The following is a 461,373-nucleotide window of genomic DNA, read 5'->3' as shown; positions in this document are numbered from 1 at the left end:
AAGAAAGTGACTGCTGCCGCGCATAGCGGCGTGCTGCTAGACCTACACGAAAGCAAGTTCCCAAGAAGCACCCGAGCATCAGACGGTTTACCCCGCCCACCCTCAAGCCGCCCCACGGCGCCAAACCCCGTGCTGCTTTCTTTGGTTACTTTCTTTGCAGCAGCAAAGAAAGTGACTGCTGCCGCGCATAGCGGCGTGCTTATAGACCGACACGAAAGCAAGTTCCCAAGAAGCACCCGAGCATCAGACGGTGTAACCCACCCACGCTCAAGCCGCCCCACGGCGCCAAACCCCGTGCTGCTTTCTTTGGTTACTTTCTTTGCGGCTAGCCAAAGAAAGTGACTGCCGCCGCGCATAGCGGCGTGCCAATAGACCGACGCGAAAGCAAGTTCCCAGACCAGAAAGCACAGGCAAACAAAAACAACGAGCGCCAAGCAAAACCAAACCCCAAGCGCCAGCGACTACCCCGGTCGCTCAGCCAAAGCCCGAATCAAAGCCTCAAGCCGGGAAAAATTCACGGGCTTCGTAAGATGATCCATAAACCCTGCTTCGCGGCATCGCCGAATATCCTCGTCCATGCCGTAGCCCGTAATCGCCACCGACGGCGTCCCCGGCTGCAACGTCTGCCACGCGCGCGCGACGTCCAGCCCGCTGCCGTCCGGCAATCCGATATCGCTCACGAGCAGATCGAAGCGCCCGTCGCGGCCAAGCGCAAGCGCCTCGGCGACCGTCGTCGCAACCGACACCTGATGGCCCAGCACTTCAAGCACCTGCGCCATCGCCGATGAAGTGAACTCGTTGTCCTCGACCAGCAACACTCTCAGCGAACGCACGACGTCGTCCACGGCGGCGCTCGCGCGCGGCGCGGCCTCGCGCTCGGGCTCGGCCGACACGAGCGGCAGCGTCAACGTGAAGCGCGCGCCACGGTCGCGCCCTTCGCTCTGCGCGGTCAGCGTGCCGCCGTGCTTCTGCGCCAGCGTCCCGGCAATCGCGAGGCCAAGACCGAGGCCGCCGAACGCACGCGTGATCGAATCGTCGGCTTGCTCGAACGCCGAGAAAATGCGCGGCAACGCTTCTGCGCTGATGCCGATGCCGGTGTCGGTGACCGCGACGGCCACCGTCGATGCATCCGGATTCCATGTCCGCACTTCGATCCGCCCGCCCGCCGGCGTGAACTTCACGGCGTTCTTCATCAGGTTCCAGACAATCTGCTGAAGCCGCGCGGCGTCGGCGAGCACAAGCGACGCGCTCGCCTCGAAACGCGTCACGAGTTCAAGCCCCTTGCCGCGCAAATCCGATACCGACATATCGAGCGCGCTTGTCATCAGCGTACCGAGCGCGACGTTCGCAAAATTCAGGCTCAGCTTGCCGCGCGCGATGCTCGTGAGATCGAGCAGATCGTCGATCAACCGCGCCTCCAGCTCCACGTTGCGGCGAATCAGGTCGAGCGTGGGATGCGCGTCGGCGGGCAGCGGATGCTTCATTTCCAGCAAGCGCACGGCCGCCAGGATCGGCGTGAGCGGCGTGCGCAATTCGTGCGAGAGCACGGCGAGAAAGTGATCCTTCGCGCGGTTCGCGGTCTCGGCCTGCTCCTTCGCGAGACGCAGCGCGTCGGCGGCGATATGCGCGTCGGTCGCGTCGCGGATGATCTTCGAGTAACCGATCAGCTCGTCGCCTTCGGCGCGTTCGGTGCGAATGGCGGTGGTCACGCCCGATGCGAAAAACGAGCGGCCGTCCTTGCGCCACAGCCAGCGGTCGTCGCTCGCGCTGCCCTCGCGCCGCGCGGTGGCGAGCTCAGTTTCGAACACGCCTGCATCGCGATCTTCCTGACTCAGGAACACGCGCGCCGAATGGCCCACGACGTCCTTCTCCAGATAGCCGAGCATGCGCTCGGACGCAGCGTTCCAGGTGCGGATGCGCCCTTCCTGATCGAGCGTGATGACCGCGTAGTCCTTCAGCGCATCGACCAGCAAACGAAAATGCGTTTCCGTCTCCACCAGCGCGCGTTCCACGGCAATCCGCTGCTGGCGCTCCGCGCTCTCGGTCAGCGCGCGCCGCACCACGGCGGGCAGACGCTGAAGGCGTTGCTTGAGCACATAATCGGTCGCGCCGCGCTTGAGCATCTCGACCGCGTGCTCCTCGCCGAGCAAGCCCGATACGAAAATAAACGGCGTCTGCGGCGCGCGTTCGCGAGCGATCGTCAGCGCTTCGATGCCCGAAAACGTCGGCATCACGAAGTCCGCGAGAATCACGTCGAAGCGATGCGCGTCGAGTTCCGCGACGAACGAGGCTTCGTCATAGACGATAGCCGCGTCGACCGCGTAGTCGGCGCGTTCGAGTTGCGCGAGCGTCAACTCCGCATCGAGCGTGTTGTCTTCGACAAGAAGCAGGTGCAAAGGCTGCATGTTAGGCGGTGTGACGGCAATGAAGGCGGATATCCCGGCGTGCGCGGGACGCGTTTTCGGTATCGGCCTGAACGTGCTCCGACGCCGTCATCATGCGCCAGGCCGGCGAACGCGCAACGAACCCGGCGGCGGCTCGTTCAAAACGGCCCAGAACACGCCGAGATCGGCGATCGCTTCCACGAACGCGTTGAACTCCACGGGCTTCACCACGTAGGCATTCACGCCGAGTGCGTAGCTGCGCACGAGGTCCTGCTCTTCGCGCGAGGACGTGAGCATCACGACCGGCGTCGCCTTCAGCGTCTCGCTCGAACGGATTTTTTCGAGCACTTCCAATCCGTCGATCTTCGGCAGTTTTAAGTCGAGCAGGATCACGGCGGGATGGCCTGCCGGCCGCTCGGCCCACGCGCCTTCGCCGCGCAGATAATCGAGCGCTTCCTGGCCGTCGCGCGCCACGATCACCTCGTTTGCGAGCTGGCTCCGGTCGAGCGCGAGCAGCGTGAGTTCGAGATCGTTCGGGTTGTCTTCGACTAGCAGTATGGGTTTAAGCATGATCCGGTTTCGATGTTGATGCGGCCGCGCCGCCATAGGGCGACACGGCCGAAAGAGACGGCGAGGACAACCCGAGCCGGCGCGCCGGTTCGGGCCTGAACGTTTTCGGCAAGGAAAGATAGAACGTGGCGCCTTCGCCCACGCGCCCTTCGGCCCAGGTCCGGCCATCGTGCCGCTCGACGATGCGCCGCACGTTCGCCAGGCCGATTCCGGTGCCGTCGAATTCCTCGGCGCGATGCAGGCGCTGAAACACGCCGAACAGTTTGCCCACGTATTTCATGTCGAAGCCGACGCCGTTGTCGCGCACGCCGATCACGAATTCCTCGGCCGCCGCATTATTCGATTCCTCGGCGAACACTTCGATTTTCGCCGATTCGCGCGTCGCCGTATATTTCACCGCGTTCGAAATGAGGTTGCGCAGCGCGAGTTGCAGGAAGGCGGCGTCGGCGGTGACGTCCGGCAACTCGCCGATCACCCATTGCACGTCGCGCCCCGCCGTCTCCGGCCCAAACTCCTGAACGATCGAGCGCAAGAGCGCGTTCATATCGACACGACCCGGCCGCAGCGCCGCGCGGCCCATCTGCGAAAACGTCAGCAGATCGTCGACCAGCGTGCCTGCGAAGCGCGCCGAATCGAGCATGTTGTTCAGAAAGCGCATGCTGCGCTCCGACAGATTGCCGGCTTCCTGCTCGCGCAACAGGTCGCCGTATCCGGCGATATGGCGCAACGGCGCGCGCAGATCGTGCGACACCGAGTACGAGAACGCTTCGAGTTCCTTGTTGGCGCGCGCGAGTTCGGTCGCGAGCTGCGCGAGTTCCTCGGCGCGGCGCAGCACGATATTCACCGTCGCCGCGCGGAATTCGCTCGCGACTTCGATCTCGCCCGCGCGCCAGCGCGGCGAATGATTGCGCACGGTTTCGAGCCACGGCGCGAAGTCCGTGCGCGGCGCGTTGCCGCCCTCGGCCGTCCGCAACTTGACCGGCTCGCCGGCCCACTTGATCGTGCGCGCTACTTCAGGCCGGAACCACAGCACGTAGTGGCGGAAAATCTGCGAGACCGGGACGGCAAGCACGCCGCACGCCGTGTCCGTGTGTTGGGCGGCGCGCGGCCAGTGCTCCGGCAGCACATCGGTCGCATACACGCCCGACGTGCTCGCCGCGAGCCATTCGGTCAGCGCGAGCACGGTATCGGCGTCGGGCGTCGCGCCGATCAACGTGACGGCGTCGTCCAGCACGACCGCCGCGCCTGTCGATTGCGCGAACATCAGCATGTCGTCGGGCGACGCTTGCAGCGCATCGACGAAATGATCGCGCTCGGCCATCGCGCCGATCAGCCGCGACATCATGCGCCGCAGGCTCAGCAGATACGCGGTCTCCGCGCGCTCCTCCTTCGCCTCGATCTGCAGCGACAGCAGATTGCCGAGATGTTCGATCGCCACGCGGCGCTCGAACGGCACGAGGCGCGGCGCGTGATCGTGACAGGAAATGAGGCCCCACAGTTTGCCGCGCACGACGATCGACACCGACATGGACGCATGCGTGCCCATGTTGCGCATGTACTCCAGATGCACCGGCGAAAAACTGCGCAGCGTCGCGTAGCTGAGATCGGTCGGCCGCCCCGTCACGGGATTCACCGCCGGGACGATGCGCGCCGGCCGATAGTTCACATCGGCCACGAGCCGCACGCGGTTGCGCAGATACAGCGCGCGCGCCTGGCGCGGAATGTCGGATGCCGGAAAGAACTGATGCAGGAAAGACGCGTAGTCCGGATCGCGCTCTTCGGCGAGCACTTCGCTGCGCCCGTCCTCGTCGAAACGATAGAGCATCACCCGGCCGAAATTCGTGATCGCGCGGACCTCGCGCACCGCGAGACCGGCGAGCGCCTCGACACTCGCCACGTCCTGCAGGCTGCGCGTGAACGTGCGCACGAGCGGGTACATCGACGCGAAGACGTCCGTGTTTTCGTGCCGCGCGAGCTCGATTTCCACGATGAGATTGCCGTCGTGGCGATGCATCGTCACGTCGAATTCGGCGCCGGCCGCGCCCTCCGCCGCGCGTCGCGGCGCTGCGTTCTCCGGCGCGTCGAACAGCGGATTCGCGACGACGCCGAGATAGAGCGGCGCCTGATCGAGCGATTCGGTCGCCGCCGCGCTCGCGAGTCTTTGCATCGTCGCCGCGCCGAGCAGCGTTTCGAGCGGCTGGCCGAGCAGCGTTTCGACCGGCGCGCCGGTGAGCGACGCGAGATTCTCGCTCGCCTGCAAAATCGTGAAATCGTCGGATACGGATAGCAGAAAACCGTGCGGCTGGATGCCGCCGGGAATGTGGATCGGCTCGGCGTCGCAATCGGCGTTCGCCACGCCGGATTCGAGCGTGCGCCGGCGCGCGTCGTGTTCCGGCGTCGCAGGACTGACGCTCATGCCACTTTCTCCGATGCGTCCGCGCGTTTCAGTGCCGCGGTGAGCCACGTATGCATCGTGTCGAAAGTTTCGCACGCCGCCGCAACCGCATCGTCGTATTCGTGCGCGGGCACGCTCGCCGCCGCCGTCTCGCGAAACGCGTTCCACATGCTGCCGGTGCGCGCGCCGTAGCCTTCGAAATATGCGTTGCCAACGCCCGCCGCGAGGCCGAAAAGACGCGCGACGTGCGGCGCGATGAAGCGCCCGCCGAGCGTCGATCCTTCCATCACGTACATCGATCCGAACACGCGGCCGAGGTTGTCGAGCGCGGGCAGCGCATGAAGCGCAATAACAGGTGCGCTTGCCGAGCGGCCGTTGAGCGAAACGAGGTCGGCATCGAGCAGATGCGCCTTGCGCCGTGCGTCGAAGAAGTCCCGCAGATGTTCCGGCATGCGTTCGCCCGCCGCGTTTTCCCACGGCGCGATATAACCTCGAAAGCCTTCGAGCAACGCGATATACGCGTCGCGAGGCCAGTCCGCGCGCATCAGATCCAGCGCGCTTTCGAGGCGCGTGTGGCGCTCGGCGGTTTCATTCTTCAGGCGTGTCAGAAGATCGTATTGCATAGTTCCGTATTGCGTGATTCGTTCGATTCGTTCGATTCGTTTGGCATGCGGTGCAGCGAAACCACTCGCGCGTTTTCTGCCTGGGCGTTGGGTTCGCGAGGACGACAAGTGGAACACATCGATGCTGCGCATCCCGAGAACGCGCAACGCACGAAGCTCGTCAAGCACGCGCCGATCAAACGCAAATGTTATCGCGGTAGCGATTACCGGACGGGTCATGCAAACCGGTAGAAATGCGCCTGATCGATGGGATTTAACCGCGTCTCCGGCGCATTTTGCCGGCCCGCGCACGACGCGCCGCAAAGAGCGCGACGTAGCGCTCGAGGCGACTCATTCTACGCAAGAGGCGCGGCCTGTGCCAACGCACGCGCACGCGCTTGCTTGCCCTGAGATACAGCCCGAGCCGTCGTTTGAAGGTGTGCCGGCGGCGTGTCGCCATGACGCCGCGCTAGGTTTCAGCGTCGGGTTCGCCACCGCCCGATGCCTGCGTGCGCCGCTGATATTCGTCGCCGCCACGCCGGTCGGTATCGACAAGTCCACGTTCCAGATCCCGATGCGCCTGCTCACCCACGACGCGCGCGCCGTCCTCGTGCTGCGACTCCGGATCCTGATCCGCTTCGTGCGGCAGCGGCGCGTCGGAGCCGTCGTCCTTTGCTCGCTGCGCGGGATCGCGGCTTTCAAGTTCGCGCCCATCGGGCGTCGTGTTTGCCTTGTCTATTTTGTCTGCATCGGAGGATGCGGTCATCGTCGTTCTCCTTGATGGATTCGCAGATCAACCCTCGAAACCCAGCCGCTTTTTCATCGCGACGGTCAAGCGCTGGCGCTTTTTCGCGTAGCCCGCCCACGGGTCCGCGCGCAGTTGCGCGAGCCGCGCTTCGACATTGCCGATATGCCATTGATCGCCGCTCGTGGTCTCGTCGAGTTCGTCCCACGCGATCGGCACGGAAGCGCCCATGCCCGGCCGCGCACGCAGCGAAAACGCGGCAACCGTGCTCGATCCGCGGTTATTGCGCAAATAGTCGATAAAGATCTTTCCGCGCCGGTTCTGCATGCCCATCTTCGCGGAAAAGTGCTTCGGCAGCGTGCTCGCCATGTGTTGCGCGATGGCTTGCGAGAAGCCTTTTACCTCGTCCCAGCCGGCCTGTTTCGCAATCGGCACGACGACGTGCAGCCCCTTTCCGCCGCTCGTCTTGCAGAACGTTTCGAGCCCGAGTTCCGCGAGCAGTTCGCGCGTGAGACGCGCCGCTTCCTTCATGCGGTCCCAGCCGACGCCCTCGCCCGGATCGAGATCGAACACCATGCGGTCGGGCTTTTCGAGCGCCGCCGCGACTGCGTTCCAGGTATGCAATTCGATCGTGCCCATCTGCGCGGTGCCGACCAACGCCGCCGCCGATTCGATCGTCAACAGCGGCGGATGGCCCGGATCGATGTCGTGCTGCGTGATGTTCGGAATCGAGAGTTTCTGGCTATGCTTCTGGAAAAACAGTTCGCCGCCGATATCGCCGGGCGCGCGCACGAGCGACACAGGCCGGTCCTTCAGATGCGGCAGCATCGCGACCGCGGCCATGTCGTAATAGCGCACGACATCGATCTTGCGCGCGCCCGTCGACGGATCGATCACGCGATCAGGATGCGTGATCTTCACGCCCTCCACGGGACCGGCGTCGTCGGGCGGCGCGCTTTTCTTAGCCGCCGGCTTGCGCGCGGGCGCCTTCTTGGCGACTGCTTTTTTCTCCACGTCCGCCGCGACTTTCTCAGCGGATTTCGGCACTTCCTTCACGATCTGCCGCGCGGGCTTGTCGTCGCGAAGACTCACAAATGAGGCTTGCCGCACGATGCGCTCCTTGGTCCATTCAGCGAAATTACACTCGGCCACCAGTTCGGGCTTGACCCAGTGCACCGGCGTGCGGCTGCGTTCCTGAGGCTCGCGTGCGAATGGCCGCGTCTTGACTTCGCGCGCGTCGAGTTGCTTCTTGATATCGCGCAGCGTGGTCGCGTTGAAGCCGCTGCCGACCCGCCCCGCGTACTGCAATTTCCCTTCGCCGTCGTAGACGCCGAGCAGCAGCGCGCCGAATTCCGCGCGGCTGCCCGACGGTTCCGAATAGCCGCCGATCACGAATTCCTGCCTGCGCCGGCACTTCAGCTTGATCCACGAATTGCTGCGGCCCGAGACGTAATGACTGTCGCGACGCTTGCCGATAATCCCTTCGAGCGCCATGTCGCACGCGCTCTTGAGCAGGTCGTCGGCGCTGAACGAGAAGTCGTCGGAATAGCGCAGCGCGGGGTTATCGACGGGTTCCAGCACCGCCTTCAGAAGCGCGCGGCGCTGCGCGAGCGGCACGCCTGTGAGGTCGTAACCGTTCAGATAGGGCACGTCGAAAAAGTAGATCACGATGTCTTGTGGACGGCCCACGTCGAACGCGTTTTGCAGTGCCTGAAAATCGGGCAGATCGCGATCGTCGAGCACGACCGCCTCGCCGTCGAGCCACGCGCTCTCGACATCGAGTTGCGCGAGCGCCTTCGCCTGCTTGCTGAACTTCGCGGTCCAGTCGTTGCCGTTGCGCGTGAAAAGCTGAACGGGCGGCTGCGATTTCGCCGCCTTCCGGTCGATCCGAACCAGCACGCGATAACCATCGAACTTGATTTCATACGACCAGTCATCGCCGGGCGGCGCTGCATCGACCAGCGTCGCGAGCTGCGGCTTGAACGTATCGGCAAGCTTCGCGCGCACCGCGCCTTCCACCGATGGCTCGGCGGCGAGCGTGCGCAGCGATTCCGCATTGCGGCTCACGACGATATCGGGCCGCGCGCCCTTCGCTTTCGGATTTGCCTTCGCCGGCGTCTTCACCGTCTTACGATCGTCACGCTTGCGCACCGCGCCGCTTTTCGTGCGCGCGCCGAGCGAATCGGTCAGCACGCTGCCGGGCTTTTTCAGCAGCACGTCGTAGTCGGCTTCGCTGCGCGCATCGTCGTCGCGTTCCTTGATGAGCAGCCACTGCTCCTTGTCGCCGCTGCCGCGCATATGGCTGCGCACGAGCGTAAAACCGCCGTGCAGCTTCTCGCCGTCGAGCGTGAATTTGAGCTTGCCCTTCGCGTAGGATGCAGCCGCGTCTTCGATGCTGCCGCTCTGCGGCGCCCACGTGCCGCGATCCCACACGATCACGCTGCCCGCACCGTAATTGCCCTCGGGAATCGCGCCTTCGAACGAACCGTAGTCGATCGGATGATCCTCGACATGCACCGCCAGCCGCTTCACCGATGGATCGAGGCTCGGTCCTTTCGGCACCGCCCAGGACTTGAGCGTGCCGTCGAGTTCGAGGCGAAAGTCGTAGTGGAGATTACGCGCGTCGTGCTCCTGGATCACGAACGACAGCGCGTGACCGTTCGCGGCCTGCTCGGTCTTCGCGGCTTTCTTGCGCGCGGCCGCCTTCTTCGCCGCGACGCCCGAAGGTTCGGGCGTCTCGTTGAAGCGCCGCATGCGCTGGTAGGTTTCGAGTTTCCCGGCCATCGTCGTGCACTGCTCCTCTCATGAACCGATCACGCAACCGATCCCATCACGCCCGCTTGCGGCGCGTCGTCTTGCGCGCGGCGGGCCGCGCCGGCTCCTCGGATTCGGCGGGTTCGGCGGGTTCCTCCTCCGCTGCTGCGCCGCGTTTCGCCGGCTTGCCTTTTTTCAGGCTGCGCTTGAGCAAGTCGGACAGATCGAGAATCTCCGCCGACGACTTCCGCTCGCCGCCGTCCTCCAGCTGCATGACTTCTTCGGTCTTGCCCGCCTTCACCTTTTTGTCCACGAGCGCCATGATGTCGTCGCGGAACGTGTCGTGATACTGGCTCGGGTCCCAGTCGGCGCTCATGTCGTCGATCAGCCGCTTCGCCATATCGAGTTCCTTCGCCGAGACGCCCGCTTTCTTCGTGTCTTCGTCGGGCAGCTTGAAGTCGTCGAACTGACGCACTTCGTCCGCCCAGCGCAGCGTGTTGAGCGCAAGCGCCGGCCCGACGGGAATCAGCGCGGCCAGATGCTGCTTGTTATGCAGCACGACATTCGCGATCCCGACCTTGCCCGACGCCTTCAGCGCATCGCGCAGCAACGCGTACACTTTTTCGCCCTTGCGATCGGGCGCGAGGTAGTACGGCGTATCGAGGGAGAGAAACGAGATATCGGGGGCATCGACGAAGGCGAGAATATCCACCGTCTGCGTCGATTCGGGATTGGCCGAGCGGATTTCCGCGTCGGTCATCACGACGTACTTGCCCTTTTCATATTCGAACCCGCGCACGATGTTGTCGCGCGTCACGTCCTTGCCGGTGTTCTTGTTGAATTGCTTGTAGCCGATCGGGTCCATCGAGCGCTTGTCGAGCAGATTGAAGCCGACCTTCTCCGACTGCGTGGCCGGATAAAGCTGCACGGGAACATGGACCAGCCCGAAGCTGATCGCGCCCTTCCAGATCATGTGTGGCATCGCGCTTCCTCGGTTGTGACGAACCGGACCGGCCCGAACGGGCGAAGATTCCGGCGCTCCGGCGCGCGCGCAAAGGCGCACGCACTGAAACGCATCGAGGAAAGCAGCAGAAAATGTGCCATCCCGGGACGCGGGAGCCGCGCGCCGGAATGGCAGGGAATTACTTGCGATCGGCGCTCACCGTCAGTTGCGTGCCGTCGCCGAGCGTCACGTTTTTCGCGCCGCCGCCGGTCGGCATCGAGAAGCGCACGACCTGGCTGAACGCGTTATCGACCGGGCACTGGAGCTTCTTGCCCGCCACCGTGACCGGGCTGGACCCGCGTGGCGCGTGGCCCTGGAAACTGATCTGCACGTTCGCCGCGCCGTCGTCGGCGACGACCGACGCGAAGCGGATCTGCACCTGGCGGATCGGCACGCCGTTCGCGTTGCGCGGAATGCCGGTGGCGTTCGGGCACGCGTCGGGAACGGGCTGCGACTGGCCGGACGCGGCGGTTTGCCAGGTGAAATCGTCAGTCTGGCCGGAACGGATGGTGCGCGTTTCCTGTTGATTGCCGAAATTTTTCGACGCCATCTTGACCGTGTACTTGATCGGCCCGTCGGTCGCGGTTTGCGACAGGACCTTGATGCCGGGCGTGGCGAAAACCGCCGGCGCGGTGCTAACGGCAAGCGCGGCCAGAGCGGCGCGAGCGAGACAGCCAACCATTCGACGATTCATGCCGGCTACTCCGTTTAGAACGTCGCGCGGCCTGATCGCGCGGGCCGAACGCGTGAGGTCACGCACCCGGCGAAGTCAGTCTAGCTCGCTCTCGCGCCACGCGGTCCATATGGAAAACCCGAAGCGCGGCGAGCACGGCGCGACGCTTCGGATGCCGATCAAAAGCCGGTCAAAACCAGCTTGCCGATCGCGCGGCCTTCTTCCAGCAGACGATGCGCCTCACGCAGATTCGCCGCATTGATCGTGCCGAGGTCGCGGCCGAGCGTCGTCGTGAGCGTGCCTGCGTCGATCAGTCGCGCCACTTCCGTCAGCAACCGATGCTGCTCGATCATGTCCGGCGTGCCGAACATTGCGCGCGTGAACATGAATTCCCAGTGGAACGCCCCGCTTTTCGCCTTCAGCAATTCGACCGGCAGCGGTTTCGCGTTCTCCACGATCGTGCAGACGCCGCCTTGCGGCTTGATGATCTCGGCGGCGGCCGGAAAATGCGTGTCGGTGTCGTTGAAGATGAGCACGAAATCGACCTGTTCGAAGCCCGCCGCCTTCACCTGCTTCGGGATGTCCTCGAAGTGATTGACGATATGGTCCGCACCCAGTTCGGTCGCCCATTTCGCCGATTCCGGGCGCGAGGCCGTCGCGATCACCTTGAGTTTCGCGATTTTCTTCGCAAGCTGGATGCCGATCGACCCGACCCCGCCCGCGCCGCCCACGATCAGCACCGATTTGCCCGCGTCTGCGCCGGTCGCCGAGACGCCGAGGCGGTCGAAAAGCGCTTCCCACGCGGTGATCGCGGTCAACGGCAACGCGGCGGCGTGCGTGAAATCGAGCGATTCCGGCTTCGCGCCGACAATGCGCTCGTCCACCAGATGCAATTCGCTGTTCGCGCCCGGCCGCGTGATGCTGCCCGCGTAGAACACGGCGTCGCCGGCCTTGAAGAGCGTCACTTCCGGCCCGACCGCTTCCACCACGCCCGCCGCGTCCCAGCCGAGCACGCGCGGCGCGTCCTCGGTCTTGTCCTTCGGCGCGCGCACTTTGGTATCGACGGGATTCACGGAAATCGCCTTCACCCGGACCAGCAGATCGCGGCCGGTCGGCACGGGCGTATCGAGTTCGATATCGACGAGGGATTCCGGGTTGGAAATCGGCAGATAACGGGTGAGTCCAACAGCTTTCATAACGGCTCCTATTAAAAATTTACAACGCGTGAGGCGGATTATTGCGCGAACGCGGACGGTCCGTGTTTTGCCTGGACCGTACAATACGCGTTTTCGCGCCCACGCTTTTTACCCACGAAACGCAATGAACCTCGTCATTCAAAGCCCGAATCCGGTTTCCGAAGCGCATCTCGCGCCGCTCGCCGCCCTCGCCCGCTCGACCCAGACGCTCCGCATCGACGATTCGCTTTTGCGTCTGGTCGGCGCCGATCCGCTGCAACGTCCGGATGTGGACGCGTATTGCGGCTCGCACGGGCTCGACTACGCATTCGTCGCGCCCGACGCGCATCTCGCCGACTTCGGCCTGGTGGCGATGGATATGGATTCGACGCTGATCACAATCGAGTGTATCGACGAAATTGCCGACTTTTGCGGGCTGAAGGCCGAGGTCGCGGCGATTACGGAAGCGTCGATGCGCGGCGAGCTCAAGGATTTCAACGAGAGCCTGACGCGCCGCGTCGCCTTGCTGAAGGGACTCGATGCCAGCGCGCTCGAACGCGTTTACGAGGAACGGCTGCAACTGTCGCCGGGCGCGGAGCGCATGCTGAACGGCGCGCGCGCCGCCGGACTCAAGACGCTGCTCGTGTCGGGCGGATTCACGTTCTTCACCGAAAAGCTGAAAGCGCGCCTGAATCTGGATTTCACGCACGCGAACACGCTCGAAATAATCGATGGAAAGCTGACCGGCAAGGTGCTCGGCGAAATCGTCAATGCCGACGTGAAAGCGCGCACCTTGCGCGAAACATGCGCGCGGATCGGAATCGAACCGCGACGCGCCATTGCAATGGGCGACGGCTCCAACGATCTGAAGATGATGGCGGAAGCCGGTCTGTCGGTCGCGTTTCGCGCGAAACCGGTGGTGCGCGAGGCGGCCAGCGTCGCGTTCAACTTTGTCGGACTGGACGGCTTGTTGCGGCTGTTCTGAACCGCCTGTCTTCGCCTTAAATAAAAACGCGCCGTTTCTTCCGAAACGGCGCGTTTTTTTAAGCCAATGCGCGATCCAGACTTTGCGCGATATCGGCGCGCAGATCGGCTTCGTCTTCCAGGCCGATGTAAAAGCGCACGAGCACGCCTTCGTGCGGCCATTCGGCGGCCGTTCGCATCGAGCGAACGTTGTACGGCATGGCCAAACTGTGCGCGCCGCCCCAGCTCCAGCCGATCGCGAAGCAATCGAGCGCCTCGACGAACGCGTCGATCTGCGCCGCGCTGTAGCGCGCGTCGAACACCACGGAAAACAAACCGCCCGCGCCGCCCGCGAAATCGCGTTCGTAGAATTCGTGGCCGGGACAATCGGTGAGCGCCGGATGCAGCACGGCGGCAATTTCCGGACGCGTCTTGAGCCAGTTGGCGAGCGCGAACGCCGAGCGGTCGTGTGCCTCGAAACGCAGTTTCATCGAAGGCAAGCTGCGCAGCACGAGCGAGCAGTCGTCCGCCGAGACGCCGATCCCGAGCCGCATCCGCGCGCGTTTCAGCGCCTTGTGTATGTCGTGATCGGCGGTGATCGTCGCGCCCATCAGGACGTCGCTGCCGCCCGACTGGTACTTGGTCAGCGCCTGCACCGAAATATCGACGCCGTGCGCGAACGGCTTGAACGCGAGGCCGGCGGAATACGTGTTGTCGATGGCGGTCAGGATCTTGCGGGCGCGCGCAACCGCCGTGATGGCCGGCACGTCCTGCACTTCCATCGTCACCGAGCCCGGCGCTTCGAGCCAGATCAGCCGCGTGTTCGGCCGGATCAGCGCCGCGATGCCCGCGCCGATCATCGGGTCGTAATAGCTCACTTCCAGGCCGAAATCGGCGGCCAGCCAATCGCCGTGCTCGCGATTCGGCGAATACGCGTTGTCGGGAATCAGCACGTGGTCGCCGCTTTTCACGAACGCGAAGTACACGTTCGAAATCGCCGACAACCCCGACGGCTGGAGCAACGCGTGCTCGCCGCCTTCGATGGCCGCGATCCGCTGCGCCAGCGCGATGGACGTCGGCGTGCCGTGCAGGCCGTAGCGCCACTGGGAATCGTCGCTCCAGACGAGCGCGCGCATCGCGGCGAGGTTAGGAAACACCACCGTCGACGCCCGGCTCACCGGCACCGTGAACGCCTCGAAACCGGGCGTCAGGCGATCTTCCGCCTGGACGATGCGGGTCTGCGCGCCGCGCGGGTCGGACTTCTGGCTGGAATCGGTCATGACGTGTCGGTTTCTATGGTCAAAGAAAAAACGCCACCGGATTGGACCGATGGCGGATGAAATCAGCGCGGTGACGAAACGGGCGGCATTACTCGCCGATGATCACGTTGCTCGTGCCGCCAACCGCGTTGCGGGGCTTAGGCGGCGGCGCGGGTTCCAGCGAAGGCGCGGCGGGAACGACAGCCTTCGCGCCGTTCGACGCGCCCGCCGGCCTGAGTTCGAACGGCTGCGGATCGGAATCGTCGACATTCATGCGTTCGCCCGACACGCTGCCATCGGCGGCGAATTTGCCGACCCAGTTGCCCGTGATATGCGTGCCGTCGTTCGATTCCTCGATTTCGAGCGTGTCGCCGTCGCGGTCGCCCGCCACCAGCACGACCGAGCGACTGCCCGCGAGCCGGTATTCACCGTGGACGCCCGACGGTTCGTCGGTTTTCGCGCCGAGCCGCAATTCGATCTGCGCGCTGCCGAGCGTGCCGACGTAGCGCGGGAAACCTGCGTACTCCGGATTCGGCGTAAGCGGCTTCGCGGGCGGCAGCGCGAGCGTCTGAATGGCTTCGCGAGTGCCGACCGCCGGAACTTCGCCCGTGCCTTTCGCACCGAACGTGCCGTCGCCATTGCTGCTATCCGGCGGCATCGGCGAGTTGCAGCCTGCCACGAAGATCAACGCGAGCAGCGCGGCGAGTGTTCCGGTACGTGATGCGCGCGCGCCGTGCGCCGGGGTCGTGTGCTTCATGCTTCGCGTGTTCCTTTATTGCTTGCTGAATTAGCCGCTCGCAGCAGCGTTCAAATCCGCTCGAAGATCGCGGCGATGCCCTGCCCGCCGCCGATACACATCGTGACCAGCGCATAACGGCCGCCGACGCGTTGAAGTTCGTACAACGCCTTCACGGCGATGAGCGCGCCGGTTGCGCCGATCGGATGGCCGAGCGAGATGCCCGAACCGTTCGGATTCACCTTCGACGGATCCAGTTTCAATTCGTTCGTCACCGCGCAGGCTTGCGCGGCGAACGCCTCGTTGGCCTCGATCACGTCAAGATCGTCGACTGTTAGACCCGCGCGTTCGAGCGCCCGGCGCGTGGCCGGAACCGGGCCGATGCCCATGTATTTTGGATCGACACCGGCATGCGCGTAAGCGACGAGCCGCGCGAGCGGCTTCAGCCCGCGCTGTTCGGCGACGCTGCGCTCCATCAGCACGACGGCCGCCGCCGCGTCGTTCAGCCCCGACGCGTTGCCGGCCGTGACCGTGCCGTTTTCCTTCGCGAAAACCGGCTTCAGCTTCGAGAAATCGCCTTCCGATGCGTTCAGGCGGACGTGCTCGTCCTGATCGAAGATGGCGTCGCCTTTTTTCGATGCCAGCGTAACCGGCAGAATCTGGCTCTTGAAATAGCCCGCTTCGATCGCCCGGGCCGCGCGCCGGTGCGATTCCAGCGCGAGCGCATCCTGCGCTTCACGCGTCACGCCGTAGCGCGCCGCGACGTTTTCGGCCGTGACGCCCATGTGGATCGCGTCGAACGGGTCGTGCAGCGCGCCGAGCATCATGTCGGTCATGCGCGCATCGCCCATGCGCTGGCCGAAGCGCGCCGCCGGGAGGATGTACGGCGCGCGGCTCATGCTTTCCGCGCCGCCGCCGATCGCGATGTCGGCGTCGCCGAGCAGAATGGCCTGCGCCGCCGACACGATCGCCTGGAGGCCGGAGCCGCAAAGCCGGTTGACCGTCATCGCGGGCGCGGCCTGCGTGACGCCGGCATTGAGCGCGGCGACGCGTGCGAGATACATGTCTTTCGGCTCCGTCTGGATCACGTTGCCGAACACGACGTGCCCGACGTCCTCGCCGTCAACTTTTGCCCGCGCGAGCGCCTCGCGCACGACGCGCGTGCCCAGATCGGTCGGGCTGAAGTCTTTCAGCGACCCGCCGAAATCGCCGATCGCGGTCCGCACGCCGCTCACCACCACCACGTCACGCTGCATCGTGTCTCCTCCAATGCTGTTGTTTAGCTATTCAACGCGGCCTCGACCTCGGCGCTGCGCGGGATCGGCGCGACCGCGCCGAATCCTTGCGTGGACAACGCCGCCGCCGTGTTCGCGTAGCGCGCGGCCGCGAACGGGTCGTCGCCCGCCACGATGCGCGCGATAAACGCGCCGCCGAAGCAGTCGCCCGCGCCGGTTGCGTCGATGGCCTGCACGACGCGGCCCGGCACGACGCGGCGCGTCTCCGGCGTCGCGACATACGCGCCGTCGCGGCCGAGCTTCAACGCGACCACGCGAGGTCCGAGCGCGAGCAGGAAATCGACGATCTCGTCTTTATCGGTGAGACCGGTCAGCGCGGTCACGTCGTCCCAGCTCGGCAGGCAGATATCGGTGCAGCGCAAGGCTTCGAGCATTACCGCGCGCGCCCGCGCGAGCGGCCAGAGCTTGAGGCGCAGATTGGTGTCGAAGCTCACTTGCACGCCGTTTTCGCGGGCGTGGGCGATGGCCGCGAACGCCGCGTCGCACGCATTCGTGCCGATCGCGAGGCTGACGCCGGACAAATGCACCACTTTCGCGGCTGCAATTCCGTCGAGCGGCAGGTCCGACGGCGCGTAACGGCTCGCCGCCGATCCCGCGCGCAGATAGTCGAAACGATGGCCGTCCGCGCCGTGCGACACGAAATACACGCCGGTCGGCGCGTCGTTCGAGACGCGCACGGTCGAGGTATCGACGTTTTCAGCGCGCCAGAGATCGAGCAGCAGTTGCCCGAACTGATCGCCGCCGACCGCCGATACAAAGCCCGTCGATGCGCCCTGCCGCGACGCCGCGATCAAAAAATTCGAGACATCGCCGCCGAATCCCTGCAGGTAATTCGGCGCGTTTTTCTCCGACTGATTGAACTCGATCATCGCCTCGCCGAGCGCGAGGATCTCAGGAGAGGCAGTCAAAGAAGCCGTCATGTCAGACCTCGCCCCACAGATCGTGGCCGTCGGCGCCGGTGATCCTGACCGAAACGAAGTCGCCCGCCTTGTAGCGCTTCGACGCCTTCGTAGCCGGTTCGATATACACCACGCCGTCGATTTCCGGCGCATCCGCCGCCGTGCGGCCGACGCCGCCTTCGGCGTTCACTTCATCGACGAGCACTTTCAGCGTCTTGCCGACCTTTTTCTTCATGCGCGCCGCCGACAATTCCTCGGCCAACTCCATGAAACGCGCGCGGCGCTCCTCGCGGACCTCGTCCGGCAACGCGCCGTCGAGTTCATTGGCGGTCGCGCCTTCCACCGGCGAATACGCGAAACAGCCCACGCGATCGAGATCGGCCACGCGAATAAAGTCGAGCAGCGTCTGGAACTGTTCTTCCGTCTCGCCCGGGAAACCGGCGATAAACGTGCTTCGAATGGTCAGATCCGGGCACATCTTGCGCCACGCCTGCACGCGTTCGAGCACCTTTTCGGCATTGGCGGGGCGCTTCATGCGCTTGAGCACCTCGGGATGCGCGTGCTGGAACGGCACGTCGAGATACGGCAAAACGTGGCCCTTCAACGCGCCTTCCGCCATCATCGGAATGACTTCGTCCACGCTCGGATACGGGTAGACGTAATGCAGGCGCACCCACGCGCCGTATTGCGCGGCGAGTTCGCCCAACGCGCCGACGAGGTCCGTCATGCGCGTCTTGATCGGCTTGCCGTTCCAGAAACCGGTGCGGTATTTCACATCGACGCCATACGCCGACGTGTCCTGCGAAATCACGAGCAGTTCCTTCACGCCGGATTTGAACAGGTTTTCCGCTTCGAGCATGACATCCGCGACCGGGCGCGAGACGAGATCGCCGCGCATCGACGGGATGATGCAGAACGTGCAGCGGTGATTGCAGCCTTCGGAAATCTTGAGATACGCGTAGTGGCGCGGCGTCAGCTTGATGCCGGCGGCCGGCACGAGATCGGTGAACGGATCGTGCGGCTTCGGCAGGTGCAGGTGCACCGCGTTCATCACTTCGTTGGTCGCGTGCGGGCCGGTCACGGCGAGCACTTTCGGATGCACTTCCTCGATCAGCCCCGTGCCGCTCGCGCTCTTTTTCGCGCCGAGACAGCCGGTCACGATCACCTTGCCGTTTTCGGACAGCGCCTCGCCGATGGCGTCGAGGCTTTCCTGCACGGCTTCGTCGATAAAACCGCAGGTATTCACGACGACGAGATCCGCGCCGTCATAAGTGCCCGAGATTTCGTAGCCCTCGGCGCGCAGTTGCGTGATGATCTGCTCGGAATCGACGAGCGCTTTCGGGCAGCCGAGCGAGACGAAGCCGACTTTCGGCGCGGCGGAGGGAGACAGTTGCGACATAGAGTGGGTCTGGCGTTTTCTAGTACCTGACCGGGCAAGAAACCAAGCGGCGAACGCCGCAAAACAAGGCCGGAAAAGATACGGATGAGGGACGATTGCGGCGAGCGGCAGCAGAGAAGCTGCCAGCCGGGGCGGGAATCCGCGTTTTGCGGTTCCGGCGCTTAACGCCGCGCTGCAAACGTCTATTGTACCGTGCGGGCGCGGATGCGCGCCGCCGCCCGACGCAAACGCGCGGGCGGATATTGATGAAAGAAACAGGTTCGCGGCTTACTTCTTCTCAGGCGTCGTCACCGGCGCGCCCGGTGTCGGGAACGGGAACGTGTTGAACATGTTCTTCGCCTGCGACTGCATCTGTTCCTGCATCTGCACGAACATGTTCTTCGACTGCTCGATGTAGCTCGTCATCATGCCCTGCATCATCGGCGCTTGCATGTTCATGAACTGCGACCAGACTTCCGGATTCAGGCCGTTGGCGTTGTTGTCGTAGAGACCCTTCGACTGATCGGTCAGCTTATGCTGGATGTCGATGAACGCCTGGATATTCTTCTCCAGATACGTGCCCATCATGCCCTGCATCGCGTTGCCGTAGAAACGGATGATCTGCGACAGCATCGCCGACGAGAACATCGGCAGGCCGCCGCTCTCCTCTTCCAGAATGATCTGCAAAAGGATGCTGCGGGTCAGGTCTTCAGCGGACTTCGCGTCCATGACCTTGAACTCTTCCTGGTCGAGCACGAGTTGCTTCACGTCTGACAGCGTGATGTAGGTGCTCGTTTCTGTGTCGTACAACCGCCGGTTCGGATATTTTTTGATGAGTCGTTCGGCGGATTTCTTTGTAGTGGTGGTCATGTAACGCCTTTAAACGCAAAGCCTTCCTGCGGTGGCGGCGAACGGTTCCCGGCTCGGCCGGTGCATTGCCGCCGGAAATTTCCGGCAAGGCGGCGGGCGGGCGCGATCCCACGCCACGCCGCCCGCGCCCCGTCAGCCAGGACTCAGCCCATGTGCAGGCCACCGTTGAGCGAAAAGTCCGCGCCCGTGGAAAAGCCGGATTCCTCCGATGCCAGCCACGCGACGATCGAGCCGATTTCATCCGGCCGGCCGAGACGGCGCACCGGAATCGTCGCGACGATTTTCTCCAGCACATCCGGGCGGATCGACTTCACCATGTCCGTGCCGATATAGCCCGGCGAGATCGTGTTGACCGTCACGCCCTTGGTCGCCACTTCCTGCGCAAGCGCCATCGTGAAGCCGTGGATGCCCGCTTTCGCCGTCGAATAGTTGGTCTGGCCGAACTGACCCTTCTGGCCGTTCACCGACGAAATATTGATCACCCGGCCGAAGCCGCGCTCAACCATCCCGTCGATCACCTGCTTCGTCACGTTGAAAAGGCTTGTCAGGTTCGTGTCGATCACGGCCGTCCAGTCGTCGTGCGTCATCTTGCGGAACACGACGTCGCGCGTGATGCCCGCGTTGTTCACGAGAATATCGATCTCGCCGACTTCGGCCTTGACCTTGTCGAAGGCGTTCTTGGTCGACTCCCAGTCGCCCACGTTGCCTTCGGAGGCGACGATCTCATAGCCGAGCGCCTTTTGCTCTTCGAGCCATTTCACGCGGCGCGGCGAGTTCGGCCCGCAACCGGCCACTACCGTGTAGCCCTCTTTGTGCAGACGCTGGCAGATGCTCGTGCCAATGCCGCCCATTCCGCCCGTCACATACGCGATCCGCTTCGTCATTCCTCACTCCATTTTCGTTATCCGGGCCGCGCGTTTCGGCGCCCGGTTCGACCAGCGCTGTCTCCGGCGCGAAATTACGGACGCTCGACCGCCAGCGCCACGCCCATGCCGCCGCCGATGCAGAGCGACGCCAAGCCTCTCTTTGCATCGCGCTTCTGCATTTCGTGCAGCAGCGTGACGAGGATGCGGCAACCGGACGCGCCGATCGGGTGACCGATCGCGATCGCGCCGCCGTTCACGTTGATCTTCGACGTATCCCAGCCCATTTGCTGGTGTACGGCGAGCGCCTGCGCCGCGAACGCTTCGTTGATCTCCATCAGGTCGAGATCCGACGCCGACCAGCCCGCGCGTTCCAGACAGCGGCGCGACGCCGGCACCGGACCCATGCCCATGACCTTCGGGTCCACGCCCGCGTTCGCGTAAGCCTTGATGCGCGCGATCGGCGTGAGGCCGAGCGCGTCGGCTTTCTTCGCCGACATGACGATCACCGCCGCCGCGCCGTCGTTCAGGCCCGACGCGTTCGCCGCCGTGACCGTGCCTTCCTTCGAGAACGCGGGTTTCAGGCCCGCTAGCGCTTCGGCGGTTACGCCGTGGCGCACGAATTCGTCGGTGGCGAAACGCAGCGGCTCGCCCTTTCGCTGCGGAATCTCGATCGGCACGATTTCGTCGTCGAAACGGCCCGATTTCTGCGCGGCTTCGGCCTTGTTCTGCGACAACGCGGCGAACGCATCCTGCGCCTCGCGCGTGATGCCATATTCCTTCGCGACGTTTTCAGCGGTGGTGCCCATGTGATACGAATTGAACGCATCCCACAGACCATCGACGATCATCGAGTCGATCAGCTTCGCGTCGCCCATGCGAAAACCGTCGCGCGAGCCCGGCAGCACGTGCGGCGCCGCGCTCATGTTTTCCTGCCCGCCCGCGATCACGATGTCGGCGTCGCCCGCGATGATCGCGTTCGCCGCGAGCATCACGGCCTTCAGGCCCGAGCCGCAGACCTTGTTGATCGTCATGCCCGGCACCGACGTGGGCAAGCCCGCCTTGATGAGCGACTGGCGCGCCGGGTTCTGGCCCGAACCCGCGGTGAGCACCTGGCCGAGAATCACTTCGCTGATCTGCTCGGGCTTCAGGTTCGCGCGTTCCAGCAAGGCGCGGATCACGGCGGCCCCCAGGTCCGGCGCCGCGATTTTCGCGAGCGATCCGCCGAATTTGCCGACCGCTGTGCGCGCGGCCGATACGATCACTACGTCAGTCATTTCAGTTTCCTTTGAGCATCGAATGGTTGAAGCCACCGCCTGGGTCCGCCGCCCGCCCCGCATCCTGTTCCGGCAGCGCGACACGAACCCAGCGGGTCATTGATCGCGTTCCAGTACGTAGCGGCCCGGCGCAGGTTCGATCACCGGATACTTCTTCGAGCCCGCCGCCGCATGCGCCTTCATTTTCTTGCCGCCATAGCCGTCGAGCCATCCGGTCCAGGTCGGCCACCAGCTTCCCGGATGTTCCGTCGCCGCGCCGAACCAGTCGTCCGAGTTTTCGGGCAATTTACCGGCCGAATCGAGGACCCAGAAACTGCGCTTGTTCTTGGACGGCGGATTGATCACGCCAGCGATATGACCCGACGCGCCGAGCACGAATTTCTGCGGCCCGGAAAGCAGCGGCGCGGACGCATAAGCGGTCGTCCACGGCACGATGTGATCCTCGCGCGAACCGTAGATGAACGTCGGCACGTCGATACTCGACAGATCCACCGGCTCGCCGCACGTCTTGAGTTTGCCCGGAATCTTGAGCTTGTCTTCGAGATATGTATTGCGCAGATACCACGCGTACATCGGACCCGGCAGATTGGTCGAATCGCTATTCCAGAACAGCAGGTCGAACGCTTGCGGCGTGCGTCCCTTCAGGTAGTTATCGACGACGTAATTCCACACCAGATCGTTCGGGCGCAGGTAAGAGAACGTGTTCGCGAACTCGATACCGCGCATGAGACCGGGCTTCGAACCCGCCAAACCGCCGATGGTCTGTTCGCGCATCTTCACGTGCTGCTCGTCGACGAACACATCGAGCACGCCGGTGTCGGAGAAATCGAGCATCGCGGTGAGCAGCGTCATCGACGCAGCAGGATGTTCGCCGCGCGCCGCCAGCACGGCGAGCGCGGTCGCGAGCATCGTGCCACCGACACAGAAGCCGAGCGTGTTGATCTGCTCGCGCCCGCTGATTTCCCGCACGACGCCGATCGGCGCGAGCACGCCGTCTTCGATGTAATCGTCCCAGGTCTTGTGCGCGATCGACTGACCCGCGTTGCGCCACGAGATGATGTAGACCTGATGCCCGGCGTCGAGCGCATGGCCGACGAGCGAGCTTTCCGGCTGGAGATCCAGAATGTAGAACTTGTTGATGCACGGCGGCACGATCAGAAGCGGCCGCTCATACACTTGCGCCGTCTTCGGCTTGTATTGAATCAGTTGCAGCAGTTCGTTCTCGAACACGACCGACCCTTCGGTCGCAGCAAGATTCTTCCCCACGACAAAACTCGATTCATCGGTCTGCGAAATCTTGCCGCGCTGGAGATCGCCGAGCAGATTCATCATGCCCTGGCGCAGACTGTCGCCGTTACTTTCGATCAGCGCTTTCTGCGCCTCGGGATTGAACGCGAGGAAGTTACTCGGCGACGCGGCGGCGGTCCATTGCTGCACCGTGAAGCGGATACGCTCGCGCGTTTTCGGATCGGCTTCGATCGAATCGGCGAGTTCGGTCAGATAGCGCGCGTTGAGCAAATACCACGCGGCCGTGAACGCGTAAGCGGGCGTAGATTGCCATGCAGTCGTGCTGAATCGCCGATCCTTTAACGCAGCGGCGTCGATACTCTGCGCGCCTGCTTGCTTCAGCAACTCCATCACGTCGCGCGAATAATCGGACTGCAACTGCTGCAGACGCGCGGACGGAATCGCGGCGCTTGGAATCTGCGGCATCGAAGGCATTTGGCCTAACCCGGACATGCCCGCGAGTTTCGTGAAGTCGGGCATCGAAGGCATCGCGAATGGCGAGCCTGAAGGTGCGCCCGGAAAGCCAGGGAAATTGCCGAATGGACTCGGCGGCACCGAGCCATTGCCAGCTCCGTTCGCGGCCGCGGGCATGAACTTCGCCCATTGCGCGGGATCGGCGACCGAGCGCCACGTGTTCAGCCATTGCTCGAACACTTGCTGCATCCCCGCCGGATCGGCCGTGCGTTCAGCGGATGGATTGCTGTCGGCGGATTTCGGGCGGGAAGATGATGAAGAAGTTTTAGAGGCAGCCATACCCGCTTTTTGACCTGTGCGTCCCGAAAGACTGGTTTGCTGATGCAGGCGTTGTGTAGGGCTCGCCGTGACGCTCGCGCGAAGCCTGTTGCGCTTGAGCGCGAGGGAAGGTGCCTTGCTACGCCGTGCCCGTTTGCGGACCATTCGAGGAACATTCTTGCTCCCGAGCACCAAGCATGTCAATGCTTTGACCTGATTTTGCCGCAGTGCGATATTTTTTTAATTATCGTTTTCCCCCATGTGAGGGGGTTTGCCTCAACGCCAGTCGGCGCGGGCTAGCGAGGCGGCAACCGGCGGCCTGTGGAAAGCACCGATTTGTCTGTTTAAGGGCGCTAACCGCATCGGAAATGAGCGGATAAATGGAGCAGCGCAAAAACGCGGGATTTTATGCGCGCCGACTGGCTGATGTGCGCGATGGCGTGGTGAGCGTTGAGGCGGTGGCGCGCGCGACGATCCGCCACGGGAGCGTTCCAGCTTAATCGGCCAGCCAGATCATCGCGGCCATACGGCCCGTTACGCGCTCGCGCCGATACGAATAAAACCGCTCGCGTTCGGTCACCGTGCAATGCGTGCCGCCATGCACGCGCGCATGATCGACACCCACGCGCGCGAGCCGCAGCCGCGCGAGCGCGTAGATATCGGCGAGATATTTGCCCGCGTTCGGCGTCGGCGCGAACTGCGCGGCGGTGGCATCGCAGTCGGCAGGATCGGACGCCGCGACGAACGCGTCCAGCACGTCCTCGCCGACTTCGAACGCTTGCGGGCCGATCGCCGGGCCAAGATACGCATGCACCGCGCCGATCCCGCTGCCGAGCGCGGCCACCCGCGCCGCTGTCTGTTCGACGATCCCCGCCGCCAGCCCGCGCCATCCCGCGTGCGCAGCGCCGACTGCGCGACCGGCTTCATCGCAGAAGAGCACCGGCAGGCAATCCGCGACCATCACGACACATACGGCGTTCGCGCGCGCGGTGACGCTGGCGTCGGCGCGCACGGGCGTGGCGCTTGCATCCGGCGACCCCGCACAGAGGTCGATCACCGCGCCCGCATCTTCGATTTGCGCGCCGTGGATCTGTTCGAGCCACGCGGCGGGCGCCTGCGTCAGTTCGAGCACGCGTCGACGATTTTCATAGACCGCTTCAGGCGAATCGCCCGTGTGCAGGCCGAGGTTCAGACCGCCCGCGTCCGTTCCGCCAGCATAGGGCGGCACGCTCACGCCGCCATTGCGCGTCGTGACGAACGCCCGCACGCGGTTTGAAACCGGCCACGCCGGCCACAGACAATCGTCGCGCCCGAGCATCGCGCGCATTTAAGCGTCGTCCTCGAGGTCTTCTTCATCGTCGTCGAAGTCGGCGTCGCCCTCTTCCGACATTTCGTAGACTTCGCTGAAATCGTCTTCGTCGTCGTGCTGGTCGTCGTCGAGTTCGGCGTTTTCCTGGCCGAAGCCCAACGCCGCCGCGAGGACTTCGATGTCCTCCGGAACGTCCGCGCGCCAGCTTATTTCATTGCCCGTCACCGGATGGATCAGCCCGAGCCGCCACGCGTGCAACGCCTGACGCTCGAAACCGTTCGGCAACGGCGCGACCGACCGCTTGCCCCGCGCGTGTCCGTAGATCGGGTCGCCGAGCAACGGATGGCGCGTATGTGCGCAATGCACGCGAATCTGGTGCGTGCGCCCGGTTTCGAGATCGCAATGCAGCGCAGAAACCGGCTGACCGTGCCACATCGAACGGTCGATGGTGCGGTAATGCGTCCGCGCGGGCTTGCCCGACGCGCTGTTCACGACGGCCATGCGCGTGCGGTCGCGCGGATCGCGTCCGATCGGCGCGTCGATCGTGCCTTCGTCCGGCATCGTGCCCCACACGAGCGCGACGTAACGACGCTTCACCGTGCGCGCCTGCAACTGGCGCGTGAGGATGGTCTGCGCTTCCAGTGTGCGCGCGACCACCATCAATCCGGACGTTTCCTTGTCCAGCCGATGCACGATACCCGCGCGCGGCAGCCCCGCCGCCGCTTCGCCGTATCGATACAGGAGCCCGTTCAAGAGCGTGCCGCTCCAGTTGCCGGCAGCCGGATGCACGACCATGCCGGCCGGCTTGTTGATAACCACGAGCGCATCGTCTTCATAAATGATGTCGAGCGGCACCGGCTCCGGCGTGAACGCGAGTTGTTCGGGCAACAGATCCGGGATCAGCGTGATTTCGGCGCCGAGCGGCACCGGCTGGCGGATCTTCGCGGGCTTGCCGTCGATCTGCACGCGCTGCGCCTCGATCCACGCCTGCAGGCGGCTGCGCGAAAACTCCGGATACATCTTCGCGAGCACCTTGTCCAGGCGCTCACCGGCGAGTTCGTCGGGCACCTCCGCGACGCGCGGCGTCTCTGCGTCGGCACGGCGCGCGGCCAGCATGGTCGGGACGTCCGCGGCCGCGGGCGGCAGCGCGGGCGATTCGTCCGGACGAGCGTCGTCGGCCACACTGCTTGGGCTATAATCTTTGCTGCGATCTTTGGTACGAGTAGTACTTGAGCGGGTCATTTAGACTGAAAGCTAGGAAATGCAAGCACTGATGCGAGCCCTGAAAACTATCCACCAATCGATGCTTGTTATGCGAAACACGCTGCAAAATAAGTTGAAAATCCGATCGATCAAGTATCTGGCGCTGGTCGCTAGTGTTGCCATTGTCGCGGGTTGCCACGGCTTGCCCGAAAAGACCGACGAGACGGCAACATGGAATAACAACAAATTATACTCGGAGGCTCAGGACGCATTGTCCGGAGGCGACTTCGGCAAGTGCGCGAAGTACTTCGAGGCGCTCGAAGGCCGCGATCCGTTCGGCCATTTCGCGCAGCAGGCGCAGATCAACGTCGCGTACTGCAACTGGAAAGACAGCGAAACGGCCAACGCCGATCAGGCGATCGACCGCTTCATCAAGCTGCATCCGGATCATCCCGATATTTCGTACGCGTATTACCTGAAGGGCATGATCCACTTCAACGACGACCTCGGACTGTTCGGCCGCTTCTCCGGTCAGGACATGAGCGAGCGCGATCCGAAGTCGCTGCGCGAATCGTATGACGCGTTCAAGATCGTCGTGGATCGTTATCCGAACAGCAAGTACGCGCCGGACGCCGCACAGCGCATGCGCTACATCGTGAACGCGCTCGCGTCGCACGAAGTTCATGCGGCAGATTATTACTATCGTCGCGGCGCGTATGTGGCGGCCATCAACCGCGCGCAGCTCGCAATCAAGGAATACAAGAACGCGCCGGCAACCGAAGATGCGCTGCACATCATGATGCTGTCGTACGGCAAGCTCGACCAGCCGCAACTCGCCGACGACACCAAGCGTGTGCTCGCCGCGACCTTCCCCGACAGCCCGTATGTCACCGGCAAGCGCCGCGCGGGCACGGAAAAGGCGTGGTATCAGATTTGGTGAGCGGGTTAGCTTTCCGCTGCAAGCGAAGAACGCAAAGCAATAAGAAACCCGGCCTCGGCCGGGTTTTTTATTGCGCGTTCGCAAAATTTGACGGTTTGCGTTTTACGCGTCGGCTTGATCCGTGATGCTTGCCGGATCGGTGAAAAACTCGCGCACCACCTCGATTTCGCGCGTGCGCTTGAACGGCGGCAAGCTTTGCCAGATCCGCCGGCCATACGGTTTATCGACGAGACGCGTGTCGCAGATCATCAGCACGCCGCGATCCGTTTCCGCGCGGATCAAGCGTCCCGCGCCCTGCTTCAGCGTGATGACCGCCTGCGGCAACTGATGCACGGCGAACGGACTCAAACCCTTTTTCGTCAATGCTTCGAGCCGCGCGGACAGAACCGGATCGTCGGGCGGCGCGAACGGCAGCTTGTCGATCACGACGAGCGAAAGCGCATCGCCGCGCACGTCCACGCCTTCCCAGAAACTCTGACTGCCGACCAGAATCGCGTTGCCATGCGCGCGAAAACGGTCGAGCAACTCCGTGCGGCTCGCGTCGCCCTGCACTAGCAGCGGCGTGTCCCAGCCGCGCCGCTCGATCACATCGCGCAGATGGTTCGAAATACGATCGACCGCGCGCAGCGTCGTGCAGAGGAAGAACACGCCGCCGCGCGCAGCTTCGATCGCGGGCAGCGCTGCCTCGAACACGGCGTCGGTGAAATTCGGCGACGACGGCTGCGGCAAGTTGCGCGGCACGTACAGCAAACCTTGCGCGGGATAATCGAACGGACTCGGGAGCGTCATCGACCGGCGTGCGTTCAGTCCCATTTGCGCGGCGTAATGCGTGAAGTCGCCGCGCACGGAAAGCGTCGCCGACGTGAAAATCCACGCGCGCGGCACGCCCGCGCGCTGCTTCGCGAAGATCGGCGCGACGGAGAGCGGCGTTTCGTGCAACTGGACCGTGTGCGAAAACACTTCGATCCAGCGCACTTTCTCGTTCGGATCCGCTTTCGCCGCCTTCGCGGCTTCGGCGCTATCCTCGGCGACGGCGCGTTCGGTTTCGGTCGGCGGCGCGGTCCAGCCCGCGAGCAAGCCTTGCAGTTCACGCGCGCGACGCAAACACGCGCCGATGGACTCGGCGCGCTCGGCGTGCGCCGAAAGCGCCGCCGTCAGCGCATCGAGATGCGTTTCGAGCGTGTCGAGCGCCTCGAATAACGGATGGTCGGCGGCGAGCTGGCCGAGCGACATGCGCACGGAATCTTCGCGAAACGCGAGCCGCACATCGCGCGCCGCGCGTTCCAGCGCCGCGCCGAGCTTGGTCCAGTCGGTCGCGTCGCGTGCGTTGCCCAAGCCTTCCGCGACGCTATCGCGGGCGAGTTCGAGAAATTGCGTGGTGGACACCGTTTCGCCAAAAAAGAGCGTCGCGGTTTCGGGCAGTTGATGCGCTTCGTCGAAGACGATAGTGTTCGCCGTCGGCAGCAACTCGGCCATGCCGGTGTCGCGCAGCATGACATCGGCGAAAAACAGATGGTGATTCACCACCACGATATCCGCCTGCTGCGCCTCCTTGCGCGCCTGCATCACGAAACATTCCTTGTACTGCGGGCATTCCTGGCCGAGACAATTGTCGCGCGTCGACGTGACCATGCCCCACACCGGCGAATTCTCCGGCACGCTCGCGAGTTCGGCTTTGTCGCCGGTGCGCGTGATCTTCGCGAAACGGATGATTTCCTGCAGATGCGACGTGTCCTGACGTGTCGGCAGCCGCCCGCTATCGGCGGTGCGCTGCAGATAGTAATGACACAGATAATTCGCGCGGCCCTTCAGCATCGCGACCGACACCGGCACCGCGAGCGCGTCGCGCACGGTCGGAATGTCGCGCTGGAAAAGCTGGTCCTGCAAGTGCTTCGTGCCGGTCGAGACGATCACCTTGCCGCCCCACAGCATCGCCGGCACGAGATACGCGTAGGTCTTGCCCGTGCCCGTCCCGGCTTCCACGATCAACGTGTTCTCGCCGCCGTCGATCCCCGTCGAAGCGGTCGCGATGCCGACTTCGTCCGTGGCGGGTTCGTCGGGTGTGCGCGGCTGGTCGGACGGACCGAGCTTGCGCGCCGGGCGGCGCTGCGTGTCGAACATGGCGGGTTCGGGCATCGCGCGGCCGGACGCTTCGAGCGCGGCGGCGACGGCGCGCGCCATGTCGATCTGCGATGCACGCGAGCGGTATCCGTCGATCGCGCGCGCAAGCAGGCCATCGGACGAGAAGATCGCGTCGAGTTCCGCGCGGCGTTTCGGCGCGAGCGCGAGCGCGCCGTCAGGCGTGGCGACGGCGGTGGCTTTCGCTGTGGCGTCCACGTCGGTCGATGCGGTGGGATCGTTGGCGGGTGAATTCAAGGCGGGCGTTTCCTGCTAAAGCCAGCGCGCGGCGGGCGAATCGCCAGTGCCTCAGTGCGCGTCCGGTTCCAACTGCAATTGCAGCAGGAGAATGGTGTCTTTCACCTTGAGCTTGCGCTTTTTCAGGCGCCTCATTTCAAGGTCGTTGATGCCGGGAATCGCAGCCATCTTGGCGATCAGACTGTCCAGCCCATGATGTTCGCTCTGCAACTGGGCGATGCGCTCGCGGATCATGTCTGCATCCTCGGACGTGGTTCGCGCCGTCATGGGCTGATGATGATGCTGATAGTGCTGATGCATGTTCGCCTCCTCTCGTCACCGGCGCGACGCCTGACCTGACGTCCACACCCGAGGTTGCTGTACGGCCCGGCCCGTCTATGTGTCTATTTGTTCTGTTGCTTCAGTTGCTGCTGCTTCAATTTCTCGGCCTGATCGGCGTCGGCCTGCGCCTGCTGCGCGCGCTGCTGCTGCTTCGCCGCGGCTTCCTTCTGACGCGCCTCGACTTCAGCCTTGTGCTGCTCCGCCGTGCGCTGCTTCTCGTCGAAACGTTGCGCCTTCAGATCGCGCGCCTGCGCATCCTGAACGCCACGTGCACGCGCGTCGTCGAGTTGCTTTTGATAATCGGCCTGCTTGCGATCATAAGCTGCCTGGTTCGCGGCGCGCTGCGGCGCCTCAGCATTGCGCTGCGCCGTGGCAAGCTCGTTCTGGCGCTGCTTTTCCGCGAACGACGTTGCGTTCGCCTGTTCGGTCGCCGCGCGCTGCGGCGCATCCGACGCGTATTGCGCACGCTTGATCGCCGCCTGCTGATCGCGCTGCTGCGCGCGTTGAGCGCGCTGCTCGTCGTCGAGCGCCAGTTGCTCGCGGCGAATGTCCTGACGGACGGTGCGCGCTTCTTCGCGCGCGCGGCCCAGACAATGATTCACGAAGAACGTGCTGTAGCAGTCGTGTTGCGCGGCGCCGTAGCGGTAATCGTTCTCCTCGCTGCGATGGTTCAGCACTTTTTGGCGAGTGGCGAAATCGTTGGCCGCGGGGGTGTCGGCGTCGGCGTCGGTGGGATCGCCAGCCGAAGTCGTGTCCAGCGGCCTTACCTTGACCGACGTGGTCGGCTCGATCGGCTTCGGCGTCAGGACCGGCGCGGACGAGTTGCCCATCGCCTGAGCGTGCGTCGCCGGAGAAACCGCCGCGATGCCCGCCGCCACGAAAGCCATCAGCACCGATGCAATCGTCCGCCGCAAGACGCGCTGCGTTGCAGACATTGAAGCAAACATTGAAGCCGACTTTGAAGCCCGCCCAGGCGCGGCCGTCGAAACGCGCGCTGAAACGTCCGAACAAGGCGCCACGGACGATGCCGCCGGCAGGACGGAAGATGAGCTGAAGGTCGGCAACGGGGTGGGAAGCTGAGTGTGCAATGTAGTGGGCTGGCGGCTCGAACGATCCCGAAATTCTATCACCGCGCGCTTGGGCGCTCGGGCATTTATGGCAAAATGCCCTGCTTCAGCAACCCGGCCCACGCGCTCGCGCCCTTTAAGCTGAAGCGCGCGACGCCACGCCCTTGATGAGCCAGCAGGCAGACGCGAAAACCCATGACGCAAACCGTAGCACTCAAGATCGTACAGCGCATCGCCACCGAACTGGCCGTGCAGCCGCGCCAGGTCGCCGCCGCCGTGCAACTTCTCGACGAAGGCTCGACCGTGCCGTTCATCGCCCGCTACCGCAAGGAAGTGACCGGCGATCTCGACGACACGCAACTGCGCAATCTCGAAGAACGCCTGCTCTATCTGCGCGAACTGGAAGAACGCCGCGCCACCATCATTCAAAGTATCGACGAACAGGGCAAGCTGAGCGACGAACTGCGCACGGCGATCGAAGGCGCGGACAGCAAGCAGGTGCTCGAAGATCTGTATCTGCCCTATAAGCCGAAGCGCCGCACGCGCGCGCAGATCGCACGCGAGGCGGGTCTTCAGCCGCTCGCCGACGCGCTGCTCGCCAATCCCACGCTCGATCCGCAAATCGAAGCCGCGAAATTCGTGGACGCCGAAAAAGGTGTCGCGGATAACAAGGCCGCGCTCGACGGCGCGCGCGATATCCTGAGCGAGCAGTTCGGCGAAACCGCCGAAATCCTCGGCAAACTGCGCGATTACCTGTTTAAACAAGGCAGCGTGATCTCGACGGTGATCGACGGCAAGCAGAGCGAGGAAGGCGAGAAATTCCGCGATTACTACGAGTACTCGGAAACCATCCGAACCGTGCCGTCGCATCGCGCGCTGGCATTGTTCCGTGGCCGGAACGCGGGCGTGCTGATGGTCAAGCTCGGACTCGGCGAAGAACTCGACGCGCAAGTGCCGCATCCGGGCGAAGCGATGATCGCGCATCATTTCGGCATCGCGAATCAAGGCCGTCCGGCCGATAAATGGCTCTCCGACGTCTGCCGCTGGTGCTGGCGCGTGAAGGTGCAGCCGAATATCGAGAACGATCTGCTCACGCAACTGCGCGACGAGGCCGAAGCGGAAGCCATCCGCGTGTTCGCGCGCAATCTGAAAGACCTGCTGCTCGCCGCGCCGGCTGGCCCGAAAGCCGTGATCGGGCTCGATCCGGGGCTGCGCACCGGCGTGAAAGTGGCCGTCGTCGATCGTACCGGCAAGGTGCTCGCGACCGACGCGATTTTCCCGCACGAGCCGCGCCGCGACTGGGAAGGCTCGCTCGCGAAGCTCGCACGGCTCGCCGCGCAGACGCAGGCCGAACTGATCAGTATCGGCAACGGCACGGCGTCGCGCGAGACCGACAAGCTCGCAAGCGAACTGATCGCGCGTCATCCCGAACTCAAGCTGCAGAAAATCGTCGTGTCCGAGGCGGGTGCGTCGGTGTACTCGGCCTCCGAAATCGCGGCGAAGGAATTTCCGGACCTCGACGTGACGCTGCGCGGCGCGGTATCGATCGCGCGGCGCTTGCAGGACCCGCTCGCCGAACTCGTGAAAATCGATCCGAAGGCGATCGGCGTCGGCCAGTATCAGCACGACGTGAATCAGCGCGAACTCGCGCGTTCGCTCGACGCTGTGGTGGAAGATTGCGTGAATGCCGTCGGCGTCGACGCGAATACGGCCTCGGTCGCGCTGCTCGCCCGCGTGTCGGGCTTAAACGCGACGCTCGCGCGCAATATCGTCGAATTCCGCGATGCCAACGGTCCGTTCGCGTCCCGCGAGCAACTGAAAAAGGTGCCGCGCTTAGGCGACAAGACGTTCGAGCAGGCGGCGGGCTTTCTGCGGATCAACAATGGCGACAATCCGCTGGATCGTTCGTCGGTTCACCCGGAAGCGTATCCGGTCGTCGAGCGCATTCTGGCGAAGATCAAGAAGCACGTCGCCGACGTGCTGGGCAAGCGCGAGACCTTATCGGGCCTGTCGCCGGCGGAATTCGTCGATGACCGTTTCGGTCTGCCTACCGTGCGCGACATTCTTGCCGAACTCGAGAAACCGGGCCGCGATCCGCGGCCGGAATTCAAGACCGCGACGTTCCGCGACGGCGTCGAAAAGATCTCCGATCTGACGCCCGGCATGGTGCTCGAAGGTGTCGTCACGAACGTGGCCGCGTTCGGCGCGTTCGTCGATATCGGCGTGCATCAGGACGGTCTCGTGCATGTGTCCGCGATGTCCACCAAGTTCATCAAGGACCCGCACGAAGTCGTGAAGGCGGGACAGGTCGTGAAGGTCAAGGTGCTGGAAACGGACGTGAAGCGTCAACGGATCGCGCTCACCATGCGTCTCGACGATGATTTCGCGCCCGCGGGCGACGCGTCGGCAGGCGGCCAGACTGAGCGCCGCGGCGGCGGCGGCGGCGGCGGTGGCGGTGGTGGCGGTGGTGGAAGTGGCCGCGACGTTCGCGGCCAGCGTTCACGCGAGCCGGAAGCGGCCGGCGCGATGGCCGCGGCCTTCGCGAAGCTGAAGAAGTAATAAAAAACCCCACGCGAACAAAACGCGTGGGGTTTTTTCATGCGCCTCGCCGTTCGGCAAGCGCGGCTCAAATCTCGATCTTCGTTCCCAGTTCGACCACCCGGTTCGCCGGAATGCTGAAGAAATCGGTCGGCTTCGCGGCGTTCTGGTGCATCCACGCAAACACGCGTTCGCGCCACACCGACATGCCCGGCAATTGTGTCGGCACGACCGTTTCGCGCGCCATGAAAAACGATGTGTCCATCAACTCGAACGTCATGTCGTGCGACCGGCCGACCTGCTGCAGCGTCGCCTTCACATCCGGCGTTTCGTTGAAGCCGTAGGCCGCCTTGACGAGGAACAATCCGCCGCCGACATCCTTCACCTCGACGCGCGATTCGTCGTCGATATACGGCACGTCGCGCGTGACGAAGTTGAGGAAAATCGTGCGTTCGTGCAGCACTTTGTTGTGCTTCAAATTGTGCAAGAGACTGACCGGCACGAGCGAATCGCTGCCCGTGAGGTAGATCGCCGTGCCGGACACGCGATGCGGCGGATGCGCGAGCAACCCTTGCAGGAACGGCATCAGCGGAATACCGTCGGCGGCGGTCCGGTCCTTCACGATCATGCGGCCCTTGTACCACGTCATCAGCAGGAAAAAGAGCGCGCCGCCGATCCCGAGCGGCAGCCACCCGCCCTGCTCGATCTTCAGCAAGCTCGCCCCGAAGAAGCCGATATCCACCGTAAAGAACACGCCGATGATGCAGCCCACCAGCGCCTTGTTCCAGCCCCACAGCTTGGTCATCACGACCGACGCGAGAATAGTGGTGACGAGCATGGTCGCGGTGACGGCGAGCCCATACGCCGCCGCGAGATTTTCCGAGCTCTTGAACCCGAGCACGATGCACAAGATGATGAAGAGCAGCATCCAGTTCACGAGCGGAATATAGATCTGGCCGATCGCCAGTTCCGACGTATGCAGGATCTTCATGCGCGGCACGTAGCCGAGCTGGATGGCCTGGCTCGTCAGCGAATAAGCGCCGGAAATCACGGCCTGCGACGCGATCACCGTGGCGACCGTCGAGAGAATCACGAGCGGCAGCAGCGCCCACTCGGGCGCCATCAGGAAGAACGGACTTTCGATGGCGGACGGCGTATGCATCAAGAGCGCGCCCTGGCCGAAATAGTTGAGCAGGAGCGACGGCATCACGAGGCCGTACCAGCCGCAGCGGATCGGCTTCACGCCGAAATGGCCCATGTCGGCGTAGAGCGCTTCCGCGCCCGTCAGCACCAGCACGACCGAGCCGAGCACGATATACGCCTGCAACACGTGATCGGCCATGAATGAGAACGCGTAGTACGGGTTCAACGCGATGATCACGCGTGGCTCCAGCACGATGTGATACGCGCCCAGCACGGCAAGCGTCGCGAACCACACGAGCATGATCGGCCCGAATAGGCGGCCCACCACGGCGGTCCCGCGCCGCTGAATCCAGAACAGCATGACGAGGATCACCATGGTGATCGGCAGGACGAACGGCGCGAGCTTGGGCGTCGCGATTTCAAGACCTTCGACGGCCGAGAGCACGGACATCGCCGGCGTGATGACGGCGTCGCCGTAGAACATGCACGCACCGAAGATGCCGAGCATCATCAGGATGCCGGTCGCGCGGCCCGCGTCCTTGAACGTGCGCAGCGCAAGCGTCATCAGCGCGAGAACGCCGCCTTCGCCGTTGTTATCGGCGCGCATCACGAACAGCACATATTTGACGGCGACCACGATCACGATCGCCCAGAACAGCAGGGAAATGACGCCGAGAATGGACGATTCCGACAGGCCGATGCCGTGCGACGGACTGAACGCCTCTTTGAGCGCATACAACGGACTCGTTCCGATGTCGCCGAACACTACGCCGATCGCGGCCAGCGCAAGCGCGGGAAGAGGCTGCTTGCGCTCTTGCGCGTGAGTCATGTTAGTCATAAACGCGGAGTGATCCGTTTAGGGCGGAAAAAACGAACGCCATTCTAACGTCACGCATAGCCACCGGTTCGCATGTTGCGATGGCGCCACGAGAGCCGCGAAAAGGCAGTTTAGCATTGCGGCCCGCGACCGGAGGTGCATGGGTGAAGCTTTCGCTTCATACGGCCAGCACGGACGCCGACGCAAACCGGCCGCCCATGACAAACGCCGCTCGCTCACGCCTTGCGGCGCGGGCGAACGGCGTTCGTTCGGATGCTAGGTGGAGCGTGTTGAAGCGGTTCGACTACGCGCGGCCGTTCTGCATGCCGCGCTTGATCCACGCGCCTAGGTTGTGCGGACGCACGGTGTCCCACTCTTCGAACGGCTGGTGAATCCACGGATTCGTCTCCAGGAACTGGACGTGATAGTCGGGCTTCACTTTCGAGCACGCCTTGTACCAGAGCACCGCCGAGCGCACCGCCGAGATCGCCGGATACCGTTCCTTCAGATGCTCCTGCACGCGCGCGAGCGTCACGCCCGAATCCACCAGATCGTCCACGAGCAGGACGTTGCCCGACAGATCGCCGCGCGTCATCGTGATGTACTGCGCGATATCCAGCGCGCCCTGCTCGGTGCCCGCCGCCTCGCGATACGAACTCGTCGCGAGAATCGCGAGCGGCAGGTCGTAAATACGCGAAAGCTGGTCGCCGACGCGCAAACCGCCGCGCGCCAGGCACAGAATCTTGTCGAATTTCCAGCCCGAATCGTGCACCGCGAGCGCGAGCAGTTCGATCAGCCGGTGATATTCATCCCAGCCGACCCAGAGGTTTTTTTCGTCGTTGCGCGGGTCCGTCATCGCGATCATGGTGAGGCTCTTTCAAATACGTACTGCGGTTGGATACGAAATGTGGCCGCTACGGTGCGGCCACATTTTTTGATGCGGTCAAGTATCAGGTCCAACGCATCAGGCGCTGCGGACCATCACAACTCAAACCTTGAACGGATGACGCAGCAGGATGGTTTCGTCGCGATCCGGGCCAGTCGACACCATGTCGATCGGCACGCCCGCCACTTCCTGCACGCGCGTCAGATAGGCGCGCGCGTTTTCCGGCAGGCTGTCCCATTGCGTGATGCCGATGGTGCTTTCCTTCCAGCCGCCGAACGTTTCGTACACCGGCTCGCAACGCGTCACTTCCGACGCACCGCGCGGCAGGATATCGACCGACTTGCCATCGAGCTTATAACCGACGCACAGCTTCACTTCTTCGAGGCCGTCGAGCACATCGAGCTTCGTCATGCACAGGCCCGAAATACCGTTGATCTGGATGGAGCGGCGCAGCGCGGCCGCGTCGAGCCAGCCGGTGCGGCGCGGACGGCCGGTCACCGAGCCGAACTCCTTGCCGACCGTTGCCAGCGTCAGGCCGACCTGCTCCTGACGCGCGGCGTTATCGGCGTCGTACAGTTCGCTCGGGAACGGGCCCGCGCCGACGCGCGTGCAGTATGCCTTCGTAATGCCAAGAATGTAGTTCAGCTTTTGCGGACCCACGCCCGCGCCCGCCGTCGCCGCGCCCGCGACGCAGTTGCTCGACGTGACATACGGATATGTTCCGTGGTCGATGTCGAGCAGCGTGCCTTGCGCACCTTCGAACAACAGATTGCGGCCCGCGTGGTTTTCGTCGTACAAACGGCGCGAAACGTCGGTCACCATCGGCGCGAGACGGTCGGCGTAGCCGAGCATCGTGTCGAGCGTTTCCTGATAATCGACCGCGGCCGCGCCCAGATACTGGGTCAGCACGAAGTTGTGGAAATCGAGGGTTTCACGCAGACGTTCGGCGAACAACGGCGCGTCGAACAGATCCTGCACGCGCAAGCCGCGGCGACCGACCTTGTCTTCATACGCCGGGCCGATACCGCGCCCTGTCGTACCGATCTTGCCCGCGCCGCGACGCGCCTCGCGCGCCTGGTCGATGGCGACGTGGTACGGCAGAATCAGCGTGGCCGCTTCGGAAATGAACAGGCGTTTCTGGACGTCGATACCCGCCGCTTCCAGTTCGCCGATTTCCTTGAACAGCGCTTCCGGCGACAGCACGACGCCATTGCCGATATAGCACGCCGTGCCCGCACGCATGATGCCCGAGGGGATCAGGCGCAAGATGGTTTTCTTGCCGCCGATGATGAGCGTGTGGCCGGCGTTGTGACCGCCCTGGAAGCGAACGACGCCCTGGGCGTGGTCCGTCAGCCAGTCGACGATCTTGCCCTTGCCTTCATCACCCCACTGGGTGCCCACCACGACGACGTTGCGTCCCGGGTTCACATTCACTGCGCTGGCAGACATGTCAATTTGTTAGCTGGTTAAAAACGTATTTTACCTATGTTCGCCGAAGGTTCCGAGTTTTTCCGGGTATTTGCGAACGCGAGTCGATCGGATCAGTCGTAAAAAACCGTTGCCGATCAATGATATTGAACAAAAATTGTTGCCGTAAGCGGCTATCGCGGCTCGACGATCCACACGCCGTCGCGCTCGCTGAGTACGCGATCGAAGGCGAATTCGTCGAGATCGTGGTCGTGACCGGGCAGCGCCTGAATCACGACTTCGCCCGCGTCGCGCAACTTGGCGACAGCGGCGAGCAGCGGTTCGTCGTGGCGCCACGGCGCGAGAATCGCACTGCCGCGTGCATCGACCGGCGAAATACGCGCGACTTCGCGCAGATCCAGCGAAAAGCCGGTCGCCGGACGCGCGCGGCCGTAGGCGAGACCCACGTCGTCGTAACGGCCGCCGCGCGCGACCGCGTTCGGCACGCCGTCCACATAGGCCGAGAACATCACGCCGCTGTGGTACGCGTAGCCGCGCAAATCGGCGAGATCGATCATCAGTTCCGCGCCGCTCGCGTGCGCGGCGAGGAACGCGAGTTCGTCGAGCGCACGCGCGATGGCCGGCAAATTCGGCAGACGGCTGCGCGCTTCGTCGACGACCGATGCGTCGCCATACAACGACGGCAGCGCGCGCAACGCCTGACGCGGTACATCGCCGAGATGGGCGGTGAGTTCGGTCAGACGCGGCACGTCCTTGCTCGCGAGCGCGTCGTACAGCGCTTCGCCGAGCGACGCCGCCGCCGGTTCCAGATCGAGCAGCGCCTTGAGCACGCCCGCGTGGCACAAGTCGAGCCGAACCTTCGTGAGACCGGCGAGGCGCAACGAATCGAGCATCAGTTGCTGAATTTCGAGATCGGCTTCGAGCCCGGCATGACCGTAAATTTCCGCGCCAATCTGGATTTGCTCGCGCGTCGCGTGCAGGCCGCGCGGGCGCGTGTGCAGCACGTTGCCCGCGTAGCAGAGACGCGTCACGCCCTGCCGGTTCAGCAAATGCGCGTCGATCCGCGAAACCTGCGGCGTAATGTCCGCGCGCAGGCCGAGCGTGCGGCCGGACAGTTGATCGACGAGCTTGAACGTGCGCAGATTCAGATCGCTCCCGCCGCTCGTCAGCAGCGATTCGAGATATTCCAGCATCGGCGGCATCACGAGCTCGTAGCCATACGAGCGGAACCGGTCGAGCAGGCGCCGGCGCAGTTCTTCGATCTTGCGCGCTTCCGACGGCAAAACGTCGGCGATATTCTCGGGAAGTAACCAGGTGGACATCAATGCGTTCCTACGGGCGTTGCGCGCAATGCGTGCCAAAAAAGCGAAATGCGCGGCGATAAGGGAAAAGATAGGCGAAAAAGCGGCGCGCGGCGAACGGGTTGGGCGGCGCGCTCGGGCGGCGCGGCTTTCAGCTTGCAGTCAGGTTTCGATCAGGTTGCGATCCAGAGCAGCACGAGCCCGAGCACCATCGCGATCAGCCCGCCGATGCGGATCTGGGCCGTCGGCCGCTCGGCGATCCGCCGGAACGTGTCGCGCCACGCCGTCGGGAACATGAACGGAAACATCCCTTCGATGATGAGCATCAGCGCAAGCGCGAGCAGTAACGATGCAGCCATGTCCATACGAATGAAGGCGCCGCGGTATCGCCGCGGCGCTCGGGGCTCGGTAGGTCAGCGCTTTTGCGCGGGCGCGGCGTCCGCGCCGCCGTTCGGGCTGCGCATGAAGCGGAAGAAGTCGCTCGACGGGTCGACCACGATCACGTCGCCCGGCTTGAACGTCTTTTTATACGCTTCGAGGCTCTGATAGAACTGGTAGAACTGCGGATCGCGGCCATATGCGTCGGCCGCAATGGCGGCGGCCTTGCCGTCGCCTTCGCCGCGGATCGTCTGCGCCTGGCTGTAGGCGTCGGCGAGAACCGCTTCCTGCTGGCGCTCGGCCTCGGCCTTGATCTGATCGGCGTCGGCCGTGCCTTTCGCGCGCTCGTCGGCGGCGGCCTGCTGGCGCGCGGCGATCATGCGCTTGTAGACCGCGTCCGCCACGGCGGGCGGAAAGTCGATACGCGTCAACTGCAAATCGACCAGTTCCACGCCGAATGCCGCCGCCGGCTGCGCGATTGCCTTCAGCGCCTCGCCCGCGATCACCTGCTGCTGCGCGAGCGCGTCGTTGAGCGTGCGCTTCGTGAACGAAGTGGTGAGCGCCGTGCGCGCCAGCGCGGCGAGCCGCTCCTGCGCGGTCTGCGTGTTCTTCTCGTTGCTCACGAACAGCTTGAGCGGATCGGTCACGCGATACTTGATGACCGTATTCACCAGCACTTCGTTCTTGTCGGACGTGTTGAAACGGTCCGAGCCCGGTTCGTCGATGGTGAGCGTGCGCGTGTCGATCAGCGTGAGCGTCTGGAACGGCGGCGGCAGCTTGAAGTGCAGGCCCGGGCCGTCGAGCACCGGATTGCCTTCGCCGTGCGCGGATACGACCGCCGCGTGACGCTCGTCGACGACGAAGATCATCGACGAACCAATGAACAGCACAATAACGACAGCTACGACGAGCGCGATGATTCGATTCATGGTCGCGTTCCTCATTGCAGGTCGTCTTGACGGTTCCGCGAGCGGAACGCGTCGCGCGAACGCGAAGGATCGCTTGCGCCGTCGGCCTGGCTGGCGGCGTTCGCGGCGCTGGCCGGAGCGGCCGGCGTCGGCTGCGCCTGAGTCGGCGTCTGCGGCTGCACGGTCGCGCCGGAAGCCGGCGCGACGGCGGCCTGCGCGCCGCTGGCCGCGGTTCCGCTCGCCGCCGCAGCTTCGGCGGCACGCTGGCGGTTGGCATCGACGAGCTTGTCGAGCGGCAGATAAAGCACGTTATTCGCCGACTTGCTGTCGACGTACACCTTCGTGGTGCGCGAGTAGATCTGCTGCATCGTGTCCAGATACATGCGTTGACGAATCACGGCCGGAGCCTTCGAATATTCAGCGTAGACCTGCTGGAAGCGCTCGGCATCGCCTTGCGCCTGCGTGACGACGCGACTGCTGTACGCGTTCGCCTCGTCCAGCATGCGCGCGGCGTCGGCCTTGGCGCGCGGCACCAGTTGATCCGCGTAGGTCTTCGCGCCGTCGCGCGCGCGCTCGTTGTCCTGACGGACCTTCGCGGCTTCCTCGAACGCCGACTGCACTTGCGCGGGCACCTGAACGCTCTGCAGCGTCACGCCGGTGACCTGCAGACCCGTCTTGTAGGTATCGAGCGAAGCCTGAATGGTTTCGACCAGGCTCGCGCGCAACGCCTCGTGATCCTTGTAAAGCAAGTCGTCCGTGCTGTGCGAGCCAGCGATTTCGCGGATCGCCGCTTGTCCGGCCTGCGTCACGCTCTGCTCGGGATCGAGGTTGCGGAACAGGAAATCGGTCGGCGTCTTGATCTGATATTGGACGGCAAAGCGCACATCGACGATATCCGCATCCTGCGTGAGCAGCGACGCATCGCGAACGTTCGCCTGCGTGAGCGCGTTGTTGCGGCCCACTTCGACCGAGCGCACCTGCGACGTATTGACGATGTCGTGGCTCTCGAACGGATACGGCAGACGCCAGTGAATGCCCTCGCCCGCCGAAGCCTTGTAGCGACCGAATTGCGACACCACGCCGACATGGCCGTCCTGCACGACGAACACGCCGCTGCCAAGATAAATCGCAATCAACACGCCGACGACGATGCCGAAGCCGATCTTCGCGCCCCGGCCGTTGTCCGGCCGCGGCGAGCCGCCGTTGCCGGGCTTGCGTCCGAACAGGCCGGCGAGCTTGCGGTTGAAGTCGCGCCACATCTCGTCGAGATCGGGCGGTCCCTCGCCATCCTTCGCGCCAGGCCGCTTCGCGTCCTGGGGACGCTTCGGCTCGTTCTTGCTGGCGTCGCCATTGCCTCCATTGCCATCGCCCCGCCCCCAGCGCGGGTCGTTGATCGAGAAGACGGCATGCGAGTGATGCCGGTTACTCCGTTCGTTGTAGTCGTTCACTCGGTGATTCACCATTAGACAGCCGGGTCAATGCAAAAACGGAATCGTTCAGTGCCCGTGTTCGGGGACCTTGCGGTCGTCACTTTTTTCGGCCGGCCGCTGGTCTTGCGGTGGCGAGGTTCCGTCGTCGGACGTGGGTGCTGCAGGGTCGGTCGGTGATGCGTCCGCTGTGGCGCCGTCTTGCTCGCCGTGCTCGTCGTTTTCATCGAGCAATTCGTCGGCGGCGCCTACGTGGTCTTCGTGGTCTTCGTCGAGGTCGGAACCCGTGGCTTCGGAGTGGAAGGTCCCGTCCGGAAGCTCGGTGTACTCGTTCGAAACGATCACTTCCGACGCGGCAATTTCAGCGATTGCGGCACGCAGCACGTCGATTCCCTGACCCGTGCGCGCGCTTAAAAAGACGCGCGAAATATTACCATACTCATCCCTTTCAACCGCGTCGCCACGGGCCGCCAGCTCAGGCACCATGTCGATCTTGTTGAAGACGAGCACTTGCGGAATCCCGTCCGCGCCGATCTCACGCAATACTTCGTTCACCTGCTCGATCTGGTCGAGCCGCACCGCGCTCGACGCATCCACGACATGCAGCAGGAGATCGGCGTGAATGGTTTCCTCGAGCGTCGCGCGAAAAGCCGCGACCAGTTGGTGAGGCAACTCGCGGATAAACCCGACCGTATCCGACACGACCACATGCCCCGCTTCCTCGCCGAGATAGACGCGGCGCGAAGTGGTATCGAGCGTGGCGAACAACTGGTCGGCCGCGTAGGCCTGTGCTTTCGTGAGCGCGTTAAAGAGCGTGGACTTGCCCGCGTTCGTGTAGCCGACCAGCGACACCGACATCGTGCGGTTGCGTTCGCGCTGGCGCCGCTGCGTGCCGTGTTGCCGGCGCAATTTCGTCAACCGCGCCTTGAGCGCCTTGATGCGTTCGCCGATCAACCGCCGGTCGGTTTCGAGCTGCGTTTCGCCCGGCCCGCGCAAACCGATCCCGCCTTTTTGCCGCTCCAGGTGAGTCCACGCGCGAATAAGGCGCGTCGAAAGATATTGGAGCTGCGCGAGTTCGACCTGCAGCTTGCCTTCGTGGCTGCGGGCGCGTTGCGCGAAAATATCGAGGATCAGGCTCGTCCGGTCGATGACACGGCACTCCAGCGCGCCTTCGAGATTGCGCTGCTGCGCAGGCGCGAGCGCGTGATTGAAAATGACGAGTTCGACGTGGTTCGCTTCGCACGCAAGGCGCAATTCCTCGACCTTGCCGCTGCCGATGAACATCTTGGCATCGGGAGCCGAGCGGCGTCCGGTGAGCGTGACAGCAGGATGGGCGCCGGCACTCTGTGCGAGCAGACTGAGTTCTTCGAGACTTGCGTCGAAATCGATCTTGCCGAAGTCGACGCCAACAAGCGCTGCGTTGATCAAATTGAGGTTTTTTCGTTTTGAAGCGGCCGGCGAATACTTTTTATTGATATCGATTCGCCAGCCGCAGCGAGGTTTAGGACGATTCAGCGTCCGGGTGGAAATTCACCGGACGGGCGGGCACGACCGTGGAAATGGCGTGCTTGTAGACCATCTGGGTAACCGTGTTACGGAGCAACACGACGTACTGATCGAAGGATTCGATATTGCCTTGAAGCTTGATGCCGTTGACCAAATAGATCGACACCGGCACATGCTCTTTGCGCAGTGCGTTCAAAAACGGGTCTTGTAACAATTGCCCTTTGTTGCTCATAGCAAACTCCGTATTATTTTGCAGGTTGAACTAGATTGCCGACGAAGAAAAAGAGATCCGCCGACAATCGCTACACTATAGCCGATTTTCGTTTTCCCACCAGCGCGCCACCCCGGCGAAACGCTTGGTTGGCGCGGCTTCAGCCCTTGTCCGCGTAAGGGTTCGTGGTCGAACGAAACTCTATGCGCAATGGAGTCCCGGCCAGCCCGAAAGTTTCACGAAAACGCCCTTCGAGATAACGTTTATAGGTATCGGTAATCGCGTCGAGCGCATTCCCATGCACGACGATAATCGGCGGATTCTGACCGCCCTGGTGTGCGTAGCGCAGTTTCGGACGCACCGGACCGCGGCGGCGCGGCTGCTGGAATTCCACTGCGTCGATCAGCGCGCGCGTCAGCTTCGGCGTGGGCAGCTTGGCCATCGCGGCGGCGTAGGCGTCGTCGACCGATTTCATCAACTGGCCGATACCCGTCTTTTCCAGCGCCGAGACGTAATGGAATTTAGCAAAGTCCAAAAACTTGAGCTTGCGTGTGAGATCGGCCTTGGTGCGCTCGCGCACATGCGAGTCGAGCCCGTCCCACTTGTTCACGCCCACCACGAGCGCCCGGCCCTGCTCCACCACGAAACCCGCGATGTGCGCGTCCTGCTCCGAAATGTCCTGCTGCGCGTCGAGCAACAAAATCACGACGTTCGCGTCGGAAATGGACTGCAGCGTCTTCACCACCGAAAACTTCTCGATCGCCTCGAACACCTTGCCGCGACGACGCAGCCCGGCCGTGTCGATCAGCGTGTATTTCTTGCCGCCGCGCTCGAAATCGACGTAGATCGAATCGCGCGTCGTGCCCGGCATGTCGAACGCGATCACGCGCTCTTCGCCGATCAGCGTATTCACGAGCGTCGACTTGCCGACGTTCGGCCGTCCGACGATCGCGATTTTCACGCCGTGCTTCGCTTTTTCGTCGTCGTCCTCTTCCGGCTGGCCGGCGTAGGCGATTTCGAGCGCATCGCCGATCATCTCCGACACGCCGTCGCCGTGCGCCGCCGAAATCGCACGCGGGTCGCCCAGGCCGAGCTCGTAGAAATCGGCGGCAACCGCGCTGTACTTCATCCCTTCGGCCTTGTTGACGACCAGAAAGAGCGGCCGGCCAGTTTTGCGCAGGTAATCGGCGATCGCTTTGTCCTGCGGCGCGAGCCCGTTGCGTCCATCGACGATGAACACGACGACGTCGGCCTCTTCCACCGCCTGGCGCGTCTGGCGCGCCATTTCGTGCAGGATGCCGTCCTTCGCGACCGGCTCGAAACCGCCGGTGTCCACGACCAGATACGGACGATCGCCGACCCGGCCTTCGCCGTAGTGGCGGTCGCGGGTCAGGCCGGGCAAGTCGGCGACGAGCGCGTCACGTGAACGCGTCAGGCGGTTAAATAGCGTCGATTTCCCCACATTGGGGCGCCCCACGAGGGCAATTACGGGTTTCATCAGATTTTGTTCACGGTTGAACGCAAGACGGACGATTCGGGCAGCCGGACAAGTCCGGACTCCGGAAAACGCCGCGCAACGGGCTGCGTTTGTCGAAAATTAGCATGGATTCGGGGCGCAGCACGTTCGGCTGTATCGTGAGCGTCACGAATGATTCACCGAATGCGCGGCGCATGAAGCGCTTCTCACGCCGATCAGGCGCGCATCACCGCCCGGGAGCGGCTCGCTTCGCGACGCGGATTTTTCCGCCTCGCTGGATTTTTTATGGGGCAACACGGTGAACCGCCCGGACCAGATCGATCCGGCGATGCCGCTTGCCGCCCGCCAGTGCGCACCTTTGTCGCGAGGCGTTCTTGGTCACTTGGCGTTCGATACTTAGCCGCGCTTCGGTGCGCGGCCTGGAGTACGTACAGTTCGGGCAATTCAGACCGATCGCGCCGATAAATCGCGATCAACCGTGCGCTGTTCTTCGTTTCGCTGATTCGCTGCAACGCTTGCCCGATGACGCTTCGCGAGCACGCCGGGAAAGCGCACGAGCCGGCAATGCCGGCTCGCACGATTTCGCGTTTGCGGCTTACTTCGGACGGAATCCGTACAGATCACCGTCGTGCGTCTGGACGACGAGCGTCTCGCCCGCTAGCACCGGCGGCGCCGAAATCGGGCTGCCATCGGTTTTCGCGCGGCCGACGAACTCGCCGTTATCCACCGACAGGAAATGCACGTAGCCCTCGAAGTCGCCCACCACCACGGCACGGCCGAGAATAAACGGCACGCTGACATCGCGATTCTTCAGCTTGTCGTTCTTCCAGAGCACGCTGCCGTCGAGCGGACTGAACGCGTTGACCACCGACCAATCGTCGCCGGCCGCCACGGCATGTTCGTCCTGCGCCAGGCCGCTATTGCTCGAAAACGGCTTTTCCCAGACTGCACGGCCCGAATTCGCGTCGAAGCAACCGATACGGCCCTGGAACGTCACCGCACAGGTTTCGGAATTCACGAGGCCGGGCGCGCCCGTCACGTCGTTGATCCGCTCCACTTCCGTCACGCCCTTCGGGAACGACACCGGCGATTGCCAGTACGCATCGCCCGTCTGGATGTTCACGGCCGCGAATGTGCCGCCCGGGAAGCCCGCCAGCACGGCCTGATCGCCGGCGAAGGTCATGCCGGCCGCGACGCGCAGGTTGAGCGGGACCGAGCGGTTCTGGAATGTCCACTTTTGTTCGCCGGTCTGCGCGTTGAACGCGATAACCTTGCCGTCGATGGTACGCACGACCACGAGACCGTTGCCGACGAGCGGCGGCGACACGATTTCGCCGGCCGCGTTCGCGGTCCAGAGCACCTTGCCGTCCGGTCCAAGGAGATACACCATGCCCTTCAGGCCGGCGACCGCGGTCAGGTTGCCATCGCTGCCGACGCCCGCCGACAGGTCGTCCTTCATCTTCGCGCGCCACACATCCTGGCCGGTCTTCGCGTCGATTTTGGCGACCGTGCCGCTCGCGCCCGCCGCATAGACGAAATCGCCGACGGCCACCGGCGCGAACAAATAGCGCCCGGCTTTGCCGACGCTTGCCTTCCAGGCCTGATCGACATTGAGAACGGGCTTGATCTCAACGAGCGGCGTCGGCACGCGGCGTTCATCTTTCGTGGATGAGCACGCGGCCAGCAGGACAGTCATCGCACAGGCAAGCGGCACGGCGTAGCGTTTCAGAAAGGTCATCGGTGGACGCAACATGGTTTAAAAAATTCGGTTGATCGGCGTGCGCCGTGCCCGAGCGCCTTCGAAGGCACTCCCGGCGCGGCGGCACGGTGGCGGGCTGGAATTCAGCCGCCGAGCGCGTCCAGCTTGAACTGGACCAATTGACGAGCGGACGTATCGCTCTTCGGCAGCGCGTCGAGCGCGACCTTGTAGGCGGTGCGCGCATCGTCGCGCTTGCCTTGTGCCGCGAGCAAGTCGCCGCGGCGATCCGACACGACGCCCTTGAACGCATCCAGCGGCGCGTCGGCCAGCACCTTGAGACCTTGGTCGTAGGCTTTATCGTCGAGCAGCAACAGCGCGAGACGCAGCTTCGCGACCTGCTTGTACTCGTCGTCCTTTGCGTGGTCGATGGCCCATTGCAGTTGCGCCTTCGATCCCGCCGCGTCGTTCGCCGCGTACAGCGCGCGCGCCGCGACGAGCGCGGTCATCTGCGCGTAGGCCGTGCCGCCGAACTTGTCTTCCATGTCGGCTGCGACGCGGCCGATTTTCGCCTTGTCGTTCGAGGCGGCGGCCTGCTGAACCTGATCGTAGAGCACGGCAGCTTCACCGGCCTGCCGGCGCTGCCAGTAATTCCAGCCGTTCCAGCCGGCGGCGGCGACCAGCGCGACGAGGACGATCCACGTCGATGCGTTGCCCCACTTGGCCCACCAGGCTTTCAAATTTTCGAGTGATTCTTGTTCGTCGTGATAGCTCATCGTCCTGCTATTCCTTCAATGCCTTATGTGTTGCGCGTTCGACTTAACGGGGCGCCCCGGCGCCCGGCACGCGCTGCCTAATTTTTAATCAGCGCCGTCGTCGGCGGATGCAACCATCGCATTGATTAGAAATTCGGTCAAGTCTTCCACCGGTACGGTGGACTGCTCGCTCTTTTGACCATCTTTCGCGGTATTACGAAGCGGCTTCACGCCGACCGTGCCCTGCGCCAGTTCTTCTTCGCCCAGCACGACGGCAAAAGCGGCGCCGCTCGCGTCGGCCTTTTTCATCTGCGACTTGAAACTCGCCGACGCCCCGTCCGCACTGCAGTGGAGGATGACGTCGAGGCCCGTGTCACGCAAACGCTCGGCGATGATGAACGCCTGCTCGCCCGCCGCCGCGCCTTGATGGACGACATACACGTCCGTGCCTTCCAGCTCCGGCACGAGCTTCTCTTCCTTCAGCAATTCAAGAATACGCTCGATGCCCATCGCCCAGCCGCACGCGGCGGTCGGCTTGCCGCCGAGCTGCTCGATCAGCGGATCGTAGCGGCCGCCACCGGCCACCGTGCCCTGCGCGCCGAGCTTGTCGGTCACCCATTCGAACACGGTCAGGTTGTAATAATCGAGACCGCGGACGAGCCGCGGATTGATCTTGAACGGGATATTGTTCGCCAACAGAAGACGTTGAACGCCTTCGAAGTGCGCGCGCGATTCATCGCCCAGAAAATCGACGAGTTTCGGCGCGTTCTGCGCGATCTCCTGCATGTCCGGATTCTTCGTGTCGAGTACGCGCAGCGGATTGGTATAGAGGCGGCGCTTCGCTTCTTCGTCCAGCGCGTCGACGTGCTGTTCCAGATACTTGATGAGCTCCTCGCGATGCGCCGCGCGCTCTTCCGGCTGGCCGAGCGAATTCAGTTCGAGCCGGATGCCCGTCAGCCCGAGGTCGTCCCACAGGCGCTGACACATCATGATGATTTCGGCGTCCGAATCCGGCCCGGAGAAACCGAGCGCTTCCACGCCGACCTGATGGAACTGGCGATACCGCCCGCGCTGCGGACGCTCGTGACGGAACATCGGGCCGATGTACCACAGCCGCTTCGGGCCGTCGTAGAGCATGCTGTGCTCGATCGCGGCGCGCACGACAGCCGCCGTGTTTTCCGGGCGCATCGTCAGATGCTCGCCGTTCAGCGCGTCGGTGAAGCTATACATTTCTTTCTCGACGATATCGGTCACTTCGCCGATTCCGCGCGTGAAAAGCTGCGTATGTTCGAGAATCGGCGTGCGGATATTCTGATATCCGTAAGCGCGCAGCATCGACTTGACCGTCGATTCGAGAAATTCCATCAACGCCGCATCCTCCGGGAGGATGTCGTTCATGCCCTTCACGCCGCTCAGCTTGCCGAGCTTTTTCTTCTGTTCTGTCATCTGTCTTTAGAGTGAAACCGCGGCCGTCTCTTCGCGCTTGCCATAAGTGCGCGCAACGTAGTCGCTGACGATTTGCTGGAATTCTTCCGCGATGCGCTCACCGCGCAGCGTCTTGACCTTCACACCGTCGATAAACACCGGCGCGGCGGGATTTTCGCCCGAACCCGGCAAGCTGATGCCGATATTCGCCTGTTTCGATTCGCCCGGACCGTTCACGATGCAGCCCATGACCGCCACGTGCATCTTCTCGACGCCCGGGAACTGGTCGCGCCAAACCGGCATTTCATTGCGCAGATACGTCTGAATTTGCGACGCGAGTTCCTGGAACAACGTGCTCGTGGTCCGTCCGCAACCCGGACACGCGATCACCATCGGCGTGAACGAGCGCAGGCCCATCGTTTGCAGAATTTCCTGCCCGACGATCACCTCGCCCGTGCGCGCGCCGCCCGGCTCAGGCGTGAGCGAAATGCGGATCGTATCGCCGATGCCTTCCTGCAGCAGCACGGAAAGCGCCGCCGTCGAAGCGACGATCCCCTTCGAGCCCATGCCCGCCTCGGTCAGCCCGAGATGCAGCGCGAAGCTACAACGCTTGGAAAGCTCGCGATACACCGCGATCAGGTCCTGCACGCCGCTCACCTTGCACGACAGGATGATCCGGTTGCGCGGCAGGCCGAGTTCGACCGCGCGCTCCGCCGAGCCGATCGCCGATTGAATCAGCGCCTCGTACATCACGCTTTGCGCTTCCCAGGGCGTCGAACGCGCGGCGTTTTCGTCCATCATCCGCGCGAGCAGGTCCTGGTCGAGGCTGCCCCAGTTCACGCCGATCCGCACCGGCTTGTCGTAACGCGCCGCCGCTTCGATCATCTGCGCGTATTGCGTGTCGCGCTTCGCGCCTTGCCCGACATTGCCCGGGTTGATCCGGTACTTCGAGAGCGCCTCGGCGCACGCCGGATGATCGCGCAACAACAAATGACCGTTGTAATGAAAATCGCCGACGAGCGGCACCGACACGCCCATCCGGTCGAGCTGGTCGCGAACGTGCGGCACAGCGGCGGCGGCTTCCGGTGTATTCACCGTGATCCGCACCAATTCGGAGCCGGCTTGCGCCAGTTCCTTGACTTGAATCGCGGTGCCGATGGCGTCGGCTGTGTCGGTATTCGTCATCGACTGGACGCGCACGGGCGCATCGCCGCCGATGGTGACGAGCTGGCCGCCCCAGCGTACGTCGACAGCGTGCGACGCGCGCCGCGGCCGATGACCGCCGAACACCGGCTCGGTCGAACAAATCTGGCTTTTAATCAGGGATTGAGTTTCGGATTGCATCGAAAAACCCTCTTGCACCGCCGACTTCGCCGCGGTCAGTGCGTGTGTGGAATGCTGAAACCGGCGCCGCGAGCCTTAAGCCGCGAAGCCTCCAATCGATGAAGCGCCGTTAGGGTAACGAAAATCGCGCGACGTTGCCGCGCGCGTCGGCGTATTTCGCGGGATCGACGTTCTTGCCGTCGAAGGTCATGGACTGGAGCCCCGCCTTATTGCCGACCGTGACCTTGAACGGCGCGTCGCCCTGCACGCGCTGGCTGCTTCCGCCATGCACGAGCCCCGAGAACACTTCCTTTCCGTCGTTCTGGCGCACGCTGAACCAGCTGTCCTGCGTGACCGAGAGTTGCAGCGCATTCGATCCGCTGCCCGCCACCGCTGCCGCCGAAGCCGGCGCGGCGCTGGAAGGCACGGCCGGCGTGGACGCCGGCGAATTTTGGACGGCCGCAATCGTCGACGACGACGCAGGCTGCGCGTTCGTCCCGAGCGGACGCGGCATCGGCTGGCCGCCAATGGTAACGGCAGCGCCCGGCTCGCTGGCTGAACCCGCTGACGGAGTTGCGCCCGGCGTACCGGCCGAAGCGGCTTCGCCCGTATTCGCCGCGGCGATTTCATCGGGCGTCGCAACCGACGATGCCGCAACGGTCGCTTCGCTCGCGGTAGACGTCGGCGAGACATGGGCGCTTGCCTTCAGGCGAGCAAGCCACGCCGACGAATCGCCGCCCGTGTGCCACATCGCCAGCGCGAGCAATGCGACCACGACGGCCGCAACGCCCCACAACCACGACCGGCGACGCGGCGCGCTGCCAAGCGGCACCGAAACGCGGCCACGCGGAAGGCCTGCGCCGGACGACGCGGGCAAGGAGAGATTTTGTTCGAGCGGTCCGTTGGCGCGACGCAGCGCCTGCGTGAACGGCTCAGGATCGGCGCCGAGCATTTTTGCGTAACTGCGGACAATGCCCGCTGCGAACGTGCGATCCGGCAGATGGCTGATGTCGCCGAGTTCGAGCTCGCGCAGCTTCTGGGGCGAGACTTTCAGACGCGCGGACACATCGTCGATGGACCAATGCTTCGCTTCGCGCAATTGCGTCAGCGCTGCGCCGACAGCCACGATGGAATCCAGATTTCCGCCTTGATTTGCGCCCACGCGCGCTCCCGGCTGCTTGCCAAAATTCCCCTCGGCATGCTCAGCCTGAATTCCGGAGTGGTGACCGGTTTTATCTCCGAACGGCGCCGGGTGCTGCGGCTCACTCATCCCAAATTCCTCGCATCGATTCTTTACTTGCGCTGCCGGCGTGGCGCGCACTCACTGGGTGCACGCCGCGCGTCATAGGTTGCAACCCGAGGTTGCAGACCGCTTTATAGCAAAATCCGCGGCCTCGTGTGCCGCTTCCGATCGCCCGCTGCTTTTTGTCTGGTGTTTTTCTTGTGCTGGTACTGAAACGCGCCAGAAATGTCTGAGATTTCACGAAAGCCGAAGCGCTTTCTGCAAATCGGCTCGTGCGGCCGTCAGATCGATCGAACCTCGATTACCTTCGACGCCTTCCCCATCCGCTCGGCGAGACGTGTGCGATCCTGCACTGCACCGGCAAGTTGCCCGCATGCGGCATCGATATCGTCGCCGCGCGTCTTGCGTACGGTCGTGACGACGTTAGCGTCCATCAGAACCTGCGCGAAACGCTTGATCTGGTCATTGCGCGAACGCGTGAGACCGGATTCCGGGAACGGATTAAACGGGATGAGGTTGAACTTGCACGGCACATCGCGCGTGACCGCGAGCAGTTCGCGGGCGTGCGCTTCCGTGTCGTTCACGCCATCGAGCATGCAATATTCGAACGTAATGAAATCACGCGGCGCCACTTTGAGATAGCGCTGGCACGCGGCCATCAATTCGCGCAGCGGATATTTCTTGTTCAGCGGCACGAGCATGTCGCGCAGCGGATCGTTCGGCGCGTGAAGCGACACCGCCAGCGCGACCGGCAAATCGGCGGCGAGTCGATCCATCATCGGCACGACGCCCGACGTGGAAAGCGTCACGCGGCGACGCGACAAACCGTAGGCGTTGTCGTCGAGCATCAGGCGCATGGCCGGCACGACGGCGTCGTAGTTCAAGAGCGGTTCGCCCATACCCATCATCACGACATTCGTGATGACACGATCGCCCTTGCCCGGCCCGCCGACTTCACGGCCCATCGACTTGCGCATTGCGAATTCCGCCATGCGCAACTGACCGATGATTTCGCCCGTGCTGAGATTGCGTGAAAAGCCCTGCTTGCCCGTCGAGCAAAAGCGGCAATTCACGGCACAACCCGCCTGCGAGGAAACACACAGCGTGCCGCGGTTTTCCTCGGGGATAAATACCGTTTCGACCGCGTTACTGTTGCCGACGTCGATTAGCCACTTGCGTGTGCCGTCGGTGGAAACGTGATCGCGGACGATTTCGGGCATCGCCATGTTGGCGCGGCCCTTTAATTTTTCGCGGAGGGATTTCGCCAGGTCCGTCATGCCGTCGAAGTCGTCGGCGCCGTACTGGTGAATCCATCGCTGCAACTGTTTGGCGCGAAACGGCTTCTCCCCCAGGCTGTCGCAATAAGCGATGAGCCCGGCGGCGTCAAGATCGAGAAGGTTGACGGTGGTACTGCTCGTCATGTCGAATTCTGCCATTTCTGTCTTGAGCGAAGCCTGGACATTCGTCCGGGAGCCTTCGCGCCAAATTCCATCTTATTTCAGCGGATTCGGAGAGCAAGTGCGCGATCCGAATCCAGCCAAATTGATTAAAGCGACTGCTTATCGCGCCCGATTAACGCGAATAAACGTTCACTTCCGGGAAGAAGAATGCGATTTCCTGGCTTGCCGTTTCCGGGGCATCCGAACCGTGCACGGCGTTCGCGTCGATGCTGTCGGCGAAATCAGCGCGAATCGTGCCTTTATCGGCCTTCTTCGGGTCCGTCGCGCCCATCAGGTCGCGGTTTTTCGTGATCGCGTCTTCGCCTTCCAGCGCCTGGATCATTACCGGGCCCGAAATCATGAACTCGACCAGATCCTTGAAGAACGGACGTGCAGCATGAACAGCGTAGAACTTTTCAGCGTCAGCGCGCGACAGATGAACCATGCGAGCCGCGATAACCTTCAGGCCCGCATTCTCGAAACGGCTGTAGATTTGACCGATAACGTTCTTTGCCACTGCGTCCGGCTTGATAATCGACAGGGTGCGTTCGATCGCCATGAAAAACTCCAAAAAATTAACGGGTTACGAATTTAAATGAATCTGCAATTATAGCACGAAGAGAGGTATCATTGCGATTGAAACCTTACGGTTTAGTAAGAATCAAAGCAACGAAGTAGCGCGCGTGTCGTATGCAACAAACGGTAAGAAAAGTATTGTCGCATCCCATGTGGCCCTATTGAATTTGAGGCAAGCTGCATTCATATTGGCGTCATGGGCGGCGCGCGTCGGCGGAAAGCCGGAGTTCACGCGGCGCTTCGATTCGGCCTTATTTGTTGGCGCTTGCAACCATCAGCATTACATCGTCAAGGCAAGGAGAAACCATGAACGAATCCCCGTACAGTTTTGGCCGCAGCGGCACCGTCACCTCGGCCGAGACCCGAAACCGCGTGCTACGCAACACCTATTGGCTGCTTGCCCTTTCTATGGTGCCGACGGTGCTCGGCGCATGGATCGGCGTGGCGACCGGTTTCTCGCTCTTCGCGGCGACCAGCCCCACCATGAGCTTCATCGCGTTCCTCGCCATCGCGTTCGGCTTCATGTTCGCGATCGAGAAGACGAAGAACAGCAGCATTGGCGTGCTCGTCCTGCTCGGTTTCACGTTTTTCATGGGCTTGATGCTGTCGCGGCTACTCAGCTTCATCCTCGGTTTTTCGAACGGACCGCAGCTCATCATGCTTGCGTTCGGTGGCACTGGCGTGATCTTCGCGGCCATGGCGACCATCGCAACGGTCAGCAAGCGCGACTTTTCGGGCCTCGGCAAGTGGCTGTTCATGGGCGTGCTGGTGTTGTTGCTTGCCTCGTTCGCGAACATCTTCCTGCACCTGCCGGCGCTGATGCTGACGGTCTCGGTGCTCGCCATCGTGATTTTTTCGGCGTATATGCTGTTTGACGTCCAGCGTGTCGTAAATGGCGGCGAAACCAATTACATCAGCGCCACGCTCGCGATCTATCTTGATCTGTACAACGTGTTCACGAACCTGCTGGCGCTGCTCGGCATCTTCGGCGGCAATCGCAACTGAGCATCAAATAGGCACCCACTGAGCACCGATAGACGGGCTTCCGCTCGCTAAATAAGAAAGAACTAGCAACGCCTCTCGCAAAACAAAAAACCGGCCCTCGGGCCGGTTTTTTCATGTCTGCGCGAGATCGCGGCGCCGCTTGATCACGCCTCGTCTCGCTCGAACAACGCGATCGACTCGACATGCGACGTATGCGGAAACATGTTCACGACGCCCGCGCCCTTCATCCGATAGCCGGCCTCGTGGACAAGCAAACCCGCGTCGCGCGCGAGTGTCGACGGGCTGCATGAGACGTACACGATGCGCTTCGGCAGCGGTCCGTCCCCGCTTTGCGCGATTTCGGCCAGCGCCCGGATAATCGCGAGCGCGCCGTCGCGCGGCGGATCGATCAGGAATTTGTCGAATGCGCCGAGCGCGCGAATATCGTCCGCGGTGACCTCGAACAGATTCCGGCACGCAAACGACGTGTGTTCCGCGACGCCATTCGCGCGCGCATTTTCCAGTGCCCGCGCCGTCAAGACCTCGCTTCCCTCAATCCCCACCACTTCCCGCGAAATTCGCGCGAGCGGCAACGTAAAATTGCCGATGCCGCAAAACAAATCGAGCACGCGATCGGTGCGGGACGGCGCGAGCAGACTTAGCGCGCGGCTGACCAAGACGCGGTTGATCTGATGATTGACCTGCGTGAAATCGGTCGGCTTGAACGGCATGCGGATATCGAACTCCGGCAGCGTGTAAGCCAGTTCGCGATCGAGCGGATAAAACGGATAAACCGTGTCCGGGCCCTTTGGCTGAAGCCAGAACTGCACGCCGTGTTCGTCGGCGAAAGCGCGCAGCAGCGCTTCGTCGGCGTCGGTCAGGGATTCGAGAATGCGCAAAACCAGCGCCGTCACGTCCGATCCCACGGCGAGCTCGATTTGCGGCATGCGTTCGCGGATCGACAAACCGCCCACCAACTCGCGCAACGGCACGAGCAGCGCGGAAACATGCGGCGGAAGCACCTCGCAGCTCGTCATATCGACGACAAAACTGCTCTTTTTCTCGTGAAAACCGACCAGCACGCCGCCCTTTTTCGCTACATAGCGCACAGTAAACCGCGCGCGGTAGCGATATCCCCACGACGGTCCGTGGATCGGGCGAAACATGGTTTCAGCGCGCAACTTGCTTAAGTGTTGCAGATTGTCTTCGAGAACGCGCTGTTTCGCGGCGATCTGCGCGCGCACTTCGAGGTGCTGCATCGAACAGCCGCCGCACACGTCGAAATAACGGCATTTTGGTGTCGTCCGGATCACGGCCGGGCGCAGCACTTTGACGACTACCGCCTGCTCGAAGCTCGGTTTCTTGCGGTAGCTCGAATACGTAACCCGCTCGCCCGGCAACGCGCCTTCGACAAAAATCACCTTGCCCGGCTCGCCGTTGTCGGTCGCGGTCCGGCCGACGCCGCGCGCCTCCATATCGAGTGCATCGATTTCGATTTCGGGCGCGACAAACGATGGGTCGATTACAACGGTCTTAACCGGCGCGCCGCGGCGGCGATGCGAGAATTTTCGAGCGGATTCAGACACCTGCGAACTTCCTGACTGACGTGGCAAAGGCGAGATTGTAGACGAACCCGGCTCGGTTACTGATCGAACGCGGCCAGATATTCCGCCCAGTGTGGCGACGGTTCCAGCGCCAGCGCATTTTTGACGAGATTCACCTCGTCGGCATATTCATCGGCGGAAAAACCACCGCGCATCAACTGGAAACGGCAATAAACAAGATACGTATTCACCACGTCCGTCTCGCAATAGGCGCGAATTTCGTCGATACGCCCGTCGCAGAACGCGTCCCAAACCTTGCTTCCGTCCATACCGAGCTTGCCCGGAAAGCCGCACAACTTGGCGAGCGCGTCGAGCGGCGCGTTCGCCCGCGCCTGATACATCGCGAGGACGTCCATCAAATCGGTGTGGCGCGAGTGATAGCGGCTCAGGTAATTGTTGAACTTGAATTCGCGGTCGTCGGTGCCCTGGTCCCAATAACGCGACGCCGCGATGCCGTGAACCAGCGCGCGGTAATTCAGCACGGGCAGATCGAAACCGCCGCCGTTCCACGAGACGAGTTGCGGCGTGTATTTCTCGATCACGCGAAAAAACGACTGGATGAGCGACGCCTCGGAATCCGTCGACGTGCCGAGCGACCGCACGCGAAAGCCGTTGTTATCGCGGAATACACAGGAGATGGCCGCGATACGCTGCAGATGATGCGGTAGAAAGTCGTTACCCACGCGTTCACGTCGAGCGGCAAATGCGGATTCCGCCACTTCGGCATCGGTGAGATCGGCGGGAAGGTCTTCGAGACGGCGAATACCGTCGACATCGGGAATCGTCTCGATGTCGAAAACGAGAATAGGTGTCATTGAGTCTGAAAGTACGGTGGCGCCCTGAAGGATTGCACCTCGAAAGACGCCACCTTAAAGCACGGCGTCTTTCCGAACGCCGTTCGATGCGAAAAAGCGCTTGAGACGCACGAGCGCCTCTTGCTGAATCTGGCGCACGCGTTCGCGCGTGAGGCCCATTTCGTCGGCGAGTTCCTCGAGCGTTGCGGGCTCGATGTGATTCAGCCCGAAGCGCCGCTCGATCACGTGCCGATGCTTGTCCGACAAGCGCGACAGCCAAAGTTTCGTCAACGTTTCCAGTTCGCGATGCTGCACTTCGGCATCGGGCGACTGGCTTTGGTCGTCGGAAAGAAGGTCGAGCAGGCTGCTGCCCGGGTCGAGATCGAGCGGCGCGTCGAGCGAGGCCGTGTGCTCGTTGAGCGCGAGAATATCGGTCACTTCCTCCGGCGTCTTGCCGGTGAGATACGCGATATCGTCGATACTCGCGTCGCGCCGGTCGGGCGCGATCGCCGTGTTCGAATTCGCGGAGTTCTTTTCCAGATGCCGTTTCGCGCGCAGAACCTGATTCAGCTCGCGGATCACGTGCACCGGCAGGCGCACCGTACGCGCCTGATTCATGATGGCACGCTCGATACTTTGGCGGATCCACCAGGTGGCATAGGTCGAAAAACGAAAACCGCGCGTGGGATCGAATTTTTCGATGGCGTGCATCAAGCCGAGATTGCCTTCCTCGATCAAATCGAGCAACGGCACGCCGCGATTCAGATAACCCTTCGCGATGCTCACGACCAGCCGCAGATTGCGCTCGATCATCACCTGACGCGCTTCGAATTCGCCCGCCTTTGCAAGACGCGAATAGCGCTGCTCCTCCTCGACGGTGAGAAGCGGCTTGACGCTGATCCGGTTCAGGTAATGCTGGATGGTGTCGGCCGTGAGTTCGGCCTGGAGAATCGACTTGAAGTCGTCGGCGTCGGGCGCGGAATCGTTTGCGCTCCCCCCCGCGTCCTTGCCGGGCGCGTCCGAGTCGTCCTCGGCGGTGTCGAGTTCGTTCTCGGCCGCGTCGCCCTCCTCTTCATCATGGCCCGAAGCACCGTCTTCCGCCGAAACCTGCATGGGTCGGCTGATGGTCTCAGTCTCGGCTTGCGGCGCGCGGCGCTTCGTTTTCGGCATGATGGTTTCGCTTATTGCGGCGGCAAATACTTCAGTGGGTCGACAGGTTTGCCCTGCCGGCGAACTTCGAAATGCAACATCACGCGGTCGGAATCGCTATTACCCATCTCGGCGATTTTCTGCCCTTTTGTTACCGCGTCCCCTTCTTTTACCATCAAAGCGCGGTTGTGTGCATATGCCGTGAGAAAAGTCGCGTCGTGCTTGATGATTACGAGATTGCCATAGCCACGGAGCCCATTTCCGGAGTAGACGACCCGTCCATCCGCCGATGCATTCACCGCGTCGCCCGCCGCGCCGCCGATGTTGACGCCCTTGTTTTTGGCGTCGTCGAAGGTGCCGAGGATCGGACCGCGCGCCGGCCAGATGAACGCCGGCTGTCCGGTCGCTGCAGCAGCGCCGTTATCGACGCCCGGCGCGAGCGCTGCGCCGGCGACCGCGCCCGGCACGGCCGGTGCGGTTCCCATTCCCGACGATGATCCATAGACCGGCGCTGCCGCGAGTGTCCCCGTCGTCACGCCCGCTTGCGGTGCATTGCCGAGCGGTTGGCTCTGCACGCCGCCGCCCGCGACCGGCGACGTCGACACGCCCGGCGTCATCGCGGCGAGATTCGCGCCCGGCGGCGCGACCCGGACCAGTTGATCGACTTCGATCTGGTTCGGGTTGGTCATGTTGTTCCACGCGGCGATGTCGCGATAATTCTGACCGTTTTCCAGCGCGATCCGGTATAGGGTGTCGCCCGGTTTCACACGGTAATAGCCCGGCGGCGTCGGCCCGAGCGGGGCGCCGGCCTGAGCGTCCTGTGTGCTGATGGCCGCGCCGGTGCGGTCGACGACGGGCGCCTGATCCATACGCGTCGAACAGGCTGCCAGCACGGACAGCGCGAGGACGCACACGCCGCGCTCAACCGCCGTCAGACGGGCGTTAGCGCTCTTTTCTCGCATAGCATGCAACATACTCATCGGTGTCAAATCACTCCGGATTTTAAGGGTACAAAGAAAACACGATCGAGCTGCGATTCCCGCCACTGAGTGGCCGAGACGCGCTCGACAAGCGTGAGCACCTGCGATTGCGCCGTCTGCGAACCGACCGGCGCGACCAGCCGGCCGCCGATTGCCAGTTGCTCCAGCAACGCCTGCGGCACGTCCAGCCCCGCGCAGGCGATCACGATCGCGTCGAACGGCGCGGCGGCGGGCAACCCAAGCCGGCCGTCGCCGTAATGCAGGCGGATATTCGGCACCCGCAACGGCCGCAAATTCAGTTTTGCGCGCTCGGACAACGGCCGCACGCGCTCGATGGAATAAACATCGGTGGCGATCTGCGACAGCACGGCCGCCTGATAACCGCAGCCGGTGCCGATTTCCAGCACCTTCTGCAGCGTGCGGCCCGCTGCCACGAGTTCGATCATGCGCGCGACGACCGACGGTTTCGAAATGGTCTGGTGATGCCCGATCGGCAGCGCGGCGTCTTCATAAGCCTGCGCGGCAAGACCGGGATCGACGAACATGTGGCGCGGCACGACCGACATCGCGTTCAGCACGCGCGGATCGGTAATGCCGTTGCCGCGCAGCCTTTCGACCATGCGCTCGCGCACCCGTTCCGAAGTCAGCGCATGCACCGTATTGAGCGCGACGTTCGGCGCGCCCTTTCTGACAGTGACGGACGCGATGGCTTCGCGCGGATCGGCCGGACGCGGCGGTGCGCCACGCACCGCACCCGGCCGATGCAATGCGGCAGCGGACGGCGCGGGCTTCGGCTTCGGCGCCAGCGCGGGTTTCAGCGCCGCGGGTTTCAGCGCCGCGGGTTTCAGCGCCGCGGGCTTCGTGGCAAGGGTTTTCGTCGGCGCGGCTTTGGACGATGAAATTTTGGACGGCGCGGTTTTGGACACAGCCGAACCCGCGCCGCTCACCGACCGGAGCGCGCCCGAGGCGGAGGTCTTCGCGAGCGGTTTGCGCGGCTCGCGCACGAGATCGGCGAGTGCGAGCGGAAAGCGCTTCGCGCGCTCGTCCGTCATGGACGGCGGCTCCCGGCGTTCGCCCATTCGCGCGTCCCGGCTAGCAGCGCCGTATGCGTCAGGTCGAGTTGCAGCGGCGTGATGGAAACGTGACCGTTCGCCACCGCGTGGAAATCGGTGCCTTCGCTGGCATCGCGCGCATCGCCCGACGGGCCGATCCAGTAGATCGGATTGCCGCGCGGATCGGTTTGACGGATCACCGGCTGCGAAGGATGGCGTTTGCCGAGCCGCGTGACGCGCCACTCGCCCATCTGGTCGTAAGGCAAACTCGGAATGTTGACGTTCAGCAACGGATGACCGGGCATCGGATGCGCCAGATAATGCGCGACGATCTCCGCGGCGACCCGCGCGGCATCGTCCAGATGCAGCCAGTCGCGCCCGACGAGCGAAAACGCGATGGCCGGCACGCCAAACATGAAGCCTTCGGTGGCGGCGGCGACCGTGCCGGAATACAGCGTGTCCTCGCCCATGTTCTGGCCGTTGTTGATGCCCGAGACGACGAGGTCCGGCCGTTCGTCCAGCAGGCCCGTCAGCGCGATATGCACCGAATCCGTGGGCGTGCCGTTGAGGTAGTAAAAGCCGTTCGCCGCCTGATGAATGTTGAGCGGCCGCGACAGCGTCAGCGAATTCGATGCGCCGCTGCAATTCTGCTCCGGCGCCATCACGGTGACTTCGCCGAGCGGGGTGATCGCCTCGTGAAGCGCATGGATGCCGCGCGCCAGATAACCGTCGTCGTTGCTGAGTAGGATTCGCATCCGGCGATTGTAACCGAGGAAAGATTGCACGCGAACGACGGCTCGGCGCGTTTCGGCGAGTCGCGTTTTTCCGCGCGCGCGCCCTGCTCTACACTGGCGAGAAAACCCCTCACGGAGCACCTATGCGCGCCATTCGATGCCACCAGTACGGACCGCCCGACACGCTCACGCTCGACACTTTGCCCGACCTGCATCCCGACGCCGACGAGGTCGTGATCGACGTGAAGGCCGCGAGCGTGAATTTCCCGGACGTGCTCATCATTCAGAACAAGTACCAGTTCAAGCCGCCGCTGCCGTTCACGCCGGGCGCGGAGTTCGCGGGCATCGTGCGGGAGGTCGGCGCGAACGTCGCGCGGCTGAAACCCGGCATGCGGGTCGCGGCCTACACGGCGCAGGGCGGCTTCGCGGAACAGGCGCGCGCGACGGAATCGGCGTGTGTGCAACTGCCCGACGACATCGATTTCGCGAGCGCGGCCGCGTTCACGCTCGCCTACGGCACGTCGCACCACGCGATCGTCGACCGGGGCGCGCTGCAAGCCGGCGAGACGCTCCTCGTGCTCGGCGCGGCGGGCGGCGTTGGGCTCGCGGCGGTGCAGATCGGCCACGTGCTCGGCGCGCGCGTGATCGCGGCGGCATCGAGCGCGGAGAAGCTCGCGCTATGCGTCGAAAATGGTGCGGACGCGACAATTGATTACACACGGGAAGACTTGCGCGAGCGGATTCGGGCGCTGACGGACGGGCGCGGCCCGGACGTGATCTTCGATCTGGTCGGCGGCGACTACGCCGAAGCGGCGTTCCGCAGTATCGGCTGGCGCGGGCGCTATCTCGTGGTGGGATTCGCAAACGGCGAGATTCCGAAACTGCCGCTTAATCTGACCTTGCTGAAAGGCGCGAGTGTCGTGGGCGTATTCTGGGGCGAGCACATGAAACGCGAGCCGGGCTTCAGCGCGGCGGCGTTCGAACAGATGCTCGGGTGGATCGGCGAAGGCCGGCTCAAGCCGCACATCAGCCGCCGTTATACGCTCGAGCAAACGCCGCAGGCGCTCGACGATATGGCGAACCGCCGCGTGACGGGCAAGATCGTTATCGAGCCGTGAGCGCCCCTGCTTCTAGATGACCGACGCCGCCCGCAGTTGCGCGATCGCGTCGGCGTCGTAGCCGATCGACGCCAGCACTTCGTCGGTGTGCTCGCCGAGTTTCGGCCCGAGCCAGCGCGTCTCGCCGGGCGTTTCGGACAGCTTCGGCGTGACGTTCGGCAACGTGATTTCGCGGCCGTCCTGCCACGGAAAACGCTGGAGCATCTGACGCGCGATGAATTGCGGATCGGTGAACATGTCGGCCACGCTGAAAATGCGTCCGGCGGGTACGTCGGCGGCATTGAGGACTGCGAGCGCTTCGTCGATTCCGCGCGGCGCGAGCCACGCCGCAATTGCGCCGTCGATTTCCTGCGTTCGCGGCACGCGGCCGTCGTTCGAGGCGAGTCCGGGGTCGTTCGCGAGATCCTCGCGGTCGATCGCCGTCATGAGGCGCTTGAAGATCGGATCGCTATTGCCGCCGATCACGATGCTGCCGTCCAGACACGGATACGTATTCGAGGGCACGATGCCCGGCAGCGACGCGCCGGTGCGCTCGCGCACCATGCCGTACACGCCGTATTCCGGCACCACGCTTTCCATCATGTTGAACACTGCCTCATAGAGCGCGACGTCCACGACCTGCCCCTTGCCGCCGTTCGCTTTCCGGTGATGCAGCGCCATCAGCGCGCCGATCACGCCGTGCAGCGCCGCGATCGAATCGCCGATGGAAATGCCGATGCGCGGCGGCGGCAGATCCGGATAGCCGGTAATGTGGCGCAGCCCGCCCATCGATTCCGCGATCGCGCCGAAGCCCGGCCGGTCGCGATACGGACCGGTCTGACCGTAGCCCGAGAGGCGCACCATCACGAGACCGGGATTGTCGGCGGCGAGCGTTTCATACCCGAGACCGAGCTTTTCGAGCAGCCCGGGCCGAAAATTTTCCACGACGATATCCGCTTCCTTCGCGAGCCGCCGGACGATTTCCTTGCCCTCTTCGGCTTTCAGATTGACCGTCACCGACTTCTTGTTGCGCGCCTGCACCGCCCACCAGAGCGACGTGCCGCCCACTTCCGGATAAAGCTTGCGCCATTTGCGCAGCGGATCGCCGCCGTTCGGATCCTCGATCTTGATCACGTCCGCGCCGAATTCGCCCATGAAGCGGGCGGCGAACGGGCCGGCGATCAGCGTGCCGAGTTCGAGCACCTTCACGCCCGCGAGCGGGCCGGTCACTGCGCTCATGCTGTCTCCTTGTTGCTTTTCTCTGGCGTTTTTAAAGCGGAATGTCGAGCGCGCGAAAGCGCGGCGAACCGTCGGCGAGCGTGCCGTTGAACATCTCGGCGGGGCGCACCCAGAGGCCGCGCTCGTGCGGCCAGAGATGTTCGTAGACGATCATCGCCTCTTCCGTTTCCGAGTGCCGCGCCACGCCGATCACGCGATACAGCCCGCCCTTGTAATGCTGATGCGTGGCGAGCGTTCTGGCTTCTGCTTCGGTCATTGCGGGGTTCCTGAAATCGATGTCTATACCGAGCGGCGGTCGAGCATCGCGCGGGCGATCGTGCCCGCATCGACGTATTCGAGCTCACCGCCGACCGGCACGCCGCGCGCGAGCCGCGTCACTTTCAGGCCCTTCGCCTTGAGCGTCTGCGCGAGATAGTGCGCGGTCGCCTCGCCTTCGTTCGTGAAGTTCGTGGCGAGCACGACTTCCTGCACGATGCCGTCGATCGCGCGGCCGATCAGCCGGTCGAAATGAATTTCCTTCGGACCGATACCGTCGAGCGGGCTCAAGTGGCCCATCAAAACGAAATACAGCCCGCGATACGTCAGCGTCTGCTCCAGCATGATCTGGTCGGCGGGCGTTTCGACCACGCACAGGAGCGCCGGATCCCGTTCCTCATCGCGGCACACCTCGCAGATTTCCGCTTCCGTGAACGTGTTGCACTTCTCGCAGTGCTTCAGGTGCTCGGTCGCGAACTGGAGCGCGCGCCCGAGCTTTTCCGCGCCGGGCCGGTCGTGCTGCATCAGGTGATACGCCATGCGCTGCGCCGACTTCGGGCCGACGCCCGGCAGCGCGCGCAACGCTTCGACGAGCGCCGACAAGGCGGAAGGTTGTTTCATGTCGTCCTGCGAATGGTGAGGCGCGTCCGGATGCTCAGAACGGCAGTTTGAAACCCGGCGGCATCGGCATGCCGCTCGTCATGCCGCTCATCTTTTCCTGCGTGGTGGCTTCGGCCTTGCGCACGGCGTCGTTGAACGCGGCGGCGACGAGATCTTCCAGCATGTCTTTATCGTCGGCGAGCAGGCTCGGGTCGATCTGCACGCGGCGCACGTCGTTCTTGCAGGTCATCGTGACTTTCACGAGACCCGCGCCCGACTGGCCTTCCACCTCGATCAGCGCCAGTTGATCCTGCATCTTCTTCATGTTTTCCTGCATCTGCTGCGCTTGCTTCATCAACCCGGCGAGTTGGTTCTTCATCATGATCGGCTCCTTGATCGGAATGGTGCGAATGTGGACGAACGGATAAGCGTGGATGCAATCGGCGCGCGCGGCATCCAAGCGACGCGGCGAACGCCGATGCTTGGGCTAACTGCTGGCTTGCGACCCCGCCGCGAGCGGCTTGATCGAGCCCTGGACGATGCTCGCGCCGAAGTCGCGGATCAGCGACTGCACGAACGGGTCTTGCGCGATTTCCTGCTCGGCGTCCGCCTGACGGCGCTCACGCGCGGCGGCGTCGAGCGCGGCGGCGGTGCGTCGCGCCGGACCGACCACGACGATCACCTCCAGCGCGCGGCCGAGCTTGTCCGCGAGCGCGGTCTTGAGCTTCGCGACCTGCGACGCTTCGGCGTATTGCGGGACCGGCACGCTGAGCGTGATCGATGCAGCGTCGCAGGCGGTCAGTTCGCTGTTGAACGCGAGTTGATAGGAAATACCTTTGAGCGGCAAATCGACGGCGAGCGCGGGCCAGTCGCCTTCCACGCCGATTGCATCGAGCGGCACGCCGGGCGGCAGCGGCCGGGCGTCGCGGCGAGGCGGCACTTCGGTTTTCGGACGCGCGGCGGGCGCTTCGTTGGGTAAGTTGTCAGGTGCGTCGTTGAAGCGCAGATCGTCCGGCCCGCTTTCGAACGCGGGCACGAAGCCATCGTCGGGCGGCATGAAGTACGCATCTTCCGCCGACGCGGGCATGTAGTCGTCCGGCGGCATGTCGTCCCACGGCGCGACCGGCGCGCTTTGAGCCGAACGGGATTGCTGCGCCGTCGGTGCTGGCGTGGGTACTGGCGTGGGTACTGGCGTTGGTGCGGCCGGACGGCGCGGCACGGGAACCTGCACGATGGGCGCGGCAGGACGCGTCGTGGCGGCGGGTGTCGGTGCAGCCTGGGCGGCCGGCGCCGCACGCGCACCGCGATCCGAGCTCACCCGCATACCCGCACTACGCAACACATCGAGCGCGGCGCTAGCACCACCCGCGCGCGTCCGCTCGACGGGGGGCGTGGGCGGCGTGGGCTTAGGTGGCTCCAGCGCTTTTTGCGGCGCTTGCGGCGCGACGGCTTTCGGTTCGGCTTCGGCTTCGGCTTTCGTTTCGGCGGTAGCTTCGGGTTTCGGTTCGGCTTCGGCTGTCGTTTCGGCCTTGGCGTCGGGTTTCGCTTCGGCCTTGGCTTCGGCTTCCGATTTCGTTGCGGCCGTGGCTTCGGCTGTCGTTGCGGCTTCGGCTTCGATTGCGGTCTGCTGAGCGGCGGCAACGATTGGCGCTGCGGTCGTTTTTGGAACAGGCTCGCTCGCGGCCGCTACCGGCGACACGCCGGAGACAATCGATTCCGCCGGAGCGGTTTCTTCAACCGGTGTATCCGCTGCGGTTCGCCGCTGGGGCGCGAATTCCGCTTGCGCATTCGCGTCCTCGCGAGCCACAGGCGAACCCGCTGCTTCCCGATGCCCCGGCGCGTCCGATTGCCGAGCCGCGACAAGCGGTGTCGGCATCGCAACATCCACGCGATCCACCACCACAGGCGCCACGCGCGGTGCGACCGCAGCCGACGGCAAGACTGCCACGCGCGGCGCGGGCTCGGCACGCGGGGCCGCCGCGACCGAACCTGCCGTTCCCGCCGAACCCGCCGATACCGCCGCCGGCCGACGCGCCGCGATGCCGCCGCCCTTAGCCGTGTCGTGAGCATTGCCGCCGCCCGTGCCGCCACCGCCGCCCGGCCCTGCCGGTTCGAACGCGAGCATGCGCAGCAGCGTCATCGTGAAACCCGCGTATTCGTCCGGTGCAAGCCCGAGTTCGGCGCGCCCGATGGTCGCGATCTGGTAGAACAACTGGACCTGTTCGGCCACGAGCGTCTCGGCGAAGCGGCGGATATCGCCCGCTTCCGGCCATTCGTCGAGCACCGACGACGGCGCGAACTGCGCCCACGCGATCCGGTGCAGCAAGCCCGCCAGATCCTGCAGCGCCGTCGAAAACGACAGGCTGCGAAGCGCCATTTCGTCGGCAATCGCAAGCACGGTCTCACCGCTGCCTTCAGCCAGCGCGTCGAGCAGGCGGATCAGATAGCTCTGGTCGAGCGCGCCGAGCATGCCGCGCACGGCTTCCTCGGTCACCTGATTCGCCGAATAGGCGATGGCCTGATCGGTCAGCGAGAGCGCGTCGCGCATGCTGCCGTCAGCCGCTCGCGACAAAAGCCGCAGCGCTTGCGGCTCGAAGGCGATCTGCTCCTCGCCGAGCACGTGTTCGAGATGCGTCACGATATGCCCGGCCGGCATCTGCTTCAGATTGAACTGAAGGCAGCGCGAGAGCACGGTGACGGGAATCTTTTGCGGATCGGTCGTGGCGAGGATGAACTTGACGTGCGCCGGCGGCTCTTCCAGCGTCTTCAGCATCGCGTTGAAGGCGTGGTTCGTGAGCATGTGCACTTCGTCGATCATATAGACCTTGAAGCGCGCATCGACCGGCGCGTAGACGGCGCGCTCCAGCAGCGCGGCCATTTCATCGACACCGCGATTACTCGCCGCGTCCATTTCCACATAATCGACAAAGCGCCCCTCGTCGATCTCGCGACATGCGCGGCACACGCCGCACGGCGTGGAGGTCACGCCCGTCTCGCAATTGAGCGCCTTGGCGAAAATTCGCGAGAGCGTTGTCTTGCCGACGCCGCGCGTGCCGGTGAACAGATAGGCGTGATGCAGGCGGCCACCGTCGAGTGCGTGCGTCAGCGCCCGGACGACGTGCTCCTGGCCGACGAGCGACGCGAACGATTTCGGCCGCCATTTGCGTGCGAGAACTTGATAGGTCATGCCGAAATTGTATCAGCAACGTCAAGCCGACAAGGCCTTTCAGCGCCCACGCCGCGCGAGGCAAAGCGCATAGGCAGAAAGCGCACGACGACAGCACGAAGCGATAAAACCAATGGCCAAAACGAGCATGCCAAACGGCGGAGAAAAGCTGAAGAAACGTAGAAGGAATTGATAATGCGCGCTGGAAACCGCAAGGGAAACCACAAACGGAAACGCGAGAGAAAAGACGCGGAAAAAACCGCAGAGGAAACACTGAGAAAAAGCGGAAGGTGACGAGCCCGACCCTCGGCACTGGTAGAAAACGGCTGTGGCTGCTTCGTTCCCGACCTGACCAGGTTGACCGCGCCACCATGCGAGGAGGCCCGTCACGTCGAATCATATCACCGAGTGACGCACCGCGACAGCCCCGGCTCGCATTAATCTGCCGCCGGCCTGCTCGCCTGGCCCGTCCCGTATAGAGAAAGCATGCACGGCGCACGCGGCCCTTGCGAATCGTTCGGACGGCCTCATCTGAGCGCTATCGGCGCCCGGCAACGGATAGCAAAGTAAGCTAAGATTGCGTGTGAATCACCTGTAACCCTCGCGCCGCAAGACTTTCGCGGCGTGTTCGCGGTCTGTTTCGGCAATGATCCCCGCGTGCGGTACGCGAGCGCTTTCCAACTCGCGGCGCAACGAAAATTTTTCTGTTTTGATGTATCGTGGCGAGCATTCAAACGCGGGCCTCGAATCGATAGAGGTATCTACATAATGAGCGAATCAATCAAGCACATCAGCGACGCATCCTTTGAACAGGATGTCGTGAAATCGGACAAACCGGTCCTCCTCGACTTCTGGGCGGAATGGTGCGGTCCCTGCAAGATGATTGCCCCGATCCTCGACGAAGTCGCGAAGGATTACGGCGACCGTCTGCAAATCGCGAAAATCAATGTCGACGAGCATCAGTCCACACCGGTCAAGTTCGGCGTGCGCGGCATCCCGACGCTGATTCTGTTCAAGAACGGCGCAGTGGCCGCACAGAAGGTCGGCGCGTTGTCGAAGTCGCAACTGACCGCATTCCTCGACAGCAATCTGTGATTTTTTGAAAGCGCGGACCGTCGCCAAGACCTTCCGCGCTTTTTCTTGTTTGCGCCGACGGTTTCACGTTTGGCCTCGTCTTCGTCCTCGTCTTCGTCTTCAGGCGCGCCGGCGTGTTCATCTTCGAAGGCGAGTCTTGTTGTGAGGCGACAACAAGCGGAAATGACGCTCCCGGATCCCGCACCCGAGGCCTGCTCGGCGTGTGCTATGCTAGAATCACAAGACTTCAAGACGTATAAGTCCTAGAGCGGTTCCGCTCACCTCTTCCCCAAATTCTTTCTGTCGCTCCTCTTCTCCCTGGCGGGAAATCCGTATGCATTTATCCGAGCTCAAGTCTCAGCACGTGTCAGCACTGATCGAGATGGCTAATGGCCTCGAGATCGAAAACGCAAATCGCCTGCGCAAGCAGGAACTGATGTTTGCGATTCTTAAAAAACGCGCCAAGACGGGCGACACGATTTTCGGCGACGGCACGCTTGAAGTGCTGCCCGACGGATTCGGTTTCCTGCGCTCGCCCGAGACGTCGTATCTCGCGAGCACGGACGACATCTATATCAGTCCCTCGCAAATCCGCCGCTTCAACCTGCATACCGGCGACACGATCGAAGGCGAAGTGCGCACGCCGAAAGACGGCGAACGCTATTTCGCGCTGGTCAAGGTGGACAAGGTCAACGGGCAGCCGCCCGAGGCCTCGAAGCACAAGATCATGTTCGAGAATCTGACGCCGCTGCATCCGAACAAGCCGCTGCCGCTCGAGCGCGAAATGCGCGGCGAGGAAAACGTGACGGGCCGGATCATCGACATGATCTCGCCGATCGGCAAAGGCCAGCGCGGCCTGCTCGTCGCGTCGCCTAAATCGGGCAAGACGGTGATGCTTCAGCACATCGCGCACGCCATCAAGTCGAATCATCCGGATGTCGTGCTGTTCGTGTTGCTGATCGACGAACGTCCTGAAGAAGTGACCGAAATGCAGCGTTCGGTGGTCGGCGAAGTGATTGCCTCGACCTTCGACGAACCCGCCGCGCGTCACGTTCAAGTCGCCGAAATGGTGATCGAAAAGGCGAAGCGCCTGGTCGAAATGAAGCACGACGTGGTCATTCTGCTCGACTCCATCACCCGTCTCGCGCGCGCGTACAACACGGTCGTGCCGGCGTCGGGCAAGGTGCTGACGGGCGGTGTCGACGCTAACGCGCTGCAGCGCCCGAAGCGTTTCTTCGGCGCGGCGCGCAATATCGAGGAAGGCGGTTCGCTCACCATCATCGGTACGGCGCTGATCGAAACCGGCAGCCGCATGGACGACGTGATTTATGAAGAGTTCAAGGGCACCGGCAACATGGAAGTGCACCTGGAGCGCCGTCTCGCGGAAAAGCGCGTGTATCCGTCGATCAACCTGAACAAGTCGGGCACGCGTCGCGAAGAACTGCTCATCAAGCCGGACCTGCTGCAAAAGGTCTGGGTGCTGCGCAAGTTCATTCACGACATGGACGAAGTCGAAGCGATGGAATTCCTGCTCGACAAGATTCGCCAGACGAAGAGCAATTCCGAGTTCTTCGACCTGATGCGTCGTGGCGGAGGCTGATTTCAGCTTCGCGTCCCGCTGACAAAGCCGCCCTTCGCCGGGCGGTTTTTTTTCGTCCGTATAAAACGACAAGAATCAGCGCTTCCACCCAACCTGTACGTTCACGTTCAGGTTCAACTATAATCGGCTCCATCTTTTCCGCCCGCGAGGCCCGCCGATGCCGATCGCCAACGAATTGCCAGACGAACGCGCCCCGCTTCTCACCGTCCGCGATGCCGCCGATCGGCTGGGCGTCACGCCGCGCACGCTCAAATATTACGAAGAACGGGGTTTGCTTACGCCGAGCCGAAGCAGCGGGCGTTATCGGCAATATGACGAGAGCGATCTCGAACGCTTTGGCCGGATCTTGCGGCTGCGTTCGCTAGGCTTTTCGGTGCATGGCATCACGGAAATGCTCAAGCGACCGCTCGAAGATACCGACACGGGACGCAAGCGTTATTCGACCGAATCGCTTGCGGACATTCGGGACGGCTTGAGCGCGCAGTTGCAGGCGCTCGACGCGCGGATCGACGCGGTGCGGCGCGAACTCAAGGAAGCGCAGACCGTGCGCGACGAACTTCGGCTCGACCTCGATTACGTCGAAGCGCGGCTCGCGGGCGAATCCGCCGACGATCTGCTCGAACGCCGAAAGCGCGCGCAAGCATCGAATAAAGCCGCGAGTAAAACTTCCAAGCCGCGCACGAAAGGTCCGCGCGCATGAATTCGAGCGTGCCCGGCCGCCTGCGCGCCGATCTGTTTCCCTGGGTGCTCGCGTTCGCGACCGGCCTGGATTACTTCGACAACGCGTCGTTTTCGTTCTTCGCGAGCTATATCGCGGGCGGCATCAACGCGTCGCCGGACGAACTGGTGTGGTCGTCGAGCGCTTACGCGATCGCCGCCGTGCTCGGCATTCTCCAGCAGCAATGGTGGGTCGACCGGCTCGGCCACCGGCGCTATATCGCCGGGAGCCTGCTCTTCTACTCGGCGGCGGCAATCGCGTCGGGATTGTGCGAAAGCTCGCTGCAACTGATGTTCGCGCGGGGCGTGCAGGGCTATTTCATCGGCCCGATGATGGGCGCGTGCCGCATCCTGATCCAGATCAGCTTCGCGCCGCAGCCGCGTGCGAGCGCGCTGCGCTCGTTTCTCGCGCTGATCGTCGCGAGCAGCGCGCTCGCGCCGCTCGCGGGCGGCCTGCTCGTCTCGCATTTCGACTGGCGCGCGATCTTTTTCTGCACGGCGCCCGCGGGCGTCGCGCTCGCCGCCCTCGCGTTGTTCGCGCTGCCGAACTCGGGAAACGTGGCACCGGAGGCGCGCGGCGATACACCTTTCTGGCCGTATCTGCTGTTTGCGTTCGCGCAAGGCGCGCTGCAACTCGTCATGCAACAGGTCCGCTTCCAGCTTTTCACCGCATCGCCGATCCTGATTCTCCTGTCCGCTTCGGGCATCGGCGCGCTCGCGTGGTTTGTGTATCACCAATGGCATCATCCGTCGCCGCTCGTGCGGCTGCACGCGCTGCGAGAACGCACGTTTCAGGTCGGATTGCTGCTTTACATGTTCTATTACTACGAGTCCACGGGCTTCAGCTATTTGATCTCGCGGCTGCTTGAACAAGGGCTCGCTTATCCGGTCGAGAATGCCGGACGTCTGGTCGGCGTGACTTCGCTTATATCCGGCACGGCGCTCTTCGCCTATCTCCGCTATGCCAAGCTGCTGCCGCGCAAGAAGATGATCATCGTGCCGGGATTCGCGCTTGCCGCGCTGGTCGGCTGGCTGCTCACGCGCCTCACGCCCGCCGTCGGTCAGGAAACGCTGATCCTGCCGATGCTGCTGCGCGGCCTCTTGATTTTGTTCATCGTGTTGCCGGTCGCGAATCTGACCTTCCGGATTTTCGCGATCGAAGAATTCACGCACGGTTACCGGCTGAAGAATATCGTGCGGCAACTGACCATTTCGTTCGCGACTGCGTCGGTGATCATCGTCGAGCAGCATCGGCAGGCGGTGCACGAAGCGCGCCTCGCGGAGTGGGCAAATCCGTACAATCCGATGTTCCAGAATACGATGACAGCGCTCGCGCACGGTTTTGCAGCGGCGGGACGGTCGGCCGCCGACGCGCATGCGCTCGCGCTTGTCTCCGTCGACCGGATGGTGACGCAACAGGCGAGCTTCCTCGCTTCGCTGGACGGCTTCTATTTCCTGATGGGCGTCGCGATCTGCGGCGGCGTCTTCGCGTGGTGGCAACAACAAATCGACTAGAACGATGGCTAATCTCTTCACGCGCTGGTTCGGCGCGCAACGCCGCGAGCGCGCGCTGCGCAACTATGCAATCGACGACGCGCTCTGGCGCGACACGCTCGCGCGCCTGCCGTTTTTCGGCCATCTGAGCGCCGCCGATCTCGCTCGTCTGCGCGAAAACGCGAGCCTTTTTATCGCGCAGAAGGAATTTTCGACCGCCCACGACCTGCCGTTGACCGATGCGATGATCGTGTCGATCGCCGCGCAAGCGTGTCTGCCGGTGCTGAATCTGAGCCTCGATCTGTATCGCGGCTGGGTCGGCGTGATCGTGTATCCGGGCGAGTTCGTGATCCGCAAGACGGTCGAGGACGAAGACGGCGTCGTGCACGAAGTCGAGCAGGACGCGAGCGGCGAGGCGTGGGAAGGCGGCCCGGTCGTGCTCTCGTGGGAAGACGCGCAGATGAACACCGCGGGCGACGCGTACAACGTGGTGATCCACGAGTTCGCGCACAAAATAGATATGGTGAACGGCGAGGCCGACGGGCATCCGCCGCTTTATCGACGCTGGCACGCGCCGCTCGACGCAGCGGGCTGGACGGACGTTTTCGATCACGCCTACGACCATTTCTGCGCGCAGGTGGACGCGGTTCCGGCGCGGCGCTGGAGCCGTTTCGAGCGCGACTCGCTGATCGATCCCTATGCCGCCGATCACCCGTCGGAGTTCTTCGCCGTGTGCAGCGAGGCGTTGTTCGTGACGCCGACCGCCTTCGAGAGCGCGTATCCCGAGCTGTACCGGCTGCTCGCGCGCTATTACCGGCAGGATCCGGCGAGGGTCGGCGCGCTGGGCGATACGGATCAGTAAGACCCCAAAAACCTGCCAACCGACTGATTTTCTGGCATAATCTCCGTTTTTCGACCCTAGGCAAGTGGCTCGTTCTTAAAGTTATCTCCTGGAAATCCCCAGGCGAAACCAGCGAGTTGGCTACCGCCAGATCTCAGGAAAGACCATGAAAGAAGGCATTCACCCGAATTATCGCGAAGTTCTGTTCATCGACATGTCGAACGACTTCAAGTTCGTGACGCGCTCGACCATCAACACGCGTGAAACCGCTGAGTTCGAAGGCAAGACCTATCCGCTCGCGAAGATCGAAGTGTCGTCGGAATCGCATCCGTTCTACACCGGCCAGCAAAAGATCATGGACACGGCCGGCCGCGTCGAAAAGTTCAACAAGAAGTTCGCAGCATTCTCGGCGAAGAAGTAAGACGTTCGCCAACAGCACCGGTTCACGCCGATGCTCGCAAAAAAGGGCAGCTTTCGCTGCCCTTTTTTGTCGCCTGCGTTTTTCGTTTTTCTAACGGGCTCCCGGTTTATCGACGCAAACCACACCGCCCGGTGACGGGCCGTGCGCCTCGCGTCTACAATGCCGGATTGTCCGACGACGCCCGCCAGCACGGCGTCTAGGTCATGGCCCCGAGCGCCGTATCTCCCGGCCGCACTATTTGAATACGTCACGCGCGCCGCCCGGCTCTGCTTGTCCGCTCCGTTCCTTAAGTTCCCGCATGCGATCTGTCGTCCGCCTAACCGCCTCCGCCACCAGCGCTCTGCCGCGCTGGCTCCTGCTTGCCATTTGTATCGTGTATGCGTCGTTCGGGCTGTTCGGCCGCGATCCCTGGAAGAACGAGGACGCCGGCGGCTTCGGCGTGATGTGGACGATGGCGAACGGCGACCCGAAGGACTGGCTGCTGCCGAACCTCGTCGGCAAGGCGATCACCGCCGACGGCCCGCTCATGTACTGGCTCGGCGCGGGCGCAATCCGCGTTCTGAGCCCGTGGGTGGACGCGAGCAACGCGTCGCGCGTCGTGACCGGCCTGCTGTTCTGTATCGCTTGCGCGTTCGTCTGGTACGCGGCGTACCTGCTCGGCCGGCGCGCCGAAGCGCAGCCGTTCAAGTACGCGTTCGGCGGCGAGCCGGAACCGCGCGACTACGGCCGCACGCTCGCCGACGGCGCGCTCCTGATCCTGCTCGCGTGCTTCGGTCTCGCCGAACGCGGCCACGAAACCACGCCGCAACTCGCGCAGTTCGCGGGCACGGCGATGCTGATCTACGGTCTCGTGCGCAGCCTGGACAAACCGATTCAAGGCGCCGTCCTCTGGGGCGCGGCGCTCGGACTGGTCGGTTTGTCGAGCAGTCCGGTGCTCGTGTTCGCGCTCTTGCTCTGCACGCTCGCGATGACCATCGTCGTGCGCGAGGTGAAGCCGCGCTATCTGCTGTTGATCGGCTTGCCGATTGCGGTAGTGCTGATCGGCGCGTGGGTGCTGCCGACGCTGCACTACTATCCCGACGACGGCGAATGGTGGCTGCGTCAATGGTGGCGCTACAGTTTTCACACGTTTACCGGCCCGCCCGCGCAGGTATTCGGCTACGCGATGAAGAATCTGCCGCTCTTCACCTGGCCCGCGTGGCCGCTCGCGATCTGGACGTTCGTGAGCTGGGGCGGCCAGCGCCGCTCGCCGCACGTGGCCGTGCCGATGTCGGTGATCGGGCCGCTGCTCGTGCTCGTCGTGCTGCAAAGCCACGAAACCAATCGGCTGTTCATGCTGCTGCTGCCGCCGCTGTCCGTGCTCGCCACGTTCGCCCTGCCGACGCTCAAGCGCGGCGCGATCAACGCGATCGACTGGTTCGCGATGCTGAGCTTCACGATTCTCGGCAGCTTTGTCTGGCTCGTCTGGACGGCGGGCATGATCGGCTGGCCGGCGCCGCTTGCGCGCAATCTCGCGCGGCTCGCGCCCGGCTTTCATCCCGAGTTCAAGATTCTGTCGTTCGTCTGCGCGGTCGCCGTGACGGTGTCGTGGTTCCTGCTCGCGCGCTGGCGGCTCGCGCGCCATCCGAAGGTGCTGTGGCGCAGCGTCGTGCTCTCCAGCGCGGGCACCACGCTGATGTGGGTTTTGCTGATGACGCTGTGGCTGCCGGTCGTCAATTACAGCCGGACTTACCGCGACGTCGCCGAGCAGATCGCCGATCACCTTCCCGCCGACTACACCTGCATTTCGCCGGTGCGTCTCGGCGATGCGCAGATCGCGACGTTCGCGTATTTCGGCGGCATGCATTTCGCCTTCGACGAAGACTGCGACGTGATTCTCCGGCAGGACACGCAGGATTTCGGCGAGCCGTCGTCCATCTCGAATTTCGAGTGGAAGCTTGTCTGGGAAGGCCGGCGCGTCGCCGATCGCGACGAGCGTTTCCGCCTTTACGTGCGGATCGAACGGCCCGTTGCGCCGGTCAAGAAGCCGCGGCCGAAGACGCTACGCCGCAAGGGGCAATAACCGATGCTGGCCGATGTGCGCCGTATCGCCGCTCTCGCGTGGCCGGTCCTGATCGGCCAGCTGGCGATCATCGCGTTTGGCGTGATCGACACCGCGATGGTCGGCCGCTTTTCCGCCACCGATCTCGCCGCGCTTGGCCTCGGATCGTCTGTGTATATCTCGGTGTATATCGGGCTGACCGGCATTCTGACCGCGCTTCAGCCGATCGCCGGCCAGTTGTTCGGCGCGGGACGCGAATCCGAGATCGGCGAGGAAGTGCGTCAGGCGCTGTGGCTCGCCGCCGTGTTGTCGGTGCTCGGCTTCACGTTTCTCTATTTTCCCGAATCCTTGCTGCGTTTCGCCGACGCCCCGCCCGCGCTGCACGACCGCACGGTCGCGTATCTGCGCATCCTGTCGCTCGGATTGCCCGCGAGCCTCGCGTTCCGTGTCTATAGTTCGCTCACGAACGCAGTCGGCAAGCCCCGGCTCGTGATGTTCCTGCAGATCGGCGGGCTGTTGCTCAAGGTGCCGCTCAATACGTGGTTCATCTTCGGCGGCTTCGGCGTGCCCGCGCTCGGCGGACCGGGCTGCGCGCTCGCGAGCACGCTCATCAACTGGGTGCTGGCGGCGGTCGGCATGACGGTGCTCGTGCGCTTCGCGTTCTTCCGCCCGTTCGGCGTGTTCTCCCGGTTCTGCTGGCCGGTCTTGCGACGCCAGGCCGCGCTGCTGAAACTCGGCATTCCGATGGGCCTGTCCTATCTGATCGAGGTGACGTCGTACACGTTCATGGCGCTCTTCATTTCGCGCTTCGGGACGACGACGCTCGCCGGCCACCAGATCGCGGGCAATCTCGGCGCGGTGCTCTACATGACGCCGCTCGCGATCGGCATCGCCTCGTCCACACTGGTGTCGCAGGCGCTCGGCGCACGGCAATACGACGCCGCCGCTTCGCTCTCGCGCCACGGCATCGCGATGTCGTGCGGTATCGCGTGCCTGTACGGCGTGATCGTGCTGAGTCTCAGGCCGCATCTGATCGCGGCGTACACGCCGAATCAGGACGTGATCGCGGCGGCGATGCCGCTCGTGTTCATCATCGTGTTCTATCACTTCTTCGACGCGCTGCAGATCACCACCGCGTTCGTCCTGCGCGCCTACAAAGTGGCGGTCGTGCCGACGGTCATCTACGCGGTCGCGCTGTGGGGCATCGGCCTCGGCGGCGGCTATCTGCTCGGCTTCAATGCGCTCGGCGGCGTCCCGCAATGGCTGCAAGGCGCGCGCGGCTTCTGGATCGCCAATACGGTGAGCCTCGGCGTCGCGGGCATCGGACTGTATGTCTACTGGCGGCGCGTCAGTTCGCGGCATTTGCGCGCGCGATCGGCGACCCGATAAACCTTGCGTGTCGCGCAAGGTTTATCGTTGTTCTGTCACATCGTGCGTCAAATACGCTGAAAAAACCGCGCAGTCCGGTAAAATCGCCGCCAGTTAGCCGACATCCGGCTTTCGTCTCCCTTGCCCTGGAGCGCTCGCGATGGTCCGCGTCAAATCAAAACAACAATGGCTGCTGGCCGCCGCCGCGCTCACGATTGCCACGCTCACCGGTTTCGCCGCGCATCGCGCCGATGCCGCGCGCACGCTGAGCGTCTCGCCACAAGGCAAGGTGGCGCAAGTGCGCCAGGTCGTCGTGAAATTCGACGAATCGATGGCCCCGTTCGGCGACGCCAACGCCGCCGCGCCCGCCCAAGTGCGCTGCGTGGGCGGCGCGGATGATTCGGCGGGTGGGTCGGCGGCAGGCTCGGCGCGGTGGATCGACGATAAAACCTGGGCCTACGATTTCAAAAGCGATCTCGGCCCGGGCCTGCGTTGCTCGATCGATGTGAACGATGGTCTCAAGTCGAAGGCCGGCAATGCGTTCACCGGCAACCGCCACTATGCATTCCAGACCGGCGGTCCGTTCGTTCTGCGCGTGATGCCGGGTTACGGACCGATCGAGGAAAATCAGGTGTTCGTGCTGCGCCTGAACGGCCCGGCGACCGAAAGCTCGGTGCTCGAGCACATCTGGTGCGAAACGCGTGGCATCGGCAACCGCATTCCGGTCAAGTCGATCACCGGCGCCGACCGCGCCGCGCTGCTCAAACACTTCAGTCTGGACAAGGAAAGCGCGCAGACACTGACGCTCGCGTGCCAGTCCACCTTGCCCGCAGCGGCGCAAATGCAGCTTGTTTTCGGCGCGGGCGTCGCGGGTCCGAGCGGCCTCGCGAACGAGGTCGAAAAACGTTTCGACTTCACCGTGCGCGAGCCGTTCACCGCGAACTTTTCGTGCGAACGCGAGAACGCGAAGGCGCCTTGCACGCCGCTGCGCCCGCTCAGTCTGCGTTTCAGCGCACCGCTCGATCGCGCCGATGCCGCGAAAATCCTGCTGCGCGGGCCGAACGGCACGATCGCCCCGCATTTCGCCGACGACAAAGCCGCCGAAACCGACAGCGTCGAATTCGCCGCGCCGCTCCTCGAGAACGCGAATCTCACGATCGAGTTGCCCGCTGGCCTGAAAGACACGAGTGGCCGCGCGCTCGCCAACGCCGATCTCTTTCCGCTCAAGACCGCCACCGCGCCGATGCCGCCGCTCGCGAAGTTTTCGTCGTCGACGTTCGGGATCGTCGAGCGTTTTGCCGAGCCGGGCATGCCCGCGATGCTGCCGGTGACGCTGCGCCACGTCGAAGCGGATCTGAAGGTGAAGGGACTGAATGGCGGCGCGTCGCACGTGACGAAACTCAAGCTCGACGCCGATAGCGACATTCGCCGCTGGATGCGGATCGTCGATCGTTTCGACGGCTTTTCGCTGGCGCGCTCGCAGATCCTGACCGACATGCCGCAAGCGCTCGCGCACGGCGCCGCGCCGGTATATCTGCCGAACGGCGACAAGAAAGATCCGCAGATCGACGTTCGTTCGCTGTCGCTGCTCAACGGCCGCGCGGACGCGGAAACGCTGACCGTGCCCGCCGCCGATCCGAAAGCGCTCCGGCCGTTCGAGGTGGTCGGTATTCCGATTGCGAAGCCCGGGTTCTATGTGATCGAAATGGCTTCGCCCGCGCTTGGCGCATCGCTGCTCGGCAAACCGCAGTCGATGTACGTGCGAACGTCGGTGCTCGTCACCAATCTCGGCGTGCATTTCAAGCAGGGTCGCGAAAACAGCGTGGCGTGGGTCACGGCGCTCGACAGCGGCAAGCCCGTGCCGAATGCGCAAGTGCGCGTGTCGGACTGCAACGGCGACACGCTGGCGACCGCCAAAACCGACGCGCGCGGCATCGCGACCATCGCGCAACCGCTCGCCGCCGTGCGGCGCTGCGACGAACACAGCCTGGCGTGGGACGGCTTCTTCGTCTCCGCGCGCATCGACGACCCGAAAACCGGGCCCGACATGGCGTTCGTGCGCTCGGACTGGAATCGCGGGATCGAGTCGTGGCGCTTCAACGTGCCGACCGACATGGGCCGCAATCCGACCACGCACGCGCACACCGTGTTCGACCGGACGCTCCTACGCGCGGGCGAAACGGTGTCGATGAAACACCTGATCCGCACCGAAACGCTCAATGGTTTCGCGTTTCCGGCTCACTATCCGACGCGCGTGACGATCCGCCATCTCGGCAGCGGCCAGACTTATCACCTGCCGCTCACATGGGCGGCGGATCACAGCGCCGACAGTCGCTTCGTGCTGCCGACGGGCGCGAAACTCGGCGAATACGGCGTTTCGCTCGACGACGGCACCACGACCGACGACACCGACGCCGCCGACGAAAACGAAAACAGCGACCGCCCCGCGACGAGCTACGAAACCGGCAGTTTCCGCGTGGAAGAATTCCGTCTGCCGGTGTTCAAGGGATCGATCGGACTGCGCGGACAGAAAACCGGCGCGCTTGTCGCCGCGAAGGAAGCGCCGCTCGCCGTGCAGATCGAATATGTCGCGGGCGGGCCGGCGTCGAATCTGCCGGTGCGCGTATCGGCGCTGATGAAAAACACCAGCCCGCCGTTCGCCGCGCAGTACGACGCGTTCAGTTTCGCGCCGTATCGGAAGCCGGCCGACGACGGCGCGAGCGCGCCCGCCGAAGACAACGATTCAGCAGATTCCGCGAGTTCGCAAGACGACGCGGCGACCGCGAAACTCATCGCGGACAAGCTCGCCGTCACGCTCGACCGCAACGGCGCAGGCGCGCTCGTGCTCAAGTCGCTGCCCGCTGTCGATGCCCCGAAACGGCTCGCGCTCGAAGCCACGTTCGCCGACCCGAACGGCGAAGTCCAGACCATTCGCGGCGACGCGACGCTCTGGCCCGCCGCCGTCGCCGTTGGCATCAAGGCGGGAAGCTGGGTGTCGATCGGCGATACGGTGCCGGTGCAAGCGCTCGCGGTCGATCTCGACGGCAAACCGCGCGCGGGCGTCGCGGTCGAAATCCGCGCCGTGGCGCGGCTGATGTCGAGTTCGCGAAAGCGCATGGTCGGCGGCTTCTACGCCTACGACAACCACACGGAAACGAAGGATCTCGGCACGCTCTGCAGCGGCAAAAGCGACGACCACGGCCTCGTTTCCTGCGACGCGAAACTCAAGGACGTGGGCAATATCGACCTGATCGCGGTCGCGAAAGACGGCGACAACCGCAGCGCCACCGCGACCACGTCGGTCTGGGTCACGCGCGAGGACGAACTCTGGTTCGGCGGCGAAAACACCGACCGGATCGACGTGTTGCCGGAGAAAAGCCACTACGAACCCGGCGATACCGCGCGCTTCCAGGTGCGCATGCCCTTCCGCTTCGCGACGGCGCTGGTGGCGGTCGAGCGCGAGGGGATCGTCGAGACGCAGGTGGTCGAACTGAACGGCAAGAATCCGACCATCGAACTGAAGGTGAAGGACACGTGGGGGCCGAATGTTTATGTGTCGGTGCTCGCGCTGCGCGGACGGATTCATGAAGTGCCGTGGTATTCGTTCTTCACGTGGGGCTGGAAGGCGCCGCTCGAATGGGCGCACGCGTTCTGGTACGAAGGGCGTCAGTACGAAGCGCCGACGCCGCTCGTCGATTTGTCGAAGCCCGCGTTTCGCTATGGTCTCGCTGAAATCAAGGTCGGCGCGGCGGCGCACACGCTCGGCGTCACCGTGACGCCGGATGCGAAGTCGTACGCGGTGCGCTCGATGGCGCACGTGAAGGTGCGCGTCGCGCTGCCGGGCGGCAAGCCCGCGCCGGCGGGGACGCAAATCGCGGTCGCGGCCGTCGATGAAGCGCTGCTCGAACTCATGCCGAACGATAGCTGGAACCTGCTCGACGCCATGCTGCAGCGGCGCGCGTACGGCGTCGAGACGTCCACTGCGCAGATGGAGATCATCGGACGCCGCCACTTCGGGCGCAAAGCCGTGCCCGCGGGCGGCGGCGGCGGGCATAGCGCGACACGCGAACTGTTCGACACGTTGCTGCTGTGGAACCCGCGCGTGACGCTCGACGCACACGGCGAAGCCAGCATCGACGTGCCGTTGAACGATGCGCTGACGCGCTTTCGGATCGTCGCCATCGCGACGGTCGGCGCGGGGCAATTCGGCACCGGCAGTGCGTCGATCCGCAGCACGCAGGATCTGCAGCTCATCTCGGGTCTGCCGCCGCTCGTGCGCGAAGGCGACCAGTTCCGCGCCCAGTTCACGCTGCGCAACACCACCGCGCGACGGATGCAGGTTCTCGTCACGCCGCGCATTCAAGGCGCGGCGGGTTTCGCGCTGCCGCCGCAAACCGTCGATCTCGCGCCGGATTCGTCGCGGGAAATCGTCTGGGACGTGACCACGCCGGACGTGCTCGGCGCGAACGCTTCCGCCGCGCTGAACTGGGAGGTGAGCGCAGCCGAGCAAGGCGGCGCGAAGGCCGCCGACGCCGTGAAGCTCGCCCAGCGCGTCGTCGCGGCCATTCCGGTCACGGTCCAGCAGGCGACGATCGTGCAAATCGACGGCACGTTTAGCTTAGCCGTAGCGCCGCCGTCGAACGCAACCGCGTCGAGCGATGGCGTGACGCGCGGCGGGGTCCGCGTGTCGCTCCAGCCGAAACTCGCCGACGGTCTGCCCGGCGTGCGCCGCTGGTTCGAGCGGTATCCGTATAACTGCATCGAACAGCAAAGTTCGCGCGCGTTGGGTCTCGGGGATGTCGCGCAATGGCAGGCGGTGATCGCGCGGATGCCGTCGTATCTGGATCGCGATGGCCTCGCCAACTATTTCCCGCCCGCGGACGACGACAAACCGCGCGGCAGCCCGGCGCTCTCGGCCTATCTGCTGGCCGCAACGGACGAAGCCGCGAAGCTCGATCCGCGTTTCGCCCTACCCGGCGATTTGTCGGCCAAGCTCGCGGGCGGGCTGGCGAATTTCGTCGATGGGAAGATTCAGCGCGAATTCTGGGCGCCGCGTCAGGATCTCGATCTGCAGAAGCTGATTGCGATCGAGGCGTTGTCGCGTTACGGGCGGGCGCAGCCGCGCATGCTCGGCTCGATCGCGATCACGCCCGACCAGTGGCCGACGTCCGCCGTGCTCGACTACTACGCGATCCTTTCGCGTGTGAGCGGCATCGCCCAGCGCGACGAAAAACGCGCGCAGGTCGAGCAGATCCTGCGCGCGCGGCTGACGTATCAGGGCACGCGCCTCACCTTCTCGACCGACAGCACCGACGATCTTTACTGGCTCATGGCCGGGCCGGAATCGAACGCGGCGCGCACGGCGCTCCTGTTCGCCGATAACCCGGGCTGGAAGGACGAAATGCCGCGCCTGGTCGGCGGCTTGCTGGCGTTGCAAAAGAACGGCGCGTGGCAGACGACGACCGCGAATCTCTGGGGCACGCTCGCCGTCGGCCACTTCTCGCGCCTGTTCGAAAGCGCACCGGTCAGCGGCCAGACGAAGGTGCAGTTCGGCACTGCCGAGAAAGCCGTGGCGTGGAGCGCTCTCGCTCCCGCTGCGGCCGCGGCTCCGGCACTCGCGCCCGCCGCGTCGAACAACGTGCGCAGCGTCGCGCTGCCGTGGTCCGTATCGACGCTCACGCTCACGCAGGAAGGCAGCGGCAAACCGTGGGCGACGATCGAAAGCCTCGCGGCCGTCGCGCTCAAAGCGCCGTTCGCGGCGGGCTACCGGATCACGAAAACCGTCACGCCCGTCGATCCCGCCGTCAAAGGCACGCTATCGCGCGGCGACGTCGTGCGCGTTCATCTCGATATCGACGCGCAAAGCGACATGACGTGGGTGGTCGTGAACGATCCAGTGCCGGCGGGCGCGACGATTCTCGGCTCGGGGCTCGGCCGCGATTCCGAGGCGGCGACCGAAGGCGAACATAGTCCGGAAGGCACGTGGCCGGCGTTCGTCGAACGCGGTTTCGACGGGTATCGCGCGTATTACGACTATCTGCCGAAGGGCCGCCTGCAAGTCGAATACACCGTGCGGCTCAATAGCGCCGGCACGTTCGGCCTGCCGCCGACGCGCGTGGAAGCGCTCTACGCGCCCGCTTCGTTCGGCGCGTTGCCGAACGCGCCGGTGGTCGTCAAGCCGCTCGCGGCGCAGTAAGCGATGCGCCGCGCCGCCGCCTTGCTTTGCGTCGTCTGCTTGGCCCCGCAGGCGGCGCACGCGTGGCCCGCTTTCGGCACGGTGCGCGCGAACTGGCGCAGTTCGGACTGGGTGCTGCTCGCTCGCGACGGCGAAACGCTGCAGCGCGTGCGTATTGATACAACCGCGCGGCGTGGCGACTGGGTCGCGTTGCAGGACGTGTCGCCCGCGTTGCGCGAGGCGATCGTGGTCTCGGAGGACAAGCGCTTTTACGAACATAGCGGCGTGGACTGGCAAGGCGCGGCGGGCGCGGCGTGGGCGAACCTGTGGAACACGCGCACGCGCGGGGCATCGACGGTGACGATGCAGTTGACCGGGTTGATCGGCGAGAACGCGGACACGGCGCGCAGCGGGCGTCGAAGCATCGGCCAAAAGGCCGAGCAGACGGTCGGCGCGCTGTGGCTCGATCACGCGTGGCGCAAGGACCAGATTCTCGAGGCTTATCTGAATCTCGTGCCGTTTCGCGGCGAGATCGTTGGCTTGTCGGCGCTGTCGCAGACCTTGTTCGGCAAGGCGCCGTCCGGACTCGACGCGCGCGAAGCCGCGCTCACCGCCGCGCTCGTGCGCGCGCCGAACGCGCCGTATGCGCGGGTATCGGCGCGCGCCTGCGGGATTCTGCGCGACATGCGCGCCGCGCCGTCCTGCGACAATCTCGACAGTTACGTGCAACTGACTCTTGCGCGCGGCGCTGCGTCGTCGGCGGCGTCATACGCGAGCGGCGACGACGCACTCGCGCCGCACTTCGCGCGCCGGATCGCCGCCGAGACGCATCCGGCGGCGGGCGAGCGCGTTACGTCCACGCTCGACGCGCGCTTGCAACGCTTCGCCCGCGACACGCTGGCGCGAACGTTGATGGAATTGAACGCGCGCGCGCATCCGCGCAACGTCCACGACGGCGCGGTCATCGTGCTCGACAACCGCACGGGCGAGGTGCTCGCGTGGGTCGGATCGGCGGGCGGATTCTCGAACGCGCCCGAAGTGGATGCGGTGATCGCGCGGCGGCAAGCGGGATCGACGCTGAAACCGTTCCTCTACGCCCAGGCCATAGATGAGAAACGTCTGACGGCCGCCTCGCTTCTCGACGACGCCCCGCTCGATCTCGCCACCGGCGGCGGTCTCTATATCCCGCAAAACTACGATCACGACTTCAAGGGCTGGGTCAGCGTGCGCACGGCGCTCGGGTCGTCGCTGAACGTGCCCGCCGTGCGCACGCTCGTCATGGTCACGCCGCACCGGTTCGCGAAAACGCTCGTCGCGCTCGGTCTTCCGCTCGACGAAACCGGCGATTACTACGGCTTCAGCCTCGCGCTCGGCAGCGCGGACGTGACGCTCGCGTCGCTTGCCAACGCGTACCGGACGCTCGCGAACGGCGGCATCGCCGGGCCGGTGTTCCATCTCGGAGCGCATGACGCGCAGCCCGCGCCACGGCGCGTTTTCAGCCCCGAGGCGAGTTTCATCGTGACGGACATTCTCGCGGACAACAACGCGCGCACGCGCACGTTCGGCTTCGACAGCGTGCTCGCGACGCGCTTTTTCAGCGCCGTGAAGACCGGCACGAGCAAGGACATGCGCGACAACTGGACGGTCGGCTTCACCTCGCGCTACACGGTCGGCGTGTGGGTCGGCAATGCGGACGGCGCGCCGATGTGGGACGTCTCCGGCGTCACCGGCGCCGCGCCCGTGTGGGCCGCGCTCGTCAATTATCTGCAGCGGCGCGGCGCGGGCGACGCGAACGTGGCGCGCAGCGCGCCTGCGGGCGTCGTCCGCGCGGCAATCGCGTATCAGGAGCAGATCGAACCGGCGCGCGACGAGTGGTTCGTGCGCGGCACGCAGATGACCACGATCGCGCTGTCCGCCGGCATGTCGGGCGGCGTGGCGGCGGACCGCGGTGTCGCGAAGATCGCGGCGCCCACAGACGGCACCATCTTCGCGCTCGATCCCGATATCCCCGCCGCGCGCCAGCGGATCTGGTTCGAGCGGGCGAACGGCGGTCCGGCAGGAAGCGCCTGGCGTCTCGACGGCAAGCCGCTTGGCCGTGACGCGCGTCTTTCCTGGCTGCCGTGGCCCGGCCGTCACACGCTCGAACTCGCCGATGCACGCGGCGCGATTATCGATACCGTCCGCTTCGAAGTTCGCGGCGCATTCGCCCGATCGCCGTCGCCGCGCGTACGGCCGAAGCCCGCACAATCCGCCAATCTATCGTCAGAAGCCGCGCGTTAAGCCGAAACCGGCGTAAAACCGACTCGGCTACAAGGGTGGGCGTCATCCGCCAAACATGGCGCGACGTTAAATATTGTGCGACCGCGCGCTGATCGCGGGGTCGTCGGGCAAAATGCGGGCCGCAATCCCCGGTCCGGCATTTTGATCTATGCTTGACGGCGCTACATAGCAAGCACACACAGCACGTTCATGCTCGCTACCGCCCGTTTCGCATTCGCCCGTCCGACTTTTCAACCTTGCTCTCTCTGGAGTGCCTGTCATGCTGAAAAAGCTGCTGATGCTGTGCGTTGCACTTATGTTGTCGGTCGGCGTGGCGTTCGCCGCCGTCGACGTCAATACGGCCGATCAGGCCTCCCTCGAAGCCGTGAAAGGACTCGGGCCGGTCAAGTCGAAGGCGATTATCGATGAACGCACCGCAAACGGTCCGTTCAAGAACGCCGACGATCTCGCGACCCGCGTAAAGGGCCTCGGCACGAAGTCGGTGGCGAACCTGGAGCAGGAAGGACTGACCATCGGCGGTTCGTCCGCACCGCCGACGGGCGCTAAGGCGACGCCGCGCGCGAGCAGCACGAGCGCCCAGCCGAAGTCGACCACCAAGTCGTCCGCGGCGGCCACTGCCGCGACTTCGCCTGCCGCGACGACCGAGACGACGCCCGCCGCCACGCCCGCATCGGGCACCAAAGCGAAGCGTGCATCCAAGAAAGACGCCGCCAGCGCGGCAGCCGCCGCCTCGGGCGCGAGCGACGCGAAACCGGCGAAAAAGAGCAAGAAGAGCAAGGCTGCGAGCGCCGCTGCAGCAAGCCAGTAAGCTTTTAAGCGCGGCAAGCCGCGCAGCAGTATTCTTAATCCGCCAAGCATTTTCCTCACGCGTTCGCATCACGGTGCGAACGCCTATCAACCGCTTCCTTCATCGTGAGACTGCCATGAGCCTACTCGATTCCCTCTCGTCCGCACTCGGCAAATCGTCGCCGGAAGGTGGCGGCGGATCGCCCAATTTGATCGCTGCGGCACTCGAATTCGTCAATAACCAGCCGGGCGGCCTGAACGGTCTGATCCAGCGATTCCACGAGCATGGCGCGGGCGACATCGTGTCGTCGTGGATCGGCACCGGCGAAAACAAGCCGATCAGCCCCGATACGCTGAACAACGTGCTCGGCTCGGAACAGGTCGGCCAGCTCGCGCAAAAAGCCGGCGTCTCGGGCGATCAACTGTCCGGCATGCTGGCCGCCGTGCTGCCGAACCTCGTCGATCGCGCGACGCCCACGGGCGAGGTGCCCGCCGAAGGCAAGCTGGACCTGACGGGCGTGCTCGGCTCGCTCGGCGGCCTCGCCGGCCTGTTCGGCAAGAGCGAAGAGCCGAAGAACGGCTGAGCCGCTTTAGCTCAATAGACAGACGCGGATAAAAAAAGCCCCGCCGGCTTGCGCCGGCGGGGCTTTTTTCGTGGTGCTCAATACTCGGACGGGGGCTTTGACGCCTTTCGCGCGTCGGCGCGCTCCACACGCACCTGCCGCTTCTCCTCCTCGCTCGCGAATCGTCCTGCGGCATCGCCCGGAAGCTCCACCGACACGCTGATGCCCATGCCCTTGAGCACCTGAAACAGCTTGCCCCAATGCACGCTCGCCGCGCCCTTTTCGACCTTGCCGAGAAAACTCTCGCTCACGCCGATCTGCTCCGCTGCCGCATCCTGCCGCCAGCGCCGCGCCTTGCGGGCCGCGCGCACCGCCACGCCAATATCATGGGCATCCACGAGTTCAATTTTCATCGCGTCGATCCTTGAGAAGTCACGTTATCCGTGCGATCTGAGGGATTTTCGATCGTAACCTGAATTCGCTTACCACCGCGCGCGGAAAGGCGAAAAAAAAGCGGCGAATCGCTTCGCCGCTTTGAAACTTACTTTCTGACCGCTCAGTGGACGACGCGATCGAACACCAGCTGGCCATCGCGCATATCCACGGGAATCACGTCCTTCGGTCCGAACTTGCCCGCGAGAATCAGCTTCGCGACCGGATTCTCGATCTCCTGCTGGATCGCGCGCTTCAACGGCCGCGCGCCGAATACCGGGTCGTAGCCGACCTTGCCGATATGTTCGAGCGCCACATCCGACACATCGAGTTGCATGTCGAGCTTGGCGAGCCGGTCGTGCAGGCGCATCAACTGGATCTTCGCGATCGACTGAATGTTCGTGCGGTCGAGCGCGTGGAACACGACGACATCGTCGATACGGTTCAGGAATTCCGGCCGGAAATGCAGCTTGACCTCTTCCCACACCGCGTCCTTCACGGCTTCCTGCGGCTCGCCGACCATCGCCTGGATGACCTGCGAACCCAGATTCGACGTCATCACGATCACCGTGTTCTTGAAGTCCACGGTGCGCCCTTGCCCATCGGTCATGCGGCCGTCGTCGAGCACTTGCAGCAGCACGTTGAACACGTCCGGGTGCGCCTTCTCGATTTCGTCGAGCAGGATCACGCTATACGGCTTACGCCGCACGGCCTCGGTCAGATAGCCGCCTTCCTCATAGCCGACATAGCCCGGCGGCGCGCCGATCAGCCTCGCGACGCTGTGCTTTTCCATGAACTCGCTCATGTCGATACGGATCAGGTGATCTTCCGAATCGAACAGGAACGACGCCAGCGCCTTGCACAGTTCGGTCTTGCCGACGCCCGTCGGCCCGAGGAACAGGAACGAGCCGTAAGGCCGGTTCGGGTCCGAGAGACCGGCGCGCGAACGGCGGATCGCGTCGGCCACCGCGCCGATCGCCTCGTCTTGCCCGACCACGCGCTCATGCAGTTTGCCTTCGATCTGCAACAACTTTTCGCGCTCGCCCTGCATCATCCGCGAGACCGGAATGCCGGTGGAACGCGACACGACTTCCGCGATTTCCTCAGCGCCCACTTGCGTGCGCAGCAGGCGTGGACGGGTCGGATTGTTCTGCTCCGTGGCTTCGGCCTGCGTGACCTGCTTGAGCCGCGCGTCGAGCGCCGGCAGCTTGCCGTACTGCAGTTCCGCGACCTTTTCGAGCTTGCCTTCACGCTGCAAACGCGTGATGTCAGCGCGCACTTTCTCGATCTCTTCCTTCAACTGCGCGCTGCCCTGCACGGCCGCTTTTTCCGCCGTCCAGATTTCTTCGAGGTCCGAATATTCACGGTTCAGCCGCTCGATTTCCTCTTCGATCAGTTGCAGCCGCTTCTGCGACGCTTCGTCCTTTTCCTTCTTGACGGCTTCGCGCTCGATCTTCAACTGGATCAAACGACGGTCGAGCCGGTCCATTTCTTCCGGCTTCGAGTCGATTTCCATCTTGATCTTCGACGCCGCCTCGTCGATCAAATCGATCGCCTTGTCCGGCAGGAAACGGTCCGTGATATAGCGATGCGACAGTTCCGCCGCCGCGACGATCGCCGGATCGGTGATATCCACGCCGTGATGCAGTTCGTACTTTTCCTGCAAGCCGCGCAGGATCGCGATGGTCGCCTCCACCGACGGTTCGTCCACCAGCACCTTCTGGAAGCGCCGCTCGAGCGCCGCGTCCTTCTCGATGTACTTGCGGTATTCGTCGAGCGTGGTCGCCCCGACGCAATGCAATTCACCGCGCGAGAGCGCCGGTTTCAGCATGTTGCCCGCGTCCATCGCGCCTTCGGCCTTGCCCGCGCCGACCATCGTATGGATTTCGTCGATAAAGACGATGGTCTGCCCTTCGTCCTTCGCGACATCGCTCAGCACGGCTTTCAGCCGCTCCTCGAACTCGCCGCGATACTTCGCGCCCGCCAGCAACGCGGCCATGTCGAGCGACAGAACCCGCTTGTTCTTGAGCGTCTCCGGCACTTCGCCGTTGACGATCCGCTGCGCGAGTCCTTCGACAATCGCCGTCTTGCCCACGCCCGGTTCGCCGATCAGCACCGGATTGTTCTTCGTGCGCCGTTGCAGGATCTGGATCGCGCGGCGAATTTCGTCATCACGGCCGATCACCGGGTCGAGCTTGCCCGCCCGCGCCCGCTCGGTCAGGTCCACGGTGTACTTCTTCAGTGCCTCGCGCTGGCTTTCGGCATCCTGACTATTCACCTGCGCGCCGCCGCGCACCGCGTTGATCGCGGATTCCAGCGCTTTGCGCGTCAGGCCGTGCTGCTTCGCGATCCGGCCGGTTTCGCCCTTGTCGTCCGCGACCGCGAGCAGGAACATTTCGCTCGCGATGTAGGTGTCGTTGAGCTTTTGCGCTTCCTTGTCGGCGTTGTTCAGCAGGCCGGCGAGCTCGCGGCTCACCTGCACGTTGCCGTCCGTGCCCTGCACTTGCGGCAGACGCGCCATCGCGTCGTTCAGCGCGGTTTGCAGCGCCTGAACCTGGACGCCCGCGCGCGACATCAGCGAACGCGCCGAACCGTCCTGCTGCGCGACCAGCGCCGCCAGCAGATGAACCGGTTCGATATATTGATTGCCTTGACCGACCGCGAGACTTTGCGCATCGGAGAGTGCTTCCTGGAACTTCGTGGTTAGCTTGTCGATTCTCATTTGTCGAGACCTCCAATTCTTCAATAGGGTCAAAATGAGGTGTTTATCGGCGCTTTCAAGCGGTTAACCGCGCCCGATACGCATTTTTTTGGCTTTTTCGACAAATGCCATTCATAAGCCGGGATAAGACCGGCTTCTTCGCCGTTCTCAGGAACTCGCGACGGTGGCGCGGTTGGTTGCGAGCGCGGTCGGCGGCATGGCGCGTTCAAGGCGCGCGACTCGCACGATCCCGAGCAATCCGGCGAGTTCGCCCGCCGGATGCGCGAGTTCGGCCACCGTGTGACGGTCGAGTTCCGCGAGAAACGCATCGCGCGCGGCCGCGAACACGCCTTTCAGGCGGCAGTGCGACTGGATCACGCAATGCCGGTGCGGCTCGGTTTCATCGGCGAAGCAACCGACGATCGAAAAATCGTTCTCGGTGCGCCGCACCACCTCGCCGACGGTCAGCGCGCCGGAACGCGCGTTGAGGCGCAAGCCGCCGTTTCGTCCGCGAACGGTTTCGACCCAGCCCAGTTCGCCGAGCCGCTGCACCACTTTCATCAAATGATTTTTGGAGATGCCGTAGGCGTTGGCGATTTCCTGGATCGTGGTCAGCCCGTCTGGCCGGACGGCCAGAAAGAGCATGACGCGTAACGAGTAATCGGAGTAGTCGGTGAGTCGCATGGATCAATGCACGCGCGTCAGCGTATCGAAAAAGGGAAGAGCCGCGGCAATGCGGCCAAACGACGCCACGCCGGCGCCGGCCTGACGTTTGTCTTAAGATGGATAACGGCGTCATTGTCCTTCAGATCAAGGGCAGTCGTCATGCTTTCCCTGTAATCCGGACGGCCGTGCGGCAATCTGCGCAACAATCGCCGTCCACTGAATCGAATTCCGATGAACCACCCTTCCGGCACCGTCGCGGCAAACACCGACCATCCGCCGCGCGCCGCGCTTCCCGACGAAGCCAACGTGCGCGCGCTCGTCCACGCGTTTTATCGTCGCGTGGACGACGACCCGCTGCTCGGCCCGATCTTCTCGAGCAAGCTCGCCGGTCGCTGGGACGCGCATCTTGAAACCATGACGGGATTCTGGTCGAGCCTTGTGCTCGGTTCGAAGCAATATCGCGGCAACGTGCAAGAGGCGCACCGCCCGATCGACGATATCGCGCCCGAGCATTTCGCGCGCTGGCTCACGCTGTTCCTCGATACCGTCGAGGCGCGCTTTGAGCCGGCCGCCGCCGTGCAGTTCATGGAACCGGCGCTGCGGATCGCGCAAAGTCTTCAGTTGAGCAAATTCGGCTGGGATTACGCGATCCCCGCCGATCAGCAGGCGCTGCTTCAGGCGCTCAAACGCCTGCGCACCGGCCGCGACGACGAATCACCGCCCGCGCGCGACACGGGCGAGCCGTTTCCGGCGAAATTCGTGGGACGTGGTACGCAGGAAAATTAGACGTTGCGGCCAGCGACGCCCCAGCGCGCGAGCGCGGAGTCGTCGGCTTCGCGGGCGTCAACCCAGCGCTCGCCCACCGCGGTCTTTTCCTTTTTCCAGAACGGCGCCTGCGTTTTCAGATAATCCATCACGAACGCGCACGATTCGAACGCGTCCGCGCGATGCATCGACGTCGTGGCGACCAGCACGATCTGGTCGAGCGGCATCAACTTGCCCACTCGATGCACGATCAGCACGTCGCATCCCGCCCAGCGCGTGCGGGCTTGATCGGCGATCGCGGCGAGCGCCTTTTCGGTCATGCCCGGATAGTGTTCCAGTTCCATCGCCTCGACGGCGCTGCCCTCGTTCAGATCGCGCACCGTCCCGACGAAACACGCGACCGCGCCCACTTTCGGATTACCCGCGCGGAACGCGGCCACTTCCGCGCCGAGGTCGAAATCGGCTTCCTGCACGCGCACGATGGTCATGTCAGCCGCCCGTCACCGGCGGGAAGAACGCGACTTCGCAGCCTTCCGTGATGCGTCGCGACGCATCGGTCATTTCGTGATTGCAGGCCATGCGCAGCGCGCGGCCTTCCGCGAGCGCCTCGGCCCAGACGCCGCCGCGCGCGCGCAGCCAGCCGCGCACGTCGCCCACGTTGGCGATACCGTCGGGCACATCGACGCTTTCCTGCGCCACGCCGAGCGCTTCGCGCACGCTGGCAAAAAATCTCAATTCCACTTTCATGTTGCGTGACTTCCCAAGGCACACGGCCTGAATGAGCGCGCTTCTTTAGCGCATCAGTTCGGAAAACGGAATAAAACGCACGATCTCGCCGCGCTGGATGGCGTGATCCGGCGGATTGTCGATCAACCCATCGCCCCAGACGGTTGAAGTGAGCACAGCCGAACTCTGATTCTCGAACACGTCGAGCCCGCCCGCGTCGTTCAGGCGCGCGCGCAGGAACTCGTTGCGGCGATCGCCCTTTTTCTGCGTGAAGTCGGCGCGCATCGGATAGACACGCGGTTGGACGGCATCGACGCCCGCGATCCGCAGGATAAACGGCCGCACGAACAGCAAGAAGGTGCAGAAACTCGACACCGGATTGCCCGGCAAGCCAATGAAATAAGCCTCGCCGCCTTCATCCGCCGCCTCGCGACGCACCGCGCCGAACGCGAGCGGCTTGCCCGGCTTCATCGCGATTTGCCACATCGATATGTGGCCTTCCGCTTCGACGGCGGGCTTGACGTGATCTTCCTCGCCTACGGACACGCCGCCGCACGTGAGGATCAGGTCGTGCTCGCGGGCGGCGCGGCGCAAGGTTTCGCGCGTGGCGTCGAGCCGGTCCGGGACGATGCCGTAATCGGTCACGTCGCAGCCGAGTTTCGCGAGCAGCGCACGCAGTGTGAAGCGGTTGGAGTTGTAGATCGCGCCGGGACGCAGCGGCTCGCCGGGCATCGTGAGTTCGTCGCCGGTGAAAAACACGGCCACGCGAACCCGGCGCACGACGTCGAGCGTCGCGCAGCCGACCGATGCCGCCAGCCCGAGCGCCTGCGGGTCGAGTCGCGTGCCGGCGGCGAGAATCACCGCGCCGCGCCGGATATCCGCGCCCTGCTGCGTGATCCACTCGTCCGGATTCGGCGGTTGCGCAAACTGGACCGCGCCGTCGTCGGCGACCCGCGCCATTTCCTGCATCACGACCGTGTCCGCGCCCGGCGGCACGGTCGCGCCCGTGAACACGCGCGCCGCCGTGCCCGCTTCGAGCGGCTCGGCGGGCTGTCCGGCGGGCACGCGCTGCGACACCCGCATTGCGACGGGCGCGGCTTCCGACGCCGCGGCCAGATCGGCGGCGCGCATCGCGTAGCCGTCCATGGAACTGGTTCGCATCGGCGGGACGTCGAGCGGCGAGACGACGTCGGCGGCGAGAATCCGGCCGGACGCGTCGAGCGTGGCGATGGTTTCCACGCCCGCCCTTCCCCCAACCCGCCGCGCGTCGGCGAGCAGCGCGGCGAGCGCGTCGGCGGTGGCGAGCATCGGCGGACGCTTGGCTGGCGAGGAATTATCGGCGGATGAAGATGGCATGGGCTCGATTGTTATGTCGCGGACGAGACAACTATTGTAGCCAGAAGGTAGCAGGAGGCGGGCAAGAAGCGGGCAACAAGCGGGCAACGAGCGGGGCAACACGGCACCGCATCGCGTGCTTCGCCATGCCGCCGCGCGGCCCGACCTCGGTGATACACTCGCAGCACACTTTCAGACTCTTCCCCTATGAAATTCTGTTCCGTCTGCGCCCACGAAGTCAGCCTGAGCATCCCGCCCGGCGACAACCGCGAACGCTACGTGTGCGGCAACTGTGGCACGGTCCACTATCAGAATCCGCGCAACGTCGTCGGGACCGTGCCGGTCTGGGACGACAAAGTGCTGCTCTGCCGCCGCGCGATCGAACCGCGCTACGGCTACTGGACCCTGCCCGCCGGTTTCATGGAAATGGACGAGACGACCAGCGAAGGCGCGTCGCGCGAGACGCTGGAAGAAGCCGGCGCGCGGGTCGAGATCCAGAGCCTCTTTTCGCTGCTGAACGTGCCGCACGTGCATCAGGTGCATCTGTTCTATCTCGCGCGGCTGCTCGATCTCGATCTCGACGCGGGCGAGGAAAGTCTCGAAGTGAAACTGTTCGAAGAGCACGAAATTCCGTGGGATGAAATCGCGTTCCCGACCGTCGGCCAGACTCTGCGCTTTTTCTTTGCCGACCGCGCCGCCGGCAATTTCACGCTGCACACGGGCGATATCTTCCGCACGCTGCGCGACGGCTGAGCCGCTCGCGTCCGGTACATCGAACATGGTTCCGTGGCTCGCCTCAGACGACCCGTTTCCGCCCGTCGAGCGCGCGCTCGGGGCGGCGAGCGGCGCGCCCGGCTTGCTCGCCGCGAGCGCGGACTTGCTGCCGGCGCGGTTGATCGACGCTTATCAGCGCGGTATTTTTCCGTGGTATTCCGACGGCCAGCCGGTGCTCTGGTGGAGTCCGGACCCGCGCATGGTGCTGGTGCCAGATGAGTTCAAGGTGTCCGAGTCGCTGCGCAAGACGCTCAAGCGCGTGTTGCGCGATCCGCGCTGGGAAGTGCGCGTCGATCACGATTTCGCCGGCGTCATGCGCGCCTGCGCCACCACGCTGCGCGACGGCCAGCGCGGCACGTGGATCACGTCGGATATCGTCGATGCGTACAGTTCGCTGCATCGCGCGGGCGCGGCGCACAGCGTGGAAACGTGGTTCGACGGCGAGCGCGTCGGCGGCCTGTACGGCGTGTCCTACGGGCGCATGTTCTACGGCGAGTCGATGTTCGCGCACCGCACCGATGCATCGAAAATCGCGCTCGCGACACTCGTCGGACACTTGCGCCACCATAAAATAGAGATGATAGACTGCCAGCAGAACACGTCGCATCTGGCGTCGCTGGGCGGGCGGGAGATCGCGCGGCGCGCGTTCGTCGCCCACGTGCGGCGAACCGTCGGAGAGCCGCCGATTCCCTGGCTTTTCGACAAATCCGCGCTCACCGACACGCTCGCGCGCTCTGACGCCTGAGCCTGGCCACGCCCGATGCGGTTTCGAGAACCGGTGTTCGTCCGCGCGGCGCTGCTGCCGCCCGGCGCCCGATAGAGACAAGACGATTCCCGAGAGCCGCCAACGTGACGCATCCCAACGAGCTGCCGCTTTCACCGCTTTCCGCGCTGCAATTCTATGCAACGGCGCCTTACCCTTGCAGTTATCTGGAAGGGCATGTGGCGCGCTCGCAAGTCGCCACGCCGAGCCACCTGATCAACTCCGACGTCTACACCGAACTCGTGAAAGCGGGCTTCCGGCGTTCGGGCGTCTTCACGTATCGCCCGTATTGCGACGGTTGCCGCGCGTGCGTGCCGGTGCGTTTGCCGGTCGAACGGTTCGGGCCGAACCGGACGCAGCGGCGCGTGGCGAAGCTGCACGGCGAGCTGATCGCGAGTGTTGCGCCGCTCCATTACGACGAAGAGCATTACGCGCTCTACATGCGCTATCAATCGGCGCGGCATGCGGGCGGCGGCATGGACCGCGACAGCCGCGACCAGTACGAACAGTTTCTGCTGCAAAGCCGGATCAATTCGCGGCTGGTCGAATTCCGCGAACCCGCCGATCCCGCGCGCCCCGAACTGCCGGGCGTGCTGCGGATGATCAGCATGATCGATATTCTCGGCGACGGGCTTTCGTCGGTGTACACATTCTTCGATCCGGACGTGACGCACGCGAGCTTCGGCACTTACAACATTCTTTGGCAAATCGAACAGGCGCGCAGCCTCGATCTGCCTTACGTGTATCTCGGCTACTGGATCCGCGCGAGCGAAAAAATGGCCTACAAGGCGAATTTCCGGCCGCTCGAAGGACTAGTGGATGGCCGCTGGTCGCTGCTCGATCCCCTCACGACCGATTCGGCCGGCACGCCGCCGATGCCGGGGAAAACCATCGCGCCGCGCGATTTCTGAGCGCGGTCGTTCCCTGCCCGAAAGGCACCGCTGAACTCGCCGCTCCGGTCGCCCCGGAGTCGTTCCGAGGCGGCGGCGAACTCGCCACTCACTGCCGCTAAGACCACAGCCCAAATACGCTGCCAAACCGCCGCCCAAACCGCCACCAAACCGCCGCCCGAACCCACCGGCGCAAACCCGCTAAAATAGCGCGTCTCAATTTTAGCCGCCCGGCCTCTCCCTTCGTGTTCAGCTCTCTCTACCCGCTTGCCCGCGCCCAACTTTTCCGGATGGACGCGGAAGATGCCCATCACCTGACCTTGCGGATGCTCGGCGCGGCCGGCCGCACCGGTCTCGCGGGCATGCTGGCGAAGCGCGTGCCCGAATCGCCGCGCACCGTCATGGGGCTGACGTTCCGTAATCCGGTCGGCCTCGCCGCCGGATTGGACAAAGACGGCGCGTCGATCGACGGTCTCGCCGCGCTCGGCTTCGGGTTTATCGAAGTCGGGACGGTGACGCCGCGCGCGCAGCCGGGCAATCCGCGCCCGCGCATGTTCCGGCTGCCGGAAGCCGGCGCGCTGATCAACCGGATGGGTTTCAACAACGGCGGCGTCGATCAGTTCGTCGCGAACGTCCAGGCAGCGCGCTTTCGCGGCACGCTCGGGCTGAATATCGGCAAGAACGCCGATACGCCGATCGAGCGCGCCGCCGAGGATTATCTGTATTGCCTCGAACGCGTGTATCCGTTCGCGAGCTACGTGACGATCAACATTTCATCGCCGAACACGAAGAATCTGCGCGCGCTGCAAGGCGGCAACGAACTCGACGCGCTGCTCGGCGCGCTGAAGGACAAGCAGCAGCGCCTGTCGGACATGCACGGCAAGATGGTCCCGCTCGCGCTGAAAATCGCGCCCGATCTCGACGACGAACAGATCAAGGAAATCGCCGGCACGCTGCTGCGCCACCGCATCGACGGCGTGATCGCGACCAATACCACGCTCTCGCGCACCGCCGTAACCGGCATGCCGAATGGCGACGAAGCCGGCGGATTGTCGGGCCGCCCCGTTTTCGAGGCATCGAACGCGGTGATCCGCAAACTGCGCGCGGAATTGGGAATGGAAGTGCCGATCATCGGCGTCGGCGGCATTTTCACGGGCGACGACGCGCGCGCGAAACTCGCGGCGGGCGCTTCGCTCGTGCAGCTTTATACCGGCCTGATCTATCGCGGGCCGTCGCTCGTGACGGAGTGCGTCGAAGCGCTCCAGTAATATAGAAATAAACAAACGATATTTAGTGGACGATTGCTTTTTCACTATCATCGCGCCACTTTCAACCCACACGCTCCACACCAAGAGGCAAAGAACACGATGAAAATGACCCTGTTGAAGAAGCTGCTGGCTGTTGGCCTGATCGGCGCGTCGCTGTCGGCGGCGGCGCACGCGGAAGACCTGCTCGACTCCGTCAAACAGCGCGGCACGCTGCGCATCGGGCTGGAAGGCACCTTCCCGCCGTTCAATTCGAAGACGCCGCAGGGCGATCTGGTCGGCTTCGACGTCGATATCGCCAAGGCAGTCGCGGCCAAGCTTGGCGTGAAGCCGGAGTTCGTCACGACGGAATGGAGCGGGATCATCGCGGGGCTGCAGGCGAACAAGTTCGACGTGATCGTGAATCAGGTCGGCATCACGGACGCCCGCAAGCAGACGCTCGATTTCTCGCCTGCCTACACGTACTCGGCCGCGCAACTGATCCAGCGCAAAGACGACAAGCGCGATTTCAAGTCGCTCGACGATCTCAAAGGCAAGAAGCTCGGCGTCGGTCTCGGCACCAACTACATGGACATGGCGAAGGCCGTGGCCGGTATCGACGTGAAGACGTATCCGGGCGCGCCGGAATATCTGCGCGATCTCGCGGCCGGCCGGCTCGATGCGGCGCTGAACGACCGTCTGATGCTCGCGTATCTGATGAAGAACTCGCAATTGCCGCTGCGCACGGGCGCAAATGTGGGCGCGGGCAACCCGTCGGGCATTCCGTTCAAGAAGGGCAATCCGAAGTTCCAGAAAGCCATCGACGACGCCATGGCGCAACTCGAACAGGACGGCACGTTCAAGAAGATTTCCGAAAAATGGTTCGGTATCGACGTGACGCGCCCGATCAAGTAACACGCTGCTTTTCACCGATGAAAGCGTGAACGGGGCGGCATCGCGCACGATGCCGCCCTTCTCTTTTGCGCGCCCGGTATCATGTGCGCTTTCGCGCCGCGACTAGCCGCCAGCCTTTTCTCACCTCCATGTCCACGACATCCCTGCTCGTCCAATCCGCTCCCGTTCTCGCGCAAGGCGCGCTCTTGACCATCAAGTTCGCGGTCTACTCGATGTTCTTCGGGTTGATCGCAGGCGTCGTGCTGGCGCTGATGGGCATCAGCCGCAGCCGCGCGCTTGTCGGGATCGGCCGGGTTTATGTCAGCGTGATGCGCGGCACGCCGCTGCTCGTGCAGATTTTCGTGATCTATTACGGGCTGCCGAGCCTGAACATCTCACTCGACCCGACTCCCGCGGGCGTGATCGCGCTGTCTGCGAACGTTGCGGCGTATTTGTCGGAGAGCATGCGCGGCGCGATTCTCGGCATTCACAACGGCCAGTGGCTCGCGGCCTATAGCCTCGGCCTCTCGCGCACGCAGACGCTCCGATACGTGATCGGCCCGCAGGCGCTGCGCATCGCGGTGCCGAGCCTGTCGAACAGTCTGATCAGCCTGATCAAGGACACGTCGCTCGTTTCGGTCATCACCGTGACGGAGTTGCTGCGCAGCGCGCAGGAAGTGATCGCGGCGACCTATCAGCCCTTGCCGCTTTATCTTGCGGCGGCGGCGGTGTACTGGGTGCTGTGCAGCGTGCTCGAATTCGTGCAGCGCCGTTTTGAACGGCGGCTCGCGTTGCCGGGTCGGCATTGAACGCTTCGTGCAGATGCTAAAAAGCCGCTTTTTCAGCGGCTTTTTTATAGTTTGCGGTCGAGATTCTACTTTTTCGCGTGCGCATCGAGCGCGATGCCGAAGCGGTCGAGACGCGGCAGGAAATGACGCTCGGGATCGAGCGAATACGCGACGCGGCGCGTGCGGCCCATCAATTCGTCGCGGCGAAAAAAGCCGAAGTAACGCGAATCGGCGCTGTCGTCGCGGTTGTCGCCCAGCAGCAGATATTCGCCCGGCGGCACCGTCACCGGCCCGAACGAGCGGCGCGGGCTCGGCGCGAAGACGGAAAGGCGCACGACATGCGACGCGCGCACCATGCCGCCCTGCAGCTTTTCACTCAGATATTCGCCCGGCGACGCACCGTCGCCCTCCACGCCCGTCACCGAGACGTTGGCGTAATCCGCTTGCCGTCCGTTCAGATACAGCACGTTGTCGCGCATTTCCACGGTGTCGCCCGGCAAGCCGATCAGTCGCTTGACGATCAACTCCTTCGCCGCCTTCGAATCCACGGTGACGATATCGCCGCGCTGCGGATCGCCGAGACGCACGATCGCGATATGCGTGAGCGGCAGGCGTAGGTCGTAGGCCATCTTGTCGACGAGAATGCGGTCGCCGAGGCGGATGGTCGGCAGCATCGAGCCGCTCGGCACGACGTTCCAGTCGGCGATTGCGCTGCGAAATAGCACCATCAGCGCGAGAAACGCGAGCAAGCCCTTGTTGGCGGACAGGATATGCGGCAGATGGCGCATGACGAGATAGATTGCTGAAAGGGCCGAAGGATAGCCTAGTGCGCTTAAATAATGCTTAACGAACTAGTCGGGGGGATTGCTGGCGCCCTGGTTTTGTTTGCCTGCGCTTCTTGTGAACTTGCATTCGTGTGCGTTTATTAGCTCTGCCCCTGTCCGGGGCGGGACTCACTTTCTTTGCTGCTGCAAAGAAAGTAAGCAAAGAAAGCAGCGTGACCGTCTAAGTGTCCACCACGAATCGTAACCCGGAGTGGTACGCAAGCCGATTCGGCCATCGCACCACAAAACAGAGTGGAACCGCTCATCCATCCCGACAGGCACAAAGTGCCGCCGGTAAGGCATAACCGAAGAAACCAAACCGACCAACCAACGGTTTTCAGATATGCCCGTCGTCCGAGCGCAGCAAGGACGGAGCTGACAGGCGCTGTACCAATACCAATGACTGCGAGATAGTCGAATCAGCCTGCGCGCCTATCCGCGAGGTTATGTGTGTTGGACACTTAGATGGATAAGCTGCTTTCTTTGCTTACTTTCTTTGCAGCAGCAAAGAAAGTAAGTCCCGCCCCGGACAGGGGCAGAGCTAATAGACCGACACGAAAGCAAGTTCCCAGAAAGCGCAGGCAAACAAAAGCAAGGGCGCCAGCACCCCACCCCCCCTACTCCGTTTCGAACGGAAACCGCAGCCCGAGATCCCGCCGCGCGGCATCCATGATCGCGATCATACGCATCGACATGACGTGCGGCATTACCGGACTTTCGATCTCGCCCGCGCGCAACAGGTCGCAGAAATGCGCGGTCTCGTAGTTGAGGCCGCCGCCGTGAAACGGCGCGTCGAGTTCGACCGTGCGGCCGTCGAGATACGTAACCGTCGCGCGCGCCGGATTCCACCAGTTCTCGTGGATCGTCACGGTGCCGCCCGTGCCGGCGAGCAGCGCGTCGCCGCGTCCCTGCAGGTCCATGCCGCAGAAAAGCTGCGCTATCCCGCGTTCGTGGCGCACGTTCAGGCTCGCGAACGTGTCGACGCCGGTCGTGCCAAGCCGGCCGATGGTCTGCACGTCGAGCGCCTCGCCCAGCCAGTCGACGGCGAGAAACGCTTCGTAGATGCCGATATCGAGCAGCGCGCCGCCGCCCATGTCCAGCGAGAACGACGGATGCGTCTCGGGCACGTTCGCCATCGAGCAACCGGCGCGCACGAGTCCGATTTCACCGATCGGATCGGCCGCGAGATGCGCGCGAAGCTGCGTGTAGAGCGGATAAAACGGCGGTTTCATCGCCTCCATGAACAGACACTTCGACGCCCGCGCCGCGTCGATCATCCGCTGCAACACGCGCGCATTCACCGCCGCCGGTTTCTCGCAGAGCACGGCGCGGCCCGCCGCGAACGCGCGCAACGCGTATTCCGCGTGGCTGTCCTGCATCGTCGCGATATACAGCGCGTCGATCTCGCCGAGCAACGCGTCGAAACTGTCGACGCCGCGCGTCGAGAATTCGCGCGCGAAAGTTTCGGTCGATTCCGCGCGGCGCGACCAGACGCCCGCGAGCGTCGTGCCCGGGACATGCGCGAGACTCTGCGCGAATCGCCGCGCAATCCGGCCCGCGCCGACAATGCCCCAGCGGATCGTGGTGTCTTGGCTCATCGAAAGGCTTCTCCTTGTGTCGGTCATGTTCGCGCGGCGAGAGTGCGATCGAACGCCAGCGCCGCGCGCAAAGACCGAAAGCTTAGCCGATCAAAGCGGCGTACAGGCGCGCATACAGCGCGAACCCAACGCGAAAAAAGCCACTGAGCCGCGAGGCGCAGTGGCTTCTTGCTGCGAGCTTGAGTCTGCTTGCTTAAGTCTCAAGCGCCCGCTGGCGCATCGACCGCGGGCGGCTTCTCGCCGTTGTCTTCCTCACTGCGTTCGAGCGAAAACGCACGGCCCACTTCTTCCGCCGCCAGATCGATCAGCGCGCGCATCGCACGCTCGGCGCCGGAAGCGTCCTTCGCCTCGATCGCCTCGACCACGCGACGTTGCGCGGCGAGTGTCGCCTCACGCACCGACTCGATTCCATCGACGATAGGACTCACCGTCACCAACGCGCCGCGCACGATCGCCGTCATTTGCTGGAAGAACTGATTGCCGCTCGCCGCGACGATCCGCGTATGCAGCGCTTCGTCCGCACCCTGATAACCCGGCTCGCCAAACGAGACTTGCGCGAGCGCATCGAACGCATCGCGAATGCCCGCGACGGCATCCGGCGTGGCCCGCGCAGCAGCCAATGCAGCGGCGCGCGGTTCGATCAGCATCCGGAATTCGATTACATCGCGGAGAAAAATTTGATCCGGCTTTGCGCGAAAACGCCAGCTTACGACGTCTTCGTCGATCAACCGCCAGTCGCTCATCGGCCTGATACGTGTCCCTGTCTTTGGGCGCACGTCGAGCATGTGCCGTGCAAGCAGCATGCTGAGCGCCTCGCGCATCACGGTGCGGCTCACGTCGAATTCTTTGGACAAGATGTCCTGCGGCGGCAGAATCGCGCCGTATTTCTGTTCGACGATACCCGACACGAGCCCATCCATCACTTTTGCCACTAGTGATCGCTCTTTGTTCTCATCCATCACGCTTCTCCCCTTGCGCCTTGAGCTTCGCCTCATGCAACTCGCGCATCGCCCACTTAAGCTTCCCCAAGCCCTTCGCGGGACACGACGATTGCCCGACTTTGCATTCATCGTGCTCGATACGTTGCTTCTTGAATGCACCGAACGCCAGTTGGGAAACTCCTGACAGGGTATTCCCTCTGACGGTTCGACGCCCGCACATCGATTTTTAATTAGTACGCTGTATTAAGTGCCAACTGCGAATCCGGAGGCTCGGCACGCGCGATCGCATAACGCCGCACTCGTCCGACGAATGCCGGCAAACCGACCCGTTTCTCCTGGGAGCCCACGATCATGTTGTTCCTGAAGGGCGTTATGCAGCGCCGCACCGTTTCGAGATTCGAACCGGTTCGCCCATTTGAACAAGCATCTAATGTCGCATCTGTGCGTATTCGAACGCTCCCGGCGCTGCATCGGATTTTTGTCTGAACCAAATCGCGTCGCTTCGCGCGTCGCTTCGATATCCCGATGGATTTTTAAACGCGCGTTTTATAAAGCGCTCTAAAGCTGCTTTTACAGCACCGGGTCGGTCGTGCGCGCACGCCGCGCGGCATACGCCGCCTGCCTGCCGAGCCGCGTCGCACGCTCGGCGATCGCTTGTTCGTACACCGCGAGATATCCGGCGCACGCGCGATCCGCCGACAACGCCGCGAGATTTTGCCGGGCGCGCGAGCGAAGCGCATCGCGCGCGCCACTATCGATCAACAGCCAGTGCAGCTTCGCCGCGAGCTGCGGCGGATCGTCCGGCGGCACGAGCACGCCCGCCTCGCCGTCGTCGAGCAATTCGGGAATGCCGCCCACCCGCGTCGCGACGATCGCGCAGCCCGCCTCGCGCGCCTCGCTCAAAGCCAGCGGACACGGCGCCTCGTGCGACGGCAGCGCGAACACGTCGGCCTCCATCAGATACGGACGCGGATCCGGCACGAAGCCGACAAAATGCACCGCATGCGCCACACCGAGTTGCGCGGCAAGCGCCACCATTTCTTCCCGATCCGGCCCGTCGCCCACGAGATACAACTGCGGCTTCTGCGCGAAACCCGGCTCGTGTCTCGCGAGCGCCGCGTGCGCATCGCGGACTTGCGCAAACGCGTGCAGCAAGTCCGCGATGCCCTTGCGGCGAAACATTCCCGCAACGCACACCACGTTCGGATGCAGCAGCGGCCACGGCTTGACGGGCGGTTTCAGCAACGGCCGGCACGCGAGACGCGGCGAGCCGATCGCGCCGTTCAGCACCACGCTGATGCGCTCGCGCGGCGCGCCATGCTCGACAAGCGCACGTGCGACCGCGTGGCTCACCGCCACCATGCGCTCGCCGCTTCTCACGAGCGACGCGCCGGTGCGCATCGCGTGGCGCATCGTCGTCACGAGCGCGAAGCGGCGCTGCATGCTGGCGAAGCGCGAAATCAGCGCGCCGGTCATCATGTGTGCGTGGACGACATCCGGATCGAAACGTTCGATCAGCCGTGCGAAGCCCGCGATCATCGCCGGAACGCGCCATGGCTGGCGCGACTGCTGAAGCAGCACATGCGTGATGCCGTGGCGGCGCAGAAGCGGCTCGAAACCGCCGCCCGCCGACGCCACGACGACATCGTGCCCCGCGCGCGCCTGCAGGCACGCGAGATCGACCATCAGGTTCACCGCGCCGTTGCCGACCGGTTGCGCGTGATTTGCGAGGTGGACGATTCTCATGATCGGCGCGTCAACGCGGACCCGTGCGAGGCTGGAACGGCGACGGATACACCGGCTGATGACGACCCAGTTCGGCCCGCAATCCGGCCTTCAGTTCCTCGCGACGCTGCGGCCGGCTTTTGCGCGCAAGACCGATCGATACGACGCCGTGTTCCAGAAACGGGCCGCTCGCCTTGCGAAAACCGAACCCTTCGAAGAACACGCGCTCCGCGACCGGCGCGCACAGCCGCACGCCGCGTCCCGGCCAGCGTTCCGCCGCCACCGTGAGCACGCGTTCGATCAACGCCTCGGCCGTGCCGTCGGTGCGTCGTTGCGGGCTCGTCAGGATGCGATCCACCTGCACGTCCGCTTCGCCGATACATTCGCTGATGCGCGCATACGCCAGCACCGGCATCGGCCGCGTCATGTCTTCGGTCGCGAAAACGTGCACACCGGTTTCGTCGCGGCCATCGGGATCGAGATGAATATGCAACTGCTCGACGACGAATACCGCGCTGCGCGCCCGCAGGATCACGTACAGCTCGCGCGTCGTGAGTTGCTCGAAATCGAGCGCTTTCCAGTGCATTTTTATGGTCTCCCCAAGGCTGCCGTTCCGTCGCTCATAAGGTACGTGGCGCACCCGGCCGTTTCCGTGCGGCATCGCACCGACGCTTGACGTCCCGAATCCGTTAAATGGGGGCAACCGAACGCACGCGGCGAAGTGCCCGCGCCTACTCGCTTTAAAGCCGCAAACCGGCACCACGCGCCACAGAGCGCCATCACTTTCCTTCGAGGGACACACGCATGAATATCGGCACGGGAGCCGGGGGCACGCACGCGCCGCACGCATGCAAAATCAGTCATGCGTTCGATCGCGCGCGACCCGTATTTCACCGGATTCGCGCATGAGCTCGCCGCATCCTCCCGTGACGGGCGACGAGCCCGCCCGGGCGCGTGTTATCAAACTCGATCCGCTCAGCACGCGGATGCGCCGCCATCAGCCGCACGCGCTGCATCGCGGCGAGCACGTGTGGCAGGAAACGAATGCGTCGGTCGATATGTGGATCGAATTGCTGCACGGACGCGGCCACGATCCGCGCGCGGCGCTCGGCCCCACCGTGATGCAGGACTTCGAAGGCGACCAGTTCACGCCCGTCGCGTTTGCGCGCGAAGATCTGGAGGCGCTGTTCGGGCTGCGCGTCCAGCCGCTCGCGCTGCACGATTCGCTTGAAACGCACGTCGGCACGCAGACGCGGCGCGCGAATATCGTGCTGATCGAGGCGGATGCGTTTCATCTGCCGGAGTCGCACCCGGCCGCTTACCGGCGCGAGCATGTGAAAACGACCATCGCCGTCGACCATCTCGCGCACGATTCGCGGCGGCTCGGTTATTTCGATCACGCGGGCTACCACGCGCTCGACGGCGAAGATTACGACGCCGTTCTGCATCGCACCGAGCCGCCGGGTCCGGACGCCGATTTCGCCCCGCACGCCGAATTGGTCAAACGCGTACACGCGCCGTTGCGCGGCACGGCGCTCGCCGACGCCGCCGCCGACGCGCTGTGCGCGCATCTGCTGCGGCGTCCCGAGCACAACCCGGTCACGCAGTGGCGCGCGGCGTTTCCGGCGCATCTCGACACGCTGCTCGATCGCGACGACACCTACTTTCGCCGCTACGCCGCCGACGTCACGCAGCAACTCGGCGCGAACTTCGAACTGATGGCGCAGTACTTGCGCTGGATGCGCAAGCACGGCTTCGATATTCCGCTCGCCATTCCGGCGGCGGCGCATCGGATCGCGAGTGAAGCGATGGTGCTGCAATACCGTCTCGCGCGTTCGTTGTCGCGTAAGCGGCGCGATCTCTGCGACGAATGTTTCGACACGCTCGAAGAAGCCTACGACGAAGTCGTGCCGGTGCTCAGCAGGCTCGTTTGCTGACTCACGACGGACGGTACCGCCCGTCCGTTCATACGATTGACCCTACATTAACCCTACGATTAACCCGGCGCTTTCAAAAACGCTTGAGCGCAAACGTTTGCGTTTCATCGCTGCACGCTGCCGGGCGAAAGACGCACTGCGCTTGTGCGGCGCGTCGGTGCGCACGGCGACGCACGCCAATCGTGCTTATCGCGTGCGTCAACGCGTCTCGTGCGCGCCACGCAACGTTTCCGCGCAAGCGCCCCGAATCGTGGGAAGCATGCTTTAAACCGTCCTGCTCCTTGATAGGCTTGTGTCGCAAGGGCGATGCTCGCTGTCAAGTCGCCATAATCCACAACAACGTTCGATAACGCACGCATCCGATGGAACAGGAATGAATCATTTTTCAATCTCACTACCAAAGGCCACTCGGACGGTCCGGCACCCGCGCGCGCCCCATCCACAGTAAGATGGACAAAAGGTGGAAGGGCCACCAGCAAGGCATTGCGCAGACGAAACCCCGAATGCCCCGTCGCGGCGCATTGCGGCTTTGCGGGCCGCGATGTTCAGGACTGAAACATATTTGCTACGTCGCACAACGTGCGCGACCGCGCTAAAACAGAACATCCATGGTGGTATTGAGATTCGTCCGATTGGCACGTTCCTCGCTAAACAGGACTCGCAGCACGCGACGCACCGCTTAAAAGAAATCGAATACACGGCGCGGCGAAACTGCTACGGGGCTAGTCTGGAATCGTTGAAGGATGGAGCCGGTCGATACTCTTTCCTGCACGTGCCGGGCTGGAAAAAAAGTGAAGCGCAATGCGCGAAGTTACGAGAGAACCAACCATGCTGACCCTTCAGTCCGACCTGCACGGCAACCACCTTTTGGGCGCGCTGCCCGCGCACGAATGGCAAGCATTGACTCCGCATCTCGAACTCGTCCAGTTGCGCACCGAACAGCTTCTCTGCGACTCCGGCCAACGCATTCACCACGTTTATTTCCCGACCACGGCGATCATCTCGCTGCTTCACACGATGGAAGACGGCGGCTCCGTCGAAATTGCGGCGGTCGGCCGCGAAGGCATGACCGGCGTGCCGGTGCTGACCGGCGGCGAAACCATGCCGACGCGTGTGCAGGTTCAGTGTCCCGGCTTCGCTTATCGCATGAGCGCTCAGGCGCTGCGTGAGCAGTTCGGACGCTCGGATTTCCTGCGCCGCCTGATGCTGCTTTATATGCAAGCACTCCTGACACAAGTCGCGCAAACCGCCGCATGTAATCGTCATCATTCTCTGAACAAGCAGCTTTGCCGCTGGCTGCTGATCGAAATCGACCGCACGGCGTCGAACGAACTTCAGGTGACGCAGCAATTGATCGCGGACATGCTGGGCGTGCGTCGCGAGGGGGTCACGGAAGCCGCGGGAAAGCTCCATGACGCGGGCCTGATTCACCACAGCCGCGGCTGTATCAAGGTGGTCGACCGCGCCGGACTCGAAGCCCGCGCCTGCGAATGCTACGGGCTGGTCAAGCGCGAATTCGATCGCCTGCTGCCGCGCATGCGGACTGCCGAGGCCGCGCACTCGTCTTAAGGATTCAGTACCGGCAGCACCGGGAACCGGGCAATTTAGCGGCGAGAGACCTGAGGGAGCAACAAGAACGGCGACCAAGCAGCACAAGCAGTAAAAAAGCCAATTACAAGCCATCAAAACACGAAAGGCCCGGCGGTCACACCGCCGGGCCTTTTGTCTTTACTGTCTTTTATTCGCGTTATCGATCGCCCAGATCGCTGCGCGCGCCGAGCTGGATCTCGTACATCGCCGCGAGCATGGCGAGGTGGGCGCGCTCGACCGCCGCCTCGTCCGTCGACATCCCCGAGCAGGTTTCGCCGCCCATGATGATGCCGAGACAGAGCGCGTAGTTGCCCGCGAACGCCGTGGGCGAAGGATCCATGCGACGCATGCGCTCGTAAGCGGTATCGAGGACGTGACGGAGATCGGGTTGCATCGCAGGCGATTCTCAACAAAGGGTATTGCGACGATAAGCGCTCGGACGTGTAAGCGCCTGTCAGTTTTAACGCGGACAGCATGTTACCGGGCGTTCGCGCGCGCACTCTTAGAAAGGTATCCCTAAACATCGAGCATCGATCGGGCCTTGCATAAAGATATATCTTTGCTAAGATACATCTTAACAACTCTCAAGGAACGATCATCATGTTTGGAAGACACGGAAGAAGAGCATTTTTCGAAGCCGCCGCCGGTGCGCCCGAGCGCGGCCACGGCGGGCGCGGGCCGCGCCGCCGGCTGTTCGAATCGGGACATTTACGCCTGGTGATCCTGGAACTGGTCGGCGCGTCGCCGCGTCACGGCTACGACGTCATCAAGGCGCTCGAAACCCGCTTCGGCGGCCTGTACAGTCCGAGCCCGGGCGTCGTGTACCCGACGCTTTCGCTGCTCGAAGATCAGGGTTTCGTCACGGTCGAAGCAAGCGAAGGCAACAAGAAGCGCTACACGATCACGGAAGAAGGCCGCGCGCATCTCGCCGAGAATCAGGGTTTTATCGACGCGATCAACGCCCGGCTCGCCGGCGCGGATCACGTGCGGGGCCGGCACGGGATGCACGGCGGCCACGGCATGCACGGCGATCCCAGCGAAGACGCCGCGCGCGATCCACGATTTGGCGACCGTGCGCGCTCCTCCGAGCTTCGTGAAGCGTTTCACCGGCTCAAGGGCGCGGTGATCGAGCGGGTACGCACTGGCGATCTCGACGCCGCGCGCATCAAGCAGATTCGCGAGATTCTCGCGCGCGCCACGCAGGAAATCGACGAACTGCGGTGAAACGGCCGCCTCCCATGGCGCGCATCCAATAAAAAACGCGGAAGGCTCGATGCCGTCCGCGTTTTTGTCATGTAGTACCAGCGCGCTTTCAGTGCGCCGTGAAATCGATCCGTTCGACGCCGTCCGGCGTGCCGAGCAAACACAGATTCGCCCCGCGCGCGGCGAACAAACCCACCGTCACGACGCCCGGCCATGCATTGATCTCGGCTTCGAGCGCGCGCGGATCGTCGATCTTCAGGCCCTTCACGTCGATGATCTCGTTGCCGTTGTCGGTGATGAACGGCGCGCCATCCTTCGACACGCGCACGATCGGCACGCCGCCCATCGCGGTCACGCGCCGGCCGATCGCCGTGCGCGCCATCGGTACGACCTCGACCGGCAGCGGGAAGGCGCCCATCACGTCCACGCGCTTGCTTGCATCGACGATACACACGAAGACATCGGACACCGACGCCACGATCTTCTCGCGCGTGAGCGCTCCGCCGCCGCCCTTGATCATCGCGCCGCTCGGGTCGATTTCGTCGGCGCCATCGACGTAGACCGGCAACGACTCGATATCGCTCAGATCGAAAATCTGGAAACCGAGCGCTTCGAGCCGCGCGGTCGTGGCGAGCGAACTCGACACCGCGCCGCGATAACGCGCCTTCGACTTAGCGATTTCGTCGATAAAGCAATTCGCCGTCGAGCCGGTGCCGACGCCGATCACCGCGCCTTCCGGCACGGTCGCGTTCACGAAGTCGGCGGCAGCACGGCCAACCAGTTGCTTCAATTCGTCTTGAGTCATGGAATGAGGACAGCGAGAGAGAAAACGCGATTTTAACGTGCTGAATGTGCCGGCGCGTGCGCGCGCATTCAAATGCGGGCGATCGCGTTCAAAAAGCCGAGCGGATCGTGCGTGCGCGCGACCGACGCGATGAACGCGAACGTCAGGATAGCGAGCACGCCGAACCCGAAGCGCGCCGTTTTGGTCCGCCCGCGCTTGATCGCGAAGGTGCCGAGCACGACATAAAGCACGAGCGCCGCGATTTTCACCGACAGCCAGTTCGCATTCGGCCCGAATCCGATCACGCCGACCAGCGCGATTGCCGACAAGAGCAACAGCGTATCGACGAGATGCGGGAGCACTTTCACCGCGCGGTTTTGCAGCATCGGCGAGTCGCGCAGCATCCAGACCCAGCGCAGCGCGAAGCCGAGAATGCTGAGCGCCGCGCACGACATGTGTACTGCCCGCAGCGGCAGGAAGAGTTCGCTCATGGTTGGTGCGCTCTCATGGGAAGTATTTATCCAGCAGCGCGGCGGCGATGGCGTCGCTTTCGGCGTCCGCATCGCCCGCGTAATCGGCCGGACGGAAATGCATCTGGAACGCCGCGAAGACGCGGCGTGTTTTGTCGTCGAGCACGCCGTCGCTTGCAACGTCGTAACCGTAGCGGCGCAGCTTCTGCTGCAACGCGAGGACATCGGCGGGCGCTTTCGGATCGCGACCCGCCAGATGGCGCGCGACGTCGCCCGCATCCGGCCACGCACCGACGCCCGCCTCGTACAGCGTGCGCCACGGAAAAAGCGGACCCGGATCGATCTTGCGATGCGGCGCGATGTCGCTATGGCCGACCACGCGCGTCGGCGGAATGTTGTAGCGCGTAACGATATCCTTCGCGAGCCGCACGAGCGCCGCGACCTGCGCGGGCGGATACGGCTGCCAGGCACGGCCCGCAGGCGTTTCGACCGGTCCGAGATTCACGTTCTCGATCCCGATCGACGCTGCGTTCAGTTCCGTCGTGCCCTGCCATTCGCTTTGGCCCGCGTGCCACGCGCGCTGCGATTCCGGCACCAGTTGATACACGACCGGCTCGCCGTGTTCGAGCGCGGGCGCATCCGGCACGACGTAGTGCGAGCTCACGCCCTGGGTCGTCAGCACGTCGAGCGACTGCGCCTCGTCGATTTCCGTGTAGTGCATCACGAGAAACCGCACGCGCGAATCGGCATTTTTCGCGTGATAACGCGTGTCGGCGATATACGTGCCGCGATCGATTGAAGTGCTCGCGCACGCGCCAAGCAACGCGCACGCGAGCGCGCAGATAACAACCCGACGCACTTATTTCTTCACCGACCGCTGCCGCACGGCTTCAAAAAGACAAATCCCGCTCGCGACCGACACGTTCAGACTTTCGACACTGCCCGCCATCGGAATCTTCATGATTTCGTCGCAGGTTTCGCCGGTCAGACGGCGCATGCCCTCGCCTTCCGCGCCCACCACGATCGCCACCGGCCCGTCGAGCTTCGTTTCGTAAAGACCTGCCGTGGCGTCGCCCGACGTCCCGATCACCCACACGCCCGCGTCCTTCAGTTCGCGCAGCGCGCGCGCCAGATTGGTCACGGTAATGTACGGCACGGTTTCCGCCGCGCCGCTCGCCACCTTCGCGGCCGTCGCGTTGAGTCCCGCCGAACGGTCGCGCGGCGCGATTACCGCGTGCGCGCCGGCGGCATCCGCGACGCGCAGGCACGCGCCGAGATTATGCGGATCGGTCACGCCGTCGAGCACGAGCAGAAGCGGCGTGCCGGAAACGCCGTCGAGCAGTTCGGCCAGATTCTGCGCAAGCGGCATGTCGTTCGCGCGCGCAACGACGCCCTGATGCCCGACGTTGCCCGCGAGGCCCCAGAGGCGCGATTCGTCGGCGGCGATCAGGCGCACGCCCGCTTCCTTCGCGCTGCGCAGGAAATCCGTCATGCGGCGATCCTTGCGCGTCGGGTCGTACAGCACCTCTTCGATCGTGGATGCGTCCGCGCGCAGGCGCGCCGTTACCGCGTGAAAACCATAAAGAACCTTGAGACGTGACATGACGTGTCGAACCTTAATAAGAAAACTAAAACGCGGCCCGAAGCGTTCTACGCATCGGGCCGCGCCTCTTTTTTACAACAGCGCTGGATTGAGGCTCGCTAGAGCTTCAACGCTTCTTTCGCGCCGGATGACTTTTCGCCGCGGCTTTCGGCGACGCACCGCGCTTGCGCGCAACCACGGCGTCTTTCGCGACGGTCGGCGGCAACGGCGCCGCCGCTTTCTTGCTGCGATCGCGACGGCGGCTATTGACGCTGCTGCCTTCCTCGGCGGCAAACGAGCGCACGCGCGGACCCGCCGCCACGCCATTGCCTGCGTGTTCCGCCGCCGCTGCCGCTGCCGGACGGCCCGAAGGCGGCTTGACCGGCGTATCGCGCACGAGCCGGAAATCGATCTTGCGCGAATCGAGATCGACGCGGCTCACCTGCACGCGCACCCGGTCCGACATCCGGTACCGGATGCCGGTACGCTCGCCGCGCAGTTCGTTCTTGATCTCGTCGTACTGGAAGTAGTCCGAGCCGAGTTCCGTCACGTGCACGAGCCCTTCGATAAACAGCGAATCGAGCTGCACGAAGATCCCGAACGACGTCACGCCGTTCACCATGCCGCCGTATTCCTCGCCGAGCTTGTCGCGCATGAAATAGCACTTAAGCCACGCTTCGACATCGCGCGACGCTTCGTCCGCACGGCGTTCATTCGACGAACAATGCAGGCCGAGTTCTTCCCAGATCGCAACGTTGTTGCGCGAACGGCCGCGCGATTCGTCATCGGATTTCTGCATTTCGCGCGCGGCTTTCGTCAAACCCGTGCTCAGCGAAACGTGATGACCGACGTCCGGCTGATACTTCTTGCCCTGCAGGATCGCGTAGATCGCGCGGTGCGTGAGCAGGTCGGGATAGCGGCGGATCGGGCTCGTGAAGTGCGCGTAGGCCTCGTAAGCCAGCCCGAAGTGACCGATGTTGTCCGGGCTGTAGACGGCTTGCTGCATCGAGCGCAGCACCATCGATTGCAGCATTTGCGCGTCCGGCCGGTCGCGCACCTGCGCCATCAGCGCCGCGTAGTCGCTCGCGTGCGGCTTCTCGCCGCCGGTCAGCGTCAACCCGACGCCACGCAGGAAAGCGCGCAAGTTTTCGAGCTTCTCGGGCGTCGGTCCGGCGTGTACGCGATACAGCCCGGGATGCTTGTTGCGCTTGAGGAAATCGGCCGCGCAGACATTCGCCGCGAGCATGCATTCCTCGATCAACCGGTGCGCGTCGTTGCGATGACGCGGCACGATCTGCTCGATCTTGCCCTGCGCGTTGCAGACGATATACGTTTCGGTCGTATCGAAATCGATCGCGCCGCGCTTTTGCCGCGCCGCGTGCAGCGACTTGTAGACGCCGTACAGATTCTGCAATTGCGGCAGCAACTCCGCACGCTTCGCCGCTTCCGGACCCTTCGTGTTGGTCAGGACCGCCGCGACTTCCGTGTAGGTCAGCCGCGCCGCCGAGTGCATCACGCCGGGATAAAACTGATACGCCTTGATCTCGCCGCGCGACGTGATGACCATGTCGCACACGAGCACGCAGCGGTCCACTTGAGGATTGAGCGAGCACAAACCGTTCGACAGTTTCTCCGGCAGCATCGGAATCACGCGGCGCGGGAAATACACGGACGTGCTGCGGTCGAGCGCATCGACGTCGAGCGGCTCGTTCGGGCGCACGTAATGCGAGACGTCCGCAATCGCGACGAGCAGGCGGAAGCCCGCGCCGCGGCCGACGGTCATCGGTTCGCAATAGACGGCGTCGTCGAAGTCGCGCGCGTCTTCGCCGTCGATGGTGACGAGCGGCACGTCGCGCAAATCCACGCGATGGCGGATATCGATCGGACGCACTTCGTCCGGCAGCTTCGACGCCGCGTTGAGCGCGCCGTCGCTGAACTCGTGCGGCACACCGTATTTGCGCACCGCGATTTCGATTTCCATGCCCGGATCGTCGATATCGCCGATCACTTCCACCACGCGGCCAAGCGGCTGCGAATGGCGGCTCGGGAAATCGGTCAGTTCCGCCGAGACGACCTGCCCGACCTTCGCCTTTTTCGCGTTCTGCGTAATCAGGATGTCGTGGCCGATGCGCTTGTCTTCGGGCACGAGAATCAGCGCGCCGTTCTCGTTGATGAGCCGCCCGATGATGCGTTTGTTCGCGCGATCCGTGACCTCGACGATATGGCCTTCCGGCCGCCCGCGCCGGTCATAGCCGACGATCCGCGCGAGCACGCGGTCGTTGTGCATGACCTTCTGCATTTCGCCGTTCGGGAGGAAGAGATCGTCTTGTCCGTCATCGCGGATCAGGAAGCCGAAACCGTCGCGATGACCCTGCACGCGGCCCGCGACGAAGTTCGACGGATGCGTGAGCTGGTAATAGCCGCGCTTGTCGAGGCGGACTTGCCCGTCGCGCTCCATTGCCGCCAGTCGCTTGAAAAATCCTTCGCGCTCCTGGCGCTTGATCGACAGCGCTTCGGCGATGTCGTTCGCGGCGAGCGGCGTTTCGCTCGTGCGCAACGCGCCGAGAATTTCTTCGCGGCTCGGAATCGGATAGGGATATTTGCTCAAGGGCTTATCGATGATTTCTTCTCGTTGGAATGGACGTCGCGGAACGTCTTGCCTGGATTGACGATGACGGCCCGCACTGACGGCCCTCCGCGCTCACAGATTACCTGGCGGCCGGCCAAATCTGCGGACCATTCTAACACCCTATAACTGCTGCCAATTAGCCAGAACCTCAGGCAGAACATAAGGCCAGACGGGCCTCGCAGGCGGTTTCGGCACGCCGCTCGATCGCACTCGCCTTTCGATCTCAAAATGCTTGACAGCGGATTCAGCCCCGATATAATTACGTTCTTTGCTGCACACGCACCCTTGCCCAGGTGGCGGAATTGGTAGACGCACTAGGTTCAGGTCCTAGCGGTGGCAACACCGTGGAGGTTCGAGTCCTCTCTTGGGCACCAGATGTTTGAAAAAGCCACCTTCGGGTGGCTTTTTTGTTTTGTGAAGTGAACGAGCAATGCACGACCGCTCAATCACTTTCCGATTGACAGCACGTCGGAACCTGCTAAAGTAGCGGGCTCAGCAGTAACCCTTGGCCCAGGTGGCGGAATTGGTAGACGCACTAGGTTCAGGTCCTAGCGGTGGCAACACCGTGGAGGTTCGAGTCCTCTCCTGGGCACCAAGGTATTACAGTTAGGAGCAGCAAAACGATCAACCCCACAGAACTTCGTTCGTGGGGTTTTTTGTTGTCCGCACGTTTTGTGAGTTGCTGTGATGACATTCCGACGCGCGCAAGTCGGCGAGTTGAACCCGGATCGGCTCCCCGCCGAAATGCTTAAGCCGCACTGCATCAAATCCTTTCTGCCCCATTGCCTCTTCAATACATCATCAATTCATTTTCCTTTCAATTATCCAATACGCGGCAACGCCGTAAAGGAATATGAATTGCTAACGCATTGAACGGTCGATAAGCGCATCGGGTTAATACCGGTTAGACAGTTTCATTGCGAGCCGGGATAAAAGCATTGTATTAAACACCGGCGTACACTCGTCGTGCCCGCGCACGGCGGGCGCCCTGCACGGGCGGGCTTGCCACGCAAGCGTGTTGATTAATCACCGACTATTCGAATACGGAGACCACCGCAATGAGCTGGACTCGCGAACAAAGAAACGTGACGATTGCCGCCTATCTCGGCTGGACACTCGATGCCTTCGATTTTTTCCTGATGGTATTCGTGCTGAAGGATATAGCCGCCGAATTCAACACGAAAATACCGGCGGTCGCTTTTGCCATTACGCTAACCCTCGCGATGCGTCCAATCGGCGCGCTGATATTCGGCCGTCTCGCCGATAAATTCGGCCGCCGCCCCACGCTGATGATCAACATTGCGTGCTACTCCCTGCTCGAATTGCTCTCCGGCTTTTCGCCAAACCTCACAACGCTGATCGTGTTGCGCGCCCTCTTCGGCATTGCGATGGGCGGCGAATGGGGCGTCGGCTCGGCGCTCACGATGGAAACCGTGCCGCCCAAGGCGCGCGGCTTCGTCTCCGGATTGCTGCAGGCCGGCTATCCGAGCGGCTACCTGCTCGCGTCCATCGTATTTGGGGTGCTCTATCAGTACATTGGCTGGCGCGGCATGTTTTTCGTCGGCGTCATTCCCGCGCTGCTGGTGCTCTACGTGCGCGCCCACGTGCCCGAATCGCCGGCGTGGAAGGCGATGGAAAAGCGCCCGCGTCCCGGCCTCCTCGCGACGCTCAAGCAGAACTGGGCGCTCTCCGTCTACTCGATCGTGCTGATGACCGCGTTCAATTTCTTTTCGCACGGCACGCAGGACTTGTATCCGACGTTCCTGCGCGAGCAGCATCATTTCGATCCGCACACGGTGTCGTACATCACGATCGTGCTGAACATCGGCGCGATTTGCGGCGGGCTCTTTTTCGGGTCGATGTCGGAGAAGATCGGGCGGCGCTGGGCGATTTTCATCGCGTCGCTGATCGCGTTGCCGGTGCTGCCGCTGTGGGCATTTTCGAGCGGGCCGGTCGCGCTCGCGGCCGGCGCGTTCCTCATGCAGATCTCCGTGCAGGGCGCGTGGGGCGTGATCCCGGTCCACTTGAACGAAATCTCGCCCGACGAAATTCGCGCGACGTTTCCGGGGCTGGTCTATCAGTTGGGCAATCTGCTTGCATCGGTGAACGCGACGATGCAGGCATCGATCGCGGTCAGTCACGGCGACAACTACGGCATGGCAATGGCGATCGTCGCGGGCACGGTGGCGGTTGTTATCGCCGCGCTGATTTTGTTTAGCCGCGAACGACGGGGGATCGATATGACGCAGACGGCGCACGAGGTGGGGACGACGTAGGTACCCATGTGAACGTCTAATCGAGCTACGCATAGGATGCGATATGCGTAGCTCGGCGTCCAGTACGAGCATGGACTTCGAGCGAGCCGAAAGTTTAAGCGCGAGACGCTCCGCGCTCGGACTATGCTGCCCGACGCCATCTGCGCAGAGTGCTTTCGCTCACTTTGCAGCGGCTCGACACTTCCTTGATGGAGTATCCCCGAGCCAACAGGGACAGCGCGCGGCATTTCACATCAAGCCAGTCAGCCGAACTTCGCCTTTGCTGCGCCGGGTACGCGGCAAAGTCGAATCCCCACGCACGCGTTTCGTTCGCGCAGGGGAATTCATCGAATTCGACCGTGCTCGTGAATACCGTGCTTAAGCGATATTTAGATTTCTTCATATACCAGCGCTTCTCCGTGTTGTATTAATCTTCGGGCGCCGTAACGGTCAAATGGCGCTTAAGTTAATCCGGCGAGTCGCGTTGGTTTGACCAACGGTGGCGCAAGTCGCCACCGAGTGTTCCTTTCGTTAAAAGAGTGAGCGACGTTTTGGTTCGGGCGCCTGATAGCGGTCAGGCGTCCTCTTTACTTCGTTATCCCGATCATTTACTTTGTTCGGCCAGCGAAGCGCGTGGCCACTTCTGCCGACACCGCGCATCCGCTGAGGTCTCTGACCCACAGCTGACATATCGGACGACAATATCTCGTCCACGCAAAAAGTATCTCACGCGCTCGCAGCAACAATGCGACGCCCAGGAGAAATCGGAATTTACTCAAATAGAGTCCCGCCTCCACCAAAACCCCTCGCCTCTCCCCGCGATTCCTCTTATCTTAAAAAAAACAGCCGTTTAAATTAGAGATTTGAATCGCTTGTTCGCGACCGGGAAACCGGCAAGGAGGCGTGCATGCCCGCAACACGTTCAATCACTTCCGGCGCGGCAGCAGCGTCGCGTCCGCCCCGCTCGCCTCAAAACACCAAAGCGCGCATTCTCGATGCCGCCGAAACGCTCTTCATCGAGTTCGGTTTCGAGGCGATGTCGCTGCGCCAGATCACGTCGCGCGCCGAGGTCAATCTCGCGGCCGTGAACTATCACTTCGGCTGCAAGGAAGCGCTGATTCACGCGATGCTATCGCGCCGTCTCGACGGGCTCAACCACGATCGTCTCGCGCTGCTCGACCGCTTCGATACCCTGCTCGGCGCGCGCGTCACCTGCGAACACGTGCTCGGCGCGATGTTCATCCCGGCGCTGCGACGTTCGCGCGATCCTGCTCGCGGCGGCCCCGCGTTCCTGCGTCTGCTCGGCCGCGCCTATACCGATTCCTCGCCTTTCATCCGCGATTTTCTGCGCGCGCATTACGTCGCGGTCGCGGAACGTTTCTTCGAGGCGTTTCAGCGCGTGCTGCCGCATCTGCCGCGCGAGGAACTGGGTTGGCGGCTGCATTTTTCGATCGGCGCGCTGTCCGGCGTTCTGGCGGGCGGCGACACGGACAGTTTGATCCACGATTTTTCGCAAGGCCGGCGTCTTGACGATTGCCAACTGATCGGCCGCCTCGCCTCGCTGATGGTCGCCGCGCTCAAGGCTCCGCTTCCCGACGACTCGCACATGGCCGCGTTCGGCGCGGTGCTCTGCGACGCGGATGCCGTCGCCTGACCGGCTGCATCGTCTGGAACGCCGCGTGCTCGCGCACGACACGTCCCATAAAAAGGCGCACTGCCGCCAACACTATCGACAGGGAGGTTTTCGATGATTGCCAGCTTCGTGATCGCGCTTATCGTCGTCTCGGGGGCGCTCATGTTCATGCGCGCCCCCGCCGTGGCGTGGCTCGCGTGGACGGTCGTCTGGGTCGCGGCGTTCTCGCGCGTCGCCGCGCCGCTCGCGACCGTGCTGCTCGCGCTCGTGCTGATCGGCCCGGCGCTCGTGCTGGCCGTCCGGCCGCTGCGCCGCGCGCTGATCACGCGCCGCGTGCTCGGCATTTTCCGCAAGATCCTGCCGGAGATGTCGCCGACCGAGCGCGATGCCATCGAAGCGGGTACGGTCTGGTGGGACGCCGCGCTGTTCTCCGGGCGGCCGCACTGGGAAACGCTCCTCGCCCACGGCCCGGCGACGCTCAGCGCAGAAGAACAGCACTTTCTCGATAACGAATGCACGCATCTCTGCGATCTCGCGAACGACTGGGACACGACGCTCGCGTGGCAAGACCTCTCGCCCGAGACGTGGCGCTATATCAAGCAGGAAGGTTTTCTCGGGATGATCATTCCGAAGCAGTACGGCGGCAAGCAGTTCTCCGCCTACGCGCACTCGCAGGTCATCATGAAACTGGCGACCCGCTGCTCGGCGGCGGCCGTCTCGGTGATGGTGCCGAACTCGCTCGGACCCGCCGAGCTCCTGATGCAATACGGCACCGAGGCGCAGAAAAACCACTATCTGCCACGGCTCGCGCGCGGCGACGAAATCCCCTGTTTCGCGCTGACGAGTCCCTACGCCGGATCGGATGCCGCGGCCATTCCCGACGTCGGCGTCGTCTGTCGCGGCATGCATGAAGGCCGCGAGACGCTCGGCTTCAAGGTGACATGGAACAAGCGCTACATCACGCTCGGGCCGATCGCGACCGTGCTTGGCCTCGCGTTCCGCGCGCTCGATCCCGAGCATCTGCTGGGCGCCGCCGACGAACCTGGCATCACCTGCGCGCTGATCCCGACGAAGCATCCGGGCGTGAATATCGGCCGTCGGCACTGGCCGCTCAACGCCGTCTTCCAGAACGGCCCGAACTGGGGCCGCGACGTGTTCATCCCGCTCGAATGGGTGATCGGCGGGCGCGCGCAGGTGGGCAACGGCTGGCGCATGCTGATGGAATGTCTCGCGGCGGGCCGCGCGATTTCGCTGCCGTCGTCGAATGTGGGCATGGCGAAACTCGCCGTGCGCGGCACCGGCGCGTATGCGGCCGTGCGGCGTCAGTTCCGCACGGCGGTCGGCAGCTTCGAAGGCGTGCAGGAAGCGCTCGGGCGCATGGGCGGCAATCTGTACGTGATGGACGCGGCGCGCCGGCTTTCGGCGCAGGCGGTCGATCTCGGCGAGAAGCCGTCGGTGATTTCGGCGATCGCGAAATATCACATCACCGAGCGCGCACGGATGGTGGTGAACGACGGCATGGACGTGGTCGCGGGTAAGGGCATCTGCATGGGGCCGTCGAATTTCCTCGCGCGCGCCTACCAGCAAGTGCCGATTTCGATCACGGTCGAAGGTGCGAACATTCTCACGCGCTGCCTGATTATCTTCGGCCAGGGCGCGATCCGCTGCCATCCGTATGTGCTGAAGGAAATGGCCGCGACGCGCGAACCGAACGCGGGCCGCGCGCTCACCGATTTCGACGACGCGTTCTTCGGCCACGCGAGTTTCACCGCATCGAACGTGGTGCGCAGCCTCGTGTTCGGTCTCGGGGGCGACGCGCTGATTCCCGCGCCCTCGCGCGCGGACCCGCGCCTCGCCCGCTACTACCGCGCGGCCACGCGCCTTTCGACCGGTTTCGCGCTGCTCGCGGATGTCTCCATGTTCGTGCTCGGCGGCGAACTTAAGCGCCGCGAGCGGCTTTCCGCGCGTCTCGGCGACATTCTCTCTCAGCTCTACCTGATTTCCGCGACGCTCAAGCGTTTCGAGGACGAAGGCCGCCAGGCGGCGGATCTGCCGCTCGTCTGCTGGGGTGTCGAGGATTCGCTGCATCTGGCGCAGGCCGCGTTCGACGGCGTGCTCGCGAACTATCCGAACCGCGTCGTCGCCGCTGTCGTGCGTGCGCTCGTGTATCCGTTCGGCATGCCGCATCGCGTGCCGCGCGACCGGCTCGCGAGCGAAATCGCCGAACTCATGCAGACGCCCGGCCCGGCGCGCGAACGGTTGATCGCGGATTCGTACGCGCCGCAGGCCGATAGCGATCCGCTCGGCTACGGCGAAGTCGCGTTCGCGCTGAGCCCGCGTTTCGTGGAGATCGACCGCAAGACGCGCCGCGCGGTGAAGGCCGGACACATCACGCCGATGCCGCAAAGCCTGCCCGAACTCGAGGCCTGGGGCGAACGCGCGGAAGCGGCGGATTTGATCGACGCTAGCGACCGGCAAGTGCTCGCCGACTTCGCGCGCTACGCGGCTGAGGTCGTGAAAGTGGACGATTTTCCGGCCGATTTCGGTATGCTGGAGGCGCTGCAAAAACGCAAGCTCGCGCTCGAACAGCAGGTGGAGGAAGCCGAAGTCTGATCATGAAAGACCGCTATCTGAATTTCGTGAATTCGCCGTTCGGCGCGAGTCTCGCGCGCTCGATCGGCCTGCCGAAGCCCGAAGTGCTGCGCCGTCATCGCGCCGACCGTGACGACTTCGGCGGCATGGCCGCGATCGGCGCGGGGCCGTCGCCCACCTTGTTCGAGCCGCTCGTCGGGCTGCTTTCGGCGCTCTCCATGACCGGCGTCGCACACGAAAGCGCGCGCGGCTGGCTCGCGCTTGCAAACGCGCAGGGCGCGATGGCCGGCCGCTTCGAGCCGCGCGCGCCGGATGCCGTGTCGAGCGACCGCGTGGAGGCGCTGATCTTCGACGCCACCGGCTTTTCCGACAGCAGCCAGTTCGCCCCGCTGTACGGCTTTTTCCACGACGGTTTGCGCTCGGTCGCCAAAAGCGGACGTATCGTCGTGATTGGCCGGCCGCCTGAAAGCTGTGCGGACCCGCGTGCGTGGACGGCGCAACGCGCGCTCGAAGGATTCGTGCGATCGATTGCCAAGGAAGCGCGCGGCGGCATCACGGCGAACCTGCTCTACGTCGCGCCCGGCGCGCAGCTCGATTCCACGCTGCGCTTCTTTCTCTCGCCGCGCTCGGCGTATGTGTCGGGACAGGTCGTGCGGATCGACGCGGGAACGGCCAGCGCGCCCGCCATTGCGCCCGCCGACTGGGCGCTGCCGCTCGCGGGCAAGCGCGCGCTCGTGACGGGCGCAGCGCGCGGTATCGGCGCGGCCATTGCGCGGACGCTCGCCGATCAGGGCGCGCACGTCACGGGCCTCGACACGCCGCAAGCGGCCGACGCGCTCGACCAGACCATGCTCGGCATCGAAGACGCAGCGCCCTCGGAAGGCTCGCATTCCACGCTCACCGCCGATATCGCCGCCCCCGACGCGCCCAATGCCATCGCGGCGGCGCTCGCCGCGCTCGGCGGCGTCGATATCGTCGTCCACAATGCGGGCATCACGAAGGACAAGACGATTGCGCGAATGACGGAAGCCGCGTGGTCGAGCGTGATCGACATCAATCTGTCGGCGCAGGAGCGCATCGACGACGCCCTGCTCGGCCAATCCGTGCTGCGCGACGGCGGCCGGATCATCGGCGTTTCGTCGATCAGCGGGATCGCGGGCAATCGCGGCCAGACCAACTATGCGACCTCGAAAGCGGGCGTGATCGGCCGCGTGGAAAGCATGGCGGCGCGGCTGCGCGAACGCGGCATCACGATCAACGCGGTCGCACCGGGCTTTATCGAAACGCAGATGACCGCGCGCATTCCGCTATCACTGCGCGAAGCAGGACGGCGCATGAATTCGATGAGCCAGGGCGGCTTGCCGGTCGATGTCGCCGAAACGATCGCCTGGCTCGCGAGCCCCGGCTCGGCGGGCGTCACCGGACACGTGGTGCGCGTATGCGGACAGAGCCTGATCGGCGCGTGAGCGTGAACATGAGCTTGAACGCGCGCAACGCCATGCGGCCGCGAACCATCGCCGTCGATACGCTGCCGCCGCCCGCGCGACTCTACGGCCGCGCGCTGGCCGGGCTTTTCAAACACGGCAACACGGCCGAACTTCCCGCGCTGCGCCTCGTGCGCTCCGCCGTGACGCTCGCGCCCGACGAGATCGCCCGCTATGCGCGCGTGTGCGGCTTCATCCCCGAACATGGCGTGCCGCTCACCTTCCCACACGTGCTCGGCTTTCCGCTACACCTGATGCTGCTCACCGATCCGGCTTTTCCGTGGTCAGCGAGCGGCATCGTGCATCTCGCGAACACGATCAACCTGCGGCACATGCTACGCGCGGGCGATAACGTGCGGGTCGAGGTGGAAAGCGGACCGCTCGTGGCGCACGAAAAAGGTCACGCATTCACGCTGAATACGCGGATCTTTCGCGGCGGCGAAGCGGTCTGGGACAGTGACAGTGTTTATCTGAAGCGCACGCACGGCGCCGCCAACCCGAGTGTGCCGAGGATAGAAAGCGCCGACGCGCCGCTGCTCGAACGCGACGCGCGCTGGCAGCTTCCCGCGCAACTGGGCCGCGATTACGCGAAGGTTTCCGGCGACTTCAATCCGATCCATCTGCACGCGCTCGCCGCGAAGGCCTTCGGTTTTCCGCGCGCCATCGCGCACGGCATGTGGACGCTCGGCCGCGGCGTCGCCGCGCTGCAGCCCGCGAAAGCACTCGCCACGGCGAATGTTCAAGCCGATTTCAAGCTGCCGGTTTACCTGCCCGGCGACGTGACGCTCTGGAGCGCGGCACTGGACACCGCGCCGGACGCCGCCGCCCGTGAATTCGAAGTGCGTGATATCGCGGGAGAAAAGCCGCATTTGCGGGGACGTATCGCGTGGACGCTGCCATGAACCACGCATCACAACGCATTCGACGAGACCACCCATGATCGTGTCCGCTCCGCCCGCCGCGCGCCGTGTCGCCATTGTCGGCAGCAATCGGATTCCGTTCGCGCGCGCGAACACGGCGTATGCGACCGCATCGAATCAGGACATGCTGACGTTCACGCTGCAAGGCTTGATCGACCGTTACGATCTGCACGGGCTGCGGCTCGGCGAGGTCGCGGCGGGCGCGGTCATCCGGCACTCGCGCGATTTCAACCTCACGCGCGAAGCCGTCCTCGGCACGACGCTCGCGAAGGAGACGCCCGCCTACGACGTGAGCCAGGCGTGCGGCACCGGACTGGAAGCCGCGATTCTCGTCGCGAACAAGATCGCGCTCGGGCAGATAGACGCGGGCATCGCGGGCGGCGTGGATAGCGCCTCCGACGCGCCGATCGGCGTGAACGAAAACATGCGCCAAATTTTGTTGGAAGCCAATCGCGGACGCTCGGCGACCCAGCGGCTGGCCGCTTTCTCGAAGCTGCGGCCCGCCATGTTGCTCAAGCCGCTTTTGCCGCGTAACAGCGAACCGCGCACCGGACTTTCGATGGGCGAGCATTGCGAACTGATGGCGAAGCGCTGGAAGATTTCGCGCGAATCGCAGGACGCGCTGGCGCTCGACAGTCATCGCAACCTCGCGGCGGCTTACGAGCGCGGGTTCCTCAACGACCTGATGACGCCCTTTCGCGGCCTCACGCGCGACAACACGCTGCGCCCCGACCTCACGTCCGACCGGCTCGCCGCGCTCAAGCCCGCGTTCGACCGCGACGCGGGCACGGTTACTGCGGGCAATTCGACGCCGCTGACCGACGGCGCATCCGCCGTGCTGCTTGCGTCTGAGGAATGGGCGGCGGCGCGCAAGCTCCCGGTGTTGGCGTATCTGACGTGCTCGGAAACGGCGGCTGTCGATTACGTCGATGGAAAAGAAGGCCTGTTGATGGCGCCCGCCTACGCCGTTCCTCGCATGCTCGCGCGCGCGGGTCTCGCGCTTCAGGACTTCGATTTCTACGAGATCCACGAGGCGTTTGCCGCGCAAGTGCTGTGCACGCTCGCCGCGTGGGCAGACGACGAATACTGCCGCGCGCGACTCGGGCTTGAGCATGCGCTTGGGCCGGTGGATCGCGCGAAACTGAATGTGAACGGCAGTTCGCTTGCGACCGGTCATCCGTTTGCGGCAACCGGCGGACGGATTCTGGGGATGCTTGCCAAGACGATGTCGCAAGCGCCCGCGCATGGGCCGACGTCGCGCGGCTTGATATCGATCTGCGCGGCGGGCGGTCAGGGCGTCGTGGCGATTCTGGAACGCTGAGTGGTCGATAAACGTAGTAGTACCCGAGCGCTGGCCTCGACGCCGCGCCGCTAGAAGACGCGCACCGCCGCGTCACGGAGACAGCACATGAACCACGCAGACAGGCCGATGCGCCCCGCCGTATCGGAACCGCCGCACGCGACCGACGGCCTCTGGTACGCGGCGTATCCGCCCGGCGTCCCGCACGAAATCGACATGTTGCGCTATCGCTCGCTCGTGCATTTCTTCGACGAATGCGTCGAGCGGTATCGCGAACGCGTGGCTTACGTGAGCGTCGGATCGAACCTGACTTATGGCGCGCTCGCCATCAAGGCGCGTGCGTTCGCCGCGTATCTGCAAGGCTTGGGCGTCGCGCCTGGCGACCGCGTCGCGATCATGCTGCCGAACACGTTCCAGTATCCGGTCGCGCTGTTCGGCGCGTTGTGCGCGGGGGCGATCGTCGTCAACGTGAACCCGCTCTACACGGTGCGCGAACTCGCTCACCAGTTAAAGGACAGCGGCGCGCAGACCATCGTGGTGTTCGAGAATTTCGCGAAAACCTTGCAGGATGCGCTGCCCGGCACGCGGATCAAGCATATTGTGGTGACGGCTATCGGCGACCTGCTGGGCGATGGCATCAACGTCAAAGGCCACCTGCTCAACTTCATGCTGCGTCACGTGCAAAAGCGCGTGCCCGCCTATGAACTCCCGAACGCCGTGCCGCTGCTCGACGCGCTCGCACAAGGCCGTCGGCGGCGTCTCGAACCGGTTCGCGTCGGACACGGCGACATTGCGTTCCTGCAATACACGGGCGGCACCACCGGCGTGGCGAAAGGCGCGATGCTCACGCACCGCAATATCATCGCGAATTTCTTGCAGGCGACAGCGTGGGCGCAAGGTCAGCTAACCAGCGAGGCCGAAACCGTGCTCACGCCGTTGCCGCTTTATCACATCTTCTCGCTCACGGTGAACGCGCTGATTTTCATGGGTCTCGGCGCCCGCAATATCCTGATCGCGAATCCGCGCGATGTGAAGCGCGTGATGAAAATCCTGCGCCACGAAACCTTCACCGCGATCACCGCGGTCAACACGCTCTACAACGCGTTCCTCGACGACGAAGCCTTCCGCGCGCGCGATTTCTCGAAGCTCAAACTCGCGATGGCGGGCGGCATGGCGACGCACAAATCGGTCGCCGAACGTTTCGAGAAGGTGACCGGCCAGCCGATTATCGAAGGATACGGACTGACGGAATGCTCGCCTATCGTGTCGAGCACGCCGATGAATCCCGGCCACCTGAGAGCCTTCGACGGATCCATCGGCTTGCCGGTGCCATCCACGCTCGTGCGCCTGCGCCGCGACGACGGCACGTGGGGCGGCGTCGGCGAGCCGGGCGAACTGTGCGTGAAAGGTCCGCAAGTGATGCGTGGCTACTGGAACCGGCCGGACGAAACGGCGAAGGCGCTCGACGAACACGGCTGGCTCGCGACCGGCGATATCGGCGTAATGAACGCGGAAGGTTTCCTGCGGCTGATCGACCGGAAGAAGGACATGATCCTGGTTTCAGGTTTCAACGTGTACCCGAACGAGATCGAGGACGTCCTCACGATGCATCCGAAAGTGCGCGCGGCGGCGGCGATCGGCGTGCCGGACCGCGTTGCGGGCGAACGCGTCAAAGTGTTCGTCGTGCCGCGCGACGCCACGCTCACCGCCGACGAAGTGATCGCCTTCAGCCGCGAGCATCTGACCGGTTACAAAGTGCCATCGATAGTCGAATTTCGCACTTCGCTGCCCGAGACGAACGTGGGCAAGATACTTCGCCGTGAACTGCGCGCCGCGGAACTAGCCAAAGCAAAAGACTAGTCCACGGAGCGTTTCATGCCGAAAGCACGCAAGCGTCGTCTGAAGAATCGTGTTGTTCCGCTGTGCGCCCTGCTGGTGGCGGCGCTGCGCTTCGGCTGCGTACACGCCGCGTCCGAGAATGCGCCTGTCGTAGCGCTTGCTGGCTCGTTAGCAAGTCCCGCGCTTTCCGCAAGCGTTCCGGCCGCGCCCACGACGCCGCCCGCCAAGGTCGGCAAACTGACGCTCGACCAGCAGGTTCGCTGGCTGCGTCGCGCGGCGCAGAGCGGTCTGCTTGCCCAACTCGACGACGCCACCCTCGTCAACCTCTTCAATTCGCTCGATCCGCTCGCCGTGCCGCGCTATCTGAAGGACGGTCCGAACGGCTACCCGTCCTACGAATTGACGATGCGCCGCCGTGAGCGGATCGACGGCAAATGGCCCGACGAATCGGACCACATGCTCGTGCGGGTCACGCGCGAACCGCTGCGGATCTACGCGAAATGGCTGCCCGACGGCGCGCGCGCCGGGCAGGAAGTGCTTTACGACGAAACGCAACGCCGCGATGAAATGTACGGACATCTTGGCGGCGTACTTGACGTCATGTCGATCTGGGCGTCGATTTCCGGTTCGCTCGCGCGCTCGCAATCGAACCACACGGTGCGCGATCTCGGCCCGGAATACATCACGGGCCAGTTTCTCGCCGAGGGCACGAAATTCGCGGAAGCCGGCGTGACGCGCGCGAACCATATCGAAGTCAAGATGATCGACGGTGCGCGCGTGGTCGCCTTTACTTACGAAACGCCCGCCGGCCAGCCCGCGTTCTACGCAAAGAAAGAAGTGCTCGGGCTGGATTTGCGGCGGCCCTATTTCCGCTCGGCGGAATCGTTCGACAACCAGGGCCGCATCTTCGAGAGCATCGTGTTCGAACACATCGCGCCCAAGACCTTCGACGACACCACGTTCGACCCCAAGAACCCTTCTTACAAGTTCTAACGGGCGTACCTGCACTCAGTAAATGCGGAGTAATTTTCGGCGCCCACGCCTTTAAGTTTCGCCTAAGACTTCGCGGCTAAATTGCGCGGACGAGAAGAACCACATCAAGCGACACGCCGCGCGCCGCTCGCGCGTCAAGCCATGTATCACCTGGAGTTCGAGCCCATGAACCTCCGTCAGGCATCATCCGCGCCGGTCCGCGCGATCAAGCGGCTTTTGAGCCATCACGAACTCGCCGCGCTGCTGCTCTTGCTGCACGCGCCCATCGACGTCATGGCGGCCTCGCCCGATATCGCCTCGCTGCGCGAATACGGCTATGTCGAATACGTGTCGCCGTCGGAAGGCGAAACAAAAGTGCGCCTGACCGAAGACGGCAACGCCATCCTGCGCGGACTCGGAATCGCCGGCTAAGCGGCGGCGCTCAGGTTTCTCTGCAATAATCGGCGGCTGAGCTGAGTCGTGTTCAGCTAACTTCCGCTGCCGATCAAAGGAGAACACCGCGATGTCCGCCAGTGAACCCATCGTTCAACGCGTGCTGCTGACCAACGACGACGGTATCGACGCGCCCGGTCTCGCCGCGCTCGAAGCCGTCGCCGCCGAAATCGCCCACGAGGTCTGGGTAGTCGCGCCCGAACACGATCAAAGCGGCACATCGCATTCCATCAGCCTGCATTCGCCGCTGCGTGTCAGCCGCCAGGGCGAGCGGCGCTTCGGCGTGCAAGGCACGCCAGGCGACTGCGTCGTGATGGCCGCGCGGCATCTGATGAAGGACGCGCCGCCCACGCTCGTGTTGTCGGGCATCAATCGCGGCGGCAATCTCGGCGTCGAAACCATGTTCTCCGGCACCGTGGGCGCGGCCATGACGGGCCTCTTGCTCGGGCTGCCGTCCATCGCGCTGAGCCAGACCTTCCGCGATCCGCAGAACGTCCGCTGGGACACTTCGCGCGCACTCGCCGCGCGCGTGATCCGCCAGTTGCTCGCCATTTCTCACGACGCGCCCACCTGTCTGAACGTGAATTTCCCCGATATCGACGCCGCCGACGCCGGGCCGCTCACGCCGACGCGTCAGGGCGCCGGTCTCGTCGAAGGGATCGATGTATTGCCGCAAGTCGATCCGCGCGGGCTCGCCTATCACTGGCTGCGCTTTCAGCGCGGCGCGCGCGAGAATGCGCCGGACAGCGAAACCGCCGTCGTCGCGTCGGGTCGAATCTCGGTTACGCCGCTGCAGTTCGATCGCACCGACGAGCGCACTTTCACCGCGCTCGCCGCCGGATTATCGGGCTCGGCTTGACGAAGTCGGCGCGCCGTCGATCTAGCCACGTTCGATCTAGCCACGTCCGATCGCGCGCCAGCCGTTCCGCTTCGACCGTCTGGAACGCGCGCATCCGTTCGCAAGTTACGTTGCGGCGATGGCTGCGCATCGATGACACACTCGATCCGCGCGCGTCGATTTCACGCGCCGCCACGGCGTTTCGCAGTAGAGGATTTCCTATTAAACGCCGCCGGTGCTTTCCGTTATTCTGATCGGCCGTGAGGCGGGATGCGCCATTGCCGCGTGTTCGCGTTTTTCACGAGACACAATAATGACGAAGCACATCAAGGAGGAAAGATGACCGGATTCCCGAAACGCGCGTTCGCGCGTGCAATCACGGCGGGCGTATTGTTCGCGTCGGCGACCGTCGCGCTGGCGCAGTCGGCCTCGCCGGTAGGCCTCTGGCAAACTATCGACGACAAAACCGGCCAGCCGAAAGCCGTGGTCCAGATTCAGCAGGAAAGCGGCACGCTCGCGGGCAAGATCGTCCAAGGTCTCGGCGACAACGACAAACCCGACCGCCGCTGCACCGCCTGCACCGATTCACGCAAGGACCAGTTGATGCGCGGCATGACCATCATCAGCGGCATGAAACCGGACGGCGACGGCTGGGACGGCGGCCAGATCCTCGACCCCGAAAACGGCAAGCTCTACAAATGCAAGATGCATCTGGAAGACGGCGGCCAAAAGCTGATCGTGCGGGGATATATCGGGGTGTCGCTGCTTGGGCGCTCGCAGACGTGGATACGCCAGCAATAAGTTGCCCGAGAACGCGAGCAGCACAGATATGACAAAGCCGGTTCGGAACACTCGGTTCCGAACCGGCTTTTGCATCTGGACTGCGCGCCAAGCCTCAGGCGGCGTGGCGTTCGTCGAAGATCGTGAAGATCGACGTAGCCGGCAAAGCCGGACGTTGAACGGGGGGGTGAACGAGACCCGGCACGCTTTGTTCCTCGAACGCGACCGGATCGCCAGGAAGGCGCATGCGCGAGGTCATCAACGTGTAAAGGCTTTCGCCGGACGGACCGAACATCTGCTGCATGACGCGCAGCAGAACACCATTGTCGTGCCATGCCTTGAAGCGGCGATGGCAGGTCTGATACGACGGATATTTGCGCGGCAGCGTGGACCACGAAGCGCCGCTATACATGACCCAGAGCACGCCATTCAGCACGGCGCGCGTGTTGGCGAGCGGACGGCCGCGCAATTCGGCGCGCGGGCGCAATTCAGGAAGCAAAGGCGCGACCGCTTGCCATTCTTCGTCGGTCATGTCTCTGTACGGTTGCATGGTTCTCTCCACAAGTTGATGTAGAGAAGATACCGTTCGCGCCCGATGCGCTATATCAGAGATGTCCTAATCTTGAAAATGAATGCTCAGCCTTGCTGCAATTGGCGCAGCGCGGATTTTTGATTCTCGTATTTACGTGAGCGAGGTATCGACGAGACGTCGCGGCGTCTCCAGATATTCCTTCGACTGCATCTCTACGATCCGTGAAACCGTGCGCGCGAATTCGTTCGCCATCGGTCCTTCCACGTACAGCTCCTCCGCTTTCACGGCTGCCGACATCAGCAGCTTGACCTTGTGGTCGTAGAACACGTCGATCAGCCACGTGAAGCGGCGCGCCTCCGACGCCATGCGCGGCGACATCTGCGGCACATCCGACAAAATCACCGCGTGAAAGCGGCTCGCCAGTTCGAGATAGTCGTTCTGCGAGCGCGGACCGCCGCACAGCGTCGCGAAGTCGAACCACACGACGCCGTCGGCCTTTCGCAGCGCCTTCAACTCGCGCTTCTCGATATGCAGCAGCGGGCTTTCGTCGGGCACCGCCGCGAGCTTCGCGAAATCGGCCCGCAACGCCTCGTTGGCGGCCTGATTGAGCGGCGTGTGATACGCCTTGACCTGCGAGAGCGTGCGCTTGCGATAATCCAGGCCGGCGTCCACGTTGATCACGTCGAGCTTCGACTTGATGAGTTCGATGGCGGGCAACAGACGGTCGCGATGCAGCCCGTCCGGATACAGCGTGTCGGGATCGTAGTTGGACGTCATCACGAACTGCACGCCGTTGTTGAACAGGCGATCGAGGAGACGATACAGGATCATCGCGTCGGCGATATCCGAGACGTGGAACTCGTCGAAGCAGATCAGCCGGTAACGTTTCGCGATACGCCGCGCGAGTTCGTCGAGCGGATCGGCCTGGCCTTTCAAATCTTCGAGTTCGCGATGCACCTCGCGCATGAACTCGTGAAAATGCAACCGCGTCTTGCGCTGCACCGGCACGACCGCGAAAAAGCTGTCCATCAGGAAGCTCTTGCCACGCCCGACGCCGCCCCACATGTAGACGCCCTTCGGCAAGTCCGGGCGCAGGATCAGCTTCTTGAACGCGTTCGAGCGTTGCGACTTGTAGTCCACCCACTCGTCGTAGCAGCGCTGCAGACGCCGCACGGCGGCGAGTTGCGCCTCGTCGGACTGATAACCCCGGGTCCGCAGTTCGTGTTCGTAGTATTCGGTGACGTTCATGATGCCGCGAATGTGGCCTGTGGATATGACGAAGGCGGGTGGGCGGGAAATCCCCACCCGCCCGCCTTCGTCGAGGTGCTGCCTGCGCGTTGAACGCGTGCTTACATGTTCAGCGCGCGCTTGTCGACGGCGAGCGCGGCTTCGCGCATCACTTCCGACAACGACGGATGCGGATGGCAAATCCGGCCGATGTCTTCCGACGCCGCCTTGAACTCCATCGCCACGACCGCTTCCGCGATCAGATCCGACGCGTTCGCCGCGATGATGTGGCAGCCGAGCAGTTCGTCGGTCTTCGCGTCCGCGATCATCTTCACGAAGCCTTCCGCACGGCCGATGCCCAGCGCGCGGCCGTTCGCCATCATCGGGAACTGGCCGGTCTTGATCTCGCGGCCTTCGGCCTTCAACTGCTGCTCCGTCTTGCCGACCCACGCGATTTCCGGTTCGGTGTAGATCACCCACGGAATGCAGTTGTAGTCGATATGCGGCTTCTGACCGTCGATAATCTCCGCCACCAGCACGCCTTCGTCTTCCGCCTTGTGCGCGAGCATCGGGCCGCGCACCACGTCGCCGATCGCGTACACGTTCGCCACGCTCGTTGCGCAGTGCTCGTCCACCGGAATGAAGCCGCGCTCGTCGGCCGCCAGGCCGATCGCGTCCAGGCCGAGATTGTCCGTGTTCGGCACGCGGCCGATCGACACGATCAGGCGGTCGGCGTCGAGCGTCTGCGCTTGGCCGTCCTTGTCCGTGTAGGCAATCGATACGCTGCTGTCGGTGGTTTTCACTTCGCCGATCTTCACGCCGAGGTGAATGTCGAGGCCCTGCTTCTTGAACTGCTTCGCGGCTTCTTTCGCGAGCGAATCGTCGGTGGCGGCGAGGAATGCCGGCAGCGCTTCGAGCACGGTGACTTCCGCGCCCAGACGCCGCCACACCGAGCCGAGTTCCAGACCGATCACGCCCGCGCCGATCACGGCGAGCTTCTTCGGCACGGAGTCGAACGACAGCGCGCCTTCGTTGTCGGACACGATTCGGTTGTCGACCGGAATGGCCGGCAGATGGCGCGCCTTCGAACCGGTCGCGATGATCACGTTCTTCGCCGTGACCGTCTCGGTCTCTGCTTCGCCCGACACTTCGATCTGCACGCCAGCGTCCGTCTTGCCGGTGAACTTGCCGTGACCCTTGAGCCACGTGATCTTGTTCTTGCGGAACAGGAACTCGATACCCTTCGTCATCTTTTCGACGATGCCTTCCTTGCGGGCCAGCATCTTCGTGATGTCGAGCTTCACGTCGCCCACGTTGATGCCGTGGTCGCCGAGGTGATGCGAAACATTTTCGAACTCTTCCGACGAAGCGAGCAGCGCCTTCGACGGAATGCAGCCCACGTTCAGGCACGTGCCGCCGAGCTTCAATGCGCCGGCCGGGTTCTTCCACTTCTCGATACACGCAACCGTCTTGCCGAGCTGCGCCGCGCGGATCGCCGCGATGTACCCGCCCGGGCCCGCGCCGATCACGACTACGTCAAATTCTTTGGACATGACTATCCTTCTCTTGATGGATACGCGGCGGCCCCGAGCCTATCGGAGCGCGCCACGAGTCCGTAAATAATTACAGGTCGAGCAACAGGCGAGCCGGATCTTCCAGCGCGTCCTTCATCGCGACGAGCGACAGGACAGCTTCGCGGCCGTCGATGATGCGGTGGTCGTAGGAGAGCGCCAGATAGTTCATCGGGCGGATCACGATCTGGCCGTTTTCGACCACAGCGCGTTCCTTCGTCGCGTGCACGCCGAGAATGGCGGACTGCGGCGGGTTGATGATCGGCGTCGAGAGCATCGAGCCGAACACACCGCCGTTCGAGATCGAGAACGTGCCGCCCGTCATTTCCTCGATCGACAGCTTGCCATCGCGCGCCTTCGCGCCGTACTCGGCAATCTTCTTCTCGATGTCGGCGAGGCTCATCTGATCTGCGTTGCGCAGGATCGGCACCACCAGTCCGCGCGGGGAACCGACCGCGATACCGATGTCGAAGTAGCCGTGATAGACGATATCGTTACCGTCGATCGACGCGTTCACCAGCGGGAATTTCTTCAGCGCGTGAACGGCGGCCTTCACGAAGAACGACATGAAGCCGAGCTTCACGCCATGTTCCTTCTCGAAACGGTCCTTGTACTTGTTGCGCAGGTCCATCACCGGCGCCATGTTGACTTCGTTGAACGTCGTCAGGATGGCGTTGGTCTGCTGCGATTCGAGCAGACGCTCGGCGATACGCGCGCGCAGACGCGACATCGGCACGCGCTGCTCCGGACGGTCCTTGAGCCACTGATCGGCGGAGGTCGGCGCCTTGACGTCCGGCAGCGAGGGCTTCGCGGCCTTCGGTGCGGGCGCGGCTTTGGCCGCCGGGCCGCCCGTTGCGGCGACAGCCGGCGCGCCTTGCGTCGCGGCGAGGGCGTCGCCCTTCGTGATCCGGCCGTCGCGGCCCGAACCCGAAACCTGGTCGTTCGACAGACCCTTTTCAGCCAGGATCTTGCCCGCTGCGGGCGATGCCGCGTTGTTCGAACCGGTCGCGGCCGGCGCGGCTTCCTGGCTCGGCTGGGCTGCCGGCGCTTCGGCTTGCGGCGCCGGTTTCACTTCCGCGTCGCCCGCGGCGGCGACGGCTGCCGGCGCTTCGCCTGCCTTCGCTTCCGTGTCGATCTTCGCGATGATCTCGTCGGCGACGACGATATCGCCGTCATGCTTGATCACTTGCGCGAGCACGCCGGCCGAGGGTGCCGGCACTTCGAGCACGACCTTGTCGGTCTCGATTTCGATGAGAATTTCGTCTTGCGCAACCGCTTCGCCCGGCTTTTTCTTCCACGTCAGCATGGTGGCTTCCGAAACCGACTCGGAGAGCTGGGGAACTTTGACTTCTACGATAGACATTGTGAAATTATCCTAATACGTGTCTTGTGAGTAACGAACCGTGCGGCTCGCCGCGCCCGAACGATTGCGGGCACTGCAAGAAGCCGCAAGGTGGAACCGGGCGGGCCTGAAACCGGCCCGGTCCGCCGCTTGAGGCTTACTTGGTAACGATCTGCGCGCCTTTCAGACGGCCAAACGCGCCTTCGATCAGCGCCTTCTGCTGCTCGTAGTGCTTCGCGTAATAGCCGACGGCGGGCGATGCCGAAGCCGGGCGTCCGCTGTATGCCAGCTTCTGACCGTCCTTCATGCCTTCGCGCAGATGGTGCTCAACGTAGAACCAGGCGCCCTGATTCTGCGGTTCGTCCTGCACCCAGACCACGTCCGTCGCGTGCTCGTACTTCTTGATTTCCGCGTCGAACTGCTTGTGCGCGAACGGGTAAAGCTGTTCGATACGCACGATCGCGACGTCGTTCGCCTTCGCTTCGCGGCGATGCGCGACGATGTCGTAATACACGCGGCCCGAGCATACGATCACGCGCTTGACCTTCTTCGCGTCGATCGAATCGTCCACTTCGCCGATCACCGGCTGGAACGAGCCCTTCGCCAGTTCCGACAGGTCCGACACCGCTTCCTTGTGACGCAGGAGCGACTTCGGCGTGGCGATGATGAGCGGCTTGCGGAACAAGCGGATCATCTGGCGGCGCAACAGATGGAAGATCTGCGCCGGCGTGGTCGGCTGGACCACTTGCATGTTGTGATCCGCGCACAGTTGCAGGAAACGCTCGATACGCGCCGACGAGTGCTCCGGACCCTGTCCTTCGTAGCCGTGCGGCAGCAGCATCGTAAGACCCGACACGCGGCCCCACTTCACTTCGCCCGACGAGATGAACTGGTCGATCACCACTTGCGCGCCGTTCACGAAGTCGCCGAACTGGGCTTCCCACGCGACCAGCGTGTTCGGCTCGGCCGTCGAATAGCCGTACTCGAAACCGAGCACCGCTTCTTCCGACAGCACGGAATCGATCACGTTGAACTTCGCCTGACCGTCCGCGATGTTCTGCAGCGGAATGTACGTGCCGTCGTTCCAGCGCTCCCGGTTCTGATCGTGCAGAACGGCGTGGCGGTGCGTGAACGTGCCACGGCCCGAATCCTGACCCGTCAGACGCACGGCGTAACCGGACGCCACCAGCGACGCGAACGCAAGATGCTCGCCCATGCCCCAGTCGAGCTTCGATTCACCGCGGCCCATCGCGCGGCGATCGTTGATCACGCGCTCGACGAGCGGATGCAGCTTGAAGTTCTCGGGAATCGTGGTGATGCGTTCGGCCAGGCGCTTGAGTTCCGCGAGCGGGACGGCCGTATCGGCGGCGTCGGTCCACTTGCGGTTCAGGAACGGCACCCAGTCCACCGCGTACTTGCTCTTGAAGTTCGACAGGACCGGATCGACCGTGTGATGACCGTCGTCCATGGCCTGGCGATACGCCTTCACGAAACCGTCGCCTTCCGCTGCCGTGATGACGCCCTGCTGCACGAGCTTTTCAGCGTACAGCGCGCGCGTACCCGGATGCTTCGCGATGGTCTTGTACATCAGCGGCTGCGTGACGGCCGGCGTGTCCTGCTCGTTGTGGCCGAGCTTGCGGAAGCAGATGATGTCGACCACGACATCCTTGTGGAACTGCATCCGGAAGTCGATGGCGAGCTGCGTGGCGAGCACGACCGCTTCGGGATCGTCGCCGTTCACGTGCAACACCGGCGCTTCGATCATCTTCGCCACGTCCGAGCAATACAGCGTCGAGCGCGCGTCGCGCGGGTCGGACGTCGTAAAGCCGATCTGGTTGTTGATGACGATGTGCAGCGTGCCGTGCGTGCCGTAACCGCGCGTCTGCGCGAGGTTCAGCGTTTCCATCACCACGCCCTGGCCCGCGAAAGCCGCGTCGCCGTGGATCTGGACCGGCAGCACCTGCATGCCGTTTTCGTCGCCGCGACGATCCATCCGCGCCTTCGACGACCCTTCCACCACCGGGTTGACGATTTCGAGGTGCGACGGGTTGAACGCGAGCGACAGGTGAACCGGGCCGCCGTCTGTCGAGACATCCGACGAGAAACCCTTGTGATACTTCACGTCGCCGGCCGGCAGGTCGTCGACGTGCTTGCCTTCGAACTCGGCGAAAAGATCCGCCGGCATCTTGCCGAGCGTGTTCACGAGGACGTTCAACCGTCCACGGTGAGCCATGCCGATAATGATTTCCTGCACGCCCGCCGCGCCCGCGTGACGGACGACTTCGTCCATCGAGGCGATGAAGCTTTCGCCGCCTTCCAGCGAGAAGCGCTTCTGGCCGACGTACTTGGTGTGCAGGAAGCGCTCAAGCCCTTCTGCGGCCGTCAGGCGCTGAAGGATGTGCTTCTTCTTGTCGTTCGAGAAATTCGGGGTCGAGCGGATGGATTCGAGGCGCTCTTTCCACCAGCGCTTCTGTTCCGGATCGCTGATATACATGAACTCGGCGCCGAGCGTACCGCAGTACGTGTCGCGCAACGCCTTCACGATTTCACGCAGCGACGCCTGTTCAAAACCGAAATACAGGTTTTGCGCATGGAACGTCTGGTCCATGTCGGCTTCGGTGAAGTCGTAGAACGCGGGTTCGAGTTCGGGAATGGCGGGACGTTCGCGACGCTTGAGCGGATCGAGATTGGCCCATTGCGAGCCGAGGAAACGATACGCGCCGATCAGCGACTGGACGAACACCTGCTTGCGCGCGGTCGCGAGCTCGCCGCTGCTTTCGCGCGGGATGAAGCCGTTCGATTTGGCGCGCTGGGCGAACGATTCGACGATCGGGCCGTGAGCCACGTCGTTTTGGTTCGTGCCGTCGGATGCGGGCACGTTCTGCAACGCGTCGAAATAATCACGCCAGGTCTCGGGCACTGACGCCGGATTATCGAGATACGCTTCGTACAATTCTTCGACGTACGGAGCGTTACCGCCGAACAAATAAGAGTTCAGCTGGAATTGCTTCATCATTTTTACGCTCACCTTTCTTCGAGTTTCTCGAAAAATAGCGGGTTACTGAAACCTTCCGCGACACGGCCTGACCGTTTAGCGGATTGCGCGAATCAAGTCTGCTTGGAAGGACCTAAAAATCGGCAATACATCTGACTAGCATAGCACAGATCACATAGTCCATATAGCCGATCGCCGCACCCGAAGGCTTACGCAGCGGCGCTTTGCGGCTATCTCATAATGCTTGCAACGCCTATTTGCGGGCGTTACCGCGAAAAAAAAGCCGCCCGAAGGCGGCTTTCTGCAACGCTAGGCGACCGGAATCAGTCGACCGCGCCTTCACGGCTCGCGCGACGGCGATCGTGCTCTTTCAGGTAGCGCTTGCGCAGACGGATGGACTGCGGCGTCACTTCGACGAGTTCGTCGTCGTCGATGAATTCGACCGCGTATTCCAGCGACATCTGGATCGGCGGCACGAGGCGAACAGCTTCGTCGGTACCCGACGAACGCACGTTGGTCAGTTGCTTGCCCTTGATCGGGTTCACGACGAGGTCGTTGTCGCGGCTGTGAATGCCGATGATCATGCCTTCGTACAGCGCATCGCCCGGCGACACGAACATGCGGCCGCGATCCTGCAGCTTCCACAAGGCGTAGGCGACAGCCGCGCCGTCGTCTTGCGAGATCAGCACGCCGTTGCGGCGCTCGCCGACCGAACCTTCCTTCACCGGCGCGTACGAATCGAACGTGTGGCTCATCAGGCCCGTGCCGCGCGTGAGCGTCAGGAACTCGCCCTGGAAGCCGATCAGGCCGCGCGCCGCGATCTTGTACTCGAGACGCGTGCGGCCACGGCCGTCCGACGCCATGTCGAGCATTTCGCCCTTGCGGCGGCCGAGTTCTTCCATCACGCCGCCCTGGTGCGCATCTTCCATGTCGACGGTCAGGTTTTCGTACGGCTCGTGCTTCACGCCGTCGATTTCCTGCATCACCACGCGCGGACGCGACACCGCGAGTTCGTAGCCTTCACGACGCATGTTTTCCACGAGAATGGTCAGGTGCAGTTCGCCGCGACCCGCCACTTCGAACGTGGTTTCGTCGCCGGTTTCCTTCACGCGGAGCGCCACGTTGTGGTTCAGCTCCTTCATCAGACGGTCGCGGATCTGGCGGCTCGTCACGAACTTGCCTTCACGGCCAGCGAGCGGCGACGAATTCACGAGGAAGTTCATCGTGAGCGTCGGTTCGTCGACGGTGATCATCGGCAGCGCTTCCGGGGTGTCCGGCGCGCAAATCGTCACGCCGATCCCGATTTCCTCGATACCGTTGATCAGCACGATGTCGCCGGCTTCAGCCGAATCCACCTGCACGCGCTCCAGGCCCTTGAACGACAACACCTGGTTGATCTTGCGGTTCAGGATCGCGCCGTCCGGACCCGAGCGCACGGCGACCGCCATGCCCGGCTTGATCGTGCCGCGCGTGATGCGGCCCACGCCGATACGGCCAACATACGACGAGTAATCGAGCGAGGTGATTTGGAGTTGCAGCGGCGCTTCCGGATCGGCCGGACGCACCGGGACGTGTTGCAGCACGGCTTCGAACAGCGGACGCATGTCGCCTTCGCGCACGTCCGGGTTCAAGCCCGCATAGCCGTTCAGGCCGGATGCGTAGACGATCGGGAAGTCGAGTTGCTCGTCGGTTGCGCCCAGCTTGTCGAACAGGTCGAACGTCTGGTTGATCACCCAGTCGATCCGCGCGCCCGGCCGGTCAACCTTGTTGATCACGACGATCGGCTTCAGGCCGAGCGCCAGCGCCTTTTTGGTCACGAAGCGCGTTTGCGGCATCGGGCCTTCGACGGCGTCCACGAGCAGCAGCACCGAGTCCACCATCGACAGCACGCGCTCCACTTCACCGCCGAAGTCGGCGTGGCCCGGGGTGTCGACGATGTTGATGTGTGTGCCTTCGTATTCGACCGCGCAGTTCTTCGAAAGGATCGTGATGCCACGCTCCTTTTCGATGTCGTTCGAGTCCATCACGCGTTCGGTGAGCTGCTGGTTGTCACGGAACGTTGCGGTCTGACGAAGCAACTGGTCGACGAGCGTAGTCTTGCCGTGGTCGACGTGGGCAATGATGGCGATATTGCGAAGGGCGCGAGTCATAGGATATGTACAGTTGAGCGCCGTCAGTGCGAGCCGCGTAGAAGTCGAGTAAGCATTGAATCTGCTCAAACCTCGGTTTTAGCGGCTGGATCCACAATTGGTCCCGGCATTGGTCCCGGCAGTCGGCGCGATGGGAACCTGAAATTATAGCACGTAGATATGTCGCGATCTGGCAATAGGACATAACCCGCAAGTGCAACCCGCCGCAAACCCAAGCCAGCCGGGCAATTCGGCGCATCGCCATAAGACTTTTCTCAAAATAACAACGCAACAGTCGCTACAAACAGACGATTCCGTACGTTCGTGAACTTTTAAGCGTTCTCCTAAACCCCTTGCTGCGGCAAAGACGCGCACCTATAATCCTGCCTAGTCAACTATTGCAATCGCACGAGAATCCATGTCCGACGCCCCTACTCCTTCTTCCGGCATTGCTGATTACCAGCTATCCGAGAGCGTCGGCTATCTATTGAGCCGGGTGCGCTCCACCATGTGGAACGAGATGACGCAGCATACGTCGTCCGAACTCGGCATCACGGGGACGCAGGCGAGCATCGTCTTCATGCTCGCGGCCGGCCGTGGCACGACTTCGGCCGACCTGGCGCGCGAATACGGGATCGATGCAAGCGCGGTCACGCGGCTTATCGACCGGCTGGAAAAGCGCGGCCTGCTCTCGCGCGTGCGCAGCGAGGAAGACCGGCGGGTCGTGCGGCTCGCGCTGACGCCCGAGGGTTATGCGCTCGCCGAGCAGATTCCCGCTATCTTCAAGCGCGTTCTCGACAAAATGCTGAATGGGTTTTCGCCGGAGGAAGTGGGATTTCTAAAGAGTCTGCTGCGCCGCGTGCTGGTCAATTCCGGCGATCAGGCCACCATCCTGTTGTGCGGCGGAGGCCCGGAAAAAGCGCCATCTGCACCCGTGCGATGACAAGCATCTACGTTATTAAACTGAAAGAAATTAGTTGCAGCGTCCATATTTACATCCAATATTAAGAGCCGAGCGATGAAATACCTTTCCATGTCCGCGCCAGCCATTGCGCTCACCCGTACGCGCGGCGCGCTCGCCGTCGCGGCGGCCGTGGCCGCGATCGCGATGGCGGGCTGCGCGAACTACGCCGGAATCAAAAGCGACAAGCAGCTGGCCGAGGCGCAGAGCTTCGAGAGCGCGCAGAGCGTGCCCGCCGAGGCCGGCCAGTGGCCGACGCTCGACTGGGCGACACAATTCGGCGATCCGCAACTGCCGCAACTGATCGCCGAAGCGCTCGATGGCAGCCCGTCGATCGCGCAGGCGCAAGCGCGGATCGCGAAGGCGTCGTCGTATATCGAGACGTCGCGTTCGTCGCTTTATCCGAAGGTGAACGGGTCGTATTCGTGGACCCGCGAGCTTTACTCGGGCAACGCCCTCTTCCCGCCGCCCTACGGCGGCACATGGTTCAGCGAGAACAACGCGCTCGTGAGCGCGTCGTGGGATCTCGATTTGTGGGGCAAAAACCGCTCGCGCCTGAATATGGCGGTGTCGCAGGAAAAGGCGGCCGAGGCCGACATGCAGCAAGCGCGTGTCACGCTCGCGGCGTCGGTTGCGCGCACGTATAACCAGCTCGCGACGCTCTACGCGCTGCGCGACGTCGCCGCGCGCGAGATCGCGAACCGCGCGGATGTCGGACGGATCACGAACGGGCGCGTGATCGCCGGTCTCGATACGAACGTCGAGCGCCGCACGGCCGAAGGTAACGTGGCGACGAGCCAGTCGAGCCTCACCGAACTCGACGGCCAGATCACGGCCGTGCGCTACCAGTTGGGCGCGCTGCTCGGCAAAGGTCCGGATCGCGGGCTGCAGATCGCCAAGCCGACGCTGACAGCGAAGGCGAATATCGCCATTCCCGACAACGTGCCGGCCGATCTCGTCGCGCGCCGCCCGGATATCGTGGCCGCGCGCTGGCAAGTCGAGGCGACGACGCACAATATCAAGGAAGCGAAGGCCGAGTTCTTCCCGGACATCAATCTCGCGGCCGGTTTCGGCTTCGACGCGTTCGGCTGGGGCAAATTCCTGACCGCCGGCAGCCGTCAGATCAACGCGGGGCCGGCCATTCATCTGCCAATTTTCGATGCCGGCGCGCTGCGTGCCCAGTTGAAGAGCCGCTACGCCGACTTCGATCTCGACGTGGCGAACTACAACCAGACGCTGATCAACGCGCTGAACGACGTCGCGACGCAAATCGCCTCGATCCGCTCGCTCGACAAGCAGACGGTGGATGCCGAGCGCGCGCTCGACGCCGCGAGCCACGCCTACGATCTGGCCGTGATCCGCTACAAGGCCGGTTTGTCGCCGCAATTGCAGGTGTTGTCGGCGGATGAAAACCGGCTCGCGAACGAGCAAACCGTCACGAATCTGCGGATGCGCCGCGCCGATCTCCAGATCGGCCTCATCAAGGCGCTCGGCGGCGGTTTCGACGCAACGACCACGAATCTCGCCATCGACGGCAGCGGCCAGAAAGCCGCCGACGCGACCCAGAATCAGAGCCAGAACGCGATCCAGGCGCCGTCGACGACGGTCGCCCAGAAAGCCGCCAACTAAAAACACGCAACAACACAAGACAGAACCCGGAGCCATCCATGAGCGACCCTCAACAAAACGCCGCCGCGAGCGCGCCGAAGACCAATAGCGGCAAACGCCGAACGCTGATGACGCTGATCGTGCTCGTCATCCTGATCGCCGCCGTCGCGTACGGCTTCTATTACTTCACGATCGCGCGCTTCCACGAAAGCACCGACGACGCCTACGTGAACGGCAACGTCGTGCAGATCACGCCGCAAGTGGTCGGCACGGTGATCTCGGTCAACGCCGACGACACGCAGACGGTGAAAGCGGGCGATCCGCTCGTCGTGCTCGATCCCGCCGACTCGAAGGTCGCGCTCGATCAGGCCGAAGCGAATCTCGCGCAGACCGTGCGCCAGGTTCGTACGCTGTTCGTGAACAACAACCAGTACGAAGCGCAAGTTGCGCTGCGCAAATCCGATCTCGCCCGCGCGCAGGACGATCTGCGCCGCCGTATGACGGTGGCGCAGACCGGCGCTGTGTCGCTGGAAGAAATTTCGCACGCGAAGGACGCGGTGCGCGGCGCGCAGGCGTCGCTCGACGCCGCGCAGCAGGAACTCGCGTCGAACCGTTCGTTGACCGCGAACACGACGATCGCCAAGCATCCGAACGTTCTGGCCGCGGCCGCGAAGGTTCGCGACTCGTATATCAACTACGCGCGCAATAACTTGCCCGCGCCGGTGACGGGTTATGTCGCGAAGCGCTCGGTGCAGGTCGGCCAGCGCGTTTCGCCGGGCAATCCGCTGATGGCGATCGTGCCGCTGAACGCCGTCTGGGTCGATGCAAACTTCAAGGAAGTGCAGTTGAAGCACATGCGGATCGGCCAGCCGGTCGAACTGACCGCCGATGTCTACGGCTCGGGCGTCGTGTTCCATGGCAAGGTGATCGGCTTCTCGGCGGGTACGGGCTCGGCCTTTTCGCTCTTGCCGGCGCAAAACGCGACGGGTAACTGGATCAAGGTCGTACAGCGTCTGCCGGTGCGCGTCCAGCTCGATCCGCAGGAACTCGAAAAGCACCCGCTGCGTATCGGCCTCTCGATGAACGCCGACGTCACCATCAAGAACGAAGACGGCGGTCAGCTCGGCCAGGCGCAGAACACGGTTTATCAGACCAACGTGTTCGAGAAGTATGGCGACGAAGCCGACGCGGAAATTCAGCGCGTGATCGAAGCGAATGCGGGCAGCGGCACGGGCAACGGTAGCGGCGCGCCGCAAAAGATGTCGGGCACGACGAAGCCAGCTGCCTCGAAGCTGATGTAAGCGTCGACGTCCAAAGGTTCTTTACATGTCTCAGGTAAACGGCGTTCATCCGCCGCTGGAAGGCGCGAAGCTGGTGATCGGTACGATCGCCGTTTCGCTCGCGGTGTTCATGAATGTGCTCGACACGTCGATCGCCAACGTGTCGATTCCGTCGATTTCCGGCGATCTCGGCGTGGCGTCCGACCAGGGAACGTGGGTCATCACGTCGTTCGCGGTCGCCAATGCAATCTCGGTGCCGCTGACTGGCTGGCTCACGCAGCGCTTCGGCCAGGTCCGCTTGTTCATGAGCTCGATCGTGCTGTTCGTGATCGCGTCGTGGCTTTGCGGCCTCGCGCCGACGCTGCCCTTTCTGCTCGCCGCGCGCGTGTTGCAAGGCGCGGTTGCCGGCCCGATGATCCCGCTCTCGCAAACGCTACTGCTCGCGAGTTATCCGCGCGCGAAGGCGCCGATGGCGCTTTCGATGTGGTCGATGACCACGCTGATCGCGCCGGTCGCGGGGCCGATTCTCGGCGGCTGGATCTCCGACAACATCTCGTGGCCGTGGATTTTCTACGTCAACATTCCCGTCGGCATCGCGGCGGCGACCGCCACGTTCGCGATCTTCCGCGAACGCGATTCGGTCATTCGCCGCGCGCCCATCGACACCGTCGGCCTCGCGCTGCTGGTGATCTGGGTCGGCTCGCTGCAGATCATGCTCGACAAGGGCAAGGATCTCGACTGGTTCAACTCGACCACAATCGTCGTGCTGACGCTGGTCGCGGTGATCGCGCTCGCGTTCTTTATCGTCTGGGAACTGACGGCGGAACATCCGGTGGTCGATCTGTCGCTCTTCAAGCTGCGTAATTTCACCGGCGGCACGGTCGCGCTGTCTATCGGCTACGGGCTTTACTTCGGCAATCTCGTGCTGCTGCCGCTGTGGCTGCAAACGGACATCGGCTATACGGCCACCGACGCCGGTCTCGTGATGGCGCCGGTCGGCGTATTCGCGATCCTGCTCTCGCCCGTCACCGGCAAATTCCTGCCGCGCACGGACCCGCGCAAGATCGCGACCGCCGCGTTCCTCGTGTTCGCGCTGTGCTTCTGGATGCGCTCGCGCTACACGACCGGCGTCGACACGTTCTCGCTGATGATGCCCACGCTGATCCAGGGCATCGGCATGGCGGGATTCTTTATCCCGCTCGTCTCGATCACGCTGTCAGGCCTGCCGGGAAGCCGGATTCCGGCGGCGTCGGGATTGTCGAATTTCGTGCGGATCATGTGCGGCGGTATCGGCACGTCGATTTTTTCGACGGCGTGGGAACACCGGTCCATCGTGCATCACGCGCAACTCGTCGAGCAGGCGAACGCATACAACCCGACGTTCGGCAATTCGATTCATCAGATGGGCGCCGCTGGCTTCGATCAGTCGCAGGCTTACGGCATGTTCAACAGCATGGCGACGCAGCAAGCCGCGCAGTTGGGCGTGAACGATCTGTTCTATTTGTCGGCGGGGATTTTCGTCGCGCTGATCGCGCTGATCTGGATCACGAAGCCCGAGCGTTCGGGCGGCGGCGATTCGGCGGCGGCGGCATCGGCCGCGCATTAATAAAAAAGCCCGGAATTTTCGAATTCCGGGCTTTTTTTCTGGGCGGATGCGCCTGGATTCAGGCGTTCGCCGCGGTCACGACCAAGCGCTCCGGCGCGAGCACGCCTTCACCCGCTTTCGCCACGCCGAGCAGCCGGTTTTCATCCGAATACACGCGAAGACGCCCGTCTTCGACCGACGCGGCCGATATCTCCGACAGCTTCAACCGCTGTCCGTGCAAAAAGCGACGCGTCGCGTCAGCATCGAGATGCACGGCGGGAAACGTCGATAACAACGCATCGACCGGTTGCAGCCAGCCGTCGCGCTCGTCCTGCGGCGCGTCGTTCAACGCATCGAGCGTCACGGCGTTTTCAAGCGTCAATTCGCCGACACCCGTGCGGCGCAACGCCACCAGATGCGCGCCGCAACCGAGCGTCTCGCCGATATCCTCGGCCAGCGTACGCACGTAGGTGCCCTTGCTGCAAGTCACGCGGAATGCGACATCCGGCAACGCGCATGCAATCACCTCCAGCGCGTGAATCGTCACTTGCCGCCCTTCGCGCTCGACCGTCTGACCGGCGCGCGCGTATTCGTAAAGCGGCTTGCCGTCGCGCTTGAGCGCGGAGTACATCGGCGGAACTTGCGTGATTGCACCGCGAAAACGGGCTACGGCGGCGTGGATCGCTGCTTCGTCGCAGGTCACGTCGCGCGTGTCGATGGCTTCGCCTTCGGCGTCGCCCGTCGTCGTGCGCACGCCGAGACGCATCGTCGCCTCGTAGGTTTTATCCGCTTCGAGCAGATCCTGCGAAAACTTGGTCGCTTCGCCAAAGCAGAGCGGCAAGAGGCCCGTCGCGAGCGGATCGAGCGTGCCGGTATGGCCCGCCTTCTTCGCCGTGAACAGCCGCTTCGCGCGGATCAGCGCGTCGTTACTGGACAGCCCGAGCGGCTTGTCGAGCAGCAGTACGCCGTCGAGCGCGCGCCGGGGAATCTTGGGCCGTGCAGGAGCTTTCATCGATCAAACGCCTTCTTCGTCGTCCTTCGCCCGCGTCGCGTTCGCTTCGTCGATCAGCTTCGACATTTCGACCGCGCGTTCGATGGTCTGATCGTAGTGGAAATGCAGCGTCGGCACCGTGTGGATATGCAGGCGCTTGAACAGCAGGTTATGCAGATGGCCCGCGGCGTGATTCAGACCTTCCTGCGTCGCCGTCGGGTCGCCGGTCAGCGTCGTGAAGTAAATTTTCGCGTGCGCGTAATCCGGCGTCAGTTCGACGCTCTGGATCGTCACCATGCCGATACGCGGGTCCTTGACCTCGCGCAGCAACTCGGACAAATCGCGTTGAATCTGATCCGCGATCTGCACGTTGCGATTGGGGGAAGTACGTTTCTTAGCCATGATATTTCCGATATTGAGTGTTGCGCCGGCCCTGAAAAGCAAAAAGCGGAGCGGGCCTGAATAGCCCGCTCCGCCTTTCGTTCAAACGGCGGGCAACCTTACAGCGTACGCGCCACTTCCGTGACTTCGAAGATTTCGAACTGGTCGCCTTCTTCGATATCGTTGAAGTTCTTGAGCGACATACCGCATTCGAAGCCCTGACGCACTTCCTTCGCGTCGTCCTTGAAGCGCTTGAGCGAGTCGATTTCGCCGGTGTGGATGACCACGTTATTGCGAAGCACGCGCACCGAGGAGGTGCGTTTGACCGCGCCGTCGGTCACCATACAACCCGCGATCAAACCGATCTTCGGCACGCGGATCACCTGGCGCACTTCGACCGTACCCGTCACGACTTCACGCTTCTCCGGCGCGAGCATGCCGGACATTGCTGCCTTCACCTCATCCACGGCGTCATAGATGATGTTGTAGTAGCGAATGTCGATGCCGTTGTTCTCGGCCACCTTACGCGCCTGAGCATCCGCACGCGTGTTGAAGCCGATGATGACCGCCTTCGATGCCGTTGCCAGATTGACGTCCGACTCGCTGATCGCGCCGACCGCGCTGTGCACGATCTGCACGCGCACTTCGTTGGTCGAAAGCTTTTGCAGCGACTGCACCAGCGCTTCCTGCGAACCTTGCACGTCGGCCTTGACGATAAGCGGAAGGTTTTGAACTTCGCCTTCTGCCATCTGCTCGAGCATGTTTTCGAGCTTCGCGGCCTGCTGCTTCGCCAGTTTGACGTCGCGGAACTTGCCTTGACGGAACAGGGCGATTTCACGCGCCTTGCGCTCATCCGGCAACACGATGACTTCTTCGCCCGCGCCCGGCACTTCCGACAGACCCTGAATTTCGACCGGAATCGACGGGCCGGCTGACTTGGTCGGCTTGCCGGTTTCGTCGAGCATCGCACGGACACGGCCGTAGGCACTGCCGGCGAGCACGACATCGCCGCGATTGAGCGTACCCGACGTTACCAGGATGGTCGCGACCGGACCCTTGCCCTTGTCGAGCTTCGCTTCGATCACGAGACCCTTCGCCGGTGCATCGACCGGTGCCTTCAGTTCCAGCACTTCGGCCTGGAGCGAGAGGTTTTCGAGCAGGTTTTCGATTCCCTGCCCCGTCTTCGCCGACACTTCGACGAACGGCGAGTCACCGCCGTACTCTTCCGGCACGACGCCTTCCGCCACGAGTTCCTGCTTCACGCGCTCGGAATTCGCACCCGGCTTGTCGATCTTGTTGATCGCGACGACGATCGGCACGCCGCCGGCCTTCGCGTGAGCGATGGCTTCCTTCGTTTGCGGCATCACGCCGTCGTCGGCTGCGACCACCAGAATCACGATGTCCGTCGCCTTTGCACCGCGGGCACGCATGGCCGTAAAGGCCTCGTGACCCGGCGTGTCGAGGAACGTAATCACGCCACGCGGCGTATCGACGTGATACGCGCCGATGTGCTGCGTGATCCCGCCCGCTTCGCCCGCCGCGACCTTCGCGGTCCGGATGTAGTCGAGCAGCGAGGTCTTGCCGTGGTCGACGTGACCCATGACGGTAACGACCGGCGGACGCGGCAGGCGTTCGCCCACTTCTTCCTGCGTTTCGCCTTCGGACAGCAACGCTTCCGGATCGTCCAGCTTGGCTGCCACCGCGCTATGGCCCAGTTCCTCGACGATGATCATCGCCGTTTCCTGGTCCAGCACCTGGTTGATCGTCACCATCTGGCCGAGCTTCATCATCACCTTGATGACTTCCGAAGCCTTCACCGACATCTTGTGCGCCAGATCGGCAACCGAAACGGTTTCCGGCACATGCACTTCACGCACGATCGGTTCGGTCGGCGCCTGGAACGTGGTTTGTTCCTGATGCTTGCCGCGACCCTTCGGACCGCCGCGCCAGCCGCGATCGACACCGCCGCTCGAATCGCCGCGCGTCTTGATCCCGCGGCGCTTCGCTGCGTCGTCCTGCCAGCTGCTCTTGCCGCCGGCTTTCTTCTTGTCCGGCGACGACGGAGCCGCCGGTGCCGCTGCGCCTGCAGCCGGCTTCTTCGCCGCTGCCGGGCGCGCAACGGAGCCTTCCGGACGCGCCGGCTTGTGCAGCGTGCCCTTGGCTTCGGCAGCCTTGGCCGCTTCGACCGGCTTGGCGACAGGCGCCGGCTCGGCCGGCTTTGCCTGCTGCGCCTTGCGCGGCGTATTCATCATTTCGCGGATAGCACGCGCTTCGGCTTCAGCCGCCGCACGACGCTTCGCGATCTGTTCCTGCTCGGCGCGAGCCTTTTCCGTCGCGGCGCGTGCCGCGTCTTCGGCCTTCTTCGCCGCTTCGCGTTGCGCGGCGCGCTCGGCAGCCGCCTTCGCTTCGACCTGCTGGTCGGCGGTGTCGGCCTTCGCGGGTTCTTCAGCCTTCTTCTCTGCTTTGGCTTCGGTACGCTGTTCCTGACGCGCCGTATTGGCCGCGCGCGACACTTCCGCCGCTTCGGCTTGCGCCGCTGCGCGCCTAGCCGCTTCTTCCTCGGCCTTGCGTCGCTCGGCTTCAGCAGCCGCTTCACGCGCCGCGCGCTCCGCCTCTTCGCGTTCGAGGCGCTCCTGGCGTTCCTTCAGCTCCTGCGCTTCCTTTTCCAAGAGCTCGGCCGCGTGACGCGCTTCTTCCTCGCGACGTTGCAATTCGGCTTCGTCGACTTCGTCGTCGACGTGATTGCCTTCGACCACCTGTTCGGCGCCCGATTCATCACGCTTCATGAAGACACGCTTCTTGCGCACCTCGACCTGAATGGTGCGAGCTTTACCCGTAGAGTCGGACTGCTTGATTTCCGACGTATGCCGGCGGGTCAAAGTGATCTTGCGCTTGTCGGCATCGGAGGAACCGTGCGACTTGCGCAAATGCTCGAGCAGACGCGACTTGTCCATCTCGGACAGGTCGTCGTCAGCGCTCGCTTTTTGGACGCCAGCCGCCTGCAACTGCTCGAGCAGGACGCCCGCAGGCATTTTGAGTTCCGCGGCAAATTGGGCTACGTTGTTACTCGCCATTCATTCCTCTTGATGCAAGGTCGCAACCTTGCTGTTAGATCGGGGTCATGCGGCCGAACTGGCCGCGATATATCAGTGCGCCATGGTCATTTCTCACTGGAACCAGTGTTCACGTGCTTTCATGATCAACGCCTTAGCGGCATCCTCGTCAACGCTGGTCATTTCGACCAGCTCATCCACAGCCAGCTCGGCGAGTTCGTCGCGCGTCTGGATCTGGTGTTCTGCGAGCTTCGCGTACAACTCGTCGGTCATACCTTCGAGGCTCTTCAAGTCGAGCGCTACGCCCTCGACCTTCTCTTCATTGGCGATCGCCATCGTGAGCAGCGCGTCGCGCGAACGGTTACGCAGTTCGTGAACGGTGTCTTCATCGAAGGCTTCGATTTCGAGCATTTCATTGAGCGGCACATACGCGATCTCTTCGAGGCTCGTAAAGCCCTCGTCGATCAGGATGTCGGCCACTTCTTCATCGACGTCGAGTCGCGCCATGAACAGGCCACGCAGCGTGCCGCGCTCCTCGTTCTGCTTCAGCGCGGATTCATCCGGCGTCATGATGTTGATCTGCCAGCCGGTGAGTTCGCTGGCAAGGCGGACGTTCTGACCGCTACGGCCGATCGCGACCGCGAGTTCGTTCTCGTCCACGACGACGTCCATCGAATGCTTTTCTTCATCGACGACAATCGACTGTACGGCAGCCGGCGCGAGCGCGCCGATCACGAACTGGGCGGGATCTTCGGACCATAACACGATGTCCACGTTCTCGCCACCGAGCTCGTTTCGCACCGCCTGAACGCGCGAACCGCGAATGCCGACGCACGTACCGATCGGATCAATACGCTTGTCGTAAGCAATCACCCCTATTTTCGCACGCACGCCAGGATCGCGCGCAGCCGCCTTGATTTCGAGCAGGCCCTGCTCGATTTCAGGCACTTCCATTTCGAACAGCTTCATCAGGAACTCGGGCGCAGTGCGCGAGAGTTCGATCTGCGGGCCGCGCGCGGTGCGATCGACCTTCGCGATATAAGCGCGAACACGGTCGCCGACTCGCAGGTTTTCCTTCGGAATCAATTGATCGCGGCGCAAAAGCGCTTCCACGCGACCCGATTCGACGATGAAATTACCCTTATCCAGACGCTTGACCGCGCCCGTCATGATCTTTTCGCCGCGCTCCAGGAAGTCGTTCAGGATCTGCTCGCGCTCAGCGTCGCGAACCTTCTGAAGAATCACCTGCTTCGCAGCCTGCGCACCGATACGGCCGAACTCGATCGACGGGATCGGTTGTTCGATGTAGTCGTCGATTTCCGCGTCGGGCTTGTCTTCCTTCGCTTCGAACAGCAGGATTTCCTGATCCGGCTCCTGCAGTCCGGCCTCGTCCGGCACCACGCGCCAGCGGCGGAAGGTTTCATGCTCGCCGCTTTCACGGTCGATCGCGACGCGGATATCGACGTCTTCCTCGAACAGCTTTTTCGTTGCCGAAGCGAGCGCCGCTTCCAGCGCTGCGTACACCACGTCCTTGTTGACGTTCTTTTCGCGCGCCAGCGCATCCGCCAGCATCAAAACTTCGCGACTCATTGTTTGCGGCTCCTAAAGTCAACTTTGGGGACGAGACGTGCTTTATCGAGGTCTGCGAGCGTGAAATCGAGCATCGCAGCGCCGTCCTTCCCTTCGAATTCCAAACCGATTGCCTCGCCGTTCGGAGCATGCACGATGCCACGGTACGACTTGCGCCCGTCCAGCGGCTTTTTCAATGTGATAACTGCCTCGCTGCCCGCGAAGCGTTCGAAGTCGGCCAGTTTCTTCAGCGGTCGGTCGAGCCCCGGCGATGAAACTTCAAGCCGTTCGTAATCGATATTTTCGACCTCGAACAAATACTGAAGCTGACGTGTGACTTTTTCGCAATCTTCGATTGCGATGCCGGCCGGCTGGTCGATTGAAATGCGCAGCAGACCGGCTGGCCGCTCGATATCGACGAGTTCGTAGCCAAGTCCCGAAACCGTGGTTTCTATGATTTCCGTCAGTTGCACAGTGCCTCCAAGATGTTCGCGCGCGAGCTCCACGCCGAACACCTGCGGGCCGCGCCTCAAGCCGGCGCGCAGTTTTACTGCCCAGGATGCTGAACCGAAGACCCAAAAAAAAATGGGCGCAATGCCCATCTTCTAACTGCTAGCCAAGGTCGCACCCGGGCGGTGATCCATATTGCGTGCCCAGCGACTTCGTAATTTTAGCCATTTTTCGGGATAAACGCAAACGAAACGACCCCGATAACGGCCATTACAGCGACGTTCGCCGTTGTCGAGTAACGCGTCCGGCGCATTCGACCAATATCGCCGGTTGCGTGCCGGACAGTTGCCGATCACGCGTCGGTCGAACGCCGGCAGGACGCTAAAAATGCGCGCCGCCGCCCGCGTCGCGCGCATTTTCAAGTTCGTTCAGCGGCCTCGCGTCCGGTTGCGCGGTGCGGGGCGCGCGCCGCCGCGAGCCGCGCCACCGCTCGCGTTACCCGCGTTTCCGCCCTTGCCCTGCCCACCGCCCGGCGATCCTTGTCGGCCGCCCATGCGCGAGCCGCCCGGATTCGCCGCGCGCTTGCCCGGCGCGCCAGAACCGGCGCCTTGCGGACGCGGGCCGCGCGGACCCGCGCCGCCCGGACGTCCATTGCCCGCACGATTGCCGTTCGGCTCGCCGCCCGCGCGGTTGCCATTCGGCTCACCGCGCTCGCCCCGCTCAGCCCGATCACCCCGGCCGCCGCGGGCGCCATAACCGCCGCCCGCGTTGTTACCGAAGCCGCCAGCGTTGCCACCGAAACCGCCCGGCGCGCCGCGTCGCCCGCCGGCGGGACCGCCGCGCGTCGGCGTTTGCGTCATGCGCAGATGCGAACTCAGCACCGGTTCACGCGTGATGATGCCCATCGACGTTTGCATCGGATCCGGCTGGATTCGCTGCGGCGCGCTGCCGCGACCGCCCTTTTCCTCGGCGGGCGCTTTAAGCCCGACCGATCCCAGCAGATCGCGCACCGCATTGTCTTCAAGTTCTTCCCAGCGGCCGCGCTTCAGGCCCTTTGGCAACGCGATCGGGCCGTGACGCGTACGGATCAGCCGGCTCACCATCAGCCCGGCCGCCTCGAACATGCGGCGCACCTCGCGATTACGCCCTTCGGCCAGCGCGACGTGATACCAGTGATTCGTGCCTTCGCCGCCGCCGTCGCGAATCCGCAGGAAGTTCGCCGGGCCGTCGTCGAGTTCGACGCCTTTCAGCAACTTCTGGCGCATCCCTTCGGCCAGTTCGCCGACCACCCGCACCGCGTATTCGCGCTCCACGCTGTAGCGCGGATGCATGAACCGGTTGGCGAGATCGCCGGAGGTGGTCAGAAGCAACAGGCCTTCGGTGTTGAAGTCGAGGCGGCCGACCGCGAGCCACTTTGCGGTTTTCATCGGCGGAAGGTTGTCGAACACGGACGGACGGCCTTCCGGATCGGCGTGACTGACGATTTCGCCCGTCGGCTTGTGATAAATCAGGATGCGCGGCGGCTTGCTCGACAGCTTGCGCTTGACCGGCTTGCCGTTGATGCGGACCTGGTCGGTCGGCATGATGCGCTGGCCGATATGCGCCGGCTCGCCGTTCACCGAGACCCGGCCCGCGATAATCAGCTCTTCCATGTCGCGGCGCGATCCCATGCCTGCTTCGGCGAGCACCTTATGGAGCTTCGGCGCGTCGTCGTCCGGTTCCAGAACGCGTTTTTGCGGCGCAGCGCCCCGGCCACGGCGCAACATCGGCGCGCGGGCGGCATCGGCGCCATTGTCCGCGTCGAACGAGGGCGAGGTCACGTAGGCGAACACGTCGTCTTCACCCGATGCTGCCGCCGTGTTTCGCGGTTCGGCGGATACGGCTGCTGCGTCGTCGCGTTTCGTGCGCTTTTGCGGCTGGCCGTCGCGCGGACCCTGGCGGCGGGCGCCTTCGCGGTTCTGCTCGCGCGGTGCGCCGTCGCGGCTGCCTGCGCGGGCGCCGTCGCGGCTGCCGTCGCGATTGCCCTCTCGATTACCTTCCCGATTACCCTCGCGCTTCGCGCCCGGATTGCGAGGGCCTCGCGGACTCTTCGCGCCTGCGTCCTTGCGCGGCATGCGCACCTGAGCGGCCACGACGCCATCCGGCGGCGCTTCCGTCACCGCGCCGGTCGCCGGAGGCGCACCTTCGCCACCCTTCGTCTTGGCGACCGCGCGGCGTCGCGCGATCAGGCTGCGCGGCCCGCGACGCAAGCCGCGGCGCGGACGTCCGTCGTCGTCGACGGAATCGTCGCTGCGGGCGCGCTCGGCGTTGTCGGCTGAAGCCTGCGCGTCCGCGGCACGCGCGGGGCGCTCGGATTCGGAACGGCCGGTATCGGGGCGGCCGGCATCGGGGCGGCCCGCATTGGAGCGGCCGGCATCGGCGCGGCCGGCATCGGCGCGATCGGCATCGGGGCGGCCGGCATCGGGCGAATCGCTGTCGTGGGAATGTGTCAAAACAACCTCAAATGTGTCGGGACACGCGTCCGTCGCGGACGCGTCAAAAATTTCGACTGATGTGCTCGGCCGATCATGCCGGCCGGGCCTCAACTGGGCGTAACCGGGCTTCTACCGGGATATCCCCGGCCTTTACTGGGCGTCTGCCCGACTATTTACGAGCCGGGATTGGCCGGCCGCGCCGGAAGTTCCAATGAATCGTGGGCACGGTCGAATGCGAACCGGCCTGGGCTTGCTAATTCGGGCGCGTATCGGGTGCGCCGCGCAGTTTGCGTTTCAAGCGCGCCGCGCGGTTTGCTCGCGGATTTCTTCGTCGGTCAACGGGCCAGCTTCCGGTTCGCTTTGTTCCGGCTTGCCGGCATCGGCTTCGGCTTCGGCTTCGACATCGACATCGACATCGGCTTCGGCTTCCGATATAACAGGCGCATCCGTCGCATCCGGCGATACTGCCGGACCGTTCGCTTCGGCCGGCGCTTCGTTGTCCGCATCCGCTTCGCGCGATGCCCCTTCCGCGTGGACTTCGATCGGCTCGGCGGGTTCCCCGCTCGCGTCAAGTTCCGTAAATCCGGCTTCCGTATTCGCTGTTTCGTCGACGATCCCGATACTCTCGCGCGCAGCCGCAATGGTCGCCGCGGCGTCGCCGTCCGGAAACTCGATCGAATGCTGCGCGAGGAGCGCCGCCTCGAATTGCGCGGACGGGTTGTCGAGTGCGGGCAGTTCGTCGAGCGCGGTCAGCCCGAGGTCGTCGAGAAACTGTTTGGTCGTGGCATACAGCGCCGGTCGGCCCGGCACGTCGCGATGACCAATCACCTCGATCCAGCCACGATCCTCAAGTTTCTTGACCACTTCCGTATTCACGGTCACACCGCGAATTTCCTCGATATCGCCGCGCGTCACCGGCTGCCGATAGGCAATGATCGCGAGCGTTTCGAGCACGGCGCGCGAGTATTTCGGCGGCTTTTCGGGGTGCAAACGTTCGAGATAACCCCGCATCGCGGGCTTGCTTTGAAATCGCCATCCCGACGCCAGCGCGACGAGTTCCACGCCGCGTCCCGACCAGTCCTGCTTCAGACTGTCGAGCAACGTGCGAACCGTGTCAGCCGAGATATCGTCGGCAAAGAGCTTGCGCAGGTCACCGAGTTTCAGGGGCTCTTGCGCGCAGATCAAGGCAGTCTCGAGGACGATCTTCGCCTCTTGGGTATTCATGCAGCTAAGTCGGACCCTGTGTGGTCAATGAACCTGGTCAATGAGCCTGGTCAATGAGCCGGATCAATCGGATTTCAACTGACCGTAACGAACTTCAGCGGATACAGGCAGCCAAAGCGGATGCTGCGGACGTGAAACTGGGACGCGGAAACTCCAGACGCACTCGCCCGATTTTGATCGGCATATTGATTGGGAGCACGCGCCGGGGGGTAAGCGAATCGAGCGATCGGCTCTTGTTGAACGCCTCGCGCAAAATGTGCAATGCGAGGATTCGAGCGGGCCGCCGAACCATCCCAGCCGGTCGGAGTGGCGCATTCCAAGGCGGAAGCGCGTGACTGAGCGCCATGTTACGCAAAAAGAATCGGTGCGTAAAGATGAAAAACGGCTAAAAGACAGACGAAAAACCGGCCGCGGACGAGCCTGCGACGAAGCGGAAGTCCGCATTTTCTCGCAGACGAGACGCGCCTGCAAACGCTCGACTTCGATCACGATTTCGACCGTCAACCGGCTGAACACTACGCGCGGCGATGTCCGCCCAGAAAGGCGCGCAGCCGCTCGACGCCGCGATCGAGGCGCGCCGGGTCGCAAGCGTAGCACCAGCGCACAAAGCCCTCGCCTTCCGCGCCGAACGCGCTCCCGGGGGCCAGCCCGAGTCCCACCTCGCGCACCAGCGACTTGCACAATTCGAGACTGCGATCCGCCCCCGGCAACGCAAAGAACACGTACATCGCGCCCTCTGGCGCGCGCACCTCGACGCCCGGAATCGACTGCAGCGCGTTCACGAGGTGATCGCGGCTCGCGCGCAAATCGGCGACGAGCGATTGGGTGAACGCCTCGCCGTCCCGCACCGCCGCGATGCCCGCCTGCTGCACAAACGACGGCGCGCACGATGTGTTGTATTCGACCAGCTTGCCGAGATCGTCCATAAGAGAGGTCGGCGCGACCAGCCAGCCGAGCCGCCAGCCAGTCATCAGCCACGCCTTCGAGAACGAATTGACGGCGATCACGCGTTCATCGCGGCTCGCCAAGTCGAGAAACGACGGCGCGACGCGGCCGTCGTCGCCATAGTAAAGGCGCTCGTAGACTTCGTCGGCGACGATCCAGATGCCGTGACGGCGGCAATGGTCGAGCACCGCGCGCTGCTCGTCGCGCGTCATGACCCAGCCGGTCGGGTTGTTCGGCGAGTTGATCATCAGCATCCGCGTGTCCGGCGTGAGCGCGGCGAGAAGGCGGTCCAGATCGAGCGTCCAGCCGCGCGCACCAAAACCGAGCGCGACTGTTTCCACATGCGCGCCAAGAATTTTCGGAATTTCGACCAGATTGGGCCAGAGCGGCGTCACCGCGACCACGCGGTCGCCCGCGCCGGTCACGAGCTGCGCGGCGAGCATCAGCGCGTTCACACCGGCGCTCGTCACGGCGATCTGGTCCGGCGCGGTCGCGCCGTGCAGCCCGCTCACGTAGCCGGCCAGCGCCTCGCGCAGCGGTGCGATGCCGAGATTGTGCGTGTAGAACGTGTCGCCGGCGGCGAGCGCCCGGCTCGCGGCATCGCGGATAAAAGGCGGCGTCACGCGGTCCGACTCGCCGAACCAGAACGGCAGCATATCGTCGACGCCGAAACCGGCGTTCGCCACTTCGCGGATCTGCGACGGCCTGAGCGCGCGCACCGCGTCGCGGGCGTTCGGCGCGTGTGCGTCCTGGGTTTTGTTCAACGCGTGCAATTCCGCCGCCACTGCGCCTGCCGATTCACTCATTGCCTGCCCCGATTCCGAAAAAGGTAAAAGTCTAACGCGTCGATGCAGCGCGCGCGGAATTCGGCGCGCTTTCAGATCCAGCGCAGGTCTAGCGCAGATCCTCGGCCCGCCGGGGCAACCCGGCGATGAGCGCCCAGACCGGTTCCGCGGCCGGAGACAACGACCGGTCGCGCCGCCGCACCAGTTCCACCGTGCGCTCGGCGCGCGGCACGAGCGGCCGCGCGACCAGCGACGACCCGGCGGGCAGCGGCAACGCGAGCCACGGCAGCACGCTGATCCCGACGCCCGCTTCCACCAGCCCGAACACGGTCGCCGAATGCCCGAGCTCCTGCACCACATCGGCGCGCACGCCGTGCGCGTGCATCGCGGCGTCGATGATCGGACGGCTGCCCGACGTCTGGTCGAGCATCACGAGACGCTCGCCGTCGAGCGCGCGCCACGGCGCTTCGTCGAGTGTGGCGAGCGGATGATCGCGCCGCGTTACGACGCAGAACGAATCCGTCATGACCGCCTCTCCGTGCAGATCGCTCTCGTCGAGCGGGCCGATCACCACGCCGAAATCCGCCTCGCCCGACTTGACCTGGCGCAGAACGTCGCTCTGAACGTCGTCGCGGAGACTCAGCGCGACCAGCGGAAATTGCGCCCGGCACGCGGCGATCACGCCGGGCATCAGCCGGCACGCGACCGTCGGCGTGGCCGCGACGATCACCCGGCCGCGCCGCTGCTCGCCGAGATCGCGAATTTCCCGCAGCGCGTGGTCGAGATCGGCGAGCAGCCGCGACACACTCCCAACCAGATTCAGGCCGACGTCGGTTAATTGAACCTCGCGCGTCGTGCGGTCGATCAGTTTCAGCCCGATCTCGCTCTCCAGTTCGCGCACGCAGCGACTCACGGCCGATTGCGTCAGGCCGATCTCATCGCCCGCGCGGCTGAAACTTTGCAACCGCGCGACTTCGATGAACACGCGCAACTGGCGCAGCGTCACATTCATTCACGACCCTCATTAATATTGCCGATCAATGCTAACTATAAACAGAAGCCGCTTGTGAAACATTTCGCACGAGCGTTTCGCTGCGGTGCAGCAAGAGGCGAATCGCGCACGCACGGAGGGCCTTCTGCACAGGATTGGTGATTGTCCCGATTTCGCGAACCGCACTTTTAGAGTCTTATACGGGCCATGCTGGCACCGCGCCAGCCTACTGCCATGTGGGTTTCCCGGTGATTTCGACTTACATGGCACGGTTCTCGCATTTCATTGCGCACAGGGTCGGCGCCACTCGGCTACAAACGAATCTTCCGCCGCAGTGCTGCTCCGACCTCCCTGGTATTCGATCTTCGAATTCCGACCAGAGTGCGCGGCGCGGGGCAGCGCACCGGGGTTAGCTTCGCTGAGGTGAAACATGATGCTGTTCGACGATTTGAGAGATAACGAGTGGGCGCTAGTCGAGGCGTTGTTCTGCGCGGAACCCGCACGGAGCGAACGTCGTGGCCGCCCGCGTGTGGAAGCACGCGCCGTGGTCAACGCCGTCTTGTGGGTGTTGTCGACGGGCGAAGGCTGGTCGAAACTGCCGGGCCGCTATCCGTCGCCGCCGACTTGCCGCCGTCGCTTCGACGAATGGCAGGCAGATGGTACGCTCGCCGAAATTGTGAAGCGCCTCGGCAACAACGGCCGCGAAGTATCGCTGCGCGGCCGGATCGGCTCCACCGCCGCGAAACCGCCGGCACCGCCGAGCCGTGACCGTCTGCGTGGCGCGTTCTGGACCAATCCGGAATCGTGGCGCGCGCCGGCCAAGATGGCCTGAGGCGTCTCGTCCCCGAGTAACGCGCGAGATTTGGGGCTTCCCGTCTCGCGCGATTGAACTGTCTGCATGATCCGGCTTCGCCCGCTCCGTCGACCTGTACCAAGCGTCGATTCGCCCGCACACGAGGCCCGACGGTCCGCTTTCCAGGCGAGGCCGCTCTTCCCGTCCCTTGTCGCGTCCGGCCCGCACGAATCTGCGGCGTCCCTGTACGTCGGATACGCACCTGATACATTAACGAAACAACTCTTTACCAATCTTTACAGCACCCTTTCCGATGCGGGCATAAGTTGGTGAGCTTGGAAACCAAGTCCGTGGATGGATTTGAAGGGGGCTCCCATGAAACCAATGTCCCTGCTCGCATGCGGCATTGTCGTTTCATTGTTTGGCGGAACGGATAGCGTACACGCGCAGTCGAGGGAATACAGTCTGCGCGCCAGCGCAAAGCCAGGCGCGCCGCCTCAGGAACTGACGCACGCACCCGAGACCGCCCCGCCCGCGCCGCGGGGCGATTTACGCGGAGATATCGCGAGTAATGTGCGGGCGCGGCCCGAAACGGATTCGGAGCGCAACGGCCGGCCTCGTCGCCGGTGAAAGCAAGGACGGCGACTCGCTCTGAAAACTTTCGATTGATTCGGCAGGGAACCTGTCGACGTTGCCGAAGTCCGACCTTATGCCATGAGCACAGCGTGGCAGCAGTAGATCCGGTATGCCCGTATCCTCGTGATACGGGCTTTTTTTCGGCCGTCGGGAAGTAGATTAACGAGTGCATTGCGGCGATAGACGCGCACGCTCCCTGCGGACCACTTGCGGGTCCGCCAAGTCACCGCCGTCGGCCATATCCGGCGTTAAACCGTGCTCAGACCGTACTACACCCGGGCTTCGAGCGCTGCTTCCTGCATCGCCGACAGTGAATACGCTTCGGCACGGTGCAGGTCCCAGTCGAGGGATCGCTCGTCGCGCGCGAGGCGCGAGAATTCATGTTTTCCACGCTCGGTGACGACGGCAATATCGACGGGGGCATGAAAGCCCGGCGCCGGAGCCACCGTCCGCTGGCGGACAAGTTCTAGCAGACCGAGTGCGCGCAGGTGATCGAATACATTCGGGCGCCTCGCCCAAGGTACTTGACGGTACTGGGCCCGGCGTAGCGCTTCGAGTACGGCTTCGTTGGAATACGTGGTCATATCGTTCTTTCTTCCTGTGCAGCCATGACGACGCCGCTCCAGCGCAGTCTGTCGACTGCCTGCGGCACCGACTAAACGCGGCACGCCCCGAAACCAGTCAAAATGCCGACATCGCAGCGTAAGACCGGAAGACGCAACCGCCGCATGCTCTTAAGTTGCTGCTTATAATCTCGAGCCCCCGTAATGGACACCCAGAACGCGGCGCCGCCCGCATCACCGCGATGCATTCAAACGAATGCGATGTCGCATGCGGATTTGTCTCGAAAACTCTACGTTACCCCAATCAAATTGGTTCTTTTAACTTTATTGCTGCTTTTTTTTGCACTATTCGCGCTTTGGCGACACAGACGAGGTGTAATCGCAATCGTCTGCTGCTTGGTGTTCTGGACACTCGGCGCCGGATGGCTCTCCAAGCCCTTGCTGCATCTGGCTCAACGCGATTTCGAGGCGCCTTCGCAACCCACGTTTGCGACCCGTTCGGTGATCGTTTTGATGGGGGGCGGAACCCGTCGGACTTCGGCCGGAGAACTGGTTCCCAAGTCCGACGCGACCGTGCGGATTCAGGTCGCCGCCGAGCTGTATCGCGCGTGCCGGAAAGCCGGCGGCGCGTGCCGCGTGATCGTATCGGGCGGCGACCCGCAGCATAACGGCCAGGCCGAAGCCGACAACTACGCGCCGTATCTCCTCGCGCGCGGCGTGGCATCGAGCGATCTCACGCGCGAAAACCGCAGCAGGAACACGTACGAGAACGCGCAGAACGTGGCGGGCATTGTGCATCCCGAACGTGACCAGACCGTGATCGTCGTCACGTCCGCGTACCACATGCGCCGCTCGCTCCAGGCCTTCGAGGCGTTCGGCTTCGAGCCGCAGCCGTTCGTGTCGAACATACGCGTCGGGCGCGCGACGTTCTATCCGCGATTCGCGGGCTTCATGGACGCTCAGACCGCATTGCACGAATTGATCGGCGAGGCGCGCTTTCACGTCTACCGGCTGGTGCATCTTTATTGACGCGGGAGCGGAATTTGCTGAGGAAACGACGATGGCCTGTAGCGTGAGGCAGGCGATTTCCGGGTTCATCACTCCAAGGAGGAAACAATGAAGAAAGTGTCCCTGGCAGTTCTCTTGTCCCTCGGCGCCGTGGCGTCCGCGGCCTACGCGCAAAGCGATCAAGGCGTCACGATGAGTACCGACCCCGCCAAGATTTCCGATATCGAGATGCGGGCGCAAAATCTGCAATCGCAGCAGGACAACATGCAAAGCATGCCGATGTCGAGCAAGAGCACCATGCACAAGAAATCCGGGCACCATTCGAAAGGCATGAAGGGAATGGCGATGCCGGCGGAGGGAGCCAGCCAGTAAGTGACGGATGCACTCGCCGCGCGATTGGCGCCAAAAAAAAGCCGGGAATCGTACGATTTCCGGCTTTTTTGTTGGGTATTCGCGCAGTTCGCCGGTCGCGTCGTTCAGCGTCCGTGCGCGCGAGCATCCGGTAGAATGCTGCCCACCAAGCTTGGTTACCAGGCTCGCCCCACCAAATTAACCAAACACGCACCCGTGCGGAGGACAGCATGAGCAATATCCAGCTCGATATCGAATGGACGGAAGCCGCGTCGAAAAAGATTGAAAAACTAATGCCGCGCAACGCCAAGGACAAGGACGCGTATCTTGCGCTGCCGCCGGTGGAATGCTTGCCGATGGAAGGCGACGTGCTGTTTCTCGGACCGGACGGCAAGCAGCAACCGTTTATCGTCGCGGAACGGCAGTATCACCATGATGGCGATGCCGACTGGACCATCATTCTGATCCTCGACGTCCCGCACGAAACGCACTGAACCTCGTCAGATTTTCGAAACGACATTGACCTCGCCGTGCTCGATCAAATCGGGCGCGACGGCACGGAATGTTGCGATATGCGGCATTTCGTTGTGCTCGGCCAGCGCCTCGGCGCTTTTCCAGCGCTCGAAAAAGACGAAGCGGCGCGGCTCCTTCACATCGCGATGAAGATCGTATTGCAGCACGCCCGCTTCCTTGTGCGTCGCGGCGGACAGCGTCTGCAACGCGTCTTTGAGGTTTTCTTCCTGACCCGGCTTGGCGAGAAACGTGGCGACTACGGCAACTTCCGGCATGTGTTGTCCTCTGTAACGTTCATTGATGAACGCCAAGGATAACCGGGCGCGTCTTAGTCTGCCCACGAGCAAGTCTTGAGATGCCTCGTCACGCAGAAAAAAGCCCGCGTTTCAGCGAAACGCGGGCAAAAGCCGTCGCCCTACGAGGATAGGCGACGGGGCCACTCAGGCCCGCGCACTCGCGCGAGCCATCGTCCGTGACGCGACGAGCGGATTCTCGTCCGGCTCGTGGCGACCTCAATTCAAACCACTCGTTCTAGCGTTTCTCCAGCAGAAAGCCGGCGTGCGGATTTGCATGCCATTTATGCACTGTACTCGTTAGATGATTGATTCTTATAAGCTTTTCCGCACACAAGGGCGTAGAAAAAAGCCTCTGAAAATGGCGTGACTAAGCCTTGGCGCGACGTCAGTTTTTTGAGAATAAACCGCGGCATCGCGGATTCGCGGACGTAAAAAAACCCCGCCTCGTTCCGAGGCGGGGTTTTTAAGCTGCCGCAAACGCGTGCGTTAGCTGATCTGTCCGGCAAGCAGGCCCATGATCTGGCGAGCCGGCGCGGAATTGTCCACCTTGCCTTTGTCGTCGATGATCGATACGCGCGTCTGCTGTTCCGTCACCGCGCGCACGTTCACCTGATACTGCTTGGCGATCGGCTCTTTCCGGCCGTGGAACACCTGGCTCCAGAAACCCTGCTCGACCGATGTCGTGTCTTTCGGATCGACATAGCGCACGAAATAGATGCCGCGGCCGCGATCGCGATCGTCCACTGTGAAGTTGCTGCGATCGAGCGCGATACCGACGTGCAGCCACGCGCGGTCATACGGCTCGGAAAGCGTCACTTCCGTGGAAGCAGCCTCGGGCACGTCCTCAGTCGCGACCGTCGACTGACCGGCAATGCTCGCGTTGCGTGCGGCAGTGGCAGCGGCTGCGGAATCGGCCTTCGCCGACGCGGCGGCGCTCGCGGTCACGAACGGCGTTGCGCCTTCACCCGAAGCCTGACGCGACTGAGCGAGCGCAAGCGACGACATCAACCGCTTCAGATATTCGCCTTCGAGCGCGGGATCGTTTGGACGCGCCTGCCACTGGCTCAAGTCGTTATTCGTGCCTGTCAGCGCTTCGCGCATGCCTTTCTGGCTGACGAACACGTAGGTGCCGCCGCCCGGCGCGACTTCGAGGCGCGTACGGTATTTGTTGCGCTCGGCCGTGACATAGGAATTGCCCGTCGCCTTCGACAACGTGTCGCGGATCAAGCCATCCGAAATCTGCGGATGCGTTTCGTTCCAGTCGGTTTCCATCACGCCCTTGTCGCGCGAGTCGACGACCAGCAGGAAGCCCTGTTCCTGCCAGAAGCGGCGGATCTGCGGCCAGACTTCGTCCGGCGACCGTCCGTCGATCACGAGCCAGCGCTCCGTGCCATCACGCTGAATATGCATGCCCGCGACGGGTGGCACCACGGTGGGCGCGGTCGGCGCGACCTTCTGGACCTGCTGCAGATCCGACAGCGTGGCCTGCCCGCCCTGAGGCGGCAGCGAACGCTGGTCCACGGCTTCGTCCATCAGATTGGGCGGAACTGCGAGAGAAACCTGCTTCGAGCGCGAATCGCTTTTGTAGTCGATTGCCGTGGGTGACGACGTACCGCATCCAGCCACGAGCCCACCCGCCATCAAGAGTGCTGCCAACCGCTTGGTCACACGAAAATCTGTCATGTTTGGGAAGTCCTTCCGCTACGCCACGGCGTTTTCCGTGGATCAACCGAGCATTTTACCGGTCCCCGGCGTCGCCGTGCAAAAACAAGGACGACGCATCCACCGGGCGCGCTTTCGGTAGTCCACGGCCGCCCCTTTTTAGACGAGATTTCGTCATTCCGGCCACGCGATCCGGACCTCACAAAACCTCCCGCTCCATCTCGAAATTCGGCCCGGGCGCCGTTTAGAGACAATTTGTGACACATCGTCAGCACACTCCGAAAGAGGAAATCTTCAATCAAGCCATTGTTTAGAAAGAAATATTAAGCATTTCTATGCAGTTGCTTTTCTGCCGATTAGGAACAATCCGAAATAGTCACATTTCCCGCTTCCCATCTTAAAATTAAATCTCAAAATAACGAACACAGACGGGGAAGCAACAATGAATCGACTTAGTCATCCTTATCATTTGGCGCTGAGTGCCGGCGTCGCGGCAACGGTGATCGGCGCGCTTTCGAGTTCGCCTGCGCACGCGCAACTGGGCACGACGCTATCGCCCGCGAGTATCGCGAAAACCGGCGTGGTGGCACATCAATCGACGCGCGGCGCGCTCGCGTGGCAGGAATCGACCGACGCCGACGGCAATACGATCCGCCAGTACGTCGATACGACCGGCCGCGTCTATGCGGTCACGTGGCGTGGCCCGGCGATGCCCGATGTCGAGGCCTTGCTCGGCGCCTATTTCGGCAGTTTCAAGACCGGCGCGGCGCAACCGGGCGCGCTCGCCTACGGACTGCACACGACGCGCGTGGAACAAGACGATCTGGTGGTCGAAAGCGCGGTGCGCTTGCGCGAATTCAATGGCCGCGCGTGGCTCGCGAGCGCGCTGCCCGCCGGCGTTTCTTCGTCCGACATCAAAAACCAATAAGCCGATACCGCCATGCGATACAAAATTCTTCATCTTTTCCGAGTCGGCGTTATTGGCGTTCTGAGCGCTGTTCTTTTGAGCGGCCTTTCCGGCTGCGGCGGCTCGTCGGGGTCCTCGGGCGCATCGGGAACATCGAGTTCGGCCGGTTCCGGCGATGGCCCGGCGAGCAGCGCATCACCCGCCTCCGCCGCATCGACTCCCGAACCGGCCATGCCAGCGAGCGTCGTGCAATCGACGACACCCAATGTCCAGCCGATCAGCATCGGACCAGTCGTCAGCGGTTCACGCAATATCCTGCAAACAAGTGTGACGATCTGCGTACCGGGAACGGACACCTGCCAGACCATCGACAAAATCCAGGTCGACACGGGTTCGCAAGGACTGCGGATCCTGGCTTCAGCCATCTCGCCCGCTATCGCGCTCCCTGTCGTTACCGTCGCGGGAAGTAGCTCAGGAAGCAATCCGGGAAACGGCGCGAGCGGTAGCGGAGCAAGCGCGGTGGCCGCGTCGTGTACGGTGTTCGGCACGGGCTACACGTGGGGCGCGGTGCGCAGCGCCGATATCCGCATGGCCGGCCAGGTCGCCAACGCCACCTCGATTCAGGTGATCGCCGACCCCGGCGTGCCCGCCGCGTCAAGCGATTGCGCCAAATCCGGCCTGCCGATGCTGACGGCGTCGAGCTTGCGCAGCAACGGCATTCTCGGCGTGGGTCCGTTCAACGCCGATTGTGGCAGCGGCTGCGCCAGTTCGGCGCTCTCCCGCTGGTACTACGCGTGTACATCGGGCGCATGTGTTTCGACCTCCTTGCCGCTCGCGCAACAGGTGACTAATCCGGTGAGCCGTTTTGCCACCGACAACAACGGCGTCGTGATCGAGTTGCCCGCCGTCCCCGATGTGGGCGCTTCGTCGGTCAGCGGCACCATGACGTTCGGGATCGGTTCGCAGGCCAACAACCTGCTCGGCAACGCCACCGTGCTGAAAGGCGGAGCATCGACCGGCTATGTGACCACGAATTACGACGGACAGACGTATTCGGCGAGCTTTATCGATAGTGGCTCGAACGGCCTGTTCTTTCCTTCGACGTCGACCTCGCTCCCCCGCTGCGGCGTCTGGTTCTGCCCGCCCGCGCCGCAAACACTCTCCGCGCGGATCAGTTCGGGAACCGCCGCCGCAATCGACGTCACGTTTTCCGTGTCGATGGCGACAAGCCTCTTCGCAAGCGGCAACAGCGCCCTCGCGAATCTGGCCGGCCCCGTCAGCGGCTACTTCGACTGGGGCTTGCCGTTTTTCTTCGGACGCCGCGTGTTCACGGCGCTGGAAGGCCGCGTCACACCGTCTGGCAACGGCCCGTACTACGCGTTTTAGCCGGCCGCACGCGAGGTAGGGAACGTGACGGATTCCTCTGCTTCAACCGCCCAGCACGAAGCCGACGCCCGCGCGCACAATCGTGCTGTTGCTACCCGACGAAGCGACGCCGGCGTTGAAGTTGACGGTTCCCTTGTCGTTCCAGCGCGACACGCCGATACCCAGCGCCGCTTGTCCGCGATACGCGGCGACGCCGGCGTTCAGCGTGGTGCGACCGGGCAGATAAGGCGTGACGACGTTCAGCGCGGACGCCGATGCAATACCCTTGCGCGTGTCGTGATCGAGGTCGCGCAGCTGTTGATCGACGCTGTTGAAACGCTGGTCCGTATAGCTTTTTGCCTGACCGAGCGTGCTCGCGGATGCGCTTCTCAATTGCGCGACGTTTGTCGCGTCGGTGTCCGCCGAGCCCGCCGCCACGTTCACGATCTGCCGCTCGTTACCCGCCGAGCCAACCGATACCGTCGATGCGCGGTTCGCGACCGAATCCGTGCCGAGCGCGACCGCTCGATCCGCCGACGCCGAGGCGCCCGCGCCAAGTGAAAGCGCACCGCCCGCGCTGGCGACAGCCCCCGCGCCAACCGCCGCGGAGCGCGCGCCGCTCGATACCGCCGCCGGGGCAGAGGCGTCGCCATCGGCGCTGAAGAACGCGCTGCCGTTAAGCGCGGCATTCTGCACGCGGCTGAGCGCGTCGGTGAGTTGACCGACGTTCACCGCATCGGTCACCGCCACACCCGTTCCAACGTTGTGCAGCAACGTGCCGCCGCCGCGCGGCAGTCCCAGCGTGACGTTGTTGTAGTCGGTCGAACCGCCGGGACTACGGTCGTACACCAGCGCCGTAGCGGTGTTTCCTTTTGCATCGACGATGCCTGCCGTTTTGAGCTGCGCCACGTTCACGGCGTCGGTGTCGGCGGTGCCGGCCGCGACGTTCGTGATTTGCCGTTCGTGGCCCGCCGAGCCGACCGACACGCTGTTCGCCCGGTCCGCAACCGTATTCGCGCCGAGCGCCACCGTGTTTTCCGCACTCGCGAATGCGTTCGCGCCGGCCGCCGTCGAGTTCACGCCGGTCGCGCGTGCCTGGCCCAGGGACGAATTCGTGACGAAGTACTTCGACGCCCCGTTCTGCACGTTCGCGATCAGTTGCGCCGTGCTGAACAGTTGGTCGCCGTTGACGGCGTCGGTACTGCCCGCCTCCACGCGGCCCGCGGCGACGTTGCGCAACGCGACCGGCGCGCTGGCATTCGCGCCGCCGAGCGTCACACGCTGCCGGTTGATGGTGCCGTCCGGCCGCGTGTCGTAGGTCAGCGCGGCGAGCGCACGGCCCGCACCGTCGACGAGTCCGGTCTGCTTCAACTGCGCCACGTTCACGGCGTCGAGGTCGGCCATGCCGGCCTTCACGTTCGAGACCGTCGTGCCGCCCGCACCGCTGAGCGTGAGGCGTTCACGCGACGTGTCGTCGTAGGAAACCGTCCGCGCACCGGCCGCACTCAAACCGGCCACCGTGCTCGCCACGTCGCCCACTTTGCTGTCCGTGGCATGCAACTGCGCGCCGTTGACCGCGTCGGTGCTGGTTGCGCTCAGCGCGCCCGCTTTCACGTTCGTGATGGTTGTGCCGGCCGTTCCGCCGAGAGAAATGCGCTCCCGTGTGGCTGCGTCGTAGGCGACGAACGGATTGAGCGGATTGCCGCTTGCATCCACGGACGCGCCCAGCGCCCGCAACTGATTCAGATTGATGGCATCGGTGCCGGTGCGGCCCGCGCCCACGTTGACCACTCGCCGCTCGCTGCCTATCGCGCCCACCGATACCACGTTGTCTTGCGAGCCGTCACTGTTCGCGCCGAGCACGACGCTGTTCGCCCCGCGTGCCCTGATCTTGCTGCCTAGCACGAACGAACCGGCGCCGGTCGCGCTATTTTCGTCGCCGATCGCGACCGACCCCGCGCCCAGCACTGCGTTGCCACGTCCGATAGCGGTTCCCCGCGCCCCGCCGATCTGGTTAAAGGAACCGATCGAGACGGCATCGGGCGCGTCGGGTCCCACCGTCGAACCGGAGCCCACGATCACGCCGCGTTCGGACGCAAGTTCGTTCCGCGTGCCGAGCGCGACTGCCATCGCCGCGGACACTACGTTGCCCGATCCGACCGATACGGCGCTGTCACCCTTCACGTCCACCGACGTACCGACCGCCACCGCGTTCTGGCCGTCGGCAACCGTGTAGATACCGGCCGCTATCGAGTTGTTACCAAACGCCTGCGCGCTACCAGGCGTGAGCATCGGCCCGGCGACGATCAACTGGTCGGGAGGAACGCTCGACATCGGCGCTTTGAGGACGTCGTCCCGAGCGGCCACACGCGTACCGGCAGCGCCCCGAGCGGCGGTCAGCATGCCAACTTCCTCCAGTACGATCGGGCGCTGGACGCGTTCGGTCGATTGCAAAACGAACGGCGCACTCGCCGCGTGCGCTACGCCCACGAATGCAAAAGTGAACGGTGCGAGTGTCGCGAGGACCGCCGCGCGCAGTGCTGGCGCACCCGCCCCGCAGGTGCGCTCCCCGACGGCCTGGGTTACGGGGCACAGCTTCAGAGTCTTCGCGTGGCGGATATTCATTCGAGTTGCTCACTTGGTCGATCAGACGCGTTTTCGCGTCCGGAACAGATAGCGCGGGATGGAACGCACACAGTACGAGTACGCCGCTCCGATCCGCGAGTTCGCGCGCACGGTAGAAATCGACGGGCGGCGCCGCAAGATTTCGCGGGTTTGATGCCTCCGCTACGTTCTTCCACACCATCCCGCGACGCCTGTCGCGCGCTTTATCGGATATTGCTGACCAAGCCAAATTGCAACTACACGAAAACTCTTAAAGTCCGTGGACTATGACCTTCGGCCAGGTGTCCGAGTGTTTTTTAGCTTACTTAAGCTAAACACGCAGCGTAGTCGCACGGCCGAACTAAACAAAAAAGCGCCGCCCACCTAAATGGATGACGCCTTTCTGATTCATCGAAACTTACCGGTGCAAAGTAGACTGAAAGAGCCGACCGTTAGTTGCCTTTCCCCGCTTCTTCCACTGCCCGATCGTCTTCGTCGAAAATCTTCTGCGCGAGGTGGAACGCCGAATTCGCCGCCGGCACGCCGCAATAGATCGCGGTCTGCATCAGCACTTCCTTGATTTCATCGCGCGTGACCTTGTTGTTCTTGGCCGCGCGCAGATGCAGCGCGAGTTCCTCGCTGCGGTTGAGCGCCACCATCATCGAAATGGTCAGCAAACTGCGCGTATGGCGCGGCAAGCCGGGACGCGTCCAGATATCGCCCCAAGCGTGGCGCGTGATCATTTCCTGGAACTCGGTCGTGAGATCCGTGCGATTGGCGAGCGACCGGTCGACGTGCGCGTCGCCCAGCACCGCGCGACGCACTTCCAGTCCGGCTTCGTAACGTTCGTCTTCGGTCATGCGCGTTCTCCGAGAAATTCCAGGACGGCGCGCGTGTAAGCGTCCGCCTTTTCGATGTTCGACAAATGCGCCGCGTCCAGTTCCAGGAAGCGCGCGCCCTCGATGTAGCCCGCCAGTTCGCGGCCCTGCGCGGCGGTCGTCGACATGTCCTCGCGACCCGCGATCACGAGCACCGGCATGCCGATGGTTTTGGCTTCGTCGCGCAAGTCGGCGTCGCGGATCGCTTCGCAATTCGACGCGTAGCCTTCGCCCGACGTATGGCGGAACACGTCGCGAATACCGGCCATCAAAAGCGGCTGGCTCGCGATGAAACCCGGCGTGAACCAGCGCGCGATCACGGCGTCGGTCAGCGCGGCCATGCCGCCTGCCTCACGCGCCTTCGCGGCGCGCGGCGTCCACACGGCGTCCGAGCCGATCAGCGCCGCCGTATTCGACAGCGCGACGCGGTTGAACCGCTCGGGATGACGCGCGGCCAGCCCGATGCCGGTCAATCCGCCCATCGACAGTCCGCAATAATTCGCGCGGTCGATGCCGAGCGAATCCATCACGCCGACTACATCGCCGATCAACTGGTCGATCGTGTACGGACCGGTCGGCGCGTCCGAGCGGCCGTGGCCGCGCGTGTCGTAGCGCAGCACACGATAGTGCGCCGCGAACGCTTCGACTTGCGGCGTCCACATCGACATGTCGCTGCCGAGCGAATTCGACAATACGAGCCACGGCGCGTCGCTGCCCGCGCTCGCGTCCACGCGGTAGTGAATGTTGCAACCGTTCACCGATGCAAAAGGCATGCTGTAGTGCTCCAGAAAAGATCACGCGTTGGCGTGATGAAGCTCGAGCGCGGCATCGACGAACGCCTGCGCCTGTCCGACGTAATTCGCCGGATCGAGCAACTGTTTCAATTGTTCTTCGGAAAGATGCTGCATGACGATGGCGTCGGCGGCGAGCACGTCGTAGAGCGTGCGGCCGCTCGACACCGCCTGCTTCGACGCCTGTTCGACGAGTTTGTGCGCATCCAGCCGGCCGATCGTGTCGCCAAGCGCGAGCATCACCGCTTCGCCGAGAATCAGTCCGCGCGTCGCGCCGAGATTCGCCGCGAGCCGCTCTACGTTCACCTCGATATCCGGCACGATCGCCTTGATCTGCGCGAGCGCGCCGCCGGTCAGACGCGCGAGATCGGGGAGCGCTTCCCACTCGGCCTGCCAGCCGCCGAGCGCGCGTTCGTGCTCCTGCACCATGCCCGCGAACACCGTGGCGACGAGTCCCGGCGCGCGCGCGGCGGCGGTCAGCACGGCCGCGCAGCCGACCGGATTGCGCTTGTGCGGCATGGTCGACGATCCGCCCTTGCCCGCCGCGGCGGGTTCCGCGAGTTCGCCCACTTCGGTTTGCATCGAAAGGGAAATGTCGCGCGCGATCTTGCCGAGCGTGCCGGTCAGCATGCCAAAGCACGCAGCGGCTTCCGCGATGCGGTCGCGTTGCGTGTGCCACGGCAACGCGGGCATCGCGAGGCCGAGTTCGTCGCCGAGCGATTGCGCGACCGCCGGCGCCTTGTCGCGCAAGCTCGCGAGCGTGCCCGCCGCGCCGCCGAACTGCAACGCGAGCGCACGCGCGCGCAACGCGTTCAAACGCTCGCGGTGCCGCGTGAGCGCGTCGAGCCATTGCGCGAACTTGAGGCCGAGCGTGATCGGCAGCGCCTGTTGCAGCCAGGTCCGGCCGATCATCGGCGTCGTGCGGTGGCGGCGCGCCTGATCGGCGAGCGCGGCGCACAGTTCGCGCAGATCCGCGTCCAGCAAGTCGAGCGTCGCGCGCAATTGCAGCGCGAGACCGCTGTCGATGATGTCCTGGCTCGTCGCGCCCCAGTGCACGAATTTCGCGGCTTCCGCGTCGCGCGATTTCACCACTGCCGTCAATTGCTTGACGAGTGGAATCGCGAGATTGCCGCCCGACGCGGCGGCGCTCATCAGCGCGTGCGCGTCGATTTCATCGGCATTGCAGGCGGACACGATCGCCGCGACCGCGTTCGAAGGAATTACGCCGTGTACCGCCGACGCGCGCGCAAGCGCCGCTTCGACGTCGAGCATCGCCTGCACGGTGGCGCGCGGCGACCACACCGCGTTCATCGCTTCGGTGCCGCAAATGAGATCGGTGAGCCGCCCGGTCGCGTGGAACATGGCCTCAGACACGTTCGATCGCGATCGCGATGCCCTGCCCCACGCCGATACACATCGTGCACAGCGCGAATCGGCCGCCCGTGCGGTGCAACTGGTACGTTGCCGTGGTGACGAGGCGCGCGCCGCTCATGCCGAGCGGATGGCCGAGCGCGATCGCGCCGCCGTTCGGATTCACGCGCGGGTCGTCGTCGGCGATACCGAGCATGCGCAAGACCGCGAGTCCCTGCGAGGCGAACGCTTCGTTCAGCTCGATCACGTCGAACTGATCGATGGTCATGTTCAGGCGCGCGAGCAGCTTTTGCGTCGCCGGCGCCGGGCCGATGCCCATCACGCGCGGCGCGACGCCCGCCGTGGCAAGACCGAGAATGCGCGCGCGCGGCACAAGGCCGAAACGCTTCGCGCTGTCCGCATCAGCGAGCAGCAAAGCCGCCGCGCCGTCGTTCACGCCCGACGCGTTACCCGCCGTCACGCTGCCGTCCGGACGCACCACGCCTTTCAGCTTCGCGAGCGCTTCGATGCTGGTTTCGCGCGGATGTTCGTCCTGCGAGACGACGATCGGATCGCCCTTCTTCTGCGCAATCGTCACCGCGACGATCTCCTGCGCGAGCGTGCCGTCCTTCTGCGCGCGCGCCGCTTTCTGCTGACTGCGCACGGCGAACGCGTCCTGATCGGCGCGACTCACCTTGTAGTCGTCCGCGACGTTTTCCGCCGTTTCCGGCATCGAATCGACGCCGTGCAGCTTCTTCATCAACGGATTGACGAAACGCCAGCCGATGGTGGTGTCGTACAGATCGGCCTGACGCGAAAACGCCGAGGTCGCCTTGCCCTGCACGAACGGCGCGCGGCTCATGCTTTCCACGCCGCCCGCGATTAGGAAATTCGCCTCGCCCGACTTGATCGCGCGCGCGGCGATGCCGATCGCGTCCATGCCCGAGCCGCATAAGCGGTTGACGGTCGTACCCGGCACGCCTTCCGGCAAACCCGCGAGCAGCGACGACATGCGCGCGACATTGCGGTTGTCTTCGCCCGCCTGATTCGCGCAGCCGAAAATCACTTCGTCGACGGCGTTCCAGTCCACGTCCTTGTTGCGTTCCATCAGCGCGCGCAACGGCACCGCGCCGAGATCGTCCGCGCGGACCGACGAGAGCGCGCCGCCGTAGCGGCCGACGGGCGTGCGGATCGCGTCACAGATAAAAGATTCTTTCATGGTGTCTCCGGGAATCGGTTGGGTAGCAAGTTCAGACGGATCAGGCGGCTTCGGTCAGCGGCTCGTATTTGAGCGGCACTTTCGCGAGTTCCTGCAGTTCCTCGAACGACAGCCCCTCAACCATCTCGCGCACGACAAAACCATCCGCCGTCACGTCGAACACGGCGAGATCGGTGTACACGCGATCCACACAGTCCACACCCGTCACCGGATACGAACACTCGGCCACCAGCTTGCTTTCGCCCTGCTTCGTGAGCAGTTCCATCATCACGTAGACCTGTTTCGCGCCGATCGCCAGATCCATCGCGCCGCCGACCGCCGGAATCGCGTCGGGCGCGCCGGTGTGCCAGTTCGCCAGATCGCCTTTCGCCGACACCTGGAACGCGCCGAGCACGCAGAAATCGAGATGGCCGCCGCGCATCATCGCGAACGAATCGGCGTGGTGGAAGTAAGCGCCGCCGGTCAGCAAGGTGACGTGCTGCTTGCCGGCGTTGATCAGTTCGTCGTCTTCCGCGCCTTTTGCCGGTGCCGGGCCCATGCCGAGCAGACCGTTTTCGCTGTGCAGGAAGATTTCGCGGTCGGCGGCCAGATGGTTCGCCACCAGCGTCGGCACGCCGATACCCAGATTCACGTAAGCGCCTTCGGGAATGTCGTGCGCCACGCGCTTCGCCATTTCGTCACGAGTCAGTTTCTTCATGGCTAGTCTCCTTATGCGGCCGAGGTTGCGGCAGATTCAGCAGCAGATTCCGCGGCAAGTTCCGCGGCGTGCACGGCTTGCGGCACTTCCACGACGCGTTGCACGAAGATGCCCGGCGTCACGATGTTTTCCGGATCGAGCTGGCCCAGTTCGACCACTTGCGACACTTGCACGATGGCGGTTTTCGCCGCGCTCGCCATGATCGGCCCGAAATTGCGCGCAGTTTTACGATAGACCAGATTGCCCCAGCGGTCGCCCTTGAATGCTTTCACGAGCGCGAAATCCGCGTGCAGCGGCGACTCCAGCACATATTGCCGCCCGTCGATCAACCGCGTCTCGCGGCCTTCCGCGAGCTTCGTGCCGTAACCCGTCGGCGTGAAAAAGCCCCCGATTCCCGCGCCCGCCGCGCGAATGCGCTCGGCCAGATTGCCCTGCGGCACGAGTTCCAGTTCGATTTCGCCCGCGCGGTAGAGCGCGTCGAACACCTGCGAATCCGACTGGCGCGGAAACGAGCAGATGATCTTGCGCACGCGCTTCGCTTTCAGCAGCGCGGCGAGCCCCGTTTCGCCGTTGCCGGCGTTGTTGTTGACGATGGTCAGGTCGCGCGCGCCCTGCTCGATCAGCGCATCGATCAGTTCCGACGGCATGCCCGCCGTGCCGAATCCGCCGATCATGACGGTCGCGCCGTCGTTGACGTCTTTTACCGCCGACGCAAGCGAGTCGAAAATCTTGTTGATCACAGCCGTTCTCCTGCGAGGTTTCTCGCGATGAAACCCGGGTTAACCTGATTGCCTATAAATGTTCGGTATGCGAACATGGATTCGATTAGCGAACTTGCGAATGTTAGAGCCGGATTCGTTGTCATGTCAATAAACTGCGGGTTTGCCCTAGGCGACCGGCGTGCGCGTGTTTGAAATGCGTGTTTATCTCTGGAAAGCCGTCCGATGAATCCACCCGAAACCGCTGCTTCTTCCGAAGCCAACGCGTCGACCAAACCCGGCGACGCCTACGTTCAATCCTTCGCGCGCGGCCTCGCCGTGATCCGCTCGTTCGATTCGTCGCGCCCCGCGCAGACGCTGACCGAAGTGGCAGCCGCCGCCGGACTCACGCGCGCGGGCGCACGGCGGATTCTGCTGACCCTGCAGGCGCTCGGTTATGTCGAAGCGGACGGCCGCTATTTCCAGCTTACGCCGAAGATCCTCGACCTCGGGTTTGCGTACCTCACGTCGATGCCGTTCTGGAATCTCGCCGAGCCGGTCATGGAACAGCTCGTCGAAAAGGTGCACGAAAGCTGCTCGGCGGCCGTGCTGAACGGCGCGGAAATCGTCTACGTGCTGCGCGTGCCGACACACAAGATCATCACGATCAACCTGTCCATCGGCAGCCGTTTGCCCGCGTTCTGCACGTCGATGGGCCGCGTGCTGCTCGCCTCGCTCGACGAAGCGCAACTCGACGCCGTGCTCGACACGAGCGAACTCACCGCCCGCACGCCGCGCACGATCACCGACAAAACCGCGCTGAAAGAAGCGATCGCGGTCGTGCGCCGCCAGCGCTGGGCCATCGTCGATCAGGAACTGGAGGAAGGCTTGATCTCGATGTCAGCGCCGATCCGCGACCGGCAAGGGCGCGTGATCGCCGCGATGAACATCAGCGGCAACGCGCAGCGCAAGAACGCCAAGCAAATGGTGAAAGCCTTCCTCGATCCGTTGCTGGAGGCCGCCGAACGCGTGAGCGCACTGGTCGCGCGGCGCGGATGATTCCTGCTCGTTTGTCAGGCGGTAAGCCATGAACGATCTCGACCTGAACCTCATCCCGTTTCTCGTGGCGATCGAAGAGACGCGCAACGTGAGCCGCGCCGCCGAACGGCTCGGCGTGAGCCAGCCTCGCGTGAGCACCGCGCTCGGACGGCTGCGCGAATATTTCAACGATCCATTATTCGTGCGCACTTCGCGCGGCATGGAGCCGACGCCGCGCGCGCTCGCGCTGGTGCCCGCCGCGCGCGAGGCGCTCGGGCGGATCGAGCGAGGCCTCCTCGACACCCAGCATTTCGATCCCGCCACCACCACTGACACGTTTTCCATCGCGTTGTCGGATGTCGGTGAAATCGTGTTTTTGCCGCGGCTTTTGCAGGCGCTCGCCGTGCAGGCACCGCGCGCGAACCTGCGCTCGGTTTCGCTTTCGCACGGCGACGTGGAACGCGGACTCGAATCCGGCGATGTCGACTTGGCCGTCGGCTATTTCCCGGATCTGTCGGGCAACAATTTCTTTCAGCAGCGGCTTTTCACGCACCGGTTCATCTGCCTGATCCGCCGCGATCACCCGTTTGCGCGCGGCCCGCTCACGCTCGAACAATTTCTGGATTGCGGCCACGCCGTCGTCCGAGCCGAAGGCCGCAGTCAGGAAGTGCTGGAAAACTTCCTCGATAAACAGCGCATCCGCCGGCGCGCCGTGCTGGAAACGCCGCACTTCATGAGCTTGCCGTTCATCCTGTCGCGCACCGATCTGATCGCGACCGTGCCGCACGCGATCGGCTTCGCGTATGTCGCCGAACACGCGTCCATCACGCTTGCCGAGCCGCCGCTGCCCCTGCCCCGCTTCGATCTGAAGCAGCACTGGCACCGGAAATTTCATAACGATCCGCGCACGATGTGGCTGCGCGCGGTCGTCGCGTCGCTTTTCAACGACGCGCTCGACGAATGGCCCAAATGAAAAACGCCGGACGCTTGAGGCGTTCGGCGTTTTCGTGCCCTGGCTGCGAAACTACGCGCTGCGTCGAGCGTCGATACTCCACGCGCCCGCGCCCGCCGCCGCGAAAAACAGGAAAATAAAGCAGAAGAGCACGGCCGGCTCGCCTTGATTCAGCGCGGGCAAGAGCACGTTGCCCTGCGGCGCGTGCGCGATGAAATACGCGAACGCCATTTCGCCCGACAACACGAACGCCACCGGCCGCACGAACGCGCCAAGCAGCAGCAACGCGCCGCCGAGCAGCTCGATTACGCCCGCTGCGCCGAGCAGCGAAAAGAGCGGAAGGCCGTCGAAGGCCGCGATATGCGGCACGTGAAACAGCTTCGCCGACGCATGCACGATCAGCAAATACGCGGCAACGACACGCAAGACGGCTTGTGCGCGCGGCGTCCAGACAGTGGAAAGATTCATGATGAGCGACTCCTGATTAAGTGATGCCAGTCTATCCACCAACAAGCGCGCGATAAATCGGCCTACTATAGACGTTTTATTTCCTACCGAGAAATAACGATGGATGCGCTAACCAGCCTTCGCGTTTTTCGCGAGGTGGTCGAGGCCGGCAGTTTCGTTAAAGCGGCGGAGCGGCTCGACATTTCAACCGCGATGACGAGCAAGCACGTCGCCAATCTGGAACGCCAGCTAGGCGTGCGCCTGCTGAACCGGACGACGCGTCATTTGAGCCTGACGGAAGCGGGCAACGTCTATTACGAACAGTGCAGTGAAGCGCTCGATATTCTGCAGGCGGCGGGTGCGGCGGTCGGCACGCAGACCGCGCAGCCGCAGGGCGTGTTGAAGGTCACTACGCCCGGCTGGTTCGCGACGCGCGCGTTCGCCGACATTCTGGTCGCGTATCGCGCGCGATATCCGGACGTGCTGATCGATTTGCGGCTCGAAAATCGCTTCGTCGATCTCGTCGAGGAAGGTTACGACATGGCGATACGCGCCACGTCGGAGCCGTCGCCGTCGCTGATCGTGCGGCCGCTGTGCAAGGTGCCGTTCGTGCTGGTCGGCGCACCCGAATACCTGCGCGCGAGCGGCACGCCGCGGCATCCCGACGAGATCGCCGGACGGCCCGTCGTGTTGCCGACCTACACCAATATCGAGACGATCGAGCTTCGCGGCCCGGCTGGCGACTTCACGGTCAAGAACCACGCCGTGCTGAAGACCAACGACACCTCCATGTCGCTGCAACTCGTGCGCGCGGGCATCGGCCTCGCGTATTTTCCGGAATGGGTTGTCGCGGGCGAACTGAGCACAGGCGCGCTGGTTCGCGTGCTGCCCGAGTATTCGACTTTTGCCCCGTCGGTCTACGCGGTCTACACCAGCCGCAAATACATGACGACCAAAGTGCGGACCTTCATCGATTTCCTGTCCGAAGCGTTCTCCGCGTCGGAAGTTGGACTCCAAAAGATTTAGGACAAATCGTATTTCTAGCGCCTCGCGTGCATGTGATGATCGCGCCCGATTTCGCCATTCCGCAGCGCCTTTTCGCGCGAGAAGCGAAATCGAACGTGTTGATCTCACACCTAGAAGGGCGCGCGATGAATTTTCCGTGGTTTCAGTTGTTCCTCAATTTTGCTTTGCTGGGCGTGGCGCTATTTGCGGCGCGTCTGCTGAACGCCGACCGGCGCGCGCCGCCCGTCAACGGCGCGCTATTTTTTCTGGCGTTCTGCATCCTCGCGATGCTGCTCGATATCGCGCTCACTTTAGTGTTCGCCTCGGCGAGCACTGAACAGCGAATGCGCTATATCGATTTATCGTCGTCATCCGACTGCGGCAAACGCGCGCTTGCCTACGCCATTCCCGCCGCCCTGGCTGCTTTCCTCGCCGCGCGATTCCGCTTGCGCCACCGCCGTTCCGCGCCAACCACGCTGACCATTACAACATCGCAATACACGCGGTCGGAGATGCCGCTTTGAGCGCGTGAACGTGCAATTGGGCGCGGCTGTCAAGAGGCGACGATAGGCAAATGTGAGTGAATCCGCGAACGATCAGCGCATTAATCATTCGATGGGTTCTAAATTTAGAAGCGCTCTGATATACTTTCGCTCTTTCGGGGCGTAGCGCAGCCTGGTAGCGTACCTGCATGGGGTGCAGGTGGTCGGAGGTTCAAATCCTCTCGCCCCGACCAGGAATAGAACCCGCACAGTCAAAAGCTGTGCGGGTTTTTTATTGCCCACAAAAAATCGCAGCGTGAACAGCACAACGGGCGTTTTTCGATACTCGTCCGCATATCAGCGCCTACGGGAAATACCTACCGATTGCCATCCGTCAATGTGGCAATACGTACATACCGCATCCCGTCCTGCCGTAAAACTTACAGAAAAACACAGGGGATCACCAATGGATACCGCAGACGGCGCCGGTGCGACGTTCTGGTCGTGCGTCAGCGCGATCATCGCTATTTTGTTTTTATTTGGAGCCGACTGGGCCGGCGAAAAAGTATCGAGCGCGCGCAAGTCGACGCCTGCCGATTCCACGAAGCCGGACGAGGTTGTTGAGCGTTCGCGAGAAACTCGGCCATAACGTTTGACGCGGCATTGCCTATGTTCGGTTTATATCGTTTGCCCGTGCCTAAAGTTATTCACGAGTGAGCCGAAAACCCAATTATGGACAAAAAATTCGAAAAACCAGTCGATCTGCTCGCGGCCACCATCGAAGCGACCATTGCCACTTTCGAGGTAATTCGAAAGGCACAGGGGAAGCCGTCGTTCGAAGAGGAAGCACAACAGGCCGCGCGATTTCGAGACGAACTCATTTCCGAGGGCGTGCTCGCGCCGTGCGATTTTGGTGATATCGAAGGTGCTTCATTTGCCGCGCGATTGCTCGGTTGATCCACTCGCGATTCAAATGCGCGATACAACGCGCAATCCAGTTTATCCATAAAAAAAGCGCCGCGACTCGATAGTCGCGACGCCTTGGAATCATCTTTAAAGTTCAGCCGCCTAGCAAGCCGATCACCTGCAATAGCTCTTTGCGCAATTTATCGACATCCACCGATTGCGCGTCCGACAGCGCGCCGGCATCGTCCATCTCGCCCGCTTCCAACGCCTCGCCCTGTGCGCGGCCGTGCGAATCGAGCCGGTTACGCGCGCCGTTGATGGTAAAGCCCTGCTCGTAAAGCAATTCGCGGATCCGCCGGATCAGCAATACTTCGTGATGCTGATAATAACGCCGGTTTCCACGCCGCTTGACGGGCCGCAACTGCGTGAACTCCTGCTCCCAATAACGCAGCACATGTGGCTTGACGCCGCATAGCTCGCTAACCTCACCGATTGTGAAGTAGCGCTTGGCCGGAATCGGAGGCAAGACGACTTTTTCCATCGTCGATCAACCATCAAGGTGAATAACGCAGAAGCGCCCGGTTACGGTGGCGCGGGCCGTCAATGCTTTTAATCCTGGCTAATGGGTCGACTGATGAATCAGCTTATCAACGCCAGTTCACGTGCCAAATAGGGCACTTAATTATGCGCTAGCGATTAAAGCTTGTTTCCGCGCCGGTTTCAACCAGCGCTTTCAATTTTTGACTCGCGTGAAACGTCACCACGCGGCGCGCCGCAATCGGAATGGCCTCGCCGGTTTTTGGATTACGTCCCGGACGCTGCGGCTTATCACGCAATTGAAAATTGCCGAATCCCGACAGCTTGACGCTATCGCCGCTTTCAAGTGCGTCGCGAATGACTTCGAAGAACGCTTCGACCATGTCTTTCGCTTCGCGCTTATTCAAACCGACGTGATCGAACAGCATTTCTGCCAATTCGGCTTTCGTCAGCGTCGGCGTCTCGGGAGACGCCGCGCCGTTCGAAGTCGGGATATCTCGGATCATGGCGCTACGTTGCGCCGAAAGAAGGGCTTCGAAATCACTCGAGTTCATTTGGTTCATATCGAAAAGATGGCGTGACGATGAAGACGGAAATGGCCTACTTGCGGGCTATCCGCGCAACCGCGCGCCATGTACTCGAGCCAAGCGATCCACCAGCGTTTTGATGGCCGTTTCGACTGTTTCGTCCTGAAGCGTCCCGCCAGTATCTTGCAACGTTACACGGAAGGCAAGGCTTTTCTCGTGCTCTCCCAAACCACCGGAAGTGCTTGATTTTGGACGAAATTCATCGAACAAAGCCACCTTCACAACATGCTTGCAAGCGGGTTCCGACTGGGCGTTTTTGAGCTCGTCGAGCAGCGTTTGCGCCTCGACTTTCTGGTCGACGACAATCGCGATATCGCGCCGAACCGGCGGAAATTTCGACACTTCCGAGGGCACCGGCAGCGCGCGCTGAATGAGCGCATCCGCTTCGATTTCGAACAAAATAGGCGCGTGCGGCAAATCATATTTCTGCAACCAGCGCGGATGCAATTCGCCGATCCAACCCGCCACGCGCCCGTCAATTTCGATACGCGCGCTGCGGCCCGGATGCAGCGCCGGGTGTTCCGCTTTCACGAAACGCGGAACGACCGGCACGAACAGCGCCTCGATATCGCCCTTCACGTCGAAGAAATCGACCGTGCGCGACGGCGCGCCCCACTGCTCGTCGAGCGCCGGGCCGTAAGCAAGACCGCCGAACATTTTCGGTTGCGCGAAACCTTCGATAGCCAGTTCGCCCGCCTTGATTGCCGGATCGTGCAGGAACACGCGGCCCGCTTCGAACACGCGAATCCGGTCCGCGCGACGATTCAGGTTGTAGCGCAGCACGCTGATCAGACTGCCGAACAGCGTCGTGCGCATGACCGAAAGCTGACTCGCGATGGGATTCAGCAACTTGACCGGCCGGTCGTTGCCCGCGAAATCCGCTTCCCACTCAGCATCGACGAAGCTGAAGTTCACCGTTTCCGCGTAATCGCGCGCGGCGAGCGCGTAGCGAATAGCATGAACCGAGCGACGCGTTTCGTTGGTCGGACGCATCTCGCTCGTCGCGACGGGCGGCCGCGCCGGAATCTTCTCGAAACCGTAAATGCGCGCAACTTCCTCGATTAGATCCTCTTCGATCTCGATATCGAAGCGATAAGCCGGCGGCGTTACAGCAAACGTATCGTCGCCCTGCACAAAGCTCAGGCCCAGACGCGTGAAAATCTGTGCAATTTCATCCGCGCTAATCTTGACGCCGATAATGCGGTTCGCGCGCGAAACGCGCATCGTCACCGGTTCGCGCTTCGGCAAGTTGAGAATCTGATCGTCGACCGGACCCGCTTCACCACCACAAATATCGAGAATCAAACGCGAAATGCGCTCGATATGCTCGACGGTCGTCGAATAATCGACGCCGCGTTCGAAACGGTGCGCGGCATCCGTCGAAAAGTTGTACTTGCGCGCGCGGCCGCGAATGCTGTCCGGCCACCAGAAGGCGGCTTCGAGATAGATGTTCGCGGTATCGAGCGAGACGGCCGTGCTGTCGCCGCCCATGATGCCGGCCAGGCTTTCGACCTGCTGCGCGTCCGCGATCACGCCGACGGTTTCATCGAGTTCGACGGTGTTGCCATTGAGCAGCTTGAGCGTTTCGCCCTTCCGCCCCCAGCGCACTTCGATCCCGCCGTGAATCTTGTCGAGATCGAACACGTGGGTCGGACGACCGAGTTCGAGCATCACGTAATTGGAAATATCGACGAGCGCGGAAATACTGCGCTGACCCGAGCGCTCAAGGCGTTCAACGATCCATTGCGGCGTTTTCGCGCGCGCGTTCACGCCACGAATCACGCGACCCGAGAAGCGCCCGCACAGATCCGGCGCGGTCACCTTGACCGGCAACGTTTCGCTAAGCGTAGGCATGACGGGCGGCATATCGAGCGCGAGCAACGGCGCGCCGGTAATGGCGGCGGTCTCGCGCGCGACGCCGAAAACCGAAAGGCAATCCGCCTTGTTAGGCGTGAGTTTGATCTCGAAAACGGTGTCGTCGAGATTCAGGGTCTTACGAATGTCCTGGCCGATCGGCGTATCGGCGGGAAGAATCAAAAGACCGCTGTGATCTTCCGAGAGCTTCAACTCGCGCGCCGAGCACAACATGCCCTGGCTTTCCACGCCGCGCAGCTTCGAGAGCTTGATCGCGAACGGCGCCGCGCCCGCTTCCGCCGGCGGCAATTCCGCGCCGACCAGCGCGACGGGCACCTTGATGCCCGGCGAAACGTTCGGCGCGCCGCACACGATATTCAGCGTCTCGCCCGTGCCGGCGTCGACCTGACAGACGTTGAGCTTGTCGGCGTTCGGATGCTTCGCGACTTCCAGCACTTGACCGACCACGATCTTGCTTGTCGGCGGCGCGACCGGCGCGAGGCCTTCGACTTCGAGACCGGCCATCGTCAGCGCGTGCGACAACTCGTCGGTCGAAAGTTTCGGATCGACGAAGCTTCTAAGCCAGGATTCTGGGAATTGCATGTGTGTCTACGTTCGAAATGAGGGGTGTCTGCGCCCGGCACGATCAACAATTCGCGCCGGACACGCTCGCAGCATGCCGCTTTACGCGAATTGCCGCAGGAAACGCAGATCGTTTTCGAAGAAAAGGCGCAGATCCTGCACGCCATAGCGCAACATCGTCAGGCGTTCCAGGCCGCTGCCGAACGCAAAGCCGATATAGCGCTCCGGGTCGAGGCCCATATTGCGGATCACGGTCGGATGCACTTGGCCCGAACCCGAGATTTCGAGCCATTTACCCGCGTTTTTACCATGCTCGAACATCATGTCGATTTCGGCGGACGGCTCGGTGAAAGGGAAATATGACGGGCGGAAGCGCACGAGAATATCGTCGCGCTCGAAGAATTTCTTCAGAAAATCGGTATAGACGCCCTTCAGGTCGGCAAAGCTGATGTTCTCGTCGATCCACAGACCTTCGACCTGATTGAACATCGGCGAATGCGTCGCGTCGCTGTCGACGCGATACGTCCGGCCCGGCACGATCACCTTGATCGGCGGCTTGTTCATGCGCGCGTAACGCACCTGCATCGGGCTCGTGTGCGTGCGCAGCAACAGTTGACGGCCGTCGGCATCTTTACCGTCGACATAAAACGTGTCCTGCATCGAGCGCGCCGGATGATTCTCAGGGCTGTTGAGCGCCGTGAAGTTGTACCAGTCCGTCTCGATTTCGGGGCCGTCGGCCACATCGAAACCAATCGACGCAAAAATTTGTTCGACACGTTCCCAAGTGCGCATGACCGGATGCAGGCTGCCCGCGCCAAGGCCGCGGCCCGGCAGCGTGACGTCGATGGATTCGGCCGCGAGACGCTGATTGAGCAGCACGTCGGCGAGTGCCTGGCGACGCGCATTCAGCGCGGTTTCCACCTGTTGCTTGACGACGTTGATCCGCGCGCCTTCGGTTTTGCGCGTGTCGGGATCGAGCTTGCCGAGGCCCTTCAGCATTTCCGTGAGCGCACCCGATTTGCCTAAGAAACGCGCCTTCTCGTTTTCGAGCGTCGCGACATCGGAGGCTTGTTCAAAGGCGCTTTGTGCGTCGGCGACAATCTGGTCCAGATCCATTGATCCCATCATTTCAACGTCGAAGTTCTAAGTGATTTGGATTATTCGATAAGCCGGTCGAAACGGTCCGACCAACGAAAACGGGGCTCGGTGAGAGCCCCGTTTTCAGTCTGACTGCCGACCTGGAAAGGCCAGCAATCAGACGAACCACGCAGTACTAATTTCGCAATTAGGCTGCAACGACGGCTTTCACCTGCGTAACGATCGCAGCAAAAGCAGCCTTGTCGAACACAGCCATATCGGCCAGCACCTTGCGGTCGAGTTCAATATGAGCCTTCTTCAGGCCATTGATGAACACGCTGTACGTCATGTCGTGCTGACGCACCGCCGCGTTGATACGCGTGATCCACAGAGCACGGAACACACGCTTCTTGTTGCGGCGATCGCGATAGGCATATTGCCCAGCGCGCATGACCGCTTGCTTGGCGATGCGATAGACGTTATTGCGACGGCCGCGGTAACCCTTGGCCAGCTTGATGATCTTCTTGTGACGGGCCCGTGCGGTAACCCCACGTTTTACTCGAGGCATAATGCGCTCCTATGAGTTTCGGTTAAGGGTTAAGCGAACGGCAGCATTGCGCGCACGGAGTTCATATCTGCAGCATGAACAGCCGTGGAACCGCGCAAATGGCGTTTGACCTTGGTGGTCTTCTTCGTCAGGATGTGGCGCTTGAAGGCTTGACCGCGCTTGACGGTACCGCCCGGACGCACCACGAAGCGCTTTGCAGCACTCTTCTTGGTCTTCATCTTCGGCATGGAACAACTCCAGTTTATTAGATGGGCATGGGTGTGCGGTTGATCCTACGATCCTGACCCGCCCTTCGAAACCCACGCGCCACTTATGTGCGGCAGCTTTGACGCCGCCGCTTTTCCGTGAGCCGCGCCGATAAACGACGCCACTCCGAAACCTGCATCCGATGCCGCGCTTTAAACCAGCAGCGCGCGATCCATCGTTACTTCTTTTTCTTCGGTGCCAGAACCATGATCATCTGGCGCCCTTCCATCTTCGGCATCTGCTCGACCTGGCCAAATTCTTCCAGATCCGCCTTCAGGCGTTCGAGCACACGCATACCGATTTCCTGGTGGGCCATTTCCCGACCGCGGAAACGCAACGTGATTTTCGTCTTGTCGCCGTCTTCGAGGAAGCGAGTCAGGTTACGCAGTTTCACGTTGTAGTCACCGTCGTCGGTGCCCGGCCGGAACTTGACTTCCTTGACCTGAACGATCTTCTGCTTAAGCTTTGCCTCGTGTTGCTTCTTCGCTTCCGAGTACTTGAACTTGCCGTAATCCATCAAACGGCACACAGGCGGAACGGCCTGCGGTGCAATTTCGACGAGATCGACGTCCTGCTGTTCCGACATGCGGAAAGCATCGGCGAGTTTCACGATTCCGAGCGGCTCGTTGTCCACTCCGACCAAGCGCACCTCAGGTGCAGTAATTTCACCGTTGATGCGATGTGACGACTTATCAGTAGCGATGTTACGTTTCCTCTAAAAATTAAAAAAACGAGCCGGGCTGCGGGTGGATTACCTGAACGCCTGCACGTCCTGCTGCAGACGCTCGAGGAACGCGTCGAGCGACATTACGCCTGCATCGACACCGCCACGCGCACGCACGGCTACCGTTTGTGCCTCACGCTCCTTGTCCCCGACAACCAACAAATACGGGACCTTCTGCAGCGTGTGCTCGCGTATTTTATAGCTAATCTTCTCATTGCGCAAATCGCTCTCAACTCTAACCCCTTGTTTTTGCAACGATTGGGTCAGAGATCGCGCATATTCCATCTGGCTTTCGGCGATATTCAAGACAACAGCCTGTACCGGCGCAAGCCAAGAAGGCATCGCACCAGCATGGTGCTCGATCAAAATGCCAAGGAATCGCTCCATCGAACCGACGATTGCACGGTGGAGCATCACCGGGCGTTTGCGGCTGTTGTCTTCCGACACATATTCGGCCCCGAGCCGCTCCGGCAGCACCATATCGAGCTGCAACGTACCACATTGCCACGACCGGCCAAGCGCGTCCTTGATGTGGTACTCGATCTTGGGACCGTAGAACGCGCCTTCTCCAGGCAGCTCTTCCCATTGAAGGTCGCACGCCGTCAGGGCGTCGCGCAGACCCTGCTCCGCGCGATCCCAGATTTCGTCGGTGCCCGCGCGCTGATCCGGCCGCAATGCGAGCTTGATGTCGATGCGATCGAAGCCGAAATCCTCGTACACGCTCATCGCGAGCGTGTTGAACGCGATCGATTCCGAGATGAACTGTTCTTCGGTACAGAAAATATGAGCATCATCCTGAACGAAGCCGCGCACGCGCATCAAACCGTGCAACGAACCCGACGGCTCGTTACGGTGGCACGAGCCGAATTCGGCGTAACGCAGCGGCAGATCGCGATACGAACGCAAGCCGTGATTGAACACCTGCACGTGGCCCGGGCAGTTCATCGGCTTGATCGCGTAGTCGCGTTTCTCCGATTCGGTCGTGAACATGTTTTCACGATAGTTCTGCCAGTGACCCGATGCTTCCCACAGCGAACGATCCATCACCATCGGCGTCTTGATTTCAAGATAGCCGGCGTCGTTCACGCGACGACGCATGTATTGCTCGACTTGTTGCCACAACGCCCAACCCTTCGGGTGCCAGAACACCATGCCGGGCGCTTCGTCCTGCAGATGGAAAAAGTCGAGTTGCTTGCCGAGCTTGCGGTGGTCGCGCTTTTCCGCTTCCTCGAGCATGTGCAGATAGGCTTCCTGATCTTCCTTCCTCGTCCAGGCCGTGCCGTAAATGCGCTGCAACTGCTCGTTCTTCGAGTCGCCGCGCCAGTACGCGCCCGCGACTTTCATGAGCTTGAAAACTTTCAGCTTGCCCGTCGACGGCACGTGCGGGCCGCGGCACAGGTCGGTGAAACCGCCGTGCGAGTACAGCTTGATGTCGTCGGTCGCCGGGATCGATTCGATGATTTCGGCCTTGTACTTCTCGCCGATGCTCTTGAAGTAATCCACCGCTTCGTTGCGCGAAACCACGCGGCGCGACACCGGCTCGTCCTTCTTCGCCAGTTCCTGCATGCGCTTTTCGATCTTTTCGAGATCTTCGGGCGTAAAGGGACGGCTGTACGCGAAGTCGTAGTAGAAACCATTGTCGATCACCGGACCGATCGTGACCTGCGCTTCCGGATACAGGTCCTTCACCGCGTAGGCGAGCAAGTGCGCCGCCGAGTGACGAATGATGTCGAGGCCGTCCGCGTCCTTTTCGGTGACGATGGAAAGCGAGGCGTCATGGTCGATCAGCGCCGACGTGTCGACGAGCTCGCCGTCCAGCTTGCCGCCGAGCGCGGCCTTGGCGAGGCCCGCGCCAATCGAAGCCGCGACTTCCGCGACCGTCACCGGGTGATCGTATTGACGCACAGACCCGTCGGGCAAACGTATCGAAACCATTTCGTTCTCCAAGACGCCGGACGACGGCGACCAAGTTCAATCAGCAATGCCGCGCGAGACGCGCCGACAAATACGAAGGACAAAAAAAATGCGGCCCCACGATCGAGGGGCCGCATTCACTTTCCTGCAAACCACAAGGGCGAAAGAGGTCCTCGACTAGCGTCGTTCCGAAGCTGTCTCGGTCAACGTTCGCGGTGCCATCTATTTTCGCCTTTTACGCCGAAGCGCTTTTTGCGGTTTCGAAACCCCGGCAAAACCGGAGCTTCTGTTTCGTTGGTAGGCTCGATTGGACTCGAACCAACGACCCCCACCATGTCAAGGTGGTGCTCTAACCAGCTGAGCTACGAGCCTGAAGAAGACGAAATTATATGGACCGTTTTGATTTTTGGCAACTGCTTTTATGCATCCAGTGCATCAAAATTAGTCGATACGTTTAAGTTCTTCGAAAATACGCTGCGGGATCAAGGCGTTACAACCCGCTTTAGAACGGCGTTCACGCGCGTCGCGCGGCACGAATCACGCCCGACACCTCGCCAAGCAGCGTGCACGCACGCTGAATCTGCGCGGCGCTCGACACTTCGACCGTGAACTGCATATACGCGACATTCCGGCGGCTCTGGCTCTTCACGCCGATCACATTCATCTTCTCGCGCGCGAACACTTCGGAAATGTCGCGAAGCAGGCCTTGCCGGTCGGTGGATTCGACGGAAAGATCCACCGGATACACAGAAGATCCGCGCCCGCCCATGACGTCCGATGACCACGTCGTCTGCAACACGCGCTCGGGCGAGCGTTCGGCCATACGTTTAAACGTCTCGCAGTCGCTGCGGTGGATCGACATGCCCTTGCCGCGCGTGACGAAACCCGCGATCGGATCGGGCGGCGCCGGGCGGCAGCATCGCGCGAGTTGCGTGAGCAGTGCGTCCACGCCGACCACCAGCACGCCCGTCGATGCGCCCTGCGCCACGCTTTGCCCGCTGCTGCGCTTTTCGAACTGCTCGGGCGCTTCCGGGACGGGTTCCGGCTCGGGCGTGTCGTGCAGCGCGTGCTCGATATTGCGCAGGCTGAACTCTTCCTTCGCGACGAGCGCGTAGAGATCTTCCGGCGCCTTGAAGCCGAGCTTGGACGCGAGCTGGTCGAGATTGACCGAGGTTTTCCCCTCGCGCTGCAAGGTTTTATCGACGATCGCGCGGCCTGTCGCGATGTTTTCCTCGGCCTCTACCGCGTTGAACCAGGCGCGCACCTTCTGGCGCGCGCGCGGGCTGTGCAGGTAGCCGAGGTTCGGATTGAGCCAGTCGCGCGACGGGCCGCCCTCCTTCACCGCGACGATCTCCACCGTCTGGCCGTTTTGCAGCGGCGTGTTGAGCGGCACCATCGTGCCGTCGACCCGCGCGCCGCGGCAACGATGCCCGAGTTCGCTGTGCAGGTGATAGGCGAAATCCACCGCCGTCGATCCATGCGGCAACGCGATCACGCGCGCCTGCGGCGTGAGCACATAGATGTGGTCATCGTCGAGCGTGGCGTCGCGCAATTGCTGCCAGCCCGGCCGCTCGTTCTCCGAAACATCGTCCTTCCACGCGAGCAACTGGCGCAGCCACGCGATTTTCTCGTCGTATTTCTCGCTCGCCGTCACCTGTCCCGCATAACCGCGCACGCCCGCTTCCTTGTAGCGCCAGTGCGCCGCCACGCCGTATTCGGCGAACTGATGCATCTCCTGCGTGCGGATCTGCACTTCGAACGCGCGGCCATCGTCGCCGATCACGACCGTGTGCAGCGACCGGTAACCATTCGGCTTCGGCCTCGAAATGTAGTCGTCGAATTCGCGTGGAACCGGCTGCCACAGGTTGTGCACGATACCGAGCACGGTGTAGCAATCTTTAATATCGTCGACGATCACGCGAAACGCGCGCACGTCGTTCAGCTCCGCGAAGTCGAGCTCCTTGCCTCGCATCTTTTTCCAGATGCTGTAGATATGCTTCGGCCGGCCGCTCACTTCCGCGCGGATCTGCGCGGTGGCGAGTTCGGTCTGCAGGCGGGCGATCGCCCCGGTCACGTAGCTCTCGCGCTCGACGCGCTTTTCGTCCAGCAGCTTCGCGATGCGCTTGTAGGTCGGCGGGTCTTCGAAGCGGAACGCGAGGTCTTCGAGTTCCCACTTAAGTTGCCAGATGCCGAGCCGGTTCGCGAGCGGCGCGTAGATTTCGAGGGTTTCGCGCGGCACGTCGGCACTCGGTGCGAGCTTGTTCGCCGCGTAAAAACGCAGCGACTGCAGTCGCGACGCGAGCCGGATCAGCACCACGCGGATGTCCTGCGCGAAGGCGAGCAGCATCTTGCGCAGCGCTTCGACTTGAGCGCGGCGCGCGGCCTGCGCGTCGCGCCCGGTCTGCGGCAGCGTGGCCTGCGTGGCGCGCGAACTGACCGAGCCGAGCCGCAGCAACTTCCGCACATCGGCGACGAGATGCTGCACCTCTTCGCCGAAATGCTCGCCGATCAACCGGTCCGGGTCGTCCAGATAAGGCGCGAGCGCGAACAGCGCGGCGGCTGCGACGGCCTGGGGATCGACGTTGAGCGTCTGCACGATGCGCGCCGTTCCCGCCGCGTGATCCGCGAGCAACTCGCCGGTCTGCAGGCGCACGTCGGCGGCGTGCTCATGCACGAACGCGAGCGCGCGCTCGAACGACGGCTCGGGAAGGGATTCGGGGGAAACGGCGTCGGTCATGCCTGAAATCTGGCTCTTCGGCTGCGATCCGCGTTCAAACGGCGCATCGCGAGCGTATTGGCGGGCGCGATAAGGCGTTCAGCTCCGCTGCGCCGCGATCACGACCACTTCGACGAGGCACGCCGGATTGGCGAGCTTCGCCTCGACGGTCGCGCGCGGCGGCGTGTTGCCCTTCGCGACCCAGCCGTCCCACACGGCATTCATGGCGTCGAAGTTCGCGATATCGGAGATGAAGATCTGCACGTTCAGCAGCAGCGACTTGTCGCTCTCGGCTTCTTCCAGCAGACGGTCGATATGGCCGAGCACTTCGCGCATCTGCCCGGCGATGTCCTGCGTCGTGTCTTCGGCAATCTGGCCCGCTAGATACACAGTGCCGTTGTGGATCGCGGTCTCGGAAAGACGCGCGCCGACGTGATGACGAGTAACTGCCATGAGTGTCCCTGAAGGTTCGGTTGATCGAAGCTCGGCGCGGCTTGAACAGCGAAGCCGGCGCCGAACCTGTAATTATGCCCCGCCCGGCGCGGGATCGAGGAAGAAACCCCGTGCAATGGCGATCTCGGCGTCGGAGACGAATGCAGGCGCATGGCCCGCGCCCGCGACCTCGCAACTGCGCAACGCCTGTCCGCGCTCGATCATTTGCGCGACGGTTTTGCGCGACAACAGGTCCGAGCTCTCGCCGCGTACGACGAGCACGGGCGACGCAACCGACGAAAGCGAGTGCCACAGCACGGCTTCCCCGATCGCGCTGCTTTCTGCCGTTGCGCTGGCGAACGGCTCCGCGATGCGCGGATCGTAGCGAAACTCCCAGCGCCCCTCGCGCTCGCGCAGAAGCGGCGCGTTGATCGCGCGCCATTCCGGCGCGGTGAGCGGACCGAAATCGGACGCGAGCGCCGCCGCGTAATCCACGCCTTCCTGCTCGGTCGCGAAACTGATCGGACGGCCGAGATAGTCGCCGATGCGCTTGAGCGCGACCGGTTCGATACGCGGTCCAACATCGTTCAGCAGGAGTTTGTGAATCGGCGAATTCGGCAACCCGGCGAGCGCCATGCCGATCAGGCCGCCCATCGACGTGCCGAACCAGTCGACGGTTTCGACATTGAGCCGCGCGACGAGCGTCACCATGTCGGCGACATATTGCGGGATCACGTAGTGCTTCGGGTCCGCGAGCCAGTCGGATAAACCCCGGCCCGCCACGTCCGGGCAGATCACGCGATATTCATGGCAGAGTGCCGCCGCCAGCCGGTCGAAATCGCGCCCGGATCGCGTGAGCCCGTGCACGCAGACCAGCACGCGCGGATTGGCCGGGTCGCCCCATTCCGTGTACGCCATGCGATGCAGGCCGGCGGGACTCGCACACTGCACATAGCGCTGACGCGGCGCGGGAGCGGCCACGGACGTGGGCACGGACGTGGGCACGGACGAAGCGGCTTCGGCGGTGGTCAAGGACATAGCGTTCCCCTCAATGGCGACGCTCGATTGTAAGCGCTTTGCCCATTTCCCTGACGGCACGCCGTGCACCGTTAGCCGTTCGGCCAGGTGTGCCCAGCACGAAAAAAAACGGGGCTCGGAAGCCCCGTTTCGCTCAAGCATTCGACTGTCACTCAGTCGGACATCACTTCACGCCGCTGACATCGACCGGCGCGCCCGTCTTCTGCTGAATTTCCTCGGCAGTGACGCCGCTTGCCAGTTCCACCAGCTTCAACCCGTTCTCCGTGACGTCGATCACCCCGAGGTCCGTGATGATCCGGTCCACGACGCCCACGCCCGTCAGCGGCAGCGAGCATTCTTCGAGAATCTTGTGCTGGTCGCCTTTCGCGACGTGTTCCATCAGCACGATCACGCGCTTGACGCCCGCGACCAGATCCATCGCGCCGCCCATGCCCTTGATCATCTTGCCCGGGATCATCCAGTTGGCGAGATCGCCCTTCTTGCTGATCTGCATCGCGCCGAGGATGGCGAGGTTGATGTGGCCGCCGCGGATCATCGCGAACGAATCCGCCGACGAAAAGATCGACGAACCCGGCAGCGTCGTCACGGTCTGCTTGCCGGCGTTGATAAGATCGGCGTCCACTTCCTCTTCGGTCGGCGACGGGCCGATGCCGAGCAGTCCGTTTTCCGACTGCAGCCACACTTCGATGCCCGCCGGCACGTGGTTCGCCACCAGCGTCGGCAAGCCGATCCCGAGGTTCACGTAGAAGCCGTCCTGCAACTCCTTCGCCGCGCGCGCGGCCATTTCGTCTCGATTCCATGCCATGATCAGTCTCCTTTCGCGCGGACGATGCGTTGTTCGATGCGTTTCTCAGGGTTCGCATTCAGCACGATGCGCTGCACGAAAATACCGGGCGTATGGATCGCGTCCGGGTCGAGTTCGCCCACTTCCACGATCTCTTCCACTTCCACAACCGTGACCTTGCCGGCCATCGCGCACATCGGGTTGAAGTTGCGCGCCGTGCGGCGGTAGATCAGATTGCCGGATTTGTCCGCTTTCCACGCCTTGACGAGGGCGACGTCGGCGGTCAGGGAATGTTCCAGCACGTAATGGTTCTCACCGAACTGGCGCGTTTCCTTGCCTTCCGCGATGATCGTGCCGAAACCGGTGTTCGTGAAAAATGCCGGAATGCCGGAGCCGCCCGCGCGCAGTTTCTCGGCGAGCGTGCCTTGCGGTGTGAATTCCAGTTCGAGTTCGCCGGCGAGATATTGCCGCTCGAATTCCTTGTTTTCGCCCACATACGACGAAATCATTTTCTTGATCTGGCGCGTCTCCAAGAGCAGTCCGAGACCGAAACCGTCGACACCCGCGTTATTGCTGATGCAGGTAATGTCCTTCACGCCCGAATCGCGCAGCGACGCGATCAGCGCTTCCGGTATGCCGCACAGCCCGAAACCGCCGACGGCGAAAGTCTGGCCGTCCTTGACGATGCCATCGAGCGCCTCTTTCGCGCTGGGAAAGACCTTGTTCATCTGTTGTCCCTTCCTGTTATGGATGCAGCTTATTGATCACCTTATGGATCAGCTTCTATGAAACAGCCTGCCAACGCCGTTCCAGCCGCGTTTCTCGCGTGGCAAAAGAGTACGACGCGCGCGCCATCCGGCACAATACGCAAAAATACATAAGTACTTGCCGCCCACGCCCGCCCGCTTTCACGCGGCGGACGATACGCGGCGCAAACACAGCCACCATGCATTCACTGGATTACCAAACCGCCTTTCATCTTGCGCCAGTCGGACTGGTTTTGTCGCGCGACCGGATTATCGAAGATTGCAATGCGCAGCTTTGCGCGATTTTCGGCTGCGGCCGGGACGCGCTGATCGGGCGCTCGTTCGAGGTGCTGTATCCGTCGCCGGATGAGTTCGAGCGTATCGGCGAACGGATTTCCGCGCTGATGCAAAGTCAGGGCAGCTACGGCGACGACCGCATCATGAAGCGCGCGGGCGGCGAACTGTTCTGGTGTCACGTCACCGGCCGCTCGCTCGATCTGGCGGCGCCACATGCGGCGGGCGTCTGGACCTTCGAGGATTTGAGCGCGACGCGCCGGGTCGAGATTGAACTGACGCCGCGCGAGCGTGAAATCGCCGCGCAGCTCGTCACGGGGAAAACCAGCAAGCAGATCGGCCGCGCGCTCGATATCAGCCCGCGTACCGTCGATATTTATCGCTCGCGGTTGATGAGAAAGTACGACACCGGCAACGCCACCGAATTGCTCCAGCGGCTACTCGGCCACTGATCAGCGAGCGTTCAGCACGACCGGCTGCTCGATCGCCGCGCGCAGCAAATCCGGAATCGGCACGGATTTCGCGGCCGCATAGTCGATCCACACGCACTTCGCCGAACCGCGCGCGTAAAGCGTCGCGGGATCGTCCGCGCGATACAGCTCGAAACGTGTGTCGAAACTGCTCCGGCCGGGTTTGCCCGCCGTCATCCGGCCGATCACGTCGCCCGGATAGTGAAGCTGCTTCAGAAATTCCATCGACGCGTTGACGATCACCGGGCCCTGCCCCTCGCCGTTGCCGCCCGCGATACCGAGCGCCTCGAACCAGGAAATCCGCACCTGCTCCATATAGCGAAAATAGACGGTGTTGTTCACATGGCCGAACGCGTCCATGTCGCCCCAGCGGATCGCCAGAACCATCTCGAAAACAGGGTGATATTCGGCCGGGTTGTTGATTTCGCTACTCATTTGACTGACTGCTTCCTGAGATAAAAATTAAAGGCTGAAGCCGTCGTCGGCGGAAATGACCGCGCCGTTGAGGAACTGCGATTCGTCGGCGGCGAGCAGCAAGAGCAGCCCGTCCAGGTCTTCCGGCGTGCCGACGCGGCGGCGCGGCAACATCGCGACGAGCTTCTGGCCCTGCTCGGTCTTCCAGTGATGGTGATTGATTTCGGTATCGATATAGCCGGGACAGATCGCATTCACATTGATGCCGTGGCGGCCCCATTCCTGCGCCATCGCACGGGTCATCTGCACGACGGCGGCCTTGCTCATCGCATACAGGCCGATTTGCGGAAACACGCGCAAGCCGGCCACCGACGCGATATTGATGATGCGATACGACGGTTTCGACGCGCCATTGCCGCGCATGATCATCCGTTTCGCCACTTCCTGCGCGACGAAAAACGAGCCGCGCGTGTTCGTGTCGAACACGAAATCGAAGTCGGACGGCGTGACGTCCGTCAGTTTCTGCGTCGTCGACACGCCCGAATTGTTGACCAGAATGTCGATCGTCCCCGCTTCCGTCTCCGCGTGCGCAACGGCGGCCTTGATGCTCTGATAATCGGTCACGTCGAGGGCGACGACATGCGCCGCGCCGCCCGACGCCTCGATCTCGGCGCGTAGTTCCTTCAACCGCTCGGTGCGGCGGCTCGCGAGCACGACCTTCGCGCCCGCCTGCGACAACACTTGGGCAAAGCGCTTGCCCAGACCGCTGGACGCGCCGGTAATCAGCGCGCATTTCCCTTCCAGATTGATCGAACGGCCCATTGTGGTTCCTCGTTAAATACGGTTTGCAGAATTCGTCATGCAGGCGCCGAGTGCCGCAACTCGGTGGAAGCGTCAACACGCCAGCATATAAATAGAACGATCGTGCTAATGTACGGTGCGTCGGTTGCACCCTGCCGGACGTTCGCTGACAATACGCGATCCCCGAAAAAAGCATTCTAACGGTACAAGAGGAGCATTGATGACCCCGGAGCGTCTCATCGAGCAGTATGGCCCCCGCGAGTCGATGGAATATGACGTCGTGATCGTTGGCGGCGGCCCTGCCGGTTTATCGGCGGCGATCCGGCTCAAGCAGCTTGCCCAGGAAAAAGGCGTCGAAATCGGCGTGTGCGTGCTCGAAAAAGGCTCCGAAGTCGGCGCGCACATTCTGTCGGGCGCGGTCATGGACCCGCGTGCGCTGAACGAACTGCTGCCCGACTGGAAGACCCAGGGCGCGCCGCTCGACGTCGAAGTGACCGAAGACCGTTTCCTGTTCCTCACCGAAGACAGCGCGAAGCAGGTGCCGAACTGGCTGCTGCCCGACAACTTCAAGAACCACGGCAATTATGTCGTGAGCTTAGCCAACGTGACGCGCTGGCTCGGCACGCAAGCCGAAGCGCTGGGCGTCGAAATTTTCCCGGGCTTCCCGGCCGCCGAACTGCTCTACAACGACGACAACTCCGTGCGCGGCGTCGTGACCGCCAACATGGGCATCGGCAAAGACGGCGAACCGACCGAAAATTTCCAGCTCGGCATGGAGTTGCACGCGAAATACACGTTGTTTTGCGAAGGCGCGCGCGGCCATCTGGGCCGTCAACTCACCGACAAATACAAGCTGCGCAAGAACGCCGATCCGCAGGTCTACGGTCTCGGCATCAAGGAACTGTGGGAAATCGATCCCGCCAAGCACAAGCCGGGTCTCGTCATCCACACGGCGGGCTGGCCGCTGGAAAACGACACCTACGGCGGCTCGTTTCTCTATCACCTGGACAATAACCAGGTCGTGGTCGGCTTCGTGGTCGGGCTGGGCTATTCGAATCCGTACCTCTCGCCGTTCGAGGAATTCCAGCGCTACAAGACGCATCCGTCGATCCGCGCGTTTCTTGAAGGCGGCAAGCGCGTGTCGTATGGCGCGCGCGCGATTGCGGCGGGCGGCTTCATGTCGCTGCCGAAGCTCGTGTTTCCGGGCGGCGCGCTGGTCGGCTGCGACGCGGGTTTCCTGAACGCATCGCGGATCAAGGGCAGCCACGCGGCGATCAAATCCGGGAAGATGGCCGCCGAAGCCGCGTTCGACGCCGTGCAGGCAGGCCGCACGTCCGATGAACTGGAGGCGTATCCGGAAGCGTTCGAGCATTCGTGGCTGCGCGAGGAGCTTTATCGCGCGCGCAATTTCAAGCAGTGGATGGGCAAAGGTCTCTACCTCGGCACGTTCATGGTCGGTCTCGAACAGAAAGTGCTCGGCGGCAACGTGCCTTGGACGCTGCACCATCAGCACGCCGATAACGAAACGCTTAAGCCGGCATCGCAATGCAAGCCGATCGTGTATCCGAAGCCGGACGGCAAGTTGACGTTCGACCGGCTTTCGTCGGTGTTCATTTCGAATACGAATCACGAGGAAAACCAGCCCGCTCACTTGACGCTGAAAGACCCGAGCGTGCCGGTGAACGTGAATCTGCGCACGTATGCCGGGCCGGAAAGCCGTTATTGCCCGGCTGCGGTGTACGAATTCGTGAAGACCGACGACGGCGGCGATCGCCTCCAGATCAACGCGCAGAACTGCGTGCACTGCAAGACTTGCGATATCAAGGACCCGACGCAGAACATCGTGTGGGTCACGCCCGAAGGTGGCGGCGGGCCGAATTATCCGAACATGTGATTCGGTTTTTACCCATAAAAAAGGGCGCCAATCGCGAGATTGGCGCCCTTTTTTGTCTTGCGTGACATTTAACTCAAGGCGCGATCTTCGGCGTATCGACCTTAACGTCGCCGTTCTGCGCGCGATTGCGCAACGCGTGGTCCATCAAGACGAGCGCAAGCAGCGCTTCCGCGATCGGCGTCGCGCGGATGCCGACGCACGGATCGTGACGGCCGAACGTCTCGACCACGGCGGGCGCGCCGGCTTTGTCGATGGAATGACGTGGCGTGCGGATGCTGGAAGTCGGCTTGATCGCGATGGAAACCGTAATGTCCTGACCGCTCGAAATGCCGCCGAGCACGCCGCCCGCGTTGTTGGCGGCGAAGCCTTCCGGCGTCATTTCGTCGCCGTGGACCGAGCCGCGCTGCGCGACGCTCGCGAAGCCCGCGCCGATCTCCACGCCCTTCACGGCGTTGATGCCCATCATCGCGTGCGCGATATCGGCGTCGAGACGGTCGTACAGCGGCTCGCCCAGGCCAACCGGCACGCCGGTCGCCACCACGTCGATGCGCGCGCCGATCGAATCGCCGTCACGGCGCAGCGCGTCCATGAACGCTTCGAGTTCCGGCACGATCTCGGCATTCGGCGAATAGAACGGGTTTTCGCTCACGTGTTCCCAGGAAACGAACGGAATCTCGATCTCGCCAAGCGCGCGCATAAAGCCGCGCGTCTCGATCCCGAGCCGCTCGCGCAGCCACTTCTTCGCGACCGCGCCCGCCGCGACCGTCGGGGCGGTCAGACGCGCCGACGACCGCCCGCCGCCGCGATAATCGCGCACGCCGTATTTTTGCCAATAGGTGTAATCGGCGTGACCGGGACGAAACGTCTCGACGATATTGCCGTAATCCTTGCTGCGCTGATCCGTATTGCGGATCAACAGCGCGATCGGCGTGCCGGTCGTCTTGCCTTCGAACACGCCCGAGAGAATCTCGACCTGATCGGCTTCCTGGCGCTGCGTCACGTGACGCGACGTGCCGGGACGGCGGCGATCGAGTTCGATCTGAATATCGGCTTCGGTCAGCGCCATGCCGGGCGGGCAACCGTCGATCACGCAGCCGATCGCGGGTCCATGCGATTCGCCGAAATTCGTGACCGTGAAAAGCGTGCCTAATGTGTTGCCGGACATGGGCGTCGTCCTGAAAAGTTGAGTCGGGGAGACCGATATTATGCCAGCGCTGTCTCGTTAAAGCCGCGCGCCGGCCGCTGCGCTGCGGTCCATTTACTTGCGCGCGCCGCGCAAGGCCAGCACGACATCCTGCAAATGCTCGGGCGTCGCGTCTTCCGGCGCGATCGGCTCGCCGACCGCGAGCGTCAGCCGGCTCATCACGCCGCGCTGCACCGGACGCGGCCAGCGCGTGTCCTCGTGCCTCGAAAACACGCTGCCCCACAATCCACGCAGCGCCATCGGCACGACCGGCGCACGCTGACGCCGCAGGATTTCGCTGATGCCGTGCCGGAACGGATTGATATCGCCGGTGCGCGTGAGCTTGCCTTCCGGAAAAATGCAAACGAGATCGCCCGCCGCCAGCGCCTGCCCACACGCGTCGAAGGCCCGCTCGAGCAGCGCCGGGTCTTCGTGCGCGGGCGCGATCGGAATTGCCTTCACATGGCGGAACAGCCAGCCGACGAGCGGCGAGCGAAAGATCCGGTGATCCATCACGAAGCGGATCGGACGCGGACTTTCGGCCATGATGACGATGGCATCGACGAAACTCACGTGGTTGCAGACCAGCACGGCCGCGCCGTGCTCGGGAATCCGCTCGGCGCCGACCAGCCGGATCCGGTAGAACGTATGCACGAGCACCCACGCGATAAATCGCAGCAGGAATTCGGGCACGAGCGAATAGATATAGGCCGCGACGACGATATTGAGCAGCGCCGTGGTGAGAAACAGGCCGGGAATGCCGACGCCCGCCGACGTCAAACCAAGCGCCATCAACGCCGACACGATCATGAAGAACGAATTCAGAATGTTGTTCGCGGCGATGATGCGCGCGCGATGCGTCGGCTGGCTGCGGCTCTGGATCAGCGCGTAGAGCGGCACGCTGTAGAAACCGCCGAACATCGCGAGCAGGAAAAGGTCCGCGAGAATGCGCCAGTGCGCGCCGACCGCGAGAAATTCCGCGATACCCAGCAGATGCTCCGCCGGCGCGATGCGATGGCTGGCGAAAAAAAGGTCGATGGCGAACACGCTGATGCCAATCGAGCCGAGCGGCACGAGACCGATCTCGACGCGCCGCTTCGAGAGCTTTTCGCAGAGCAGCGACCCGGTGCCGATACCGATCGAAAATGTCGCGAGCAGCACGGTCACGACATCCGGATTGCCCGACAGTACGTCCTTCGCAAAATTGAAAAACGACGTGAGAAAAGTCGCGCCGACAAACCACAGCCACGAAATGCCGAGCAAGCTTAGAAATACCGTCCGATCCTCGCGCGCGAGCTTGAGATTGCGCCACGTTTCCGAGAACGGATTCCAGTTGATCTTGAGATTCGGCTGAGGCGCGTCCGACTTCGGCACGAAGCTCGATGTGATTCGTCCGATGATCGCGAAGGCAACACAACCGGAAGCCAGCAGCATCGCGCCGTGTTCGGTCAGCCCGGCCGCCGCGCCACCGATGATCGTCCCGATCAGAATGGCGACGAACGTTCCCATCTCGACCAAACCGTTGCCGCCGACCAGTTCGGACGGCTTCAGATGCTGTGGCAAGTACGCGTATTTGACGGGGCCGAAAACGGTCGAGTGGACGCCCATCAGGAACGTGCAAGCGTAGAGCAGCGGCGCGCTGTGCAGCAAAAAACCCGCGCCGCCGATCAGCATCACGACGATCTCGAAGCTCTTTACGAAGCGCGTGAGCATCGCTTTGTCGTACTTATCGGCGATCTGGCCGGAGGTCGCGGAAAACACCACGAATGGCACGATGAAGATGGCCGAAATCAGAAACGCGGCCGTTTTTGGATCGACGCCGGAAAAGCGCGCCGCCTGGAACGTGACGAGCGACGTGAAGCCGACCTTGAACAGGTTGTCGTTCATCGCGCCGAGAAACTGCGTCCAGAAAAACGGCGCGAAACGGCCTTCGCGCAGCAGACGAAACTGGCTTTCGCCGTGCTCGCGAGCGCGATGCGCGGCGCGGCGCGATTTCGGTACGGGACTTTCACTCATGGATTGTTGGAGTTGGTAGCTGAGTTGAGGGTGTCGTGCAGGCGCTTGCAGACCGTTGCCGATCGTGAAGGACGAAAAAAAAGCGCGCCGAAAGGCGCGCTCTTCTTGAAACGGATAAGCCTGATGCACCCGCCGAAAAGACGTTCGGAAACGTTCTCGAACCGTCGAATAGCGCGTGCTTCAGCGCGCTTCTTCCTGCTCGGGCCAGTCGCGGATATACGCCTTGAGCATCTTGTTTTCGAAGCCTTGTTCTTCCACGACCGCGCGCGCCACGTCGTAGAACGAGATCACGCCCATCAGCGCGCGATTTTCCATGACCGGCAGATAACGCACATGATGTTCGAGCATCATCCGGCGCACCTCGTTCACGTCCGTTTCCGGCGTGCAGGTGAGCGGATGGTCGTCCATGACCTTGCGGATGGTGGACGTTCCCACGCTCCCGCCGTTCTCGCGCAACGTCAGGATGATCTCGCGGAACGTGAGCATGCCGGCGAGATCGCCGTATTCCATCACGACCAGCGATCCGATGTCGTGCGACGCCATCGTGTTGATTGCATCGTGCAGCGGCGTATCGGGCGTGACTGTAAACAGTGCGTTGCCCTTCACTTTCAAAATGTCGCTGACCCGCATGATTGTCTCCTAGCGAAAATCCAGACTAGCCGTATCGTTTTTCGATGCTAGCGGAAAGGGCCTCAAAAAGAAAGCGTCGATCCCCCGCAGCGGCGCGCCACGCAAGCTGCGTGGCCGCGTCGAGCGAGGTTGGCGCAATGGCCCTAGGTCCGAACCTAAGTTCCGCCGCGTTATCCCGATGTTACGATAAATCACCGTTTTCCTCTCCGCCCCGGCGCTGCTTAACCCTACGCACGATTCCCACGATGCCCGCCAACCGTTTCGACACACTCGTGCTGCACGCGGGCGCCGCGCCCGACCCGGCAACCGGCGCCCGCGCCACGCCGATCTACCAGACCACCTCGTTCTCCTTTCGCGACACCGACCACGCCGCCGCGCTCTTCAACATGGAGCGCGCGGGCCACGTCTACTCGCGGATCTCGAACCCGACCGTCGCCGTCTTCGAAGAACGCGTGGCGGCGCTCGAAGGCGGCGTCGGCGCGATCGGCACGGCAAGCGGCCAGGCCGCGCTCCATCTCGCGATCGCCACGCTGATGGGCGCGGGATCGCACGTGGTGGCATCGAGCGCGCTCTACGGCGGATCGCACAATTTGCTGCATTACACGCTGCGCCGCTTCGGGATCGAGACGACGTTCGTCGCGCCGCACGATCTCGATGCCTGGCGACGCGCCGCGCGTCCCAATACGCGGCTCTTTTTCGGCGAGACGCTCGGCAATCCGGGGCTGGACGTGCTCGATATCGCGGGCGTCGCGGAGATCGCGCACGCGCATCGGGTGCCGTTGCTCGTCGATTCCACGTTCACGACGCCCTATTTGCTGCGTCCATTCGAGCACGGCGCGGATTTCGTCTACCACTCCGCGACGAAATTCCTGGGCGGCCACGGTACGACTATCGGCGGCGTGCTAGTGGACGGCGGCAGGTTCGATTTCACCGCCACCGACCGTTTTCCCGAATTCACCGAACCCTACGACGGCTTTCACGGCATGGTGTTCGCCGAGGAAAGCACGGTCGCGCCGTTCCTCTTGCGCGCCCGCCGCGAAGGTTTGCGCGATTTCGGCGCGTGCCTGCATCCGCAAGCCGCGTGGCAACTGCTGCAGGGCATCGAAACGCTGCCGCTGCGGATGGATCGGCATGTGGCCAACACACGGAAGATCGTCGAATTTCTGCTCGCGCATCCGGCCGTGGAAGGCGTGGCTTACCCCGAATTGCCGAGCCATCGCGATCACGCACTTGCCGCGCGCCTGCTGCCGCGCGGCGCGGGCGCGGTGTTCAGCTTCGACGTCAAGGGCGATGTGACGGCGGCGCGTCGGTTCATCGAGTCGCTGAGCCTCTTTTCGCATCTCGCGAATGTGGGCGATGCGCGCTCGCTCGTGATCCATCCCGCCTCCACCACGCATTTCCGCATGGATGCCGCCGCCCTCGCCGCAGCGGGCATCGCGCCGGGCCGCATCCGGCTGTCGATCGGACTGGAGGATCCCGACGATCTCATCGACGACCTGAAGCGCGGGCTGAAAGCGTCGCAGAAAACGTCGGACCCGAGCGCGAGCGCCGCCGGGAGCCGCGCATGATGCTCGACGTCGCGGGCGCGCCGGCCTACGCGTACACCGGCGGAAAACCGTTCGACCCGGCGCGCCCGGTCGCCCTGTTCCTTCACGGCGCGCAACACGATCACAGCGTCTGGGCGCTGCAAACGCGTTATTTCGCCCACCACGGCATGAGCGTGCTCGCCGTCGATCTGCCCGGCCACGGACGCAGCGCCGGCCCCGCGCTGCACACGATCGGTGCGCTCGCCGACTGGACGATGGCGTTGCTTGACGCCGTGCGCGCCGACCAGGCGATGTTGATCGGCCATAGCATGGGGTCGTTGATCGCACTCGACGCCGCCGCCCGCTACCCGGCGCGCGTTTCGAAACTTGCGCTCCTTGCAACGGCGTGTCCGATGACCGTCTCCGACGCGTTGCTCGACGCCGCGCACGAACGCGAGCCCACGGCGATCGCGATGGTCAACGAATGGTCGCACTCGACCATCGCGGCAAAACCGTCCAGCCCCGGCCCGGGTTTCTGGCTGCACGGCGCGAACCAGCGGCTGATGGAACGCGTGGCGGCGCGCGGCGAAGCGCTGCTTTTCCACACCGATTTCAGCGCGTGTAACGCCTACGTTGACGGCCTCGCGCGCGCCGCCGAGTTGCGTTGCCCGGTCCGTGTGATCTCCGGTCGCCGCGACGCGATGACGCCGCCGCGCACGTCGCACGCACTCGTCGACGCGATGCGCGACGCTGGCGTCAAGATCGACACCGTATCGCTCGACGCGGGCCACGCGCTGATGTCGGAGCAGCCGGATGCAACGCTCGACGCGCTTTTCAGCTTCGCCATACGCGCCGAGTAGTCCCGACGCGGCGCCCATTGCACCGATCGGTCAATCGCCGCACAATCAATTTTGGGATGACGTTGGAGAGGAGACCGTCATGGCACACGCCGCCGAACGCGACCATTTCGCCAGTTTTGCCGAGTTCTATCCGTACTATTTGAGCGAGCACAGCAACCTCGTCTCGCGGCGGCTCCACTTCGCCGGTTCGCTGGGCGTGATCGGCTGCCTTGCGATGGCGCTCGCCACCGGCGACTGGCTCTGGCTCCCGGCAGCGCTCGTGTGCGGCTACGGCTTCGCGTGGATCGGCCATTTCGTGTTTGAAAAGAACCGGCCCGCGACCTTCCGGCATCCGCTTTACAGCCTGATGGGCGACTGGGTGATGTTCAAGGACATCTGCGTCGGCCGGATTTCCATTTAGGGAATTTGGCGCTCACGCCGTTTGCTGCGGCATGGGCGAGTCCGACGCCCCGCCCCGTTCCGCCTCCTTTTGCGCATGCACACGCGACGCCAGCAACGCGCCGAGCGTGATTTCGAGCTTCTCGTTGGCGAGCGCATTCAGTAGCGCGTCGCCGTCGATCTGCGTCGCGTCCAGCCCTAACTGATAATCCAGTTCCTCGCGGTCGATCACGAACAGGTCGAACAACATGCCTGCCGTCACCTGCTGCGGATTCGCGATCAGAACGTAACGCGGCGCTCGCCCGTTGTCGTCGATACGCGCGATCCAGTCGAGCGCTTCGAGCTTGCGGATCAGCCGCATCGAGGTGTCCATGTCGCATCGCAACATTCGCGCGAGTTCCAGCGCCGTGTAGCCGGTTGTGCCTTCCTCACGCGCGGTGACGAGCCGTGCGAGCAGTTCGAGCGAATCGAGCAGATCGCTGCCCGGAAAATCGCGCCGATGAAACTGGCCGATGCGGATCGCGGGCAACGCGGAGGCGACCATCGCGCCGATCAGCGTAATCATCCAGCACAGATAAACCCACAGCAGAAACACCGGCAGCGCGGCGAACGCGCCGTACACGGCGGTGTACGTCGGAATCCGGCGCACGTAGTAGCCGAATCCGCGCTTACCCAGTTCGAACGCGACGGCGGCGATCAGCCCGCCGATCGCCGCATCGCGCCATTCCACCTTGCAGTTCGGCAGATAGACGTAAAGCATCGTGAACGCCAAAACGGTGAGCGGCAGCGACGCGCTTGCGAGCGCCCATTCCACGACGGGCGGCAGCAAGTTGTGCGAGCCCGCGTAGGCGACGGACTGCGCGAAAAGATAGGACGAAATCGACAGACTCACGCCGAAGAGAATCGGGCCTAACGTGATGATTGCCCAGTACACGAGCACGCGCTGCGCGAACGGCCGGGCGCGGCGAACGCGCCAGATCACGTTGAACGCGGATTCGACGGTCATCATGGTCATCACCGACGTAACGAACAGGATGATCATGCCGACCGTCGTCAGCCCTTTCGCCTTCGACGCGAACTGGTTCAGATACTTGAAGATCTGACTGTTGATCTGAGGCGGCATCAGATGAACCGCCAGAAAGTCCTGCAGCGACGACTGAAACGACCCGAAATCCGGAAACGCCGTGAATAGCGCGAACGCGACCGTCGCGAGCGGAACGAGCGATAGAACGGTCGTAAACGTCAGGCTGCCCGCGACCTGCGCGACGTGATCCTCACCCGTGCGTCTAGCGACAAAACCGGCGAGCCGCTTGACGGTGGTGAGGTCGATGGGAAATTTCTGCAAAAAACTAGCCTCCTGATCGGGGTGCATCGCCGTCGCGAAGTACGTTTTCGGAACCACGTTGAAAGCCGTGAAACGCCACGAAGATGAACCCTATCTCTATAATACCCGTTCACTAAAAAGGCTTATGAACGACATTCTTGTGCTCTATTACAGCCGGCACGGCGCGACCCGCGAACTCGCCCGCGCGATCGCGCAGGGCGTAGACAGCGTGCCCGGCGCGCAGGCCCGCGTCCGCACGGTGCCCCCGGTATCGACCGTGTGCGAGGCCACCCGCCCGGATATCCCCGACGACGGCCCGCCCTACGCCGAAGTCCGCGATCTCGAAGAATGCGCGGGCGTAGCGCTCGGCTCGCCGACGCGCTTCGGCAACATGGCCGCGCCGCTCAAATACTTCCTCGACGGCACTTCGCCGCAATGGCTTTCCGGCGCGCTCGCCGGCAAGCCCGCGAGCGTGTTCACCTCCACCGGCAGCCTTCACGGCGGCCAGGAGACCACCCTCATTTCCATGATGCTTCCGCTCTTGCATCACGGCATGCTGATCGTCGGCATTCCTTATACGGAAACGCAGCTCACCACCACGCAGACCGGCGGAACGCCTTATGGCGCGTCGCATTTCGCGCGGGCGGACGGCGCGGACACGGGTCACGGCATCTCCGCCGACGAAAAAGCGCTGGCCGTCGCGCTCGGCGCACGGCTCGCCCGCTCGGCGCTAAAGCTCGCGGCCGCCGATTAAGCCATGCACGCGCCCGCAACTCCCGCCAACACGCGCCCGTTGCTCGCGACCGGCGCATTCGCGAGCCTCGTCGCGCTTATCGTGCTGTCGCTCGCCTGGGAGCTCTGGCTCGCGCCTTTGCGTCCCGGCGGATCGGCGCTCGCGCTCAAGGCGCTGCCGCTGCTGGCCGCCGTTCCGGGCACATGGCGGCGTAGTCTTTACACGCTGCAATGGGCGTCGATGCTCGTCTTGCTCTATCTGGCCGAAGGCATCGTGCGCGGCATGACCGACCGTGGACTTTCCGCACGTCTCGGGTGGATCGAAGTCGTGCTGGCCCTCGTGTTTTTCGTCTGCGCGATCGCGTATGTCGCGCCGTACAAACGCTCGGCGCGGGCAGCCAGGCGCAGCCGCTCAAGCGACACAGCAAACGGCCACGCCGACAGCCCATGACCCGTTGTAACACGGAATTCCGCGTCGAACCCCGGCCTATGCCATTCGGCCAGGGTTCGCCGCGCCGCCGTCTGGGCGATACTGTGTTCGACGCTTTCCGACCCGAAACTCCATGACTTCCATGCTCCAAGCCGACTCATCCCGACAAGCGTTCGTGGCCGCCTGCGTCGAAGCGCTCGGTGCGAACCACGTGCTGACCGACGCGCGCGACACCGCGCCGTTTCTCACCGACTGGCGCAAGCGCTATCGCGGCGAGGCGTGCGCCGTCCTGCTGCCCGCCGATACCGCGCAGGTCGCGGCCATCGTGCGGCTCGCGCGCGAGTACCGCGTGGCGATCGTGCCGCAAGGCGGCAATACGGGACTCGCGGGCGGCGCGACGCCGGACGCGACGGGCGCACAAGCCGTGCTGAGTCTGCGTCGGCTGAACCGCATCCGGCAAGTCGATCCGCACAACAACACGATCACCGCCGAAGCGGGCGTCGTGCTCGCCGAACTCCAGGCCGCTGCCGAAAGCGCGCAACGCCTGTTCGCGCTGAGTCTGGCGGCCGAAGGCAGTTGCACGATCGGCGGGAATCTCGCGACGAACGCGGGCGGCACAGGTGTCCTCCGTTACGGCAACACGCGCGAATTGTGTCTGGGGCTGGAGGTCGTGACGCCGCAAGGCGAGATCTGGGAAGGCCTGCGCGGATTGCGCAAGGACAACACGGGCTATGATCTGCGCGACTTGTACATCGGCGCGGAAGGCACGCTCGGGATCATTACCGCCGCCGTGATGAAGCTGCATCCCGCGCCCGTGGCGAAGGTCACGGCGCTCGCGGCGCTTGCGTCCCCGCACGCCGCACTCGATTTCCTCGCGACCGCCCAGCGTTTCGCCGGGCCGCTGCTCACTGGCTTCGAACTGATGTCGGAGTTTTCGCTTCGGCTCGTGGGCGCGCACTTCGAACAGATGCGCTACCCGTTCGCCGAATCTCACGCGCAGACCGTACTGCTCGAACTCTCCGATAGCGAAAGCGAGGAGCACGCGCGCGCGCTTTTCGAGCGGCTGATGGAGCACGCGCTCGCGGAAGGTTTGGTCGAGGATGCCGTGGTGGCGAGCAATCTGGCGCAATCGCGCGCGTTCTGGGATTTGCGCGAGCATATTCCGCTCGCCCAGGCCGCCGAAGGTCTCAACATCAAGCACGATATTTCGGTGCCGATTTCGAGTATCGGCCGGTTTATCGACGAAACCGACGCGCTGATTGCGCAAGCCGTGCCGGGCGCGCGCATGGTGACGTTCGGCCATCTCGGCGACGGCAATCTGCATTACAACGTGCAGGCGCCGCAAGGCGTCGAGGCCAAGGCCTTCCTCGCGGAATTCCAGCAGCCGATCAACACGCTCGTCTACGATCAAGTGCACGCGCATCGCGGCAGCATCAGCGCCGAGCACGGCCTCGGCCAGTTGAAAGTAGCCGAGGCGATGCACTACAAATCCCCTGTCGAGGTGAAGTTGATGCAGACGCTCAAAGCCGCGCTCGATCCGGAAAACCTGATGAATCCCGGCAAGGTCGTGCGTTAGTACGCGCGGTTTTAAGCTGTTTTTGGAGAAAAAGCGTGAAGATTCGCGTTCTGTCCGACCTTCATCTGGAAGCCGACGAGCCGCTCGCGATTCCGTATGCCGAAGCGGATCTCGTCGTGCTCGCGGGCGACATCCACAATCACGCGGAAGGCTTGCGCTGGGCGGCGGAGAATTTCGATTCGCGCGTGCCGGTGGTCTACGTGCCGGGCAATCACGAGTATTACGACGCCGAATTCGGCGCGATGGAAGTGGCGATGCAGGACGCCGCGAACAGCGTCGACAACGTGCATTACCTGAACAATGCAACGCTGATCGACCGATACGGCCGCTGGCGCGTGCTCGGCACGACGCTCTGGACCGATTTCGCGCTTTATGGCGCGAGCGAGCCTGAGCGCGAGCGGTCGATCGAAGCGGCGGAGCGCGCGATGCTGGATTACCGGGGCGTGATCCAGATCGCGTGGCCGGAGCCGGACGGCGAGCCGCGCGCGTTCAGCACCAGCGATTCCTTCGCGCTGCACGAACAGGCGCGCGACTGGCTGGAATCTGAGCTCGCAAAGCCTTTCGACGGCCAGACGATCGTGGTCACGCATCACGCACCGTCGAAACTGAGTCTCGCGCCGAGGTTCGCCGACGATCTCGCCTCCGCCGGTTTTGTGAACGACCTGCCCTCACTTGTGCGCGCGCCGGTTTCGTTGTGGATCCATGGTCATACGCATACCGCGTTCGACTACCTGCAGAACGGCACGCGCGTGGTGTGCAATCCGCGCGGCTATCTGGACCGGCGCACGGGCGCGCTGGAGAATCCGGATTTCGCGTGGGATCGGGTCGTCGAAATTTGAACCCCGCCAAAAGTAGCGGAAAGCGGCAACGGTATTACGGAGGAACGTCATGTGCGGCCGAATCAGCCAGTACCGCGCGCCAGCCTACTACGCCGAGAATCTGCGCGTCTTCAATCCGTTCGTCATCGTCGATTCAGCGGACCGGCGGCCCGGCTACAACCTCTCGCCCGGCACGCATCCACTCGCGATCTATCCCGACGAGACGATCCGCGCGGTGCACTGGGGTTACTGCCCGCCCTGGGCCATGGCGAAAAAACTGCCGCAAACCATCAACGCGCGGCTCGAAACGGCATCGACTAGTGCGTATTTCAGCGTGTTATGGAAAAAATCGCGCATTCTCGTGCCCGCTGACGGGTGGTTCGAATGGCGAGTCGAGCCGGCATTGTCCGACGCGACAGTGCCGGATCAAGCGGTGAAACAGCCGTTCTTCATCCGTCGCGTAGATGGCGAGCCAATGTTTCTAGCGGCGCTGACGAGCGTAATGACCGAAGACGACGCGCTCACGCCGGGCGCCGGAATGGTGATCGTGACGGCGGCGGCGGATGAAGGGTTGGTCGATGTACACGACCGGCGGCCGCTGGTGTTCGGCGCAGATGCAGCGCGCCGCTGGCTGGAGCCGGCGACGTCCGCCGAGGCTCTCGACGCACTGTGCCGTCACGACGGCGTCGCCGCAACGCAGTTCGTCTGGTATCCGGTGAGCCAAGACGTGAATCGGCCGGTAAACGACGAACCGCGGCTCATCGAGCCGCTGCCTGACTGAATTACAACTTGAATTACAACTTAAGTCTCATCGAAAAAAGAACCGTTATCCGGTCCTTGATTCGATCAACGGTCGTATTCGTCGCGCGGATCGCGGGCACGCCGAACGCGCTGCGTTTCAATACGGATCGGGACGAGCCGCTGGCGTTGCGAGCGCTCGCGCAGCGTCTTGAGCAAATCGCGCGTGGCGGGCGTGGCAATCAGAAGCATCAGCGATGCAACGGCGAGCAACAGTGGCGTGTTCATGGTTCCGTCCTCGGGTCGTAACTGGCGTAGAAGCAAATAAACGATTTATTCAATCCTGCACCCAAGTCATCAAGATGCGGGCGAAATAAAAGTAAGCAAGTGTTGCGCCGCACACTTTTTGCGCATGCGATCCTTGCGCGCTCCCTGTTTTACGACGCTACGACGAATTCCTTTAGCGATTCCGCATCCGCGGCGAGCGTCGCCGGCAATTCGTCGCGCAAAAATTCCACCCAAGTGCGGATTTTCGCGTCCAGATATTGGCGGGACGGATAAAGCGCGTACACGTTCAGTTCCTGCATCGTGTATTGCGGCAGCACACGTACCATCGTTCCCGCGCGCAGCCCGGGCAGCGCGGACGACGTCGGCAACACGCCGATCCCCATGTTCGCGCGGATCGCCGAACTCATTGCCTCGGCGACGTTCACGGTAAAAGTCGACGCCCCGAGCCCCACCGTTTCCTGGCCGTTCGGGCCGTCGAACACCCATTTATCCGGCGGAAACACCGGCGTCATCAATTGCAGGCACGTGTGACGCACGAGATCGGACAAGACGTGCGGCATGCCGTGCTCTTCGATATACGCCGGCGACGCACACGCAATGCTGAACACACTGCCCAGCCGCTGCGACACCAGCCCGGAATCCGGCAAGTCGGAGGCGAGCAGCACGGACACGTCGTAACCCTCGTCGAGCAGGTCGGGAACCCGCTGCGCCAGGGTCAGATCGACCTGCACGGACGGATGACGCTTTTGATAACGCGAAATCATCGGCACGACGTAATGCTGGCCGAAGCTCGTCATCGAATGCATTTTCAGCTTGCCCGCCGGACGCGCGTGCGCATCGCTTGCTTCGGCTTCAGCCTGATCGACGTAGGCGAGGATCTGTTCGCAACGCTGCAAATATCGCTCGCCCGCTTCGGTCAGCGCGATCCGCCGGGTCGTCCGGTTGAGCAGGCGCGTACGCAGGTGAGCTTCGAGATCGGACACGGCGCGCGACGCGTAAGCGGTCGTCGTGTTCAGGTGCTGGGCTGCCGCGGTAAAACTGCCAGCTTCGACGACGCGCGAAAAAACGCGCATGTTTTGGAGCGTATCCATACGACTTCACTTTTCTGTTCGGGGTTCGTGCCGCAATTGTTACATAAGCGACAATGAACATTATCTCAATCCCCGTAAGAATGCTTTGCATCGTTACGGGTTATTCGACAATCTGCGTAAAAATATAATAGCTCCCATTAGTCTAAATCAAGTTTGGGAGTGAATCGTGCAAGCCCGGGTATCGAAAAGAGCCGCAGCGTCGGCGGTTCTTACACTTTGCTTAACAATCGCCGGATGCGCAAGCACGGGAAACGTCGCTCCCGAAACGAGCATGAAGGAACCGGCGGCGCTCGACGCGGGCGCCGCCATCCGTGCCGCCGACAAAGATGCCGGCTGGCCGTCCGCGCAATGGTGGAGCGCTTACGGCGATCCGCAACTCGACGCGTGGATCGAGCGCGCGAAGTCGGGCAATCCGACGCTCGCCATGGCCGCCGCCCGCGTGCGCGAGGCGCGCGCGATGGCGGGCGTGGCGAATTCGGCGTTGTTGCCGCATATCGACGGTTCGCTCAGCGTCACGCGCCACAACTGGCCGGATAACGGTTACTACGGCCCGGGCGAGTTCGGAAAGAACACGACGTGGGACAACACGGCCGCGCTGTCGCTTTCGTACAACCTCGATCTCTGGGGCCGCGACGAAAACGATGCCGAACGCGCGCTCGACGCCGCGCACGCACGCGCCGCCGACGCCCGCGCCGCGCAGCTCGAACTCGAAGCGAACATCGTGCGGACGTATATCGGCATGTCGCAGAATTACGCGCTGCTCGATATCGCGCAGGACACGCTCAGGCAGCAGGAACATATCGCGGAACGGGCGCGGCGGCGGCTCACGGGCGGGATCGGCACGCAGCTCGAAGTCAGTCAGGCCGAGACGCCACTGCCCGAATATGAGCGGCAGGTGGATATTTATCAGGAAGCGATCGCGCTCGACCGCAACCAGCTCGCGGCGCTCGCCGGGGAAGGTCCCGGCGCGGGCGATACGCTGACGCGTCCGGTGCTCGCGCTTAACGCGCCGCTCGGATTGCCGAGCGCGCTGCCCGCCGAACTGATCGGCCACCGGCCCGATGTCGTCGCCGCGCGCTGGCTGGTGGCGGCGCAGGCGCGCGGGATCGATGTGTCGAAGGCGCAGTTTTATCCGAACGTGAACCTGCTCGCCTCGCTCGGCCAGATGGCCGCGGGCGGCACGTTCCTGACCTTCCTTGCCGGACCGAATCGCGGATACAGCTTCGGCCCCGCCGTCACGCTGCCGATTTTCGAGGGCGGGCGGCTGCGCTCGCAACTCGGCGCGGCATCGGCGCAATACGATCTGGCCGTCGAGCATTACAACGCGACCTTGGTCGGCGCGCTGAAGGATATCGCCGATCAGGTCGTGCGCCTGCGCTCGCTCGATACCCAGCAGGACGCGTCGGCGCGCTCGGTCGCCGCCGCGCAAAAGAGCTACGACCTCGCTGGTCAGGGCTACAAGCGCGGTCTGACCGATTATCTGAACGTGCTGGTCGCGCAGACGCAGTTGCTGCGCGCGCAGGACGGCCAGGCGCGGGTTCGCGCCTCGCGGCTCGCCGCGTACGCGTCGCTTCAGGCGGCGCTCGGCGGCGGTCTCGACGACCCGTCGAACGGCCCGGACGCGTCGACACTCGCGCCCGCGAAACATCTCGGCCCGTTCGCGCGGCTGAGTGAAGCGCCAGACGCACCGGACGCAACCGACGCAACCGACGCAAAAGACGCCCGCGACGCTCACGCCGCCGCGCCCACGAAGTAAGGCGCCGCTCATGTCCACTCCCTCCCCTACGCTCCCGACGCCCCGCGAAAGCTGGCGCGGCGCGCTCGCCGACTGGGCGCGCACCGACGGCCTCGCGTGGATCTACATTTTCAAGGCGATACTCGCGGCGCTCCTCGCGCTGTGGATCGCGATGCGTCTCGACCTGCCGCAGCCGCGCACCGCGATGACCACCGTGTTCGTCGTGATGCAGCCGCAAAGCGGCATGGTGCTTGCCAAAAGTTTCTACCGGCTGTGCGGCACGCTGGTCGGCCTTATCGTGATGCTGGCGTTCATCAGCGTGTTTTCCCAGCAGCCGGTGCTGTTTCTCACCGCGACCGCGCTGTGGGTCGGCGTGTGTACGGCAGGCGCGGCGCGCAACCGTAATTTCCGCTCGTATGGCTTCGTGCTCGCGGGTTACACGGCGGCGCTGATCGGCATTCCGGCCGCGCAGCATCCCGACGGCGCGTTCCTGTCCGCCCTGACGCGGGTGGCCGAGGTGTCGCTCGGGATCGTCTGTTCGGGCGCGGTCAGCGCGCTCGTTTTGCCGCAACACGCCGGCGAGCAGGTCAAGGCGACGGTGCGGCGGCGTTTCAGCGGTTTCGTCGATTACGTGAGCCGTGCGCTCGGCGGCACGATGGATCGCGCGCAGATCGAAGCGACCAACGCGGCGTTCGTGACCGATGTGGTGGCGTTCGAGGCCGCGCGCAGTGTCGCCGTGTTCGAGGACCCGGACACACGGCGGCGCGGCGGCCGGCTCGCGCGGCTGAACACGGAGTTCATGAGCGCATCGACGCGTTTTCACGCGCTGCACCAGTTGATGAACCGTCTGCGCACGGCGGGCGACACGCTCACCGTTGACGCGATGGAGCCGTATTTCCGCGAAGTCGCGCCGTTGCTGGCGAAGTCGGGCGAACCGGTGCGCAACGCCGCCGATGCCGCGCACGCCGCCCGCCAGCTCGCCGGATTCAAGGCGGCGCTGCCGAAGCGGATCCGCGCGACGCGTACCGCGCTCATTTTCGACACCGACTCGTCACACGCTTTCGATCCGCTCGAATTCGACACGGCGTCCGAACTGCTGTACCGCTTTATCGACGATCTGCTCGCCTACGCCGAAACCTACGCGTCGCTCGCCGCGCCGATGCACGAGCGCGAGCAGTGGTTCGCCCGCTACGTGCCGAAGACCAACCTGCTCGCCGCCGCCGTCTCGGGCGCGCGCGCGACGCTCGTGATTCTGGCGTTGAGCGCGTTCTGGATCGCGACCGCGTGGCCGAGCGGCGGCACGATGGTGCTCAACGCGGCTGCCGTGTGCGCGCTCGCGTCGGCCTCGCCGCGTCCGACGCTGATGGCCTTCCAGATGGCGGGCGGCACCGCGCTCGCGGCGGTCGCGGGGATGATCGTCGTGTTCGGGCTGTATCCGCGTATGGACGGTTTTCTGCTGCTCGCCGTCGCGCTGATCCCGTTCCTCATGCTGGGCACATTCCTGAGCACGCGGCGCGGACTGGCGGGCTACGGCATCGGCTATTGCATCTTTTTCTGTTTCCTGGCCGGCCCCGACAACCTGATTCACTACGATCCGACCGGCTTCATCAACGACGCCATCGCGCTCGTGCTCTCGATGCTGGTCGCGTCGATCGCGTTCGCCGTGCTGTTGCCGACCGATGCCCCGTGGCTGCGCCGTCTCTTGCTCGCGGATTTGCGGCGCGAGGCGGCCATTGCCTGCCGCGCCCGTCTCACGCGGCTCTCGGCGCGTTTCGAAAGCCGCACGCGCGACCTGCTTTCGCAGATGGACGCGATCGCGTCGAGCCGGGCCGATCTGCGCCGCGACGCGTTGCAGTGGCTTTTCGCCGTGCTTGAAACGGGCCACGCCGTGATCGACTTGCGGCACGAACTGAGCGCGCTCGGACCCGACGCGCGGTATGCCGACACCACGCCGTGGCGGCGCGCGTGCGCCGCCACGCTCGCCGCCGCCGCGCAACTCTTCGACCGGCCATCCGCGAAGCGTTTCGACGCCGCGCTCGCCGCGACCACTGCCGCCATCGAGCAAGTAAAAACGCTGCTCGACGAAGTCAGCCAGGACGCCGGCCGTCCCGACGAGCGGCATCGTCTGCAACGCATTCTGAGCCAGCTTCATTTCATCCGTACCGCGCTCATCGATCCGCAGTCGCCGCTCGAAGCGGTGAACGGCGCCGCCCGCGCGCCTCAAGAAGGAGTGCCCCATGCCTCGTAATATCGCGATTCTCGAAGCCTACGTGCCGACCATGCTGCTTTTGATGGTCGCGGGTGCGCTCATCGCCTGGCTCGCCGACCGCGTGCTCGCGATGACGGGCCTTTATCGCGTCGTCTGGCATCCGTCGCTCTTTCGCGCCTCGCTGCTCGTGTGCATCTGCGGGCTGCTCGGCCTCGCGGTGTACCGCTAGCGCGCTCAGGAACACGCTCAAGCGCACGCCCACCTCATTCATAAGTTATGCAACGAGTCGCATCATGATCCTTCGAAAAATCACAGGTTTTATTCTCACGGCGATCATTTTCGCCGCCGCCATCCTGATCGGCCGCACGCTGTGGGTCCATTACATGGACGAGCCGTGGACCCGCGACGGCCGCGTGCGCGCGAACATCATCACGGTCGCGCCCGACGTGTCGGGCGCGGTGGTCGCCATGCCCGTCGAGGACAACCAGTTCGTGAAAAAGGGCGATCTCGTCATGGAGATCGATCCGGCGCACTACCAGATCGCCGTGCAGCAGGCGCAGGCCGCCGTGGCCGCGCGCCAGTCGGAACTGCGCATGCGCCGCGCGGACGCCGCCCGGCGCGCCGATCTGGACGCGCAGGTCGTGTCGAAGGAATCGCGCGAAAACGCGATGCAGACCGCGTCCGGCGCCGAAGCCCAGTTGCAGCAGGCGCAAGCCGCGCTCGACGCCGCGCGCCTGAACCTCGACCGCACGAAGGTCTACGCGCCGGTCGACGGTTACGTGACCAACCTGAACACGCATCGCGGCGATTATGCGAGCGCGGGCAAGCCGGAACTGGCTATCGTCGATAGCCATTCGTTCTGGGTGTACGGCTATTTCGAGGAAACCAAGCTGCCGCACGTGCGCGTCGGCGACCGGGCCGAAATGCGCCTGATGAGCGGCGGCGTGCTGAAAGGCCACGTGGAAAGCATTTCGCGCGGTATCTACGATCGCGATAATCCCGAAAGCCGCGAACTCGTCGCCGACGTGAATCCGACCTTTAACTGGGTGCGGCTCGCGCAGCGCGTGCCGGTGCGGATCCGGATCGAGGACGTGCCGGCGGGCGTCACGCTTTCGGCGGGCACGACCTGCACGGTGGTGGTGACGCCCGCAAGTTGAGGCCTTCGTTGGCGCCTTCGTTGGCGCCTTAGCCGGCTTTTTACGCGGCGGCGCTATGTCCGCCGCCGACGCAGCGCGGGTGTTCCAAAAACCGAACACTCTGCGCAGTGTCACCCTGCCCGTTTTCACGCATACGGCCGCTGGAATCCCATAAGCCAGAACCTCCGGCGCAATCCCGGCCAGACGCGCGCGCCGGGCGTACTCCTTGCATTCACTCGTTCCTCCGACCCTTCGAAGGAGCATTGCCATGAGCCAGGATCTGACTTTTCTCGCGGGCGAGGCCACCGTGTTCGCCGCCGGCGGCGGGCCGACGGACGCGATGCCGGAGATCCTGATCGGCCGGACCGACGGGCCGGTCGGCCACGCGTTTGCCGGAATGATGGCGCAGAGCAAGGGCCACACGGCGATGTTCGCGATCCGCGCGTGCAATCAGCTGGTCCGTCCGCCGACGATCATCGTCCCCAAAGTCACGCTGAAGGACATGGCGACCATCGACCTGTTCGGCGGCGTCGTGCAATCGGCGACGGCGGACGCGGTGGTCGATTGTTTGATCGAAGGGATTCTGCCGAAAGACCGCGCGAACGAGCTGTGCATCATCAGTCTCGTCTGGATCGATCCGCGCTGCGCGTCGGAGCTGAATCTCGACAAGAAGGACATGTACCGCACGAATTACGAGGCGACGAAACTCGCGATCCAGCGCGCGATGAATCACGAGCCGAGCGTCGATACGCTGATCGCCAATCGCCACACGATCAAGCACGACATGGACGACTGGAGCTGACCGGCTGCTGCGTTACCATGAGGCCTCTCGTCCACCCACGCTCAAAGCCCCATGAATGCATCGGAACGGATCGACCAGATGATCGCCGAACTCACCGACTGGCGCGGTGACACGTTCGTGCGCGTTCGCCGCGCCATCCTCGAAGCGGACCCGGAGATCGTCGAGGAATGGAAGTACATGGGAAGTCCGGTCTGGTATCGCGACGGGATGATCGCGGTCGCGAATGCCCACAAGGGCAAAGTAAAGCTGACCTTCGCTCACGGCGCGAACCTTGCCGATCCTGACAAGCTGTTCAACGCGGGCCTGGAAGGCAACGCGCGACGCGCGATCGATTTTCTCGAAAACGACAAGGTTGACGAGCGCGCGTTGAAAAACCTGATTCGTGCCGCGATCGAATTCAACCAGAGCAAACTGAAGAAGAAAGCGCCCGCGAAGTCGTAGAACGCGGCGGTCAACTACACATGCAAAAGGCCGCGCTGGGTCGAGTTTCAACCCAGCGCGGCCTTCTTCATTCAAGACTCAGGCGATACGTTTCGCTTACTTCAACACGACCTTCACGTCGAAATACTTCGCCGCGAGCTTGTCGATCGTGCCGTCCGCCTTCAGTTCTTTCAACGCGCGATTGAGCGCGTCCTTCAACGCATGGTCGTTCTTGCGCACACCGAAACCGACGCCCGCGCCCAGCAGTTTTTCATCCGATACCGCCGCGCCCGCGAACGCAAAACCCGCGCCTTGCGGCATCTTCAGGAAACCCTTCGACGCCGCTTCCGCATCCTGAAAAGCCGCGTCGAGGCGCCCCGACGCGAGGTCCGCGTAAATCTGGTCTTGCGACTGATACGACTCGACATCGACGCCCGCCGTCGCCCACTTCGCCTTCGCGTAGGTTTCCTGGATCGAGCCTTGCAACACGCCTACGTGCTTGCCCTTGAGGCCCGCCACGGTCGGCAGTACGTTGCTGCCCTTCTTCGCGATCAACTGGTTCGGGATCGTGTAGATCGGATCGGTGAAGTCGATGGCGGCGAGACGCTTGTCGGTGATCGTCATGTCGGAATTGATCGCGTCGAACTTGCGCGCCTGCAGCGCCGGAATCAGGCCGTCGAAGGAATTCTCGACCCAAGTGCATTTCGTCTTCAGCTTCGCGCAAACCGCGTTGCCGACATCGATATCGAAGCCGACCAGTTCGCCGCTCGGCGACTTCGATTCGAACGGCGCATACGACGCTTCCACGCCGAAACGGATTTCCTTCAGATCGGCAGCCTGTGCGCCGAAAGCAGCGAACGCCGCCGTGGATGCAACCGCGAACGCGGCGATTTTTCGATTAAGCCAATGCGTGGTGTTCAACTCGTACCTCTCCGATTTCAATGCCGTTTTTCAAAGCCGATGGGTCGCGCGCTGGTGGCGTCCTGGCGGCGCGCCGGCGGTGAACATAGCATCTGCAGGCAATAAAACGCGCTCAACCGGCCGGCGTCGCCATGGTGCGTTGCACCAGACGCGGGGCCGAGATTGTAACGCGGTGTCGCAAGGGATCCGGCGCAGCGGCCTTTGGAACGCGACGGGCCGAATCGGCAAGCGCGTGTCGCTCGCGCGCAAGAAGCGAGTGCTCGATACGGTTCAGCCGAGCGAAGCAAGCGTCACGTCGGTCGTATCGATCACCATCAACCCCGCACGCAAACCCGGCTTCACGCCTGGATTCGGAAAGACGATGCGCTCTTCCTCATGCTTCACGCGATAGCGATAATCACCGTCTCGCGCGAGGATCGTACCGGCCGGATACGGCGTGAAATTCGGCACGTCGCGCGCGACGGCGAGCTCGAACTGATCGCTCTGCTTGTCGATCTGCGCGACCACGGTGAACACGCGCAACGGCGCGCCGGACGCGGGCGGCTCCCCGCCGATCAAGCGCCGCAACGCCGCATCCGCCGCGGCGAATCGCGTCAGATCGTTTGCGCCGAACGGCCGAACCTTGCCAAGCTCAAGCGTGCAGGCAAGCGCGCCCGCGCGCTCGGCGGTGAAATGCGTGAACGTATTCGACCTCTCTCGATGCAGCAGCACGGCGGCGAGCCGCGCATCGCGAAGCCACTCGAACATCGGCCGGGAGAGCGGCGCGCCGGTATACGGCAAGAGCGCGAACTGCTCGAACACCGACGCACGGATGGCCGTGTGCATGTCGATATGCCACCTCGGCAGCGCGGCGTCGGCTTCTTCGAAGAACGCGAGCGTCGCGGCTTCGAGTTGCGCCGCGCGCGGCGCTTCGCGGCTTGCCTGCAACGAAGCGTGACGGCCGTTGAACAGACGGTTGAGGTCGTCGTCGAGATAGCGCTCGGCCGCGCGCATCGCCGCGATATTGCCGAGTATCACGAGCACGCGGCTCGCGAGCGGCGCGCGTCCGCTCGCGATATCCGCGATCAGCGCCGACAGCATTTCGATCGGCGCGGTTTCGTCGCCGTGAATGCCCGCCGACGCCACGACGCTCATCGTGGCGCCTTCGCGCGGTTCGAGACTGACGATGCCGTCGCCGCGCCAGGTCCAGTGAACGCCGGACGGGAGCGTGCCCTGATCGAGCGCGGGACGCTTGCCTTCGAGCACATAGCCGAGAAAGTCGGTCAGCATGGCGGCCTCTGTTTTAGCGCTGAAAATCGTAGATCGCGCCCACGCCGAGAATAGCCGTGAGTGCGTCGAGTGCGGCGCGCGATTCGTCGAGCAGCTTCGGATCGGCGAGATCGGCGGGCGTCAGGCGGTCGCGATAATGCGCATCGATCCACGCGTCGAGGCGCGCGAACAACGTGTCGTTCATCCAGGAACCCGCGTTCACGGCGGCGCGTTCGGCATCCGTCAGCACCACGCGCAGACGCAGACACGCGGGACCGCCGCCGTTCTTCATGCTCTCGCGCAAGTCGAACACGAGCACTTCGTCGATCGGCGTCGAACGCGTGCCGAGCGAATCCAGGTATTTCGCGACGCGCGCGTTCTCCCGGCATTCCTGCGGGACGACGAGCACCTGCCGGCCATCGGGCCGCGTGAGCAACTGGCTGTTGAACAAGTACGACGTGACGGCATCCTCGACGCTCACCTCGTCTTCCGGCACTTCGATCCGATCGAACGCCGCGCCTTGCGCCGCGAGCTTTTCGCGCAGTTGCGCGTAGACGGCGGGTTGATCGAGGAACGCGCGCTGATGGCAAAAGAGCGTCGTGCGATTTCCCACCGCGATCACGTCGTTGTGAAAAACGCCTGCGTCGATCACGTCGGGAAGCTGCTGCGCGAACACGGTCGTCGCGTCCGAGAGTCCGTGCAGGCGCGCGACCGCGCGGCTCGCCTCCAGCGTCTGGCGCGCGGGAAAGCGCTTCGGCTCGGCACCGTGCGCATATTCGCTGCGCCCGTACACGAAGAATTCGACGCCCTTCGCGCCGTATTCGCGGCAAAAGCGCGTGTGGTTCGCCGCGCCCTCGTCGCCGAGCGCGGGCGTGCCGGGCAATGCGTGATGAATCCGGAAATGCGCTTGATCGGCGAAGGTCGCGTCAAGCGAGCGGCGCGTTTCACCGTGCTCGATCGCGCGATGCAGCTTGCTCGCGAGATTTGCGGGCGTGAAATGCACGCGGCCGTCCGACGTATCCGCCGACGGGCTGACGGTCGCGGCATTCGCGGTCCACATCGCGGACGCCGAACTTGCGGCGGCCAGCATCTCGGGGGCTTCGCGCGCCGCACGCGCGATCACCTGAGCGTCGTCGCCAGTGAAGCCGAGTTCGCGCAGCAGCTTGAGCGACGGACGTTCCAGCGGCGGCAGCACGCCCTGATGAAAGCCGAGATCGGCGAGCTGCTTCATCTTGCGCAAGCCCTGCTTTGCCGCGGCCTTCGGATTCGCCGCCGACTTCTCGTTGTTGCGCGACGCGACGTTGCCGAACGACAGCCCCGCGTAGTTGTGCGTCGGGCCAACGAGCCCGTCGAAGTTCGCTTCGAATGCTTGCATATCAGTCCTTCGCGCGTTTTTTAGGCTGGAGTCGTCAGAACGTGAAATCAGAACGTGAGGCCGGGCGAGACGCTCGCCGGCATTTGCAACTGGGCGCTTTCGACCGAGGCCATCGCGTACGAGCAGTAATCCGCTGCGTAGTACGCGCTCGGCCGCTGGTTGCCGGAGCGGCCAATCCCGCCGAACGGCGCCGCCGACGAAGCGCCGTTGGTCGGCCGGTTCCAGTTCACGATGCCCGCGCGAATTGCGTGCTGGAAGTGCGTCCACGCGGCTTCGTCGTCGGCGAGCAGTCCCGCCGATAAACCGAACGCCGTGTCGTTCGCGCGCTCGATCGCTTCGTCGAAGGTGCCGTAGCGCGTGACCTGAAGCAGCGGTCCGAAATGCTCCTCGTCGGGCAGATCGCGCGCGTTCGTCACATCGAGAATCGCGGGCGAAACAAGGCCGAGATGCGGCGCGTGCTGCTTCATTTCGAGCACGGCTTTCGCGCCGCGTTCGATCAACTGCGTCTGCGCGCCGACCAGCTTCGCCGCCGCGCGCGCCGAGATCACCGCACCCATGAACGGCTGCGGATCGGCGTCGAACGCGCCGTAGCGGATGCTCGACGTCACCTCCGTCAAGCGCGTGAGGAAGCGCTCGCCGAACGCATCGGCGGGCACGAACAAACGGCGTGCGCAGGTGCAGCGCTGCCCCGCCGAGAGAAACGCCGACTGAATGGTGTGATGCACGGCGGCATCGATATCCGCCACTTCCGCGACCACGAGCGGATTGTTGCCGCCCATTTCGAGTGCGAGCACGATCTCGGGCCGCCCGCCGAACTGACGATGCAGCAGCGTGCCGGTATCCGAACTGCCGGTGAAGAACAGACCGTCGATCTGCCGATGGTTCGCGAGCGCGACGCCCGTGTCCTTTTCGCCTTGCACGAGGTTCAGCACGCCAGCGGGCAGGCCCGCGCGCGTCCATAAATCGACGGTCGCCGCCGCCACGCCGGGCGCGAGTTCGGACGGCTTGAACACGACCGCGTTGCCCGCGATCAGCGCGGGCACGATATGCCCGTTCGGCAAATGCCCCGGGAAGTTATACGGCCCGAACACCGCGACCACGCCGTGCGGGCGATGCCGCAACACCGCGACGCCATCGGCCATCGGCGCGCGCTTTTCGCCGGTGCGCTCGTGATACGCCTGCACGGAAATATCGACTTTCGCGGCCATCGACGCCACTTCGGTGCGCGCTTCCCAGAGCGGCTTGCCCGTCTCGCAGCCGATTGCGTGCGCGAGTTCTTCCTTGTGCTCGGTGAGCAACGCCGCGAAACGCCGCGCGATTTCGACGCGTTCGTCGAAGCCGAGCGCCGCCCACGCGGCGAACGCACGGCGTGCGGCGCGCACGGCGGAATCGACTTCGGCCGCGCTCGCGCTTTTGCCTTGCCACACGGGTCCATCGGTGGCGGGATTGCGCGACGCGAACGCGGGTCCGCTGCCTTCGGCCCACTCGCCGTCGATGAATAATGCATTCGGGATGGTCATTGTTCTTTCCTCAGCCTGCTGTTTTCGGGCGCACCTGCGATGCAAGCACGCGAATCATGTCCCCTTCGCCCACGCGGAGCGCGGCGGCTTCGTCGGCGGTGAGCAGGAACGTGCCGTCTTCCGGCGCACCGAACGTGGCGCCGCAACGGAAGTCGTCCAGCGACGTGTTCGACACCATGCTGCGCGCTTCGCCGCCATCCGCGCGCACGCCGATGCGCACCGTCGCCAGCACGCTTTCGCGCACCGTTCGCAAATCCGCGATATGGCATTCGAGCACCGGACCGGCATCGAAAATATCGACGTGATTTTCATAGCGCAACCCTTCCGCTTCGAGCATCTTGCGCGCGGGCGCGGTATCGCGGTGCGTCACGCCGACCGCCGCTCGCGCGCTCTCGGGAAGCAGGTCGAGATACACCGGATAGCGCGGCATCAGTTCGGCCAGAAACGACTTCTTGCCGTGCGAACTCAGATAATCCGCCGCGTTGAAATCGATCTGGTAGAAATGCGAGCCGACCGCATCCCAGAACGGCGATTCGCCGTTGTCGTCGAAATGGCCGCGCAATTCCGCGCACAGACGCTGCGGAAAACGCTCGCGAAACTGCGCGATAAACATGAAACGCGACCGCGACAGCAAACCGCCGACACCGGCCGTCCGATAACGCGGGCTGAGAAAAAGCGAACACACTTCGGCGTAACCGGTGAGATCGTGCGAGATGTTGAGCAGCGCCATCTTGGTCCAGACGCCGAGATCGCGGCTCGCATGCACGACGGTCGACACGCGATAGTTATAAAACGGCTGCTCCAGCCCGACTTCGGTTTCGATGCCGCACACGCCCGCCACGTCGCCGGTCGCCGTGTCTTCCATCACGAAGAAATAGCCCGCCTCGAACGGCGCGGCTTCGTCCGCGAGCGTGCGGCGCGCGCGTTCGACGCGCGCCACGAGCGCATCGCGATCCGGCTTGAACGTGGTGAGACCCGGACCCGTTTCATGCGCGAGCGCGACGAGCGCATCGACATCTCCGGGCTGCACACAACGCACGACGATCATTGCAGTTCTCCCGAAGCCAGATGCAAAGGCACGCAGCGCACCGCGTCCTGTTCGCGCACGCCGAGCGCCGCGCGCGTGGCGGCGTCGAGCGGCGCGCCGTCCGTGCGGGTCGGCGGTAAATCCGCGAGCGCGCAGCGAAACGCGTGCGCGCCGCCTGCCGCGACGAGATAGCGCGCGCCCGATTGCGACGGCGCGTCGTAGACCTGACGCGTTTCGTTGGTCGCGACCGACGCGCTGCGTTCGACGGCCACCGTCAGCACGGGGCCGGCATCGAAAATATCGACGAAACGATCCGGCTCGAAGCCTTCCTCCAGATGAATGTCGTAGGCGAGCAGCGCGCCGTTATCCGGCTCGCCGAGCACGCGCTGCGCCTCGGCGGGCAGGAGCGGCACGTAGAGCGGATAGCTCGGCATCACCTCCGCGATGAACGTGCGGCTGCGGCCGCCCGACTCCAGTTCCACCTGCTCGAAATCCTGGCCGAAGAACTTGCGGCCGACCGCTTCCCAGAACGGCGAGACGCCCGCGTCGTCGGTCACGCCGAGCAACAGCGAGAACACGTCCGGCGAGAAGCGCTTGCGGTTCGCGGCGATGTACATCATGCGGGCGCGCGACAGCAGATGCGCGGCGGCGTTCGCGGTGGTCTCACCACGCAGAGACTCTTCGATGTAGAACCCCGACAGACGGCTCTTGCCGGTCAGTTCGTGCGACATCGTGAGTGCGTGGATCTTGCGGTTCACCTTCAGTTCGCGCGACGCGTGGATCAGCGCATCGTTGCGGAACGCGTAGAACGGCTCGGAATAACCCGCCGACGCCACGATGCTCGACGTGCCGAGCAACGCGCCCGTTTCCGAATCTTCGAGCACGAACAGATAGAACTCTTCGCCGGGAAAATCGACTTCCGCGCGAAACGAGTCTTCCGACAACGCGACGCGCGTTTGCAGCGCGCGCCGGTCGCGCGGCAGCGAATGCAGTACCGGGTGCGCGGCGCGCGCCATCTTTTCGAGCGCGTCGAGATCCGAGAGTCTTCCGGGGCGAACGAATAGCATCATGGTGTCCGGTAAATGAAGAAGGCGCGTGCTTTAACCCGCCACGGCGGCGAAGGCTGCGTCGAGACGGCGGAAGCCTTCGTCGAGATCGGCGAGCGGCATGACGAGCGACGGCACGAAACGCAGCACGTTCGGCCCCGCGATCAACATGATGACGCCGTGCTTCGCCGCCGCCGCGTTGAAATCCTTCGCGCGGTCCTTGTAGGCATCGGCAAGTTCCGCGCCGATCAGCAGTCCCTTGCCGCGCACTTCCTTGAAAATCGACAGCCGTTCGTTGATGCGTTGCAGATGCGCGCGGATCGCGTCGCCGCGTTCCTGCACGCCCTTGAGCAATTCCGGATTGCTGATCAGTTCCACGACCTTGTCCGCGATGGCCGAGCCGAGCGGATTGCCACCGTAAGTCGTGCCGTGCACGCCCACTTTGAAATGCGCGGCGATTTCGTCGGTCGTCAGCATCGCGCCGATCGGGAAGCCGTTGCCGAGCGCCTTCGCGGTGGTCAGGATATCGGGCGTCACGCCGTACTGCATGTAAGCGTAGAAAGTGCCCGTGCGGCCCACGCCGGTTTGCACTTCGTCGAAAATCAGCAGCGCGCCGTGCTGGTCGCAGGCTTCACGCAGGCCTTGAAGGAACGCGGGATCGGCGGGGATCACGCCGCCTTCGCCCTGAATCGGCTCCACGATCACCGCGCACGTGCGCGGGCCGATGGCTTCGCGCGCCGCGGCTAGATCGTTGTACGGCAGATGGCGGATGCCTTGCGGGACCGGGCCGAAACCTTCCGCGTACTTCGGCTGACCGCCGACGCTCACGGTAAAGAAGGTGCGTCCGTGGAATGACTGGGTAAACGAAATGATTTCGATCTTGTCGGGGCCGTGTTTATCGATGGCATAGCGGCGCGCGATTTTGAGCGCCGCCTCGTTCGCCTCGGCGCCGGAATTCGCGAAGAAAGCACGGTCGGCGAAGGTCAGATCGGTCAGGCGTTTAGCGAGCCGCAGCACGGGTTCGTTCGTGTAGCCATTGCCGATGTGCCAGAGCTTGTCGCCTTGATCGTGCAGCACTTTCAGCAGTTCGGGATGCGCGTGGCCGAGCGCCGTCACCGCGATGCCGCCCGCGAAATCGATGTAGTCGTGGCCTTCGGTGTCCCAGATGCGCGAGCCTTGCGCGCGATCGGGGATGAAGTTCGCTGGCGCGAAGACGGGGACCATGACCTCGTCGAAGGTGTTGCGGGTTACGTTGGGGTTGGTCATTGTCACTCCTTGGGTTTTTCGCTTGCGCTCGGGCGGGGGCGTGTTGTTGCCGTTGGACTTTGGGTGTTGGGGGTTTTGCTTTGGTTACTTTGGCGCTTCTTGGGAACTTACTTTCGTGTACGTCTGTTAGCTCTGCCCTTGTCCGGGGCGGGCCGTTTTGGTCTTGCTGGCGCTTTGTTTCTGTTTGCCCGTGCTCCCAGGAAACTTGCTTTCGTGTACGTCTATTAGCTCTGCCCCTGTCCGGGGCGGGCGGTTTTGGTTTGCTACCGCCTTACTTTTGTTTGCCCGTGCTCCCAGGAAACTTGCTTTCGTGTAGGTCTATTAGCACTGCCCCTGTCCGGGGCGGGACTCACTTTCTTTGCTGCTGCAAAGAAAGTAAGCAAAGAAAGCAGCTAGTCCGGCTAAGTGTCCACCACACATAACAACCCGGATAGGCGCGCAAGCTGATTCGGCTACCGCGCATTCGTTCGGATTGGCACAGCATCTGTCAGTTCCGTCCTCGCTACGCAAGGACGACGGGCATATCTGAAAACCGTCGGTCGGTTTTCTGGGTTATGCCGTTCCAGCAGGCACTTCGTGCCTGCGGGGATGAATGAGCGGCTCCACTCTGTTGGGTGGTGCGATGGCCGAATCAGCTTGCGCACCACTCCCGGGTACCGTTCGTGGTGGACACTTAGACGGTCACGCTGCTTTCTTTGGTTACTTTCTTTGCAGCAGCAAAGAAAGTGACTGCTGCCGCGCACAGCGGCGTGCTAATAGACCTACACGAAAGCAAGTTCACAAGAAGTGCAAGCAAACAAAAGCACGAGCGCCAGCAAGCCAAAATCCGGGCAAATTCCCGAGAAGCACACGCGCACCAAAACCAAACCAACCCCACCTACACCCCAATACTAGCCAATCCAAACAACCCCGTCTTACACGTAAGCGACACATTCCCCCGGGCTTCAGCCCAAAAAAAACTCACCCCGGAGGATCGAGCAACGCGCCGCCCCTCGGCGCGGCAACCGCACTGTGCTGCAAGATCCAACTCCGCCGCTCCTCCCGGGGTGTCACCCCGAACCGATCCCGATACGCATTGGAAAAGTGCGCAGCCGAAGAAAACCCACATGCGAGCGAAATCTGCACGACCGATTTGCTGGTGCGCTGCAACTGCGTCCGCGCCTTGGTCAGCCGCAGATTGAGGTAATACTTCGACGGCATCGCGCCGAGATACTGGCGAAACAACCGCTCCAGTTGCCGCCGCGAAATCCCGACCAATCCCGCGATTTCATCGGTGGCGAGCGGATCCTCGATATTCGCTTCCATCAACTGCAGCGCGTCGTTCAAACGCGGATGCCGCTCACCCGGCGCAGTCACATAAGGAATGCGCTGGCGTTCCTCGGCCGAGCGCAACACGCCGACGCCAAGCGAATCCGCAATCCGGTCCGCCAGATCGCGCCCCTGCTCCCGCGCGATCATCGCGAGCATGAAATCGACCGTCGCCTGGCCGCCCGCGCACGTCGCGCGATCGCGATCGATCTCGAAAATTTGCTGCGTGACGATGGCGCGCTCGAATTCCTCGGTGAACTGCTGATAGGTTTCCCAGTTCACGGCCACGCGATAACCGCTCAACTGGCCCGCCATCGCGATCCACCAGACGCCGTGGTGAATGCCGCTCACGAGCGGCGTGCGCGACGCCACGCGCGCGAGCGCGGCGAGAAAGAGCCGGTAATCGGCGAATTGCTGGAAACGCTCGGCGACGACGATAAGCCAGTCGCACTGAATCGCATCGCCGAAAGCGGCGTCGGCGGGCAACACCGCGCCGCCGCCGAGCGTCACGGCGCGGCCGTCCCACGAACAAATCCGCCACTTGTAGAGCAAATGGCCGTCGATCTCGTTCGCGAGCTTGAGACTATCGACAATCGGCCCGACGCCGCTCATCGAACACGGCGGCAACACCACGATCGCCACCGACAGCGGCCGGCCGGAGGGCGCGCTTGCGCTCATCCGCGCGAGCCTTACTTGAGGCTGCCCGAGAGGAACTGCCGCAGCCGCTCGCTCTTCGGGTTCGTGAGCACGTCGGCGGGCGCGCCCTCTTCCTCCGTGCGCCCCTGATGCAGGAACATCACGTGATTCGAGACGTTGCGCGCAAAGCCCATTTCGTGCGTCACGACGATCATCGTGCGGCCTTCTTCCGCGAGCTTCTGCATCACCTTCAGCACTTCGCCGACCAGTTCCGGATCGAGCGCGGACGTGGGTTCGTCGAAGAGCATGACGTCGGGATGCATCGCAAGTGCGCGGGCGATCGCCACGCGCTGCTGCTGCCCGCCCGACAAATGCGACGGATACTGCTTTTCCATCCGCGGCGCGAGGCCGACCTTTTCCAGATACGTACGCGCGCGGTCCTCGGCTTCCTTCTTCGTGAGGCCGAGCACGTGCATCGGCGCTTCCATCACGTTTTCGATCGCGGTCATGTGCGACCACAAATTGAAATGCTGGAACACCATCGCGAGCTTGGTGCGCACGCGCTGCAACTGCTTGTGATCGGCGACATCCAGATTGCCTGCGCGATCCGCCTTCGTGCGCACGACTTCGCCGTCCACCGTGATCTGCCCGGCGTTCGGCTTTTCCAGAAAATTGATGCAGCGCAGGAACGTGCTCTTGCCCGACCCGCTCGCGCCGATGATGCTGATCACGTCGCCCGCGCACGCCGAAAGCGACACGCCTTTCAGCACTTCGTTGTCGCCGTAACGCTTGTGAATGTCCTGCGCGATGAGCTTCGTCGCGGCTTCTTGAGCGCTCGCCGTCAGCGCGTTCTCCCGGAGTGTCGACATGTGGCTTCCTTTTGACTTCTTTTAGCGCTTTCCTGAGCGCTTCCTCAGCGTTTCCTGAGGGACTTCGTGCGGTGGCCGGATTTTATCGAATGTCAGCGGCGTCCCGCGCCGAGATAGCCGAGCCAGCGCTTTTCGGCGCGCCGGAATGCCGCCACCAGCGCGAACGAAACGGCGAGGTAAATCAGCGCGGCCAATCCAAACGATTCGAACGACTGATACGTCGCCGAATTCGCGTCGCGTGCCACCTTGAGGATATCCGGCACGGTCGCCGTGAACGCGACGGTCGTGGCGTGCAGCATCAATATGACTTCGTTACTGTACAGCGGCAAGGACCGGCGCAGCGCGGACGGCAGGATCACGCGCCAATACATCGTGAAGGTGCTCATGCCGTAAGCGCGCGCCGCTTCCACTTCGCCATGCGGCGTCGCGCGGATCGCCCCGGCGAAGATTTCGGTCGTGTAGGCGCAGGTGTTGAGCGCGAACGCGAGGATCGCGCAATTGAAGCCGCTGCGGAAAAACGCTTCGAGAAGCGAGTGCGAGCGCACGAATTCGAGGCTGTACATGCCTGTGTAGAGCAGCAGCAACTGCACATAGAGCGGCGTGCCGCGAAAGAGATACGTATAAAAGCGCACCGGCACCGAGAGCCAGCGGCGCTTCGACACGCGCGCGCAGGCAAGCGGCACGGCGGCGGTAAAGCCGAGCGCGATCGACGCCACCAGCAGCCAGAGCGTCACGACGAGACCGGACGCGCGCATGCCGTCGGAGTAGAGAAACGGACGCCAGTATTCGGCGAGGATCGGGATCATGGCGGCGTTCCTTCAGAGATCGGCGTGGCGCACGCCGGTGGAATAGCGCCGTTCCAGCAGCATCAGCACGCCGTTCGACGCCGTCGTGATCGCGAGATACGCGAGCGCCGCTACCGCAACGAAGAAGAACATGTTGAACGTGCTCTTGCCCGCGTCCTGCGCGGCCTTGACGATATCGGCGAGACCGATGATCGACACGAGCGCCGTCGCCTTCACGAGCACCTGCCAGTTATTGCCGATGCCCGGTAACGCGAATCGCATCATCTGCGGAAAGAGGATGCGGGCGAACACGCGCGCGCCGCTCATGCCGTAGGCGCTGCCCGCTTCGAGCTGGCCGCGCGGCACGGCGAGGAACGCGCCGCGAAAGGTTTCGGTGAAATACGCACCGTAGATGAAGCCGAGCGTGAGGACGCCCGCCGTGAACGGGTCGATATCGAACTGCGCGAGGCCGAACGCGTCGGTCAGGTTGTTCACCGCGATCTGGATGCTGTAGAACAGCAGCAGCATCAGCACGAGATCGGGCACCGAGCGGATCAGCGTCGTGTAGGCCGTCGCGATGCCGCGCAGAACGCCGTTGCGCGCGAGTTTCGCGGAGGCGCCGGCCAGTCCGAGCACGACCGATACCGCCAGCGAGAGGACCGCGAGCGCGACGGTCTGTTTGGCGCCCGCGAGGAGCAGCGGGCCGTAGCCGTAAAGGAACACAGGCGTCTCCGTCGAGTGGAAAGGTCTCTACGGCGCCGATACTCACTGGCGAAAATTAATCGCTCAAATCCGGCTGCACCGGTCTATTGCGCTGCAACATAGCCGCTTCGAGGCGATCCGCGTACGGCGAGCACGGATCGCAGCGCGCCGCGTGAACCCGCCGCCGGTCGGAATTCGCAGGTTTTGCGTCGCTTTTTCGATAGAACGTTTTCCGAACGCTCACATCCGATTCACGCCTTCGGTTCCGGCGCGGCCGCCCGCACTAACTGCGCGACACGGCCATTCGCCACCGCGATATCCGGACTGGTCTGCAACAGCGGCAGATAACGCTCGGTGAACGCGGCGTCGCGCGTTGCAGGCGAGAACATCGCGATCACCGCGCGCGCCGCCTCCGAACGCTGTTCGGGCGTGGCTTCGGCGTCGTCGATGACATCGTCGATGGCGGCGATCAGCGTCGAAAGCGGCGCGAGCCACCGGTACGCGTTGCCATTGATCACGATCTGCAGGAATTCGCCCGGCGACACCGGCCCGAACTCGGCCTCGTGCTGCGCGCGCATCTCGGTCAGCACGCTGCGATGCAGCGCGAGCAGCGGATGGCGCACGTCGTTCAGAAAAGTCGCGGCTTCGTCGTTCATGGTGGCGTTCGTCCGATTCGTCAGTTAATGAGATGAACCGAGCCTACACCACGCGCGCTTCGTGCGTCTTGCCCGCATAGCCGATGAAGTCGGCGGCGGAAAGCGGCGGCGAAAAGAGCCAGCCCTGGCCGAACTGCGCGCCGCGCAAGAACAGGTAGTTCGCCTGCTCCTCGCGCTCGATGCCCTCGGCCACGACCTGCACGTTGAGCGTCACCGCCATCTCGATGATGTGCGACGCCACGCTGCTCGACGCCGCGTCCTGCCCGATCGTGTCGACAAACGACTTGTCGATCTTGAGCGCGTCCACCTGGAAATTCTGCAGATGCGAGAGGCTCGAATAGCCGGTCCCGAAATCGTCGATATAAACAGGATGCCCCGCCTCGCGAAACGCGCCGATCACGTTCTTCGCGGCCTCCGCGTCGAGAAAACCGCGCTCGGTCGCCTCGATGCGGATTTGCGCGGGCAACAGCCGATGCGCGGCGACGGCCGGCCCGAGCCGGTCGAGAAAGCGCCGCGACGTGAGATCGGGCGCGCTGAGGTTGATCGACACGTAGTAATCGCGATAGCGGACGAGAAAATCGCCGAGTTCGAGCAGCACGGTGTCGAGCACCTGATCGGTGATTGCCTGGATCAGGCCCTGATGTTCCGCAAGCGGAATGAAGTGATCGGGCCGCACGATCCGGTTGTGGTGCTTCCAGCGCACGAGCGCTTCCGCGCCAACGCAGCGCCGCGTGGCGAGATCGACGATAGGCTGATACGCGACGATGAACTGGTGGCGGCGCACGGCATCGCTCAACTGACCGCGCGGCGAAAGCCGGCGCACGACCATGAAGCCCGCCCACGCCGCCAGTCCGAGCCCGCCCGCCATGCCGCCGAGCAGCCAGCCCCACGGAAGCGCGCGCAGCCGCTGCGTGAGACCCTGGTGCGCCGCGCTGACGACGACCGCGAGCGGCATCGAGACGGAACGGCGCACGACGTAAGGTGGATCGATGCTAGTCGAGGCGAGCGGCTGGCGATAGAGCGCGAGCAGCGCGATGGGATCGGCGCTCGGCGTATTGGCGATCACCCGGCTCGCGGCGGTATTGATGATGCCGAGGCCGCTTGCTGCACCCGTGGCGCTCGCGAGGCCGTCGAGATACGAAGTCGGATCGGCCGCCACGTAATAGCCGTCGCGCCCGAGCACCAGCGATTCGCGGCCGCCGGGCAGATCGAGCAGGCTGAACCACGCGATCAGGCCGTCGCTGCCGTGCCAGTCGGGCGGCGGCAGCACGAGGCCATCCAGGGTCCCCGCCGACACTGCGCCGAGCAGCGACGAACAACGCCAGCGGCCGTCCGTGTCGTAAGCGCCGGCATCGCGCACCTGGCGATGAATCAGCGCGATACGCCGCAATTCCCGCAGATACGTCGCCGAACAGGGCGCGCCGCTCACTTTCGAGATTTCACCGAGCGCGCTCGACAGATGCCGCGTCACCGCTTCCGCGTTCTCCAGCGCAGCGCTCGCAACCGAATTCAGCCGCTCGGTCTCCCGATGCCGCAAATCCCGTTGCGCGAGCAAAAAGCCGAGCGCCGCCGGTGCAAATGCCACCAGCATCACGACGACGGCCACGAGCGCCGCCAGCCCCCTGCGTTCGAGTTTTCTCATCGCCCGTCATTCGCCCGGCGCCGCGCGTGGCCGTCGGCCCGCGCAGCGCAGTCACCGCCGCCCCCTTCCCCGCACGCCCCTGGTCGTCGCGCGCAGCCCCGTTTCAATCGACTCAGTGTAGAGGTCCGAGGCCGCGCGACTCAATGCCTCCGCGACGATAAAAGGGGTCGGTTGGTGGGCTGGCGCACGCCCGTGGTCCGCTTTTTTTCGGCGTGCGGGCTTTTACGCCACGGCATGAGAAAATCCCGCCAAGATCCGGTCATTCGACCGGCACATGTTGCAACCGGAAGCACAGGACGCCCGCCTCATGCAGCCCATTCATCAACATTCCACGCAACCCGCGATCCGCGATGCGCATCCTGCCGATTTCGACGCCATCACGCGCATCTACGCTCACTACGTGCTGCACGCGCTCGCGACCTTCGAGGAAGTGCCACCCGCCGTCGACGAAATGCGCGCGCGCCATGCCACGATTACCGCAGCCGGTTTGCCGTATCTGGTCGCGGAACTCGACGGCACGGTGGTCGGTTACTGCTACGCGACCGCGTACCGGCCGCGCTCGGCGTACCGGCATACCATCGAGGATTCCGTGTATATCGCCGATGGCATGAACGGACGCGGAATCGGCCGCGCGCTGCTCTCGACGCTGATTGCGCGCTGCGAAGCCGGTCCGTGGCGGCAACTGGTCGCCGTGATCGGCAATAGCGGCAACGCCGGGTCGATCGCGCTCCATGCGCGGCTCGGCTTCGAGCATGTCGGCGTGCTGCGCGGCGTCGGCTTCAAGCACGGCGGCTGGGTCGATAGCGTGCTGATGCAGCGCTCGCTCGGCCAGACGTCTGACGCAACCGACGCAACCAAGGCCGGCTGATCGCCGCCGTTTTCCGCCTCCCTCCATAAATACGCCGTTGCCCACCTACACGCTCGCCGCGCCCGTCACCGCCGAAATCGACATCCGCAAAAGCCGCTTTATCGCGCTGGCGATTCCCGTCGCGGATCGCGATGCCGCGATGGTCCAGCTCGGCCTGATCCGCGCGCAACATCCGGCGGCGACGCACGTGTGCTGGGCGCTGCTCGCGGGCGGCCAGTCGGGCATGTCCGACGACGGCGAGCCATCCGGCACAGCGGGACGCCCGATTCTCGAAGTGCTGCGCCATCACGAAGTCGACAGCGTGCTTGCGGCGGTCGTGCGCTACTACGGCGGCATCAAGCTCGGCGCGGGCGGCCTCGTGCGCGCCTACACGGACGCCATCGCGAGCGCGATGCAACTGGCCGAGCGGATCGAGCGGATTGCGCTCAGCGACTTGCGGGTGCAGATCGACTACGCCGACGAAGCGCGCGTGCGCCGCTGGATCGAGCAGGCGGGGCATGAACTCGTTGAAAGCGCCTACGACATGACGGTGCGGCTTACCGTGCGCCTGCCGCTCGCCATGCTCGACGACGCCGCCGCCGAACTGCGCGACCTAACGCATGGCCGCGCGCTGATCGGCGAAGAAGCGTGACGCACCGTCTAACGATCACGCCGCTCGTCCGCACGGTGGAGACACGCGCGGACGAGTCGCTCCTCGATGCCGCCGCGCGCGCGGGCGTGCGGCTGCCGAGTTCGTGCCGGAACGGAACGTGTCGCGCGTGCCTGTGCCGGCTAGTCGCGGGCGAGGTGCGGTATCGCGTGGAGTGGCCGGGCGTGACGGCCGAGGAAAGGGCCGATGGGCTGACGCTGCCGTGCGTCGCGATGGCGCTGTCGGATGTGACCATCGATCAACCGGGCGCGCTGCCGGTGGAAGCTACGCCTGCAAGACAGTCTTCTCGCGGGTTTTAGACGCTTCGAAGCACTTTCGCCGTGCCAATACGCGAACCCGGGTAATTCAGGATTTTTCGTCTCTTTTCAACGACCTACGATGTCCGTTCGCCGGAGCACCTGGCACGCTTTCGCGGATCGGCGTTCAGTTCGCCTCTCAAAAAGTGTACAATTGCTCTTTGCCCCAAATTCTGGCAGGGCCAGACAACCGAGAACTCAATGACTAAAGTACTGTTGAAAGAGAACGAGCCTTTCGACGTCGCCATGCGTCGTTTCCGTCGTACCGTCGAACGCACGGGCCTGATTCAAGAATTGAAGTCGCGTATGGCTTATGAAAAGCCGACCACCGAGCGCAAGCGCAAGAAAGCTGCTGCTGTTGCTCGCCTGCGGAAGCAAATCCGTCGCGCACAATTGCCGAAAAAGTTTTATTGATTCAGTTTCGCTGAATCCGATTCGAGTCTTATTCGAATTCATTGTTTCTCACGCGTTAGTCGCTCGCGCATCGGACGGAATAAGTCGCTGAGTTTGTCGCGAGCCGTCGTATTCAACCCAACGCAGCGATTAGCCCGTTATCCGTAGAAGCTTCGTGGCACCGGCATAACTTCTGGAGACACCTGAATGCGTCGAATCGACGATTCAGGCGCCCTGCCACCGGACGTTTAGCGGAATTGGCCAAAGCCAGTTCCGGCGCTTCGGAATACGAATACAAAAGCCTGCACGACTTGATCGTCGCGCAGGCTTTTCGTGTTTGTACGTCGAGATAGTGTCGAGATTCGCGGGATTAAGGCAGTCGCGATGAATGGCGCGATTCGTCGGAAATCCGCGCCACAAAAGAAAACGCCGCCCGAAGCATTTAACTTCGAGCGGCGTTTCTTTGAATCTGGTTGCGGGGATAGGATTTGAACCTATGACCTTCGGGTTATGAGCCCGACGAGCTGCCAGACTGCTCCACCCCGCGTCTGAGAAATAAAGTATAGCGGAAAACGGCAGGCTGGGTCAAATAACTTCGGTATTTTCCCTAATCGTCGAAAATCTTTCGGCGGGCGCGTCGCCGGCGACGCCGCAAAAACCCGGTCAGAAGCGATGCCGGATGCCGGTTGCGATCATGAACTGGTTGCGGCTGCTTGATGGATCGTTGGTATTGATGACGGCCGGCGCGCCCGACGAAGCCCGCTGATAAATCGATTCCACATAAACGTCCGTGCGCTTCGAGAGCAGGTAATCCGCCTGCAACGCGCCCGTGTGCCAATGCGCGCCCGCGCCGTTCGTGTAGGTGTAATTGCCCGCCAGCGTGAGCGTCGGCGTCAGTTGGTAAAGACCGTTGATTTCGTAATTCGAGAGACCGATCGACGGGACCGCGTCGCCGGTATCGGTATTCACCACGCCGGTGTTGACCGAACGCGACCACGCGCCGCCGACGGTGAAATCGCCGATTGCGTAGCTCGCGCCCGCGCCGAATGTGTCCTGCGTCTGGACGCTCGCCGTGAACACCGAGCTGTCCGGTCCCGGCAACGTGAGTCCTTCGTAGGCGCCGTTGGTCGTGTTGCCGCGGCCGTTCGCGTGCAGGTAAGCCGCGCCCGCCTTGAACGATCCGAGTTCGTAGTTCGCGCCCGCGCTATACGCGCGGTTGTTCGCAAATGCGCCCGCCGCGTTGGAAAACGCGTACATGCCGCCGACGCTGAACCCTTCGATGCTCGGACTCGTGTACTTGATCGAATTGCTGGCGAGAAACGAGTTGTTGGCGTTGTCGTTGTCGAACGGATGCGCGAACGCGGTGCCGCCCGCGCTGCCGGTGAGCGTGAACGGCGCGAAATAATCGTGGATCGAGTCGTATTGATGGCCGAGCGTCACCGTCCCGAGCGCTTCGGTGCCAAGACCGACGAAGTACGGGTGATCGTTGAGACCTTCGCCGTTTGCGATCGAAAAGCCACGCTCCAGCCGGAAAATCGCCTTCGCGCCGCCGCCGAGATCTTCCGAACCCTGCAAACCCCAAAAACTCCCGTCGATCAACCCCGTCGACATCCGATATTGCGAATTCCCAGCGACATTGCTCACGTAAGCCAAACCCGCGTCGATCTCGCCGTACAGCGTGACGGAACTCTGCGCGGCGGCCGGCGCGCTTGCGAGCGTCAACGCGCTCGCGCCGATGCCCAAGCCGATGCCGAAGCCGATCCCAATTCCCATGCGAACACGAAGCGGAGCGGTCAAACCAGAGGATTTGAGTGCCTGGGTCATCGGAATCTCCGAAATTGAAGGGTCATCGAAATGATATTGATTTTCATTTGAAAGCATTTCCATGTCGAGCAAATCAATTTGGATTTCGAACTTATTTGCGTAACGCTCCGATGGCGCGGCGCGTTGCGCGTTGCGCGGATGCGTCAGCGGCGTTTTGTCGTACCGATGCAGCGCGACCTATATTCCTTCGACCGGACAATTTTTCAGGATTATCGCGAGAGTGTGCATTCCCCGCCCGGCGCATTTGGCGGAATAATCAGGGGATTCGTTTAGCGCAGTTCTGCAATTATCTCCGTCCGTCAAACAGCGTTACCGGCCATTCCCCATGAAAATAGACTCCGTTTCGCTCGCTCATCCCGCTGCTCATTCCGCTACTCATCCCGCAGCGTCCAGCCGCGTTGCCTGCCCGAGCGTCGTGCCGCTTTCATCGATCCTGCCCGAAGAGCCGCTCCTGATGATGGGCGCCGGTCCCGTGCCGATTCCCGACGCCGTCGCGAAGGCGAACGGCGTGGTCATCAACCATCTCGGCTCGACGATGGCGACCGTCATCGGGCAAGTGAAGGCGATGGCGCGCTACGTCTTCCAGACCGAATCGAAATGGGTGATGGGCGTGGCCGGGCCGGGCTCGGCGGCGATGGAAATGGCCGTCACGAATCTGGCGTGGAAAGGCACGCGCGTGCTGTGCATCTGCAATGGCTTTTTCAGCGAGCGGATGGCGGAAATGGCGCGGCGCGTGGGCGCGGACGTGGAAATGCTGCATATCGAGGACGGCCGGGCCGCAGAAACCGCGCAGGTCGGCGAAGCGTTCGAGCGGTTCCGTCCGGAGATCGTGACCATCGTGCATGGCGAGACGTCGAACACGGTATGGAACCGCAACCTCGACGGCATCACGGCGCTGGCGCGCGCGGCGGGCGCGCTGGTTATCGTCGATGCGGTCTGCACGCTCTCGACGATGCCGCTGCCAATGGACGAATGGGGCATCGACGCCGTGATTACCGGCGGCCAGAAAGGACTTTCGTCGATCCCGGGCGTGTCGCTGCTGGCGTTTTCCGAACCCGCGTGGCAACGCATCCGGACGCGTCCGACGCCGCCGGTTCATTGGTGTCTCGACGCGTCGCTCGCCGAAAACTTCTGGCACAACGCGTCGTATCACTACACTGCGCCCGTGTCCGGCGTGCTCGCGCTGCACGAAGCGCTGCGGCTCGTGTGCGCGGAAACGCTGGAGCGGCGGTTCGCGCGCCATCTCAAATGCTCGCGGGCGTTGCAGGCGGGCATCGAGGCGTTGTCGCTCGAACTGTACGTCGCGCCGGAAAGCCGTCTGAATTCCGTGGTCGGCATTCGCTTGCCGGAGGGCGTCGCCGGCGCGGCGGTCACGGCGCATATCTCGCGGCATCATCATGTGGAGATTGCCGGGTCGTTCGGCGCGCCGATCGTGCGGATCGGCCAGATGGGCGAGCAATGCCGCGAACATCACCTGTTCCGCACGGTGCATGCGCTCGGGCGGACGATGCTCGATCTTGGCGTGGCGGTGGATCTGCCGGGCGGTGTGGCTGCGCTGGAACGGTCGTTTTCGGCGGGTTGATTGGTTCGGGCAGTTCGGGCCGCTTGTATATCCGAACGCGCTCGCCCGGTTCAACACGCGCGAGCGCTCGAAACGTAAAATTTCGAACCACCGTTCCCTGCCGATACTTCACATGACCGACTCCCCTTCCATCCCGTCGATCCGCGCGATCGTCACCGGCCACTCGCGCGGTCTCGGTGAGGCGCTCGCCGAACATTTGCTGTCGCTCGGCGTCCGCGTGCTCGCGCTTTCGCGCACCCGCAACGCGGCGCTCGCCGCGCGTTTCGGCGCGGGTTCCGGCGATCTGCTCGAAGAAGCCGAACTGGATCTCGCGGACCCGGCAAGCCTGGAAGCGTGGCTCGCGGGCGAGACGCTCCGCCGCTTCGCCGCTAACGCCGACACGCTCCTGCTTATCAACAACACGGGCGTGCTGCAACCGGTCGGCCCGATCGCGAGCCAGACGCCGGGCGCGATTGCCCGCGCGGTGAGCCTGAACGTCGCGACGCCGCTGATGCTCGCCGCCGCGCTCGCCGCGACGCCCGCGCGCGAGCGCCGGATTGTCCATATTTCAAGCGGCGCGGCGCGCCAAGCGTATCCCGGCTGGAGCATTTATTGCGCAACCAAAGCCGCGCTCGATCACCACGCGCGCGCCGTCGCGCTCGATGGCGACCGCACGCTTCGCGTGTGCAGCGTCGCGCCGGGCGTGGTCGATACCGGGATGCAGGCCGAAATCCGCGCGACCGATCTGGCGCATTTCCCGCTGCGTGAAAAATTCGACGCGCTCAAGCGCGAAGGCCAACTCGCGACGCCGGCTGAATCGGCGCGAAAAGTGATCGACTACGCGCTGAGCGACGCATTCGGGGAGACGCCCGTCGCCGACGTCCGCGATCTCGCTTAGGCGGCGCGCACGGCCTGCCGCGACAGCGCATCCGCGCGCGCGTTTTTCAAGCGCGGAATCCAGCTCAACTCCACCGTCCCGAGCGTATCGATCAACGCCCGCGCCCGTTCGGCGTGATGCTCAAGCGCAGCGGCGCCCGGGCCATTGCGGCGCAATACATCGTCGATCACCACGCGGCTGTCGCCGTACACCAGCAGTTTCGCGGGCCGCACAGCGAGCGCTGCCTCCAGCACGGCGATCAGCGCGAGATATTCCGCGTTGCTGCTGTCGCCGTGTCCGGCCGGCGCGCTGATTTCCACCGTTTCGCCCTGCGGCCCGGCCAGCAACCCGCCGATCCCGAGCCGCCCCGGATTCGGCAAAGCCGAGCCGTCGAACCACGCCGTCCACGTATCCACGCAACGCCCGGCATTCCAGCTTCCGGGTGTAGCCGCCCGCGCCGCGCGCACGGCGTTCTGCCGCGCCGCGCGGGCTTCGCGGGCCTGTTGAGCGCTCGTCTGAGCCATATGCTGAGCGGCGCGCCGCGCGATAACCAGTTGATCGAGCGGCTTTTCGCCAGCGGATTTTTCGAGAATCCGGACCAGCGCGTCGTGCGGCGAGAGCGCCGCATCGCGCGCAAGCCGGCGGCTCTGCGCGCGTTCCTTCTTATAGGCAATTGAGCAAAGCTCGTCGAAATCGATCATGCGCGACGTGTGGGAATCAATGGACAGCAGCATAAACGAACGTACTGGATTAGCCAAAACGGTCTACTGGCAGTCGATACATGCATCGGCTATGGTTTAAGCACGCTCTGCGCTTTTCTTAAGACCCACACCGATGTTCGACTTCCAGCACGCCCGCGAGCGCATGGTCGAATCCCAGCTCGTCGCGCGTGGCATCCTCGACCGGCGCGTGCTCGACGCGATGCGACGCGTGCCGCGCGAGGCGTTCGTCGCGCCGGATCTGCGTAAATTTGCCTACGACGATACGCCGCTGCCCATCGGCGAAAATCAGACGATCTCGCAGCCTTACATGGTCGCGCGGATGATCGAGGCGGCCGAAGTCACGGCGATTGACCGTGTGCTGGAGGTTGGAACGGGTTCGGGTTACGCGGCGGCGGTGCTGGCGCGGCTCGCGGCGCATGTCGATTCGATCGAGCGGCGCGTCGCGTTGGCCGATGGCGCCCGCGCGATGCTGGCGGCGCTCGGCATTGCGAATGTGGAAGTGCATCACGGCGACGGCACGCTCGGTTTTTCGGCGCGCGCGCCGTTCGATGCGATCATCGCCGCGGCGGGCGGCCCCGCGGTGCCGTCGGCGTGGCTCGCCCAACTCGCGGCGCGCGGGCGGCTCGTGATGCCGGTCGGCGAGCGCCGGCACTATCAGCGGCTCGTGAAGATGGTGCGGCTCATGCCGCCGCAGACCGGTTATCGGACGGAAACGCTCGGCGACGTGCTGTTCGTGCCGCTGATCGGCGAAGACGGCTGGCGCGCCGGTCCGGGCGATCCCTGAATGCGATCAGTCCGTCGGATCGCCCAGCATCGATTGCACGTCAAGCAGGTCCGGCTCGGCCATCAGCGCGCGAAGCACGTCCTCGGCGAAATCCTCGACGGCGGCGTGCCATTCGATCGTTCCCACCGTGAAATCGGTCGGATTCTTCTTGCCTTGCGCCTTCCGGATAGCGCCGACGCTCAAGCTCAGCGCCCGCGCGTGCTGATAGTGCGGGTCGAAGTCGTGGGGAGTGTGTTTGTTTTCCATACTCGCGTTTTCGGCAAGGTATGGACGAACTTGAGACAAATTCAGAAAAGCTTTTTAGGCGAAACGCTCTAAATCGTTGGATCATTGCTGTCCGGCCCGTTCCGCCCTGTTCCGGCCTGTTCGATAACCGCGAGCGTCGCCTCGCGCAGCCGCCGCGCGCGCACGACAGCGGGCGTCGTCTTCGACCAGTTTTGCATCGGCGCTTCGATGCTCAGCGGCAAGCCGTCCGGCAGCGCGCGAAGAATTCCGGACAGATCGAGACCGCCCTCGCCCGGAATCAAGCGTTCGCAGCGCGCCTGAAAGAGCAGCGTCTCGAGATCGGCCGGGCGTTCGGCCGGCGCGTCGCAAAACTGCAGGTAGCCGAAATACTCACGCGGCAACGCGCGCAATTCATCGACCGACGAGCCCGCGCGGTCGAAATGGAGCGGATCGACGATCAAGCCCGTGTTACGCCGCCCCGTGGCCGCGACGGCCGCTACCACGCGCGCGCCCTGCCCGATGTCGCGCACGTCGGTCCAGGGCATCGGTTCGATCGACGGCGACAGACCGAAAGGCGCGGCGAGATCGCAAAGTTGCGCGAGACGCTCGGCAAGACGCGCTTCGTCGGGATCGTTGCCGGCCACGAGCACGAAGCGCGCGCCGAACTCGGCGGCGGTCGCAAGGACCGGCAGATACGCCGCGACATCGGTTTCCGGCTTCAGTCGTAGAATTTCGACGTCGAGCACGCGGATGCCCGTGTCCTTCAGACACGCGAGCGTCTCGCGGCGGAGCGGTGTATCGCCGACGATCTCGTGCCGGACCTCGTGATCGGTCGCGGGCAACAGCCGCAAGCCGACGCAATCGTAGCCCGCCTCGGCCGCACAAACGACCATCTGTGGCGGGCTGAGTTCGAGCACGGTCAACGCCGAGAGCGAAATTTCCCTGGCCGAATGGTGTGGCATGTCGTCTCCTCGCAGCGATACTTCATCGAATATGGAATTTACTTCGTTAGTGGAATAGTATTCCGAAATCCGCGATGAGAGAAGCAGCGCGTCGCGTGGCCGGAATGATCGAAAAGGAGTCAGCGCAGCATGAACGCAAGTCAGGTGTCGTCTTTGTCGGAGTCGTTTCCCCGCTCGCTCGATGAAGGTTTGAGCGGTGCCACGCGCGTGTATTTCATCGTCGGGCATCCGGTGGCACAGGTGAAGTCGCCCGCTGGTGTCACCGCGGAACTGCGCGCCGCCGGGCGCGATGCGATCGTCGTACCCGCGCACATCTTGCCGGCCGATTTGCCCGCGTTTTTCGCGTGCGTGAGTTCGATGCGCAATGTCGACGGCGTGATCGCCACCGTGCCGCACAAGTTCAGCGCGGTCGCTTTTTGCGCGACGCTCACCGACGAAGCCGCGTTTCTCGGCGCGGCCAATACGCTGCGCCGCAACGCCGACGGAAGCTGGCACGGCGCGATGCTCGACGGCCGCGCGATGGTCGCCGCGCTGCTCGGCGTGGGGTGCGAACTGACGGGCAAGCGCGTGTTGCTGGTGGGCGCGGGCGGCGCGGGATCGGCGATCGGCCATGCGCTCATCATGGCGGGCGTGGCGTCGCTCGATATCCGCGACAACGATACCGCGCGCACCGACGCGCTCGTCGCGCGGCTCGGCGGATTGCGGCGCGCGACCGTGCGCCGCGCGCCGGACAACGACGACGACCTCGATACCTTCGATGGCGTGGTGAATGCGTCGCCGGCGGGCATGCAGGCGGGCGACCCTTTGCCGGTCGATGTCACGCGCCTTCGAGCAGGCGCGTTTGTCGGCGACGTAGTAACCAAGCCGCCGCTGACGCCGATGATCGAAGCTGCGCGGGCGCGTGGTTGTCCGACGGTGACAGGCACGCAGATGTTCGAGCAGGTGAGCGGGTTGATCGTGGCGTTTTTTGTTGAGGAAACGACGGTCGGAAAAACAAAAAGCCGTTGAACCTGAAGGGTTCAACGGCTTGTCAATTCTGTGTGGCGGAGAGACGGGGATTCGAACCCCGGATAGGTTTGACCCTATACACGCTTTCCAGGCGTGCGACTTAAACCGCTCATCCATCTCTCCGGCAAGAGGCGGATTATAGCAAACTCCCGCGCGAGCGCCAGCCCCTCGTCAGGGATGACGAATGTAGTCCACCAACGCCCGCATATACGCGTCGGGCCGGGTATCGAATAGGCTCACGACGACTGTCGCGGCGAACCCCGCCGGCACACCGAACACGCCCGAGCTGATCGGCTCGATGCCGAACCACTGCGCGCCCGCCACGCCTGTCATCTGCGTGAAGAACGGGTAGGTCGAAACGATGTAGTAGATGCACACCGCCAGCCCCGTGAGCATGCCCGCCACTGCGCCGGCCTTCGTCGTGCGCTTCCAGAACACGCCGAGCACGAGCACGGGAAAGAGACTCGACGCCGCCAGCGAAAACGCCGCGCCGACCAGAAACAGAATGTTGCCGGTGTTCAGCGACGCCACATACGACGCGAACAACGCGACGCCCAAGAGCAGGATCTTCGAGATCGTCACGCGACGCTGGCTGCTCGCGGTCTTGTCGACCATGCAGTAATAGACGTCGTGCGAGAGCGCGTTCGCTATCGTGAGCAAGAGGCCGTCGGCGGTCGAGAGCGCCGCCGCAAGCGCGCCCGCCGCGATCAATCCGGAGATCACGTAAGGCAGCCCCGCTATCTCGGGCGCGGCGAGCACGACCATGTCCGGCTGCATCTGGATGCCGGCCCAGCGCACGATTCCGTCGCCATTGATATCGGCGATCCGGATCAGATACGGCTCGACCTTGCGCCACTGAATCACCCATTGCGGCAGATCGTCGAAGCGATGACCCACGAGCCCGGTCAGTATCTCGTGCTTGATGAGCACCGCGAGCACCGGCACGGACACGTAAAACAAGGCCACGAAAAAAAGCGTCCAGCCGACCGAGCGCCGCGCCGATGCCACCGACGTCGTCGTGTTGTAGCGCGTCAGGATATGCGGAAGGCTCGCGGTCCCGAGCGACAGGCACAACAGCAGCGAAAGAAAATTGCGCTGATGGACACGGGCGCTGTCCTCGGCCGATGTTTGCGAATTCGTTTTGGCATCGGAAGGCACCGGGAACGCCTCGGCCATTGGCACCGGCGCGGCCACGCGTTCGAGCAACGCGGCGCGCGCGCGCGTCCATTTCGCGCGGGCATCGGCGGGATCTTTCGGGAACGACGCGAGTTCGTGCTCGCGCTCGCCGATCTCGCGCAGCGGTCCGTTATGCCGGCGTAGCTCGCTGATCGTCTGCACGAGCCGCGCGTGCTCGCGGCGGTACGACTGCGGCAAATCGTCGAGCTGGCGCTGCATCTCATCGGCCTGGCGGCGAAACGTGTCGCGCACGCGCGCTTCGTCGGGCGATGCGGCGACCTCGCGCTCTAGCGCTTCGACGCGCTCCATCAGCCGCCCGTAGTTGAATTGCGGCACCCAGCCGAGTCCTTCGCGATGGCCGATCATCGAGACGGGGATCAGCATCGCGCTGATGAGAATGATGTATTGCGCGACCTGCGTCCACGTCACGGCGCGCATGCCGCCGAGAAACGAGCACACGAGTATGCCCGCCAGCCCGCAGAAAATGCCGATCGAAAAGTCGATGCCGATAAAGCGCGCGGCGATCAGTCCGATGCCCTGGATTTGCGCCACGAGATACACGAACGAGCAGAGGATCGCGGCGAGCGCGGCCAGTCCGCGCACGAGATTGCTTCGGTAGCGCGTGCCGAGAAAGTCGGGGATCGTGTAGCGCGCGAGCTTGCGCACGTACGGCGCGAGCAGGAACGCGACGAGGCAGTAGCCGCTCGTCCAGCCCATCATGTACGCGAGGCCGTCGTAGCCGGTCGCGTAGATGGACCCGGCGAGGCCGATAAACGACGCCGCCGAAAGCCAGTCGGCGGCCGTCGCCATGCCGTTGAAGACCGACGGCACGCGCCGCCCGGCGACGTAATATTCGACGAGATCGGACGTCCGCGATAACAGGCCGATCACCGCGTACACGGCAATCGGCACGAACAGGAACACATAGCCGATCCACATGCCCGGACCGGTCACGCGCTCGATGCGCGCCATCACGTAGATGAACAGCAGAAAGCCGAGCGTGTACAGCGCGTAGGCGAGGATCAGCCGGTTGGTCAGTTTCATCTAGCCGGCTCGCCTCGACGCCCGCAAGAGCCGCGCATCGGCGAACTGCATCAGCACGATATACACGACGATCAACACCACATACACGATGATCGCGCCCTGCGCGCCGAAGTAGAACGGCAACGGAAAGCCCGCGAAGCGGAGACCCGCCAGCCGCGCCGCCATCAGCGGCAAGCCGAACGAGACCGCGAAACCGAGCGCCATCAACACGGCGATCAGCGCGACATTGAAGCGCCAGTACGCGCGATGCGCGTGCGCCATCGCGGCCGTGACCGGCGGCGGTTCGGGCGTGGGTGGGAGAGCGGGATCGGTTGGAGGGGGCGCGGCCATGCGCCTGTTTACCAAAACCGCATGACGGCGGCAATCGGGATCGACCGCGCCATAGCAAAACGGCTCCCGTGGGAGCCGTTTTGCTTCGTTCAAGCGGACGCCGGATTAACGCGCTTCGCCCAGTTGATCGAGGATCGCCGGGTTCTCCAGCGTGGAGATGTCCTGCGTGATCTCCTCGCCCTTCGCGAGCGAGCGCAGCAAGCGCCGCATGATCTTGCCCGAACGCGTCTTCGGCAGGTTATCGCCGAAACGGATGTCCTTCGGCTTCGCGATCGGACCGATTTCCTTCGCGACCCACGCGCGCAGTTCGTTGGCGATCTGCTTGCCTTCCTCGCCTTCCGGACGCGAGCGCTTCAGCACGACGAACGCGACCACCGCTTCGCCGGTCGTGTCGTCGGGACGCCCGACCACGGCCGCTTCCGCGACCAGCGGGTTCGCCACCAGCGCCGACTCGATCTCCATCGTGCCGAGCCGGTGACCGGACACGTTCAGCACATCGTCGATCCGGCCCATGATGGTGAAGTAGCCGGTGTCCTTGTCGCGCACCGCGCCGTCGCCCGCGAGGTACAGCGTGCCGCCCAGTTCCTCGGGGAAATAGCTCTTCTTGTAGCGCTCCGGGTCGCCGTACACAGTGCGCAGCGCGGACGGCCACGGCCGCTTGACGACCAGAATCCCGCCCTGCCCGTTCGGCACGTCCTGCCCGGTTTCATCGACGACCGCCGCCATGATCCCCGGCAGCGGCAGCGTGCACGAACCCGGCACGAGCGGCGTCGCGCCCGGCAGCGGCGTGATCATGTGACCGCCGGTTTCGGTCTGCCACCATGTATCGACGATCGGACATTTGCTGCCGCCCACGTTCTCCTGATACCAGATCCACGCTTCCGGGTTGATCGGCTCGCCGACCGTGCCGATGATGCGCAGCGAACTCAGATCGAAGCTCTTCGGATGCACCTTCGCGTCGGCTTCGGCGGACTTGATGAGCGAGCGGATCGCGGTCGGCGCGGTGTAGAAAATCGTGACCTTATGGCGCGCGATCATGTCCCAGAAGCGGCCCGCGTGCGGATAGGTCGGTACTCCCTCGAACATGACCTGAGTCGCGCCGATCGCCGTCGGTCCGTAGGCAATGTAGCTGTGACCCGTGATCCAGCCGATGTCGGCGGTGCACCAGAAGACGTCGTCCGGCCGCGCGTCGAAGGTCCACTTCATGGTCTGCGCGGCCCACAGCAAATAGCCGCCGGTGCTGTGCTGCACGCCCTTCGGCTTGCCCGTCGAACCCGACGTGTAAAGGATAAAGAGCGGATGCTCGGCGCCGACCCATTCCGGCTCGCAGGTGTCCGCTTCGTTCGCGACGAGATCGTGCATCCACAGGTCGCGCGCTTCGTTCCACGCGACCTTGCCGCCGGTGCGCCGGTACACGATCACGCTCTTGACCGCTTCGCAGCCGCCCGCCGCGAGCGCTTCGTCGGCGATGCTCTTGAGCGGCAACGCGCGGCCGCCGCGCATTTGTTCGTCGGAGGTAATGAGCGCGACCGCGCCGACATCCACGAGCCGTTCGTTGAGCGACTTCGACGAGAACCCGCCGAACACCACCGAATGCGTCGCGCCGATCCGCGCGCAGGCCTGCATCGCGACCACGCCTTCGATCGACATCGGCATGTAGATCACCACACGGTCGCCCTTCTTCACGCCGCGCGTCTTGAGCGCGTTGGCGAAGCGGCAGACGCGCGCGAGCAGGTCGCTATAGGTCACGTTGGTAACCGCGCCGTCGTCCGCTTCGAAGATGATCGCCGTGCGCGCGCCCTTGCCCGCTTCCACATGACGGTCGATGCAGTTATACGAGACGTTCAGCTCGCCGTCCTCGAACCACTTGTAGAACGGGGGATTGCTCTCGTCGAGCACCTTGGTGAACGGCTTGTGCCACGTAAGCGTTTCGCGGGCGAGACGCGCCCAGAAGCCTTCGTAGTCGCGCTCGGCTTCGGCGGTGAGCGCCCGATACGCGTCCATGCCGGAAATCGCGGCGCCGGCGGACGCTTCGGCCGACGGAGGGAAAACGCGGTGTTCTTGGCGAACGGATTCAATCGCGGACATCGACAACCCCTTTGATGATCTAGCTGAAAATCTGCCGGCGCGCGTCTGGATGCGTGCTTCAGAATATCGCGCGGCCATATTGTTTAAGGCTCTGACGGCGCGGGATGCGGCGGGTTCCGTCCCGCTTCCCATCGACGCCGTGTCTCCTGCCCTTTGTGCGTCGCAACATCGCGATGCGGATCGTAGGTTCGGGTATTGAGATGCGAGGTTCCAAGATAAGCCCCGCGCCTTACCCGCTTCTTACGTGAACGTCTTCGCGGCGCGCGAAATGGCCCGGGGTATACACGTAGCCGGCGCGCCTCATACAATGCGAGCCCTGAATGCGGGCGTTTATCTCGCTCCATGCTAACTGAACTCGCCGTCCGGATTCCAGCTTGAATCGCTACGCGCTCTATCTCATCGCAGCCATGCTGCTCGTCGGAAGCAATGTCGGCATTGGCAAGTCGATCGTCGCGTTCGTTCCCGTCACGCTGTTCGCGCTGCTGCGCTTCGTCATCGCGATGGCCGTGCTGTGGCCGCTTCTCAAGCCCGCGAAAATCAAGCGCGTGAAGCGCGGCGAATGGGTCAACCTGTTCCTGCAGGCGTTCTTCGGCACCTTCCTTTTCACGCTGCTGATGCTCAACGGCGTGCAGCGCACGAGCGCGGTCGCGGCGGGCGTCATCACGAGCACGATCCCCGCGGTGGTCGCGATCTTCTCCTGGCTCTTCCTCAAGGAACGGCCGAACGGCCGTGCGCTCACGTCGATCGCGCTCGCCATCGCGGGTGTCGTCGTCATTAACGTGGCGCAGAACGCGCACGGCGCGAGCGGCGCGTCGGAAAGTCCGTTCGCGGGCAATCTGATGGTGCTCGGCGCGGTCTGCTGCGAGTCGTTCTACGTGATCCTGTCGCGCCGCCTCACGCAGACGCTGCCCGCCATCGATATCTGCGCGTACACGCACGGCTTCGGCCTCTTGCTAATGCTGCCGCTCGGCGCGTCGGCGCTCGTCAGTTTCGATTACGCGAGCGTCGGCGCTGGAACGTGGGTGCTCGTGCTGTGGTACGGGTTATCGGCGAGCATTTTCTCGTTCTGGCTCTGGATGAAAGGCATTCGCCACGTGGACGGTTCGCTCGCCGGCGTGTTCTCGGCGGTCTTGCCGATCGCGGCGGCGGCGTACGGGATCGTGTTTCTCGGCGAACGGCCGACCGCTGCGCACGGCGTGGCGCTCGTCTGCGTGGTCGCCGGAATCGCGCTCGCGAGCCTGCGCACGCGCGCAGTGCCGCCGATGGCCTCCTGACGCCGCGTTCCGGAAGCATCGCGGCCGTCGAGTTACAATGTCGCGCTTCGCAGAATTCAGACATTTCCGATGCGTTCGAACCCGGAAAGCCATGCGCCCGCGTTATCGCCTGACCGGGCGGCAGCCAAGCGTGAACAATGAATCGCCCGTGCGCACATGAGCTTCGTCAGAAAGCTCGCCAAGAACATTCGTCCCCAGAGCCCAAGCCATGACCGTCATCAAGCAGGAAGACCTGATCCAGAGCATCGCGGATTCGCTTCAGTACATCAGCTATTACCATCCGCTCGACTACATCACCGCGCTCGGCCGCGCGTATGAACTCGAGGAAAGCGCGGCCGCGAAGGATGCCATTGCGCAGATCCTGACCAACAGCCGCATGTGCGCCGAAGGCCACCGGCCGATCTGCCAGGACACGGGCATCGTCACCGTTTTCGTGAAGGTCGGCATGGACGTGCGTTGGGACGGTGCCACGATGGGCGTCACCGACATGATCAACGAAGGCGTGCGCCGCGGTTATCTGAACCCGGACAACGTGCTGCGCGCGTCGATCGTGAGCCCGCCGGAAGGCGCGCGCAAGAACACGAAGGACAACACGCCGGCCGTGATCCACTACGAGATCGTGCCGGGCGACAAGGTCGATATCCAGGTCGCGGCCAAGGGCGGCGGCTCGGAAAACAAGTCGAAGTTCGCGATGCTGAACCCGTCGGATTCGATCGTCGACTGGGTGCTGAAGACCGTCCCGACGATGGGCGCCGGCTGGTGTCCGCCGGGCATGCTCGGCATCGGCATCGGCGGTACGGCGGAAAAGGCGATGGTGATGGCGAAGGAATCGCTGATGGAGCCGATCGACATTCAGGAGATCATCGCGCGCGGTCCGCAAGACTGGATCGAGGAATTGCGCGTGGAACTGCACGAGAAGGTCAACGCGCTCGGTATCGGCGCGCAGGGTCTCGGTGGTCTCGCGACCGTGCTGGACGTGAAGATCATGGCCGCGCCGACGCACGCGGCAAGCAAGCCGATCGCGATCATCCCGAACTGCGCGGCGACCCGTCACGCGCATTTCACGCTCGACGGTTCCGGCGTGGCGAAGCTGGAAGCGCCCTCGCTCGACGCCTGGCCGAAGGTGCAATGGACCGCGAACACGGAAACGAGCCAGCGTGTCGACCTGAACACGCTGACGAAAGAACAGGTGGCCGCGTGGAAGCCGGGCCAGACGCTGTTGCTGTCGGGCAAGATGCTCACGGGCCGCGACGCCGCGCACAAGCGCATCGCCGACATGCTGGCCGCGGGCGAACAACTTCCGGTCGATTTCAAGAACCGGGTGATTTACTATGTCGGCCCGGTCGATCCGGTGCGCGAGGAAGTCGTCGGCCCGGCCGGCCCGACCACCGCAACGCGCATGGACAAGTTCACCGATCTCATGCTGTCGCAGACCGGCCTCATCTCGATGATCGGCAAGGCCGAGCGCGGTCCGGTCGCGATCGAGGCCATCAAAAAGCACAACGCGGCGTATCTGATGGCGGTCGGCGGCGCGGCGTATCTGGTCTCGAAGGCGATTCGCGGCGCGAAGGTCGTGGCGTTCGAAGACCTCGGCATGGAAGCGATTTACGAGTTCGACGTGCAGGACATGCCGGTCACGGTCGCGGTGGATTCGACGGGCAGGTCGGTTCACAAGACCGGGCCCGCTGAATGGCAGGCGAAAATTGGCAAGATTCCGGTCGCGACGGTTTAAACACGCGCTGTGAAACGCGCGGAAGCCGGGCGTTTGCCCGGCTTTTTCATTTTGCGCGACACCGTGTTAATACGCGTTTCCATTCTCATTTAGATCCGTAGCAAAGAAGTTTTATTCAACCTTGGCTTTTCAAACACCAGCGGTTATCTTTGAAAGGCTCAAGCTCCACCGAACAAAAGGACAACCAATCATGCAAGGCGACGCAAAAGTTATCGAGTATCTGAATTCGCAGTTGAAGAACGAACTCACCGCGATCAATCAATACTTCCTGCACGCCCGGATGTACAAACACTGGGGCCTGGAAAAGCTGGGCAAGCACGAATACGACGAATCCATCGGTGAAATGAAACACGCCGACTGGCTGATCCAGCGCGTGTTCATGCTCGACGGCCTGCCGAATTTGCAGGACCTTCACAAGTTGCTGATCGGCGAGGAAACGAAAGAGATTCTCGAATGCGATCTGAAGCTCGAACAGATTTCGCAAAGCACGTGCAAGGAAGCGATCGTGTATTGCGAATCCGTTCGCGATTTCATTTCGCGTGAAATCTTCGTGAAGATTCTCGACGACACGGAAGAGCATATCGACTGGCTGGAAACGCAAATCGACCTGATCGACAAGGTTGGTATCCAGAATTACCAGCAAACCATGATGGGCGAAGGCGAGTAATTCGTTTGACCATCGCTGCATTACCCTTGAACGCGCCGACTGTGCGCACCGTGTCCGGCACGCGTGCGCCAGTCGGCGTTTTCGATTCCGGCCTCGGCGGTTTGTCCGTGCTTCGCGCGGTGCGCGCGGCGCTGCCCGACGAGCGGCTCATCTACTTGGCGGACTCGCGCTACGCGCCGTACGGCGAACGCGACGACGATTTCATCACCGACCGCACGATGGCGATCGGCGAATGGCTTGTCGCCGAGGGCGCGAAAGCGCTGGTGGTCGCGTGCAACACGGCGACCGCACAGTCGATCGCTTACGTACGCGAGCGCCTGCCGATTCCGCTCGTCGGCGTGGAACCGGGCATCAAGCCCGCCGCGCTGCTGTCGCAAACGCGGGTGGTCGGCGTGCTCGCGACGGCGGTCACGCTGCGGAGCGCCCGTTTTCAGTCGCTGCTCGACCGATATGCGGGCGATTGCCGTTTTATCAGCCAGCCCGGACACGGCCTCGTGCAGGCGGTCGAACGTGGCGACGTCGATTCGCCTGCGCTCTGCGCCTTGCTGCAAAGCTATCTCCAGCCGATGCTCGACGCCGGCGCGGATACGCTGGTGCTCGGCTGCACGCACTATCCGTTTCTCGACGAAACCATCCGGTCGATCGCGGGCGAACGCCTCGCGTTGATCGACACGAGCGTCGCAATCGCGCGACAACTCGAACGCCTGCTCGACGCGCACGCATTGCGCGCGCCCGCCACCAGCGAGCCGCCGCAGCCGCGCTTTTGCTCGACCGGCGAAGGCGAAGCGCAGCGCCGCCTTGCGGCCTCGTTGTTGAATATTGACGCGTTAGTCGAACACGTCGATATCCCTTCCCGCCGCACGATCTCGCTCGAATCAGACCCGGCATAACGGTCGGGAGCGGCTTTTTTCACATCGTGATATCGGCGCAAAACCACGCGAGGTAAAGCCACGCGCTCCGCCCCCATCTTATTCCTCGTTTTGTTACAAAAAGACTTGCGCACTCGCTTGCAATGCTACCCATACTGAATGATAATAATTCGCATTAACGTTAGCTATCGCGACTGATCATGATCGTCTGTGTATGCAAATCCGTGTCGGACCGAACCATTCGCGCCTCGATCGCCGGGGGCATCGACTCGTTCGATGAACTCCAGTTCGAACTGGGCGTCGCCACTTGCTGCGGCAAATGCGAGGAATCGGTGCGCGATGTGATGGCGCAAAGCGGCGCGTGCGCCACGCACTGCGGCGTGCAACACCTGCCGCACCACGATCACGCTCAGGCCGTGCCGGTGACGTTCTACGAACGCAAGGCTGCTTAACGCCCTTTCGTGCGCTGTTCGCGGCAGGTTGCGGCAGACCGCGGCCTTCGCGCCGCGCTCCCGTTTCTTCTTCACCGCCCGCAAGCCAGGTCAGATCAGCCAGCCACGCCACCCCCGTTTCGGAGGGCAAGATGGAATTGCTGATCGGCTTTGTGACCACGCTGTTTATTTCTCTGCTGATTTTCCGAAAATGACGCCGTTCAGTTCGAAATACCGCGCTCACGCGTTGCTCGCGTTCGTAGCGCCGGATGCGTCCGTCGCGGCGAGCCACTCATAAGATGCAGGTTCAGACCACTTCACCCGCCGGCGTCCAATCGCCGAGCGAGAACGGCGCGAACGGGATTAATCCGCGCGTGATCGCGGCAACCGCTGCTGTCGTCGCGATCCACGTCGGGTTGCTCGTCGTCGCGATGAACGTGCGCAACGAACCCGTGCAGCGTCCGATCGAAGCGAAGGCGATCACCGCCGAACTGCTGAGCCCGGAACCGCAACCGGTCGCCGCGCCCGCCGCGATCGAATCGACGCCCACGCCGCCCAAACCCATTCCGCCGAAACCGGTGCCGAAGCCGAAGGTCCAGCCGAAGCCGCGGCCGACACCCGCGCCGACGCCGCTGCCGCAATCCGCCGCGCCCTCGCCCATCGCCGCGCCCGCCGCCGATCCCACGCCGCCCGCGCCCGCGGCCCCGGCGCCGGCCGCGCAGGCCGCACCCGCAATCGGCCGTCCGACGATGGAAATCGCGGCGCCCAAGAACGTCGCGCACCTCGAATGCAATATCGCCAGGCCCGACTATCCGGCCATGGCGCGGCGTCGCGGCGAGAGCGGCACGGCGGTCGTGAAATTCGTGGTCGGCCTGACGGGCAGGATCGAGAACATCGAGTTGAAACGGAGCAGCGGTTCGTCGCGTCTCGACGACGCCGCGCTCGACGCAATGCGCGCGAGCGCTTGCAAGCCGTACAAGGAGAATGGCGAAGCGATCCGCGCCGCCTATTCCCAGCCTTTCGAATTCGGTCTGAACGACTGATCCGCTTTTTATAGATACAGGAACAGCAATGGAAAACTACGGACTCGCGCATGTCTGGGCGCAAGGTGATTTCGTGACGCGCGGTATCGCGCTGGCGCTCGCGATCATGTCGGTGCTGTCGTGGACGGTGATTGTCGTGAAGGGCTGGAATGTCGTGCGCCTGAAGCGCCTGACGAAAAACGCCGAACAGGCGTTCTGGCATTCGGACGATTTCGCCGACGGCATCACGAAGCTCGGCAGCCACGCATCGCGCCCGCAGGACAACCCGTACCTCGCGCTTGCACTCGCGGGCCAGGATGCCGCCGATCACCACCACCAGACGCAGCCGCATCTGCACGACCGCATGGATGTGTCGGACTGGATCACGCGCTGCCTGAAGGACACGATGGACGAAGGCGTCGGCCGCATGCAGAGCGGTCTCGCGGTGCTGGCGTCGATCGGCAGCACGGCGCCGTTCGTCGGACTGTTCGGCACGGTGTGGGGCATCTATCACGCGCTGTTGACCATCGGCGCGACCGGCCAGACCTCGATCGATCAGGTAGCGGGTCCGGTCGGCGAATCGCTCATCATGACGGCCTTCGGCCTGTTCGTCGCGATTCCGGCCGTGCTCGGCTACAACGCCCTGACGCGCGCGAACAAGGGCATCGTGACGAAGCTGAACCGCTTCGCGCACGGCCTGCACGCGTTCTTCGTGACGGGCACGAAGCTGTCGTCGAGCAAGCGCGGCGCGCAGACGGCCGACGGCCTGCGTCTCGCGACGCGCGTCAGCTAAGCGGAGAATTTCGATGGCAATGAGCCCTTTCAGCAGCGACGAAGACGACGGCATGATGAGCGAGATCAACATGACGCCGCTCGTCGATGTGATGTTGGTCCTGCTGATTATTTTCCTCGTCACGATTCCCGCGATGCACCACGCGGTGAAGATCGATCTGCCGCACGCGAGCAGCCAGCCGCAGGACGAGAAGCCCGCGCATGTGAGCATCGCCGTGCAAGCCGACGGAACCGTGCTGTGGGACGATCAGCCCGTCGATCAGGACGCGCTGCGCGCCCGCATCGAACAGGCTGCGCAGCGCACGCCGCAGCCCGAACTGCAATTGCGCGCGGACCGCAAAGTGGCGTATGAACGCGTGGCCGAAGTGATGTCGGCGGCGCAGGCCGGCGGGTTGTCGAAGATCGGTTTTGTGACCGAGCCTAAAGCGGGCAAATAAGCGGGCAAACAAGCGGGCAAATAACAGAAAGTGCCCTAAAAACAGGCACTAAAAGTAAAAGGCCTTCATCAAACGATGAAGGCCTTTTTTTGTGCGCGCTCGGCGCATTCGGGCTGGCGATCACTTCGGATTGGAATAACCCGAACCGTCTCCGCATGCGACAGCCGTGGTCGACACGGACAGCGCGATTAGCCCTATCAGGCTCACTATAAGAGTAGCCGTCAATTTCCGCATAGGAAGCTCCTTAGCGAAGAGTCTTCAATATAGGCTTGCGCGCCGTCGCACTCAAGCGCGCACCGATTGAATCTCACCATCGCAAGCACGCGCTTCAATGCTAGAAACGATGCGCGCCGCCGCGATTAGGTCAAACTGTTTCCCGAGCAGGCGCTTGCTCGACAGGACATTCTCCTGGGAAGCGCTTGCCGCCGTCGATCGACTCAACGAGAAAATCGACGAACGCGCGAATCGCGGGCACCATGCCCTGCCGCGACAAAAACACCGCGTACAACTGCGGCGACGGAAAGGTCCAGCCGGGCATCACGGGCGAAAGCTGGCCGGTCCGCAGCGGCGCGCCGTACATCATTTCAGGCAGTGCAGCGATACCCACGCCCGCCAGAACCGCCTCGCGGATCATGCTCAAATCCGCCGTGACGAGCCGCGGTTCGTGCTCGAACTCATGCCGCGTGCCATCGGGCGCAATCAGCCGATACACGTGACGGCCGTCGCTCGACGGTGTATCGAGGGTATCGAATTGCGCCAGTTCGGCAGGCGTGAGCGGCGGCGCGTTCGGCTTGAGCAGCGACGGCGCGCCGACCAGCATCTGCTCCGTGCGCCACAACGGCCGCGCGACCACGGTCGAATTCGCGGGCGGCTCCGAGCGCACGCGCAACGCGACGTCGATGGCGTCCTCGAACAAATCCACCACGCGGTTGGTGACGCGCAACACGACACGCACTTCCGGGAAACGGTGCAGAAATTCGGGCATCACCTGCGACAAAAACGTCTGCGCGATCGTGACAGGCACGCTGACCCGGACCGTGCCGCGCGGCGAATCGCGCAGATTCTGCACGACGTTCACGGCCGCCTGCGCTTCGGCGAGCATCGCCTGGCAATGCTGGTAGAAAAGCTGGCCGGCTTCCGTCAGCGCGAGCTTGCGGGTCGAGCGCTGCAAAAGACGCACGCCGAGCGACGCCTCCAGTTCCGACACCCGCCGCGATAAACGCGATTTCGAAATGCCGAGCACACGCTCGGCCGCCGAGAATCCGCCGTTTTCGACGACATAGGAGAAATACATCAGATCATTCAGATCGTGCGAATCGGCTTTCATCGTGGTTGTGTGTGGCTTTTCGTCGCTATTCGTTGCTTTTGGTTGCTTTTGGTTGTTTCGCTGGCAGGACAATCCATTGCGCGCGGGGGGCTTTTAAGCCGAAATGCGGTCCATATAATAGCTCTACGTCTCAAAATTAGCGCTAATTCCCTTGATGGGAGGAAATATTCATGAGCACCGTCCGCACTATCGAACGCACGATTCCCGCTATCCGCACAGTCGAAGGCGGCGGTTTTGTCGTTCATCGGCCTTTTCCGACCCGCCTTCTGATGGACTTCGACCCGTTTCTGCTGCTCGACGAGATGGGCCCGGTCGATTACGCGCCCGGCGAGGCCAAGGGCGCGCCGGATCATCCGCATCGCGGGTTCGAGACGGTCACCTATGTGCTCGAAGGTCAGTTCGGCCACAAGGACTCGGCCGGACACTCCGGCACGCTGCGCGAAGGCGACGTGCAATGGATGACGGCCGGCGCGGGCGTCGTTCATAGCGAAATGCCGGACCCGGACTTCACGCGCACCGGCGGCCGCGTGCACGGACTGCAACTGTGGGTGAACCTGCCGAAACGCGACAAGATGATCCCGCCGCATTATCAGGAAATCGGCTCGGCGAGCATTCCGGTCGCGGTGAGCGACGACGGCCGCGTGCGCGTGAAGGTGATCGCGGGCGAGGCGCTCGGCGTGAAAGCGGCGATCGAAACGCGTACACCGATCCTGTATCAGCATTTTTCGCTGCAACCGGGCGCGAGTATCGAGCATCGCGTGCCGCGCGATTATCGTGTTTTCGGCTACGCGTTGTCGGGCGCGGGTCGGTATGGCGCGGATGCGCGGCCGGTGCCCGCGCGGCAAATGATCGTCTTCAACGACGACGGGGAGACCGTGCGTATTGCCGCGGGCGATGAACCGCTCGAACTGCTGCTGATTGGCGGCGTGCCGCTGAAGGAACCGGTCGTGCGTTACGGTCCGTTCGTGATGAACACCGAGGACGAGATCCGTCAGGCGGTGATCGACTATCAGGCGGGCCGGATGGGCGCGATCACGCACTGAACGCGGTCATAGGCGTCGAAAATCTCGCCAGAACGGTGGGATTACACGCGTAGCGCGGCACAAACGGCCACATTGAGTCACAATGACCGTTTTCGCCGCGCTGCTTTTTTGGACGCGCGACACCACGATTTTTACCGGAGCACCGCATGGCTGAACCGTCCGTGATCGCGACCATCGGCGCGACCGACTATCAGGTACAACTCGACGACGGCATGCACAAATGGCTCGCCGACGAACCCGAGACGCTTGGCGGACGCGATACCGGCCCGTCGCCGGTTTCGCTCTTGCTGTCGAGTCTCGGCGCCTGCACCTCGGTCACGCTGAAGATGTACGCGAAGCGCAAGGACTGGCCGCTCGACACGGTGCGCGTGACGCTCACGCTCGAAAACACCGCGGACGGCACTGCGATCGACCGGAAAATCGTGGTCGGCGGCGCGCTCAGCGAAGAGCAGCGGGAACGGCTTTTGCAAATCGCCAATGCGTGCCCCGTGCACAAGATCCTGACCGGCACGATCGTCATCCGCTCTGGCCTGGCATCGGCCTGAAGTCAGAACGGGCGTGCAGTCCGAACGTCGAAGGAAACGTCGTCTTGAATTTCGAACACCTCATCCAGATCAACGATCCCCTCAACCCGTTCGTCGAAGCGATGACGCGGGAACAAGTGTGGGAAGGTCTCGTGCTGCGCGCCGAGCAGCCGCAGCTTTTCGTGATCGGCCTCGACCGCTGCGTGATCCTGTCGCGCGAAGGCGACGTGATGGAGCGCGAGCTGCATTACGGGCAAGCCGTCGTGCGCGACCGCGTGACGCTCGACCCCGCCAACAGCGTGCGCTACGACATTTTGCCGACGGCGGATTACGTCGGCGGTTCGCTCACGATGGCGATCGAGCAACCCGACGAACTCCAGCTTTTCGTGCGTTTCACTTACAGCACGACCCTGCCTACCGCAGATGATCCGAGCGTCAGTGTCGACGCGCATCAGACGCAGGAAATCGTCAAATCGGCGTATCGCGAGGCGGATATCGATACCATTCGCCTGATTCGCCAGTTCGTGCACAACCGCCAGGAATCCGGGCCGCTGCACTGATTGCCGATGGACGCCCGCACTATCCGGGCGTCCGCACCCTCTGCTATCGAAAATATCCGCCAATCAGAAGATCGTTGTTGCAAATAGGAATGGTTATCATTTACTATGGCTACATCGAATCAACGAACGGACTTCTCCGACATGACCGAAATCCTGCGCTCCACTACGCTTCGGCTGCGTCGCCCGGTCGAACGCACTGCCGCCGTGACCCGCCCGAAAACGGCCGCGGTCACGACCGTGCGAGCTTCGAACGTGGAAAGTCCGAGTGGCGAGCGCTCCGTGCGCAGCGACACGCTGCTGCAGGGTCACAGCCATATCAGCATCATGCATAACGGCGAGACATATCAACTACGCGCGACGCGTCTCGGCAAGCTGATCCTGACGAAGTAAAGAAGCGCGCGCTGACTTCGAGCGCCGCGCGTTTTCGAGAATTGCTGTACCGGGTATTGTGGGGACCACCTCTCCGAGAGGTGTTTGGCATTAGCCAGCAATGACGACTTGCACGCGAGAATTTAGACCCCTTCGTGCAAACACCAGCCAGTCGTCGATAGCCAGCGAAGCCGCTTTTTTTGGTTCCCGCCAGAGCTGTGACCTGCGCTTAATGCAAGCATCGCCAAATCGACAAAAAGGCTCGTTTCCTTCGCGGAAACGAGCCTTTTTTCAATCGCGGGCGGCAAGAGCCGCCTTCACGCCTCAGACGTTCTCGATCTTCAGCGCCGCGATGCCCGCGCGCGCAATTGTCGCGTCCTGATCGGACTTCACGCCCGACACGCCCACCGCCCCGACGATATCCGCGCCGACCATGATCGGCACGCCGCCTTCGAGCATCGCGGTCAGCGGGGCGCTCAGGAACGCCGTGCGGCCCTGCTTGATCATGTCTTCGTAGACTTTGGTTTCGCGGCGGCCAAGCACGGCCGTGCGCGCCTTGCCGTTCGCCATTTCGGCCGTGCTCGCGCCCGCGCCTTCGAGGCGATGCAGGTGCAGCAGATGGCCACCATCGTCGACGATGGCGACGGTCACGTTCCAGCCGTTTTCAAGCGCGTGTGCTTCGGCGGCGGCAGCGATGGTTTTGACGTCGTCGTCGGTCAGTACAGGTTTGGTTCTCACGAAAAGCCTCTAGATTGCTTGTCTCAGAAACCGCGCTGATGGATGCGTTTCGGAAAACCGGCCGCGATCAGCGCGAAAAACCCCAGAACATCAGGTACCAGGCACTGTCCACGACGGCCAGCGCAGCGACAAACCATAGCATCGCCACCCCGCGCGCCACAATACGCCCGGCCGCATACCGACTAGTCACGCGCCACGCGAGCCATCCGCTCCACGCGTTCGCAATGCCAAGCAGGCCGAGACGCAAATCCGTCACCCACCAGAGCGGAAGGTGCTCGGCGCGCAGCAGCGAGACGGTGGTCGCCGACAACCCCAGAAACACGCCGCAGCCGGCCACCGGAATCAGCGCCTGCGTCAGATGATGCAGCCGACGCATATCGAAACGGCCGAGCATGCGCGTGGATCCCGCCAGCAGCGCCAGGAGCGCCGTGCCGTAGACCAACCCGGTCGCGACGATATAGCCGATCACCATGCTGCCGTCGAGCCACGAAAACACGTCGTTCTGCTCGGGATAATGCGTGAACAAAAACCACGGCGCGTTGGTGTCGAGCGGCCAGAGAATGTTGTGATCGATCAGCCAGCTCGCGAAAATCTGCTTCAGATCGACGAACCACGTGCTCACCGTCCAGTGAAACGCGCCGATCGCAATGCCGAGCAAGCCGTACAGAATCAGCGCGGTATCCCACGGATTCGCCTGCTTGTCGCCGAGCGTCACGACCTCTTCCGACGGCGACCGCCACGTCAGCCCGATGGCGTCGCGATGGCCGCTGCATCGGCCGCACATGTGGCAGTCGGACGCGCCTTTCATGTTGCGCAAGGGCACGAGCGGCGCGCAATTGACCGGAATCACGCGATGTCCGTGCTCGCCTTCCTTGTATGAGCGGCGCCACGCGTCTTCATCGACTTTGTAGTGGAACGGCGCGAGGCGCGCGAGCAGCGAGAACACGCCGTTGACCGGACACAGGTATTTGCACCACACGCGCTTTTCGCGGCCATACAGCACGCCGATAATCATCGCGCCGACCGTCGATCCGCCCAGCACGAGCAACACCGCTTTCGGATATTGATAGACGCTCACCATCTGGCCGTAGATGGTCGTGAGTCCGAACGCGACGAACGGCCAGCCGCCCCAGCGCATCCAGCGCGGGATCGCCCAGCCTCGGCCGAACTTGCTCGCGAACTCGGTCAGCGCGCCTTCCGGACACAGCACGCCGCACCAGACGCGGCCAAGCATCACCATCGACAGCAGCACGAACGGCCACCAGATGCCCCAGAAGACGAATTGCGCGGCGAGCGTGAGGTTGTTCCACAGATGCGCCGTGCCGCCGGGTAACGGCATCACGGCGGGAACGAGGATCAGAAATGCGTACACGGCAACCACGACCCACTGAATGCCGCGGATCGCGTTGCCGTGTTTTTGCATCCACTGCCCGGCCCGGGCTAACCGGCCGGGCCGTTCAAGGACATGGCTCATGCTGGCCGACTCGCGCTCTTTTGTGCCATCCGGGTCTTGGAACGGCGCAGCAGCAAGTAGATCACCGCCCAGAACACCGCATAGGCAATCAGGTTCATGCCCGCCGGATGTGCCCGGTAACCGGTGAGCGTCGCGACGAGCGAGCCGAACGTGCTGGAATCGTCGAGGAGCCACGACGTGTCCCACACCTGATCGATCACGACCGGCAGCTTTTCCATGCCGATCAGTTTGTCGATGCCCGTCTGGAAGAGACCGGCCGCGAGGAACAGCAGCATGATTTCAGTGACGCGGAAAAACGAGCGCCACGAGAACACCTTGCCGCCGAGCTGCAGGAAGTAGAACGTCAGCAGCGCGAGGCCGAAGCCGATCGCGACCGCCAGATACTGCGCGCCGCCGACATGGCCGGACTGACCGAAACCAAGCCCATAAAGGAACACGGCCGTTTCGCTGCCTTCGCGCGCGATGGCGAGCGCGACCAGCACGGCCACGCCCCACCAGTTGCCGGCCTGCGTGCTTTTTGCGAGCGACGCTTCCATGTCGCGCTTGAGCGTGCGGCCGTGGTGCTTCATCCACAGCACCATCTGCACGATCAGCACGCACGCGACCAGCACCATCGCGGCCTGAAAATAGTCCTGGGCGTCGCCCGAAAGCACTTCGGTGAAACCGACCAGCGCCGCGCCTAGCGCGACCGCCGCCAGCAGCCCCGCCGCCACACCCGCCCACAGATAGGGCAAGCCGTGCTGCGCGCTTTCGTCGCCGTTTTTAAGCCAGGCGTACAAAATCCCGACCACGAGCAGCGCCTCGACGCTCTCGCGCCAGACGATAAAAATAATCTGACCCATCACTGACCTCCAGCCATTTGCTACCCATTCCGATTGCCGGACGCATCGCCCGGCCAATCCTTACTTCGCGACGATCACGCCCTGCGCCGACTGGTGAAAATCGTCGAAAAACTTGTACTCGCCCGGCGACAGCGGCGCGATCACCACAAACGAATCCGCGCCCGGCGCGAGCACTTTTTCCTTGCGCAACTGCACGCTTTCGAACTCGGCGGCGCCCGTGCCCTTATTGATCACTTCAATCTTGATGCGCTTGCCCGCCGGCACTTCGATCCGCGCCGGAGTGAGCTTGCCGTCGTTCAGTTCGAGCTTGAACGTCGGGAGATCGTCGGCGAACGCGGCGCCGGCGAACGAGACGGCGGATACCAGCACCGCCAACTGCGTCTTGAATTTCATGCGGCCTTCCTGAATGGGCGCGGTTGAGTGCCCTTGGCTTTCGCCGCCGTCGCCCGCGGAAGAGCGGGCGGCCGGCGGATGCACAACGATTTAGTAGCCGCCCTTCTTGCCGATGCCGGCGAACGGGAAATCGTATTCGACGGTGTAGGGCTTGAACCACGCGCCGACGCCGGTTTCCTTGTCGACGTGACGGCCGAACGCCATGTGACCGGATTGCATCGGCGGCGAGACCTTGAGCTTCAGGTGATATTTGCCCGGGCCGAAGAGCTTCACGTTGTCGCCGTAGTGCGGGCCGTCGCTTGCAACCATCGCCATCAGGTCGCCCTTGACGGTCTGCGTCGTGCCGACCTTGGTCAGTTCATACGTGACCTGCAGATACGGCATCCAGTCGCCTTCCGCAAAGCCGTTCGGATTGTTCTTGACCGCGTGGATGTCGGCCTCGAGGTGGACGTCCGAGTCCGACGCCTTGCGCATCATGCCTTCGGGATCCATCGTGATCGGCTGCAGGTAGACCGCACCCAGTTCCATACCGCCCTCGATATGTTGCTTCCCGATCGGATATTCGGCGGCCACCGCCGACATCGTTGCAGCGAGCGCCACTGCGGCGACTGCGCCGCGCACCAAAGTTGAACCCGACATCCGTCACTCCCTATTGTTTTTGACCGGTCACATCGCGCGCCGCATGTCTTCAACGTGACATGAAACGCTGGCACAGTGCGCCCGGCGCGATCCAAAATTTTGTCAATGAGAATACATACCGGAACGTTAATACGAACCATTCTCAATAGTTGACGAGTTTAGCACCGATCATTCGGCTAAACAATTTGCGCAGACTTACAGCTTTGGTTCGGCGGAGCTTTCTACCAAATAAAAAACGGCGGGTTTCGAAGTCCGCCGTTTTCTTTTCTACGGAAGCCGCCTCGCCTAACGAGAATCCGGGACGTGATCGCCCACGTTCGCACCGAACACGCGCTCACGCAAAAGCGACAGTTGGTCGCGCGTTTGCGCCGCCTTCTCGAATTCGAGATTCTTGGCGTGATCCATCATCTGCTTCTCCAGCCGCTTGATTTCCTTCGCAAGCTGCTTCTCCGACATGTCCTCGAACTTCGCGCGCGTCTGCGCTTCCTTCAGTTCGGCGCGCGCATCGTCCACGTTGTACACGCCGTCGATGATGTCCTTGATGCGCTTTGTCACACCGCGCGGCGTGATGCCCATCTTTTCGTTGTGCGCGAGCTGTTTCGTGCGCCGCCGCTCGGTTTCGCCGATCGCGCGCTTCATCGACTCCGTCATGTTATCGGCGTAGAGAATGGCCTTGCCGTTCACGTTACGCGCCGCCCGGCCGATGGTCTGGATCAGCGAGCGTTCGGCGCGCAGGAAACCTTCCTTGTCGGCGTCGAGAATGGCGACGAGCGACACCTCCGGAATATCCAGCCCTTCCCGCAGCAAGTTGATGCCGACGAGCACGTCGAAGGTGCCGAGCCGCAAGTCACGGATGATTTCCACGCGCTCGACCGTGTCGATATCGCTATGCAGATAGCGCACCTTCACGCCGTGATCGGCGAGGAATTCGGTCAGTTGCTCGGCCATGCGCTTGGTCAGCACGGTGACCAGCACGCGGTCGCCGGCTTTCACGCGCACATTGATCTCCGAGAGCACGTCGTCCACCTGCGAGCGCGCTGGCCGCACCTCGATTTCCGGATCGACCAGACCGGTCGGCCGCACGAGCTGCTCGGCGACCTGGCCGGACGTGCGGTTCTCGTAATCGGCAGGCGTCGCGGAAACGAACACGGCCTGGCGCATCTTCCGCTCGAATTCGTTGAACTTGAGCGGCCGGTTATCGAGCGCGGACGGCATCCGGAAACCGTAATCGACGAGATTCTCCTTGCGCGCCCGGTCGCCGTTGTACATGCCGTTCAACTGGCCGATCAGCACGTGCGATTCGTCGAGCAGCATCAGCGCGTCGGGCGGCAGGTAATCGACGAGCGTCGGCGGCGGCTCGCCCGGCGCCGCGCCCGAAAAGTGCCGCGAATAATTTTCGATGCCTTTGCAGAAACCCAGTTCCTGAAGCATCTCGAGGTCGAAACGCGTGCGCTGTTCGAGCCGCTGCGCCTCGACCAGCTTGCCGTCCTTGTGGAAAAACTCGAGCCGCTCGCGCAGTTCGGACTTGATGGTCTCGATGGCGCGCATGACGGTGTCGCGCGGCGTCACGTAGTGCGACGACGGATAAACGGTAAAACGCGGAATTTTCTGGCGGATCCGGCCGGTCAGCGGATCGAACAACTGCATGCTCTCGATTTCGTCATCGAAAAGTTCGACGCGCACCGCCATTTCCGCGTGTTCCGCCGGAAAAATGTCGATCGTGTCGCCCCGCACGCGGAACGAGCCGCGCGAGAAATCGGCTTCGTTGCGGTTGTACTGCATCGCGATCAGCCGCGCGATGACGTCGCGCTGGCCGAGTTTGTCGCCGGTGCGCAGCGTCAGAATCATCTTGTGATATTCCGACGGATTGCCGATACCGTAAATCGCGGAAACGGTCGCCACGATCACCACGTCGCGCCGCTCCAGCAGGCTTTTCGTGGCGGAGAGGCGCATCTGCTCGATGTGCTCGTTGATCGACGAATCCTTTTCGATAAACAGATCGCGTTGCGGAACGTAGGCTTCCGGCTGGTAGTAATCGTAGTACGAGACGAAATATTCGACGGCGTTGCGCGGAAAAAACTCGCGGAACTCGGCATAAAGCTGCGCGGCGAGCGTCTTGTTCGGCGCGAACACGATGGCCGGCCGGCCCATGCGGGCAATCACGTTTGCCATCGTGAAGGTTTTGCCGGAGCCGGTTACGCCCAGGAGCGTCTGGAACGACAATCCGTCCTCGATCCCTTCGACGAGCGTCTGGATCGCAGTCGGCTGATCGCCCGCGGGCGGGTATGGCTGATAAAGCTCGAACGGAGAACCCTCGAACCTGACGAATTTCGACTCATCCAGCGAATCGGTGGTTTCCACGACGGTTTCGGACATGAGGAGACTGAGCCTTCGCCGAGAGATAAACGACTATTCTAGCCGTTCGCGCCCGGGCAGGTTTGGGGCCGCACGCGGCCCGATTTTGGTGATCTGGCGATAGCGCGGCTCACCGCGCTCTCCTTTTGAAATGCGGGCATCGACGCCGATCGCAAGAGCGCCGGTTTTTTTGACAAAAGTTGCGATTACGCCGAAATCCTCGTGCTGGTGCGGTTTCCGCACCGAAATCGGCCGAAAAAGTCCCGATTTTGCATCGGGCGTCCGCGAAAAAGCGCGCCACGATTCGCTACAATGGCGGTTTGAGCCCATCGCGCTTATTCGCATCGACGCCGCCGGGGTTGTTCACCTCTCGCGGTAGTCGCCGCCTCGTCGCACTTCCAGCCGCACGCCTTTTCACTACTGCCGATAAATCATGTCTCTTTTCTCTGCCGTCGAACTCGCTCCCCGCGACCCGATTCTGGGCCTGAACGAAGCTTTCAACGCCGACACGCGCACGACCAAGGTCAATCTGGGCGTCGGCGTGTACACCAACGAAGAAGGCAAGATCCCGTTGCTGCGCGCGGTCCGCGAGGCGGAAAAAGCGCGCGTCGAAGCCGCTTTGCCGCGTGGCTACCTGCCTATCGAAGGCATTGCCGCCTATGACGCGGCCGTCCAGAAGCTGCTGCTCGGCAACGACTCGGCGCTAATCGCCGACGGACGCGTGGTCACGGCTCAGGCGCTCGGCGGTACGGGTGCGCTCAAGATCGGCGCGGATTTCCTGAAGCGCATGAATCCGTCGGCCAAGGTCGCGATCAGCGATCCGAGCTGGGAGAACCATCGCGCGCTGTTCGAAAGCGCCGGCTTCGAAGTCGTGAACTACCCGTATTACGATGCAGCCTCGCACGGCGTGAACTTCGACGCCATGCTAGCCGCGTTGAACAGCTACCCGGCCGGTACGGTTGTCGTGCTGCACGCGTGCTGCCACAACCCGACCGGCGTGGACCTGTCCACGGCCCAATGGCAACAGATCGTCGAAGTTGTGAAGGCGCGCTCCCTCGTGCCGTTCCTCGATATCGCCTACCAGGGTTTTGGCGACAACATCGATTCCGACGCCGCCGCCGTGCGCCTTTTCGCTGCCGCGGACCTGAACGTGTTCGTGTCTTCGTCGTTCTCGAAGTCGTTCTCGCTGTACGGCGAGCGCGTCGGCGCGCTGTCGATCATTACGGGCGCCAAGGAAGAATCCGCGCGCGTTCTGTCGCAGCTCAAGCGCGTGATCCGCACGAACTACTCGAACCCGCCGACGCACGGCGGCTCCGTCGTCGCCGCCGTCCTGGCTTCGCCGGAACTGCGTGCCACGTGGGAACAGGAGCTCGGCGAAATGCGCGACCGTATTCGCGCGATGCGCAATGGCCTTGTCGAGCGCCTCAAGGCAAGCGGCGTGGATCGCGATTTCAGCTTCGTGAGCCACCAGCGCGGCATGTTCTCGTATTCGGGCCTGACGGCGCCCCAGGTCGATCGCCTTCGCGAAGAATTCGGCATCTACGCGGTCAGCACCGGCCGGATCTGCGTGGCCGCGCTGAATACGCGCAACCTCGACGTCGTGGCTAACGCGGTCGCCCACGTGCTGAAGTAAAGGCATTGGCGTAACGGTATCGGCGAACTCGTTTCGCCCCCCGCTGATGAATGGCGCCCTCACGGGCGCCATTTTTTTTCCCCGCCGGAACGCGCAATTCGTGTTCTGTCGGGCCGCTACGTCAATCGCGAGATTGTGCGTCCCGGTGAATATCGTGGGTGACGAACCCGGATTCGCCAGTCGGCATGTCGAGCCAGCCTCGATGCGCGAGCGTGCCCCGGATATCCTGCAACCCGCTCGCCCAGTGTTCGCGCATGGTCGACAGCCCGAACTGGTAGTCCTTGTAATGCCCTTCGTATTCCTTGTGCCGGTATATGAGGTGAATGACGTTATAGCGCTTCGAGCACGCGAGCTCTTCCGCGAGCCTGCACCATTCGTCGCTGTGACGGAGCGCCTCGGGAACCTGATCGAGTACATGTTTAAGCACGTTCCGGTAACGCTGCGAACGTTGCATCATGTCGGTCACGAACCGCGTCCGGCTCGAATACTGAATGTCTTTCACGCGCCCCATTACATCGACGATGCTATCCGGCACCGGACCGCGCGCACTCCATAAGTCCACCTGAAAGGCGAGGGTATCGCGGCGCGGCGTAGCCTGTGCGATTTCGTAGAGCGGCGTGTTCGACATCAGTCCGCCATCCCAGTAAAACTCGCCGTCGATTTCCACCGCCGCGAAACCCGGCGGCAACGCGCCGGACGCGATGAAATGCTCGGCGCGCAATGTGATGCGCATGTTGTCGAAGTAAGCGAAATTGCCGGTTGCGACGTTCACCGCGCCCACCGACACGCGCGTCTCGCCGGAATTGATACGATCGAAGTCGCAAAGACGCTCCAACGTTCCTTTGAGCTGGGTTGTGTCGTAGAAACTCGCCGTCTGAGGCGAGCCGGCGGACAGCGGCGACGGAGGCGGAAAACGCGGCGTGAAAAATCCTTTCTGTCCTTCGAGGATTGCACCAAATGCCTGCATCGCGGTGAAGGCCTTGCGGATTTCGTCGGTCGAGTTGAAGAACGCGTGCTCGACAAAGGCCGGCAATGGCGGCCCGAACGCCGGCTGGCAAATCGTCTCCCAAAATTCGAGGAGGCGCGGCACGCGATTCTCGGGCGCGTTCCCCGCGATGATCGCCGTATTCAGCGCTCCGATGGAAATGCCCGCTATCCAGTTCGGATGAATACCGGCTTCGTTCAACCCCTGATAAACGCCCGCCTGATAAGCGCCGAGCGCACCGCCGCCTTGCAGCATCAACGCGATGGTTTCATACGGCGGCAACACGATCTGATGCGCGCCCGCGGGCGTCGCGGCTTCCAGTTCTTCCAATGCGGCGTGGTCAGCGGCTTCATCGGCGGCATCGCGCGCCGAAGTGTTTAGGCGTGGGCCTGAACGACCTACCGGCGCGCCGCGGCTACGCCGCAACGGCTTTTTCACTTCGGCACTGCTAGCCTCTCCTGCTTTAACCTCGTCGTGCTCCGCCATCGATACGCCTCCTTATTGCATGAACCAGCCATGACTCACGACAACCGATTGGCCGGTCAGCGCTGCGCTCGGGAACGCGGCGAGAAACAGCACGGTTTGCGCGACGTCCTCCACGGTGGTGAACACGCCGTCCACCGTGCCGCCGAGCATTACGCGCTTGATCACGTCTTCCTCGCTGATGCCGAGTTCCTTCGCCTGCTCGGGAATTTGCTTGTCCACGAGCGGCGTGCGCACAAATCCGGGACACACCACATGCGAGCGCACATTGTGTTTTGCGCCCTCTTTCGCCAGCACGCGCGCCAGACCAAGCAATGCGTGTTTTGCCGTCACGTAAGCCGATTTGAGCGGCGAAGCCTCATGCGAATGGACCGAGCCCATATAGATCACGACGCCGCCGCGGTCATCGCGGTACATATGCTGGAGCGCGGCTTTGGTTGTCAGAAACGCACCGTCGACGTGAATGGCCTGCATCTTCTTCCAGTCCGAATAAGCGTAGTTTTCGATCGGGTTGACGATCTGCACGCCTGCATTCGACACCAGAATATCGACCGAGCCAAGCTCGGCCGCAACCCGGTCGATGCCCGCATTTACGGCCTGCTCGTCGGTCACGTCCATCGCGAGGCCCATCGCCTGCCCACCCGCCGCGCGGATTTCCTCCGCGACCACGTTCGCGCCGTCGAGATTCAGGTCCGCGATCGCCACAGCGGCGCCGGCTTGCGCCAACGTCAGCGCAATCTGCTTGCCGATGCCGCTCGCGGCCCCCGTGACCACCGCGACTTTCCCGTCCAGTTTCGTATTCAGTGCCGACATTCGAGATCTCCTCCGGTTGACGAATCACATCACGCATCGGCACGCCAAACAAGTTAGCCAAACGTAGTAGGCCGATGCCTCGATATATTCTCAAGCCATCCTATGACGTTTGGCTGACTATGCGGCATGCGTCGAGCGGGTTATTGTGACGAACGTTTTCAGACGCTGCAGCGACGGCGGCGCGCCACGCGGCGCGTTTTGTCGATTTAAGCTTGATCGCAACTCTGCTCGCAACCTGATCCGGGGCAGACTGGACAGAGCGGGAACAATCACGAACACGGAAGGAGGCGGCATGAAACAACGCATTTATAGATCGAAAATGCGCGCCGGCGTAACGCCGCCGCTTCCGGTTCCGTCGATCCGCGGCAATGCGCGCGAAACCGTCGGATACAATGGCGGCCCTCCGCGCGTGCATTCGCGCCACCTTATCCCGCCTCGCTGATCCGCTCGCCATGCTTAGCTACCGACACGCATTCCATGCAGGCAACCACGCAGACGTGCTGAAGCACGCCGTCACCGTGCAGTTGCTGCGCCATCTCGCCCAGAAAGACAAATCGTTCTGGTATATCGACACCCACGCGGGCGCGGGTGTCTATTCGCTCACCGAAGGCTACGCGACGAAAACGGGTGAATTCGAATCTGGCATTGCCCGTCTCTGGGACAAGACCGACCTGCCGCCAATCCTTGCAGACTACATGGCGGAAGTGAAAGCCCTTAACTCGGACAATATCGCGCGGTTCTACCCCGGCTCGCCTTATCTAGCGTGGCGGCTATTGCGCGAGCAAGACCGCGTGCGGCTGTTCGAATTGCACACCACGGAAATCGACGTGCTTCGTCACAATTTCCGCGATGCCGGCCGACGCGCAATGATTTACGAAGGCGATGGTTTCGACGGCATCAAAGCGCTGCTTCCGCCGCCGCCGCGTCGGGCACTCGTCCTGATCGATCCGTCCTACGAGGACAAGCGCGATTATCACCGGGCGCTGGTGTGTGTCGAAGAGAGCCTGAAGCGTTTCGCGACCGGCACTTACGCGGTGTGGTATCCCCAGGTGACGCGTCTTGAGTCACAACGGTTTCCCGAGCAATTGAAGCGGCTGCAGCCAAAGAACTGGCTGCATGTTTCGCTGACCGTGAGCAAGCCGCCCGTCGACGGCTTCGGCTTGTTCGGCAGCGGCATGTTCGTGTTCAATCCGCCTTATACGCTCGCGGCCGAATTGAAAAAGGCGATGCCGTATCTCGTGGAAGCGCTCGGACAGGATGAGAAAGCGACGTTCAAGCTGGAGCATCGCGGCGACTAAGCAGATCGTCGCACTACGATATTGGCTACGGGGCCGGATTAGTGATCACGCTCGGTTGCGCTGCGTGCGTCGCCCTAATCGGCATCCTGCGTGGAAATCGAAAGGTTGGCGGGACGGGAATTGGCGCGTTGCGCGGGGTCGGCGGGCCGATTTGGTGATCGGGTTTGTGCACCCGCTTGACCTCCCGCTCGGCTGCCGCCCTGCTTGCCACCTTGCGACGAAATCGCAGGATTATGCGAAGTGCCCGCCCGATAAGATTGCCCGGTTGCGGCTCCAGACCCGGTTGCGCCGTTCCATCGCGTCGAAGAATCAGTACGGGGATAACCCGGCTGCACAGGCGCCTGGGGATATAGCTGCGGATACTGCGGCGGGTGCGGACGAGCACTTTGAGGAGACGAATATCCGTGATGCCCGCCTCCACCGCCGTTCGTCTGGCCGGGTTGGTAAGGCTGCCCCGGCTGAATACCCGCGCCTGATGTCTGTCCGCCCGAATACTCGACGTAAGGCGAGACCACGACCGTCGTCTGGTCTTGCGGCGATAGTTGCGGCAATGTCGCCATCGGAACCATTCCGGGGCCGCCCATCGGACCGGTTTGCAGAATAGTGCCGCCAGCGCCGCTGTGAATGCCGGTCTGTGTGTCGAGGACGAGTGGCTCCCCGCCCGGTTTCGCGAGCGCGAGCGGCGAGCAGCAGAGGCTGAGAGCAAGCGCGACGAACGGCGTCGCGAATGCGGATAAGCCGCTCGGGCCGCTCGATTTTTCGGCAGATTGGGTAGTCATAAGGCGCGCCGTCGTTCAGTTAGACAAAACGCTTTACCTTACCGCGATGGCAAGCCTTAGGCTAGCGGAGTCGAAAATCGACACTCAGGGAGATTTGATGAAATTGCAGAAAATTCGGCTGGCCGCGCTGACGTTTATTTGTGCCGCATCGGTGTCGGCTGCGCTCGCTCAGAATGCAGCGCCGCCGCACGATGCCATGTCTGACATGAAAATGTCCGCGAACCCAGCGACTGCGCAGGCCAATGAGCCGGCGTCCACCAAGGCGTTCCGGGAAGCTGACCAATCCATGATGAGCGGCATGGAAAACATTCCGTACAGCGGCGACGCCGATCGAGATTTCGTCACGCACATGATTCCGCATCACGAAGGCGCGGTCGCAATGGCTCGCGCTCAGCTGAAGTACGGCAAGGATGCGCAGTTGCGTGCGTTGGCTCACGATATCGTCGCGGCGCAGGATCGTGAGATCGCGTTTATGAAGAACTGGCTCGCGAAGCATCCGGAAAAACATTAACGCGCAGAATTTGCGCCCAAACGACAAAGCCCCGCTTTTGCGGGGCCTTCTTTTCCAGCAGCCGTCTTGCAGGCGCTTACAGCGTGTAGCCGTTGGTTTCAAGCGAGCGGATGCGTTGTTCGAGTTGAACGATATCCGACGATTGCGCCAGATAGTCTTCACGACGACGGCGTTCTGCGGTTTCAAACCAAATGCTGAGTTTTTCGAGCACAAATGCAAACATGATGTTTCTCCAAGGATTTCAGTTGAATCCCCGGCGGTTCGAATCAGGGATTTCCCTCAAAAGGGTTAACCCGAATTATAGCGAGAAACCTGTGAGCGCGTTAGTGAAATGCTCGCATCCAGTGCATTCCGAATTGGAATGGTGCATGCACCTTCGGCGCACAAGCCACTGAAAACATTGAATAAAGACGGTCTGTCACGAAATTCTGTACCGAAATGCACTTTTTATGTGCATTCGCGCCTAGCTTTGGGTCACTGCGCAAGTTTTTCCAGAATGGGGCAGTCTGGCCGCTCATCGCCATGACAATGGGTCGCTAGATGCGCCAGCGTGTCGCGCATTTCGGTGAGTTCCGCGATCCGTCGGTCCAGTTCGCCGACATGTTCTAACGCAATCTCCTTCACTTCGGCGCTTGCCCGGGAACGATCCCGCCAGAGCGCGAGCAATTTACGGATATCCTCGACTAAAAAGCCCAGCCGGCGTGCCTGCCGCACGAAACGCAGCGCATGAACTTCTTGCTGCCCGTATACGCGATAGCCGGACACCGTTCGGCCGACTGGCTCAAGCAGCCCGACACTTTCGTAATAGCGGATCATTTTTGCGGTCACGCCAGACGCGCGGGCCGCTTCGCCAATATTCATCTGGAATTCCCTCTCAAATTTCGCTCGACTCTACACCTTCCAACCATGGGAACGTATAGGATGGAATTTATCTTCAATCTCGAGAATATGAAATGACTGAAATTAAAGTGGAAGGTATGAGTTGCCAGCATTGCGTCGCGGCCGTGACGCGCGCCATTCAGGAAATCGATCCCGCCGCTCAAGTCCGCGTCGATCTCGTGCAAGGTCGAGTCGCCGTCGAATCGACGCAATCGGAAGAAGCGCTAAAAGGAGCCATCGACGAAGCCGGCTACACGGTCGCATGACGAGCGACACGCGTTTCAAAGTGGCGGTGATCGGCGCGTCGGGGCTTCTTGGCCGCGCGATCGCACGCGAACTGGACGGTATGACGCGAACGGCCGGTTGGCAAGTCGTCTGCACGGCACACAGTCGCGGCGACGCACGACATGTGCGGCTCGATATCTGCGACGCTGCGGCAATTGACGCCCTTATCGCCCGTGAAGCGCCCGACGCCATTGTCGTTGCAGCGGCCGAACGTCGGCCGGATGTGTGCGAGAACGATCCTGCGCTTGCCCGCGCGCTGAATGTCGATGCGCTGCGTTCCATTGCGCTCGCCGCCCATGCCCAGCGCGCATGGGTTCTGTCAATTTCGACCGACTACGTCTTCGATGGCACTAAGCCGCCCTACTTTCCCGACGATCCTCCCGCGCCGCTGAATGCCTACGGCCGCAGCAAGCTGGAAGGCGAACGTGCTCTTGCCGCCACCGGCGCGTCGTCGTGCGTCTTGCGCCTGCCGTTGCTTTATGGCCCCGTCACCGATTGGAGCGAGTCGGCGGTCACCAGTTTGACTCCCGCGATCGTCGGCTCTGCCGTGGATCGCCATGCCCCGCCCGCGCTTATGGACGCGTGGGCCACCCGCTATCCGACATTCACGCCCGACGTCGCCGTCGTAATCCGGCAAATGCTGGAGCGCCGTGCCCGCGCGGAGACGGTCACCGGCATCACGCAATGGTCGGGCGACGAACCGATGACCAAGTTCGACATCGCGCAACGTATCGCGAGCGTGCTTAACATCGACGCTCGGCTCGACGCGCAGCGGACGCCCACTGATTCGACGCCGCGCCCGCACAATTGCCACCTTGATTCGGGCAAGCTCGAAGCGCTCGGGATCGGGCAGCGCACGCCATTCGACACCGCCTTGCGAGCCGTCTTCGCCCGTTATCCTGCGCCGACGCACTAGCAACAGATCGGAGATGTGCCAAGCGGCGGTCTTGAAATTGAAGGCGAGATACTGTACATCCACACAGATTTTCGAAAAAAATGTCCGCTGTCGCCCGTCGTTCCGATGACATCCACTGATCATTCTGGCTTGTTCCCAGCTAGCGCGCGGTCGGGAGCGATGCATCTAGCCGACGCTCTACCCGATTTCGAAAAAGGGCGGCGGAGCCCGGCGAGCCAGAATAGATTCCGCTCGACCTACGATTCGACCTGCAAAGCCGACACCGCTGGCGTCTGCTAGATTGAATCGCGCGCAGATGCGCATGCTGCCGCGCCTGAAGTGTCAGCGGCTCACGCGGGCCGTTTCTGCGCATGCGTGCACGTGAGGCATGATGGTGATTCGGAGTCGCCCGGTCAGGCAGAGGAACTCGGCGAAGTACGTGGCGTGCGCAGCTTGTCGACGACGCCGCGAATGGCAACCTCGATTTCATAGAGACCGCCAATGTAGTCGAGTGCTTTCTGCGTCGTGTCAGAGGGCGTGCGAACGTGGATGTCGTAGAACTTTCTCCTCGCGTGGGCCGGCATGCTGCCTCGCGTATCGAGCCATCGCGGAACAACTCGTCGAAGCCCGCGTAAGCGTCGGCTTGCAGAATCCCCTTGAAGCTGGCGAGATGAGTTTGAGGGTGGATGCCCTGCCTGTTCGGTGAGTAGGCGAACCAGACTGAAGCCGGTTGCGTCGAACCCGAGCGGCGATCGTCGCGCACGTAGACCCAGAGCCGTCCAGTGCGGGTCGTCTTGTTGCCCGGTGCGAGCACGGGAATAGGCGTGTCGTCCGCATGCAGTTTGGCGGCCGACACCGTATAGCGGCGCAGCGCCTCCGTCAGCGGAGCACACAGTGCCTCGCATTGGCCGACCCAGCGGCCCATACTGGCCCGGTCAAGCGTGACGCCATCGCGCGCCGCGATCGCCGATTGCCGGTATAACGGCTGGTGGTCCGCGTACTTCGAGACGAGAATATCCGCCAGCAGGCTTGGATGAGCGATGCTTCGCTCGATCGGCAGGCCAGGCATAGGCGCCTGGGTGATGGTGCTACAAGATGGGCAAACCAGTTTGCGCCGGATCGTGCGAATGACCTTGAACGCCGCTGCGACCCGCGCGAGTTGTTCGGACGCATCCTCGCCGAGCGCTTGCATCGGCTGACCGCAGTCTGGGCAACCCGATTCGGGCTCGAGCACGTGATCTTCGCTCGGCAGGTGCGCAGGAAGCGCTTGCCTTGAAGCCGCTTCGCCCGTGGTCGTATTTGAGATGGACACGTTTGCACTGCGGGCCTGCGCACGCTGCACATCCGCGACGCCGCGCCCGGCGGCCAGATCCTCGAGTTGAGTCTCGAGCGTCTCGATTTGCCGCTGCAACTGCTCGGACTTGCGACCGAAGTGCAAGCGCCTGAGCTTGTCGATCTGGGCTTTGAGCTGCTCGATCTCGACATCGCGTTCGGCAAGCAGGCTACGGGCCTCGACCAGCAAGGCCTTCAGGGCTTCGACATCGTCAGGAAGATCGGCGCCGTTCGACATGCGCCGTAGTTTACGAGTATGCCGCGCGGTTTACAACATCGATAACGCGGCGGTGCGACGGGGCTGCCTCCAATCGATGCCCTCCAGAAGCATCGACAGTTGGGCTGAACTCAGATGGACCTTGCCACAGTCGGCCTGCGGCCAGATAAAACGGCCTCGCTCGAGCCGCTTCGCGAGCAGCCAGATACCGTCCTCGGATGCCCAAAGAATCTTTAGCAGATCCTAGAGGTCAGCATGGTCGAACTGCATATCTGCATTTCCGGCGGCGTCAGGGATTCGAGAACGCCGGCTATCCTGGTCCGAAGATGAAAACCGCCAAACCGCCTTTCGGTACAGTGGGCGTGCCGATTTTTAGGAGCAGGTTATGCCAGTCGCGATGCTCGCGGCGGGTTTCTCTGCTGACGACGCGCACGAACTGCACAACTCACCGGCCGAAATTCATTTCGAAATCGCGATTAACTCTTCGCGGTAAAGGCGTCGCGGGCGCTCTGGTTTAGACGCGCACTGAAACGCAAAAACCCCACCTTTTTGGGGTGGGGTTTAGGCGATACTGCATAAGGAGCCTGACGATTACCTACTTTCACACGGGAACCCGCACTATCATCGGCGTAGAGTCGTTTCACGGTCCTGTTCGGGATGGGAAGGGGTGGTACCGACTCGCTGTGGTCATCAGGCATGACTTGTTGTTGCGTCGTTTCTTGGGAGAAACGTCCACAACCAATCTGGGAAGAAGTAGTCGAACTGCGCAGGTTAAACGCGTTCGGTGTTACTGGTGTTACTTGGGCTGTGCTTGTATTGGGCACAACACTTAATCTCAACCTGGGTGTGCATGACGTACCCCCTTCGGGGATGGTCCTGAGTAAGCGCTAAAGCACTCACTCATGACGTAAAACACACTGGTTATAGGATCAAGCCTTACGGGCAATTAGTATCAGTTAGCTTAATGCATTACTGCACTTCCACACCTGACCTATCAACGTCCTGGTCTAGAACGACCCTTCAAGGGGCTCGAAGCCCCAGGGATATCTCATCTTAAGGCGAGTTTCCCGCTTAGATGCTTTCAGCGGTTATCTCTTCCGAACATAGCTACCCGGCGATGCCACTGGCGTGACAACCGGTACACCAGAGGTTCGTCCACTCCGGTCCTCTCGTACTAGGAGCAGCCCCCTTCAAATATCCAACGCCCACGGCAGATAGGGACCAAACTGTCTCACGACGTTTTAAACCCAGCTCACGTACCTCTTTAAATGGCGAACAGCCATACCCTTGGGACCGGCTACAGCCCCAGGATGAGATGAGCCGACATCGAGGTGCCAAACACCGCCGTCGATATGAACTCTTGGGCGGTATCAGCCTGTTATCCCCAGAGTACCTTTTATCCGTTGAGCGATGGCCCTTCCATACAGAACCACCGGATCACTATGACCTGCTTTCGCACCTGCTCGACTTGTCGGTCTCGCAGTTAAGCACGCTTATGCCATTGCACTATCAGCACGATTTCCGACCGTACCTAGCGTACCTTCGTACTCCTCCGTTACACTTTGGGAGGAGACCGCCCCAGTCAAACTGCCTACCATGCACTGTCCCCGACCCGGATCACGGGCCAAGGTTAGAACCTCAAACAAACCAGGGTGGTATTTCAAGGACGGCTCCACCGAAACTAGCGTTCCGGTTTCATAGCCTCCCACCTATCCTACACAGATCGGTTCAAAGTCCAATGCAAAGCTACAGTAAAGGTTCATGGGGTCTTTCCGTCTAGCCGCGGGGAGATTGCATCATCACAAACACTTCAACTTCGCTGAGTCTCGGGAGGAGACAGTGTGGCCATCGTTACGCCATTCGTGCAGGTCGGAACTTACCCGACAAGGAATTTCGCTACCTTAGGACCGTTATAGTTACGGCCGCCGTTTACCGGGACTTCAATCAAGAGCTTGCACCCCATCATTTAATCTTCCGGCACCGGGCAGGCGTCACACCCTATACGTCCACTTTCGTGTTTGCAGAGTGCTGTGTTTTTATTAAACAGTCGCAGCCACCAGTTTATTGCAACCCTCTCACCCTCCTGGCGCAGGCCAGTCAAGCTACAAGGGCGTACCTTATCCCGAAGTTACGGTACCAATTTGCCGAGTTCCTTCTCCCGAGTTCTCTCAAGCGCCTTAGAATACTCATCTCGCCCACCTGTGTCGGTTTGCGGTACGGTCTTGTTAGACTGAAGCTTAGAGGCTTTTCTTGGAACCACTTCCGATTGCTTCTTCACCTAAGTGAATGGCCTCACACCCTTGAATTCCGCGCCCGGATTTGCCTAAGCGCCTTCTCCAATGCAAGGACCGGGACTTCCAACACCCGGACAACCTTCCGCGATCCGTCCCCCCATCGCATCTAACAATGGTGCAGGAATATTAACCTGCTTCCCATCAGCTACGCATTTCTGCCTCGCCTTAGGGGCCGACTCACCCTACGCCGATGAACGTTGCGTAGGAAACCTTGGGCTTACGGCGAGGGGGCTTTTCACCCCCTTTATCGCTACTCATGTCAGCATTCGCACTTCCGATACCTCCAGCGCACTTTTCAATGCACCTTCGCAGGCTTACGGAACGCTCTCCTACCATGCATATAAATATGCATCCGCAGCTTCGGTGACTGGCTTGAGCCCCGTTACATCTTCCGCGCAGGACGACTCGATCAGTGAGCTATTACGCTTTCTTTAAAGGATGGCTGCTTCTAAGCCAACCTCCTGACTGTTTTAGCCTTCCCACTTCGTTTCCCACTTAGCCAATCTTTGGGACCTTAGCTGGCGGTCTGGGTTGTTTCCCTCTTGACACCGGACGTTAGCACCCGATGTCTGTCTCCCGTGATTGCACTCTTCGGTATTCGGAGTTTGCTATGGCGTAGTAATCCGCAATGGACCCCACAACCATGACAGTGCTCTACCCCCGAAGGTGATACACGAGGCACTACCTAAATAGTTTTCGGAGAGAACCAGCTATTTCCAAGTTTGTTTAGCCTTTCACCCCTATCCACAGCTCATCCCCTAACTTTTCAACGTTAGTGGGTTCGGTCCTCCAGTACGTGTTACCGCACCTTCAACCTGGCCATGGATAGATCACTTGGTTTCGGGTCTACGCCCAGCAACTGAACGCCCTATTCGGACTCGCTTTCGCTACGCCTGCCTTAATCAGTTAAGCTTGCTACTGAACGTAAGTCGCTGACCCATTATACAAAAGGTACGCCGTCACCCCTTACGAGGCTCCGACTGTTTGTATGCATGCGGTTTCAGGATCTATTTCACTCCCCTCCCGGGGTTCTTTTCGCCTTTCCCTCACGGTACTGGTTCACTATCGGTCGATCACGAGTATTTAGCCTTGGAGGATGGTCCCCCCATCTTCAGACAGGATTTCACGTGTCCCGCCCTACTTGTCGTACACCTAGTTCTTCCTCGCTGTTTTCGTCTACAGGGCTATCACCTGCTATGGCGGCACTTTCCAGAGCCTTCGACTAACAATGAAGATAAAGAGTACAGGCTGATCCCATTTCGCTCGCCACTACTCTGGGAATCTCGGTTGATTTCTTTTCCTGCGGTTACTTAGATGTTTCAGTTCACCGCGTTCGCTTCGCATGACCTATGTATTCAGTCATGGATACTCCATTAGGAGTGGGTTTCCCCATTCGGACATCTACGGATCAAAGCTCGTTTGCCAGCTCCCCGTAGCTTTTCGCAGGCTACCGCGTCCTTCATCGCCTGTGATCGCCAAGGCATCCACCACATGCACTTGTTCGCTTGACCCTATAACGAGTGTGTCTCCGTGTCCCCGTAGGGAACTTCGCCACAACGCCATAGGTTGAGTATTCGTGTTGCGCCGTATTCCAAAGCAATCTTTCGATTACCTTTTCATACTTTGATACAATCACAACCCTGATCCACCTACTCACACACCCATCTCTAAGTATGCTTTCGTGAATCTCTTTACTACTTCTTCCAGATTGTTAAAGAACGTGCAGCCGATATTAAATAATTAATATCCTCTGACTGGCTCAATCGCCAATGCACAAGATTCAAAACCATTCACCCGAATGGCAAACCCTGTGCATTGAAGATTGGTGGAGGATGACGGGATCGAACCGACGACCCCCTGCTTGCAAAGCAGGTGCTCTCCCAGCTGAGCTAATCCCCCTATTACCATGTCGCTTGAGGGTCCGCACAACACGCATTGCGTTTCGCGTGTCATGGTGGGTCTGGTTGGATTCGAACCAACGACCCCCGCCTTATCAAGACGGTGCTCTAACCAACTGAGCTACAGACCCTTAGCCTGTCTTCTTACAGCCGATAAGCGTGAGCGCTCAACGTTGACGTCTTGAGCTCGAGAAAGGAGGTGATCCAGCCGCACCTTCCGATACGGCTACCTTGTTACGACTTCACCCCAGTCATGAATCCTACCGTGGTGACCGTCCTCCTTGCGGTTAGACTAGCCACTTCTGGTAAAACCCACTCCCATGGTGTGACGGGCGGTGTGTACAAGACCCGGGAACGTATTCACCGCGGCATGCTGATCCGCGATTACTAGCGATTCCAGCTTCACGCAGTCGAGTTGCAGACTGCGATCCGGACTACGATCGGTTTTCTGGGATTGGCTCCACCTCGCGGCTTAGCGACCCTCTGTTCCGACCATTGTATGACGTGTGAAGCCCTACCCATAAGGGCCATGAGGACTTGACGTCATCCCCACCTTCCTCCGGTTTGTCACCGGCAGTCTCCTTAGAGTGCTCTTGCGTAGCAACTAAGGACAAGGGTTGCGCTCGTTGCGGGACTTAACCCAACATCTCACGACACGAGCTGACGACAGCCATGCAGCACCTGTGTATCGGTTCTCTTTCGAGCACCCCTAGCTCTCACCAGGGTTCCGACCATGTCAAGGGTAGGTAAGGTTTTTCGCGTTGCATCGAATTAATCCACATCATCCACCGCTTGTGCGGGTCCCCGTCAATTCCTTTGAGTTTTAATCTTGCGACCGTACTCCCCAGGCGGTCAACTTCACGCGTTAGCTACGTTACTAAGGAAATGAATCCCCAACAACTAGTTGACATCGTTTAGGGCGTGGACTACCAGGGTATCTAATCCTGTTTGCTCCCCACGCTTTCGTGCATGAGCGTCAGTATTGGCCCAGGGGGCTGCCTTCGCCATCGGTATTCCTCCACATCTCTACGCATTTCACTGCTACACGTGGAATTCTACCCCCCTCTGCCATACTCTAGCTCGCCAGTCACAAATGCAGTTCCCAGGTTAAGCCCGGGGATTTCACATCTGTCTTAACGAACCGCCTGCGCACGCTTTACGCCCAGTAATTCCGATTAACGCTCGCACCCTACGTATTACCGCGGCTGCTGGCACGTAGTTAGCCGGTGCTTATTCTTCCGGTACCGTCATCCCCCTCAGGTATTATCCAAGAGGTTTTCTTTCCGGACAAAAGTGCTTTACAACCCGAAGGCCTTCTTCACACACGCGGCATTGCTGGATCAGGCTTTCGCCCATTGTCCAAAATTCCCCACTGCTGCCTCCCGTAGGAGTCTGGGCCGTGTCTCAGTCCCAGTGTGGCTGGTCGTCCTCTCAGACCAGCTACAGATCGTCGCCTTGGTAGGCCTTTACCCCACCAACTAGCTAATCTGCCATCGGCCGCCCCTATAGCGCGAGGTCCGAAGATCCCCCGCTTTCTTCCGTAGATCGTATGCGGTATTAATCCGGCTTTCGCCGGGCTATCCCCCACTACAGGACACGTTCCGATGTATTACTCACCCGTTCGCCACTCGCCACCAGGATCACTCCCGTGCTGCCGTTCGACTTGCATGTGTAAGGCATGCCGCCAGCGTTCAATCTGAGCCAGGATCAAACTCTTCAGTTCAATGCCTGTTACTGTTTTTCGGTTCAGTTAAGAACCGGTCGCTCACTCAACGTACTGACAGATCCTGCTTATCTTTCGATACTCAAAACCTACCTTAATACTAGTGTGAGACTTGATACTTTCGCTTCAAACCAGATCCGAAAATCCGGTCCAACGTCGCTATCAAGCGCCCACACTTATCGGCTGTTAGTTTTTAAAGAACATTCGCAAAACTTGGCGCCTATCTTAGTCGCCCGAACCGCTTCGGCTTACCGCTTCAGCACTTCGTTTTTTGCGTCGCTGCATCTGCAGCAGAGAAACGAGATTATGAAGAACGTTTCGCTTATCGTCAACAAGTTTTTTTAACTTCTAAACTCACCGACCGCCTTGAAGACCCCGTCCCGCTTGGCTCTCCAGACTTTACGTACCGCCCCGCCTTCCCGCTTCCTTCGCACTCACAAAAGCGCGAAGGACCGAATTCTAGTCACTCGCAACGCACTATGCAAGCGCAATTTCGAGAGACTTTTTCGGCGGTCCGAAAACGCTATCGACGACGAATCCAGCGTCGTTCGATTCGTCGTCGATAGGCATGAAATTGTCGAACCTTTCCGCGCCATTCGAAGCCGGCAAGCTCGCCGCTCGAGAGCGCTGCGTCCGCCCGCCGGTAAATCCGATCGCATAGCGACTACAATATAAGGTTCTCTGCACCTGATATTACTCGACCACACTATGCGCTCGCGAATCGCCAAACGTCTTCCTCCGGACGCCGACAAACTCGTCGGCCTCTCGCTCGCGCTGTTCGCGTCGGGCAGTCGTATCGAAGATCGCTTCTGGGAAGCGCAACTGGACACGCTGCTCGTCAAGCTCCTGCGCGGCGGCAACCAGACCACGCTCGACGCGGCGCTCGACCACCTCCAGCAAAATCATCCCGATGCCTATGGCGCGCTCGCCGATATGGCCGAAACGCATAGCGAATCGTTTCCGGTCGATGTGGACGGCGTGCCGCACGAGGCGCTGTTGATTGCCGCGCCGGTGCTCGCGTGGACCCGCTACGCGATCCCGTCCGGGCCGCTGAAGGCCGACGTCGCGGACGCCTTGCGCGCCCAGATGCAGGCGCATGTGCTCGCGGCGAATGCGCGCGTGGCGGTCGCGCCCTATCTCTATAGCATCGATCAGTTGCCGCGCCATCACGTCGATACAGCGCGCGTCGCGCAGCAACTCATCCAGACGGCGCTCGGCGGCGCACCCGCTCGCCTCAGTTTGGCGGATTTGCCTGAAACGTCGCCAATTCTCGCCGATCCTCGCTTTTTGCTCGCAGTCGCGCTCGTCCCGGTCGGCGCCGCGCTCTTTCGCTGGCAGGAAACCGAAGGTGGCGCACGCATCGAGCGCAGCCAGTGCCAGGAGCAGTGGGCGGCGCAGGGTGGCGCGACCTTCGGCGCGATCCTCCCCGGCTGCGAATTCGAGTGCCTGCTCCCCGATGCGTACTACTCGGCGTGCCGCGACGCCGACGAGCAAGTCCGCCCGCACACGGTCCGCACGGCGGTGCGCTACCTGTTCGACACCGTCGGCCACGCGCCGCAGGAATTGCGCGCCGTGATTGCCGGGTTCGGGGAGCGGCGTATCGATGAATATCGCGTCGCCTTCACCCGGCGCGGCAGCAACGAAGTGATTTACGGCGTCGTATGGCCGCTCTACGGACGCGAGAACGGCGAACTCGGCCTGGAAGAAGAAGCGATCGAGCTCGAAGGGGCCAACGGTCCGGTCGAGGAAATCGTCGCGCTGCTGAAGAGCACCGGCCTGACTGACGTGCGCCGCCATTCGGGTCGCTTCGAACCGGAATATTGCGACGACTGCGGCGTGCCGCTTTATGCCGATCCGCTCGGCGAGATCGTCCACGCGGAAATGCCGGAAGACGCCGAGCCCGCACAACCGCACTTCCACTGAGATAACTCGCAATTCGACGCAGCGCGTTGAGACGAAATCAGAAAAGCCGCTCCGATTCTTATCGGAGCGGCTTTTTTCTTATGTGCGTCCGACGCGACGCCACGAAATCGCCGTGAAGCCCGCCTTTCATCCTATGCCTTCCGTCTAGGGCGCTAAAACCGCTGGAGTTTGTCACTATCGTCTCGAGGGCATACGGTTCGACAGCGGCGGCTTGGTGCTCCGGCGAGCCGTGCCGGCAAACAAACAAAAAAGAGAGGCGAGTATGAAATTCACGATCATCAATTCCGATGCCGAACGTCGCGAGGGACTCAAGGCACTCCTTCGGCATATCGACCGTCATGCGCATTTCAGCGACGGTCAAGACTGGCGGCAAGGCCGGCAGACCGTCGAGCGGATGTCGCCCGACCTGATCGTGATCGACTGGCAGTCGGCGATGCGTGTAAGCGACCTGCGCGAGTTGCTGCTCCGGTGTCCGGGAATCCCGGCGGCGGTGATCGTCGATGAAACGGCGGCGCCTCAGGTCCGGAGGCTGCTCGTGGCCGGCGCGCTCGGCGTGGTGCCGCGTGCGCTCGATCCGCGCGTGCTCGTCCGGGTGCTCGAAATAGTGCTGCTCGGCGGTCACTACGTCCCGATCGACGCGCTCGCGCCCGGCTTGTCGCCCGAATTCTGCCCGCGCAATCCGCCCGCGCCGGTGACGCGGAGGCCGAACGCCCGACAAGTCGATTCGCTCTCGAAGCGCCAGCAGCAGATCATGCGTTGCGTACATATGGGCAATACGAACAAGGTCATCGCGAAGACGCTCGGGATCAGCGAAGGCACCGTCAAGATCCATCTCACCAGCATCTTCCAGCAACTGGGCGCGAGCAATCGCGCGGCGGCGGTCGCGATCTACAACGGTTGGCAGAACAGCTATCTCCAGGTATTGCGCCGGGAAGCCGATGTCGAGAGCCGGCCCGCGCTTGGCGAACCCGGGCCGCAGCCGCTTCGTCGAGGGGCGGCTGAGGCGTACTCCATCATGGCGGAAAACGACGACGTCGCCCTGCCGCTCGCGGCCGAACCCTCGAACCGCTTCGGAAGTTAGGAAGGCGCCGATGGACGGACGCGTGCGCGCCACAGTCCGTCGACACGTTTTATGCGCAACGAGTAAGATGCAATCCATGGGTTTCTTCTATACGCCGCTTCCGCTTTGGCTCGCTGTCGGTGGCTGGATTGCCGCCGTGGGCGTGCTCGCGCTCGCGTTTTTGCAACGTCCGTGGGGACGGATGCAGGATGGAACGCTCCAGCATGTCTGGTTCGGCATCGTCGTCGCGCTTACCGTGCTGTGGACGTGCAACGCGTGGTTCGACGACGGCCCGGTCATCCATCTGCTCGGCGCAACCCTGATGGTGACGCTCTTCGACTGGCCGCTCGCACTCATCGCGATGGCCGCGAGCACCGGCCTCGCGGCAGTCGTACTCGATGCATCCTGGGAAGGCGTTTCCATCACCTTTCTCTTGTTCGGCGTGCTTCCGGTCGCGGTTTCCGCATTGCTTCAGCGCGCGAGTCTCGCGTGGATGCCACGCAATCTCTTTACGTTTATCCTCGGGCACGGCTTCATCATTTCGGCAGCGGCCGTCGCGGCTGCGTGCGCGGCGGCTGTGTCGCTGCAGGTCGCGCTTGCGGGCGGTCCGTTCGTCGTCCCGGCCGGCGTGGCGGCCGGCGCGCTTTTGCTTGGCGCGGGCGAGGCGCTCTTTACCGGGCTGCTCACCATTTTGATCGCGGTGTACAAGCCGGCCTGGATCACGACGTATAACGTGCGCCGATACCGGCTGGATCGAGGACCGCGAGTCTGATCGGCGGACGTGGCGAGTGCAGTACGGCCGCGCGCTGTCTCGGCCATGCCATCAGGCGGCCAGGCGTCCTCACGGCAATCGCGATAAATTGCGATAAGATGGAACTCCTTATCCTCGCCGGGCATCTTACTTGCCTGTCGTCTCTCTCGCGCCCACATTGATGCAAAGTATTCACGCACCGCGCCGACTGCTTCGGCTCGTCGGCCGGCTGGCGGTTTGTGCCTCGTTCATCGCGTCAGCATGGTCCGTTACCGCTGCAGCCGACACGCTTGACGAACGCAACGAACTCGTCAACCACTTCGTCACCGATCTCAACGCGAACCCATTGATTGCCGACTGCGCGGCGCACGGCAGCTTTGTCGCGAGCACGTCGACGGCGTTCGATCACGTCGAATTTCCGGCAAGTTCGTTCGACGCGTCGCATTCGTCGCTCGTGCCGTGGAACGATTCCTTCGACGAAAAAAAGCAGCGCGTCAAGGTCGACAACGTCGTGACCGTGGAGGGAGTCGGTGTGGGAAAAGAAAGCAGCGATCCGGCCACGCTCAAGTTCCGATGCGGTTATGTCGGCAGCCAGATGCTCGCGTTCGGCTGGAACGATCCGGTGCCGCCGGCCCGCCCGCGCGCCGAGCCGCGCAGTTCGAAAAGCAAGCATTCGTCGAAGGGCAAATCCGGATCGAAATCGAAGTCTTCCGGCAGCAAAAGCGCGAAAAAAAGTTCGACCAAGCAGACGCATTAAATCGGCGAAGAGAAGCAACGGCCTATGCGCGAAGGGCGCGTCCACCTCACGGTGAACGCGCCCTTCTCTTTTTCATCTCACCGTTCTGGGGAAGATCAAAAAGCCTGCACGTGTCGCAAGACGGCTTGCAGCATTGCCGCGCCGAGCGCCGCGCTGCGTTCGCCGTTCCAGCCGACACGTTCGTCGGGCAGATCGGCGTTGTCCTTGAACGGCATTTCGAGCGTCAGCGACAAGCATCCGAACGCGTTGCCAATGTACTTCGAGGCCAGCTTCAACGCATCCGTCTGGTACTTGCCCGCCTCGTAGCCGTGGACATCCTGAAAATCCGGGCTCGCCTGCTTGAAGAATTCGATGAACGCGGCCTGCTCGGTGCGTTGCTCGTCGGTGAAGCCCGGCAGCATTTCCGACCCCGCGACGAACACGTGCGGAATCGCTTCGTCGCCGTGGATATCGAAAAAGAGGTCGCAGCCGATCGCGTGGATCACATCGCGGACGGCAAGCACTTCCGGGCTGCGCGCCGCGTCCGGCGTCATCCATTCGCGATTCAGGTTCGCGCCCGCCGCGTTGGTGCGCAGGTTGCCGAGCACGCTGCCGTCCGGGTTCATGTTCGGCACGATGTGGAACACGGCGTGCTCGAACAGCTTGCGCGCGACCGGGTCGCCCGCCCAATCGCCCCAGCCGGCGAGCCGTTTCACCAGCCCTTCGACGAACCATTCCGCCATCGTCTCGCCCGGATGCTGACGCGCGATGATCCACACGTTCTTCCTCGGCGGCGCGGTTTCGTCGGCCGGCGGCATGCCGAGCGTGAGAAGCGACATCGGACGGCCCTGAACGGTGCGGCCGATTTCGGTCAGCATCGCGTGCGGCATCTGCTGGACCGCGCCGAGAAATTCGGACTCGCGCTCCTCGCTGTACGGCTCGAAATACGCGTAGTAGATACGGTCGAAATCGGGCGTGTGGTCGATGGTCATCACCCGGCCGTCGTAAGTCGTCGGCACGCGGAACCAGTTCACGCGGTCGTAGCTCGCGACCGCCCGATAGTCGCGCCAGCCGTCGGCGAACGCGCACGCCGCCGCGTTTTCGAACGTCATCACGAGGCGCTCGCCGCGCACGCCCGATACGCGGAAATAGAACCACTGCGCGAAATCGGCGTGGCTGTCGGCGTGCACGCGCAGGCGGATGTCGGCGGGATTGTCGGCTGAAAGAACGTCGATCGCGCCCGCGTCGAAGTTGCTGGTAATCGAGATGCTCATGTTGTTTCCTTTAGCGGTTCACCCGGCTTTACTCGGCTTTACTCGGACGTATTCGAACTTTTCGAACTTATTCGGCAATCCGCCGGCGGAACACGTAAGTGGTTTCGTTCGAGGCTTTCTTGTCGAAGCGATAACCTTCGCTGTCGAAAGCCTGCAATTTTTCCGCTGTATCGATACGGTGCTCGACCGCGAAACGCGCCATCAGCCCGCGGGCCCGCTTGGCGTGAAAACTGATGATCTTGTAGCGGCCGCCCTTCCAGTCTTCGAATACCGGCGACACAACCGGCGCATCCAGCAACTTCGGCTTCACCGACTTGAAATACTCCTCCGATGCACAATTGACCAGCACGCGCTCGCCGCGCTGCTTCTTCAACTGGGCGGCGAGCGCGGCGGTGATCCGCTCGCCCCAGAATGCGTACAGATCCTTGCCGCGCGCATTCGCGAACTTCGTGCCCATTTCGAGCCGGTACGGCTGCAGCAGGTCGAGCGGCCGCAGCAGTCCGTACAGTCCCGACAGCACGCGAACGTGATTCTGCGCATAGTCGAGATCGGCGGCGCCTAGCGACTTCGCGTCGAAACCGGCGTATACGTCGCCGTTGAACGCGAGCATGGCCTGCTTCGAATTGTGGGTATCGAACGTGGCCGACCAGTCGGCGTAGCGCTGAAAGTTCAGTTGCGCGAGCGGGTCGGAAATGTGCATCAGGCTGCCTATTGCCTGCGGGGACAGCTTTCTCAATCCGTCGATCAATTCGGCGGAATCGTCGATAAATTCGGGGAGCGTGTGCTTCTTGATGTGCGGCGGCGTCTCGTAGTCGAGCGATTTGGCTGGAGACAGAACGATTATCATAGAGGGTCGCCGGCACCCGCCGACGATCATGGACATAAACCCCGATTGTATCGAATGGAAAACTCTCCTGCCCGTCTGTCGGCGGCGCCAGCGTTGAACGTGGTGCTCGATTCGAACGTGTGGATCGATATTCTCGTCTTCGACGATCCCGCCACGCGCCCGATTCGCGCGGCGCTGGAGGCGCACGCGCTCGCCGCGCTGATCGATACGCGCTGTCTGAACGAACTCACCTACGTGCTGGATTATCCGCAGTTCGTGCGCATGGCCGTCGATAAATCCGCCGCGCTCGAAACGCTCGCGCGCCTGTCGCAATGGGTCGCGCCCGCGCCGCCCGACGATCCACGTCCGCTGCCGAAATGCCGCGATCGCGACGATCAGAAATTTATCGAACTCGCGTATGCGTCGAAGGCCGCGTGGCTCGTCTCGAAGGATCGCGCGGTGTTGAAACTCGCGCGGCGCACGGCGCGCGACTTCGGCTTCCAGATCGCGCAGCCGGGGCCGTTCGTCGCGGCCATCGAGGCGCATTTGAAAGCGCACCTCGACGCGCTCGCTGTTTAGAATAGATCACGCTCAAAGACACGACTACCGAACCGGACATGAACGCACCGATGAACACTGCTTCGACCCGCGCCTCGCACGAACTTCTGCCGTTTTCCGCGCCGGGCTTTCCGTCACGCCTGCCGCAAGTCGGCACGACCATCTTCACCGTGATGAGCGCGCTGGCCGCGCAAAAAGGCGCGGTGAATCTGGGTCAGGGTTTCCCGGATTTCGAATGCGATCCGCGCGTGGTCGACGCCGTGGCGAACGCGATGCGCGATGGTCACAATCAATATCCGCCGATGGCGGGCGCCGCGCCGCTGCGCCAGGCCATCTCCGCAAAGATCGAAGCGCTTTACGGCCGCCATTACGACGCCGACAGCGAGATCACGGTCACGGCCGGCGCGACGCAGGCGCTGCTCACGACCATTCTGTGCTGCGTGCATCCGGGCGACGAAGTGATCGTGATCGAGCCGATGTACGACAGCTATCTGCCATCGATCGAACTCGCGGGCGGCAAGCCCGTTTTCGTTTCGCTGGAAGCGCCCGATTACGCGTTGCCGTTCGACAAGATCGCCGCCGCGATCACGCCGAAAACGCGCCTCTTGATGATCAACACGCCGCACAATCCGACCGGCCGCGTGTGGCGCGATGCGGACATGAAGAAGCTCGAAGAGATCGTGCGCGGCACCGACGTGCTGATTCTCTCCGACGAAGTCTACGAGCACATGGTGTTCGACGGCGCGCCGCACGAAAGCGTGTCGCGTTATCCGGAACTCGCGCGCCGCAGTTTCGTCGTGTCGAGTTTCGGCAAGACGTTTCACGTGACGGGCTGGAAGATCGGCTATGTCGCCGCGCCCGCCGCGCTGACCGCCGAATTCCGCAAGGTTCACCAGTTCAACGTGTTCACCGTCAACACGCCGATGCAGATCGGCCTCGCGCATTATCTAAACGATCCCGCGCCGTATCTGAACCTGCCCGCGTTCTATCAGCAAAAGCGCGACTATTTCCGCGCCGCGCTCGAAAAATCGCGCTTCAAGCTGCTGCCATGCGACGGCACGTATTTTCAGTGCGTCGATTATTCCGCCATCAGCGACCTGCCGGAAGCCGACTTCGCGAAATGGCTGACGAGCGAGATCGGCGTCGCGGCCATTCCGGTTTCCGCGTTCTATCACGAGGCGCACGAATCCGGCGTGGTGCGCTTCTGCTTCGCCAAGAAGGAAGAGACGCTCAAGCTCGCGCTCGAACGCCTCGCCACGCTCTAGGCGCGCACGGGTGATCGAACCGCCATCACCCGCCCGCCTTTTGCGCCTTTTGCGCCTTCTGCGCCTTCTGCGCCTTTTGCGCCTTCTGCGCCTTCTGCGCCTTTTGCGCTTTCTGCGCCTCGATATAAGCCACGCGATCGGCCGTCACTTTTTGCGCGGCCGGCCGCTCGCCGACTTTCTTGACGTGCGCTTTCCAGTCGATTCCGGCGTCCAGCACGAAGTCGCTGCCGTACACCGCGCGCGTCGAGAGACCGACGAGCGGCAGGCTCACGAACGCGCAGACATCGGCGATACTGAATGTTTCGCCGGTCAAATACGGGCCGAACTTCGCGATCCGCGCGAAACCCGCGATATGCCGCCGCAGCAGTTTTTCGACTCGCGACTTCGTGTAATCGGTGACCGTGCCGCCGAAGAATGCCTGCTTGTAAAGATCGCGCGCGACGAGCTCCAGATGCAGATCGACGAACGTCATCAGTTCGCGCTCCTTCGCCGCGCGATACGGATCGGCGGAGAAAATGCGTTTCTCCGGATGCGCCGCCGCCAGATATTCCACGATCACCTGCGATTCAGCGAGCGGCCCCGACTCCGTTTCCGCGTACGGAATCTTGCCGAGCGGCGACAGTGCGAGCGCGGCTTCGTCCTGACTGAAATTCGCGCCGATCTCCTCGAACGGGATGTCGTGTTCGAGCAAGACAAACTTCACTTTGTTGAAATAATTGGACAGCGGAAAACCGTAAAGCTTCAGCATGAAGCGTCTCCTTTTCAATTCTCATTTTTGCGGCCCGCGGAACGCCCGGACCGGATTCATATCTCATAAACAGCACGCTCGTGCTAATCTAACCCATCAGGAGACGACCCGCACCATGAGCTTTTCGGATCTTCAGATCGAAACCATCGGCATTGTCGGCAGCGGCGCGATGGGACGCGGCATCGCGCAGATCGCGGCGCTCGGCGGCCTTACCGTGCGTCTCTACGACGCCAACGCGCAGGCCGTCGAGGCCGCGCGCGCCTATCTCTCCGACACCCTGACGAAACTCGCGGCAAAAGGCAAGCTGAGCGACGCCGACGCACACGCCGCGCTCGCCCGCATTCATCCGGCGGCGAGCGTGGGCGAACTGGCCGGCTGCGAGGTGGTGATCGAGGCGATCGTGGAGAAGCTCGAGGTGAAGCGTGAGCTCTTCCGTGAGTTGGAAAGCGTGGTCGGCGAGCGCTGCATTCTGGCGTCGAATACGTCGTCGCTGTCGATCACCGCGATTGCCGCGGGTTGCGCGCATCCGGCTCGCGTCGCCGGTTTCCACTTCTTCAACCCCGTTCCGTTGATGAAAGTGGTCGAGGTGATCGACGGGCTGCGCGGCGATTCCACGGCCGGCGACGCCCTGATGGAACTCGCGCGCCGCATGGGTCACACGCCGGTGCGCGCGAAGGACATGCCCGGTTTCATCGTGAATCACGCGGGGCGCGGTATGAATACCGAAGGCTTGCGGATCGCGGGCGAAGGTGTTGCGAGCTTCGCGGCGATCGACCGCATCATGCGCGAACAAGCGGGATTCCGGCTCGGACCGTTCGAATTGCTGGATCTGACGGCGCTCGACGTCTCGCATCCGGTGATGGAGTCGATCTATCACCAGTTCTACGAGGAACCGCGCTTCACGCCTTCACCGATCACCGGCACGCGTCTCGCGGCCGGGTTGATCGGACGGAAGACGGGCGAAGGGTTCTACAAATATGTGGATGGCCGTCAGGAACGTCCAGACGAAGCGCCCGCGCCGACCGTGCTGCCGCGCCGCGTATGGATCAGCCGGGCTTCGGCCGCCGCGCGCGCGCAGGTGCTGAAACTGATCGCGAAATTGGAAGCGGCGGTTACGCTCGATACGGGCAACATGCCCTCGCCGGATTCGCTGATCGTCGTGACGCCGCTCGGACACGACGCGACCACGGCGGCCGTCGCCGAGCATCTCGACGCCACGCGCGTGGTCGCGATCGACACGCTGTTCCCGCTCGACATGGCCGCCCGCCGCACGCTGATGACCACGCCCGCGACCCGCCCGGAATGGCGCGACGCGGCGCACGCGCTGTTCGCGGCCGACGGCGTTCCGGTGACGGTGATCCGCGATTCGACCGGATTCGTCGCGCAACGGGTGGTCGCGACTATCGTGAATATCGGTTGCGACATCGCGCAGCAGCAGATCGCGACGCCCGCGGATATCGACTTGGCCGTGACGCTCGGCCTGGGTTATCCGCATGGTCCGCTCGCGCTCGGCGACGTGCTCGGCGCAAGCACGATCCTTGAGATCCTGCGCAATATCCACGCAGTGCTCGGCGATCCGCGCTATCGGCCTTCGCCATGGCTCGCGCGCCGCGCGCAACTCGGCTTGTCGCTGACGCAACCGGAAAACGAAGCATGAGCGCCGAACTCCTGACCGACCGTCCGACCGGACACGACGCCACGCTCGTGCTCAAGTTGTCCAATCCGGGCACGCGCAACGCGCTGCATCCCGACATGTACGCCGCCGGAATCGAGGCGCTGAACACGGCCGAGCGCGACAACTCGACGCGCGTGATCGTGCTCACTGGCGCGGACAATTTTTTCTGCGCGGGCGGTAATCTGAACCGGCTGCTCGACAATCGCGCCAAGGACGAGTCGGTGCAGGCCGCGAGTATCGACATGCTGGGCGAATGGATCAGCGCGCTGCGTTCGTCCACTAAGCCGGTCATCGCGGCGGTCGAAGGCGCGGCGGCGGGCGCGGGCTTTTCGCTCGTGCTCGCGTGCGATCTGGTCGTCGCCGCCGACGACGCCAAGTTCGTCATGTCGTATGCCCGCGTCGGGCTGACGCCGGACGGCGGCGGCTCGTGGTTCCTCGCCCGCGCGTTGCCGCGCGCACTCGCCACCGAAATCCTGCTCGAAGCCAAGCCGGTCGGCGTCGCGCGGCTTCATCAGGTCGGCGTGGTCAACCGCGTTTCGAAAAAAGGCGCAGCGCTCGACGACGCGCTTGCGTGGTCCGACGAACTCGCGGCGATGTCGCCGAAAGCGCTCGCGGGCATCAAGTCGCTAATCGACGCAGCCGGTACGCAGCCGCTCGCGGCGCATCTCGATGCCGAGCGCGACAGTTTCGTCGATGCGCTGCATCACGGCGACGCGCTCGAAGGCATCAGCGCATTCCTCGCCAAACGCGCGCCGGAGTACAAATGACTGAAGCCTACACACTTCCGAAGCGCCGCCGCATCTTCCTGATGCGCCACGGCGACGTCACGTATTTCGACGATACCGGCCGCGCGATCGACCCGGAACGCGTGCCGTTGAACGAGCGCGGCCGCGCGGAAGCGAGCGCGGCGGGCCAGGCTTTCGCCGCCGAGAACGTGCGCTTCGACCGCGTGATCGCGAGCGGTTTGCCGCGCACCGTCGAGACGGCGCAGCGCGTGCTGGCGGCAACGCAGCAGGAAATCGATATCGATATCTGGCCGGAATGGGAAGAACTGCGCGGCGGCAAGCTGCGCAGCCTGGGCGAGACGCCGGCGGACGTCGAACGCGCATTTCTCGGCGTGTTCGACGGCGTCGTGCCGGAAGAAACGCGCTTTCTCGGCGGCGAGAGTATCGGCGAGTTGATGGATCGCGTACTGCCGCCGCTCGCGCGGCTTGTCGACGATCCTTCGTGGGACACCGTGCTGCTCGTGCTGCACGGCGGCGTCAATCGCGCGCTGCTCTCGCACGCGATCACCGGCGGCGGCCGCGTGTTTTTCGGCCATCTGTCGCAGACGACCGGCTGCATCAACGCGCTCGATATCGGCACGCGGCCGAACGACTGGGTGATCGGCGCGATCAATCATTCGCCGCCCTCGCCGCTTCACGCCGGCACGCGCAACACGACGATGGAACTGCTGTACGCGCAATTCACCCAATACCAGACGCCGATGAAATAAGCGACGATCCACGCGCGTCCACACAGCGTCGAGCAAAACGCGGCCCCGCGCGCGCCGAGACACTCACTGGAGGAGACATGCCGAGAGACGAGCTGCAGCAGCAGGATTATTCCGCATTCGAAGGCACGCGCGCCGTCAACGAGCGGCAGCAGTTCGACACCGACGCGTTATCCGCGTGGCTCGGCGCGCACATCGAGGGCTACGCGGGACCGCTCGCCGTCGAGCAGTTCGCGGGCGGCCAGTCCAATCCCACCTTCAAGCTCAACACGCCCGCACGCAGCTACGTGATGCGCGCGAAGCCCGGACCGACGGCGAAATTGCTGCCGTCGGCGCACGCGATCGAGCGCGAATACCGCGTGATGAACGCGCTGCACGGCACCGGCGTGCCGGTCGCGAAGATGCTCGCGCTCTGCGAGGACGAGAGCGTGATCGGACGCGCGTTCTACGTGATGGAGTTTGTCGAAGGGCGCGTGCTGTGGGACCAGTCGCTGCCCGGCATGACGCCGGCCGAGCGCACGGCTATCTACGACGAAATGAATCGCGTGATCGCGGCGCTTCATACGGTGGACGCAAGCGCGCCGGGACTCGTCGATTACGGCAAGCCGGGCAATTACTTCGAGCGCCAGATCGGACGCTGGAGCAAGCAATTTCTCGCGTCGCAGACCGAGCCGATCGATGCGATGAACCGGTTGATCGACTGGCTGCCGCAGCATATTCCGCGCGGCGCGGCGGGCGCGCGCGAACGCGTTTCCGTGGTTCACGGCGACTATCGGCTCGACAACTTGATCTTCCATCCGACCGAGCCGCGCGTGCTCGCCGTGCTCGACTGGGAACTCTCCACGCTCGGCGATCCGCTCGCCGATTTCGCGTATCACTGCATGGCATGGCACGTCGATCCCACGCAGTTTCGCGGTATTGCGGGGCTGGACTGGGCGGCGCTCGGCATCCCCGACGAGGCCGCGTATGTCGCGAAATATTGCGAGCGCACGGGCTTTGCGATCGAAGGCGACTGGAATTTCTATCTCGCCTACAACATGTTCCGCATCGCCGCGATCCTGCAGGGAATCATGAAGCGCGTGAGCGAGGGCACGGCCGCGAGCGCGCAGGCGCTCGACGCGGGACGCCGCGCGCGTCCGATGGCCGAGCTTGCATGGACTTATGCGCAGAAGGTGCGCGCTTAAGCGCTAAAAAGATACTGGACGTCCTGACCGCGAGACCACACATGAATTTCGATTACACCCCGAAAGTGCAGGACCTGCGCGAAAAGCTGCTCGCCTTCTTCGACGAAAACATCTATCCGAACGAGCGCGCGTTCATCGACGAAATCGCGGCGAATCGCGCGAACGGTAATGCGTGGATTCCGACCCGGCTGATCGAAACGCTGAAGGAAAAGGCGCGCGCGGCGGACTTGTGGAATCTCTTTCTGCCGGCGTCCACGCGCGGCGCTGGTTTGACCAATCTCGAATACGCGCCGCTGTGCGAAATCATGGGCCGCGTGCCCTGGGCGCCGGAGGTCTTCAACTGCAACGCGCCCGACACCGGCAACATGGAAACCATCGAGCGTTACGGCAGCGACGAACACAAGGCGCAATGGCTCGAACCGCTGTTGCGCGGCGAAATCCGCTCGGCGTTTCTGATGACGGAGCCGGACGTGGCATCGTCGGATGCGACGAACATTCAGTGCGGCATCGTGCGCGATGGCGACAGTTACGTCGTGAACGGCCACAAGTGGTGGTCCTCAGGCGCGGGCGATCCGCGCTGCAAGGTGTATATCGTGATGGGCAAGACCGATCCCGAGGCCGCGAAACACCAGCAGCAGTCGATGATCCTCATTCCCGCCGACGCCGCCGGCGTCACCGTGCATCGTCCGCTTTCGGTGTTCGGCTACGACGACGCGCCGCACGGCCACATGGACATCACGCTCGATAACGTGCGCGTTCCCGTATCGAGTGTCCTGCTCGGCCCCGGGCGCGGCTTCGAAATCGCGCAGGGACGGCTCGGCCCGGGCCGCATCCACCATTGCATGCGTCTGATCGGCCTCGCCGAGCGCGCGCTCGAACTCATGGCGACGCGTACGCTGCAACGCGTCGCGTTCGGCAAGCCGGTCGCGCAACACGGCGTCACACAGGAACGGATCGCGGAAGCACGGATCATGATCGAACAGGCGCGGCTCCTCACGCTCAAGGCCGCGTACATGATGGACACAGTCGGCAACAAGGGCGCGCGCGGCGAGATCGCGATGATCAAGGTAGTCGCACCGAATATCGCTTGCCAGATCATCGACTGGGCGATTCAGGCACATGGCGCGGGCGGCGTAAGCGACGACTTTCCGCTGGCTTACGCGTATGCCTCGGCACGGACGTTGCGCCTCGCGGACGGCCCGGACGAAGTGCATCGCAACGCCATCGCCAAGCTCGAACTGGCGAAGTATCTGCCGCCGCGCGCTTGATGAACGTAGCGCAAAGGCTGAGTCCTGCGCGCTCGCTAAAAACGTGATCTAATTTTCGCCACCTTCGAGCGCCCGTGCCGCACGGCACGCGCGCTCGATTCTTCCAGCATCCCGCACCGGGACAGGAGCGAAAGAGATGATCGACGTCTATACCTGGGCCACGCCGAACGGCCACAAGATCCACATCATGCTCGAAGAACTCGGCATGGAGTACAAGGCGCATGCGGTGGATATCGGCGCGGGCGACCAGTTCAAGCCCGATTTCCTCGCGATCAGTCCGAACAACAAGATCCCCGCGATCATCGACAACGACGGCCCCGAAGGCACGCCGTTTTCGCTGTTCGAATCCGGCGCGATCCTGATTTATCTCGCGGAAAAATCCGGCCAGTTCCTGCCCGCCGACCCGGTCGGCCGCTATACGACGCTGCAATGGCTGATGTTCCAGATGGGCGGCGTCGGTCCGATGCTCGGGCAGACGCACCATTTCCGCAATTACGCGCCGGAGCGGATCGAGTACGCGGTGAACCGCTATACGAACGAGACCAAGCGTCTTTATGGCGTGATGGACAAGCAGCTCGGCGTCACGCGTTATCTGGCGGGCAACGAATACACGATCGCCGATATCGCGACGTTTCCGTGGACGCGTTCGTGGCAAAACCAGGGTATCGAACTCGACGAATTTCCGAACGTGAAGCGCTGGTTCGACGAGATTGCCGCGCGGCCGGCCGTGCAGCGCGGTGTCGATGTGCTGGCATCGCAGCGCAAGCCAATGACCGACAAGGACAAGGAAACGCTGTTCGGCGCGACGCAGTACGCGAAGCGCTGAAAGGTTTGGTCAGACGTCGACGTCCGGCGAAGCCTCAGAAATAGTGCCGCGTGATGAACTCCGCGACGCACACCGGCTTCTCGCCGCCGCGCGCCACAACCGTCACGAGCCAGACAACCTGCACGCCGCCGCGATCGACGTCGCTCACCTGCGCCACCTCGAACGTCGCGCCCAACGTTGCGCCGACGAGTACCGGCGCCATGAAGCGCACGCGATTCACGCCGTAGTTCACGCTCATCTTGTGCCGCATCGGCACGCATTGTCCGAGCCACATCGGCAGCAGCGCGAGCGTCAGGAAACCATGCGCGACCGGCCCGCCGAACGGCGATTCGACGCGTGCGCGCTCGGGATCGACGTGAATCCACTGGTGGTCGTCCGTGGCGTCGGCGAAACGGTTCACGCGCGCCTGATCGATTTCGAACCACTCGCTCGTGTAGCGCGCGACGCCGGACGCCGCGTGGAACGCCGCCGCGCTGTCGAGCAGCGCCGCCGTCATTGCCGTCATTGTGTATTCGCCGGATGACGCAAGCCGAAGATCGCGGCCGAATCGACGGTGATGACGAGTTCGCCGTGCTGGTTATGCCCTTCCCAGCGCGTCGAGACGATGCCGCGATCCGGCTTGCTCGCCGAGACGCGCTTGTCGAGCACGCGCACGGTCAGACGCACCGTATCGCCGACGCGCACCGGCTTCAGCCAGCGAATGTTGTCGAGTCCGGGCGAACCCATCGACGTGGAATCGGCCAGCACGTCGCGCACGAGAATGCCCATCATCGCGGCGCACGTGTTCCAGCCGCTCGCGACCAGCCCGCGAAACGGCGACGCCTCGGCGGCGGCTTCGTCGAGGTGGAACGGCTGCGGGTCGTAGCGCCCCGCGAATTCAACGATTTCCTCGCGCAAGAACGTGTGCGCGCTCAACTGCACCGCCGATCCGACCTCGAAATCTTCATAACTGAACGTCATGCTCATCTCCTGTTTTTTTCGTCGTCAGGCGTCAGTGTCGGCGAAACCGCGCAGCGATGCAAAACGCGCGAGATGATGATCGACATCGCCGAGCGTGGTTTCGATAATCGACAAGCGCTTGAACCAGTGCGCCGCCGCCACTTCGTTCGTCACGCCCATGCCGCCGTGCAACTGAACCGCCTGCTGGCCGACAAAGCGCGCGGCCTGCCCGACCCGCGCTTTCGCCGCCGACACGGCCTGCCGGCGAGCGTCGGCGTCTTCCGACGCGTAGCGCGCGGCGGCGAGATAAGTGATCGATCGCGCCTGTTCCGCATGGATCAGCATCTCGACCATCCGATGCTGCAACGCCTGAAAACGCGCGATCGGCGAGCCGAACTGCTGGCGCGTCTTGGTGTAATCGACGGTGGCGTGGTTCAGCGCGTCGAGCGCGCCGAGCGCTTCGGCGCAGAGCAAAAGCGTCGCGTAATCGGCGATGTGTTCGAGCGTCGCCGCGTTGCTGTCGCCGAGCCGGACGGCAGGCGTTCCGGCGAAAACGAGCGTCGCGGCGCTCTGCCCGTCGATCGTGCGATACGGCGTGACGTTCGCGTTCACCGCATCCCGCGCCACCAGAAACAACGCGATCTCGCCGCCGACACGCGCCGGGACGATCCAGAAATCGGCCTCGTCGCCGTGCTGGACGATCGACTTTTCGCCATCGAGCGCGAAACGATCGCCCTCCGCGCGCGCCGTGGTTTGCACCGCGAACAGGTCATACCGCGCGTGCGGCTCATGGAAAGCCACCGCGAGCTTGACCTCGCCCGCCGCCGCGCGTTCGAGCAAGTCATGCGACGCGCAAAGCCGCAGCGCCTCGATCCCCACGGCCGTCGCCCAATACGGCTCGACGACCAGCGCGCGCCCGAGTTCCTGCATGACCACGAGCATATCGACGGCCCCGCCGTCGAAACCGCCCTGCGCTTCGGGCACCGGCAACGCGGTCAGCCCGAGTTCGGCGAACGCCTGCCAGTGGCGCGCGTCCGTGCCCGCGCTCGACTGCACGATTTTCTGCCGCGCATCGAAGCTATATTCGCGATCGAGATAGCGGCGCAATGCGTCGCGAAACTGCTGCTGCTCATCCGTGAAATTGAAGTCCATGCGCCGCTCCTCACAGTCCCAGAATCATCTGCGCGATGATGTTCTTTTGAATTTCGTTCGAGCCGCCGTAGATCGAGGTCTTGCGGAAGTTGAAGTAGTACGCGGCGAGCGGCGCGGCGTCGTCGTCGCCTGCGGCGCTGTGTTCGCGCTCGCCTTCGAGGAACGCGCGATCGAAGGCGGCGGCTTGCGGGCCGGCCGCCTCGAACATCAGTTCGGTCAACGCCTGCTGCACTTCCGTGCCCTTGATCTTCAGCATCGACGCTTCCGGACCCGGCCCGCGCCCGTCCGCCTCGCTCGCGACCACGCGCTGCACGGTCACTTCCAGCGCCATCAACTCGATTTCGAGCGACGCGACCTTCGCCGCGAACAGCGGATCGTGCAGCAGCGGGCGGCCGTTTTTCTTTTGATCGAGCGCGAAACGCTTGAGAAACACGAGCTCGCGTTTGGATTGCCCGACCCGCGCGATACCCGTGCGCTCGTGCCCGAGCAGATATTTCGCGTACGTCCAGCCACGGTTTTCCTCGCCGACCAGATTCTCAACCGGCACGCGGACGTCTTCAAAAAACACTTCGTTGACTTCGTGATCTTCATCGAGCGTGATGATCGGGCGCACCGTAATGCCCGGCGTCTTCATATCGATCAGGATGAACGAGATGCCCTCCTGCTTTTTCACGCCGCTGTCGGTGCGCACGAGGCAGAACATCATGTCGGCGTGCTGGCCGAGCGTGGTCCACGTTTTCTGGCCGTTGACGACGTAGTGATCGCCGGCGCGCTCGGCGCGCGTTCTGAGCGACGCGAGATCCGATCCCGAGCCAGGCTCCGAATAGCCCTGGCACCACCAGTCGGAGCCATCGAGAATACGCGGCAAGTAGCGCGCTTTTTGCGCCTCGCTGCCATATTTCATCAGAACGGGCGCGACCATCGACACCCCGAACGGCAAAACCGCCGGCGCGCCGATGCGCGCGCATTCTTCATCCCAGATGTGTCGTTCGGTGGCGTTCCAGCCCGGCCCGCCATACTCGCGAGGCCACGCGACCACCGACCACCCGCGCGTGCCGAGCAGCTTATGCCAGCTCGCGAAATCGTCGCGATTCAGTCTTTTGTGATTGAGAACTTTGTCGCGCAATGCCTGTGGCAAATTGGCTTCGAGCCAGGCGCGAATGTCGACGCGGAAAGCGTCGTCGGCGGGGGAATAATTCAGGTCCATGCGCAGTGTCTCCTGTCCGATACAGAGCAGCACGCCCTGCTCCGGTCACCGGAGAACCGCGCTATTGCAGCGGCTCTTTCAGTGCGTCGGGCACGGGCAGCGGCATCACGTCGATGCCTTCCTCGATCAAGGCGTGCGCGTCCTCGGGCGTCGTGACGCCGCGAATATTGCGCGCCGGCGCTTCGTTGTAATGAATGCGCCGCGCCTCCTCGGCAAAGCGATCGCCCACGTTCTCAGTCTTGTCCAGGACCTCGCGCAAGAACTTCAGCGCACGCGACTGCAGCGCGTTCGCGTCGGATGCGGAAGCTGCGGCTTTCGCCGCCGCGTCGCCCGACGAACGGCCCGCCGAAAGATTCAGGCGCGGCGCGGACGGCATGCGGCTCACCTCCGTCGACGCGCAGACAGGACATGCCACAAGGCTGCGCGACAACTGCGATTCGAACGCCTCGGTCGAAGCGAACCAGCCTTCGAACCGATGTTCGTGTGAGCACTTTAAATCGAGGACCTTCATGCTGATTGGGAGCTTGACCTGAGTTTAGCGCAAAATTTCCATTTATGAACGGTCGTTCGTAAATTCGATTTGCGCGTAGCACGGAAGTTAGTTTTCGATTTTAGCTTGCCGCGCGAACTCGTGCCGCGCGCACGCCACGTAGACGAAAAAAAAGCGGCCGTCGGGCCGCTTGGGACATCTCACAGGATCAGCCGCGCGGATCGCCGAGCGCCCATTCGCCCGAGACGATCTTTTCGAGCCAGAAACTGCCGATGATCGTCTTGACGTCGCTGATCTCGCCGCTCTTCACCCATTCGCTCAGTTGCGCGGGATCGGCGATAAACGTTTCGAGAAACTCGCCCTCGTCGAGATTCTGCTCGCCTTCAGTCAGCCCACGCGCCAGATACAAGTCGATAAATTCGGTCGAATACGAAATGACCGGGTGAATGCGCGTCAGGAAAAACCACTCGCGTGCGGTATAACCCGTCTCTTCGCGCAGTTCGCGCTTCGCGCAGGCGAGTTCGTCTTCGTTCGGATCGAGCTTGCCGGCCGGAAATTCCAGCATCACCTTCCCGATCGGATAACGATACTGACGTTCGAGCAGCACGCGGCCATCGTCGAACACCGGCAGAATCATCACCGCGCCCGGATGTTCGACGAACTCGCGCGTCGCGTGCCGGCCATCCGGCAACTCGACCGTATCGCGTTTGAGCAACAGGAATTTGCCGTCGTGTAGCGTCTCGCTCGACACCAGCTTTTCGACGAGACCTGCATCGTTTTCGGGAATAGCGCGGGAGTCAGCCATCGGAGCGTCCTTCGAACAGGCCGCGACAGCCGGGATGTCCAGCGGTCAGCGGCGTTTGACCAGGTATTGGAAAGTGAAGCCGGGAAACGCGAGCACGATGAACAGGCTCAAGGTGATGGCGTAAAACTGCCAGCCCTGTTCGAAACGGTTGCCCGCCCGCGCTTCGAGCATAAAGCCGAGCGCGCCGACGACAAAATAAAGCACGATCAATTCGCCAATGCGGATCCACGCGCTCTTTTTCGCGGCCTTCAGGGGAATGGTCGCGAAAAGGCGCTGATTGGCGAACGGAAGGTTGGCGCCGACGAGCGCCAACAGCACGATAAACCAGCCTGCTGCCGACATCAGAGCTGCAGCGTGTGCGTAATGGCCGTGAGGCATGCCGTCATCAGCGGACCCGGCACGATGCCGAGCACGAGCACGGCCAAGCCGTTGAACGCCAGAAGCGCGCGGTTCAGGCTGCCGGCGACAATCGGCGATGCGTCTTGCGGTGCGTCGAAATACATCAGCTTGACGATACGCAGGTAATAGAATGCGCCGATGAGCGAGGTCAGCACGGCCAGCACGGCAAGCCACGTCAGACCGGCGTTCATCGTGGCTTCGAGCACGGCGAGCTTCCCGTAGAAGCCGACTGCCGGCGGGACGCCCGCGAGTGAGAACATCATCACCATCATCACGAACGCGAACACCGGGCTGCGTTGATTCAGGCCCTTGAAGTCGTCGAGCGTTTCGGCTTCGAAATCGCGGCGTGCCAGCAACATGACGACGCCGAACGTCCCGAGCGTCGTGATCAGATAAATGATGCTGTAGAACATCGCCGAGCTATACGCGCCCGCCGCGCCGCTGATCTTGCCGTCCACGACGCCGGACAACAGGCCGAGCAGCACGAAGCCCATGTTCGCGATCGCCGAGTAAGCGAGCATCCGCTTGATGTTCTTCTGCACGATCCCGGTGATATTGCCGACGATCAGCGACAGTGCCGCGAGGATCACCAGCATCTCTTGCCAGTCGACCGCGAACGGCAGCAGGCCCATGACCAGGAAACGCAAGCCCCAGGCGAACGCCGCGACCTTCGGACCGCCGCCGGTGAGCAGCGTCATCGCGGTCGGTGCGCCCTGATAAACGTCCGGCACCCACATGTGGAACGGCACCGCGCCCATCTTGAACGCCACGCCGGCCACCACGAAGATCACGCCGAACAGCAGCACCGCATCGTTGATACGGCCCGAACCGGCCGCGCGCAGCACTTCGCCGAGTTCGAGCGAGCCGGTCGCGCCGTACAGCATCGAGATGCCGTAGAGCAGGAAGCCCGAAGCGAGCGCGCCGAGCACGTAGTACTTCATCGCCGATTCATTCGATTGCGGCGCGTCCTTGCGCAGCGCGATCACCGCGTAGAGCGACAGCGACATCAGTTCGAGGCCGAGGTACAGCGTCAGGAAATTGTTGCCCGAAATCATCACGCACTGGCCGAGCAGCGAGAACAGGCCAAGCAGGAAAAAGTCGCCGCGGAACAGATCGCGATCTTCGAGATACTTGCGCGAATAGATGACCGACACCGCGTAACCCAGACACACGACCGCTTTCATCGCGCTCGCGAACGGATCGACGACGTACATGCGCGTGAAGAAGTAATGCGGCACCGGATCGAGCGCGGTGATGGCGAACCACACACCGCACACCAGCGTCGACAGAATCGCGATCAGATAGGTCGTGCGTCGGCTAGCCGTGCCGAAGATCGTATCGTTCAACCAGGCCACGACGACAGCCGCCATCAGGATGGTGTCGGGCAACAAGGCACTCATAGGGGCGTTTTGCATGATCTTTTAATTCCTCCGCACGCGTTACGGGGTAAGCGGCAGCTTGGACTGCGCGACGTGGGAGAGGAGGTTAGCCACGGATTCGTGCATGACATTCGTGAAAGGCTTCGGATACAGGCCCATGTACAGCGTGAACGCGGCGAGCACGGCGAGCATCAGGAATTCGCGGCGGTTCAGGTCTTTCAGCTTCGCGACCTGTTCGTTCGCCACCGCGCCGAAATGCACGCGCTTGTACATCCACAGCGTGTAGGCCGCGCCGAGAATCAGCGTGAACGTCGCGAGAAAACCGATCCAGAAGTTGTACTTCACGGCGGCCAGAATCACCATGAACTCGCCGACGAAACCCGAGGTGCCCGGCAAGCCGCAGTTCGCCATCGAGAACAGCATCGCGAAGGCCGCGAACTTCGGCATGACGTTCACGACGCCGCCGTAGTCCTTGATCTGACGCGAGTGCAGGCGGTCGTAAAGCACGCCGATACACAGGAACATCGCGCCCGAGACGAAGCCGTGCGAGATCATCTGCACGATCGCGCCTTCGATACCAAGCTGGCTGAAGATGAAGAAGCCGAGCGTGACGAAGCCCATGTGCGCGATCGACGAATACGCGACCAGCTTCTTCATGTCTTCCTGCACCAGCGCGACGAGCCCGATGTAGATCACCGCGATCAGCGACAGCGTAATGACGACCGGCGCGAGAAAGTGGCTGGCGTCCGGCGCGATCGGCAGCGAGAAGCGCAGGAAACCGTACGCGCCGAGCTTCAGCATGATCGCGGCCAGCACGACGGAGCCGCCCGTCGGCGCTTCCACGTGCGCGTCGGGGAGCCAGGTGTGGACCGGCCACATCGGCACCTTGACGGCGAACGCGAGGAAGAACGCGATGAACAACATGATCTGCGGCGTGAAGCCGATCTTCGCGGCGTGCCACGCGGCGAGGTCGAACGTGTGCGTTTGCGTGTAGAGATACAGCAACGCGATCAGCATCAGGAGCGAGCCCATCAGCGTGTACAGGAAGAACTTGAACGCCGCGTACACGCGGTTCGGTCCGCCCCACACGCCGATGATGATGTACATCGGAATCAGCGTCGCTTCGAAGAAAACGTAGAACAGCATGCCGTCGGCGGTCGAGAACACGCCGACCATGATGCCCGACAGGATCAGGAACGCGGCGAGGTACTGACCGACGCGCACGGTGATCACTTCCCACGCGGCGATCACGACGATCACGGTGATGAGCGCGGTCAGCACGACGAACCACATCGAGATGCCGTCCACGCCGAGGTGATACGAGATATTGAAGCGTTCGATCCAGTTAGCCTGTTCGACGAACTGCAGCGCGGCCGTCGACGAATCGAAGCCGGTGATGAGCGGAATCGTGACGACCAGACCGAGGATCGCGCCGACCAGCGCGAGCCAGCGCGCCGGTGCGGGGTTTTCGTCGGAACCGACTGCTAATACGAGGATGCCGAAAATGATCGGCAACCAGATCGCGACACTGAGAATCGGAAAAGAGTGCATAGAGTCCCTCGCCTTATTTGCCGCCGAGCGTTACAAACAGGGTCAAGAGCCCCAACATGCCGATAATCATGGCAAACGCGTAGTGATAGATGTAACCGGATTGGAGGAAGCGAATCACACCGGCAAACCAGCCGACGAACTTCGCGCTGCCGTTGACGATGCCGTCGATAACCGCCACATCGCCCTCTTTCCACAAACCGCGGCCGATCGCCACGGCGCCCTTCGCAAAGACCACTTCGTTGAACTTGTCGAGGTAGTACTTGTTGTCGAGCAGCGTCCACACCGGCAGGAAGCGTTGCTTGATCACGCCCGGCAGGTCCGTCCGCTTCAGATACAGGAACCACGAGACCACCACGCCCGCGAGCGCCAGCCAGACCGGCAGACCCGTGACCGAGTGCAGACCCATCGCGGCCCAGCCGTGGAATTCCTCGGCCATTTCGTGCAGCGCCGGATGGTTCTCGCCGATCTCGATAACCTTGTCGAACACGACGCCGTGCGCAAAGAAATCGCCGAACAGCATCGGACCGATCGCGATCGCGCCGATGATCACCGAAGGAATCGCCAGCAGCACGAGCGGCAGCGTGATGACCCACGGCGTTTCATGCGGTTCGTGCGCGTGGCCGTGGCCGTGTGCGTCGTGGCCGTGTGCGTCGTGACCATGTGCGTCATGCGCAGCGGCTTCCGCGCCCATCGGCGAATCCGGGTGCTTCGGATTGCGGAAACGTTCTTCGCCGTGGAACACGAGGAAATACATGCGGAACGAATACAGCGCCGTGACGAACACGCTCGCCACCACCGCGAAGTACGCGAAGCCCGAACCCGGCAGATGCGAGAGCTTCACGGCATCGATGATCGAGTCTTTCGAGTAGAAGCCCGAGAAGAACGGCGTGCCGATCAGCGCGAGCGAACCGAGCAGCGACGTGATCCACGTAATGGGCATGTACTTGCGCAGGCCGCCCATGTTGCGCATGTCCTGGTCGTGGTGCATGCCGATGATGACCGAACCCGCGCCGAGGAACAGCAGCGCCTTGAAGAACGCGTGCGTTGCAAGATGGAACACGGCCACCGGATACGCGGAGACGCCGAGCGCCACCGTCATGTAGCCGAGCTGCGAGAGGGTCGAGTAAGCGACGACGCGCTTGATATCGTTCTGGACGATGCCGAGAAAGCCCATGAACAGCGCCGTGATCGCGCCGATCACCGTGATGAACGACAGCGCCGCATCCGACAATTCGAACAGCGGCGACATGCGCGTCACCATGAAAATACCGGCCGTCACCATGGTTGCCGCGTGGATCAGCGCGGAGATCGGCGTCGGGCCTTCCATCGAATCCGGCAGCCACACATGCAGCGGGAATTGCGCCGACTTACCCATCGCGCCGATGAAAAGACAAATACACGCGACCGTCAGCAAGCCCCAGTCGCTGCCCGGGAACGCGAGGCCGGCGAGTTGCGTGCGCTGCGCGAAGACATCGCCGTAATTCAGCGAACCCGCGAACGCCAGCAGAAGACCGATGCCGAGCAGGAAGCCGAAGTCGCCTACGCGATTCACGAGGAACGCCTTCATGTTCGCGTAGATCGCCGTAGGCCGGGTGTAGTAGAAGCCGATCAGCAAATACGAGACGAGACCCACCGCTTCCCAGCCGAAGAACAGCTGCAGGAAGTTGTTGCTCATGACGAGCATCAGCATCGAGAACGTGAACAGCGAGATGTACGAGAAGAAGCGCTGGTAGCCGTCGTCGTCGGACATGTAGCCGATCGTGTAGATGTGCACCATCAGCGAGACGAAGGTGACGATCACCATCATCATGGCCGTCAGCGAATCGACGAGGAAGCCGACTTCCATCTTCAGCGTGCCGACGCGCAGCCATTCGTAAATGGTCGCATTGAAGCTCGCGCCGTTCAGCACGTCGAAGAACACGAGCGTGGACAGCACGAACGCGATCATCACGCCGAGAATGGTGATCCGGTGCGCGCCCTTGCGCCCGACCGCGTTGCCGAACAGCCCGGCGATCAGCGAACCGACGAGCGGTGCGAGCGGAATCGCGAGCAGCAGGTTTTCATTGAGTGTCGTTGACATAACAGCCTTGCCTGAATTTAACCTTTGAGCTGGTCGAGATCCTCGACGTTGATCGTGTCGAGGCTGCGGAACAGGGTCACCAGAATCGCGAGACCGATTGCCGCTTCAGCAGCCGCCACGGTCAGCACGAAGAACACGAAAATCTGGCCGTGTACATCGCCGAGATAGTGAGAAAACGCGACGAAATTGGTGTTGACCGCGAGCAGCATCAGTTCGATCGCCATCAGGATGATGATCACGTTGCGGCGGTTCAGGAAGATACCGACGATGCTGATCGCGAACAAAATCGCACCAAGCACCAGGTAATGGGCAAGACTCAACATGGTTCTCTTTCTCCTCTCGCTCTAGCCTTTGTTGTCGACCGGACCCGCGCCGATATTGCCGGTCACGGGCGGATTGGTCGTCGCATCGGGAGCTTCTTTTTCGGACTTCATCTTCACGATCCGCACGCGGTCGCTCGCGCGCACCTTGACCTGCTCGCTCACCGTCTGGCGCTTGTTGTCCTTCTTCTCGCGAATCGTGAGCGAGATCGCCGCGATGATCGCCACCAGCAGGATCAGGCCGGCGATTTCGAACGCGAAGATGTAGTCGGTGTAGATGACCTTGCCGATCAGTTGCGTGTTCGACATCGCCGCCGCGCCGCCGACACCCGCGCCCGCCGTGACGTCGTGCACCGGCGTCACGGTCGCGCCGTAGCCGCGCCACAGAATGAGCGCGGTCTCGATGATGATGATCGCGCCCACGATGCTCGCGAGCGGCACGAACTTCCTGAAGTCGCGGTGCAGGACGTCGAGGTTGATGTCCAGCAACATCACCACGAAGAGGAACAGCACCATCACCGCGCCGACGTAGACGAGCACCAGCAGGATCGCGAGGAATTCGGCCTGCAGCAGCATCCAGATCGCGGCGGCGTTGAAGAACGCCAGCACGAGGAACAGCGCGGATGACACCGGGTTGCGCGAAGTGATCACCTTCAGCGCCGACACAGTCAGCAGCAGTGCGAAGATGTAGAACAGTACGGTCGTGAATTCCATGATTACCGGTTCATCGTTAGGCCAACGTCAGGCATTGTGTTTTGACACAGGCACGTTCCGTGGCGAACACCACAACCAAGAAACATGCGGGCCGGAACAGCAGGTCGACTCAATTACAGAAACTTGTTACGGGACGCGACGCTGCCGGCGCCCCGCTCGCCCATCACCGATAAGGTGCGTCCGCTGCCTTCGCCGCGGCGATTTCCGTTTCGTAACGGTCGCCGACTGCAAGCAGCATGTCCTTCGTGAAGTACAGGTCGCCGCGCTTTTCGCCGTGATATTCGAGAATATGCGTTTCGACGATCGAATCGACCGGGCAGCTTTCTTCGCAAAAACCGCAGAAGATGCACTTGGTGAGGTCGATGTCGTAGCGGGTCGTGCGGCGCGTGTTGTCCGCGCGCGTTTCCGATTCGATCGTGATGGCGAGCGCCGGGCACACGGCCTCGCACAGCTTGCACGCGATGCAGCGTTCTTCGCCGTTTTCATAGCGGCGCAACGCGTGAAGGCCGCGAAAACGCGGGGAAATCGGCGTTTTTTCTTCCGGGAACTGCACCGTGATCTTGCGCTGGAACACGTAGCCGCCGGTCAGCGCGAGACCCTTCAACAACTCGGTCAGGAAGAAAGTCTTAAAAAAATTCTGTAGTGCGTTCATGGTTATTTCGTCCGCCCTTTATTTCCAGATGTTCACCGGCGACATGATCCAGAAGCCGACGATCACCACCCACACCACCGACACCGGCAGGAACACTTTCCAGCCGAGACGCATGATCTGGTCGTAGCGATAGCGCGGGAACGTAGCACGTGCCCAGATGAACACCGACAGCAGGAAAAAGATCTTCAGCACGAACCAGAACACGCCCGGGATGAAGGACAGGAAACCGAACGGCGCGCTCCAGCCACCGAGGAACAGCGTGGCCGCGATCGCCGAGATCACGATCATGTTGATGTACTCGGCCAGGAAGAACAGCGCGAACGCCATGCCCGAATAATCGATCATGTGACCCGCGACGATTTCCGACTCGCCTTCCACCACGTCGAACGGGTGACGGTTCGTTTCAGCGATACCCGAGATGAAGTACACGACGAACATCGGCAGGAGCGGCAGCCAGTTCCACGACAGGAAGTTGATGCCCCATCCCGCGAAAATGCCGCGCTCTTGCGAGAGTACGATTTCCGACATGTTCAGGCTGCCCGTCACCATCAGCACGACGACCAGCGCGAAGCCCATCGAAATTTCGTAGGACACCATTTGCGCCGCCGCGCGCATCGCGCCGAGGAACGCGTACTTCGAGTTCGACGCCCAGCCGGCCAGAATCACGCCATAAACGCCGATCGACGAGATTGCCATCACGTACAAGAGGCCGGCGTTGATGTCGCCGAGCACCGCCTTCGCCTGGAACGGAATGACCGCCCACACGGCGAACGCCGGGACCACGGTCATGATCGGCGCGATCAGGTAAATCCACTTGCTCGCCTGCGACGGCTGGATCACTTCTTTCAGCAACAACTTCAGCACGTCGGCGATCGGCTGCAACAGCCCCATCGGGCCGACGCGGTTCGGGCCCAGACGCACGTGCATCCAGCCGATGAGCTTGCGTTCCCAGAGAATCAGGTACGCGACGCACAACAGGATGACGACCGCCACCACCAGGATGCGGACCAGCGCCCACACCGTCGGCCACGCGACGCCGAGGATCTGCGTGCCGCCCGCGTTGATCGTATCGAACAAGCCCATTTACGCCTTCTCCACTACCAGTTCACCGAACAGGCTGCCCAGTGCAGCACCGGCCGAAGTGCCCGCCGACACGCGGACCACGTTTTCCGCCAGATTCGCATCGCGAACCGCCGGCAGGACCACCGAGAGATCGCCTTGAGCGACGCGCACGGCGTCGCCGTTCTTCAGACCGAGCGTGTCGAACAGCAACGTCGGCAATGCGGCGACGTTGGCATCGCGAGCGGCCGCCGTAAGATGCAGCGATTCGGCGCGGCGCGAGAGTGCGTCGGCGTGATAGATCGGCACATCGGCGATACGCTCGAAGCGTCCATCTGCCGCAGTTTGTGACACTTTTGCCGCGCTAAACTTCACGCCCGTTTTATTGGACAGCTGCGCGCTCAGATCGCCTTGACCCAATGCAGCATTGCGCACTTCTTCCGCGGTATCGAACTCGAAGCCCTTCAGGCCGAGCACGCTGCCGAGCACGCGCAAAACTTTCCAGCCCGGACGCGTTTCGCCGAGCGGACGCACCACGCCGTTGAACGTCTGCGCCGTGCCTTCCGCGTTGACGAACGTGCCGGACGTTTCCGTGAAAGGCGCGATCGGCAGCAGGACGTCGGCGTAATCGGCGCCGTGCTTGAACGCCGACATCACCACGACCATTTCCGCCTGCTTCAGCGCCGCGAGCGCGGCAGCGGGATCGGCGGTATCGAATTCAGGTTCGACGTTCAGGAGCACGTAGCCCTTGCGCGGTTGCTCGAAGACTTCGCGCGCGTTCAGACCGCCCTCGCCCGGCAGTGCATCGACGAGATGCGCGCCGACCGTGTTGGCCGCTTCGGTCAGGAAGCCGAGCGTCGCGCCCGTGTTGTCCGCGATCCACTGAGCCGCTGCCTGGATCTGCGCGAAATCCGGATGTTGAACCGCGCTGTTGCCGAGCAGCACGACACGTTTTTCACCTGCCGACAACGAAGCCGCGACGTCTTTCGCCGCCGCCGATACCTCGCGTCCGCCAAAGGCTTCCGGCAATGCGACGCCACGCGCTTCCGAGACCGCCGCAGCAATCGCCGCGAGCTGGTCGAGCCATGCCGACGGTGCCGCGACCAGGCGATGAGCGGCCGGGATCAGCGAGTCGTCGTTGCTGGCGTTCAGGAACGTGAGCTTCGCGCCGCTCTTCGCGGCCTGGCGCAGACGCGCGGCGAACAGCGGATGATCGCGGCGCAGGAACGAGCCGATCACGAACGCGGTGTCGATCAGCGAGAGATCCGCGATCTGCACGCCGAGCCACGGCGCGCCAACTGCGGCAGGCGCCGAGAAGTCGCTCTGGCGCAGACGGAAATCGACGTTCGGCGTGCCGACGCCTTCCGCGAACTGCTTGAGCAGGAACAATTCTTCGACCGTGCTGTGCGGCGTCGCGAGGGCTGCGATCTGATTCGCGCCGTGATCGGCCGTGATGCCCTTGATGCCCTTTGCGACGTATTCGAGCGCGGTCTGCCAGTCGGTTTCGAGCCACTTGCCGTCTTGCTTCAGCATCGGCGTGGTCAGGCGATCGCTGCCATTGAGCGCTTCGTACGAAAAGCGGTCCTTGTCGGAGATCCAGCATTCGTTGATGGCTTCGTTTTCCATCGGCAGAACGCGCATCACGCGGTTGTTCTTCACCTGGACCACGAGGTTCGCGCCGACGGAGTCGTGCGGGCTCACCGATTTACGGCGCGACAGTTCCCACGTCCGCGCGCTATAGCGGAAAGGCTTGCTGGTCAGCGCGCCGACCGGGCACAAGTCGATCATGTTGCCCGACAGTTCCGAATCCACCGTCTTGCCGACGAACGACGTGATTTCCGAATGCTCGCCGCGACCCAGCATGCCGAGTTCCATCACGCCGGCAATTTCCTGGCCGAAACGAACGCAACGCGTGCAGTGGATGCAGCGCGTCATTTCTTCCATCGAGATCAGCGGGCCGACGTTCTTGTGGAACACGACGCGCTTTTCTTCGTTGTAACGCGATTGCGACTTGCCGTAACCGACCGCCAGATCCTGCAACTGACATTCGCCGCCCTGATCGCAGATCGGGCAATCGAGCGGATGGTTGATCAACAGGAATTCCATCACGGACTGCTGCGCCTTCACGGCCTTGTCGGACGTCGTACGCACGATCATGCCCGCCGACACCGGCGTCGCGCACGCCGGCACGGCCTTCGGCATCTTCTCGACTTCGACGAGACACATACGGCAGTTCGCCGCGATCGACAGCTTCTTGTGATAGCAAAAGTGCGGGATGTACGTATCGACCTTGTGCGCAGCCTGGATCACCATGCTGCCCTCGGGCACTTCTACCGTCTTGCCGTCAATTTCTAGTTCAACCATGATGGGGAATGGTCCTTAAGCCTTGGTCTCTGATCACGCGGTAAGCGCTTCGGACGCCGCATGATGCGCGTGTCCGCCGACGAGACAATGCTTGTGCTCGACGTGATATTCGAATTCGTTCCAGAAGTGCTTCAGCATGCCGCGCACCGGCATGGCCGCCGCGTCGCCGAGCGCGCAAATCGTGCGGCCCATGATGTTTTCGGCCACCGAGTTCAGCAGGTCGAGGTCTTCCTTGCGCCCTTGCCCGTGCTCGATCCGATGCACCACGCGATACAGCCAGCCCGTCCCTTCGCGGCACGGCGTGCACTGACCGCACGACTCCTCGTAATAGAAATACGAGAGACGCAAGAGCGAGCGCACCATGCAGCGCGTTTCGTTCATCACGATCACCGCGCCCGAACCCAGCATCGAGCCGGCCTTTGCGATCGCGTCGTAGTCCATGTCGGTCGCGAGCATCATTTCGCCCGGCACGACCGGCGCCGACGATCCACCCGGGATCACCGCCTTGATCGATTCGCCGCGCACACCGCCCGCCAATTCCATCAGCGTCGAAAACGGCGTGCCGAGCGGAATCTCGTAGTTGCCCGGACGATTGACGTCGCCGGAAACCGAGAAGATCTTCGTGCCGCCGTTGTTCGGCTTGCCGATTTCCAGGTAGTTCTGCGGGCCGACAGCCAGCAGGAACGGAACGGCGGCGAACGTTTCGGTGTTGTTGATCGTGGTCGGCTTGCCGTACACGCCGAAGCTCGCCGGGAACGGCGGCTTGAAGCGCGGCTGGCCCTTCTTGCCTTCGAGCGATTCGAGCAGCGCCGTTTCTTCGCCGCAGATGTACGCGCCGTAGCCGTGGTGCCCGTAGAGTTCGAACGAGAAGCCCGAGCCGAGGATGTTCGCGCCGAGATAACCCGCCGCGCGCGCTTCTTCGAGCGCAGCTTCGAACACGCGATAAACCTCGAAGATCTCGCCGTGGATGTAGTTATAGCCGACCGTGATGCCCATCGCGTAGGCGCCGATCGCCATGCCTTCGATCAGCGCATGCGGATTCCAGCGCAGGATGTCGCGGTCCTTGAACGTGCCCGGTTCGCCTTCGTCCGAATTGCAGACGAGATACTTCTGTCCCGGGAACTGACGCGGCATGAAGCTCCACTTCAGACCGGTCGGGAAGCCCGCACCGCCGCGGCCGCGCAGACCCGACGCCTTGACGTCGGCGATCACCTGCTCGGGCGAAATCTTCTCCTCGAGGATACGGCGCAGCTGGGCATAACCGCCGCGCGCCACGTAGTCTTCGAGATGCCAGTTGTCTCCATTGAGACCGGCGAGTATCAACGGCTTGATGTGACGATCGTGAAGAGACGTCATTTCGATAGTTCCTCGATCAACTGGTCGATCTTCTCGCGGCTCATGAAGCTGCACATGCGGTGATTGTTCACCAGCATCACAGGCGCATCGCCGCACGCGCCGAAGCATTCGCCTTCCTTCAGCGTGAACTTGCCGTCCGGCGTCGTCTCGCCGAAGTCGATCTTCAACTTCTGCTTCAGATATTCCGCCGCGCTTTCCGAGCCGCCATCCGGCCCGAGCTGACACGGAAGATTCGTGCAGAGCGTGATCTTGTGTTTGCCGACCGGCGACGTCTCGTACATCGTGTAAAACGTCGCCACTTCCTGCACCGCAACCGCGGGCATCGACAAATACTCCGCCACGAACTGCATGAGTTCGGGCGACAGCCAGCCGTGCTCTTCCTGAGCGACGGCCAACGCCGACATCACCGCGGATTGCTTCTGCGCCGCGGGATATTTCGCGACCGCGCGATCGATTTCTTTCAGGCCTTCAGCTGAGATCATTTTCAGACACGACTCTTTCAATTCCTACCGAACGAAAACCTGCCGCGCCCTTCTGTTGCGGCAGACCTGGCGTCCTGCTGTTCTCTTGTTCGCGCGGTATTGCCGAAGTTGCGGGGGTTGCCGATGTTGCTTTGGCAACCGCTACAACTGGTGCAACCCGCGCGCCTGTGTGCCGACCGGACCGGCGTTTCAGCGATCGATCTCGCCGAACACGATGTCCTGCGTACCGATAATCGTCACTGCGTCGGCGATCATGTGACCACGCGCCATTTCGTCGAGCGAGGCGAGATGCGCGTAGCCCGGCGCCCGAATTTTCAGTCGATACGGCTTGTTCGCGCCGTCCGACACCAGATAGATGCCGAACTCGCCTTTCGGATGCTCGACCGCGGCATACGTCTCGCCTTCCGGTACGTGAAAACCTTCGGTGAAAAGCTTGAAATGGTGAATCAGCTCTTCCATGTTGGTCTTCATGCCGACGCGCGACGGCGGCGCAATCTTGTGATTGTCGATCATCACCGGGCCAGGATTCTTGCGCAGCCACTCAATACACTGTTTCGCGATCCGCGTTGACTGGCGCATTTCTTCGACACGAACCAGATAACGGTCGTAGCAATCGCCGTTCACGCCAACCGGGATATCGAAATCGAGCTGGTCATACACTTCGTACGGCTGCTTCTTGCGCAAATCCCACTCGATACCCGAGCCGCGCAGCATCGCGCCGGTCATGCCGAGCTGCAACGCGCGCTCTGGGCTGACCACACCGATACCCACCAGACGCTGCTTCCAGATCCGGTTATCGGTGAGAAGCGTCTCGTACTCGTCGACGCACTTCGGAAAGCGCGCGAAGAAGTCGTCGATGAAGTCGAGCAGCGAGCCCTGGCGCGTCTCGTTCATCCGCGACAACGCCTTCGCATTACGGATTTTCGACGCCTTGTATTGCGGCATTGCGTCAGGAAGATCGCGATAGACGCCGCCCGGACGATAGTACGCCGCGTGCATCCGTGCGCCGGACACCGCTTCGTACACGTCCATCAGGTCTTCGCGCTCGCGGAACGCGTACAGGAACACCGCCATCGCGCCGACGTCAAGCGCGTGCGAGCCGATCCACATCAGGTGGTTCAGCACACGCGTGATTTCGTCGAACAGCACGCGGATATATTTCGCGCGAATCGGCACGTCGATGCCGAGCAGCTTCTCGATCGCCATCACGTAGCCGTGCTCGTTGACCATCATCGACACATAGTCGAGACGGTCCATGTACGGCACGGACTGGATGAACGTCTTCGTTTCCGCGAGTTTTTCGGTCGCGCGATGCAGGAGGCCGATGTGCGGATCGGCGCGCTGGATCACTTCGCCGTCGAGTTCGAGCACGAGACGCAGCACACCGTGAGCTGCCGGGTGTTGGGGCCCAAAATTGAGCGTGTAGTTCTTGATCTCTGCCATGGCGTTCTCTTAGTGTTTCAGACCGCCATAGCGATCTTCGCGGATCACGCGCGGCGTGATTTCGCGCGGCTCGATCGTCACGGGCTGGTAGACCACGCGCTTTTCTTCCGGGTCGTAACGCATTTCGACGTATCCCGAGACCGGGAAGTCCTTGCGGAACGGATGGCCGATGAAGCCGTAGTCGGTCAGAATGCGGCGCAGATCCGGATGGCCTTCGAACACGAGACCGTAGAGATCGAAGGCTTCGCGCTCGTACCAGTTCGCCGACGACCACACGTCGACCACCGACGGCACGATCGGCACTTCGTCGTCCTGTGCGAACACGCGCACGCGCAGACGCCAGTTGTTCGAGATCGAGAGCAGATGCAGGACGGCGGCAAAACGCGGGCCTTCGTAGGCGCCGTCGCCGTAGGTGGAGTAGTCGATGCCGCACAGGTCGACGAGCTGCTCGAAGCCGAGCGAGCGGTCATCCCGCAATTGCACCGCGGCTTCCGCGTAGTTGCTCGCCTTGACGACGACCGTCAATTGACCCAGCGATTCAGTGACGCTCTGGAGACGGTCGCCAAACGCCGCCTCGAGGTTCGCTTTTAGGGTCTCGAGTTTGCTTGCCATAATTGGGGAGGCTCAGGCCTTAAGAACGCGCGATGGTGTTGGTGCGGCGGATCTTCGCTTGAAGCTGGATCACACCGTAGACGAGCGCTTCAGCCGTCGGCGGACAGCCCGGCACGTAGACATCGACCGGAACAATACGGTCGCAGCCGCGCACGACGGAATAGGAGTAGTGATAGTAGCCGCCGCCGTTCGCGCACGAGCCCATCGAAATGACCCAGCGCGGCTCGGCCATCTGGTCGTACACCTTGCGCAGCGCGGGCGCCATCTTGTTGCAGAGCGTGCCGGCCACGATCATCACGTCGGACTGACGCGGGCTCGGTCGGAACACCACGCCGAAACGGTCGAGGTCATAACGGGCAGCGCCCGCATGCATCATCTCGACCGCGCAACACGCGAGACCGAACGTCATCGGCCACAGGGAACCGGTGCGCGTCCAGTTGATCAGCTTGTCAGCCGTGGTGGTGACAAACCCTTCCTTCAAGACCCCTTCGATACTCATTTGCTTTCCACTCCAGATGAGCAGCCAGCCAAAGCCGCCCATGAAACCGGTGATTTAACCCGTCACTCCCAGTCGAGACCGCCCTTTCTCCAGATGTAGGCGAAGCCGAGCAGAAATTCGAGCAGAAAAATCATCATGGCCATGAAGCCCGGCCAACCGATGTCGCGCAGAGCTACGCCCCACGGAAACAGGAAAGCGGTTTCAAGGTCGAAAATAATGAACAGAATGGCGACGAGATAGTAACGCACATCGAACTTCATCCGCGCGTCTTCGAAGGCTTCGAAGCCGCACTCGTACGGTGCGTTCTTTTCGGTGTCAGGCTTGTTGGGGCCGAGAATCTTGCCGATGCTGACCAGCGCTATACCTAAACCAGTGCCCACGAGGAGAAACAGCAAGACGGGGTAATAGGGTGCGAGGTTCAAGGCAATCCTCAAATCGGTTGGTTCAATCGAATGATACGATCGTTGTTGCTGGCTTGCCCGCCGGGCAAATCCACCCGATGGGTTTCACTCTGGATCATTCGCGGGCCACGAGACCCGGCCGGAAACGACCATTAGAAGTGACAATGCCAGCCGAAGCGATGCATGCGGCTGGCATTGGATAACTTTGGTGCCGACGGCGAGACTCGAACTCGCACAGCTTTCGCCACTACCCCCTCAAGATAGCGTGTCTACCAATTTCACCACGTCGGCACTGTCTTGCAATCCGGGAAAACAACTTGTTATCGCTGCGAATCGCTTCAAGAATTGAATTATAACTGGGTAGTACAGTTTGTTCAACGCACAAAAAGCGATTTTCCCGAAAAATTCAGTTTGTTGCTTTTTCGCGCTTACTTCGGCACATCAGCGCCCGGCGCCGACGAAGCAACAGGCGCCGAGCCCGGTGCCGAGCCCGCGACGCCAGCCGACGCGGGCGCCGATACGGCCGCACCGCCCAACACGCCCGCAGACGCTTTCGGCTTGTAGCTTCCGAGATAGGTCAGCGTCAGTGTCGAGATGAAGAACACCGCCGCGAGGACCGCGGTTGTGCGCGACAAAAAATTAGCGGATCCCGTCGCGCCGAAGAGGCTGCCCGATGCCCCGCTGCCGAACGCCGCGCCCATGTCGGCACCCTTGCCGTGCTGCAACAAAACCAGTCCGATAACGCCCAACGCCGACAACAACTGCACGACGATAATCAAAGTCTTCAAATACAGCATTTCCACTCACCTGGATCTTTAATGTTGCCGCGACACCGATTGCATCGCGATGACTACTTTCCCGCGTCCGGGCGAATCCGCCCTTATTTAAACCGCCACGACTCCTGCAGCCTGGCAAATCGCGAGAAAATCCTTTGCCTTCAGCGACGCGCCACCGATCAGCCCGCCGTCGATATCCTGTTGCCCGAACAATTCCTGCGCGTTCTCCGGCTTGACGCTGCCGCCGTAAAGCACCGAAACGCCCGCCGCGCCCTTCTCCGCCAACTTCGCGCGGAGAAAAGCGTGAACCGCCTGCGCCTGTTCCGCGCTCGCGCTCTTGCCCGTGCCGATAGCCCAGACCGGTTCGTAAGCCACCACAATTCGCTGTGCGTCCGCTTCGTCCAGCACCAGCAATACGGCTTCGAGCTGCGTGCCGACTACCTGCTCGGTCGCGCTCGCCTCGCGCTGCTCCAGCGTTTCGCCGACACACACGATTGGCGTCAAACCCGCTTCCAGCGCCCGCCGGGTTTTGACCGCGACGAGATCCGAGCTTTCGCGATGATACGCACGCCGCTCGGAATGCCCGACGATTGCGTATGTCGCGCCGAAATCGACCGCCATTTCCGCCGCGACCTCACCCGTATAAGCGCCGCTTTCATACGCCGACACGTCCTGCACACCCCACGCGACCGTCGATTCGCCGAGCAGCGCTTGCGACTGCGCCAGATACGGACACGGTACGCAAATTCCCACGCTCACGCCGTTCTGCAAACCCGCCGCGCCCGCCGCCACGCTTTGCAGCAGCGCGGCGTTATCGGCGAGACGACCGTGCATTTTCCAGTTTCCGACAACCCGCTTAGCTCGTTGATCCGCTCGTTGATCCGCTCGTTGAATCGACATCCGTTTCTCGCTCCGTGTCTCGCCGTCATGGCAGCCTGGCCGCCGTGATTAGAAGGAAAGCACCCGTTCATAGGTGCCTGCGAGGGGCCCGCGCTTCGTGAAACCGCGCAAATCGTCTGCAAAACACGCGATTTTACTGTGTCGCGGGGAACCCGGTCAAACCGGCGCGGTCATCAGGCCGCAGCGTTCCAGTCCAACATGATCTTGCCGATGTGCGTGCTGCCTTCCATCAGCGCATGCGCCGCGGCGGCGTCGTGGGCCGGAAAAACCTGGTGAATCACCGGCTTGATCCGTCCAGCCTCGATTTCCGGCCAAACGCGCGCCTTCAACTGCGCGGCGATTTTCGCCTTGAACGCCACCGGACGCGGACGCAGCGTCGATCCGGTGATGACGAGGCGCCGGCGCAACACGTCGTTAAGGTTGATCTCCGCTTTCGCGCCGCCCAGCAGCGCGATTACGCAGATCCGGCCGCCATCGGCGAGCGCTTTGAGTTCGCGCGGCAGATAATCGCCCGCCACCATGTCCAGAATCACGTCCACGCCGCGGTCATGGGTCAGCGACTTCACCACGTCGACGAAATCCTCGGTCTTGTAGTTGATCGCCCGTTCCGCGCCGAGCGCCTCGCACGCGCGGCACTTCTCTTCGTTGCCGGCCGTCACGAACACGCGATGGCCGAGCGCCTTGGCGATCTGGATCGCCGTGACGCCGATACCGCTCGATCCGCCCTGGATCAACAGCGTTTCTTCCGCGCCGTTCTCACCCGAGCCAAGATGCGCGCGCTCGAACACGTTGCTCCACACGGTGAAGAACGTTTCCGGCAGCGAAGCCGCTTCGATGTCGGTCAGGCCCTTCGGCACCGGCAGGCACTGTTCGAGCGGCGCGGCCGCGTATTCCGCGTAGCCGCCGCCCGTGAGCAGCGCGCAGACCCGATCGCCCTTCTTCAAACCAAACGGGTTGTGCTTCGATTCGAAAACGCCTTCGGCGCCGTCGACAATTTCGCCCGCCACTTCCAGCCCCGGCAAATCCGACGCGCCCGGCGGCGGCGCATATCCGCCCTTCCTCTGGAACACGTCCGGCCGGTTTACGCCCGACGCGCTGACCTTGATCAGCACCTCGCCCGCCTTCAGCGCGGGCATCGGCCGCTCGCCCAGTTTCAGAACTTCGGGCGCACCAAATTCAGTGATTTCGATCGCTTTCATCTGCTCCCCCTGGATATGCGCTTATCTGGATGCTTCCGGACGCTTTCGTATGTTCTAACCGGATAGAACTGTGGACCACGAGACGACTTTACGAGAGTAATCCACACTGCCATCGAGTCAGGCAAGACCCGTCAAAAAAACGGCCGGTGCACTGTCGCGCGACCGGCCGTCCATGAAACTAACGCATTATTGCGGTTGCGTCGGTTCTGCTTGCGGCGCGCCGCCTTCGTTCAGCAACGCCTTCGCCGACAGACGCACACGACCCTTCTCGTCCGTCTGGATGACCTTGACCTTCACGATCTGGCCTTCCTTCAGGTAATCGTTGATGTCCTTGATGCGCTCGTTGACGATTTCCGAGATGTGCAACAGACCATCCTTGCCCGGCAGAATGTTCACAATCGCGCCGAAATCCAGCAGCTTGAGCACCGGACCTTCGTAGATCTGACCCACTTCCACTTCGGCCGTGATGTTCTCGATACGCTTCTTGGCTTCAGCCATACCTTCGCTGCTCGTGCTCGCGATGGTCACGACGCCGTCATCGGAGATGTCGATCGTCGTGCCGGTTTCTTCCGTCAGCGCGCGGATCACCGAACCGCCCTTGCCGATCACGTCGCGGATCTTTTCCGGATTGATCTTGATGGTGATCATGCGCGGCGCGTAGTCCGACAGCACGGTGTTCGTGCCCGGCACCGCCGAGGTCATCTTGCCGAGGATGTGCATGCGGCCTTCCTTCGCCTGCGCGAGCGCGACCTGCATGATTTCCTTCGTGATGCCCTGGATCTTGATGTCCATCTGCAGCGCGGTCACGCCTTGTGCCGTACCGGCCACCTTGAAGTCCATGTCGCCGAGGTGATCTTCGTCGCCCAGGATGTCGGTCAGAACCGCGAACTTGTTGCCTTCGAGGATCAGGCCCATCGCGATGCCCGCGACGTGCGCCTTCATCGGCACGCCGGCGTCCATCAGCGCGAGACAGCCGCCGCAAACCGATGCCATCGACGACGAACCGTTCGATTCCGTGATTTCCGAGACGACGCGGATCGAGTAGCCGAATTCGTCGGCGGACGGCAGGCACGCGGCCAGCGCGCGCTTGGCCAGTCGGCCGTGACCGATTTCACGGCGCTTCGGCGAACCGACGCGGCCCGTTTCGCCGGTCGCGAACGGAGGCATGTTGTAGTGGAGCATGAAGCGCTCGCGATACTCGCCTTCGAGCGCGTCGATGTTCTGCTCATCGCCCTTCGTGCCGAGCGTCGCCACGACCATCGCCTGCGTTTCGCCACGCGTGAAGAGCGCCGAACCGTGGGTGCGCGGCAGCACGCCCGTGCGGATTTCGATCGGGCGGACGGTGCGGGTATCGCGGCCGTCGATACGCGGCTCGCCGTTCAAAATCTGCGTACGGACGATCTTCGCTTCGATATCGAACAGCAGATTGCCGATCGTTGCCTTGTCGGCGGCGACCGAACCCGACGATGCTGCGTCCTGTTCGAGTGCGGCCGATGTCGATGCGACCACTTCCTTCAGCTTGGCCGAGCGCGCTTGCTTGTCGCGGATCTGGTACGCGGCGAGCAGGTTGGCTTCAGCCAGTTCCTTCACGCGCGCGATCAGCGGCTCGTTCTTCGCGGCCGGCTTCCAGTCCCATTCCGGCTTGCCGCCGTCACGGACGAGGTCATGGATCGCGTCGATCGCGACTTGCATCTGCTCATGGCCGAACACCACGCCGCCGAGCATGATTTCTTCGCTCAGTTGCTGCGCTTCCGATTCCACCATCAGCACCGCGCGTTCCGTACCGGCGACGATCAAATCGAGCGCCGACTCCTTCATTTGCGGGCGCGTCGGGTTCAACACGTATTCGTTGTTGATGTAGGCCACGCGAGCCGCGCCGACCGGGCCGTTGAACGGCAGGCCGGACACGGCGAGCGCCGCCGACGCGCCGATCAGCGCGGGAATGTCGGCGGGAATTTCCGGGTTCAGCGACAGGACGTGGATCACGACCTGGACTTCGTTATAGAAGCCTTCCGGAAACAGCGGGCGCAGCGGACGGTCGATCAGGCGCGACGTCAGCGTTTCGCCTTCCGACGGACGGCCTTCGCGACGGAAGAAACCGCCCGGAATCTTGCCGGCTGCGTAGGTCTTTTCGAGGTAATCGACGGTCAGCGGGAAAAAATCCTGACCCGGCTTGGCATTCTTCGCGCCGACGACCGTCGCGAGCACCACCGTGTCTTCGATGTCCACGATCACGGCGCCGCTTGCCTGGCGCGCGATTTCACCTGTTTCCAGGCGGACCGTGTGTTGTCCCCACTTAAATTCTTTGACGATTTTGTTAAACATAGTCACTCCTTTTTCGTTACGGCCGCGCGGTCCGCACCGTGCACATGCCGATGCGCCGTTTAAGCCAAGCGATACCGGAACCGCGCCGCAAGAGGTGTGTATGCCATTCCAACGCAACACGACACGCGATGCGCATGACGCGCTGGAATGACACAAAGCTCTAACCGCGAAGTCCGGCCGTGAGTTGAACCGGCCAAGCGCGCTAAGAACGCGACCAGCCCGATTCGGTGCTACCGATGATGCAGTGTCGAACGACGCGCCGCGCCTGAAAAACCGGCGCGTTGCGTGCCGTTGAAAAACAAAATGCCTGTATCAGCGGGCTGACACAGGCACTTCTTAGACCGTTGGCCGCTTGTGTGCCAATTACTTGCGCAGACCCAGCTTCTCGATCAGCGAACGGTAACGATCCGCGTCCTTGCCCTTCAGGTAGTCGAGCAGCTTACGACGACGGCTCACCATGCGCAGCAGGCCGCGGCGGCTGTGGTGATCCTTCGAATGGGCTTTGAAGTGGAGCGTCAGTTCGTTGATACGGGTCGTCAGCAGTGCAACTTGCACTTCCGGGGATCCGGTATCGTTGGCGGCGCGCGCGTAAGCGGCGACGACGTCGGACTTCTTGGTTTGAGCTACAGTCATTTGCTTTTCCTTGAAACTAACAGGCGGTCACGGAAGAAAGGCCGTGCCGTGGGTTGCTTGGATGTTTTGCTGCTTTTTTGCTGCTTTTTTGCTACGTTTTCGCTGCTTTCCATCTTCGTTCCAGGGCGACGACCCTTTTAAAAAAGCCGTCTATCTCAAAACGAAGCGCGAATTATAGCACAGCTCATTTGGCCGCCGGACCGGTTCGGGCCGGGCGAATCATCGCGCAAGTCGTGGGCTGGGCGGTGCTCGCGGCCGGAATGCTCAGGATCGTGCGGAAGCCGTAGCCCGAACCCTCGTTGTCGAAGCGCACACCCGCCGTGCCCGCGCGATCCATCTCCATGACGTAAAGGGGCTGGATCAATTGGTGATCGGGGGCACGCATTTGCGCGCCGTGAAAACCGTTGTCGTAGTTCATCCCTTCCAGCGCGCGGGCCACCGCGGCAGGATCGGCGCTGCCGGCTTGCTGCATGGCCGCCGCCAGCATGTCGATCATGAACGGTATGCGCAGGAACAGGTAATCGTCGGCGGCGGCCGGGAAACGCGCGCGGAACGCGGCGTAGTAAGCATCGGACGCCGCGTTGCCGATATTCGGATGCCACTCTGCCACCGCGAGCACCCGCCCGACGCCGGCATCGCCGAGCGCGGCCGGTGCGCCGAGACTGTTGCCGTAGAACGTGTAGAACTTCGTGTTCAGGCCCTGCTCGCGCGCGGCCTTGACGAGCAGCGTCAGATCGTTGCCCCAGTTTCCCGTCACGACCGCATCCGCCCCGCTCGCCCGGATCTTCGCGATATACGGCGCGAAATCCTTCACGCGGCCGATCGGGTGATATTCGTCGCCCGCGATGACGATATCCGGCCGGCGCGCCGCCAATGCGCGTTGCGCCTCGCGGCTGACGTCGTGCCCGAAGCTGTAGTCCTGGTTCAGCAAGTACACTTTTTTCACCGACCGGTCGCGTTCGATGACGTCGGCGAGCGCGTCCATCCGCATGCCCGCGTGGGCGTCGAAGCGGAAGTGCCAGAAACTGCACGACGCGTTGGTCAGCGCGGGATCGTCGGCGGAATAGTTGAGAAAAACCACGCGATGCGCCGGATCGCGCGCGTTTTGCCGGTCGATCGCCGCGATCAACGCTGCCGCGACCGCCGAACTGTTGCCCTGCGCGACGAACGCGATGTTCTGATCGATTGCCGAGCGAAGTTGCACGAGGCTCGCCTCGCTGCTGCCTTTGCCGTCGAGGACGACGAGTTCCAGAGGATGCGCGCCGTCCGCGAGCTTCACGCCGCCGCGCGCGTTCACGCGCTCGACGCCGAAGCGCAGATTGCGCTCCACGGCCGCGCCCGCATTGGCGAACGGGCCGGACATGCCTTCGATCATCGCGATGCGGATCGGCGCAAGATTCTGTGGGGCCGCCGAAGCGCCCGCCGCGACCGTCATGCAGAAAATTCCCAACCCGCGTCTCACCACTCGCATCGTGTTTCTAGCCCAGACTCCGCCCGACATTGATCGCTCCGCTTGGGCGAATTTCGCCTCGATGAAAGCGCGGATCATAGGCCGCGCGACGCCCGGCGCGCAACCCGTCGCGATCTTTGGCTCGCGCACATGTCAAAATGAACGAATACGAAGAATCCGCGATTTGTCGCGGATACACACGCTCTGGAGGATTCCATGTCGCCTCGATTCACTCGCATCCGCTATGCGCTCGCGGGCGCCGCACTCACGCTGCTCGCCGCGTGCGCCCAGCCGTGGCAGAACTTTCAGGCGGGCGCGGACGCATCCACCGTCACCGCGCGGCTCGGGCCGCCGCGTGAAATCTACGATCTGCCGGACGGCGGCAAGCGCCTGATGTGGCCGACCCAGCCGTTCGGCGAAACCACCACCGCCGCCGACGTCGATGCGTCCGGCAAGCTGGTCACGGTGCGCCAGGTGCTCGATGAGAACGAGTTCTACAAGGCGCAGATCGGCACCTGGACGCGTCAGGACGTGCTGGTGAATTTCGGACGACCAGTGGAAACGTCCTATTACCCGCTGATGAAACGCGAGGTCTGGACGTATCGTTATATGGAGGCAAACGTCTGGTACATGATGTACAGCTTCTATTTCGACGACAACGGCCTGCTGCGGACGACGCAAAAATCGCCGGATCCGCTGCACGATCCCGACCGCCGGAGTTTCTTCTAATCGGCTGATGGCGCGCGCCGCATCATGAAAAAGGCCCTCGCTTTTGGCGAGGGCCTTTTCGTTAACACACGAGCGACACGCGGGCGACACGATCGGCGTCGCCCGGCGAGCAGCTTTACGACAGCTGCGGGTTAAGCTTTTCGACCTTCGAATGCAGTTTGTTGAGCGCGGCAAGATACGCCTTCGCCGATGCCGCGACGATATCCGGATCGGTGCCCACACCATTGACGATACGGCCGGCCTTCGACAGCCGCACGGTCACTTCGCCCTGTGCCTGCGTGCCGGTCGTGATCGCGTTGACCGAATACAGCACGAGTTCCGCGCCGCTTTCCACCTTCGATTCGATCGCGTGCAAGGTTGCGTCCACCGGCCCGTTGCCGCGCGATTCGCCCTGCACTTCGGTGCCATCGACCGCGAACACCACGCGTGCGTGCGGCTGCTCGCCGGTTTCCGAGCGCTGCGCCATCGAGACAAAACGGAAATATTCCTTCGCCTGCATTTCAGCCGATTCTTCGGAGACGATCGCCATGATGTCTTCGTCGAAGATTTCGGACTTGCGGTCGGCGAGTTCCTTGAAGCGCGCGAACGCCGCGTTCACTTCGCCTTCCGATTCCAGCGTAACGCCGAGTTCTTCCAGACGCTGCTTGAACGCGTTGCGGCCCGACAGCTTGCCGAGCACGATCTTGTTCGCGGCCCAGCCCACGTCTTCCGCGCGCATGATTTCGTAGGTGTCGCGCGCTTTCAGGATGCCGTCCTGATGGATGCCCGACGCGTGCGCGAAGGCATTTGCGCCGACCACGGCCTTGTTCGGCTGCACGACGAAACCGGTAATTTGCGAGACGAGCTTCGAGGTCGGCACGATCTGCGTCGTATCGATCCCGACGTCCAGACCGTAGTAGTCGCGGCGCGTCTTGACCGCCATCACGATTTCTTCCAGCGACGTATTGCCCGCGCGCTCGCCGAGCCCGTTCATCGTGCATTCGACCTGACGCGCGCCGCCAATTTGCACGCCAGCCAGCGAATTCGCCACCGCCATGCCGAGGTCGTCGTGGCAATGCACGGAGAAAATCGCCTTGTCGGAATTAGGGATGCGCTCGCGCAGCGTCTTCACGAGGTTGCCGTACAACTCGGGCACGCCGTAGCCGACGGTATCGGTAATGTTGATCGTGCGCGCGCCTTCCGCGATCACGCCTTCCAGCACGCGGCAGAGGAAATCGAGATCCGAACGGCTGCCGTCTTCCGGCGAGAATTCGACGTCGTCGGTGAATTTGCGCGCAAAGCGCACCGACATACGCGCCTGTTCATACACCTGCTCGGGCGTCATGCGCAGTTTCTTCTCCATGTGCAGCGCGGAAGTCGCGATGAACGTGTGAATGCGGAACTGGTTGGCGGGCTTGAGGGCATCGGCGGCGCGCTGGATGTCCTTGTCGTTCGCGCGGGCGAGCGAGCAAACCGTGCTGTCCTTGATCATGCCGGCGATCGTCTGGATTGCGTCGAAATCGCCATTCGAGCTAGCGGCGAAGCCCGCCTCGATCACATCGACCTTCATCCGTTCGAGTTGCTTCGCGATGCGGATTTTCTCTTCCTTCGTCATCGACGCGCCGGGGGATTGCTCGCCATCGCGCAAGGTCGTGTCGAAAATGATCAGTTTTTCTGCCATGTCGGGCTCCAGTCAGGAGATTTTTGAATGTGGGGAAACGAGGACGAACAAAAATGGAATTCGGGTGTTCGCGCCACCGCTGGCGTCGAAACCACGAACGAGCAGGCGGGAGGCGAGACGAATTAGCGCGGTAGGCGCGCTAGTAGCGATAGCGCGCGTAGCGGCGCACCAGCTAGAAGAGACGAGAAGGGGAACGTGAAAAAGTTCATTCTTCGACTATAGCGAGAATTTTCGGGCCATGCAATTGGGCTTTCCGATTGATCCGATTGCTTTTGCCTGTTGTTAAATCTCACGCGCAGATATCGCCGTTTCTGCCGCAGCGCAATAAAAAGGCGGCAAAAAGCCGCCCTTCTTTTGCATCGATACGCCGATCAATGCGCCCGTTCTGAAGATCGCGCGGGATTCGGTCTGCCGCGGATCGCCATGTAGCCCCACCACGCGTAGCCGGAGAAGCCGTACAGAACGAAGAGGCCGAACAGCATCAACGGCGGATCGGACGACACCACCAGGAAAGCGACCACTACCAGCAGCACGCCCGCAAACGGCACGCGATACCGCACGTCGAGCGCCTTGCCGCTGTAGAACGGCGCGTTGGACACCATCGTCACGCCCGCATAAATGGTCAGCGCGAACGCCACCCACGGCAGCCACACGAGCTTGAGCGGCACGCGGTTATCTGTTGCGAGCCACACGAAACCCGCGATCAGCGCCGCCGCCGCCGGGCTCGGCAAGCCCTGGAAATAGCGCTTGTCGACCACGCCGACGTTCGTATTGAAGCGCGCGAGCCGCAAGGCCGCGCCCGAACAATAGACGAACGCCGCGAGCCAGCCCCAACGGCCCAGGTCCTTCAGCACCCATTCGTACATGACGAGCGCGGGCGCGACGCCGAACGACACCATGTCGGACAAGCTATCGAATTGTTCGCCGAACGCGCTCTGCGTGTGCGTCATGCGCGCCACACGGCCGTCCATGCCGTCGAGCACCATCGCGACAAAAATGGCGATGGCCGCGATCTCGAAGCGCACGTTCATCGCCTGGACGACGGCGAAGAAGCCGCAAAACAGCGCGGCCGTGGTGAAGGCGTTCGGCAGCAGGTAGATACCGCGCTTTCTCAGAAACTGCTGCCGCTTGGCACGCCGCGTTTCCACGGCGCCGACGTCCTGCGCGGCCTTGTTGCGTCGGAATGCGCGCGGGGGCGCTCCGTTGGTTCGGGTACGGCGCGGTTTGAATGCCGCCATCAAGTCCTCCGTTGTGCCGCACGAACTGAAATTATTCTGCGAATTCAGCCAGGATCGTCGACGATGCCGACACTTTTTCGCCAATCGAAACACGCGGACGGCTGCCGACCGGCAGATACACGTCGACGCGCGAACCGAAGCGGATGAATCCGTAGCGCTGACCGCGCGTGAGCGGCTCGCCCACATGGACGTAGCACAAAATGCGCCGCGCGATCAGGCCGGCGATCTGAACGGAGGTGACCGTATGTCCCGAACCCGTTTGAATGACGACCGCGTTACGTTCGTTTTCCGTCGACGCCTTCTCGACCGCGGCGTTCAGGTACGCGCCCGGAAAGTACTCGACCTTGCTGATCGCGCCGTCGACGGGCGAGCGTTGCGAGTGGACGTTGAACACATTCATGAACACGCTGATTTTCAGCGCTTCGCGCCCAGCGTAAGGGTCGTGCGCCGTTTCCACCGCGACGATCCGGCCATCGGCGGGCGCGAGCACGGCGTTGGCCTGCGTGGGAATGGGACGCGGCGGATCGCGGAAAAACTGCACGACGAAGATCACGATCAGCCAGAAAAGCCAGGCAAAACCGAAACCGCCGATAGCCTGGATCAGAATGGCGACGACGACGGCAATAGCGATAAACGGCCAGCCTTCGCGCGCGATGATCGGATGGGGATAGTTCATGAATGGGTTCTGTCTTTTTGGAGGGTAGCCCCCCTTCCTCGCGGAAGAGGAGCCCCCTAAGAACCGTACGTGCGAGTTTCCCCGCATACGGCTCAAATCTACAAACAAAGCCCGGGGTTAGTCCCGGGCCGGCTTAGTTACTGCAATTTTACCTGCGTGCACTTGCCGGTGGCAGTCTGGGTGAAGCAAAACCCTGTTCGAAAGAGCATCCGATCCACCATGCATCCGATACTCCAGATGATGGTCATGCCAACCGGTTTCCTTCGTCAGAGCGCAGCCACAGTGCGCACACAACCCGCCCTGTGACATGTACAACGAGACCCATTGTCGCCGGTGTCGCATTGAATGTTCCATGCGTGCCTCGCGCAACTGCTCGCCGTATTGCTCCCACTCTGGGTCAAATGGGTTGAACGCCCCTTTAACCTTTTTGTGTCGCCTGATTTCAGTACCGCTGAGGTGGTACAGCTCAAGTAACCCCTTCCCTGCTTCACGAACCACTGGAACAGCAAACACCCAGTGTCGGCTGCCGTCTGAGTGAAAGTACTTCTTTCTCACCCACTCGGCACTCTTGCTCGGGTGTCGCCTCTTAGACCACCGCCAGAGTCTCCGGAAAATCAAAGACTCCATGCGGCTGTACGCCTCTTTGGCTACTACGGGACTGTGATACCGTGCCCAGCCTCGTAGCATCGGGTTCAGTAGCCGAATCAGACTCGCCTGCTTTACCGTCTTGTTACCGCTGATCGTTTCCGCTACCTTGCGATAAAACGCCTGTGCGTTCTTTTTGCTCGGCTTGATGAGTAGCGTTCCCGAGTACCTTCGGAAATTCCACCCAAGGAAATCAAAGCCTGTGTCAACGTGCGTGATCCGCGTTTTCTCCTCAGAGAGTTGCAATCCTCTTACGGCAAGGAATGCTTCCACCCAAGGCCGAACTTCCTGCTCCAGCACCTCTTGCGAGTCGCCACTAATCACGAAGTCATCCGCGTACCGCACAACATTCACTTTCAGCTTCTTGGCCTTTGCGATTCCGAATTTCGCACCGAGGTGCGCAATCAGTTCACGCTCCAGCCCGTTCAACGTCACGTTCGCCAACGTCGGGGAGATAATCCCTCCCTGCGGCGTACCAGCCTCAGTCGCCTGTAGCTGGCCTTTATAAATCAGGCCGGCCTTCAACCACTTCCGGAGGATCTCCCTGTCCATTGAGACATGGTGTTCCAGCCATTCATGGTTGATATGGTCAAAGCAGCCTTTGATGTCCGCTTCCAGAACCCATCGGGCTGAACCCTTTTGGGACATGGAAACGAAGATCTGCGACATGGCGTCAGCCGTCGAGCGGTTTAACCTGAACCCGTACGAGTTCGGGTCGCTCGTCGATTCCGACACCGGCTCCAGAGCCAGCAGATACAGAGCTTGCATCGCCCTATCCCGCATGGTCGGAATGCCCAGAGGGCGTTCTTTTCCATTGGCCTTGGGGATAAAAACTCTCCGTAATGGCAGAGGTTTATATCCGCGCCGTTTCAACCTGCCGATAGCTTCCCATCGGCTTTCAGGCGAATCCCACAGTTCACGATCGACTCCCGCCGTTCGCGCACCCTGGTTCTGCGTAACACGTCGTACCGCATACAGCTTCGCGGACAACGTGCGGGTCAGCATCCGTTGCAGGGCTTTCACCTTGCGCCAGTCACTTTCCCGCGTCGCCTTCGCAATTCGAATCTGCATCCCTCTCACGTTCCGTTCGACCCGACGCCAATCGACGGCGTACCAGTTGTCCGGCGCGTGGGAAAGCGCAGATCCACCCTCTCGGATAGATACTTTCATGCTGCTCTCCTACTCGAAGAAGTGAATCCCGAGCGAAGAACCGATCGCCCCTTGCGGGAGCGATCTGCTCCCGCAAGGGGGTAAACAACAAACACTGGCGGCTAAGAAGCCGCCAGCAATCACCAATTCCAGCTAAAGGTCAGTCAGCCGTCTTGCGACGGTAGACCAGACGGAAGTCTGCCCGCTTTCGCGTGAGGTAATGTCTCAACCCCTATCCGGACCATTACAGCCCGGCCTTCGCTTTTTCCGTCGTCCTCTACCTGCACAATCAACAGCGTTCCTCACGGTCCGCCTGCCAGCCTTACTGCGCCGGCAACCGTACAGGCTTACCACGTTCCCGGCATGTCACACGACCGACTTAGGTTCTGCCTATTCCCCGGCGGTTCAAAGACGACGTAGCCCGAATTTACAGCGGGCTATCCGACCGCACACCTTTTGGTTGATGCCTATCAGCAGCTTTGGCACCGTCCTACTTACGAGGTTTATCAGCAGTTCACTTGCGTTAACCGTATCAGCCAGCCTAGCCCCTCAACCCCGTTGCTGCTGGGAGTCTCCAGATGATCGCTTCACAACCACCATCCGCCCGAACTTCCGGGGAGTACATTGTTGGAAGAGCTTCACACCTCACCGTTACCAGTGACGCATGTCTTCCTAGGCTACTGCTGGTCGTACAGCAGGTTCACTACCCTCGCCAATGCAGCCAGCGAGTCCGAACAATGACATGCCGAGCTTCGCTCGTGTCGTTTAGTGACTCCGTTGCCTAGGGCGCGGAAATTACAAACATCACCCCGCCCTGTCGGCGGAGATGAAGCCGCTGACTGGGCGGGACCTGACGGTAATCAGGCCAATGCAATACGGTTCACGGCAGACTGCACCGTGTCCCATGTTCACTACCAAGGTGCGCCCCGAAGGACACATCCACTTCTTAAAGTGCGGCTCACAAGGGAGCCGCCTGCGGAGGGCATGGTGAGTCCAGTCGAGACCTTCCTCAATAACCCTCTAGTCGATGCCCCGTAACGTGGGGCTGACGGACACGAGCGTGCGTGTCGCACGTAAAACCGTAGGATAGCAAAAGCCGTCCGGGGTGCAGCACGCCCGGACGGCTCTCGTTTGTTACGCCGCCTTCGCAAGACGGCTAATAAAGCGTCTGATGCTTAGTTCTTCGATTGATCGACGAGCTTGTTCTTCGCGATCCACGGCATCATCGCGCGCAGCTTCGCGCCGACCTGCTCGATCTGGTGCTCGCTCGTCAGGCGACGGCGCGATTGCAGCGTCGGCGCGCCGGCCTTGTTCTCGATGATGAAGCTCTTCGCGTACTCGCCGGTCTGGATGTCGGTGAGAACAGCCTTCATCGCCTTCTTCGTTTCTTCCGTCACGATGCGCGGACCCGTCACGTACTCGCCGTATTCGGCGTTGTTCGAGATGGAGTAGTTCATGTTGGCGATGCCGCCTTCATAGATCAGGTCGACGATCAGCTTCAGTTCGTGCAGGCATTCGAAGTACGCCATTTCCGGCGCGTAGCCGGCTTCCACCAGCGTTTCGAAACCGGCCTTGATGAGGTCGACCGTGCCGCCGCACAGAACGGCTTGCTCGCCGAACAGATCGGTTTCCGTTTCTTCGCGGAAGTTCGTTTCGATGATGCCGGCACGGCCGCCGCCGTTAGCCGCTGCGTACGACAACGCGATATCGCGTGCCGCGCCCGACTTGTCTTGCGCCACTGCGATCAGGTGGGGCACGCCGCCGCCTTGCGAGTACGTGCCGCGAACCGTGTGGCCCGGCGCCTTCGGGGCGATCATGATGACGTCCAGATCCGCGCGCGGGATCACTTGACCGTAGTGCACGTTGAAGCCGTGCGCGAACGCGAGGGCCGCGCCTTCCTTGGCGTTGGCGTGAACTTCGTTCTTGTAGACGTCGGCGATCTGCTCGTCCGGCAACAGCATCATGACGACGTCGGCGTTCTTCACAGCTTCCGCCACTTCCTTGACCGGCAGGCCGGCGTTCTCGGCCTTGCTCCACGATGCGCCGCCCTTACGCAGGCCGACCGTCACCTTGACGCCGCTTTCCGTCAGGTTCAGCGCGTGCGCATGGCCTTGCGAGCCATAACCGATGATGGTGACTTGCTTGCCCTTGATGAGGGAGAGGTCGGCGTCCTTGTCGTAGAAAACTTTCATGGTGGTTCCTTAACTGTGATTCGTTGAAATTGAATGTGTGTCGTGTGTCGTGCAATACATAGCTGCGTAGCTGGCGCTCAAACTTTCAGAATGCGCTCGCCCCGGCCGATGCCGGAACTGCCCGTGCGAACCGTTTCCAGAATCGCCGTGGCATCGAGGCCCTGAATGAACGCATCGAGTTTGTCGCTCGCGCCCGTCAGTTCCATCGTGTAGGTCTTTTCGGTGACGTCGATAATGCGGCCGCGGAAAATATCCGCCATCCGCTTCATCTCTTCACGTTCCTTGCCGACCGCTCGAACCTTGATCAGCATCAGCTCGCGCTCGATGTGGGCGCCCTCTGTCAGGTCGACCACTTTCACCACCTCGATCAGGCGGTTCAGGTGCTTCGTGATCTGTTCGATCACGTCGTCCGAGCCAATGGATACGATGGTCAGGCGCGACAGCGAACTGTCTTCCGTCGGCGCCACCGTCAAGGTTTCAATGTTGTAGCCGCGCGCCGAAAAGAGCCCGACGACCCGCGATAACGCGCCCGGTTCGTTTTCCAGCAGCACGGAAATAATGTGTTTCATGGTGTTTGCGTTCCCGATTTATCCAGTTTCTTGTCGACCCGCGCGCCGCGAACGTCTTTTGTGAAGACGTGCGCGCGCGAGCCTCGAAAAGGCCAGAAGCCAGCCCTATAGATCTTCCGATCCGAGCAGCATTTCCGTGATGCCCTTGCCTGCCTGGACCATCGGAAATACGTTTTCGGTGGGATCTGTCTGGAAGTCGAGAAATACGGTGCGATCCTTCAGGCGCAGAGCTTCCTTGAGCGCCGGTTCGACATCCGCCGTCTTTTCGATACGCATGCCGACGTGACCGTAGGCTTCGGCGAGCTTCACGAAATCAGGCAGCGCGTCCATGTACGAACTGGAATAGCGCTTCTTGTATTCGATCTGCTGCCACTGGCGCACCATGCCCAGATAGCGGTTGTTCAGCGAGATGATCTTGACGGGCGTGTTGTACTGCTTGCACGTCGAGAGTTCCTGGATGCACATCTGGATCGAGCCTTCGCCCGTGATGCAGACCACTTCGTCGTCCGGATGCGCCATCTTCACGCCCATCGCCGCCGGCAAGCCGAAACCCATCGTGCCGAGGCCGCCCGAGTTGATCCAGCGGCGCGGCTTGTTGAACTTGTAGAACTGCGCCGCCCACATCTGATGCTGGCCGACATCCGAGCAGACGAACGCTTCACCGTCGGTCAGTTCATACAGCTTCTCGACCACATATTGCGGCTTGATGATCTCGCTCTTGCGGTCGTACTGCAGGCAATCCTTCGAGCGCCATTGCTCGATATCCTTCCACCAGTCGGCGAGCGCTTTCGTGTCGGGACCGTGATCGGCCGTCTGCAGTTGCTCGATCAGTTCCTTCAGCACTTCCTTCACATCGCCGACGATCGGAATATCCACCTTCACGCGCTTCGAAATGGAAGACGGGTCGATGTCGATATGGATGATCTTGCGCGGCGACGAAGCGAAGTGCGCCGGATCGCCGATCACGCGGTCGTCGAAACGCGCACCAATCGCGATCAGCACGTCGCAGTGCTGCATCGCCATGTTGGCTTCGTAAGTGCCGTGCATGCCGAGCATGCCGAGGAATTTCTTGTCGTTAGCACGATAGCCGCCGAGGCCCATCAGCGTGTTCGTCACCGGATAGCCGAGCAGATCGGCGAACTGGTTCAACTCACGCGATGCGTCCGCCAGGATGATGCCGCCGCCGGTATAGATATACGGGCGTTTCGCCGACAACAGCAGTTGCACGGCTTTGCGGATCTGGCCCGAATGGCCCTTCGTGACGGGATTGTACGAACGCAGCGACACCGTTTTCAGCGGCTCGTACTTGCACGGCGTCTTCGACACGTCTTTCGGAATGTCGATCAGCACGGGGCCAGGGCGGCCCGTGCGCGCAATATAAAACGCCTTCTTGACGGTCGCCGCGAGATCGCGCACGTCCTTCACGAGGAAATTGTGTTTGACGCAGGGACGCGTGATGCCGACCGTGTCGCACTCCTGGAACGCATCCAGGCCGATTGCCGCCGTCGGCACCTGGCCGCTGATCACGACCATCGGGATGGAATCCATGTAGGCCGTGGCGATGCCGGTCACCGCATTGGTAACGCCGGGGCCGGAAGTCACGAGGCAAACGCCCACGTTGCCGGTCGAGCGCGCATAGGCGTCGGCGGCGTGGACCGCGGCCTGCTCGTGGCGCACGAGGATGTGCTGGATCTTGTCCTGCTTGTAAAGCTCGTCGTAGATGTAGAGTACCGAGCCGCCGGGATAGCCCCAGATGAACTCGACGTTTTCATCAGCCAGCGCGCGCATGAGCACGGTGCCGCCGATCGAGTCAGCTTCGTGGGGGGGTGTGGTATCCGACGTGGAGAATTCCGCGCTAGGCATATTCATTGTTCACCTTTCGAATTTTCGGCAAAAAATTGATCGGGTGCTCTCTGCCGGGCTTGTGGCTCGGGTTCAAGCGGCGCGTCTTAATTGACAGGCGGGCTTCTTGGGCTCGCCTCAAATGAGACATTCACTTTATGATGCGAGTCGGAAAAGATAGCCCGCGCGGCGAACGGGGTCAAGCAAAAAGTTGCCGTTTCGCGCGAGAAGGCTGGCTTCAGGCCCGCTTCCAGGCTACTTGCAGACCCACTCGCAAGCCGCGGAAAAGCCGCTTAAAGCCGCTTAAAAGCCGCCCGCCAGTCGTGCATCACGGCGCACGCGGACGCGTTTTTCCCTAGCGCCGGCAAAAGTTTGCTAGCATCCGCAGGTTTTAATCCCTCACAAACCCTTTCGACGCACACCAGTTGCGCCGGGCACCACGGATGGCATCAGACAAGGAACTCGCCGATTTTCTGGCGGGCGTCGAAAGACGCGCGTTCAAGCAGACGGTCTACACCGTGCGCGACGACGACGCGGCGCTCGACATCGTTCAGGATGCGATGATCAAGCTCGCCGAAAAGTACGGCGATCGCCCTCCGGCGGAACTTCCGCTTTTGTTTCAGCGTATCCTCCAGAATGCGACGCACGATTACTTTCGCCGTCAGAAAGTGCGCAATACCTGGGTGAGCCTGTTTTCGTCGTTCGGTAACGCCGACGACGACGAATTCGACCCGCTCGAAACCTTCGAATCCCAGGATGGCGCCGTCGGCGCGGAAAGCAGCGAGAACAAACTCGAGCGCGAACAGGTCCTCAACCTGATCGACGCGGAAATCCAGAAGTTACCAACACGTCAACGGGAAGCGTTTCTCATGCGTTACTGGGAAGATATGGATGTCGCCGAGACCGCCGCCGCTATGGGCTGCTCCGAGGGAAGCGTGAAAACGCACTGCTCGCGGGCCACGCATGCGTTGGCTCGCGCGCTAAAGGCGAAAGGAATCACGCTATGAGCACCCCTCTTGAATCGAAGGAAGCCGAGTTCGCGCTGAAGATTTGCCGCGCACTCGACGAACAAACAACGCAGATCGACCCCGCCGCCGCTGACCGGCTCGCCGTCGCGCGCCGGACTGCGCTCGCCCGGAAAAAGCCGGAAAAGGTCGCGATGGCAGCGCCCGTCATGACGCCGGCGCTGGCCGGTGCTGGCGGCATGAACATCCTGCCCGGCGACGAATCGCGTGGATCCGGCGGGCGTTTCAGTCGCTTCGGGCGCTTTGCGCTCGCGTGGCCGCTGCTCGCGCTGGTCGTCGGACTGGCGGGCATCGCGTATTGGGAAGACCAGCAGCGCACGGCCGAACTCGCCGATATCGACGCCGCCATGCTGAGCGACAACCTGCCGCTCGACGCCTATCTGGATCACGGTTTCAACGCGTACCTGACGCGCAATCACTAAAACAGCAGGAGCTTCCGGGTGAGTTACAAACGCGGCCTCGCGATTGTTTTTGGATGCGCGATCGCTGGAGTCGTCGCGTTTGCCGCGACTTATCCGCGTTTTTATTCGCCGGCGAACTCTCCCGCGTCATCCGTCGCGTCGCCCTCGGGCGCGAGCGCCGGCGAAGGTCTCTCGCCGCTCTCCGCTCTTTCATCGACCAGCCCGCTTTCGTGGAATCGTCTGACTGAAGCGCAGCACGTCGCGCTTGCGCCGTTCGCTGCGCAGTGGGATGGTTTCAGCGAAGAACGCAAACGCAAATGGATAAAGATCGCGTCGCGTTACCAGAAGATGTCGCCTGAAGCGCAAACAAAGCTGCATCAGCGCATGGCCGAATGGGCCAAAATGACGCCGGACGAGCGCAAGGTCGCGCGCGAAAATTATCAGGTTTCGAAATCCGTTCCGCTCGAAAAACGCGAGAGCGCGTGGGAGTCTTATCAGAAGCTCTCCGAGGAACAAAAGAAGAAACTCGCGGCGTCGGAGCACAAACGCAAACCGACCGTCGTCAGCGCGCCGCCGTCGGGGAAAAGCGAAATCCACGATATCAACCGGCTCGCGACCGCCCGCAGTCCCGACGCGCCCGAAATGGGCTCCGGCCCGCACGCTGGCACGGCAAGCGGCGCGACGGCAGGATCGCCGAACGGCGCGATTCCGGCGCCCGGCAGCTTCGTCCCGGCGACGCCCATTCCGGTGTCGCCGCAGCAGGCGCCGTCCCTCTATCAAGGCTCCTGAGAACCGCATGCACGCGCCCACGCTGCGTCGACGGCTTGCCACCATGCTCTACGAAGGCGTGATCCTGTTCGGGATCGTGTTTATCGCTGGGTATTTGTTCAGTACGCTCACGCAGCAACGCAACGGTTTCACGCACCACAACGTCCTGATGACGTGGATCGGGGTCGTGCTCGCCGCCTATTTCGTGTGGTTCTGGACCCACGGCGGACAGACGCTGCCGATGAAAACCTGGCGTCTGAAAGTGGTCGACGCGCACGGTCTGCCGCTCAAACCGTGGCGTGCGCTCGCGCGCTACGTGCTCGCGTGGCTGTGGTTCCTGCCGCCGCTCGCTTTGCATCCGCTGCTTGGACTTGCCGTGCCGCAGACGCTCGCGCTGGCCGGCGCGTGGATCGTGCTGTGGGCCGCGGCGGTCTGGCTCGATCCGGCGCGGCAGTTTCTGCATGACCGGATCGCGGGGACGCGGATTATCGCGGTGGCGCGGTAGCATTTCCTCGCAGCCTCCCGCCCCAGTAATAAGAACTTCTCGTGACTGTCATGGCTTCGTCACGGCTGCATGGCGCAATGCGACTACCGCAACCCGCCGCGCGAGCCAATGGCCTACAAACCGTCCGCGACTTCCCTCCTGCGCCAGCCGGACCCGAGCATCGATCCGATGGCGTTCCGGTCCGTCTCCGATCCCACGCAACACTTCCCGCAGTTCCAGCACGCCGGCCAGGATTCGCGCTCGTCTCATACCACTGAGGACGAGATTGGCGACATAACCGACTCTCCCGATCACCGCTACCGCACCATCTGGCTATCCGATATCCACCTCGGCTCGGGCGGCTGTCAGGCGCCGTATCTGCTCGATTTCCTGCGCCACAACGACTCGGAATACCTGTATCTGGTGGGCGATATCATCGACGGATGGCAGTTGCGCAAAGGCTGGTTCTGGCCGCAGGCGCACAACGACGTCGTGCAGAAGATTCTCCGAAAAGCGCGCAAAGGCACACAGGTCGTCTATATCCCCGGCAATCACGACGAAGCCGCGCGCCAGTTCTGCGACCTGGCGTTCGGCGACATCCACGTGCGCGGCGAGGCGTTCCACACGACGCTCGCAGGCAAACGTCTGTGGATCGTGCACGGCGACCTGTTCGACGGCGTCATCCAGCACGCCAAATGGCTCGCCTATCTCGGCGACACGCTCTACACGCTGATCCTCTTGCTCAACCGCTGGTTCAATCGCGCGCGCACGCGCCTCGGCCTGAATTATTGGTCGCTCTCGCAGTACCTCAAGCATCAGGTCAAGAACGCGGTCAACTTCATCTCGCAATTCGAACGCGTGATGACCGACGAAGCGCGCCGGCGCGGCTGCGACGGCGTCGTCTGCGGACATATCCACAAGGCGGAGATCCGCGAGATCGACGGCGTTCTCTACTGCAACGACGGCGACTGGGTGGAAAGCCTGTCGGCGCTGGTGGAGACCTACGACGGCGAACTGAAGATCGTCTACTGGACCGTCTTGCGCTCAGCAGAAGCGAACACGGTGAAAGAACGGGCAACTGCCTGACTCCGCAGTACAAACCCCGCCGCACAACCCGAGTACAGGCCAATACCGATGAAAATCATGATCGTCACCGATGCATGGGAGCCGCAGGTCAACGGCGTCGTGCGTACGCTCAAGAACACGACGCGCGAACTGACCGCGCTCGGCCACCGCGTGGAACTACTCACGCCGCTCGAATTCAAGACCATCGCGTGCCCGACTTATCCCGAAATCCGCCTTTCGCTGATGCCGCGCCGCCGCGTCGCGCAGCGCATCGACGAGTACGCGCCCGATGCGCTGCATATCGCGACCGAAGGTCCGCTCGGTCTCGCCGCGCGCGCCTACGCGATCCGCAGGAAATTGCCGTTCACGACTGCCTATCACACGCGTTTTCCGGAATACGTGCACGCGCGCTTTCACATTCCGCTCGCCGCGACCTACCGATTTCTGCACTGGTTTCACGGTCCGTCGCAAGCGGTGATGGCGCCGACGCCGGTCGTCAAAAGCGATCTCGAAAAGTTCGGCTTCACGAATGTCGTGCTATGGACGCGCGGCGTCGATCTGGAGATTTTCCAGCCGACCGATTCCAAGGTGCTGAACACCGCGCGGCCGATTTTCCTGTACGTGGGACGCGTCGCGGTCGAGAAGAATGTCGAGGCGTTTCTCAAGCTCGATCTGCCGGGTTCGAAATGGGTCGCGGGCGAAGGCCCGGCGCTCGCCGAACTGAAATCGCGCTATACGAACGTGAACTATCTGGGCGTGTTGTCGCAGTCGGAACTCGCGAAGGTGTACGCCGCCGCCGACGTGTTCGTGTTCCCGAGCCGCACCGACACGTTCGGTCTCGTGCTGCTCGAAGCCATGGCGTGCGGCACGCCGGTCGCGGCGTATCCGGTGACGGGTCCGATCGACGTGCTCGGCAGCGAAGGCCCGGGCGCGATGAACGAGGATCTGCGCGAGGCCTGTCTGGACGCGCTGAAAATCAGCCGCGCCGATGCCCGCGCGTGGGCCGAGCGTTTTTCGTGGCGCGCGGCGTCGGAGCAGTTCGCATCGCATCTGCGTCCGCTCGGCTCGGCCGGTACGCCCGGCACGGGCACGCGAGAGGCCGCCGCGTGAGCCGGCCGAACGCCGCGCGCGGGCCGCGCGTCGCAACGGGACGCACACGGCCGCTCACTGATCGCGCACGCCGGCGCGCGGCGCACGCAGCGGCCCGCGATCCTTTCGCCGAGGAAGAAGCCGAAGAACCCGCGCTATTCGAAACGGATGAGCCGCTCGGTCCCGACGATCCGCTCGCGCCCCTGCCCTTCAATCCGTACAAGGGCAATCGCGGCGTAACCCGCGCCTGGCACGCGATGAAAAACTCGCTGAACGGTTTTCGCGTGGCGATCCGCGAGGAAAGCGCGTTCCGCCAGGAACTGACGCTCGCGGCGATTCTCGTGCCTTGCGGGATCGTCGTGCCGGTCGAGCCGGTCGAGCGCGCGGCGCTGCTCGCGACGGTGTTTCTCGTGCTGATCGTGGAGTTGCTGAATTCGAGCGTCGAGGCGGCCATCGACCGGATTTCGCTCGAACGCCACGAACTCTCGAAACGCGCGAAGGACTTCGGCAGCGCGGCGGTGATGACCGCGCTGTTCGTCTGCGTGCTGACGTGGGCGCTGATTCTCGTGCCGCCGTTCTGGCGCTGGCTGCACGCGCTGTCCTGAAAACCTTTTCGGCTTAAGCACATGCCCCGCCCCGGGCGGCCGAACGACCGGTTTATAATCGTCCGACATTCTCAAAAATAGCAACCGAATCCGGAAAACGCGTCGCGCCTCGTGGCTCGCGCGCGCTTCGGATAACCAGGTCCGGACGTCATGGAAGCAAAACCTCCCCGCCGCACCCGCGAACGGATTCTCGAACTGTCGCTGAAGCTGTTCAACGACATTGGCGAGCCGAACGTCACGACGACGACGATCGCAGAAGAGATGGAAATCAGTCCAGGCAACCTGTACTACCATTTCCGCAACAAAGACGACATCATCAACAGCATCTTTGCTCAGTTCGAGCAGCAGATCGAGAAGCGGCTGCGCTTTCCGGAGGACCATCGTCCGACGATCGACGAGATGTGGTCGTACTTGCAGTACATGGCCGATTTCCTCTGGACCTACCGTTTCCTGTATCGCGACCTGAACGACCTGCTCGCGCGCAATCGCACGCTCGAAACGCACTTCAAACAAATCATCAGCCACAAGGTGCACTTCGCGCAGCAGTTGTGCGAAGCGCTCGTCGCCGATCAGGAAATGGTCGCGACGCCCGCTGAGATCAAGGTGATCGCGACGAATATCGGCGTGATTTCCACTTACTGGCTGTCCTACCAGTTCGTGATGAACCCGCGCAAATACAACGATCAGGACGCGATCCGCGCGGAACTGCATCAGGCGAGCCTGCACATTATTTCGGTGATGGCGCCGTATCTGCGTGGCCGCTCGCGCCAGATTTTCGACGATCTCGTCTCGGGCAAGCTGCCCGAACGTGTCTTTACCGACTACCTGCCGCCGAAGGACGACACGCCGAAACCTGGCGACACGCCCAAACCTGGCGACACGCCGAAACCTGGCGACACGCCGAAAGACAGCGGCAAGCCGAAGGAATCTCGCTAATGAAATCCGTCTGCGTTTATTGCGGCTCCGCGAACGGCGCCCGTCCGGTCTATGCCGAAGCGGCCCGCGCGTTCGGCCAGGCATTGGTCGAAGCCGACCTGTCGCTCGTCTATGGCGGCGGGCGCGTCGGGCTGATGGGGATCATCGCCGATGAAGTGCTGGCCCGCGGCGGCCGCGCGATCGGCGTGATTCCCGAACTGCTGCTGAACAAGGAAGTCGGCCACACCGGGCTGACGGAATTGCATGTCGTGCCCGACATGCACGAGCGCAAGAAGCAGATGGCCGATCTCGCCGACGCGTTCGTCGCGATGCCCGGCGGTGTCGGCACGTTCGAGGAACTGTTCGAGGTCTTCACGTGGGCGCAGCTCGGCTATCACCAGAAACCGGTCGCGCTCCTCAACGTCGACGGCTACTACGATCCGCTGCTCGCGATGATGCGTCACACCGTCGAGGAAGGTTTCATGCGCGCGCCCTATCTCGATATGCTGCAGGTCGCGAACGAACCCGCGCCGCTGATCGACAAGCTGCGCGCTTACGCGCCGCCGACCGGCGACAAGTGGGCCGAAAAGCGCGACGCGGTTTAATCAAGGAAATCAGCGATATGTCGAAAGTGGTGCTCATCACCGGCGCGAGCCGTGGCATCGGCCGCTCGGCGGCGCGGCTCGCGGGCGCGCGCGGCTGGTCGGTCGGCGTGAACTACGCGAACAACGCCGCGGCCGCCGATGAAACCGTCGCCGCGGTCGAAGCGGCGGGCGGCCGGGCGATCGCGATTCGCGGCGACGTCGGCGAGGAAGCCGATGTGATCGCGATGTTCGATGCGACGATAAAAGCGTTCGGTCCACTCTGCGGTTTCGTGAACAACGCGGGCATCGTCGCGCCCGGATCGGCGCTGGCGGACATGGATCTGGCGCGCCTGAAGCGCGTCTTCGACACCAACGTGCTCGGCGCGTATCTCTGTGCGCGCGAAGCGGCGCGGCGTCTGTCCACGCGACGCGGCGGGCGCGGCGGCTCGATCGTCAATATTTCCTCGGCGGCGGCGCGGCTCGGGTCGCCGAACGAGTATGTGGACTACGCCGGATCGAAAGGCGCGGTCGATTCGCTCACGCTCGGTCTCGCCAAGGAACTCGGCCCGGAAGGCGTGCGCGTGAACGCGGTGCGGCCGGGGTTGATCGATACCGAAATCCACGCGAGCGGCGGCAAGCCGGATCGTGCGGCGGTGCTCGGCGTGCAGACGCCGCTCGGCCGGCCGGGCACGGCGGACGAGGTGGGCGAATCGATCGTGTGGCTGCTGTCGGACGCGTCGTCGTATGTGACGGGCGCGATTCTGGACGTCGCGGGCGGACGCTGACGCCCCGTTTCAGAAGCCGCGGTTTCTAGCGAGCCACGCGGCTTCTTCTTCGCTCGATACACGGCCGAGCACCGCGTTGCGATGCGGAAAGCGCCCGAAGCGCTCGATCACCCGCGCGTGGGCCGTCGCGTATCTCAAATATTCCTGATCGCCGGTTTCGTCGGCCAGCGCCGTGAAGAGCCGCACGGATTCGCGCTGGCTTTCGGGCGTTTCGTCGTGTTCGAACGGCATATACGCGAACACACGGTGATGCACGGTCGGCAAGCGGCGATCGTCGTGCGTCGCGACGAGCGTCTTCGCGAGTTCGAGCGCGCGCGCATCGCCCGCGAACGCGCGCGGCGTGTTCCGGTAGGCATTGCGCGTGAACTGGTCGAGCAACACGATCAGCGCGAGCGCGTCCAACGGCGATGCGCCCAACGGCGACGCGCCCCAGCCGGACAACTCGCCCGCCTCCGCACGATCCAGCGTTGGGCCGAAACGCGCGGCGAGCGTTGCGTCGAAGGCGGCGTCGCGCTTGAACCAGAACCGGTGCGCCTGGCCGAACGCAGCGGAATCCGGCGCGCCGAACCAGAAGTCCAGCACCTCGCGCGCGGCCGCGTCGAGCGCCGTTTGCGTCGCCGTCACGCGAATTCCAGCACCAGCCGCCGCGTGCGCGCGCTTTTCTTCTCGATTTTCGCGACCCGCAGCGCGCCGATCTCCGCCGTGTTCTTCACATGCGTTCCGCCGCACGGCTGCAAATCGACGCCTTCGATCCGCAGCAGCCGCACGCGCCCAAGCCCCATCGGCGGCTTGACGCTCATCGTGCGCACGAGTTCGGGACGCTCGGCCATCTCGGCATCCGTGATCCATTCGGTTTCGACGCCGTGCGCCCCGCTAACCAGTTCGCCCAGCCGCATTTCGACGAATTCGCGCTCGATCGGCTCGACGGTCGCGAAATCGAGCCGCGCGTAGTCGGCCGTGATGCTGCAGCCATCGACCGGATACGGGAGCACCGCGCACATCAAATGGCTCGCCGTGTGCAGGCGCATGTGCCGATGACGGCGCGTCCAGTCGATCTCGGCGCTCACCCGCTCGCCCGCCGCAAGCCGCGCGAGCACGGCGTCCTGCCCCGGCGCGGGAACATGGATGGCGTCGTCCGGCGTCGCGCTTTCGAACTTGGCCTTGCGCGTATCGGCGATCACGAGCGGCGTGCCGTCCGCGAGCACCAGCGTGCCGGCGTCGCCCGCCTGCCCGCCGCCGAGCGGATAGAACACGGTCTGGTCGAGGCGGATGCCGTGCTCGTCGATCGCGACGATCGTGGCGTCGCAACGCGTCTGATAGGCGTCTTCACGGAAAAGGGCGCGAGTGCTCATGGGGTATTTTTATTTGTAGTGACGCGTTAGCCCGGACGGTTGCGCATCCAGTCGGCGGTATCGAAGAAGGAGGTCAGCAGACGTTCGCGCAACGGTTCGTCGAGGCCGATGTCTTCCATCGCCCACGCCATGCAGCGCAGCCACTGGTCGCGTTCGTCGGAGGCGATCGCGAACGGCAGATGGCGCGCTCTCAGACGCGGATGACCGAACCGGCTGATGTAGTGATCCGGGCCGCCCATCCAGCCGCACAGGAACCAGAAGAACTTGTCGCGCGAGCCGTCGAGTGTCGGCGGATGCAGCTTGCGGATGCCCGCGAATTCGGCTTCGAGGTCCATCAGATCGTAGAAACGATCGACCAGTGCGCGCACGCGCGCTTCGCCGCCGACCAGATCGAACGCCGTGGGTTGCTGCGGCGCTTCTGTCGCGGGTTCGTTATTCACTTCGCTCATTCGAGTTCTTTGTTACTCGTTGAAAAACGCTACGCGTCGCGCAGCGACTGCAGCGCCGGGCGCGTCAGCACGCGGCGCAGGCTCAGCCAGCCGCCGACACCCGCGCAGGCCACGCCCGCCATGATGCCCGCGGGCACAAGCCACGGATTGAAATCGATGTGAAATTCGAACACGCGCACGGCCAGCACCCAGCCGATCGCCTGTGCGCCGAGCGCCGCCATCAGCCCCGCGAGCGCGCCCACGGAGACGAATTCGGCGATCTGCACCGAGCGCACCTGCCGATGCGACGCGCCGAGCGCGCGCAAAAGCGCGGATTCGCGCATGCGCTCGTCGCGCGTCCCGGCGAGCGCCGCGTACAGCACCAGCACGCCAGCGGCGAGTGTGAACAGAAAGAGAAACTGCACTGCGCCGATCACCTGCTCCAGCACGCGCTGGATTTGCGCGAGGATCGGCGCGGTATCGATGGCGGTGAGGTTCGGATATTTTGCGATCAGCCCGTCGATCAGCGTCTGCCGGCCCGGCGGCAAGTGAAAACTCGTGATGAACGTGGCGGGCAGATCGGCGAGCGCGGGCGGCGGCATCAGCACGAAGAAATTGACCTTGAACGAGCCCCAGTCGAGCTTGCGCAGGCTCGTGACCGGCCCTTCCACCTGCAAGCCCGCGACGTCGAAGCGCAAGGTGTCGCCGAGTTTCACTTTCAGGATTTTCGCCAGGCCCTGCTCGAACGAGATCTGCGGTTTCGCATCCGCGCCAAACCACGTTCCGCCGACGATCCGGTTATCGCCCGGCAGTTCGGTCGTGTACGACAGGTTGAATTCGCGATCGACCAGCCGTTTGGCGTCGGGCGTTTCGTAGTCGTCCGGGTTGACCGCGCGGCCGTTCACGGCGACCAGGCGGCCGCGCACCATCGGCGACAGTTCGGTGTCGCGCTGGCCTTGCTGGCTCAGATAGGCGGCGACGCCTGCGCGCTGGTCGGGCTGAATATCGATCAAAAACTCGTTCGGCGCGTCGGGCGGCGTGGACTGGCGCCATCCGGCGATCAGGTCGTTGCGGGTCATCGCGATCAGCAACAGGCACATCAGGCCGATGCCAAGCGCCGTGATCTGCAACGCGCTCGCGCCGCTGCGCCGCTCCAGCGACGCCAGCGCATAGCGCCAGCCGACGCCCGCGCCGCTGCGCTCACTGCGAACGAAGCGCGCCGCTGCCCAGAGCGCCGCGCGCGCCACGCCGCCGAACAGAATCAGCCCGCCCGCGAACCCGCCCGCGACGATCCCGCCGAGCTTCCACTCGCCCGCCGCAAGCACCAGGAGCGCGGCGAACAACAGCACGCCCGCGCCGTAGGCGAGCCACGCGATCCGTCCGGCATCGCCGAGTTCGCGCCGGATCACCCGCACTGGCGGCACGCGCGTCAGCGGCAAAAGCGGCGGGAGCGCGAAGCCTAGCAGCAGCACGAGTCCGGTCGCGAGCCCTTGCAGCGCGGGCCAGATGCTCGGTGCGGGCAATTCCACTTCGACCAGCGTGCCGAGCCAGCGCAGCAAAACGTGATGCCCGCCGAAGCCGAGCACGACGCCGACTGCGCTCCCCAGCACGCCGATCAGTAAAAACTCGCCGATAAACAGCCCGCGCAGCGTCGACTGGCTCACGCCGAGACAGCGCATCGCCGCGCAGCCGTCCAGATGGCGGCGCGCGAAACGGTGCGAAGCCATCGCGATAGCGACGGCGGCGAGCAGCGCGGTCAACAGCGAGACAAGCGTGAGGAAATGGCTCGCGCGGTCGATGGTCTGGCGCACTTGCGGCTGGCCGTCCTGCAACGATTCCAGCGCGACGCCGCGCAGCTTGCCGCCATCGACGCGCGCGCGCGACCACGCCGCGAACTGCTCGACGCGCGAATCCGGACCCGCCACCAGCAAGCGATACGTGACCCGGCTGCCATACGTGATCAACCCGGTCCCCGGCAAGTCGTCGGCGCGGACCATGAGGCGCGGCGAAAAGCTCACGAACGAGAAACCCCGGTCGAGCTCGCGGGTAATCACGGCGGCGATGGTGAACGTGCGCGCGCCGACCTTAACCGTCTGGCCGACCTTGAGCCTGAGCGCGTCGAGCAGCGCCGGATCGAGCCAGACCGTGCCGGGCGCGGGAATCGCGGTGGCGGGTGCGTCGGGGGCATCGGGTGCGGGCGCGATCCGCACCGCGCCGCGCAACGGATAGCCGGGCGACACGCCTTTGATCGCCGCGAGCCGCGACACCGGCGCCGCGCCGGTCGCGCTGATCATGCTCGGGAAGATGGCGGTCGAGGCCGTTTGCAGGCCGAGGGACGTGGCTTGGGCAGTAAAAGTGGGATCGACGGGGTGATCGGCGCGCACGACGAAATCGGCGGCAATCATCTGGCGCGCGTCGCGTTCCAGACCCTGACGCATCCGGTCGCCGAGAAATCCGACACTTGCGAGCGCCGCGACGGCGAGCACGAGCGCGAGAAGCAACATGGTGAGTTCGCCCGCGCGCCAGTCGCGCGCGGTCATTCTCAAGGACTGACGGACGATTTGAGAATAACTAAGACCACGCGACCCCACGCTTTTACTCAATCGTGCTTGCTCCTGAGCGGATTGACGCTCGGCACCATGTGTTTGGCCATCCGGCTGACGCCGCCGTGAATGCCGCGCGCGAGCCGTGGTAGCGCCCAGCCGGCCAAAAGCAGAAACGCGATCACGAGCGCGAGGAAAATCAGCGGCATGAACAGCGCGAGCGTGATGCCCGCGAGCGCGCCGACATCCTCGGTCGCCGATGCCGCCCAGTTCGACACCGGTTCCGGCGATAAATTGATCAGCGCGCGCGTGCCCGCTTTCGCGAGGTGCGCGGTCCCGGCGAGCGCGCCGCCGAGGAGCGCGGCGACGGTGAGCAACGCCGGGTCGGCGTGGCCGAATGCGCCCGCCGCGAGCACCGCGCCCGCCGGAATGCGGATGAACGTGTGCACCGCGTCCCAGAGGGAATCGAAAGCAGGGATTTTATCGGCGAGAAATTCGACGACCGCCAGCAGCGCCGCCACGCCGATCACCCATGGCGACCCAAGCACGGAAAGCGTGTCCGGCAGATGCACGAGGCCCATGCGCTCGCACATTCCGGCGACGAAAACCGTCAGATAAAGGCGTAGCCCGCTGGCCCAAGAAAGGCCCGCAGCGAGCGAAAGTGCTTCAAGCATAGCCGCCTCCTGGCGCTTGGCGCGTGCCGCACGACCCGCCCGGCCGTGAGCCGGGCGCGTCTGCGGCGGCCGCCCCAAGCCAATGTCGGCCGGACGGCTCGCGCCGAAACGGCGCGGATAACTCGTTTAACGGATGCGGCTCGGCGTTTCTTGAATCGATTCGCACGACTCGAGTCACTTGAATCGAGTCACTTGAATCGAGTCACTTGAATCGAGTCACTTGAATCGAGTCGGAATTTCGGGATAAGTTCGGATCATTATAGCCACGATAAAAGCGGCGCACGCGAGCGCGTGCGGGCCTTTCAGTGCCCCGACGACATTTTCAGCCCGATCAGCCCGATCACGATCAGCGCTGCGCTCGCGACGCGCGCCACCGTCAGCGCCTCGCCCATCATAACGATCCCAAAAATAAACGCGCCGACCGCGCCGATGCCCGTCCAGACGGCGTAGGCCGTGCCGAGCGGGAGCTGCTTCATCGCGATGGCGAGCAGCACGAAGCTGCCGACCGCCGTGACCAGCGTGAAGACAGACGGCCAGAGCCGCGTGAAGCCATCGGAAGATTTCAGCCCGGCCGCCCACGCAACTTCGAGCAAACCGGCGATAAAAAGAAGAATCCAAGACATGCGACGAACTCCATGGAAAACCTGGGGCCGTCCCCGTCATGAGTGCAAGCACGCGCGGCCGTCCACGCGAGCGCCCTGCCCGATTGTCCGTGCAAGGCGTTTGTAATTGTACCAAAAAGGTGCATCGGGTTCCGAGCCGCGCCACCGACCCTGACCGCGCGCTTCTTCGAATCGTGCTATTGATTCATTTGGCGCAACGCTTCCGCGCGAACCGTAGAGCATTAAAGCAGCCAGAAACCATCGACACGGAGCGCTCATGGAGTTCGACGCCGTCCTGCTGTCCCGCTTCCAGTTCGCCTGGGTCATCGCGATGCACATTCTGCTGCCCGCCTTCACGGTCGGCCTGTCGTGCTTCATCGCCACGCTCGAATTCAACTGGTGGATCACCAAACGCGATGTCTATCGACGGCTTTCCGCGTTCTGGCTGAAGATCTTCGCGGTGTCGTTCGGCCTGGGCGTCGTCTCGGGCATCGTGATGCCGTTTCAGTTCGGCACCAACTGGAGCCGTTTCGTCGATACCACCGCGAACGTGATCGGCCCGCTGATGGCCTACGAGGTGCTTACGGCGTTCTTCCTGGAAGCGGCGTTTCTCGGCGTGCTGCTGTTCGGACGCAAGCTCGTGCCGCAATGGGCGCACGTGATGTCGGCGATTTTCGTCGCGGCGGGCACCGTGATTTCGTCGTTCTGGATCATCGCGGTGAATAGCTGGATGCAGACGCCGCGCGGCTACCGGATCATGCCCGATGGCCGTTTCGAGGTGACCAGCTTCTTCGAGGTGATCTTCACACCCTCGTTTCCGTACCGGCTCGGCCACACGGTCAGCGCGTTCGTCGTGACCACCGCGTTCGTGATTCTCGGTGTCGGCGCGATGTACGTGCTGCAGCGGCGCGCGATCGAGGAAAGCCGCGTGATGCTGAAGATGTCGCTGATCTTTCTGGTCATCATGGTGCCGGTGCAGATGGTGCTCGGCGACATGCACGGCCTCAACTCCCTCGAACATCAGCCCGCCAAGGTCGCGGCGATGGAAGGACTGTGGGACACCGGCTCGCGCGTGCCGGCCAACGTCTTCGCGATCCCCGATCCCGAGCACGAGCGCAACCGCTTCGAAATCGCCATTCCCGTGCTCGGCAGCATCTATCTGACGCACGATCCGAACGGCGTCGTGCGCGGCCTGAAAGACTTCCCGCCGGAGGACCGGCCGCCCGTCACCGTGGTGTTCTTCGCGTTCCGGATCATGGTCGGCATCGCGATGCTGATGTTCTTGCTCGTGCTGTCGGGCATCGTCCTCTATGCGCGCGGCAAGCTCGAACAGACGCGTTGGTGGCTGCGCGCAGCGACGTTCGGCATGCCGCTCGGGTTTATCGCCGTGCTGGCCGGATGGACGACGACCGAAGCCGGCCGCCAGCCGTGGACCGTCTACGGGCTGATGCGCACCAGCGCGTCGGTCACGCCGTCGCTCACGACCCGCGATGTCGCGCTCTCGCTCGCGCTCTACGTGATCGCGTATGTCGTGATTTTCGGCGCGGGGTTCATTCTGTTGCGGCGGCTAGTGCGGATCGGCCCGGCCGAACTCGTGCAACAAGCCGACAACGAGCAGTTGCAGCCGGAAACGCGCGCGGCGCGGCCGTTGTCGGCGGTGTCGTCGAAGAAAGCGACGCCGAACGATGCAGCCAACCCGGACGCGCCGCGCGCGTGACCCACGTCTGACCCAGGGAGACGAAGATGCTCGATCTCGTGCCGTTGTGGGCCGCCATTCTGGCGCTGGCGGTGTTCATGTACGTGCTGCTCGACGGCTTCGATCTCGGTGTCGGCATGATGTTCTTGCTGCGCCGCCACGGCGAAGACCGCGACCTGATGATCAACTCGGTCGCGCCGGTCTGGGATTTCAACGAAACGTGGCTGATTCTCGGCGGCGGCGGCTTGCTCGCGGTGTTTCCGCTGGCGTTCACGATCATCGTGCCGGCCGTCTATTTTCCGATCCTGTTCATGCTGCTCGGGCTGATCTTTCGCGGCGTCGCGTTTGAATTCCGCGAGGTAATCGGCGCGCGCAAATGGCTGTGGGACAACGCTTTCGGCTGGGGATCGCTGGTGGCGACGTTTGCGCAGGGCATCGTGCTCGGCATGTTCATTCAAGGCTTTCCGATTCACGGACGCGTGTTTTCCGGCACGAGCTGGGACTGGGTCGCGCCGTTTCCGTTGTTGGTTGGCGCTGGGCTCGTGTTCGGCTATTCGCTGCAGGGCACGACTTGGCTCGTGCTGAAGACCGAAGGCGAATTGCAGACGTGGGCGCGGGGTATCGCGCGTTATGCGCTGCTCGGCGTGATCGCGTTCATCTTGCTCATCAGCATCTGGACGCCGCTCAAGGACGCGCGCATCGCCGCGCGCTGGTTCGGCTTTCCGTCGAGTTTCGCGTTCACGCCGGTGCCGGTGCTCACTGCGCTGCTCGCGTGGACGTTATGGTCGACGCTTGCGCGCGGTCGAGAACTCGCACCGTTCCTGTGTTCGATCGGACTGTTCTTTCTGGCGTTCACCGGGCTTGTCATTAGCCTTTGGCCGTTTATTGCGCCGCCGTCGGTGACGTTATGGGACGCTGCCGCCGCGCCCGTTTCGCACGAGTTTTTGCTGATCGGGACGATGTTTCTCCTACCCGTTGTCGTGCTTTATGTAGCGTGGTCGTACTGGGTTTTTCGCGGGAAGGTGCGGGGGGATATGGGGTATCACGGGTAGGTGGACGTGGTCGCGAGGCGCGGCGTTGGGCGCGCATTCTTTTGCTCGCTTCTGAGCAGAAGCTTTAGGCTGGCCGGGGTGGGTTTGCTGCCGCTCTTTGGCTTTTTGTTTGCCTGTGCTTGTTGGAACTTGCGTTCGTGTGGGTTTATTAACCAGAGGAAGCGGCGCGGGGTTGGGCGCCGTCGGGTGGCTTGGTGTGGGTGGGGTACACCGTCTGATGTTCGGGCGCTTCTTTTGAACTTGCTTTCATGTAGGTTTATTAGCACGCCGCTATGCGCGGCAGCAGTCACTTTCTTTGCTGCTGCAAAGAAAGTAACCAAAGAAAGCAGCTTATCCGACTAAGCGTCCACCTCGAATAACAACAGGGATAGGCGCGCAAGCTGATTCGGCTAACTCGCAGTCAATGGCGTTGGCACAGCGCCTATCAGTTCCATCCTCGCTGCGCTCGGACGATGGGCATATTCAAAAAGCAGCGGCTCGGTCTCGGTCTCGGTCTCGGTCTCGGTCTCGGTCTCGGTCTCGGTCTCGGTCTCGGTCTCGGTCTCGGTCTCGGTCTCGGTCTCGGTCTCGGTCTCGGTCTCGGTTTCGGCGCGCATACGTTCGAGGCCGAGATCGCGCGCTTGCGGCCGCTTGAGGACGACGGGCTGGTCGCCGTCGAGCACGACCGGATCCGCGTGCTGCCCGCCGGCCGGATGCTCGCTTCTTCGGCTTTCGCCGTGCGCGCGGACACCTTCAGAAAAACGTCGGTTTCGGCTTTTTTGGGTTTCGGTTATGTCGTGCTGGCAGGCGCTTTGCGCTTGCCGGGATGGATGAGCGGCTCCACTCTGTTGTGTGGTGCGATGGCCGAATCAGCTTGCGCGCCTATCCGCTAGGTTATTCGAGGTGGACACTTAGACGGATAAGCTGCTTTCTTTGGTTACTTTCTTTGCAGCAGCAAAGAAAGTGACTGCTGCCGCGCATAGCGGCGTGCTAATAGACCTACACGAAAGCAAGTCAAAAGAAGCGCCCGAACATCAGACGGTGTACCCCACCCACACCAAGCCACCCGACGGCGCCCAACCCCGCGCCGCTTCCTCTGGTTAATAAACCCACACGAACGCAAGTTCCAACAAGCACAGGCAAACAAAAAGCCAAAGAGCGCCAGCAAACCCACCCGGCCAGCCTAAAGCTTCTGCTCAGAAGCGAGCAAAAGAATGCGCGCCCAACGCCGCGCCTCGCGCCCATCGTGCATCGGCAACATCCACTCCGCGCGCCGCGCATCCTTAACCTCGAGCACGACGTGCCACCCCCCGCCGCCCTGCACCGCCCGCGCCCCGCGCAGATCCGCGAAGATATAGCGGCCTTCGTCGACGTCCACGCGCACGTTGCAAAGACGCTTGCCCGCGGCAAGCCGCACGCTCACCGAGTCGCGCGCAAATTCGTGCGTCCAGTCGCCATCCGCGCCGCGCGGCAGATTCGGCGCGATATCGCGATGACGCCGCCAAGCCCGCGCCAGCCCCGCCGCGATCAACCCCGCAACAACCACCGCCACGCCCACGGCGACATTCAATCCAAATCGCGCCGATACCGCATGAAACGACCACAACGCGCCCCACACGAGCGCGCCGAAAGCAAACAGAGCGACGACAATCGGCATCGGCGCGGCCTAGCGAGTCATACGCGAGTTCAGCGCGATCATTGCGTCTTGTGCTTGGCGTTCCACTCGCGCAACGCCTGCAGCGTATTGGCGACGTGCTTGTCGGGCGAGAGGCTCGTGTACTCGTAGATCACCGTGCCGTCCGGCGCGATCACGTAGGACACGCGGTTCGCCATCGAACTCATGAGCGGCATCGACGCATCATAGGACTTGATGATCTTCGATTCCGCGTCCGCCGCGACCGGAAATTTGCTGCGGCACTCGCTCACGGAAAACTTCTTCAGCGTATCGATGTTGTCATGCGACACGCCGATCACCGTCGCGCCTTCGGCCTTGTATTGATCGACGGCTTCGGCGAATTCATGCGCCTCCACCGTGCAGCCCTTCGTGAACGCCGCCGGATAAAAATAGAGCACGACGGGCCCCTTCTTCAGCTCGTCGGCAAGCGAATAGCGATACACATTGCCGCCGAGCGACGCATCGGCGCTGAAGCGCGGCGCGGGGTCGCCGGGCTTCAGCGTCGCGAACGCAACCAGCGCGTAGGCCGCAAGCCCCGCGCCGAGCGCCGCCGTCAACATTGCACCTGCGAATTTGCGTTTCATGGACTTGTCCAAAAAGTGACGCGTGCTCACACCACCCGGTGCGCGCCAAACCACGTCGCGGCCTGCACCTGAAGCTGCGCGAGGGTCGAGGGCGTCAGCACGGCGAATTCGGGCAGCGACTGAATGATCGAATCGAGGTCGGGCGTGTCGCCCCGATCGGCGGCCTGCGACATGCGCAGCAGCGCGCCAAGCGCACCGTCGCCATCGACGATCGCCTGGTTGATGTCCTTCGACAGCCGCAGCATGCCGAGGATCTCGGCGGGCGGCATGTCCACCACCACGTGAACGAGCGAAAAGATGCCGGTCAGGAAAGCGGCGTCGGCGAAATGATCGTCCGATGGCCGCATCAGTTGCGCGGCCAGTTCCATGAACCGCGCGCGCGTGCCGACGAGCTGCACGAGCGGGTCCGAACGCCACGGCAGGCGGCGGCCGTCGGCGTAGAGCAGCAACTGCGTCCAGCGCGAAATCTGCCGCGTGCCGGTCGCGCGGATCGCCTCGCGCAACGACGAAACGTGGCGCGGCAGCCCGAACGCGCTCGAATTGGCGAGCCGCATCAACTGCACGACGACGTTCGGATTGAGCTTCAGTTCGGCTTCGAGTTCGCCGACGTTCGGGTCTCCCGACAGCACCGACAAAAGCCGCAGCAACGCGGTGCGAGACGGACTGGCGCGGCGGGTCGCGAGCACTTGCGGACGCGCGAAAAAGTAGCCCTGGAACAGGTCGAAGCCGAGATCGCGCGCTTCCTCGAAATGCTGGTGCGTCTCGATCTTTTCGGCGATCAGCGTCTTGCCCGCGCCCTTCAGCGTCGCCGTGAGTTCCGGCAGATGGCCGGGATCGGTCGCGAGAAAATCCACCTTGACGATATCGACGTAAGGGAGCGCCGCCATCAGCGGCTCGGAAATGCGTTCGATATCGTCGAGGGCGAACTGAAAGCCCGCCTGCCGCAACTGATGACAGCGCTTGAACAGACGTTCGTCGAAGGTCACGGTTTCCAGGATTTCGAGCACGAAACGCTTGGGCGGCATGATGTGGACGATATCGTCGAACAGCAGGTCGCGATTCATGTTCACATAGCCGCGATATTCGCCCAGCACCGCCGAGACGCCGATTTCCCCGACCGTGCGCGCCACGACGTGCGCGGTCGCCTGAACGTCGTCGTGAATGCGCGCGTGATTGTCCTCGCCGTCGCGAAACAGCAGTTCGTAAGCATGCAGCGCGCCGGAGCGATCGAGGATCGGCTGGCGTCCGAGATAGACGCTTTCGGGTTCGCGAGGGGTCGATGCCGGATCGGGTTGCAACGGTTCGTCCATGATCGCTAGATGGCAGGAAACTGACAGGTCCCAGGGTTCACGCGGGAGCACACCGCGCCGGGTTCGGCGGATGAGGCGAGCAAAGCGAACGGCATGCGCGTGGCGCCGTATTGCGGATGGCTCGGCGGATGGCTCGGCAGGTGGCTCGGCAGGCGCTCGCCTGACGGCGTGCGGCGCGCGGACGAAGGCATCGAAAAGTCGGTCAAGGGCACAGTCTGCAGCCAGGTGTAATCGGTAAGGGCACTCGAAGCCATGGCACTCGAAGCCGATGCGCCGGCGTTGCCGGCCGTCCCGGCGCGAGCATCAAACGGACCCGCCGCGCCGTGACGCAGACGGGCGCGACGGATCGGTCTTACGCATCGGTCATAAGCATCGGTTTTACGCATCTGACTTACTCATCTGACTTACTCATCTGACTTACTCATCTGACTTACACATCGGCGTCACTTTAACCGAATTCGCCGGATCGCAGAATTAGCGTGAACCAGCGCCGGGCGGCGTTTCGCGTGCCCCCGCGAGCCTTGGCCGAAGCCGGGGCGACGCCGGTCGCGTGCGATTAAAGATTTTTTTCGAAGGGCCGATAACCTGCCTGATAGGGCGATGACCTGCCGCGCCGAAGCCGCCCCCGCTCAAGCTGCTCAACCCAGCCACGGGCGGGCGATTCAGGCGAGCCACGACGGCTTACCGGCAGGTCGCGCAACCAGAAGGCCACACGAGAACATGCAAGCGAACCGGATTACCGATAACCGCCGCAAATCCTGGCGCACCGCCTTTACCGGCGTTCGCGCGCTGATGAAGGCGTTGCAGACGTCGAGCGCGGAGAGCGTCGCGACAAGCGTCGCCACCGCCGATGGCCTGGCCGACGCAATCAGCGCGCCGGGTGCCCACGCGCCGGGTGCCCGGACGCCGGAAGCCCGGATGCCGGACACCCGGACGCCGGAAGCCCGGATGCCTGCCGCCGCGCTGCCCGCCGCCGTGCTCGAAGCGACGCTCGGCACGGTCGATTTTCTTGCCCAGCTCGACGACGCCCTGCGTTTCCAGTATGTATCGGACGCGAGCATCAGCTTTATCGGGTATCACCGCGACTATCTGCAGACGCTGACGCTTCACGACCTCGTCCCGTCGATCGAAACCGACGAACTGAACGCGCTGGTCGCCCGCGCGCACGTGAGCGGCAAGCTGGAAACGGCGACGCTGCATCTGGTCAAGTCGCTGACCTATCCGATCTGCGTCGAGTTGCGGCTGCGCTCGACGGCCGCCCAAGGCGTGCCGGGCTTCGCGCTCGCCGCCTTCGACGTTTCGCATTGGCGCGAGCACGAAGCGCAACTCACGCACGCACTTCACCACGACCCGCTCACCGGCCTCGAAAATCTCGCCGCGCTGATTCCCGCGCTGAACGCCGCCCAGGCCGAGGCGGAGCACACGCGCACGCAGGCCGCGCTCGTCGTGCTCGATATCGACGATTACCAGCGCATCAACCGCGCGCTCGGCTACGACGCGGGCGACGACATGCTGCGCGAGACCGCGCGGCGCATTCAGCACGCGGCGCATCCAGGCGAGCGTGTCGCGCGGCTCGCGAGCGATTCGTTTGCCGTGCTGCTGCCGGTCGGCGCGACCGCCGAGAGCGCCGAGAGCCTCGGGCGGCGTCTGTTGACCGCGATCGCCCAGCCGTTCCGGTTTCGCGGCCAGCACACGCATTTGTCGGCGAGTGTCGGCGTGGCGCTGTATCCCGATTTCGACGATCCCGCCGTGACCGCGCCCGGCACCGTCGACGCGCATTTGCTGCGCATGGCCGACCACGCGCTGTCGCAGGCGAAGGCGGCGGGCGGCAACACGCTCGTGTTCCACGTTCCCGACGACGATCCGACCGACGCCGAGCGCCTGAAGCTCGAAGCGGATTTGTACGAAGCCGTGCGCAATGGCGAGTTCGCGCTCCATTTCCAGCCGATCACGAGCAGCCTGTCGGGCGGCGTGGTGGGCGTCGAAGCCTTGATGCGCTGGCATCATCCGGTGCATGGGCTGGTTCCGCCGACCACCTTCATTCCGCTCGCGGAATCGATCGGTCTGATCAACTATCTGGGGAACTGGGTGCTGAAAGCCGCCTGCATGCAGCTCATGCAGTGGGACGCGATCGGCATCCGGCTCGACTATGTTTCGGTGAATGTTTCGCCGCAGCAATTCCGCGATAAGCGTTTCACCCAGGCCGTGCAGGACGCGCTGAACCTGACGGGCATCGACCCGCGCCGGCTGGTTTTCGAAATCACCGAGAGCCTGCTGATGCACGATCCCGAGGAAGCCACGCGCCTCTTGGAAGCGCTGACGGCGTTCGGCATCCGCTTCGCCGTCGACGATTTCGGCACCGGCTACTCCAGTCTTGCTTATTTGCAGCGTTTTCCGTTGTCGAAGCTGAAAATCGACCGGAGTTTTGTCGAAAATCTGCTTACTTCGCGCAACAATCGCGCGATTGTTTCAGCGGTGGTCGGGCTCGCTCAGTCGCTCGGACTGGAACTGGTCGCGGAAGGCGTCGAAACCGAGGCGCAACGGGACCTGCTGACAGAAATGGGCTGCGATCACATTCAGGGCTGGCTGATCAGCAAAGCATTGCCGTCGGAGGAATTGGCACGTTCGTTCCATTCCAACAACCTGTTCCTGCACGCGGCATTATGAGATACGTGTACCTTCATGCTTTAATCCCATAACGTGTTACGAAACATCGTTTTGGAAAAAATTCGTTTCGACTTCACGTCGATGATCTACCTCGCTTCGGCCCACTCGTCCGGCGCGTGTATGGTTTTCACACAATACGCATGGTAAGCACCGTCAAGGCCGAATTACTGGACAAGCTGTGGTCGCGCATGAGCGAGCGCGGGGATTTCCCCATGCTTTCGCAAGCGCTGCGCACGACTGTGTCCGCGATGAGCGACGACGACCTCGACTTCACTGCGCTCGTCCAGGTCGTGCTGTCCGATTTCGGCCTCACGCAGAAGGTGCTGCGCCTCGCCAACTCCGCGATGTACATGGCGTTCGGCGGCAACATCACGACCGTCACGCGCGCGCTGATGGTGCTCGGCATGGATGCCGTCGGGCATCTGGTCGTCGGTCTCAAGCTCGTCGATCACTTTCATCACAGCGCGCCGCGCCGGATCGACGCGAAGCTCGAACTCAACCGCACGCTGCTTTCCGGCGCCGTCGCCCGGCAGATCACCGAGGGCACCGACCTGCGCGCCGCCGAGGAAGCCGTCGTCTGCACGCTGATGCGCCAGATCGGCAAGCTGCTGGTTGCGTTCTATCTCGAAAGCGAGTGGGATCAGTTGCGCCGCAAGGCCGAGAGCGACAACATCACGGATAGTCTCGCGTGCGCCGCCTTGCTGGGCGTGAGTTTCGAGGAAATCGGGATCGAGGCCGCGGACCGCTGGCGGCTGCCCGAAACCATCCGCGCCGGGATGCAGGTGAGCGATCCGACTGCGCCGGTCGACGAAAGCGTGCCGAAGCACGTGCGCTGGCTGCAGGCCGTGACCAACTATTCCACCGAAGTCGCCGATGCGCTGACCGCGCAGAACATGGCGGGCGCGCATCGCGAGACGGTGTTGATCGATATTGCCAACCGTTATTGCACGGCGCTGTCCACCGATCCCGCGACGCTTGCCGCGATGAGCCTGGCGCTTGCCAGCGAGGAAGGCGGCGACGGCGTGATGGCCGAGATCGTCGAATTGCGCGCGAATGCGGATGCGATCGCGCGCGCGGGGATGTCGGCGGAGGCGCGGATCGGCGCGAGTCTGGAGGATCTGCGCTCGTTGCCGTCGAAGAACGCGCTCGGGCAAGTGCTCGCGCTGGCGTCCGAGGCCGTGCTCGCCGGGCTGACGTTTTCACGCACCGTGGTTTTCGTGCGGCAGGCGAACGACGAGTTTCAGGCGCGGCTTGGGCTGGGACTCGGGCCGGTTGTCGAACGGCAGTTGCCGAAGATGCGCTTTGCGGCGGCGTTTCAGCCGGACGTGTTTCATCTCGCGATTTCGAATCCGGTGGGGATTTTTATCGAGAATGCGCACGATCCGCGGATCGATGCGCGTCTGCCGCGATGGTTCAAGGACACGTTGGGCAATGCGCAGGCTTTTGTCCTGCTGCCCGTGAAGGTGAACGACTCGACGGTTGCGCTGGTCTATGGCGACTGGGTTCTGACCCAGAACGTGCGGAAGATTACGCCGGTGGAGATGGGCGCGCTTAATGAGCTCACCAAGGAGTTGAGCCGGTTTTTCGCTAATGCCGATTGGAAGGAAGTGGAGTTGTTGTAGCCGCTGGCGCTTGGGGTTTGTGGTTTGTGGTTTGGTGCTTGTTGACACCGTCTGTGCGCTTCTCGTTTCTGAACACTTGCTTTCGTGTAGGTCTATTAGCACGCCGCTATGCGCGGCAGCAGTCACTTTCTTTGCTGCTGCAAAGAAAGTAACCAAAGAAAGCAGCTTATCCGACTAAGTGTCCACCACGAATAACCTCGCGGATAGGCGCGCAAGCTGACCAGGCTAACTCGGCTTCATCGGTTTTGGCACAGCACCTGTCAGTTCCATCCTCGCTGCGCGCGGACGTCGGGCATATCTTCAGCACCCAGCTTTCTGCGAACTTGCTTCCGCGTAGGTTTATTAGCACACCGCTATGCGCGGCAGCGGTCGCCGCTGCTTTCTTTGCCTAGCCGCAAAGAAAGCCGTATATCCGCCTACGTGTCTACCTCGAATAATCTTGCGGATAGGCGCGCAAGCTGATTTGGCTAACTCGCAGCTATTGGTATTGGCATAGCGCCTGTCAGGTCCGTCCTCGCTGCGCGCGGACGACGGGCTTTGGTTTGGTTTTTCAGGGTTATGCCTTACCGGCAGGCGCTTTGCGCCTGTCGGGATGAATGAGCGGTTCCACTATGTAATGTGGTGCGATGGCCGAATCAGCTTGCGCGCCTATCCGCTAGGTTATTCGAGGTGGACACTTAGACGGATAAGCTGCTTTCTTTGGTTACTTTCTTTGCAGCAGCAAAGAAAGTGACTGCTGCCGCGCATAGCGGCGTGCTAATAGACCTACACGAAAGCAAGTTCCGAAGAAGCACAGGCAAACAAAAGCAACGAGCGCCAGCAGAACCAAAAACCCGCCCGCCCCGGCCAGGGGCAAGCAAGTTCCCAGAAAGCACAGGCAAACGAAAGCGAGGGCACGAGCAAACCCACCCGCCCCGCTCAGTGCAACTGAAACTTCCCGACCAACCCCTTAAGCGCCCGCGCCTGATCATCGAGCGATTGCGCCGCCGCAGCAGCCTCCTCGACCAGTGCAGCATTCTGCTGCGTCCCCGCGTCCATCTGCGTGACCGCGCGATTGATCTCCTCGATCCCGCTGCTCTGCTCCGCCGACGCCGCCGAAATCTCGCCCATGATATCGGTCACGCGCTTGACCGCTCTCACCACGTCGTGCATGGTTTCGCCCGCTTCCTGCGCGTAGGTCGAGCCGTCCGTCACACGCGACACCGACGTGTGGATCAATCCCTTGATCTCCTTCGCCGCCGCCGACGAACGCTGCGCCAGGCTTCGAACCTCGCCCGCGACGACCGCGAAACCACGTCCCTCCTCACCCGCGCGCGCCGCTTCCACCGCCGCGTTGAGCGCCAGGATATTGGTCTGGAACGCAATCCCCTCGATCACCCCGATGATGTCGCCGATACTCTTCGCGCTCGCGTTGATCTGCTCCATCGTCGAGACGACCCGTCCGACCACCACGCCGCCCTTCTCCGCAATCTCCGACGCGTTGTGCGCCAGCACGCTCGCCTGCTTCGCGTTGTCGGCGTTCTGGCGGACCGTGGACGTGAGCTGCTCCATGCTCGTCGCCGTCTTCTCCAGCGCGACGGCCTGCTGTTCCGTCCGATGCGACAAATCGACGTTGCCGGTTGAAATTTCGCCCGACGCCGACGCGATTGCCTCGGCGCTCGCCGCGATATCGCCCACCGTCGCCGACAACCCCGACTGCATCTCGGACAACGCCGAAAGCATGCTGCCGCTGTCGCGCTTCGCAATCGCGATGCGGTTCGACAAATCGCCCGCCGCGATCCGGCTCGCGATTTCCTTCGCATAACCCGGCTCGCCGCCAAGCTGGCCGGCGAGACGCCGCACGACCCACTCGCTCACGACCATCGCGAGCACGATCAATCCGACCGTCAGCACCGAGACGATTACGAACGACGAATGAAAAATGAACGCGGCGGCGTCGATGGTCGCCTTGGCGGCCGCGCCGCGACGCGCGACGACTTCATCCACCGTCTTTTCGAGCTTGCCCGTTTCAACCAGCAGCGATACATCCTGCATGCCGACTTGCCAGTTCATCTGCGAGAGATCGAGCGGCTGCTGCTTCATCAGCGCGACGAACGCGCGCAAGTGTTCGCTCCACGCGCCGACCGCCGTGACGAGACCTTGCTGCTGCGTCGCCGATGCCTTGTCGGAGACGTCGATATATTGCTTGAGCGTCGCCTCTTCCCGCTCGATCGCGCCGAGCGCACGGTCGATATCCGCGCCCAGTTCGTCGCGCTCCTTTGCAGTCGTCGCAGTCAGCAGCATTTTTTGCGAACGGCTCGCGCGCAGGACGAAACCGCGCAATTCCTCGGCCGAACGGCTCGCGACATGGCCCTGCATATAAATGGATTCCGTCGCGCCGTTGAGGCGGCTGATTTGCGTGAGCGCGATCACGCCGATGGCGAGCGTGCCCGCCAGCACGAGCGCGAACGCGAGGCGCAGCGACGCTTTCACGGACATACCGCCGGCGTTCTTTTGCTCGCGCGCAGGCGTGCCGGCGGCCGGTCCGGTCGGCGCGAAACCCGCGCCGGTGCTACCGCGTAACGAAAACGATTTCATCTTTTAATCCCCGAGATTTCCGATATTTCCGACGCGCGGCACGCCCTCGCGCGCGCACGTCTGTCACTGGTCTACGGCAATTTCCGCGCACTTCTTTAAGCTCTTTTTAACCGATTTCGCACGTGCGTTCGGATGCCGAAAAAGCGTTATACCCGGTCAAAATTTATGCGGCGACGACGCAGGACAAGCGTTCAGAAAAGCGTCGGCCCGCTGCAACGCCGCAACGCGACGCTGTCCGATCCGCGACAAAGGTTGGCAGGACAATGTAAAGCGGACACACTAAACTACGATCCATTCATCCCGCGCATGAATCGTCGATACGCCGGGCACACGAATATACGAGACACGTCAAAGAATCCGCACCATGCAAACGAGCATCGAACAAGGCGCGGCCGGCGCCGCGCCGGTCGCGCCCACAGGCGTCGCCAAGCCGCAGAACACCGTGTTTTCGGTATTGGGCGCGATCAGTTTCGCGCACTTGCTGAACGACATGATTCAGTCGCTGATCCTCGCGATCTATCCGATGTTCAAGAGCGAATTCGCGCTGTCATTCGGGCAGATCGGGCTGATTACGCTGACTTATCAGATCACGGCGTCGCTGCTGCAGCCACTGGTCGGGCTTTATACCGACAAGCATCCGAAGCCGTATTCGCTGCCCGTCGGCATGGGTTTTACGCTGTCGGGGCTGTTGCTGATGTCGATGGCCGGCAGTTTTCCGGTGCTGCTCGTCGCGGCGGCGCTGGTGGGATGCGGGTCGTCGGTGTTTCATCCGGAATCGTCGCGGGTCGCGCGGATGGCGTCGGGCGGCCGGCATGGGCTCGCGCAGTCGCTGTTTCAGGTGGGCGGGAACGCCGGATCGTCGCTTGGGCCGCTGCTGGCCGCGTTGATCGTGATTCCGCACGGCCAGCGCAGCATTGCGTGGTTTTCGGCGGCGGCGCTGGTGGCGATTGTCGTGTTGACGGGGATCGGGCGCTGGTACAAGCAGCATCCGGCGGTGAAAAAGGGCCGTGCGCAGGTGAAGCACGCGACGTTGCCGCGCAATCGCGTGATGGCCGCGATGGGCGTCCTGATGCTGCTCGTGTTTTCCAAGTACTTCTATCTCGCGAGCATCACGAGTTACTTCACGTTTTATTTGATCAGCCGGTTCGGGCTGTCGGTGCCCGAGGCGCAGATCCATCTGTTCTGGTTTTTGGCGGCGGTCGCGGCGGGGACGATTATCGGCGGTCCGATCGGCGACCGGATTGGGCGCAAGGTCGTGATCTGGGTATCGATACTGGGCGTCACGCCGTTCACGCTGCTCTTGCCTTATGCAAATCTGTTCTGGACGGGCGTGTTGTCGGTGGTGATCGGCGTGGTGATTGCATCGGCGTTTTCCGCGATTCTGGTTTATGCGCAGGAGCTCGTGCCGGGGAAGGTCGGCATGGTCGCCGGGCTGTTTTTTGGCTTCGCCTTCGGGATGGGCGGGATCGGGGCGGCCGTGCTCGGGCATTTGGCCGATGCCACGAGCATCGGGTATGTGTACCGGGTTTGCTCGTTCTTGCCATTGATCGGGATTTTGACGGTTTTTCTGCCACGGGTGGGGCGGTGAGGGCACCTTGGGATTGCGGTTACACCGGCTGATGTGCACGTGCGGTTTTAGGGATTGCCGTCGGTTGGTCTTCTAACGCGGCTCCCGCCTCGGACAGGTTTTTGTTTGCTGGCGCTTGGGGGTACGTTTTGTTGGCGCTTTTTGCTTTTGTTTTGTTTACCTGCGCTTTCTGGGAACTTGCTTTCGTGTAGGTCCATAAGCACGCCGCTATGCGCGGCGGCAGTTACTTTCTTTGCTGCTGCAAAGAAAGTAACTACTGCCGCACACAGCGGCATGCTCACAAACCGACACGAAAGCAAGTTCCCAGACACCACTGGCAAACAAAACCAAACGGCGCCAGCAAACCCAACCGCCCCCTAAATCGAAAAAACTCCACCCACGTCCGGCCCAGCGCTCGTGGCGAGCGCCTTAACCCATTGCCGAGCGGGCAGCGCTAACTCCTTTTCGATCAACCGTGCACGCTCGCTCAACGCCACGAACGGAACCGCAAGCGCCGGCCCGGCGAACGCGATCGCGATGCGGTTGCCATCGTGTACTTCCGGCAACGCGATCACGCGACCATCGAATGCTTCTTTCAAACGCTTCATATTGCGCACAAAGCTCGGGTGATCGCCGAACAGATTCACCGTGACGATGCCCGCCTCCGGCGAGAGACACGCGCGACACGCGCGATAGAACGACACGCTGTCGAGCACCGGGCCGCGCGCGGTCGCATCGTAGACGTCGATCTGCAACGCGCCGATCGTGCCGTGATTCGCCGCATCGTTGACGAAATCCCACGCGTCGCGCTCGTCCACGGTAAGGCGCGCGTCGTCGGACGGCAGCGCGAACATCGTGCGCGCCGCGATCACGACAGCCGGGTTCAATTCCACCGCCGTGACGTTCGCGCGCTTGAGGAACGCGTGGCAGAACTTGGTCAGCGCAGCCGCGCCAAGACCGAGCTGGACGACGCGCTTCGGCGTTTCGATGAATAACAGCCACGCCATCATCTGCTGCGCGTATTCGAGTTCGATATGGTTGGGCTTGCGCAGACGCATCGCGCCCTGCACCCATTCCGTGCCGAAATGCAGGAAGCGCACGCCGCCCATTTCCGAGAACGTCACCGGCGCGAAACGCGGCTTGCGCGGCGCCTCGATTTGCGGGGCGTCGTGAAGATCGTCTTCGTCGAAATCGTGGCGCGAGCGCTTGTTCGGCTTCTTGTTGCCGAAAGCGCGCGCTTCGGCGGACGCGCGTTTGATCAGTTTCGTCATGGGGAGATGTCGCGCCAGATGCGCAATTTTTGGTCGAACGAGAGAATAGCATTCGCCGCACTCGACGACGGCAACACGAGCGTCCTGTAACCCGCCGCGCGGATCACCGGCTCGAAGCGGCCCGACGTCTTGCCATTGAAGCACACCTTTTCGAGGCGCGGCGCGTGCACGCGAAACGAGGCGAAATCGTTCGGATTCGCGTGACGGATCGCGGCGTCGAGACTGCCTTCGCGCTCGCACGCAGCAAGCACGTCCCACAAACCAATGCCATGCGCGAGCAGGCGCGCAACCCGCGCGTCGTAGTCGAGTTCGTGCAGCGACTCGCCGATCGCGGCGCCCGTCAGCCGCCAGAACTGGTTACGCGGATGCGCGTAGTACTGCGTCGCGGCAAGCGACGCCACGCCGGGAAAACTGCCGAGTATCAGCGTATGTGTGCGTTCATCGGCGATGGGCGGGAAACCTTCGAGCATCACGAACGCTCGCCGTGAATGGCGCGCGAGGCCAGATGCAGCAGCGCACGCGGATGATCGCGGTGGATCGCGTGCCGCTCCTCGCGCTCCCGCAGCGTGCGCCACAGCGCGGGCAACATGCATTCGGTGACCATTAGCGGCGCGTTTCGGCGCAGGAACACGGAACGCCGCGCGAGCAACGTGCTCGCGATCGGCATCGGCGAAGACGCGGATGCCATCCGGAACAACGGATGCCGCGCATTCACGCGACGGCTCGCGAGCGCCGACCGCGCGACGCTGCTGTCGCTATACAGCAGTTCCGCGAGCGGCCGCGTGCGCAAGCGCCGGATGGCTTGCCAGACGCCCGCGCTCGCATCGAGCGGAACGACACTGTGCGCCGCGACGAACGGCGCGCCATTCACGCTCAGCACCACTTCGCGGATCCACGCCGGCGTGCGCGGCGCGACGCCGAGCGCGCGATATTCGTCGGCCCACGGCTGGCCGACCGCCTCGCGCGTCACATCGACGCTCACTGCGCCCAGCGTCGCGAGATGCGCGGTGAGCGAGCCGCCGCGCGTCGTCCAGTCTTTTTGATCGGCGGAGAAGGACGCGAGCGGCGCGAGACGCCAGTGCGGGTCGATGGGATCGTGGGGAATCGGCATGGCGCGATTATAAAACCCGAAGCGATATCGGATAAATCGTATAGAGCGCGTCTTTCAGATACGGATGATTGAGCCGCCGGCCGCGACATCACGCGCGCCGGTCAAACAACTGAGAGGAGATTTATGTCGGTCAACAAGAAAGAAACGTCGGCGAAGGTCGCGCACCTCGCGTCGGAAACGCTGCACGACCCGAAAGCGTCGGCCATCGCGAAAAGTCTCGCGGCGTCCGCGCTCGCACAGGCGCACACGGACAAGCAGACGAGCGCAGCCATGGAGCACAAGGCAAGCGAAGTCCTGCACAGCGACAAGTATTCAAAGGACACGAAAACGCTCGCCGCGTCGGTGCTCGCGCAGGCGAACAAGGAACGGTCGGTGAAATAAAAAAAGCGCTGCCGGAGCATGCTCCGGCAGCGCTTCTGCTTGGGACCTTCGTGAACGCTTATTGCGCGAGCAATAGCGCGTTCGTGCGCTTCACGAAGCTCGCCGGATCTTCGAGCGTGCCGCCTTCCGCGAGCATCGCCTGATCGAAGAGAAGATGGCACCAGTCCGCGAAATGCGCGCCGCTCGTGTCCAGTTTCTTCACCAGCGGATGCTCCGGATTCACTTCGAGAATCGGCTGCATCTGCGGCGCGGCCTGCCCCGCCTGCTTCAACATGCGTTGCAGATAACCGCTCATGTCGCCTTCATCGGCCACCAGGCATGTCGGCGAATCGGTCAGGCGGAACGTCAGACGCACGTCCTTCGCCTTGCCCGCGAGCGCTTCCTTCATCTTCTCGACGAGCGGCTTCAGTTCTTCGCCCACTTTTTCCTGCTGTTCCTTCTCGGCGTCGTCCAGCGCGCCGAGATCGAGGTCGCCGCGCGCGACGCTCTGAAGCGGCTTGCCGTCGAATTCATTGAGGAACGAGAGCATCCATTCGTCGACGCGATCCGTCAGCAGCAGCACTTCCACGTCCTTCTTGCGGAACACTTCCAGATGCGGGCTGTTCTTCGCGGCCTGCCAGCTATCGGCGGTGACGTAGTAGATCTTCGTCTGCTCGGGCTTCATGCGCGCGACGTAATCGGCCAGCGCCACGGTCTGTTCGGCCGTGTCGTTATGCGTGGATGCAAAGCGCACGAGCTTCGCGATCCGCTCTCGATTGCCGAAATCCTCGCCGATACCTTCCTTGAACACCTGGCCGAATTCGGTCCAGAAGTTCGCGTATTTCTGGCGGCCTTCGTCGTCCGTTGCTTCCGCCGACGACGACGCGATTTCTTCCAGCATCGAAAGCACGCGCTTGGTCACGCCTTCACGAATCGCCTTGACGTCGCGGCTTTCCTGCAGGATTTCGCGCGAAACGTTCAGCGGCAGATCCGCCGAATCCACCACGCCCTTCACGAAACGCAGGTACGTGGGCAGCAATTGCTCGGCGTCGTCCATGATGAACACGCGCTTCACGTACAGCTTCAGTCCGCCGCGATGATCGCGATTCCACAGATCGAACGGCGCGTGCTTCGGCACGTACAGCAATTGCGTGTATTCGCTGCGGCCTTCGACCCGATTGTGCGTCCACGCGAGCGGCTCATCGTGATCGTGCGACAAGTGCTGGTAGAACTGCTTGTACTGCTCGTCGGTGATGTCGTTCTTCGAACGCGTCCACAGGGCGCTGGCCTGATTGACGGTCTCGTCCTCGTCCTTCGTGACCATCTCGCTCTTTTCCGCGTCCCACTCTTCCTTCTTCATCAGGATCGGTAGCGCGACGTGGTCCGAGTACTTCTGGATGATCGACTTCAGGCGATGCGTCGCGAGGAACTCGTCTTCCTCTTCACGCAGATGCAGCGTGATCGACGTGCCGCGTTGCGCGCGCTCGATCTGTTCGATCGCGAAATCGCCCTCGCCCGCGCTTTCCCAGCGCACGCCTTCCGAAGCCGGCAAACCGGCGCGGCGCGTTTCGACCGTGATCCGGTCAGCGATGATGAAACCCGAGTAGAAGCCGACGCCGAACTGGCCGATCAACGCGGCATCCTTTTGCTGGTCGCCGGAAAGCTTCGAGAAGAATTCCTTCGTGCCCGAGCGCGCGATCGTGCCGAGGTTCGAGATGGCTTCGTCGCGGCTCATGCCGATGCCGTTGTCCTCGATCGTCACCGTGCGCGCCGCGCGGTCGAACGACACGCGGATTTTCAGGTCCGGATCGTTTTCGTACAGCGCGCTGTTTTCGATGCCCTCGAAACGCAGTTTGTCGGCGGCATCCGACGCGTTGGAAATCAGTTCGCGAAGGAAAATTTCCTTGTTGCTGTACAGCGAATGGATCATCAGATGCAGAAGTTGCTTAACTTCCGCCTGAAAGCTCATGGTTTCTTGCGCCATGCTCGGTTCCTCTGTGTTTATGTGTGTGTCAACGCTATTTGCGGCGAAATTCCGGGCGAAAGTGCGGGCCAGCGCCCGACGGCTCGCGCCCAATGCTGCGTCAAATTGGGGCCGCCGCCGCCCTTTTCAAGTACCGCGCCGCGCGGACTTCGCGGCGTGTTCGATCAGCATGCCCGGCAGCCCCGAATCGGCGCAATTCGCGACGTTGAAGCGCATCCAGGTGCTCGGCGACTGATGCGGCGAGAACAAACTGCCGGGCGCCAGCACGAAGCCGGCCTCGTTGCCCGCCGCGGCGAGCGCGTCGGAATCGACGCCAGTGTCGGTCCACAGGAACATACCCGCCGACGGCACCAGAAAGTTGCGGAAACCGACTTCTTCGAGCATCCGCGCGGTGCGGTCGCGCACGCCGTCGAGCCGGCCGCGCAGCCGCTCGACGTGGCGCCGGTAATGGCCTTCGGTCAGGACTTTGTAGAGCACGCGCTCGTTGAGCTCCGGACTCGTCATGCCGACCAGCATTTTCTGGTCGGTGAGCGCTTTCGCCACCTCTTCCGATGCCGCGATGTAGCCTACGCGCAGGTTGGCCGCGAGCGTCTTCGAAAAGCTGCCGAGGAAAATCACACGCTTGAGTTGATCGAGGCTCGCGAGGCGCGTCGCCGCGAAACCGGGCGGACAAAGATCGCCATAGATATCGTCCTCGACGACGATGAAGTCGTAGGTCTCGGCGAGTTGCAGGATGCGGAACGCCTGCGCGGCGGAAAGCGACGTGCCGGTCGGATTCTGCAAGACCGAGTTGATGACCAGCATCTTGGGCCGCCACGCCGCAACCATCGCCTCCAGCGCGTCGAGGTCCGGGCCGTCGGGCGTGTACGGCATGCCGACGAGCCGCGCGCCCTGCGACGCGAAGCGCCCGAACATCTGGAACCACGCCGGATCGCCGACGATCACCGTGTCGCCGGGCTGCACATAAAGCCGCGCGATCAGGTCGATGGCTTGCGTCACGCCCGACACCATCACGATCTGCGGCGGCGTCGCGCGGATTTCGAGTTCGGCGAGACGCGTCTGCAGATGCTGGCGCAGCGGCAGAAAGCCTTGCGGCGTGCCGAAACCGAGCATCTGCGCGCCACTTTGACGACTCAGCGTGCGCAGCGCGTTGGTAATCAGTTCGCCGTCGAGCCAGCGCGTCGGCAGATAACCGAGACCCGGCCCTTTTTCCGGATTCGTGTTCAGCAGCATGTTGCGCAGCAGCCAGACCACGTCGATCGTGCTCGCGACCGGCGCGCGTTCCGGGACGATCGCAAGCGCCGGCGGCCCGCTCACGCGCTCGCGCACGTAGAAGCCGGAGCCGCGCCGCGAATCGAGATAGCCGTGCGCGACCAGCCGTTCGTAAGCCTCGACGACCGTGAAACGCGACACGCCTTTATCGAGCGCGAGCTTGCGGATGGACGGCATGCGCATGCCGGGCCGGAACACGCGTTCGTCGATCCGGCGGCGTCCCCACTGCACCAGTTGATCGACGAGCGTGCGCTGCGGCGCGTCGTGCGGCGCGGGAATCTGGTCGAGCGGGACGGACATTAAGCGGCTCCACGGAAACGGTGTTCGGCGAATTCCGAAAATAACGGAAAAAGTGTACCGAATAGTATTGGTCCGATTGTACCGTTACTGTGCAGGTGATAGCCGCTACATTTATCGTCCGGACCGGGCGCCGATGGTTACCCAGCCTGCCCGCGCGGCTCGCCGGGCCGCAGCGGTTATGCTGTCGGCCCTTCGATACACCCGGCTCCCGCCTCACCGCTCTCCCGAAATATCGCCATGACCGTTCAATCGCTTGCTCTCGATCACCTCGTTGTCGCCGCTCGCACGCTCGAACAAGGCGTGCAGTTCCTCACGGCCACGTTCGGTGCGGCGTTCGCATCGACGGATGCGCTTGCGCAAGGCGGCGCGCATCCGTCGATGCGAACGCACAACCGTCTGCTGAATCTGTGGGGCGGCGCGTATCTGGAAGTGATCGCCGTGGACCCCGCTGCGCCTTCCGCCGCGACGCCGCGTCCACGTCTTTTCGCCCTCGACGATCCCGCGTTCCAGCAGCGACTCGAAGCCGGTCCGCAGTTGGTGCACTGGGTCGCGCGGGTTGATCGGCCGAAACTTTTGGCGCGCTGGCAGGCGCAGTTTCCGGAGCGCATCGCGCCGGTCGTGGCGATGTCGCGCGGCACGAACACGTGGTCGCTGACGGTGCCCGACGACGGCGCGTTTCCCGCGTGGCAAGGCGCGGGCGACGGCGTCGCGCCGTCGCTGATTCAGTGGGACACGCCGCGTCATCCGAGCGCGTCGCTGCCGGAAACGGGCATCGCGCTGCGCTCGCTGACGGGCTTCCATCCGACGCCTGAGCGGATCGCGGAGCAGCTTGCGTGGCTCGGCGCGGCGCATCTGATGCGCGTCGAGCCGACGGCGGGCCGCCCGGCGCTCGTCGCCGAATTCGAGTTGCCCGACGGATCGCTGGTGACGATCGGCGAGTTGGCCGAAACGGCCGAGATGGCCGAAGCGTCGGCCCTCAGCGCGGAGAAGCGCACCGCGAAACCACGCAAGCGCGCCGCGAAAGACGCCGCGCCGACAATACAAACCGATGGAGACACAACCGAATGAAGTCCCGTGAAACCGAAGGCATGCTGCTTGGCTTGATCGGCGTGATCATCTTCAGCCTGACACTGCCGATGACCCGCATCGTCGTGCAGGAAATTCATCCTCTCCTGAACGGGCTCGGGCGCGCGCTCGCCGCCGCGATTCCCGCCGCCGCGCTGCTCGTGTGGCGGCGGGAACGCCGTCCGACCTGGCCGCAGATGAAGAGTCTCGCGGTCGTCGCGTTGGGTGTGATCGTCGCGTTTCCGGTGTTTTCGGCATGGGCGATGAAAACCGTTCCCGCGTCGCACGGCGCGGTGGTCAACGGGCTTCAGCCGCTTTGCGTCGCGATCTATGCGGCATGGCTCTCGCACGAACGGCCGTCGAAAGGCTTCTGGCTCGCGGCGGTCGCGGGCAGCGCCATCGTGGTCGCGTTCGCGCTGCAAACGGGCGGCGGCGGCGTGCAGGCGGGCGATCTGCTGATGCTGGTGGCGGTTGCCATCGGCGCGCTCGGCTATGCGGAAGGCGCGCGGCTCGCGCGCCAGATGGGCGGCTGGCAGGTGATCTGCTGGGCGCTCGTCGTGTCGGCGCCGTTTCTCGTGCTGCCGGTCGGCTGGCTCGTCTACGCGCACCACGCGGCGCACCCGGAGCCGCTCGCGCTGCGCACCTGGCTCGCGTTCGGCTACGTGACGCTGTTTTCCCAGTTCATCGGCTTTTTCGCGTGGTACGCCGGGCTGGCGATGGGCGGTATCGCGCGTGTCGGTCAGGTGCAATTGCTGCAAATCTTCTTCACGATGGCGCTCTCGGCGCTCTTTTTCGGCGAGAAAATCGACGCCACGACGTGGATCTACGCCGCCGCCGTGATCGCGACGGTTGTCGTGGGGCGGCGCACGGCCGTTCGCAACGGTGTCGGCACCCCGATCACCACCGCGCCGACGAAGCCCGCCGCGCGCCCGTCCGAAGCCCATCCGACGAGTGCAAGATGACGCCCGCGAGCGATAATGACCGTTTCCCGCTGCATCCGATGCAAACAGATCCACCCCGACCGACCGAGGACCTCATGAATCAAGCCGACCTTCGCGCCACGCCGTGGCAACTTTCCGAACGCGCCCGCAAGCTGACCAGCTCGGCGATCCGCGAAATTCTGAAGGTCACGGAGCGGCCCGAGGTCATTTCGTTCGCGGGCGGCCTGCCCTCTCCGGCAGCGTTTCCGGTCGATGAAATGCGCGTGGCGTCGGAGCACATCTTGCGCGAACACGCCGCGAGCGCGCTGCAATACAGCGCAACCGAAGGCTTCATGCCGCTGCGCGAATGGGTCGCCGCGCGATATTCGGCGAACGGCGTGTCGATCCGCCCGACGCAGGTGCTGATCACGACCGGCTCGCAGCAGGCGCTCGACCTGCTCGGCAAAGTGCTGATCGATCCCGCGAGCCGTGTGCTGGTTGAAACGCCCACGTATCTCGGCGCGCTGCAATCGTTCTCGATGTTCGAGCCGGAGTACGTGCAAGTTCCGACCGACACGCACGGCCTGATCCCCGAAGGCCTCGACGCCACGCTGACCGCGGGCGCGCGCCTGCTTTACGCCCAGCCGAATTTCCAGAATCCGACCGGCCGGCGTCTGCCGCTCGATCGCCGGGTGAAGCTCGCTTCGTTCGCGCAGACGAGCGCGTTCCCGGTGATCGAGGACGATCCCTACGGCGCGCTCGATTACGCCGGCGCGCCGCTGCCCACGTTGCTTTCGATGGCGCCCGACCATATCGTCCATCTCGGCTCGTTTTCGAAGGTGCTCGCGCCGGGCTTGCGCGTCGGCTACATCGTCGCGCCCGAGGACTTGCACTTCAAACTGGTGCAGGCCAAGCAGGCAACCGATCTCCACACGCCGAGCCTCACGCAGCGCATCGTCCACGAGGTGGTCAAGGACGGTTTTCTCGACCGTCACATTCCGACCGTCCGCGCGCTCTACCGCGACCAGTGTGCAGCGATGCTCGCCTCGCTCGAACGCCACATGCCGGCCGGTGTCGAATGGAACCAGCCGGAAGGCGGCATGTTCGTGTGGGTGACGCTGCCGAAACACATCGACACGATGAAGCTGCTCGCCGAATCGATCGAACAGCACGTCGCGTTCGTGCCGGGCGGCCCGTTCTTCGCGAACGAAGCGGAGCACAACACGCTGCGCCTGTCGTTCGTGACGGTGCCGCCCGCGAAAATCGACGAAGGCGTCGCCAAGCTGGCCGCGCTGATCCGCGCCAAGGTCTGACACGTCCGTTGCCGCCCCGCCGTGTTCGAACTGCGCGGCGGCAACGGCCCGTTTTTAACGCAAAACTAAGGAGCAACAGATGAGCGAATCGAATGTGTACGACAAGCTGAAAGCCCTCGGCATCGACCTGCCGACCGCCGGCGCACCGGCCGCCGCCTACGTGATGAGCGCGCAGAGCGGCAATACGGTCTATCTGTCGGGCCATATCGCGAAGAAGGACGGCCAGGTCCACGTGGGCAAGCTCGGCGCGACGCTATCGACCGAGGAAGGCAAGGCAGCGGCGCGCTCGATCGCTATCGATCTGCTCGCGACGCTGCACGCGCACGTCGGCGATCTGAACCGCGTGCAGCGCGTCGTCAAGCTGATGAGCCTCGTCAATTCGACGCCCGATTTCACCGAGCAGCATCTGGTGACGAACGGGGCGTCGGAACTGATTGCCGAGGTGTTCGGCGAACGCGGCAAACATGCCCGTTCGGCGTTCGGCGTCGCGCAGATTCCGCTCGGCGCGTGTGTCGAGATCGAGTTGATCGCTGAAGTGGCTTAACTTGGTAACTTAGTCCGGCTCGCGCGAATTATTCCTCGCCGTGCTAGCTCGCTCTTAATTCAAACGTTCATGCCATGAGCACGGTCCCGTTCAAGCAGGTCGACGTATTCACTTCGGTGCCGTTCAAAGGCAATCCGCTCGCCGTCGTCTTCGACGCCGACGCGCTCTCGACCGACACGATGCAGGCCATCGCGCGCTGGACGAATCTGTCGGAGACGGCGTTCCTGCTGCGGCCGACCGAGCCCGGCGCGGATTATCGCGTGCGCATTTTCACTACGGCGAGCGAGTTGCCGTTCGCGGGCCACCCGACACTCGGCGCGGCGCATGCGCTGCTCGAAAGCGGTTATGTGCCGAAGCGCGACGGCCATCTGGTGCAGCAGTGCGGCGTCGGACTGGTCGCGCTCGAACGTCAGGAAGACGGCGCGTGGGCGTTCGCCGCGCCGCCCGCCCGAATCGTTCCGCTCGATGCGCCCGCGCAACAGCGTCTCGCCGATGCACTCGGCCACGATGCCATCGACTTCAGCGCGCCGCCGGCTGTCGTGAACAACGGCGTGCCGTGGCTGGTTGCGCGCGTGCGGTCGGCGAACGCGTGTCTCGCGCTCGCGCCCGACCCCGCCGCGATGACCGCGCTTACCGCTGAAACCGGCGCGGCGGGCCTCGCCGTCTACGGTCCGCACGACGGCGATGGCCCCGCGACCTTTGAATTGCGCTGTATCTGCTATGGCGCGGAAACCTGTGAAGATCCCGTGACCGGCAGCGCGAACGCCGCCCTCGCGTGCCTTTTGACGGCGCAGGACCGGCGTCCGGGTTTGTCCTACACCGTGCGTCAAGGCACCGTTCTCGGCAGCGACGGTCAAATCAGCGTGGCTTACGACGATCCGCCATCGGACGCAGCACCGGGCGCAAACTCAGGCCGAATCTGGATCGGCGGGCATTCGGTCACGGTGGTCGCGGGTCATTTCCGGTGCGCCTGAAACGTTGCGCGCGGCGCACAACTGCCGCGCCGCGCGTTAACCCCCAAGCGGCGCTCTTTCTTAAATCGGGCTCATTCAGTAATATCTGAACAATCAAGGGGCGGATTGCGCGATGCCGTGCTCTTCGCTTCACATCGGCAGTAGTGGGCTAAACGGTTGAACAACGCGACCGCCCCGCGCCGATGCAGTTCATAGCGGTCCAAACGAGCCGCGCGATTCTGGACACGTCCGTTCGCCGCAACCGAAGCCATTGCGGCTGAAGCCCCATCAGACGCATGGTCGAACATCCGGTGCCGCAGCGCCGCGTGATATATGGACTGAAGCGAAGCAAATGAACCGAACACGGCCCAGAGTGTCACGCGAAGCCAGGCATGGCGATGCGCCCGCACGCCGGCGCCGCGCGCTGCTCGCCATCCCCGCGCTCGGCGCGCTCGTGCTCGTGCTCTTGTGGACCGTGATCTTCGCGCGGCTTTCGGTCGAACGCGAGGCGGCTACGCACGAGGCCATGTCCTCCGCCGCGATCCTCTCGTCCGCGCTGGAACAGCACACGATCAAGGCGATTCATCAGGTCGATCAGGTCACGCGCTTCGTCAAGTACGAGTTCGAGAAGACGCCGGACAACTTCGATCTCGCCCGCACGGTTGAAAAAGGCGTCGTGCAGAGCGACACGCTCGTGCAGGTTTCGCTCATCGACGAACACGGCATTCTGGTCGCGAATACCGCCGATCCGCATCCGAAGCCGATCGACCTGTCCGATCGCGAGCACTTCAAGGTCCATACGCACTCGAACGACGACCTGCTCTATATCAGCCGGCCGGTGCGCGGACGCGTGTCGGGCGTATGGACACTGCAAATCACCCGCCGCCTCAATCATCCCGACGGATCGTTCGCGGGCGTCGTGGTCGTCTCGGAAGACCCGAGCTACTTCACGAGCGACTTCTACAACGTCGCGTCGATCGGGCACGAGGGCGTGATCGCGGTGGTGGCCGACAACGGCGCGGTGCTTGCGCGCAACACGGGCGCGGGGGCGTCGGGCGAAGCGGCGCCGTCCGACACGCCACAAGGCAAGAGCGCCGCCGAAAAAGCGCGCGCCGATTTCTCCGCGAGCGGCGTCTATCCGACCGCCGATCACGCGTCGGGCATCTACGTCGATCCGATCGACCACGTGACGCGCATCGTCTCGTACCGGCATCTCGACGGCTATCCGCTCGGCGTGCTGGTCGGCCTGTCGCAGCGCGAGGAATTCGTCGATTACAACCACACGCGCAATGTTTATCTGCTGATGGCGATTTTTATCTCGCTCGCCATGCTCGGCTTCTTCGCGGTGGCGACCGGGCTGATCGGCAAGCTGCTCGGGCGCGAGCGCGAGATGACGCATCTGGTCGAATACGATCTGCTCACCGGCCTGCGCAACCGGTATTCGACCTTGCAGGCGTTGCGGCACGACGTCACGCAGCCGCACAACATCGGCCATCTGGCGCTGCTCTTCATCGACCTCGACAACTTCAAGACGGTGAACGACACGCTCGGCCACAACGCCGGCGATATCGTGCTGCAAATGACGGCGTCGCGGCTCGCGGAAACGGTCGGCGACAACGGCACGCTGTCGCGCATCGGCGGCGACGAGTTCGTGGTGATCGTCAAGGGCGACGACGTGGAAACCGAGGCGGTCGTGCTCGCGGAAGCCATTTCGTCGATGTTCGCGACGCCCTTCGACGTGCGGGGCAGCGCGTTCGTGCTGCACGCGAGCATCGGCATCGCGCTCTTTTCGGTTTCGAACGAGAGCGAGATCGACTTGCTGAAGAAAGCGGATCTGGCGATGTACAGCGCGAAGGATTCGGGCAAGAACTGCTACCAGTTCTATTCGCCGCATCTCTCGCACCGCGCCGATCACCTGATGAAGTGGGAGCAGCAGCTACGCGTCGCGCTGACCGAAAACCAGTTGTTCCTCGCGTATCAGCCGAAAATCGATCTGACGCACCGCTGTGTTACCGGCTTCGAGGCGCTGGTGCGCTGGAATCATCCGCAGCACGGCCTGATTCCCGCCAACGAATTTATTCCGGTCGCGGAATCGACGGGCCTGATCGTGCCGATCGGCGATTTCGTGATCCATACCGCGTGTATGCAACTTGCGCAGTGGCGCGCGCAGGGTTACACGGCGCTGTCGCTGGCGGTCAATATTTCGGCGGTGCAGTTCTGGCGCGGCGACCTGCTGGAAACGGTCGAGCGCGCGATCGTGGAGAGCGGGATCGCGGCGGACAAGCTCGAACTGGAGATCACCGAAACGGTGATGATGGAATATCCCGAACTCGTGCAGGACAAGATCGCCGCGTTGAAACGTCTGGGCGTGCGGATCGCGCTCGACGACTTCGGCACCGGCTATTCGTCGCTGTCGTATCTGAACCGCTTTTCCGTCGATACGCTGAAGGTGGACCGCTCGTTCATTCAGGCGGTGCCCGACGACCGCAGCGTGTGCGTGATGGTGTCGGCCATCGTGAATCTGGCGCGCTCGCTCGGACTGACCGTGGTGGTGGAAGGCACCGAGACCGAAGAGCAGATTGCGTGGCTTTCCGGCCTCGGGCCGATCGAGGCGCAAGGTTTCCTGTTCTCGCGCCCGGTGCCCGCCGACGGCGTGCAGGCGCTCCTCGACCGCTTCGGCGTGTGCGGCCGCCCGCTCGCCGATCTGCCGCGCTTGCGCCGGGAACCGTCGAGCACGGCGGGCTGACTTCGTCCGAAAGCGGCTTAGCGCGCGGCGTCGAAATTGCCGAAGAATGCCCGCGCGTTCGCGTCGAGACTCTCGATGTGATAGCCGCCTTCCTGCACGATGAGCGTCGGCAATTTCAGCGCGCCGATTGCGCCGCCAAGCCGGCCGAAACCCTCGGTAGTCACCGCGACCATCGACTGCGGATCGTCCTTGTAGATGTCGAAACCCAGCGCGAGCACGAGCGCGTCCGGCTGGAAGCGATTGACCACGCGCAACGCGGCGTCGAGTTGCTCGAAGAACACGTCTTCCGTCGAGCCGTGCGGCATCGGCAGATTGACGTTGAAACCGTCGCCCTCGCCTTCGCCGCGCTCGTCCTCGTAACCTGCCACGACCGGATAGAAGTTGGTCGGATCGCCGTGGATGGACACGTAGAGCACGTCGTCGCGGCCATAGAAGATTTCCTGCACGCCCTGGCCGTGGTGCATGTCTGAATCGAGGATCGCGACGCGTCCGTACTTCGCGCGCAACGCCTGAGCGGCGATCGCGGCGTTATTCAGATAGCAGAATCCGCCCGCCGCCTCGCGCCGCGCGTGATGGCCGGGCGGCCGGCACAGCGCGTAGGCCTCGCGCGCGCCTTCGTTGATCGCCGCCGCGCCCGCCAGCGCGCTTTGCGCCGACCAGTACGCCGAGCGATACGTCTCCTGCCCGACCGGACAACTGCCGTCCGCGAGATAGCGCGCCGCCTGCGCGAGCACGCCGCGCAACGGATTGCCCTCGCGCACGTAGACGTTCGACATCACTTCGTCGCCCCAGTCCTGCGGAATCTTTTTCCAGTCGGCGTGCGCCTCTTCGAGAAAGCGCAGATAGTTCATGCCGTGAACGGCCGCGATCGGCGCGACGCCCCGATCGGCCGGTTCGCTCACTTCATAGCCGAGCGTCTTCACCGCCTCGACGAGCCGCAGCGCACGTTCCGGCACCTCCTGCGGCGTGCGCATCTGGCCGCGCGAGAGATAGCTGCGCGGATGGTGTTTCAGTTGGTCGGGATGAAAGAAAGTCTGCATGGCGTTTTTCTCAGGCTTCGGCGGGCGTGCGTGCGACCGCGCGCGCCAGCACCGCGTTGATCAATACGTTCGCGCCGGATTCCACGTCGTCCGGCAGCGCGTCTTCGGCTTCGTTGTGCGAGAGACCGTCCACGCACGGGATGAACACCATCGCCGTCGGGACGTGGCGCGCGAGATGAATCGCGTCGTGGCCCGCGCCGCTCACGATGCGCTCGTATCGATAACCCAGCGCACCCGCCGCTTCCTCCACGAGCGTCACGCAATCGGCGTCGAACGGCGTCGCGGGGCTGGTCCAGTAAGAGGCGACTTCGACGCCGAGTCCGCGTCCGTTCGCGACGCGCGCGAACGCATCGCGAACGTCGCGCTCCATCGCGTCGATTTTCGCGTCGTCGGGATGGCGCAGATCCACCGTGAACGACACGCTGCCCGCAATCGTATTGCGCGACGAGTTCGGAATCGCGACCTGGCCGATCGTAACGAGCCCGAGCGGCGCGAAACGCGCGGCGACCGCTTCGAGTTGCAGCGCCATCTCGGCACAGGCGAAAAACGCGTCGCGCCGATACGGCATCGGCGTCGTGCCCGCATGCGCCGCGACGCCCGACACCGTCACGTCGAGCCAGCGGATCGCCTGCCCGCCCGTCACCACGCCGATCGGCGTGCCGTGGCTTTCCAGAATCGGCCCTTGCTCGATGTGCGCCTCGAAATACGAATCCACATTCGCGATATCCGCGCGGCGCGTGCGTTCGGCGGTGCATTCGTCGAGCGCAGCGGCGAGCGTCACGCCGTCCGCATCGCGCGTGGCGAGCGCGTGTTCCAGCGGCGTCGCGCCGACGAACACCGCCGAACCGAGCATCGCCGGCGTGAAGCGCGCGCCTTCCTCGTTGGTCCACGAGACGATCTCGATCGGCTTCTCCGTCACGACGTTCGCGTCGTTCAGCGCGCGCACGACTTCGAGCGCGGCAAGCACGCCGTACACGCCGTCGAATCGGCCGCCTTCGGGTTGCGTATCCAGATGGCTGCCGATCACCACGGCTTTCGCGTTCGCATCTGCGCCCGCGCGCCGCGCGAACAGGTTGCCGACTTCATCGGCCGAGACCGTCATGCCTGCTTCCCGGCACCAGCGCGCGAACAACTCGCGGCCGCGCCGGTCTTCGTCGGTGAGCGCGAGACGGCGCACGCCGCCTTTTTCCGTCGCGCCGATTTTCGCCATCTCCATCAGGCTCGCCCACAGGCGCGCGCCGTTTGCTTTCAGCATGAGTCCAGTTCCTCTTGAAGTGCGTGTGTTCATCAGCGCGCGGCGAGCGCTTCGGGTGCATCGGCGCGGCGTGCCTTCAGCGCGTCGAGCGCGACGATACACACGAACGACAACCCCGCGAGACACGTGTAAAACACGGCGAGCGGCCACCATTGCCCGACGAAACGATGCGCGAGATACGTGCCGACGAGCGGCGTCAAACCGCCCGCGATCGCGCCGCAGACCTGATACGACAGCGAGATGGCCGAGTAGCGCACGTGCGTCGGGAACACGCCGGACACGAAGCCCGCGATGACCGAATAGAAGCTCGCCATGCACACGACGGCCAACGCAATGCCGATCACCATCGAGACGATGTTGCCGCTCTGGACCAGGATGAACATCGGATATGGCGACACCATCGCGCACAGCGCGGCGAGCTTGAGAAAGCGCGCGCCGCCGATTTTTTCAGCGATATACGCGGCGAGCGGCTGCGCGAGGAACTGGATGATCGCCACCGCGAACAGGCAGTCGAGAATCAGCGATTTCGTCACGCCCACGTACTGCGTCGTGTACGAAATCATGAAGGTGTTGGTGAAATAGACGCCCGCGATACCGATCGTGTTCGCGCCGATACAGAGCGCGACGAGCGCGCCCGAGGTGCGGAACACTTCGGCCACCGGCAATTCGACCGTGCGCTTGTTCTGCTTTTCGCGCTCGAATTCCGGCGACTCGTTCACGCCGATCCGGATAAAGATCCCCACCGCGAGCAGCACCGCGCTCGCGAGGAACGGCAGACGCCAGCCCCAGGAAATGAAGTCGGCGTGATCCATCGAGGTCACGGCGCGAAACGCGATCAGCGAAAGAATCAGCCCCGCCGGACTGCCAAGCTGCGCGAACGAAGCGAAGAACGTGCGGCGTCCTTCCGGCGCGTGTTCGCCGGCCATCAGCACCGCGCCGCCCCACTCGCCGCCGACCGCCACGCCCTGCACGACGCGCAGCAGCACGAGCAGTACCGGCGCCAGCACGCCGACGCTCGCAAAACTCGGCAACACGCCAACACAGACGGTTGCGACGCCCATCATCATCAGCGTGGTCATCAGCGCTTTTTTGCGGCCGATCTTGTCGCCGAGATGCCCGAAGATCAGCCCGCCGAACGGCCGCGCGAAGAAGCCGACCGCGAAGGTCGCGAACGAGGCCATCGTGCTCACGAACGGATCGTGCGAGGGGAAATACAGCTCGCCGAACACCAGCGCGGCCGCCGTCGCGTAGATATAAAAGTCGTACCACTCGATCATCGTGCCGATGAAAGCCGCCGCCGCGGCGCGGACGGGCTGGCGGGTCGTCGTTGGAATCGAACTCACTGATGGCTCCTGTTTTCGCTGGTATTCGCGGTCGATGCCGCGCTTGAAGCGTTTATCGCCATCCAGAAAACATTAGTCAAATTTCGGATTATTATCTTGGATATAAATTTGGCTAATACCTTGGACGAAAATCACCATGACTCAGCTTCGCGCCGATGTCGCGCGCTTTCTGAACGACCGGCTCGACTGGAATCTGCTGCGCACGTTTCTCGTCATCATGCAGGAGCGCAGCGTGAGCCGCGCTGCCGTCCGGCTGCATCTGACGCAGCCGGCGGTGAGTCAGGCGCTCAAGCGGCTGGAGGACACGCTCGGGCGCACGCTGATCCAGCGGCGCGGTCCGCATTTCGAGCCGACGCGCGCCGGCGATGAGGTGTATCGCATCGCGAGCGATATTTACGGGCACATGTCGCGGCTGGAAACCGAGCTAGACGACCGCGCCGACGACATCACCGGATCGATCCGCCTTCTGACCGTGAGCCGGATCGACTCCGCCGTCTACGACGAATTTCTCGCGGAATTCCACCGGACGTATCCGCGCATCGACCTGCAGATCGAGATCATGCGTTCATCGGACATTATTTCGTCGTTGCTGCAGAAGACGGCGGCGCTCGGGCTGGGACTGTGCAGAAGTCCCGTCGACAAGCTGGAGAAACGCTGCTTCCTGCGGCAGCGTTACGCGATTTTTTGCGGGCGGCATCATCGCCTCTTCGGGCGCCATGCGCTCACGATGGACGACCTGCTCGCGGAGAATTTCGTTTCGTTCACGAGCGACCAGATCGGCGATAGCCTCTCGCCGCTGACAGTGTTTCGCGATCAGCGTGGCTTCACGGGGCGGATCGTTGCGTCGTCGCCGAGCCTCGACGAAGTGCGGCGGCTGATTTTCGCGGGGTATGGGATCGGCTGCCTGCCGGAGCACATCGTGCGCGACGACCTGGCGCAGCAGCGTCTATGGCGATTGCCGCCGGAAGAAGGACTCGCCGATGTCGATATTCACCTGCTCTGGCACCCCGCGCGCAAGATGAATGCGGCGGAGCAGGCGTTTCTCGACGGCATGGCGCGCACGATGCAGCGTTACGCGCTGCCGGAGCGGCTCGCCGCGCGGTAAGGCGCTCCCGCCTCAGAACCCGCGCGACAACACCGCCGTGCCGATCGTGACGACGCCGAGCACGAGGTTGATCACCACGAGACGGCGCACCGTGCCGACCGCCCGCGCGCCGTCCGGCCAGTTCTGCGCCTGCACGGCGCGTCGAATGCGCGGAAATACGCCGTAGCGGATGTGGCCGAAGATCAGCATCATCACGATGCCGAGGCCCGCCATCGCGTGAAGCGGCCACGCCGCATGACCGCCGCCGAATTGCATCAGCAGGAAACCGCCGCTGATGAGAATGACGAGCACCGAGCCCGCGACCCAGTTGAAGAACCGCGCGAACACGGATTCCCAGAGCGGCAGGCGCAGTTGCGGCGAGAGATCGGCGAGCGCCGGGCGCAGGCAGAAGTGCGCGAAGACCATCCCGCCGATCCAGACGGCCACGGCGAGAAGATGCAGAAAGAGCGCCAGTTCGATGGCTTTATTCATGAGGATCCTTGGGGTTTCGGCAAACGTAATGCGAGTCTCGCAGGTCCGGCGTTCGACCCGCCGGGCGCGGGCCAGTTCCTGAGTTCGGATAAAGACGCGCCCCGGACCTTCTCAGAAGATCCGGGGCGCGTCTCGCGTGCACTGCCTTTCTAGCCTTCGAACACCGGCCGCAACGCGCTCACCTTGAGCGTCGAATCGGGCGCGCGGCCACGGCGCGCACGTTTCGCGATATGCGCTTCCAGCGCTGCGCCGGCCAGCTTGTCCTCGCGGATCTTGCCGCCCCGCTGCGCGCCGATCAGCAACAGCCCACGCGAATCGATGGCGACCGCCTGAACCAGCGTCTCCTTCGGATCGAGCGCCATCAGCGTGACGCCACGACCGCCGCCCGACAGCGTCTTCATCTCGTCCATGCCGAACACGAGCAGACGCCCGCCGCTCGACAGACACGCGATGTGTGTCGCGTTCGGCACGACCGGCATCGGCGTGAGCGGCGCCGCGCCTTCGTCGATGGTCATGAACGATTTGCCCGCCTTCACGCGACTCACCATGTCGCCGAGTTTGGCGGTGAAGCCAAAACCGTTGGTGGATGCAAGCAACAGCGGCTGCTCCGTCGACGCCGCGAAGTAGTGCAGCAAGTGCGTGCCCGATTCGAGTTCGATCAGCGACGTGACCGGCACGCCGTCGCCGCGCCCGCCCGGGAGCGCCGCGACCGGCACCGAATACACGCGCCCCTTGCTGCCCCACGCGATCAGCATGTCGGGCGTGCGCGCCTGGAATGCCGCGTACAAACCGTCGCCCGCTTTGAACTGGAAGCTCGCCTGCTCCAGCCCGTGGCCCTTCAGCGCGCGCACCCAGCCCTTCTGCGACACGACCACCGTCACCGGTTCGTCCACGACACGCGCCTCGAACGTCGCGCGCTTTTCCGGCTGGATCAGCGTGCGGCGCTCGTCGCCGTACTGCTTCGCGTCGCCTTCGATTTCCTTGATGAGCAGACGCTTCATCGCCGCGTCGCTGTTCAACAGTTCTTCGAGTTTGGCTTTCTCGTCGCGCAATTCAGTCAGTTCCTGCTCGATCTTGATGGCTTCCATCCGCGCCAGCTGACGCAGCCGGATTTCGAGAATGTCCTCGGCCTGACGGTCGGAAAGTTTGAACCGTTCGATCAGCGCCGCCTTCGGCTCCTCGGCTTCGCGAATAATGCGAATCACCTCGTCGATATTCAGGAAGACGATCATCCGTCCTTCGAGAATATGGATGCGGTCGTTCACCTTGCCGAGCCGATGCTGCGTGCGCCGCGTGACGGTCGTGAAACGGAAGCCGACCCACTCGCGCAAAATCTCGCCGATCCCCTTCTGGCGCGGCCGGCCATCCGCGCCGATCATCACGAGGTTGATCGCCGCGTTCGACTCAAGGCTCGTGTGCGCGAGCAGCGAATGCACGAACTCGGTCTGGTCCGTGCGGCTCGATTTCGGTTCGAAGACGAGCCGCACCGGCGCGTCCTTGCCGGATTCGTCGCGCACCGTGTCGAGCAGCGCGAGCAAGGTTTGCTTGGTCTGCAACTGGTCGGGCGTGAGCGTTTTCTTGCCGAGCTTGATCTTCGGGTTGGTCAGTTCCTCGATTTCCTCGAGCACCTTCTGACCCGACGCGTTCGGCGGCAATTCGGTGATGACGAGTTGCCACTGGCCGCGCGCCAGTTCCTCGATCTTCCAGCGCGCCCGCACTTTGAGGCTGCCGCGTCCCGTTTCATACGCCGCCGCGATTTCCGCCGCCGACGAAATGATCTGGCCGCCGCCGGGAAAGTCCGGGCCGGGAATGCGGTCCATCAGCGCCGCGTGATCCATTTTCGGATCGCGGATCAGCGCAACCGCCGCGCCCGCGACTTCGCGCAGATTGTGCGAAGGAATTTCCGTCGCGAGGCCGACCGCGATGCCCGATGCGCCGTTGAGCAACAGGAACGGCAGGCGCGCGGGCAGCAGCTTCGGCTCTTCGAACGAGCCGTCGTAGTTCGGCATGAAATCGACGGTGCCCATGTCGATCTCGTCCATCAGCAGCTTCGCGATGGGCGTCAGGCGCGCTTCCGTGTACCGCATGGCCGCCGCGCCGTCGCCGTCGCGCGAGCCGAAATTGCCTTGCCCGTCGATGAGCGGATAGCGCATCGAAAAGCTTTGCGCGAGACGCACGAGCGCATCGTAGGCCGATTGGTCGCCGTGCGGATGATATTTACCCAGCACATCGCCGACCACCCGCGCCGACTTCACCGGCTTCGCCGTGTTCGCGAGGCCCATCTCGTTCATCGCGAAGAGAATGCGGCGCTGCACGGGTTTTTGTCCGTCGCAGACGTCGGGCAGTGCGCGGCCTTTGACGACGCTCACCGCGTAGTCCAGATAGGCGCGTTCGGCGTAGTCGCCGAGGGTTAGTTTTTCGCCGTCCGGAACGGCTTGTTCGTCCGTGAAGAGATCGTCCATCGAGATTCCGTGGGTTGGGGTTTTGCTGGCGCCCGGGGGTGCTGTTTTTGCTTGCGCTTGGTTGTTTTGCTTGCGCTTGTTCGTTTTGCCGGCGCTTGGTTGTTTTGCTGGCGCTTGTTCGTTTTGCTGGCGCTTGTTCGTTTTGCCGCCGCTTGTTCGTTTTGCCGGCGCTTGTTCGTTTTGCTGCGCGCCTTTGCTTCTGTTAGCTCGCGCTTTCTGGAAACCTGCTTGCTTCTCGGTCCATTAGCGATGCCCCTGTCCGGGGCGGGACTCACTTTCTTTGCTGCTGCAAAGAAAGTAAGCAAAGAAAGCAGCTTATCCGCCTAAGTGTCCACCTCGAATAACGTTGCGGATAGGCGCGCAGGCTGACTCGGCTAACTCGCATTCGTTCGTATTGGCACAGCGCCCGTCAGTTCCATCCTCGCTGCGCGCGGACGACGGGCATATCGAAAAACCCTTGGTTGGTTTGGTTTGCTTTGTTCGGTTATGCCGTTCCGGCAGGCACTTTGTGCCTGCGGGGATGAATGAGCGGCTCCACTCTGTTTCGTGGTGCGATGTCACGGCTGTTCTATCGCACCACTCCCGGAAACGCACAGTGGTGGACACTTAGATGGATAAGCTGCTTTCTTTGGTTACTTTCTTTGCAGCTAGCCAAAGAAAGTGACTGCTGCCGCGCACAGCGGCGAGCTAATAGACCTACACGAAAGCAAGTTTCCAAGAAGCGCCCAAGAAACCAAAACAAAGGGCGCCAGCAAACCAAACCGTCCACGCAGGGGCGTGCTGATAAACCGACGCGAAAAGCAGGTTCCCAGAAGGCGCAAGCGAGGCAAACGGTGCACCCGTCCACCCCCGCGAAAGCGTCAAATGTCCGCTTCCACCTCGTTCCCCTTCTCCTCCAACCAACTCCTCCGCGAAGCGGCCTCCCCCTTCCCCATGAGCATCGTCATCCGCGAAACCGTGAGATCGAACCCGAGCGCGCCAAGCTCGACAGGCAAAAGTCGCCGAGTATCCGGATTCATCGTCGTGTCCCAAAGCTGTTCAGCGCTCATCTCGCCGAGGCCCTTGAACCGGCTGATAGTCCACTGCGTATCCCGCACGCCGTCCTTCTTCAGCTTGTCGAGAATCGCGACGAGTTCGCCTTCGTCCAGCGCATAAAGCTTCTGCGCCGGCTTCTTGCCGCGCGCCGGGGCATCGACACGGAAAAGCGGCGGCCGCGCGACGCACACGTGCCCGCGCTCGATCAATTGCGGGAAATGCTTGAAGAACAGCGTGAGCAGCAAGACCTGAATGTGCGCGCCGTCGACGTCCGCATCCGACAAAATGCAGATCTTGCCGTAACGCAGATTCGAGAGGTCGATCTTGTCGTCGGGACCGTGCGGATCGACGCCGATCGCCACCGCGATATCGTGCACCTCGTTGTTCGCGAACAGCCGGTCGCGCTCGGTTTCCCAGGTGTTCAGCACCTTGCCGCGCAGCGGCAGAATGGCCTGGAATTCCTTGTCGCGGCCCATCTTGGCCGAACCGCCCGCCGAATCGCCCTCGACCAGGAACAGTTCGTTACGCGAGATATCGGTGGATTCGCAATCGGTCAGCTTGCCCGGCAACACGGCGACGCCCGAACTCTTGCGCTTCTCCACTTTCTGGCCCGCGCGCGTGCGCGCCTGCGCCTGACGGATCACGAGTTCCGCGAGCTTCTTGCCATACTCGACGTGCTGGTTGAGCCACAGTTCGAGCGCCGGGCGCGTGAACGACGACACCAGCTTCACCGCGTCGCGGCTATTCAGCCGTTCCTTGATCTGCCCTTGAAACTGCGGGTCGAGCACCTTCGCCGACAACACGAACGACACCCGCGCGAACACGTCTTCCGCAAGCAATTTGACGCCCTTCGGCTGCAGGTTGTGCAATTCGACGAAACTCTTGACCGCCTGGAACAGGCCGTCGCGCAAGCCGGATTCGTGCGTGCCGCCCGCGGGCGTCGGAATCAGGTTCACGTAGGATTCGCGCAGAAGCGGACCCTCCTCGCTCCACGCGACCACCCACGACGCGCCCTCGCCCTCGGCGAACGTGTCTTCATTCGATCGCGAGCTTTCGGCAAAGCGTTCGCCCTCGAAAAGCGGGATCAGCAGGTCGCTGCCGCCCATGCCTTCGAGCAAATAGCCGCGCAGGCCGTCCTCGTATTTCCAAGTCTGGCGCTCACCGGTTTTCTCATTGACGAGCACGACTTCGACGCCTGGCAGCAGCACGGCTTTCGAGCGCAGCAGGCGTTGCAGTTCGCCGAGCGGCAGGTTCGGGGAATCGAAATATTTGGGGTTGGCCCACGCTGTGACGCGCGTGCCCGATTTCTTTTCGCCGCGATTGGCCGGGCGCGTTTCGAGCGCCTTGACGACGTCGCCGTTCGAGAAGCCGAGGTCGGCCACTTTGCCGTCGCGCCAGACGGTCACGTCGAGGCGCGTGGACAACGCGTTCGTGACCGACACGCCGACGCCGTGCAGGCCGCCCGAGAACGTGTAGGCGCCGCCGGCGGCCTTGTCGAATTTGCCGCCCGCGTGCAGGCGCGTGAAGACGATCTCAACGACCGGCACGCCTTCTTCCGGATGCATGCCGAACGGAATGCCGCGCCCGTCGTCTTCGACGGAGACCGAATGGTCGGCGTGCAGCGTGACCGTGATCTGTTTGCCGTAGCCGCCGAGGGCCTCGTCGGAGGCGTTGTCGATGACTTCCTGAATGATGTGCAGCGGATTTTCAGTACGCGTGTACATGCCGGGCCGTTGCTTGACCGGCTCAAGGCCCTTCAGCACCTTGATGGATGCTTCGCTGTATCCGCCGTTCTTGCTGCTGTCGGCAGCGCTGGGTTTTTTCGTGGACATGACTGAACGTTGGACCGGTGTCCGTCGCTTGGGGCAAAAACGCCGAAAACGGCCGGACAGCCGGCGAATTGCGTGAACAGAGCGGGCCGCCGGCAAGCTGCCGGAGGAGGCCTCGGAGATATCCAATATTCTGTAAAGCGGCGTGCCGGGTTCCTTTGGCCTCACCGGTTACGACCGGTACGAATGCCGCCCTTGCACGCCTGAAACGCGACGTATTTTACTGTTTTCGATATAAGCGGCAATGACTGCGCGCGTTTTTTTCGAGACAGCCGGCACGCGCCCGGCCCGCGGCAACCGCGCGCGTGCTTGTGGCAACGCAGTTACTTGCGCTTCGCGTCGAGCGACTCCCAGCGTTCGAGCGCGACGAGCAGTTCCTCGTCGATCGACGCGTGGCGCTGGCTCAGTTGCATCCCTTCGGCCGGGTCTTTCGCGTACACCGAACCGTCCGCGAGTTTCGCCGCGATCGCCGCCTGCTCCGCTTCGAGCTTCGCGATGGTATCCGGCAGCGCGTCGAGTTCGCGCTGTTCCTTGAATGACAGTTTCACCGTGCGCTGCGCGTTGCGGCCGGTCGCGCTGTCCTTCCCCGCGTCGCCCTTCGGCGCCGCTTCTTTCGCGACCTGGCGCGCGGCATCCTGCGCGAGTTGCTCGGCGCGAGCGCGCTGGATCTGCCAGTCGCTGAATCCGCCCACGTACTCGCGCCACTTGCCCTCGCCTTCCGACGCGAACACCGACGTCACCACGTTATCGAGGAACGCGCGGTCGTGGCTCACGAGCAGCACGGTGCCGTCGTACTCGGTCAGCAGTTCTTCGAGCAGTTCGAGCGTCGGGATGTCGAGGTCGTTGGTCGGCTCGTCGAGCACAAGCACGTTTGCGGGCCGCGCGAACAGGCGCGCGAGCAGCAAGCGGTTGCGTTCGCCGCCGGACAGCGAGCGCACGGGCGAGCGGGCGCGTTCCGGCGCGAACAGGAAGTCGCCGAGGTAGCTCATCACGTGCTTCTTCACGCCGTTCACTTCGACCCATTCGCTGCCCGGACTGATGGTGTCGGCCAGGGTTTTGTCGAGATCGAGTTGCGCGCGCATCTGGTCGAAATACGCGACCTGGATGTTCGTGCCCGTGCGCACCGCGCCTTCGTCGGGCTTGAGTTCGCCAAGGATGATCTTCAGGAGCGTGGTCTTGCCCGCGCCGTTCGGGCCGACAAAACCGATCTTGTCGCCGCGCATCACGGTGGCCGTGAAGTTATCGACGATGGTGCGGTTGCCGTAGCGCTTCGTCACGTCGGTGAGCTCGGACACGATCTTGCCCGACTTCTCGCCCTGCCCGACATCGAGCTTCACGTTGCCCTGCACGTTACGGCGTTCCGCGCGTTCGTTGCGCATTTCCACGAGCCGCGCGATCCGACCGACACTGCGCGTGCGCCGCGCCTCCACGCCCTTGCGAATCCACACTTCTTCCTGCGCCAGCAGTTTGTCGAACTTGGCCGCCTCGACCTGTTCGATCTCAAGCTGCTGCGCCTTGCGCGTCTGGTAGGCGCTGTAGTTGCCCGGGTACGACAGCAGCCGCCCGCGATCCAGCTCGACGATCCGCGTCGCCACGCGATCCAGAAATGCCCGGTCGTGGGTGATAAACAGTAGGCCGGTGCGCAGCGTGACCAGCAGGTCTTCGAGCCAGCGAATACCGTCGAAGTCGAGGTGGTTGGTCGGTTCGTCGAGCAGCAGCACGTCCGGCTGCACGACGAGCGCGCGCGCGAGCGCAACGCGCTTTTGCATGCCGCCCGAGAGCGATCCCGCGCGCGCCTCGCCGTTCAGGCCGATCTGCTGCAACGTCGTCGCGACCCGGGTCCGCCAGTTCCATGCGTCGCTATGATCGAGCGCCGACTGAAGCGTGTTCATGCGCGTGAGCAGGTCGTCGTGCGTTGCGCCCTCCGGTGCATCGGCGAGTTCGTGCGCAACCGCGTCGTACTGGTCGAGCAGATCGCGCGCGTGCGTCAGGCCCGACGCCACGACCTCGAACACCGTGGCGTCGAGATCGAATTCGGGTTCCTGCGGCACGTAGACCGTGCTGAGTTCGTTCTGGCGCGTGACGAGCCCGTCGTCCGGCCGGGTCAAACCGGCGACGATCTTGAGCAGCGACGACTTGCCCGCGCCGTTGCGCCCGATCAATCCGACGCGTTCACCCGCTTCGAGCGAGAAATCGGCGTGATCGAGCAACGCAACGTGGCCGAACGCGAGTTGCGCGTTCGAAATGGAATAAAGCGACATGGAAGGCGGCCGGAAAAGTGCGGAAACTGGAAGCGGCCATTGTACCGGTCTTGCGCGCGGCGGCTCGCGGCCTATGACGTTTGGACAAAGCGCGGAACGCGCTCGATAGGCGTGGCGCGGCCCACGCCCGTCGAAAATCGACGTGGACCGCACTGCAAACTTTATTTGACGTGAACGGTGATCGTCTGGCTCATTTCCGGTCCGAACGAACGGTGCGAGCCGTCGCCGAACTGGAGCGTCAACGTGTGATCGCCCGGCGGCAGCGTCACGTCCGCCTCCGTCTGGCCCTTGCCGTAGTGCAGGGATTTATCGTTGGCGGGAATCACAAGACCCCGTTGCATCGGCCCCGCGTCGATCAACACGTGGTGGTGACCCTTGGTCGGCGACGTGCTCCCCGCCGGCGCGACCTCCATGCCCTCGACACCGAACTTCATGTGCACCGGGCTCGATACCGTCGCGCCGTCCTTCGGTTCCTCGAAAAACACCCGCGCGCTTTGCGCCTGCACGCCCGTCGCTGCGACGAAAGACGCCGTCAGCACCGCTCCCGTCAACCATTTCTTCAACATTTTTTTCTCCTTGGAAGACGACGCCCGTCTCGCGGATACGCCCACTGACCACGCGTTCCGGCCGTCCGAAAGCATTCATCTAATTAGAACGCTTCAGCGCGAAGCATACACCGGGGCCAATGGCCGACGCGGCATGCCATAGGACGGTTCCGAGTCACCGAGCCGCCTTACCGGTTTCCGGTAAAATAGAAGATTCACCCTTGATCCGAATTACGATTCCGGGTCATTCTTACCTGTTATCTAAAACGCAACGAAGAGTCTGTCGTGAGTGAAGTTCTCGAATACAAAAGCTGGGTCTGTCTGATTTGCGGCTGGATCTATAACGAAGAAGACGGCCTGCCGGAAGAAGGCATTGCGCCGGGCACCCGTTTCGCCGCCATCCCCGACGACTGGCGCTGCCCGTTGTGCGATGTGGGCAAGGCCGATTTCGTCGCCGTCGAATTCTGAAAATCTCAGCGCTTCAGGTGCATTAACCCGCCACGACGATCAGCTCGCGTCCCGGGCTGACATCGTCCCAGCCGTCATGCCACTGAAGTTCGCCGAAACCCGCGCGCACCAAAAGCGCCGCGAGTTCCGGCTGACTGCGAAAGCGCAATTCGCTTTCGGCGCTGACGCGCTCGCCCGTCGATTCGAAGCGGTAATGCGTGTCGAACGCGACGCGGCCATCGTCGGTCGGCCCGAAAAGCCGTTCCTGCCAGACTTCCACCGATTGCCCGTCCGCATCGCGAATCAGCCGGCGCGAGCGGTCGCGCGTCCAGTCTTCCCACGCTTGCGCCGCCGGATCGCGGCTTTCGAACGCGAGCCGGCCGCCGCCGCGCAACGCATGGCGCGCGGCGGCGAGCGTCGCGAGGAACGCGGCGTCATCGAGGAAAATCTGCGCGACGTGTCCCGTCATCAGCAGCAGATCGGCCGGCGGCAGCACGGCGAGCGCCGTGGCATCGCCTTCGATCCACTGCACGTCGTCGCCATGGTCGCGCTTGCGGGCGATCCGCAGCATGTCGCGCGACGGATCGATGCCGATCACGTGATGCCCGTCCGCCGCCAGCGCACAAGTCAGAAGTCCCGTCCCGCATCCGAGATCCACGATGCGCGAACGCGCGCCCGTCCTGGCCGCCAGCGCCCGGTAGAACGCCGTATCGGGCCCTTCAGGGTTGAGCGCGTCGTACAGGGCGACGAGGCGCGGATCGGTGTAAAGCGTGGAAGACATAGGAGCGTTGGCTAGCGAAGCAGATAACCGAGCGCGTCGCGCATCGGCGCGCTCGCGATCTGGATGGGGCCGCTGAACGGCGTGTCGAGATCGACGATCACCAGCACGGCGGTCGCAATCGACACGGCGCCAAGCGTGATCGTGACGAGCGACAGCGCGTTGCGCGGCGCGATCAGCCCGAAGGACAGAAAAATGATGAGCAGCCAGAAGACAAGAATCCGGTCGAACGGATACGCAATCGAGCCGTGCGCTTCCTCCACCAGTTTCCAGCGCAGCGCGACCAAACTTTCGAAGCGCGCGACGATATCCTGCGCGAGCTTCTGATGAAATGTGTCGGTCGAGTCGAAGCGGCGCACTTCGAGCTGGGCGCGTTCGAGCAACTGACCGAGCGCGCGGCTATCGAGATTGCCGTTCGGCTGTTGTTGAGTAATCTTGCGCGGATAGAAATCGCCGGCAGGCGGCGGCTCGCCGGGCCACGTGCTCGCGATCGCCGCGCCTGTGTAGGCGCGCAGCATCCGGCGCGCGTTGTCGGCGGGCGGCCCGAATTCGCGCAACGACTGGTCGAGCTGGATCAGCGCGCTCGCGTAGCTGCGGATGTCGTTGTTGGTGGTGTCGAAGGTGGCTTTGGCCGACGCCGTCAGGAGGCCGAGCACGAGCGCGGCGAACGTGACCAGCATGCCGACCACGAGCTGCACCAGTTGCACCGTTTCGCGCGCCTTGTGTTCCTCGGGCAGCAACGGCCGGACGATCGCGCCGAGCGCGGTGCTGGCAAGCATCAGGACGAACACGAAGACAGCGGTTTCGATCTCTGACATCGGCGTGGATCAATGTGCGAGCGGGTGTCGCAGCATTATCACGGAAAGTCAGGGGTTTTTGGCGGAAGGTGCTGCGGGACGTGGTCCCCCCGGCAGGAATCGAACCTGCATCTAGCGCTTAGGAGGCACTTGTTCTATCCATTGAACTACGGGGAGACGGATAGTGGCGAGGCTGATTTGCGCGTCACGGCGGTGAAAACCGCTTCTTCCTAAACGAAGCGCCGTGCGCGTTCGCCGGGCGGCCAGACCGCCAGCGAGCGCAGAGTATATCAAACGCACTGGCCGCCAACGCGCCCCAAAGCGCACCAAAGCGCCGCCATCGCGCGCGCCGCCGCTCAAAAATTCCCGCCTGCTTTCGTTCTTCGATCAGAACCCGTCAAAACCTGAGCAAAGAGGCATCGCCATGCCCGGCCGTCGCCATGTCCGTCACGATTAAAGTCAACGGCACGGTGACGTCGCTGGTTCACAAGATGAGCAGCGGCATCTCCACCGCGACGATCCCCGATGTCTGCAAGACGCCCAGCCCGGGCGGCCCGGTGCCGATGCCCTATCCCAACATCGCGCAGTCGGCAACGCTCGCGGACGGTACCACGACGGTCAAGGGCGACAAGGCGATGGCCGCGCGCAAGGGCTCGAAGTTCAGCCTGAGCAACGGCGACAACGCCGGGGTCGCGGGCGGTGTGAAATCCAGCACCTTCATGAAGGAAGCGACCTGGATCCTGTACTCGTTCGACGTCAAGATGGATGGCGGAAACGCTTGCCGGCTCACCGACAAGATGTTCCACAACAGCGAAAACGCAGCGAATCTGGGCGGCGAGATTCAGGCCATCGCGAAAGCGCTGGGGGTGTCGGAGGAAGAGGCGAAAATAATCTGCGATGCGTTTTGCGAGACGCAGCGCAAGTACGACAAGGGCGAGATCAAGGGCCGCGGCTGCTGCAGCAGGGAATTCGCGGAGCAACTCAAGCAGCGCAGCGGCGATTGCTCGAGTAAATTTCTCTCTGAGCAGTCTTTCCTGATCGAGCGAGGCGCGACGCCGATGCTCACCGGTTCACTCTTCACCCAGATGGCGACGAAACTGGGCGACGCCGGGTCGCGGCTCTTCAACTTCGTGTCGGGGATCGCCGAGAATCCGCCGCTCACCGACGGCGGCTCGGTCACGATGGCCGCAGCCGGCCGCATGAGCCGGGCGCTCGCGCGCTCGGGCGGCGCGGAGTCCATCGTGCGGCCCGATCTGGTGATCCCGCGCGGCGAGGAGTTTCAGGTTTTCGACGCCAAATTCAAATGGAAAAGCGGCAAAGACAAGCTTTCCGCGTCGCAGAAGCGCAATTACCGGAAAATCGACAAGGACGGCAAGCCGAAGGTCGTCGATTCCAAGAAGTGCGCCTGCGGAAAATAGCGGCGCCCGAGGCAGGATTTCACCTCACCGGAAACGCATGCCATGACGAAGCCCGAACCCCTCACCTACCACGACGACGAAGGCCAGAAAGCGCTCGTCGCGGCGGAAATCACGTTCTACCTGACGCAACTCGATCAAGCCGAAGGCCTCGCCGACGCCTACGCAAGCGCGCGCGTTCACCTCGATCCGCACGTGCGCTGGTATCGGACCGAGACGATGAAGCGGCCGCGCGCGGTCACGCCCGCCGTCCACGAGTATCTGTCGACGTGGTTCAAGCCGGGCGCGAAACGGCGCGCGGAATATGAACTGGACCTGACGTCCGGCGCGAACGGCGATCTCGTCGAACCGTGGGGATTCATGTTCGGCGTCGAGCCGCCGCTGATTCCGGATGTCGCCGGTTTCTTCTCGGTGAGCTTGCCGCGCGCGTTCATGGAAAACGATCCGGCCGGTTTCATCGCGTTCGCGCTCGAACTCGCCGACCGTGTGCCGTTCCGTTCGGGTCAGGCGGGTTATGGCGTGCAATACGACGAAGGCGAATTCGACGACGACCGCGACGCTCAAATCGGCGCGTGGTGCAAGCGCTACCGCTGCGTGGATTATCGCGATTTCGCGGCGAGCGGTGAGTTCCTCGGCCACGCGATCAAGGGCGTCGGCTGGCTGACGTTCCTGGACGCGGCATTCGTCGCGGAACTGGGCGGCGTCGATGCGCTCAAGCAAGCGCTGCCGGCCGAAGCCTACGTCCACGAGCGCCGGCACGGACTCGTGATTCAGGCGGGCGACGCGCCGATCCTCGGCGATCGAAATCGCCGCGAGGACATCGGCGTCTATCAGCGCATCTTCGAGGCCGTGCGGCCCGTCGTCACCGATGACGATCTGGCGTTCCCCGGCTTCGAGGACGACGAATCGGTCGAATGGATCAACCGCTTTGCTTAAAAACCCGTCCATGACCACGCTGCTGGAAGTGCATCTGCCCGAACACGCATCGCACGTGCGGGTGGAATTGCACGCCGGCGAGGCAGATCCGCGCTGGATCGACGTGTGGGATACCGCGCTCGAATCGTTCGCGACGGTGCTCAGGCTCGGCGGCTTCGGCGACACATCGGCGCACGACAACGCGCTCTCGATCGAACCCATCGACGCCACCACGCGCGCCTACACGCTGCGCGCCGCCGATCGCGGAATCGCACCCGGCGCGTGGCGCATCCTCGCGAACCTGCTGATCGCCCGCGCGACATGGGCCGTGCCGCTCGGCCGCATCACGATCACAGCCGCAGGCGAATCGCGCAACAAGCCACTGCGTTACACGGCAAACGAACTGCGCGCCGCGCCGTATCCCGCGCGGCGCGACGACGTGCCGTTTCCTTGCGCGATCACGCCGAACGTGCATGCGGCGGGCGCGGTCACATTGCGTCTCGGGTTGACGCGGCCGGCCACGGCGCAGGAGATCGGGTACTGGTCGGACGCGCTCGCGAACTGGGTGGATGTGGCGAACGGCGGCTATGGCGACGACCTGACGCCGCCCGAGGACTGTGTCGTGACGGCGACCGATCTCTACGAACTCGATCCGCACACGCTGGAAATGCACTGCGCCTATTTCGATGCGTCCTACGACGCGTGGGACACGGTCATCAACATGCTGGCCCGCGACGATACCGCGCGCATGCTTGTGGCTGCATTCACCGTCGAGCCATGAATAACCAATTCATCCGCAAACGATAACTGCGGGAAACTACTCATCAAGAAAAGGCACGAACGACCGTAAGTCATTGATGGACCCTTTCTTCGATACCAAGCCTCGCGGCGCCTTCTCGGCGCTGCTTGCGGATCAGGATCTGGCGCACCTGGAACTGGTGCTGCGCCGGTCTCTCTCATGCGATTTCGGCGGGCCGCTGTTGCCGCCGTCTTACTGGCGCGAGCGGCTTGCGCTGATCGCCCGCGATTCGCACTTGTCCCATACGCAGATCCAGACGGTTCACCGCCTGTACTGCCAGATCGATGCGTTCGAGGCGCAGCATCGCGTGCCTTTGCGCAACGCCGCCGCGCCGCCGCCCGAAGCGGTGAAAGCGCCGCCCGGTTAAACGCGACCGATCCCCCGCCGATAGGAAAAAGGGCCGCTCCGGCAAACGCCGGAAACAGCCCTTCGTGTCGTTCTACGCCCCGGCCCGCTCAGTGCCGATGATGATGCACCCACCACTCGCGCAAACCGTGATGCGCGTCGTGGCGCATCAGCATCCGCTCGCGATGCGTGTCGCGCCAGTCGGTGGCGAGCAGCACGATCGCGACGGCCGCGAGGCCCGCGAGCCCGGTGAGGATATTGGTGAAGTCGTCCATGGCGCCCTCCGCTGCAGATTGCGACTGCGGCCATGATTAATCATAGGTCACAGCCAGCCTGTCCGCAGCGCGATTCGCCTCATGCCACGCCTCATGCCACGCCTTAAGCCACCCCTTTAAGCCACCCCTTTAAGCCGCCCCGCGCGCCTTCAACATCTGCGCGTGCGCCGCGAGCCGCACCGCCGCGTTCGACGCGCCGTAGCCGTCGTAGCCGCCGCGCCGCTCGATCACCTCCAGGAAGAAGCGCTGGTCGAGCTGCTCCGTGTACGCATGGAAGAACTCACCGCCTCGCTCGTCGCGGTCGTAGAGAATGTTGTGTTCGAGCATCGCGTCGATCTGCTCGTCGGGCAACGAATAGCGCGCCGCAAGGTCGTCGTAATAGTTGCGCGGAATGCGCAGGAAACGAACGCCATCGGCAACGAGCCGCGGGATCGCGGCGAAGATATCCGGCGTGCTGAACGCAACGTGATTCAGGCCCGATCCGCGATACGTCGCGAGCGATTCGACCACCGCCGTGTGACGGTCGATCGACGCGTTGAGCGCGATCCGCACCGAGCCGTCGCGGCTCCTGACCGCGCGGCTGCGAACGAGGCCGTACGGGTCCGGCACGAGCACGCTCGCCTCGGGCAGAAAGCCGAACGCGGTGCGGAAAAACAGCACCCAGGTGTCGAGCGCGTCGGCGGGCAGCGACAGGCAAACGTGGTCGATCGCGGTCAGCGGGCCGACCTCGTAAGGGCCGTCGATATCGGTCAGCACGAAATCCGCTTCGTAAAGCGTGGGCGCACCGGGCGCTTCATCGACGAAATATTCGAGGCTGCCGTCCGGCGCCTGCACGCCCGGCAACACGCGCTCGTTCGGGCCGACGCGGCCGGAAAACGGCGTGTAGCCGAACGCGGCAGCACGTTCGAACGCCAGCTTCGCGTTATCGACGCGAAACGCCGACGCGCACAGCGACAAGCCGTGCTGCTGGAAGAACGCGTTCGCGAACGAATCGGCCTCGGCGTTCAGCACGATCGACGCCGCGCCGTGCCGATACAGCGTGACGTCCTTCGAGCGATGCCGGCCCGCGAGGCGGAATCCGAACTTGCCGAGCCACGCGGCGACCTGCGCGCGGGCGGCGTCGTCCACGGCGAATTCAAGGAACTGGAAACCGATATGTTCCGGCGTCGCGGGCGGCTCGAACAAGATGTCCGGCGCCTTCGCGGCCAGCACGCCGCGCGTTTCCTCTTCGAGAAAGCGCAGCGACCGATGCCCGTCGGCGGCGGTCACGGCGGTCGGCGCGGCACGGAAACCGTCGTTGAAAATTTCGAGCGAAAGCGGGCCGTCATAGCCACTTTCGATCACCCGCGCCGTGAAGCCCGCGACGTCGAGCGCGCCCTGCCCCGGAAAACACCGGTAATGGCGGCTCCATTCGAGCACGTCCATCGCGAGCACGGGCGCGTCGGCAATCTGCACGAACGCGATACGGTCACCGGGAATCGATGCGATTTCATCGACCGAATCTTTGATGGACAACGTGTGAAAGCTGTCGAGCACGAGACCGAGGTTCGGATGGTTCACTGCATCCACGAGCCGCCACGCGTGCTTGTACGAATTCACATGACGTCCCCACGCAAGCGCCTCGTACCCGACGATCACGCCCGCTTCCTTCGCCGCGAGCGCGAGCTGGCCGAGTTGATCGGTAATCAGCGCGTCGTCGGCGATGGTTTCCGGCGATACGTTGCTGCACGCCAGCATGCGGTTCGTACCGAGCTCGTGCATCAGGTCGAACTTGCGTTTCGCGCGGTCCAGGTTGCGCGCGAGCCGCTCGGCGCTCACGCCCTCGAAGTCGCGAAACGGCTGGAACAGGAAAATTTCGAGGCCCAGGTCGGCAGCCATGCGGCGGACGTCGGCGGGCGTGCCGTCGAAGTAAAGCAGATCGTTTTCGAAGATTTCCACGCCGTCGAAACCCGCGGCGCGGATCGCGTTCAGCTTTTCGACCAGCGTGCCGCTGATTGAAACCGTCGCGATGGAAGTTCGGATTGAACGCAGCATCGCTGCCTCCCAAGTGCTGTGAAAAAGGTGCCTGCACGAGCCTCGACCACGGCTCAGTCTACGCCGTCCGCGATCCGCCAGCTTTACAAAAGCCGCAATCTAAACCAATCCGCCGTCTAGCGCAAACTAACTAGATGGTACAAATTGGGATAAACCCCGAAGGACAGCGGCCGCGTGCTCACGCACACTGCGGGTCGCCGTTGCAGTGCGGCAAAAACTCGCCCTGCCCTGTCCAACGTTCATCTTCCAAGCGAAAGGTTGCCGATCCATGCCCGCCACGACCCACGACCAAACCAAGACCTCCTACCTGATCGGCCTGATCGGCTCGGGGATCGGCGGATCGCTCACGCCCGCGATGCATGAACAGGAAGGCCGTCACCTCGGTCTCAACTATGTGTACCGCCGCATCGATCTCGCCGCGCTCGGCCTCGAAGCCGTTGCGCTGCCGGACTTGCTGACAGCCGCCGAACACATGGGTTACGACGGACTGAACATCACATATCCGTGCAAGCAAAGTGTGATCCCGTTGCTTCACGCGCTCTCCGACGACGCCCGCGCGCTCGGCGCCGTGAACACCGTGGTGCTGCGCGACGGCCAGCGGATCGGCCATAACACCGATTGGTCGGGCTTCGCGCGCGCGTTCCAGCGCGGCTTGCCCGATGCGCCGCTTGGCCGCGTCGTGCAACTGGGCGCGGGGGGCGCGGGCGCGGCCGTCGCGCACGCGGCGCTTTCGATGGGCGCGCGCTCGCTCGTCCTGTTCGACTCCGACACCTCCCGGGCCGCTGCGCTCGCCGCCGAATTGCAGGCGCGCTTTGCCGATCGCGAGGTGACAAGCGGTGGCGATCTGCGCGACACGCTCGCCGCCGCCGACGGCTTGATCCACGCGACGCCGACCGGCATGGCTAAACTGCCCGGCCTGCCGCTTCCGGCCGAGTTTCTGCATCCGAAGCTGTGGGTCGCGGAGATCGTCTACTTTCCGCTGGAAACCGAGTTGCTGAAGACCGCTCGCGCGCTCGGCTGCCGGACGGTGAGCGGCGGCGGCATGGCGGTCGCGCAAGCCGTCGATGCAATGCGTATTTTCACGGGACGGGAACCCGACGCGGAACGCATGTTTGCGCATTTTCAGACGCTCGTCGGCCGCTGAAAGCACGTCACAACAACCAAAAGGAGACCCCATGTCACAACCCTCGACCACTCAGGGCACGTCGCGCGCCACCGCGACAGGCCGTGCACCGCGCCGTTCGCGCGCGCGCTTCGGCATACTCGCGCTGCTCGCCGTCGGCACGATGATCAACTATCTCGACCGCACGGTGCTCGGCATCGCCGCGCCGCAGTTGACGAAGGAACTCGGCATCAGCGCCGCCGTGATGGGCGTGATGTTCTCGGCGTTCTCGTGGACCTACGTGGCCGCGCAGATTCCCGGCGGCCTGTTCCTCGACCGCTTCGGCAGCAAGCTCACGTACTACCTCTCGATGACGTTCTGGTCGGTCTGCACGCTGCTGCAAGGTTTTGTCGGGGGCATCGGCGCGCTGCTTGCCTGCCGGCTCGGTCTCGGCGTCGCGGAAGCGCCCTGCTTTCCGGCCAATAGCCGCGTCGTCGCGACGTGGTTTCCGCAAAGCGAACGCGCGATGGCGACCGGCACCTACACGGTCGGCGAGTACATCGGCCTCGCGTTCTTCAGCCCGCTCCTGTTCGCGTTGATGGGCGCGTTCGGCTGGCGCTCGCTCTTCTACGTGGTCGGCGCGGCGGGCATTCTGTTCGGCGGCGTGTGGTGGCTGTTCTATCGCGAGCCGCGCGATTCGCGGGCGAACGAAGCGGAACTCGAGTACATCGCCCAAGGCGGCGGCCTGATGGAAACCTCCGCCGATGCAAAGGCGAAAAGCCGCTTCGAATGGCGCACCATCGGAAAGCTGCTGAAAAAGCGTCAGCTCGCGGGCATCTGCTTCGGCCAGTTCGCGGGCAACTCGACGCTCGTCTTCTTCCTCACGTGGTTCCCGACCTACCTCGCGACCGAGCGCCACATGGGCTGGCTCAAGATCGGCTTCTTCGCGGTGCTGCCGTTCATCGCGGCGTCGGTGGGCGTGATGTTCGGCGGCCTCGCGTCGGACTGGCTGCTGCGTCGCGGCAAGTCGGCGAACGTCGCGCGCAAGCTGCCGATCATCGCCGGTCTCCTGCTCGCCTCGACCATCGTTCTTGCCAACTACGTCGAAAGCAACGCGGTCGTGATCGCGATTCTGTCGGTGGCGTTCTTTGCGCAAGGCATGGCGGCGCTCGGCTGGACGCTGGTGTCGGATATCGCGCCCGAAGGGTTGCTCGGCGTGACCGGCGGCATCTTCAACTTCGCGGCGAATCTGGCGGGCATCGTGACGCCGCTCGCGGTCGGCTTCATCGTGGCCGCGACCGGCTCGTTCGTCGGCGCGCTGGCGTTCATCGGCACGATCGCGCTGCTTGGGGCGCTGTCGTATATCTTCGTGGTGGGCGATATCAAGCGCATCGTGCTCGATTGATACAGCGCGCTTCAGTGCCTTCAATGCAAAACGGCGGCCTTCTTGGAAGGCCGCCGTTTTTTTATGCCGCGTTCAGTCGTCGCGGCGCATGAACCGCAGCACCGCATCGACGATCATGTCGCGATGCCGCGTGCGCGAGCGCGCGCTCGACGGATCGCGGCCGAATGCCGTGCCGAAGGTATGACGGTTCGCGACGCGATGAAAGCACAATGAACTGATCATCAGATGAAGGTCGATCGGATCGACGTCGCCGCGAAACTGGCCCGCCCCGACACCGCGCGCGATCAGGTCCTCGATGCTTTTGACGGCGCTCGAATTGCGGCTTTTGAACGTCTTCGACTGCTCGATATATTTCGCGCGATGCACGTTCTCGATCGTCACGAGGCGCACGAAATCGCGATGCTTGTCGTGATAATCGAACGTGAATTCGACCAGTTCGCGCAGCGCCTCGACGGGATCTTTCTCGCCGAGATTGAGTTCCTGCTCCAGCGCGCGGATGTCGCCGTACACTTGCTCCAGCACGGCCTCGTAGAGACCTTCCTTGCTGCCGAAGTAGTAGTACAGCATGCGCTTGGTGGTGTTGGTACGCTCCGCGATCGCATCGACGCGCGCACCGGTCAGCCCCATCGCGGAAAACTCCTGCGTCGCGATAGCGAGAATGTTGCGCTTGGTCTCTTCCGGATCGTACTTGCGCCGTGTCGTGGCGACGGTTTCGGCGCCCGCGGGCGCGGCCTCTTTCACGGCGTCCTTCGCGATTTCCGTAGCGGAATCCTTCGATGCAGCCTTGCTTCCCTTTTTCATTTTTCTCGTTTTAAAAGCGGCGGTTGAGCGACGATTCTAGCATGAGGCAAATGCGCGCCCGGCGAGGCGCGAACTCACGACAAGCCTGATTTTCAAGGCGTATTCGCTATAATCGCGCTCAACCCACAAGGAACAGAATGACTCTCCGCCATGCCGCTTTCGCCACGCTTTTGAGTGCGTGCGCGCTCGGTTTCGCAGGCTCCCGCGCCGCCGCGCAGACACCGGACCTGCCGCCCGATCACCCGCCCGTTCAGACGCAATCGCCGCAAAGTCTCGCCGCCGAGGGCGTGCGCACGAGCGGCAACATCGCGCGCGGCGCGGCGGATATCTGCCATATCGACCACGCGAAAATCGAGCGCTTCAAGACCGCCGCGCGCAAGAACTTCACGGCCGCGCCCGACTTCGACGCCGAATGGAAACTCGGCTATACCGAAGCTCAATCCACCGTGGATCGGCTGGCGAAACTCAAGACGAGCGATCCCGCCGAGTACGCGAAGGAAATCGGCGAGGCGTGCCCGGCGCTCGTGCGCGGTATCGACGAAGTCACGCGCTAACGCTTTTTCACCGCGATTCGCCGCGTCGATCGCGTGTTGCATCGCCGTAATGCGCGCGCTTTTCGGCATACATCGCGGCGTCGGCGCGCTGCAACATGGCTTCGAGCCGCTCGCCGTCCCGCGCGGTCGCCATGCCGATGGAAAAGCTGAGCGGCATGCCCGAATAGAACTGATTGTTCAGTTCCACCAGCTTCTGGATGCTTTCCACGACGGCTTCGCCGCCGCGTTCGTCGGCGCCGGGCAAGAGCAGGACGAACTCGTCGCCGCCGATCCGCGCGGCCTGAAACGGCTTTTCCACCGCTTTGCCGAGCACTTCGCCCGCGCGGCGCAACAGCGCGTCGCCGGCGGCGTGGCCCAATTGATCGTTGACGGTTTTGAGGCCGTTCACGTCCACGGCAATCGCCGTCACCGGGAACGGACCCTTGCGTTCCAGCCGGTTGATTTCGTCGATATAAAACGAGCGGTTCTTCAGCTTGGTCAGCGCGTCGTGCTTGCCGAGGAATTCGAGGTACGCCTCGGCTTTTTTGCGCGCGGTGATGTCGGTGAGCGCGACAAGCACGAGATCCCACGTGCGCTCGTGCCCCGGAAACACCGAGAACTGCAGATGCACGTTGAGCTCGTTGCCATCCAGCGAATAGTTGAGCACTTCGCGCTGATGGAACAGCCGGTTCTCCCACAAGTCGATCAACTGCTCCTGAAAATGCGCCAGCATGTCGTCGCGGAAAACGTCTGAAAGCCGGGCGAGGAGCGCGGTTTTGTCTGGCGCCCCGAACATCTTGAGCGTGTGCTGGTTCACATCGAGCACGTGAATTTCCTGCATGCACCGCTCGATGAACTCCGGATGCACGTTGGTGAACGTCCGGAAATCCACGATCCCGCGTTCACGCAGATCGTCGAGCAACGCTTTCACCGAACTGAAGTCCTCCACCCACAGCGACACCGGCGAATGCTCGAAGAGACCGCGCGCGTAAAGCTCGCTGTTCGCCGCGCGGCGCCGCACGTCCTCCAGCTCCGTAATGTCCTCGACGGTGACCAGCACGCGGTCCCAGCGCGCTTCGTGGCCGGGCAGGATGACGGCTTTCAGCAGCACGTCGAGACGGCGGCCGTCGAGCGTGTAGTTCACCGTCTGGCTGACAAAGCGCGTCTTGCCGGACCACAGTTGCGCGAGTTCGTCGACGTGAGTATCGAACATGTCGTCGCGGAACACCTGGCCAAGATGCGCGATGAGGTGCTCGAGCGAATCCGCGCCGAAGAGTTCGAGCGTGCGGCGGTTCACCTTGAGCAAGCGGATCCGCGACGAGCACGCGGCGACGCGTTGTGAATCCTCGCGCAGATACGTCTTGATATCCGTGATGCCAGCGGCACGCCAGTCCTCGAAGAGCGCTCGCACGGCGCTGAAATCCTCCAGCCATAGCGAGACGGGCGCAAGCTCGAACATGTCGGCGTCATCGGAGGGGGTGGCGCTCGGGGGCTCGCTTGCGGTTTTTGGATTTGTTGTCCGGTCGCTTGGGTTGTGAGTCTGGTTGTTGGTTCGTGTCTGCACCCCGTTGCTCCTTCTCGCTGCTCGCTTCTCGCGTATCTCGATATTCTAACGCGACAGTTTTACAGATCGCGTGTTGAATTTGGGTATGTTTTACCGAACAAACGACGGTTGCTGGCGCCCGGGGTCGCTTTGGTTTTCTGGGCGCTTTCGGGGAACCCACCCCAAGCCGCCCCACGGCGCCGATTCCCGTATGGCTTTCTTCGGTTACCTTCTTTGCAGCTAGCCAAAGAAAATACCTGCTGCCGCACACATCGGCGTGCTCACAGACCTACACGAAAGCAGGTTCCCAGAAAGCGCCCAGGAAACCAAAGCAACAACGAGCGCCACCGAACCTAAAACCCCGCGAAAGCATAAACAGGGCCGATGCTAAACTCAACACCCACCAAAAAAGATCCCTGCGGGCACATTTGCTGCACGCCCCAGCGCGTTTATCCCCGTTCAAGGAGGCAAAGAATCTCATGGCTGACTTTAGAATCTGGTCCGACGAATTTCCGGCCAACGGTTACATGTCGAAGGCGCAGGAATTCGATCAGCAATCCTTCGGCGTCGCGGGCGAAAACCTGTCCCCCGCGCTGCAATGGGACGCGCCGCCCGCCGATGCGCTCAGTCTCGCCCTCACCGTCTACGATCCCGACGCGCCCACCGGCAGCGGCTTCTGGCACTGGGTCGTGGTGAACATTCCAGTCGATGTCCGCTCGCTGCCGCGTAACGCGGGCAAAGCCGACGGCAGTCTGCTGCCCGCCGGCGCGCTGCAGCTGCGCAACGACTACGGCACGGTCGGCTTCGGTGGCGCCGCGCCGCCGCGCGGCGACAAGCCGCATCGCTATATTTTCCGCATCCACGCGCTGAAAGCTGAACGCTTGCCTGTCGATGCCAACGCGACGAACGCCGTCGCCCGTTTCATGACGCATCTGAACGAAATCGATTCGGCGACCTACACCGGACTCTACGAACTCAAGTAGGCTCTCGCGCGGCAGGCGTCGTCACGCCCGCCGCGCCCGCCGCGCCGCACCGCGCGGCTCTCGTTTCGTCACCCATCCGCAATCCAACCTCGAGCCGATGACCGCCGAACAAGGTCTCCCCTTCCCGCAACGCTTATGGGCGATCATCGTCGTCGCGCTCGGCATCACGCTCGCTGTGCTCGACGGCGCGATCGCGAACGTCGCGCTGCCCACCATCGCGCGCACGCTGCACGCCACGCCCGCGGCGTCGATCTGGGTCGTGAACGCCTATCAGCTCACCATCACGATCTCGCTCTTGCCGCTTGCCGCGCTCGGCGACCGCATCGGCTACCGGCGGGTCTATATGGCCGGGCTCGCGCTGTTCACGCTGGCGTCGCTCGGCTGTGCGCTTTCCGGCTCGCTCGCGACGCTGACGCTCGCGCGCGTCGTGCAAGGCTTCGGCGCGGCGGGAATCATGAGCGTGAACACGGCGCTCGTGCGGATGATCTACCCGCCCGAGCACCTCGGACGCGGCGTCAGCATCAACGCGTCGGTCGTCGCGATTTCCGCCGTGCTCGGACCGACGATCGCGTCCGGCGTGCTCGCCATCGCGCCGTGGCCGTGGCTTTTCGCGATCAACGTGCCGATCGGCATCGCCGCGCTCCTCCTCGGGACGCGCGCCTTGCCGACCAACCCCGGCCACCGCCAGCCCTACGACTACCTGAGCGCGCTGATGAATGCCGTGTTCTTCGGCCTCGCGATCATCGCCCTCGACGGTCTCGGACACGGCGAGCGCTATGGATACGTCGTTGTGCAACTCGTGGTGGCGGGCGTGGTCGGTTATTTCTTCGTGCGCCGGCAACTGACGCAAAGCGCGCCGCTGCTGCCCGTCGATCTGCTGCGGATTCCGCTTTTCGGGCTTTCCGTCGCCACGTCGTTCTGCTCGTTCACCGCGCAGATGCTCGCGTTCGTCTCGCTGCCGTTCCTGCTTCAGAACGGCTTCGGCATGAGTCAGGTCCAGACCGGTTTCCTGATGACGCCGTGGCCGCTCGTGATCGTGTTCGTTGCGCCGCTCGCGGGATCGTTATCGGACCGTTATTCGGCGGGCATGCTCGGCGGAATCGGGCTTGCCATCCTCGCGGCCGGGCTTCTGCTGCTCGCTGCGACCGGCGCGCATCCCGAACCGTTCGATATCGCATGGCGGATGGCGCTATGCGGCCTCGGTTTCGGGCTGTTCCAGTCGCCGAACAATCGCCAGATGTTGTCCGCCGCGCCGCGCCACCGCAGCGGCGGCGCGAGCGGCATGCTCGGCACCGCGCGTCTGTCCGGCCAGACGCTCGGCGCGGCGCTCGTCGCGCTGGTCTTCGGCATCGCGCCCGAGCGCGGCGCGATTTACACGCTCGTCGCGGCGGGCGGCTTTGCGGCGCTCGCGGCCGTCGTCAGTGTGCTGCGTGTCGCGCGGCGCGGGGAAACGGCGTCGGCGTGAACGTCCGATCCTGCGCTCGCGACGTCCCTTTTCCGTCATTGCCGCGCCTTCCCTGGGCACATCCTTTGCTGCGTCGATGACACGCGGTTCCGCGCGTCAAGTCTTAGCCGGAACCTGTCTCGATGCACGAATCAGCACAGGAAAGGAGAGTCAAATGGCGCAATCTCTCAATGGCTACAAGGTCGCGATCCTCGCCGTGGACGGCTTCGAACAGGCCGAACTCGTCGAGCCGCAGCGCGCCCTCAAGGAAGCCGGCGCGGACGTTCACGTCATTTCGCAGAAGCCGGGCCAGATCCAGGGTTTCAAACACGTCGATAAAGCCGACAAGGTCGCGGTAGACACTACATTCGATCAAGCCAAAGCCGCCGATTACGACGCCGTGGTTCTCCCCGGCGGCGTCGTGAACGGCGACGCGATCCGTCTCGACGCGAAGGCGCAGGGCTTCGTCAAGCAGGCAAACGAAGCGGGAAAGCCGATCGCGATCATCTGCCACGGCGGCTGGCTGCCGATCTCGGCGGGTATCGTCGAAGGTAGGACGCTCACGAGCTGGCCGAGCCTGCAGGACGATATTCGCAACGCGGGCGGCACGTGGGTGGATCGCGAAGTGCAGCGCGACGGCAACCTGATTTCGAGCCGCAAGCCCGACGATTTGCCGGCGTTCAATCAGGCGCTGATCGAGGCGATCGGCGAGCAGAAGAAAGCGGCCTGAGCAGCGCGTCGCCTTTCTTTCCGCTCACGCCGCCCTTCGACATCAAGGAGTCACGCATGCGCGAAACGCCCTTCGCCGCCGTCTGCGCCGCCCTGCTGATATTCGGCGCGAGCGCCGCACCGGCGCTTGCTGCATCGGAAGCCCCCGCATCGGAATCCGCCGGCGCGCCGAAGACCGCTCCGTCCGACAAGCTCTCTCCCGCCGATCAGCAATTCGTGCAGGACGCGGGTCAGGCGGGCGCGACCGAAATCGCCGCGAGCAAACTCGCGCTGACCAAATCGAACAATCCGGACGTGAAGCGCTTTGCCGAACGGATGATCGCCGATCACACCAAGCTCGCGCGCAATCTCGATATCGTCGCGAAGCGCCACGGCATTACCGCGCCGCCGAGCGCGGACTCGGCCGTGATCGGCAATCTGGAAACGCTCAATGGCGACGCGTTCGACCACGCCTATATTGAAAAAGTCGCGGTCGAAGGCCACCAGAAGGCGGTCGAATTATTCAAGAAGGAAAGCGAGGCCGGCAACGACGCGCTCCTGAAGGGCGCGGCGACCAAGGCGCTGCCGATCATCAAACATCACTACGGCATGGCGCAGCAACTCGCGAAAAGCCGGGCCGCCGCCGCATGAACACGCTGAACACGCTGAGCGCGCCGCCCACGTCCACCCACCGGCCGGCCTACGAGGACTCGACCATGCACATCACCTTTGCGGACGATCTACCCGTTTTCGACGGCCATGACATCGCTATTCATTTCACCGCGCTGGTCGACGGCGAGCCGGTGGTCTGCACGATCACCGCGGAAGCGCTGGAGGACCATTTCGGCGCCCATTCCGCCCGCGAAGACGACCTGATGCCCGCGTTCGAGAAAGGTCGTGCGCGAATCCAAGCGGTCTGCGCCGAGGCGCTGGACGACAACGGCGGCGAGCCGGTCGTGCTGCGCAGCGGCTTGTTCCGCGTCGCGGGCATGGAGCCGAAATAAGCGGCTTTTTGCTGACTGTTCGCTGTCCGCAGCGGAAGTTCGCGCAACCACGCAACACGCAACATTCACCGACTACGGAGGCAATATGTCGCTCATCATCGCAGGCCGCTTCACGACGTTTCCGGCCGCCGAAGCCGCCGCGCAGCGGCTGTTCGCACGCGGCTTCGTCGAAGAAGACGTCACGCTGTTTTTCGTGAATCCGGGCGGCCAGCACGCGCGCTATCCGATCGGCGGCGACGTTCACACCGATGCGGGCGCGGCCGCCAGTCCCAAAGGCGCGGGTAAAGGCGTGACGATCGGCGCGGTCGCCGGCGCGATTGTGGGTGCGGTGATCTTCGCGCTGTTCAAGGCGCCGATGCTGGTGTCGGCGGTCGCGGCCGGCGTCGGCGCGTATATCGGCTCGCTCGCGGGCGCGATGTCGCACACGCGCGGCTCGAAATCGAATTCCGCGCACTCCAGCGCGAACCAGGAAAACGCGCGCCATTCCGGCGTCATGGTGGCCGTCCACGCATCGCCCGACACGCAGGCCGATGCCGCCGCCATTCTGCGCGACGCGGGCGGGATCGAGATCGAGCGCGCATCGGGACGCTGGCAGCAAGGCCGCTGGAGCGACTTCGACCCGCTCAAGGCGCCGCAGCCGGTCGGCGAATACGCGGAACGCCGTGCTTGAGGATTCCTTCCTAACGCCTACTTTGCACACAGAAAAGCCGCTCGATTCCGAGCGGCTTTTTTTCGCAACGCACGCCGCGATCAAACCCAGAGACGCCCGTTCAGACGCGCCGGGCGTTGCGCACTGCTCGCCGCACACGTCGCCGGGACCCGCCGCGCATGGGTGGCAGCGGTCTCATCGCGATCGCAGGTTGGTTGCGCCGCGGCGGGCATCGACAGCGTCTCTGCACTGTCGTGTTCGAGCGCGTGCTGTTGGATCTGCATCACGATCGCCGAAGTGACGATCGCCACGAATACCAGCAGTTCGCGTGTGTTCAGTGTCATTCAGCTCTCCGGTTTGTCGTCGTTACAGGCTTTTATTGTCAGCGGCAATTACGCCCCAGCTTCGCCCGACGGCATTCAGCAAACCGCATGCCGCTCCGGCAACCCGTTGAATTCGCTGGAATCCCAGATCAAATGCCCACGCCGATCAGGCAAGTTCTACGGCATCTGGAGCCAAGCGGCAGGACGCGCACAGCAGGCACGCCGCGTGCGATAGAACTCGTACCGCGCCCCGCCGGATTTCATGTCGCGGGGAAACTTCGATAATTAAGGAGCTATACATGAGCACGAATATCGTATCGGTACTCAATGATCTCGTCGAAACGTCGAAGGACGGTGAAAAGGGCTTCCGCAAGGCAGCCGAAGACACGCGCGATCCGCAACTCAAGCAACTGTTCCAAGGCCGCGCCGATGACTGTGCACGCGGCGCAACCGAGCTTCAAGGCGTCGTGCAGCAACTCGGCGGCAAGCCGGAAACGGGCGGCACGGTGGGCGGCGCGCTGCATCGCGGCTGGGTGGATGTGAAGTCAGCCGTCACGGGTCGCGACGACCACGGCATTCTCGCCGAATGCGAGCGCGGTGAAGACGTCGCGAAGAAGAACTACCGCGATGCACTCGACAAGGAACTGCCCGCCGACGTGCGCGCGGTGGTCGAACGCCAGTATCAGGGCGTGATCCAGAACCACGATCGCATCCGCGATCTGCGCGACCAGTACGCTGCTGCGAAGTCGTAATGGCGTAGTGGCTTGACGCAGGGAAAGCGGGCTTCACGCCCGCTTTTTTTCGCCGGTACGTCGTGTCTTTTTCTGTGTCGCAACCGTGCAAGCGGCGAAAAAATCAGGCTGGATTTGTAGGCGTCAGCCTGGCTGCGGCCGCCCTTTCGCTCGATATGCGAGCGCTATGCGAGCGCTATGCGAGCGCATCGCACGCCGTATTCGGCCGCCAGACGCAAAACCGCGCGGGTCCGCGTCATCCGGACAAACGTCCGGTCGCGGCCCGCGCGGGCTTTTACCGCTTATCGTCCCGACGCATCGGGACGATTTCACGTCATTACTTCGCGGCGATTTTCAGGTGGTTCTTAACCGATGCCACGCCGGACACCTTCGACACCACATCCTCAGCCGCCGTCTTGTCTTCCGCCGACGGCACCGTGCCGGTCAGCGAAACCACGCCGCCGTGCGTCTTCACGTGGATGTGCGTGGACTTCACTTCCTTGGCGCCGAGCAGTTCGGCCTTCACCTTCGTCGTGATCGCCGAGTCATCAACCTTCTGGCCGACCGACGATTCCGTTGCCGGCGGCGCGGATGCCGCAGTCACCTGAGCGCTCGCGTTCAACGCGAACACGACGCAAGCGATACCACCGGCAGCCTTCAGGAATTGGGTCGTCTTCATAGATATTTCTCCTTCTCTTCGGTTTAAAGATGCGAGTCACGCTGAGATTTTCCAGCGACGAGCACCGCATGGACGTTGTTATGAGCGCTTCTTGTTTTGCTACTGCCCAACGGTTTGCAACGCCTGAGCGAGCGTTATCCCTTATGCAAGCACCGTGCCGGGTGGCGCGATTCCGCGCAAGCGCAAAAGCGGCGAGCCGCGCGCAATCCCTTATACAAAAGGAACCGCGGCTGTTCAGGAATTGTCTTGGGATACCGAAACGCGTTGCAGGAACTGTCGCCGCGGATGGTGGGAAGGCGCGCATACGGACGGCGCTTTTGTCGGGCGGCGTGTAAAAACTGCGTGGATCAGGCGGGGACGCGGCCCGAAAACTGCTGGAGAGAGCCACGCGCGGCGCGGCTAAAAAACCTGCGGGAAGTCTGCTGCGGGTCGGCTGCAACTCAAATCCGGCGCGGTTTTCCGATTGCCTGGCACGCCTGTTGCTTTTCAGGACGCACAACGAATGTCCGTTCCGTTAAGAACATCGAGGAATACCACGCAATGCCGCCTTCCCTTGAACTACGCACCAAGCAAAGTCTCGCGCTCACGCCGCGTCTGCAGCAATCCGTGCGGCTCTTGCAGCTTTCGTCGCTGGAGTTTCAGCAGGAACTGCGCAACGCGCTGGATACGAATCCCTTCCTCGAATACGACGAGTCGCAGACCGAGGACAACGCGCTCTCGAACGACAACGGCAGTTCGATGACCGAAACATCGGTTGCCGCACCGGGCGACGGCGCGGCGGAAGCGCCGCTCACTGGCGACAACGCGAGCACGCTGTCCGAGAGCACCGATACGTCCGATTCCGATTCCTCGTCCCACGAGGATTCGATGGGCGGCATGGACGAGTATTCGTCCGATCCGTTCGGCCGCGCGTCGCGCAACAACGGCGACGGCGAAGGCGCCGATCCGGCCGACTGGGTTCGCATCGAACCGTCGCTGCATGAAACGCTGCACGACACGCTGCGGCTCTACCCGCTGAACGACCGCGACCGCGCCGTGGCGCAACTGATTATCGAAGCGCTCGACGACGACGGGTATCTGCGTCAGGACATGGCCGAACTCGCCGATCTCGTCGATATCGAGCCCGCCATCAGTAGCGACGAAATGAATATCGCACTGAAACTTGTGCAATCGCTCGATAAACCCGGAGTCGGCGCACGCAATCTCTCCGAATGCCTGTCGCTGCAACTCGAAGCGCTGCCGGTCGAAACGCCGGGACGCGACGTTGCGCTCGAAATCGTCACGCATCATCTCGAACGGCTCGCGCGGCGCGAGCAGGCCGAACTTCAGAAGAAGATCGGCTGCAGCGCGGACGAACTGCGCGTTGCCTGCGCGCTCGTGCGCAAGCTCGATCCGAAGCCGGGCGAGAATTACGGCCAGACGGAAGACAATTACGTGGTGCCGGATGTGATCGTGCGTCAGGTGAAGAAAAGCTGGGTCGTGACGATCAACCCCGCCGTGCTTCCGCGCGCCCGCATTCACCGCATGTACGCCGAGTTGTTCGCGCAATCGGCCGGCGCAAGCCGCTCGCCGCTCGCGCAGCAGTTGCAGGAAGCGCGCTGGTTGATCCGCAACGCGCAGCAGCGTTTCACGACCATTCAGCGCGTGGCCGAGTGCATCGTGTCGCATCAGAAAGCGTTCTTCGATTACGGCGAAATCGCGCTCAAGCCGCTCGTGTTGCGCGATGTCGCCGACGAACTCGAACTGCACGAATCGACCATCTCGCGCGCGACGGGCAACAAATACATGGCGACGCCGCGCGGCATCTTCGAATTCAAACACTTCTTTCCGCGCGAACTCAGCACGGAAAGCGGCGGAACGTGTTCGGCCGCTGCTGTGCGTGCGTTGCTGAAGGAAATGATCTCGAACGAAAACTCGCGCGATCCGCTCTCCGACGTGAGCCTCGCGAAAATGCTCGCCGATCAGGGCGTGATCGTCGCGCGGCGCACCGTGGCGAAATACCGGCACTTGATGAAAGTCCCGCCGGCGGAATTGCGTCGGCAGGGTTGAAGCGTTCTGAAAGTTCGCATACGAAACGCCCTCGGATCCGAGGGCGTTTTTACATTCAGCGCCAGCCCGATTCCCGGTGCGTGCGCTTTCGCGCCGCTGTCGCCGCGAGTTCCGCGCCAAGGAGAAACACGGCCGCCGAGTAATAGAGCCACAGCAGAATGATCGCCAGCGATCCGGCCGCGCCAAAGGTGTTCACCATGCCCGCGTGCTGGATGTAAAAACCGAACAGACCCTTGCCGCCCTCGAACAGCAACGCCGCCGCGAGCGCGCCCAGCGCGGCGTCGCGCCAGCGCATCCGCGCTTCGGGGAGGTATTTGAGGAGCACGGAAAACGCCAGCACGAGCATGCCGAGCGTGATTGCGCGCTGCGCGAGGCCGGAGACCAGCATGAATGGCAAACCATCGCCGAGCGCGCGCTGCCCGAGCAGAACGACGAGCGCGTCGAGCAGCAGCAACGCGACGATCAACAACCCCGAGCCGACCACCAGCCCGAACGAGATCAGCCGGACCCGCAACACGGCGACGATACTTTCGCGCGCGCTCACGGCGGGCGTCGGCCAGATCACGTTGAGCGCGCTATGCAGCGACGAAAACGTGGCCGACGCGCCGATCAGCACGCCCGCGACGGACAGAATCGCGGTGCTGCCGGCAATATCCGTTTTCCAGGCGTTCGCGACGATCGATTCGAGCGCCCGCGCGGCATCGACGCCCACGACGCCGCTGATTTCCCCGAACAGACGGCCCTGCACGGCATCCGCGCCGAAGAAGATGCTCGCCACCGAAATGATGATGACAAGCGTCGGCGCGAGCGAAAACGCCGCGAAAAATGCGATCGCGGCGGAGAACATCAGGCAGTGATCGCGGATCCATTGCTGAATGGGATCGGCGATCCAGGACCAGATGCCGCCAAGCCGCGACGCGGGGCCGCGCGCGATCGGCGTGGAACGGGGAGAAACCTCGGGATTCATCGTGTCGGCAAGGGCGGGCGAAAAAAAGGCGCAATGGCCGATGGTAACGTGCGCGCCCGGGAATTGCCGTCAGCATGAAAAACGGCGCAGGCCGTGAGCGCTGCGCCGCGTGCTACGTCTGCTAATCTAGACCGCTGCGTCGTCGTCCGGATCGAGCGTTTCGTCGCTGATCGCGCGAGCTTCGTCTTCCACCTCGTCGGGCAGGATGTCGGCGTCGGGTTCGAGATTGTTATCGCCATCCGCCGATGCCGCCTCGCCCGTGCCGTAGCGATCCGTGTCGCTGTCCAGTTCCGCTGCGGACTGGCCGAGCGCATGGTTGTCGAGTTCGTCGTCGATCTCGCCCGGATAACGCTTTTCGCCCTGCACGTCCGAGCCGCTGTCCGACGAATCGCTCGGGCCCAGCGCGCCGGTGCCGTGTCCCTTGCCCACTTCCACGCCGCCCTCTTCGGGCGGATTCAGCGTACTTCCACTCATGGCCGATCTCCTTTAAACGTGATTCGGAATGCGTACACCCACGCAAACCGCGTACCGCGACGCGCAAAAAAAACCCCGCGTCTCGCGCGGGGTTTTTTAAAGCGGAGGACTCATCGGCCCATCGACATTCTCGCGCTTCGCTTCGGCTCCGCCACTTTATCGACGGTTTTCTTCGTTACCGATGCCGCCGTCGCGACGCTGCGCAAATCGCGCAAGAACGAATCGCGCCAGACGGACAGATTATTTTCGCGGAGCGGCGCCATCATATCGGCGTGGCGCGCCTGACGCTCGGCGAGCGGCATCGACAACGCGCGTTCCAACGCCTCGGACATCTGCGACAAATCAAACGGATTGACCACTAGCGCGCCCGGCAGCTGATCCGCCGCGCCCGCGAATTGCGACAACACCAGCGCGCCCGGATCGGCCGGATCTTGCGACGCCACATATTCCTTCGCCACGAGATTCATGCCGTCGCGCAGTGGCGTGACGTAACCGACCTGCGAAAGCCGGAACAGCGCCATCAGCAGATTGCGGTCGTATTTGCGGTTGAGATACTGAATCGGCGTCCAGTCGAGTTGCGCGAAACGCCCATTGATGCGCCCCGCTTCGCCTTCCAGATTCTGGCGGATGCGCTGATACGTCTGCACGTCCGAGCGCGTCGGCGGCGCGATCTGCACGAGCGACACACGACCATGCCAGCCCGGCGCGTTCAAGAGCAGCCGTTCAAACGCCTGAAAACGCTCGGCAAGCCCTTTCGAATAATCGAGCCGGTCGACGCTCATGATGAGCTTGCGGCCGCGCAGTGCATCGCGCAGGCTCCGCACCGGCTTGCGATTCGAAAATTGCTCGGCGGCTTTCGCGATCGCGTCCGGATAGATTCCGATCGGATACGCGCCCACTTTCAACATGCGGCCATAGGCCTGCAGCATGCCGTCTTCGCTCGAATGGCCGAGATTGCCGCGCTCGATGTAATCGACAAACGATTGCTTATCGGCTTCCGTCTGAAAGCCGACGATGTCGTAGCTGCACATCGCCTTGATCAATTCCTCGTGCGGCGGAATGGTCCGCATGACTTCGGGCACGGGAAACGGAATGTGCAGGAAGAATCCGATCGGATTCGTGATGCCCGCCGCCCGGCATTCCTGCGCGAACGGCAGCAGGTGGTAGTCGTGAACCCAGATGATGTCGTCGGGTTCGAGCAGCGCCTTCAACTGGCGCGCGAGACTCGCGTTGACGCGCGCATAACCCGCATATTCCTCGCGATCGAAGCGCGAAAGGTCGTTGCGATAATGGAACGTCGGCCACAGCGTGGCGTTCGAGAATCCGCGATAGTACTGGTCGTAATCGCGCCGGGTCAGCCCCACCGTCGCGTAAGTCACGTTGCCGCGCTTTTCGATCACCGGCGGCGCGGCCTCACCCACGATCTCGCCGCTCCACCCGAACCACACGCCGCCTGTCTCCTTCAGCGCATCCAGCACGCCGATAGCCAGGCCACCCGCAGCGGGTTTGCCTTCCTGGATCGGCGCGACGCGATTCGATACCACGATCAATCTGCTCATTACAGCTTCACCTCATCAGTTGTCGTTGCTTTCTCGAATTGACGTATGAGGGTATGCAAGACGCATGCCGTTTTTTACAATCGGTAAAATAAAATTTGTATTTAAATGTGACCGACGAATTGAAACACGCGGCGAGGCATCGCCACGGAGAAGAAAACTCGCGCAGAACGCGTGCGCTTAAGCGTCCTGCTCGGAACCCAGATCGCGCTGATAGTCGATTCCCTCGGGCCTCGCGCCGCCCTGATTGTGGGCGCCATCGGGCGGCGCGCCAGGCGCGGGGCGGTTCTGGCTCGCGGGATCGTGGTCCGCTGCCGCCGCATTCGCGCTCGGCGGAAGCGCGTCTTTTCCCTCGGCGGCGCGTGCTTCGCGCTTGGATGAATGGCGTGCGGAACGTCGAAGTGCGGGGTGCCTCATTGATGCCTCCAGGTAGAAGGCCGTCGAATGATGGGTCGGCGGCGGCTATCCTGACGCAACAATGACCGGTTCGCGACGCGCGTCCCGGTCATTGTTGCGTCCTACGTTGTAATGCCTACAGTGCGGCTGGAAAAATGTTCAAACCGCTGCGCATTGTCCTGCTCCTGTCTGCCACCGAAGCCTCATCCGACATGCGGCGTTTCGTTCGGTCCCGGAGGCGGATCGCCGATCGGCTGGGACGGCGGCGCGGGCGGCTCGCGCGTCGGGTCTGGAATCGTATCGGGCGGCATGGTCGGCGGCTGATCGGGCGGCGTGAACGGCGGATCCGGCGGTTGCGGCGTCTGGGCGTGGATGAGATCGGATCGTGGGTCGGAATGTGACCCGGAATGTGACCTGGAGCGTGACTCGGAATGAAAATCGGGCAAAGACATGGCGGGCTCCTTGTTGGCTTATCGTAGTGATCGGAGACGACCCTTACAGTTCAGCAAAGCCCATGCCCCCGCGCCTTCATCCATCGCCTTCTATCTCATTATCGGCGCGCAATGCTCGAACGCCAAAAGAAAAACGCCCGCGGGCTGGAAGCGCGCGGGCGTTTTTAGGGTGCGTTTTTGGTGTGAAGAATCAACGACCTAACCGTGAGTCGCGTCGGCGTCGCCGAGTTCGCTGGCGACGCTTTCGCCCGCCTTGTTCGCTTCGTCGCCGTATTCGACCAGCCGGTTGTACAGCGTCTTCAGGCTGATGCCGAGAATTTCGGCCGCGCGCGTCTTCACGCCGCCGCACTGTTCGAGCGTCGCGAGAATCAACTGACGATCCGCTTCCGCGAGCGACGTGCCGAAGGGAATCGTGACCGCCGTGCCCGCCGACGGCTTCGACAGCGAAATCTGCAGCGGCACGGTCGCCGTGCTATCCGATTCCGCGCCCGACATGATGTACGCGCGCTGCACGTAGTTCTTCAGTTCGCGCACGTTGCCCGGCCACGGATACGACGCCAGCATTTCACGCACGCTCGCCGGGAATGTCTTCTTGGTGTTGTAGCGCGAGTTGAGTTCGTCGAGGAACGCCTGCCCGAGCAATTCCACGTCCGTGCCGCGTTCACGCAGCGGCGGCAGGTTGATCGGGAACACGTTGAGCCGGTGATACAGGTCGAGCCGGAGCTTGCCCTCGAGCACGGCCTGCTCGGGATCGCGGTTGGTCGCGGCGATCAGGCGCACGTCCGTTTCCAGTTCCTTGGTCGTGCCGACGCGCATGAACATACCGGTTTCCAGCACGCGCAGCAGTTTGACCTGCAATTCGATCGGCATTTCGGTGATTTCGTCGAGGAACAGCGTGCCGCCGTTCGCGCGCTCGAAATAGCCTTTGTGCTGGCGATCCGCGCCGGTAAACGACCCGCGCTCGTGGCCGAACATCTCCGATTCGATCAGATTCGGCGAGATCGCGCCGCAGTTCACCGCGATGAACGCGTGCTTTCGGCGCAGGCTCAGTTCGTGGAGCGTCTGCGCGGCGACTTCCTTGCCGGTCCCCGATTCGCCGATCAGCAATACCGACGCCGCCGTCGGCGCAACGCGGCCGACCTGGTCGTAGACGGTTTGCATCGCCGGAGAATTGCCGAGCATGAGACCGAAGCGGCCCATGCGCCGCAACTCGCCGCGCAACGTGCCGATTTCCGCCTTCAGGTCGCCCGGACGCGGCAAGCGCGACAGAATCGCCTTGACGCGCTGCATGTTGATCGGCTTCACGAGGTAGTCGGTCGCGCCCATTTTGAGCGCGCTCACCGCCGATTCGACGGTCGCGTGACCGGTGATCACGATAATCTCCACGCCCGAGCGCGGATCGAGATCTTCGAACAAATCGACGCCCGAACCGTCCGGCAGCTTGAGATCGGTGAACACGACATCGGGCGTCTGGCGCACGAGCTGGATGCGCGCTTCGCGCAAATCGCCGGCCGTGGCTGTCGTCAGTCCGTCTTCGCCGATGATCGCGGCTAGTGCCTCGCGGGTACTGGGATCGTCATCGACAATCAATACATGTGGCATGCGTCTTGAGTTTTTCCAATGCGTTGAAGGTCACGCGCTGAAAGCGGCGTGGTGTCTCTGGGTCGTCGGGGACGCCACCAGGCCGGGCGCGCGCGAGCGGAAAACGCTGACGGCGCAAGGGAGAGTAAAATTTTCCGGATGCTCGGCATGACGAAATGAATTGTGTGCAATTCTTGCCATACAGTGAGCTAATTACGTTATCTCAGTCGATTATAAAGCGTTATCGAGATAAAGCGCACCCGCTGGGGTGCGCTTTCGATCTTCCTTCACGGCGCCGCACGCGCCGGCCTTGCGGCGTTCAGCTAGTCGGAAAATGCCATGCGTCAGCCGTCCCGCCGATCACGCCATTCGCAGCGCTCCCGTTGGTCGCGGGCGCTGCGGCGGCGACCGCCGCGCTCGACGGCGTGACGACCTTACCGCCCTCGTCCTCCCAGCGGTGCAACTCGCGCGGCGCGCGTTTCGGCGCGTCGTTCCTCGACTGCACCCATTTCCACGCCAGCACGCTGCCCACGGCGAATAACGCGCTGAAAATTCCAATCTTCGGTCGTGCCATTGTTGACTCCCTCTTCGTTATACAAATTCCGCCCGCGTCGCCGGCCCGGTCGACTTTTCGTGAAGACTTATCGTGAAATAAGAATGCCCAAGAAAAATCCGATACCCGCCGCAACGCCGAGCGCCTGCCACGGCTTGTCCTGAACATATTGCGCGGTGTTATCGACGTGCGCGCGGTAACGGGCCTGCGCGGTTGTCTGCGCGCCCTCGAGCGCGCTGCGGGCGGAATCGACGTGATCGCGCAGCCGCGAGCGCAGCGCGTCGACACCTTCGCCCGGCAAGGTTGCGCTGAGACGGAGCAATTCCTCGGAATCGTTCAGCAGGACCTTGATATCTTCGATGATCTTTTGCTTGCCTAGCGCAAGCTGCACAGTGGTCTGGCTCATGTCCGTGAGGTCCTTCGGTAGCTTGTGGGGTTGAGTCCGGAAACAGGCGGCGGTCGCGTCCTTGCCGCTGGACGGCGCCGCGCCGGGCCGGGTGTGTGGGCGAAGCCGCGCGTGGGAACGCGTCATTGCTGCCTCTCGTCGGGCGTTCGGCGCCGATGACGCTTCATTGCCCGCGCGACGCGGCCAGTGTGCCGTCGCCTAACGATACGGCGGCGGCACCGCGTACGGCCAGCACTCGCCGACGCATCGTGCGGACCAGTCCGCCCGCGATCAGCACGCCGCCGAGCACGCCGAACGCGATGCTCGTCAGGGTCGCCGCCCGCGACAGCGCTGGCGTACCGGCCGCGTAGGCCAGCACGGCGCACATAAGCGCCGTGACGAGCGCGACTGCCGCCCAGTGATAGATGTCGATCGGCTCGCCAGCCGGGAGTTCCTGGCGCTCGACACGCGCACCCGTCGATCCGGCGTCGCGTCCGCTTCGGCCCGCACGAGGCTGGCGCGGGAGGTCGGGCAGCGAATTGTCGAAATTAAGTGAATTTTCCATAGCGCGTCGCCGGAACCGGCCGTTCAATTGCGAATGCAGAGGCTCACGCACCTTTCGTGCCATCCCGCTTTTAACGGCCACGACGCGCCGCAATTCGGGCATGACGCGATCCGGGCGTGGGTAAGTATTACGTTTTCACCGTGTAAGTTCAGGGCGGGTCGGTGAAGGTTGCCGGCTGGCGCGAGACCGCCGCGCATCCATATCCCGAAAATGCCCACATACTGCCGAAGCTCGTTGCCGCGACCTCGCCGCGAATGGTTAAATAGCACCTGAGAGTAATTTTTGAGACAGGGCGCGCGTGCTTTGTCCGGGTCTCGTGCGGGTTTCGTCCGCATCGTGCCCGGCGCCATATCGACGCCGATGCCGACGCGGATCGGAGCGTCTAAACCCCGCGCATCCGGCCCACGCCGGCGACGTTCACGACAGGCCTGCTGCAGCGTGCCGATCGCGCGGCAGGAACGTCGGCCAGGCAGCCGGCCGGGCGAACCCAACGAAATTCGTCCACGCAACCCTTTCGACGCGTATCTGGCGGCCGACCTGCCGCCCTAGCCGACCAACATTTGCAGGACAAGAAAGACATGGCGTCAACCGATCTGGACTCGCCGGCAGCGACCGCAGGCGACACGCCGGCGCAGAAAAAACGTAACGCGGGAGAAGTCGCCGGATTGAAGTCTTACGGGCTTTTGTACGGATCGTCGCCCGTGATGCTGGAGTTGTATTCGCAGATCGAGCGCGTGGCCGGCACCGACGCGACCGCGCTGATCATCGGCGAGTCCGGCACGGGCAAGGAGCTGATCGCGCGCACGATCCACGATCACAGCGCCCGCCGCGACGCGCCGTTTATCGCCGTGAACTGCGGCGCGATTCCCGACAATCTGATCGAAGCGGAATTGTTCGGCCACGAAAAGGGCAGCTTTACCGGCGCGGTGTCGGGACGGATCGGCTATTTCGAGCACGCGAACGGCGGCACGCTGTTTCTCGACGAAGTGACGGAAATGTCGCCGGTGCGGCAGGTGAAACTGTTGCGCGCGCTCGAAACGGGAACGTTTTTCCGGGTCGGCGGCAACGACCTGATCCATTCCGATGTGCGTGTGATTGCCGCGACCAATCGCGATCCGATCGTCGCCGTGAAGGAAAACGGCCTGCGCGAAGACCTGATGTACCGGCTCGCCGTGTTTCCGTTGCGCGCGCCGCCGCTGCGCGAACGCGACGCCGATCGCGAATTCCTCGCGCAGCATTTCCTTTCGGAAATGAACGCGCAGGAAGGCACGAGCAAGACGTTCAGCAAGCGCGCACTCGACATGCTGCGCACGTATTCGTGGCCGGGCAATGTGCGCGAGTTGAAAAACACCGTGTATCGCGCGTTCATCCTCGCCGAAAAGACCGTTGAAATCGCGCATCCGCATTTGGCGTCGCGGGTGAAAAAGCCCGTCACGCAAGGCGACGCGATGAATGTCTGGGTCGGCACACCGCTCGCCGACGCGCAAAAGCAGATCATTCTCGGCACGCTCAAACACTGTGGCGGCGACAAGCGGCGCGCAGCGAAAGCGCTCGGCGTCAGCCTCAAGACGCTCTACAACCGGCTTGGCGCGTACGAAAGCGAAGGCGGCGAATCCGCCGATACGACGCCCGCCGGCACCGACGGCGTCTAAAACGTTTATCAAAGGCGCCGCGCGGGCGGCGCCGCTTGTCTTTCAGACCCCCGCTTTCCTTTCAGTTTTCGCTTCATTCCTTTCGGCCGTTCCAAAATTTTGCATTTGCTTGCAATTTTCTTTGCCCGCCTTTTAGACGGTTGCTTCAAAATGCCGTTGCGCCTTGTATTGCTTAGGTTTCCGACAGATCACCGGCTGTTTTGCGGCGGTTTGTCGCGCCCCGGCGTTGCATCGAAAGAGAAAAGAAAGGCATACGAAGGAACGGAGCAACATGCGTAATTCGAATTACCGGCGCCGTCCGAGCGCCGTCACGCTTGCCGCGTTCGTGGCAGGCGCCCTCGCCTGCGTGAGTCTCACCGGCTGCAACTCGCTGTATAGCGAAGGCGCGACCGCCGGCGCGGGTGTCGCGGGCGCGGCCCTCGCCGCAAAAGTCACCAACAACGCAGCAGTCGCAACCGGCATTGGCCTCGGCGCCGTCGCCGCCGCGCGCGCCGGCGTGCAGTATTCGCAGCGCGTCGTGCATACCGATACGCAGGACAAGATCGCCATGGCCGCCGGTCCGCTCCAGGTCGGCGCGGTCGCGCCCTGGCTTTCCACGCATTCGATTCCCATCGAAGACGACGAAAAAGGCCGCGTGACGGTAAGCCGCACGATCAGCAGCGGCACGCTCGACTGCAAGGAAATCGTGTTCTCCGTCGATCACGACGCCACCAAGGACCACGCCGCCGACAGCGCGTTTTATGTCGCCTCGGTATGCCGCGACGGCGCGAAGTGGAAATGGGCGTCGGCGGAACCTGCCACGCCGCGCTGGGGCGCGCTGCAATGAGCGTGCGCACGGGTTTCAGTTGCGCGGCGCTCGCAGCAGCAGCGCTTGCGGCGGCGGTGTCCGTCTCCGGCTGCTCGTCGATCGGCGCGGCGAGCGGTGCGGCGGCAGGCGTCGCGACCGGTGTAGTCACGAGTAATCCGGCGATCGGGATCGGCGTCGGGATCGCGGTTCAGGCGGCCACCGACGAAGTCGTCAAACGTGTAATGAAATCGATGCACACCGACCAGCAAGTCGCGATCGCCTATGCGGCGGGCATGTCCGGCGTCGGCGAGACACGGCCGTGGCGCGTCGATCACACGCTGCCGGTCGAAAACGGTCACGGCGATGTCCGCGTGCTGCGCGAATTTTCGAGCGCCCTCGCCACCTGCAAGGAATTCGCGTTCTCGGTCGCGGATGGCGAAGCCGCGGGTGCTCATCAGGACTGGTTCCTCGCGACGGCGTGCAAGCAGGACGTCGGCTGGCGCTGGGCGTCGGCGGAACCGGCGGTCGAGCGCTGGGGCAATCTGCAATAACGCGTGGTCCAAAGAAAAAGCGCGGTGTCCGTCAAAGAACACCGCGCTTTTTTTCGCCCTGAAAACCTGCCGCCTACGCTTCCACGTCTTCGAGGCTCAGCATTTCCGTCTGGTCGTTGTACGAGAAAATCTCGCCGTAACGGCCCCAGGTGATGACGGCATCGAGCGTTTCCTCGGCGGCTTTGTCGGAGAGAAAATCTTCCAGTTCCTGCTCGAAGCGCACGCGCGGCGCGCGATGACCGGGCCGCTCGTTCAGCACTTTCTTGATCCGCGCGGCAAGCGGCACGTGACGCAGCAGATGCTCGGCGAACATCATCTTGCGTTCCTGCGTGCCGAATTCGGCGAAGACGCGCGCGGGCGGCGTGAGGAAAATGTCGCCCTCGCGGACATCGGCGAAACCGAGATGCTGCAGCACTTCCGCGACCGGGAAGAGATCGTCCACTTCGAGATGCAGCGAACGCGCGATTTCCGGCATGTCCGCGCGGCCGTGGTACGGCTCGGCGGCGAGCGTCTCGATCAACCCGGCCATCAGGTTGGTCGAAACGTGCGGCAGCCAGCTACCGAGTTCCAGCCCTTTCTTGGTCGCCTCGCCGCTCTTGCGCGCGGTCATCTTCGCGTAAATATCGTCGACCAGACGCCGGAACGCCGGGTCGAGCCGGTTACGCGGATGCTTGAACGGCACCTTGATCTCGGCCATCACGCGGCCCGGATTCGACGACAACACGAGAATCCGGTCGCACATGAACACGGCTTCCTCGATATTGTGCGTGACGATCAGCACCGACTTGATCGGCATGCGCCCTTGCGTCCACAAATCGAGCAGATCGGTACGCAAGTTCTCGGCGGTCAGCACGTCGAGCGCGGAAAACGGCTCGTCCATCAGGAGCAGCGTGGGATCGACCACGAGCGCACGTGCAAAGCCGACGCGCTGGCGCATCCCACCCGACAACTCGCGCGGATACGCATTCTCGAAACCGTCCAGCCCGATCAGATCGATCGCCGCCAGCGCGCGCTCGCGCCGCTCGCGCGACGCCACGCCTTGCGCTTCCAGCCCGGCTTCCACGTTTTGCAGCACGGTCAGCCACGGGAACAGCGCGAAGGTCTGAAACACCATCGCGACGCCCTTCGCCGGGCCGCGCAACGGCTCGTTCAGGTACGTCACCGCGCCCGCCGTCGGTTCGATCAACCCGGCGATAATCCGCAAAAGTGTGGACTTGCCCGAGCCGGATCGGCCGAGCAATCCGACGATTTCACCTTCGCGCAACGACAGATTCGCGTCTTCCAGGACGAGCAGTTCGCCCTGTGTCTTGTTGAAACCGCGACTGACCTGATCGACGCGCAGGATTTCCGCGCCGAGCCGCGGCGGCGATGCGGGTGCGCTGGCCGCCGCGCCGCCGACACCGTTCGTTTGCATGGTTTTGACGTTCTGCATGGGAACTCGTCCTCAATCCAGCCGGAGCTTCGCTTCGGCGTAGGCGTACATCGGGCGCCACAGCAGTCTGTTGAACAGCGTGACAAAAAGCGACATCACGGCGATGCCGAGAATGATCTTCGGGTAGTCGCCCGCGGCGGTGGTTTCGGCGATATACGCGCCCAGACCGTGCGCGACGACCTCCGTATTGCCCCACGACACCGCCTCGGCGACGATGCTCGCGTTCCACGCGCCGCCCGACGCCGTGATCGCGCCGGTAATGTAATACGGGAAAATGCCCGGCAGGATGGCCTGGCGCCACCATTGCCAGCCCTTGATCTGAAAATTGGCGGCGGCCTCGCGGTAATCGTTCGGGTAGGACGTCGCGCCCGCGATCACGTTGAAAAGGATATACCACTGGGTTCCGAGCACGATCAGCGGCGACAGCCAGATATCCGGATTCAGATCGAACTTCACGATCACGACCACGAACACCGGAAACAGCAGGTTCGCCGGAAACGCGGCGAGGAACTGCGCGAGCGGCTGAAGTTTTTCCGCGAGCGCCGGACGCAGCCCGACCAGCACGCCGATCGGCACCCACACCACCGACGCCAGCGCGATCAGCACGACCACGCGCAAGAGCGTGAGCAGGCCGAGCCAGAACACGTGGCCGACTTCGCCCCAGGTCACGCCGGTCATCACGAAGGTCGTCACTTTCCAGACGACGAACGCCGTCAGCACGAGTACGGCCGCGCCCCAGAGAATGTCGCCGGTACGCGTCGAGACGCGTTCGGTGGGCAACTTCGGCAGCGGCAGATGAAAGCTTTGCAGCGACGGCAGCCGGATCGGCACGCGCGCGGCCTTCGCGAACAGCCAGCCGGCGGGCACCAGCAACTGGTGAATCAGGCGCGTACGGCGAATCAGGTCGAGCAGCCACGACTCCGGCGCGTTGCCCGAACTCGTGTTCTCCATGCGAAATTTGTCGGCCCACGCGACGAGCGGACGGAACATGAGCTGATCGTAGGCGAGGATCACGACGGTCATCGTCAGAATGACCCAGCCGATTGCCGAGAGATTTCGCTCGCCGATCGCCGCCGCCAGATACGCGCCGATCCCCGGCAACACGATGGTTCGATTGCCGACCGTGATCGCCTCGGACGCGACGACGAAAAACCAGCCGCCCGACATCGACATCATCATGTTCCAGATGAGGCCGGGCATCGAGAACGGCACTTCGAGCTTCCAGAAACGCTGCCAGTTGGTCAGGTGAAAGCCGCGCGAGACTTCATCGAGGTCGCGCGGCACCGTGCGCAGCGACTGATAAAAGCTGAACGTCATGTTCCACGCCTGGCTCGTGAAGATCGCGAAGATCGCCGCGCACTCCGCGCCGATCACGCGGCCCGGAAAGAGCGCGAGGAAGAACGTGACGGTGAAGGAGATATAGCCGAGCACCGGCACCGATTGCAGGATGTCCAGAATCGGCACGAGCACGATCGACGCGCGGCGGCTTTTCGCGGCGAGCGTCCCGTAGACGAGCGTGAAGATCAGCGACGCGACCATCGCCGCGAGCATTCGTAAGGTGGTGCGCAGCGCGTATTCGGGCAGATTCGACGGATCGAGCGAAATGGCCTGCGTCTTGAGCGTCGAAATCGGCGCCATGGTTTCGTGAAAGCCGACCGCCGCGAGCGCGATGATGCAGATGATCATCGGGAAAGCGACGAAATCCCACCGATTGGGCAGGAGCCGCCACGCCGATGCGTTCGCCGTGCGATTCAGGTTGAAGCCAAAATCCATCAGATGCCCTCCCGGTGAGGCGTGTTGCGCCCGCGCGCGGCGCGGGTTACGGCTAAAGCCCCAAGGCTTGGCGGGTCCGCGAAGTCGCGGCTAGTTTCTTTTTCGATCCGGAGCGCTGGCTTGCGGCAGGCTCGACAGGCTCCGATCCCTCGGCTGAATTCCGGGAACGGACTACGCCGGCGGCGCTTCTGGCGCGCCTTCCGCCGCAGTTCGTCGCAGTTTGTCGCAGGACGCACGACACTACACCAACCCGTGTTTCAGGCACAACCTCGCGCGCAAGATTGAGCGCGCAAGCGTGAGCCGATTGTTGTAATTCACCACCATTTAACCGCTCGATTGCCGCCGCTGCAGGGCGAGACGCGTGAACCGCCGGCACTGCATCCCTCGATCAATCCGACAAGAAACTTGAAAGCGATGCAAAAACATCGTCCAATCGGGCCTTGTCCGCATGAGTTGCATAATAGACAGACTCACGCGGTGCCGCCGGATGCTCCCGATGCGCGCCGGATACTACAGGCGCGCAGCCATCGAAAGGCGTCGCCGGACGCAGGACTCGCCGGACAGGCGGGGCGCGGCGCTTGTCGCATGACGGTTAAACAGACTAGAGGATCGATGAACAAGACAATCTTGCACCGTGTGACCGCGACGCTTCTGCTCGCGTTGCTCGCATGCGCGTGCTGGGTTGCCGCCGGTGCGCTGGCGGACCGAATGGTACAGCAAGAACTCACGTCCACGATGCGCGCCGAGCGCCAGATGGCGGCGTCGATCGTCGATAACATGGCGCAGATCATTGCCAGCGATCTCGCGATGTCGCGCGCCATTCCCGGCACGCTCGCCGAACTCGACATCACGCAGCAGGCGCTCTCGGAATCCCGGAATTATGCCTCGAAGATGCTGGCGGCGGAAACCGACCGGCGCGCCGAATTGATGCGCGAACCGCTGCTCACGAAAATCAACGCGTTCCTTCACAACGCGCAAGGTTTCTCCGGCCTCGATTCGATCTGGCTCGTGAACGACCAGGGCGTCTGCATCGCGTCGAGCAACGCGGGCGACAAAAACAGCTTCATCGGCGTCGACATGCACGCGCGCGGTTATATCCAGAAGGCATTGGTGGGCGGATTCGCGGAAATGTACGGCGTCGGGCGGCTGTCGGGCGACCCGGGCATCTTCATCGCCGCGCCCGTGTACGCCGACGGCTTCCTGGTGGGCGCGGTGATCTCCAAAGTGAGCATCGACCGGCTGCGCCACTGGGTCGCGCGCACGGGCACGTTCGTCACCGACGGCAACGGCGTCGTGGTGATGGCGCACGACGGCCGGCGCGAAAACACGGCGATGCCGGACACGCCGGTGACGCACATGACGCGCGCCGAGCGCTTCGAAAATTACCGCCGCGAGGACTTTCCGATGTTACGGATCGACCGGATCGGTCCCCGGTTGCGCGCGGACGCGCCGTGGCTGCCGGCGAGCGTCACGGATTCGTTCTACTCGACCGGCGGGGGCGCGAAACCCGCGCTCTACGATGAACGTACCGGGCTGAACTCAGGGTTATCGGCGCATATCGTGCATCCGCTCGCCGGCTGGGACGAGATCATGCGCAACCGCGCGCGCGACCGCGTGCTCGTGTTCCTCACGACGGTCGGCGTGCTCGGACTGGCAATCGTGATCGCGACGTCGTATCTGCGCGAGCGGCGTCTGCATCGCGGCTCGCGCGATCTGGCCGCGCAACTGCAGTCGGCCAACACGCTGCTTTCGGCGGAAGCGCGCCACGACGCGCTGACCGGCGCCCTCTCGCGCCGCTATTTCCTCGACACGTTGCGCCGCGAAGTCGATCTCGCGCGCGCGGCTGGCACGCCGCTCGCGGTCGCGATCGCGGATCTGGACCACTTCAAGCAGATCAACGACCGCTTCGGCCACGCGGCGGGCGACCGCGCGCTGGAGCATTTCGTCGAAGTGAGCCGCGCCCAGTTGCGCACCTGCGACGCGATCGGCAGGCTCGGCGGCGAGGAGTTCGGCGTGCTGTTGCCGCAAACCGGTCTCGCCGACGCGCAAGCGGTGTTCGAACGGCTGCGGATGGCGTTTCATCACGAGCGTTCCGCGCACCTGCCATCGGAAGCGCTGCTCCGAGTGAGCATCGGGATCACGGAACTGGCCGATGCCGACACCACCGAAGGGATGCTGAGCCGCGCCGACCTCGCGCTCTATCAGGCGAAATCGCTCGGGCGCGACCGCACGCAAACCCGCGCCGCCGATGCCGACGCCGATACCGCGCCATCCGCGCGCCGAACCGAGAATACCTACGCGGGAAAGTAGCGGCTCGCGGCGCTGCAGCAGGTATTATCGAAGCTCGATAATCACTGCCGTTATCCGGAGGTTCGCATGAAGGGAAATCTGGTCATCGTCTGCCGGGATCAGGACGCTTACGCCTTCGACCAACTGCTTGGCGAATATGGCGCGTTCCAGACCCGGCTCTCTTCGACCGCGTGGTATTTGAAGCTCGAGGTCGCGCCCGAAGTGATTCAAGAGGAAATTCTCGCGCGGCTCGGCAAGTACACCACGCACTACATCTTCGAAGCCTCGACGGTGACCTACAACACGGTCGATAGCGACGCCGCCGCCGCGCTCGACTCGCTGTTCGGCTGACAGGTCCTCTCGCGGCTCAGAGCGCGCGGGCTTCGCGCGGCGCATGGCCCGCGAGTTCGTCGGCGTGGCGGGTGGCGATGTCGAATGGGAAAGTAATCACCACCTGCAAGCCGCCGTTCCGATGATTGCCGATCTCGCACTCGCCACCCGCGCGGCGCGCGAGCCGTTCGACGATCGCGAGACCGAGGCCGCTATGGCCGCTGCCGCCGCGCGCCGGATCGAGCCGCACGAACGGCCGGCTCGCCTTGATCAGATCGGCCGGCGGGATACCGCCGCCATGATCGGACACCGTCAGCAACCATCCCTTAGCGGCCCGCGACGTTTCGATCACGACCGGCGGCGCCCCATAAGCGTGCGCGTTTTCCAGAAGATTCGAGAGAATCCGTTCGAGCGTGGCGGCGGGAAGCACGAAATTGCGTCCGGCGCGAAGCTGCGTCTGCACTGGCTCCGCGGCCGGCGACACCGCGCGGTAGTTGCGCGCGATGCGTTCGCACTGGTGATCGACCTCGACCGGCTCGCTGCGGTCCGCGCCATCGTGCGCGAAGACCAGGAACTGATCGACGATATGCGCCATTGAATCGACGTCGCGCACCACACCGTCGCGCAGCTTCGCCTCTTCCATCATTTCCGCGCGCAATCTGAGACGCGCAAGCGGCGTCTTCAGATCATGCGCGACGCCCGCGAGCATCACCGCGCGATCGTTCTCGGTCTGCGAAAACTCGCGCACCATCTGATTGAAACCGTGTGTCAACTGACGAAGCTCTCGCGGCCCGCGCTCGGGCACGGGCGGCGTCGGCTGGCCGCGTCCGAACCGGGCGACGGCCTGCGCGAGCGAGCGCAGCGGATGCTGCAACTGCCACGCGGCGACGAGCGCCGCCATGACGGCCGTCGAGAAAATAATGGCGAGCCACAACAGCATGCGGTCGCGCGAACGGGGCGGGCGCAACGGCTGAACCGGCACGACGATCCAGTCGGCTTCCTTCGCGCCGCGCACCCAGATGCTCGGCGGTCCGCCTGGCTCGCCTGCACGCACGTCGGTGCCCGCGGGCATGCGGTCGCGCAGGTCGTCGAGGAAGCTCGCAAGCGGCGGCGGGGTCTCGTCGCTCGCGGGCTTGGGCACGTCCGCGCTCGACGCCGGCACGATCCGCACGCGCGACGGCAGCGGCTGATCCGGCGTATTGGCGACGTGCTGGCGCACTGCATCCACCAGGAACGTCGCCTCTTCTACCGCGTAACGCGTCTGCGAATTGTCGCGCTCGACGCGGATGACCGCGAACCACGCGAGGTGCGACAGCACCAGCACGCCGATAACGAGCACGACCAGCCGGCCGAACAGCGAATCAATGGGCCGACGCATTTTGCTCGCCGTCCGGCACGAACACATAGCCGCGCCCGCGCACGGTCTGAATGAAGCGCGGCGCGGACGGATCGGTTTCGAGAATGCGCCGCAGACGCCACACCTGCACGTCGATCCCGCGGTCCGTGCCGTCGTATTCCGGACCGTGCAGCAGTTCGAGCAGACGCTCGCGGGTGAGCGTGCGCATCGGATTGTTGACGAAGATTTTCAGGAGCGCGAACTCGCTGCCGGAAAGCGTGAGCGGTTTTTCGTCCTGTTGCAGCGTGCGCGACTGGAAATCGAGCCGGAAGCGGCCAAACGAAAACGGTTCGCGCTGCTCGGGCGCAGCCGACGGAATGGTGCGACGCCGGCGCAACACCGCCTGCACGCGCGCCAGCAGCTCGCGCGGATTGAACGGCTTGCCGAGGTAGTCGTCGGCGCCGAGTTCCAGCCCGACGATACGGTCCACGTCGTCCGCGCGCGCGGTGAGCATGATGACCGGAATGTCATCGCCCGAGGCGCGCAGCTTTCTGAGCGCCGTCAGACCGTCGACGCCCGGCATCATCAGATCGAGCACGATCAGATCCGGACGTTCGCGCTCGAGCCTGCGTTCGAGCGAACCGGCGTCATGCAGCACCGATACCTCGATGCCTTGCCGGACCAGATAATCGCGCAGCAGGTCGCGCAGTTCAGCGTCGTCATCGACGACAAGTATTTGAGTAGCCATGGGAGGAAGTTTAACGCCACTCGCGGCCGGGAACGCCACGACGGCGGCCCAAAGGGTTACCGGGTGTTACTGCGAAAGCAGCTCGTAAACCAGCGTAATACCGGCAACCGGGTCCGTAACACGGCTCGCCGGATGAATGTCTACGCTGTGTCTTACCGAAGGCGAGACGCCGGCCACGACGGCCAGCCCGCCCCGCCTCATCGGCTTCGCACACTAATAATGGAGTATCCGATGCTCAAGCACACGTTGAAGCAATCCCGCCTGATCGCCGTGACGGCCGCCGCGCTCGCCCTGACCTTCGGCGCCGCGCACGCCGCCACGCCGGACGCGCCGCCGCCCGGCGGCCCGGGCATGGCGATGGGTGGTCCCGGTGGTCCCGGTGGTCCAGGCGGCCCCGGCGGTCATCGCATGGAAATGCGCATGCAGAAGCAGCTCGACCAGTTGCACGGTCAGTTGAAGCTGAACGCGGATCAGGAAAAGCTCTGGCAAACCGCGCTCGACACGATGAAGCAAAACCGTGCCGCCATGCGCGAAAGCCACAAGCAGATGCACGACCAGTTCCAGTCGATGCAGCAGCAGCCGATCCTCGATCTAAACGCGATGAACGCGGCGCATCAGAAGATCGAGCAACAGAACGCTCAGTTACGCGACCAGACCACCGGCGCGTGGCTCGCCTTCTACAACGCGCTCGACGACAGCCAGAAAACCACGGTGAGCACGGCGCTGAAGAAGCATTTCGCGCGGATGCACGAGCATGAGATGAAGATGCACGAGCGCTGGGGCAAGCAGCCGGGCGGCCCGGGCATGGCGCCCAACGGAGCATCGGCGCCCTTGATCAAGCCGTAAGCGACGCGTTCCAGCGTCGGGCGTAAACGCAAAAAGCCGCGGGATTCGCTCCCGCGGCTTTTGCATACGCCCTGGCTATCTCGTACTCACGCGCGTCGGCCAGATTCACGCGAGGTCGAAGAGCAGCACTTCGGCGTTATCGCCGTGGTCGAGCGTCACCTTCGCGACGTCTTCCAGCTTCGCCGCATCGCCCGCGTTGAGCGCCTGTCCATTCACGGACACCGCACCGCGCGCCACATGCACATACACGCGGCGGCCAGCCGGCACGTCGAATTCGGCGCGTTCGTCGCCGTTGAACAGACCCGCGTAGATTTCCGTGTCCGCGCCGATCTTCACCGCGCCGTCCCGTCCTTCCGGCGATGCGATGACGCGCAGACGGCCGCGCTTTTCGGCGTCGTCGAAGTGCTTTTCCTCGTAGCCCGGCGCGCCGCCCTGTACATCCGGAATGACCCAGATCTGCAGGAAATGCGCGGGTTCGGTGGCCGAACCGTTGTATTCGCTATGGCGCACGCCGGTGCCGGCGCTCATGCGCTGGACGTCGCCCGGGCGGATGGTCGAACCGTTGCCCATGCTGTCACGGTGGGCCAATCCGCCTTCGAGCACGTAGCTGACGATCTCCATGTCGCGGTGACCGTGCGTGCCGAAGCCCTGTCCGGCCGCAACGCGGTCTTCGTTGATGACGCGCAGCGCGCCGAAATGGACGTGCTCCGGATCGTGGTAATCGGCGAAGGAAAAGCTGTGATACGAATCGAGCCATCCGTGGTTGGCGTGGCCTCGTTCGTTGGCGCGTCGAATGTCGAACATTGCGTTTCTCCGGTTGGTTTCGCGATGCATCCAATGTATGCGCGCGCACCCCGACAAACAACGCCCCGCGCAGGCACCACACCGTCCCGCTGGTGTGACTAATCGCCTCAAGTCCGACGATTTGCGCCGCCCGGCGCGCTGCCGCTGGCGTCCCGGCCCCGTTCGGGTAAAATACCGCGCTTTTCGAGATCGGCCGTCCGGTCGGCGCTCTGTGGCTAGCGGCACGCGATCCCGGGCAAACCCGGCCGCGCCCCGCACACCCGCGCGACGCCCATTTTTGGACGCCTAGAATGGGCACCGTCGCAGGTGCCGTCGCAGGTACCGTCGCAGGCACCGTCGTAGGTGCCGTCGGGCGGCCGCCAGGCGAGCGTCGGCCAGCGAACCCTGAGTCATTCGCTAAGTCATTCGCTGAGTCATTCGCTGAGTCATTCGCTATTAACTACCCGCCGTTTTTTGCGGTTTCCGGCGGCCACGCGCACGTCACCAAGGAATCACCATGTTTCTGCAAGGCTATGGGCCACTGATCCTCGCGGGCACCTGGCAGACCGTCAAGCTGGCGGTGCTGTCGCTCATCTTCGCTTTCGCGATCGGGCTGGTCGGCGCGGCGGCGAAGCTCTCGCGCAACCGGATCGCCTCCGGCGTCGGCACGCTGTATACGACGCTGATCCGCGGCGTGCCCGATCTCGTGCTGATGCTGCTGCTGTTCTACAGCCTGCAGATCTGGCTGAACCAGCTCACCGATCTCATCGGCTGGGACCAGATCGATATCGATCCGTTTCTCGCCGGCATCATCGTGCTCGGCTTCATTTACGGCGCGTATTTCACCGAAACGTTCCGCGGCGCGTTTCTTTCCGTGCCGCGCGGCCAGCTCGAAGCGGGCGCGGCCTACGGCATGACGCCGTGGCAGACGTTCTCGCGCATCATGTTTCCGCAGATGATGCGCTTCGCCCTGCCCGGCCTCGGCAACAACTGGCAGGTGATGGTGAAGGCGACGGCGCTCGTGTCGATCATCGGCCTCGCGGATGTCGTCAAGGCGTCGCAGGACGCGGGCAAGGGCACGCTGCGCTTCTTCTTTTTCACGCTGCTCGCGGGCGCGATCTATCTCGTCATCACGACCGTCTCGAATCTCGTGCTGATCTGGCTGGAACGCCGCTATTCGATCGGCGTGCGCCGAGCCGACCTTTAAGCGCTACCGAACGCTCCCCATCGCTCAAAACGCTCAACGCGGCGGACACCATGATCGAAATCATCCAGGAATACTGGCGCAATTATCTGTTCACCGACGGCTACCGCGTGACCGGCCTCGCCATCACGATGTGGCTGCTGGTCGTGTCGATCGGCCTCGGCTTCTGTCTCTCCATTCCGCTCGCGGTCGCGCGCGTCTCGAAGAACAAGGTGCTGTCGAGCGCGGTGTGGCTCTACACCTACGTGTTCCGCGGCACGCCGCTCTACGTGCAGTTGCTGCTCTGCTACACGGGTCTTTACAGTCTGCAGGTCGTGCGCGATCACGTCGTGCTCGACGCGTTTTTCCGCGACGGTATGCGCTGCACGCTGCTGGCGTTCACGCTCAATACCTGCGCCTACACGACGGAAATTTTCGCCGGCGCGATCAAGGCGACGCCTTACGGTGAAATCGAAGCCGCGCGCGCGTACGGGATGTCGTCGTTCACGCTGTATCGGCGGGTGATTCTGCCTTCCGCGCTGCGCCGCGCGCTGCCGTACTACAGCAACGAAGTGATCCTGATGCTGCACGCCACGACCGTCGCCTTCACCGCGACCGTGCCGGACATTCTCAAGATCGCGCGCGACGTGAACTCGGCCACGTATCAGTCGTTCCAGGCGTTCGGGATCGCCGCCCTGCTGTATCTCTTCATCTCGTTCGCGCTCGTGTGGCTGTTCCGCCGCGCCGAGCACCGCTGGCTCGCGTATCTGCGGCCGCAGGGCAAGTGACCATGAACCGCCAAATGAAATCACCGATGCACAAACTTTTCGTCGACGACCTCCACAAGCAATACGGCAGCAACGAAGTGCTCAAAGGCGTTTCGCTGAAGGCGAATGCGGGCGACGTAATCAGCATCATCGGCTCGTCGGGTTCCGGCAAGAGCACGATGCTGCGCTGTATCAACTTTCTGGAGCAGCCGAATCAGGGACGCATTTTTGTCGACGGCGAAGAAGTGCGCACGCTGAAGGACAAGCACGGCGCGCTGAAAGTGGCCGATCAGAAGCAGTTGCGCGAAGTGCGCTCGAAACTTTCGATGGTGTTCCAGCACTTCAATTTGTGGTCGCACATGAACGTGCTGGAAAACGTGATGGAAGCGCCCGTCAACGTGCTCGGGCTGTCGAAGAAAGAAGCCGAAGATCGCGCGCGGACGTATCTCGAAAAAGTCGGCCTCGCGCCGCGTGTCGAGAAGCAGTATCCGTCGCATTTGTCGGGCGGCCAGCAGCAGCGCGTGGCGATTGCGCGCGCGCTCGCCATGCATCCCGACGTCATGCTCTTCGACGAACCCACCTCCGCACTCGATCCCGAACTTGTCGGCGAAGTGCTGAAGGTCATGCAGACGCTCGCCGAGGAAGGCCGCACGATGATCGTCGTGACGCACGAAATGGCGTTCGCACGCAATGTCTCGAATCACGTCGTGTTCCTGCATCAGGGACGGATCGAGGAAGAAGGTCATCCCGATGAAGTCTTCGGCAACACGAAGAGCGACCGTCTGCGGCAGTTTTTATCGGGCAGTCTCAAGTAACTTTTGCCTGTTTCTCAGTAACTACTAAAAAGCGCCGAAAGGCGCTTTTTGCATTTGCATCCCACAAACGGAGAAGTTTCTCGCTTTTTTTGCCTAATCCTCTACGCCGGCGACGTCAATAGAAAATATCCTTAAGTGTTAGCTCGCGAATCCCACAAACCCTTACCCAGTAAGGCGATCGCGTATTTCAGGCAGGGTTATCCAGACCACGCAACGGCGGCGGAATTGCATTTTCGAGACACATCATTGGGAAATAACAATTTTCTTGGCGTGGTAAACGGTTTTTGCTAAATTAGTAACCAAAGTACGCAAACGAAGTTCATTAAAAGTAGTTTTACTTCAAAAAGAACTGAGGAGACACCGATCCCAAGGTCGGCCGTGGAGTTCGTCCGGAGGGCACGGCCCTCATGCGAACCACATCGGGCACAGCCGCCCTAGCGTGTCATTCCTCAATAAAAGCTTTCCGGTTCGGTGCGCTGGCGCCGGATCATACGGCAGCACTTGGGTTCTATTTTTTCGACAGGGTTGGAGGAGATGATGAAGAAAGCTTTGCTCGCGGCATCGCTGCTGACGTTCGGCGTTGCAGCTCACGCCCAAAGCAGCGTGACGCTGTATGGCCGTTTGGACGCCGGCCTGGAATACATGTCGGGCGTGCCTCAGGGCGTTGGCGCAAACGGCCAGGCCACCGGCAGCACCAACCGTTTCCGCGCAGAAAGCGGCGACTGGGGCACGAGCCTCTGGGGGATGAAGGGCGTTGAAGATCTGGGCGGCGGCAACAAGGCCGTGTTCCAGTTGGAAGGCAGCTTCAACACGATGACGGGCACAGGCCCGGGCGGCGGCGGTCTCTTCAATCGCTGGGCGACGGTGGGTGTCGCCAACGACCAGTTCGGTACCTTCTTGCTGGGTCGCGAACTGTTCATCTCGAACGGCGTGTGGGACTTCGACCCGTTCGGTCAGTCGAACTGGTCGTCGGCGTCGCTGGTGCGTGGTCGTAACTGGCCGCAATCGAGCAACAACCTGTCGTACCAGTCGCCGAAGGTTGCAGGCTTTGACTTCTACGGCCAGTACGCGCTGTCGAATGCAACGAACTGGAACGGTAACGGCACGACGCCGCAAGGCCGTGAAGGCGGCGCGCAGATCACCTACACGAACGCGCTCTTCCAGGTTCGCGGTATCTACGACGAAATCCGCAACCCGGCAAACGGTACGCTCAGCGGCCCGTACGGTGCGGCGCAGTCGAACGGCGGCGGTGTCTACGGGTTCTCGCGTGAATACACGGCAGCCCTTAACGTGTTCCTGGGCCAGTTCAAGATCCAGGCCGCTTACCAGGCTATCCGCACGGCAGGCCAGACGGGTCAGTTGCCCGGCCAGCCGACCACGCTCGACCACGAATGGGGCGGTGTGACGTGGCAAGCCACGCCGGCAGCAGCCCTGATCGCAGCGGTCTACCACGTCAACGGCAACAATGGCGCGGGCAATGCGACGATCTACACGTTCGGCGGTTCGTACAACCTGTCGAAGCGCACGCTGCTCGACATCCAGTTGGCAACGGTGCGTAACAGCAGCTCCGCCAACTACGGCCTGAACGCCAATGCGGCTGGCACGACCACGGCATCGGACAACCCGCTGCTCGGTCACCAGCAATCGGGCGTGTACGCAGGTATCCAGCACTCGTTCTAATCGACGGGTCTGAACAGAAAAGAGTCTAGTTTCAAGTTTTCACGCTGCTGCGAGAGGCGCGTATCGGTGCGGTATCCGAAAGGGTATCGCACCGTTTTTTATTGGGCGTCAGAATCTCGCGCCGAACTGGAAGTAGACGCTGTTCTGCCCGTGCGGCGCAGCGGCAAAGCCCACATAGGCCGGCCCGAACGCCGTCACCGTGCCGATGAACACGCTCAGGCTTTTCTTGAGCGGATCGTCGCGCAATGCCGCGCCGCGCTGCGTCACGTTGCCGACCTCACCCGTCGTGCCCAGATAGATATCCCGCACGATCTGCCCGTTGGGCGTCGCGATCTGATACTGGTAGGTCAACTGGCCGTAAGCGAGATAGTTGCCCGTGAACTGGTTCACGCCGTACGCGGCGAGATGGCGGAACCCGCCGAGCGAGAATGGCGCACCCGCATGCTGCGCCATGCCGCCCTCCACCGATGCGTTGAAGCTGTGTCGCCCGAACCGCGTCGCGCCCGTCGCGAAGACATGCGCGACCTCGTAGCTGCCCTCTGAATCGAACGATTTCGCGACGTCCGCCTTGAGGTAATAGCCGGCGCGCGGAAACAGCGCGTTATCGAGTTGATCGATCACGATCTGCGCGCGCGCGAACGTCTGTTTATCCGCGGGAATGCTGAGCTGGCTGGCAGGCACGTCGTTCTGTTCATCGCCGATGAGAATATCTTCGGTAGCCTGCCGGTTGATCACCGTGGCGCCCACACCGACTCGCAACTCCCCGAGCCGCCCGATCGGCGCGGCGAAGTCGACGCCCGTCTTCGCCTCGATGATGCGCAGGCGAAGCTGCGGCCGCTTGCCGGAGGCGTCGTCGAACGCATCGTAGTAGTTCGCGAAACGTTGCGACGCCTCGGCATACGGCGCGATGTAGTAGCCGAAGCGCTGGAACACGGGCTGGCGTAATTCGGTGTGGAACGCGAGGTCCTCGGTGCCGAGTTTCAGGTCGTTGCGCCATTCGAGGCCCGACGCGGTGATCCACGGCCGCCGGTGGCCGACATTCAGCACGAAGCCGCCCGTGCCGGCGAAATCCGTCGATACGCCGAGTCCGAACAGAAGGAAGTTCGGGCCCCACTGCTTTTCCCGGGCGTCGACGCGCAGCCGCTCCACGCCGTCCTTCTCCACGAGTTCGTGCGTCACGCTCTCGAAGTAGCCGGTCGATTCGAGCGTCGCCAACTGGCGGTTGATCGCGGCGGCGTCGTAGTGGTCTCCCGGCGCGACGGTGACGTATTGCGCGATGTAGTCGTGCGGCACGCGGCCGTGGCTGTCGATATCGACCGCGCCGATCTGGATGCCGTTTCGCGGCTTCGCGTTCACGACGTGCGCGGCGCGGTAAGCGGCGTAGTCGCTTTCCGACAGCGACAGCGCGTCGAGCTGCGTGTGCAGCGCCTCGGCGGCTTCGCTGCCGCGCTCGATCGCCTCCGCCGCCCGCGTGAAGTCGGTGAACGTGATGTCGCCGAGGTCCGGGCTGACCAAGATATCGGTTGCGCGCAGCGACGCGATCTGCGCCTTCACGTTCTGGCCGATCAAAATGCCGACCATCTGCTGCGCGACATCGGCGGGCGAATTGATGGCCGCGCGCGTCCTGAGCGGCGTGCCGATATTCACCGCGATCACGATGTCCGCGCCGAGGTCGCGCGCGACGTCGACCGGCAGGTTATCGGTCAGCCCGCCGTCCACCAACGTGCGGCCATTCACTTCGATCGGCGAAAAGAGGCCGGGCGCGGCCATGCTCGCGCGGATCGCGACAGGCAGCGAGCCGTGGTCGAAGACGACGCGATCGCCGCTTTCGAGATCCGTCGCGACCGCGCGGAACGGCAACGGGAAGCGGTCGAACGGTCCGTCGGCGGGTACGTCGGCCGTCCATTCCTGCATCAGCGCGAGAAACGAATTGGCGCGCACGAAGCCTTTGGGGAGCTTCAGCTTGCCGCTGTCGTCGATTCCGGCCGACAGCGCGATCGGATATTCCGCCTCGTCCTCGCGCAACGACTGCGGCAGCGTCGTGCGTGACGTGCGGTCGAACGCGATCTCGCCCAGATTCACCTCCGCCACCCGCCGCTCCAGTTCCTCCGCCGGCAGACCCGACGCGTAAAGCCCGCCGACCACCGCGCCCATGCTCGTGCCGACGACCATATCGATAGGAATCCGCAGCGCTTCGAGCGTCTTCAGCACGCCGATATGCGCGTAGCCGCGCGCGCCGCCGCCCGAAAGGACGAGCGCTATTTTCGGACGAGGCGCCACGACACCCGGCGCAGCGGTTTCCGGCAACGTGCCGGAATCGGCGCGGGTGAGCGGACTCGCGGACAGCACGCAAAGGGCAAGCAGGCAAAGCAACGCGTTACGCATGGGGCGGGGTGCGCAACGGAATTACGCAGCTAGAAAAGTGGCGGCTCCCGGATTCGGGGAATCGAGTGCGTCGAGTCGGACGCAATCCGGCGAGAAATTCTAGAGACACGCTAAAAGTATGTCTATCCCTCAAATCAATATATATCGGATTAATTTTATTTTTTAACGGATTTTTGTAGATTTTTTACATTCATATCAGATGAATCTGATATGAATTTACTGGTAGAAAAATTACGCTCGGCGCTTCCATCTGTCCTCTTCATTGCCGAGAATTGTTATGCGTCCGCGTTCGCGTCAGCGTCATCAACTCGGTGGCCTGCTCTGGTCACTTCCCTATTTCCTCGCTGCTTACGCATCGGCCGTTCTTTCGACTGGCGCCGGTCCTGCGTCGTCGATCTGGCTGCCTGCCGGCGTCGCGATGGCCGCGCTGATGCTCACGCGCCCCGGGGCATGGCCCGCGGTGATGATCGGCATCGGCTGCGCGCAGACGCTCTTCGGCGTGATCCACGGCGCGAACCTTCTGCTCTCGATCCTCCTGGCGATCGTTGCCATCGGCGCGCCGGGCATCGCGCTCGCCCTCGTGGTCCGCCTGGCGCAAGTGCCGCTCCACGGGCTCTATTTCCTCCGCGCACTCTTTCTCGCCGCGCTGATCGAATGCCTGCTCGCCGCCTGCGCAAACGCCGCCGTGCTCATGGCCGACGGTGCGGATTTCGCGTCGAGCCTCCAGATGCGGGCGATCGCGCACTTCGTCGGAATCTTCGTGATCACGCCGGTCTTCACGACCTGGGCGCGCTTCCGGCCGAGCCGGCAGGCGTCGGGCGGGCGGGCGGAACTGGTGATCGGCGGTCTTGCGTTCGCCGCGCTCGTACCGACCGCGCTTCTGGTTTTCGGCGCGAGCGCGGCCGAACACGCGGGCGCGAACCTCACGATCGGGCTGAGCTACGTGCCGCTCTTGTTCTGCGCGCTGATCGCGCTGTTGTGGGGCGCGCGGGGCGGCGTCGTCTCGGTCCTCGTGCTCGCGTTGATCGCGCTCGCGGCGACCGCCTCGGGCAACGGGCCATTCACGTGGACACCCGACGCGGATTCGCTTCTCGGCGTGCAGTTGTATCTCGGGGTCGCTTCGGTGCTGGTCCTGCTCACCACGACCTTGCGCGGCCATCGCGAGCGCCTGCGCGACAGCGCGACGCAGTGGCGCTCGAATATGGAACTGGCGCTCGCGGGCAGCGGCCAGCTGGTCTATTGCCTCGATCCGAGAAGCGGCCGGATCGAATGGGGCGGCGACGTGGAAAATCTGCTCGGCCGCAGCGCCGACACGCTCGGCACGCTCGATCAGGTCATTGCCGCGATCGATCGCGACGACCGCGCGCGCGCCCGCAACCGCTGGCTGCGCGCAACGGACGGCAACTCGACCGGCGAGATTACGTTCGCCCTTCCGATGGCGTCGGGCAAGCGCGTGTTCGTCACGGATAGCAGCCGGGCGATCAGCGATCTCGACGACAACACCGCGTTCATCGCGGGCACCTGGCGCGTGCCGCTCGCAACGGACGCCCGCGACCCGACGGCGGTCGTTCGCGAAACGGAGGCCGCATGAACACGGCCGAGGCAGACAAGCCAACGGTGCAGCCCGGAAGCACGGCCGCGCTGTTGATTCACGGGCTCGGCGGCACACAGTTCGACCTCGGTTCAATGCACAAGGCGTTAAAGCGCGCGGGTATCGATACGCATTCGCTGACCTTGCCGGGCCACGGCACGACGCCGGAAGATCTCTCCGGCGTGCGGGCCGAGGCCTGGCTCGACGCGGTCACGAAGAAATATCGCGAAGTCGCGCTCGCCTACGACACCGTGCATGTGGTCGGCATGTGCATGGGGTCGCTGCTCGCCATCGCCCTTTGCGCGCGCGAAGGCCACTCGCGCGGACGGCTCGTCACGCTCGCGCCGCCGATCTTCATCGACGGCTGGGCGACGCCCTGGTATCGCGGGCTGCGGCATCTGATGTATCTATTGCCGTTCGTGCCGAGCCGGATGCGGGTGGACGAAGACGAGCCTTACGGCATCAAGAACGCGCTCGTGCGCTCGATCGTGAAAGCGAAATTCGATCGCGGCGAGAATTTCCATTACCGATGGGTGCCGCTCGCGTGTATCCGCGAGGTGGATCGCTTGCGGCGGCTCGCCAAGCGCGCCGCCACCGCGCTGCGCTGCGAAACGCTCGTCATGCATGCGCGCGAAGACGAACTCACGAGCCTGAAATCGGCCGATTTCCTGCGCGGCGCGGTGGCGCGCTCGGAAGTGGTCGTGCTGGAAAACAGCTACCACCTGATTTGCGTCGATAACGACCGCCAGACCGTCACGACGAACGTCCTGCGCTTTCTCGGTCTCGATCCGGCCGCCGCCGACAGCCCGGCTGAAGTCGAAGTCGACGTACCGATGAGCGATGCGGAAGTTCGCGACGTCGCCGGGCGCTACATGGCGGCGATGACCGCGCAGCAATTCGAGGCGGCGTTGCCGCTGTTCGCGTCCGACGTCGTGTGGGAGCAGCACGGCACTGGCCCGCTGGCGGGCGAATACGCCGGACGCAGCGCGCTGATCGACCTGTTTTCCGCCCTGCTCGACCGCTCGGACGGCACGTTTGCCGTGCAGTCCTACGGCGAACCCGCGTTCGAAGGACAAACCGCTTCAGCCGACGTGCTGTTCGTCGCGACGCGCGGCGGCAAACCCTTCCACGGCGCGGCGCGGCAAACTTTCACGTTCCGCAACAAGCGGATCGTGCGCGTGGTCTACGATCCACGCGACGCCGAGGCCGAAGGCGCATTCTGGCAATCGGGCGAGGCGCTCGTGCGCGCGGCCGGTGCGTCCGGTGCATCACATCAGTCACCGCCCGTGTCCGCGGCGCTTGCCGCGCTCGACGGCGACGCGCTGGAACGCCGCTTCGCGCAATCGCAAGCCGAGGTCAAGTCGCTCGCGCGGCGTCCGCCGAACGACGTGCTGCTGCGCCTGTATGCCTGCTACAAGCAGGCCGTGGAAGGCGACGCGCCCGCGCAGCAGCCTTCCGCACTCGATCCCGCCGGCCGCGCGAAGCATGCGGCGTGGACGCGGCTCGGCGGTGTCGGACGGGACGACGCCCGCCGCCGCTACGTGGCGCTCGCCGACGAACTGGCGCAGGCTGTCGTCGCGTAATAGCGTTTTCGCAATGACAAAGGCCGCCGATTCGCATCGGCGGCCTTCGTTTTTTCAGCGCAAGACAGAGCGCCCGCGTGGATCAGTCGCGTGCGACGCCCGCCGCTCCGTGACTGAGCCAGTCGAGCACGGCGCCCGTGTCCTCGTCGCCCGCATCGCGGACCTTCGCCACGGCATCGTCGATGTCGGCGTTCGGCGCGGGCAGCGCGCGACGGATCGCGACACCCACCGCGAGAATGTCGATCATCACGAGGTGCAGGATGCGCGAGATCATCGACAACTGCGATTCGCGGATTTCGATGTGATCCGTTTCCAGCGCGACCGTCGCGCGCTTGGCGAGCGGCGTGTTGCTGGAGGTGATGGCGATCACGGTCGCGCCCTGCTGCATCGCTATTTCGAGCACGCGCAGCAATTCCGGCGCGCGGCCCGATTTCGACACCGCCACGATCACGTCGCCCTTGCCCAGCAACGCGGCCGACGCCGCCTGCATGTACAGGTCGCCGTAAGCGATGGTCGGAATGCCGAAGCGGAAGAACTTGTAGTGCGCGTCCTGCGCCACGATGTTCGAATTCCCGAGTCCGTAGAACTCGATACGCCGCGCGCCGTTCAGGATGTCGATCGCCCGTTCGACGTGCTCGAAATTCAGGTGCTCGCGCAGTTGCAAGATTGCGGAGACGGTGTTGTCGAGCACTTTCGCGCCGAAATCGGTGGCGGTGTCGCCGAGATGCACCTGGCTGTGGCTCACGGGAATCGTGCCGGTCAGGCCCGTCGCGAGCTTCAGCTTGAAGTCGGACAAGCCCGTGCAGCCGAGCGAGCGGCAGAAGCGGATCACGGTCGGCTGGCTCACGTCGGCCTTGCGCGCGATGTCGATGATCGGGTCGTTGATGATCGAGCGCGGATGATTCAGCGCGAGATCGGCCACCCGGCGCTCGGCGGGCGTGAGCGCGTCGCGCATCTGGCGAATCCGCTCGAACACCGCCGACGACCCGCCGTTCGCGCGGTTCGACAACTGTTCGGACAGAATGGCCGAGACGCCGAGGAACGCCGGATATTCCGCCGTGATGACGAAGGTCGGAATGGTCGACAGATACTGCTGAAAGCGGCCTTTCGCCTCGAAACGCTCGCGAAACGGCGACTTGTTGAACAGTTCGCCGAGCTTCAGCACCACGCCGCCGCCGATGAAAATCCCGCCCAGCGCGCCGAGCGTTACCGCGATATTCCCGGCAAACGTGCCGAGAATGCCGCAGAAGCAATCGACCGCTTCGAGCGCGAGCGGCTCGCCCGCCTGCGCGCGTTGCGTGACGTCGGCGGAATTGACGGCTTCGGCCACGTTCGTGCCGTCGCGTTCGGCGAACGCGCGGTAGATCAATTCGAGGCCGGGCCCTGCCGCCACGCGTTCGAACGACACATGCGGCCATTTCTTGCGGGCATAGCGCAGCACGATGTCCTCGCGCTCGTCCGACGGCGCGAAGCTCGCGTGGCCGCCTTCGCTGCCGAGGGCGATCCAGCGGTCGTCGGCCGGAATCAGGCCGGATACGCCGAGACCCGTGCCCGGCCCGAGCAGGCCGATCACGCTGCTCTGACGACGCGCGCCGCCGCCGACCTGCACGCGTTGCGCATCGGTCAAACCGGGCAGCGCCATCGCGAGCGCGGTGAAGTCGTTGACCACCAGAAGCGTGTCGAAGCCGAGCGCGCGGCGCGTCGCTTCGATCGAAAAGCTCCAGTCGTGATTGGTCATCGCGACGTGGTCGCCGTCGACCGGATTCGCGATCGCGACCGCCGCGTGGTTCACGCGGCCGACCTTGGTGTCCTTCAAATACTGCTGCATCACCTCGGCGATGCCGGGGTAATCGGCGCCGGGATACACGCGAATCTGCCCGATCTCGCCGGGCGCGGTTTCCAGCGCGAAACGCGCGTTGGTCCCGCCGACGTCGGCCAAAAGCCTCGGTCCGTCGGCGTGCTGGCTTCCGGCCGGTACGGCCTTATGCACACCAGTAGACATCGACCTTTACTCCCTGTGTATTGATAAGCGTCGACATGGCGTTCTTTTGCGGCGCGGCGAGCGCGGCGTTCAGCACGTCGAGTTTCTTTTGGCCAGAAATGAACAGATAGAGCTGCCCGACTTCGCGGAGCGCGGACATCGAGAGGCTCACGCGCGCGTGCGGCGCGGCCACCGGATTCACCGCGACGAAACGCTCAGGCGTGGTGACGGCGAGATTCCACTCGGGGGCATCCGCGAAAATGGACGCCGTGTGGCCGTCCTCGCCCATGCCGAGCACCGCCACGTCGGGGACGCGGCGCTGCGGGTCGCCGTTCAAATCGGCGATATGCGCGTCGAGCGGACGCGAGGTGTCGACGAGCGGCCAGAAATACGCGTTCGACGCTGCGTTCTGCAAGAGCGTCGTGCGCACCAGCGTGGCGTTGCTCGCCGGGTCCGTTTCCGGAACCCAGCGGTCGTCGACGAGCGTGACGTCGATATGCGCCCAGTCGAGCGCCTGCGTGGACAGCGCCTGCAGGAACGGGCGTGGACTGGTGCCGCCGGATACGGCGAGCGTTGCATGGTGCGCGGCGTCGGCAGACGCAGCGCCACGGGCCGCCAGCGACGCTTGTAGCGCGTCGCCCACGGCCTTCGCCAGCGCGTCGGATTGCGCGCGCGGGTCGTCGAAAGTGTGAAGCTCGATCACTGCTCCTCCATCCTGCTTTGTTTTGGTTTCATCGCTCCGCCACGCATCGCGAACATCTTGCGTAGACCGCACGCGCGGCGGCGTTGTCTCAGTTTTCTTTCTTCTTTGGTTTTCATCGCGGCTTGTGTCCGCCGCGACGCCGGGTCCGTCAGTGTCCAGAATCTGTGCGCAACCCGGATGCCGGATCGCGCGGCCGCCAACTTCAGTTCTCTTCTTCGAGCCAGCAGGTGCCGTGCTGCGCGAGCATCGCACTCGATGCCGCCGGTCCCCACGTGCCCGATGCGTAAGGCTTCGGCGGCTTCGGCGAACTGGCCCACTCGTTCAGGATCGGCTCGACCCAGCGCCACGCCGCCTCCTGCTCGTCGCGGCGCACGAACAGCGCGAGCCGCCCGTTGATCACGTCGAGCAGAAGGCGCTGGTACGCCTCCATCTGGCCTTCCTTGAAGAACTGATCAAACGCAAGGTCCAGATGGACGCTCGCGAGATTCATGCCTTCGCCCGGCTGCTTCGCGAGGCAGTAGAGGCGGATTGTTTCGTTCGGCTGCAGGCGGATCACGAGACGGTTCATGCCCGCGCGCAACGCGTTGGCGCCGAGCGCCGAGTGCGGCACGGGCCGGAAATTCACGACGATCTCCGCGACGCGATCGGCGAGCCGCTTGCCGGTTCGCAGGAAGAACGGCACGCCCGCCCAGCGCCAGTTCTCGATTTCCACCTTCAGCGCGACGAAAGTTTCCGTGTGGCTGTCTTCGCGCACGCCTTTTTCGGTGGCATACGCCGGCACCGACGTGCCCTTGATGACGCCGCCGTGATACTGGCCGCGCACCGCGACCTTGCTGATGTCGCGCGGATCGATGGGCTTGAGCGCGCGCAGCACGCGCAGTTTTTCGTCGCGGACCGAGTCGGAATCCATCGAATGCGGCGGCTCCATCGTCACGATGGAAAGCAGTTGCAGCAAGTGGTTCTGCACCATGTCGCGCAGCGCGCCGGTGTTGTCGTAGAAGTCGCCGCGCGCTTCCACGCCCAGTTCCTCGGCAATCGTGATCTGAATGCTTTCCACCCATTCGCGGCGCCACAGCGGCTCGAACAGCGCATTGCCGAAGCGCAGCGCGAGCAGGTTCTGCACCGGCTCCTTGCCGAGATAATGGTCGATCCGGTAGATCTGCTCTTCGCGGAAGATTTCGCCGACGGCGTCGTTGATCGCCTTCGACGACTTCAGATCGTAGCCGAGCGGCTTTTCCAGCACGATGCGCGCGTTTTCGCTCAGGCCGACTTCGGCGAGCGCGCGGCAGATCGGCACGAAGAGAGACGGGCCGGTCGCGAGGTAAAACACCCGCGTGCCGCCCTGCTTCGCGACCGCGTCGCGCAGCAGGCGGAAGTCTTCCGGCTTGCCGAGATCGAGCCGCACATAGACGATCCGCTCTAAAAAGCCCTTCCATGCCTCCGTATCGACACCCTTCTTCGAGACGTGCGGCTTCACGTGTTCTTCGACCCATGCGAGATAGGCTTCGCGATCCTCGGCCGCGCGGGCCACGGCCACGATCCGCCCGGCCGGCGCGAGCATGCCCGCCCGGTGCGCTTCATAGAGCGCCGGAAGGATTTTTCGCATCGACAGGTCGCCGGTTCCGCCGAAAAGAACGAACGTGAAATTCGAGTCGAGTTGCATGTGTCTCCGTCGTGTTCAGAGGGACCGTAGTCCGATAAAATTTTTTTTGACACTGAATTGTAGTTTAACTACAATCCAAATCAAGAGGTAACGTCATCCCGGAAAAAAAAGCTTAAGTCAATCAGAAGATTAGCGTTTTCCCGGAGATACACGTGGAATTTGCATGTTAACGGACATAAAGCATCGGCGCTCTTGGGAGCAGCCAGAGTCGGTTGGCATGCGCCTCGGGCTCGTTTCGCGCCAGCCGCTGGCCGGGGCGGGCAAAAATCAAAAGAGGAGACAGCCGTTGCGATTCAACCCACTCATCTCTTGAGAGCCGTGCGACCGGATATCGGTTAGCCGGCTACGCACGCGCGCGCCACGTGAAAATTCACGCGCCGCACGCTGCAGTTCTCCCAGCCGACACCGCCGACATCCGGCCACACAAGTTTTGCCTGTTTTGCTAACCAACGCTTCCTGGCATGTCAGGGGCCAACCGTTTTTTGTTCAGGTGTTCGGAGGAGATAAACAATGAAAGTCCGTAAGCTCATGGGCGCGCTTGGCGCCGCTGGTCTGTTGTGTGGCATGTCGGCGCAGGCGGTTCACGCTGCCGAAGCCGTCTCGGTGCTGCACTGGTGGACCTCGGGCGGCGAATCGAAGGCGATTGGCGTGCTCAAGGACGACATGACGAAGCAGGGTTACACCTGGAAGGACTTCGCCGTCGCAGGTGGCGCAGGCGCCGCTGCAATGACCGCGCTGAAGACCCAGGTGATCTCGGGCAACGCACCGTCGGCCGCCCAGATCAAGGGTCCGCTGATTCAGGAATGGGCCGAGCAAGGCGTCCTGGTGCCGATCGACTCGGTCGCCGGCGACTGGAAGAAGAACCTGCCGCCCGAAATCGACAAGATCATCCACGCCGACGGCCACTATGAAGCCGTGCCGTTCGCCGTGCACCGCGTGAACTGGCTGTACATCAACAAGGCCGCGCTCGACAAGGCAGGCGGCAAGGTTCCGACGACGTGGGACGAGTTCTTCGCGGTCGCCGACAAGATGAAGGCGAACGGCATCGTACCGGTCGCAGCAGGCGGCCAGCCGTGGCAAGACCTGACGCTGTGGGAAGACGTCGTGCTGTCGCAAGGCTCGGCTTTCTACAAGAAGGCGATCGTCGATCTGGACCAGAAGACGCTGACGTCGGACCAGATGGTCAAGGTGTTCGACACGGTCCGCAAGGTCCAGTCGTACTTCGACAACGGCCGCACGGGACGTGACTGGAACCTGGCCACCGCCATGGTCATCAACGGCAAGGCCGGCATGCAGTTCATGGGCGACTGGGCGAAGGGCGAATTCGCCGGCGCGAACAAGAAGGCCGGCAGCGACTACGTCTGCGCCGCTGTTCCGGGTACGGAAAAGGCCTACACGTTCAACGTCGATTCGTTCGTGTTCTTCCAGCAGAAGGGGTCGAAGGAAGCAACGCCGGGCCAGCTCGCCCTCGCGAAGACCATCATGACGCCCGACTTCCAGGAACAGTTCAGCCTGAACAAGGGTTCGATCCCGGTTCGTCTGGGCGTGCCGATGGCTAAGTTCGACGACTGCGCGAAGAAATCGTACGCCGACGAACAGACCGCCATCAAGTCGGGCGGCTATGTTCCGTCGCTCGCGCACGGCATGGCGCAAGGCGATGCAACCGCCGGCGCGATCACGGACGTCGTGACGAAGTTCATGAACTCGACGCAAGATTCGAAGAGCGCAGTTGCCGCTCTCGCGAACGCAGCGAAGACGAAGTAATAGAGCAATAAGCAAACAGAACCGGGCGTCCTTCCAGCGGAGGCGTCCGGATCGACAGTGGCAGCGAAATAAATCGTCGCATCATGTGCCGGCCGAATATCCGGGCAACAGCCGGGACATTCGTGCCGGCACATTTCCAGGAGTCTAGTAGTGGCTGCCTCCCTTAGCGGTACCGCGGAAAAGCGTCCGCAAACCCCGCCGCGCCGCACGTCGCCGATGGCGGCAATGGCTGACCGGTACATCCCGAAACTCGTCCTCGCGCCGAGCGTGCTGATCGCGCTGGTGTTCGTGTACGGCTTCATTCTCATCACCGGCTATTTGTCGCTGACCAATTCGCGACTCATGCCGCGCTACGAATTCTCCGGATTCGACCGCTACCGGCAATTATTCGACAACGACGTCTGGTGGACGTCGGCGGCGAACCTCGGCTGGTTCGGCATTCCGTTTATCGCTATTTGCGTGGGTCTCGGCCTTTTCCTTGCCATCCTTCTCGACCAGAAGATCCGCAACGAAGGCGCGCTGCGCGCGATTTTTCTGTATCCGATGGCGCTGTCGTTCATCGTGACGGGCACCGCCTGGCAGTGGATTCTGAATCCCGGCCTCGGTCTCGAAAAGGTGTTCCACGACTGGGGCTGGACGAGTTTCTCGTTCGACTGGCTCGGCAATCCGGACAAGGCCATTTTCTGCGTCGTGATCGCGGCCGTGTGGCAATCCACCGGCTTCGTGATGGCGCTGTTCCTGGCGGGTCTGCGCGGCGTCGATGCGGAAATCTTCAAGGCGGCGCAAATGGACGGCGCGGCATTGCCGACCATCTACCGCAAGATCGTGATTCCGAGCATGCGCCCGGTGTTCTTCTCCGTGCTGCTGATTCTCTGCCACATCACGATCAAGACCTTCGACCTCGTCGTGGCCTTGACCGCGGGCGGCCCGGGCACGTCGTCGTCGCTGCCGGCCATGTTCATGTACACGTTTTCGTTCAATCGCGGGCAACTGGGCGTGGGCGCGGCTTCGTCGATGATGATGCTGGCGACCGTCGTCGCGGTGCTCGTGCCGCTGATGTATCTGGAATCGAGGAGCACCCGAAATGCAGCCTAAGATGACGATCAGCCGCGCCGTCATCTATGCGGCGCTGATCCTGTTTGCCCTCTACTTCCTGTTTCCGATTTACGTGATGCTCTCGACGTCCTTCAAGGACCTCGACCAGTTGCGTACCGGCAACCTGCTGACGCCGCCCACCCACTTCACGTTCGCGCCGTGGGTCAAGGCGTGGCAGGAAGCCTGTACCGGCGTGCGCTGCGACGGCATGGAGCCGTTCTTCATGAACTCCGTGAAGATGGTGATTCCGGCCGTGCTGCTCTCGTCGATCATCGGCGCGTTCAACGGCTACGTGCTCACGCACTGGCGTTTTCGCGGCGCGGACGCGCTCTTCACGATGCTCCTGGTGGGCTGCTTCATCCCCTTCCAGGCCATCTTGCTGCCGATGGCGCGCCTGCAGGGCATGCTCGGGCTGTCGAACACGACGACCGGCCTCGTGCTGGTTCACGTGGTCTACGGTATTGCGTTCACGACCATGTTCTTCCGCAATTTCTACGTGAGCATTCCGGCTGAACTCGTGAAGGCGGCGCGGATCGACGGTGCGGGTTTTTTCGTGATCTTCACTAAGATCCTGCTGCCTGTTTCGCTGCCCATTTTCATGGTCTGCCTGATCTGGCAATTCACGCAAATCTGGAACGACTTCCTGTTCGGGATCGTGTTCTCCGGCGTCGATTCCATGCCGATCACGGTCGCGCTGAACAACCTGGTCAACACCTCGACCGGCGTGAAGGAATACAACGTCGACATGGCCGGCGCGATCATCGCCGCATTGCCGACGCTGCTGGTCTACATGGTCGCCGGGCGCTTCTTCGTGCGCGGCCTGACGGCGGGCGCGGTAAAGGGCTAAAGACAGTCGGGGCCTGGCGCGGCGTGAGATGCCGCCGCGTCACGGTACACAACAAACGCGCAGCAAGAGACATAAGAGGATTCACAGCATGGCAAGCCTTTCCATCCGTGACGTGTACAAGACCTACCCGAACGGGGTTCCGGTCCTGAAGGGCGTCAATATCGACATCGAAGACGGTCAGTTCCTGATTCTCGTCGGCGGTTCGGGCTGCGGTAAGTCGACGCTGCTCAACATGATCGCGGGTCTCGAAACCGTGACGAGCGGCGAGATCCTGATCGACAACAAGACGGTGAACAACCTGTCGCCGAAAGACCGCGACATCGCGATGGTGTTTCAGTCCTACGCGCTCTACCCTTCCATGACGGTGCGCGAGAACATTTCGTTCGGCCTGAATATCCGCAAGGTGCCGAAGGACGAGCAGAAGACCATCGTGAACCGCGTGTCGGACACGCTGCAAATTCAGCATCTGCTCGACCGCAAGCCCGGCCAGCTTTCCGGCGGCCAGCGCCAGCGCGTCGCGATGGGCCGCGCGCTCGCCCGCGACCCGGTCATGTTCCTGTTCGACGAACCGCTTTCGAACCTCGACGCGAAGCTGCGGATCGAAATGCGTTCGGAAATCAAGCTGCTGCATCAGCGCCTCGGCACGACCATCGTCTACGTGACGCACGATCAGATCGAAGCGATGACGCTCGGCGACCGTATCGCCGTGATGAAGGACGGCGTCGTGCAGCAGTTCGGCGCACCGCAGGACATCTACGATTCGCCGTCGAACCTGTTCGTCGCGGGCTTTATCGGCGCGCCGCCGATGAACTTCATCAGCGGCAATCTGGTGCAGGCGGGCTCGGGCATCGGGATCGAACTTGACACGGGCGTGGCGCGCACGGTGCTGAACCTGCCGTTCGACGCCGCCGCCGTGCGCGGCAAGATCGGCCAGGAAGTGATTCTGGGCCTGCGTCCGGAACGCATCACCGACGCTCGCAGCGCGCACAACGTCGAAGACGCGCGCCTGCAGCCGATCGAAGTGAAAGTGGACGTGATCGAGCCGACCGGCCCGGACACGCTCGTGTTCGCGCAGGTGAACGGCAAGCGCATCGTGAGCCGCGTGCACCCGGCATCGAACCCGCAGCCGCTCACGAACACGACGCTGTTGTTCGACGTGTCGAAGGCCGTGCTGTTCGATTCGAAGACCGAGGAACGGCTTGCCTGAGCGTTTTCAGGCGTTGTCCGCTTGAGAAAAAACCGCGCCATGTGCGCGGTTTTTTTATGTGTTCTTGATGGGCACGCGCGAGCCGCGTTGCGCGCGAAAAGGCGGCCGGCCCGCCGACAAGGCACAATCATCGTTTTGCCTTCGCTCCCGCTCAATGACCCTGCCCTTGCCCCACGATCCCGCCCTCCTCTGGCCGCCCGCGCCGGACGGCGACCCGTACCTCGCGCTGGAAGCACTCGACGACGCCCATGTCGACGCGTGGATCGACGCCCAGAACGCCCGCACGATGGCGGCGTTCGGCACGACGCCCCTCGCCGATGCGCTGACCGCGCGGCTCGCCGCGGCGTACACGTCGAAGGACCGGATCGTCGCGTGCTCGCGCTATAACGACTGGGGCTACAACACGTGGCAGGACGAGGATCATCCGCTTGGCATTGTGCGTCGCACGCCGTGGAGCGCATGGCTCGCCGGCACGCCCGAGTGGCAGATCGTGCTCGACGTCGATGCAATCGACCTGAACCGCGACGCCGCCGAGGATTCGCGCTGGGCACTGCACGACTTCGACATGCTCTATCCCGACTACGACCGTGCGCTCGTGAGCCTGTCGCCGGGCGGCTCGGACGCGTGCCTCGTGCGCGAGTTCGACGTCGAATCGCGCACGTTCGTCACCGACGGCTTCAATTTGCCGGACGTCGGCAAGCACGGTATTTCGTGGATCGACCGCGACACCGTGTATGTCGGCTGGGACGACAGCGCGCACACGAAGAAGCCCGCGCTCACCACGTCCGGCTTTCCGCGCCAGGCTCGCCGATGGACGCGCGGCACGCCGCTCGCCACAGCGCCCGTGGTGTTCGAGGGCAAGCGGCGCGACGTGTCGGCGGGCGCCGATTACGATCCACTGGAAAAGCTGCATCTCGCGTCGCGCGCCGTGACCTTTTTCGAGACGCTGCAATACTGGCTCGACGAAACATCCGGCGAGTGGATTCAGTACGACGTGCCGCTGCACGTCGAGCTGGAACACTGGAACGGCTGGCTGTTCGCCACGCCGCGCGAGCCCTGGGACGTGGGCGGCACGACGCACGCGAGCGGTTCGCTGCTGGTGATCCGGCGCGACGCGTTTTTGGCGGAGTCGCGTGACATGACCGTGCTGTTCGCGCCGCTGGGACGGCGCGTGCTCGCCGATATCGACTTCACGAAACACTGGTTGATCGCAAGCGAGATGGACGACGGCGTGCCGCGCGTGAGCCTGTGGAAACCGCCCGCGGACACGGACACGGTTTGGACGCGTCGGGATTTTCGGTTGCCCGACGGTCAGGCGTATCTCGATTCGATCGATTCCGAGCGCGACGACACCGTGCTCATCCACACCGAGCATTTCCTCACGCCGCCGACGCTTTATTTCGCCGATCTCGCCGTCGACGCCCCGTGGCGCCAACTCGCTCAGCTTCCCGCTCAATTCGATTCGACCGGGCTCGCGGCGGTGCGCCGTCACGCCACCGCGCCCGACGGCGTCGAGATTCCGTATTGGCTGATCGGCCGAGAGGCGAATCTGAACGGCGCGGCGGCCCCGTGTCTGCTCTACGGCTACGGCGGCTTCGAAGTCGCGCTCGACCCCGACTACGACGCCACGACCGGCATCGCGTGGTTCGAACAGGGCGGGCTGCTCGCGATCGCCAACATCCGGGGCGGCGGCGAATTCGGCCCGGACTGGCATCGCGCGGCGCAGCGGCAAAAGCGCCAGGTCGCGTTCGACGACTTTATCGCCGTGGCCGAAGCGCTCGTCGCCTCGGGCGTGACCGCGCCCGAGCGGCTCGCGATTCGCGGCGGCAGCAACGGCGGGCTCCTGACCGGCGCGGTGATGATCCAGCGGCCCGAGTTGTTCGGCGCCGTGCTCTCGGAGGTGCCGCTCCTCGATATGGCGCGGTTTCATTTGTTGTTGCAGGGCGCGTCGTGGATCGACGAGTACGGCGACCCCGACGACGCTGACGATCTTCGCGTGCTGATGCGTTACTCACCGTATCAAAACGTGAGCGCCGATGCGGCTTATCCGCCGGTGTTGTTCACGTCCTCCACCGCCGATGATCGCGTTCATCCGGGGCATGCGCGGAAGATGGCCGCGAGGATGCTCGCGCAGGGGCATGAGCGCGTTTGGTATCTGGAGAATCGCGAAGGAGGACACAGTGCGGGGATTGAGCCCGAGGCCGCGGCGCGGGTGCAGGCGACCGCGTTTGCGTTTTTGCTTGGGGCAATAGGACGGGGGTGAGGGCTGGCGCCCGGGGTTGGGGTTGGGGTTGGGGTTGGTTTGGTTGGCTGCGGCCGTCGGGGTCCGGTTTGGTTTTGCTAGCGCGGTTTGGTTTTGCTAGCGCGGTTTGGTTTTGCTGGCGCCCTGTGCTTTTGTTTACCTGCGCTTTCGGGGGTGTCCCGAATTTTGTGTAAACAGGTTGTGGTTTAACGGGGCATCAGCCTGTCCTCGAACTGGATAGTAAAGCGGTTCAAAGCTGCCTTCCAATCGCGGATTGGCATCGTCCAGTTCTTGCTGATGTTGTTCAGCGCCAGGTAAAACAGCTTGGTCACGGCGTCGTCGGTCGGAAACGAGCTGCGGGTCTTGATCACCTTGCGCAGGCTCATGTTGATCGATTCAATGGCGTTGGTCGTATAGATCACTTTGCGGATTTCCGGCGGATAGTCGAAGAATGGAACGACGCGTGCCCAGTTGCGCCGCCAACTCTGCCCGATTGACGGATAGTCCTTGTCCCACTTGGCCTCGAACGCTTCGAGCATTTGCATGGCCAGTTCGACTGTCGTTGATGTGTAGATCATCTTCAGATCGGCGGCAACTTCGCGCTGCACTTTCCACGACACGAAGTTCAGGCAGTTGCGCACCATGTGCACGATGCAAAGCTGCACGGCTGCTTTCGGATAGACCGCTTCAATGGCTTCGGGAAAGCCTTTGAGCCCATCGACGCAGGCGATAAAAATGTCCTGCACGCCGCGTGTTTTTAACTCGGTGACCACCTGCAGCCAGAACTTCGCCCCCTCGGTCTGGGCGATCCACAGTCCCAGCACTTCCTTGTGGCCGTCCATGTTCACACCAATGGCCAGATAGACCGCCTTAGTCCGCACCGCACCGCTGTCGCGCACCTTGACGTGGATGCAGTCGAGATAAATGATGGGGTACAGCGCGTCGAGTGGGCGAGCTTGCCAGAGCTTCACCTCCTCGCTGACCGCGTCGGTCACCGCGGAGATCAGCGTGGGCGACACTTCGGTGCCGTACATCTCTTCCAGATGCCCCTGAATCTCACGCACGCTCAGGCCCCGTGCGTACAGGGAGATGATCTTGTCGTCGAAGCCCGACCAGCGGGTCTGATGGCGTTCTACCAGCTTCGGCTCGAACGCGCCTTGACGATCACGCGGGATATCGAGCGGTAGTTCGCCGAACTCACCCTGCAACGTCTTGGTGCTGTGACCGTTACGGGTGTTTCCCGTGGCGTTGGTGACGGTCTCGCTCTTGCCGTGCCCCAGATGCTCGGACATCTCGGTCTCCAGCGCCCGCTCAACCAGCATCTTGGTGAGCTGCTTGAGCAGGCCGTTCTCGCCAACCAGGTCCTCGGGTTTCTGGTAATTCGCCAGCAACCTGTCCGCCAGCTTGACGAGTTCAGGATCGGGTTTCGCACGTTTGTTGCGTTTGGCTACGGTCATCGTCGCTCCTGTTACGGGCAGTCTCCTGCCAAATGACCGTTTACACAAAACTAATTACACCCTCGCGGCAGCAGTCACTTTCTTTGCTGCTGCAAAGAAAGTAACCAAAGAAAGCAGCTTGTCCGCCTAAGGGAGGGTCCACCACACATAACCACGCGGATAGGCGCGCAAGCTGACTCGGCCACCACGCAGTTATTCGGATTGGCACAGCGCCGGTCAGTTCCATCCTCGCTGCGCTCGGACGATGGGCATAGCCGGCCCAGCACCGCGTTTTCTGCGAACTTGCTTTCGTGTCGGTCTATTAGCGCGCCGCTGTGCGCGGCGGCAGTCACTTTCTTTGCTGCTGCAAAGAAAGTAACCAAAGAAAGCAGCGTGACCATCTAAGTGTCCACCTCTGGTCGTAACCCGGAGTGGTGCGCAAGCTGATTCGGCCATCGCACCACACTACAAAGTGGAGCCGCTCATCCATCCCCGCAGGCACAAAGTGCCTGCCGGAAGGGCATAACCAAACCAAACCAAACCAAACCAAACCAAACCAAACCAAACCAAACCAAACCAAACCAAACCAAACCAAACCAAACCAAACCAAACCAAACAGACCACTGTTGTCAGATATGCCCATCGTCCGAGCGCAGCGAGGATGGACCTGACAGGCGCTGTGCCAATACAAACGAATGCGAGTTGCCATAGTCAGCTTGCGCGCCTATCCGCGAGGTTATTCGAGGTGGACACTTAGTCGGATAAGCTGCTTTCTTTGGTTACTTTCTTTGCAGCAGCAAAGAAAGTGACTGCTGCCGCGCACAGCGGCGTGCTAATAGACCTACACGAAAGCAAGTTCCCAAGAAGCACAGGCAGACAAAAGCAAAAGCGCCAGCAAACCAACGCCCGTGCGCTCCGCGCAAAAACCACAAACCTTCAAACCCGCACCGGATGCGCGTGCCACCGCAAAACGAGCACCCGTCCGCCGAAGGTAAGCACCCCGCAGATGCCAATCACGATCCCCATCCCATGGGGTGTGCCATCGTGCAACAAGCCCACGGCAAGGCTCGACAACGCCCCGAGCGACAACTGCACCGCGCCGAACACGGCCGCCGCCGCGCCAGCATTATGGGGATACCGATGCATCAAATCGGTCGTGCAATTGGCCGAAAGCACCCCGACCACGCCGACCACGAAAAACAGGCACACGACAATCGACCACAACCCGCCCCACCCCGTGAGACACACGAGCGAAACGGCGAGCGCCGCCACCACGCTCACGATCGACGCGGCCGAAATCATGCGCAGCGACCCAAGCCGCCCGACGAGTTTCGCGTTCAGCACGTTGCCGCCGATGATCCCCAAAATGTTCAGCCCGAACAGAAAACCGTAGTGCTGCGCCGGGACGTGGAAGTAATCGATATAGACGAACGGCGTCGCCGTGATGTACGCGAACATCGACGCGAACGCCATGCCGCCGCAGAGCATGTGGCCCCACGCGACGGGATCGGTGAGTAGCCGCCCGTAGGCCGCAAACGACTTGCCGAGCGCCGAACTCGCGCGCTTTTCGCGCGGCCACGTTTCCGGCACACGCAGATACGTCGTGACCGCGCAGCCCAGGCCGAACAGCGTCAGCGTGACGAAGACCGCGCGCCAGCCGCCGAGCAACAGCAATTGCCCGCCGATCAGCGGCGCGAGCAGCGGGCCGATGGCGGTGACGATCGCGAGCATCGAGAGGACGCGGGCCGCGTCGCTTGGCGCGTGGGCATCGCGGGCGATCGCGCGCGCGAGCACGGACGCCGATCCCGCGCCGAGCGCCTGGAGGAAACGCAAGCCGATCAGCGAGTCGATCGAGAACGACAGCGCGCAGCCGATTGTGGCGAGGACATACAGCACGATGCCGGCGAGGAGGACGGGGCGGCGGCCGTAGGCATCGGAGAGCGGGCCGTAGAGCAGCATGCCGAAGGAGAAGCCGAACATGAAGCTCGTGAGCGTCGTCTGCGCGGCGGCGGCGCTCGTGCCGAAAGCCGCGGCAAGCGCGGGCAGACTCGGCAGATACATGTCGATCGACAGCGGACCGCACGCGGCAAGCGCCCCGAGGAGCAGGATGAGCCGGGCGTCGGGGCGGCGGGGAGATGTCTGGGGCATGGGCGGGGCCGCGCTGGGGCGCGCGGGTTTTGCGGGGAGCCTGCAATTGTACGCGACCTTTTTTTGGGGTTTTTGCACGGGTGCTGGTGCTGGCGCTGGCGCTGGCGCTGGTGCTGGTGCTGGTGCTCGCGCTGGCGCTTGCGCGGGTGCGGGTGCGGGTGCGGGTGCGGGTGCCTTTGTCTGCCTGTGCTTCTTGAAAACTTGCGTCGGTCTGGTTTGCTGGCGCATTTGCTTTTGTCTGCCTGTGCTTCTTGGAAACCTGCTTTCGCGTAGGTCTATTAGCACGCCGCTATGCGCGGCAGCAGTCACTTTCTTTGCTGCTGCAAAGAAAGTAACCAAAGAAAGCAGCTTATCCGCCTAAGTGTCCACCTCGAATAACCAGCCGGATAGGCGCGCAGGCCGACTCGGTTAGCGCGCAGCCATTCGGATTGGCACAGCACCTGTCAGTTCCATCCTCGCTTCGCGTGGACGACGGGCATATCAAAAACCGGAGGCCAGCGGCCGACGACCGGCGGGCCGCCGCCGGCCGCCGGTTTGGTCTCTTCGGTTATGCCGTTCCGGCAGGCACTTTGTGCCTGTGGGGATGGATGAGCGGCTCCACTCTGTAGTGTGGTGCGATGGCCGAATCAGCTTGCGCGCCACTCCCGGTTACGGTTCGTGATGGACACTTAGTAGGTCACGCTGCTTTCTTTGGTTACTTTCTTTGCAGCAGCAAAGAAAGTGACTGCTGCCGCGCATAGCGGCGTGCTAATAGACCTACACGAAAGCAAGGTCCCAAGAAGCACAGGCAGACAAAAGCAAAAGCGCCAGCAAACCAACGTCTGAGCAAGTAGCGACGCCATCCAACCGAGAAAATTCAAACTCCCAAAACCGGCCGGATACCGGCAACACCGGTCCAAACACCAGCCCAAACACCAGTCCAAACACAGCGAGCCCAGCAAGCGCCAAAACTACGCCTCCCTCCCCTCTCCGGTACAATTTCACACGAAATCGGCCGCAGGCAAACGCCCCCGGCTGCACGCCCCAACCCCGAGCAAACGCAGGCCCCCACCCCATGTCTAAGAACGAAGCCCTCTTCGAACGCGCCCAGCAAACCATCCCCGGCGGTGTGAATTCGCCCGTGCGGGCATTCCGCTCGGTCGGCGGCACGCCGCGCTTCATCGAACGGGCGCAAGGCCCCTATTTCTGGGACGCCGACGGTCAAAAGTTCATCGACTACATCGGCTCCTGGGGTCCGATGATTCTCGGTCACGTTCATCCCGAAGTCCTCGACGCCGTGCAGCGCGTGCTCGCGAACGGTTTTTCGTTCGGCGCGCCGACGGAATCGGAAATCGAGATCGCGGAGGAAATCTGCAAGCTCGTGCCGTCGATCGAGCAAGTCCGCATGGTGTCGAGCGGCACTGAAGCGACGATGAGCGCGCTGCGTCTCGCGCGCGGTTTCACGGGCCGCAGCCGGATCGTGAAGTTCGAAGGCTGCTATCACGGTCACGCGGACAGCCTGCTCGTGAAGGCGGGCTCGGGCCTTCTCACCTTCGGCAAGCCGACATCGGCGGGCGTTCCGGCCGATATCGCCAAACACACGACCGTCCTCGAATACAACAACGTCGAACAGTTGAACGAGGCGTTCGCGGCGTTCGGCGCGGAAATCGCGTCGGTGATCGTGGAGCCGGTCGCGGGCAACATGAACCTCGTGCGCGCCACGCCGGAATTCCTGCAGGCGCTGCGCGACCGTTGCAACGACTACGGCACGGTCCTGATCTTCGACGAAGTGATGTGCGGATTCCGCGTCGCGCTCGGCGGCGCGCAGGAAGTTTACGGCGTGAAGCCGGACCTCACCTGCCTCGGCAAAGTGATCGGCGGCGGCATGCCGGCGGCGGCGTTCGGCGGACGCCGCGACATCATGGCGCATCTCGCGCCGCTCGGCGGCGTCTATCAGGCGGGCACGCTGTCCGGCAACCCGATCGCGGTCGCGGCCGGCCTCAAAACGCTGCAACTGATTCAGGCGCCCGGTTTCTACGAGACGCTGACGCAGCAAACCCGCCGCCTCGCCGATGGCCTCACCGCCGCCGCGAAGGAAGCGCAGGTGCCGTTCGTGGCCGATGCGATCGGCGGCATGTTCGGCCTTTATTTCGCGAAGGACATTCCGGCGAGCTTCGCGGAAGTCACGCAGGGCGACACGAAGCGGTTCAACGCGTTCTTCCACGCGATGCTCGACGCGGGCGTCTATTTCGCGCCGTCGGCCTACGAGGCGGGCTTCGTCTCGATCGCCCACGACGACGCCGTGATCGACGCGACGCTCGACGCCGCGCGCGGCGTGTTCGCGCACCTCGCAGCCTGACGGACCCCGCGCCATGTTCTCGCAGACCGACTTCACCTATATGGAGCGCGCGCTCGCACTCGCCGCGCGCGGCATGTACACGACGACGCCGAATCCGCGCGTCGGCTGCGTGCTGGTCAAGAATGGCGAGGTGATCGGCGAAGGCTTCACGCAGCCGGCTGGGCAGGATCACGCCGAAGTCCGCGCGTTGAAGGATGCCCGCGCGCGCGGTCACGACACGCGCGGCGCGACGGCCTACGTGACGCTCGAACCGTGCAGCCACTTCGGCCGCACGCCGCCCTGCGCGCATGCGCTCGTCGAAGCGCGCGTCGGCCGGGTGATCGCGGCGATGGAAGATCCGAATCCGGCCGTGTCCGGACGCGGCCTCGCGATACTGCGCGACGGCGGGATCGACGTGCGTTGCGGTCTGCTCGCGGCCGAAGCGTACGAAATGAACATCGGCTTCGTCTCGCGCATGACGCGCCGCCGCCCGTGGGTGCGCATGAAAATCGCAGCGACGCTCGACGGCCGCACGGGCCTGCCCTCGGGCGCGAGCCAGTGGATCACGGGCGAAGCGGCGCGCGCCGACGGCCACGCGTGGCGCGCGCGGGCCTGCGCGATCCTGACGGGCATCGGCACGGTGCGCGAGGACGATCCGCAACTCACCGTGCGCGCCGTCGATACCCCGCGCCAGCCGCAGCGCGTGCTGGTGGACAGCCGGCTCGACGTGCCGCTCGACGCGAAAATCCTGGAAGGCGCGCCGCCCTGGGTGTTCCACGGCGAAAACGCCGATCCGGCGCGCGCCGCCGCCTTGCAGGATCGTGGCGTGCAGCTTTTCGAGACCACGAATCCGCATGGCAAGGTGGATCTGCCCGCGATGCTCTCGCTCCTCGCCGATCGCGGCATCAACGAACTGCATGTCGAATCCGGGCACAAGCTGAACGGCTCGCTGCTGCGCGAAAGCTGCGTGGACGAATTGCTCATCTACGTCGCGCCGAGCCTGCTCGGCAACGCGCCGGGCATGTTCGATTTCGCCGCGCCCGAGACGCTGGAAGCGCGCACGCATCTGCGCTTTCACGCCATCGACCGGCTCGGCGACGACCTGCGCATACTCGCGCGTCTCGTCGATACGCAATCCACTCAATAACCGAAGGAAATCAGATGTTTACCGGAATTGTCGCGGCGGTCGGCCGCATCGAAAAAGTCACGCCGCTGGGCGCTGAAGCCGATGCCGGCGTGCGGCTGACAGTCGGCGCGGGCGCGCTCGATCTCGCGGACGTCGAACTCGGCGACAGCATCTCCATTCAGGGCGCGTGCATGACGGTCGTCTCGAAAACAGCGGCCGCGTTCGACGTCGACGTATCCCGGGAAAGCCTGAACAAGACCGCGGGCCTCGGCGACACCGGCGAGGTCAATCTCGAAAAGGCATTGCGGGCGCACGACCGGCTGGGCGGCCATCTGGTCTCGGGCCACGTGGATGGCCTGGGCGTCGTGACGCATTTCGCGCCGATCGGCGAATCGCACGAACTGCGCGTTCTGGCCTCGCGCGATATCGGCAAATACCTGGCGTACAAGGGTTCGGTGACCGTGAACGGCGTCAGCCTGACCGTGAACTCAGTGACCGACCGCGCCGACGGCTGCGAATTCTCGATCAACCTGATCCCGCACACGGTGGAAGTGACCACGCTCAAGGCGCTCGCGGCGGGATCGAAGGTGAATCTGGAAATCGACCTGATCGCGCGCTATGTCGAGCGGATCCTGAGCGTGGACGGCGCGCGGCCCGCCGCGCTGTAACGTTTCATCGCGCGGCGCGGGTGCGGCGCGAGTGCTTCGTTAAGGCAGCATGCCTCGCCCGCGCCGCGCAAAACCTGCCGAGCGACCCGCAATTCCAGCGCCCGGGCGCCCGCCGTGGCGTAAAATATGCCCTTTCCCGAACCGGACGTCACCATGTCGCTCGCCTCCACCCTTGAGATCATCGCCGAACTGAAAGCCGGTCGGATGGTGATTCTCGTCGACGAAGAAGATCGCGAAAACGAAGGCGACCTCGTCCTGGCCGCCGAATTCGTGACGCCGGAAGCGATCAATTTCATGGCGCGTTTCGGACGCGGCCTGATTTGTCTCACGCTCACGCAGGAACGCTGCCGTCAGTTGAATCTGCCGCCGATGACCTTGCGCAACGGCACGCAGTACGGCACGGCGTTCACGGTGAGCATCGAGGCGGCGGAAGGCGTGACTACCGGCATTTCCGCCTCCGACCGCGCCCGCACCATCGCGGCGGCCGTGGCGCTTAATGCGCGCGCGGAAGATATCGTCCAGCCGGGCCACGTTTTCCCGATCATGGCGCAACCGGGCGGCGTGCTCGTGCGCGCGGGCCATACGGAGGCGGGCTGCGACCTGACCTCGCTCGCCGGGTTGTCGCCGGCAGCGGTGATCTGCGAAGTCATCAAGGACGACGGCGAAATGGCGCGTCTGCCGGACCTGATCGCGTTCGGTGAGGAACACGGCATCAAGATTGGCACAATTGCCGATCTGATCCACTACCGGAGCCGCACGGAATCGATCGTCCAGCGCGTAGCCGAACGCACGATGCAAACGGCGCACGGCGCGTTTCGCGCGGTGCTCTACCGCGACCAGCCGAGCGGTTCGCCGCATATCGCGCTGGTGCGCGGCACGCCTTCGCCCGATCGCGAAACGCCGGTGCGGGTGCACGAGCCGCTTTCGGTGCTGGATCTGCTCGAAATCGACTCGTCCACGCATTCCTGGACGCTCGACGCCGCGATGAAGGAAATCGCCTCGCGCGATCTCGGCGCGATCGTTTTGCTCAATTGCGGCGACACGAAAGAGCATCTGGTGGACGTGTTCGAAGCGTTCGATCAGGAAGCGAAGGCGGCGGAGCTGAAGCGCCGCCCGATCGACTTCAAGACTTACGGTATCGGCGCGCAGATTTTGCGCGAACTCGGCGTCGGCAAGATGCAGGTGCTCTCGAATCCGCGCAAGCTCGGCAGCATGTCAGGCTATGGACTCGAAGTCACCGGCTTCATTCCGATGCCCGGCTGCCCCGCCACCGCGGCGGATGCCAGCGTCGGCCATCTGCGCTCGGTCTGACGCGCCGCGCCACACACTCAAAACAAACGGACTCGAATAATGGAAATCGGACAATATCAGCCGAATCTCGACGGTGACGGACTGCGTATCGGCATCGTCCAGTCGCGCTTCAACGAACCGGTGTGCAACGGCCTCGCGGACGCGTGCATCGAAGAACTGGAACGCCTCGGCGTGATCGGCGAGGACGTGCTGCTCGTCACCGTGCCGGGCGCGCTCGAAATTCCGCTCGCGCTGCAAAAGCTGGCGGAATCGGGCCAGTTCGACGCGCTGGTGGCGCTCGGCGCAGTCGTTCGCGGCGAGACGTATCACTTCGAACTCGTGTCGAACGAAAGCGGCGCGGGCATTTCGCGCATCGCGCTCGATTTCGGCACGCCGGTCGCGAACGCTGTGCTCACGACCGAAAACGACGAACAAGCCGTCGCCCGCATGACGGAAAAAGGCCGCGACGCAGCCCGCGTGGCGGTGGAAATGGCTAACCTGTCGATCGCGCTGGAGCAACTCAGCGGCGACGACGACGAAGACGAAGAAGAGGACCGCGCATGAAGAGCGCTCGCCGCCGTTCGCGCGAACTCGCGACGCAAGGGCTTTACCAGTGGCTGCTGTCGGGATCGACGGCAACTGAAATCGACACGCAACTGAAGAACGCGCAAGGTTTCGACAAGGCCGACCACGAACATCTGGACACGATCCTGCGCGGCGTGATTCGCGATGCGGATACCTTGTCGGCCGATCTGCAGCCGTGTCTCGACCGTCCGCTCGAGCAGCTTTCGCCGGTCGAGCGGGCGGTGCTGCTCGTCGCCGCGTTCGAGTTCAAGCATCACCTCGACATTCCGTATCGCGTGGTCATCAACGAAGCGGTCGAACTCACCAAGACGTTCGGCGGCTCGGATGGCTACAAGTACGTGAACGGCGTGCTCGACAAGCTCGCCGTGCAGTTGCGCCCCGCTGAAGCTCAAGGGCGCGGCCGGGGCTGATTTGCCTTGAAAGCCGGGCCGTGCGCGGTTTTTCTACCCGCCGCGTCCTGGCCACGCCTGTCTGACTGGATTTTCACCATGAATACCGTTACCGAACCGCTCGTTCGGTTAGCCGCCCGCGTGGACGCCATCGAGCCGTTCTACGTGATGGAACTGATGAAGGAAGCGCAGGCGCTGGAACGCGCCGGCCGCGACATCATCCACATGGGGATCGGCGAGCCGGATTTCACCGCGCCGGAACCCGTGATCGAAGCGGCCGCGAGCGCGTTGCGCCGCGGTGTCACGCAATATACGAACGCGCTCGGCGTGACCGCGCTGCGCGAGGCGATCGCGCAGCATTATCGCGATGCGTTCGGCGTGGACGTCGATCCGGCGCGCATCGTGGTGACGGCGGGTGCGTCGGCGGCGTTGCTGCTCGCGTGCATGGCGCTCGTCGATCACGGCGACGAAGTGCTGATGCCGGACCCGTGCTACCCGTGCAACCGCCATTTCGTGGCCGCCGCCGATGGCCGGCCGGTCCTGATCCCGAGCGGCCCCGCCGAACGTTTCCAGTTGACCGCCGAACACGTCGAAGCCCACTGGGGACCGAAAACGCGCGGCGTGCTGCTCGCGTCGCCGTCGAATCCGACCGGCACGTCGATCGAACCGGACGAACTGCGCCGGATCGTGGAAGCGGTGCGCGCGCGCGGCGGCTTTACGATCGTCGATGAGATCTATCAGGGCCTGAGCTACGACGCGAAGCCGGTTTCCGCGCTGACGCTCGGTCAGGACGTGGTGACGGTCAACAGTTTCTCGAAATACTTCAACATGACCGGCTGGCGGCTCGGCTGGCTGGTCGTGCCGCCGTCGATGATCGACGCTTTCGAGAAGTTGTCGCAGAACCTGTTCATTTGTGCATCGGCGCTTGCCCAGCATGCCGCCCTGGC

Annotated in this window: 412 protein-coding genes, 10 tRNA genes, 3 rRNA genes, 1 other RNA gene and 4 pseudogenes (1 of these 430 running past the window's edge); 178 read left to right on the top strand and 252 right to left on the bottom strand. The window is 63.1% G+C overall.

Features of this window, described 5'->3' with window-relative positions:
- Positions 1-461 precede the first annotated feature (461 nt).
- The 9 genes from AC3D25_RS07670 to AC3D25_RS07630 all read right to left on the bottom strand — a co-directional run bounded on the left by AC3D25_RS07670 (position 462) and on the right by AC3D25_RS07630 (position 12,322).
- The gene (locus AC3D25_RS07670; RefSeq protein ID WP_488887825.1) at positions 462-2,405 is read right to left on the bottom strand and encodes a hybrid sensor histidine kinase/response regulator; all 1,944 of its coding nucleotides are present in this window, start codon (positions 2,403-2,405) and stop codon (positions 462-464) included.
- 90 nt (positions 2,406-2,495) lie between these two features.
- Entirely contained in the window at positions 2,496-2,954 is a 459-nt protein-coding gene (locus tag AC3D25_RS07665) for a response regulator (RefSeq protein ID WP_488887824.1), read from the bottom strand.
- Positions 2,947-5,370, bottom strand: coding sequence for an ATP-binding protein (locus tag AC3D25_RS07660; protein WP_488887823.1), 2,424 nt, complete (start codon positions 5,368-5,370; stop codon positions 2,947-2,949). The genes AC3D25_RS07665 and AC3D25_RS07660 overlap by 8 nt, the downstream gene beginning before the upstream one ends.
- The gene (locus tag AC3D25_RS07655; RefSeq protein WP_488887822.1) at positions 5,367-5,972 is read right to left on the bottom strand and encodes a biliverdin-producing heme oxygenase; all 606 of its coding nucleotides are present in this window, start codon (positions 5,970-5,972) and stop codon (positions 5,367-5,369) included. Before AC3D25_RS07655 ends, AC3D25_RS07660 begins: the two co-directional genes overlap by 4 nt.
- A gap of 448 nt (positions 5,973-6,420) precedes the next feature.
- Entirely contained in the window at positions 6,421-6,717 is a 297-nt protein-coding gene (locus AC3D25_RS07650; RefSeq protein ID WP_488887821.1) for a hypothetical protein, read from the bottom strand.
- Positions 6,718-6,744: 27 nt separating this feature from the next.
- Positions 6,745-9,480, bottom strand: a complete 2,736-nt coding sequence (gene ligD, locus AC3D25_RS07645) for a DNA ligase D (RefSeq protein ID WP_488887820.1) — start codon at positions 9,478-9,480, stop codon at positions 6,745-6,747.
- 46 nt (positions 9,481-9,526) lie between these two features.
- On the bottom strand, positions 9,527-10,432 hold the full coding sequence (gene ku / locus AC3D25_RS07640) for a non-homologous end joining protein Ku (protein WP_488887819.1): 906 nt from the start codon (positions 10,430-10,432) through the stop codon (positions 9,527-9,529).
- Between the two features lie 160 nt (positions 10,433-10,592).
- Positions 10,593-11,147, bottom strand: coding sequence for a DUF6013 family protein (locus tag AC3D25_RS07635; protein WP_488887818.1), 555 nt, complete (start codon positions 11,145-11,147; stop codon positions 10,593-10,595).
- A gap of 158 nt (positions 11,148-11,305) precedes the next feature.
- Positions 11,306-12,322: a zinc-binding alcohol dehydrogenase family protein gene (locus tag AC3D25_RS07630; protein ID WP_488887817.1), complete on the bottom strand. Its 1,017-nt coding sequence runs from the start codon at positions 12,320-12,322 to the stop codon at positions 11,306-11,308.
- Positions 12,323-12,446: 124 nt separating this feature from the next.
- Here AC3D25_RS07630 and serB point away from each other — a divergent pair, with 124 nt between their 5' ends.
- The gene (gene serB, locus AC3D25_RS07625; RefSeq protein ID WP_488887816.1) at positions 12,447-13,286 is read left to right on the top strand and encodes a phosphoserine phosphatase SerB; all 840 of its coding nucleotides are present in this window, start codon (positions 12,447-12,449) and stop codon (positions 13,284-13,286) included.
- 58 nt (positions 13,287-13,344) lie between these two features.
- Here the strand turns inward: serB and AC3D25_RS07620 are convergent, their stop codons facing one another.
- The 11 genes from AC3D25_RS07620 to AC3D25_RS07570 form a co-directional block, all read right to left on the bottom strand.
- Entirely contained in the window at positions 13,345-14,544 is a 1,200-nt protein-coding gene (locus tag AC3D25_RS07620; protein WP_488887815.1) for a cystathionine beta-lyase, read from the bottom strand.
- Between the two features lie 88 nt (positions 14,545-14,632).
- Positions 14,633-15,280, bottom strand: coding sequence for a hypothetical protein (locus AC3D25_RS07615; RefSeq protein WP_488887814.1), 648 nt, complete (start codon positions 15,278-15,280; stop codon positions 14,633-14,635).
- Positions 15,281-15,330: 50 nt separating this feature from the next.
- Positions 15,331-16,515 (bottom strand): beta-ketothiolase BktB, encoded by a 1,185-nt coding sequence (gene bktB / locus AC3D25_RS07610; RefSeq protein WP_488887813.1) that lies wholly within the window; start codon positions 16,513-16,515, stop codon positions 15,331-15,333.
- 23 nt (positions 16,516-16,538) lie between these two features.
- On the bottom strand, positions 16,539-17,474 hold the full coding sequence (locus AC3D25_RS07605; RefSeq protein ID WP_488887812.1) for a sugar kinase: 936 nt from the start codon (positions 17,472-17,474) through the stop codon (positions 16,539-16,541).
- A 1-nt stretch (position 17,475) separates the two neighbouring features.
- On the bottom strand, positions 17,476-18,852 hold the full coding sequence (gene rimO, locus AC3D25_RS07600; RefSeq protein WP_488887811.1) for a 30S ribosomal protein S12 methylthiotransferase RimO: 1,377 nt from the start codon (positions 18,850-18,852) through the stop codon (positions 17,476-17,478).
- Positions 18,853-19,119: 267 nt separating this feature from the next.
- Complete coding sequence (phaR, locus tag AC3D25_RS07595) at positions 19,120-19,701, bottom strand: polyhydroxyalkanoate synthesis repressor PhaR (RefSeq protein WP_488887810.1); 582 nt, start codon at positions 19,699-19,701, stop codon at positions 19,120-19,122.
- Between the two features lie 143 nt (positions 19,702-19,844).
- A complete protein-coding gene (locus AC3D25_RS07590; protein WP_488887809.1) occupies positions 19,845-20,585 on the bottom strand; it encodes a 3-ketoacyl-ACP reductase in 741 nt (246 codons plus the stop codon).
- Between the two features lie 74 nt (positions 20,586-20,659).
- Complete coding sequence (locus AC3D25_RS07585) at positions 20,660-21,841, bottom strand: acetyl-CoA C-acetyltransferase (protein WP_488887808.1); 1,182 nt, start codon at positions 21,839-21,841, stop codon at positions 20,660-20,662.
- A 96-nt stretch (positions 21,842-21,937) separates the two neighbouring features.
- Positions 21,938-23,881, bottom strand: coding sequence for a class I poly(R)-hydroxyalkanoic acid synthase (gene phaC, locus AC3D25_RS07580; RefSeq protein WP_488887807.1), 1,944 nt, complete (start codon positions 23,879-23,881; stop codon positions 21,938-21,940).
- 475 nt (positions 23,882-24,356) lie between these two features.
- Positions 24,357-25,187 (bottom strand): peptidoglycan editing factor PgeF, encoded by an 831-nt coding sequence (gene pgeF / locus AC3D25_RS07575; protein WP_488887806.1) that lies wholly within the window; start codon positions 25,185-25,187, stop codon positions 24,357-24,359.
- Positions 25,188-26,411: an RluA family pseudouridine synthase gene (locus AC3D25_RS07570; RefSeq protein ID WP_488887805.1), complete on the bottom strand. Its 1,224-nt coding sequence runs from the start codon at positions 26,409-26,411 to the stop codon at positions 25,188-25,190.
- Positions 26,412-26,481: 70 nt separating this feature from the next.
- Here AC3D25_RS07570 and AC3D25_RS07565 point away from each other — a divergent pair, with 70 nt between their 5' ends.
- Positions 26,482-27,312 carry an outer membrane protein assembly factor BamD gene (locus AC3D25_RS07565; RefSeq protein WP_488887804.1) on the top strand — a complete coding sequence of 277 codons (831 nt, stop codon included), beginning with the start codon at positions 26,482-26,484 and terminating at the stop codon, positions 27,310-27,312.
- Between the two features lie 102 nt (positions 27,313-27,414).
- On the opposite strand, the gene yoaA is transcribed toward AC3D25_RS07565, so the two are convergent.
- From yoaA to AC3D25_RS07550, 3 genes are all read right to left on the bottom strand, one after another.
- Positions 27,415-29,688, bottom strand: coding sequence for a DNA repair helicase YoaA (gene yoaA, locus AC3D25_RS07560; protein WP_488887803.1), 2,274 nt, complete (start codon positions 29,686-29,688; stop codon positions 27,415-27,417).
- A 51-nt stretch (positions 29,689-29,739) separates the two neighbouring features.
- Complete coding sequence (locus AC3D25_RS07555; protein WP_488889630.1) at positions 29,740-29,955, bottom strand: DUF465 domain-containing protein; 216 nt, start codon at positions 29,953-29,955, stop codon at positions 29,740-29,742.
- Between the two features lie 116 nt (positions 29,956-30,071).
- On the bottom strand, positions 30,072-30,896 hold the full coding sequence (locus AC3D25_RS07550; protein ID WP_488889629.1) for a colicin transporter: 825 nt from the start codon (positions 30,894-30,896) through the stop codon (positions 30,072-30,074).
- Here AC3D25_RS07550 and AC3D25_RS07545 point away from each other — a divergent pair.
- Together AC3D25_RS07545 and AC3D25_RS07540 are read left to right on the top strand one after the other, a co-directional pair.
- A complete protein-coding gene (locus tag AC3D25_RS07545; RefSeq protein ID WP_488887802.1) occupies positions 30,874-31,089 on the top strand; it encodes a hypothetical protein in 216 nt (71 codons plus the stop codon). The genes AC3D25_RS07550 and AC3D25_RS07545 overlap by 23 nt on opposite strands.
- Before the next feature lie 182 nt (positions 31,090-31,271).
- Positions 31,272-33,635 (top strand): Tex family protein, encoded by a 2,364-nt coding sequence (locus AC3D25_RS07540; RefSeq protein ID WP_488887801.1) that lies wholly within the window; start codon positions 31,272-31,274, stop codon positions 33,633-33,635.
- A gap of 67 nt (positions 33,636-33,702) precedes the next feature.
- Here the strand turns inward: AC3D25_RS07540 and AC3D25_RS07535 are convergent, their stop codons facing one another.
- The 17 genes from AC3D25_RS07535 to ndk all read right to left on the bottom strand — a co-directional run bounded on the left by AC3D25_RS07535 (position 33,703) and on the right by ndk (position 53,536).
- Entirely contained in the window at positions 33,703-35,595 is a 1,893-nt protein-coding gene (locus AC3D25_RS07535; protein ID WP_488887800.1) for a potassium transporter Kup, read from the bottom strand.
- Positions 35,596-35,878: 283 nt separating this feature from the next.
- Entirely contained in the window at positions 35,879-36,439 is a 561-nt protein-coding gene (locus AC3D25_RS07530) for a phosphoribosyltransferase (protein ID WP_488887799.1), read from the bottom strand.
- A gap of 123 nt (positions 36,440-36,562) precedes the next feature.
- The gene (locus AC3D25_RS07525) at positions 36,563-37,909 is read right to left on the bottom strand and encodes an adenylosuccinate synthase (protein WP_488887798.1); all 1,347 of its coding nucleotides are present in this window, start codon (positions 37,907-37,909) and stop codon (positions 36,563-36,565) included.
- 152 nt (positions 37,910-38,061) lie between these two features.
- Positions 38,062-39,210, bottom strand: a complete 1,149-nt coding sequence (locus AC3D25_RS07520) for an ATP phosphoribosyltransferase regulatory subunit (protein ID WP_488887797.1) — start codon at positions 39,208-39,210, stop codon at positions 38,062-38,064.
- A gap of 152 nt (positions 39,211-39,362) precedes the next feature.
- Entirely contained in the window at positions 39,363-39,554 is a 192-nt protein-coding gene (locus AC3D25_RS07515) for a DUF2065 domain-containing protein (protein ID WP_488887796.1), read from the bottom strand.
- A 48-nt stretch (positions 39,555-39,602) separates the two neighbouring features.
- The gene (hflC, locus tag AC3D25_RS07510; RefSeq protein WP_488887795.1) at positions 39,603-40,496 is read right to left on the bottom strand and encodes a protease modulator HflC; all 894 of its coding nucleotides are present in this window, start codon (positions 40,494-40,496) and stop codon (positions 39,603-39,605) included.
- 11 nt (positions 40,497-40,507) lie between these two features.
- Complete coding sequence (gene hflK, locus AC3D25_RS07505) at positions 40,508-41,923, bottom strand: FtsH protease activity modulator HflK (RefSeq protein WP_488889628.1); 1,416 nt, start codon at positions 41,921-41,923, stop codon at positions 40,508-40,510.
- A gap of 48 nt (positions 41,924-41,971) precedes the next feature.
- Entirely contained in the window at positions 41,972-43,330 is a 1,359-nt protein-coding gene (hflX, locus tag AC3D25_RS07500) for a GTPase HflX (protein WP_488887794.1), read from the bottom strand.
- 73 nt (positions 43,331-43,403) lie between these two features.
- Positions 43,404-43,640 (bottom strand): RNA chaperone Hfq, encoded by a 237-nt coding sequence (hfq, locus tag AC3D25_RS07495; RefSeq protein ID WP_006999489.1) that lies wholly within the window; start codon positions 43,638-43,640, stop codon positions 43,404-43,406.
- Between the two features lie 139 nt (positions 43,641-43,779).
- A complete protein-coding gene (gene der / locus AC3D25_RS07490; RefSeq protein ID WP_488887793.1) occupies positions 43,780-45,117 on the bottom strand; it encodes a ribosome biogenesis GTPase Der in 1,338 nt (445 codons plus the stop codon).
- Between the two features lie 574 nt (positions 45,118-45,691).
- Entirely contained in the window at positions 45,692-46,834 is a 1,143-nt protein-coding gene (gene bamB, locus AC3D25_RS07485; protein WP_488887792.1) for an outer membrane protein assembly factor BamB, read from the bottom strand.
- Between the two features lie 104 nt (positions 46,835-46,938).
- Positions 46,939-47,568, bottom strand: a complete 630-nt coding sequence (locus AC3D25_RS07480) for a tetratricopeptide repeat protein (RefSeq protein WP_488887791.1) — start codon at positions 47,566-47,568, stop codon at positions 46,939-46,941.
- A gap of 84 nt (positions 47,569-47,652) precedes the next feature.
- Positions 47,653-48,993, bottom strand: a complete 1,341-nt coding sequence (gene hisS, locus AC3D25_RS07475; RefSeq protein ID WP_488887790.1) for a histidine--tRNA ligase — start codon at positions 48,991-48,993, stop codon at positions 47,653-47,655.
- 6 nt (positions 48,994-48,999) lie between these two features.
- Positions 49,000-50,316, bottom strand: coding sequence for a flavodoxin-dependent (E)-4-hydroxy-3-methylbut-2-enyl-diphosphate synthase (gene ispG, locus AC3D25_RS07470; protein ID WP_488887789.1), 1,317 nt, complete (start codon positions 50,314-50,316; stop codon positions 49,000-49,002).
- Between the two features lie 109 nt (positions 50,317-50,425).
- Positions 50,426-51,565 carry a helix-turn-helix domain-containing protein gene (locus AC3D25_RS07465; RefSeq protein ID WP_488887788.1) on the bottom strand — a complete coding sequence of 380 codons (1,140 nt, stop codon included), beginning with the start codon at positions 51,563-51,565 and terminating at the stop codon, positions 50,426-50,428.
- Positions 51,566-51,819: 254 nt separating this feature from the next.
- Positions 51,820-52,959 (bottom strand): dual-specificity RNA methyltransferase RlmN, encoded by a 1,140-nt coding sequence (gene rlmN / locus AC3D25_RS07460; protein ID WP_488887787.1) that lies wholly within the window; start codon positions 52,957-52,959, stop codon positions 51,820-51,822.
- Between the two features lie 151 nt (positions 52,960-53,110).
- Positions 53,111-53,536 carry a nucleoside-diphosphate kinase gene (ndk, locus tag AC3D25_RS07455; RefSeq protein WP_488887786.1) on the bottom strand — a complete coding sequence of 142 codons (426 nt, stop codon included), beginning with the start codon at positions 53,534-53,536 and terminating at the stop codon, positions 53,111-53,113.
- Between the two features lie 323 nt (positions 53,537-53,859).
- Here ndk and AC3D25_RS07450 point away from each other — a divergent pair, with 323 nt between their 5' ends.
- Positions 53,860-54,558, top strand: a complete 699-nt coding sequence (locus AC3D25_RS07450; protein ID WP_488887785.1) for a Bax inhibitor-1/YccA family protein — start codon at positions 53,860-53,862, stop codon at positions 54,556-54,558.
- A gap of 143 nt (positions 54,559-54,701) precedes the next feature.
- On the opposite strand, the gene rlmD is transcribed toward AC3D25_RS07450, so the two are convergent.
- Genes rlmD through surE (AC3D25_RS07420) form a run of 6 tightly spaced genes read right to left on the bottom strand, consistent with a single transcriptional unit; the run spans position 54,702 to position 60,871 of the window.
- The gene (rlmD, locus tag AC3D25_RS07445) at positions 54,702-56,123 is read right to left on the bottom strand and encodes a 23S rRNA (uracil(1939)-C(5))-methyltransferase RlmD (protein WP_488887784.1); all 1,422 of its coding nucleotides are present in this window, start codon (positions 56,121-56,123) and stop codon (positions 54,702-54,704) included.
- 56 nt (positions 56,124-56,179) lie between these two features.
- On the bottom strand, positions 56,180-56,956 hold the full coding sequence (locus AC3D25_RS07440; RefSeq protein ID WP_488887783.1) for a 3'-5' exonuclease: 777 nt from the start codon (positions 56,954-56,956) through the stop codon (positions 56,180-56,182).
- Positions 56,957-57,010: 54 nt separating this feature from the next.
- Positions 57,011-58,105, bottom strand: coding sequence for an RNA polymerase sigma factor RpoS (gene rpoS / locus AC3D25_RS07435; RefSeq protein ID WP_488887782.1), 1,095 nt, complete (start codon positions 58,103-58,105; stop codon positions 57,011-57,013).
- A gap of 11 nt (positions 58,106-58,116) precedes the next feature.
- The gene (locus AC3D25_RS07430; RefSeq protein ID WP_488887781.1) at positions 58,117-59,064 is read right to left on the bottom strand and encodes a peptidoglycan DD-metalloendopeptidase family protein; all 948 of its coding nucleotides are present in this window, start codon (positions 59,062-59,064) and stop codon (positions 58,117-58,119) included.
- A gap of 5 nt (positions 59,065-59,069) precedes the next feature.
- On the bottom strand, positions 59,070-60,116 hold the full coding sequence (locus AC3D25_RS07425; RefSeq protein ID WP_488887780.1) for a protein-L-isoaspartate(D-aspartate) O-methyltransferase: 1,047 nt from the start codon (positions 60,114-60,116) through the stop codon (positions 59,070-59,072).
- The gene (gene surE, locus AC3D25_RS07420; RefSeq protein WP_488887779.1) at positions 60,113-60,871 is read right to left on the bottom strand and encodes a 5'/3'-nucleotidase SurE; all 759 of its coding nucleotides are present in this window, start codon (positions 60,869-60,871) and stop codon (positions 60,113-60,115) included. Before surE (AC3D25_RS07420) ends, AC3D25_RS07425 begins: the two co-directional genes overlap by 4 nt.
- Before the next feature lie 122 nt (positions 60,872-60,993).
- Here surE (AC3D25_RS07420) and AC3D25_RS07415 point away from each other — a divergent pair, with 122 nt between their 5' ends.
- Complete coding sequence (locus tag AC3D25_RS07415) at positions 60,994-61,968, top strand: NADPH:quinone oxidoreductase family protein (RefSeq protein WP_488887778.1); 975 nt, start codon at positions 60,994-60,996, stop codon at positions 61,966-61,968.
- A 12-nt stretch (positions 61,969-61,980) separates the two neighbouring features.
- Here the strand turns inward: AC3D25_RS07415 and AC3D25_RS07410 are convergent, their stop codons facing one another.
- The 6 genes from AC3D25_RS07410 to ffs all read right to left on the bottom strand — a co-directional run bounded on the left by AC3D25_RS07410 (position 61,981) and on the right by ffs (position 67,595).
- Complete coding sequence (locus tag AC3D25_RS07410; protein ID WP_488887777.1) at positions 61,981-63,186, bottom strand: CaiB/BaiF CoA transferase family protein; 1,206 nt, start codon at positions 63,184-63,186, stop codon at positions 61,981-61,983.
- Between the two features lie 31 nt (positions 63,187-63,217).
- A complete protein-coding gene (locus AC3D25_RS07405; RefSeq protein ID WP_488887776.1) occupies positions 63,218-63,442 on the bottom strand; it encodes a DUF1653 domain-containing protein in 225 nt (74 codons plus the stop codon).
- 23 nt (positions 63,443-63,465) lie between these two features.
- Positions 63,466-64,062, bottom strand: coding sequence for a recombination mediator RecR (gene recR / locus AC3D25_RS07400; RefSeq protein WP_488887775.1), 597 nt, complete (start codon positions 64,060-64,062; stop codon positions 63,466-63,468).
- Between the two features lie 34 nt (positions 64,063-64,096).
- The gene (locus AC3D25_RS07395; protein WP_488887774.1) at positions 64,097-64,423 is read right to left on the bottom strand and encodes a YbaB/EbfC family nucleoid-associated protein; all 327 of its coding nucleotides are present in this window, start codon (positions 64,421-64,423) and stop codon (positions 64,097-64,099) included.
- 105 nt (positions 64,424-64,528) lie between these two features.
- Complete coding sequence (dnaX, locus tag AC3D25_RS07390; protein ID WP_488887773.1) at positions 64,529-67,228, bottom strand: DNA polymerase III subunit gamma/tau; 2,700 nt, start codon at positions 67,226-67,228, stop codon at positions 64,529-64,531.
- Positions 67,229-67,496: 268 nt separating this feature from the next.
- Positions 67,497-67,595, bottom strand: an RNA gene (ffs, locus tag AC3D25_RS07385) — signal recognition particle sRNA small type.
- A gap of 380 nt (positions 67,596-67,975) precedes the next feature.
- Between ffs and trxA the strand changes: the two genes are divergently transcribed.
- The 12 genes from trxA (at position 67,976) to AC3D25_RS07325 (ending at position 86,588) form a co-directional block, all read left to right on the top strand.
- Positions 67,976-68,302 (top strand): thioredoxin TrxA, encoded by a 327-nt coding sequence (gene trxA / locus AC3D25_RS07380; RefSeq protein WP_008349330.1) that lies wholly within the window; start codon positions 67,976-67,978, stop codon positions 68,300-68,302.
- Between the two features lie 313 nt (positions 68,303-68,615).
- Positions 68,616-69,881 carry a transcription termination factor Rho gene (gene rho, locus AC3D25_RS07375; protein ID WP_035930509.1) on the top strand — a complete coding sequence of 422 codons (1,266 nt, stop codon included), beginning with the start codon at positions 68,616-68,618 and terminating at the stop codon, positions 69,879-69,881.
- A gap of 157 nt (positions 69,882-70,038) precedes the next feature.
- Positions 70,039-70,581, top strand: coding sequence for a MerR family transcriptional regulator (locus AC3D25_RS07370; RefSeq protein WP_488887772.1), 543 nt, complete (start codon positions 70,039-70,041; stop codon positions 70,579-70,581).
- A complete protein-coding gene (locus AC3D25_RS07365; RefSeq protein WP_488887771.1) occupies positions 70,578-72,113 on the top strand; it encodes an MFS transporter in 1,536 nt (511 codons plus the stop codon). Before AC3D25_RS07370 ends, AC3D25_RS07365 begins: the two co-directional genes overlap by 4 nt.
- Positions 72,114-72,117: 4 nt before the next feature.
- Positions 72,118-72,954 carry a M90 family metallopeptidase gene (locus AC3D25_RS07360; RefSeq protein WP_488887770.1) on the top strand — a complete coding sequence of 279 codons (837 nt, stop codon included), beginning with the start codon at positions 72,118-72,120 and terminating at the stop codon, positions 72,952-72,954.
- Between the two features lie 145 nt (positions 72,955-73,099).
- Positions 73,100-73,354, top strand: coding sequence for a type B 50S ribosomal protein L31 (locus AC3D25_RS07355; RefSeq protein ID WP_309785179.1), 255 nt, complete (start codon positions 73,100-73,102; stop codon positions 73,352-73,354).
- A gap of 298 nt (positions 73,355-73,652) precedes the next feature.
- A complete protein-coding gene (locus tag AC3D25_RS07350; protein WP_488887769.1) occupies positions 73,653-75,416 on the top strand; it encodes an ArnT family glycosyltransferase in 1,764 nt (587 codons plus the stop codon).
- 3 nt (positions 75,417-75,419) lie between these two features.
- The gene (locus tag AC3D25_RS07345; RefSeq protein ID WP_488887768.1) at positions 75,420-76,784 is read left to right on the top strand and encodes an MATE family efflux transporter; all 1,365 of its coding nucleotides are present in this window, start codon (positions 75,420-75,422) and stop codon (positions 76,782-76,784) included.
- A gap of 139 nt (positions 76,785-76,923) precedes the next feature.
- Entirely contained in the window at positions 76,924-82,959 is a 6,036-nt protein-coding gene (locus AC3D25_RS07340) for an alpha-2-macroglobulin family protein (protein WP_488887767.1), read from the top strand.
- A gap of 3 nt (positions 82,960-82,962) precedes the next feature.
- A complete protein-coding gene (pbpC, locus tag AC3D25_RS07335) occupies positions 82,963-85,218 on the top strand; it encodes a penicillin-binding protein 1C (RefSeq protein ID WP_488887766.1) in 2,256 nt (751 codons plus the stop codon).
- 259 nt (positions 85,219-85,477) lie between these two features.
- On the top strand, positions 85,478-86,026 hold the full coding sequence (locus AC3D25_RS07330; protein WP_488887765.1) for a ComEA family DNA-binding protein: 549 nt from the start codon (positions 85,478-85,480) through the stop codon (positions 86,024-86,026).
- 115 nt (positions 86,027-86,141) lie between these two features.
- Complete coding sequence (locus AC3D25_RS07325) at positions 86,142-86,588, top strand: YidB family protein (RefSeq protein WP_488887764.1); 447 nt, start codon at positions 86,142-86,144, stop codon at positions 86,586-86,588.
- Positions 86,589-86,665: 77 nt separating this feature from the next.
- Here the strand turns inward: AC3D25_RS07325 and AC3D25_RS07320 are convergent, their stop codons facing one another.
- From AC3D25_RS07320 to AC3D25_RS07310, 3 genes are all read right to left on the bottom strand, one after another.
- Positions 86,666-86,980: a helix-turn-helix domain-containing protein gene (locus AC3D25_RS07320; RefSeq protein ID WP_488887763.1), complete on the bottom strand. Its 315-nt coding sequence runs from the start codon at positions 86,978-86,980 to the stop codon at positions 86,666-86,668.
- 143 nt (positions 86,981-87,123) lie between these two features.
- Positions 87,124-89,721 carry an ATP-dependent chaperone ClpB gene (clpB, locus tag AC3D25_RS07315; protein WP_488887762.1) on the bottom strand — a complete coding sequence of 866 codons (2,598 nt, stop codon included), beginning with the start codon at positions 89,719-89,721 and terminating at the stop codon, positions 87,124-87,126.
- A gap of 147 nt (positions 89,722-89,868) precedes the next feature.
- On the bottom strand, positions 89,869-90,384 hold the full coding sequence (locus AC3D25_RS07310) for an Rrf2 family transcriptional regulator (protein ID WP_488887761.1): 516 nt from the start codon (positions 90,382-90,384) through the stop codon (positions 89,869-89,871).
- Positions 90,385-90,597: 213 nt separating this feature from the next.
- Between AC3D25_RS07310 and AC3D25_RS07305 the strand changes: the two genes are divergently transcribed.
- Positions 90,598-91,152 (top strand): group III truncated hemoglobin, encoded by a 555-nt coding sequence (locus AC3D25_RS07305; RefSeq protein WP_488887760.1) that lies wholly within the window; start codon positions 90,598-90,600, stop codon positions 91,150-91,152.
- Here AC3D25_RS07305 and moaE read toward each other — a convergent pair.
- Genes moaE through AC3D25_RS07290 form a run of 3 tightly spaced genes read right to left on the bottom strand, consistent with a single transcriptional unit; the run spans position 91,149 to position 93,165 of the window.
- Positions 91,149-91,619: a molybdopterin synthase catalytic subunit MoaE gene (gene moaE / locus AC3D25_RS07300; protein WP_488887759.1), complete on the bottom strand. Its 471-nt coding sequence runs from the start codon at positions 91,617-91,619 to the stop codon at positions 91,149-91,151. The genes AC3D25_RS07305 and moaE overlap by 4 nt on opposite strands.
- 1 nt (position 91,620) lies before the next feature.
- On the bottom strand, positions 91,621-91,878 hold the full coding sequence (gene moaD, locus AC3D25_RS07295; RefSeq protein ID WP_488887758.1) for a molybdopterin converting factor subunit 1: 258 nt from the start codon (positions 91,876-91,878) through the stop codon (positions 91,621-91,623).
- Positions 91,879-91,923: 45 nt separating this feature from the next.
- Positions 91,924-93,165: a molybdopterin molybdotransferase MoeA gene (locus AC3D25_RS07290; RefSeq protein ID WP_488889627.1), complete on the bottom strand. Its 1,242-nt coding sequence runs from the start codon at positions 93,163-93,165 to the stop codon at positions 91,924-91,926.
- Positions 93,166-93,399: 234 nt separating this feature from the next.
- Between AC3D25_RS07290 and AC3D25_RS07285 the strand changes: the two genes are divergently transcribed.
- The 6 genes from AC3D25_RS07285 (at position 93,400) to AC3D25_RS07260 (ending at position 98,566) form a co-directional block, all read left to right on the top strand.
- A complete protein-coding gene (locus tag AC3D25_RS07285; RefSeq protein ID WP_488887757.1) occupies positions 93,400-93,945 on the top strand; it encodes an NUDIX hydrolase in 546 nt (181 codons plus the stop codon).
- Between the two features lie 25 nt (positions 93,946-93,970).
- Positions 93,971-94,711, top strand: a complete 741-nt coding sequence (gene aat, locus AC3D25_RS07280) for a leucyl/phenylalanyl-tRNA--protein transferase (protein WP_488887756.1) — start codon at positions 93,971-93,973, stop codon at positions 94,709-94,711.
- Between the two features lie 104 nt (positions 94,712-94,815).
- Positions 94,816-95,640, top strand: coding sequence for an arginyltransferase (locus tag AC3D25_RS07275; protein ID WP_488887755.1), 825 nt, complete (start codon positions 94,816-94,818; stop codon positions 95,638-95,640).
- Positions 95,641-95,864: 224 nt separating this feature from the next.
- Positions 95,865-96,887, top strand: a complete 1,023-nt coding sequence (locus tag AC3D25_RS07270) for a quinone-dependent dihydroorotate dehydrogenase (protein ID WP_488887754.1) — start codon at positions 95,865-95,867, stop codon at positions 96,885-96,887.
- A gap of 99 nt (positions 96,888-96,986) precedes the next feature.
- Positions 96,987-97,778: a cystine ABC transporter substrate-binding protein gene (locus tag AC3D25_RS07265; RefSeq protein ID WP_488887753.1), complete on the top strand. Its 792-nt coding sequence runs from the start codon at positions 96,987-96,989 to the stop codon at positions 97,776-97,778.
- A gap of 128 nt (positions 97,779-97,906) precedes the next feature.
- Positions 97,907-98,566: an amino acid ABC transporter permease gene (locus tag AC3D25_RS07260; RefSeq protein ID WP_488887752.1), complete on the top strand. Its 660-nt coding sequence runs from the start codon at positions 97,907-97,909 to the stop codon at positions 98,564-98,566.
- A 65-nt stretch (positions 98,567-98,631) separates the two neighbouring features.
- On the opposite strand, the gene lepB is transcribed toward AC3D25_RS07260, so the two are convergent.
- The 5 genes from lepB to AC3D25_RS07235 form a co-directional block, all read right to left on the bottom strand.
- The gene (gene lepB, locus AC3D25_RS07255; RefSeq protein ID WP_488887751.1) at positions 98,632-99,333 is read right to left on the bottom strand and encodes a signal peptidase I; all 702 of its coding nucleotides are present in this window, start codon (positions 99,331-99,333) and stop codon (positions 98,632-98,634) included.
- A gap of 653 nt (positions 99,334-99,986) precedes the next feature.
- The gene (locus AC3D25_RS07250; protein WP_488887750.1) at positions 99,987-100,967 is read right to left on the bottom strand and encodes a Gfo/Idh/MocA family protein; all 981 of its coding nucleotides are present in this window, start codon (positions 100,965-100,967) and stop codon (positions 99,987-99,989) included.
- Positions 100,968-101,167: 200 nt separating this feature from the next.
- On the bottom strand, positions 101,168-101,926 hold the full coding sequence (locus AC3D25_RS07245; RefSeq protein WP_488887749.1) for a FadR/GntR family transcriptional regulator: 759 nt from the start codon (positions 101,924-101,926) through the stop codon (positions 101,168-101,170).
- 552 nt (positions 101,927-102,478) lie between these two features.
- A complete protein-coding gene (locus AC3D25_RS07240; protein ID WP_488887748.1) occupies positions 102,479-103,654 on the bottom strand; it encodes a glycosyltransferase in 1,176 nt (391 codons plus the stop codon).
- A gap of 10 nt (positions 103,655-103,664) precedes the next feature.
- The gene (locus AC3D25_RS07235) at positions 103,665-104,219 is read right to left on the bottom strand and encodes a GNAT family N-acetyltransferase (protein WP_488887747.1); all 555 of its coding nucleotides are present in this window, start codon (positions 104,217-104,219) and stop codon (positions 103,665-103,667) included.
- Between the two features lie 319 nt (positions 104,220-104,538).
- On the opposite strand from AC3D25_RS07235, the gene AC3D25_RS07230 reads away from it, so the two are divergent.
- Positions 104,539-105,570 (top strand): DUF1839 family protein, encoded by a 1,032-nt coding sequence (locus AC3D25_RS07230; protein ID WP_488887746.1) that lies wholly within the window; start codon positions 104,539-104,541, stop codon positions 105,568-105,570.
- Between the two features lie 828 nt (positions 105,571-106,398).
- Entirely contained in the window at positions 106,399-107,139 is a 741-nt protein-coding gene (locus AC3D25_RS07225; protein ID WP_488887745.1) for a Crp/Fnr family transcriptional regulator, read from the top strand.
- A 178-nt stretch (positions 107,140-107,317) separates the two neighbouring features.
- Here AC3D25_RS07225 and AC3D25_RS07220 read toward each other — a convergent pair whose 3' ends face one another.
- A complete protein-coding gene (locus AC3D25_RS07220; protein ID WP_488887744.1) occupies positions 107,318-107,554 on the bottom strand; it encodes a hypothetical protein in 237 nt (78 codons plus the stop codon).
- Between the two features lie 206 nt (positions 107,555-107,760).
- Between AC3D25_RS07220 and AC3D25_RS07215 the strand changes: the two genes are divergently transcribed.
- Positions 107,761-108,384, top strand: coding sequence for a PadR family transcriptional regulator (locus AC3D25_RS07215; RefSeq protein WP_488887743.1), 624 nt, complete (start codon positions 107,761-107,763; stop codon positions 108,382-108,384).
- An 88-nt stretch (positions 108,385-108,472) separates the two neighbouring features.
- Here the strand turns inward: AC3D25_RS07215 and rpiA are convergent, their stop codons facing one another.
- The 5 genes from rpiA to rnr all read right to left on the bottom strand — a co-directional run bounded on the left by rpiA (position 108,473) and on the right by rnr (position 113,807).
- Positions 108,473-109,168: a ribose-5-phosphate isomerase RpiA gene (gene rpiA, locus AC3D25_RS07210; protein ID WP_488887742.1), complete on the bottom strand. Its 696-nt coding sequence runs from the start codon at positions 109,166-109,168 to the stop codon at positions 108,473-108,475.
- Between the two features lie 68 nt (positions 109,169-109,236).
- Positions 109,237-109,638, bottom strand: a complete 402-nt coding sequence (locus AC3D25_RS07205) for a SirB2 family protein (RefSeq protein ID WP_488887741.1) — start codon at positions 109,636-109,638, stop codon at positions 109,237-109,239.
- A gap of 13 nt (positions 109,639-109,651) precedes the next feature.
- Entirely contained in the window at positions 109,652-110,461 is an 810-nt protein-coding gene (locus AC3D25_RS07200; RefSeq protein WP_488889626.1) for an N-acetylmuramoyl-L-alanine amidase, read from the bottom strand.
- A gap of 15 nt (positions 110,462-110,476) precedes the next feature.
- The gene (gene rlmB, locus AC3D25_RS07195) at positions 110,477-111,220 is read right to left on the bottom strand and encodes a 23S rRNA (guanosine(2251)-2'-O)-methyltransferase RlmB (RefSeq protein WP_488887740.1); all 744 of its coding nucleotides are present in this window, start codon (positions 111,218-111,220) and stop codon (positions 110,477-110,479) included.
- Between the two features lie 106 nt (positions 111,221-111,326).
- On the bottom strand, positions 111,327-113,807 hold the full coding sequence (gene rnr / locus AC3D25_RS07190; RefSeq protein WP_488887739.1) for a ribonuclease R: 2,481 nt from the start codon (positions 113,805-113,807) through the stop codon (positions 111,327-111,329).
- 308 nt (positions 113,808-114,115) lie between these two features.
- Between rnr and AC3D25_RS07185 the strand changes: the two genes are divergently transcribed.
- The 3 genes from AC3D25_RS07185 to AC3D25_RS07175 all read left to right on the top strand — a co-directional run bounded on the left by AC3D25_RS07185 (position 114,116) and on the right by AC3D25_RS07175 (position 116,104).
- Positions 114,116-114,202 (top strand) — tRNA-Leu (locus AC3D25_RS07185).
- A gap of 134 nt (positions 114,203-114,336) precedes the next feature.
- Positions 114,337-114,423 (top strand) — tRNA-Leu (locus AC3D25_RS07180).
- A gap of 463 nt (positions 114,424-114,886) precedes the next feature.
- Positions 114,887-116,104 (top strand): MFS transporter, encoded by a 1,218-nt coding sequence (locus AC3D25_RS07175; RefSeq protein ID WP_488887738.1) that lies wholly within the window; start codon positions 114,887-114,889, stop codon positions 116,102-116,104.
- A 121-nt stretch (positions 116,105-116,225) separates the two neighbouring features.
- On the opposite strand, the gene AC3D25_RS07170 is transcribed toward AC3D25_RS07175, so the two are convergent.
- The gene (locus AC3D25_RS07170) at positions 116,226-116,486 is read right to left on the bottom strand and encodes a helix-turn-helix domain-containing protein (RefSeq protein WP_488887737.1); all 261 of its coding nucleotides are present in this window, start codon (positions 116,484-116,486) and stop codon (positions 116,226-116,228) included.
- A gap of 504 nt (positions 116,487-116,990) precedes the next feature.
- Between AC3D25_RS07170 and AC3D25_RS07165 the strand changes: the two are divergent.
- The 10 genes and pseudogenes from AC3D25_RS07165 to AC3D25_RS07120 all read left to right on the top strand — a co-directional run.
- A pseudogene (locus tag AC3D25_RS07165) lies at positions 116,991-117,722 on the top strand (TetR/AcrR family transcriptional regulator); the annotation flags it as partial.
- A gap of 156 nt (positions 117,723-117,878) precedes the next feature.
- Positions 117,879-120,329 carry an acyl-CoA dehydrogenase gene (locus AC3D25_RS07160; protein WP_488889625.1) on the top strand — a complete coding sequence of 817 codons (2,451 nt, stop codon included), beginning with the start codon at positions 117,879-117,881 and terminating at the stop codon, positions 120,327-120,329.
- A gap of 2 nt (positions 120,330-120,331) precedes the next feature.
- Positions 120,332-121,774: a 3-oxoacyl-ACP reductase gene (locus tag AC3D25_RS07155; RefSeq protein WP_488887736.1), complete on the top strand. Its 1,443-nt coding sequence runs from the start codon at positions 120,332-120,334 to the stop codon at positions 121,772-121,774.
- A gap of 8 nt (positions 121,775-121,782) precedes the next feature.
- Positions 121,783-122,694, top strand: coding sequence for a MaoC family dehydratase (locus tag AC3D25_RS07150; protein ID WP_488887735.1), 912 nt, complete (start codon positions 121,783-121,785; stop codon positions 122,692-122,694).
- Positions 122,695-122,728: 34 nt separating this feature from the next.
- Positions 122,729-124,033, top strand: coding sequence for an acetyl-CoA C-acetyltransferase (locus AC3D25_RS07145; RefSeq protein ID WP_488887734.1), 1,305 nt, complete (start codon positions 122,729-122,731; stop codon positions 124,031-124,033).
- 87 nt (positions 124,034-124,120) lie between these two features.
- Positions 124,121-125,872, top strand: coding sequence for an AMP-binding protein (locus tag AC3D25_RS07140; protein WP_488887733.1), 1,752 nt, complete (start codon positions 124,121-124,123; stop codon positions 125,870-125,872).
- 15 nt (positions 125,873-125,887) lie between these two features.
- Complete coding sequence (locus tag AC3D25_RS07135; protein ID WP_488887732.1) at positions 125,888-126,844, top strand: DUF1571 domain-containing protein; 957 nt, start codon at positions 125,888-125,890, stop codon at positions 126,842-126,844.
- Positions 126,845-127,009: 165 nt separating this feature from the next.
- On the top strand, positions 127,010-127,255 hold the full coding sequence (locus AC3D25_RS07130) for a hypothetical protein (RefSeq protein ID WP_488887731.1): 246 nt from the start codon (positions 127,010-127,012) through the stop codon (positions 127,253-127,255).
- Positions 127,256-127,346: 91 nt separating this feature from the next.
- Positions 127,347-128,135 (top strand): 5'/3'-nucleotidase SurE, encoded by a 789-nt coding sequence (gene surE / locus AC3D25_RS07125; protein ID WP_488887730.1) that lies wholly within the window; start codon positions 127,347-127,349, stop codon positions 128,133-128,135.
- A 318-nt stretch (positions 128,136-128,453) separates the two neighbouring features.
- Complete coding sequence (locus AC3D25_RS07120) at positions 128,454-128,915, top strand: DUF2147 domain-containing protein (RefSeq protein WP_488887729.1); 462 nt, start codon at positions 128,454-128,456, stop codon at positions 128,913-128,915.
- A gap of 94 nt (positions 128,916-129,009) precedes the next feature.
- On the opposite strand, the gene AC3D25_RS07115 is transcribed toward AC3D25_RS07120, so the two are convergent.
- From AC3D25_RS07115 to typA, 6 genes are all read right to left on the bottom strand, one after another.
- Positions 129,010-129,444 (bottom strand): transposase, encoded by a 435-nt coding sequence (locus tag AC3D25_RS07115; RefSeq protein WP_488887728.1) that lies wholly within the window; start codon positions 129,442-129,444, stop codon positions 129,010-129,012.
- A gap of 132 nt (positions 129,445-129,576) precedes the next feature.
- The gene (zapE, locus tag AC3D25_RS07110; RefSeq protein WP_488887727.1) at positions 129,577-130,674 is read right to left on the bottom strand and encodes a cell division protein ZapE; all 1,098 of its coding nucleotides are present in this window, start codon (positions 130,672-130,674) and stop codon (positions 129,577-129,579) included.
- A gap of 101 nt (positions 130,675-130,775) precedes the next feature.
- Positions 130,776-132,206 (bottom strand): dihydrolipoyl dehydrogenase, encoded by a 1,431-nt coding sequence (lpdA, locus tag AC3D25_RS07105; RefSeq protein ID WP_488887726.1) that lies wholly within the window; start codon positions 132,204-132,206, stop codon positions 130,776-130,778.
- Between the two features lie 70 nt (positions 132,207-132,276).
- Positions 132,277-133,587, bottom strand: coding sequence for a 2-oxoglutarate dehydrogenase complex dihydrolipoyllysine-residue succinyltransferase (odhB, locus tag AC3D25_RS07100; RefSeq protein ID WP_488887725.1), 1,311 nt, complete (start codon positions 133,585-133,587; stop codon positions 132,277-132,279).
- 136 nt (positions 133,588-133,723) lie between these two features.
- On the bottom strand, positions 133,724-136,582 hold the full coding sequence (locus tag AC3D25_RS07095) for a 2-oxoglutarate dehydrogenase E1 component (protein ID WP_488887724.1): 2,859 nt from the start codon (positions 136,580-136,582) through the stop codon (positions 133,724-133,726).
- Between the two features lie 302 nt (positions 136,583-136,884).
- Positions 136,885-138,711, bottom strand: a complete 1,827-nt coding sequence (gene typA, locus AC3D25_RS07090) for a translational GTPase TypA (protein WP_488887723.1) — start codon at positions 138,709-138,711, stop codon at positions 136,885-136,887.
- Positions 138,712-139,108: 397 nt separating this feature from the next.
- On the opposite strand from typA, the gene AC3D25_RS07085 reads away from it, so the two are divergent.
- The 4 genes from AC3D25_RS07085 to AC3D25_RS07070 all read left to right on the top strand — a co-directional run bounded on the left by AC3D25_RS07085 (position 139,109) and on the right by AC3D25_RS07070 (position 144,145).
- On the top strand, positions 139,109-139,633 hold the full coding sequence (locus tag AC3D25_RS07085; RefSeq protein WP_488887722.1) for a MarR family winged helix-turn-helix transcriptional regulator: 525 nt from the start codon (positions 139,109-139,111) through the stop codon (positions 139,631-139,633).
- Between the two features lie 75 nt (positions 139,634-139,708).
- On the top strand, positions 139,709-141,280 hold the full coding sequence (locus AC3D25_RS07080; protein ID WP_488887721.1) for an efflux transporter outer membrane subunit: 1,572 nt from the start codon (positions 139,709-139,711) through the stop codon (positions 141,278-141,280).
- Positions 141,281-141,318: 38 nt separating this feature from the next.
- Positions 141,319-142,560, top strand: coding sequence for an EmrA/EmrK family multidrug efflux transporter periplasmic adaptor subunit (locus AC3D25_RS07075; protein WP_488887720.1), 1,242 nt, complete (start codon positions 141,319-141,321; stop codon positions 142,558-142,560).
- 25 nt (positions 142,561-142,585) lie between these two features.
- Positions 142,586-144,145 carry a DHA2 family efflux MFS transporter permease subunit gene (locus AC3D25_RS07070; RefSeq protein WP_488887719.1) on the top strand — a complete coding sequence of 520 codons (1,560 nt, stop codon included), beginning with the start codon at positions 142,586-142,588 and terminating at the stop codon, positions 144,143-144,145.
- A 58-nt stretch (positions 144,146-144,203) separates the two neighbouring features.
- Here the strand turns inward: AC3D25_RS07070 and truB are convergent, their stop codons facing one another.
- The 9 genes and pseudogenes from truB to AC3D25_RS07025 all read right to left on the bottom strand — a co-directional run bounded on the left by truB (position 144,204) and on the right by AC3D25_RS07025 (position 157,008).
- Positions 144,204-145,136 (bottom strand): tRNA pseudouridine(55) synthase TruB, encoded by a 933-nt coding sequence (gene truB, locus AC3D25_RS07065; RefSeq protein ID WP_488887718.1) that lies wholly within the window; start codon positions 145,134-145,136, stop codon positions 144,204-144,206.
- 3 nt (positions 145,137-145,139) lie between these two features.
- Positions 145,140-145,517 carry a 30S ribosome-binding factor RbfA gene (gene rbfA, locus AC3D25_RS07060; protein ID WP_488887717.1) on the bottom strand — a complete coding sequence of 126 codons (378 nt, stop codon included), beginning with the start codon at positions 145,515-145,517 and terminating at the stop codon, positions 145,140-145,142.
- Between the two features lie 98 nt (positions 145,518-145,615).
- Positions 145,616-148,570 (bottom strand): translation initiation factor IF-2, encoded by a 2,955-nt coding sequence (gene infB / locus AC3D25_RS07055; RefSeq protein ID WP_488887716.1) that lies wholly within the window; start codon positions 148,568-148,570, stop codon positions 145,616-145,618.
- Positions 148,571-148,663: 93 nt separating this feature from the next.
- Positions 148,664-150,139 carry a transcription termination factor NusA gene (nusA, locus tag AC3D25_RS07050; protein ID WP_488887715.1) on the bottom strand — a complete coding sequence of 492 codons (1,476 nt, stop codon included), beginning with the start codon at positions 150,137-150,139 and terminating at the stop codon, positions 148,664-148,666.
- Positions 150,136-150,591 carry a ribosome maturation factor RimP gene (gene rimP, locus AC3D25_RS07045; protein WP_488889624.1) on the bottom strand — a complete coding sequence of 152 codons (456 nt, stop codon included), beginning with the start codon at positions 150,589-150,591 and terminating at the stop codon, positions 150,136-150,138. Before rimP ends, nusA begins: the two co-directional genes overlap by 4 nt.
- A gap of 405 nt (positions 150,592-150,996) precedes the next feature.
- Positions 150,997-153,060: a 23S rRNA pseudouridine(2605) synthase RluB gene (gene rluB / locus AC3D25_RS07040; RefSeq protein WP_488887714.1), complete on the bottom strand. Its 2,064-nt coding sequence runs from the start codon at positions 153,058-153,060 to the stop codon at positions 150,997-150,999.
- A 636-nt stretch (positions 153,061-153,696) separates the two neighbouring features.
- A pseudogene (scpB, locus tag AC3D25_RS07035) lies at positions 153,697-154,266 on the bottom strand (SMC-Scp complex subunit ScpB); the annotation flags it as partial.
- A gap of 515 nt (positions 154,267-154,781) precedes the next feature.
- The gene (locus AC3D25_RS07030; RefSeq protein WP_488887713.1) at positions 154,782-156,017 is read right to left on the bottom strand and encodes a pyridoxal phosphate-dependent aminotransferase; all 1,236 of its coding nucleotides are present in this window, start codon (positions 156,015-156,017) and stop codon (positions 154,782-154,784) included.
- Between the two features lie 88 nt (positions 156,018-156,105).
- On the bottom strand, positions 156,106-157,008 hold the full coding sequence (locus tag AC3D25_RS07025; RefSeq protein WP_488887712.1) for a LysR family transcriptional regulator: 903 nt from the start codon (positions 157,006-157,008) through the stop codon (positions 156,106-156,108).
- Between the two features lie 409 nt (positions 157,009-157,417).
- Here AC3D25_RS07025 and AC3D25_RS07020 point away from each other — a divergent pair, with 409 nt between their 5' ends.
- Entirely contained in the window at positions 157,418-157,819 is a 402-nt protein-coding gene (locus AC3D25_RS07020; protein WP_035933996.1) for a transposase, read from the top strand.
- Between the two features lie 866 nt (positions 157,820-158,685).
- Here AC3D25_RS07020 and AC3D25_RS07015 read toward each other — a convergent pair.
- On the bottom strand, positions 158,686-159,000 hold the full coding sequence (locus AC3D25_RS07015; RefSeq protein WP_488887711.1) for a hypothetical protein: 315 nt from the start codon (positions 158,998-159,000) through the stop codon (positions 158,686-158,688).
- 378 nt (positions 159,001-159,378) lie between these two features.
- On the opposite strand from AC3D25_RS07015, the gene AC3D25_RS07010 reads away from it, so the two are divergent.
- From AC3D25_RS07010 to AC3D25_RS07000, 3 genes are all read left to right on the top strand, one after another.
- Positions 159,379-160,008, top strand: coding sequence for a YdcF family protein (locus tag AC3D25_RS07010; RefSeq protein WP_488887710.1), 630 nt, complete (start codon positions 159,379-159,381; stop codon positions 160,006-160,008).
- Between the two features lie 87 nt (positions 160,009-160,095).
- On the top strand, positions 160,096-160,359 hold the full coding sequence (locus AC3D25_RS07005; RefSeq protein ID WP_488887709.1) for a hypothetical protein: 264 nt from the start codon (positions 160,096-160,098) through the stop codon (positions 160,357-160,359).
- Positions 160,360-160,568: 209 nt separating this feature from the next.
- Entirely contained in the window at positions 160,569-160,832 is a 264-nt protein-coding gene (locus AC3D25_RS07000; protein WP_488887708.1) for a DNA-binding protein, read from the top strand.
- Positions 160,833-160,838: 6 nt separating this feature from the next.
- On the opposite strand, the gene AC3D25_RS06995 is transcribed toward AC3D25_RS07000, so the two are convergent.
- Both AC3D25_RS06995 and bamC read right to left on the bottom strand, forming a co-directional pair.
- On the bottom strand, positions 160,839-161,126 hold the full coding sequence (locus tag AC3D25_RS06995; protein WP_488887707.1) for a putative quinol monooxygenase: 288 nt from the start codon (positions 161,124-161,126) through the stop codon (positions 160,839-160,841).
- Positions 161,127-161,633: 507 nt separating this feature from the next.
- Positions 161,634-162,830, bottom strand: coding sequence for an NlpB/DapX family lipoprotein (gene bamC / locus AC3D25_RS06990; protein WP_488887706.1), 1,197 nt, complete (start codon positions 162,828-162,830; stop codon positions 161,634-161,636).
- 421 nt (positions 162,831-163,251) lie between these two features.
- Between bamC and AC3D25_RS06985 the strand changes: the two genes are divergently transcribed.
- Complete coding sequence (locus AC3D25_RS06985) at positions 163,252-163,737, top strand: DUF2844 domain-containing protein (RefSeq protein ID WP_488887705.1); 486 nt, start codon at positions 163,252-163,254, stop codon at positions 163,735-163,737.
- Between the two features lie 29 nt (positions 163,738-163,766).
- On the opposite strand, the gene AC3D25_RS06980 is transcribed toward AC3D25_RS06985, so the two are convergent.
- Positions 163,767-164,000 carry a hypothetical protein gene (locus tag AC3D25_RS06980; RefSeq protein ID WP_488889734.1) on the bottom strand — a complete coding sequence of 78 codons (234 nt, stop codon included), beginning with the start codon at positions 163,998-164,000 and terminating at the stop codon, positions 163,767-163,769.
- Between AC3D25_RS06980 and AC3D25_RS06975 the strand changes: the two genes are divergently transcribed.
- Entirely contained in the window at positions 163,948-165,102 is a 1,155-nt protein-coding gene (locus AC3D25_RS06975) for a DUF3443 domain-containing protein (RefSeq protein WP_488887704.1), read from the top strand. The two genes, AC3D25_RS06980 and AC3D25_RS06975, sit on opposite strands and share 53 nt — an antisense overlap.
- A gap of 42 nt (positions 165,103-165,144) precedes the next feature.
- Here AC3D25_RS06975 and AC3D25_RS06970 read toward each other — a convergent pair whose 3' ends face one another.
- From AC3D25_RS06970 to AC3D25_RS06940, 7 genes are all read right to left on the bottom strand, one after another.
- A complete protein-coding gene (locus tag AC3D25_RS06970) occupies positions 165,145-167,706 on the bottom strand; it encodes a YadA family autotransporter adhesin (protein ID WP_488887703.1) in 2,562 nt (853 codons plus the stop codon).
- Positions 167,707-168,137: 431 nt separating this feature from the next.
- Complete coding sequence (pcaC, locus tag AC3D25_RS06965) at positions 168,138-168,545, bottom strand: 4-carboxymuconolactone decarboxylase (RefSeq protein ID WP_488887702.1); 408 nt, start codon at positions 168,543-168,545, stop codon at positions 168,138-168,140.
- A complete protein-coding gene (gene pcaD, locus AC3D25_RS06960) occupies positions 168,542-169,336 on the bottom strand; it encodes a 3-oxoadipate enol-lactonase (protein ID WP_488887701.1) in 795 nt (264 codons plus the stop codon). Before pcaD ends, pcaC begins: the two co-directional genes overlap by 4 nt.
- Before the next feature lie 21 nt (positions 169,337-169,357).
- On the bottom strand, positions 169,358-170,716 hold the full coding sequence (locus AC3D25_RS06955; protein WP_488887700.1) for a 3-carboxy-cis,cis-muconate cycloisomerase: 1,359 nt from the start codon (positions 170,714-170,716) through the stop codon (positions 169,358-169,360).
- A gap of 4 nt (positions 170,717-170,720) precedes the next feature.
- Positions 170,721-171,923, bottom strand: coding sequence for a 3-oxoadipyl-CoA thiolase (gene pcaF, locus AC3D25_RS06950; protein ID WP_488887699.1), 1,203 nt, complete (start codon positions 171,921-171,923; stop codon positions 170,721-170,723).
- Positions 171,924-171,963: 40 nt separating this feature from the next.
- Positions 171,964-172,620 carry a 3-oxoacid CoA-transferase subunit B gene (locus AC3D25_RS06945; protein WP_488887698.1) on the bottom strand — a complete coding sequence of 219 codons (657 nt, stop codon included), beginning with the start codon at positions 172,618-172,620 and terminating at the stop codon, positions 171,964-171,966.
- Between the two features lie 11 nt (positions 172,621-172,631).
- Entirely contained in the window at positions 172,632-173,360 is a 729-nt protein-coding gene (locus AC3D25_RS06940; protein WP_488887697.1) for a 3-oxoacid CoA-transferase subunit A, read from the bottom strand.
- A gap of 204 nt (positions 173,361-173,564) precedes the next feature.
- On the opposite strand from AC3D25_RS06940, the gene AC3D25_RS06935 reads away from it, so the two are divergent.
- Both AC3D25_RS06935 and AC3D25_RS06930 read left to right on the top strand, forming a co-directional pair.
- A complete protein-coding gene (locus AC3D25_RS06935) occupies positions 173,565-174,377 on the top strand; it encodes an IclR family transcriptional regulator (RefSeq protein WP_488887696.1) in 813 nt (270 codons plus the stop codon).
- Positions 174,378-174,405: 28 nt separating this feature from the next.
- On the top strand, positions 174,406-175,329 hold the full coding sequence (locus AC3D25_RS06930) for a LysR family transcriptional regulator (RefSeq protein WP_488887695.1): 924 nt from the start codon (positions 174,406-174,408) through the stop codon (positions 175,327-175,329).
- A gap of 51 nt (positions 175,330-175,380) precedes the next feature.
- Here AC3D25_RS06930 and AC3D25_RS06925 read toward each other — a convergent pair whose 3' ends face one another.
- Complete coding sequence (locus AC3D25_RS06925; protein ID WP_488887694.1) at positions 175,381-175,776, bottom strand: DoxX family protein; 396 nt, start codon at positions 175,774-175,776, stop codon at positions 175,381-175,383.
- 99 nt (positions 175,777-175,875) lie between these two features.
- Between AC3D25_RS06925 and AC3D25_RS06920 the strand changes: the two genes are divergently transcribed.
- The 5 genes from AC3D25_RS06920 to AC3D25_RS06900 all read left to right on the top strand — a co-directional run bounded on the left by AC3D25_RS06920 (position 175,876) and on the right by AC3D25_RS06900 (position 178,199).
- Complete coding sequence (locus AC3D25_RS06920; protein WP_488887693.1) at positions 175,876-176,781, top strand: LysR family transcriptional regulator; 906 nt, start codon at positions 175,876-175,878, stop codon at positions 176,779-176,781.
- A gap of 35 nt (positions 176,782-176,816) precedes the next feature.
- Positions 176,817-177,284, top strand: coding sequence for a hypothetical protein (locus AC3D25_RS06915; protein ID WP_488887692.1), 468 nt, complete (start codon positions 176,817-176,819; stop codon positions 177,282-177,284).
- Positions 177,285-177,419: 135 nt separating this feature from the next.
- Positions 177,420-177,496, top strand: a tRNA-Pro gene (locus AC3D25_RS06910).
- A 212-nt stretch (positions 177,497-177,708) separates the two neighbouring features.
- Complete coding sequence (locus AC3D25_RS06905; RefSeq protein WP_488887691.1) at positions 177,709-177,891, top strand: hypothetical protein; 183 nt, start codon at positions 177,709-177,711, stop codon at positions 177,889-177,891.
- 83 nt (positions 177,892-177,974) lie between these two features.
- On the top strand, positions 177,975-178,199 hold the full coding sequence (locus tag AC3D25_RS06900; RefSeq protein WP_488887690.1) for a hypothetical protein: 225 nt from the start codon (positions 177,975-177,977) through the stop codon (positions 178,197-178,199).
- Between the two features lie 103 nt (positions 178,200-178,302).
- Here the strand turns inward: AC3D25_RS06900 and AC3D25_RS06895 are convergent, their stop codons facing one another.
- From AC3D25_RS06895 to AC3D25_RS06830, 14 genes are all read right to left on the bottom strand, one after another.
- Positions 178,303-178,689, bottom strand: a complete 387-nt coding sequence (locus AC3D25_RS06895) for a MerR family transcriptional regulator (RefSeq protein ID WP_488887689.1) — start codon at positions 178,687-178,689, stop codon at positions 178,303-178,305.
- Between the two features lie 148 nt (positions 178,690-178,837).
- Positions 178,838-179,248, bottom strand: coding sequence for an integration host factor subunit alpha (locus AC3D25_RS06890; RefSeq protein WP_488887688.1), 411 nt, complete (start codon positions 179,246-179,248; stop codon positions 178,838-178,840).
- 48 nt (positions 179,249-179,296) lie between these two features.
- Positions 179,297-181,729, bottom strand: a complete 2,433-nt coding sequence (gene pheT, locus AC3D25_RS06885) for a phenylalanine--tRNA ligase subunit beta (RefSeq protein WP_488887687.1) — start codon at positions 181,727-181,729, stop codon at positions 179,297-179,299.
- Between the two features lie 81 nt (positions 181,730-181,810).
- Positions 181,811-182,824 (bottom strand): phenylalanine--tRNA ligase subunit alpha, encoded by a 1,014-nt coding sequence (gene pheS, locus AC3D25_RS06880; RefSeq protein WP_488889623.1) that lies wholly within the window; start codon positions 182,822-182,824, stop codon positions 181,811-181,813.
- A gap of 169 nt (positions 182,825-182,993) precedes the next feature.
- Positions 182,994-183,353: a 50S ribosomal protein L20 gene (gene rplT, locus AC3D25_RS06875; RefSeq protein WP_488887686.1), complete on the bottom strand. Its 360-nt coding sequence runs from the start codon at positions 183,351-183,353 to the stop codon at positions 182,994-182,996.
- A 29-nt stretch (positions 183,354-183,382) separates the two neighbouring features.
- On the bottom strand, positions 183,383-183,580 hold the full coding sequence (gene rpmI, locus AC3D25_RS06870; RefSeq protein WP_488887685.1) for a 50S ribosomal protein L35: 198 nt from the start codon (positions 183,578-183,580) through the stop codon (positions 183,383-183,385).
- Between the two features lie 197 nt (positions 183,581-183,777).
- Complete coding sequence (gene infC / locus AC3D25_RS06865) at positions 183,778-184,302, bottom strand: translation initiation factor IF-3 (RefSeq protein WP_488889622.1); 525 nt, start codon at positions 184,300-184,302, stop codon at positions 183,778-183,780.
- Between the two features lie 48 nt (positions 184,303-184,350).
- Positions 184,351-186,258 (bottom strand): threonine--tRNA ligase, encoded by a 1,908-nt coding sequence (gene thrS / locus AC3D25_RS06860; protein ID WP_488887684.1) that lies wholly within the window; start codon positions 186,256-186,258, stop codon positions 184,351-184,353.
- Between the two features lie 274 nt (positions 186,259-186,532).
- A tRNA-Val gene (locus AC3D25_RS06855) sits at positions 186,533-186,609 on the bottom strand.
- Positions 186,610-186,751: 142 nt separating this feature from the next.
- The gene (locus AC3D25_RS06850; RefSeq protein ID WP_488887683.1) at positions 186,752-188,974 is read right to left on the bottom strand and encodes a RelA/SpoT family protein; all 2,223 of its coding nucleotides are present in this window, start codon (positions 188,972-188,974) and stop codon (positions 186,752-186,754) included.
- Between the two features lie 78 nt (positions 188,975-189,052).
- Positions 189,053-189,406 carry a RidA family protein gene (locus AC3D25_RS06845; protein WP_488887682.1) on the bottom strand — a complete coding sequence of 118 codons (354 nt, stop codon included), beginning with the start codon at positions 189,404-189,406 and terminating at the stop codon, positions 189,053-189,055.
- Between the two features lie 72 nt (positions 189,407-189,478).
- Positions 189,479-190,423: an alpha/beta fold hydrolase gene (locus AC3D25_RS06840; RefSeq protein ID WP_488887681.1), complete on the bottom strand. Its 945-nt coding sequence runs from the start codon at positions 190,421-190,423 to the stop codon at positions 189,479-189,481.
- Between the two features lie 163 nt (positions 190,424-190,586).
- Entirely contained in the window at positions 190,587-191,228 is a 642-nt protein-coding gene (locus tag AC3D25_RS06835; RefSeq protein ID WP_488887680.1) for a CoA transferase subunit B, read from the bottom strand.
- A 2-nt stretch (positions 191,229-191,230) separates the two neighbouring features.
- The gene (locus AC3D25_RS06830) at positions 191,231-191,935 is read right to left on the bottom strand and encodes a CoA transferase subunit A (protein ID WP_488887679.1); all 705 of its coding nucleotides are present in this window, start codon (positions 191,933-191,935) and stop codon (positions 191,231-191,233) included.
- A 218-nt stretch (positions 191,936-192,153) separates the two neighbouring features.
- On the opposite strand from AC3D25_RS06830, the gene AC3D25_RS06825 reads away from it, so the two are divergent.
- Positions 192,154-192,699, top strand: a complete 546-nt coding sequence (locus tag AC3D25_RS06825) for a LuxR C-terminal-related transcriptional regulator (protein WP_488887678.1) — start codon at positions 192,154-192,156, stop codon at positions 192,697-192,699.
- Here AC3D25_RS06825 and AC3D25_RS06820 read toward each other — a convergent pair whose 3' ends face one another.
- Positions 192,700-193,152 (bottom strand): acyl-CoA thioesterase, encoded by a 453-nt coding sequence (locus AC3D25_RS06820; protein ID WP_488887677.1) that lies wholly within the window; start codon positions 193,150-193,152, stop codon positions 192,700-192,702. It abuts the gene before it with no gap.
- A 27-nt stretch (positions 193,153-193,179) separates the two neighbouring features.
- A complete protein-coding gene (locus AC3D25_RS06815; protein ID WP_488887676.1) occupies positions 193,180-193,953 on the bottom strand; it encodes an SDR family oxidoreductase in 774 nt (257 codons plus the stop codon).
- Positions 193,954-194,152: 199 nt separating this feature from the next.
- On the opposite strand from AC3D25_RS06815, the gene AC3D25_RS06810 reads away from it, so the two are divergent.
- Positions 194,153-195,826 (top strand): electron transfer flavoprotein-ubiquinone oxidoreductase, encoded by a 1,674-nt coding sequence (locus tag AC3D25_RS06810; protein ID WP_488887675.1) that lies wholly within the window; start codon positions 194,153-194,155, stop codon positions 195,824-195,826.
- Between the two features lie 73 nt (positions 195,827-195,899).
- Here AC3D25_RS06810 and aroC read toward each other — a convergent pair whose 3' ends face one another.
- From aroC to AC3D25_RS06795, 3 genes are all read right to left on the bottom strand, one after another.
- On the bottom strand, positions 195,900-196,991 hold the full coding sequence (aroC, locus tag AC3D25_RS06805) for a chorismate synthase (RefSeq protein WP_488887674.1): 1,092 nt from the start codon (positions 196,989-196,991) through the stop codon (positions 195,900-195,902).
- A 93-nt stretch (positions 196,992-197,084) separates the two neighbouring features.
- A complete protein-coding gene (locus AC3D25_RS06800) occupies positions 197,085-199,025 on the bottom strand; it encodes an MFS transporter (RefSeq protein WP_488887673.1) in 1,941 nt (646 codons plus the stop codon).
- Between the two features lie 180 nt (positions 199,026-199,205).
- Complete coding sequence (locus AC3D25_RS06795; RefSeq protein WP_488887672.1) at positions 199,206-199,655, bottom strand: CBS domain-containing protein; 450 nt, start codon at positions 199,653-199,655, stop codon at positions 199,206-199,208.
- A gap of 245 nt (positions 199,656-199,900) precedes the next feature.
- Between AC3D25_RS06795 and AC3D25_RS06790 the strand changes: the two genes are divergently transcribed.
- From AC3D25_RS06790 to AC3D25_RS06780, 3 genes are all read left to right on the top strand, one after another.
- Positions 199,901-201,223 carry an O-acetylhomoserine aminocarboxypropyltransferase gene (locus AC3D25_RS06790; protein ID WP_488887671.1) on the top strand — a complete coding sequence of 441 codons (1,323 nt, stop codon included), beginning with the start codon at positions 199,901-199,903 and terminating at the stop codon, positions 201,221-201,223.
- Complete coding sequence (locus AC3D25_RS06785) at positions 201,220-202,041, top strand: alpha/beta fold hydrolase (RefSeq protein ID WP_488887670.1); 822 nt, start codon at positions 201,220-201,222, stop codon at positions 202,039-202,041. The genes AC3D25_RS06790 and AC3D25_RS06785 overlap by 4 nt, the downstream gene beginning before the upstream one ends.
- A 79-nt stretch (positions 202,042-202,120) precedes the next feature.
- Positions 202,121-202,441 carry an Mpo1-like protein gene (locus AC3D25_RS06780; RefSeq protein ID WP_488887669.1) on the top strand — a complete coding sequence of 107 codons (321 nt, stop codon included), beginning with the start codon at positions 202,121-202,123 and terminating at the stop codon, positions 202,439-202,441.
- Positions 202,442-202,453: 12 nt separating this feature from the next.
- On the opposite strand, the gene AC3D25_RS06775 is transcribed toward AC3D25_RS06780, so the two are convergent.
- Entirely contained in the window at positions 202,454-203,791 is a 1,338-nt protein-coding gene (locus AC3D25_RS06775) for a YihY family inner membrane protein (protein ID WP_488889621.1), read from the bottom strand.
- A 97-nt stretch (positions 203,792-203,888) separates the two neighbouring features.
- On the opposite strand from AC3D25_RS06775, the gene wrbA reads away from it, so the two are divergent.
- From wrbA to AC3D25_RS06750, 5 genes are all read left to right on the top strand, one after another.
- Positions 203,889-204,497 carry an NAD(P)H:quinone oxidoreductase gene (gene wrbA, locus AC3D25_RS06770; protein ID WP_488887668.1) on the top strand — a complete coding sequence of 203 codons (609 nt, stop codon included), beginning with the start codon at positions 203,889-203,891 and terminating at the stop codon, positions 204,495-204,497.
- Between the two features lie 3 nt (positions 204,498-204,500).
- Positions 204,501-204,926, top strand: a complete 426-nt coding sequence (locus tag AC3D25_RS06765) for a DUF2069 domain-containing protein (protein ID WP_488887667.1) — start codon at positions 204,501-204,503, stop codon at positions 204,924-204,926.
- A gap of 121 nt (positions 204,927-205,047) precedes the next feature.
- Positions 205,048-206,481 carry an FAD-binding oxidoreductase gene (locus tag AC3D25_RS06760; RefSeq protein WP_488889620.1) on the top strand — a complete coding sequence of 478 codons (1,434 nt, stop codon included), beginning with the start codon at positions 205,048-205,050 and terminating at the stop codon, positions 206,479-206,481.
- Between the two features lie 35 nt (positions 206,482-206,516).
- On the top strand, positions 206,517-207,320 hold the full coding sequence (locus tag AC3D25_RS06755; RefSeq protein WP_488887666.1) for a metallophosphoesterase: 804 nt from the start codon (positions 206,517-206,519) through the stop codon (positions 207,318-207,320).
- 49 nt (positions 207,321-207,369) lie between these two features.
- Positions 207,370-208,080, top strand: a complete 711-nt coding sequence (locus AC3D25_RS06750; protein WP_488887665.1) for an SOS response-associated peptidase — start codon at positions 207,370-207,372, stop codon at positions 208,078-208,080.
- 65 nt (positions 208,081-208,145) lie between these two features.
- On the opposite strand, the gene AC3D25_RS06745 is transcribed toward AC3D25_RS06750, so the two are convergent.
- Both AC3D25_RS06745 and AC3D25_RS06740 read right to left on the bottom strand, forming a co-directional pair.
- On the bottom strand, positions 208,146-208,325 hold the full coding sequence (locus AC3D25_RS06745; RefSeq protein WP_488887664.1) for a hypothetical protein: 180 nt from the start codon (positions 208,323-208,325) through the stop codon (positions 208,146-208,148).
- Between the two features lie 149 nt (positions 208,326-208,474).
- Entirely contained in the window at positions 208,475-209,416 is a 942-nt protein-coding gene (locus tag AC3D25_RS06740; RefSeq protein WP_488887663.1) for a LysR family transcriptional regulator, read from the bottom strand.
- Between the two features lie 166 nt (positions 209,417-209,582).
- Between AC3D25_RS06740 and AC3D25_RS06735 the strand changes: the two genes are divergently transcribed.
- The 6 genes from AC3D25_RS06735 (at position 209,583) to AC3D25_RS06710 (ending at position 215,739) form a co-directional block, all read left to right on the top strand.
- Positions 209,583-211,172, top strand: a complete 1,590-nt coding sequence (locus AC3D25_RS06735; RefSeq protein ID WP_488887662.1) for an efflux transporter outer membrane subunit — start codon at positions 209,583-209,585, stop codon at positions 211,170-211,172.
- A 10-nt stretch (positions 211,173-211,182) separates the two neighbouring features.
- Complete coding sequence (locus AC3D25_RS06730) at positions 211,183-213,399, top strand: FUSC family protein (protein ID WP_488887661.1); 2,217 nt, start codon at positions 211,183-211,185, stop codon at positions 213,397-213,399.
- Positions 213,389-213,589: a DUF1656 domain-containing protein gene (locus AC3D25_RS06725; RefSeq protein WP_488887660.1), complete on the top strand. Its 201-nt coding sequence runs from the start codon at positions 213,389-213,391 to the stop codon at positions 213,587-213,589. Before AC3D25_RS06730 ends, AC3D25_RS06725 begins: the two co-directional genes overlap by 11 nt.
- A 64-nt stretch (positions 213,590-213,653) precedes the next feature.
- Complete coding sequence (locus AC3D25_RS06720) at positions 213,654-214,517, top strand: efflux RND transporter periplasmic adaptor subunit (RefSeq protein WP_488887659.1); 864 nt, start codon at positions 213,654-213,656, stop codon at positions 214,515-214,517.
- A gap of 247 nt (positions 214,518-214,764) precedes the next feature.
- On the top strand, positions 214,765-215,298 hold the full coding sequence (gene fae / locus AC3D25_RS06715; RefSeq protein ID WP_488887658.1) for a formaldehyde-activating enzyme: 534 nt from the start codon (positions 214,765-214,767) through the stop codon (positions 215,296-215,298).
- Between the two features lie 51 nt (positions 215,299-215,349).
- Positions 215,350-215,739, top strand: a complete 390-nt coding sequence (locus tag AC3D25_RS06710) for a DUF1801 domain-containing protein (RefSeq protein ID WP_488887657.1) — start codon at positions 215,350-215,352, stop codon at positions 215,737-215,739.
- A 96-nt stretch (positions 215,740-215,835) separates the two neighbouring features.
- Here AC3D25_RS06710 and AC3D25_RS06705 read toward each other — a convergent pair whose 3' ends face one another.
- From AC3D25_RS06705 to AC3D25_RS06645, 13 genes are all read right to left on the bottom strand, one after another.
- Complete coding sequence (locus AC3D25_RS06705; protein ID WP_488887656.1) at positions 215,836-216,639, bottom strand: ABC transporter substrate-binding protein; 804 nt, start codon at positions 216,637-216,639, stop codon at positions 215,836-215,838.
- Between the two features lie 270 nt (positions 216,640-216,909).
- Entirely contained in the window at positions 216,910-217,908 is a 999-nt protein-coding gene (astE, locus tag AC3D25_RS06700) for a succinylglutamate desuccinylase (protein WP_488887655.1), read from the bottom strand.
- Positions 217,909-217,921: 13 nt separating this feature from the next.
- Positions 217,922-219,262: an N-succinylarginine dihydrolase gene (astB, locus tag AC3D25_RS06695; RefSeq protein WP_488887654.1), complete on the bottom strand. Its 1,341-nt coding sequence runs from the start codon at positions 219,260-219,262 to the stop codon at positions 217,922-217,924.
- 47 nt (positions 219,263-219,309) lie between these two features.
- Positions 219,310-220,782 (bottom strand): succinylglutamate-semialdehyde dehydrogenase, encoded by a 1,473-nt coding sequence (gene astD, locus AC3D25_RS06690; protein ID WP_488887653.1) that lies wholly within the window; start codon positions 220,780-220,782, stop codon positions 219,310-219,312.
- A 10-nt stretch (positions 220,783-220,792) separates the two neighbouring features.
- Positions 220,793-221,830, bottom strand: a complete 1,038-nt coding sequence (gene astA / locus AC3D25_RS06685) for an arginine N-succinyltransferase (protein ID WP_488887652.1) — start codon at positions 221,828-221,830, stop codon at positions 220,793-220,795.
- Positions 221,827-222,876: an arginine/ornithine succinyltransferase subunit alpha gene (aruF, locus tag AC3D25_RS06680; RefSeq protein WP_488889619.1), complete on the bottom strand. Its 1,050-nt coding sequence runs from the start codon at positions 222,874-222,876 to the stop codon at positions 221,827-221,829. Before aruF ends, astA begins: the two co-directional genes overlap by 4 nt.
- 33 nt (positions 222,877-222,909) lie before the next feature.
- The gene (locus tag AC3D25_RS06675) at positions 222,910-224,121 is read right to left on the bottom strand and encodes an aspartate aminotransferase family protein (RefSeq protein WP_488887651.1); all 1,212 of its coding nucleotides are present in this window, start codon (positions 224,119-224,121) and stop codon (positions 222,910-222,912) included.
- Positions 224,122-225,081: 960 nt separating this feature from the next.
- Positions 225,082-226,107, bottom strand: a complete 1,026-nt coding sequence (locus AC3D25_RS06670; protein ID WP_488887650.1) for a GlxA family transcriptional regulator — start codon at positions 226,105-226,107, stop codon at positions 225,082-225,084.
- 11 nt (positions 226,108-226,118) lie between these two features.
- Positions 226,119-226,934 carry an ABC transporter ATP-binding protein gene (locus AC3D25_RS06665; protein ID WP_488887649.1) on the bottom strand — a complete coding sequence of 272 codons (816 nt, stop codon included), beginning with the start codon at positions 226,932-226,934 and terminating at the stop codon, positions 226,119-226,121.
- Positions 226,935-227,026: 92 nt separating this feature from the next.
- Complete coding sequence (locus tag AC3D25_RS06660) at positions 227,027-227,740, bottom strand: ABC transporter permease (protein ID WP_488887648.1); 714 nt, start codon at positions 227,738-227,740, stop codon at positions 227,027-227,029.
- 12 nt (positions 227,741-227,752) lie between these two features.
- Positions 227,753-228,442: an ABC transporter permease gene (locus AC3D25_RS06655; RefSeq protein WP_488887647.1), complete on the bottom strand. Its 690-nt coding sequence runs from the start codon at positions 228,440-228,442 to the stop codon at positions 227,753-227,755.
- 230 nt (positions 228,443-228,672) lie between these two features.
- Positions 228,673-229,077, bottom strand: a complete 405-nt coding sequence (locus AC3D25_RS06650) for a hypothetical protein (protein ID WP_488887646.1) — start codon at positions 229,075-229,077, stop codon at positions 228,673-228,675.
- Positions 229,078-229,120: 43 nt separating this feature from the next.
- A complete protein-coding gene (locus tag AC3D25_RS06645) occupies positions 229,121-230,719 on the bottom strand; it encodes an EAL domain-containing protein (RefSeq protein ID WP_488887645.1) in 1,599 nt (532 codons plus the stop codon).
- 307 nt (positions 230,720-231,026) lie between these two features.
- Between AC3D25_RS06645 and AC3D25_RS06640 the strand changes: the two genes are divergently transcribed.
- From AC3D25_RS06640 to rpsU, 4 genes are all read left to right on the top strand, one after another.
- Positions 231,027-231,587, top strand: a complete 561-nt coding sequence (locus tag AC3D25_RS06640) for a GNAT family N-acetyltransferase (protein WP_488887644.1) — start codon at positions 231,027-231,029, stop codon at positions 231,585-231,587.
- Between the two features lie 37 nt (positions 231,588-231,624).
- On the top strand, positions 231,625-232,218 hold the full coding sequence (locus AC3D25_RS06635; protein ID WP_488887643.1) for an IMPACT family protein: 594 nt from the start codon (positions 231,625-231,627) through the stop codon (positions 232,216-232,218).
- Positions 232,215-232,535: a 2Fe-2S iron-sulfur cluster-binding protein gene (locus tag AC3D25_RS06630; RefSeq protein WP_488887642.1), complete on the top strand. Its 321-nt coding sequence runs from the start codon at positions 232,215-232,217 to the stop codon at positions 232,533-232,535. Before AC3D25_RS06635 ends, AC3D25_RS06630 begins: the two co-directional genes overlap by 4 nt.
- Before the next feature lie 198 nt (positions 232,536-232,733).
- Positions 232,734-232,946 (top strand): 30S ribosomal protein S21, encoded by a 213-nt coding sequence (rpsU, locus tag AC3D25_RS06625; protein ID WP_006999077.1) that lies wholly within the window; start codon positions 232,734-232,736, stop codon positions 232,944-232,946.
- Positions 232,947-233,395: 449 nt separating this feature from the next.
- On the opposite strand, the gene AC3D25_RS06620 is transcribed toward rpsU, so the two are convergent.
- Together AC3D25_RS06620 and AC3D25_RS06615 are read right to left on the bottom strand one after the other, a co-directional pair.
- Positions 233,396-233,472: transfer RNA gene (locus AC3D25_RS06620), tRNA-Met, on the bottom strand.
- A 116-nt stretch (positions 233,473-233,588) separates the two neighbouring features.
- Complete coding sequence (locus AC3D25_RS06615; RefSeq protein ID WP_488889618.1) at positions 233,589-234,698, bottom strand: porin; 1,110 nt, start codon at positions 234,696-234,698, stop codon at positions 233,589-233,591.
- A gap of 376 nt (positions 234,699-235,074) precedes the next feature.
- On the opposite strand from AC3D25_RS06615, the gene AC3D25_RS06610 reads away from it, so the two are divergent.
- Positions 235,075-236,331 carry a pyridoxal-phosphate-dependent aminotransferase family protein gene (locus AC3D25_RS06610; protein WP_488887641.1) on the top strand — a complete coding sequence of 419 codons (1,257 nt, stop codon included), beginning with the start codon at positions 235,075-235,077 and terminating at the stop codon, positions 236,329-236,331.
- 112 nt (positions 236,332-236,443) lie between these two features.
- Positions 236,444-237,208, top strand: coding sequence for an SDR family oxidoreductase (locus tag AC3D25_RS06605; RefSeq protein WP_488887640.1), 765 nt, complete (start codon positions 236,444-236,446; stop codon positions 237,206-237,208).
- Here AC3D25_RS06605 and AC3D25_RS06600 read toward each other — a convergent pair.
- Positions 237,205-237,921: a ribonuclease HI family protein gene (locus AC3D25_RS06600; RefSeq protein WP_488887639.1), complete on the bottom strand. Its 717-nt coding sequence runs from the start codon at positions 237,919-237,921 to the stop codon at positions 237,205-237,207. The genes AC3D25_RS06605 and AC3D25_RS06600 overlap by 4 nt on opposite strands.
- 100 nt (positions 237,922-238,021) lie before the next feature.
- Here AC3D25_RS06600 and AC3D25_RS06595 point away from each other — a divergent pair, with 100 nt between their 5' ends.
- Positions 238,022-238,693, top strand: coding sequence for a protein-L-isoaspartate(D-aspartate) O-methyltransferase (locus AC3D25_RS06595; protein ID WP_488887638.1), 672 nt, complete (start codon positions 238,022-238,024; stop codon positions 238,691-238,693).
- A gap of 6 nt (positions 238,694-238,699) precedes the next feature.
- Here the strand turns inward: AC3D25_RS06595 and AC3D25_RS06590 are convergent, their stop codons facing one another.
- Entirely contained in the window at positions 238,700-238,939 is a 240-nt protein-coding gene (locus tag AC3D25_RS06590; protein WP_488887637.1) for a hypothetical protein, read from the bottom strand.
- A 68-nt stretch (positions 238,940-239,007) separates the two neighbouring features.
- Complete coding sequence (locus AC3D25_RS06585; RefSeq protein ID WP_488887636.1) at positions 239,008-239,880, bottom strand: sugar phosphate isomerase/epimerase family protein; 873 nt, start codon at positions 239,878-239,880, stop codon at positions 239,008-239,010.
- A gap of 129 nt (positions 239,881-240,009) precedes the next feature.
- Between AC3D25_RS06585 and AC3D25_RS06580 the strand changes: the two genes are divergently transcribed.
- Positions 240,010-240,888: a shikimate dehydrogenase family protein gene (locus tag AC3D25_RS06580; protein WP_488887635.1), complete on the top strand. Its 879-nt coding sequence runs from the start codon at positions 240,010-240,012 to the stop codon at positions 240,886-240,888.
- A gap of 33 nt (positions 240,889-240,921) precedes the next feature.
- On the opposite strand, the gene AC3D25_RS06575 is transcribed toward AC3D25_RS06580, so the two are convergent.
- The 4 genes from AC3D25_RS06575 to acs all read right to left on the bottom strand — a co-directional run bounded on the left by AC3D25_RS06575 (position 240,922) and on the right by acs (position 245,526).
- Positions 240,922-241,011: transfer RNA gene (locus tag AC3D25_RS06575), tRNA-Ser, on the bottom strand.
- Between the two features lie 48 nt (positions 241,012-241,059).
- Positions 241,060-243,108: a sodium:solute symporter family protein gene (locus AC3D25_RS06570; protein ID WP_488887634.1), complete on the bottom strand. Its 2,049-nt coding sequence runs from the start codon at positions 243,106-243,108 to the stop codon at positions 241,060-241,062.
- Positions 243,109-243,438, bottom strand: a complete 330-nt coding sequence (locus tag AC3D25_RS06565; RefSeq protein WP_488887633.1) for a DUF4212 domain-containing protein — start codon at positions 243,436-243,438, stop codon at positions 243,109-243,111.
- Between the two features lie 105 nt (positions 243,439-243,543).
- The gene (acs, locus tag AC3D25_RS06560) at positions 243,544-245,526 is read right to left on the bottom strand and encodes an acetate--CoA ligase (RefSeq protein ID WP_488887632.1); all 1,983 of its coding nucleotides are present in this window, start codon (positions 245,524-245,526) and stop codon (positions 243,544-243,546) included.
- Between the two features lie 374 nt (positions 245,527-245,900).
- On the opposite strand from acs, the gene AC3D25_RS06555 reads away from it, so the two are divergent.
- From AC3D25_RS06555 to AC3D25_RS06520, 8 genes are all read left to right on the top strand, one after another.
- Positions 245,901-246,800: a DMT family transporter gene (locus AC3D25_RS06555; protein ID WP_488887631.1), complete on the top strand. Its 900-nt coding sequence runs from the start codon at positions 245,901-245,903 to the stop codon at positions 246,798-246,800.
- A gap of 208 nt (positions 246,801-247,008) precedes the next feature.
- Positions 247,009-248,532 carry a fumarate hydratase gene (locus tag AC3D25_RS06550; protein WP_488887630.1) on the top strand — a complete coding sequence of 508 codons (1,524 nt, stop codon included), beginning with the start codon at positions 247,009-247,011 and terminating at the stop codon, positions 248,530-248,532.
- Positions 248,533-248,722: 190 nt separating this feature from the next.
- Positions 248,723-249,199 (top strand): bacterioferritin, encoded by a 477-nt coding sequence (gene bfr / locus AC3D25_RS06545; RefSeq protein WP_488887629.1) that lies wholly within the window; start codon positions 248,723-248,725, stop codon positions 249,197-249,199.
- Between the two features lie 26 nt (positions 249,200-249,225).
- The gene (gene murI, locus AC3D25_RS06540; RefSeq protein WP_488887628.1) at positions 249,226-250,089 is read left to right on the top strand and encodes a glutamate racemase; all 864 of its coding nucleotides are present in this window, start codon (positions 249,226-249,228) and stop codon (positions 250,087-250,089) included.
- A 179-nt stretch (positions 250,090-250,268) separates the two neighbouring features.
- Positions 250,269-250,520 carry a (2Fe-2S)-binding protein gene (locus AC3D25_RS06535; RefSeq protein WP_488887627.1) on the top strand — a complete coding sequence of 84 codons (252 nt, stop codon included), beginning with the start codon at positions 250,269-250,271 and terminating at the stop codon, positions 250,518-250,520.
- Positions 250,521-250,798: 278 nt separating this feature from the next.
- Entirely contained in the window at positions 250,799-251,542 is a 744-nt protein-coding gene (locus tag AC3D25_RS06530; protein ID WP_488887626.1) for an energy transducer TonB, read from the top strand.
- Between the two features lie 28 nt (positions 251,543-251,570).
- Positions 251,571-252,314 (top strand): MotA/TolQ/ExbB proton channel family protein, encoded by a 744-nt coding sequence (locus AC3D25_RS06525; RefSeq protein ID WP_488887625.1) that lies wholly within the window; start codon positions 251,571-251,573, stop codon positions 252,312-252,314.
- 13 nt (positions 252,315-252,327) lie between these two features.
- Entirely contained in the window at positions 252,328-252,750 is a 423-nt protein-coding gene (locus tag AC3D25_RS06520) for an ExbD/TolR family protein (RefSeq protein WP_488887624.1), read from the top strand.
- Between the two features lie 364 nt (positions 252,751-253,114).
- Here the strand turns inward: AC3D25_RS06520 and AC3D25_RS06515 are convergent, their stop codons facing one another.
- Positions 253,115-254,077, bottom strand: a complete 963-nt coding sequence (locus AC3D25_RS06515) for a LysR family transcriptional regulator (protein WP_488887623.1) — start codon at positions 254,075-254,077, stop codon at positions 253,115-253,117.
- 170 nt (positions 254,078-254,247) lie between these two features.
- On the opposite strand from AC3D25_RS06515, the gene AC3D25_RS06510 reads away from it, so the two are divergent.
- The 4 genes from AC3D25_RS06510 to hemP all read left to right on the top strand — a co-directional run bounded on the left by AC3D25_RS06510 (position 254,248) and on the right by hemP (position 256,594).
- Entirely contained in the window at positions 254,248-255,120 is an 873-nt protein-coding gene (locus tag AC3D25_RS06510) for a pirin family protein (protein WP_488887622.1), read from the top strand.
- Between the two features lie 146 nt (positions 255,121-255,266).
- Positions 255,267-255,665, top strand: a complete 399-nt coding sequence (locus AC3D25_RS06505; protein ID WP_488887621.1) for an OsmC family protein — start codon at positions 255,267-255,269, stop codon at positions 255,663-255,665.
- A gap of 44 nt (positions 255,666-255,709) precedes the next feature.
- Positions 255,710-256,204, top strand: coding sequence for an SRPBCC family protein (locus AC3D25_RS06500; RefSeq protein WP_488887620.1), 495 nt, complete (start codon positions 255,710-255,712; stop codon positions 256,202-256,204).
- Positions 256,205-256,345: 141 nt separating this feature from the next.
- On the top strand, positions 256,346-256,594 hold the full coding sequence (gene hemP / locus AC3D25_RS06495) for a hemin uptake protein HemP (RefSeq protein WP_488887619.1): 249 nt from the start codon (positions 256,346-256,348) through the stop codon (positions 256,592-256,594).
- Positions 256,595-256,897: 303 nt separating this feature from the next.
- Here the strand turns inward: hemP and AC3D25_RS06490 are convergent, their stop codons facing one another.
- The 7 genes from AC3D25_RS06490 to AC3D25_RS06460 form a co-directional block, all read right to left on the bottom strand.
- The gene (locus tag AC3D25_RS06490) at positions 256,898-257,311 is read right to left on the bottom strand and encodes a GlcG/HbpS family heme-binding protein (RefSeq protein ID WP_488887618.1); all 414 of its coding nucleotides are present in this window, start codon (positions 257,309-257,311) and stop codon (positions 256,898-256,900) included.
- A 67-nt stretch (positions 257,312-257,378) separates the two neighbouring features.
- A complete protein-coding gene (locus tag AC3D25_RS06485) occupies positions 257,379-258,785 on the bottom strand; it encodes a 4Fe-4S binding protein (RefSeq protein ID WP_488887617.1) in 1,407 nt (468 codons plus the stop codon).
- Positions 258,782-259,627: an FTR1 family iron permease gene (locus tag AC3D25_RS06480; RefSeq protein ID WP_488887616.1), complete on the bottom strand. Its 846-nt coding sequence runs from the start codon at positions 259,625-259,627 to the stop codon at positions 258,782-258,784. The genes AC3D25_RS06485 and AC3D25_RS06480 overlap by 4 nt, the downstream gene beginning before the upstream one ends.
- Positions 259,628-259,687: 60 nt before the next feature.
- Positions 259,688-260,020: a cupredoxin domain-containing protein gene (locus tag AC3D25_RS06475; RefSeq protein ID WP_488887615.1), complete on the bottom strand. Its 333-nt coding sequence runs from the start codon at positions 260,018-260,020 to the stop codon at positions 259,688-259,690.
- A gap of 90 nt (positions 260,021-260,110) precedes the next feature.
- On the bottom strand, positions 260,111-260,659 hold the full coding sequence (locus AC3D25_RS06470) for an iron transporter (protein ID WP_488887614.1): 549 nt from the start codon (positions 260,657-260,659) through the stop codon (positions 260,111-260,113).
- 285 nt (positions 260,660-260,944) lie between these two features.
- A complete protein-coding gene (gene uvrB, locus AC3D25_RS06465) occupies positions 260,945-263,035 on the bottom strand; it encodes an excinuclease ABC subunit UvrB (protein WP_488887613.1) in 2,091 nt (696 codons plus the stop codon).
- Between the two features lie 33 nt (positions 263,036-263,068).
- Positions 263,069-263,359 (bottom strand): hypothetical protein, encoded by a 291-nt coding sequence (locus AC3D25_RS06460; protein ID WP_488887612.1) that lies wholly within the window; start codon positions 263,357-263,359, stop codon positions 263,069-263,071.
- Between the two features lie 88 nt (positions 263,360-263,447).
- Between AC3D25_RS06460 and AC3D25_RS06455 the strand changes: the two genes are divergently transcribed.
- Positions 263,448-264,647, top strand: coding sequence for an amino acid aminotransferase (locus AC3D25_RS06455; RefSeq protein ID WP_488887611.1), 1,200 nt, complete (start codon positions 263,448-263,450; stop codon positions 264,645-264,647).
- Between the two features lie 121 nt (positions 264,648-264,768).
- Here AC3D25_RS06455 and AC3D25_RS06450 read toward each other — a convergent pair whose 3' ends face one another.
- Both AC3D25_RS06450 and AC3D25_RS06445 read right to left on the bottom strand, forming a co-directional pair.
- Positions 264,769-265,962, bottom strand: a complete 1,194-nt coding sequence (locus AC3D25_RS06450; protein ID WP_488887610.1) for a DUF3734 domain-containing protein — start codon at positions 265,960-265,962, stop codon at positions 264,769-264,771.
- 168 nt (positions 265,963-266,130) lie between these two features.
- On the bottom strand, positions 266,131-266,928 hold the full coding sequence (locus AC3D25_RS06445) for a 3-hydroxybutyrate dehydrogenase (protein ID WP_488887609.1): 798 nt from the start codon (positions 266,926-266,928) through the stop codon (positions 266,131-266,133).
- Between the two features lie 292 nt (positions 266,929-267,220).
- On the opposite strand from AC3D25_RS06445, the gene AC3D25_RS06440 reads away from it, so the two are divergent.
- Together AC3D25_RS06440 and AC3D25_RS06435 are read left to right on the top strand one after the other, a co-directional pair.
- Positions 267,221-267,370: a hypothetical protein gene (locus AC3D25_RS06440; RefSeq protein WP_488887608.1), complete on the top strand. Its 150-nt coding sequence runs from the start codon at positions 267,221-267,223 to the stop codon at positions 267,368-267,370.
- A gap of 10 nt (positions 267,371-267,380) precedes the next feature.
- Positions 267,381-268,226 (top strand): 23S rRNA (adenine(2030)-N(6))-methyltransferase RlmJ, encoded by an 846-nt coding sequence (locus AC3D25_RS06435; protein ID WP_488887607.1) that lies wholly within the window; start codon positions 267,381-267,383, stop codon positions 268,224-268,226.
- A 74-nt stretch (positions 268,227-268,300) separates the two neighbouring features.
- Here the strand turns inward: AC3D25_RS06435 and AC3D25_RS06430 are convergent, their stop codons facing one another.
- Positions 268,301-269,005, bottom strand: a complete 705-nt coding sequence (locus AC3D25_RS06430) for a hypothetical protein (RefSeq protein WP_488887606.1) — start codon at positions 269,003-269,005, stop codon at positions 268,301-268,303.
- Positions 269,006-269,102: 97 nt separating this feature from the next.
- On the opposite strand from AC3D25_RS06430, the gene copM reads away from it, so the two are divergent.
- Complete coding sequence (gene copM, locus AC3D25_RS06425; RefSeq protein WP_488887605.1) at positions 269,103-269,516, top strand: CopM family metallochaperone; 414 nt, start codon at positions 269,103-269,105, stop codon at positions 269,514-269,516.
- A gap of 76 nt (positions 269,517-269,592) precedes the next feature.
- Here copM and AC3D25_RS06420 read toward each other — a convergent pair whose 3' ends face one another.
- Positions 269,593-269,739: a DUF3563 family protein gene (locus tag AC3D25_RS06420; protein ID WP_488887604.1), complete on the bottom strand. Its 147-nt coding sequence runs from the start codon at positions 269,737-269,739 to the stop codon at positions 269,593-269,595.
- Between the two features lie 251 nt (positions 269,740-269,990).
- Positions 269,991-270,377 carry a Cu(I)-responsive transcriptional regulator gene (cueR, locus tag AC3D25_RS06415; protein ID WP_488887603.1) on the bottom strand — a complete coding sequence of 129 codons (387 nt, stop codon included), beginning with the start codon at positions 270,375-270,377 and terminating at the stop codon, positions 269,991-269,993.
- Positions 270,378-270,469: 92 nt separating this feature from the next.
- Here cueR and AC3D25_RS06410 point away from each other — a divergent pair, with 92 nt between their 5' ends.
- Both AC3D25_RS06410 and AC3D25_RS06405 read left to right on the top strand, forming a co-directional pair.
- Complete coding sequence (locus AC3D25_RS06410; protein WP_488887602.1) at positions 270,470-270,661, top strand: heavy-metal-associated domain-containing protein; 192 nt, start codon at positions 270,470-270,472, stop codon at positions 270,659-270,661.
- Complete coding sequence (locus AC3D25_RS06405) at positions 270,658-271,596, top strand: dTDP-4-dehydrorhamnose reductase family protein (protein ID WP_488887601.1); 939 nt, start codon at positions 270,658-270,660, stop codon at positions 271,594-271,596. Before AC3D25_RS06410 ends, AC3D25_RS06405 begins: the two co-directional genes overlap by 4 nt.
- Positions 271,597-272,039: 443 nt before the next feature.
- Here the strand turns inward: AC3D25_RS06405 and tnpC are convergent.
- The 7 genes and pseudogenes from tnpC to AC3D25_RS06370 all read right to left on the bottom strand — a co-directional run.
- Positions 272,040-273,145: pseudogene (tnpC, locus tag AC3D25_RS06400) on the bottom strand (IS66 family transposase); the annotation flags it as partial.
- Between the two features lie 30 nt (positions 273,146-273,175).
- A complete protein-coding gene (gene tnpB / locus AC3D25_RS06395) occupies positions 273,176-273,355 on the bottom strand; it encodes an IS66 family insertion sequence element accessory protein TnpB (protein ID WP_488889617.1) in 180 nt (59 codons plus the stop codon).
- A 351-nt stretch (positions 273,356-273,706) separates the two neighbouring features.
- Positions 273,707-273,819, bottom strand: a 5S ribosomal RNA gene (gene rrf / locus AC3D25_RS06390).
- A gap of 230 nt (positions 273,820-274,049) precedes the next feature.
- Positions 274,050-276,929 (bottom strand): 23S ribosomal RNA (locus AC3D25_RS06385).
- Positions 276,930-277,241: 312 nt separating this feature from the next.
- Positions 277,242-277,317 (bottom strand) — tRNA-Ala (locus AC3D25_RS06380).
- Positions 277,318-277,370: 53 nt separating this feature from the next.
- Positions 277,371-277,447, bottom strand: a tRNA-Ile gene (locus AC3D25_RS06375).
- A gap of 61 nt (positions 277,448-277,508) precedes the next feature.
- Positions 277,509-279,039, bottom strand: a 16S ribosomal RNA gene (locus AC3D25_RS06370).
- The 16S, 23S and 5S rRNA genes sit together here with 2 tRNA genes alongside, the layout of an rRNA operon.
- A 708-nt stretch (positions 279,040-279,747) precedes the next feature.
- Here AC3D25_RS06370 and AC3D25_RS06365 point away from each other — a divergent pair.
- The 4 genes from AC3D25_RS06365 to AC3D25_RS06350 all read left to right on the top strand — a co-directional run bounded on the left by AC3D25_RS06365 (position 279,748) and on the right by AC3D25_RS06350 (position 283,530).
- Positions 279,748-280,962 carry a DUF2863 family protein gene (locus AC3D25_RS06365; RefSeq protein WP_488887600.1) on the top strand — a complete coding sequence of 405 codons (1,215 nt, stop codon included), beginning with the start codon at positions 279,748-279,750 and terminating at the stop codon, positions 280,960-280,962.
- A 262-nt stretch (positions 280,963-281,224) separates the two neighbouring features.
- The gene (locus tag AC3D25_RS06360; protein WP_488887599.1) at positions 281,225-282,043 is read left to right on the top strand and encodes a response regulator transcription factor; all 819 of its coding nucleotides are present in this window, start codon (positions 281,225-281,227) and stop codon (positions 282,041-282,043) included.
- Positions 282,044-282,119: 76 nt separating this feature from the next.
- The gene (locus AC3D25_RS06355; RefSeq protein WP_488889616.1) at positions 282,120-282,794 is read left to right on the top strand and encodes a hypothetical protein; all 675 of its coding nucleotides are present in this window, start codon (positions 282,120-282,122) and stop codon (positions 282,792-282,794) included.
- 160 nt (positions 282,795-282,954) lie between these two features.
- Entirely contained in the window at positions 282,955-283,530 is a 576-nt protein-coding gene (locus AC3D25_RS06350; RefSeq protein WP_488887598.1) for a BspC domain-containing protein, read from the top strand.
- A gap of 95 nt (positions 283,531-283,625) precedes the next feature.
- Here AC3D25_RS06350 and AC3D25_RS06345 read toward each other — a convergent pair whose 3' ends face one another.
- Together AC3D25_RS06345 and yaaA are read right to left on the bottom strand one after the other, a co-directional pair.
- Positions 283,626-284,783 (bottom strand): M14 family metallopeptidase, encoded by a 1,158-nt coding sequence (locus tag AC3D25_RS06345; protein ID WP_488887597.1) that lies wholly within the window; start codon positions 284,781-284,783, stop codon positions 283,626-283,628.
- 67 nt (positions 284,784-284,850) lie between these two features.
- On the bottom strand, positions 284,851-285,630 hold the full coding sequence (gene yaaA / locus AC3D25_RS06340; RefSeq protein WP_488887596.1) for a peroxide stress protein YaaA: 780 nt from the start codon (positions 285,628-285,630) through the stop codon (positions 284,851-284,853).
- A 54-nt stretch (positions 285,631-285,684) separates the two neighbouring features.
- Here yaaA and AC3D25_RS06335 point away from each other — a divergent pair, with 54 nt between their 5' ends.
- Positions 285,685-286,188: a putative toxin-antitoxin system toxin component, PIN family gene (locus AC3D25_RS06335; protein WP_488887595.1), complete on the top strand. Its 504-nt coding sequence runs from the start codon at positions 285,685-285,687 to the stop codon at positions 286,186-286,188.
- 38 nt (positions 286,189-286,226) lie between these two features.
- Positions 286,227-287,432, top strand: a complete 1,206-nt coding sequence (locus tag AC3D25_RS06330) for a pyridoxal phosphate-dependent aminotransferase (RefSeq protein WP_488887594.1) — start codon at positions 286,227-286,229, stop codon at positions 287,430-287,432.
- A 25-nt stretch (positions 287,433-287,457) separates the two neighbouring features.
- On the opposite strand, the gene AC3D25_RS06325 is transcribed toward AC3D25_RS06330, so the two are convergent.
- Positions 287,458-288,180 carry a glutathione S-transferase family protein gene (locus AC3D25_RS06325; RefSeq protein WP_488887593.1) on the bottom strand — a complete coding sequence of 241 codons (723 nt, stop codon included), beginning with the start codon at positions 288,178-288,180 and terminating at the stop codon, positions 287,458-287,460.
- Between AC3D25_RS06325 and AC3D25_RS06320 the strand changes: the two genes are divergently transcribed.
- The 6 genes from AC3D25_RS06320 to AC3D25_RS06295 all read left to right on the top strand — a co-directional run bounded on the left by AC3D25_RS06320 (position 288,179) and on the right by AC3D25_RS06295 (position 294,625).
- A complete protein-coding gene (locus tag AC3D25_RS06320) occupies positions 288,179-289,837 on the top strand; it encodes a 3-hydroxyacyl-CoA dehydrogenase (protein ID WP_488887592.1) in 1,659 nt (552 codons plus the stop codon). The genes AC3D25_RS06325 and AC3D25_RS06320 overlap by 2 nt on opposite strands.
- A complete protein-coding gene (locus AC3D25_RS06315) occupies positions 289,834-290,622 on the top strand; it encodes an oxepin-CoA hydrolase, alternative type (protein WP_488887591.1) in 789 nt (262 codons plus the stop codon). The genes AC3D25_RS06320 and AC3D25_RS06315 overlap by 4 nt, the downstream gene beginning before the upstream one ends.
- Positions 290,619-291,350: a histidine phosphatase family protein gene (locus AC3D25_RS06310; RefSeq protein WP_488887590.1), complete on the top strand. Its 732-nt coding sequence runs from the start codon at positions 290,619-290,621 to the stop codon at positions 291,348-291,350. The genes AC3D25_RS06315 and AC3D25_RS06310 overlap by 4 nt, the downstream gene beginning before the upstream one ends.
- Before the next feature lie 77 nt (positions 291,351-291,427).
- A complete protein-coding gene (locus AC3D25_RS06305) occupies positions 291,428-292,531 on the top strand; it encodes a phosphotransferase (protein WP_488887589.1) in 1,104 nt (367 codons plus the stop codon).
- A 41-nt stretch (positions 292,532-292,572) separates the two neighbouring features.
- On the top strand, positions 292,573-293,799 hold the full coding sequence (locus AC3D25_RS06300; RefSeq protein WP_488887588.1) for an acyl-CoA dehydrogenase family protein: 1,227 nt from the start codon (positions 292,573-292,575) through the stop codon (positions 293,797-293,799).
- A gap of 136 nt (positions 293,800-293,935) precedes the next feature.
- Positions 293,936-294,625, top strand: a complete 690-nt coding sequence (locus tag AC3D25_RS06295) for a glutathione binding-like protein (protein WP_488887587.1) — start codon at positions 293,936-293,938, stop codon at positions 294,623-294,625.
- A 34-nt stretch (positions 294,626-294,659) separates the two neighbouring features.
- Here the strand turns inward: AC3D25_RS06295 and AC3D25_RS06290 are convergent, their stop codons facing one another.
- The 28 genes from AC3D25_RS06290 to AC3D25_RS06155 form a co-directional block, all read right to left on the bottom strand.
- Positions 294,660-295,130 (bottom strand): MaoC family dehydratase, encoded by a 471-nt coding sequence (locus AC3D25_RS06290; protein ID WP_488887586.1) that lies wholly within the window; start codon positions 295,128-295,130, stop codon positions 294,660-294,662.
- The gene (locus AC3D25_RS06285; RefSeq protein WP_488887585.1) at positions 295,127-295,585 is read right to left on the bottom strand and encodes a MaoC family dehydratase; all 459 of its coding nucleotides are present in this window, start codon (positions 295,583-295,585) and stop codon (positions 295,127-295,129) included. Before AC3D25_RS06285 ends, AC3D25_RS06290 begins: the two co-directional genes overlap by 4 nt.
- A 24-nt stretch (positions 295,586-295,609) precedes the next feature.
- The gene (locus AC3D25_RS06280) at positions 295,610-296,716 is read right to left on the bottom strand and encodes an acyl-CoA dehydrogenase family protein (RefSeq protein ID WP_488887584.1); all 1,107 of its coding nucleotides are present in this window, start codon (positions 296,714-296,716) and stop codon (positions 295,610-295,612) included.
- A 10-nt stretch (positions 296,717-296,726) separates the two neighbouring features.
- Positions 296,727-297,923, bottom strand: a complete 1,197-nt coding sequence (locus AC3D25_RS06275) for an acyl-CoA dehydrogenase family protein (protein ID WP_488889615.1) — start codon at positions 297,921-297,923, stop codon at positions 296,727-296,729.
- A gap of 61 nt (positions 297,924-297,984) precedes the next feature.
- Complete coding sequence (locus AC3D25_RS06270) at positions 297,985-298,434, bottom strand: DUF1178 family protein (RefSeq protein WP_488887583.1); 450 nt, start codon at positions 298,432-298,434, stop codon at positions 297,985-297,987.
- A 187-nt stretch (positions 298,435-298,621) separates the two neighbouring features.
- A complete protein-coding gene (locus AC3D25_RS06265; protein WP_488887582.1) occupies positions 298,622-299,218 on the bottom strand; it encodes an NUDIX domain-containing protein in 597 nt (198 codons plus the stop codon).
- Positions 299,219-299,263: 45 nt separating this feature from the next.
- On the bottom strand, positions 299,264-299,560 hold the full coding sequence (locus AC3D25_RS06260; protein ID WP_488887581.1) for a DUF2818 family protein: 297 nt from the start codon (positions 299,558-299,560) through the stop codon (positions 299,264-299,266).
- Positions 299,560-301,032 carry an NADH-quinone oxidoreductase subunit NuoN gene (gene nuoN / locus AC3D25_RS06255; RefSeq protein WP_488887580.1) on the bottom strand — a complete coding sequence of 491 codons (1,473 nt, stop codon included), beginning with the start codon at positions 301,030-301,032 and terminating at the stop codon, positions 299,560-299,562. Before nuoN ends, AC3D25_RS06260 begins: the two co-directional genes overlap by 1 nt.
- 24 nt (positions 301,033-301,056) lie before the next feature.
- Positions 301,057-302,547, bottom strand: coding sequence for an NADH-quinone oxidoreductase subunit M (locus AC3D25_RS06250; protein ID WP_488887579.1), 1,491 nt, complete (start codon positions 302,545-302,547; stop codon positions 301,057-301,059).
- 13 nt (positions 302,548-302,560) lie between these two features.
- Positions 302,561-304,627, bottom strand: a complete 2,067-nt coding sequence (gene nuoL / locus AC3D25_RS06245) for an NADH-quinone oxidoreductase subunit L (protein WP_488887578.1) — start codon at positions 304,625-304,627, stop codon at positions 302,561-302,563.
- A 17-nt stretch (positions 304,628-304,644) separates the two neighbouring features.
- Positions 304,645-304,950, bottom strand: coding sequence for an NADH-quinone oxidoreductase subunit NuoK (gene nuoK, locus AC3D25_RS06240; protein WP_007588140.1), 306 nt, complete (start codon positions 304,948-304,950; stop codon positions 304,645-304,647).
- 21 nt (positions 304,951-304,971) lie between these two features.
- Positions 304,972-305,661, bottom strand: coding sequence for an NADH-quinone oxidoreductase subunit J (locus AC3D25_RS06235; RefSeq protein WP_488887577.1), 690 nt, complete (start codon positions 305,659-305,661; stop codon positions 304,972-304,974).
- Between the two features lie 163 nt (positions 305,662-305,824).
- Entirely contained in the window at positions 305,825-306,313 is a 489-nt protein-coding gene (gene nuoI / locus AC3D25_RS06230; RefSeq protein ID WP_047844580.1) for an NADH-quinone oxidoreductase subunit NuoI, read from the bottom strand.
- A gap of 18 nt (positions 306,314-306,331) precedes the next feature.
- Positions 306,332-307,396, bottom strand: coding sequence for an NADH-quinone oxidoreductase subunit NuoH (nuoH, locus tag AC3D25_RS06225; RefSeq protein ID WP_488887576.1), 1,065 nt, complete (start codon positions 307,394-307,396; stop codon positions 306,332-306,334).
- A complete protein-coding gene (gene nuoG, locus AC3D25_RS06220) occupies positions 307,397-309,736 on the bottom strand; it encodes an NADH-quinone oxidoreductase subunit NuoG (RefSeq protein ID WP_488887575.1) in 2,340 nt (779 codons plus the stop codon).
- A gap of 33 nt (positions 309,737-309,769) precedes the next feature.
- The gene (gene nuoF / locus AC3D25_RS06215) at positions 309,770-311,092 is read right to left on the bottom strand and encodes an NADH-quinone oxidoreductase subunit NuoF (RefSeq protein WP_488887574.1); all 1,323 of its coding nucleotides are present in this window, start codon (positions 311,090-311,092) and stop codon (positions 309,770-309,772) included.
- The gene (gene nuoE, locus AC3D25_RS06210; RefSeq protein ID WP_488887573.1) at positions 311,089-311,574 is read right to left on the bottom strand and encodes an NADH-quinone oxidoreductase subunit NuoE; all 486 of its coding nucleotides are present in this window, start codon (positions 311,572-311,574) and stop codon (positions 311,089-311,091) included. The genes nuoF and nuoE overlap by 4 nt, the downstream gene beginning before the upstream one ends.
- A 189-nt stretch (positions 311,575-311,763) precedes the next feature.
- Entirely contained in the window at positions 311,764-313,017 is a 1,254-nt protein-coding gene (locus tag AC3D25_RS06205) for an NADH-quinone oxidoreductase subunit D (protein ID WP_488887572.1), read from the bottom strand.
- Between the two features lie 9 nt (positions 313,018-313,026).
- Positions 313,027-313,629 carry an NADH-quinone oxidoreductase subunit C gene (locus AC3D25_RS06200; protein ID WP_488887571.1) on the bottom strand — a complete coding sequence of 201 codons (603 nt, stop codon included), beginning with the start codon at positions 313,627-313,629 and terminating at the stop codon, positions 313,027-313,029.
- 19 nt (positions 313,630-313,648) lie between these two features.
- On the bottom strand, positions 313,649-314,128 hold the full coding sequence (locus AC3D25_RS06195; protein WP_076786425.1) for a NuoB/complex I 20 kDa subunit family protein: 480 nt from the start codon (positions 314,126-314,128) through the stop codon (positions 313,649-313,651).
- A gap of 62 nt (positions 314,129-314,190) precedes the next feature.
- The gene (locus AC3D25_RS06190) at positions 314,191-314,550 is read right to left on the bottom strand and encodes an NADH-quinone oxidoreductase subunit A (RefSeq protein WP_062637281.1); all 360 of its coding nucleotides are present in this window, start codon (positions 314,548-314,550) and stop codon (positions 314,191-314,193) included.
- A gap of 185 nt (positions 314,551-314,735) precedes the next feature.
- A tRNA-Leu gene (locus AC3D25_RS06185) sits at positions 314,736-314,820 on the bottom strand.
- Positions 314,821-314,957: 137 nt separating this feature from the next.
- Complete coding sequence (gene secG, locus AC3D25_RS06180) at positions 314,958-315,326, bottom strand: preprotein translocase subunit SecG (protein ID WP_488887570.1); 369 nt, start codon at positions 315,324-315,326, stop codon at positions 314,958-314,960.
- Positions 315,327-315,413: 87 nt separating this feature from the next.
- On the bottom strand, positions 315,414-316,205 hold the full coding sequence (gene tpiA, locus AC3D25_RS06175; protein WP_488887569.1) for a triose-phosphate isomerase: 792 nt from the start codon (positions 316,203-316,205) through the stop codon (positions 315,414-315,416).
- A 173-nt stretch (positions 316,206-316,378) separates the two neighbouring features.
- Positions 316,379-317,404, bottom strand: coding sequence for an NAD(P)H-quinone oxidoreductase (locus AC3D25_RS06170; RefSeq protein ID WP_488887568.1), 1,026 nt, complete (start codon positions 317,402-317,404; stop codon positions 316,379-316,381).
- A gap of 186 nt (positions 317,405-317,590) precedes the next feature.
- Positions 317,591-319,735, bottom strand: coding sequence for a polyribonucleotide nucleotidyltransferase (gene pnp, locus AC3D25_RS06165; protein WP_488887567.1), 2,145 nt, complete (start codon positions 319,733-319,735; stop codon positions 317,591-317,593).
- Positions 319,736-320,092: 357 nt separating this feature from the next.
- Entirely contained in the window at positions 320,093-320,362 is a 270-nt protein-coding gene (gene rpsO / locus AC3D25_RS06160; protein WP_488887566.1) for a 30S ribosomal protein S15, read from the bottom strand.
- A gap of 184 nt (positions 320,363-320,546) precedes the next feature.
- Entirely contained in the window at positions 320,547-321,797 is a 1,251-nt protein-coding gene (locus AC3D25_RS06155) for a branched-chain amino acid ABC transporter substrate-binding protein (RefSeq protein ID WP_488889614.1), read from the bottom strand.
- Positions 321,798-322,028: 231 nt separating this feature from the next.
- On the opposite strand from AC3D25_RS06155, the gene AC3D25_RS06150 reads away from it, so the two are divergent.
- Positions 322,029-322,541, top strand: coding sequence for a hypothetical protein (locus AC3D25_RS06150; RefSeq protein ID WP_488887565.1), 513 nt, complete (start codon positions 322,029-322,031; stop codon positions 322,539-322,541).
- 115 nt (positions 322,542-322,656) lie between these two features.
- Here the strand turns inward: AC3D25_RS06150 and AC3D25_RS06145 are convergent, their stop codons facing one another.
- The 7 genes from AC3D25_RS06145 to AC3D25_RS06115 all read right to left on the bottom strand — a co-directional run bounded on the left by AC3D25_RS06145 (position 322,657) and on the right by AC3D25_RS06115 (position 332,539).
- Positions 322,657-324,201 carry a 2-isopropylmalate synthase gene (locus AC3D25_RS06145; protein ID WP_488887564.1) on the bottom strand — a complete coding sequence of 515 codons (1,545 nt, stop codon included), beginning with the start codon at positions 324,199-324,201 and terminating at the stop codon, positions 322,657-322,659.
- Between the two features lie 371 nt (positions 324,202-324,572).
- Positions 324,573-325,439: a CDP-diacylglycerol--serine O-phosphatidyltransferase gene (gene pssA / locus AC3D25_RS06140; RefSeq protein WP_488887563.1), complete on the bottom strand. Its 867-nt coding sequence runs from the start codon at positions 325,437-325,439 to the stop codon at positions 324,573-324,575.
- Positions 325,440-325,470: 31 nt separating this feature from the next.
- On the bottom strand, positions 325,471-326,115 hold the full coding sequence (locus tag AC3D25_RS06135; protein ID WP_488887562.1) for a phosphatidylserine decarboxylase: 645 nt from the start codon (positions 326,113-326,115) through the stop codon (positions 325,471-325,473).
- A gap of 117 nt (positions 326,116-326,232) precedes the next feature.
- The gene (gene ltrA / locus AC3D25_RS06130; protein WP_488887561.1) at positions 326,233-327,930 is read right to left on the bottom strand and encodes a group II intron reverse transcriptase/maturase; all 1,698 of its coding nucleotides are present in this window, start codon (positions 327,928-327,930) and stop codon (positions 326,233-326,235) included.
- 1,154 nt (positions 327,931-329,084) lie between these two features.
- Positions 329,085-330,101, bottom strand: a complete 1,017-nt coding sequence (gene ilvC, locus AC3D25_RS06125) for a ketol-acid reductoisomerase (protein ID WP_488887560.1) — start codon at positions 330,099-330,101, stop codon at positions 329,085-329,087.
- 77 nt (positions 330,102-330,178) lie between these two features.
- Entirely contained in the window at positions 330,179-330,670 is a 492-nt protein-coding gene (gene ilvN / locus AC3D25_RS06120; protein WP_035939651.1) for an acetolactate synthase small subunit, read from the bottom strand.
- Positions 330,671-330,775: 105 nt separating this feature from the next.
- On the bottom strand, positions 330,776-332,539 hold the full coding sequence (locus AC3D25_RS06115) for an acetolactate synthase 3 catalytic subunit (protein WP_488887559.1): 1,764 nt from the start codon (positions 332,537-332,539) through the stop codon (positions 330,776-330,778).
- A 416-nt stretch (positions 332,540-332,955) separates the two neighbouring features.
- Between AC3D25_RS06115 and AC3D25_RS06110 the strand changes: the two genes are divergently transcribed.
- From AC3D25_RS06110 to AC3D25_RS06065, 10 genes are all read left to right on the top strand, one after another.
- Positions 332,956-333,519 (top strand): RNA polymerase sigma factor, encoded by a 564-nt coding sequence (locus AC3D25_RS06110; RefSeq protein WP_488887558.1) that lies wholly within the window; start codon positions 332,956-332,958, stop codon positions 333,517-333,519.
- The gene (locus AC3D25_RS06105) at positions 333,516-333,959 is read left to right on the top strand and encodes a DUF3619 family protein (protein ID WP_488887557.1); all 444 of its coding nucleotides are present in this window, start codon (positions 333,516-333,518) and stop codon (positions 333,957-333,959) included. Before AC3D25_RS06110 ends, AC3D25_RS06105 begins: the two co-directional genes overlap by 4 nt.
- Positions 333,960-333,977: 18 nt before the next feature.
- A complete protein-coding gene (locus tag AC3D25_RS06100) occupies positions 333,978-334,727 on the top strand; it encodes a DUF3106 domain-containing protein (protein ID WP_488887556.1) in 750 nt (249 codons plus the stop codon).
- A 7-nt stretch (positions 334,728-334,734) separates the two neighbouring features.
- On the top strand, positions 334,735-335,211 hold the full coding sequence (locus AC3D25_RS06095; protein ID WP_488887555.1) for an RDD family protein: 477 nt from the start codon (positions 334,735-334,737) through the stop codon (positions 335,209-335,211).
- 108 nt (positions 335,212-335,319) lie between these two features.
- Positions 335,320-336,276, top strand: a complete 957-nt coding sequence (locus AC3D25_RS06090) for a UDP-2,3-diacylglucosamine diphosphatase (protein WP_488887554.1) — start codon at positions 335,320-335,322, stop codon at positions 336,274-336,276.
- Positions 336,277-336,324: 48 nt separating this feature from the next.
- Positions 336,325-337,365: a glycosyltransferase family 4 protein gene (locus AC3D25_RS06085; protein WP_488887553.1), complete on the top strand. Its 1,041-nt coding sequence runs from the start codon at positions 336,325-336,327 to the stop codon at positions 337,363-337,365.
- Entirely contained in the window at positions 337,362-337,949 is a 588-nt protein-coding gene (locus tag AC3D25_RS06080) for a diacylglycerol kinase (protein WP_488887552.1), read from the top strand. The genes AC3D25_RS06085 and AC3D25_RS06080 overlap by 4 nt, the downstream gene beginning before the upstream one ends.
- Positions 337,950-338,099: 150 nt before the next feature.
- A complete protein-coding gene (locus AC3D25_RS06075; RefSeq protein ID WP_488887551.1) occupies positions 338,100-338,885 on the top strand; it encodes a TetR/AcrR family transcriptional regulator in 786 nt (261 codons plus the stop codon).
- Positions 338,885-339,469, top strand: a complete 585-nt coding sequence (locus AC3D25_RS06070; RefSeq protein WP_488887550.1) for an LOG family protein — start codon at positions 338,885-338,887, stop codon at positions 339,467-339,469. Before AC3D25_RS06075 ends, AC3D25_RS06070 begins: the two co-directional genes overlap by 1 nt.
- A 17-nt stretch (positions 339,470-339,486) precedes the next feature.
- Positions 339,487-340,233: an SDR family oxidoreductase gene (locus tag AC3D25_RS06065; protein WP_488887549.1), complete on the top strand. Its 747-nt coding sequence runs from the start codon at positions 339,487-339,489 to the stop codon at positions 340,231-340,233.
- 9 nt (positions 340,234-340,242) lie between these two features.
- Here the strand turns inward: AC3D25_RS06065 and AC3D25_RS06060 are convergent, their stop codons facing one another.
- The 6 genes from AC3D25_RS06060 to sugE form a co-directional block, all read right to left on the bottom strand.
- Complete coding sequence (locus AC3D25_RS06060) at positions 340,243-340,857, bottom strand: DUF924 family protein (RefSeq protein ID WP_488887548.1); 615 nt, start codon at positions 340,855-340,857, stop codon at positions 340,243-340,245.
- Positions 340,854-341,585: an alanyl-tRNA editing protein gene (locus tag AC3D25_RS06055; RefSeq protein WP_488887547.1), complete on the bottom strand. Its 732-nt coding sequence runs from the start codon at positions 341,583-341,585 to the stop codon at positions 340,854-340,856. The genes AC3D25_RS06060 and AC3D25_RS06055 overlap by 4 nt, the downstream gene beginning before the upstream one ends.
- Before the next feature lie 26 nt (positions 341,586-341,611).
- The gene (locus tag AC3D25_RS06050) at positions 341,612-342,034 is read right to left on the bottom strand and encodes a group II truncated hemoglobin (RefSeq protein ID WP_488887546.1); all 423 of its coding nucleotides are present in this window, start codon (positions 342,032-342,034) and stop codon (positions 341,612-341,614) included.
- Between the two features lie 29 nt (positions 342,035-342,063).
- On the bottom strand, positions 342,064-344,553 hold the full coding sequence (locus AC3D25_RS06045; protein ID WP_488887545.1) for an ABC transporter permease: 2,490 nt from the start codon (positions 344,551-344,553) through the stop codon (positions 342,064-342,066).
- Between the two features lie 59 nt (positions 344,554-344,612).
- A complete protein-coding gene (locus AC3D25_RS06040; RefSeq protein WP_488887544.1) occupies positions 344,613-345,230 on the bottom strand; it encodes a DUF4126 domain-containing protein in 618 nt (205 codons plus the stop codon).
- 302 nt (positions 345,231-345,532) lie between these two features.
- The gene (gene sugE / locus AC3D25_RS06035; RefSeq protein ID WP_488887543.1) at positions 345,533-345,853 is read right to left on the bottom strand and encodes a quaternary ammonium compound efflux SMR transporter SugE; all 321 of its coding nucleotides are present in this window, start codon (positions 345,851-345,853) and stop codon (positions 345,533-345,535) included.
- A gap of 256 nt (positions 345,854-346,109) precedes the next feature.
- On the opposite strand from sugE, the gene AC3D25_RS06030 reads away from it, so the two are divergent.
- The 3 genes from AC3D25_RS06030 to AC3D25_RS06020 all read left to right on the top strand — a co-directional run bounded on the left by AC3D25_RS06030 (position 346,110) and on the right by AC3D25_RS06020 (position 349,452).
- On the top strand, positions 346,110-347,549 hold the full coding sequence (locus tag AC3D25_RS06030; RefSeq protein ID WP_488887542.1) for a cytochrome ubiquinol oxidase subunit I: 1,440 nt from the start codon (positions 346,110-346,112) through the stop codon (positions 347,547-347,549).
- 26 nt (positions 347,550-347,575) lie between these two features.
- Positions 347,576-348,580, top strand: a complete 1,005-nt coding sequence (gene cydB, locus AC3D25_RS06025) for a cytochrome d ubiquinol oxidase subunit II (RefSeq protein WP_488887541.1) — start codon at positions 347,576-347,578, stop codon at positions 348,578-348,580.
- Positions 348,581-349,032: 452 nt separating this feature from the next.
- Positions 349,033-349,452: a hypothetical protein gene (locus AC3D25_RS06020; protein WP_488887540.1), complete on the top strand. Its 420-nt coding sequence runs from the start codon at positions 349,033-349,035 to the stop codon at positions 349,450-349,452.
- Positions 349,453-349,742: 290 nt separating this feature from the next.
- Here the strand turns inward: AC3D25_RS06020 and AC3D25_RS06015 are convergent, their stop codons facing one another.
- The 4 genes from AC3D25_RS06015 to AC3D25_RS06000 are packed head-to-tail and all read right to left on the bottom strand — an operon-like array spanning position 349,743 to position 352,382.
- Complete coding sequence (locus AC3D25_RS06015; protein ID WP_488887539.1) at positions 349,743-350,216, bottom strand: hypothetical protein; 474 nt, start codon at positions 350,214-350,216, stop codon at positions 349,743-349,745.
- Positions 350,217-350,254: 38 nt separating this feature from the next.
- Positions 350,255-350,818, bottom strand: coding sequence for a peroxiredoxin (locus tag AC3D25_RS06010; RefSeq protein ID WP_488887538.1), 564 nt, complete (start codon positions 350,816-350,818; stop codon positions 350,255-350,257).
- 26 nt (positions 350,819-350,844) lie between these two features.
- On the bottom strand, positions 350,845-352,128 hold the full coding sequence (locus tag AC3D25_RS06005; protein WP_488887537.1) for an EAL and HDOD domain-containing protein: 1,284 nt from the start codon (positions 352,126-352,128) through the stop codon (positions 350,845-350,847).
- A gap of 5 nt (positions 352,129-352,133) precedes the next feature.
- A complete protein-coding gene (locus AC3D25_RS06000) occupies positions 352,134-352,382 on the bottom strand; it encodes a hypothetical protein (protein ID WP_488887536.1) in 249 nt (82 codons plus the stop codon).
- A 466-nt stretch (positions 352,383-352,848) separates the two neighbouring features.
- On the opposite strand from AC3D25_RS06000, the gene AC3D25_RS05995 reads away from it, so the two are divergent.
- Complete coding sequence (locus tag AC3D25_RS05995) at positions 352,849-354,795, top strand: putative bifunctional diguanylate cyclase/phosphodiesterase (protein WP_488887535.1); 1,947 nt, start codon at positions 352,849-352,851, stop codon at positions 354,793-354,795.
- Positions 354,796-354,935: 140 nt separating this feature from the next.
- Complete coding sequence (locus AC3D25_RS05990) at positions 354,936-356,417, top strand: HDOD domain-containing protein (protein ID WP_488887534.1); 1,482 nt, start codon at positions 354,936-354,938, stop codon at positions 356,415-356,417.
- Between the two features lie 918 nt (positions 356,418-357,335).
- Here AC3D25_RS05990 and AC3D25_RS05985 read toward each other — a convergent pair.
- Positions 357,336-358,994: a methyl-accepting chemotaxis protein gene (locus tag AC3D25_RS05985; RefSeq protein WP_488887533.1), complete on the bottom strand. Its 1,659-nt coding sequence runs from the start codon at positions 358,992-358,994 to the stop codon at positions 357,336-357,338.
- Positions 358,995-359,358: 364 nt separating this feature from the next.
- Between AC3D25_RS05985 and AC3D25_RS05980 the strand changes: the two genes are divergently transcribed.
- The gene (locus tag AC3D25_RS05980; protein WP_488887532.1) at positions 359,359-360,582 is read left to right on the top strand and encodes an MFS transporter; all 1,224 of its coding nucleotides are present in this window, start codon (positions 359,359-359,361) and stop codon (positions 360,580-360,582) included.
- A gap of 356 nt (positions 360,583-360,938) precedes the next feature.
- On the opposite strand, the gene AC3D25_RS05975 is transcribed toward AC3D25_RS05980, so the two are convergent.
- From AC3D25_RS05975 to AC3D25_RS05965, 3 genes are read right to left on the bottom strand one after another with little or no spacing between them, the layout of a single operon-like run.
- Entirely contained in the window at positions 360,939-361,832 is an 894-nt protein-coding gene (locus AC3D25_RS05975; protein WP_488887531.1) for a class I SAM-dependent methyltransferase, read from the bottom strand.
- Positions 361,829-362,302, bottom strand: a complete 474-nt coding sequence (locus AC3D25_RS05970; protein ID WP_488887530.1) for a DNA-deoxyinosine glycosylase — start codon at positions 362,300-362,302, stop codon at positions 361,829-361,831. The genes AC3D25_RS05975 and AC3D25_RS05970 overlap by 4 nt, the downstream gene beginning before the upstream one ends.
- Positions 362,302-362,943: a chorismate--pyruvate lyase family protein gene (locus AC3D25_RS05965; protein ID WP_488887529.1), complete on the bottom strand. Its 642-nt coding sequence runs from the start codon at positions 362,941-362,943 to the stop codon at positions 362,302-362,304. The genes AC3D25_RS05970 and AC3D25_RS05965 overlap by 1 nt, the downstream gene beginning before the upstream one ends.
- Before the next feature lie 123 nt (positions 362,944-363,066).
- Between AC3D25_RS05965 and AC3D25_RS05960 the strand changes: the two genes are divergently transcribed.
- Complete coding sequence (locus AC3D25_RS05960; RefSeq protein ID WP_488887528.1) at positions 363,067-363,324, top strand: hypothetical protein; 258 nt, start codon at positions 363,067-363,069, stop codon at positions 363,322-363,324.
- Between the two features lie 58 nt (positions 363,325-363,382).
- Here AC3D25_RS05960 and htpG read toward each other — a convergent pair whose 3' ends face one another.
- Together htpG and AC3D25_RS05950 are read right to left on the bottom strand one after the other, a co-directional pair.
- Positions 363,383-365,287 carry a molecular chaperone HtpG gene (gene htpG, locus AC3D25_RS05955; protein WP_488887527.1) on the bottom strand — a complete coding sequence of 635 codons (1,905 nt, stop codon included), beginning with the start codon at positions 365,285-365,287 and terminating at the stop codon, positions 363,383-363,385.
- Between the two features lie 126 nt (positions 365,288-365,413).
- Complete coding sequence (locus AC3D25_RS05950) at positions 365,414-366,859, bottom strand: aminotransferase-like domain-containing protein (protein ID WP_488887526.1); 1,446 nt, start codon at positions 366,857-366,859, stop codon at positions 365,414-365,416.
- A 237-nt stretch (positions 366,860-367,096) separates the two neighbouring features.
- On the opposite strand from AC3D25_RS05950, the pseudogene AC3D25_RS05945 reads away from it, so the two are divergent.
- The 6 genes and pseudogenes from AC3D25_RS05945 to AC3D25_RS05920 all read left to right on the top strand — a co-directional run.
- Positions 367,097-367,777: pseudogene (locus tag AC3D25_RS05945) on the top strand (VOC family protein); the annotation flags it as partial.
- Positions 367,778-367,923: 146 nt separating this feature from the next.
- Positions 367,924-368,886 carry a DMT family transporter gene (locus AC3D25_RS05940; protein ID WP_488887525.1) on the top strand — a complete coding sequence of 321 codons (963 nt, stop codon included), beginning with the start codon at positions 367,924-367,926 and terminating at the stop codon, positions 368,884-368,886.
- A 74-nt stretch (positions 368,887-368,960) separates the two neighbouring features.
- On the top strand, positions 368,961-370,157 hold the full coding sequence (locus AC3D25_RS05935; protein ID WP_488887524.1) for an aminotransferase-like domain-containing protein: 1,197 nt from the start codon (positions 368,961-368,963) through the stop codon (positions 370,155-370,157).
- A 79-nt stretch (positions 370,158-370,236) separates the two neighbouring features.
- Positions 370,237-370,701: a RidA family protein gene (locus tag AC3D25_RS05930; protein WP_488887523.1), complete on the top strand. Its 465-nt coding sequence runs from the start codon at positions 370,237-370,239 to the stop codon at positions 370,699-370,701.
- A gap of 74 nt (positions 370,702-370,775) precedes the next feature.
- Positions 370,776-371,675: a PhzF family phenazine biosynthesis protein gene (locus AC3D25_RS05925; protein WP_488887522.1), complete on the top strand. Its 900-nt coding sequence runs from the start codon at positions 370,776-370,778 to the stop codon at positions 371,673-371,675.
- Positions 371,676-372,006: 331 nt separating this feature from the next.
- Positions 372,007-374,400, top strand: coding sequence for a bifunctional diguanylate cyclase/phosphodiesterase (locus AC3D25_RS05920; RefSeq protein ID WP_488887521.1), 2,394 nt, complete (start codon positions 372,007-372,009; stop codon positions 374,398-374,400).
- A 17-nt stretch (positions 374,401-374,417) separates the two neighbouring features.
- Here the strand turns inward: AC3D25_RS05920 and AC3D25_RS05915 are convergent, their stop codons facing one another.
- From AC3D25_RS05915 to AC3D25_RS05905, 3 genes are read right to left on the bottom strand one after another with little or no spacing between them, the layout of a single operon-like run.
- Positions 374,418-375,440 (bottom strand): histone deacetylase family protein, encoded by a 1,023-nt coding sequence (locus AC3D25_RS05915; protein ID WP_488887520.1) that lies wholly within the window; start codon positions 375,438-375,440, stop codon positions 374,418-374,420.
- Between the two features lie 10 nt (positions 375,441-375,450).
- Entirely contained in the window at positions 375,451-376,695 is a 1,245-nt protein-coding gene (locus AC3D25_RS05910; protein ID WP_488887519.1) for a Zn-dependent hydrolase, read from the bottom strand.
- Between the two features lie 32 nt (positions 376,696-376,727).
- On the bottom strand, positions 376,728-378,038 hold the full coding sequence (locus AC3D25_RS05905) for an MFS transporter (protein WP_488887518.1): 1,311 nt from the start codon (positions 378,036-378,038) through the stop codon (positions 376,728-376,730).
- Positions 378,039-378,174: 136 nt separating this feature from the next.
- Between AC3D25_RS05905 and AC3D25_RS05900 the strand changes: the two genes are divergently transcribed.
- Positions 378,175-379,143: a LysR family transcriptional regulator gene (locus AC3D25_RS05900; RefSeq protein WP_488887517.1), complete on the top strand. Its 969-nt coding sequence runs from the start codon at positions 378,175-378,177 to the stop codon at positions 379,141-379,143.
- Between the two features lie 12 nt (positions 379,144-379,155).
- Here the strand turns inward: AC3D25_RS05900 and AC3D25_RS05895 are convergent, their stop codons facing one another.
- Positions 379,156-379,614, bottom strand: coding sequence for a CopD family protein (locus AC3D25_RS05895; protein ID WP_488887516.1), 459 nt, complete (start codon positions 379,612-379,614; stop codon positions 379,156-379,158).
- A 149-nt stretch (positions 379,615-379,763) separates the two neighbouring features.
- Positions 379,764-382,076 carry a DNA topoisomerase IV subunit A gene (parC, locus tag AC3D25_RS05890; RefSeq protein WP_488887515.1) on the bottom strand — a complete coding sequence of 771 codons (2,313 nt, stop codon included), beginning with the start codon at positions 382,074-382,076 and terminating at the stop codon, positions 379,764-379,766.
- Here parC and AC3D25_RS05885 point away from each other — a divergent pair.
- On the top strand, positions 382,050-382,403 hold the full coding sequence (locus tag AC3D25_RS05885; RefSeq protein WP_488887514.1) for a hypothetical protein: 354 nt from the start codon (positions 382,050-382,052) through the stop codon (positions 382,401-382,403). The genes parC and AC3D25_RS05885 overlap by 27 nt on opposite strands.
- Positions 382,404-382,936: 533 nt before the next feature.
- Here the strand turns inward: AC3D25_RS05885 and AC3D25_RS05880 are convergent.
- From AC3D25_RS05880 to AC3D25_RS05870, 3 genes are all read right to left on the bottom strand, one after another.
- The gene (locus tag AC3D25_RS05880; RefSeq protein ID WP_488887513.1) at positions 382,937-384,943 is read right to left on the bottom strand and encodes a DNA topoisomerase IV subunit B; all 2,007 of its coding nucleotides are present in this window, start codon (positions 384,941-384,943) and stop codon (positions 382,937-382,939) included.
- Between the two features lie 320 nt (positions 384,944-385,263).
- A complete protein-coding gene (locus AC3D25_RS05875) occupies positions 385,264-387,201 on the bottom strand; it encodes an ATP-binding cassette domain-containing protein (protein ID WP_488887512.1) in 1,938 nt (645 codons plus the stop codon).
- Between the two features lie 161 nt (positions 387,202-387,362).
- Positions 387,363-387,767, bottom strand: a complete 405-nt coding sequence (locus AC3D25_RS05870; protein WP_488887511.1) for a DUF4399 domain-containing protein — start codon at positions 387,765-387,767, stop codon at positions 387,363-387,365.
- Between the two features lie 264 nt (positions 387,768-388,031).
- Between AC3D25_RS05870 and AC3D25_RS05865 the strand changes: the two genes are divergently transcribed.
- Entirely contained in the window at positions 388,032-388,214 is a 183-nt protein-coding gene (locus tag AC3D25_RS05865; RefSeq protein ID WP_488887510.1) for a rubredoxin, read from the top strand.
- A 22-nt stretch (positions 388,215-388,236) separates the two neighbouring features.
- Here AC3D25_RS05865 and AC3D25_RS05860 read toward each other — a convergent pair whose 3' ends face one another.
- From AC3D25_RS05860 to AC3D25_RS05850, 3 genes are all read right to left on the bottom strand, one after another.
- Positions 388,237-388,974: a class I SAM-dependent DNA methyltransferase gene (locus AC3D25_RS05860; RefSeq protein WP_488887509.1), complete on the bottom strand. Its 738-nt coding sequence runs from the start codon at positions 388,972-388,974 to the stop codon at positions 388,237-388,239.
- Positions 388,975-388,985: 11 nt separating this feature from the next.
- Complete coding sequence (locus AC3D25_RS05855) at positions 388,986-389,789, bottom strand: bestrophin-like domain (RefSeq protein WP_488887508.1); 804 nt, start codon at positions 389,787-389,789, stop codon at positions 388,986-388,988.
- Positions 389,790-389,870: 81 nt separating this feature from the next.
- Positions 389,871-389,945: transfer RNA gene (locus AC3D25_RS05850), tRNA-Arg, on the bottom strand.
- Positions 389,946-390,208: 263 nt separating this feature from the next.
- Here AC3D25_RS05850 and AC3D25_RS05845 point away from each other — a divergent pair.
- The 4 genes from AC3D25_RS05845 to AC3D25_RS05830 all read left to right on the top strand — a co-directional run bounded on the left by AC3D25_RS05845 (position 390,209) and on the right by AC3D25_RS05830 (position 393,264).
- The gene (locus AC3D25_RS05845) at positions 390,209-391,186 is read left to right on the top strand and encodes a DUF4150 domain-containing protein (protein ID WP_488887507.1); all 978 of its coding nucleotides are present in this window, start codon (positions 390,209-390,211) and stop codon (positions 391,184-391,186) included.
- A 42-nt stretch (positions 391,187-391,228) separates the two neighbouring features.
- Positions 391,229-392,119, top strand: a complete 891-nt coding sequence (locus AC3D25_RS05840; RefSeq protein WP_488887506.1) for a type VI immunity family protein — start codon at positions 391,229-391,231, stop codon at positions 392,117-392,119.
- Positions 392,120-392,129: 10 nt separating this feature from the next.
- Complete coding sequence (locus AC3D25_RS05835) at positions 392,130-392,879, top strand: hypothetical protein (protein WP_488887505.1); 750 nt, start codon at positions 392,130-392,132, stop codon at positions 392,877-392,879.
- Positions 392,880-392,955: 76 nt separating this feature from the next.
- Positions 392,956-393,264, top strand: coding sequence for a hypothetical protein (locus tag AC3D25_RS05830; RefSeq protein WP_488887504.1), 309 nt, complete (start codon positions 392,956-392,958; stop codon positions 393,262-393,264).
- Between the two features lie 88 nt (positions 393,265-393,352).
- On the opposite strand, the gene AC3D25_RS05825 is transcribed toward AC3D25_RS05830, so the two are convergent.
- Both AC3D25_RS05825 and AC3D25_RS05820 read right to left on the bottom strand, forming a co-directional pair.
- Positions 393,353-393,517: a hypothetical protein gene (locus tag AC3D25_RS05825; RefSeq protein WP_488887503.1), complete on the bottom strand. Its 165-nt coding sequence runs from the start codon at positions 393,515-393,517 to the stop codon at positions 393,353-393,355.
- A gap of 129 nt (positions 393,518-393,646) precedes the next feature.
- Positions 393,647-395,539 (bottom strand): bifunctional sugar phosphate isomerase/epimerase/4-hydroxyphenylpyruvate dioxygenase family protein, encoded by a 1,893-nt coding sequence (locus AC3D25_RS05820; protein WP_488889613.1) that lies wholly within the window; start codon positions 395,537-395,539, stop codon positions 393,647-393,649.
- 280 nt (positions 395,540-395,819) lie between these two features.
- On the opposite strand from AC3D25_RS05820, the gene AC3D25_RS05815 reads away from it, so the two are divergent.
- A complete protein-coding gene (locus AC3D25_RS05815; RefSeq protein ID WP_488887502.1) occupies positions 395,820-396,695 on the top strand; it encodes a shikimate dehydrogenase in 876 nt (291 codons plus the stop codon).
- Between the two features lie 31 nt (positions 396,696-396,726).
- Positions 396,727-398,058, top strand: coding sequence for an MFS transporter (locus tag AC3D25_RS05810; protein ID WP_488887501.1), 1,332 nt, complete (start codon positions 396,727-396,729; stop codon positions 398,056-398,058).
- 72 nt (positions 398,059-398,130) lie between these two features.
- On the opposite strand, the gene AC3D25_RS05805 is transcribed toward AC3D25_RS05810, so the two are convergent.
- Complete coding sequence (locus AC3D25_RS05805; protein WP_488887500.1) at positions 398,131-398,859, bottom strand: TetR/AcrR family transcriptional regulator; 729 nt, start codon at positions 398,857-398,859, stop codon at positions 398,131-398,133.
- 137 nt (positions 398,860-398,996) lie between these two features.
- Here AC3D25_RS05805 and AC3D25_RS05800 point away from each other — a divergent pair, with 137 nt between their 5' ends.
- Positions 398,997-399,413, top strand: a complete 417-nt coding sequence (locus AC3D25_RS05800; RefSeq protein ID WP_488887499.1) for a hypothetical protein — start codon at positions 398,997-398,999, stop codon at positions 399,411-399,413.
- 7 nt (positions 399,414-399,420) lie between these two features.
- Here AC3D25_RS05800 and AC3D25_RS05795 read toward each other — a convergent pair whose 3' ends face one another.
- The gene (locus AC3D25_RS05795) at positions 399,421-400,851 is read right to left on the bottom strand and encodes a sensor domain-containing diguanylate cyclase (RefSeq protein ID WP_488887498.1); all 1,431 of its coding nucleotides are present in this window, start codon (positions 400,849-400,851) and stop codon (positions 399,421-399,423) included.
- Between the two features lie 563 nt (positions 400,852-401,414).
- On the opposite strand from AC3D25_RS05795, the gene AC3D25_RS05790 reads away from it, so the two are divergent.
- The 6 genes from AC3D25_RS05790 to AC3D25_RS05765 all read left to right on the top strand — a co-directional run bounded on the left by AC3D25_RS05790 (position 401,415) and on the right by AC3D25_RS05765 (position 405,744).
- Positions 401,415-401,918, top strand: a complete 504-nt coding sequence (locus AC3D25_RS05790; RefSeq protein WP_488887497.1) for a YbhB/YbcL family Raf kinase inhibitor-like protein — start codon at positions 401,415-401,417, stop codon at positions 401,916-401,918.
- A 97-nt stretch (positions 401,919-402,015) separates the two neighbouring features.
- A complete protein-coding gene (locus AC3D25_RS05785; protein ID WP_488887496.1) occupies positions 402,016-403,383 on the top strand; it encodes an MFS transporter in 1,368 nt (455 codons plus the stop codon).
- Positions 403,384-403,537: 154 nt separating this feature from the next.
- Entirely contained in the window at positions 403,538-404,092 is a 555-nt protein-coding gene (locus AC3D25_RS05780; protein ID WP_488887495.1) for a type 1 glutamine amidotransferase domain-containing protein, read from the top strand.
- Between the two features lie 56 nt (positions 404,093-404,148).
- A complete protein-coding gene (locus AC3D25_RS05775) occupies positions 404,149-404,721 on the top strand; it encodes a DUF4142 domain-containing protein (protein WP_488887494.1) in 573 nt (190 codons plus the stop codon).
- Entirely contained in the window at positions 404,718-405,074 is a 357-nt protein-coding gene (locus tag AC3D25_RS05770; RefSeq protein ID WP_488887493.1) for a DUF1488 family protein, read from the top strand. Before AC3D25_RS05775 ends, AC3D25_RS05770 begins: the two co-directional genes overlap by 4 nt.
- An 85-nt stretch (positions 405,075-405,159) precedes the next feature.
- A complete protein-coding gene (locus AC3D25_RS05765; protein ID WP_488887492.1) occupies positions 405,160-405,744 on the top strand; it encodes a hypothetical protein in 585 nt (194 codons plus the stop codon).
- An 80-nt stretch (positions 405,745-405,824) separates the two neighbouring features.
- Here the strand turns inward: AC3D25_RS05765 and AC3D25_RS05760 are convergent, their stop codons facing one another.
- A complete protein-coding gene (locus AC3D25_RS05760; RefSeq protein ID WP_488887491.1) occupies positions 405,825-406,067 on the bottom strand; it encodes a hypothetical protein in 243 nt (80 codons plus the stop codon).
- Positions 406,068-406,345: 278 nt separating this feature from the next.
- Between AC3D25_RS05760 and AC3D25_RS05755 the strand changes: the two genes are divergently transcribed.
- The gene (locus tag AC3D25_RS05755; RefSeq protein WP_488887490.1) at positions 406,346-406,798 is read left to right on the top strand and encodes a PA2169 family four-helix-bundle protein; all 453 of its coding nucleotides are present in this window, start codon (positions 406,346-406,348) and stop codon (positions 406,796-406,798) included.
- Between the two features lie 316 nt (positions 406,799-407,114).
- Here the strand turns inward: AC3D25_RS05755 and AC3D25_RS05750 are convergent, their stop codons facing one another.
- The gene (locus AC3D25_RS05750; RefSeq protein WP_488887489.1) at positions 407,115-407,456 is read right to left on the bottom strand and encodes a BON domain-containing protein; all 342 of its coding nucleotides are present in this window, start codon (positions 407,454-407,456) and stop codon (positions 407,115-407,117) included.
- Between the two features lie 540 nt (positions 407,457-407,996).
- Between AC3D25_RS05750 and AC3D25_RS05745 the strand changes: the two genes are divergently transcribed.
- Entirely contained in the window at positions 407,997-409,505 is a 1,509-nt protein-coding gene (locus AC3D25_RS05745; protein ID WP_488887488.1) for an RNA polymerase factor sigma-54, read from the top strand.
- 55 nt (positions 409,506-409,560) lie between these two features.
- Here the strand turns inward: AC3D25_RS05745 and AC3D25_RS05740 are convergent, their stop codons facing one another.
- The 9 genes from AC3D25_RS05740 to AC3D25_RS05700 all read right to left on the bottom strand — a co-directional run bounded on the left by AC3D25_RS05740 (position 409,561) and on the right by AC3D25_RS05700 (position 416,434).
- Entirely contained in the window at positions 409,561-410,472 is a 912-nt protein-coding gene (locus AC3D25_RS05740; RefSeq protein ID WP_488887487.1) for a YihY/virulence factor BrkB family protein, read from the bottom strand.
- Between the two features lie 126 nt (positions 410,473-410,598).
- Positions 410,599-410,946, bottom strand: coding sequence for a chemotaxis protein (locus AC3D25_RS05735; protein WP_488887486.1), 348 nt, complete (start codon positions 410,944-410,946; stop codon positions 410,599-410,601).
- A gap of 110 nt (positions 410,947-411,056) precedes the next feature.
- Positions 411,057-412,505 (bottom strand): alpha,alpha-trehalose-phosphate synthase (UDP-forming), encoded by a 1,449-nt coding sequence (otsA, locus tag AC3D25_RS05730; RefSeq protein WP_488887485.1) that lies wholly within the window; start codon positions 412,503-412,505, stop codon positions 411,057-411,059.
- Positions 412,506-412,682: 177 nt separating this feature from the next.
- Entirely contained in the window at positions 412,683-412,919 is a 237-nt protein-coding gene (locus AC3D25_RS05725) for a hypothetical protein (protein ID WP_488887484.1), read from the bottom strand.
- Between the two features lie 182 nt (positions 412,920-413,101).
- Positions 413,102-413,350 (bottom strand): hypothetical protein, encoded by a 249-nt coding sequence (locus AC3D25_RS05720; RefSeq protein WP_488887483.1) that lies wholly within the window; start codon positions 413,348-413,350, stop codon positions 413,102-413,104.
- A 198-nt stretch (positions 413,351-413,548) separates the two neighbouring features.
- A complete protein-coding gene (locus tag AC3D25_RS05715) occupies positions 413,549-414,952 on the bottom strand; it encodes a sigma-54-dependent transcriptional regulator (RefSeq protein WP_488887482.1) in 1,404 nt (467 codons plus the stop codon).
- 298 nt (positions 414,953-415,250) lie between these two features.
- Positions 415,251-415,505 (bottom strand): hypothetical protein, encoded by a 255-nt coding sequence (locus AC3D25_RS05710; protein WP_488887481.1) that lies wholly within the window; start codon positions 415,503-415,505, stop codon positions 415,251-415,253.
- 67 nt (positions 415,506-415,572) lie between these two features.
- Positions 415,573-415,890, bottom strand: a complete 318-nt coding sequence (locus AC3D25_RS05705) for an ElaB/YgaM/YqjD family protein (RefSeq protein WP_488887480.1) — start codon at positions 415,888-415,890, stop codon at positions 415,573-415,575.
- 163 nt (positions 415,891-416,053) lie between these two features.
- Positions 416,054-416,434 (bottom strand): hypothetical protein, encoded by a 381-nt coding sequence (locus tag AC3D25_RS05700; protein ID WP_488887479.1) that lies wholly within the window; start codon positions 416,432-416,434, stop codon positions 416,054-416,056.
- 578 nt (positions 416,435-417,012) lie between these two features.
- Here AC3D25_RS05700 and AC3D25_RS05695 point away from each other — a divergent pair.
- The 3 genes from AC3D25_RS05695 to AC3D25_RS05685 all read left to right on the top strand — a co-directional run bounded on the left by AC3D25_RS05695 (position 417,013) and on the right by AC3D25_RS05685 (position 419,424).
- Positions 417,013-418,086, top strand: coding sequence for a sigma-54 interaction domain-containing protein (locus AC3D25_RS05695; protein ID WP_488887478.1), 1,074 nt, complete (start codon positions 417,013-417,015; stop codon positions 418,084-418,086).
- A gap of 271 nt (positions 418,087-418,357) precedes the next feature.
- The gene (locus AC3D25_RS05690; protein ID WP_488887477.1) at positions 418,358-418,912 is read left to right on the top strand and encodes a hypothetical protein; all 555 of its coding nucleotides are present in this window, start codon (positions 418,358-418,360) and stop codon (positions 418,910-418,912) included.
- On the top strand, positions 418,909-419,424 hold the full coding sequence (locus tag AC3D25_RS05685) for a hypothetical protein (RefSeq protein WP_488887476.1): 516 nt from the start codon (positions 418,909-418,911) through the stop codon (positions 419,422-419,424). The genes AC3D25_RS05690 and AC3D25_RS05685 overlap by 4 nt, the downstream gene beginning before the upstream one ends.
- Positions 419,425-419,497: 73 nt before the next feature.
- Here the strand turns inward: AC3D25_RS05685 and AC3D25_RS05680 are convergent, their stop codons facing one another.
- Positions 419,498-420,838 carry an ABC transporter ATP-binding protein gene (locus tag AC3D25_RS05680; RefSeq protein WP_488889612.1) on the bottom strand — a complete coding sequence of 447 codons (1,341 nt, stop codon included), beginning with the start codon at positions 420,836-420,838 and terminating at the stop codon, positions 419,498-419,500.
- 30 nt (positions 420,839-420,868) lie between these two features.
- Complete coding sequence (locus AC3D25_RS05675; protein WP_488887475.1) at positions 420,869-422,629, bottom strand: ABC transporter permease; 1,761 nt, start codon at positions 422,627-422,629, stop codon at positions 420,869-420,871.
- 612 nt (positions 422,630-423,241) lie between these two features.
- Here AC3D25_RS05675 and AC3D25_RS05670 point away from each other — a divergent pair.
- On the top strand, positions 423,242-424,939 hold the full coding sequence (locus AC3D25_RS05670; protein ID WP_488887474.1) for a GGDEF domain-containing protein: 1,698 nt from the start codon (positions 423,242-423,244) through the stop codon (positions 424,937-424,939).
- 66 nt (positions 424,940-425,005) lie between these two features.
- Complete coding sequence (locus tag AC3D25_RS05665) at positions 425,006-425,269, top strand: double-stranded DNA-specific endonuclease (protein ID WP_488887473.1); 264 nt, start codon at positions 425,006-425,008, stop codon at positions 425,267-425,269.
- Between the two features lie 16 nt (positions 425,270-425,285).
- On the opposite strand, the gene AC3D25_RS05660 is transcribed toward AC3D25_RS05665, so the two are convergent.
- Both AC3D25_RS05660 and AC3D25_RS05655 read right to left on the bottom strand, forming a co-directional pair.
- The gene (locus AC3D25_RS05660) at positions 425,286-426,626 is read right to left on the bottom strand and encodes an ATP-binding protein (RefSeq protein WP_488887472.1); all 1,341 of its coding nucleotides are present in this window, start codon (positions 426,624-426,626) and stop codon (positions 425,286-425,288) included.
- Positions 426,610-427,332: a response regulator gene (locus AC3D25_RS05655; RefSeq protein ID WP_488887471.1), complete on the bottom strand. Its 723-nt coding sequence runs from the start codon at positions 427,330-427,332 to the stop codon at positions 426,610-426,612. The genes AC3D25_RS05660 and AC3D25_RS05655 overlap by 17 nt, the downstream gene beginning before the upstream one ends.
- A 231-nt stretch (positions 427,333-427,563) precedes the next feature.
- On the opposite strand from AC3D25_RS05655, the gene AC3D25_RS05650 reads away from it, so the two are divergent.
- Positions 427,564-428,178, top strand: coding sequence for a Spy/CpxP family protein refolding chaperone (locus tag AC3D25_RS05650; protein ID WP_488887470.1), 615 nt, complete (start codon positions 427,564-427,566; stop codon positions 428,176-428,178).
- Between the two features lie 105 nt (positions 428,179-428,283).
- On the opposite strand, the gene AC3D25_RS05645 is transcribed toward AC3D25_RS05650, so the two are convergent.
- Positions 428,284-428,982: a pirin family protein gene (locus tag AC3D25_RS05645; protein ID WP_488887469.1), complete on the bottom strand. Its 699-nt coding sequence runs from the start codon at positions 428,980-428,982 to the stop codon at positions 428,284-428,286.
- Between the two features lie 496 nt (positions 428,983-429,478).
- On the opposite strand from AC3D25_RS05645, the gene AC3D25_RS05640 reads away from it, so the two are divergent.
- The 4 genes from AC3D25_RS05640 to AC3D25_RS05625 all read left to right on the top strand — a co-directional run bounded on the left by AC3D25_RS05640 (position 429,479) and on the right by AC3D25_RS05625 (position 433,406).
- Positions 429,479-430,168 carry an ABC transporter permease gene (locus AC3D25_RS05640; protein ID WP_488887468.1) on the top strand — a complete coding sequence of 230 codons (690 nt, stop codon included), beginning with the start codon at positions 429,479-429,481 and terminating at the stop codon, positions 430,166-430,168.
- A gap of 50 nt (positions 430,169-430,218) precedes the next feature.
- Positions 430,219-430,932: an ABC transporter permease gene (locus AC3D25_RS05635; RefSeq protein ID WP_488887467.1), complete on the top strand. Its 714-nt coding sequence runs from the start codon at positions 430,219-430,221 to the stop codon at positions 430,930-430,932.
- A 26-nt stretch (positions 430,933-430,958) separates the two neighbouring features.
- Positions 430,959-431,726 carry an ABC transporter ATP-binding protein gene (locus AC3D25_RS05630; RefSeq protein ID WP_488887466.1) on the top strand — a complete coding sequence of 256 codons (768 nt, stop codon included), beginning with the start codon at positions 430,959-430,961 and terminating at the stop codon, positions 431,724-431,726.
- A gap of 537 nt (positions 431,727-432,263) precedes the next feature.
- Positions 432,264-433,406 carry a porin gene (locus tag AC3D25_RS05625; RefSeq protein ID WP_488889611.1) on the top strand — a complete coding sequence of 381 codons (1,143 nt, stop codon included), beginning with the start codon at positions 432,264-432,266 and terminating at the stop codon, positions 433,404-433,406.
- A 108-nt stretch (positions 433,407-433,514) separates the two neighbouring features.
- Here AC3D25_RS05625 and AC3D25_RS05620 read toward each other — a convergent pair whose 3' ends face one another.
- Positions 433,515-435,791 carry a patatin-like phospholipase family protein gene (locus AC3D25_RS05620; RefSeq protein ID WP_488887465.1) on the bottom strand — a complete coding sequence of 759 codons (2,277 nt, stop codon included), beginning with the start codon at positions 435,789-435,791 and terminating at the stop codon, positions 433,515-433,517.
- Between the two features lie 277 nt (positions 435,792-436,068).
- Here AC3D25_RS05620 and AC3D25_RS05615 point away from each other — a divergent pair, with 277 nt between their 5' ends.
- Together AC3D25_RS05615 and AC3D25_RS05610 are read left to right on the top strand one after the other, a co-directional pair.
- Positions 436,069-437,382, top strand: coding sequence for an MASE1 domain-containing protein (locus AC3D25_RS05615; protein ID WP_488887464.1), 1,314 nt, complete (start codon positions 436,069-436,071; stop codon positions 437,380-437,382).
- Positions 437,379-438,965 (top strand): acyl-CoA-binding protein, encoded by a 1,587-nt coding sequence (locus tag AC3D25_RS05610; RefSeq protein ID WP_488887463.1) that lies wholly within the window; start codon positions 437,379-437,381, stop codon positions 438,963-438,965. The genes AC3D25_RS05615 and AC3D25_RS05610 overlap by 4 nt, the downstream gene beginning before the upstream one ends.
- Before the next feature lie 82 nt (positions 438,966-439,047).
- On the opposite strand, the gene AC3D25_RS05605 is transcribed toward AC3D25_RS05610, so the two are convergent.
- From AC3D25_RS05605 to zwf, 3 genes are all read right to left on the bottom strand, one after another.
- Positions 439,048-440,967 carry a bifunctional transcriptional regulator/glucokinase gene (locus AC3D25_RS05605; RefSeq protein WP_488887462.1) on the bottom strand — a complete coding sequence of 640 codons (1,920 nt, stop codon included), beginning with the start codon at positions 440,965-440,967 and terminating at the stop codon, positions 439,048-439,050.
- Entirely contained in the window at positions 440,948-441,649 is a 702-nt protein-coding gene (gene pgl / locus AC3D25_RS05600; RefSeq protein WP_488887461.1) for a 6-phosphogluconolactonase, read from the bottom strand. The genes AC3D25_RS05605 and pgl overlap by 20 nt, the downstream gene beginning before the upstream one ends.
- A gap of 202 nt (positions 441,650-441,851) precedes the next feature.
- Positions 441,852-443,312, bottom strand: a complete 1,461-nt coding sequence (zwf, locus tag AC3D25_RS05595; RefSeq protein WP_488887460.1) for a glucose-6-phosphate dehydrogenase — start codon at positions 443,310-443,312, stop codon at positions 441,852-441,854.
- A gap of 510 nt (positions 443,313-443,822) precedes the next feature.
- Here zwf and AC3D25_RS05590 point away from each other — a divergent pair.
- The 5 genes from AC3D25_RS05590 (at position 443,823) to AC3D25_RS05570 (ending at position 450,488) form a co-directional block, all read left to right on the top strand.
- A complete protein-coding gene (locus tag AC3D25_RS05590; RefSeq protein ID WP_488887459.1) occupies positions 443,823-445,076 on the top strand; it encodes an ABC transporter substrate-binding protein in 1,254 nt (417 codons plus the stop codon).
- 150 nt (positions 445,077-445,226) lie between these two features.
- The gene (locus tag AC3D25_RS05585; protein ID WP_488887458.1) at positions 445,227-446,171 is read left to right on the top strand and encodes a carbohydrate ABC transporter permease; all 945 of its coding nucleotides are present in this window, start codon (positions 445,227-445,229) and stop codon (positions 446,169-446,171) included.
- Positions 446,161-447,018, top strand: coding sequence for a carbohydrate ABC transporter permease (locus AC3D25_RS05580; RefSeq protein ID WP_488887457.1), 858 nt, complete (start codon positions 446,161-446,163; stop codon positions 447,016-447,018). The genes AC3D25_RS05585 and AC3D25_RS05580 overlap by 11 nt, the downstream gene beginning before the upstream one ends.
- A gap of 88 nt (positions 447,019-447,106) precedes the next feature.
- Positions 447,107-448,225 (top strand): ABC transporter ATP-binding protein, encoded by a 1,119-nt coding sequence (locus AC3D25_RS05575; protein WP_488887456.1) that lies wholly within the window; start codon positions 447,107-447,109, stop codon positions 448,223-448,225.
- 154 nt (positions 448,226-448,379) lie between these two features.
- Positions 448,380-450,488: a prolyl oligopeptidase family serine peptidase gene (locus AC3D25_RS05570; RefSeq protein ID WP_488887455.1), complete on the top strand. Its 2,109-nt coding sequence runs from the start codon at positions 448,380-448,382 to the stop codon at positions 450,486-450,488.
- A 185-nt stretch (positions 450,489-450,673) separates the two neighbouring features.
- Here the strand turns inward: AC3D25_RS05570 and AC3D25_RS05565 are convergent, their stop codons facing one another.
- A complete protein-coding gene (locus AC3D25_RS05565; protein ID WP_488887454.1) occupies positions 450,674-451,924 on the bottom strand; it encodes an IS256 family transposase in 1,251 nt (416 codons plus the stop codon).
- Positions 451,925-452,839: 915 nt separating this feature from the next.
- Positions 452,840-454,051, bottom strand: a complete 1,212-nt coding sequence (locus tag AC3D25_RS05560; RefSeq protein WP_488887453.1) for a Bcr/CflA family multidrug efflux MFS transporter — start codon at positions 454,049-454,051, stop codon at positions 452,840-452,842.
- A 1,054-nt stretch (positions 454,052-455,105) separates the two neighbouring features.
- On the opposite strand from AC3D25_RS05560, the gene hemL reads away from it, so the two are divergent.
- From hemL to AC3D25_RS05525, 7 genes are all read left to right on the top strand, one after another.
- On the top strand, positions 455,106-456,389 hold the full coding sequence (gene hemL, locus AC3D25_RS05555) for a glutamate-1-semialdehyde 2,1-aminomutase (RefSeq protein ID WP_488887452.1): 1,284 nt from the start codon (positions 455,106-455,108) through the stop codon (positions 456,387-456,389).
- A gap of 13 nt (positions 456,390-456,402) precedes the next feature.
- Positions 456,403-457,515, top strand: coding sequence for a bifunctional diaminohydroxyphosphoribosylaminopyrimidine deaminase/5-amino-6-(5-phosphoribosylamino)uracil reductase RibD (gene ribD / locus AC3D25_RS05550; RefSeq protein WP_488887451.1), 1,113 nt, complete (start codon positions 456,403-456,405; stop codon positions 457,513-457,515).
- A 14-nt stretch (positions 457,516-457,529) separates the two neighbouring features.
- Positions 457,530-458,162 carry a riboflavin synthase gene (locus AC3D25_RS05545; protein ID WP_488887450.1) on the top strand — a complete coding sequence of 211 codons (633 nt, stop codon included), beginning with the start codon at positions 457,530-457,532 and terminating at the stop codon, positions 458,160-458,162.
- 153 nt (positions 458,163-458,315) lie between these two features.
- Positions 458,316-459,473, top strand: coding sequence for a bifunctional 3,4-dihydroxy-2-butanone-4-phosphate synthase/GTP cyclohydrolase II (ribBA, locus tag AC3D25_RS05540; protein WP_488889610.1), 1,158 nt, complete (start codon positions 458,316-458,318; stop codon positions 459,471-459,473).
- Positions 459,474-459,512: 39 nt separating this feature from the next.
- A complete protein-coding gene (gene ribH / locus AC3D25_RS05535) occupies positions 459,513-460,016 on the top strand; it encodes a 6,7-dimethyl-8-ribityllumazine synthase (RefSeq protein ID WP_488887449.1) in 504 nt (167 codons plus the stop codon).
- Positions 460,013-460,447 (top strand): transcription antitermination factor NusB, encoded by a 435-nt coding sequence (gene nusB, locus AC3D25_RS05530; RefSeq protein WP_488887448.1) that lies wholly within the window; start codon positions 460,013-460,015, stop codon positions 460,445-460,447. The genes ribH and nusB overlap by 4 nt, the downstream gene beginning before the upstream one ends.
- Positions 460,448-460,525: 78 nt before the next feature.
- Positions 460,526-461,373: the 5' portion of a pyridoxal phosphate-dependent aminotransferase gene (locus AC3D25_RS05525; RefSeq protein ID WP_488887447.1), read on the top strand. 346 nt of this gene lie beyond the right edge of the window; 848 of the gene's 1,194 nt are visible here — the first part of the coding sequence; it begins with the start codon at positions 460,526-460,528; its stop codon lies off the right edge, out of view.

This window comes from Caballeronia sp. SL1002 (genome assembly GCF_057814995.1).
This window is presented reverse-complemented; position numbering and strand designations above follow the sequence as displayed.

Bases quoted from the DNA above. Each gene is read 5' to 3' on its own strand.
- AC3D25_RS07670 (WP_488887825.1), bottom strand. From the start codon at position 2,405: ATGCAGCCTTTGCACCTGCTTCTTGTCGAAGACAACACGCTCGATGCG.
- AC3D25_RS07665 (WP_488887824.1), bottom strand. From the start codon at position 2,954: ATGCTTAAACCCATACTGCTAGTCGAAGACAACCCGAACGATCTCGAA.
- AC3D25_RS07660 (WP_488887823.1), bottom strand. From the start codon at position 5,370: ATGAGCGTCAGTCCTGCGACGCCGGAACACGACGCGCGCCGGCGCACG.
- AC3D25_RS07655 (WP_488887822.1), bottom strand. From the start codon at position 5,972: ATGCAATACGATCTTCTGACACGCCTGAAGAATGAAACCGCCGAGCGC.
- AC3D25_RS07650 (WP_488887821.1), bottom strand. From the start codon at position 6,717: ATGACCGCATCCTCCGATGCAGACAAAATAGACAAGGCAAACACGACG.
- ligD (WP_488887820.1), bottom strand. From the start codon at position 9,480: ATGGCCGGGAAACTCGAAACCTACCAGCGCATGCGGCGCTTCAACGAG.
- ku (WP_488887819.1), bottom strand. From the start codon at position 10,432: ATGCCACACATGATCTGGAAGGGCGCGATCAGCTTCGGGCTGGTCCAT.
- AC3D25_RS07635 (WP_488887818.1), bottom strand. From the start codon at position 11,147: ATGAATCGTCGAATGGTTGGCTGTCTCGCTCGCGCCGCTCTGGCCGCG.
- AC3D25_RS07630 (WP_488887817.1), bottom strand. From the start codon at position 12,322: ATGAAAGCTGTTGGACTCACCCGTTATCTGCCGATTTCCAACCCGGAA.
- serB (WP_488887816.1), top strand. From the start codon at position 12,447: ATGAACCTCGTCATTCAAAGCCCGAATCCGGTTTCCGAAGCGCATCTC.
- AC3D25_RS07620 (WP_488887815.1), bottom strand. From the start codon at position 14,544: ATGACCGATTCCAGCCAGAAGTCCGACCCGCGCGGCGCGCAGACCCGC.
- AC3D25_RS07615 (WP_488887814.1), bottom strand. From the start codon at position 15,280: ATGAAGCACACGACCCCGGCGCACGGCGCGCGCGCATCACGTACCGGA.
- bktB (WP_488887813.1), bottom strand. From the start codon at position 16,515: ATGCAGCGTGACGTGGTGGTGGTGAGCGGCGTGCGGACCGCGATCGGC.
- AC3D25_RS07605 (WP_488887812.1), bottom strand. From the start codon at position 17,474: ATGACGGCTTCTTTGACTGCCTCTCCTGAGATCCTCGCGCTCGGCGAG.
- rimO (WP_488887811.1), bottom strand. From the start codon at position 18,852: ATGTCGCAACTGTCTCCCTCCGCCGCGCCGAAAGTCGGCTTCGTCTCG.
- phaR (WP_488887810.1), bottom strand. From the start codon at position 19,701: ATGACCACCACTACAAAGAAATCCGCCGAACGACTCATCAAAAAATAT.
- AC3D25_RS07590 (WP_488887809.1), bottom strand. From the start codon at position 20,585: ATGACGAAGCGGATCGCGTATGTGACGGGCGGAATGGGCGGCATTGGC.
- AC3D25_RS07585 (WP_488887808.1), bottom strand. From the start codon at position 21,841: ATGACTGACGTAGTGATCGTATCGGCCGCGCGCACAGCGGTCGGCAAA.
- phaC (WP_488887807.1), bottom strand. From the start codon at position 23,881: ATGGCTGCCTCTAAAACTTCTTCATCATCTTCCCGCCCGAAATCCGCC.
- pgeF (WP_488887806.1), bottom strand. From the start codon at position 25,187: ATGCGCGCGATGCTCGGGCGCGACGATTGTCTGTGGCCGGCGTGGCCG.
- AC3D25_RS07570 (WP_488887805.1), bottom strand. From the start codon at position 26,411: ATGACCCGCTCAAGTACTACTCGTACCAAAGATCGCAGCAAAGATTAT.
- AC3D25_RS07565 (WP_488887804.1), top strand. From the start codon at position 26,482: ATGCGAAACACGCTGCAAAATAAGTTGAAAATCCGATCGATCAAGTAT.
- AC3D25_RS07555 (WP_488889630.1), bottom strand. From the start codon at position 29,955: ATGACGGCGCGAACCACGTCCGAGGATGCAGACATGATCCGCGAGCGC.
- AC3D25_RS07545 (WP_488887802.1), top strand. From the start codon at position 30,874: ATGCCCGCCGCCACGAAAGCCATCAGCACCGATGCAATCGTCCGCCGC.
- AC3D25_RS07550 (WP_488889629.1), bottom strand. From the start codon at position 30,896: ATGGCTTTCGTGGCGGCGGGCATCGCGGCGGTTTCTCCGGCGACGCAC.
- AC3D25_RS07540 (WP_488887801.1), top strand. From the start codon at position 31,272: ATGACGCAAACCGTAGCACTCAAGATCGTACAGCGCATCGCCACCGAA.
- AC3D25_RS07535 (WP_488887800.1), bottom strand. From the start codon at position 35,595: ATGACTAACATGACTCACGCGCAAGAGCGCAAGCAGCCTCTTCCCGCG.
- AC3D25_RS07530 (WP_488887799.1), bottom strand. From the start codon at position 36,439: ATGATCGCGATGACGGACCCGCGCAACGACGAAAAAAACCTCTGGGTC.
- AC3D25_RS07525 (WP_488887798.1), bottom strand. From the start codon at position 37,909: ATGTCTGCCAGCGCAGTGAATGTGAACCCGGGACGCAACGTCGTCGTG.
- AC3D25_RS07520 (WP_488887797.1), bottom strand. From the start codon at position 39,210: ATGTCCACCTGGTTACTTCCCGAGAATATCGCCGACGTTTTGCCGTCG.
- AC3D25_RS07515 (WP_488887796.1), bottom strand. From the start codon at position 39,554: ATGGACATGGCTGCATCGTTACTGCTCGCGCTTGCGCTGATGCTCATC.
- hflC (WP_488887795.1), bottom strand. From the start codon at position 40,496: ATGAATCGAATCATCGCGCTCGTCGTAGCTGTCGTTATTGTGCTGTTC.
- hfq (WP_006999489.1), bottom strand. From the start codon at position 43,640: ATGAGCAACAAAGGGCAATTGTTACAAGACCCGTTTTTGAACGCACTG.
- der (WP_488887793.1), bottom strand. From the start codon at position 45,117: ATGAAACCCGTAATTGCCCTCGTGGGGCGCCCCAATGTGGGGAAATCG.
- bamB (WP_488887792.1), bottom strand. From the start codon at position 46,834: ATGACCTTTCTGAAACGCTACGCCGTGCCGCTTGCCTGTGCGATGACT.
- AC3D25_RS07480 (WP_488887791.1), bottom strand. From the start codon at position 47,568: ATGAGCTATCACGACGAACAAGAATCACTCGAAAATTTGAAAGCCTGG.
- hisS (WP_488887790.1), bottom strand. From the start codon at position 48,993: ATGACAGAACAGAAGAAAAAGCTCGGCAAGCTGAGCGGCGTGAAGGGC.
- ispG (WP_488887789.1), bottom strand. From the start codon at position 50,316: ATGCAATCCGAAACTCAATCCCTGATTAAAAGCCAGATTTGTTCGACC.
- AC3D25_RS07465 (WP_488887788.1), bottom strand. From the start codon at position 51,565: ATGAGTGAGCCGCAGCACCCGGCGCCGTTCGGAGATAAAACCGGTCAC.
- rlmN (WP_488887787.1), bottom strand. From the start codon at position 52,959: ATGACGAGCAGTACCACCGTCAACCTTCTCGATCTTGACGCCGCCGGG.
- ndk (WP_488887786.1), bottom strand. From the start codon at position 53,536: ATGGCGATCGAACGCACCCTGTCGATTATCAAGCCGGACGCAGTGGCA.
- AC3D25_RS07450 (WP_488887785.1), top strand. From the start codon at position 53,860: ATGAACGAATCCCCGTACAGTTTTGGCCGCAGCGGCACCGTCACCTCG.
- AC3D25_RS07440 (WP_488887783.1), bottom strand. From the start codon at position 56,956: ATGACACCTATTCTCGTTTTCGACATCGAGACGATTCCCGATGTCGAC.
- rpoS (WP_488887782.1), bottom strand. From the start codon at position 58,105: ATGCCGAAAACGAAGCGCCGCGCGCCGCAAGCCGAGACTGAGACCATC.
- AC3D25_RS07430 (WP_488887781.1), bottom strand. From the start codon at position 59,064: ATGAGTATGTTGCATGCTATGCGAGAAAAGAGCGCTAACGCCCGTCTG.
- AC3D25_RS07425 (WP_488887780.1), bottom strand. From the start codon at position 60,116: ATGACGGACGAGCGCGCGAAGCGCTTTCCGCTCGCACTCGCCGATCTC.
- surE (WP_488887779.1), bottom strand. From the start codon at position 60,871: ATGCGAATCCTACTCAGCAACGACGACGGTTATCTGGCGCGCGGCATC.
- AC3D25_RS07415 (WP_488887778.1), top strand. From the start codon at position 60,994: ATGCGCGCCATTCGATGCCACCAGTACGGACCGCCCGACACGCTCACG.
- AC3D25_RS07410 (WP_488887777.1), bottom strand. From the start codon at position 63,186: ATGAGCGCAGTGACCGGCCCGCTCGCGGGCGTGAAGGTGCTCGAACTC.
- AC3D25_RS07405 (WP_488887776.1), bottom strand. From the start codon at position 63,442: ATGACCGAAGCAGAAGCCAGAACGCTCGCCACGCATCAGCATTACAAG.
- recR (WP_488887775.1), bottom strand. From the start codon at position 64,062: ATGAAACAACCTTCCGCCTTGTCGGCGCTCGTCGAAGCGTTGCGCGCG.
- AC3D25_RS07395 (WP_488887774.1), bottom strand. From the start codon at position 64,423: ATGATGAAGAACCAACTCGCCGGGTTGATGAAGCAAGCGCAGCAGATG.
- dnaX (WP_488887773.1), bottom strand. From the start codon at position 67,228: ATGACCTATCAAGTTCTCGCACGCAAATGGCGGCCGAAATCGTTCGCG.
- trxA (WP_008349330.1), top strand. From the start codon at position 67,976: ATGAGCGAATCAATCAAGCACATCAGCGACGCATCCTTTGAACAGGAT.
- rho (WP_035930509.1), top strand. From the start codon at position 68,616: ATGCATTTATCCGAGCTCAAGTCTCAGCACGTGTCAGCACTGATCGAG.
- AC3D25_RS07370 (WP_488887772.1), top strand. From the start codon at position 70,039: ATGCCGATCGCCAACGAATTGCCAGACGAACGCGCCCCGCTTCTCACC.
- AC3D25_RS07365 (WP_488887771.1), top strand. From the start codon at position 70,578: ATGAATTCGAGCGTGCCCGGCCGCCTGCGCGCCGATCTGTTTCCCTGG.
- AC3D25_RS07360 (WP_488887770.1), top strand. From the start codon at position 72,118: ATGGCTAATCTCTTCACGCGCTGGTTCGGCGCGCAACGCCGCGAGCGC.
- AC3D25_RS07355 (WP_309785179.1), top strand. From the start codon at position 73,100: ATGAAAGAAGGCATTCACCCGAATTATCGCGAAGTTCTGTTCATCGAC.
- AC3D25_RS07350 (WP_488887769.1), top strand. From the start codon at position 73,653: ATGCGATCTGTCGTCCGCCTAACCGCCTCCGCCACCAGCGCTCTGCCG.
- AC3D25_RS07345 (WP_488887768.1), top strand. From the start codon at position 75,420: ATGCTGGCCGATGTGCGCCGTATCGCCGCTCTCGCGTGGCCGGTCCTG.
- AC3D25_RS07340 (WP_488887767.1), top strand. From the start codon at position 76,924: ATGGTCCGCGTCAAATCAAAACAACAATGGCTGCTGGCCGCCGCCGCG.
- pbpC (WP_488887766.1), top strand. From the start codon at position 82,963: ATGCGCCGCGCCGCCGCCTTGCTTTGCGTCGTCTGCTTGGCCCCGCAG.
- AC3D25_RS07330 (WP_488887765.1), top strand. From the start codon at position 85,478: ATGCTGAAAAAGCTGCTGATGCTGTGCGTTGCACTTATGTTGTCGGTC.
- AC3D25_RS07325 (WP_488887764.1), top strand. From the start codon at position 86,142: ATGAGCCTACTCGATTCCCTCTCGTCCGCACTCGGCAAATCGTCGCCG.
- AC3D25_RS07320 (WP_488887763.1), bottom strand. From the start codon at position 86,980: ATGAAAATTGAACTCGTGGATGCCCATGATATTGGCGTGGCGGTGCGC.
- clpB (WP_488887762.1), bottom strand. From the start codon at position 89,721: ATGAGAATCGACAAGCTAACCACGAAGTTCCAGGAAGCACTCTCCGAT.
- AC3D25_RS07310 (WP_488887761.1), bottom strand. From the start codon at position 90,384: ATGCGACTCACCGACTACTCCGATTACTCGTTACGCGTCATGCTCTTT.
- AC3D25_RS07305 (WP_488887760.1), top strand. From the start codon at position 90,598: ATGAACCACCCTTCCGGCACCGTCGCGGCAAACACCGACCATCCGCCG.
- moaE (WP_488887759.1), bottom strand. From the start codon at position 91,619: ATGACCATCGTGCGCGTGCAGGAAGCCGATTTCGACCTCGGCGCGGAA.
- moaD (WP_488887758.1), bottom strand. From the start codon at position 91,878: ATGAAAGTGGAATTGAGATTTTTTGCCAGCGTGCGCGAAGCGCTCGGC.
- AC3D25_RS07290 (WP_488889627.1), bottom strand. From the start codon at position 93,165: ATGCTCGCCACCGCCGACGCGCTCGCCGCGCTGCTCGCCGACGCGCGG.
- AC3D25_RS07285 (WP_488887757.1), top strand. From the start codon at position 93,400: ATGAAATTCTGTTCCGTCTGCGCCCACGAAGTCAGCCTGAGCATCCCG.
- aat (WP_488887756.1), top strand. From the start codon at position 93,971: ATGGTTCCGTGGCTCGCCTCAGACGACCCGTTTCCGCCCGTCGAGCGC.
- AC3D25_RS07265 (WP_488887753.1), top strand. From the start codon at position 96,987: ATGAAAATGACCCTGTTGAAGAAGCTGCTGGCTGTTGGCCTGATCGGC.
- AC3D25_RS07260 (WP_488887752.1), top strand. From the start codon at position 97,907: ATGTCCACGACATCCCTGCTCGTCCAATCCGCTCCCGTTCTCGCGCAA.
- lepB (WP_488887751.1), bottom strand. From the start codon at position 99,333: ATGCGCCATCTGCCGCATATCCTGTCCGCCAACAAGGGCTTGCTCGCG.
- AC3D25_RS07250 (WP_488887750.1), bottom strand. From the start codon at position 100,967: ATGAGCCAAGACACCACGATCCGCTGGGGCATTGTCGGCGCGGGCCGG.
- AC3D25_RS07245 (WP_488887749.1), bottom strand. From the start codon at position 101,926: ATGGATGAGAACAAAGAGCGATCACTAGTGGCAAAAGTGATGGATGGG.
- AC3D25_RS07240 (WP_488887748.1), bottom strand. From the start codon at position 103,654: ATGAGAATCGTCCACCTCGCAAATCACGCGCAACCGGTCGGCAACGGC.
- AC3D25_RS07235 (WP_488887747.1), bottom strand. From the start codon at position 104,219: ATGCACTGGAAAGCGCTCGATTTCGAGCAACTCACGACGCGCGAGCTG.
- AC3D25_RS07230 (WP_488887746.1), top strand. From the start codon at position 104,539: ATGAGCTCGCCGCATCCTCCCGTGACGGGCGACGAGCCCGCCCGGGCG.
- AC3D25_RS07225 (WP_488887745.1), top strand. From the start codon at position 106,399: ATGCTGACCCTTCAGTCCGACCTGCACGGCAACCACCTTTTGGGCGCG.
- AC3D25_RS07220 (WP_488887744.1), bottom strand. From the start codon at position 107,554: ATGCAACCCGATCTCCGTCACGTCCTCGATACCGCTTACGAGCGCATG.
- AC3D25_RS07215 (WP_488887743.1), top strand. From the start codon at position 107,761: ATGTTTGGAAGACACGGAAGAAGAGCATTTTTCGAAGCCGCCGCCGGT.
- rpiA (WP_488887742.1), bottom strand. From the start codon at position 109,168: ATGACTCAAGACGAATTGAAGCAACTGGTTGGCCGTGCTGCCGCCGAC.
- AC3D25_RS07205 (WP_488887741.1), bottom strand. From the start codon at position 109,638: ATGAGCGAACTCTTCCTGCCGCTGCGGGCAGTACACATGTCGTGCGCG.
- rlmB (WP_488887740.1), bottom strand. From the start codon at position 111,220: ATGTCACGTCTCAAGGTTCTTTATGGTTTTCACGCGGTAACGGCGCGC.
- AC3D25_RS07175 (WP_488887738.1), top strand. From the start codon at position 114,887: ATGAGCTGGACTCGCGAACAAAGAAACGTGACGATTGCCGCCTATCTC.
- AC3D25_RS07170 (WP_488887737.1), bottom strand. From the start codon at position 116,486: ATGAAGAAATCTAAATATCGCTTAAGCACGGTATTCACGAGCACGGTC.
- AC3D25_RS07160 (WP_488889625.1), top strand. From the start codon at position 117,879: ATGTTCATGCGCGCCCCCGCCGTGGCGTGGCTCGCGTGGACGGTCGTC.
- AC3D25_RS07155 (WP_488887736.1), top strand. From the start codon at position 120,332: ATGAAAGACCGCTATCTGAATTTCGTGAATTCGCCGTTCGGCGCGAGT.
- AC3D25_RS07150 (WP_488887735.1), top strand. From the start codon at position 121,783: ATGAGCTTGAACGCGCGCAACGCCATGCGGCCGCGAACCATCGCCGTC.
- AC3D25_RS07145 (WP_488887734.1), top strand. From the start codon at position 122,729: ATGATCGTGTCCGCTCCGCCCGCCGCGCGCCGTGTCGCCATTGTCGGC.
- AC3D25_RS07140 (WP_488887733.1), top strand. From the start codon at position 124,121: ATGAACCACGCAGACAGGCCGATGCGCCCCGCCGTATCGGAACCGCCG.
- AC3D25_RS07135 (WP_488887732.1), top strand. From the start codon at position 125,888: ATGCCGAAAGCACGCAAGCGTCGTCTGAAGAATCGTGTTGTTCCGCTG.
- AC3D25_RS07130 (WP_488887731.1), top strand. From the start codon at position 127,010: ATGAACCTCCGTCAGGCATCATCCGCGCCGGTCCGCGCGATCAAGCGG.
- surE (WP_488887730.1), top strand. From the start codon at position 127,347: ATGTCCGCCAGTGAACCCATCGTTCAACGCGTGCTGCTGACCAACGAC.
- AC3D25_RS07120 (WP_488887729.1), top strand. From the start codon at position 128,454: ATGACCGGATTCCCGAAACGCGCGTTCGCGCGTGCAATCACGGCGGGC.
- AC3D25_RS07115 (WP_488887728.1), bottom strand. From the start codon at position 129,444: ATGCAACCGTACAGAGACATGACCGACGAAGAATGGCAAGCGGTCGCG.
- zapE (WP_488887727.1), bottom strand. From the start codon at position 130,674: ATGAACGTCACCGAATACTACGAACACGAACTGCGGACCCGGGGTTAT.
- lpdA (WP_488887726.1), bottom strand. From the start codon at position 132,206: ATGTCCAAAGAATTTGACGTAGTCGTGATCGGCGCGGGCCCGGGCGGG.
- odhB (WP_488887725.1), bottom strand. From the start codon at position 133,587: ATGTCTATCGTAGAAGTCAAAGTTCCCCAGCTCTCCGAGTCGGTTTCG.
- AC3D25_RS07095 (WP_488887724.1), bottom strand. From the start codon at position 136,582: ATGATGAAGCAATTCCAGCTGAACTCTTATTTGTTCGGCGGTAACGCT.
- typA (WP_488887723.1), bottom strand. From the start codon at position 138,711: ATGACTCGCGCCCTTCGCAATATCGCCATCATTGCCCACGTCGACCAC.
- AC3D25_RS07085 (WP_488887722.1), top strand. From the start codon at position 139,109: ATGTCCGACGCCCCTACTCCTTCTTCCGGCATTGCTGATTACCAGCTA.
- AC3D25_RS07080 (WP_488887721.1), top strand. From the start codon at position 139,709: ATGAAATACCTTTCCATGTCCGCGCCAGCCATTGCGCTCACCCGTACG.
- AC3D25_RS07075 (WP_488887720.1), top strand. From the start codon at position 141,319: ATGAGCGACCCTCAACAAAACGCCGCCGCGAGCGCGCCGAAGACCAAT.
- AC3D25_RS07070 (WP_488887719.1), top strand. From the start codon at position 142,586: ATGTCTCAGGTAAACGGCGTTCATCCGCCGCTGGAAGGCGCGAAGCTG.
- truB (WP_488887718.1), bottom strand. From the start codon at position 145,136: ATGAAAGCTCCTGCACGGCCCAAGATTCCCCGGCGCGCGCTCGACGGC.
- rbfA (WP_488887717.1), bottom strand. From the start codon at position 145,517: ATGGCTAAGAAACGTACTTCCCCCAATCGCAACGTGCAGATCGCGGAT.
- infB (WP_488887716.1), bottom strand. From the start codon at position 148,570: ATGGCGAGTAACAACGTAGCCCAATTTGCCGCGGAACTCAAAATGCCT.
- nusA (WP_488887715.1), bottom strand. From the start codon at position 150,139: ATGAGTCGCGAAGTTTTGATGCTGGCGGATGCGCTGGCGCGCGAAAAG.
- AC3D25_RS07030 (WP_488887713.1), bottom strand. From the start codon at position 156,017: ATGAGTGAATCGGCAGGCGCAGTGGCGGCGGAATTGCACGCGTTGAAC.
- AC3D25_RS07025 (WP_488887712.1), bottom strand. From the start codon at position 157,008: ATGAATGTGACGCTGCGCCAGTTGCGCGTGTTCATCGAAGTCGCGCGG.
- AC3D25_RS07020 (WP_035933996.1), top strand. From the start codon at position 157,418: ATGATGCTGTTCGACGATTTGAGAGATAACGAGTGGGCGCTAGTCGAG.
- AC3D25_RS07015 (WP_488887711.1), bottom strand. From the start codon at position 159,000: ATGACCACGTATTCCAACGAAGCCGTACTCGAAGCGCTACGCCGGGCC.
- AC3D25_RS07005 (WP_488887709.1), top strand. From the start codon at position 160,096: ATGAAGAAAGTGTCCCTGGCAGTTCTCTTGTCCCTCGGCGCCGTGGCG.
- AC3D25_RS07000 (WP_488887708.1), top strand. From the start codon at position 160,569: ATGAGCAATATCCAGCTCGATATCGAATGGACGGAAGCCGCGTCGAAA.
- AC3D25_RS06995 (WP_488887707.1), bottom strand. From the start codon at position 161,126: ATGCCGGAAGTTGCCGTAGTCGCCACGTTTCTCGCCAAGCCGGGTCAG.
- bamC (WP_488887706.1), bottom strand. From the start codon at position 162,830: ATGACAGATTTTCGTGTGACCAAGCGGTTGGCAGCACTCTTGATGGCG.
- AC3D25_RS06985 (WP_488887705.1), top strand. From the start codon at position 163,252: ATGAATCGACTTAGTCATCCTTATCATTTGGCGCTGAGTGCCGGCGTC.
- AC3D25_RS06975 (WP_488887704.1), top strand. From the start codon at position 163,948: ATGCCAGCGAGCGTCGTGCAATCGACGACACCCAATGTCCAGCCGATC.
- AC3D25_RS06980 (WP_488889734.1), bottom strand. From the start codon at position 164,000: ATGCTGATCGGCTGGACATTGGGTGTCGTCGATTGCACGACGCTCGCT.
- AC3D25_RS06970 (WP_488887703.1), bottom strand. From the start codon at position 167,706: ATGAATATCCGCCACGCGAAGACTCTGAAGCTGTGCCCCGTAACCCAG.
- pcaC (WP_488887702.1), bottom strand. From the start codon at position 168,545: ATGACCGAAGACGAACGTTACGAAGCCGGACTGGAAGTGCGTCGCGCG.
- pcaD (WP_488887701.1), bottom strand. From the start codon at position 169,336: ATGCCTTTTGCATCGGTGAACGGTTGCAACATTCACTACCGCGTGGAC.
- AC3D25_RS06955 (WP_488887700.1), bottom strand. From the start codon at position 170,716: ATGTTCCACGCGACCGGGCGGCTCACCGATCTCATTTGCGGCACCGAA.
- pcaF (WP_488887699.1), bottom strand. From the start codon at position 171,923: ATGAAAGAATCTTTTATCTGTGACGCGATCCGCACGCCCGTCGGCCGC.
- AC3D25_RS06945 (WP_488887698.1), bottom strand. From the start codon at position 172,620: ATGAAGAAACTGACTCGTGACGAAATGGCGAAGCGCGTGGCGCACGAC.
- AC3D25_RS06935 (WP_488887696.1), top strand. From the start codon at position 173,565: ATGAATCCACCCGAAACCGCTGCTTCTTCCGAAGCCAACGCGTCGACC.
- AC3D25_RS06930 (WP_488887695.1), top strand. From the start codon at position 174,406: ATGAACGATCTCGACCTGAACCTCATCCCGTTTCTCGTGGCGATCGAA.
- AC3D25_RS06925 (WP_488887694.1), bottom strand. From the start codon at position 175,776: ATGAATCTTTCCACTGTCTGGACGCCGCGCGCACAAGCCGTCTTGCGT.
- AC3D25_RS06920 (WP_488887693.1), top strand. From the start codon at position 175,876: ATGGATGCGCTAACCAGCCTTCGCGTTTTTCGCGAGGTGGTCGAGGCC.
- AC3D25_RS06915 (WP_488887692.1), top strand. From the start codon at position 176,817: ATGATCGCGCCCGATTTCGCCATTCCGCAGCGCCTTTTCGCGCGAGAA.
- AC3D25_RS06905 (WP_488887691.1), top strand. From the start codon at position 177,709: ATGGATACCGCAGACGGCGCCGGTGCGACGTTCTGGTCGTGCGTCAGC.
- AC3D25_RS06900 (WP_488887690.1), top strand. From the start codon at position 177,975: ATGGACAAAAAATTCGAAAAACCAGTCGATCTGCTCGCGGCCACCATC.
- AC3D25_RS06895 (WP_488887689.1), bottom strand. From the start codon at position 178,689: ATGGAAAAAGTCGTCTTGCCTCCGATTCCGGCCAAGCGCTACTTCACA.
- AC3D25_RS06890 (WP_488887688.1), bottom strand. From the start codon at position 179,248: ATGAACCAAATGAACTCGAGTGATTTCGAAGCCCTTCTTTCGGCGCAA.
- pheT (WP_488887687.1), bottom strand. From the start codon at position 181,729: ATGCAATTCCCAGAATCCTGGCTTAGAAGCTTCGTCGATCCGAAACTT.
- pheS (WP_488889623.1), bottom strand. From the start codon at position 182,824: ATGGATCTGGACCAGATTGTCGCCGACGCACAAAGCGCCTTTGAACAA.
- rplT (WP_488887686.1), bottom strand. From the start codon at position 183,353: ATGCCTCGAGTAAAACGTGGGGTTACCGCACGGGCCCGTCACAAGAAG.
- rpmI (WP_488887685.1), bottom strand. From the start codon at position 183,580: ATGCCGAAGATGAAGACCAAGAAGAGTGCTGCAAAGCGCTTCGTGGTG.
- thrS (WP_488887684.1), bottom strand. From the start codon at position 186,258: ATGGTTTCGATACGTTTGCCCGACGGGTCTGTGCGTCAATACGATCAC.
- AC3D25_RS06850 (WP_488887683.1), bottom strand. From the start codon at position 188,974: ATGACCGACGCCGTTTCCCCCGAATCCCTTCCCGAGCCGTCGTTCGAG.
- AC3D25_RS06845 (WP_488887682.1), bottom strand. From the start codon at position 189,406: ATGGCAGTTACTCGTCATCACGTCGGCGCGCGTCTTTCCGAGACCGCG.
- AC3D25_RS06840 (WP_488887681.1), bottom strand. From the start codon at position 190,423: ATGTCCTTGACCACCGCCGAAGCCGCTTCGTCCGTGCCCACGTCCGTG.
- AC3D25_RS06835 (WP_488887680.1), bottom strand. From the start codon at position 191,228: ATGGCATGGAATCGAGACGAAATGGCCGCGCGCGCGGCGAAGGAGTTG.
- AC3D25_RS06830 (WP_488887679.1), bottom strand. From the start codon at position 191,935: ATGAACAAGGTCTTTCCCAGCGCGAAAGAGGCGCTCGATGGCATCGTC.
- AC3D25_RS06825 (WP_488887678.1), top strand. From the start codon at position 192,154: ATGCATTCACTGGATTACCAAACCGCCTTTCATCTTGCGCCAGTCGGA.
- AC3D25_RS06820 (WP_488887677.1), bottom strand. From the start codon at position 193,152: ATGAGTAGCGAAATCAACAACCCGGCCGAATATCACCCTGTTTTCGAG.
- AC3D25_RS06815 (WP_488887676.1), bottom strand. From the start codon at position 193,953: ATGGGCCGTTCGATCAATCTGGAAGGGAAATGCGCGCTGATTACCGGC.
- AC3D25_RS06810 (WP_488887675.1), top strand. From the start codon at position 194,153: ATGACCCCGGAGCGTCTCATCGAGCAGTATGGCCCCCGCGAGTCGATG.
- aroC (WP_488887674.1), bottom strand. From the start codon at position 196,991: ATGTCCGGCAACACATTAGGCACGCTTTTCACGGTCACGAATTTCGGC.
- AC3D25_RS06800 (WP_488887673.1), bottom strand. From the start codon at position 199,025: ATGAGTGAAAGTCCCGTACCGAAATCGCGCCGCGCCGCGCATCGCGCT.
- AC3D25_RS06795 (WP_488887672.1), bottom strand. From the start codon at position 199,655: ATGCGGGTCAGCGACATTTTGAAAGTGAAGGGCAACGCACTGTTTACA.
- AC3D25_RS06790 (WP_488887671.1), top strand. From the start codon at position 199,901: ATGCCCGCCAACCGTTTCGACACACTCGTGCTGCACGCGGGCGCCGCG.
- AC3D25_RS06785 (WP_488887670.1), top strand. From the start codon at position 201,220: ATGATGCTCGACGTCGCGGGCGCGCCGGCCTACGCGTACACCGGCGGA.
- AC3D25_RS06780 (WP_488887669.1), top strand. From the start codon at position 202,121: ATGGCACACGCCGCCGAACGCGACCATTTCGCCAGTTTTGCCGAGTTC.
- AC3D25_RS06775 (WP_488889621.1), bottom strand. From the start codon at position 203,791: ATGCACCCCGATCAGGAGGCTAGTTTTTTGCAGAAATTTCCCATCGAC.
- wrbA (WP_488887668.1), top strand. From the start codon at position 203,889: ATGAACGACATTCTTGTGCTCTATTACAGCCGGCACGGCGCGACCCGC.
- AC3D25_RS06765 (WP_488887667.1), top strand. From the start codon at position 204,501: ATGCACGCGCCCGCAACTCCCGCCAACACGCGCCCGTTGCTCGCGACC.
- AC3D25_RS06760 (WP_488889620.1), top strand. From the start codon at position 205,048: ATGCTCCAAGCCGACTCATCCCGACAAGCGTTCGTGGCCGCCTGCGTC.
- AC3D25_RS06750 (WP_488887665.1), top strand. From the start codon at position 207,370: ATGTGCGGCCGAATCAGCCAGTACCGCGCGCCAGCCTACTACGCCGAG.
- AC3D25_RS06745 (WP_488887664.1), bottom strand. From the start codon at position 208,325: ATGAACACGCCACTGTTGCTCGCCGTTGCATCGCTGATGCTTCTGATT.
- AC3D25_RS06740 (WP_488887663.1), bottom strand. From the start codon at position 209,416: ATGGATACGCTCCAAAACATGCGCGTTTTTTCGCGCGTCGTCGAAGCT.
- AC3D25_RS06730 (WP_488887661.1), top strand. From the start codon at position 211,183: ATGTCCACTCCCTCCCCTACGCTCCCGACGCCCCGCGAAAGCTGGCGC.
- AC3D25_RS06725 (WP_488887660.1), top strand. From the start codon at position 213,389: ATGCCTCGTAATATCGCGATTCTCGAAGCCTACGTGCCGACCATGCTG.
- AC3D25_RS06720 (WP_488887659.1), top strand. From the start codon at position 213,654: ATGATCCTTCGAAAAATCACAGGTTTTATTCTCACGGCGATCATTTTC.
- fae (WP_488887658.1), top strand. From the start codon at position 214,765: ATGAGCCAGGATCTGACTTTTCTCGCGGGCGAGGCCACCGTGTTCGCC.
- AC3D25_RS06710 (WP_488887657.1), top strand. From the start codon at position 215,350: ATGAATGCATCGGAACGGATCGACCAGATGATCGCCGAACTCACCGAC.
- astE (WP_488887655.1), bottom strand. From the start codon at position 217,908: ATGCTGACCGACTTTCTCGGCTATGTGCTCGAAGGCAAGCGTCCCGCG.
- astB (WP_488887654.1), bottom strand. From the start codon at position 219,262: ATGCAAGCATTCGAAGCGAACTTCGACGGGCTCGTTGGCCCGACGCAC.
- astD (WP_488887653.1), bottom strand. From the start codon at position 220,782: ATGACCATCCCGAATGCATTATTCATCGACGGCGAGTGGGCCGAAGGC.
- astA (WP_488887652.1), bottom strand. From the start codon at position 221,830: ATGATCGTCGTGCGTTGTGTGCAGCCCGGAGATGTCGATGCGCTCGTC.
- aruF (WP_488889619.1), bottom strand. From the start codon at position 222,876: ATGCTATTCGTTCGCCCCGGAAGACTCTCGGATCTCGACGCGCTCGAA.
- AC3D25_RS06675 (WP_488887651.1), bottom strand. From the start codon at position 224,121: ATGACCAACCCCAACGTAACCCGCAACACCTTCGACGAGGTCATGGTC.
- AC3D25_RS06670 (WP_488887650.1), bottom strand. From the start codon at position 226,107: ATGAGCGCAAGCGCGCCCTCCGGCCGGCCGCTGTCGGTGGCGATCGTG.
- AC3D25_RS06665 (WP_488887649.1), bottom strand. From the start codon at position 226,934: ATGTCGACACTCCGGGAGAACGCGCTGACGGCGAGCGCTCAAGAAGCC.
- AC3D25_RS06660 (WP_488887648.1), bottom strand. From the start codon at position 227,740: ATGATCCCGATCCTCGCCGAATACTGGCGTCCGTTTCTCTACTCCGAC.
- AC3D25_RS06650 (WP_488887646.1), bottom strand. From the start codon at position 229,077: ATGAACGACGAAGCCGCGACTTTTCTGAACGACGTGCGCCATCCGCTG.
- AC3D25_RS06645 (WP_488887645.1), bottom strand. From the start codon at position 230,719: ATGAGAAAACTCGAACGCAGGGGGCTGGCGGCGCTCGTGGCCGTCGTC.
- AC3D25_RS06640 (WP_488887644.1), top strand. From the start codon at position 231,027: ATGCAGCCCATTCATCAACATTCCACGCAACCCGCGATCCGCGATGCG.
- rpsU (WP_006999077.1), top strand. From the start codon at position 232,734: ATGACTAAAGTACTGTTGAAAGAGAACGAGCCTTTCGACGTCGCCATG.
- AC3D25_RS06615 (WP_488889618.1), bottom strand. From the start codon at position 234,698: ATGGGAATTGGGATCGGCTTCGGCATCGGCTTGGGCATCGGCGCGAGC.
- AC3D25_RS06610 (WP_488887641.1), top strand. From the start codon at position 235,075: ATGAAAATAGACTCCGTTTCGCTCGCTCATCCCGCTGCTCATTCCGCT.
- AC3D25_RS06605 (WP_488887640.1), top strand. From the start codon at position 236,444: ATGACCGACTCCCCTTCCATCCCGTCGATCCGCGCGATCGTCACCGGC.
- AC3D25_RS06600 (WP_488887639.1), bottom strand. From the start codon at position 237,921: ATGCTGCTGTCCATTGATTCCCACACGTCGCGCATGATCGATTTCGAC.
- AC3D25_RS06595 (WP_488887638.1), top strand. From the start codon at position 238,022: ATGTTCGACTTCCAGCACGCCCGCGAGCGCATGGTCGAATCCCAGCTC.
- AC3D25_RS06590 (WP_488887637.1), bottom strand. From the start codon at position 238,939: ATGGAAAACAAACACACTCCCCACGACTTCGACCCGCACTATCAGCAC.
- AC3D25_RS06585 (WP_488887636.1), bottom strand. From the start codon at position 239,880: ATGCCACACCATTCGGCCAGGGAAATTTCGCTCTCGGCGTTGACCGTG.
- AC3D25_RS06580 (WP_488887635.1), top strand. From the start codon at position 240,010: ATGAACGCAAGTCAGGTGTCGTCTTTGTCGGAGTCGTTTCCCCGCTCG.
- AC3D25_RS06570 (WP_488887634.1), bottom strand. From the start codon at position 243,108: ATGAAACTGACCAACCGGCTGATCCTCGCCTACGCGCTGTACACGCTC.
- AC3D25_RS06565 (WP_488887633.1), bottom strand. From the start codon at position 243,438: ATGGCCGCGCCCCCTCCAACCGATCCCGCTCTCCCACCCACGCCCGAA.
- acs (WP_488887632.1), bottom strand. From the start codon at position 245,526: ATGTCCGCGATTGAATCCGTTCGCCAAGAACACCGCGTTTTCCCTCCG.
- AC3D25_RS06550 (WP_488887630.1), top strand. From the start codon at position 247,009: ATGACCGTCATCAAGCAGGAAGACCTGATCCAGAGCATCGCGGATTCG.
- bfr (WP_488887629.1), top strand. From the start codon at position 248,723: ATGCAAGGCGACGCAAAAGTTATCGAGTATCTGAATTCGCAGTTGAAG.
- AC3D25_RS06535 (WP_488887627.1), top strand. From the start codon at position 250,269: ATGATCGTCTGTGTATGCAAATCCGTGTCGGACCGAACCATTCGCGCC.
- AC3D25_RS06530 (WP_488887626.1), top strand. From the start codon at position 250,799: ATGCAGGTTCAGACCACTTCACCCGCCGGCGTCCAATCGCCGAGCGAG.
- AC3D25_RS06525 (WP_488887625.1), top strand. From the start codon at position 251,571: ATGGAAAACTACGGACTCGCGCATGTCTGGGCGCAAGGTGATTTCGTG.
- AC3D25_RS06520 (WP_488887624.1), top strand. From the start codon at position 252,328: ATGGCAATGAGCCCTTTCAGCAGCGACGAAGACGACGGCATGATGAGC.
- AC3D25_RS06515 (WP_488887623.1), bottom strand. From the start codon at position 254,077: ATGAAAGCCGATTCGCACGATCTGAATGATCTGATGTATTTCTCCTAT.
- AC3D25_RS06510 (WP_488887622.1), top strand. From the start codon at position 254,248: ATGAGCACCGTCCGCACTATCGAACGCACGATTCCCGCTATCCGCACA.
- AC3D25_RS06505 (WP_488887621.1), top strand. From the start codon at position 255,267: ATGGCTGAACCGTCCGTGATCGCGACCATCGGCGCGACCGACTATCAG.
- hemP (WP_488887619.1), top strand. From the start codon at position 256,346: ATGACCGAAATCCTGCGCTCCACTACGCTTCGGCTGCGTCGCCCGGTC.
- AC3D25_RS06485 (WP_488887617.1), bottom strand. From the start codon at position 258,785: ATGAGCCATGTCCTTGAACGGCCCGGCCGGTTAGCCCGGGCCGGGCAG.
- AC3D25_RS06480 (WP_488887616.1), bottom strand. From the start codon at position 259,627: ATGGGTCAGATTATTTTTATCGTCTGGCGCGAGAGCGTCGAGGCGCTG.
- AC3D25_RS06475 (WP_488887615.1), bottom strand. From the start codon at position 260,020: ATGAAATTCAAGACGCAGTTGGCGGTGCTGGTATCCGCCGTCTCGTTC.
- AC3D25_RS06470 (WP_488887614.1), bottom strand. From the start codon at position 260,659: ATGTCGGGTTCAACTTTGGTGCGCGGCGCAGTCGCCGCAGTGGCGCTC.
- uvrB (WP_488887613.1), bottom strand. From the start codon at position 263,035: ATGTCCGAAACCGTCGTGGAAACCACCGATTCGCTGGATGAGTCGAAA.
- AC3D25_RS06460 (WP_488887612.1), bottom strand. From the start codon at position 263,359: ATGCGAATAAGCGCGATGGGCTCAAACCGCCATTGTAGCGAATCGTGG.
- AC3D25_RS06455 (WP_488887611.1), top strand. From the start codon at position 263,448: ATGTCTCTTTTCTCTGCCGTCGAACTCGCTCCCCGCGACCCGATTCTG.
- AC3D25_RS06445 (WP_488887609.1), bottom strand. From the start codon at position 266,928: ATGTCGGCACTGAATACGAAACTGGACGGGAAAGTCGCGGTGGTCACG.
- AC3D25_RS06440 (WP_488887608.1), top strand. From the start codon at position 267,221: ATGAAACAACGCATTTATAGATCGAAAATGCGCGCCGGCGTAACGCCG.
- AC3D25_RS06435 (WP_488887607.1), top strand. From the start codon at position 267,381: ATGCTTAGCTACCGACACGCATTCCATGCAGGCAACCACGCAGACGTG.
- AC3D25_RS06430 (WP_488887606.1), bottom strand. From the start codon at position 269,005: ATGACTACCCAATCTGCCGAAAAATCGAGCGGCCCGAGCGGCTTATCC.
- copM (WP_488887605.1), top strand. From the start codon at position 269,103: ATGAAATTGCAGAAAATTCGGCTGGCCGCGCTGACGTTTATTTGTGCC.
- AC3D25_RS06420 (WP_488887604.1), bottom strand. From the start codon at position 269,739: ATGTTTGCATTTGTGCTCGAAAAACTCAGCATTTGGTTTGAAACCGCA.
- cueR (WP_488887603.1), bottom strand. From the start codon at position 270,377: ATGAATATTGGCGAAGCGGCCCGCGCGTCTGGCGTGACCGCAAAAATG.
- AC3D25_RS06410 (WP_488887602.1), top strand. From the start codon at position 270,470: ATGACTGAAATTAAAGTGGAAGGTATGAGTTGCCAGCATTGCGTCGCG.
- AC3D25_RS06405 (WP_488887601.1), top strand. From the start codon at position 270,658: ATGACGAGCGACACGCGTTTCAAAGTGGCGGTGATCGGCGCGTCGGGG.
- AC3D25_RS06365 (WP_488887600.1), top strand. From the start codon at position 279,748: ATGCGCTCGCGAATCGCCAAACGTCTTCCTCCGGACGCCGACAAACTC.
- AC3D25_RS06360 (WP_488887599.1), top strand. From the start codon at position 281,225: ATGAAATTCACGATCATCAATTCCGATGCCGAACGTCGCGAGGGACTC.
- AC3D25_RS06355 (WP_488889616.1), top strand. From the start codon at position 282,120: ATGGGTTTCTTCTATACGCCGCTTCCGCTTTGGCTCGCTGTCGGTGGC.
- AC3D25_RS06350 (WP_488887598.1), top strand. From the start codon at position 282,955: ATGCAAAGTATTCACGCACCGCGCCGACTGCTTCGGCTCGTCGGCCGG.
- AC3D25_RS06345 (WP_488887597.1), bottom strand. From the start codon at position 284,783: ATGAGCATCTCGATTACCAGCAACTTCGACGCGGGCGCGATCGACGTT.
- yaaA (WP_488887596.1), bottom strand. From the start codon at position 285,630: ATGATAATCGTTCTGTCTCCAGCCAAATCGCTCGACTACGAGACGCCG.
- AC3D25_RS06335 (WP_488887595.1), top strand. From the start codon at position 285,685: ATGGAAAACTCTCCTGCCCGTCTGTCGGCGGCGCCAGCGTTGAACGTG.
- AC3D25_RS06330 (WP_488887594.1), top strand. From the start codon at position 286,227: ATGAACGCACCGATGAACACTGCTTCGACCCGCGCCTCGCACGAACTT.
- AC3D25_RS06320 (WP_488887592.1), top strand. From the start codon at position 288,179: ATGAAGCGTCTCCTTTTCAATTCTCATTTTTGCGGCCCGCGGAACGCC.
- AC3D25_RS06325 (WP_488887593.1), bottom strand. From the start codon at position 288,180: ATGCTGAAGCTTTACGGTTTTCCGCTGTCCAATTATTTCAACAAAGTG.
- AC3D25_RS06315 (WP_488887591.1), top strand. From the start codon at position 289,834: ATGAGCGCCGAACTCCTGACCGACCGTCCGACCGGACACGACGCCACG.
- AC3D25_RS06310 (WP_488887590.1), top strand. From the start codon at position 290,619: ATGACTGAAGCCTACACACTTCCGAAGCGCCGCCGCATCTTCCTGATG.
- AC3D25_RS06305 (WP_488887589.1), top strand. From the start codon at position 291,428: ATGCCGAGAGACGAGCTGCAGCAGCAGGATTATTCCGCATTCGAAGGC.
- AC3D25_RS06300 (WP_488887588.1), top strand. From the start codon at position 292,573: ATGAATTTCGATTACACCCCGAAAGTGCAGGACCTGCGCGAAAAGCTG.
- AC3D25_RS06295 (WP_488887587.1), top strand. From the start codon at position 293,936: ATGATCGACGTCTATACCTGGGCCACGCCGAACGGCCACAAGATCCAC.
- AC3D25_RS06290 (WP_488887586.1), bottom strand. From the start codon at position 295,130: ATGACGGCAATGACGGCGGCGCTGCTCGACAGCGCGGCGGCGTTCCAC.
- AC3D25_RS06285 (WP_488887585.1), bottom strand. From the start codon at position 295,585: ATGACGTTCAGTTATGAAGATTTCGAGGTCGGATCGGCGGTGCAGTTG.
- AC3D25_RS06280 (WP_488887584.1), bottom strand. From the start codon at position 296,716: ATGGACTTCAATTTCACGGATGAGCAGCAGCAGTTTCGCGACGCATTG.
- AC3D25_RS06275 (WP_488889615.1), bottom strand. From the start codon at position 297,923: ATGGACCTGAATTATTCCCCCGCCGACGACGCTTTCCGCGTCGACATT.
- AC3D25_RS06270 (WP_488887583.1), bottom strand. From the start codon at position 298,434: ATGAAGGTCCTCGATTTAAAGTGCTCACACGAACATCGGTTCGAAGGC.
- AC3D25_RS06265 (WP_488887582.1), bottom strand. From the start codon at position 299,218: ATGGCTGACTCCCGCGCTATTCCCGAAAACGATGCAGGTCTCGTCGAA.
- AC3D25_RS06260 (WP_488887581.1), bottom strand. From the start codon at position 299,560: ATGTCGGCAGCAGGCTGGTTTATCGTGCTGTTGGCGCTCGTCGGCGCC.
- nuoN (WP_488887580.1), bottom strand. From the start codon at position 301,032: ATGCAAAACGCCCCTATGAGTGCCTTGTTGCCCGACACCATCCTGATG.
- AC3D25_RS06250 (WP_488887579.1), bottom strand. From the start codon at position 302,547: ATGCACTCTTTTCCGATTCTCAGTGTCGCGATCTGGTTGCCGATCATT.
- nuoL (WP_488887578.1), bottom strand. From the start codon at position 304,627: ATGTCAACGACACTCAATGAAAACCTGCTGCTCGCGATTCCGCTCGCA.
- nuoK (WP_007588140.1), bottom strand. From the start codon at position 304,950: ATGTTGAGTCTTGCCCATTACCTGGTGCTTGGTGCGATTTTGTTCGCG.
- AC3D25_RS06235 (WP_488887577.1), bottom strand. From the start codon at position 305,661: ATGGAATTCACGACCGTACTGTTCTACATCTTCGCACTGCTGCTGACT.
- nuoI (WP_047844580.1), bottom strand. From the start codon at position 306,313: ATGAACGCACTACAGAATTTTTTTAAGACTTTCTTCCTGACCGAGTTG.
- nuoH (WP_488887576.1), bottom strand. From the start codon at position 307,396: ATGGGCTTGTTCGATACGATCAACGCGGGCGGCACGCAGATCCTCGGC.
- nuoG (WP_488887575.1), bottom strand. From the start codon at position 309,736: ATGGTTGAACTAGAAATTGACGGCAAGACGGTAGAAGTGCCCGAGGGC.
- nuoF (WP_488887574.1), bottom strand. From the start codon at position 311,092: ATGACGTCTCTTCACGATCGTCACATCAAGCCGTTGATACTCGCCGGT.
- nuoE (WP_488887573.1), bottom strand. From the start codon at position 311,574: ATGATCTCAGCTGAAGGCCTGAAAGAAATCGATCGCGCGGTCGCGAAA.
- AC3D25_RS06205 (WP_488887572.1), bottom strand. From the start codon at position 313,017: ATGGCAGAGATCAAGAACTACACGCTCAATTTTGGGCCCCAACACCCG.
- AC3D25_RS06200 (WP_488887571.1), bottom strand. From the start codon at position 313,629: ATGGCAAGCAAACTCGAGACCCTAAAAGCGAACCTCGAGGCGGCGTTT.
- AC3D25_RS06195 (WP_076786425.1), bottom strand. From the start codon at position 314,128: ATGAGTATCGAAGGGGTCTTGAAGGAAGGGTTTGTCACCACCACGGCT.
- secG (WP_488887570.1), bottom strand. From the start codon at position 315,326: ATGCTGTATTTGAAGACTTTGATTATCGTCGTGCAGTTGTTGTCGGCG.
- tpiA (WP_488887569.1), bottom strand. From the start codon at position 316,205: ATGTCGATTCAACGAGCGGATCAACGAGCGGATCAACGAGCTAAGCGG.
- AC3D25_RS06170 (WP_488887568.1), bottom strand. From the start codon at position 317,404: ATGAAAGCGATCGAAATCACTGAATTTGGTGCGCCCGAAGTTCTGAAA.
- rpsO (WP_488887566.1), bottom strand. From the start codon at position 320,362: ATGACTGTAGCTCAAACCAAGAAGTCCGACGTCGTCGCCGCTTACGCG.
- AC3D25_RS06155 (WP_488889614.1), bottom strand. From the start codon at position 321,797: ATGACGGTCGCGGCGGGCGCTTCGGCGGCCCCACAGAATCTTGCGCCG.
- AC3D25_RS06150 (WP_488887565.1), top strand. From the start codon at position 322,029: ATGTCGCCTCGATTCACTCGCATCCGCTATGCGCTCGCGGGCGCCGCA.
- AC3D25_RS06145 (WP_488887564.1), bottom strand. From the start codon at position 324,201: ATGGCAGAAAAACTGATCATTTTCGACACGACCTTGCGCGATGGCGAG.
- pssA (WP_488887563.1), bottom strand. From the start codon at position 325,439: ATGGCGGCATTCAAACCGCGCCGTACCCGAACCAACGGAGCGCCCCCG.
- AC3D25_RS06135 (WP_488887562.1), bottom strand. From the start codon at position 326,115: ATGAACTATCCCCATCCGATCATCGCGCGCGAAGGCTGGCCGTTTATC.
- ltrA (WP_488887561.1), bottom strand. From the start codon at position 327,930: ATGAAAGTATCTATCCGAGAGGGTGGATCTGCGCTTTCCCACGCGCCG.
- ilvC (WP_488887560.1), bottom strand. From the start codon at position 330,101: ATGAAAGTTTTCTACGACAAGGACGCCGACCTCTCCCTCATCAAGGGC.
- ilvN (WP_035939651.1), bottom strand. From the start codon at position 330,670: ATGAAACACATTATTTCCGTGCTGCTGGAAAACGAACCGGGCGCGTTA.
- AC3D25_RS06115 (WP_488887559.1), bottom strand. From the start codon at position 332,539: ATGAATATGCCTAGCGCGGAATTCTCCACGTCGGATACCACACCCCCC.
- AC3D25_RS06110 (WP_488887558.1), top strand. From the start codon at position 332,956: ATGGCATCAGACAAGGAACTCGCCGATTTTCTGGCGGGCGTCGAAAGA.
- AC3D25_RS06105 (WP_488887557.1), top strand. From the start codon at position 333,516: ATGAGCACCCCTCTTGAATCGAAGGAAGCCGAGTTCGCGCTGAAGATT.
- AC3D25_RS06095 (WP_488887555.1), top strand. From the start codon at position 334,735: ATGCACGCGCCCACGCTGCGTCGACGGCTTGCCACCATGCTCTACGAA.
- AC3D25_RS06090 (WP_488887554.1), top strand. From the start codon at position 335,320: ATGGCCTACAAACCGTCCGCGACTTCCCTCCTGCGCCAGCCGGACCCG.
- AC3D25_RS06085 (WP_488887553.1), top strand. From the start codon at position 336,325: ATGAAAATCATGATCGTCACCGATGCATGGGAGCCGCAGGTCAACGGC.
- AC3D25_RS06075 (WP_488887551.1), top strand. From the start codon at position 338,100: ATGGAAGCAAAACCTCCCCGCCGCACCCGCGAACGGATTCTCGAACTG.
- AC3D25_RS06070 (WP_488887550.1), top strand. From the start codon at position 338,885: ATGAAATCCGTCTGCGTTTATTGCGGCTCCGCGAACGGCGCCCGTCCG.
- AC3D25_RS06065 (WP_488887549.1), top strand. From the start codon at position 339,487: ATGTCGAAAGTGGTGCTCATCACCGGCGCGAGCCGTGGCATCGGCCGC.
- AC3D25_RS06055 (WP_488887547.1), bottom strand. From the start codon at position 341,585: ATGAGCACTCGCGCCCTTTTCCGTGAAGACGCCTATCAGACGCGTTGC.
- AC3D25_RS06050 (WP_488887546.1), bottom strand. From the start codon at position 342,034: ATGAGCGAAGTGAATAACGAACCCGCGACAGAAGCGCCGCAGCAACCC.
- AC3D25_RS06045 (WP_488887545.1), bottom strand. From the start codon at position 344,553: ATGACCGCGCGCGACTGGCGCGCGGGCGAACTCACCATGTTGCTTCTC.
- AC3D25_RS06040 (WP_488887544.1), bottom strand. From the start codon at position 345,230: ATGCTTGAAGCACTTTCGCTCGCTGCGGGCCTTTCTTGGGCCAGCGGG.
- sugE (WP_488887543.1), bottom strand. From the start codon at position 345,853: ATGTCTTGGATTCTTCTTTTTATCGCCGGTTTGCTCGAAGTTGCGTGG.
- AC3D25_RS06030 (WP_488887542.1), top strand. From the start codon at position 346,110: ATGGAGTTCGACGCCGTCCTGCTGTCCCGCTTCCAGTTCGCCTGGGTC.
- cydB (WP_488887541.1), top strand. From the start codon at position 347,576: ATGCTCGATCTCGTGCCGTTGTGGGCCGCCATTCTGGCGCTGGCGGTG.
- AC3D25_RS06020 (WP_488887540.1), top strand. From the start codon at position 349,033: ATGGGCATATTCAAAAAGCAGCGGCTCGGTCTCGGTCTCGGTCTCGGT.
- AC3D25_RS06015 (WP_488887539.1), bottom strand. From the start codon at position 350,216: ATGCCGATTGTCGTCGCTCTGTTTGCTTTCGGCGCGCTCGTGTGGGGC.
- AC3D25_RS06010 (WP_488887538.1), bottom strand. From the start codon at position 350,818: ATGAAACGCAAATTCGCAGGTGCAATGTTGACGGCGGCGCTCGGCGCG.
- AC3D25_RS06005 (WP_488887537.1), bottom strand. From the start codon at position 352,128: ATGGACGAACCGTTGCAACCCGATCCGGCATCGACCCCTCGCGAACCC.
- AC3D25_RS06000 (WP_488887536.1), bottom strand. From the start codon at position 352,382: ATGGCTTCGAGTGCCCTTACCGATTACACCTGGCTGCAGACTGTGCCC.
- AC3D25_RS05995 (WP_488887535.1), top strand. From the start codon at position 352,849: ATGCAAGCGAACCGGATTACCGATAACCGCCGCAAATCCTGGCGCACC.
- AC3D25_RS05990 (WP_488887534.1), top strand. From the start codon at position 354,936: ATGGTAAGCACCGTCAAGGCCGAATTACTGGACAAGCTGTGGTCGCGC.
- AC3D25_RS05985 (WP_488887533.1), bottom strand. From the start codon at position 358,994: ATGAAATCGTTTTCGTTACGCGGTAGCACCGGCGCGGGTTTCGCGCCG.
- AC3D25_RS05980 (WP_488887532.1), top strand. From the start codon at position 359,359: ATGCAAACGAGCATCGAACAAGGCGCGGCCGGCGCCGCGCCGGTCGCG.
- AC3D25_RS05975 (WP_488887531.1), bottom strand. From the start codon at position 361,832: ATGACGAAACTGATCAAACGCGCGTCCGCCGAAGCGCGCGCTTTCGGC.
- AC3D25_RS05970 (WP_488887530.1), bottom strand. From the start codon at position 362,302: ATGCTCGAAGGTTTCCCGCCCATCGCCGATGAACGCACACATACGCTG.
- AC3D25_RS05965 (WP_488887529.1), bottom strand. From the start codon at position 362,943: ATGCCGATTCCCCACGATCCCATCGACCCGCACTGGCGTCTCGCGCCG.
- AC3D25_RS05960 (WP_488887528.1), top strand. From the start codon at position 363,067: ATGTCGGTCAACAAGAAAGAAACGTCGGCGAAGGTCGCGCACCTCGCG.
- htpG (WP_488887527.1), bottom strand. From the start codon at position 365,287: ATGGCGCAAGAAACCATGAGCTTTCAGGCGGAAGTTAAGCAACTTCTG.
- AC3D25_RS05950 (WP_488887526.1), bottom strand. From the start codon at position 366,859: ATGTCCGTCCCGCTCGACCAGATTCCCGCGCCGCACGACGCGCCGCAG.
- AC3D25_RS05940 (WP_488887525.1), top strand. From the start codon at position 367,924: ATGAAGTCCCGTGAAACCGAAGGCATGCTGCTTGGCTTGATCGGCGTG.
- AC3D25_RS05935 (WP_488887524.1), top strand. From the start codon at position 368,961: ATGAATCAAGCCGACCTTCGCGCCACGCCGTGGCAACTTTCCGAACGC.
- AC3D25_RS05930 (WP_488887523.1), top strand. From the start codon at position 370,237: ATGAGCGAATCGAATGTGTACGACAAGCTGAAAGCCCTCGGCATCGAC.
- AC3D25_RS05925 (WP_488887522.1), top strand. From the start codon at position 370,776: ATGAGCACGGTCCCGTTCAAGCAGGTCGACGTATTCACTTCGGTGCCG.
- AC3D25_RS05920 (WP_488887521.1), top strand. From the start codon at position 372,007: ATGAACCGAACACGGCCCAGAGTGTCACGCGAAGCCAGGCATGGCGAT.
- AC3D25_RS05915 (WP_488887520.1), bottom strand. From the start codon at position 375,440: ATGCAGACTTTCTTTCATCCCGACCAACTGAAACACCATCCGCGCAGC.
- AC3D25_RS05910 (WP_488887519.1), bottom strand. From the start codon at position 376,695: ATGCTGAAAGCAAACGGCGCGCGCCTGTGGGCGAGCCTGATGGAGATG.
- AC3D25_RS05900 (WP_488887517.1), top strand. From the start codon at position 378,175: ATGACTCAGCTTCGCGCCGATGTCGCGCGCTTTCTGAACGACCGGCTC.
- AC3D25_RS05895 (WP_488887516.1), bottom strand. From the start codon at position 379,614: ATGAATAAAGCCATCGAACTGGCGCTCTTTCTGCATCTTCTCGCCGTG.
- parC (WP_488887515.1), bottom strand. From the start codon at position 382,076: ATGGACGATCTCTTCACGGACGAACAAGCCGTTCCGGACGGCGAAAAA.
- AC3D25_RS05880 (WP_488887513.1), bottom strand. From the start codon at position 384,943: ATGTCCACGAAAAAACCCAGCGCTGCCGACAGCAGCAAGAACGGCGGA.
- AC3D25_RS05875 (WP_488887512.1), bottom strand. From the start codon at position 387,201: ATGTCGCTTTATTCCATTTCGAACGCGCAACTCGCGTTCGGCCACGTT.
- AC3D25_RS05870 (WP_488887511.1), bottom strand. From the start codon at position 387,767: ATGTTGAAGAAATGGTTGACGGGAGCGGTGCTGACGGCGTCTTTCGTC.
- AC3D25_RS05860 (WP_488887509.1), bottom strand. From the start codon at position 388,974: ATGTCTTCCACGCTTTACACCGATCCGCGCCTCGTCGCCCTGTACGAC.
- AC3D25_RS05855 (WP_488887508.1), bottom strand. From the start codon at position 389,789: ATGTCAGAGATCGAAACCGCTGTCTTCGTGTTCGTCCTGATGCTTGCC.
- AC3D25_RS05845 (WP_488887507.1), top strand. From the start codon at position 390,209: ATGTCCGTCACGATTAAAGTCAACGGCACGGTGACGTCGCTGGTTCAC.
- AC3D25_RS05840 (WP_488887506.1), top strand. From the start codon at position 391,229: ATGACGAAGCCCGAACCCCTCACCTACCACGACGACGAAGGCCAGAAA.
- AC3D25_RS05835 (WP_488887505.1), top strand. From the start codon at position 392,130: ATGACCACGCTGCTGGAAGTGCATCTGCCCGAACACGCATCGCACGTG.
- AC3D25_RS05830 (WP_488887504.1), top strand. From the start codon at position 392,956: ATGGACCCTTTCTTCGATACCAAGCCTCGCGGCGCCTTCTCGGCGCTG.
- AC3D25_RS05825 (WP_488887503.1), bottom strand. From the start codon at position 393,517: ATGGACGACTTCACCAATATCCTCACCGGGCTCGCGGGCCTCGCGGCC.
- AC3D25_RS05815 (WP_488887502.1), top strand. From the start codon at position 395,820: ATGCCCGCCACGACCCACGACCAAACCAAGACCTCCTACCTGATCGGC.
- AC3D25_RS05810 (WP_488887501.1), top strand. From the start codon at position 396,727: ATGTCACAACCCTCGACCACTCAGGGCACGTCGCGCGCCACCGCGACA.
- AC3D25_RS05805 (WP_488887500.1), bottom strand. From the start codon at position 398,859: ATGAAAAAGGGAAGCAAGGCTGCATCGAAGGATTCCGCTACGGAAATC.
- AC3D25_RS05800 (WP_488887499.1), top strand. From the start codon at position 398,997: ATGACTCTCCGCCATGCCGCTTTCGCCACGCTTTTGAGTGCGTGCGCG.
- AC3D25_RS05795 (WP_488887498.1), bottom strand. From the start codon at position 400,851: ATGTTCGAGCTTGCGCCCGTCTCGCTATGGCTGGAGGATTTCAGCGCC.
- AC3D25_RS05790 (WP_488887497.1), top strand. From the start codon at position 401,415: ATGGCTGACTTTAGAATCTGGTCCGACGAATTTCCGGCCAACGGTTAC.
- AC3D25_RS05785 (WP_488887496.1), top strand. From the start codon at position 402,016: ATGACCGCCGAACAAGGTCTCCCCTTCCCGCAACGCTTATGGGCGATC.
- AC3D25_RS05780 (WP_488887495.1), top strand. From the start codon at position 403,538: ATGGCGCAATCTCTCAATGGCTACAAGGTCGCGATCCTCGCCGTGGAC.
- AC3D25_RS05775 (WP_488887494.1), top strand. From the start codon at position 404,149: ATGCGCGAAACGCCCTTCGCCGCCGTCTGCGCCGCCCTGCTGATATTC.
- AC3D25_RS05770 (WP_488887493.1), top strand. From the start codon at position 404,718: ATGAACACGCTGAACACGCTGAGCGCGCCGCCCACGTCCACCCACCGG.
- AC3D25_RS05765 (WP_488887492.1), top strand. From the start codon at position 405,160: ATGTCGCTCATCATCGCAGGCCGCTTCACGACGTTTCCGGCCGCCGAA.
- AC3D25_RS05760 (WP_488887491.1), bottom strand. From the start codon at position 406,067: ATGACACTGAACACACGCGAACTGCTGGTATTCGTGGCGATCGTCACT.
- AC3D25_RS05755 (WP_488887490.1), top strand. From the start codon at position 406,346: ATGAGCACGAATATCGTATCGGTACTCAATGATCTCGTCGAAACGTCG.
- AC3D25_RS05750 (WP_488887489.1), bottom strand. From the start codon at position 407,456: ATGAAGACGACCCAATTCCTGAAGGCTGCCGGTGGTATCGCTTGCGTC.
- AC3D25_RS05745 (WP_488887488.1), top strand. From the start codon at position 407,997: ATGCCGCCTTCCCTTGAACTACGCACCAAGCAAAGTCTCGCGCTCACG.
- AC3D25_RS05740 (WP_488887487.1), bottom strand. From the start codon at position 410,472: ATGAATCCCGAGGTTTCTCCCCGTTCCACGCCGATCGCGCGCGGCCCC.
- AC3D25_RS05735 (WP_488887486.1), bottom strand. From the start codon at position 410,946: ATGAGTGGAAGTACGCTGAATCCGCCCGAAGAGGGCGGCGTGGAAGTG.
- otsA (WP_488887485.1), bottom strand. From the start codon at position 412,505: ATGAGCAGATTGATCGTGGTATCGAATCGCGTCGCGCCGATCCAGGAA.
- AC3D25_RS05725 (WP_488887484.1), bottom strand. From the start codon at position 412,919: ATGAGGCACCCCGCACTTCGACGTTCCGCACGCCATTCATCCAAGCGC.
- AC3D25_RS05720 (WP_488887483.1), bottom strand. From the start codon at position 413,350: ATGTCTTTGCCCGATTTTCATTCCGAGTCACGCTCCAGGTCACATTCC.
- AC3D25_RS05715 (WP_488887482.1), bottom strand. From the start codon at position 414,952: ATGCCACATGTATTGATTGTCGATGACGATCCCAGTACCCGCGAGGCA.
- AC3D25_RS05710 (WP_488887481.1), bottom strand. From the start codon at position 415,505: ATGGCACGACCGAAGATTGGAATTTTCAGCGCGTTATTCGCCGTGGGC.
- AC3D25_RS05705 (WP_488887480.1), bottom strand. From the start codon at position 415,890: ATGAGCCAGACCACTGTGCAGCTTGCGCTAGGCAAGCAAAAGATCATC.
- AC3D25_RS05700 (WP_488887479.1), bottom strand. From the start codon at position 416,434: ATGGAAAATTCACTTAATTTCGACAATTCGCTGCCCGACCTCCCGCGC.
- AC3D25_RS05695 (WP_488887478.1), top strand. From the start codon at position 417,013: ATGGCGTCAACCGATCTGGACTCGCCGGCAGCGACCGCAGGCGACACG.
- AC3D25_RS05690 (WP_488887477.1), top strand. From the start codon at position 418,358: ATGCGTAATTCGAATTACCGGCGCCGTCCGAGCGCCGTCACGCTTGCC.
- AC3D25_RS05685 (WP_488887476.1), top strand. From the start codon at position 418,909: ATGAGCGTGCGCACGGGTTTCAGTTGCGCGGCGCTCGCAGCAGCAGCG.
- AC3D25_RS05680 (WP_488889612.1), bottom strand. From the start codon at position 420,838: ATGCAAACGAACGGTGTCGGCGGCGCGGCGGCCAGCGCACCCGCATCG.
- AC3D25_RS05675 (WP_488887475.1), bottom strand. From the start codon at position 422,629: ATGGATTTTGGCTTCAACCTGAATCGCACGGCGAACGCATCGGCGTGG.
- AC3D25_RS05670 (WP_488887474.1), top strand. From the start codon at position 423,242: ATGAACAAGACAATCTTGCACCGTGTGACCGCGACGCTTCTGCTCGCG.
- AC3D25_RS05665 (WP_488887473.1), top strand. From the start codon at position 425,006: ATGAAGGGAAATCTGGTCATCGTCTGCCGGGATCAGGACGCTTACGCC.
- AC3D25_RS05660 (WP_488887472.1), bottom strand. From the start codon at position 426,626: ATGCGTCGGCCCATTGATTCGCTGTTCGGCCGGCTGGTCGTGCTCGTT.
- AC3D25_RS05655 (WP_488887471.1), bottom strand. From the start codon at position 427,332: ATGGCTACTCAAATACTTGTCGTCGATGACGACGCTGAACTGCGCGAC.
- AC3D25_RS05650 (WP_488887470.1), top strand. From the start codon at position 427,564: ATGCTCAAGCACACGTTGAAGCAATCCCGCCTGATCGCCGTGACGGCC.
- AC3D25_RS05645 (WP_488887469.1), bottom strand. From the start codon at position 428,982: ATGTTCGACATTCGACGCGCCAACGAACGAGGCCACGCCAACCACGGA.
- AC3D25_RS05640 (WP_488887468.1), top strand. From the start codon at position 429,479: ATGTTTCTGCAAGGCTATGGGCCACTGATCCTCGCGGGCACCTGGCAG.
- AC3D25_RS05635 (WP_488887467.1), top strand. From the start codon at position 430,219: ATGATCGAAATCATCCAGGAATACTGGCGCAATTATCTGTTCACCGAC.
- AC3D25_RS05630 (WP_488887466.1), top strand. From the start codon at position 430,959: ATGCACAAACTTTTCGTCGACGACCTCCACAAGCAATACGGCAGCAAC.
- AC3D25_RS05625 (WP_488889611.1), top strand. From the start codon at position 432,264: ATGAAGAAAGCTTTGCTCGCGGCATCGCTGCTGACGTTCGGCGTTGCA.
- AC3D25_RS05620 (WP_488887465.1), bottom strand. From the start codon at position 435,791: ATGCGTAACGCGTTGCTTTGCCTGCTTGCCCTTTGCGTGCTGTCCGCG.
- AC3D25_RS05615 (WP_488887464.1), top strand. From the start codon at position 436,069: ATGCGTCCGCGTTCGCGTCAGCGTCATCAACTCGGTGGCCTGCTCTGG.
- AC3D25_RS05610 (WP_488887463.1), top strand. From the start codon at position 437,379: ATGAACACGGCCGAGGCAGACAAGCCAACGGTGCAGCCCGGAAGCACG.
- AC3D25_RS05605 (WP_488887462.1), bottom strand. From the start codon at position 440,967: ATGTCTACTGGTGTGCATAAGGCCGTACCGGCCGGAAGCCAGCACGCC.
- zwf (WP_488887460.1), bottom strand. From the start codon at position 443,312: ATGCAACTCGACTCGAATTTCACGTTCGTTCTTTTCGGCGGAACCGGC.
- AC3D25_RS05590 (WP_488887459.1), top strand. From the start codon at position 443,823: ATGAAAGTCCGTAAGCTCATGGGCGCGCTTGGCGCCGCTGGTCTGTTG.
- AC3D25_RS05580 (WP_488887457.1), top strand. From the start codon at position 446,161: ATGCAGCCTAAGATGACGATCAGCCGCGCCGTCATCTATGCGGCGCTG.
- AC3D25_RS05575 (WP_488887456.1), top strand. From the start codon at position 447,107: ATGGCAAGCCTTTCCATCCGTGACGTGTACAAGACCTACCCGAACGGG.
- AC3D25_RS05570 (WP_488887455.1), top strand. From the start codon at position 448,380: ATGACCCTGCCCTTGCCCCACGATCCCGCCCTCCTCTGGCCGCCCGCG.
- AC3D25_RS05565 (WP_488887454.1), bottom strand. From the start codon at position 451,924: ATGACCGTAGCCAAACGCAACAAACGTGCGAAACCCGATCCTGAACTC.
- AC3D25_RS05560 (WP_488887453.1), bottom strand. From the start codon at position 454,051: ATGCCCCAGACATCTCCCCGCCGCCCCGACGCCCGGCTCATCCTGCTC.
- hemL (WP_488887452.1), top strand. From the start codon at position 455,106: ATGTCTAAGAACGAAGCCCTCTTCGAACGCGCCCAGCAAACCATCCCC.
- ribD (WP_488887451.1), top strand. From the start codon at position 456,403: ATGTTCTCGCAGACCGACTTCACCTATATGGAGCGCGCGCTCGCACTC.
- AC3D25_RS05545 (WP_488887450.1), top strand. From the start codon at position 457,530: ATGTTTACCGGAATTGTCGCGGCGGTCGGCCGCATCGAAAAAGTCACG.
- ribBA (WP_488889610.1), top strand. From the start codon at position 458,316: ATGTCGCTCGCCTCCACCCTTGAGATCATCGCCGAACTGAAAGCCGGT.
- ribH (WP_488887449.1), top strand. From the start codon at position 459,513: ATGGAAATCGGACAATATCAGCCGAATCTCGACGGTGACGGACTGCGT.
- nusB (WP_488887448.1), top strand. From the start codon at position 460,013: ATGAAGAGCGCTCGCCGCCGTTCGCGCGAACTCGCGACGCAAGGGCTT.